We start from the raw sequence: 461,373 nt of genomic DNA on the forward strand, positions 1-461,373 counted from the left end.
GCTGTAAGATTAAAACTAGACTATTACTGATACTGCATGATGGTATAGTCATTACTCTAGAGATACAGCGGATCTTTTTTGTCAATATTATCGAAATTGGCATTATATAAAAAGGTCTGGTAATAATGATTTTATTTTACTTTAAGCCACTGCCTTTGCACCTACTTATTTTAGGGGTGATCATTAGTTATATTGTTAGCGGGACGATCTCAGCCCAGGCGACTGAGTTTCAATTTAATACTGATGTATTAGACATAAACGACCGCAAAAATATCGATTTAGATCTTTTTTCCCGCAGCAATTACATTATGCCGGGTAATTACCTCATGTCGGTACAGATGAATAAACAAGACCTGTCAGAACAGTCAGTAGTTTTTTATACCCCCGAGGGGGATGCCAATGGCAGTGAAGCCTGTATTAGCGGAGAGTTGATGGAGCAATTTGGCTTAAAACCGACGTTAAAAGAGCAGTTGATTTGGTGGCATCAAGGGCAGTGCCTGGTGATCTCAAGCCTGAAGGGGATGACCGCCAAGGGAGACTTAGGTGCCGCCACGCTCTATCTGAATATTCCACAGGCTTACCTAGAATACGCCTCGGATGATTGGGATCCGCCTTCACGCTGGGATAACGGCATTCCTGGAATACTCCTCGACTACAACTTCAACGGCCAAACGCAGCAGCAACTTGAACAGGGTACCCAAGATTACAGCTTGAGTGGTAACGGTACGATGGGAGCCAATCTGGGTTCTTGGCGTTTACGTTCAGATTGGCAGACCCAAATCAAGCACCAAACTGGGTCCGGGCAGCCTACACAGACGTCTTGGGATTGGAGCCGTTATTATATGTATCGGGCAATATCACCTCTAAGTGCCAAACTGACCCTCGGTGAGGATTTTCTCAACTCCGATATTTTTGACAGTTTCCGTTTTACCGGTGCCAGCCTGGTTACCGATGACAACATGTTGCCGCCAAACCTGCGTGGCTACGCGCCTGAAGTGACAGGTGTCGCTCGCACCAATGCCAAAGTGGTCATCAGCCAGCAGGGGCGGATTTTGCAGGAAACCCAAGTGGCCTCCGGTCCATTCCGCATTCAGGACATCGATAACTCCGTGTCCGGGCAATTGGATATCCGGGTAGAGGAACAAGATGGCACTGTGCAAATATTTAAGATGGATACGGCCAGTATTCCTTACCTCACGCGGCCAGGCACGGTGCGTTACAAGCTGGCGGCGGGTCGCCCCTCAGATTGGAAACACAAAACCAATGGCCCAACATTTGCCACTGGCGAGTTCTCCTGGGGGATCAGCAACGGCTGGTCGCTGTACGGCGGCAGCGTGCTTGGGGGGAATTATAACGCCCTGGCGGGGGGCGTAGGTCGTGATCTGATGGTGTTTGGGGCAATGTCATTTGATATCACGCAATCTCGCGCAATATTGCCCCAATACGACACGGCGTTGACCGGGGGGACTTATCGTCTGAGTTATTCGAAACGTTTCGATGATTACGATAGTCAGCTCACCTTTGCCGGTTACCGCTTCTCGCAACAGAACTATTTGAGTATGAGCGAATATCTGGATGTACGAACTCAAAGTATACGCTCCCAGAATAGTAAAGAGATGTATACCACTACCTTTAGCAAGCAATTTAGAGACTTAGATCTGAGTACATATCTGGATTATAGCCTCCAGACTTATTGGAACAGGCCGTCTAGCGAACGCTATAACCTGACGTTGTCACACTATTTTGATCTTGGCCGCGTCAAGAATTTAAGTGTGTCGATGACGGCATACCGCAACAGTTTTGATGGCATCAATGACGATGGCATGTATCTGTCTTTATCTATGCCGTTTAGTAGCAGCGGTTCCCTGAGCTATAGCAGCAGCCTGGATCGCAACGATAACACTCATCAGGTCAGTTACTACGACCGGGTAAATGAGCACGATAACTATCAAATAAGTTCCGGTGTTTCTCGCCGTGGGGCAACCGCCAGCGGTTTTTACAGCCACCAGGGGGATATTGCGCAAATCAATGGCAACGCCAGTTATCAGGCCGGACGTTACTCATCGGTGGGAATGTCATTACAAGGGGGAGCAACAGCTACCCTTGAAGGCGCGGCGTTGCATCGCTCAGGCACTATCGGCGGCACGCGGATATTGCTAGACACCGGTGGCGTGGCCGGGATCCCGATCCGTGGTTATAACGCAACCACGGAATCTAACCGTTTCGGCAAAACCGTTGTTACAGATGTGAGTAGTTACTACCGAAACCGGATCAGCATTGATCTGAATAAATTGCCAGATAACGCCGAAACGACGCGTTCAGTGGTGCAGGCCACCCTGACGGAAGGCGCGATAGGCTATCGCCAATTTGAAGTGATTTCTGGCGAAAAAGCCATGGTTGTTATCCGTCTGGCTGATGGCTCAGCGCCACCATTCGGTGCCACCATTATGAATAACAAACAGCAAAGTGTCGGCATTGTGAGTGATGACGGTAACGTTTATCTGAGCGGTATCCGCCCCGGTGAATCAATGCGTGTTCACTGGAACGGCGGGGCGCAGTGTGAAGTGGCGTTACCTGATTTGATCTCGAACATTAACCAGACTGATCTACTACTAATCAGTAAGAACTGAGATATTCCGTTTTGAACAATGTCGATTTTATCTTGTCGATGATCGGACTAGAGGTATGCCACTATTCAGTACGATAAAAACGATCAAGAAAATTGTTGCCAATAATGATTTGAAATGTAACAACGAAACTAATGTCTATTATTTTTCTCAACAAAAGCAGAATTCATATGGTCAGGTTACAATGAATGGTTTGTTAGCTTACTGCCCATCCAATAGAAAAATTAGTTGCGCCAATTACTATATAAATAAATATGAAAATGAAAATGAAAATTAACATGATAAAATACAAGAAACAAGTCGCTTTACTTTTTTTGGCCGTATCATTACTGATTACATTTTTCACATGGGATTATATAGCGACAAACCAAGGATTTGAGTGCCACGGGCAGATGAAGAGAAAACTGTTCGTCAATAGTACATGTAATAAAAACAGTATATTTGATGTGTTTTTTTCTATGCAAAACAATGGGGAAGGTTATCTATTGGTGTCAGGGACTTATTCATGCCACGATTCTGAACAAACCTCAGTAGATGGAATGATTAGATTTAAGCATAAAAAGGAAGGGAGTTATCATTCGATTGACTTTGATAATAAAAATAAAGAATTAAGTGAAATTTTTGATGTACTTAATTATGACAACATAAAAATAAAGATAACTGAATTATCTAATAATGATTATATTATTAGCACACCAATTGAAACTATCATGGTATGTTCCAAAGAGTAAGCTGGTAGCTTCTACTGGAGCGGTGCTGCAAGTAGCCTGCGAGCTAAGGTTATCCGTCATATGTTCAAGAATGACCTAGACAGAGGCTGCTCGCCATCAAAAAATACCAGATATACTCTTCATACCTCAAATTGCCAATGCGTCGACTTTCATTATCCCCACAGTCATTGACCTACCGAAGCCTATTTTCGGTTCTGTCATAATAATCCCTTTAGTGACATTGAATGCTAAACACTGGCTTTGCAGATGAGGGTAGCCCTCATCTGCATAGTGCATTTACTTTTGGTCTAAAAACCTAAGCTATCCAGTAAATCATCAACCTGATCCTGGTTTGCAATCACCCCAGCACCGTTTTTATCCAACTGAGGTCCATTAAGTAGGCTATTGGCTGGCTGAGGTTTTGCCGTTTGTTCCGGAATATTCTCCATCAACACCATCAATAACTGTTTCTCAATTTCCTGTACCACGTCCATCATGCGCTTGATAACTTGACCAGTAAGATCTTGGAAATCCTGCGCCATCATAATCTCCAACAATTGAGCGTTGGTGAAAGAGGTATGTTCCGGTACCAAATCCAGATAATCGCGGGTATCAGTAACCAATGAGCGGGCATCAGATAATTCAATGGGATTGGCAAACCATTCATCCCAACGACCTTTTAGCGCCTTAGCCGATGATTCCAACTCATTCTGACGTGGTTGAGCCGCTTCAACGCAGTTTAGCGCACGTTCTGCCGCTTGTGCCGTCATATGAACCACATAATCGAGACGATCGCGCGCATCCGGAATGGCTTCTGCCGCTTGAGCGATTGCTTGATCCAGCCCCAGTTCTCGCAAACTGTCGCGCAACATACGCGTCAGATTGCCAATCCGGCTAATTATATCACTGGCTGATGCCGCATCAGTTGCGGGCATTGGATGGTTATTCATCTCGCCTCCTTACATGCCCAATTTTTCGAAGATCTTATTGAGTTTTTCTTCCAAAGTCGCCGCAGTGAAAGGTTTCACCACATAACCACTGGCACCTGCTTGCGCAGCCGCGATAATATTTTCTTTTTTGGCTTCAGCCGTCACCATCAATACCGGTAAAGACGCCAACGCGCCGTCAGCACGAATAGCCTGCAACAATTGCAACCCGTCCATGTTTGGCATGTTCCAGTCAGAAACGACAAAATCAAAACCGCCTGCACGTAATTTGTTTAATGCGTCAACGCCGTCTTCAGCTTCATCCACATTATTAAAACCCAGTTCTTTTAGCAGGTTTCTGACAATACGACGCATGGTCGAAAAATCGTCTACCACCAAGAATCTGAGATTTTTGTCCGCCATACCAACTCCTAAGGTTTGTTGCTCACCGCTGAGCGATTAAATGCAAAACCGATTATCACCGGAATGTTTAAATCTGAAGCCGATACCTAGATACGTAAGGCTTGACCACTGCTTATCTGCGCCAGCATTCGCTGGCTTATCTGGTTCAACTCCAGCACTTCATTGGTACCACCCATAGCGATGGCTTCACGTGGCATACCAAACACCACGCAACTGGCTTCGTTTTGCGCAATGGTGTATGCGCCGGCCCGATGCATTTCCAGCAAACCAGCAGCACCGTCATTGCCCATACCAGTCAAAATCACGCCAACAGCGTTACGGCCCGCATATTGTGCGACGGAACGGAATAAGACATCGACCGATGGACGATGGCGATTAACCGCTGGGCCGTCGTGGATGCGTACCTGATAATTGGCACCGCTACGGGCTAATTCCAGATGACGATCGCCCGGTGCGATGTAAGCATGCCCCGGCAATACACGTTCACCGTCTTCAGCCTCTTTAACGGTGATCTGACATAATTTGTTCAAGCGCTCGGCAAATGAGCGAGTAAAGCCCGGTGGCATATGTTGGGTAATCAGCAACGCCGGACTGGTCGGCGGCAATGGCTGCAACACGGTACGGATAGCTTCGGTTCCGCCAGTTGAGGCTCCAATAGCAATCAGCTTCTCACTGCTCAGCAATGGCGTATGGCTCAAGATGACCGGCGCATTATTATTGGTCATACGCTGCGGTAAACGTGCCTTGGCGGCAGTGCGAATTTTTTCAGCGATCAGTTCACTGTAAGCCAGCATACCTTCACGAATACCCAATTGCGGTTTAGTGACGAAATCTATCGCCCCCAATTCCAGCGCCCGCATGGTTATTTCCGAATTTTTACCGGTCAGTGACGACACCATCACCACCGGCATTGGACGTAATCGCATTAGTTTTTCAAGAAAATCCAAGCCATCCATCCGCGGCATTTCGACATCAAGCGTTAGTACCTGCGGATTGAATTTTTTGATCAAATCACGGGCAACCAGTGGATCTGGTGCCGTAGCGACCATTTCCATATCCGGGTGACTATTAATAATCTCGGTCATTAATTGGCGCATTAATGCAGAATCATCAACGCACAACACTCTGATTTTACTCATCACCTCTCCTTGGTCAGTCCGTAAACGGTCTGTCCGCGCAAATAGAATTCCCGACTGATTTGACTGAAATTCTCCGAGTGCCCAGCAAACATCAGGCCACCGGGTTTTAGCAAAGGGACAAAGCGGCGCAAAATACGCTCCTGCGTCTCTTTATCAAAATAAATCATCACATTACGACAGAATATGGCGTCAAATTGCCCCGGTAATGTCCACTCCGGTGCCAGCAGATTAAGCTGTTGAAACGTCAACATATTCGATAATTCAGGACGCACCCGAACCAATCCCTGGTGGGGGCCAGTGCCGCGCAGGAAATAGCGCTGCATCTGCTGAGCAGAAAGCGAACGCAGTTCATCCTGCCGATACACGCCGCTGGTGGCCTTTTCCAATACCTGCGTATCAATATCGCTGGCCAGAACCTGGCAGCCACCCGAACGTTGTCCCAGCGTATCGCTCAGAGTCATGGCGATAGAGTAAGGTTCTTCCCCGGTCGAAGCTGCCGTACTCCAAACGGTATAATTTCCCTGACGCTGGCGGGCATGTTCCGCCAGAATAGGAAAGTGGTGAGCCTCGCGGAAAAACGCCGTCAAGTTGGTGGTCAAAGCATTGATAAAAGCTTGCCACTCAGCGCTGTTCGGATCGTTTTCCAGCAACACCAGATATTGACCAAAATCATTAATACCCAATAACCGTAAACGCCTGACTAAACGGTTGTAAACCATCTCCCGTTTATGGTCAGCCAATACAATACCTGCGCGCTGATAAATCAGCTGGCAGATTCGTCGAAAATGAACATCCGACAGTGGCAACCGCTGTATCATCTGGCTCAGTATCGAACCAGAATCCTGGGGTGCTGACATAGGAGATTGCTTCATCCGGTCTCACCCTTTAAAAATGACGTATTACGCCGTTTAACAATCTGAAATTTCCTTTAACGCTGATTGCTTCCCGGTGCCTTGCCAATCTTCATCATAGCCATCCTGTGCCAAATGGAAGGCAGACACTGCGTGGGAGAGATAACCCGCTTGCTCTTCCAATGCGTTGGCCGCAGATGCAGCCTCTTCTACCAATGCGGCGTTCTGTTGGGTGACCTGATCCATTTGTGTCACTGCCAGCGAAACCTGTTCAATACCTCGGCTTTGTTCATCCGAAGCGGACGCGATTTCGCCCATGATGTCGGTAACACGGGTAACCGAACGCACGATTTCTTCCATCGTGGTACCCGAGCTTTCTACCAAGGTAGAGCCCTGACGTACCCGACCGACGGATTCATCGATCAACCCTTTGATTTCTTTGGCCGCCTGCGCACTGCGTTGTGCCAGATTGCGAACTTCTCCGGCAACCACGGCGAATCCACGCCCTTGTTCACCGGCACGCGCGGCTTCAACTGCGGCGTTCAAAGCCAGAATATTGGTCTGAAAAGCAATGCCATCGATCACGCTGGTAATAGCGCCGATCTTATGCGAACTTGCCGCTATTTCGTGCATAGTATTGACAACGTCACCCGCCAGCATGCCGCCTTTGGCAGCCGTTGCCGACGCTTCCTGCGCCAACAGCGTAGCCTGACGGGCGTTATCCGCATTCTGTTTCACGGTAGCAGTCAACTGCTCCATACTGGCTGCAGTTTCTTCCAGAGAAGCCGCCTGCTGTTCGGTTCGTGCGGAAAGATCGTTATTACCTGCGGATATTTCCTGAATCCCGGTGAGCATCGATTCAGTACCGTCCCGAACTTTACTGACGGTACTAATCAGTGACTGTTGCATAATGCGCAAACTGGCAAACAACTGGCTGATTTCATTGCGACCAGATACCGAAATTTTGCCGGCCAAATCCCCTTGTGCAATGCGGTCAAAATGATCACGCATGATCGCTAACGGTGAGACAAACATCGTTTTCAACCAAATAACGCAAGAGATGGCCATAGATATCACCAATACCACCGCACCGGCGAAAATCCATTTGGACAACAAATAGGCTTGTGCATTTTCCTGACTGGAATCTGTAATAATTTCTGTTGTATGTTGCAGATACTGTACGAAATCAGCCTCGAACAGATCTTGGGTTTTCTGGGTCGGTTGATCCATAAACGCCTGCAAGTTTCCTGCCTCCAGGAACCCGATCAATTCACGTAAAGAAGTCCGTAGATTCTGATAACTAGCTTGAGTGGCCGCGATCAGCTCATCTGCGTTATCGTTAACTCGGGGTATAGCCAAAAACTGATTGAAGTAGAGGTCGGCTTTCTGTAACGAACTGCGGGCATTGCCCATCAGTTCATTGACCTTTTCCTGTGGAACGTTGAGAGCCGAACGGGTTCCCGCCCGGTTTAAGGTATTACGAGCCTGAAGCAAGGACACCCAACTCAGGCTTAATGCATCCCGTTGCTGGCTGCTAAGCTCCACACGATTGAGATTTTGATAGTCCGCACGAAATGCCGTAAATGACAGACCACTTGAGATCAACTGTATAGAACAAATCATTATCAGTAACAGGAAAAAGCTGGTAGAAATCCGGATTCGGCCAAACATCGTAACCTCTTCTCAGCCGGCTCTAAGGCCGGCTTTTAATATTATATTTTGTAGGGTTCTAGAAAGTTTCCCAGTTATCTTGCAGGTCACTCCCCAGTGCTTTTTTAGCAACCGCTTCCACTGTCGGCTGCTTGACTCTTCTGACATCTTTACTGTTGCTACCGTTGTCCATCCGCAGGATGAAAACAGACATCGACTGGGTCAGCAGGCTCGCCTGCTCTTCCAGAGCCGCAGCGGCAGAAGCAGACTCTTCTACCAATGAGGCATTTTGTTGTGTTACGCGATCCATCTCGGTTACTGCTTGGCCAACCTGATCGATACCACGGCTTTGCTCATCAGAGGCGGAAGCGATTTCGCCCATAATGTCAGTAACACGAGTGACCGCATTCACGATGTCACCCATGGTTTCGCCGGCGCTCTCTACCAAGACCGACCCCATGTCCACTCGGTTAACCGAGTCTTCGATCAAACCTTTGATTTCTTTTGCTGCCTGAGCGCTACGCTGTGCCAGGTTGCGAACTTCACCCGCCACGACCGCAAAGCCACGACCTTGCTCACCGGCACGCGCAGCTTCTACTGCTGCATTCAATGCCAGGATATTGGTTTGGAAGGCAATACCGTCGATCACGCTGGTAATATCGGCGATTTTCTGCGAACTACCGGCGATGTCATGCATGGTTTGCACCACATTAGCCACCACTTTTCCGCCTTTTTGTGCGGTTTCAGAGGCGCTCAGTGCCAACTGGCTCGCCTGACGAGCATTCTCAGCATTCTGTTTCACCGTTGCGGTCAACTGTTCCATGCTGGCAGCGGTTTCTTCCAGAGAAGCCGCCTGCTGTTCAGTACGTGCCGATAGATCGTTATTACCTGCAGCAATTTCAGAGGCACCACTATAGATGGCATCTGCACCCATACGCACACCGGTAACGGTGCCGATCAGTTCAGATTGCATGTGACTCAGGCTGGCCGCTAATGTCCCCATTTCATTACGACTCAGGACTTCGATCGGCTGAGTCAGGTCGCCACTGGCAATATGTTTGATGTGTTCGATCAAACGATTCAACGGGTTAATCAGAATGTGTTGAATACCGAACCAAACGATCAACATCACCGCCACTACGGCAACCAGAATGGCGATTAAAACGGCTATTGCGAAGGTGAAGGATTGATTACTGTCTTCAACGACTGATGTGTAAAGATGGTCATTCAGCGTACGATAATCTGTGTAATCTTTTTCAAATGCATCTTGGAAGCTGGTCGTCGGCTGATCGAAGAATTCTTTGATTTTACCGGCTTCCATTAACTGGATCAGTTCGTTCAACGCGCCTACGTATGCATCGTAAGTTTGTTTCATGCGTTGGGTACTTTCTGGGCTCTGTCCGCTATCCAACGAGATCTTTTCAAAATTAGCGTAACTTTTTTGCGCTTTAACCAGTGTTTCTTTTGCTAAAGTCACCAACTCAGGCAGTGTGGTACCACTACCGGTACCATTCGCATCCGCCATATAGCGAATACCCGCACGGTTCAGGGTGTTGCGAGTCTGAACCAGATTAACCCAGCTATCGCCCAGTGAAGCTTCTTGCTGACGAATAACCTGCAAAACGGCAAAATTTTCTTTATCGTTTTTGAGTGAGTTAAAGAAAAGCCCGCCAGAAACCAATTGCAGAGCACCAAATAACACCAATACCAGTAACAGGCTAGTGACAACTTTCATACGCTTAAACATGTGATCCCTTCATAAATGCGTCAAAACAGAAATACGTCAATTACAGGTGTTATCGGCAATACCGAGGGGAACTTTACCTGAGGACACAACTATTTTAACCGCGATGCACGCAGACAACGGATTGGTAGGCAACAATATGCTGTTGTAAAAAAGGCGGGGTATCCCCACCACAAACTGCTGACAAACCGCGATCCTGCGATCTCTGGTGGGGAAGACCGGTAGAAGAGTCAAGCGTCCGCGCCAGGGATGGCGCGGAACGAGCCGACAAGGACGTATTCATGGCGTCTTGACGATCTGCCGGTTTTCACCGCAGCGAGCACTTTGTCATTAACCTCAGGCGGGATATCCCCGCCGATTATCTGATTAGATTTTTGTAACGCTATCAATCAGTGACATCTCTTCACTGCTTAACAGTTTTTCGATATCAACCAGAATCAGCATTCTTTCTCCGAGAGAGCCGAGGCCGGTTAGGTATTCGGTTGCCAACGTCACGGTAAATTCAGGTGCCGGGCGAATCTGTTCATTGGTTAACGACAACACGTCAGAGACACCGTCAACCACAATACCCACGACGCGTTGGCCGAAATTCAACACGATCACCACGGTATTTTCGTTATAAGACACGTTGCTCTGTGCAAACTTGACTCGCAGATCGATGATAGGAACAATCACACCGCGTAGATTGGTCACACCTTTGATAAACGTAGGGGTGTTGGCAATACGTGTTACCTGATCATAACCGCGGATTTCCTGCACCTTGAGAATATCAATGCCATATTCTTCGTTGCCCAGTGTAAAAATCAGAAACTCTTGTCCTACCGTTTCGCCAGCCAGTTTCGTGACGGTTGCTAGTCCTGCCATGTTTCTACCCTTCAATCAATAGGTTGAATTTATAATCTATCCCACTCGGCCTTTGTGTCCGGTTAGCGGCCGCGAACGGCATGTCTATCCTGTACATTACCGTTACTGCCGGTCGCTCGGCGAAAACTGTCATTGACAGTACGCCGGTGAAATAGGTGCTTATGCATATTTTTCAGGATCGGAAACCCGTTTCACGATCCTGTTTTGGTGTCCAACAGGCTACGCCGCGACCTCGTCGGAGCCTTCACGTTTTTCCCGATTCAGCGCCTGCAATGCAGACACATCCACAATCAGTGCGACACTGCCATCGCCCAAAATTGTCGCGGCAGAAATACCCGGCACTTTGCGATAGTTACTTTCTAGATTTTTCACCACCACCTGATGCTGGCCGATCAATTGATCAACCAACAGTGCATAGCGACGCCCCGCACTTTGTAAAATCACCACAATGCCCTGCGTAGCTTCGGTTTTGGCATTTGCCACATCAAATACACGATACAGTTCAACTAACGGCAGATATTCACCGCGCACTTGCAGGACTCGTTCACCACCGGCCAACGGATGTAAATCTTCCGCCTGCGGTTGCAGAGATTCCATCACCGCATTCAGTGGCAGAATGAATACTTCGTTGTCGACCTTAACGGACATCCCATCCAGAATCGCCAGTGTCAACGGTAGCAGGATACGAATAGACGTCCCTTTACCGGCCTGGAAACTCACCTGAACGTGACCTCCCATTTCTTGAATATTACGTTTAACCACATCCATGCCCACACCGCGCCCGGAGACATCGGTCACTTGCTCGGCCGTGGAGAAGCCCGGCGCAAAAATCAGCATGCCGACATCTTCATCACTGATGTGTTCACTGACGGCCATGCCCTGAGATAGCGCTTTAGCCAGGATTTTTTGACGATTCAGACCGGCACCGTCATCAATGACTTCGATGCAAATGTTGCCACCCTGATGTTCTGCCGATAACGTCAGGTTACCGACCGGCGATTTACCTGCCGCAATACGCGCTTCAGGAGATTCAACACCGTGATCCAGGCTGTTTCGCACCAAGTGAGTGAGCGGATCGATAATGCGTTCAATCAGACTCTTATCCAATTCAGTAGAACTGCCCAATAGCGTCAGCTCTACCTGCTTATTCAGTTTACTCGCCAGATCGCGCACCAAACGTGGGAAACGGCTGAAGACGTATTCCATTGGCATCATGCGAATCGACATCACCGACTCTTGCAGATCCCGCGCATTACGTTCCAATTGGCCCATGCTATTTAACAAATCACCATGAACAACCGTATCCAGCGAGCTGGAACGTTGTGCCAACATGGATTGAGTTATCACCAATTCGCCTACCAGATTGATCAGTTGGTCAACCTTCTCTACCGCTACACGGATGCTGGTAGATTCGCTGGCTTTTGGCCGTGGTTTGGCGGGTTCAGCACTGGTCGCTGGCACGGGCTTTGTTTCGGCCACGGTTGCAGGGGTGGATACCGCAACAGTCTCAATGGCCACGGGCACCGAAGCATCAGCGACGACGGCGGGCACGTCGATAAAGCTGATTTGTTCTGCTTCCAGAACAAAACACAGTACCGCGCAAATATCGTCTTCACTCACCGAGGTAATTAGCGTCGCTTCCAGGCTGTTTTCACCCTGATGAGGATCTTTCACCTCACCGAGATTACCCAGCTCTTCCAACATCAACGGAATTTCCTGCGGTTTCAGGTCAGATAAGCAAATGCGCATCCCACCCGACACCTGCGCCGGTGCGGCTTTGGCCTCAGCCGCTGCCACAGAAGCGTTGTCTGGTGCCGCCTGTTCTAATGCTTCAAGTGCCAGTTGGCGTAATGCCTGACAGATATATTCAAAGCTTTCCCGGTTAGGTTCCTGGGAGGTTTTGTAGGCTTCCAACTGTTCTTGCATAATGTCTTTTGTTTCCAAAAACAGGTTGATGATGTCAGTACTCAGACGCATCTCGTTGCGTCTGGCACCATCCAACAAGTTTTCCAGTAGATGGGTGGTTTCTTGTAACACCGCAAAGCCGAAAGTTGCGGCTCCGCCTTTGATCGAATGCGCTGCACGAAAAATCGCATTGAGCTGTTCATTATCAGGTGCCAGCGGGTCCAGCAATAACAGATGCTGTTCCATGTCTGCCAACAATTCATCTGCTTCATCAAAGAACGTTTGATAAAACGCGGTAATATCCATGCTCACGTTGTCACCTCTACTGTGCGTCGCGGCTTGTCGGAGAGACGGGCACTTGAGCTTCAGGTGCTGCTGGCAACGAAGTTGTTGGCCCAGCGGCGACTGAGCCAGCCGTCTCCGTGTTAGATTGTGGTGATACTACTGGCGGCGTAACCCTATTTTCCGACGCCGACGGTGCAACCGCTGGCACCGCAGCGCCTCCTACAGGTTGAACCACTGCAGATACAGGTTGATCCACAGCCGGTGCGGGTGGCACAGTTACGGGTACCGCCTGCCCTACTGCGGCAGTCGGCTGAGCACCGAGTTCAAGCTGCTTCAGCCCTTCCGCCTTCTCAATATCCAATGATTTGTTATCGAGATTTTCATGCTCAATATCGTGTTGTGACTGCTTATTCAACACCAGAATGCTGATGCGGCGGTTCACCGGATCGTCGGCACCCTGCTCTTTCAATCGCATGGTCGATGCCATACCTACGACCCGTAGCACTTTTCCTTCTGCCAATCCGCCAGACAGCAATTCACGCCGCGAAGCATTGGCACGATCGGCAGATAACTCCCAGTTACTGTAACCTCGCTCACCATTGGCATACGGCAAATCATCGGTATGACCGGACAAACTGATTTTATTCGGAATATCATTCAAAATGGGCGCAATGGCACGCAGGATATCCCGCATATAAGGCTCCACTTGCGCACTGCCCATCTGAAACATTGGCCGATTTTGACTATCAATAATCTGGATGCGTAATCCTTCATCCATCATGTTAATCAGCAAATGCGGACGTAAGGCTTTTAAACGAGGATCGGATTCAATCAGCTCTTCCAGCTTCTCTCGTAGCTTATTCAGCCTGGCCTGCTCTTTTTTCGTCTCCGCAGACTGACTTTGTTTCCTCACTTCGCCCTGTTGCTGGGTGGGATCATCACCACCACCAGGAATCGGGCTGCTGCTTGAACTGCTCTTATCGCCGCTGGTAAGGGCTACCTTCAGTGGCGTACGGAAATATTCTGCGATTTGCGTCAGCTCTTGTGGGCTGGAGATCGACAGCAACCACATCACCAAAAAGAAAGCCATCATCGCTGTCATAAAGTCAGCGTAAGCGATCTTCCATGAGCCGCCGTGATGGCCACCACCGTGCTTGGCCTTACGCTTTTTGACCAGAATAACGGGGTGATTCTGATGCTTCATGCGTCCTCTTCTGTCGCTTGCGGTGCGGGAGATTTCACTCTACGCACATGTTCTTCCAGCTCGATAAATGACGGGCGTTCTGTGGTGTAAAGCGTCTTCCTTCCGAACTCCACTGCAATTTGTGGTGCATAGCCATTCAGGCTGGAAAGTAACGTCACCTTGATGCATTGCATCATTTTAGTTGTTTCCGCATTTTGCTGACGTAGCAAGGTCGCCAATGGCGAAATAAATCCGTAAGCCAACAAAATACCCAAGAAAGTTCCTACCATCGCATGGGCAATAAGTGCGCCAAGTTCGGCAGCAGGCCGATCCGCCGACGCCAGGGCATGAACCACCCCCATCACCGCAGCAACGATACCGAAAGCAGGCAATGAATCACCGACCATGGCGAGGCTGCCAGCAGGGACTTCACTTTCTTGTTCGTACGTTTCTATCTCTTCATCCATTAACGCTTCAATCTCGAAAGCGTTCATATTTCCACTAACAATTAACCGTAAATAATCGGTAATAAATTCGACTAAAATGTTATCGGCAAGAATGCGGGGATAATTAGAGAAAATTTCACTTTCCTGAGGATTTTCTATATCACGCTCCAGAGAAAGCATCCCTTGTTGGCGTGATTTTGCTAATAGCCGATAAAGCAATGCCATTAAATCCATATATAGCACTTTATTATATTTTGATCTGCGCAATAGTTTTGGCATTGCACGTAATGTGGCTTTTATCGCTTTACCGTTATTACCAACAATAAATGCGCCAATACCGGCACCGGCAATAATTAAAAACTCTGATGGTTGATAAAGTGCACCGAGGTGCCCCCCGACCATCATGTAGCCACCGAATACCGCACCGAGTACCACGATATAACCCAAAATAACTAACACGCGACATCCTTAGCAAAGTGTGTGGGTGGAAGGTGAGGTGTTTACGCGTTTGAGATCAATCGAAGGTCGCTACTGCCAGACAGATAAGACATCCATATCGGGTCTGCCTGACAAAAATCCAACCTTCAAGCCGTACTCAAACTGCGCGTTTAACCTGCTCATCCAGCAGTTGAGTAGTTATATCGGCAGGTTGCGGGGAAAGTTTACGTTTTTTTACTGCGCGGGAAGGTGGCTGACAAAGACTACAAATAAAACTGTTGCGCGGTTGATGGGCGTGGGTGATAAAAGTCCCGCCACAACAACTACAACCAGACAGCTGTAACATTCCACTGTCGACGAATCTAACCAAGGTCCAGGCACGGGTTAAAGCCAGTAATGGCGGTTCTTCCGCACGATCTGGACACTGTTCAAGATAGAGACGGTAAGCTTTAATCACCGCTTCAACACCGGTGCATTGCCCACTTTTCAGCAAGAAACTGTAGGCATTATAAAACATCGATGAGTGAATATTTTGTTCCCAAGTCATAAACCAATCGGTGGAAAATGGCAGCATTCCTTTCGGTGGCGGACTCCCCCGAAGCTCTTTATAAAGTTTAATCAGCCGCCCACGGCTAAGCTGAGTTTCGCTTTCGAGCATTTGCAAACGAGCGCCCAAAGTGATCAACTCCATCGCAAGATGGATGTCTTTGGCTTCCTGAACAATACTTTTTTCAACCATCGTCATGCTCTTTTTTTAGACGCACTACCGTCTTTCAACGATAACTCATGCAGTAAGTGGCTTGACAATAAAATACCGGTATGGATTTGCTGTAGATCATCCACGCGAGATTCTTTCGTCAGATGATGAATAGTGTTGTGGTCATTAAAACGAAAATGGCAGACTAATTGATTAGTCTCAGCCAATTTTACCATTTGAGGTAACGTTAATTGAGACAATGCATCAGCCATCGTATCAGTGATACCTAAACGGAACATTGCAGATGCTTTTTCATCATTAATTAAACGTTGTGCTAAAAGCAAGTATGACAAATTAATATCATAAATATGTTTGAGTAATTCAGACGTACTCATTTTATACATCCCGACAGATTATGTTTTAAAACATAAGTTGGGTGAAAATGTTCATCACCCATGACCTGGGATCCTTCCCGTTATACAGTTAATTAAAACTTATAGAACTAAAAGTAATTAAAAGACTACCGAGGGTTTGAAAAAAAACCATCTTGTTACGTCATTTCATGCTGACGGCTTGGCTAGCGATTTTTCAACTACTCTATTAGTGTGCCCCACAGCAATGAAACTTTTCTTACAAAGGATTAGGAATATTCCTAAAGAGGGGCAACTCTACTCCCGAATCGTTAGCACATACAATGTGACTAGTGATTTAATTTAAATGTAATGTGATGCGCGTCACAAAAATAAAATTTAATTCTCTTAAACACACCAAATCACGGTCATTTATTGACCACGCAAGCGTACAAAAAACAATCACATGTCAGAAAGCGTCTTAAAAACTAAGCATATAGGCCTAATTCTTAGCTTTTTTAGATCAATTCGAACAAAAACACAGGCAAACCAAAATCGCAGAGCAAAAATCTGCCATATGGCATCAATTGCAGAATTAACATCTATTAAGTTAATTAAATACTCTATAAAATAAGAAATAACCTCGATAAATTGTCTTTTTAACTGAGTCATCACCCCTGACTAAAAACTGCTATTCCGCATTGAGATATTAACCCGCGGTCGGCAAGACGCTAAACGGGCGTCGGAACGTAGTTAACAAAGCAATAAACGCAGCCAAATATTTCAATCAATACCTAACTCGCAAAGACAGGCAAGGAAGACATAACTGAATGTGGTGCATATCCACTTTTTTGCAAAGTCATAGACTGTTTTTGTTCTAAATTCATACAAAAATCAACTTGAAGCACTAATTTCAATCCGCTCGTAAGAACATCACGTTATTTTCTAGCGCGAATTTGACAAAAGGGCCAACTGTGATCCGCTTCTCACTTCTCTCAGAATCTATCTCCTACCATTTATCTATCGTACTGTTTAGTGGGGATAATCATGGAATATAAGAATGTGTTGGTTGCCGTTTCGATCTCAGCTGATAGCCAGAGACTGGTAGATAAAGCGGTTTCAATCGTTCGTCCCTACAATGGTAAAATCTCGCTACTCACCCTGACCACCGATCCAGAAATGTACAATAACTTTGCCGCTCCTATGTTGGGAGACTTACGAATCCTGTTACAAGAAGAAGCACGCCGGTTTATGGCAGAACTGCAGGAAAAAGCAGACTACCCCACGATGAACATGGTAATTCTCCACGGAGAATTAGCTGATAGCCTGACCTATGCCTGCAAAAATCAGCATATTGATCTGGTTATTTGTGGTCACCACAGCAACAACATGATGAATAAAATTTTTTGTTCAGCAAACCGTTTAATCAATGCCAGTTCGATTGATGTGCTAATCGTTCCATTATAATGCCGAGACATACCGTATTTTGTCCTAAGGCAATCCGGCAATATCCATTATTCATTCCTAACGCCGATGATATGTGCGCAAATCGTTCTCATTCAGACCAACGAGGTGAACAAGGGACTCGGTATGCCTAAAAATTGCGCAACAACAGGATGAAGCATGCGCAAATGGAATGTCGGTGGTGGCAAGCCAACCACCGTATCCAGTGGATAAAATGGAATAAATACCGTTATCTCCTCCGTTAAAAATCGGGTGATTGCCCCGATCTTTAATAATATTGCTGAAAATTTTCTGTAACAATGCGCTTACCACGGTGGCACCTGCCTACATAGCCTCTTGGATTAAGTCATTCAGACTGGCATTCAATGGAGATAAGGTTATATCTGAGCTATTTTTAGCCTCTTGAGCAGCGATCAAGAGAACACCCATATTGTTCAAAGATAGTTTGCCATCAGCCTTGCCTTAACTCATGGGTCATAATGCATGACTAATCATTTATTACTTTTTGTGAAAATATGACTCTCTCTATTATTACTCTGGTCTAATTTTATCTATTTCATTACCAATTGGGTAATACGAAAAAACCAAACAACGAGTAGTTAATTCAAGCCCTGGATGTTCATCCATAATAACCACTTACTCTCCGACGGGGTGAGAGTAAGTAGTTATTGACGACCTGATAGCAAATAACCCATAGTCATTCCGATAATATTTATATCTATAATAACTATACAGGTAATTCTGATGCGACCCGCCAATACACCGCACTCACACTACGTTCCAAACTCACGCGACAAACAATACTTTCTATTTCTTTCTGTGCTGCCGAGTTGGCCATAACTTCTGCACACACTTCTAATTGCCCAGGTCTGGCGATATCTGCACTACATAAAGATTGCAAACGCAAAGCCATTCCATTTAATGCCTGTAATATTAATGTTCTTACCAAGATTTCATCTTCCGCACCGCAAGTAACCAGGATACGATAACGGACTTCGAGATCAACCGCTTGCTGTTGAGGTTGCAAATTAATTCGGTGCGCCGCTTCCCGTAGCAATATATTGGCACTAAGAATGACGGCGGTTGCGCATACTGCATTCCAGTGCAATCCCAAACCGCACAACACGCCGACCGCCGCCGAACACCATAAAGTAGCTGCCGTATTTAACCCTCGGATATTCATACCTTCACGCATAATGACACCGGCTCCAAGGAATCCGATACCGGAAACAATTTGCGCCGCAATCCGACCGGGGCTGTCGGGAGATGTGGTTACAGAGCTGAGAATAAAAACCGCGGCGCCAGTGGCAACCAATGCATTGGTACGCAACCCAGCCATACGCTGACGCCACTGACGTTCAGCACCAATTAATGCACCTAGCGAAGTTGCCAATAATAAATTTAAGACGAAAGGAGTCAACGCCATGATTCTTTCCCTATTATAAACAGAAGAATAATCATGTGCCTTTGGGCACACAAGTCATTGTGCAGAGATAAATCTCAGCAATTAACTGATATGCGCACCGGGAGGAAATAAAGAGTGACTGTTGAATACCATAAAAAATCCAAATAAATATCTTCGACAGAAAAATACCGTCGGATATTAATAACGCATCAGGGTAGTCACAATTCAGAATAGAGTGATGAAGGTGCTGCCCGCCATTTTCGGCAAGCAACAAATCAGAGGGCGATGAGTCAACTTGCCTTACTTATTTGACTACAACTTTGCGTGTCCATTTATTTTCCCCACTGAAATTTTTCATCAGTATAGATTCACATTGTAAATATGTAAAGGTGGGTTTGTTAAACAAAGCCTCAACAATATCCATAGATAAAAAATATAATTTAACACTTCATTTATGACAATAATTAAGTGTATTTCAGGATCATAGGCAAAGCTTGCTTATCATTAGTTTATTATTAAACAGAAAGAATCTACATTGATTTTCTCCTCCGTTAACTCACCGCTATTTCCCTTACCAAAATCAAGGATAAATTCTGTAAAGCCATTCGCCAACAGCATCCTTGTCTCAAGATAGGGAAGGTGGAGTTCCCAGCGAGGAAGCCCAAGGAATCCGCCATTAGCCAAATGAATACTGACTTGACGATTTTTACACCGATGTTGAGTAACCGAGTTGGCAATCAACCGCCAAACGGTCTACAGGTGATAAAGATTTCATCATATTTGAGATCTGTGTCGCAACTATAACCCTAAGTCATTCAGGGAATTGGCCGATAGGTTTTAGATGTACTCTGCTCAGTTAATTACCTATGTAAATAAAGTCTTATCCGGTTACGACCGTCCTCGAGCGCCTTTAAAACGGAAATAATAATGAAAAGTGGAATTACGCAGCAATTAATAGATACAGCTATGCCGACTAAGGCAAGAGTCATGTTTATTAATAATATCCGCCTAGTCACCCTGTTTGTGGCGATCCTGACTGGCATATTGATATTGTTTGCCGTAGCCATTGGCACTTCCAGCTACTTCTTAAAACAAAGCAATCAATCGCTTGAAAGTGCTACTCAAGAGTTAGATATTCGCTTAGGTTTATCCAATAGCTCAGATTATCTGCGCGCGGCTCGTCTGACGCTTATCCAAGCCGCTTCTGCCGCACGTATTGGCGATACCGAAAGTTATCAAACCAGTTTAAAAGAAGCTGAAAATCGGTTGTCCGAATCACAAAAAATGTTCGATGTTTACTCTAGTAGAACAGCAAAGGACGCGACAGATATTGCCTTAGATGTACCGCTGAAAAAAGCCTACGAACAATATCGTAATGAAGGGATGAGGGCGATGTTGGACGCCACCCAACAAGGGCATTTTGAAGAAGTGATTTCGTTAGAAGCAGAAAAACTGAAACGGTTGGATACGGCTTATAACGAACCGTTGCTGACGGCACTCAAGTACCGCACTGAACGGGCAAATCAGATCAATCAAGCCGCCCAAAAAGAAACCCGATTAGGCTATATCTTGATGGGCGGCGCTTTTATTTTCACCGTACTGCTGACACTGATTGCTTTTATAGTGATCAGTCGGGTAATAATTAAACCAATGAATGTATTGGTGACACGCATCCAACGTATTGCAGAAGGCGATTTAACACAACCGGCCATTCCATTCGGCAGCAATGAAATTGGCGTGTTAGGTTCAAACATTCAGCAGATGCAGAAATCCCTGTCCGTTACCGTTGCATCAGTGAGAAGCAGTGCCGAATCCATTTATCAGGGTTCATCCGAAATTGCATCAGGAAATATCGATCTTTCTGCCCGAACCGAACAACAAGCCGCCTCTTTGGAACAGACCGCCGCCAGCATGGAACAACTTACGGCTACGGTAAAACAAAACTCGGAAAACGCCCATCATGCTAGTCAACTCGCTGCTAATGCATCAGGTAAAGCCAGTCAGGGAGGTGATATTGTCAGCGACGTCGTAAGCACTATGGATAAAATATCCATGAGTTCGATGAAAATTGCCGACATTACCAATGTAATAAACAGTATTGCCTTCCAGACCAATATATTGGCACTTAACGCTGCGGTGGAAGCCGCACGGGCGGGTGAACAAGGTCGAGGATTTGCAGTTGTCGCTAGTGAGGTCAGGCATCTGGCGCAACGCAGCGCAGATGCGGCTAAAGAGATCGAATCGCTGATTGAAGCCTCAGTTGATCTGGTCGGTGACGGATCCATTTTAGTTTCTGATGCAGGTAAGGCTATGAGCGAAATCGTAACTGCTGTTACCCAGGTTACAGATATCATGGCAGAAATTGCTTCAGCCTCTGATGAACAAAGCCGAGGTATCAGCCAAGTAGCTCAAGCCGTTTCCGAAATGGATAACGTCACACAACAAAATGCGTCACTGGTACAAGAGGCCTCTGCCGCTGCGGCTTCGCTAGAGCAACAAGCTGCCATGCTGACACAAGCCGTCGCTGTTTTTCAGTTAAACGGGCACAGCAAAACAATGACTAGATCAATAACCGCCGGAGACAAAAAAATAGCGAATAATTTAGATGCTAAAAAGGCCGAATTGAATAACGAGAATTGGGAGACTTTCTAAACTTTTTATTGCTAGCTGCTGTTACCACCAAGTCGTGTTGAGCAACAGGTCGCATAAGGAAGTGTCGTTACAGCTCACGACTATCAGTGATGATTTAGACATAAAAGCGACTTCGCAACATATTGCACGGAGTGCTTTAGTTAATTATCGCTACTGTAATTTTTCTGTGATTCGATGAAATAATTGTAAAAGTAACGTGATAAAAGCAAAAAACCGGAGCAAGGTAACCATCCCCTGCTCCGGTTTTTTTATATGCAGCACTTAATTGGCTGAGCGCGGCTCTACAAAAGTGCCATCTTTACTATCGACCTCGTTAAAAAACCAGACACCAGTAGGATAATCCTCCAGTGAGACTAAATACATTGTTCCTTCACTGAACCGTTCCACCTCAAGAATGACACCTTCACGTCTTGGGCCACCATCTGTTTTAACCGTCACCAGATCGTTAATTTTCATAGTGTTACTCAATATGCCGTCAATTTAGTTAGTGTAGTACATAATACAATGAGAATGATAAAGCTTACGTACAATCTCTATGTAACTCAGGGGGAAATTACAGGCCAGGACTGGCGGGAAAAGGAATCAGGGAGGATATCATGGTAATGACCAGCGACTAAACCGGGTGTAGAAATGCGGAAAATGCTAACACCGTTTTCCTGTCAGGCAATAAAAAACCCGCCTAAGCGGGTTTTCTCAATAATTAGCGCAAGGCTAATTAGATTGCAGTTACGTTTGCTGCAGACGGACCTTTAGCACCGTTCTCGATAGAGAACTGTACGTTCTGGCCTTCAGCCAGGGTCTTGAAGCCTTGATCTTGGATTGCAGAGAAGTGTACGAACACGTCTTTGCTGCCGTCAGCTGGAGTGATGAAACCGAAGCCTTTAGACTCGTTGAACCACTTTACTTGACCTTTCATCATGTTAGACATGTTTATTTCCTTAATTAAAAAATTTTGCCACCATGGGCGTGTTATAGCCGGTTATCAGTCGTTACTTATGGAGGCACTATGAAGGAAATTCGTCAGTGAAGAGCTATCAACGATAACGCTTTAAATATGAACTACTTTACTCAAGATGTCGTGCATAAATAGGTCTGTACCACAGGCCGAGACGCATTAACTCATGACCGGCATTTAATAGCAACTATTTTTATCACAGGAGCTGAATATTGTGATTCACATGACTAAAATTGAACCAGAAAAGTCGTTTTTTATTCACTTGTCGCTATTATTGGCCTTCAAATATAATATTTCATCACCTCTGAAAGAGTACATCTCAGCATCAGATTTTTGAACGTTATAATCCTCAACAAAAACTGGCTTCTGGCTTCTGGCTTCTGGCTTCTGGCTTCTGGCTTCTGGCTTCTGGCTTCTGGCTTCTGGCTTCTGGCTTCTGGCAGAAAATTTTAGCCTTTTCCAATTATCACACCAAAATACTTCCACTATTTTGCTACTATGTCCGATAAGTTATGTTTCCGAGGGAGCCTTCATGCGAGCCAAATCCGTGACTATTGATGATGTTGCTCGTTATGCTGGCGTGTCTTATCAGACCGTATCTCGTGTATTAAACTGTTCCCCCAAAGTTTCCGAAAAAACCAGAACCAAAATAGAAAAAGCCATAGCAGCGCTGCACTATGTACCCAACCGCGTTGCCCAACAACTCGCGGGCAAGAGCAGCGATACGCTGGGATTGGTTACCACTGACTTATCCTTACATGCCCCCTCGCAAATTGCCTCAGCAATCAAGCTAAAAGCTCGCCAATCGGGATTTAGCGTCGTTATTGCCATGATCGACAACCATGATTCACTTGCCTGTCAGCGAGCAGTTAACGAACTGCTTTCCCAGCGAGTTGAGGGCATACTGATCAATACGCCATTAACTCAAATTGAAAGTGCTGAAATTACCCAACAATGTGCAAAAACCCCCGTTATTTTTCTAGATGTCGACCCGCAATCTTCAGCATACAGTGTCGTTTTCGATCCTTTTCTTGGCACCCAGCAAAGTGTCCAACACCTACTTGAACTGGGCCACAGAAATATAGCCCTGATCGCTGGGCCAAAAATGTCCATTTCATCCCAACTACGCTGCCAGGGATGGCTAACGACACTAGCATCCAGCGGCTTACACCCTAGTGCTTTAGTCTACGGTAACTGGAGCGCTGATAGCGGTTATCTCTGCGTTAGATCACTCTTGCGTGATAACGTAGACTTTACCGCCATTCTGGTTGCCAGTGACCAAATGGCTCTAGGCGTGTTACGAGCGCTCCACGAGCACGATATTGCCATTCCGTCTGAAGTATCAGTGATTGGCTATGATGACACCGCCGACAGCGCCTATTTCCATCCCCCTCTAACAACCGTCCGCCAGGATTTTCGTCTGCTCGGTGAAAAAAGCCTGTCACAGTTAATCTCTCTTTTAGGTGACGAAAACCCCCTCCGACCAACTTCGCAGGTATTGGCGACAGAATTGGTATTACGCCACACTACCTCACCACCGAGCGGCCTATTAAAAAAACAACGGACAACGCCACAAGAGTTAGCTGAACACTTAGTGCAAATTGCTGCTCATCCCGGCTCGCTTTAGTGGTTGCCATCACGGTAATTGTTATTCGCTCACACCACATTACGGAAAAACAGATTAAGCGCGCCCACTCGTAAAAAATCGGTGTGATTTTCATACCAAAAAAAATAAATGCGATCACTCTCGCTTATTTATTTTTTGTCGATTTACAACGCGATTCCCGTCATTCATGGTAATCGCAGAAAAAATGTGAGCGCATAACATTTAAATCAGCCAGATTCGCTGATTCAATATCTGGCCACTTGATACCGCGGATGTGCTAAGGGCAAAAAATGAATGCACCGAGAGAACAAGCAAATAGATGTGAGTCATTAGCTACAGTGTTAGCTCGACGCGACTGGGAGAATTCGGGGATAACACAATATAACCGTTTAGATACGCATCCCCCTTTCCAGAGTTGGCGAGATATCAATCAAGCTCGTAACGATATGGCCTCATCCCGCTTGAGAACGTTGAATGGAAATTGGAATTTCAGCTACTTTAGCCAGCCCGAAGCTGTTCCCTCCAGTTGGGTTGCGAACGATCTACCTGATGCAGCGCTCTTGCCCGTACCTGCAAACTGGCAACTATTCGGTTACGACTGCCCAATTTACACCAATGTTCAATATCCTATTCCGGTTAATCCACCTTATGTTCCTACTGAAAACCCGACTGGCTGCTACTCTACGGAATTCACTCTCAGTCCGGATTGGCATGCCTCAGGGCAAACCCGCATTATTTTTGATGGCGTAAGTTCAGCGTTTTATCTGTGGTGTAACGGTCAATGGGTGGGATATTCTCAAGACAGTCGCTTGCCCGCCGAGTTTGACCTTACTCCTTACTTGAATTCTGGCAAGAACCGTCTTGCGGTAATGGTATTACGCTGGAGTGACGGCAGTTATCTTGAGGATCAAGATATGTGGCGTATGAGCGGAATTTTCCGCGATGTCACTTTATTACATAAACCTGATATTCATCTGCGTGATATTCATATCCAGACTCTCCTCTCCCCCGGTTTTCATTCTGCTGAATTAACAGTAATGGCCGCAATTAATCTTCCAACCTTTGCTCCTCCAAATTCGGTAGACTATTCAGTTGAAGTTCAGCTATGGCTGAATAACCAACTTGTTACATGGAAACGGCAGCCTCTGGGAAGTGACATTATTGATGAACGAGGAACCTACTCCGACCGCACAACATTAACACTCAGAGTTGATTCTCCTGAGCTGTGGAACGCAGAGGTTCCCACGCTGTACAGAGTGGTGGTCGCGTTAAGCTCTTCACTGCGCTCGCTGATTGAAGCGGAAGCCTACGATGTAGGATTCCGACAGATTGAAATTGAACGGGGACTGCTCAAAATCAATGGAAAACCTATTCTAATTCGCGGAGTTAATCGCCACGAACACCACCCAGAAACAGGCCAGGCCATTGATGAATCGACAATGCGTCAGGATATCCTATTAATGAAGCAGCACAACTTCAACGCCGTGCGCTGCTCTCACTATCCCAATCATCCTATGTGGTATCGCTTATGCGATCGCTTGGGATTGTACGTGGTTGATGAAGCCAATATTGAAACTCACGGGATGAAACCAATGGAGCAACTGGCCAATGACCCTCGATGGTTCGGAGCCTTCAGTGAGCGAGTCACGCGCATGGTTCAACGCGATCGTAATCATGCCTGTATCATTATCTGGTCATTAGGCAACGAATCAGGCCATGGTTCTAGCCATGACGCTTTATATGCCTGGGTAAAATCCAATGACCCGACCCGGCCAGTGCAATATGAAGGAGGTGGGGCCAATACCAAAGCTACCGATATTCTTTGCCCTATGTATGCCAGAGTTGACAAAGACCAACCATTCCCTGCCGTACCTAAGTGGTCAATAAAAAAATGGATCAGTCTTCCTGAAGAGTCCCGTCCATTAATACTGTGCGAATATGCCCATGCGATGGGAAATAGCTTTGGTGGGTTTGATCGCTATTGGAGAGCGTTTCGTCAATACCCGCGTCTGCAAGGTGGATTTGTTTGGGATTGGGTTGATCAAAGCCTGACCCAATACGATATGCATAACCAACCATTTTGGGCCTACGGTGGGGATTTTGGCGATATACCTAATGATCGACAATTTTGCATGAATGGTCTGGTATTCCCTGATCGTAGTCCTCACCCTAGCCTGTATGAAGCCCAGCGAGCACAGCAATTCTTTCAATTTTCTCTTAGCAGCACAGAGCCGCTAATGGTAGAAATCACCAGCGAATTTTTATTCCGTCACACTGATAACGAACGCCTGCATTGGCAACTCGCTGTCGATGGGCAACACCTTTGTTCAGGTGAAATTGCACTCAATATTCCACCAGAAGGTAGTCAGAAGATTCAACTAATCGAACAGCTACCAGCCATCACAATACAAGGTGAGCTGTGGCTGACGGTTGAGATTCGTCAGCCTAAGGAAACACCTTGGTCGGAGGCAAACCATCGAACAGCCTGGCAGCAGTGGCGACTGCCGACCATGCTACCGAAGACAATCCGGACAAAGCAAACTCCTATACAAGCGTTAACGCACCCAACCCTGAGACATACTGAACAACATATGATTGTTGAACATCAAGGCCAGAGTTGGCTATTTCACCGCCAGAGCGGCTTGTTGGAACAATGGTTTTATCAGGAAATCCCTTTATTACTCAGCCCACTGCGAGAGCAGTTTATTCGTGCGCCTCTTGATAACGATATTGGTATTAGTGAGGCTACGCACATTGATCCCAATGCCTGGGTTGAACGCTGGAAAAAAGCAGGTATGTATAACCTGAATCAGCGTTGTCTATCGATACAGGCCGATGAAATCAGCAGCGGAGTACAAATTGTAGCTGAGTACAGCCACGAATCAGTACAACACTGTTTACTGAAAAGTAGATGGGTATATCATATTGATTCAAATGGAAAAATGTTGATTGATGTAAATGTAACTGTTGCATCAGGTTCACCTGCACCTGCTCGTATTGGTATGTGTTGCCAGCTAAATCAGGTGGCACCTCAGGTCAGTTGGTTAGGCCTCGGTCCGCATGAGAATTACCCAGACCGCCAGTTATCTGCGCTGTTTGATTATTGGTCTCTGCCTTTGGACGCCTTACATACTCCCTACACTTTTCCGGGGGAAAATGGACTGCGATGTAATACTCGTAAGCTTCATTACGGTAACTGGCAGCTTTCAGGCTTATTCAATTTTTCAATAAGTCGCTACAGTTTACAGCAGTTGATGGATACCACTCATCAACACTTATTGAAACCTGAAACGGGTACCTGGCTAAATATCGATGGTTTTCATATGGGTGTCGGCGGGGACGATTCGTGGAGTCCAAGTGTTGATGCAGACTATTTGCTTACAGCGGGACAGTACCATTATCAGGTATGTTGGCAATTCAGTGAGTTCGATTAGTTAGCCCACAATTTTCTGCTAATTGCTTAGGACTTATATCTATATAAAGCATATTGACTTGTTCATACAATGAAAATGATCCCAAGTGTTTACTTGCCATTAAATTATTGATTTTTATTGTATTTTTATACACCCATTCTCGTGGGTGTTTTTTTGTTTTATGTACACGAAATCATTACACCTCCTTCTACTTGCTACGACACTCTCAACCTATATCTTTACTTCTCATCAAGTTAAAATGACCTATAGGCTTACGCCGAAATATTTGAGCGGTTAGATAGTTTCAGATTAACTTATGAGACTTAACACCGTGGTACCAACATAAATTGAGAGGAATAACGTTATGTCTCCAACTATTTCCCATCCCGATAAAATGACTGCAATAGAAATTACTCAGTTTGGGCCACCATCGGTTCTGAAAGCCTGTCGTAGAACCGTGCCAGAGCCTATTGATGGGCAGATTTTGGTTAAAGTGATGGCAGCGGGTGTTAACCGCCCTGATGTTATGCAACGCCTCGGACAATATGCCCCGCCTAAAGGTGCATCCGATATTCCCGGTTTGGAAATATCTGGCGAAGTCATCGCCCTTGGCAACAACGCCAAACGTTATAAGATTGGAGATAAAGTCTGTGGCCTGATAGCAGGTGGCGGCTATGCCGAATATTGCGTAATACATGAAACTAATGCGTTACCCATCCCCCATGGGCTTTCCATGATTGAGGCCGCAGCACTTCCAGAAACATTCTTCACAGTGTGGGCCAACCTATTTCAGAGAGCCCATTTAGTCGCTGGAGAAACCGTGCTGATCCACGGTGGCTCTTCAGGCATCGGCACAACGTCCATTTTATTGAGTAAAGCCTTTGGTGCCGCAAAAGTCATTGTTACCGTAGGTTCAGAAGAGAAACGTCAGGCTTGTCTAGCTCTCGGTGCCGATGTAGCTATTAACTATCGCACGCAAGATTTTGTGACTGAAACGATGCAAGCAACCGATGGCCACGGTGCTGATGTCATTGTCGATTTGATTGCCGGTGATTATGTTGCGCGTAATTATGAGGCCGCTGCAATAAATGGTCGCATTACACAAATTGGGATCCAAAATGGCCCAGCGAAAAATCTAAACTTGATGCCTATGTTGTTAAAACGGCTGACACATACAGGCTCAACATTACGCTCGCGAACCGTGGTTGAAAAAGCGTTAATTACCAATGAATTAAAACAGAAAGTTTGGCCATTATTCGAATGCGGAAGATTAAAACCGCAGATATTTGCTACCTTCCCTCTTCAACAGGCTGCGGATGCCCATGAATTAATGGAAGGCAGCACGCATATTGGTAAAATTGTACTGACGGTTTAGTCGAAACGCATAATATAATTTTTTCTATGCTCCGGTAGGGATGCCAATCTAGAACAGTGGCCCCTACTGGACACATTGATTGCAGGATTGTACTTTTGAGCAGGGTGAATAACAGTTATCCACCCAAATCAAAAACCTGTCATTCAACTATAACAGTTAACCTAACTAATTCATCAAACTGATATACTTGAAGCTACATTTCTCGTGCTAATCTATAGCAATCAATAATAATTGACATAAGTCACCTGCAATCACAAGGTCATCGCAATGGATATAGTAAAAGAGATTCTCATTGAAGATATTGAAAAAATAAATAAAAAAGAAAAAAGGAATGGCCGTCTTGATTTCAATATTGAATTTATTCATAAGCATCCATACTTATGCTTGGCAATGCTGATTTCCTATTTCTTTGTTCTTGTTCTTATGGTTCTAACCCCTTATTTCGGAACCTATTATGTTATTGGTTTTACTGTTTTTTTTGTTTTCATGTCTGCGATTTTACTGATGGAAATCAAGCCAGTATTCAAATTCGAAGATATCGGTGTTCTTGATTTACGCGTTTGTTACAATGGAGAATGGTTCTTCAGTCGAGCCGTCTCTATGGAGGCTGTAGATAAATTACTCAACAATTCAAATATTAATGATGATTTTAAAAACAGAATTAAACGTATTATAGAAAATAAAGGAGAGATAGATTTCTACGACGTTTACGATCTGGCCTATTCAAAAAAACCGATATCTCCATTAAATGGATCAAATATTGTCGCTGTATAAATCTGTAGATGCTGAAAATGATTATAAATCCCATATATTCAGAGCGCTAGAAAGACTTAAGGCGCTTTGTGAGTAGATATAAAGATGCTTAATAGCCGCTGATGGCTAAAACTGACATTTTATTGATGAGTAATCTCTTTCCAGGGCTTTTTTGTAACAATACGGGTAGTCAGCGATGTTCATTCTTCCCATTCAGAAGTAAAAATATTTTATCAATAGCACGTATTGGAAATACCAAGAAAAAACGTCAATTTTCCATAAAAAACCATTATTAATTTTGAAAAAGTTATATCATTTATCACTGACTAAATTAATCTAAGCCGGATACTTGATGACATCTAACTATCTTGAGCCAGATCCGATGATCCTCACTCTTCCTTATCAACGCTGGGGAGACAACGAGCATGTCACTATTGATGCGATTGAAGCGTTGGAACAAGGAAAAGTTCTATTCTTACCTCAATTAGCCTTCGTACTCAATGAACAGGAAAAACAACTACTCAATCCTGCATTGGTGGATATAAAACGCAAAAATATCAGTTTCAAGCCTCTTGAAGGTGTTCTTACCGGAGTAACCGATGAGAGTAAAATGGAGTTAACCCGCCAATTGCTCGAACGTTATTATCAAAGTTGCGTGAGCCTATTAAAACAACTCCTACCAGATTATACCTGCTCATTACATAGCCCAACCAATAGTTTAAGATTACATCCTGTTGCCGCCTGGCGAGATAAAACATCCTGGCGAAAAGATGATAGCCGCCTGCATGTTGATGCATTCCCTTCTCGGCCAAATTATGGCGAACGTATTATTCGCATATTTACCAATATCAATCCCCACGGTGAAAACCGGTCATGGCGGGTAGGCGAAGATTTTCAGCAAGTTGCGAGCCGCTATTTACCTAAACTTGACCACTACTCGCCTGTCAGCAGTTGGCTACAGCACAAAGTGGGGATCACTAAACGCCGACGTAGTCACTACGATCATTTGATGCTGCAACTGCATGATAAAATGAAGTCTGATATGGATTATCAGAAAAATGGTCAACAAGAAGCTATTGAATTCCCGCCAGGCAGTAGCTGGATTTGTTTTTCCGATCAAACTCCACACGCCGCGATGGGTGGCCAATATATGTTAGAACAGACCTTCCTATTGCCAGTTGATGGAATGAAACACCCGGAACAATCACCGCTTAAAATTCTTGAAGCCTTAACTCGGCGATTACTAATCTAGTCGCCATCTCTGGCTTAGGCTATAAGAAATCGCTCAAGGCGCAATACCGATCCTGTCACTGCAGCACCATCACAGCTCCCATTACTGGGAGCTTTTTATATCACTGCTTGTCGCGAATATTAAGATCAGAGGTTAATAAGGCTCAATATACGAGGAGTTAACTTGACATCCTCCCCGCCCTAAATGAACTGACCCCACATTGCCTTTATGGTTAGCCTATTTGGCCGGAAAAAATCAATCCGCTCTCTTCCTTTATTTTCATATGAAAGTAGATAAACCCCTGCTCAAAAATCAACTTTTGATCCAGAGCAAAGAATTTTATCTCGCCATAAGTAGCCTAAACACGTTATTTGACAGAATTAACTGGAGGTTAATATGGTTAAAGTCTATGACCGCAATAGAAACCAAATTCGCCCTGGACAACGTGTTATGGTCGCACAATCGGGCAGGATTGATGTAGCCACAGCAATTCATGCTGACGGTCTTTCTGATATTCAGGCCGAACGTGCCAAATGTGTCGAATTGCAGCAAGCGGGTGAACGCTATGTTCCCTTTGAACTAGTGCGTCTTGGTCAATAACTATTTTAGTATTTCAACCTCTCATCTGACTTTACTCTAGGTAAATACCTTAAGGCCACCTAGCGTGGCCTTAATAGCGTGGTTTAGGTCACAGACTTTTTAACCCGTAAGTGCTTGAATACTGGCGGAGAGAGAGGGATTTGAACCCTCGGAGGAGTCACCTCCTCAACGGTTTTCGAGACCGTCCCGTTCAGCCACTCCGGCATCTCTCCGTGATAATAGTTGCCATCATGCTCTTTTTTGCGGCATGTTTACAGCACTCTGCCTTGATATCCAAGAGATCACATTGCGAGCGACCTGATGATTAAGTGGCTGTGGAAAGCAAATCAACCACAAGCAGAAGTGCTTGTACAATGGCATGAGGCGTTAGCCATTCCTTTGTTAGCCCCTTTAGATGAGGCGGAACAGCAACGTTTGGTTACCGTCGCCAGTCAAATTCTACAACAAAAGCGGATGGTTCCTTTGCAAGGGCTGGCAATGACACCACTAATGCAGGCTCGGCTGGCACTGCTTTTTGCATTGCCGGTGATGGAGCTGGGTGCTAAATGGCTAGACGGTTTTCATGAAGTCCTGATTTATCCCTCACCTTTTATTGTTGAAGAAGACTGGCAAGACGACCTCGGATTAGTACATACCGGGCAGACCGTGCAGTCCGGACAAAGTTGGGAACAGGGGCCGATTATCCTGAATTGGCAGGATATTCAGGACTCTTTCGATTTATCCGGCTTTAACTTGGTCATCCATGAAGCTGCCCACAAGTTGGATATGCGTAACGGTGGTAATTCCAACGGTGTTCCGCCTATCGCCATGCGCGATGTCGCTGCCTGGGAGTTCGATTTACATCGGGCAATGGATGATATTCAGGACGAAATTGATATGGTCGGAGTGGAAGGCACCAGTATGGATGCTTACGCAGCCAGCGATCCAGCTGAGTGTTTTGCCGTGCTTTCCGAATACTTTTTTAGTGCGCCCGAGTTATTAGCTTCACGTTTTCCCGCAGTCTATCGTCATTTCAGCAACTTTTATTTGCAAGATCCACTGGCTAGACTGAAAAAATGGGAGACACAACCGGTTCAGGATTGATGATTATTTTTTAATTAATATCAATGAATTGAATGATATTTCACCATCATAAGTATTTTTATTACCTAAATCGAATTATTTTGCTCAGATGCTGAGCAAACGCGCTTTTGTGCTGATTTTAGCGTTGACAGTTCGGCGTCCTCTGGATATCATGCGCCCCGTTCACACGATTCCTCTGTAGTTCAGTCGGTAGAACGGCGGACTGTTAATCCGTATGTCACTGGTTCGAGTCCAGTCAGAGGAGCCAAATTAGAGAAACCCGATTAAGGAAACTTAGTCGGGTTTTTTGCTATCTGTCGTAGGCTCAGACGGCTAACAGACCTCGATCCTACGATCGCGGCCTAGGGAAGAGAGGTAAAGAGTCAAGCGTCCACACCAAGGGCGCGGAACGCGTCTACCAAGACGTATTCACGGCGTCTTGACGATCTGCCTGTCTTCACCGCGGCGAACATTTGCTCATTAACCTCAGCCTGATTCAGGTTGCGATTTCCCTCTGGCCTGAAACCAAGGGAAGTCAACCGCCAAAAGTTAACCCCCCACCCCCTGATTCTGCTGAAAAACAAGCCAATACGTTCATTCTCTCGGCAAACGCACTTTTTTAGTAGTTTTCTACTTTGACAAACCCGCAGCCCCCCGCTATTATTCGCCTCGTTCACACGATTCCTCTGTAGTTCAGTCGGTAGAACGGCGGACTGTTAATCCGTATGTCACTGGTTCGAGTCCAGTCAGAGGAGCCAAATTAGAAAAACCCGATTAAGGAAACTTAGTCGGGTTTTTTGCTATCTGTCGTAGACTAAAATTGCTGACAAACCCGCAGGCCACCCCCACGACTATTCTACTCGTTCAAACGATTCTTCTTTAATTCAGCCAGTAGAACGGCAAGGGCGCGCCGGTCTCTCTTTTATATGGCTCACACGAGAACGTTTCCTCACGTAGTCCCGCCAGACAAGCGAGTTCCGCCTGTTTTAATCCCGCATTGACTCAAACCAATTATGGTCGTTCTAGATACACCAATCTTAAATAAATTATTTCCTTGATAAATTTAAAATTTATTTTTAGTCATTTTCAACTTAAAAATAAAGGATTAGTTTATTAAAGAAAGTAATAATTAAATTGAAATGAGTAAATCAGTAAATGCATGAAAATCAAACGGTAATAAACAACTGATATATCAGCCTCACCGAGGGAGAACATTAGAGTGGCGTTAAAATTGGCTTTTATGAAACGGTGATACTGTAAGCTCTAGGTAGCAATTTACAGCATAGAAATAAGCTTTCATACCTGTAACTGACCTACCGATAATTAACGAGCACCTTGCTTGACGCGTCTCGGTAAGAACAGTAACTCTCTGGTGACTTAGACGATGACAGGTAAATAAGAAATCACGATTGAATAGCATAACTTAACGGAACCAATGCACTAAGGCCAGGCAATCGCCTGGCCTTCTTGTTTTGCCCGAATTACTGCGGGTTACTTAACTTCGCCCATTGCTTTCAGTTTTTTCGATAATTCACGGCGTTCTTTAGACAGATCGGCATTTTTGATGATGTAATCATCAACACGGTCTTCATAATCGCCACGCATGTTAGCAATAATCCCCTGCACGTCTTCAATGCTCATGCCAGGTTTAATGTACTCGCTCAGGTTGTCGAGCAACAGAACACGTTTTTGGTTATCACGAATTTTCTTTTCGTTGTCGACGATTTCACGCTGCAATTTATTTTTGCGACGAAACATACGCACAAACTCCAAAACGTCCTGGAAAGTTGACTTGCTTACATTTTCCATTTTCACACCTTAGCTAAGTTTTACACAAATTCAATTGCTGGCGGCTGATGACCGGTAAACCATCATGTTGTCACAACGCATGACCTTAACAATACAGGTTAGCAGCAGCCAGAGACAAGATTCATTGACTTATCTTACCTTTTTTACCGCCCAGACAACAATTCCATCCCCTTTTGGCAGTAAATAACCGACTATCGCCGCATAGTCATATGAATAAGATCACCCAATTCTTTCAATTGGCGCGTCATTTCCATACTTAACCACACATAACCATAAATAGGCGCTTCCATTTGCTGGTTTTTAGCCGCGTTATCGATAAGATTTTGCAGCTCCACGCTAATTTCACTCAGTTCACTGGCAACACTTCGTTCAAATTCCGGCTGACCGCTGCGTAGACAATGACTCAGACTATCTAGCGTTCGGATTGTCAGTAACTGAGTATGCCGCAGTGTTTGAACATTTAGCAGCAGAAAATGGCTTTCTCTAGTAGCCCAATAAGTATCGGCCAACATTTCCAGGGTACAGACCAGATTACGGTATAGCGTTTGAATCGCGTTAAACACTTCCTTATCGATACCCGACTCTTTGGTAGCCGAGCCAATATAGGTCCGCATTTTAACTAGTCGCGCCAACTCAACTTTCATTTTATCGTCTAATCGTGGTCGATCCATGATATTCGGCGATAAATAAGCGGCATAAAGCATACTGGCGGCATGCAGGCTATCACTCAGTTGCATACGCCAGTGGGTAAAAGCGCGCTGTGGGTAAATACTGGTGAAAAATAAAGCCAACACCGAGCCAATAATCACATCGGTGCTCCGCCAAAGTGCGGTGTTCATATCCACCGAGGCCGAACCGCAGACTAATGCCAGTGTCACACCAATCAACAATGCCATATAAGGTCGATTACCCAGCGTGAGATAACCGCAAATAAACATCACAATAAAACACCATACCAACATGGCGCTGAAGGAGTGTTGCTGTATATACAGCGCCACCAGACCAGAGGCAGCACCAAACAAGGTTCCACCAATGCGCTGGATGGCGCGGGAGAAAACGTTCCCCCAATAAGAAAGCGGCCCCATCACTACCACCAGAGTAATTAATGCCCAAGTGGCTTCAGGAAAAGTCAGTAAACGGAGAATCAGAAAGGTTAGGACAAAAGCCACGCTAATGCGCAATGCATGAGCGATGCGATAGTGGCTATAAATCAGGTTATCCAGCGGCGTTATTGCTTTATCAAGGCGCACAACTTACTACCCACAGTTACCGGGAAAGGGGTAAGTTTAGCGGAGTTATCTTCATCTGACACTCCGCTAACCGTGATAAAATATGACAGTCATTATCATTGTTGGCATTAAGTAAAATTATCGTCGTATTTTACTTAAAATCGATCGCCATTTGTTCTTGAATGGTTAATCCCCGGCTAGACTCAACGCAGCACGCGACATAGTCGGTAAATCGCGGCGGTTTCGCCATTCCCAGATTTAAGAGACGCGTGTTATTAAAGCGCACATTTAGCATGGCAAAAGAACCGTATAAACGCATGGCTTTAAGCATTAATCGTTCATTACAGGGACCAAATATATTTTTGAGCTGATTACGCATTTGCACCAGCGCACTATAATCCACCTGCATATAATTGATACCTACAGGCTTTTGTTGTGCCGCCAGAGACATGGCATTGTCTATTTCAGCAAAACTGACACTATTTTCCTGCCCGGCGGAAATATGGTAAATATTATCTGGCAATGAAGGATGTAATAGTAAACAAATTAACGCATCGGCACAGTAATCTACGGGAATAACATCAATATGATCATCTAGTGCACACATAAATTTACGCATCATCAACGCCATGCGGAAAACCCAAAATATACTGCTCGAAGGCTGGCAACCTAAACGCGTATGACCGACCACAATAGAAGGTCGGGCAAATACCAACGGTAAATCGGGGCATTCTTGTGATAACAAACCTTCAATCGTTGATTTGGATTTAGTGTATTCGACCAAATGCCCTGAACTATCGGGCAATAATACCTGCTCATCGACCAGACTTCCTGCATCAGGAGTACAGGACATCGCAGTACCAACATGAACAAAACGCTGTAATCCACTGACCTGAGCCATTCTTTTTGCAAAAGCCAATGTCCCCTCAACATTGACCTTCCAGATTAACGGATTATTACCAAATGAAGCGACAGCAGCACAGTTAATAACATGGGTGACAAAATCAAGGCGTGGATCAGAAATAAAACTTTCCGGCTCGGATAAATCACCAAGTAATATATGATTTTCTGTTATTTTATCTAAAAGTTGTGGGGAAAGATAAAATTTCTCAAGGTTATATCTAACTCTGGCAACACCTTGCTCTTGAGTCTTTGCCCTAACAAGTAGCAGGTAATTAAACTCTGAATTCTCTAGCAGAAGTTTTTCTAATACTGCACCACCAAGAAAGCCTGTTGCTCCAGTTAATAAAAGCGTTTTCACCGTTTTAAAACTCCATTGAGTATTTTATAATTCTTATTGTATAAACCACAGAGTAAACGGATATTAAATAACTTGTTTATAAAACCATTATAATAAAACACTTTCCATTTCAAAATAAATCCGTCGATTTTTAATGATAAATATCATTATGTTCCAGTCTTTACCAACATCTATCAGTGACTAAAAACAGGTTTCCATGGGGATTCACTCCGTTTTATCGATGATAAAACTGACGTTAAATTAGCAGCAAGATGATATTCTTGTCACAAAGTTATCGGCAGCAACGGATGTGCCCAAACACATTAGCCAGAGTCAATAAAGGTTAAAATATCACCATGTCAAAATCCGCTTCCTCACCGACGTTTTACGTCCATGATTATGAAACCTTCGGCCAACATCCGGCATTGGATCGGCCCGCGCAATTTGCTGGAGTACGTACCGATCTGGATTTCAATATCATCGAAGAACCTTTGGTGGTGTATTGTTCGCCAGCAGACGATTACTTACCGCAGCCGGAAGCGGTAATGATTACCGGTATTACTCCGCAAACCGCATTGGCAAAAGGCATAAATGAAGCCGAATTTTCACAGCAAATTCATCAAGCTTTTAGCGTCGCGGGAACCTGTATTCTGGGCTATAACAATATCCGTTTCGATGATGAAGTCAGTCGTAATATTTTTTACCGTAACTTCTACGACCCTTACGCCTACAGTTGGCAAAACGGCAATTCTCGCTGGGATCTGCTGGATGTGATGCGTGCCTGCTACGCCCTGCGACCGGAAGGCATAATCTGGCCGGAAAACGACGATGGTCTGCCCAGTTTTAAACTGGAGCATCTCACCAAAGCCAATGGTGTTGAACATCTTCAGGCTCATGATGCGATGTCTGACGTTCATGCCACTATTGCTCTGGCCAAACTGGTTAAGCAAGCGCAGCCGCGGCTGTTTGATTACCTCTATCAGCATCGCAGCAAACACAAAATCAGCGCATTGATCGATATTGCCGAGATGACACCTTTGGTACACGTTTCCGGTATGTTTGGCGCAGCACGTGGCAATACCAGTTGGGTTGCACCACTGGCCTGGCATCCTGAGAATAAAAATGCCGTCATTATGTGCGATTTAGCCGGTGATATCTCGCCATTGCTGGAGCTGGATGCTGAAACGCTGCGTGAACGCTTATATACCCGACGGGATAAATTGAGCGCCGATCAGGCGGCAGTACCCATCAAGTTGGTGCATATTAATAAGTGTCCGGTATTGGCTCCAGCTAAAACGCTACTGGCAGAAAATGCCGAACGTTTAGCTATCGATCGCCAACGTTGTCTGCAAAATTTGCAAGTATTGCGTCAAAATCCGCAGATAAGGGAAAAGGTTGTCACGCTATTTGCCGAATCGCCGCCTTTTGCAGCCTCCAGCGATGTTGATGCTCAGCTATATGATGGCTTCTTTGGTGATGCCGATCGGGCGACCATGAAAATTATTCAGCAAACGGCTCCGCAAAATCTACCAGCGCTGGATCTGAGTTTTCAGGATCCTCGTTTGACAGAGCTACTGTTCCGCTTCCGCGCCAGAAACTACCCCAATACACTGGATGATAGCGAGCAACGGCGTTGGCAAAATCATCGTCGCGAAATGCTGAGTCCAGAACGGGTGCAGGAATATGTTCAGCAACTGGAACAATTCTATAATCTTTATGAAAGCGACAAAGAGAAGTTGGCACTGCTGAAAGATCTGTATGATTATGCTCGCGAATTGGTCAGTTAACGTCACTTCTCGCATAAAAAAACGGAGCTAATCAGCTCCGTTTTTCATCACAAATCAATCGCGTGTTTATTATTGTGCCGGCTCTTCATTGAACTGCGGTAACGCCTGACGGAAAACACGGGTTTTCCACAGCATATACGCCAAACCAATAGAACCCCAAACCAGACCTAAGGTCATTGAGCTGCTTTCCAGATTCATCCACAGCACGCCAACCGTACCGGCACCAATCACTGGCAGAACCAAATAATTGATATGATCCTTCAAGCTACGGTTCAGACGCTCCCGAATATAGAACTGGGAAATAACCGATAAATTAACGAAGGTAAAGGCGACCAACGCACCAAAGTTAATCAACGCCGTTGCTGTTACCAAATCGAAGGAAACTGCAGACAACGCCACGCCACCAACCAACAGTACGTTAATTGCCGGTGTACGCCATTTAGGATGTACGTAACCGAACACTTTCTCCGGGAATACGCCATCACGGCCCATCACGTACAGCAGACGAGAAACCCCAGCGTGTGCTGCCATTCCTGAAGCCAGTACCGTGACGCATGAGAAGCACAGAATCACTGACTGGAAGAACTTGCCCGCCACAAACAGCATGATTTCCGGCTGCGATGCATCAGGATCGGTGAAGCGCGAAATGTCTGGGAAATACAACTGCAAAAAGTAAGACACAGCGATAAAGATGATGCCGCCGATTAATGCCGTCAGGAAGATGGCTTTCGGGATCACTTTACCCGCATCCGGTGTTTCTTCAGACAATGAGCTGATACCGTCAAACCCAAGGAATGAGAAACAGAGTATCGTCGCACCGGTTATCATTGGCACCAAATAGGCGTTCTCTGAATAGAATGGCTTGGTGCTGACTAAAGTACCCGCTCCTTCCCCCTGATAAACGCCGTGAACCAATAGTCCGACGAAGACCACCATAATTGCTACCTGCACAACAACAATAACTGAATTCAGGTTAGCAACCACGTTAATACCACGCAGGTTGAACAAGGTCATTAGGGTGACGAGCGCACCGACAAAGATCCACGACGGTACACCAGGAAAAATGGCTTCCAGGTAAATTTTTGCCAATAGAATATTAATCATTGGCATGAACAGGTAATCCAGCAAGGATGACCAGCCCACCATAAAGCCGACGTGTGGGCTAATGGATTTTTGTGCATAAGTGTAAGCCGAACCCGCAGACGGGAAGCGCTTCACCAACTTGCCATAACTAATAGCAGTGAACAGCACCGCAATCAGGGCGATGGCGTAGGAGGTGGCAACGTGACCGTCGGTCAAGCCGGAAACAATACCAAAAGTATCAAAAATGGTCATCGGCTGGAGGTAGGCAAGACCCATCATAACCACTTGAACCAACGTCAGAGTTTTTCTGAGTTGGACGCGGTTATTGGTGCCAGTTTGATTGGTGCCGACCTGAACAGTTGAATTATGCGACATGATTCAGCCTCCCCATACCTTCGACCAGATTTGTGTTGGTACCACAAAGTCGAGAGGTGACGGGGAAACTTCGTATCTGCCTGGGATACGCAAGTGGGGTATTAAAAGCGGAATAACGGGTTGAATGAAAACCTGCTGCCCCATAATCGCTGCGTGCGCAGCGCATGCCGGTGGGCACCGACGCCAAAATGAACAATTGCCCCATCTTTCTTTCCTCATAACGGCGACTTCATAGTGTGAATAATCGCTCGCGAACCTATTTATCTATCCGGATCGTTGCCCGGCCTCTTGATTTGTGAAAACACGAATGCAAAAAAATAACCGACGAGTGATTAAAACGTCGGCTATTTCTTGGCGCGTATTCTGCACTAATCCGAGAGCAAAAAACAAGATGTTAAAACCGTCTGAAACAAGTTTATTTCACTCTGCGAAGAAAAATGCCACTTTCCGCTGGTTATCTGGCCTGTACAGCACTTTTTATTCGCTACAGCAGTGCTGCTCTGTCCCCAAATGCCATAGGTTCAGTATGCAGCCAACATGGTTAAAGCGATATCTACCGCATGGGGGATGACCATGCGGCTAAAGCGTTTGGACAACGGCCAACCACCGTTACCATCATGCTGGCAATTAGAAGTCGTAGTTGACGCCAACCATATAACGACGACCATCCAATACTTTATTGTTCACTTCGATATCAACACGCTTATCCAGCAGGTTATAAACGCCCCCCATTAAGCGCAGATCTTTAGTAAGCCGATAGTTAGCACCAAGATCAACAAAGGTATAAGACGGGGTGGTCGCGCCAATGCTGGTACGATCCAGATACTCGGAGGTTTTACCGCGATAGTTGGCACGAATCCAAGTAGCCAGATCTTCGGTCGTTTTCCAGTCGAGGGTCGCATTCAACATATGCTTAGGCATTTGGTTCAATGGCTTGCCAGCAAAATCGCCACTTTTTTGCTTAGATTGAGTGAAAGTATAATTGGTACCCAATGTCCAAGCTTCAGTGATATCCCAGTTAAAGGTTGCTTCAACGCCACGCAAAGTCGCCTCATCAACGTTAATGCGCTCACTGATATATTTGTAGCTGGAACCTTCATGCACACATTGCCCGGAAGCATTACCGGTGCTGTCTGTACATTTGCGAACTTCAGTAATTTTGTCACGGAAATCGGTGTTAAACAGCGTGACACCCGCGTTCAGATCAGCCTGATTATCCCAAAGCACGGCAATCTCTTCGCTGACACTGGTTTCTGGTTTCAGGTTCGCATTACCCAAAATGATCGCCGGATCACCACGTCCCCCGGTGATTTGCCCCCAGTTTTCTGTTGCCTGCCGCAAATCTGGTGAGCGATAACCAGCAGAAACACCGCCCTTCAACGTCCACTCCTCTGCCAGATGCCAGACACCATACAAACGCGGTGTCCAGTGAGTACCGTAGTTCTGATCCTGATCCATACGAATGCCGCCGGTCAGGGCGAAATCGTTGGTCATCTGCCATTCATCTTCGGCAAACAGCGCCCAATTCCAACGGGTTAACTTATTCAGGTCCTTGGCACTACTCAGTTGATTATTGTCATCATACAATTCTTCAAAACGATATTGTCCGCCCAGAATTAACGTATGACTATCCAATAAAAAAGAAGTCTGAGTATTAAAGACATTATCAACGCTTTTCATTTTGCGAGATGGATTACGGGTTTCATCACGCTGCACATAGCTGGTTGAATTACCAAAATCATAATAACCATTGTGGGTAATGGAGTAGTTATTACGATCGTATTGAACATCGCTATTTTTATCCATTTCCTTAATGGAATAACCCGGTGTAGCATTGCGATCCTGCACGTAATGGCCAAGTTCAAAATCAAATTCGTTGTTATCGTCGGGTGTTAACGTCAATGTCGCTGCACCGTTACGCATTCTCTGTTCGTTATAACCATTAACGATTTTATCTTCACTACGATGCGAAAGCAGGCCGCTGACTTTTAATCCCAATAAACCGTCGATTAACGGACCGGAAGCATAGGCGTTAGTCTGGAGCATATCACCGGATTTAGAGTCTTCCTGCAAAGTTGTATCGGCACGCAGCGAACCAGCCCACGCTTTGCCGACTTTGCGGGTGATGATGTTAATCACCCCGCCCATCGCATCGGAACCGTACAGTGAAGACATCGGCCCACGCACCACTTCGATGCGTTCAATGGCAGCCAAAGGTGGCAACCAACCCTGTTCAATACCTGAGCCATCGCTGTTCGGCCGCGTACTGCGGGTATCCACACGCTTACCGTTAACCAGAATCAGGGTATATTTGGCTGCCATTCCACGAATACTAATGTCGCTTTTACTACCACCACCAGTGACCACAACACCGGGGACATCTTTCAGCGCATCAGTAACATCACGATAAGCCTTATTTTCGATTTGCTGGCGAGTTACTACTGAAATAGATGCCGCAGAATCCTGAATACGTTGTTGAAAACCAGTTGCAGTGACGACCATGGTATCTGCGGGAACGATATTCTTTGTTTCTGCTAGCGATTGGGCAGAAAATATCGCCGCAGTAATTAATACCGCTGTTTTTGTTTTACTAAAGACTGCCATTACCATTCTCCATCAGGCATTTAAATTATTAAATATTTTTATGTATTTAGAGTGATTACTCACTAAAACAGAAAGATTACTTTCCGGAATTTATGCTTAAAATTATTATTGGAATAACATCGAGGATATAACTTAATAAACCACCATATTTATCTGGAATATATAAATACGGCGGCCTGAATTTTAAATTAGATTGTCGGCTCAGTGACCAACCCATCAATTAATACTTGTGGCGTTCCCTGAGAACAACGCTCAATTCGCCCTTTAACACCGTAGACTTTAGCCAGACTAGCCGGCGTGATGACGTCTTCCGGCAGACCATCAGCAATCAAATTACCATTTTGCAGCATCAAAACGTGATCACCGTGGCGCAATGCGATATTAATATCGTGAACGACCACTACGGTAATAATGTTGCGTTGCTGGGTTTCCTGCCGCACCAGATCCATCACGTGGAATTGGTAGTTAAGATCCAACGCACTCAATGGCTCATCCAACAATAGCAGAGAGGGTTGACGAATCAGCGATTGCGCCAATCCTACCAATTGTTTTTGTCCACCAGAGAGTTGATCCAGATAACTTAATGCCAAATGGGAAATACCCAATTGCTCCAGCAACATCATCACTTCAGCTTCACTGCTGGCATTGCTACGACCACCGGATGCCCGTTGAGCGACAATAATCGATTCCAGCACATGTAAATGCACACCAGCCGGTAGCGATTGCGGTAAATAAACCACCTGCTCAGCACGTTGGGAAAACGGCATTTGCATCAGATTATTGCCGTCCAACCACAGTTGCCCTTCCGCACGGTTTAACCCAGCTAAAGCGCGTAGCAAGGTGGATTTACCGCTACCATTTGGCCCTAGCAACACGGTAATCTTGCCACGAGGCAGCAGCGAAACATTTAAATTCTGGATAACCGGACGCTTTGGGTAACCCGCATTAAAAGATTCAATACGCAGACCTGAATTCATACATTCCCCCGATGGCGCAGAATAATACTCAGGAAGAAGGGAACGCCCACCAGCGAGGTCACGATACCTACCGGAATAATGACGCCAGGAATCAGGTTTTTCGAAGCAACTGACGCCATTGACAATACCAACGCACCAATAAGAGCACTCGCTGGCAGATAGAAACGATGATCTTCACCAAAAATCATGCGGGCAATGTGCGGAGCAACCAAGCCGATAAAACCAATCGGACCGACAAAAGCCACCGCCAGCGCAGACAGCATACTGATGCGTAACAAGGTGCCCAAACGCAGACGGCGTACATCAATACCGAAACTGACGGCCCGATCCTCACCTAAACGCAGTGCGGTCAACTTCCACGAGTTCATCATGGAAAGCGGCAGCATCAAAACAAAGACGCCGAGCATAATACCCAGTTTGGTCCAGGAAGCCCGTGCCAAACTGCCCATTGTCCAGAACACCAGGCCTTGCAACGTGTCTTCACTGGCGATGAACTGCATCATGGAAACCAGCGCATTAAAGGTAAACACCAGCGCGATACCAAACAACACCACGCCCGAGGTCGCCACCCGCGTCCAGCGGGTAATACCGTCCAGCATCAGTGCGGCAAACAGAGCAAAGATAAAGGCATTTACCGAAATAAACCATTGGTCAGGGACGCCGGGAATACCGATGCCGGACACAATCGCCAATGCAGCACCAAAGGCCGCGGCCGAAGACACGCCCAGTGTAAAGGGGCTAGCCAGCGGATTATTGAGAATTGTCTGCATCTCAGCCCCTGCCAGGCCGAGGGACAAGCCGATAACTACGGCCATTAAGGCATAGGGCAGCCGAATATCCCACACGATAACCCGCGTGCCAGCATCAGCGCTGGCAGGGTCGATCAACGTCTGCCACAACGACGAGAGTGATAATCCGGAAGGTCCCATGGTGAAATCCAGCAGCAAACAGCCAAGGATAGCCAACGCCAATACCGCCAGAATCAATAATCGATGGCGCACTATATTTTGATAGCGCCCCATGACGCTGGTATCAGTCTGACTCTTCACTTTTGGTACGGATTCCGCAATTACACTCATTGTTTCAGTTACCTGTTACAGACTATTTCGTTGAATCAACCCAATAGGTTCCGGTTGGCTCAATGGCCAGGAACTGAGAATATAAGCTATTCATGGTTTTATTAGGATCGAGGTCGGCAAACTGCTCTGGATAGAACCATTTAGCAAAAATCTGAATCGCTAAAACGTTATAAGGAGAGTTGTAGAAGTTATGCCAAATACCGTAGCTGCGCCCATTTTTTACCGCGCTTAAGGTATTAATTCCTTTACGGTCAAGAATGGTTTGCAGGCTGGACTGCGCCTGTGCTTTGGTCACTTGTGCACCTAAAGAAACGCCAGGTGCATTATTGTCAGGAGCCTTACCGCCGCTAGCAATATAGATATCCGGATTAGCCGATAATACTTTTTCCAGATTTACCGTGCCTAAAGCGCCCGGCAGCAGGTTTTTGGCCATATTATTGCCGCCAGCCTGATCGATAAAGTCACCCATATTACCTTTACCGGCAGTACCGCAGCATTCTTCCATTGCCCCAGCGCGCAGTTCGATAAATACGCTCGGTTTTTTATCTGCTGGAATCTTGCTGGTTATCTCGGTCACTTTACGCACATTATCTTCATAGAATTTAATGTAGTCATTGGCTTGCTGTTCGCGATGCAACACTTTGCCCAACACACGCATACTTGGCAGGGTGTTTTTCAGCGGAGAAGTGCGGAAGTCAACAAACACCACTGGAACACCGGCTTTTTCCAATTGTTTAACCAACTCGCTGTTTTTACCGGGGCCGTGACCAGACAGACCAAAAATAGCGATATCCGGGTTTAGCGTCAGTACTTTTTCAGGGCTAATACTGTCGGCGGTGGTATTGCCGATCAATGGGATATTATCAACCTGCGGGAATTTGGCTTTATAGACGGCGTAAGTCTGGGTATCCAATTTGCGGAAGTCCCCTTGCCAACCGACGATACGGTCGAACGGTTTTTGGCCTTCCAGCAATGAGACTGCGTAGAATAAGCGGCCTTCACCCAACAGGATACGCTCAACTTTAGCCGGTATAGCTACCGAGCGACCGGCCATATCAGTGATATTTTCAGCCCAAGCGCTAAAACTCGCCATGAATGTGCAGCCCATCAAAAGACTGATACTTAAACCTTTAGCCATTTTCCGTGATACAGATTTCACGCAGATATCCTTGATCGTCTTTATAAGATGGCGCTAACAATAAAACAAACGATAATACTTATCAATAAGATTACTAAAGGTTGTTGAATGTAATCTTTTGTAAAACCACAATTGTTAATATAATTTAACTAATGCGTTTCATTTTCATTCGATTGAATAAACAGACCTGACCCATGTAGGCAAAGTTTTCACCTTAGATTTCACAAAAAAAATAAGGTATGAATTTTTCTCATTAAAAAAGGGCGATTAAATAATCGCCCTTTTTTACACTCACTGGATTTAAAACCGGCATATTCGCGCGGAATCAAAACAACTTAGTCTTCATCTTTCCATTTCGGGAATTGCATTTCGTCATACTTGACGACTTTGGTACCACGACTCAGCTTATAACCAAGCCAGATAATCAGGAATAGCGGCAGCCCGATATAAGTCGCCGTTACAGCGTACCAATCAATTCGGTCTTGCAGAAATGCCTGATAGTTCTGACCCAGCGTGATAATCAAACATAATACAAAGGCAAAAATCGGCCCCAGCGGGAAGAATCCGGACTGGTACGGCAAATCATTCAAATCACGCCCTTGCTTGATATAACCACGACGGAAGCGATAGTGACTGATGGCAATCCCTAACCAGGCGATAAAGCCGGTCATACCGGAAGTATTGAGTAGCCACAGGTAAACCGTCTGGTTGCCGTACATCGAGCTGAGGAAGCACAGACCCGCAACCACGGTGGTGGCATACAGCGCGTTACGCGGCACACCGCCTTTGGACAGTTTGGCAAAAATACGCGGAGCCTTACCTTCGGATGCCAGAGTAAACAACATTCGCGTCGAGGCGTACATACCGGAGTTACCCGCAGATAATACCGCGGTCAGAATAACCGCATTCATTATCGCCGCCGCTGACAGCAAACCTGCATTCTGGAATACCAACGTGAACGGGCTGACGCTGATGTCTTTCACATCGTTACGCAATAAGTTCGGATCGGTATAAGGAATGATCAGGCTGATAATCAGAATCGCCAAAATATAGAACAACAGAATACGCCAGAATACCTTGCGAATAGCGCGCGGGATATTCTTGCCCGGGTCTTTTGATTCCCCGGCAGCAATACCAATCAGTTCTGTCCCCTGGAAGGAGAAACCGACGATCATCGCCACACCGATCATCGCTGAGAAGCCACCGGCAAAGGGCGCGTCACCGATAGCCCAATTGTGCCAACCGGCGCTTTCACCACCTTTCATGATGCCCATAATCATCAGTACGCCGATGATGATAAACACGATAACGGTGGTGACTTTGATCAGCGAGAACCAGTATTCCGCTTCGCCAAAACCTTTAACCGAAATATAGTTCAGCAAGAACATTAAGCCGAGGAATAACGCACTCCAGATCCAGCCGGGCGTTTCCGGGAACCAATAATTCATCACCAACTGTGCTGCCACCAGGTCAACCGCGATAGTCACGGCCCAGTTGTACCAATAGTTCCAACCCAGCGCAAAGCCGAAGCCCTCTTCTACGTACTTGGAACCGTAGGTGGAAAATGAACCTGAAACCGGCATAAACGCGGCTAATTCACCCAAGCTGGTCATCAGGAAGTAAACCATCAAACCAATAAGCGCGTACGAGAGCAATGCGCCCCCTGGCCCTGCTTGCGAAACTGTTGCGCCCGAGGCGACAAACAGGCCGGTACCAATAGAGCCACCGATGGCGATCATGGCTAAGTGCCGCGACTTCAACTCCCGGCGCAATCTCTGTGCACCATGCTGCACCGGGATTTTATTTTCTGTATGAGCCATTGTTCTCTAATCTGCCCTAAATCTGCTCTAAAAAAATCGAGGCGGGATTGTAACAAATCCCGCCACCATGGGTAGTCTGAATGCACAGATATAAGATACCTTCATGATCTCTACCCTATTATTAGTAAAATCCTAATGAAAATGACCACTTTGACGAGCAAAACAGCAGCATAACAGTATAAAACCTGAGACTACGTCAATAGGAATGCCGATTAATCCACTTCGGTACAATAGCCGAGGAAGCGTTGCAGCACCTTTGACAGGTGTTTTTGACGGTGATGGATCACATACAAAGTGCGCACCAGCGGTGGTAACGGTTGTTGAATTTCCACCAGACTGCCGCTGGATAATTGCTCAGCAATCACCCGCCGGGACAGGCAACTGATGCCCATACCGTAACGCACCGCATGCTTAATTGCCTCCGAGTTACCCAATTCCATCAACAGCGTAAAATGGGGTAAATGGGTCAGCAGAAGATGATCCAACACTTCGCGCGTACCCGATCCTCGCTCACGCAAGATCCACGGCGCGTGAGCCAGCTCTTCCAGCGTCACCGGCCGGTGACATAACGGATTATCCGGGGCGGCAAAAACCACCAGCTCATCGCTAAGCCAAGGACGAGTGATCAGATCCGGCATATGGCAAGGCCCTTCAATCAGCCCAAGATCGACGCGAAAATCTGCCACTTCCGCGGTAACATCCTGCGTATTACCAATATTCAATTCCAACGGTGTCGTAGGGAAATCACTACGATAGCGCGCTATCATACCGGGCAACATATAATTGCCAATGGTACTGCTGGCGGCAATACGCAATGCACCCATGTCTTGCCGAAAAAGCTGTTCAATCTCCGAAGACTGTTCCAATAATGCCAACGCCTTAGGATAAAGCAGGCGGCCATGTTCATTGACTACCAAACGTTTTCCCACACGATCAAATAACTGCACCCCAAGTTGACCTTCCAAATCGGCCAATGCCGCGCTAACCGCAGACTGGGACAATGACAAAATAACCGAGGCTTGAGTCGTTGATCCGCTTTTCAATACTTCAGTGAAGACTTCAAGCTGACGCAAGGTGATATGCATAATGCTCTCTCTGAGACTTTTATTGTAATAAAAACCGGTAGCGTTGCTTTGCCAATGTTTGCGTGCCGAAAACGAAAATATCCGATGATGTGGGCTACGGATAAAAGGGTAATGACCTCCCACAGAAAATACCGTTTTAAGGTTAACATCTTTGCCGAAAAGCGCAGGAAAACCCAGGTAATCCTCCGTAAAAAGAGTGGTTATTTGTCATGAGACGCTATGAATAGCCAATAAAAAAAAGTGCAGAGCAAGGCAAGTATCCCATTGAGCAATAACCAAAGCACGAGAAGGTAGCTAAAGGTTTCCTTCAGCGGGATACCACGGTCGGAGTGAAAAGGATTGAAGTGCGGCATGTTGGCGATGGAAAAAGGATTCAGATTATACAATTGGAAGAAATAGGCGAGCAGTGTCGGTGGTGCCATAGAATACACAACAGCGGTAGACAGCATAATAATCAGCAAGGATTTTTCATGTTTTGTATTTTTCATGTTGCTCCTTTGGCACCTGATTTATCAAACCAGTATACCCGCGTTATTCCTTTGACGAACAAAGCGCTATTTTCACTGCCCTGTCGATACCACTTACCACTTATACAAATAAGTTATAACCATATAATCAATTTAACCAATTTACCTGCGCCCTGTAAGCTATCACCGTATTGACAGGAAGTTAGGAGATAACGATGGTAACTCACCCAATGAGAGAACGGCAACGGCAACCGATTTCACTGACGCGCTTTATCCCCGGATTAGTTTTGACCGGCATACTGACTGCGGTAGCGATTCATGTCGGGAATATGCCGTGGTTTGTCAATTTGGGTCTCGGGGCACTCACGTTAGCCATATTGTTCGGTATTTTGCTGGGTAATACCCTGTATCCCTGGTTACAAACTCCTTGCTCCGCTGGCGTACTGCTGGCAAAACAGCAACTATTACGCTTGGGTATTATTTTGTACGGCTTTCGCCTGACGTTCCAGCAGGTCGCTGACGTGGGTGCCACCGGGATGTTGATTGACCTGCTGACACTCAGTTCAACCTTTTTACTGGCTTGCTGGCTGGGCAGAAAAGTCTTTGGTCTGGATCGACAAACCGTGATGTTAATCGGTGCCGGTAGTAGCATTTGCGGAGCCGCCGCCGTGATGGCCACGGAGCCGGTCTTGAAAGCCGATGCCAGCAAAGTTGCCGTAGCCGTGGCGACTGTAGTGATTTTCGGTACTTTGTGTATCTTTGTTTACCCGTGGTTTTATCAGCTGAATCTGCACTACCAATGGCTTCCTTTCACTCAGGAAACCTTTGGTATCTTTGCCGGTTCAACTATCCATGAAGTTGCTCAAGTGGTCGCTGCGGGTCATGCGATCGGCTCAGAAGCGGAAAATGCAGCGGTCATTACCAAAATGATTCGGGTCATGATGTTAGCTCCTTTCCTGCTGGTGTTATCGGGTTATCTTAGCCATAACCGCCATCCTTCAGCTCAAAATCAGAAAAGTGCTATCACTATTCCTTGGTTCGCCGTGATCTTTATTGCGATGGCCGGGTTTAACTCTTTGCATTTATTACCTGAGCCAGTGGTGAACCATCTGATTACGCTGGATACCATCTTGCTGGCGATGGCGATGGCGGCATTAGGTCTGACAACCCATATAGGTTCTATCCGTCAAGCCGGGGTAAAACCGTTGTTGCTGGCTTTATTACTGTTTATCTGGCTGATTGTCGGCGGTGGCACTATTAATATGCTGGTTCAACACTGGATTGGCTAATGTCCGCCAACCGACGTAATCTGCCCTCTGCTGCCCATCGGTAGAGGGTTTTTCGTTCCCTCAGGTGTAATCCGCCGTCAGTCATTCAATCCGATCGTTATCAATGCCATAATGAGCGTGATATTAAAGGAGAATTGAATGAAATTTGTCGGTGCACATGTCAGCGCGGCAGGCGGCGTAGATCAAGCCGTTATTCGGGCGAACGAAATCGGCGCAACCGCCTTTGCATTATTTACCAAGAATCAGCGCCAATGGCGTGCTGCCCCGTTGGCAGAAGATGTTATTGAAAAATTCAAACGAGCCTGCGCTGAGCTTAACTACAACGCAGCACATATTTTGCCTCATGATAGTTATCTGATTAATTTGGGCCATCCGGTGAGGGAGGCGCTGGATAAATCTCGCGAAGCCTTTATTGACGAGCTGACGCGCTGTCAGCAACTGGGATTGACCTTACTCAACTTCCACCCAGGTAGCCATTTACTGCAAATCGATGAAGAACGCTGTCTGGCTCGGATTGCCGAATCGATCAATATCGCGCTGGATGCCACTCAGGGCGTGACCGCCGTTATTGAAAATACCGCCGGGCAAGGTAGCAACCTGGGCTTCAAGTTCGAACATTTGGCAGCCATTATCAATGGGGTGGAAGATAAAAGTCGGGTAGGCGTATGTATCGATACTTGCCACGCTTTTGCTGCCGGTTATGACCTGCGAACCGAAGACGACTGTGAGCGTACTTTTGCCGCCTTAGGCGAAATTGTCGGTTTTGAATATTTGCGTGGAATGCATCTGAATGACGCCAAGAGCGAATTCAATAGCCGGGTCGATCGCCATCATAGTCTTGGCGAGGGAAATATCGGTAAAACCGTGTTCAGCTACATTATGCGCGATCCACGTTTTGACAATATTCCGTTAATTCTGGAAACCGTCAATCCTGATATTTGGCCGGAAGAGATTGCTTGGCTGAAATCTCAAGCTAAAGGCTAAAAGTGGCGCGGAACACGCGTTATCATCCTTGACATCCTCCCAGCCCTGAAGGTCGGGGATACAAGGCGCACGGGATAAAAAAACCGGAGTCTGCACTCCGGTTTTTTTTGGCTCAAACAGAGTAGTTACACTGCTTTGGCAACGGGCGCATCCGCACGTTTTAGGAATGCGTACAGCACCCCGGCCAACAGAGTACCGGCAGCAATCGCCACCAGATACAGCAACACTGGATGAATAGCACCAGGAATCAGCAACACAAACAGGCCGCCGTGTGGTGCCATCAATTTGGCACCGAACGCCATAGATAGCGCCCCCGTTAATGCACCACCGGCGATACAGCAAGGCAATACGCGCATTGGGTCACGTGCGGCGAACGGAATCGCCCCTTCAGAGATAAAGCACAGACCCAGAACCAACGCCGCTTTACCGCCTTCTTGCTCACCTTTGTCGAATTTATGCCGTGCCAGCAGCGTCGCCAGCCCCATCGCTAGCGGTGGCACCATACCTGCCGCCATAATCGCCGCCATAGGTGCATAAACCGCAGAACTCAGCAATGCCACGCCAAAAGCATAGGCCGCTTTGTTCACCGGGCCGCCCATATCGGTACACATCATGGCACCCAGAATAGCACCCAGCAGTACCGCATTCGCCGTACCCATAGCTTGCAGCCAGTGAGTCAGACCTTCCATGATTTTCGCCACCGGCGTACCGACCACGTAAATCATCACCAAACCGACAATCAAGCTGGCCACCAGCGGAATGATCAATATCGGTTTAAGCGCTTCCATACTCTGCGGCAAACGCAGTTTGGTGCTGATCGCTTTAGCAACATAACCGGCAAGGAAACCCGCAATGATCCCACCGAGGAAACCGGCACCCGTGCTGACTGCCAGCATCCCGCCGATCAAACCAGGGGTTAAACCTGGGCGGTCGGCAATGGAGAAGGCAATAAAACCGGCTAATACAGGCACCATCAGTGCGAAGGCTGAACCACCACCGATTTGCATCAGCGCTGCGGCCAAAGTACCTTTCTCTTCAAAGGCTTTGATACCGAAGACAAATGACAACGCAATACACAGACCGCCAGCCACCACCATCGGCAACATGTAAGAAACGCCAGTCAGCAGATGGCGATAAGCGCCGCCGCCTTCGGTTTTTTTCACGCCGCCGCCACCGTGGGATTTCGGCTGGTACACTTCAGCTTCAACCAAGGCTTTATCCAGCTCCTGCACGGTTTTCTTCAATGCCAGACCGGTGGAAGTGCGATACATCGGTTTACCGGCAAACTTATCCAGATCCACTTCAATATCCGCTGCCACAATGACCAAATCGGCCGCGGCCACTTCTTCCGGCGTAATACTGTTGCCTGCGCCCACCGAACCACGAGTTTCAACTTTCACCCACCAACCACGTTTTTTTGCTTCACTTTCAATGGCTTCAGCCGCCATAAAGGTGTGAGCTACGCCTGTTGGGCAGGCAGTAATAGCAACAATACGTTTTGGCCCGTGAGTTACCGCAGGTGTAGCAACGGCAGCCTGATAAGGCTGCGCGCTGACAACCGCGTCGGCCAGGAACGCATCTGGGTCACGAACCGCTTTGTCCAAATCGCCAAGGTAAACTTTCTTACCGTTCAGCGCGCTGTCTGCTGGTACGGTGGAACCGGCGACTATCACCAGTTCAGCCTCGTCCGCTTTTTCAACCCATGTCAGCCCGGCCTTGGCCGCCGCTGCACCCAGCATTAAGGTTGCCAGATGTCCACTGGCCGTTCCCCGTGCGCTGTCTATTATCAGTAGCGTTTTCATTTCGCCTCCGAAGATCAATTAAAAGGTTTTAGATCCACCCTGGCCATCATGGCGGCCAGTTGCGGACGATCGGTAACACCAACGTTGCTCTGGCTGACAGCCAAAGCAGCCACTGCCGTTGCCAATCGCAGCGTATGTTCACTGGATTCGCGCATCAGCAGGCCATAAATCAAACCACCAACCATCGAGTCACCGGCACCAACGGTACTGACAACTTCACAAGCCGGTGGTTTAGCCAACCAGGCACCGGAAGCGTTAACCCATAGCGCCCCCTCAGCACCCAACGAAATCACTACGTGGGCAATGCCCTGATCCCGTAATGCATGAGCGGCTTCCACCACATCAGATAAGGCTGGCAATGGACGGCCAGCCCAAATTTCCAGCTCACGACGGTTGGGTTTAACCAACCACGGCGATGCTTTCAGACCAGCAACCAGCGCTTCACGACTACTGTCGAAAATAATGCACGGGCACTGGCTACGCAGGCGTTTCATCCAATCGGTAAAATCATCTGGATCGACGCCAGAAGGCAAACTACCGCTGACGGCAACCATATCGAACTGGCCTAGCCAGCTCAGGGAGTCGGTCACGAAACGATCCCAATCCTGCTTGCTGACATCAAAACCGGAGAAGTTGAAATCCGTCACTTCACCGTCTTTTTCTGTCAGTTTGACGTTAATTCGGGTACGACCCGGCACGACCTGAAAACGGTTGGCGATGCCCAGATTGCTGAATAAATGCTGGAAACCGTCCTGATTATCTTTACCCAGGAACCCGCCGACAGTGACATCGATACCCAGATCTTTTAGAACCTTAGCGACATTAATGCCTTTACCGGCAGCGTGCAGACCGGCGGTTTTCACCAGATTCACTTCACCGCGTTCAATTTCTGGGCAGAACCCAACCAGATCGTAAGCCGGGTTCAGGGTAATAGTAGCGACTCTTCTGCTCATGCTGCGCCCTCCCCTAAACCTGCGGTGATAGCTGCACCAATCGCATCCAATGCTGTCTGCGCATCTTCACCGTTAGCGGTAAAGCGTAGGCGGTTCCCTTTTTTAACACCAAGTGCCACTACTTTCATCAGACTGCGTCCATTTGCTGGTTTACCGGTGCCGTCCAAATTGGTCACAGTAATTTCACTGGTAAACTGTTTGATTGTATTAACTAATATCGTACCTGGGCGCGCGTGCAGCCCGTGCTCATTACGAATAACAAATTCTGCACTGAGTGCCTGACTCTGCTCTACATATTCGCTGGTCAGCAATGCCAGCACGGTGGCCGCATCAGCGTTCAGCAAAGCGTCAGCTTTTTTTGCCAACAGTAAATGGCTTAAATAGTTCAGCACCATCAGCGGTTGCTGATCCGCCATCGACACCGTCAGCAACAGGGCAACTTTATCGCCGTTATGCTCAAAAGGAGCGACCGGACGGCTGAGCGTCACCGCGCTGAGCAAATTGCCTGCGCGGCTGTCACTAAGCCAGATGCCCTGCCCCAGGTTTAATGGCGTGCGGGTAATCACTTCGCTGACGAAGCCCGCATCCACAGCACCAATTTGTTGCAGACGGCCTGCGTTTAGCGCTTGCAGGGTCATCAGGCTGTCAGCGGCTACGTCGAGGGTAATTAGTGAAGTATCGAAATGGAACTCCGCCGTTTTTTTCTCACCCATCAACAAGCTACGTAACTCTTCCGCCGATGTGGTTTTCGCTAGTTGTGCTGCAACTGCATCATCGCTCAAAACGTGCGTCAACTGGCGCAGCAGCGCCAAATGCTCATCCGAACGGGCGGCGATACCAATCACGATGTAAGCGGTTTGATCTTCGCCCCAGGCAATGCCTTGCGGGCACTGAAACACCTGCACACCGGTATTACGCACCAGATCGCGGGTATCAGTCGTACCATGAGGAATCGCAATGCCATTACCTAAATAAGTCGAGGTTTGCAGTTCTCGTTGCAGCATGCCATCAACATAGGCGGCATCCACACAACCGGCTTCGGTCAGTGCGGCGGCGACTTGCCTGATAGCGTCGTTTTTTTCGGTTGCCTGAGCAGCCAGATGGATATTCTTCAGTGACAACTGGAACATAAGTCTCCTCTCCTGCCGAAATTGAATCGTTCAGCTACTATGAGAAAAAGGAGCGTTACCCTTTATCACTTGGTGAGTCAGATAACGCTGAAACGTTTCAATCAGTGTGTTTGCACATTGGGGTTTATGCAAGTTTTCTTCATTCCGTCGTTATGGATTTTTGATGTTCCGCACATTTCTAGTTTAACGCTCCATTTGCTCAACGGGATAAATGTAGAAATGGCATACTTTGCTGACGAATTGCTGATGGAGAGAAAATATGTCTGTGGTAGTCGGTGTCGGTGTAATCATGGTTAACGCACAAGGGCTGATACTCTTGGGGAAACGCTGCGGTAAGCACGCGCCTTACTGGTCAATTCCTGGTGGACATCTGGAGGCCGGGGAATCCTTTGAACAATGTGCCGTACGTGAAGTGGCTGAAGAAACCGGGTTACTCATTCAGCAACCGCAGGTCATTGCCCTGACGAATAATATTGCGACTTGGCAGGCGGAGGGCAAGCATACGGTTTCAGTGTGTTTACTGGCTAAATATTCCGGCGGTGAGGTGGAAAACAAAGAGCCGGAGAAATGCGAACAATGGATTTGGTGCGATCCGGCCAAGCTACCGGAGCCCCACTTTGAGGCCAGTGCCAATGCCATTCATTTATGGTTAACAACGCAATTTTATCGCTCATCACACTAAAAAAATAGCGTTATGTAAATAAGTATATAACCAACCATTTCATCACGTTATTGACAATGGTTGGTAGAAAAATGAGCACTCATGGCATTTATATTCAGCAATTTTGAACTAATCTTGCCAAATACCTCTATCTAGTTAGTTTTCAGCGAATAATCCACTTACAATAAACATACTTTAATTATGGACAAAGTACCGTCTTGTCCAACCTACACCAATCTTCTTTCTATAAAAATTATTAGAGATATAACAAGGATGCAATATGAGCAAAAAACAGACTGAATTCGGTAAGCGACGTCGATGGGGATGGCTATGGCTACTGCTGATAGGCATCATCCTCGGTGCCGCTTTGTTGGCTGGAACTGCCACCGTTTTCCATAAAACCAGTGACACAGCTTTCTGCGTTTCCTGCCATACCATGCAACAACCATTAGCTGAATATCAGGGCAGCATCCACTTCCAAAATCCCAAAGGGATCCGTGCCGAATGTGCCGATTGTCACGTTCCGCATGAGCCACTGGATTACTTATGGACCAAAATCCGCGCAGTCAAAGACATTTATGGTGAAATGGCTGGCACCATCAGCACGCCAGAGAAGTATGAGGCCCATAAACTGGCGATGGCGCAATCAGTGTGGAAAGCCCTTAAAGAGAGTGACTCCGCGACTTGCCGCTCATGCCACAGTTTTGATGCGATGGATATCACTGCACAAAGTGCTGAAGCACGAATTCAGCACCCCGTTGCCATCAAAAACGGTGAAACCTGCATCGACTGCCATAAAGGTGTTGCTCACATTCTGCCCGATATGAGTGAACTGACCCAGGCCGGTGCCGCCGAACTGGCTACCGCCGCTGCTCAAACACCACCGAATGCGACCACCCTTTATACCATTGCCACCGAGCCATTCTTTATGAAAGCGGGTGACAGCCACAACGCCGGTAATTTGATGCCATCCACCGAGGTTCACGTGGTTAAGCAGCAAGGTGATCAGGTACTGGTCGATGTGAATGGTTGGCAACAAGATGGCGTGGCTGAAGTGTTCTATGCCGCCCAAGGCAAACGTATTCTGAGTGTGTTGCTGGGTGAAGATGCACAGAAAGCGTTGAAAACCCTGTCAACCCAAACCGATGCAGAAACCGATCTGATCTGGCACAAAGTGGCATTGCAGGTTTGGTTACCGAAAAAACAACTGGTGGACGATCAACAAAAAATTTGGCGCTACTCCGCTGATATGATGTCAGCCAACTGTACGGGTTGCCACGGACTGACCGCTCTGGACCGTTTTAATGCCAACCAGTGGATTGGTGTGATTAAAGGCATGGCACCGCGCACTTCCCTGACTCAGGAGCAGTTACGCGTACTGACACAATACGTACAAAAACATGCCAGTGATATGCCGGCCAAGTCGTAAGCGAGAGGCGAAAATGAGCAAATACCAACAAAAACCATTACAAATGAGCCGCCGACGTTTCCTGATGGGCACCAGTGCATTAGCGGCGCTTCCTTTAGTTGCCGGTCTGTGGCCGAAATCCGCCTTGGCGGAAGCGATCAGCCAGGCATTACCTCAGTTCCTGGCGCTGCGCCAGGCACAGAAAGGGATTCTGACCGGCGCACACTGGGGCGCATTTGAAGCCATCGTAGAAAATGGCCGCATGGTCGGCGTTCAGCCGATCAAAGACGACCCGTGGCCTAACGATCTGATCACTATGGCACCTTATCAAGTACATGCGGAAAACCGCATCAAATACCCAATGGTTCGCAAAAGCTGGTTGGAAGGCGGGCCGGGTAGTCACACTGAATTACGTGGTCGTGATGAATGGGTACGCGTTAGCTGGGATAAAGCCGTCGAACTGGTGTGTGGGGAAATTACCCGCGTACAAAAAGATCATGGCCCGCAGGCGCTGTATGCCGGTTCTTACGGCTGGAAAAGCGTCGGTATGCTGCACAACAGCCGTACCCTGCTGCAACGTTTGATGAACTTGACCGGCGGTTTCCTCGGTTATGCTGGTGACTACTCCACCGGTGCCGCTCAGGTGATTATGTCCCACGTTGTCGGTTCCATGGAGGTTTATGAGCAACAAACCGCTTGGCCAAACGTGGTGGAAAACAGCGAGCTGGTGATTTTATGGGGTTGTAACCCAATGATCACCTTGAAGAATAGCTGGAATATTCCGGATCACGTCGGCCAAACCGGTTTTGAAGCGCTGAAAAAGAAAGGCACCAAAGTGATCAGTATTGATCCGGTGTATAACGATAGCGCCAAATTTACTAATGCCCAATGGATCGCCCCACGCCCTTATACCGATAGCGCGATGCTGATCGGCATCGCTCATACCTTATTAACTGAAAAATTGTATGATCCCGATTTCGTTAAAACCTACACCGTCGGTTTTGACAAATTCCAAGCCTACTTACTGGGTGAAAACGATGGTCAGCCTAAAAATGCTGAATGGGCGGCAGATATCAGTGGCGTTGATGCTGAAGTCCTGCGGCAGCTAGCACGAGATATGGCCAAACAGCGCACCATGATTATGGGCGGCTGGGGGATTCAGCGCCAGCATCACGGCGAGCAGCAGCACTGGCTGTTAGTCACGGTGGCGTCAATGCTCGGCCAAGTTGGTTTACCGGGTGGCGGCTTCGGTTTCAGCTATCACTACTCTTCCGGTGGTAGCCCGACAGCCAAAGGCGGCATTTTGCCCGGTATTTCTGCCGGTAACGCACCGAAGAACTCTCCGGCACCGATTCCGGTAGCACGCATTGCAGAATGTCTGACCAATCCGGGAAAAACCATCGATTTCAACGGTACCAAAGTCACTTATCCCGATGTGAAAATGGTATACGTGGCCGGTGGTAACACCTTCCACCAGCATCAAGACACCAACAATCTGATCAAGGCTTGGCAGCACCCTGAAACCATCGTGGTTAACGAACCCTACTGGACAGCGACGGCCAAATACGCCGATATCGTGTTACCCGCAACCACCAGCTACGAACGCAACGATCTGGAAATGGGCGGCGATTACTCGCAACTCTATGTTTTCCCGATGCATCAGTGCGTGCCACCGCAGCATGAATCGCGCAATGATTTCGATATTTTCGCCGCCATGGCAACCAAACTGGGAGTGATCGATGCCTTTACCGACGGTAAAGACGAAACCCAGTGGTTGAAATCCATGTACGACGATATGAAATCCCAAGCCAGAACGGCACGGGTTGCCCTGCCGCCATTTGATATGTTCTGGCAGTCGAATAACTACATTCGCTTCCCTATTCCAGAAGCCAATAAGCAATGGGTCCGTTTTGCCGATTATCGAGAAAATCCGCTGCTGAACCCGCTGGGTACACCTTCAGGCAAGATTGAGATCTATTCAGATGCCATTGCCAAAATGGGTTATGCCGATTGTCAGGGCATTCCGACCTGGATGCCTCCGCACGAATGGTATCGCGGGCCGGAAGCGAAAAAGTATCCGTTGTCACTCAATACGGCGCACCCGATCAACCGATTGCATTCCCAGTTGGATAATACGCCATTGCGGAAAAAGTACGCGGTTGCCGATCGCGAAGCTATTTTAATCAACCCGCAGGATGCCAGTGCCCGTGGTATTACTAATGGCGATCTGGTTCGCGCCTTTAATGACCGTGGGCAGATTCTGGTGGGTGCAGTGATCACCGAAGATGTTCGTCCGGGCGTGGTACGCGTCAGTGAAGGGGCGTGGTTTGATCCGGCAGAACCCGCAGAACAGGGTTCTATCTGTAAAAACGGCAATATCAATTGCCTGACTTTCGATATCGGTTCATCCAGTCTGGCGCAGGGTAACTGTGGCCAAATGGCACAGTTGGAAATTGAGAGGTACAGTGGGCCAGTGCTGAAAAATACCGCCCACGCGGTGCCTGCTGGCGCTTAACCGCATCAATGTATCACTGATAAATCAAGGCGATATCTAATATCGCCTTTTTTATGCCTGAAATTCTCTGTTTTCATCAGAATGGCGCGGTAGCGGCTTCCAGTTGAATCAGATACACCAATGCCTCTTGACGATGGGTATGACACATTTCCCGCTGGGCTTGCAGGCTGGCACACACTTTCGGACGTTGCGGGGAGTAAAAAATACCGCAGCGCATATCAATGGACAAATGAATACAACGAACGTTGGCGGGTTTGCCCAAAGGCATTCCGGGAATGGGGCTGGAAATCGAGGGAGCAATGCAACAAGCACCGCAATCTGAGCGACAGTCCATCAGTCATTCTCCGGTGGGCTGGCAGGGTTGATGGTGGACAATAGCAAGCGCCCCCCATAACTGCCATGACTATTATTTGAAGCTGCCATCCGGCGTCAGTAAATGCTGTCATTACCCATAACTCTGTCTGTTTTTTAACCTAACACTTAGCTTTAACCCTCACTCCGCAGAAAATCTGCCGTTAATTATTCAGAGCCAGCTTATTCCGCTATTTACACTGGCTCACCGCCAATGTACCATTGAGCTAGTACAAAAGAACTTTACCCTCACTGGGTCTTTCAGGAGCAATAGATGTCAATGGACTCTACTCAGTCCCCATCCCGCCCGTCCATTCTTGGCGGCGCGATGATCGTAGCAGGTACCGCCGTCGGCGCGGGAATGTTCTCAATCCCCATTGTTACCGCAGGCGTTTGGTTTAGCGGATCTGTCGCGCTGCTGATCTATACCTGGGCATGTATGCTGATTTCCGGCCTGATGATTCTGGAAGCCAACCTGAACTACCCGACCGGTGCCAGCTTCCATACTATGGTGCAAGATCTGCTCGGCCGCATGTGGAGTTCGATTAACGGCCTCTCCATTACTTTCGTACTTTATATTCTGACTTATGCCTATATCTCGGCGGGTGGTTCAATTATTGCCCATACGCTAAATGGTATTGTTGGTGTTGGCCAAACCAGCGCCGGTCTAGTCTTCGCGGCAATTGTCGCCTTTATCGTCTGGTTATCCACCCGTGCCGTTGACCGCTTAAGCACTATATTAATTGGCGGAATGGTTATCACATTCATCATGTCAGTTGGTGATATGTATACCCACGTGCAGGCCGAGGTGTTATTTAACCAGAACCAGAGCAACGCCAGTTATCTGCCTTATGCGCTGGCTGCGCTGCCTTATCTGCTGACTTCATTTGGCTACCACGGCAACGTGCCGGGGCTAGTGAAGTATTATCGTAAAGATAGCCAATCCGTGGTACGCAGCCTGCTGTACGGCACGCTGATTGCGCTGGCAATTTATATCCTGTGGCAGTATGTGATTCAGGGCAATATTACCCGGGATGCCTTCAAAGTGGTGATCGCCGATGGCGGCAATATTGGTAGCCTGCTAAAACAGATGGATAGCGTTTCCGCTGGCCCAATTACCGGTCAGTTGCTCAATGCCTTCTCCTATATGGCACTGGCTAGCTCATTCCTCGGCGTCTCTCTTGGCTTGTTCGACTATATCGCCGACTTCTTTAAATTCGCCGATGACGGCATCGGTCGGGCAAAATCAGCGCTAGTGACCTTCGTACCGCCAACCATCGGTGCCCTGCTGTTCCCGAACGGTTTCCTGTACGCTATTGGTTTTGCTGGCCTGGCGGCCACCATTTGGGCGGTGATCGTGCCGGCACTGATGGCGCGCGCCACTCGCCGCCGCTTCCCACAGGCAACTTACCGGGCTCCGGGTGGCAAACCCATGATCGGCTTTATCATCGCCTTCGGTCTGATTAACGCCATTGCCCATATCAGTGCATTATTAGGCATACTGCCCGTGTATCAATAAGTTCCTACACTTCCTGCCATCGAGTCATTTCCGTCTCGGTGGTGGGTTCTTTTCTGGCAGAGACTACGCCGTCGATTGATTGCTTGTTCCAGGCCAACATTTCGCGCTTTTTCCTCACTCTTTTTACGCTATCTGCTTGCCTGTAGCCCGCAGCACGGGTAATTTGTCGCAACTTATCTTCAATCCTGATTGGCGGGTTATTTTTATGGCAAGAGCTAACGAAATTAAGCGCGGTATGGCAGTCAACTACAACGGCAAATTGCTGTTGGTAAAAGATATCGACGTACAAAGTCCCAGCGCCCGTGGTGCGAGTACCTTGTACAAAATGCGGTTTTCCGACGTGCGTACCGGTCTGAAAGTGGAAGAGCGTTTTAAAGGTGATGATATTCTCGACACCATCACCCTGAGCCGCCGTTCAGTGAACTTCTCTTATATTGACGGTGACGAATACGTCTTTATGGATGACGAAGATTACACGCCGTACAACTTCAAGAAAGAACAGATTGAAGACGAATTACTGTTTATTCCTGAAGGCGGCATGCCGGGTATGCAAGTCCTGACCATGGAAGGCCAATTGCTGGCGTTGGAATTGCCACAAACGGTAGATATGGAAATTGTGGAAACGGCTCCGAGCATTAAAGGCGCATCTGCCAGTGCCCGTAACAAACCTGCGGTGATGAGTACCGGCCTGTCGATTCAGGTTCCTGAATACATCAGTCCGGGAGAGAAAATCCGCATCCATATCGCGGAACGTCGTTATATGGGACGTGCAGATTAATTCTCGCTGATTCAAACGTTAAGAGCCGGTAAAACCGGCCCTTAACTGTCAACCTATTGAATTAACGTCATTCAGGGAAAAACGCCCGTTTCAACGCCAATTCCACCCCGCGCACTTCAGCCAGCCCTTTCAGACGGCCAATAGCCGAGTAACCCGGATTGGTTTTCTTGTGTAAATCATCCAACATTTGGTGACCATGATCGGGTCGCATCGGAATAGGACGCATATCTCCAGCCTTCTGCCGACGCTGTTCTTCCGTCAGGATGGCTTTCACCACTTCGTACATATCCACATCACCCTGCAAATGCCCACCTTCGTGGAAAGTTTTTGGGTTGCCTTCACGGCAAGTTGAACGCAAATGAGTGAAATGGATGCGGTCGCCAAAGGTTTTGATCATCTTGACCAGATCGTTATCCGCCCGCACACCGTAGGAACCGGTACACAGGGTAAAACCGTTATAAATACTGTCTACGGTTTCTTTCAGCCACTGCATATCTTCAATAGTAGAGACAATCCGTGGCAGACCCAGAATAGGACGCGGAGGATCGTCTGGATGCACCGCCATACGCAAACCTACCTGCTCCGCTACGGGTACGATAGCCCGCAGGAAATAGGCCATATTTTCACGCAGCTTGGCTTTATCGATACCATCATATTCTGCCAGGCGCGCGCGGAATTGATCCAGCGTGTAACCTTCTTCTGCACCCGGTAAACCGGCAATGATATTGGCGGTCAGTTTGGCAATATCCGCCGCCGTCATGGCATCAAAGTAATCTGCCGCTTGAGCCTGTTCTTCGAGGGTATAATCATTCAGCGCCCCCTGACGTTTCAGGATATGTAGATCAAAAGTAGCAAAAGCAATCTGGTCAAAACGCAGCGCTTTGGAACCGTCTGGTAAGGTGTATTCCAGATCGGTACGCGTCCAATCCAGCACCGGCATAAAGTTGTAGCATACGGTATCAATACCGCAATCTGCCAGATTGCGTAACGTCTGCTGATAGTTGGCAATGTGCTGATCAACGTTACCCGAATGGGTTTTGATCTCTTCATGTATCGGCACACTTTCAACCACTGACCATACCAGCCCTTTGGCGGCCAGCTCGGCCTGACGCTTTTTAATCTCTTCAACCGGCCACACTTCACCGTTTGGAATGTGGTGCAGTGCGGTTACAACACCCGTTGCACCAGCCTGACGGATATCATCCAGCGAAACCGGGTCATTCGGGCCATACCAACGCCATGTTTGTTCCATCTGCTTTTACCTTCTCACCTGCATCATCGAAATAGAATTAAGTGGCTATTCATTCAATAACCTGATCGAATGCCTAAATGTTGTTATACCGATTTTTGATAGGTATCACTCAGCTTTAACCTTACTCTTTGGTGGCTCAGTGTCAAAACTCAATACTGAATTGGTTGATCCACCTCACGAATCTGACTGTTTTTGGACTAACCAATTTTATTTTCTGTCATATCACCTTACACTGCAAGCCGCTAAGCATGACAAGATGTGGGGAATTTTCCGTCCAACTATCGGGTGGAACCTGATAAACCAGCAACAAAAACTGGTCTAACATCTTTTCCCCTTGCCGATTTTTATTACTGGTTCCCAACGCCTTACAGACATTGGGAAGGTAAATTATTCTGGAGCGATGTATGAAGACCCTTGCCAATAGCCCCCTTCCCAATACTGTTCATCTGCCGACCTATGATCGCAGTAAGCTGAAAAGCCGTATCGTTCATCTCGGTTTTGGTGCTTTTCACCGTGCCCACCAAGCACTGTTGACCGACCGAGTACTTAATCAGCTCGGTGGCGACTGGGGCATCTGCGAAATCAGCCTGTTTGGTGGAGAAAGTCTGATTCAAGACCTGCGTCGCCAAGATCACCTGTACTCCGTGCTAGAGAAAGGCGCTGAAGGTAATCAGGCCATCGTGGTCGGGGCAGTACACGAATCGCTGCATGCCCGTCTGGATGGCATCATGCAGGTACTGGAAAAACTGGCGGAACCGCAGGTGGCCATAGTTTCCCTGACCATTACCGAAAAAGGTTATTGCATTGAGCCAGGCAGCGGCCAGTTGGATCTGAATCACCCGATGGTGCAAGCCGACCTGGCACTACCGGAAGCTCCCACCTCTGCGCCTGGCGTATTGGTTGAGGCACTACGCCTGCGTCGCGTCCGTGGTTTGCTGCCATTTACCGTGCTGTCTTGCGACAACATTCCGGAAAATGGTGATGTCGTCCGTAACGCGGTGCTGGGTGTTGCCAGCGCTCGCGATCCTGAACTGGCTGAATGGATCAGTCAAAACGTCACCTTCCCCAATACCATGGTGGATCGCATTGTACCGGCAGCGACCGATGAAACCTTGCAGGAAATCGCTGGTGAACTGGGTGTCAACGAACCATGTGGTATTGCCTGCGAACCCTTTATCCAATGGGTTATTGAAGATAAATTCGTCGCCGGTCACCCGGACTGGCAGGCAGTAGGCGCACAGTTGGTTGCTGATGTATTACCTTTCGAAGAAATGAAACTGCGGATGCTGAACGGTAGCCACTCTTTCCTGGCTTATCTGGGATATCTGGCGGGTTATCAACATATTAATGACTGTATGACCGACAATGATTATTTACGTGCGGCTCGTCAGTTAATGATGGACGAACAGGCACCGACACTCAGTGTCAGCGGTATTGATCTGGCTGCTTATGCTGATCGTTTAATCGAACGTTACCGTAATCCGGCGCTGAAACATCGTACCTGGCAAATTGCTATGGATGGAAGCCAGAAATTACCGCAACGCATGCTGGATTCTGTGCGCTGGCACCTGAAGAACGGTGGCCGTTATGATTATCTGACGCTGGGCATTGCCGGCTGGATGCGTTATGTCGGCGGTATTGACGATGCCGGGCAAGAGATTGATATTCGCGATCCGATGCTGGCCAGTTTTAAAGCTTGCATTGCAGAAACAAAAGACGGGGCAGAGCGTGTACAGGCCCTACTGGCATTGAAAGGAATCTTTGGTGAAGAACTGCCGCAACAGACTGAATTTGTTGAAGCTGTGACTCAGGCTTACCTTAACTTGCAACAGCATGGCGCAAAAGAAACTGTCCGCCAATGGGTAGAAAAAAACTCATAGTATGCTTCACCACTGGTCTGAACCCTTGCAGGCCAGTGGTCACTTCCTCTTCGTTCTCCGATATAACCCACACTGATTCAAACAAAGAACCATCAAAGTCAGGATGGTCTGCATCAGATATTTCCGACAGAATATTCTTCACCTGTTGTCACATCATCTGCCAAGCGGCGCCAGGAGACAACCGGTGGCCCGACAGAAACCGTCCGTCTTGAGAAAGTGATGCTGATGACAAAACGGTCATTTCAACCAACATCTGTTAGCTTGCCGACGCCTAACCGACTGAATCAACGATAACTGATCGTAACAATAGCCAAGCTATGCTGTTTATTCAGCCATTCGGTTTTCGAGGTACCCATATTGGCCGGTAACTGCAATGTCATTGCCGAATCGGCAGTAATAACTTGCCGTTGATTAAAAATTTTTCCGTTACGGTAACAATGGGTTTCCAGCGTTTGTACCACAACCTCGAACTGGCAAGATGTATCAACAATGGCACCGGTAAAACTAACGGTGCCAGTATTGGCGGCGTTATCAGCTAAAGCCATTCCGGAAAAACAGATGAGTGCGAGACCTAATAATCGATAATTGCTCATGGTCACCTCAACTCCACTATGCCTGATTAAAGAATAGATGATTCAGGCTAAAGCAATGGCAACGATAAGGCCTTTTTTATCACTCTAATCACCGCATAAGCCATTAAATTAGTTAAGCTAACTGTCTGGTTCCAATTGAATTTCGCACTCAGGCCTCGCTGGTTATCTGAGACAAACTGTGCGATTTTATGAGACCAGTTCATTTTTTTGGTAGGGAGAATGTCAAATCATGTAATATCGCCCGAAAGAATCAGGCTTTCACTACCCTTCATTTTTTTATCTTCTAATTAAATCGTCAATTTTATGTTCAGGAGTGATCTGGTGACAAAAACCAATTTAATTACCGGTTTCCTTGGCAGTGGTAAAACCACGACAATTCGCCACCTCTTATCCCAAAAACCAGAGCACGAAAAGTGGGCGGTATTAGTGAATGAATTTGGTGAAATTGGCATTGATGGTGCCCTGCTTGCCGAGAGCGGTGCGATATTAAAAGAGATTCCAGGTGGCTGCCTGTGTTGTGTTAACGGCCTGCCAATGCAGGTGGGGTTAAATATGTTGCTGCAACAGGCAAAACCGGATCGGTTATTAATCGAACCCACCGGTCTGGGCCATCCCAAAAAGATTCTTTCTCTATTAACTTCTGATGTCTATCAGCCGTGGATCGACCTTAATGCCACTTTATGTCTATTAGATGCACGCCAATTACATGATTCTCGCTATATGGAAAACGAAAACTTTCGCGACCAGTTGGCCGCTGCCGACGTTATTATCGCTAATAAGCGGGATACTTATACTGAGTCTGACCGCCAAGCTCTAGCGACATGGCAGCAAACGCACGGATGTCTGCGCCCGATTTTTAGCGCCGAAGCTGGCAATATTGATGTTTCTCTGTTGGATATCGAGCACAGTAATACTTCAGAATTACCTGATGCTGCTCATCACCATCCTCACCAGCAACCTCAGTCCAAAGGCTTGGCAGCTTTGAGCCTGAAGAATAACGATCCTTGGCGGCGAGCGCTAAATCAAGGGCAAGGCTATCACAGTTGCGGTTGGATATTTCACAGCGACGCGGTTTTTGACACTATTCCACTGTTAGAATGGGTAAGATTAAGTCCTGTTGAACGCGTGAAGGGGGTGATGAGAATTACTGAAGGGGCATTGGTCGTCAACCGTCAGGGCAATGACTTGCAAATAGAAACCCGCCCTACGCCGCCGCCTGATAGTCGCATTGAAGTGATTACCTCGAATGAAAGCGATTGGAATTTGTTGCAAAGTAATTTATTGAAAATTCGTTTACATAAGTAGGTATAATACCCAACGTACGTTTATCTGCTATACCGCATTAAACATTTAAATATATAGGCTCCTGCATGACTCGCCGTAATTTACCGACCATTTTAATACTCAATTTATTGGGTATTGCTCTGCTTTTATCTTGGTATATCCCAACGAATCATGGATGGTGGTTTGCCATTGACTCGGCCATTTTCCACTATTTTAATCAGCACCTACTTTCCAGCCCGACATTTTTGCATGTGGTGGCAATAACCAATAACCGTGCCTTCGACGTCATTTCGCTGCTGTTTATGGGCATGCTTTACCTTTATTTCTACTTAAAAGAAAAGCCCGTTGGGCGCCGTCGCTTAATCGTCATAGGTATTGTGATGCTACTTAGCGCGGTATTTCTTAACCAGTTAGGTCATCTATTACCGGTTAAACGACCAAGCCCTACGCTGGTGTTTGAGAGTATCAACCGCGTTAGCGAATTGACGGGGATTCCTACCAAAGATGCTTCCAGCGATAGTTTTCCCGGCGACCACGGCATGATGCTGATCATATTTGCCTGCTTTATGCTGCGTTATTTCTCTCGTAGCGCATTTGCTCTTGCATTAATGATCGCCATTATCTTCTCGTTGCCACGAATAATGATCGGCGCACACTGGTTCACTGATATTGCTGTCGGCGCACTTTCCATAGTATTGGTTGGTACGAGTTGGATATTACTCACCCCGATCAGTGACCGGTTAATCGATTGGATAAACCAGCGTTTGCCTGGCGCATATCGCCCACCACTCTGATACTGAGATGCCCTTATTTTGGGGAGTATTGACTCCCCCGTGCCTCTCATTATTTGTCGGTATTATCACCTAAACTATCGCGCATTAATTTAAGTCAATGGCGATAAAGTCAACATTAAGATTTTTATCTAAAATTTTACATTATGTTACATCAGTATTTCTTATAGAAATCTATACGAAAGCGCTCGCATTTTATAAGTCATTACGGTAACCTCAAAAACGTTTGCGCTCGAATACCAGTATATTGAGCTTAATCCAATAAAAATTGTGCGTTCCTGCACATTTATTCGGATTAGTCATTGTCTGATTGACAGGGCAACAATAGTCTCACTTCGTTTGGTATTTTTTGGTAGCGACATCCGTCGTAAGGACAGCAAGGGAAAACAATTACAATGGTCAAGTCTCAACCGATTATGAGATATATTCTGCGGTTAATTCCCGCAGTCGCTGCAGCGGTCATGTTATCCGCATGTAGCTCGAGCAACACTTCGAACTTACAGAACGCACAAACTGAGATGCGTGCAGTTAATGATAAGAATGGGCTTTTACTGCAAGCCTCTCAGGATGAATTCGAAGCGATGGTTCGCAACGTTGACATCAAGTCAAAGATTTTAGAGCAGTACGCAGGTTGGAAAGGTGTTCGTTATCGTCTTGGCGGTAGCAGCAAACGCGGTATTGATTGTTCCGCTTTTGTACAACTGACGTTCCGCGAACAATTTGGTATGGATTTACCACGTTCAACTTCCGAACAACAGGATATCGGCAAAACAATCCAACGGACGAAATTGCGTCCCGGTGATCTTGTGCTGTTCCGTGCTGGCTCTACAGGCCGTCATGTGGGTATCTACCTGGGTAATGACAAATTTGTTCACGCTTCGACCAGTATCGGTGTAACGATTTCCAATCTTAGTGATAAATACTGGAATAAACGTTATCAAGATGGTCGCCGTGTACTGAGTGCCCGAACGCAGAGTTAACACACTATTCCTTGCTAGTCCGGAAATACCAAACGAAGAGATCAAAGACGCTGCCACATTGCAGCGTTTTTTGTTGTTTTTGCCATGATCAGCACTTTAAGAATCATCTCTCTTTTTTATCGAAAATATCTTTTGCTGCTACTGTAGCGATCTCAACACACCTAATTATTGTAAAATAATCCGCAGGAAGTTGTGGATGATGGTTTGGCTTAATCGCTGTTGATTATGTCGTCGGCAGGATTTTATTCCGACAACATGACTAAAAAAGTCATCTTAACAATTAAAATAAGATATTATAAAGTTTATTTAATGTGTCCTGCTACATTAAATTAGTCAAAAATATCACAAGGAATTTATTACTTTAATATCCAGATTAAAGTTTACGGCTTAATATCAAACCAGTAGCACTTCAAAGCTAACGTACTTATACTAATAATAGTTTTTATCAGGCTGAGGAGTTGCGCGATCATGGGTTCAAACACTGCGTTCTTTCGCAATATTGTGTCCGCCCACCGCCTGATGAAGAAAAGCGCTATTATTTCGCTGATATTCTTTGTTTTTTTCGTCACCATTACATTGTTACTACTTTATCGCAGCAGCGAACAACGATTGTCGGCTCAAAGTGAGCGCATCATCAGCTATGCATCCCAATTTCTCAATGAGCTGACAACCGATATGTCTCAGTTGATTCCATTAACGGATAAGCCCTGTGAGCAGGCTGAGCCTCTATTGCAATACAAAGCCGCCTTCACCAATGGCGTCAGAGCATTCTTGCTGGTAAAAAACGATATAGCCTATTGCTCATCGGCCACCGGGGAAATGTATTTAAACAGTAAAGCCATTTATCCGAAAATCAATTTATACCAGACGCTGGATTTTAAACTCCAACAAGGTACGCCAGTGGTGCCTAATCTGCCGGTAGCTGCCGTGTGGCTACGTCAGGCTGGTCGCGGCAATACTGGCGTATTAACTACGCTGGAATTGAATCTGCGTCCTTATTTACTGCTGAATTACAGCACCAATGGCGTTAACGGTATGGCCATTGTCATTGGCGATCAGGCGATGACAACCTTCAATACCAAAGTCATTCCTATCGATCAATTGCCGAAAAACGCGGCGCGGGAAATACAAATTCCCGGTTACCCCATTAAATTACTGCTGTATAGCGTCAATTTCACTAGCAATGACATTCGTATTACATTACTCGGTGGTTTGGTATTGTCCGCCTTTATCGGAATTTTGAGTTATTACATTATGTCCAATCGCCAGAATCCGGAAACCGAGATTTTGCGAGGAATGAAACGCGGCGAATTTTTTGTCGAGTATCAACCCGTATTCCATGCAGACAATCGTAAAATCTCCGGTATAGAGGCGTTGATTCGTTGGGAGCACCCCACTGAAGGTCGTATCCCACCTGATTTATTTATTCCCTATGCCGAGGCCCGGGGACTAATACGATTACTCACCTGCCATCTTTTTGATTTGATTATTGCCGATGCGGACAAAATACTGGGTATCCTGCCTGCGGAAACCAAACTCGCGTTTAATATTTCGCCACTTCATCTGAGTGACCCCAAGTTTCGTTATGATGTACTTAACCTGCTGAGACAACTTCCCACAGGTTTTTCTCCTATTTTCGAAATTACCGAACGGGGCATGGTGGAGCAGGAACAAGCCATCAGCCAGTTTGCCTGGTTGCGTGAGCAAGGGGTGAAAATTGCGGTGGATGATTTTGGTACCGGCCACAGTGCGCTAATCTATCTGGAACGCTTTACTCTGGACTATATTAAAATCGATCGGGCATTCGTAAATTCGCTGAGTGTTGAAAACATGACCGCACCGGTTTTGGATTCGGTATTGATGTTGGCCAACAAACTGAACATCGAAACCGTCGCTGAAGGTGTAGAAACGGAGCAACAGTTGCAATATCTGATTGATCACGGTGTTAATTTCTTGCAAGGCTATTTACTCAGTCGGCCATTAGGTCTGGATAACTTGCTGAAATTTTGTAACAAAAACAATTCCTGTTAAAATTTGCCTTATAGCCCCCACTCCTGATAGGTTTAATTAAAGTATTTGTAAGCCAAATTAGTAGGGATTCACCGTTATTATGTTCTTACGGATATTGACCGCATTGATCGCAGCCATCTTTAGTTTTGGCCTGCATGCAGAAACGCTAAATGAGAGTGTGGCATTTTCTTTATTAGGCAATCCAAAATACGCCTCGGACTTCACCCAGTTTGACTATGTTAACCCGGCGGCGCCTAAAGGCGGTGACGTCACGCTAGCAACGATTGGTACCTTTGATAATTTTAACGTCTACGCCCTGCGAGGCGTGGCGGCTGTTGGCTCTGAGCGACTCTATGACAGTCTATTTGCCACTTCAGATGATGAGGTTGGCGGCTATTATCCACTGGTGGCAGAATCCGCACGCTATCCCGCTGATATGCATTGGGTCGAGATCAACATCAACCCGCGCGCCCGCTTTCATGACAATCAACCGATTACCGCTAATGATGTGGCCTTTACCTTTAAAAAATTCATGACCGAAGGTGTACCACAATTTCGCACCACCTTTAAAGGTGTCGACGTTAAAGCCATTTCCCGCCTGACGGTTAGAATTGAATTTCCGCAACCGAGCAAAGACCAGTTATTAAGTTTGATTGGCCTACCGATTTTACCCGCTCATTACTGGCAAAATCACAAACTGAGCGACCCGCTAAGTAAGCCGCCGCTGGGCAGTGGTCCCTATCGCGTTGGTGATTATCGCATCGGCCAATACCTGACTTACCAGCGAGTGCGTGATTATTGGGCTGCCAACCTACCGGTTAACCGTGGCCTGTATAATTTCGATACTATCCGCTATGACTATTATCTGGATGACAAAGTCGCGCTGGAAGCCTTTAAAGCAGGTGCCTTTGATTTACGTGAAGAAACCTCTCCCAAAAGCTGGGCAACACAATATGTAGGAAGTAACTTCGCCAAAAATTACATTATCAAGCAGGACTTAGCTGATAAGTCAGCACAAAATACACGCTGGCTGGCGTTTAATATTCAACGTCCTTTATTCGCGGATCGTCGGGTACGTCAGGCGCTCACCTTGGCGTTTGATTTCGACTGGATGAATAAAGCCTTCTACTTCAATAGCTACCAACGTACTAACAGTTTCTTCCAGAATACTCAATATGCCGCCCAAGGCTATCCTGACAGCGCCGAACTCGCCTGGCTGGCGCCATTAAAAGGCAAAATCCCGCCTGAAGTATTTGAGAAGATTTATCAGCCGCCCTCCAGTAATGGGAGCGGTAATGACCGAGATAATCTGCTTAAAGCCCGCGAACTGCTGCAACAAGCGGGTTGGGAAGTCAAGAATCAGCGCTTGATCAACAATAAAACGGGTCAACCTTTTACTTTTGAATTGTTATTGCTCAGCGGGAGTAATTTTCAATATGTGCAACCGTTCAGGCATAACCTGCAACGATTGGGCATTACCATGAATATTCGCGAAGTCGACAGTTCCCAGTTCCTGAATCGCCTGCGTAACCGCGATTTCGATATGCTACCTGCCGTCTATCCGGCCTTTACCTATCCCAGCACTTACCTGCGGCTGTACTGGAGTAGCGACTACATCAACTCCACCTATAACCGCCCTGGCGTTAGCGATGTGGCCATTGATAGCCTGATTAAGCAAATTATCAACCATCAGGATCAGCCTGAAGCGTTGGTTTCCCTGGGGCGGGCGCTAGACCGCGTACTAACTTGGAATAACTTCATGATTCCGATGTGGTATTCCAATCACACTCGCTTTGCCTACTGGGACAAATTCTCAATGCCCGCCGTGCGCCCTACCTATTCGCTGGGATTTGACAGTTGGTGGTTCGATGTTAATAAAGCCGCGAATTTACCGGCTGAACGGCGCTAGGGGGTAAACAATGGGGGCTTATCTATTACGTCGTTTATTATTGGTCATTCCCACTTTGTGGGCGATTATCACCATCAATTTTTTCATTGTACAAATCGCGCCCGGCGGCCCAGTAGATCAGGCGATTGCCAATATCGAATTCGGTCAGCACAGTGGTTTAAACCGTGCTTCTGACGGCAATCTGGGCGGTGCAAAAGTTGGCATCAGTGCCGGTTTGCCCGGTGACAGTCAATATCGGGGTTCCCGTGGTCTGGATCCAGAAGTCATCGCCGAAATCAAACAACGATTCGGTTTCGATAAGCCGTTGCACCAACGCTATTTTGAGATGCTGTGGCGCTATGCTCGCTTCGATTTTGGCGACAGTCTGTTTCGCGGCGAAACCGTAATGGCGTTAGTCAAAAATAGCCTGCCCGTCTCTATTTCCCTCGGTCTGTGGAGTACCCTGATCATTTATCTGGTCTCCATTCCACTGGGTATCAAGAAAGCGGTTCGTAGCGGAACGCCCTTCGATACTTGGAGCAGTACGCTGATTATTCTTGGCTATGCCATTCCGTCCTTCTTGTTTGCCATTCTATTAATCGTACTGTTTTCCGGCGGCAGTTATTTCGACTGGTTCCCGCTGCGCGGACTGGTTTCCAGTAATTTTGATACCCTACCCTGGTATGGAAAAATCACCGATTATCTCTGGCATATCACACTACCGGTGCTGGCTACCGTGATCGGCGGCTTCGCCACCTTAACCATGCTGACCAAAAATTCATTTTTGGACGAGATCCGCAAACACTATGTGATTACCGCGCGTGCCAAAGGGCTGAGCGAAGAAAAAATTCTCTATCGCCATGTATTTCGCAATGCAATGCTACTGGTGATTGCCGGTTTTCCCGCCACCTTTATCAGCATGTTTTTCACCGGTTCTTTGCTTATCGAAGTGATGTTCTCACTCAATGGCCTCGGGCTACTGGGCTACGACGCGACGCTACAACGAGATTATCCGGTGATGTTTGGCACTCTGTATATCTTCACGCTGATTGGCCTGCTGTTGAATATTGTCAGTGATATGACTTACACGCTGGTGGATCCACGTATTGATTTCGAGGGTCGCCAATGAGTTCGCTCAGTGATATCAACCGCGCACGCTGGGCGCGATTCAAGCATAACCGACGTGGCTATTGGTCGCTGTGGCTGTTTATGACCCTGTTTATCATCAGTCTGTTTGCCGAATTTATTGCCAATGACCGACCGTTGCTGGTGAGTTATCAGGGTAAGCTATATCTGCCCTTTATGGTGAATTACAACGAAACGACCTTCGGCGGCGTGCTAACGACTGCGGCTGATTATCAGGATCCTTTTGTGATCCGTCAGATAGAAAATCACGGTTGGGCTATTTGGGCTCCGATCCGTTATGCCAATAACACCATTAATTTCAACACGCAGATTCCCTTTCCATCACCGCCGAGCCGCACCAACTGGCTAGGTACTGACAGTAACGGTAATGATGTACTGGCTCAGGTGATTTACGGTTTCCGTATATCCATGCTGTTCGGCTTAACTTTGACGTTGTTTTCCAGCCTGATAGGGATTGCCGTTGGGGCAATACAGGGTTATTACGGCGGAAAAATCGATCTGTGGGGGCAAAGATTTATCGAAGTCTGGTCGGGTATGCCAACCCTATTCTTGGTCATTCTACTCTCGAGTATTATTCAACCCAACTTCTGGTGGCTACTGGTGATTACCGTTTTATTCGGCTGGATGGCGCTGGTTGGCGTGGTACGAGCTGAATTTCTTCGCACCCGTAACTACGATTACATCCGTGCGGCACGAGCAATGGGCGTACAGGATCGCGTGATTATGTCACGCCATATATTACCCAATGCAATGGTAGCCACGCTAACATTTATGCCATTTATTCTTTGTGGATCGATTACCACCCTGACCTCACTGGATTTCCTTGGCTTTGGTTTGCCGATCGGCTCGCCATCATTGGGCGGATTGTTGCTGGAAGGGAAAAACAATTTACAGGCTCCCTGGTTGGGATTAACGGCATTTATCACGCTGGCAATGCTGCTTTCTCTGTTGATTTTCATCGGCGAAGCGGTACGTGACGCTTTCGACCCAAGCAAGGCATACTGATATGTCCACCTCAACCCCGCTGCTGGATATCCAGAATCTCAGTATTGCGTTTCGTCAAAATCTGCAAGAACGACAAGTTGTCAGCCAACTTTCGTTACAGATTGAGGCGGGGGAAACCTTAGCATTAGTGGGTGAATCTGGCTCAGGCAAAAGCGTGACCGCGCTGTCAGTGCTGCGGTTGTTACCCTCTCCACCGGTGATTTATCCCAGTGGGGATATTCTGTTTGCCGGTCAATCGCTACTCCATGCTCATGAAGACCACCTACGCAGTATTCGCGGTAACCAGATTGCCATGATTTTTCAGGAACCGATGGTATCGCTCAATCCACTGCACAGCATTGAAAAACAGCTGGCGGAAGTGTTGTCACTCCATCGGAATATGAGGCAAGAAGCGGCGCGCGCCGAAATCATCAGTTGTCTGGATCGCGTCGGTATCCGCAATGCCAAAATGCGTCTGGGCGATTTTCCCCATCAACTATCTGGCGGTGAACAGCAACGGGTCATGATTGCAATGGCGGTGCTAACCCAACCTAAGTTATTGATTGCCGATGAACCCACCACGGCGCTGGATGTCTCTGTACAGGCGCAGATCCTATCCTTGTTGAAGGAACTCAAACAAGAATTAGGCATGAGCTTGCTGTTTATCACCCATAACCTGAATATTGTCCGCCGGTTGGCCGATAACGTCGCGGTGATGCGTGAAGGCCGCAGAGTGGAGCTTAATAGCCGTCAGGCGCTGTTTTCTCACCCACAGCACCCCTACACCCGACAATTGCTTGATGCCGAACCTCAGGGCGAGCCACTGCCGTTGCCGCCGATGACCGAACCGTTGCTACAGGTAAAAAATTTACAGGTCGCTTTCCCGATTAAAAAAGGGCTGCTGCGACGAACGGTAGCTCACCACTATGCGGTCAACGGCGTCAGTTTTGATTTACGTCCGGGAGAGAGTTTAGGTTTGGTGGGCGAATCCGGTTCGGGTAAAAGCACCACCGGGCTGGCATTGCTGCGTTTACTGCCCTCCTCGGGGGAAATACTGTTTGCGGGTCAGCCACTGCACCGCTTCAATGCCAAACAGATGTTGCCCTTCCGCAGCCGGATACAAGTGGTATTTCAGGATCCTTATTCAGCACTCAATCCACGCCTGGCTGTTTGGCAAATTATTGCCGAAGGCTTGGAGGTTCATCAAAAACTCACCGTTGCCGAGCGGGAACAGCGCGTCATCACCGCAATGGAAGAAGTGGGGCTAAATCCAGAAACCCGTCACCGTTATCCAACTGAGTTTTCCGGTGGACAGCGTCAGCGAATTGCGATTGCCCGGGCGTTGATATTACAACCGCAGCTATTAATTCTCGATGAGCCGACGTCGTCATTGGATAAATCGGTGCAGGCTCAGATTCTGGCACTGCTAAAATCACTTCAGCAACGTCATCAACTAAGCTATCTGTTTATCAGCCATGATTTGCAGGTGGTGAAATCACTTTGCCACCAGTTAATCGTCCTGAAACAAGGCGAGGTCGTGGAACAAGGAGAATGCAGGCAAGTACTGACTTCTCCGACGCAGCTTTACACTCAGCAGCTACTGCAACTGGCCGATTGAAAAACCGTCGGTATCATCAAAAAGGATAGAGCGCGGTCATGGTTTCTGCGATGGCCACACCCACATCTTTCAAGCGGCACATCGCGGCACTTTCGTCATGGCAGTGTACAAACAGGCAAGGTTCCCCTTCCCATTCAACAATGGCCGAATCAACCTGAATCTCTTGCAGTGAAAGGTGCAGGCGCTGCATCACCAGCTTGGCGGAATGACCGTCATGGCTCAGTAATTTCAACCCCATCAGGTTATTTTTTTCGTCTATCGTCGCTAGCGGAAGCGGTTCAACCTTAACGCCGATGAAACCGGACAACCAACGATAACTTTGCGGCAGACGATGTACTACCGAAAGTTGAATATTATTCACGCGTCTTTCCTAGTAAAAATTAACAACAATGATGACAAAAGCACAACAAGGTCACATGCTAACTAAGTTATAGCCGTTAAAGCGCCATTATGCCTGATTAGAACCCCATTAATATGTAAATTAATAACAATCTATAAACGTATCTTCAACAAGATTGTTTTCAGTCATTTCTGGCTTTTTCTGGCTTTTTCCCGCTTTCCCACACTAACTGAAAAAGCGAGTTTGAGATTTAGATCCCATTTTTTCGTTATATGTATACCTTTCCGCCCACTATCTCAACCATTTTTCTTGCAAGTCGGTTACCTAGTCTTCGTTTATATTTTACAAGTAAGGAACACTTTAGCCGGATACAACATCAGAATAATAGACTTATCTACTTGATAATAATAAAACTAACTGAATTTTCCATTACCTGAATTGGCGTTTTTATCGGGTATATTTCCCGAATGATGACTTTCCTTATTTTAACTTAGTCACAAAACAAATTAACAAGTAATAAACATTATTATTATCACGCTAACCAATATAACACTGTCATCTGACAAAATATCGCATCAAGGACATAGAGGACGTAGAAAACGTACAAACGAGAAAAGTTCAGGCAGGAATTTCAGCAGGCAAAAAGCGTGCTGCCAGTCATCACTGGCAGCGTTATGTATTCACGAATCAAGCCGTTTTCTTACCCCGACTGGCGTACAAATAGAAAAATACAGCGGCAATAATACAGAAGGCCATTGAACTAACCATCGGCCATGCACTGCGGGAAGGTGCCATCGACAACAGCGTTCCCACCACAGCTCCGATACCAAACCGCAAGGTTCCAGCCAAAGATGATGCGGTGCCCGCCATATGAGGAAAATCATCCAAAATCACGGCCATCGCATTGGAAGTGATCATCGCGATACAGCCCACATAAGCGGCGACACAGAAGACTAACGCCCAGAAACCCAGCCCCAACGCACAAACTACCAGCAGCCCCATTCCCATGACCAATTGCACGGATAAACCGAAACGGAACATTTTGATCGCGCCAACCCGACGAACATTGCGGCTATTGATTAACGTCATCAGGAACAGGAACACAATATTCAGCGCAAAGTAATAACCGAAGTTTTGCGGTGAAACGCCGTTTAACTCGATATAAACAAAAGGCCCAGCACTGAGGAATGAGAACATACCCGCAAAAGAAAAGCCGCTGGCCAGCATATAGCTCAGTACACGTTTGTGGCGAAACAGTGAGGCAAAGTTACCTATAGTGGTACGCAGATGAAATGTCTGCCGCCGCTCTGGCGGGAGCGTTTCTTTGATAAAGAAGGCGACCAACACCGCACCGATCAACGCCGCGCCAGCTATTGTCCAGAAAATCGCATGCCAACTGAACCACAGCAGCAAGGCACCGCCGATAATCGGAGCCAGCAAAGGGGCAATGGTCATCACCAACACCACGAATGACATCATGCGCGAGAAATCGTCTTTGCTGAACATATCCCGCATTAATGCATTAATCACCACGCTGGCTGCTGCTGCCGATAAACCATGCAGGAAGCGCATATTGATCAACTGTTCAATGGACTGTGCCATAGCACAAGCCACACCAGCCAAAGCAAAAATCAGGGTTCCCCATAAGATCACCGGCTTACGCCCAACGCTGTCCGCCATCGGGCCATAAAACATCTGGCCAATAGCAAAACCGAGCACATAGGCACTCAGGGTCATTTGTACTCTGCCATCCCCAACGCCAAACTCTTTGGCGATAATTGGCATACTGGGCAGATACATATCAATGGCCAGGGGCATCAACATGGAAAGTAGCCCCAAGATAAAGATCAGACCAATATGGGATGTCCGGTTCTCTTGCACGCTCAATAACTCCTTCAATAGCCTAGGTTCTCAGAATTTTCACCCTGAGAACGCAGGAAAAAACCAGTAACCTAATCACCGAGGGACGCAACGTTGAAATAACGTTGGCTGCTAGAGATGCGGAGCGCCTACGCTGGCTATTTCTTCTTCGGTCAATGGACGGTATTCGCCAGGAGCCAAATCATCATCCATCACGATCGCGCCAATACGTTCACGATGCAGAGCCACTACGCGGTTACCCACAGCACCAAACATGCGTTTTACCTGATGGTAACGCCCTTCGCTGATGGTTAAACGCACCTGTTGCGGCTCAATGACTTCAAGCTGAGCCGGTTTAGTCAACGTCGGTTCATTATGCAGTTGTACGCCCACGGCAAATTGCTCTGCGGTGTCATCCGCGACCGGATGTTCCAAGGTGACCAGATAGGTCTTCTCGCAATGGTGTTTCGGTGAAGTAATGCGGTGCGACCATTGGCCATCATCCGTCATCAGTACCAAACCGGTGGTATCGATATCCAAACGCCCTGCGGCATGTAATTTGTAGGCAACCGGCTCATCGAGGAAATACAGCACGGTCGGATGATCGGGATCTTCGGTGGAACATACATAGCCTTGTGGCTTGTTCAGCATAAAGTAACGCGGCCCAACCTGTTGTTGTAACAGATTGCCGTCAAACATCACTTCCTGTTCTGGAGTCAGTTTCAGTGCGCCGGTTTTGACGATTTCACCATCAACGGTAACGCGTTTTGCCCGTAACTCACGTGCAACCAGTGCACGGCTAACCCCTAATTGCTGAGATAAAAACTTGTCCAATCGCATTGAATCTACTTTGCCTGTTTATATGATGGTGTTGCCAATCAACACAATGCCTTGCCCACCCAAATGAGTAGCAAAACCAGAAATTAAATGAAGCAGTAATAATCGTATAGGAGGAATATCATTTGCTGTCTATCAGACTAATCAGTATAGCGAGGGTTGCCTCATCATCCTAGGAACAGTTGCATCCAAGCGAGAGGTTCTCGCACCGATAGCACGGAATAGGCATAATAATAGAAAGTTTTTACCGCTATGGCTGGATAATTTTCGCTGAAAATATTAAGGATATGTTACCCATGACCTCCCTTCTATGCCGGGTAAGCTAAGTGATGGCTTTCACTCTACGCCCCTATCAGCAAGAAGCCGTTGACGCCACTATTGCCTACTTTCGCCGCCATCAATCACCGGCGTTGATTGTGCTACCGACTGGAGCAGGAAAAAGTTTGGTTATTGCCGAGTTGGCAAAGTTGGCCCGAGGCCGGGTGCTGGTATTGGCTCACGTTAAAGAATTGGTGGCGCAAAATCACGCTAAATACTGTGCCTATGGTCTGGAGGCTGATATTTTTGCTGCTGGCCTGCAACAACGGCAAAGTGCAGGTAAAGTGGTCTTCGGCAGTGTGCAGTCGGTTGCTCGTAACCTGTCATTATTTGACAGCGCCTTTTCCTTGTTGATTATCGATGAATGCCACCGTATCAGTGACGATGCCGATAGCCAATATCAACAAATCATTCAGCATTTGCAAAAAAACCACCCCAAGCTGTGTTTGCTGGGCTTAACCGCCACGCCTTATCGCTTGGGTAAAGGGTGGATTTATCAGTTTCACTATCATGGTATGGTTCGCGGTGATGAGAACAGCCTGTTTCGCGACTGTATTTATGAATTACCGCTGCGCTATATGATTAAGAACGGCTTTCTGGTTCCACCAGAACGGCTGGATATGCCGGTGGTACAATATGATTTCAGCCGCCTGACCAGCAACAGCAACGGCCTATTCCCTGAAGCTGATTTAGACCGAGAACTCAAACAGCAACAGCGTATTACACCGCATATTATTAGCCAAATCATTGAATATGCGGCCATACGCAAAGGGGTGATGATTTTTGCCGCCACGGTGGAACATGCCAAAGAAGTTTATGGCCTGCTACCCGCCGGTCAGGCGGCGCTAATCAGCGCAGCAACGCCCGCCGTTGAACGCGATGCGCTGATTCATGCATTTAAACAACAGAAATTACGTTATCTGGTTAATGTCGCCGTATTGACTACCGGCTTTGATGCTCCCCATGTAGATTTAATCGCTATTTTGCGCCCTACTGAGTCCGTCAGCCTCTACCAACAAATTGTCGGGCGCGGATTACGCTTATCACCGGGTAAAGAAGATTGTCTAATTCTGGATTACGCGGGCAACCCACACGACTTGTTTACACCAGAAGTCGGCTCCAGCAAGCCCCATGGCGATAGCCAGCCAGTACAGGTTTTTTGTCCTGACTGCGGTTTTGCTAACCTATTCTGGGGGAAATGCACTGAATCTGGCGAAATCATCGAGCATTTTGGCCGCCGCTGCCAGGGCTGGTTTGAGGATGATGAGGGGCATCGCGCCCAATGTGATTACCGTTTCCGCTTTAAAATCTGCCCTGATTGCGGTGCAGAAAATGATATTGCCGCCCGCCGCTGTCATCAGTGTCAGGCCGTGCTGGTCGACCCCGATGATATGCTCAAGGCGGCGCTAAAACTCAAAGACGCGCTGGTGTTACGTTGTGGCGGGATGGCGCTGGAATCCGGTCAGGATGCCAAAGGCGAATGGCTGAAAATCACCTATTACGATGAAGATGGCACCAGCACCAGTGAACGTTTTCGTTTAACCACTCAGGCGCAGCGCATGGCTTTTGAACAACTATTTCTACGCCCACACCAACGAGCGCCAGGCATCGCGCTTAAATGGCAAACGGCGGCAGACGTTATTGCCCAACAGTCATTGCTGCGCTCCCCCGATTTTGTTGTTGCCCGTAAGCGTGGACAATGGTGGCAAATACGCGAAAAGGTTTTTGATTATCAGGGACGTTTTCGCCGAGCAAACTCACTGGGTTAGCGTCCTGCGCCCCCCAGCTTATTTGCGGTTTTGTTTGCTGTCTGGGTGATATTTCGCTAGAATGCCGCCCGCTTTGCTCTGGGTTCGCCCAAAGTAAACTGACTAACGAACCTGTTACTGGGTCGCCTGTAGCAGGGTAAATTTTCTTTCGAGAGAAAACAAAATGATCACTATCAATGCAGAAGTACGTAACGACCAGGGTAAGGGTGCGAGCCGCCGCCTGCGTGCAGCAAATAAATTCCCAGCTATCGTTTACGGTGGCACGGAAGCAGCGATTTCTATCGCTCTGGACCACGACACCACTAAAAACATGGAATTGAAACCTGGTTTTTACAACGAGCCAGTTGCTCTGGTTATCGATGGTAAAGAAGTTAAAGTCCAGGTTCAGGCTGTTCAGCGTCACGCTTTCAAACCAAAACTGACTCATATCGACTTCGTTCGCGTTTAATCTGCGAGATCGATATTTCGGGACGCCGAAAATGAGAAAGCATCGCTGATGCGATGAAAAATGCCAGCCAGTTCATACTGTCTGGCATTTTTTGTGTTTATTCTCTTTACCACTCAATAACCGTACCGCCGTTCCTGCCAATCAATCGCCGACATAAAAAAGCGCCCTTCGGCGAAAAACCATCACTGCGGCTTTCCACTTCATGACGCCATTGACCCACAACTCACATCCGCTGATAAATCAGCCCCAAAATTACGAGTTCCCTCCGCCCAGTCGACGTTGTAATTGATCGCGCAGATTAGGTGGTGTGCCTTTGATCGTTAAGGTGTCGGTAGTCGGATCCCAGAAAATACGTTCGCCTAACAGCAAGGCATCGAAGTTAATGCTCAACCCGCCGCCACTGCCGGAAAACTTGGTGAGCTGACGCAACGTACTACGATCGGCAGGAAACGTCTCTTCCAGTGCATAACCCTGCTCGGTGGAGAACGCTTTGAAATCTTTATCACCCAACGTCGGTAATTCCTGAGCCAGTTCTTGCAAGGCAATGTCTTCACCAGCTTGCAATTGTTCATTGCAATAGCTGTAAGCCTGCTGGCGGTAAGCTTGGCGCTCATTCTTATCCAGTTGCGCATCCGCACAGTAATCGTCCAGCGCCTGCAATAAGCCACGGTTCTGCGCCTTGGTATCCAGCCCCTCAGCTGCAGACAGAAAATCCATAAAGAAATCAGAAACTTTACGACCAACACGCCCTTTCAGGAACGTCAGGTAACGGCTGGATTCTGGGTTGGTTTCCCATTCGGTCAAATCAATGCGAGCCACAATATCAGCACGATTAATATCCAGATAACGGGTCGTGCTCAAATCGAGCTGTTCGTCTACACGCTGACTATTACAACTGCTGAGTACCGAAATCAGTAAGTACTCGACGGCCAGATAACGATATTGGCAAAACAGTACCACACCACCTTCAGCGAAGGGATATTTCGCCAGTTCATCACGTAAACGTACCGTGGCAGCGCGACTGAACGCGAGGAAATCCTCATCCCCCTTACGGCAACGTTTTAAAGCATCCGCCAGCTCGCTTTGCTCATTAAACAAACCATAAGCCTTGCTTTTGGCGCTATAGACACGGTGCAGTTCCGTCATCATTTCTTCTACTACCGCATTGGCCGGTAACAGTGAATCCCGTAACGTGACATCCAGAGTCTGTTCGTCACGTTTAATCAGTTGATGTAAAGCAATTTGGTCGATATCAAGGCTCATGATCAATACTCCTTTTAGCTAGGGGCGTATTCAAACACCGATGCCCTGAAGCCGCAACTCAAAAGCAGCGCGAAACCCGAAACACCTGCAATTGATTCTTAATGCTATAAAATAGCGGAAAACCGTCGCTCTATACGGTAAGATGTGGGACTTTGTCAGGCGCTGAGTACAATTTTTATGCCACAATCATCCCGTTACAGTGACGAACACGTCGAACAGTTGCTTTCAGAACTGGTTCAGGTGCTAGAGAAACACCGCACCCCAACCGATCTTTCCTTGATGGTTTTGGGGAATATGGTGACAAATTTGATCAATACCAGCATTGCCCCAGCGCAGCGCAAGGTATTAGCGAAATCTTTCGTTGAAGCACTTCAGGCTTCAATACGTGAAGATAAAGCCCATTAATTATTCGGCTAAGACTGCTATCTCTATATGGTGACAAATCGTCAGCGCTATCGTGAAAAAGTCTCCCAAATGATCAGTTGGGGGCACTGGTTCGCCTTATTTAACATTCTGTTCAGCCTGGTGCTGGGTAGCCGCTATCTGTTTGTCTCTGATTGGCCAACCTCTTTGGTTGGCCGTATCTATGCTCTGGTCAGTTGGCTTGGGCATTTCAGTTTTATCGTCTTCGCTGTTTATCTGTTGGTGATCTTCCCGCTGACCTTTGTGGTGATGTCCCAGCGCTTGCTACGATTCCTTTCTGCTGCAGTTGCCACTACCGGGTTAACCTTGTTACTGGTAGACACCGAAGTGTTTACCCGTTTTCATTTACACCTGAATCCAGTGGTCTGGGAACTGGTGATCAACCCTGATCAAAGTGAATTAGCCCGCGATTGGCAACTGATCTTCGTCTCCGTACCCATTATCTTTCTGGTCGAGATGCTATTTGGTACTTGGAGTTGGCAAAAACTTCGCAGCTTAAACCGTCAACGGTTTGTTAAGCCAGTCGTCGCAGTATTTATTTCGGCATTTTTCGCCTCACATCTGATTTATATCTGGGCGGATGCCAATTTCTATCGGCCGATTACCATGCAGCGCGCCAACCTGCCACTTTCTTATCCTATGACAGCTCGTAAGTTTCTGGAGAAACACGGTCTGCTGGATCAACAGGAATATCAGCGCCGCATTATTGAGCAAGGCAATCCTGAAGCCGTTACCGTCGAATATCCGCTCAATAGCATCACTTTTAGCGATAAAGGTAGCGGTTATAACCTGTTGCTGATTGTCGTAGACGGCATTCGGCTAGAAAGCCTACAGCAGGACATGCCAGCACTGAGCGATTTTGCCCAATATAATATCCAGTTCAACCACCATTACAGCTCGGGAAACCGTAAAGAAACCGGTTTATTTGGCCTGTTTTATGGTATTTCTCCAACGTATCTGGACAGTATTCTGGCGGCTCGTGAGCCTTCAACCTTTATTAACGCACTGGGTACACAAGGTTATCAATTCGGTTTATTCTCTTCCGATGGGTTTAAATCGGCTCTTTATCGTCAGGCATTATTGTCCGATTTTTCATTACCTGCGCCAGCCCGACAGAGTGATAGTGCGACGACAGCCCAATGGCAACAATGGTTGAACAGCTTGCCTAACCCGAATCCGTGGTTTTCCTACGTCAATCTCATTGGTTCACAAGAATCCCAAGATCCGGCTGAAGTATCCACGCCTGCGGTACCCAATGATTTTATCCGCCACTATCAGGCTGGAGCCAAGAATGTTGACCAGCAGATTGCGACCATTATCGACACACTGAAGCAGAAAGATCTGCTGGATAAAACCGTGGTGGTTATCACCGCATCTCACGGCGTCGAATTCGATGATAGTCACCAAGGTCTCTGGGGGGCAGGCAGCAGCTTTAACCGCTACCAATTGCAGGTGCCGCTGATTATTCACTGGCCAGGCACACCGGCGCAGAAAGTCAATAAACTGACCAATCATGAAGACGTGATGACCACGCTGATGCAGCGTTTATTACACGTACGCACAGCGCCAGAGGACTATTCGCAGGGTGAAGATTTGTTTGCCGCACAGCGCAATCATAATTGGCTTGCCACCGGCGAAAATGGCGTACTGGTGATCACCACGCCAACACAAACCATCGTGCTCGATAATAGCGGTAACTACCGAACCTTTGATCAGCAAGGGATCGAGGTAAAAGACGAAAAGCCGCAGTTGGCGTTGCTATTACAAGTATTGACCGATGTGAAACGCTTTATTGCCAACTAAAGTTGCTGCATTTAACTGCCTAAAAAACAAGCAAACATTCGCTATACTCTTGCAATCGTAAAGAGAAAAGGTAGTATTAATCCATTGCATCGGCATGTAGCGCAGCCTGGTAGCGCACCGTCATGGGGTGTCGGGGGTCGGAGGTTCAAATCCTCTCATGCCGACCAAATAATCTCTTAAAAACCAACCCATTGCGGTTGGTTTTTTTATGGGTGGGATTTAGCGATGGTAAAATGATGGTGAAATAATGGTAAAACCCCGACGAGATCTTGCCCTATTACTCACTTAAAACACATTGGCGGTCAGATAATTTATACTGCATATTTACACAGTAATTTATCTATCTGAGGTTCTACTCGTGTCAGCAACAAAAGGCTTCGAACAGAATTTTTCTGTGATCTATAAATTTGACTCTCTGACCATCAGCCATTCAACACGCAGCAAATCCATGATTTTCAATGCCAGGATAAAAAGCCCGCCAATCTTATCCAATGCGGAAGTCATTCAGACAATGGAGATAACAGTCGAGCAGGCGCGGCATATCGTCAGCGAATTACAAAAATATTGATGCCGGGATCAGTGATGCAGGTGTGAACTATTTAAATTAAGGCCCGGTGCAGTGGTGAGTTACAGATCTATCATACGATTGAAATAGACCGGACAATTAGACCCGGTCACGGTTGATTAGGCTGATGCCAAGGCAAGGCGATCTTCGGCAGGGATATATTTGTAAATCGTCTTAGGTGATACCTCGAGCACCAAAGCCACTTGATGCAAGCTAGCGCCATTGGCAAACATGCGTCTTGCTCTTTCAATAACCTCATCGGTCATAATACGACGCCGCCCTCCTATCCGCCCTTCCGCTCTCGCAGCAGCCAGCCCGGCACAGGTACGCTCGACAATTAACTCTCTTTCCATTTCCGCCAGCGCACTCATAACATGAAAAAAGAAGCGCCCCATCGCCGTTCCTGTATCGATGCTATCAGTGAGGCTACGGAAATGAACACCCCGACTCTTTAAATCTTCAACTAGCGTAATAAGGTGTCTGACGCTGCGGCCAAGGCGATCCAGCTTCCAGACAACCAGACTGTCACCGGTAGATAGCTGGCGCATGGCTTTTTTCAATCCCGGACGGTCGGTGGATTTTCCGCTGATTTTATCCTCAAAAATCAGGTCACATTTTGCACTGATTAACGCATTACGTTGCAGTTCGGTGTTTTGGTCATTTGTTGATACCCGGATATAGCCGATCAGCATGTTGATTTCCCCGAAAAAATAATCGGAGTGTGTCACAGCAAGGCAAATGACCAAAGAATGCTGCTTATAAAAACCTCTCGCAAACCTTGGTTTGGGCGATGCAGCAAAACGAACAGTGGGGACTGGTACTAATCAAATCCCGGACATGTCATTTTTCATTGGTTCACTACACCCCGATAGTGGTTGGGTTCAATTTCCAAATGGTATAATTTTGCAATGTATACAGGTGCAAGGTGAAACAGGAAACGTAGCGTCTGCTAAAACGTTTCCTACTCCTTTTCCTACTTTTGCAATAGGGGTGTTTGGAACATGTAAAAATACTTCCAGTGCCGTAATGGTTCAGGCGTCAATAGTTGATGAGGCACATTTCAGGGTTACTTTTAGAGCAGCTACCAGTCAGTCAACAACGACAAACGATTCAGGTTATATTTTTGCTATAGGATATTAATATGGGGAACTATGTTTGGTCCGCACAAAACCGTGTATTTCTAGCGGAAGCTCTTCTTCCTTCGTATGATGATGCAGGTTGGAATTTATCGGATATTATTAAAATCGATGATTCTATTTATATCGAATTTAATGGCAATCCTCCCGTAGGTAAACAACGCGGCGTTATTAATGGAATGCCTGCATGGGTTGATTTACCGCCCCCGACCAGTGGGGAATTAATCTCCAGTGCTAATGCTGAAAAGAGCCGGCTAAAATCCATTGCTGATTCCGGGATTGAATGGCGACAGGACGCTGTTAATGATGGGAGTGCAAGCGATAGAGAAATAGCTGACCTTGCAGCATGGCGTAAATATCGCGTGGCCTTGATGCGGATTGATACATCAAAAGCACCTGATATCGAGTGGCCACTAAAGCCTGAGTGATTTTTTATAGGCCACGAACCATGCGGCCTATCAAGATTTAACGGAACTCCGGTGGCCACTCCGGTACCACATAGCCATTATTCACCGCCTCGATCAGTAGCCAGCGGGATTTATCCGACTCGCCAATTACCGGCAGTTCTATCAACGGCCAGCCTGCCAGTGTCGGCCACGAGCGGTACGCGGCGCGAGTGACCGTTAGCTCGGTACGCTGGGTGCTGGTTAGCGGGATATCATCAATCGAATAATCGCTGACCATCATGTTATCTGTCGCAACAATAAAGGCATCACGGTATTGTCTCGCCAGACTAGCTAACTCATCGTCAGATAGCGGCAGCGCTGGCGGCTTATCTGTCCAGCAAGGATGCCCATCGACGCCTGCCGCGCGTACCTTTCCTATCGGTGCGCCCCCCATGAACTCCATAGCCACGCCATCACTTACCTCAACAGCATCAGATAAATCCCAATGACTGTAATCATCCAAATAGTCTACTGGGAAAAAGGCGTTATTTTTTGCGCTATAAATATATGTCGTCATTTTAGTATCCTAGTGCCAGATATTGGCCGCCTTCACCGGCAGTATCGGTTCTTCCAGTAAATCCCGTCACCGTCCTGTTTGTTGCTCCCCACCTTGCTCCATTAGTTTGTGTCACCCAGGAAGCATCAAAGTGGTTAACAAGAACCACCGCAGTCGGAAACGGTATAGGGAAAGTGACTTCTCGTGTCGTTGACCCCGCATCGGTGAGACCCCATTGAAAAATGAATCCTGATGGGAGCTTCATCCATCCGTTACTGCCTTTAGAAGACCCAAAGCTACTCATATCAGGGATCTGGGTAGTTCCCGTTCCCACGGTTCGTTTTGCTGCATCGCCCAAACCAAGGTTTGCGAGAGTTTGTGCGACGGCGGCTTGTCCCGCTGCTTTTATCTCAGACAGGTTATTGGTTGTTTTTAAAAAACCACCATCAGTGATTAATTTTGAAATGGCTGTGATGAGCTGATTAAATTTTGTCGTGTCGGGTGTCACCCCACCAGCGACCAATACGTTGATCAATTCCCGCTGAATCGTGTTAAACCACTCCGCCGGCAAGATGGTGGGCGGTGTACCGCCAGCAACGTTACCATCGGTAAACTCGCCGTTACTGTCCGCTCGAGTATTGGGAATATCGCCAATTTTTTGCATAGAAAATTCCTCGCCAATCAAGGCGCTTTAAAATTAAAGAAAGTCATGAGTTAACTAATGTAGCCGAACCGGAGAATGGCATGTGAGGGATTTAGCGCTGCAAGGCGACACTCGAGTTGTTTATTACCCCATGTTCGCAGCGGATCGCCGCTGTAAGTCAGGCCGCATTGGGCTGTATTAACCGTGGTTTCCGGGGCGGTAATCAGCCAGGTAAACGGCCAGTCCTGCCCATTGAGGGCATCGCCACAAACGGACATACCGGTGCAGGCCTGCCGATATTGCGTGATGGTAATGCTATACCCCAGCGCCTGAGCTACCCGGATAAAATAAGCCGCCGATTGGCCACCTGAGCCGAACAATTTAGACACCACGGCGCGCTGGCGTTGGATAAGGCTGTCAATCTCACCAATAGCACATAAATCGGGCAGACCCAGCGTGGATTCCCATTCTGGCAGTAACGCTGTAGCAGTGGCAGGGAATGCTGCAATTAACAGATCCTGCGCCTCTTCATCACTGCGCTGATAGGCGGCAGCCAACACTCTGAGCACCGCCGTTTGTGCTCCATCCGGTCGCCGTGGCCACGCCAGCCCCGTGGGCATGAGAGCCTGCAAAGCCTGCGTATATTCATTAACGGAGAATCGGCTCATGTGTAGGTTACCCTCCCCCTCACCGGCAGTTCGCCGATCGCCAGTTGGGTATTGGTCGAGGGAGACGTAAGGACAAACCCACTGGTACCCGGCACATCGCCAATGGCCAGCAGCAAGGATGACCAGTAAATTTTCCCGCCAGGCTCCCCTTCCTCGAAAAAGACCTCATCGATGGCCGCGTTGATAGCCTCAACCGTGGCACTGCCCGCCCCCGCTATCCCCGCAATAACAAAATCAATCGGCTTTTTTGTCGGTGCGCAGGCGTAAACCAGTGCAATAATCGGTTGCAGGGGATAGATAGCATCAGCCACGCGCAGCTGGTCGCCGGTCGCTTTTATGGCTCCCCATTGCTCCCGTTGCGATATGCCATCGGAGCCTTGCGGGAAACCCCCGTTATCATTCCCGTCGCACATAAAATAAATGCCCACGGTCCCCGCGCCCATTAAGCGCCGCGCCACCCAGCATCGGGTGACGCCTGGCACCGCCAGCGCCCATAATCGGTAGTCGTTATCATTACCGCCCTGAGGGGTACTCTGGTAGGCCAGCAACATGCGGGAACGAAAAGCATCTTCACTCTCAATGTCTGCCCCTCCCGCTATTTTCACCGTCGCTATCGCCGCAGAAGGGATGCCCTCTACGGCAACGTCGAGTGTCAGCAGCGTCCCTGCATCCGCATTGCCTGCCACCCCGCCACCGGTAACATCATCCAATGGGCTGGACAAAATAGCCGTTACACTGCCGGTACCCGTTCCTGCCGGGGCTATCGTTACATCACTATCGAGGATGTATTGATAACCATCAGCCCGATTCAGCACCGCACCGGCAGCAATAGTCCGGCCTGCCGTTCCGGTGAATAAGACGGAAGGGCAAGTTGCAGGATTGGCTGGTTTTTGAAACACATCTTTCAGCGCGGCCCAGCCAGCCAGGTATTCGTCAGTGGCATGAAATGGCGTGGCCTGCAGGGCGATATAATCAAGGTAACCGTAATGCAAATGAGCTAGACCGGCATCAGCATCACTGATCACGCCCAGGTTAGAGAAGCGCAGTAAACTGCCGGTGGTTTTTAACTCAGACTGGATATAGGACTTATTGCGCTGGCGTAATTCCGTTAATGTCGGTCGATTAAATGGCATAAATTATTGCTCCCATACCCATGAGAATTTAACCGCAGTCTGGGTTTTACCCGGCTGCTGGTAACGGATGATCAGATTTAAGCGGTTGGGATAGATGATTTGGGCGGCGACGTTGATGCTGCTGACAACCTGATCCGAAATCAGCCACGCCAGCGCTTCACGGGCGTAATCCTCTGCCTTGATGGCAACCTGGGTGGTCAATTTCTGGCGGCGTAACAACCACAGGCGGGAGCCGATGGCCTGCTCGGTATCGGTATCTCCCCACCAACCGCGCCGATCGGCATCGTCCAGCACATCATCAGCGCGGGCCTGCCGGTCAGTAAACAGGCTGATAAGAATGGCGGTTTTCAGGTCATCGCCGTCAGCCAGCCCAAGCCCCGCGGATTGCGACCAGTCGCCGATGGATTCGTTAACATTCCAGAGGGTGGTAATATCTGTCATTTCACCCCCGATCCGGGCAGCTCACTGGTGATGGTGGCACTGCCCCCTTGCACATTTTTAACCGGATGCTTATGGCTGTTATAGGCCTCACGCAGCGTTTTCAGGGTGGCCGAATTGCTTTCGCAGTGATCAATAATATCGCCGGTGACTTTCAATATTGGCGTTTTCATCAGCACGCTGTCGGTCGCATTAATGGTGACTTCGTTAGCGTTATTGACCGTTACCGGCTGGTTGTTAGCCTCAATAATAATCCCCGCCTCTGTCAGCTTGATAAACTGCCCCCACTGAGAATAAATCACCGTTTCCCCCGCAACTAAGCCGGTATGGCGATAGGCTTGATGGTTAGAGGCAATGATCACAGCGCTCGAACGGTCACCGCCAAGAAAACCAATGACCACATCAGAACCAACGGGAAGTGCAGAAGAAAAACCGAACTCCGCCATGCGAGGCGTGTTGCCACGGACTTCCAGCGGGGTCTGGTATTGCACCGTTTGGGCGCTGCCGGCATCGCTGGAAGCCGTCACCCGCCCCACCCCAAGCATCATTTTGACTTGCCGGTATAATCGGGAAAGTTGCCCTGAATCATTCATCAGTGAGCTATCTCCATCAGGTTGCTATAGAACTGGTAAGGCTGAACGGTGAACGCGGCTGGCGGCATCAAGACCATCTGCGCCGTGGTACCGTAATCGTCTTTTAGATAGGTCACTTCGGCCAATAACCACAGTTCATCCTTTAAACCAAAAACTGGTACATCAATCGGGATCAGGGTGTTGGGTTCCCACAGTTTGCCGTCCTTGTCCCGCCAGCTATCCACGGTGACCAACAGTTCTTTTGAACGTCCGTAACGGCGGTTCATTTCCCAATCAATGCACCGCTGTGCCAGTTGAGCCGCCTTCATGGTACTTTCGACAATAATAATGCGATTGCGATAACGCATCCGGGCTGCCTCTGGATCGCGACTCCTTGCCAGAGTCACCGAACCATATCCCGCATCCTGAACCTGTTCCTGTAACTGGCTGACTGACATGGAAACACCAATATAGTCAGAGAAGCGCTCATCTATACCGGAGTTAAAGGCGGCTTTTTCGATATTGGTCCCCTGCGCCACGCCGCTGGCGGCTTTACGGGTACCGACGCGGGTCAGGTATAAACTGCCGTCTGGCAGGTCGTAGTACAGCAACGCCGCCCAGCGGGTAATGCGGTCGATGACTTCCTGAGACGATTCACCCCAGTTCAGGGTAAATTGCGGCACAATATCCAAATCGGTGACATCGGTCGCTACCGATACCCCATAGGGCGCGGCCAGTTTCTGGGCTATCTGCAATGCCGTGGATTGACTGATCACGTTATTGGGCCATTCAGCGGAGCAATCGACCAAATCCTGGCATTTGCTGCGACCGGTGGCTCGGACTTCATGGCGCGTTTTGCTGATCATCGGTGCCCAGCGGTCGATATAGCCGGTCACCACCACATCCTGACCCAGCATCACCACACAGGGATCGCCCGGATTAACCCATTGCTGGTTATCACTTCCGGGATAAAGATCCATCAACGACAAATCGAAATCACTGGGCAGCCGCTCGATGCTGCGGGTCACCCGCACCTGATCCCAGCCTGAAATTAACTTGCCGCCGATTTTCAATGTCAGTTCGTCATTCATGAGCTTAACGCCTTAAATCGGGTGGGCATAAAGGCCGGATGGACGGGATTAGCCATACTGACTAGACCGTCGCTACGGGACGCATCCTGATACAGTCGGTTGGCAATATTCAATGCAGGCAGGGAGCGATTAAAACGCTGTATTTCCAGACGGGATAAGTTGGCCCCGGCCTGTTGTAGCAAGGTCACGATGGACTGGCGCATATCGTTCAGTGAGCGGTATTCATCATCATGACCCCTATCGGCAGCGGCCAGCGCGGCATGATCAACCACATCACACACGCGAGCCAGTAGCGCACTGGCCTCATCATAACTTTCAGGCTGAAACTGCGACGCGGCATAAACCATTGACCCGGCACAGAGTACGACCATCATGTGATTGGCTGCCTGGGCTATACGGGTATCACTGCTGTTGGCATAAAAAACATCGTCATTATTCTCTGATGACAGAGTTTCCATTATCCGGATCAAATCCAGGGCACTCACGGCATCCGTCATAATGGCGCTGACCAATCGCTCAGCGGCAATGGCATAGTCCTCAACCGAGGCCGCGTTGATGAATGCAGCGCTGGCTTGTGTGATAGTGGCTCGGCCCGTTACCGCCAGCGCCAGATGCTGGGAGACCAGCCCGGAGAAATCGGCAGCATCCGGTTGCTGAACACGATTACCGGTTGCACCATTGGCACTACCCCCAACGCTACCGAAATTAAAGCGGCCATAACGGGTACTGCCAAAGGTTGAACGCAGCGTGTTCCCCAGATTGGTCGCTTCATTGACCGTGCTATTGACCATCTTCACCCAAAATTGGGCCGTGTTTTTCAGGGTTTTTATCGTTTGATTAACCGCACGAATTTCCCCTTTTACCGTGGCAATAAATCCAGTAGCGGTTTTGCTGGCCAGCCCGAACCATGATGTGCTGACAGAGGAAACCGCATCAGCCGAACTGGTGATGGCAAAAACGCGCAACCCCGTTTCAATGATGGTTAACGTGAATTCGAAAACCCGCCCACATTCAGCCCCTTCGTTAATCCTGAGACCGCTTTCCGTTATGCTGACGGTCATTTCGCCCAAAGTAGGATGCACCAGCGTGGCGGGTCCCGCTTCTTCACAGGCGGCAATCAGGGAGTCACGCTGGGTCATCACATCCGGCGCGTTATAAAGCTGGCTGCTTTGCACCAGAAACCCCCGGATGGTCATACGGCGGGTAGCCCGCCCCATATCTTCCGACCAGGCGGTGTCCCGATAGGGATATTCGTGCATCGCCTGCCGACGCCCAAAAACCCCCTCGCCGGTAACAACGGCAAAGGGAACACCACGGAAAGAGGCGGGATGCAAATGTTCCTGCCATTTCCAGCTATCGCCACTGGTACCTAATAAGTCAGAAAGGGCGCTGCCGATCAGTGACATTTATGCCTCCAGAAAACAAAAAACCCGCACAAAGGCGGGCTTACAATAAAGTGGCTACATTTTTTGGATTGCTGATCCGGGATTCAATTCTTTAGTCGCCAATTCACCATTAGGTTGGGTTGACTATCTTGATAAGGCGATTTTTGATTTATTGGTATTTGTAATAATCCCAATTAGCAAGTTCGCTTTTAGCTTCAACATCACCCAACAATGATCTAAGAATTTTTATCTCCACTACCCTCGATGATGCTTCACAATTAATTGGGGCGTCGTGAACTTTAGATTTAAATCCATCGATAGAGTACTTGCTAGATAGTCCCAAAATAAATGCCTTTTCATCTTTATCTATAGAGCTTCCTTTTTCATAAAATGAGATGGTGCTTTTTATTTTCTCATCCAGATGATGTAGTTCTAAAGCCATTGCTTCAGCCCTATCCTCTCCATTGAGAAGTCTTTTTAAATAAGAATTTCCATAGTTACAACCAAGCCCCCAGATACCTGCGGCGCTTCTAGCCGCCCCTATATCAACAGGCCCTGCTAACAAGGGAAAAGATATGAAGATAATCAACAATAAAATATGCTTCAAACGAATCTCCAGCCAGTTATTAACCAAACCATTGAAGTATATTTAGAACACGTCAGACATACAATTAAGTTGAATTAACCCGGGTAATTCATTGAGGTTGCTACACGCCCTCCCGACTTGCTGGTAATAATCTTACGCTCTCCACTACTGGCATCAATGAACGTCAGTTCTATCTCCGTTTTATTGCCTGCCATCGCCTGCATAATAGCGTTGGCTATATCCTGGCTACTTCCAGCGTTATCGTTACCTGAGGTTAGAATAGAAGCTCGCTGGTCACCATTAATATTGGGTGTAGTGCTTGAATTGAAAGTCTCTTCACTTGATTGAGGATGAATCGGCGGTAAACCCGGCATGATTTTTTGTAGATAATGACGAGTTTCGGCAGGTGCTTTTTCTAAGCCATGCTTTTTGACGTTATTCTGTCCCCAGTTATAAGACGCAATAGCCTTATTGACATCACCATCGAACATTTTAAGCAAATCAGAAAGATACTTGGCTGCAGCTTCACTTGATTTATTGAAGTCCATACGATCTTCTGTGGTATTTAATCCATAATCTCTGCCCGTTGGAGGCATAAACTGGAACGGTCCTTGTGCCCCTTTTGGCGACAGCAAATTTTTTCCCCGCCCCGACTCAGCTTGATAGACCCGATCCAGAATGGTGGGTGGCAAATTATACTTCGATTCAAGTTGTGTCAGTCTGGCCTGCTGTTGACCATCCCCGGGGAGCATGTAAGGCGTATTTATTGACGTAGCGGACTCTTGTTTTTCTTTCTCATCTTTAGGTCCATAATATTCCTGATATTTACTCCTGAACCCATCGGTCATCATGCCGTAGTCTAACCCAACTTTATCCCATTCATTCAATGATTTATAAAATTCAGGGTCGTTATAGCCACGGCGTAACTGGTTAGCCTCATCGCCCCGATTAAACCCCAGTAAATGGGAAAGAGATATACTGTCTACACCATTGGATACCACATCGGTCGCCCCCTCAATCCCGTCTTTCACTGAACCATCGGATAATATCGCAGCATAGAATTTATTAGAGGCTCGCTGCTTTAACCCATCCCAAGCTGCGCTCACCTCAGATAACTGGCGATCCAGCTCGGTGAGTTGTGCATTGGTCTGAGGGTCAACCGTTAAACCGAATTTATCCGCCTTTGCCAATAGCTCTTTGTATTGAGAGCCTTCGCGCATTAACGAAAGAAGGTTTTCGTCTAGACCTAATGCATCAGCCAATGTTTTCTGCGTCTGCGGGGCAAGTTTAGGGAATATCTTTGCCACATTTTCTAGTGTTTTGTAGACATCCGCCGTACCGTTTTTAAGGCGTTCGATCTGTATTCCGTTCTGAACCAGCAGCGCCTGCGTCGTATCATTACGCGCCCATAGTGGATCATTAAACGTCTTATATAATCCTTCAACAGATTGCCGGGCTGAATCACTATCGATCCCTAATATCTGCATCGCGCCGCTGATCCGGCTAAAATTATCAACCGACATACCCGCATTTTTTGCCGCCGTATCCAGTTGATATGCATTACCGGCCGCCTCGCCCAAGCCTTTGGCTAAACCGTGGATAACATACCCACCGGCCGCGGCTATACCACCAAACTTTAACGCCTTACCACCTAATTCCCCGACCATTTTTAATGGCGGTACCAGATCACCGATAAACTGGACGCCTTCACGCGCGAACTGTCCCATTCCTTGCAATTTATCGTTGATACTATCCAGCCCTTCGACAGACTCATTCCCGCCAAGCTGTAAACCATCACGGGTTTTATCCAACTGGGGAACCAGTTTCTTTACCGCCTCGTCAATACGGTGAATAGTCGCCGTTACCTGATCGTTGGCCACCAGTTCAAAATCAAAAGCATTAGCCATAACTACTCACCTTAATTTGATTGATCCGATTGGCCTGCTGATACCACCACTGCAATCGGCTATAGGTCAGGAGCCAGGCATCCATTGGCCCCCACCCATAGTAATAGGTCACATCTGCTAGCTCGTTACCCCACTCTCCGGCTGAGGGGAGTAAGCTAAAAAACTCATCATGTAGACCTCGCAGGCCTTGTAGTCGGTGAAAGCCATCTTTTTAATGGCTTCACGCGGTACATTAGACACCAGAGAAATTAATAATCCCATTGCACTGAGTGCACCTGATTTGGCCTGTTCATCATAAAACTGCTGAACCTGAAGCAGTACCGGTTCGCTCAGTTCAATCGCTTCATAGGTGGTTTTCATGGCTTCGTGGCCGATCGGTTTAACGAGGGTAATTGTTTTCGTGCGTTCTAATTCAGACATATTAATTCTCCGTGACCGAGCCGCCTTCCCAGCGAATATCCGCCGTCGCTTCCGTACTGTCCACTTCCTGCGTATTCACCGACCACATGCCGCTGCCGATAATGGTTTTACCGTTCGCCAGTTCACAGATGATGCTGACGTTGGTCTGTTCGTTAAAATCACTGATTGAGGTTCCGCCACTATCGCGGATCTGGCAGGAAATAAATGGGGCGCTGAAGGTTTCTTTATAACCGTGTACCCCATCCATGCCGGTTAACGTCTCACGCTTGACCCGTGACGGGCTGTATTTAAACTGCCCCGCCACCATGATGGTCAGTCCGTCTACCGTGACAAAGGCGGTACCGGCCAGACGGTTTCTTGTATCACCCATAAAATCGATCCCTTATGCTGACGCCTGCAGGCGGAATTGGTTAAGAACAGCAAAAATACGTAACTGATTAATCAGAACGCCCGTCCACAGCACATCGACCCGATTGGGGTTGCTGGCGCTCTTTTCGACAATCAACCCTTTGGCAAAACCTTTCGCATCCTGCACATAACCGCTAAATTCCAGCGCCTGATACTGGGCAATCAACTCTGCGCGGATCACGTTGGGCGTGATAATGGCTGATCCGGGGGCGAAACGGGTACCGTCAGCAGCGAGTTTCATACGGGCAAATTTCGAGGTCACTTGAGTTCGCATATAGCGAGTAATAAACATCAGCAAAAACAGCGTTTCAATCTGCAAATAGCTGTCATCCTCTGCGCCAAATCCGTTTTTCTGGTAGGTGGTAATGATATTCTCCACTTGCACCGTACCGTCATCGGCCACCGTGACCGTGGATATGCCGCTGTGCAGCAGGTTATTACGCTCGGTCAGAGTAAAGCGGCTGGCCAGCGGCGGAGCCAGCACACCGGCGATACTCAGCGTTTGCAACGGACGCCCCGGATCGTTACGCAAACTTTGTGCAATCGCGCCGACATAAGCCGCTGACCAGATGTAACTTGGTGTTGGCGAGCCATTCACCCCCAATAGGGAAGCATGCTGATCGTTACGTAATTCCCCAGCCGCCGTCAGTTGGCCGTAAGTGCCCGATTGGGCGGCAAAGCTGTGACCATACAACTGTTCGGCGTAACTCCAACGACCGGTACTGTCCGATAAAAAGTCTTTGAGTTTATTCAGAGACGCTGTATCAGTGTACGGATTGATGATGAAATCAAAGGTGCGATCCTGCAAATTAGCCAGGGCATCATCCAGTTCCGGCGCACCGGCGCCGCCCGACATCGGGGTGATCGTCAGTGCCAGACTGTCCGGCGTGTTTTCCCCACCGGCACTGCCCAGATAGTTCAGGCGCACATCAATCGCGTTGCCGTGAGCACCTTTATTTTTGGCGGTTAAGGTAATCACCCCCGCCGCCGCCGTCGCTATCACGGGTAAAGCCGTGGCCGCATTAATTGCTGTGGTCAACGCCGTGGCAATGGTGGCAACGTCATCAGTGGCCACCACCGCAATCTGCACCCGAATACCGGCGATATACAGTGAAATCGCGCCCGTAGCCGATGCCGGAGTGGTCACCGTGATTTTACCGGTTGCCGCCACCATCGCTTCTGCATCGCTCAAGGGTAAGATATAAATCTCACCGGCAATATCATTCGCCAGATACGCGGCCATTTGCCCCTGCAACATCGAACCCGCACCGCATAACCCGGCCACGGTGGCCACAGAAGAAACCAGTACCGGTACATTAGGTGGAAGTGTGGCCGCTGCCAGCATTTGCCCGATAATTAAGGTGCGCTGCGTAGTGGTTGCCGAGTTTGCCTGCGAATTATCGAACTCGGCGAAGAAAAGCGGCGTCCGCAGGTTGTTCGGAATATGGCTAAAAGGAAGGGTCATTATGGTTTTTTCTCCACTTGAGTGGCTTCAGGTGCGGGTTTCACTTTCGGCTCTGGAACGCACACCACGTCACCGTCATTTAATCGGCGACGCCAAAAAGAATTGTCGGGAACCTCTGCGCCAGTTTCAGGCAAAAAGGTGCCCTTCACCGGATCGCGTACTGAGCGACCGGTTACGGGTTGTACAATCATGGAATTGACTCCTAAAGGTTGATAGCTACCAGCGGTTCTGGTGCGCCATCGGGCATGGCAATAGTGACGTCAATACCCGCCAGCGGCTCGGCATCGATAGGATAGAAATCTTCCGGGCCTTGGTAATATTCAATATCCAATTCCATCAGCAGTTGAGCCATATGCCCTTCGCCCGAGGAATCAATATCAATCGTGGAGCGTACTCGCGCGAATTGCTGAATTTTCCGCGTCAGTTCATAGCTATTAATCACCGCCCGCTCGACCTGATCGCGCAACCGCTCTAAGGCCAGCTCCGCTTTTACCGCGCCATCATCGGCGAGTTCACTGTCAAACTCTTGCAGGCGACCAGTGATACGAACGGTAGTGATGGTATTGAACTGCGGGGCGTTACGACCCAGTGACTGTTTTTCCTCAATCAAGGTTTGGATCAGCAGTACCGGATACATCTCTTCGGTGGTTGGCCAGTCACGCGGAGAATAAACACGGTGATCTGCGTCGGTATTCCCCTGTAGAGCCGCCACCACCCGTTCTCTTACCTGAGCTGTATTCATGTTTTTTTGACCTGATTAAGAATCAGTTTACTGCCACCGTGACTATCGGGCTGAACGTCCGACACGGTGAACAGCGTATTGATGGTCACGCCACCGGCCACAGCAATAAATACCCGGTCACCCTGTTTAGGCAGCGAACGAAATTCACTGTCTCTTACGCCTAAAACCGGCTTAGTGGTATTGATGGTGCTGCCATCGTCGAGCGGTTCAATATCCTGCGTATACGCCCGGTCAAAGATACCGCTGACGGTGTAAGCGGCGCCACCCGCAGGCCGGTATTCAACCGGATCGCCAAATACCGAATGCAATGGCGCAAGAAGATGCTGATCCCAGTGGATGCCCATACGCTAGCCTTCCTGAGTGACGATAACGCCATTGTTAACCTGAATCATCGGCGCACCGGCTGCTTCGCGGGCAGCGGCTTGCTTTCTCAAAGCATCCAACGTAATGACAAAACCTGCATCAATCAGAGTGACCACATCGTCAAGATCATCGAGAACCAAGGTATTGCTTTCGAGATAGAGCGTGTCGTTATGCTTCACTGAACGCCCCTTAAGCACCACAACCGTGGTGCTGAGAGAGTCCGTGTCACCGGGGAATGCCTGATCTTCTCCATCAGGTGTTTCTAACTGAGTGTCAGTCCCTTCAAACTGTTCCGCAGGGATAGTTTTCTCTATCTCTACCCCTGACTCATCCGGGATCTCTTTTTGCTTCGCCATCTCACACCACCTTTGCGCACAGAGTGGCATTGACCCGGCTTGGAATCACCAGCGGGGAAGATTGCATCAGCAGGAAACGTTGAGCCGGATCTTCCTGAAGCCAGCTTTTCGGCGCATAGGCCATGGGACCATAGTTGAAGGCCGGATCGAGAATAGCGGCAAAGCTGCGCGTTCCCATCAAATCGGCACCGGACATAATGACCAAGCCATCAGCCAGCATCGGTTTTTCAACCCCATCAACCGGGTCAATGTACCAATCGTTATAGAGCCACAAATCAAACTGACCCCAACGGCCTTTATACACCGCGCCTTTGCCCACGCGCGCACCGGCATCAATCTGATTGCCAAACGGGCTTAATGCCGGGAAGACGATGGCGTTGTCTTTGATGGTGGTATCCAGTCGGAACGCGCGCCATGACGAGGTGGTAAACACCAGGTCGGTCACGACTGCACCAGAGTCTTTCAGTACCTGAGTCTGCCACAACTCAATATCTTGCGAAGGCTTGTCGTTGGTTGCCCCTGCCGCAACCACCATCGGCCATTTGTCACTACCACTGAGGGCGACGGTTAACGCGGCAGAACGACCAAAATCAATCACGGTGGTGTCAAAACCTTCACCGGTGACGGTGATGGTACCGGACGCCAGCGCATTGGCGGCCATCCACTCCAGTCGGCGGTTGACCATATCGATCTGATCGGCCATTTCGAATTGCAGATTTAGCATTTCACGCTCGGCGGCGGTGTACTCGCCACCAATCCGCTCACCAATCTGGCGACGGATTGGCTTACGCAGATCAGGTGCGCGCTTATCTTTGATGTACGGCGGTTTAAAGGTATTGGTTTGCAGACGGCGACTTTCTACCAGCTTGCCCTGCACCAGCGGCGAAACGAACGGAGCCATACGACGCTGCCCTACATCCACATCGATGGACACAAACTCGGTATCAGAGGTCACCACGTTGGGAAAGAATCGGTCGAGTAAGAAATTTTGTGAGGTTTTCAGGTTGGGGACGGTCTGCACCAACACATTGGTATCAAAAATATTCATGAAATCTCTCTATAAAATAGCCCGACAACCTGCGCTGCCGGACGGAATGAAGACGTGCAACGCCCTACCAAAGAAATGGCATCAGTCAATACAGACAAACAGAGTTAGGTATTAGACGCGGTCAGGCTGCTACGGAGGAAAATAGAATACGGACGAAGAGCCACAGCAAGATCGGCCAGCGTCCAGCTGTCATCAAAAATAACCCGATGTTGATTAAACTCGCCCATCAGATAAACCCCAGCCTGAACTGCACCAGTCGTGGCATCGGCGTCATCAACCAAAATAGCGCAAGGTACTTGACTGCCATCCGTCGCCGTTTTAACCGATTGGATATAGGCTTTAGTCGTCGTGATTTGCCCCAAAACCGTACCCCGTCGCAGAACACCCGCAGAAAGGCTGACGGTATCGGTGACCAGTTGCAGCGGCCCACTGACCAGTTGATCCGGAACAAAAACCGCCTGAGTGACGCCGGGAGTAAAACTATTCTGTCCTATCTCATTCATGATTTTTTACCTACCGTTTGGTTATACAAACCCGTCATTTTACTGACCAGCGCCTGAGCCGAGCCGCTTGGGGCATCGGCCGCATCCTGACCCACTTGCACATTACCCAACGCCTGCATCCGCTCATCCAGAGAACGCTTGCGAGGGGTTGATGCTGCGGGGGTCGCCGCTGAAGTTGAGGCCAGCACGCGAATAACTGCGGCAGAACTCATGCCGGAGTTCAACGCCAGTGAAGCGGCTAAATCCACGCGACCCGCTGCATGTTTGCTGCCAAAAATCCTTGCACAGCGCTTACGCTCAGCCCGACGACCCTTTTTAACATTGCGGTCTTCGTCTTCATCATCGCCGTCATCGTCTTCCCCCTCATCCGCATCGGCGTCATCGCTGTCGTCTTCTGCATCAGGGTCTTTTTCATCCTGATCGTCATCATCGCTTTCAGCGCGACGCCCCTTGGCTTTTTTGCCGTTTTTTTCCTCGTCTTCGTTATCGTCCTGATCCTCATCCTCTTCAGCATGACGGCCTTTAGCCTTCTTCGACTTTTCCTTATCCTTATCCTTATCCTTATCCTCTTCATTTTCTTCAGATGCCTTGGCACCACGGCCAAACAGGTGAGAAAAACCTTTAATTTTCGCCATTACTCTTCTCCAACTTGGTTTAATAAAGCCCGGAATGCGGTATCCGGTGCGGCCACTTCATCAGCCAGCCCCAGTTGCACGCCGTCAGCGGCCAACAAGCAGGCCGCCTGAGTATCCCGAATGATTTTTTCTGCTATCCCGCGATTGCGGGCAACGGTACTGACAAATAAGCGCCCCATTTCATCAACATCAGACTGGATGGACTGCTGTGCCTCTTCACTTAACGGGGTGTAAGGGTTAGATTCAGCCTTGCGATCGCCGTAGGTAATGATGGTCACCTGTAGGCCATCGGCTTTGATACGCTGCGACCAATCCACATGCATCACAATCACCCCCACCGACCCCACGCCACCGGTTCGCGGTACCACAATCCGGTCGGCGGCACTCGCCAGCGCGTAAGCCGCCGAATAGGCATTCTCTGACAAGATGGCCCAGATCGGCTTTTGCCCACGAGAAGCATAAATTTCATCAACCAGATCAAAACATCCGGCCACCTCACCGCCGGGCGAATCAATATCCAGGCAAATACCCTTGACGGTTTTGTCATACAGCGCCCGGAGAAAACAGGCGCGGATGCCGTCATAGCCCGTCATGCCACTGTAGGGGCGCAAACTCCCCAGTTTCTGCACCAAGGTGCCCTGAATAGGAATGATGGCAATCCCCTCAACGACGTCATAGCCAGTATCCCGGCCTTTGCGGGTAAAAACTTCATCATCGTCGTCACCCCAGTCAGTACTGGACTGAATGCGGGTCAGGCCGAATCTGTCGGTCAGCGCGGCCATCACCACTTCCGCTTTGCGCGGATGTAGCGCCAACGGGGTATTGAACAGCCGCTGAGCCAAGTGCGGTAAATTCACGGTGCCTCCGGTTTTTGTTGTTGGTCAGGTGCAAAGGTTTCGGCTTGCAGCCAGGTGGGGATAGGTAAATCTCGTTCGATATAGGCCTGACGTTCCCGCTGGCGCTGATCCAGCAATTCTTCCCAGTCTTCGCCCACGTTTTCGGCCGCCTCCATTTCGAGGGTGGATAGCCCGGCTTCCATGCCTAGAATGGCGCCTTTCTTCTCGGCAACTGGATCGACCCAGCCGCGACCTGGCCCCATCCATTGAGCACGGCAATATGCCGCTTTAGCAGCAAGGAAATCCGGCGCACCCGCAGGTAAAGGAACCTCACCTAAATCATGCAGTTCTTCGATAAAGCACGACAAAATGGGCTGAGCCATTCCTGCGGCAAAATCATCCCGCCGACGAGTCAGGGTTTTCCACGCCTCCAGCATGGCTGAACGGGCTGAACTGTAATTCACATCAGACCAGTCCTGCGTTAACTGTTGGGTGGAAATGCCCAGCGCCGCCGCCACGTTGCGCAAAGCGGCACTTTCAAACGCCGTAAAGTTGCTGGTCGGTCTGGCCGCGTTAAGCGTGGTCATCGACTCCCCTGGTGCCAGAATGGGAATACGCGCGCCAGATTGCAGAGAAATTCGCTTCTCATCGTGAAACTCTCGACGCAGATCCTGATACTTGCTGACATCATCATTATCCAGCGCATCGCCGACTAACTGAGGGTCATAAGGTGAGGTGATATAGGCGGCAAACACGGAATTCAGAATGGAAGCTTCCAGCTCCACCTGATCGTACTTAATCAACATTTTCAGGCGCTGTACTATCGGGGTAAAAATACTGATGCCCCGATGTTGGGAAGCCCGCTCTGCGTCAAAATCATGAATAACAATCGGACGTCCCCACGGCGTTTCACGGGGAATACGCTCCCAGGTCATGGTTGCCGCACCACTCCACCAGTCACCCATATGAGCCTTACGGATGTGGTAGGCCACCGGCACGCCATCTGCATCGATTTCCACGCCACCGCGAATAGTCGGCATATCAAAATTCTGCTGCGGATTACACAACCGGTCTGGGTCAACCACCTGCATCGCGGTGGCATACTGCGCCCGTCCGTAACCGAGACGATCGGGCCGATATTGCATCACGCACAGCGCATCGCCATCCGTCAGTTTGTGGCGAAAAGCCAGCCGTAACAATTGGGACACGGTTTTCTTGCGCTCGACATCGCTGTAACGCCCCGGATCGTTTGCCCAAGTACGCCACCCCGACTCTACCGCGCGACCATATTCATCTGCCCATTTGGCATCAAAGGCTTTATTGCCGGTCATCAACGCCAGAGTGCGATAGTCCACTTTAGCCAGTGGCCGGAAATCCGCGCCAACAGCGTTATCCAGAATGCGGGTAACGCTGCCAGATGCCCAGCCATCGTTACGCACCATGTCGCGGACGCGGGAAACCACCCGGTCACGGTAAATATTGATTTCATTATCCGGCGACCATAGCGCCGGTTGCCAGTTAGCCATTGAATCGCTGAATGAATCAGCAGCGTCGTAAGGCACACCACCCGATCCGTTTAGCATGGATGCACGGGAGCGTGAGGGTGCCAGTGGGCGGCCATCCGGCCCCAATATCCTCACTTCATTTTTCATCAGTAACGAAACCTCAGCGCCCTGCGTGAACGCTTAACAATGCCTAACTGAGCCTGCAAAAGCTGAATAAGCCCCACAAGGCCACTGATATCGGTCTGTTGATAGGTCACTGACCGAGTACCATCACCCTGTGCATAAGAAAACGACACCCCTTTCGCGCCAGAAGACAGCTCGATATAAGCCTGCTGCGCGCGGGTTAATGCTTCCTGTAATTGGGCGCGAGTCATCGCACCGGCCAACAGGCTGGTGTTTGCATCGAACATAGAAATCCTTATGCCAGCCGTCTGGCAATGCGTTTAGGTGAAGGAGGATCTGATTCTTTGATAATGGCTCCGGGCAGGCGCAGACTGTTTTTTTCTTCGACCTCAACTGGCGGCGGTAACAACCGCTCGGGGTGAGTCAGAATTTTGTCTGCGGTTTGATTGAGTTTGAAACCCAAATGCAGCAAACCACATAAAGCCGCGTAGCTGTAGACCCGGCAATCCAGCGCCTCATTAGCCCGACCCGGTAGTTGCTCCCAGACCCGATAACGTTGCCCACCTGAAATTTTGACTACCGAACGCTCCGCCAGTAATTGGCTGAAATAATGCAGATCCCGATCGGCTGGAAAGTGCATGCAGCCCGCCGATTCGCTACCCGGTGCCGGGAGATCAATATGTAGACGAGAGCGAATGGCATCTTTAGCCGCATTAACGCCTAAAATAATCGGCCTGAACTGGGATTTTGAACGGGACGAAGGCTTTTTAGTCGGCCAGACCGGAGAGCGTTTCCCCCCACGCGCGGATTCCCCTTTTATCGCCCAAATACGCCGACCAAGCCGCTCTTTGGCAAACTCGTACACCTTCTGGGTATGGTGACCACCGGAATCCATGCAAGCGGCCATAATGGTAAAACCTCTGCCATCAGCTCGCCGCCAGATTTGTTTCAGATAGGCATCCAGCCGCAACCAAGGCTCGTCAGTTTGCAAATCCCCCTCAATGACATCAAAAGCAACTGACCAGCTTTCTTCATTTTTGCCCCACCCCGTCACCTCAATTTCAAAGCGGTCATCTTGCGTATCAATACCGGCGGTTAATACCGCCACACCATCCGGCACTTCTGCGGCGAAGAGTTCACAGCGTTCAATCAGTTTCTTTTCGCTCAGGGCTTTCTCGCCGCGATCTTCATAAGGTTCACCCAAGACCAGGTTGATAAAGGTCTGGCGCATTAAAGCGTCATCTTTTACCCGCAACCATTCAGCCACCAGATATTTCCAAGCAGCATTAGGGAACAGGCTGTATCCCGCCCAGATATGAAAACCGGCATGACCTTTAAATGTTTTTGTTGCCTGCCACTTCCCGCGTTTTACCATCCCAGCCTTTTCGTTGTGATGAATGACACAACCATTGTGACGGCAGACATAGTAAGCCGTGTCTGGCAAGCCCACCCCGTCCGCATCTTTATCCCACTTGATGCCGTAAGGCGTATCTGGCCCACCCCATTCCAGCGTTTGATATTCGCCGCACTGCGGACAAGGAACGTAATACTTTCGCTGGTCGCTCTCATCGTAGGCTTTTTCAATTCGGCTGATCCCTTTAACCGTGGGCGTCGAACCCAGCACTATTTTGCGGTTCCAGAAGGTTTCAGAACGTTTGGTACCCAGCGCTATTTGGTCGCCATCCACCCCAGCACCGGAAACAGGGTAGCCATCCACCTCATCGAACAAAATGATGCGACAGGTAATACGCCGGAAACCGCCAGGGCTATTAGCGCCTACCAGGGTCAGATTCGAACCGTTGAGAAATTGTTTTTTCAGGATAGTTTGATTGCTGCTTTTGGCTTTCAGATCGCCCGAGATCGCTTTTAAGGCCGGAGTATCGCGCAGCATCGGGGTAATTTCGGTTTTACTGTAATCCTCGGCATCTTCGACCCGAGGCTGAACCACCAGAATTGGCGAGGGGTCATGTGCCAGATAATAGCCAATCACATGGTCGAGAATTTTGGTGTAGCCGACGCGGGCTGATTTCATCACCGAAACCTGTGTAACACGGGGATCGGTAATCGCATCCATCATGCCATCCTGATAGGCAAATGAACGGAAGCGACCGGTTTGCGCACTGGTTTCCTTCGACAAAACCGCATACTTATTGGCCCACTCGCTCAATGACAACGGCTCGGGCGGTTTGATATTGCTTCTTCGTTGATACAGCTCTTTGGTGAAATTATCCCAGGCCGATAAATTAGCTGTCCCCTCGGGTGTTATCGGTATCAAGGCTTAATTCCTCCATTGCCTCATAAACCACTTCTTGCAGTGCTGTCACAAACTCCGCGTCGTCGGTGGTTGAGGCCAGAACCCGCAAGCGGGGACCCTGTTCTGGAGCGATAGCAATCAACCGGGTTCGCATACGGGAATACTCTTGCCCTACCGCCTCGGTCATTTCTTTATAGGGGAGTACCTGCCCGGATTTGATCTCGTACTCAAGCCTGGTAAGCAGCGCCAGAAAGTTTTCTTTCATTTCGCGGGCTTCATCGATGGTCATATCGACGCCGTTCTCGGCAATCATCTTCTCGACAATTTTTGCCGGTGAATCTGCCGCATCTTTCGCTGACTTGTTACCCGATCTGTTACCTTTGGTGTTGTTACCCTGTCTGTTACCCAGTTTGTTACCTTGCGTGTTACCTGCGACTTTTTTCTCCGATCGGGTAACAGTTTTGCGAAAGCGTTCAATATTGGCGTTTGAGGCCTCAACATCGATGTCATCACCGGCCAAAACCAGCCAGCCGCGCGCCTTCCACGTCGTTACCGTTTTGCGGCTGACATCGTGAAGTTTGGCAAAATCTGACTGATTCATCTGTTACCTCGTTGTTACCTGTTACCCAAATTTCAAAAGTTCATAGCTAGACGCAGAACGCGGCGCGCAATGCCCGTGCAGTAAATAAGTCGTGGGAAGGACCCAAAAAATTCTGAGGAGGAACACTATCGCTTGGCGGTGGCCAGCGCATTCTGAATGGCCTTGGTCAACTCTCCCGGCATCAGTGCCGCTGCCATGATGCTAGCGCGATCCCTATATCCCAGCGTTGGTTTGACCGTCAGCGCATTCCCAAAGCGGATCAGCAGCTTAGGCGCACGTTGTTTCACTCTCGGCCTGTGGGTGCCATTGGCCGATCGCTTCTGGCGCTTCTTATTCTTTTTACCCTTGCTGACTTTCTTCCGCTGCCATACGCCATTAACGCCATCCACATCACCTACAAAGACATTATCTTTAGCCTTGAGCTGGCTCATCTTGTTGCGAGTGAGGTTGCCGTATTTATTCAGCTTAAGGTTCTTAGGGTTCAGCAACGCTTTGCCATTCAGTTTATGTACCCCGCCGAACTCGAATGGCTCCAGATAGCCAGCAGCAATATCACGCACAAACACTCTGGCCTGCAATCGGTCTTTGCGGGCACCAAACGAGCCAACAGAATTAACAGTGAAAGGGGTCGGATTATCCAGATTGCGCTGCATACCCACTTTTTGAGCGGCGGCAATCTGGCGTGCAACACTTGTTAGCGCCTGAGCAGCAGCAAAGGGAATCTGCTTTTTTATCGACTGTAACTGATTAGATAAATCCTTAAGAGTTGCCATGATCTATCCCTAAATAGAAAAGCCACCAGCATTAACCCCCACAGCGAGCCGGAGTTAACGAGGTGACTTTGGTTTGCGCATTATCGATGGCACTCAATGAATACCATCTGTAATGACTAGCTATCATCATCCGGGCGAGCTACTGCACGACAGGCAGCCATACAGGCTGTTTGCATATCTGTGCGAGCGATTGCTAGCCAGCGCATAACCTGCGGGTCGCCTTCATGTGTGAATTTAAGAAAATCCAGCTTTTTGAGAAAGTCACGACTGACGCCCTTAATCTCGTTCATCATTTCGATATCTTCTGGGGCTAGTGTTCGATAGCCTTTTACCGTACTGCCGTCTTGTGGTTTTGCTTCATTCATGATTTATCCTGTTAGGTTATTTCAGGCATACGTTAGTGATGTAGTCCTGCAAGCCTTCTATTTGCCTTGTGTGGTTTATGTCAGTAATGATTGAGAACCGTTGTGAAAGTGGCTCTCAATCTGTAACCAATTGATTTGCATGCAAAACGTAAAATTGCACACTGAATTAATCAAAGAGAAGCTTTGGCTGAGTTAGCGAAAGTATCTGCTCATACTCCAATGCCAGAAGCTTTTTCTCTTTTTTGCGGTGGTTCATTAAGTTACTGCCGATCCTCGCCTTCACTTCTGACTTGGCAACCTTTAGCGCATGTCGGTGTTGGGCTTCCTCGCCTACTTCCTGCCATCTGCTTAGTTGTTCTGCCATCCAGTTAAACGCCTGGATATATCGAATCTTTATCAGCATTGCCGCGCTACCAGTGAAACCCATCACTACAAGCATGTATCCGTCTTTTGATAGTTTAAACATTGGCTGTGCTTCACCATTTTTATCAATGAAATCAGCAGGCTCAAAATTGAGCGGGGCAAAGTCATTAGGGCACTCACTGATTGTTTGTCTTATTTTTCTCAATACGTTCTTATGATTTTTACCCAGTGTGCCGTAAAGCCCCGTCCTTCAGGGCGGGGATATAAGGCACGGTTTTCCACCTAACTGAGTGTTTGTTGTTGCTCAATGTATTGCCTGATGATGGATATTGGCGCGCCGCCGCAGCTACTGGCAAAGTAACTCGGAGTCCACAGAACGCCTTTGTAATAATACCGAGCCGCAATATCAGGGCGGTCACGACGCAGTAACCGACTTGATACCCCTTTGAGGCTGTTAACTAAACTGGAAACTGCCAGTTTTGGTGGGTAGTTAATCAACAGGTGAACATGCTCACTTTCACCATCCATCTCAACTAGCTCGACATCAAAATCAGCGCATACGCTGGCAAAATAGCCTCTCAGCTTCTCGATAGCATCCTGATCAAATACTTTGCGTCGATATTTGGCGACAAACACCAAGTGTACATGCATCAGGAAGGTGCAGTGTCTACCTCGACGAATATCAATTTTTTTTATCATAGGCCAAGAGTATAATTCTCAATATGAAACGACTACAAGCCTTCAAGTTCCAGTTAAAACCCAATGGTCAGCAGGAGCGCGATATGCGGCGCTTCGCTGGGGCATGTCGTTTTGTATTTAATAAATCATTGGCCTTGCAGAACGAAAACCATGAAGCGGGAAACAAATACCCTCCCTATGCAAAAATGACAGCATGGCTTGTTGAGTGGAAAAAAGAACCTGAAACTCAATGGTTGAAAGAATCACCTTCTCAGTCTTTGCAGCAAGCGTTAAAAGACCTCGAACGCGCCTATAAAAACTTTTTCCAAAAACGGGCATTATTCCCACGGTTTAAAAAACGCGGGCAAAGTGATTCATTCCGCTATCCGCAAGGTGTGAAGCTGGATCAGGACAATAGTCGCATATCGTTGCCAAAATTGGGCTGGATCAGCTACCGCAATAGTCGTCAGGTTGTAGGCGAGGTGAAAAACGTCACCGTCAGCCAGTCATGCGGTAAGTGGTTCGTCAGCATCCAGACGGAATACGAAGTATCGGAACCTCAACATGAATCAACATCAATGGTTGGTCTGGATGCAGGAGTAGCAAGACTCGCCACGCTCTCTGATGGCACTGTTTTTGAGCCTGTAAACAGCTTTAAATCCAACCAGAATAAACTCGCCAGACTCCAGCGTGTAATGAGCCGTAAGGTTAAGTTCAGCAACAACTGGAAGAAAGCAAAAAGCAAAGTACAAAAGCTGCACTCTCGTATCGCAAACATCCGCCGCGACTACCTTCACAAAGTCAGCACGACAATCAGCAAAAACCACGCAATGATCGTCATTGAAGACTTGAAGGTTGCCAACATGTCAAAGTCGGCAGCGGGTACGGTAAGCCAGCATGGGGGCAACGTCCGTGCAAAATCCGGCTTAAACCGTTCGATATTAGATCAGGGGTGGTACGAACTCCGCCGCCAGCTTGAGTACAAACAGCTCTGGCGCGGTGGTCAGGTGCTGGCAATTAATCCAGCCTACACCAGTCAGAAATGTGCCTGCTGTGGTCATACAGCGAAAGAAAACCGCCAGTCACAAAGTCAGTTCGCGTGTCTGGAATGTGGATATACAGAGAACGCCGATATAAACGGCGCTCGTAATATTTTAGCGACGGGACACGCCGCGTTAGCCTGTGGAGAGATGGCAGCTTTAGGCCGCTCGATGAAGCAGGAACCCACCGAGGTGAGTCAGGCTTCGGTCTGAACGCTGTAGGAATCCTCGCCCTTTAGGGCGGGGAGGATGTCAACACTCAATCGTAGCAATCCCATCAGCAAAGAAGTTCGCCACCCAACCCAAGTGGCACCTGATTATTTGAGTCGGGCGTTTTCTACGTTACGAGATCAAGTCGGTGTAGGTTCTAAATTGCCCTTTGAGCAACGCCCAACATTTCATGAGATCCGCGCCCTCGCCGCCCACATGTTTAAAATACAAGGCATGGATCCGCAAGCTCGCATGGCTCATAGCGATGCTAAATCAACGCAGATTTATACAGAGAACCATGTTGCATGGGTGGAAGTTCCGCACGGGGAAATTGCAGTTTGAGGAATGGTAAAACCATACCCTAAGTCGTTGATGTGTATAGAGTGAAAATCGTAAAAAATGCACTGTTTGTTTATACAGTTAATCCAAGTGAAAGCCAGTGTCTATGCGGGTTTCAAAGGTTAGAGACGGGTGACATGGGGTGTCGGGGGTCGGAGGTTCAAATCCTCTCATGCCGACCAAATAATCTCTTAAAAACCAACCCATTGCGGTTGGTTTTTTTATGGGTGGGATTTAGCGATGGTAAATAGAGCCTTAAAATTAACATTTCATTTTAATTATATTGATAATAATTAGCTTGCTAATTAAACTCATCAATAAAATCAATTAATTGGTTATAAATTTGACTTAAATCATACGTTATCGCTCTATTTATATATTATCCTGCAACTATATTAATGTTTCCCTGGTGTTGGCCGTTTGGCATCCCTTATCAAACCGACGGAGATAAGGGCTTTTTTTTACTAAAAAAGAACCCATTATGAAATATACTCACATTCGATTATCTGCCTCTTCAAATGACTATATAAAAGTCAATGGAGAGCACCGCGCAATTATTATGCTACTAAGTGATTGTGACTACGAAAAATACAAATCTGGATTAGGAAGTATTTTTCATGGTGGTTTCTTTGCTAATTTTCCAGCACAAATCAAAGTACCGAGTGAAGGGGGTTGTTGCAAATAATGAGAGTCAGTGATTTTACTCATTAATGGGTGGAATAATTAAGCTAAAACCGTCTCAATATTAAAGAGCTGATTCATAAAAGCGGATCTTTCCCGCACTCGACGTTCAGGTTCGTCACGACGTAGCCAAATATCAAAGAGCGATGAACGGAAATCCCACGCTCTGCCAGCATATCGCTGACATTGGCATAACTCATCGCGGTTGAAGCTTACCAAGGTAAGCACCACAGGATGATCTCGGGAGCAAAATGTTTCCATTTGAAATCGCTAGGGGCGATGTGGACTCACTGAAGAAGAGATGAATAGCCTCAGTTTTCATGACAATTCCATTTTTTGCAACAAGCCCGCTAACACCAGATCATTACCGTTTTTAACTCACCGGAAACTGCCCGCCGATTTTCCTCCCACTTTTACCCGACGCCATCTTTAAAACCATTTGGCAAACCATCAGACAATACTGTATATTCAACCAGTATATTAATTTAAGGGGTGAAATCATGCGTATTGAACTGATTTATGATAAGCGGAACGTGAAAGAAATACCGGGAGCCAATAGTCTGATCCTGGCTGAATTGACCAAGCGGGTACACCGCGTATTTCCTGACTCCGTGGTCAAGGTTAAACCGATGCAGGCGAACAGTATTAACACCGATGCCAGTAAAAGTGATAAGGCTATTCTTAACCGTCTGCTTGAAGAGATGTTTGAAGAGGCCGACGAATGGTTAAGGGTAGACGTCTAAGAACCTGTTTTTGGTGGCCTGAATATGTCATCAACGCGCGGACATGATTTTCCAGCGCACAGTTTCATCGTGGCTAAACCTGAACCCAAGATGCTAAATATGATGATCTTCAAACAATCAGCAAAATGCGACCACCAATTTTAATCGGCTTAAAATTACCTTTATCTTCACCGGCTTGTTCCAGTGCCAGCGCTAACTGTTCCGGCGGTTCATCTAATGATTCGTCGGCTAATTCAAATACTCCCCAGTGCATAGGAATCGTCGTCGGCATCTGTAATTGCTGGTAAAGCAGCACAGACTGTTGCGGATCCATATGTTGAGCTTGCATAAACCATCGCGGAGCATAAGCCCCAATCGGCAAAGCCGCATAATTAAACGGCCCGAGACGCTCACCAATTTCAACCAACTGTCGGAAATAACCGCTGTCACCCGAAAAATAAAAATTGACGCCATTTTGCTTCACGACCCAACCCGACCATAGCGATTGATTGCGATCCCAGGGTGTACGCATACTCCAGTGTTGCGCCGGAACGCAGTGAAACTCGGTATCCGCTATTTTGTCGCTATCCCACCAATCCAACTCGTGAATAGCTTTAGCACCGTGGCGCTGCAACCAAGGCTTCAAACCCAGAGGAACTAGAAAAATCACGTCAGGAAATCGTTGTAATAGCAGCGTAATGGTTCGAGCATCCAGATGATCATAATGATTGTGGGAAATCACTATGACGTTGATCTCAGGGAGTCGATCAACGGTTGCAGGTACGGGTGTTTTGCGATGCGGCCCGTAAAAATGTAACGGTGATGCTCGCGTGGATAAAACCGGATCAAATAATACAGTTCTTCCGGCAATACGTAACAGCACGCAAGCATGCCCTAACCACCATATGGCATCTTCGCTACCACTGAAATCAGCCTCTTGCCACCATTGAGCAATAAACGCGGGATAACCCTGCGGAGGGGGCTTCGGCAAAGATTCCCGCTTGCGCTCTTCACGCCAACGTTTCAGATCCCGGGAATGATGCACTATCGGTTCCAGGTTCTGAAACCCAAACGCTGTATGATGCGGTTTGCTGGCATCGTAATACGGATTTTTCTTGGCCATTGCTCATCCTCAAATACAATTGAATAGTTTCGAAAAAATCATGCATTTGATTTAAAAGGCGATTTCAATCGAATCCTGCATGAAAATGAGTGTCGCCCACCCTTCCGTATTGCATTACAACGAGTGATTGATTCCAAGCGGATAATCATCGCTAATGGTAGCGGCTATCCAACATTAAGACTAAAATAGCCACCGATTTGCATACCAGACTAAATGTCATTTTACCTATTTAATAACAATAGGTTAATAACAGCATCCGTCCAATTTTCACTCAAAAAAGCCCCCCGTCTAATGTTATTCCTATTCAGTGCCAATAAATTTATTGGCCTCCCACATCTTTCTTCATTTTCTTCTGACAATAACCGATTAATATAGCGCAGTAAATTTCCCTTCTGCTTTTTAAAATGGAAACAAAACCGTTGAAACAATTCTCTTCTTCCTTGTTGGTTGCGGCACTGTTCGCCTTACCTGCACAAAGTTATGCGCAAGCCGAACATTTGGCAGCGCAAATTGTGGATCAGCATGCCGAGCATATTTTTTATAACAGTGGCGCAATGGGAATGGCGCTGGTGGTGATAGATAACAATCAGGTGGTTAACCGCAGTTTTGGTGAAACCCGCGCAGGAAATAATGTTCGTCCGCGTCAGGATTCGTTGATTCGCATTGCCTCTATCACGAAACTGATGACCAGCGAAATCATGGTAAAGCTGGCTGATGAAGGGAAACTAAAGCTTACTGATCCGCTGAAAAAATACGCGCCAAAGGGGGCTAAGGTTCCGGCTTATAACGCAAAACAACCGATTACATTACTGAGTTTGGCCAGTCATACCAGTGGGTTACCGCGCGAACAGCCCGGTGGTCCACAAAAAAGACCGGTATTCACCTGGCCAACCAAAAGCGACCGTTGGCAATGGTTGAAAATCGGCAAGGTCACGGTGCCACCAGGTGTTCGTGCCGCATATTCCAATCTGGCCTACGACTTATTGGCCGATGCCCTTTCAAAAGCGGCAGCCAAACCCTATACCACGCTGCTGCGGGAAAAAATCACCGAACCATTAGGAATGAGAAATACCACGCTAACGCCAACAGCTGAACAGTGTTCTCGCCTGATGGTCGGTGTCGGCAGCAGCGCCTGCCTCAGCACGATAGCGGCGGCAGGCAGCGGCGGTATTTACTCGACGCCGGAAGATATGCAACGTTGGATGCAACAATTCCTTACTTCACAAAAAAGTTCACCTAAAGCTTCGGCCAAACGGGAACAGAAAATGTATTATCAGCGGCATGAGTTAGTTTCCCTTAAAGGCATGGATGTTCCGGGACAGGCCGATGCCTTAGGTTTGGGTTGGGTCTATATGGCACCGAAAAATGGTTTGCCCGGCATCATCCAGAAAACCGGTGGCGGTGGCGGCTTTATTACCTATATGGCGATGATTCCAGAAAAGAATATCGGGGTATTTGTGGTCGTAACTCGGACACAATTGACAAAATTTACCAATATGAGCGATGGAGTTAACCAATTAGTCGCCAATTTGGCCAGTAATAGCCGCTAATCCTGGCGACCGAAAGGACGTCTTGGCGATGTCCTTTTTGTCAGCACCAAGATATAACTGCCGCTCTTGCGAGCCAAGACACTAACGCACTGGCAGACAAGAGCAGCTTATATCCCACCTGACGCTAAATAATCCGGCACCATCCCATAAAAGACTCCGTTCAGCACCGGCTGATTCTTTCTCTAATAACCATCTGTAGCCAATCGGCTGTATATTTTCAGGCTGATAAAATGGCCATTTTTAATTTCACATTCCCGCCGAGTGCCTTCATGCCTAAAGCCGCATTTTTCCAAAAGCCGCCAACTGGCGCAGTTTTCTGGCTCCACAACGGCTTCAATACGATGGATCTGTCTTTCCTGATAGGCGTAATTGATAATGGCATGAACACATTCAGTCATTAATCCGTTGCCCCAATACTCCGGTAGCAGCCAATAGCCGAGTTCAAGCGAGCGGAAATCATGCTTCCATTCATTAAAACCGCAGGCACCAACCATCTTTTGATCGTTTCCCTCAGTGCAAATTCCCCACCAAATACCGCTCTTCTGAGCATAAATATTATTAAACCAATCCATTTGGATTTGCGTGGATTCGAGAGAGGCATAAGCTACACCATAATGTGCAATCACTGCCGGATGAGAAAGTGCAGCAAAAACTTGATGAATATCAGTAGGTCGGATTTTTCGCAAAAAACAACGCTGGGTTTTTAACTGTGGAAACATCGATCACACCGCGCAATGGCCCCTAGAGGTTATGACCCAGTATAATGGCTTGTGGCGATTAACTCGATAGATGAAAATATTAGCGAAAAAGAATGAGTGTGGCGTGACTCATCATAAAAGAGGATTCGAATGACAGACAAAAAAAAAGACATCCGAAGATGTCTTTTTCTACTTCTGGTGCCGGCACCAAGAGTCGAACTCGGGACCTACTGATTACAAGTCAGTTGCTCTACCAACTGAGCTATGCCGGCGAATTTGGCGGAAGGATAGAGATTCGAACTCTAGGACCTGTTACAGTCGACGGTTTTCAAGACCGTTGCCTTAAACCACTCGGCCATCCTTCCAATGGGCGGCATTATCATCTTAGCGCGATGATATGTCTAGTGTTTCGTTTAAAAAAAATCGGAAATTAATTCGTTTGGTTAAACTTCGTGCCAAAGCTGGTTAAAAAAAGTCTGATTGAACAAAATCAAGCCAATTGGGAGCCTGTATTTATCAGAAAAACTGTGGGGCTGATTATGAGTAGAAGTTTAAAGCCGAGCATAAGAAACGCGACCCAAAGGCCGCGTTTCTTCATCAGAACGTTCCCTACGTAAACGGGATTAGAACTGGTAAACCAAACCAACGGCTACGATATCATCAGTATTGATGCCCGCATTTTTGGTGAATTGGTTTTCGTCCAGCAGGTTGATTTTGTAGTCAACATAGGTAGACATATTCTTGTTGAAGAAGTAGGTCGCGCCAACATCAACATATTTGACCAGATCCTGATCGCCATAGTTACCCAGGTCTTTACCTTTTGATTGCAGGTAAGCCACTGACGGGCGCAGACCAAAGTCGAATTGATACTGAGCAACTAACTCAATGTTTTGTGCTTTATTGGCAAAACCATAAACCGCATTAGTGTTGGCGTTTTTGAAATCACCAAAACGAGTCAGGTTATAAGTCTGAGTATAATTGGCAGCCATATAAACATTGTTGGCATCATATTTCAGGCCAGCGGTATACGCCTCAGCATGGTCGCCGTTGCCGTAAATAGACTGGCCGCCAGGAAGTAAATCATGGTTTTGTTCATCAGTACGTTTAGAGCTGGCAAATGCCGCAGAGGCACTCACGCCCCAGCCAATATCGTAGGATACGGACATACCGTAGCCGTCACCATTTTGACCCGCAACATCACGGCCATTATTGGTTTCAGTACCGTTGCCATTTTTGCCCTGATACTGCATAGCGAAGTTCAGGCCATCAACCAGACCGAAGAAATTGTTGTTACGATAGGTCAGTATGCCGTTACCACGTTGAGACAGGAAGTTATCCGCGCCATAAGTGTCGCCACCAAATTCTGGCAAAACGTCAGTCCAAGAAGTGACGTCATAAAGTACACCATAGTTACGGCCATAATCCAGAGAACCAAAGTCAGCAAATTTTAGACCCGCAAAACCGACACGAGTGAAGTTGTTGTTATCCTGGCTTTCGGTTTTGTTCAGGTTAGCCTGATATTCCCACTGGCCATAACCGACCAGTTGATCACTGATTTGGGTTTCCCCTTTTAAGCCAAAACGCATATAAGACTGATCACCATCTACACTCTGGTTGTCAGAGAAATAGTGTAGACCATCAATTTTTCCGTACAGATCCAGTTTATTTCCATCTTTATTGTAAATTTCAGCAGCGCCTGCGCTACCTGCTACTAATAATGCTGGGACCAACAGGGAAAGAACTCGAAGTTTCATCGTTATTATCCTCATTAATTGGGTATAACTCTCGCCACTGCTCTAACGAGCAATTACCAAAGATTGGGTAAATATATTGTGGTAATAATTTTAGGATTAATCTATACAGAAAATGATAACAAATATTAAAACATGCTCTCAAACTGAAATAATATATTTCAAATTATTAATAAACAACAATTAACCAAAACACACAAAGAATATCAAGATATAGCACAAATAGAGCAGAATATATAAATAACCACTAAAAACAACACCTTAAATAAATAACAAATTCAGCACTAATTGATAAAAAACATCATCAAATATCAGTATAAGATTAGAACGCTATCATCATTATTTTTGCTTTCAACCCCTATTGGTTTAAGCATCATTAAATATCGTTTACTTAACGGCCGGTCTTTTTGACCGGTATTTTTAATTCGTGATTTTGCGTTACCCCCCACCTCATGACTTAACACTCTAACTCTGTAATTATCTCGCTAAAAAATAGTTCCCCACATTTACGGTTTCACTAGGGATTAAAAAAACCGAGCAACCATCATACAGAATATAATAATGGCAGGTTCAATACTCACCACGGAAATAATACTCTTAATCCCCCGACCATGAGTGCTTCTGGCTAGCCAGTCGAGTAAGATAAATTTCCCCGCGCTGACTGTATCGAGAATTCAGTTTTTGAATCATGCAAAAAACTAAAGGAGAAAGTCACAGCAAATCATCCATTCCCCTCAACTGGCACTAAAGCTTGTCTGAGTTCTCCTCAGCTCGATCTGTTTACGGTGAAATAGGAGGATCAAATAACCATAATATCCGCAGGAGAAAGCCTTATTCCGCCTAGAACCATGATTCTCTTCGACCCGGATTTCGCTTTGTGATAGAAACAAGGCTCAATTTTGATTATTGACCTCTACGGCAAGCAATTAACCAACATGACCACCCACATAAAGCAGCAACAAGAACAACCCGGCGCGCCTCAACAAGCCGCCACCCGTCTGGCCTTTTTCATTGCCGGGCTGGCAATGGCCGCCTGGGCACCGTTAGTCCCATTTGCCAAAGCACGTATCGCATTGAATGACGCTTCACTGGGCGTTCTGCTGCTGTGTATTGGCGTGGGTTCATTGCTGGCCATGCCGCTAACCGGTGTGATGACAGCCAGATGGGGGTGCCGAGCTGTGATTTTAATCGCTGGCGCGCTGCTGTGTTTGGATTTGCCCTTGTTGGTGTTGATGGATTCACCGCTGAGTATGGCCTTGGCTTTATTGCTCTTTGGCGCTGCGATCGGGGTTATTGACGTCGCAATGAATATTCAGGCCGTGATTGTCGAAAAAGCCAGTGGCCGCGCCATGATGTCCGGTTTTCACGGGTTGTTCAGCGTCGGTGGCATTGCCGGTGCCGGTGGTGTCAGCGCACTATTGTGGTTGGGGTTATCCCCGCTTTCCGCTGTATTGATTACCGTGATGGTTATTCTAGGGCTATTAACCATCGCCAATAAGAATCTACTCATCGGCAGCGGGGAACCCCATGATGGACCTCTGTTTGTGCGACCAAAAGGTTGGGTGATATTTCTGGGCTTCCTGTGCTTTGTGATGTTTTTGGCCGAAGGCTCAATGCTCGACTGGAGCGCACTGTTTCTTACCAGTTTACGTGGTGTAGAGCCCACACAGGGCGGCATGGGCTACGCCATCTTTGCTATTGCCATGACGCTAGGTCGCCTAAACGGCGATCGAATTGTCAACCATCTGGGCCGCTTTAGCGTATTGCTTGGCGGTAGCCTGCTCGCCGCCATCGGTTTTATCATCGCTATTAGCATTGATAGTGCGGTCGCGACTCTCGCCGGTTTTATGTTGGTTGGTTTAGGGGCGTCAAATGTGGTGCCCATCCTGTTCACCGCAGCAGGCAACCAACAGGTTATGCCAACCAATCTCGCCATTGCGTCAATGACAACCATCGGTTATGCCGGTATTCTGGCAGGTCCTGCGGTGATTGGTTTTATCGCGCAGCTCAGCAGCCTGTCATTTGCCTTTGGCTGTGTGGCCTTGCTGTTACTTAGCGTCACTGCCAGCGCCCGAACAGTAACGCGTTAATTAAGGAACCAGCGTTTCTCTATGCAAAATAATTCGTTGCCGATTAAACTCTCGAACATGACCCGCTGTTTTTGGCTGTTTATCGTGCTATTGCTCATCACGATGGGTTTGTACGGCTATAACTATACCAATGCCTATCTGGCCGAGAAAAAGTTCGCCCTAAATAATATTACCGACCGTCTGCAACAGCGCATTGATGATTACCGCTACAATACCTATCAGGTTTACGAATTGGCAACCAACGCTTCTGCTAGCCAGGGCGAGCAAGTGCTACCGGTTGGCGTGGAGGAAACCCGTTTACGCCCCGATGTCTATTTTGTAGAAAAACCGAGGATCAAAACTGACGCAGTCATTTTTGGCAATCATGATAGCGCCACGCTGAAAATGACCCTGCGAATGTCAGACTATCTGGATAATCGTTGGGGTTCCAAAAATGATACCTTCTCGATGTACTATCTTAACGGGCAAGATAACAGCCTGATTTTGATTACCACTCAGTCACTGAAAGAACTAACCTCCCGCTTCAAGGAGCGTTATCTGACCGCTTCGGCAGAATCACGTCGCGCAGAAATGCTGCAACAGGCCAATACGCTGGATGAACGGGAAAGCTTTTCTCCGCTGCGCAAGTTGCGTTTTCAAAATGCCTATTACTTCACCTTGCGTACCACCTTCAACCATCCCGGCCATCTGGCAACGGTTATCGCTTTTGATTTACCGATCAATGACCTGATTCCAGCCAATATGGCACGCTCCAATTTTTTGCTACAGCTGGATAAAACGCCAATTAGTGATAGCGGCATGACACCTGAAGATTTAAATACGGTTTTCGTCACGATTAATGGCTCATGGCTGGAATTCTCCGCACCATTGACCAACGCCTCATTGAAAATGGTGTATCGCGTCTCGTTAACCGGGTTAACCTTGGATTTGCTCAGAAATAATTCTTGGTTGATCCTGACAAACTTGATGCTGTTTGGGCTGGCATTGATGTCGTTCTACTTTATCCGCCATCAATATGCTCGCCCAGGCGTAGACATCGCTGCACAATTGGACGCAGAAAAATCTCTCTGTCGGGAAATTATTGCCACCCTACCGTTAGGATTGCTGGTGTATGACTTTAGCAACAATTGTGTGGTGGCCAGTAACAAGATTGCCGAGCACCTGCTCCCGCATCTTAATTTACAAAAAATCGCTCATATGGCCGAGCAACACCACGGCGTCATTCAGGGGACAGTAAACAACGAAGTCTATGAAATTCGCATGTTCCGCAGCAGCTTATCTCCTGAAACCTATCTTTTCCTGCTTCACGATCAGAATAAAGAAGTGCTGGTGAACAAAAAACTGCAAATGGCACGACGGGAATACGATAAGAATCTACAGGCGCGCAAACTGATGCTACATAACCTGGGTATTGAGCTGAATCAACCGGTTAGTTCGTTAAACCAGCTCGCCCACCGTTTATGGCAAATGGATGATGCTCAGCCAGAACAGCGTCAGCCATTGATTGGTCAGTTGGTGCAACAATCGGATAGTATACTGGCGCTGATCGACAACATCACGTTGCTCACTCGATTAGAAACTCAGGATTGGCAGCCAGAACAGAAACCGTTTTCATTATCAGCGCTGATTGACTCGTTATTATTAGAGGCTCTGCCCGCGATAAACCAGAAAGGATTAAGTTTATTTAATCATTATCTGGCAGAGATAGATAAAACCTATATCGGTGACGAACAGACATTGCGTAAGGTACTGTCGTTGCTACTGAACTACGCCATTATCACTACCACTTACGGTAAAATCACCTTAACGGTACAACATGATTCCGATCATCCTGAATTGTTGGTGATTCAGATTGTTGACACTGGCGCAGGTATCTCAGATGAAGAAATAAGTAATCTCACCTACCCCTTCCTTAGCCAGACTCTGGTTGATCGTTACCATCAGGGTTCAGGTTTGACCTTCTTTTTATGCAATCAGTTATGCAAAAAAATGAATGGTCAGCTTGAGATCCGCAGTAAAATAGACATTGGTACCCGTTATACCATCCGCGTAGCTATCGGATTCCAGCCGAATCAGGAAGATGAAGAGGAAAAATTGCTGGATGGCGTCACCGCGATGCTGGATATTACGTCTGATGAAGTGAAATCGATCGTGACAACGTTGCTGAACGCATTAGGCGCAAATTGTATCATTGTGGATGAGCGTTTGCCGGGCAGGGAATACGACGTTATGTTAACGGATAATCCGCAGAACTGCGCGCCTTATACCCTATTGCTGGCATCAGATGAACCCGGGCTACAGCAGCTACAGGATAATTATATCCGGGTTAACTACAACCTTGGCAGTGCGGTCATCGATTCGATTCTCTTATTGATGGAACAACAGTTTTCCTCTGGCGAGTCTGCCAATGAGACCGAGGTGGAAATCGATGTACCGGCAGGAGATCAAATCACCGGATATGAGCAGCAATTAAAATCCAGTGACTATTATGCGCTGTTTGTTGAGACAGTACCGGTCGATTTGAAGAAACTGTATACTGAGGCTCAGCAACGCGATTTGCTTTCGCTCTCGCAGACTGCGCACCGGTTAAAAGGGGTGTTTGCTATGTTGAACCTGGTTCTCGGCAAGCAACTGTGTGAAAAACTAGAACAGCATATCGCAAATGGCGATCAGTTGAAGATCGAAAATAGCATCAGCCAGATCGATTCGTTCGTCGCTCGGCTGCTGCAGCAAGGTAACCCATAACATGAACAACCTTAATGTAATTATTGCAGATGACCATCCAATCGTTTTATTTGGCATTCGAAAATCATTAGAACAAATTGACTGGGTAAATGTAGTGGGTGAGTTTGAGGACTCAACTGCTCTGATCAATAGCTTGTCAAAAATTGATGCCAACGTGCTGATCACCGATCTCTCCATGCCTGGAGATAAATACGGTGACGGTATTACGCTTATCAAATATATCAAGCGCCATTACCCACATCTGGCCATTATTGTTTTAACCATGAATAACAACCCAGCGATTCTCAGTACCGTTCTGGATCTGGATATTGATGGGATCGTGCTAAAACAAGGTGCGCCGACAGATTTACCCAAGGCATTGGCTGCGTTGCAGAAAGGCAAAAAATTCACTCCAGAAAGCGTTGCCAAACTGCTAGAAAAAATCAGTGCTAACGGCTATGGCGACAAGCGTCTTTCTCCAAAAGAAAGTGAAGTTTTACGCCTGTTTGCCGAAGGCTTCCTGGTGACTGAAATCGCTCGGAAACTGAACCGCAGTATCAAAACCATCAGTAGCCAGAAAAAATCAGCCATGCTGAAACTGGGTGTAGATAATGATATTGCTCTGCTGAACTATCTTTCTTCTGTCAGCATCAACCAGGTTGATAAAGAGTAACGACAGCCTAGCTGTACCATTCAATAAACCCGGCGAATCACTGCCGGGTTTATTATTTTCAGTGCCATCACTCACCGTCTTCCATCAAAACAGTTCAGCGAGACTGCCGTACTTTACTCGTGTAATAACTCAACATTTGACGCAACGTATCCAGCGTCACGGGTTTGGACAAACAGTTATCCATCCCGGCATCCAGACACCGTTGTTTCTCTTCCGCCAGTGCATTGGCGGTTACGCCAATAACTGGGAAGGTATGATTTTGTTCGCGCAAACATTGCGTTAAACGGTAACCATCCATATTCGGCATATTGACATCGGTCAGGACAATATCAATATGACTACCCGCCAATACCGTTAATGCGTCCAATCCATCATTGGCTGTCAATACCTGATAGCCCAGCGATGTTAACTGATCGGCCAGCAAGCGACGGTTTATCGGGTGGTCATCAACCACCAGAATTGACATATCACTATTATCGATTTGACTATTTTTACTCGGTGCCGGTAATGCCGCAGACTCCAATCTCGAGATATCCAGTAAAATTCGGTCTAACAGCCCAATCGCCTCGAGTAAAGTAGAGGTGCTAATCATCCAGTATCCTGGCCGAGTTTGCTGCGGTAAGCCAATATGCTCGATGGAGAAATGTAGGCGTGCCAATAGCGGCGTATTGATTTGCGGAATATAGTCGGTAATCAACACATCATTGACGCCGGTTTCCTGCCCGTTATAGCGTTGAATATCCGCACCGTGGCTGGCGAACAGGCTGGTCAGATAAGACTCCAACCGCGCGTTACGTACATCCATCCACAGAATTTTACCCTGCCAACGATGGCCACTCGGCGGCGTAGGTAGTGTGGCGTTATACAATGGAATACGGAAGGAGAAGATGCTGCCGATGCCCGGTTCAGAATTCACTTCCACATCACCATCCATCATATTGATCAGTTTTTCACAGATCGCCAACCCCAATCCCGTGCCCTGAAAATGGCGCTGAACGCCAGTTCCCACCTGAAAAAACGGGTCAAACAACTGGGTGATTTCCTTGTGGTTAATGCCCACGCCAGTATCCTGTACCCGAAACTCCAGATAAGGCCCGTGCAGCCTGACCTGCACAACAATACAGCCGGTATCAGTAAATTTAATAGAATTATTCAATAAGTTAGAAATAACTTGCTGTAAGCGAACCGGATCGCCATTCATCTCTATCGGTACATTAGGCTCAATAAAACAGTACAGTCCCAAACGTTTTTTCACTACCAATGGTAGATAGTTGGCGGCAATGTGCGTAATCACTTCGACACAGGAAAATGCCTGCGGCTCAATCTTCAGCTGCTCTGACTCAATTTTGGAGAAATCCAGAATATCGCTGATTATTTTCAATAATAGATCAGATGAGTTATTCATCGCCGTAACCAATCTATCAACGCCCTTCGGCAATTCTTTGGTTTGTAACAAATCCAGATTACCAATAATACCGTACAGTGGCGTACGCAGTTCGTGGCTCACTGTTGCCAGAAACATGGATTTAGATTGGCTGGCTTGTTCGGCTGCCGCGGCCATTTCCTGTAAAGACTCTTCCATTTTTACCCGCGAGCTGACATCCACCAGCACGCATATCGCCACATCTTCATTGCGATAACGAGAATGAACAAAGCTGATTTGCAAGTTATTGTTATTACTGGTCATCACATCGACAAAATTGGCCTGCTGATCGCAGATAATCCGCGTAATACGCTCCCGATCTTCATTGGTCAGCAAATTGATATAATTATGAGCCAATTCATTACTCAGGATATTGGTACCGTCGCTGAGACGTAAAATACTGATACCGACCGGCGCAGAAGCAACAATTTTACGGTTAAACTGTTCATGCTCTTCCAACTGCGAGGCGTTATTCTCCGCCGGGCGGAACATCTTGCGCTCGAACACCCAAGCCAAAGTGAAGATGACTATCCCAGACAAAGCATTCAGCAACAGTGCATTAAGAATAAGTGTCCTAAATCGTTCCACTACGGCTTTTACCGGTAGGGAATAAGCGATACTCAATGATGATGGTAATAAGCTCTTTTTTAAAATCAGATCATTATAGTCATCAACATAACCGAAATAGGAGGGTGACTCCGGATAGTCATCTAAGGTAGAGGTATAGCGTTCGCCAGTTGCGAGCCGCAATATCGGCTCATTGTGCTGATCCAGTAACGTGACGCCAATAGGCAGTGTCCCTGTCGAGATAAAATCCCCCAGACGAATAGTCTGTTCAGTACCAATCAACGCTTCCAGCTTGTGACCAATAAAGATCGGCGTCAGTACATACAAAGAGCCGGTATCCTGCCGAACACCGGGTACCACCCAATAGAGGGTATTATCTTTATCCTGATTTTTGGCATCCTGATATTTCTGCATATGCTCATTCAGCGCCGTAAGCAGACCGTCCTGATCCAGCGGCGTGTTGCGGATATTAAAATCCACCATGCAGCGACTTTCACTGCCGACAAAGAATATGCGATTAAGATCGTAAGCCGCCGCAAAATTATCTTTCCAGTACAGAATCAAATTACTCAGAGATTCCAACGGAGTGCGATAAACCGAAAGCAGCTCACTGCAATCGGCATTGGCATTCAACGCATAATATTGGGGAGCACTGCCCTTCCGCGGAATCCCACTGTCGGAGGGTACAACGGAATGATTGATATCACTCAGACGGTTTTCGGCCATATATCTGATATCACGAATAATATCTGCCGAATGGCGAATGTAGTTCTGCGCCTGTTCAAAGTTGGTGTTGTATTCTTGCCGGATATCCGATTTCTTCTCATTGAGAATATTCAGGATGTAGAAAGTGGTCAGCAGTGCGCCGAGGGACCACAGCATAACGGCGAGTACCCGGAATAAATACCGTGATATTTTTAACGTTGTTTGAAAAGAAGAAAGATATTTCAACTGGATACCATGATGAAGAACGTCACCGGATAGGTTGAGCTACCAACAGAATACACTACCAATAACCCATAAAAAAGCCAGCACGCTGGCTGGCTTGAGTTTTCATCATTCAGATAACTTACCGGTGCGGTTACCGACACCGGTTTTACCTTTATGCGTTGTCGTCTTCCGGGGCTTCATCGTCGCCATTTTCTTCTGTCGCGATGTCGTTGGTATTTTCTGAAGCTGACTGCGCGGTATTTTCTGCACTGCCTTCTTCAGCATCCAATTCTTCACCTTCAAACTCATCGTCTTCCGGCTCAGCAACGCGTTGCAGACCAACAACGTGCTCATCTTCTGCGGTACGAATCAGCGTCACGCCCTGAGTATTACGACCCACAACGCTCACTTCTGATACGCGAGTACGCACCAGTGTACCGGCATCAGTGATCATCATGATTTGGTCAGTCGGTGCCACTTGAACAGCGCCGACCACCTTACCATTACGCTCACTGACTTTGATCGAGATAACACCCTGCGTAGCACGGGACTTGGTAGGATACTCTTCTACCGCGGTACGTTTACCGTAACCGTTTTCTGTCACCGTCAGGATTTCACCGTCGCCTCGAGGGATAATCAGTGAAATAACCCGATCATCGCCGTTCAGATTGATACCACGCACACCGGTAGCGGTACGACCCATAGAACGGACCTGTCCTTCAGGGAAACGAACCACTTTACCGTCAGTGGAGAACAGCATCACTTCGTTGCTACCATCCGTCAGATCCACACCAATCAGCTCATCGCCTTCGTTCAGATTAACGGCAATAATACCGGCACTGCGTGGGCGGCTAAATTCGGTCAACGCGGTTTTCTTCACGGTACCACTGGCGGTAGCCATAAAGACGTGACGCCCTTCTTCATATTCCCGCACTGGCAGAATGGCGGTGATACGCTCATTTGGCTCCAACGGCAACAGGTTAACAATTGGACGCCCCCGTGCGCCACGACTGGCTTCAGGTAATTGGTACACCTTCATCCAGTACAGACGACCACGGCTGGAGAAGCACAAAATAGTGTCGTGGGTGTTGGCAACCAGTAGCCGATCAATAAAGTCTTCTTCTTTGATACGGGCTGCGGATTTACCTTTACCACCACGGCGTTGCGCTTCGTAATCAGAAAGCGGCTGATATTTGACGTACCCCTGATGGGACAGCGTCACAACCACATCTTCCTGATTGATCAAATCTTCGATGTTGATATCAGAAGTATTGGCGGTAATTTCAGTACGACGTGCATCATTGTACTGTTCTTTAATCGCGACCAGTTCTTCGCGAATCACTTCCATCAAACGCTCTGGGTTTTCCAGAATAAAGATCAACTCACCGATCAGGGTCAGCAGCTCTTTATACTCATCCAGCAACTTCTCGTGCTCCAGACCCGTCAGTTTCTGCAAACGCAGATCCAGAATCGCCTGAGCCTGTTGCTCGGTGAGGTAATATTTTCCGTCGCGAATACCGAATTCTGGCTCCAGCCATTCCGGACGGGCCGCATCATCACCGGCACGTTCCAGCATGGAGGCAACGTTGCCCAGTTCCCACGGATTGGCAATCAAACCCGCTTTAGCTTCGGCTGGCGTCGCAGCACGGCGAATCAGTTCGATAATAGGATCAATGTTGGCCAGAGCAATCGCTAACGCTTCCAGAATATGGGCACGGTCACGAGCTTTACGCAGTTCAAAGATCGTCCGGCGTGTCACTACTTCGCGGCGATGACGTACGAAAGCAACCAGAATGTCTTTCAGGTTCAGTAACTTTGGCTGGCCCTGAGACAAGGCAACCATGTTAATACCAAAAGTGACCTGTAGTTGGGTCAGAGAATACAGGTTGTTTAAAACCACTTCCCCAACCGCATCACGTTTCACTTCGATAACGATGCGCATACCGTCTTTATCAGACTCGTCGCGCAGTGCGCTGATACCTTCTACACGTTTTTCTTTTACCAGCTCGGCGATTTTTTCGATCAACCGTGCTTTGTTCACCTGATAAGGAATCTCGTGAACAATAATGGTTTCGCGACCAGTTTTGGCATCAGCTTCAACTTCAGCACGGGCGCGGACATACACTTTGCCACGGCCAGTACGATAAGCCTCATCGATACCACGGCGACCATTGATAATTGCGCCTGTAGGGAAGTCCGGCCCCGGGATGTGTTCCATCAACCCTTCAATGGTGATGTCTTCATCTTCGATATATGCCAGACAGCCGTCGATAACCTCAGAAAGATTATGTGGCGGAATGTTGGTTGCCATACCCACGGCAATACCTGACGAGCCGTTAACCAGCAGGTTCGGGATGCGGGTTGGCATAACGGCCGGGATTTGCTCGGTGCCGTCGTAGTTCGGCACGAAATCGACGGTATCCTTTTCCAGATCCGCCAGCAGTTCGTGAGCAATTTTTGACATGCGCACTTCGGTATAACGCATCGCTGCGGCAGAATCGCCATCAACGGAACCGAAGTTGCCCTGCCCATCCACCAGCATATAGCGCAGTGAGAACGGCTGAGCCATACGCACGATTGTGTCGTAGACCGCGCTGTCACCATGCGGGTGATATTTACCGATAACGTCCCCAACTACACGGGCCGATTTTTTGTATGGTTTATTCCAGTCATTACCCAGTACGTTCATCGCAAACAACACGCGACGGTGTACCGGCTTCAATCCATCTCGAACATCTGGCAGCGCACGTCCCACAATGACGGACATCGCATAATCCAAATAGGAGTTTTTCAACTCTTCTTCGATGTTGACCGGTGTTATTTCTCTGGCAAGGTCGCTCATTGAGCCGCTATCCCTCTACTAATTACCGGATTCAAAGGTATGGAACTATATCACAAACGGCAGATTTTGGCGAAACTACACAGATGAATATGCCAAGTTTATCCTCGATTTCCCGTTCCACAAGCTTATGGTGAAATTTCAGCAGATAAGACAAAACTGCGCCAATCAGTGGGGAGCATGTATAATTGGCGTTAAAGAGTATAGAGGAGTCATAATCAGCCATGCGTGCAGAAAACCAAGCAAACCGCCCTAACGTTGATGAAAGCGAAATCGCCAAGTTTGAGGCAGTAGCCTCACGCTGGTGGGACCTTGAGGGCGAATTCAAACCCCTTCACCGGATTAACCCGTTACGATTGAACTATATTTTGCAACGCGCTGACGGCATTTTCGGTAAGAAAGTTCTGGATGTTGGCTGTGGCGGCGGCATTCTGGCAGAAAGTATGGCGCGTGAAGGTGCGCAGGTGACCGGGCTGGATATGGGTACCGAACCCCTACAGGTTGCGCGTTTGCACGCTCTCGAAACCGGCGTAAAACTGGATTATGTACAGGAAACCGTTGAATCCCACGCAGAAGCTCATCCACAACACTATGACGTCGTGACCTGTATGGAAATGCTGGAGCACGTCCCCGATCCGGCCTCGGTGATCCGCGCCTGTGCTCGATTGGTCAAACCGGGCGGACACGTATTCTTTTCCACCATTAACCGCAATACCAAATCCTGGTTGATGGCTGTCGTTGGCGCTGAATATATTTTGCGCATGGTACCGAAAGGCACCCATGATTCGAAAAAATTCATTCGCCCATCGGAATTGATCGGCTGGATTGATCAAACCCCGCTGCGTGAAAAGCATATTATCGGCTTGCATTACAACCCGTTAACAGATCACTTTAAACTGGGCCGCAACGTTGATGTGAATTACATGTTGCACAGCCAAATGGACGAAGACCGTCTTCACGGATAATGGCGTTTCACGGGCGATATCGACTTTTCCCACGTCGCCCGGATTTTTGCCAAATTGATGATATTCTATCCACAATACGTTGATTTATACGGCGTCAATAGAAAAATGCGATCCAAGCCGCTTTTTTTGACATTAAAACAGATAACTTATCACGGTTTTTTCTAACGTTTAATAAAGCGTCAAACGATCAAATTTTTAAGATTTTTAGTAAAATTTTATCCCCCAGACTCAAAGGACGCGATCTCCAGCGCTGACGCAGGTTGTAAGCCGTTGGTAACATTTCACCCCCAAGTTATCCACACAATTGGTCGGTTTTGTTCACTTGCTAAAATCGTCGTTTCTCACTATCTTGTTATCTCACCAACATACTACCCCCACATATAGTGTTTACATACTGAACAATACACTACGGCCCTCAATGATTACTGCAATCAAGGAGAGCATAGGCTTGTGTTTTATGTAGACTGAATCGGGGAAAAAAGGCCACGAACACATGAACCAAAGTCTACTTGTTACTAAACGCGATGGCAGCAAAGAGCGCATCAACCTTGATAAAATCCACCGAGTCATCGACTGGGCCGCAGAAGGTTTACATAACGTCTCAGTATCTCAAGTAGAATTACGTTCTCATATCCAGTTTTATGATGGCATCAAAACCGCCGATATTCATGAAACGATTATCAAAGCTGCAGCAGATTTGATCTCCCGTGACGCACCAGATTACCAATATCTGGCTGCTCGTCTGGCGATCTTCCACCTGCGCAAAAAAGCCTATGGCCAGTTTGAACCGCCAAAACTGTTCGATCATGTGAGCAAAATGGTCGATATGGGCAAATATGATAAGCATCTGCTGGAAGATTACACAGCTGAAGACTTCCAGCAGATGGATGGATTTATTGACCATTGGCGCGATATGAACTTCTCCTATGCTGCGGTGAAGCAATTGGAAGGTAAATATCTGGTTCAAAACCGTGTTACCGGTGAAATCTACGAAAGCGCCCAGTTCCTGTATATTCTGGTTGCTGCCTGTCTGTTCTCCGGCTATCCACGTCACACGCGGATGGATTACATCAAACGTTTCTACGATGCGGTGTCCACCTTCAAGATTTCACTACCAACGCCAATTATGGCGGGTGTGCGTACCCCAACCCGCCAGTTCAGTTCTTGCGTACTGATAGAGTGCGGTGACAGCCTGGATTCAATCAATGCCACTTCCAGTGCCATTGTGAAATATGTTTCCCAACGCGCCGGTATTGGTATCAACGCTGGCCGCATCCGTGCGCTGGGTAGCCCGATTCGCGGTGGTGAAGCCTTCCATACTGGCTGTATTCCGTTCTATAAACATTTCCAAACCGCAGTGAAATCCTGTTCTCAGGGCGGCGTTCGCGGTGGTGCAGCCACGTTGTTCTACCCAATGTGGCATTTGGAAGTGGAAAGCCTACTGGTATTGAAAAATAACCGTGGGGTGGAAGGCAACCGCGTTCGTCATATGGATTACGGCGTGCAACTTAACAAGCTGATGTACCAGCGTCTGTTGCAAGGCGGCGACATCACTTTGTTCAGCCCGTCTGATGTTCCGGGATTGTATGATGCTTTCTTCGCCGATCAGGAGCAATTTGAACGCCTGTACACGCAATATGAGCAGGACAGCAGCATTCGTCAGCAGCGTGTTAAAGCGGTAGAACTGTTCTCTCTGATGATGCAGGAACGCGCGTCTACTGGCCGTATCTACATTCAGAATGTGGATCATTGCAACACCCACAGCCCGTTTGATCCGAAAATTGCACCGGTTCGTCAATCCAACCTGTGTCTGGAGATCGCGCTGCCGACCAAACCGCTGAACGATATTAACGATCCTAACGGCGAAATTGCCCTGTGTACTCTGTCAGCATTTAACCTGGGCGCTATCGATAGCCTGGACGAACTGGAAGATCTGGCGAACCTGGCTGTTCGTGCGTTGGATGCACTGCTGGATTATCAGGATTATCCGATCGAAGCGGCACGCCGTGGCGCGATGGGTCGCCGTACTCTGGGTGTCGGCGTGATCAACTACGCTTATTATCTGGCGAAAAACGGGGTGCGTTATTCCGATGGCAGTGCAAACAACCTGACTCACCGTACTTTCGAAGCCATTCAGTATTACCTGCTGAAAGCCTCTAACCATCTGGCTCGTGAGCAAGGTGCCTGCGAATGGTTCAACGAAACGACCTATTCTCAAGGTATTCTGCCGATCGATACCTACAAGAAAGACTTGGACGCGATCAGCGACGAGCCGCTGCATTACGATTGGGAAACTCTGCGTAAAGATATTCAGGAATTCGGCCTGCGTAACTCCACGCTGTCTGCCCTGATGCCGTCAGAAACGTCCTCGCAGATCTCCAATGCCACTAACGGTATTGAGCCACCGCGCGGTTATGTCAGTATCAAAGCCTCGAAAGACGGTATCTTGCGTCAGGTCGTGCCAGAATATGAGCGTCTGAAAGAGGCCTACGAACTGCTGTGGGAAATGCCAAATAACGACGGTTATCTACAACTGGTCGGCTTGATGCAGAAATTTATCGATCAGGCGATTTCAGCAAACACCAATTACGATCCATCGCGTTTCCCATCAGGGAAAGTGCCGATGAAGCAATTGCTGAAAGACCTGTTGACCACCTACAAATTTGGCGTGAAAACTTTGTACTATCAAAACACCCGCGATGGTGCTGATGATGTGCAGGAAGATATTCAAAGCCAGCCAGGTGACGACGACTGCGAAGGCGGTGCGTGTAAGATTTAATGTTTAGTTAAGGCCCTCTCCCGCCGGGCAATCCATGCATGCGATTGACTGGCGGTTGATCATTTTGCACCCAGGCCACTTGGGCCAGTGCAAAAACCGAGTCATCGTGAGGACCGTTTCTTTTTTGCCTTTTGCGATATCCTCGAGGACATCATGGCCTATACCACTTTTTCTCAGAACAAAAACAATCAGTTGCTCGAACCGATGTTTCTTGGCCAGCCCGTTAACGTCGCGCGTTTTGACCAACAGAAATTCGCTATCTTCGAGAAACTGATTGAAAAACAACTGTCTTTCTTCTGGCGTCCAGAAGAGATTGACGTTTCCCGCGATCGCATCGATTACAATGCGTTGCCAGAACACGAAAAACATATTTTTATCAGCAACCTGAAATATCAGACGCTACTGGACTCTATTCAAGGCCGCAGTCCAAACGTCGCTCTGCTACCGCTGATTTCTATTCCTGAACTGGAAACCTGGGTAGAAACCTGGTCGTTTTCGGAAACCATTCACTCCCGCTCGTACACTCATATCATTCGCAATATCGTGAACGATCCGGCGGTAGTGTTTGATGACATCGTCACTAACGAAGAAATACTCAAACGCGCCAAAGACATTTCCTCCTACTACGATGATTTGATCGAAATGACCAGCTACTACCATTTACTGGGTGAAGGCAACCATCAGGTTAATGGCAAGACTGTGGTGGTTAATCTGCATGCGCTGAAAAAGCAGTTGTACCTGTGTCTGATGAGCGTTAATGCGCTGGAAGCCATTCGCTTTTACGTCAGTTTCGCCTGCTCTTTCGCTTTTGCCGAGCGTGAATTGATGGAAGGCAATGCCAAGATTATTAAAATGATCGCCCGCGATGAAGCGCTACATTTGACAGGCACTCAGCACATTCTGAATCTGATGCGTTCAGGTGAAGACGATCCTGAAATGGCTGAAATTGCCGTAGAATGTCAGCAACAATGCTATGACCTGTTTGTGTTAGCAGCGGAACAAGAAAAAGAATGGGCGGAATATCTGTTCCGTGACGGTTCCATGATTGGTCTAAATAAAGAGATTCTTTGCCAATACGTTGAATATATTACTAATATCCGTATGCAGGCCGTCGGCTTGGGCACGCCGTTTAAAACCCGAACCAACCCGATTCCGTGGATCAACGCCTGGCTGGTTTCAGATAATGTGCAGGTTGCACCGCAAGAAGTTGAAGTCAGTTCCTATCTGGTCGGTCAGATCGATTCTGAAATCAGTGCCGATGACCTAAGCGATTTCCAGCTCTGATTGTATGGCAACTAAAGCGATCATCAACCTGCGTACTTCAGGTACGCAGGTACCCTATTCTGACAACGGCAGCAGTCTGCTAGAGGCACTGGAACATCATCAAATTGCGGTGGAATACCAGTGCCGTTCAGGTTATTGCGGCTCTTGCCGTACTCGCTTGCTGCGGGGCGAAGTCTGTTATCAGCAACAGCCGTTAGCTTTTATTCAGGATGGAGACATCCTACCCTGCTGCTGTACTCCAGTTGGCGATATTGAGTTGGAAATGTAGCCAACAATGCAGCACAGAAAAAACCGAACGATGAGACCCTTTATTGACTTAAACCGACGCATTCTTTACCTGCTTGCTCTGAACGCTCTAAGGCAAAAAATGCGCAGGTACCGGCATTCGCTTCCAGTCTTTAAATAGCTTAACGTAAATTTTTCCCATCTCTTTTAGCTCGAATGCGGCCATTTCCGTTTCCTTCCCATTCTGCTTTTCCTTCCCAGTCTGGTAGCATTCATCAGAAAATAAATTGGGTGCAATACTGATACTGACGGATTGAACATTTAATTTAGCGTTTGTATCATTATTTTTGGCACAATGGCCTATGGTATTGAAGATTTTCGCTAGCGCACTATTTTTTTCCTCGGAGAGCGTGCTTAGTTTTTTAGTGATTATCTGTTGGATTACTTCTGGGTTTTTATTTATTTGATGACATTCAGCTAGAGTAAACTTAGGAAAACTGGCGATAACCTCATCCTTTAATAGTTTTCCCAATAGTGCGGAATCTACCAAACTGGGATGAGTAATCCACTGATCAAATGGCAAGGTGTTTTTTTGCAGCATGTCCTCAACATGGCTTTTATTAATCGATACTCTGAATATTCCATCAAGCTGATCTGCAGCATACCTATTATCTACCTCACTACACAGCAAGGTCACTTTCTGAACATAGCTAAAACGCTCATCTGCTGAGAGAACTTGTGCTAATCCATTGATATGATTACGACTGCCATCATTCCATCCTGCCTGCGGGTTTATCATGGCCGAAAAATGTGGTGCGACAACTGGCGGTTGATAACACCGGGTTAACTGAGACGCCAATGAAGTAATGCATTGGTATTTTTGATCTTTAGCATTTTTGGTTTTCACCCATTTACTCTCTTGGCCTATATAATAACTATTACTTTTAGTCAAAAAATTAATACCCATCACAGACTCCTTTTATCTAAAAATAAAATATTCCAAGCAGCGTGTGAAATTTAAAGTTCACACTGTAAATCTATTAGAAAGAGTAAGAATGTGATTTTAAAAAACGATTACCATTAAATAAAACTAATGGTAATAAATATTATTAATGAAAATGTTAAAGTAAAAAAAGTAATTAAACGTCGCTGTTAATATAATTAAATGCACTCAGTCTAGTATTTACAATAGCAATTGGTGATAAAATCACGGTATTCTATTGAATCTAAATAACACGAGGTAATTTGATATGAATAAAATATCCGCGATAATCGCCAGCCTATTGATCGCAACGTTCACCGGTGCCGCTACCGCCGATGAAACGATGCAACAGCAAGAACCATTGGAAAAAATTGCACCTTTCCCGGCAGCGGAAAGCACCATGAGTCGCCAGGTCATCTATCTGCCAGAAAAGCCAGATGAGGATAATTTCAAAGTCGAATTGTTGATTGGCAAGACCATGATGGTCGACTGTAACCAGCATACCCTTGGCGGCAGATTGGAAACCCGCACCCTATCTGGCTGGGGCTATACTTATTTTGTAATGGAGAAGATCTCTGGATCAGCTTCTACACTGATGGGCTGTGAGGAAAACAGCACCAAAGAAAAATTTGTTATGGCTAATTTAGGCACCGATGCAATGCAGCGCTATAACAGCCGCCTGCCTATCGTGGTTTACGTGCCTCAAGGTGTAGAAGTGAAATATCGCCTGTGGGAAGCCAGTAAAGAAGTCCGCAGTGCGGTAGAAAAATAATCTATCCCATTTTTAGATTAAATAGACCAACCTCGACGACATCATCTCTGCTGGGGAAGACTGGCAGATGTGTCAAGCGTCCACGCCAAGGATGGCGTGGAGCGAGCCAACAAGAATGTATTGCCTGCATTTTGCCGAGCTGCCGGTTTTCACCACAGCAACCACCTTGCCATTAACCTCAGCAGATCATGCTAAAGCGCTGTCTGCTATTTTTCCTTTTCCCTGGCTTACAACATTTCAATCACATCCAGCCAACCGTGTTGACCACAGACTTTGCGGCCAAATAGCCAACGTCGCAGCATCTCCAACGCCAACATTGCACTGGTTTCCTGACGAATTTTCAACCCGTGGCGGCTGGCCTGATAGCGGACAGTCTGGCCGAAAGTCCCCGTTGGGGTATGCAGTGCGATGCTGAGGTTTTCCCCTTTCATCGCGCTCACCGCCAACACAAATGGCGCACCGCACAAAGCCGCCAGCGATTGGGCACGAGCGCCCAATTCGGGCAGAGTTTCCACGCAATTCATCGGTAACAGTTCGCCACCGACCAGCGGTGCCTGCGTGCTCTGCAATTGCAGGTTAATCAGCCCACCAGTGAATTGTTCACTTAATGCCAACGTCAGCCCACGTTGCTTTAATTGTTCCGTCAATAATGCCGCTAACCCCTGAGTCCCTTCATAAATCAGGCTTTCGCCAGCAACCTGACGCACCTGCTGCCAAATTGCTTCCATCGCCGGGCGTTGATTTGCCGGGCCGGTCAGTTTCAGCTCGATAATCGGTGCCGACGAACGATAGCCTAGCACTACGCCGTCAGGCAGTGGCAGAGAATCCAGTTCCATCGCCAGATCGCTTTCTGAGCGACCAAAGGTCGTCATCCGCAGACATAACGGCGCAGCGAGTGGGCCAAAATGTTGCTGTAAACGCGGAACGATCTGCTGCGAGACCATCACCTTAAATTCTGAGGGCACGCCCGGCGTAAAGAACATCAAGCATTTATTCAGCGTTAACATAAAGCCGCAGGCGGTGCCGACCGGATTATCCAGCATTTCGGCATGCGCCGGGATATGAGCCTGTTTGCGGTTGGTCGCTGACATTACGCGCCCACGTTCAGCAAAGAAGGCCTCCATGCGACTAATCCATTCGGGATGTTCGATCAATTCCACACCGGATGCGCGAGCAGCAGCCAATGCAGTTAAATCATCGCTGGTTGGCCCAAGTCCACCATTTACAATCAGCACGTCAGCCACCTGGCTGCGCTCTTGCAGCACGGCAATCAATGCCGTCAAATCGTCACCTACCGTTTCCCGGCTGCTCATCGGCAGACCTTGTGTAAACAGGTAGTCCGCTAGCCAAGCAGAATTGGTATCCACGATTTGCCCGTGTAAAACTTCATCGCCAGTGCTTAACATTTCAATTCTAAGCATTTCTTTCTCCGCTGGTTCCCTCTTCTCACGCTGAGAACAGTAGCACGCCTAGGTTTTCTCAGCACCCAGGCAACAACAAGGATGATGATATGACGGGTATAACAGTCATATCAACGAAGCCAAAGTGAAATGGATCGGAACGCAGAAAAGTGTAATACATTTTAAATTTGATCTTTCGACGAGAAAGCAGACCATTTGATTGAGTTTTTATCGATAACACCATTATCTCATCACGTTTAGGCACTTTTGATGATCGGCGTTCTGGGTAGAAGAACCATGATTGAACAAAGCAAAATAATGGGGTAACCCATAAGAGAAAATTAAGCTATCAAGCAAAGAAGGATGACCTTATTTTTCATCTGGTTTATTTTAAATAAAATATTAATTATCAAATGGATAGAAGATAAATGAAAATTTTTTCTACATTTATCTCCGTTTTCTTTGTGATATTCATCACGATAAATTGCTTGGAACATGATAAAAAAAAACAGATTCTATATTCGTCATTATACTTTGTATAAAGTCAATTTATAGGCGGTGGCGAATATGTTTGGCCTTTTCGCTAAATATAGCTCTGTTGGTGTAGTTAATACTGCACTGCATTGGTTTGTTTTTTTCTTTCTTTATTATGGAGGATTGGAGCCACAAGCGACCAGTAACTTAATTGCCTTTAGCGTTACTGTGACTTTCTCATTCTTGGTTAATGCACGTTTTACGTTCCGGCAACCGGCATCGTTAAAGCGTTACCTACTTTATGTGCCATTCATGGGAGCATTAAGCTGGCTGATTGGCGCTTATGCTGATAGTCAGAGTATCAGTCCTATTATTACGATTATTTTGTTTTCTTTACTCAGCTTGGTTGTGGGTTTTATCTACTCTAAGTACATCGTATTCAGGACAAAATCCATATGATTATATCCTTGGTTATCCCGGTTTTTAATGAAGAAAATACTATCCCGTTATTTCATCAAGCCGTACGTTCTTGTCCTGAGTTGGCACCATTTACAATTGAAATTGTTTTTGTCAATGATGGCAGTTCTGACGGTACAGAGAAAGCCGTGGAGGTATTGATTGATAACGATCCACGGGTGTTATTAGTCAATTTTTCCCGCAACTTTGGTAAGGAACCCGCATTATTTGCTGGATTGAAATATTCAAGTGGCGATGCAGTTATTCCTCTTGATGTTGATTTGCAAGACCCGATTTCAGTGATACCAAGACTAATTGAAAAATGGCAGGCTGGGGCCGATGTTGTGTTGGCAAAAAGAATAGATCGTAAGTCAGACACGGTATTAAAGAGATTGACATCTTCACTTTTTTACAAAGTTCACAATCAAGTTTCCAACCCTAAAATTGAAGATAATGTGGGGGATTTTCGTTTGATGAGTCGGCAAGTTGTCGATGCCGTTATGATGCTGCATGAACGAAATCTTTTTATGAAAGGATTATTAAGTTGGGTGGGCTTTAAAACGGAAATCGTAACCTATACACGAGATAAACGCATCACAGGAAAAAGCAAATTCGGCTTTTGGAAACTATGGAACCTGGCTCTTGAGGGTATTACTTCATTTAGCACTATCCCTCTACGTTTTTGGACTTATATTGGTCTAGGCATCGCTTCATTATCGTTTTTTTATGCCTTATTTATTATCATTCACAAGATTATTTATAACAATCCTGTTCCTGGCTATCCTTCATTGATTTCTATTGTCCTCTTTTTAGGTGGTGTACAACTTATCGGTATTGGTGTCTTGGGTGAGTATATTGGCCGGATATATCTAGAGACCAAACAAAGGCCTCGATTTATTGTTAAAGATTTCAAGGGGAAAAAATGAACTATCTATTCAATAAACAACTTTCTACACGAGACTCTTTTCTCTTTGTTTTTTTCTGCTGTTTACTCTACGCCTTACCTATTATTTTAGCCGATGTCTATTATCGCGATGATACCGAACGCGTACTAAATCCGGCGGCCGGCTGGTCTATGTTGGGTCGCCCCGGAGCTGACCTGTTAATGCGCTTTCTCACCTTTAACTTTGTCGGGATAACAGACACCTCTCCCTTTACGCTACTATTAGGTATTCTCTTTATTTCTATCGTATTATTATATGCAGTAAGAACAACAGAAAAAACGCTGACTATAGGTTCTATTTCACCTTACATATTACTATTTATTAGCCCGTTTTTTTTGCAAAACATCTCTTATAAGTATGATAGTTTTCCTATGATCGTCGGTCTTGGCCTGTCCATTGCTGCTTTCTTTTACCCTCGTCATCTAGGAATAAAAAGCTATCTGGTTCCAACCTTACTTCTATTTGTGACACTGACACTTTACCAGCCTTGCGCTAACATATTCATTGGGTTGTATGGCGTTAATATGATGCTAGGTTTTAAAAAAACCGAACAATCCCCATTAAAAGAAAGCTTATTAACCGCTGCTATTTTAGCTACGGCATACATTTCTTATTATATAATAATCAATAGAGTATTCGGTCTTACTGGTGGACGAGGGGATATTATTCCTTTCAATGAAGCATGGGCATTCTTAACCAGGGATTTCAATCAACTATACCGCTTCATTTGGTTCCTCATCACCCCAGCATTAAAAGTGTTGATTTTATTATCATTAATCTGCGTGATATATGCATTCATTCTTCGGATATCTGAATTTTTGCGTGGCAAGAAATTTGGCGGAGAGACATTCCTGTCTCTATTAATTATTCTAATATCTCCGGTTATTCTCTACATTGCTTTATTGGGCCCTTTGTTTTTGCTTAAAGAGGGAGTCACTGACGTTCGGGTTTTATCTGGTTTTTCCGCAATTATCTTTGCGCTTTCTTACTCTCTTCACATGTTATTAATGAAAGTAAAACCCAATTTATCCATTCTTATGGTTATTCCTGTTCTGTATTTCTTATCTGTCAGTTTCCAATATGGTAATGCGATAAAAAGTCAAAGGGATTATGAGAATCGTATTGTTTCATGGCTGAGCTATGACTTAATGAGTATCCAAGCCACTAATCATGGAACTATCTTTATTAATAACTACCCGAATGCATCACCCATTACTCAAAATATCATTAACCATCAGTCATTGATTGACTTAATGTATGCACCCGCTTATAGCTGGATATCAAGAAGGCTGGTGGCGTCTACCGGATTAAAAAATGTTGACCTGAGTTGGGGCGATAATTACACCGGTATGTTAAACAATGTTTGTAGTAATCATACACCGCCAATTAAAGAAAATATTTTTTACGCTATTTACCCTGATGGGGATAATACGGTGGTTTGGTTAAAAAATAAATTTAAGACTATGTGCCATTCGACATGATGATAGCTTATTTTTTAGCCGATTAGCTCAATTAGCCTTCCGCTGACATCCTCCCCGCCGAGGTTTTACGGCACACCGGATAAGTCGCCCCTTTGATAACGTCCTCAATCGCGCCACCCCTGAGTGGCGCGATGAGCATTCCTTCTACCTGCTCTGTAGCAATCCTCATCGTCATCACGGTCAGAAAACCGTTAAAGTGTGATAAATCAAACAATAAACTGTAAATTTAAATTTACATTCATTGTAACGACGATTTGACAGACTAATAACAATCGACTACTCTGCTGCACTCAATAATTTTAATAAAATGTGGGTTAGTAGAGGAAAGCGTGAAGAATCGCACTCTTGGCAGTATTTTTATCGTAGCGGGAACCACTATCGGCGCAGGGATGCTGGCTATGCCACTCGCTGCGGCTGGCGTGGGTTTCAGTGTTACCCTGATTCTATTGGTCTCCCTATGGATGTTGATGTGCTATACCGCGTTGTTATTGGTTGAAGTCTATCAATATGAAGCGGCAGACACCGGGCTGGGAACGCTGGCCAAACGCTATCTTGGCCACCGTGGTCAATGGCTGACCGGCTTTAGCATGATGTTTCTGATGTATGCCCTGACATCTGCCTATATCAGCGGAGCCGGCGAATTGCTGGCAACCAGTATCAGCCAGTGGACGCAACAAAGCTTCCCGACCTATCTCGGCGTGTTGCTGTTCACGCTGGTCGCCGGTGGCGTGGTGTGTATTGGTACCCATTCGGTGGATCTGTTTAACCGGATACTGTTTACGGCAAAAGTGATTTTTCTGGTCATTATGCTGGCATTAATGATGCCTCATGTGGAAAAAGCCAACCTGCTGACCCTGCCGTTGGAGCAAGGGCTGGCACTTTCGGCCATTCCAGTGATTTTCACCTCTTTCGGCTTCCACGGTAGCGTACCCAGCATCGTTAACTATATGGGTGGCAACATCCGCAAATTGCGTTGGGTGTTTATTATCGGCAGCGCCATCCCACTCATCGCCTATATCTTTTGGCAGTTAACCACGTTGGGTGCCATTTCCTCCAGTACCTTTGTCGGTATTCTGGCGCAGCAGGCTGGGCTGAATGGTTTGCTACAGGCGGTACGTGAAGTGGTCGCTTCACCACACGTAGAGTTAGCGGTGCATCTGTTTGCCGATCTGGCACTGGCCACCTCTTTCCTTGGCGTTGCGCTGGGGCTGTTCGATTATCTGGCAGATTTATTCAAACGCCGCAATACGGTACGTGGCCGTCTGCAAACCGGGCTGATTACCTTCCTGCCACCATTGATGTTCGCCTTGTTCTATCCTCGTGGCTTCGTCATGGCTTTGGGGTTTGCCGCTGTGGCATTATCGGTGCTAGCACTGATCCTGCCGTCATTATTGGCGTGGAAAGCCCGTAACCTGCATCAGGAACAACGTTATCGTGTCTGGGGTGGGAAACCGGCTCTGGCGCTGGTATTTACCTGTGGCGTGACGGTTATTGCTATTCAGGTGGGTATTGTGACCGGCGTTTTACCCGCCGTAGGCTGATCATTTCAGTGAAGTGACCCGCAATGATGGGGTAGGAAAAGACGGGGGCCAGTTTATGCTGCTCACCCATTTTATCAGGTGCGCCTTATATCCCCGTCCTTCAGGGCGGGGAGGATGTCAATATCAGAAGTTCAGGCCAGCACCAAGATAAATACCATCGGCCAGACGGTTATCGCGATGACCGTCCTTACCTTCCATATTGATATAGCGATAACCTGCATCAATAGTTAATGGACGGAGGACATTCCAGCGAACGCCAGCATTGGCTTCGGTATAAGATTTCATCCCGCTGGTCATGGATTCCGGTGCGACATAACCTTCCCCGTAGAGGGTGAAGGATTTGGTGATTGGATAACTCAAACCACCGCCAACAGCGATAGCGCCACCGTTTTTTCCGTCTTCCGGAGCCATATAAATACCTTTACCGCCGATGGTTGCCATCAACGAGCCGATCGGTAGATTAAAGCCCAGGCCAAAGCCAGCCATCTCGCCATCGTGGTCGCTACGCGCCCAGTTACCGCTCATTGTCAGTCCGCCAGTATTGGTGCCCATACCGAAGCCCAGATTGGTATAATGACGACCTGCTTCACCGGTGATGCTGATTGCACTGGCGGAACCAGCAACAAACAGCAAACTCGCTGCACAAGCGATAAATGTCTTTTTCATATTTTCTCTCGTTATTCTTCATTTTCCTGGCGAACAACTTGCCCGACAGGATTTTACACCACAAGTTTAACCGAAAAATAAACCATAACAACCCAGAAAAAACCGATTATATAACTCATTATTTCCGTTGATTGAAATTAAGTACGCCAAACCGCCAATTTAGATTTTCTAATCCTAACGATAACTCATACCTATTTGATGAAGTAGACCAATAAGACTACAACTAGTGGGGAGATCAAAAAGCAGTAAGCTGTAATTGGTTAAAGTCATTCTTGCCATTTGGCAATAAGTCCAATTTTTAACAAACCCATTACAAAATCCGCCCCTACATTTTTAATTAATTCAACGGCAATACTGGAGAAAGTGATGAGCAAAAAAAAAGGGTTAACAACCGCCGCTGGTGCGCCGGTTGTCGATAATAATAACGTGATTACCGCTGGCCCACGTGGCCCAATGCTGTTACAGGATATCTGGTTTCTTGAGAAGCTGGCTCACTTTGATCGGGAAGTGATTCCTGAGCGCCGTATGCACGCTAAAGGTTCTGGTGCTTATGGTACCTTCACTGTCACCCACGACATCACTCAATATACCCGAGCAAAGATTTTCGCTGAAGTGGGTAAGAAAACCGATATGTTTGTGCGTTTCTCCACGGTAGCCGGTGAGCGCGGTGCCGCTGATGCAGAACGCGATATCCGTGGTTTTGCCATGAAGTTTTACACCGAGGAAGGCAACTGGGATCTGGTCGGTAACGATACGCCCGTGTTCTATTTACGCGACCCGTTGAAATTCCCCGATTTAAACCATGTGGTTAAACGTGACCCCCGCACCAACCTGCGTAATCCCATCTACAAGTGGGACTTTTTCTCTCAACTCCCTGAAGCATTGCATCAGTTAACCATTGATTTCAGCGACCGTGGCTTACCGAAATCCTATCGCCATATGCACGGGTTTGGCAGCCATACCTTTAGCTTTATCAACGGTCAGAACCAACGTTATTGGGTGAAATTCCATTTCCGTTGCCAACAGGGTATTGAAAACCTGATGGATGACGAAGCTGAAAAACTGATTGGTTCCGATCGGGAAAGTTCGCAGCGAGATCTGTACGAAGCCATCGAACGCGGTGATTTCCCACGTTGGAACCTGCAAGTGCAGATTATGCCAGAACAGGAAGCTTCCGAGGTGCCATACAACCCGTTTGATTTGACCAAAGTTTGGCCACACGCGGATTATCCGTTAATTGATGTCGGTTACTTCGAACTGAACCGTAACCCGGAAAACTACTTCTCAGAAGTGGAACAAGCCGCTTTCAACCCCGCTAACGTGGTGCCTGGTATCAGTTTCTCACCGGATAGAATGCTGCAAGGTCGTCTGTTCTCATACGGTGATGCTCATCGCTATCGCTTGGGCGTCAATCATCATCAAATCCCCGTTAATGGAGCCAAATGCCCATTCCATAATTACCATCGCGACGGTGCCATGCGCGTGGACGGCAACAGCGGCAATACCGCCACTTATGAGCCGAACAGCTTTGGTTTATTCCAAGAGCAACCTGATTTCAGCGAACCGCCGTTAACGTTGACCGGTGCTGCGGATCACTGGAATCATCGTGAAGATGATGATTATTTCTCTCAACCACGCGCGTTGTTCAATTTGCTCAGTGCAGAAGAGCACCAGCGGATGTTTACCCGTATCGCCGGTGAATTGTCACAGATTCCTGAAGCGATCCAACACCGTCAGATTGAGCTGTTTGAGAAAGTTCACCCCGATTATGCGGCTGGGGTTAAGAAGGCTCTCGGATTAAATTAGGGTTATTTTAGTCATCAGCTCGGTTGCTAAGCATCCGAGTTGGTTTCGGTTGAGACTGATGTAGCGGTAGCGTTGTCTCAGTCGCTTCAACCAAGCAGGAGGGTCGCCTCTTCTGCTCGGTTGAAGCTAAATGAACCCTGAAGTGATGATAACCGAACACTCACTCACTGATGGTCTATACATTAGACAGGAAATCAAAAACATCCCGCCGCGACACCTTGATGCCACCTTTTTTCAGTTCATCAGGTAATCGATAAAAAGCCACTGGCCGTTGGAATGGTGCCAGTTGGGGTGCTAGCCAGTCAGAAAGTACCGGCCATGTTAGCTCTGGGGAGCATTCGATAACCGCCACTGGCCGTTGGCCAAATTCCGCATCCTCCACCGGCAGGATAAAAGCGTGTTGTACCTGTGGGTGCAATAACAGAATGCGCTCAATATCTTCCGGTTGAATGCCTTCTCCACCACTGAAAAACACGTTATCCAACCGCCCAAGGATATGCAGTTCATCGTCCAACCACTGCCCACGATCACGGGTATGTAGCCAGCCATTCTCATCAGTCAATGGACGTAACCCGCCCTGCTGCCAGTAACCGGCAGCCAGGCAGTCGCCTTTAACCCAGACTTCCTGATCCACCAGTTTGACTTGCCGCCCCGCCAAGGCTACGCCGACACCCGCATTGCCATTGGCGCGTTTGGCACACACCGTCGAGGCCGCTTCCGTCAGCCCATAACCACACCAACAGCGAATGCCTCGTGCTTCAGCCTGTTCGGTTAAATCCGTCGGGATCATCGCGCCACCCAGCAGCACGGCTTTCAGACTTGAGGTTCCTGCCGGTTGAGCCAGTAAACGCCAGAGTTGGGTGGGCACCAGCGAGGCGTGAGTGCAACCTTCCAGCGCCTGCGGTAATGGTTGCATATCACGAATAACCAGCGTAGCACCGACGCTGAGCCAGCGCCAAACTATGCCCTGACCGGAAACATGAAACAGCGGTAATGACAGTAGCCAACTGTCGCCGACGACAAACGGCATCAAAGCCAATACGCCAGCGGCACTGGATAAATGCGCGTCCAGTCGGTGTACTGCCGCTTTTGGCAAGCCGGAGGAGCCGGAGGTCAACGTCATGGTAGCCAGTCGTTGACCGTCCCACGGTGGCGGAACAATAGATTCAGCGGCGCTATCAACCAGTGTAGTCAAACCCAATCCGCTCAAATCATCGTTTTGATCAGTGAAAATAAAGTCAATAGCCAAATTCGGCAACAAGGGTTTGAGCAGTGATATCGGTAACTGTGGATTGAGGGGTAAAACGCGTGCCGCACACTGTAGCCCCGCCAGATAGGCCAACAGTAAGCGGTAGCTGTTTTTACCTCTGACCACCACACCCGCGCCTGCGGTGACGCCCTGCTGGTGAAAAGCCGCCGCGACGCCATCAATATCAGCAACCAACTGTTGCCAGTTGATTGTCTGTTCACCAAGCCGCAAGGCTGCTGCCAATGGCCGCACCGTCGCCCAATGCCGCCACGGCCATTGGTTTAGCTGCACCATGCCAGTTCCAGCTGCTCAATAGACACCAACGGTAATTTGCTTTCCGGCCAAGGTCGCACTAACTGCACCTGCATCAGATCCAGCGTATCGAGGCCCGGTACCGTATCCGGCGTTAACCAACTGGCCAGACGCGCTAGTTGGGATAAACCTAAACTGGACTCTATACTGGAACTGATCACCGCCACCAAACCCACCTGATGTGCCTGCTGCACCAATTGCTGACAACGCGCAATACTGCCCACCAACGTCGGTTTAATCACAATGGCCGCGACGCCCGGTTCGGCCTGTACCTGAAAATCAGCTTCACGCACACTTTCATCCCAGGCGATGGCAATACCGGTATCACGGGCAAAAGCGCGCGATTCATCGCGGGTTTTGCAGGGTTCTTCCAGAAAGGCAATTCGGGAGCGCAATGCGGGGTTGACGTATTTGGCAAAACCTTCGGCCTTGGCCGCCGTCCAACTGCGGTTCGCATCCAACCGTAAGGTCAAATCTGGCAGCGCTTCCAGCAGCACATTGACAATCATTCCATCGCGCACCGCCTCATATAGCCCGACTTTCACTTTGGCAACTTTGTCACCCGGTAGAGCCATCAGCACCTCAAACAGCTCATCGGGATCGCCATTACACAGTGGCGCTTTGCGGTAATCTGCCGGTATCGGTAAGCGCTGTTCCAGTTCCGCCACGGCACAGCTCAGGCCAAAAGCGACGGATGGCAATGGACTCTCCAGTACCGGCTCACCAGCAACCCAGCCTTTCAACCATAGCAGCGCGGCAGATTCAGCTTCGGCCAGCGTTTCCTGACTGAATTCCGGTAGCGGCGAGATTTCTCCCCAACCTTGGTGTTCACCATCACGCAGCTCGACCAGCAGCCCATCACGGCTTTTCAACCGTTGATTGCGCAGCACCACGCCTGCCTCCATCGGCAGGCTAAAGCGATAAAGTTTCACCCGGCGCATTACGGATTACGCTTAAATTTGCTGAAGTCCGGCTGACGCTTTTCATTAAACGCGTTACGCCCTTCCTGACCTTCATCCGTCATATAAAATAGCATGGTCGCGTTACCGGCCAGCTCTTGCAGACCAGCCTGACCATCACAATCAGCATTCAGAGCCGCTTTCAAGCAGCGTAATGCCATCGGGCTGTTTTCCAGCATTTCGCGACACCAGCGTACTGTTTCTTTTTCTAAATCAGCTAATGGCACCACAGTGTTGACCAGCCCCATATCCAATGCCTGTTTGGCATCGTATTGACGGCACAGGAACCAGATTTCCCGCGCTTTTTTCTGGCCGACAATCCGCGCCATATAAGAGGCACCCCAGCCGCCGTCAAAAGAACCGACTTTCGGGCCTGTTTGCCCGAAAATGGCGTTATCTGCTGCGATAGTCAGATCACAGATCAGATGTAAAACATGGCCGCCGCCAATAGAATAACCGGCCACCATCGCCACGACCGGTTTCGGGCAGGTACGAATCTGGCGCTGGAAATCCAGGACGTTAAGGTGATGAACGCCACTGTTATCCTGATAGCCGCCGTAGTCGCCACGTACTTTTTGATCGCCACCCGCACAGAAGGCCTTATCCCCTTCACCGGTCAGAATAATGACTCCGACATGATCGTCATAGCGGGCATCGGCCAGCGCCTGAATCATCTCTTTTACTGTCTGTGGGCGAAAAGCATTACGTACCTGAGGGCGATTAATGGTGATCTTGGCGATCCCGTCGTGGGATTTGTGATAGCGGATATCTTCAAACCCGGCTGAGCAATCTTGCCATTCAATGGCGGCGTACAGTTGTTCTTCGCTCGGATAAAGCATAGTAAGCATTCCTTTAACGGGAGAGTGATAAGAATGAACGCACCTGCGCGGCAAAAGCACCGGGATTAGCCCGGTGAGCATTATGGCCAGCCTCGGCAATAGTGCATAAAGGCAACCGATACTGATAAGCCAGTTGCTGAAATTTATGATCCTGCTCGCCGCATAAATAGGCGAAAGGCAGTGAAAGCTGACGCAACGCGGGCAACAAATAAGGTTGATGACCCAACGAGGTGGCTTCAAGCATAGCAGCGATAGCCGAGCCACGATTGACTGAACGCAAATCCACTAGCTGTTGACGCTGACTGGCGGTCAAATCGGCAAAAATCGGCTGCAAATACCAATCGGCCAGCACCTGTTGGATCGGTTCCTGACGGAAACGACTGGCCCAGCTAACATCATGCTGCAAGCGTTCGCGGCGCAGTACATCCTCTTCCAACCCCGGATTGGCCGCTTCCACCAGCAGGCCACGTAGCCGACCATCATCGGCATGGCAAGCATAATACATGGCGATGCGGCCTCCCAACGAATACCCCACCAGCCAGTAATCCTGAATATTGTGTGCTGTTAATAGCGCATCCAGTTGGGTGCTGACGGCGGAAAAATCGCGGGTGGTCTGTGCCACCGAGCCACCGTGGCCCGGCAAATCGACCAATAACGATGGATATTCACTACAGGCTTCCACCACCGGTAGCCAATCCGCACCATTGCCCAGCAGGCCATGTAGCCATACCAACCAGGGACCGTTTTGTTGCGGATTGACGACACGACTGGCCAGTATCACAGTTCAGCGACCCGTTGCACCAAATGTTGCAGGGTTTCAGCGCCCTCACTGGAGGGAACCTGAATTTCGATCAGCGTCATGCCAACCTGCCGCCAGCTTTGCTGAACCTGATCCCGCAATTGTGGCCAACTGGATGGGCAGGCATAGCGTAGGCCGAACATCGCTGCGGCATGCTGGAAATCAACATTTTGTGGCATACAGTAAAAACGTTGGCGATCCTCTTCCGGTGTTGGCAACAAAGAGAAAATCTGCCCACCGTTATTATTGACGACCAGCAGCACCGTCGGCGCAGAACATTGTCGCAGCAACGCCAGCGCGTTCATGTCGTACAGCGCAGACAAATCCCCCACAATAGCCAGTGTCGGTTTGGCTGTCGCCCGCTGTACTCCAGCGGCGGTTGAGAGCAAACCATCAATACCACTGGCTCCGCGATTGCTGTACACCGGATAACCCGCCGGTAGCTGCCCAAGGGCATCGACCAAACGTACAATTAAACTGTTACCGACAAACAGTTGGCCATTTTCCGGTAATAATGACGCCAATCGGTGAGCAACGGTGGCTTCGCCAAACTGGTCGTTAAGGTACTCTGCCACGCAAGCCTCAGCATGCCTGGCCCACTCCGCCAGTTCCGCCGCCCAGGGTGCGCGGCACGGCGCTGGGTGCTGCAATAACCACTCGCTGATATTGGCCTGTAGGCGACGACCGCGATGGTTGGCAGGATCCAGACGGCCAGGCAGAGGATCCACCAGCCAGAATTCTTCCGGCTGACATTCTGCCTGCCACTGCAATAAGCGTTTGCCGGTCAGACTGCTACCAAACTGCACGACTAACTGAGCTTGTTTCAACAGATTGCATGCCCGTGGATGGCCTAGCCATAAATCGGCGCAGGGCAGCGGTTGACCGGTTTGGGACAAAACATCACCCAGCAACGGCCAGCCCAATGCTTTGGCCCATTCAGCTACCTGAACCCCCTCTTCCGCACTCATACGTCCGGCAATCACTACGCCACGCTTTTGCTGCCAACTAAACCAATCTGGCTGGATGGTGTGGCTAACCACATGGGAAGAACGCAACCAGGGTTCACGCCCTTGCCACCATGCCCCCAACTCCATTGACCAGGCCGCGTAGCTGACGTCATCACCACCGTATAACGGTTCGGCAAACGGACAGTTAATATGCAGCGCGCCATGTTGTAACTGCGACATCGCATTATCGAGCGTAGAAACTAACCAACTGGCTGTGATATCTGGCGTCGGCCGTGGCAGATTCAGGCTAATGGCGGGATGGCTGGCAAACATCGCTTGCTGGCGGATAGCCTGATTGGCTCCGCAATCAATCAATTCTGCTGGACGATCTGCGGTAAGAAAGATCAGGCGTTCGCCAGTCAGACCGGCTTCTATCAACGCAGGATAAAGATTGGCGGCCGCCGTGCCGGAGGTGACAATCACCGCCACTGGCTGCCCAGAGGCTTTCGCCAAGCCAAGAGCCAAATGCCCCAACCCACGCTCATCGAAATGGGTATGACAAACCAGCGACGGATTCGCCGCCGCAGCCAGCGTTAAGGGTGTAGAGCGAGACCCCGGAGCAATGCAGATATGACATACACCGTGGCGGGTCAATGCCTCCAGCAGCAAGACCGCCCAACGGCGATTAAAAACACTTGTCGACATGGTTCGCTCAACAGTCAGTTAACAGGCTGATAGCCTAAATAAATATTTTCACTGGGTGGCGAAGAAAAAGCCCTGCGCCAGGCCAAAGTTTTGTCGTTCAGTCGAACAATAGCTTTAATGAATAATAGCTTTGTCGATCAATAGTTTTATAGAACAATAGCTTTATCAATCAGTGGGTTTATCAATCAATCGTTTTATCGAGCGGTCGTGGCGAGATACCATCAAAATGATGGGTATGGCATCTCGCGGTACGCCACCCGCAGAAAACCACTCAACTCGTTGATTAAGATGAATTTTAATTTCTCACAACCCTACCGCACCACACAACTGAGATCTAGTTTACACCTGCCGAATCAACGCCACAATCCGCCCTTATGACTCGTGGGGATACCCATCATCATGCATCACGCTACTCCCCTTCCAGCAGAGTCAGTAATCCAGCAGATTTGTTTTCGATTTCCAGCCATTCCATCAACGGATCGGAACCCGCCACAATCCCTGCGCCAGCATAAATTCGAACCTGATTGTCTTCGACCTGCGCCGAACGCAGCGCTACGGCAAATTCGGCCTGTTCCCGGCAGAAATAACCGGCAGAACCGGCGTACCATGCACGAGAAAAAGGCTCGTGCTGACGAATAAACTGACGCGCAGCCTCCCGAGGCAATCCGGCTACTGCCGCAGTTGGCTGCAAGCGTAGCAGGCAGTCTGCGTCACTGCTGCGCTGTAGCTGTGCCTGAATACGCCGACGTAAATGCTGCACTTTACGTAAACGGATAACTTCGGCTGGCATCACGTCGACCGCCGAAACGCCGCCTTGCAAACGCTGGCAGATATCGTCCACGACCAGCAGGTTTTCTCGCTGATTCTTATCGTCACTGACCAGCCAGTTCGCCATACGCGCCGCCTGAGCATCATCTCGATCATTGGCGACCGTCCCCGCCAGTGCTTCGGTTTCCAATTGCAGTTGATGGCGACGATAAAGGCGCTCAGGGCTGGAACCGATAAATGCCCGCCGCGCATCAAAGCGCAGCATAAAATGAAAACACTGATGATTAACCTGACGGCTAGCCGCCATCAATGCTGGGCTGAACAGCGGTTCCCGCAGCGTCAACTGCGTGATCCGTGCCAGTACCACTTTTTCCATCTGCTGACTGGCAATAGTTGCCAACGCCTGTTCCAGTAAGCTATTCCAGCCAGGTTGTTCCGGCAGATGCTGGCTATTTTCCATTTCAACCGATAACGCGGGAATAGGACGCGGAGCGACCATCTGTCCGATAAAATCGTTGGCCTGACGGGCATCCTGTAGCAAGGAGCTATCACTGGCCAGATTGAGCGTCAGATAGGTTTCACCGCCACGGCGCAGCAGTTGTAATCGCGGCAAAAACAGAAAAGCAGAAGATTGATTGGCAAAAGGGGCATGAGCAGTAGCTTCAGCTTGTTCTGGCGGTTCAAAAGCATTCAAGCCCCAAATGCGTAGCCCGGTTCTGGCGGCTTGCCGTTGGATAAAGTCATCAGCGGCATTGATATCGCCAAACTGCTGTACCTGACCACACATGGCCGCTTCTTCATGACCATCTCGATGCCGCCAGTAAAACTGCGGGTACAAGGGTTGGGCTGCTAACCATTCCAACAATTGGCTACTGAGTGCCGTGGCTACTGGCAGGATAATTTGCTGAACACCGGGACAGTCGGGAAACCCAGCATCCAGTTTATGCTGTAATTTTTCCAGCAAATCAGAAAGTTGTGTCACGACCACCTCGGAAAATCAACATAAAGAGTGGGATTATACGGGGTGATGGCAATAAGAAAAGTCACAACCGAACGTTATTAGTGTTTATCACACTAATAGTTAATATTGAGGGTAAAATTTACCCATTTAGTGTTACTGGCATCCACCAGCATAGCCAAACGCGCTGAACCGGATAAATAGCCTGACCTGATTTTTTAGATAAATAACCAAGAGAGGCTAACTTCTGCGCGACGACATTCAGTCAAACCAGCAAGCGATTAACGGCGAGTCAGCAGTAAACCGACAATCAGGCCGACGGTGGCACCAATACCGACACCATGCCAAGGTTTTTCACGCACATATTCATTCGTGCGGCATACTGCATCTTTGGCTCGTTCAATAGAGCAATCCATCTTGCCATTTAAACGATCTCTAACTGCTTTGAGGGTATTTTCTGCCCGGGCTTTGACTAGCTGATAACCGTCATCCCCCATATTACCAGATGACCGCAGCACCTCTTCCAACGTATCAGTCAGCATGTTTAAATCATCATCTAACGAGGTCTGTTGGGGCGCATTTACTCTGCTCATGTGACATCTCCGTGATTAAATAAATCAATTACCGCCAATAACCCTACTCTATAACCATAGCTTAAAGAGGAAATATACGATGAGATAATCCGTAGCTCTCGCATCATTTATCAATATCCATCGCTCTGAGCCACGGTACTACGGCTTAATCCAAATCCTTTAAATGGCAGCAGCTATCAATTTCCTTCACTATCCAACACCGCCGAAACCGTTGGCTGTGGTCGCTGGTTTTTCAGTTTGTCTCTTTTAGCCGCCAGCCATAATCCACTGTTTTTCATCGCATAACCAAATACCAATCCTACCAGCAGGGAGACAGAAACCCACTGCCAATCGCCGTTACCAGCAAAGGTTGCGCAGGCACCGATAAACGTGCCGGGAACGAATGAAAACCATTGCTGGCAAGCCTGAATACACATCAAAAAGGCCACGATACCCGTCAGAAAATAGCCGAAGATGGCCCATTCCGGCTGCAACGCGCTGCCATGTATAATCAGCATGGCCCAGAATATGCCACTAGCAACGGTGAGCAGACTGATAATCAATCCTTTTATGCCGCCCTGTGGGCAGGCAAAGTAGGCGGTACAACCGAGAAACCCTGCCCAGCTTATCAGGCCGTATGTCACGGCAACCCAGCCCCAAATACCGGAAAGAACTCCGGTGGTCATGGCAATCATCAAAATAATGTTCATCAGCATCACTCACGATAAATGGTATCAATAGGACTCGCGCTATAAATGCATTTTATCCGAACCCATGTGGTTTATAGCGACCAAAATCACAATTATCATGACAAAAGCGCAAGTGATTACACTTTTTTGTGATTAAGATCGCAACTAATTGAGCGTCTGAGTAAAAAACGCAATCTCTCTACGACGGCGGCCTGACGCTAACGTGACGGTAATGAAAAACCCCCTGCCAGCTCATGCTAACAGGGGGTTTTTCATCAACACATAAGGTACAGAAAACCGGATTAGATTACCGATCAGAACATCGGTTGAGCCATCTGAACCAACGAAATCAGTGGCTGCGGATAAATCCCAAGGAACAGTACTAGAATCGCAGAGATCAGAACGACTACGCCGCCAGCGGTCAACGCCCAGTTGCTTGGGGTATCACGCACCAGTTTTTCCGGCGGACTGAGGAACAGGCTGACGGTCACACGCAGGTAGTAATACAGACCAATGGCACTACCCAGCACGACCGCACCGGTCAACCACCACAGACTGGCGCTGACGCCCATCGCAACGACAAAGAACTTACCAATGAAGCCCAATGTCATCGGGATACCCGCCAGAGACAGCATCATCACCGTCATCACTGCCGACAGAATAGGTTTATGCCAAAACAGGCCGCGGTAAGAGAACAGTGATTCTGCATCCGGACCTTTGTACGGGCTAGACATCAGGCTCACCACGCCGAAGGCACCCAGGCTGCTGAACAGGTAACCGGCCATATATACGCCCACGGTTTCCAGTGCCAGCTGATGGGTTTGCACCGCCACCAACGCAATCAGCAAATAGCCAAGATGTGCAATGGAAGAGTAACCCAACAAACGTTTGATATTACTTTGGCTGATCGCCATCAGGTTACCAAACAGAATTGAGGCAATGGCAATCAGCGACAACACCAGACGAATCGCTTCGCTGTCGGCAGCTGGCGCGTACATAAACAAACGCATTACCACGGCAAAAATAGCAATCTTGCTGGCGGTGGCCAGGAAGGTTGAAACCGGTGCTGGCGCGCCCTGATAAACATCCGGGGTCCACAACTGGAAAGGCACCAGCGACAGTTTGAAGCCCAGGCCGACAATCATCATCCCCAGACCGGCCAGAATTAGCGGCTGGTGAATAACCGAGTCACTCAGACTTTTACCCAGTTCGGTGAAGGACAGACTACCAGATTCTGCATACAGCAGCGCCATACCAAACAGCAGGAATGACGACGCAGCAGCCGACAGCAGCATGTACTTGATACTGGCTTCCAGCGAACGCTTCTGGCGATAGGCATAACCAATCAGGCCAAACAGCGGCAAGGAAATCAGTTCAATACCGAGGAACAGCGAAGCCAGATGATTGGCACTGGCCAGCAGAATGCCCCCCATGGCAGCGATCAGCACCAACAGGTAGAACTCTTCGCGGTTGTCCGGATAACCTGCCAACCACGGATAGGCAAAGGTTGCTGTCGCCAGGCTGGCGATAATCACCAGCCCGGTATAGAACATCGCGTAACCGTCAATCCGCATCAGCGGCGTGACATCCATTGGCCCGACTTGCCCGACGAAATACAGGGAAAGCAGCGCCAGGTTAAGTCCGATAACCGTCAGGGTGGCGTTGATAAAGTGATCGCGTCGCCACGCAATGGACAGCATCACAACCACCACCGTCAATCCGACGATCAACAGCGGTAGCATTGCGATCAGTTGTTGAGGAGTTATTGTCATGGCGAATTACGGCCTTGTAGTTGTAATAGATGAAGCTGAGAACCACTGCTGTACATTACTCATCGCAGCATGGGATGTGTCGAGAATGGGCTGCGGGTACACCCCCAGCAACACTAACAGCACCACTAACAGCAGGATGATGGACAGTTCCCTTGCACTCATGCCCGGTAATGCCTCTTCTGATTTTGCTGCGCCGTAATAAGCACGCTGCATCATAATCAGTGAGTAAACCGAAGCAAAAACCAACCCGAAGGTAGCAATCACGGTAATGACTGGCACCACCTGGAAGCTGCCGAACAGGATCATGAATTCGCCGACGAAGTTACCGGTACCCGGCATCCCCAATGTTGCTACCGCGAAGAACAGCGATAGCGCAGGCAAATATTTGATCCGCCCCCACAGGCCGCCCATCTGGCGCATATCGCGGGTATGTAGGCGCTCGTACAACTGGCCACAGATGATGAACATACCGGCGGCAGACAGGCCGTGGGCAATCATCTGAATCACCGCGCCCTGATAAGCCAACTGGCTGCCGGTGTAGATGGCAATCAGCACAAAGCCCATGTGAGAGACGCTGGTGTAAGCGATTAAGCGTTTGATATCGGTCTGGCAGAACGCCATCCAGGCACCGTAGAAAATACCGATAACGCCCAGCCACATGGCGATCGGCGCAAACTCATGGGAAGCATTCGGGAACAGCGGCAGACTAAAGCGCAGCAAACCATAAGCTGCGGTTTTCAGCAAAATCCCGGCCAAATCCACCGAACCGGCTGTCGGTGCTTGACTGTGCGCATCCGGCAACCAGCCGTGTAACGGCACTACCGGCATTTTCACCGCGAAAGCGATAAAGAAACCGAGCATCAACAGATATTCCACATTGTGGGACATCGGGGTTTTCAGCAGATTTTCGTAGTTGAACGTCCAAACGCCTGTGGCTTTGTAATGCACAAACACCAAGCCAAGAATGGCGATCAACATGATTAGACCGCTGGCCTGGGTATAAATGAAGAACTTGGTGGCCGCCGCGATACGCGTTTTACCGTCTGATGCTTTGTGACCCCACAAGGCAATCAAGAAGTACATCGGCACCAGCATCATTTCCCAGAAGAAGAAGAACAGGAACATGTCGATGGCGAGGAACACGCCGATTACCCCACCCAGAATCCACAACAGATTCAGGTAGAAGAAGCCCTGATTGCGCTGAATTTCACGCCACGAACAGAGGATAGCCAACACACCCAGTAGGCCGGTCAACACCACCATCAGCAGAGATAAACCATCTAACGCCAGATGGAATGAAATGCCGAATCGTGGGATCCACGGCAAGGTAAATTCTGACTGCCACTGCGGGATACCCGCCGGATTCATCAGTGAATAGTTGCCCTGTCCCCACAACAGCAGAGAAAGCGCCAACGTCAGCCCCATCGCGATTAACGCAACCCAGCGCGGTACTTTGGTACCGAAGCGCTCAAGCTGCCAGCACAGCAGACCGCCGATAAAGGGGATAAGAATTAGCCAAGGTAATAGCATGGCGTTTTGTGTCCCTAATTAAAGAGCCTATTCAGGCTTCTAAACGAAAAGCAACAGAGCCAGTATGACAACTGCACCCAGACCCATCGAGGCAACGTACCAACGTACCTGACCATTTTCACTGAACGTCAAACCGCGATTACCCAAGCGTGCCATCCATGCCGGTGTATTCATCAGGCTGTTCAGCGGGTCACGTTGCAGCAGTCTCGCAATCCACAAATAAGGTTTGACGAACAGGTGGTGGTACAGCCAGTCGAAGCCCCATGCGTTGAACCACCAGACGGTGAAGAAACGGCCAATCGCAGTTTGCGCGATGCTGTTTACCCACTGACGTTTGCCCAGATACAGTGCCGCTGCCAGCAGAATACCGATCACCACGATCACCCCGGAGAAAATCTCCAGCGGCATTTTACCTTCTTCACCCAGGTGAAGTTCTGGCAACACGCCCGCCAACGGCGGTGTAATCAACGCACCCACGAAAGTCGACAATACCATCAGCACGATCAGTGGCAGGCTATGAGTTATCCCTTTCACTGAATGTGCTTTGGTTTTCGCTTCGCCGTGGAACACGATAAAGATCATACGGAAGGTATACAGCGCGGTCAGGAATACCCCTACCAGACCGGCAACCATCAGATTGATATGACCGGTAGCCAAGGCGCCCCACAGGATTTCGTCTTTACTGTAGAAGCCGGCGGTAACAATCGGCAATGCAGCCAATGCCGCGCCGCCCACCAAGAAGCAGATATACACCAGAGGAATGGTTTTGCGCAGACCACCCATCTTGAAGATATTTTGCTCGTGGTGACAAGCCAGAATCACTGAACCAGAAGAGAGGAATAGCAAAGCTTTAAAGAATGCATGCGTCATCAGGTGGAAAATCGCCGCATCCCACGCCTGAACGCCCAGCGCCAGGAACATGTAGCCAATTTGGCTCATGGTGGAATAGGCCAATACCCGCTTGATATCGGTTTGCACCAACGCCGCAAAGCCCGCCAGCACCAAGGTGACCGCCCCGATAATCCCCACCAGATGTAGGACTTCGGGTGCCATCAGGAACAGACCGTGAGTACGAGCAATCAGATAGACACCCGCCGTCACCATGGTTGCCGCATGGATCAGCGCGGAAACCGGTGTCGGCCCTGCCATCGCATCGGCCAGCCAGGTTTGTAACGGCAACTGTGCCGATTTACCCACGGCACCACCGAGTAGCATCAGCGTCGCCCAGGTTATGGCAGTCGAGCCCATTTCCAGTTTCTGCGGTGCCAGTACCATCAGTTCGCGGATATTCAGCGTACCCAGTTCGTTGTAAAGAATGAACAGAGCAAAAGCCAGGAACACATCACCTACGCGGGTCACGATAAAGGCTTTCATCGCCGCCGCACCATTTGCTGGATTGGTGTAGTAGAAACCGATCAACAGGTAACTGCACAGCCCCACGCCTTCCCAACCTAGATACATCAGCAGCAGGTTATCCGCCAATACCAAGACCACCATACTGGCGATAAACAGGTTGGTGTAAGCGAAGAAGCGTGAGTAACCCTCTTCCCCACGCATATACCAAGAGGCATAAAGATGGATGAAGAAGCCGACACCAGTCACCACCGACAGCATGGTCAGCGACAGACCGTCCAGCGTCAGCGTCAGCGGAATACTAAAGTCACCCACCGACATCCAATGCCACAGGGTTTGGTTAAACACCTGAACCCCGGTTGCTTTCTGACTGAGGAAATCAACCGCAACGTAGGCGGTCACCAGCGCCGCCAAGCCAATCGAGCCGACCCCAACGGTGGCTGAGGTATTTTCCGACCAGCGACCACGGGAGAATGCCAGCAGTAAGAAGCCCAGCAGTGGCAGCAGAATTGTTAAATATAATAGGTTCATCCGCGCATCTCACTGACTGTATCAATATCCAGAGTATGACGGCGACGATACAGCTGAAGCAGTAAGGCCAGGCCAATACTGGCCTCCGCCGCCGCCAGCGTGATCGCCAGGATATACATCACCTGACCGTCAGCCTGACCCCAATAGCTACCCGCGACCACAAAGGCCAGCGCCGCCGCGTTGATCATCACTTCCAGACTGATCAACATAAACAGTAGGTTACGGCGTATCAGCAACCCAGATAGCCCCAAAACAAACAGAATGGCCGCCAAAATCAGGCCGTGTTGTAGAGGGATCATGCTTGTTCCTCCGTTTTTCTTTTCGCTGATTCGCTAGCGCCCAGCACGTCACCCGGCTTGTGTTCGCGCCCAATGTGGAAGGCCACCACCAGACCGGCCAGTAATAGCATCGAAGCCAGCTCCACCGCCAATACGTATGGGCCAAACAGGCTGATACCGACCGCTTTGGCGTCAACCATTTCACCGCTAATACCTTGATCGGTTAGGCTGCTAATGGCATAAATCAGTACCGATAACAGCACTAATGCCAACAGCGCGGGGCCAATCCAGACACTCGGCTTCAGCCAGGCACGTTCCTGCTCATCCACCTTGCCGAGATTCAGCATCATCACCACAAACACGAACAACACCATAATGGCACCGGCATACACGATAATTTCCAGCGCACCGGCAAAATACGCACCCAGTGAGAAAAATACCGCCGAAATCGCCAACAACGAAATAATCAGGTACAGCAAGGCATGTACCGGGTTGGTATGAGTAATGACGCGAATTGTCGCCACTACCGCGACCAATGCTGCTATATAAAATGCAAATTCCATGATCAACGGCTCCTTTAAGGCATCAGACCTTTAACGTCGATCGGTTTGGCTTCATTTTCGGCGTCGCCTTTCTGCTTGCCGTCAATCGCCATACCGGACATCCGGTAGAAGTTATATTCCGGATATTTACCCGGACCCGAGATCAACAAATCTTCTTTTTCGTAGACCAAATCCTGCCGTTTGAACTCACCCATTTCGAAATCCGGCGTTAGCTGGATAGCGGTCGTTGGGCAAGCCTCTTCACACAGACCACAGAAAATACAGCGGGAGAAGTTGACACGGAAGAATTCCGGATACCAACGGCCATCTTGGTGCTCGGCTTTTTGCAGAGAAATACAGCCCACCGGGCAAGCCACGGCGCACAGGTTACAAGCGACGCAGCGCTCTTCGCCGTCCGGATCGCGCGTTAGCACGATGCGACCACGGTAGCGCGGCGGCAGGTAAACCGGCTCTTCCGGATACATTTGGGTTTCGCGCTTGTGGAAGGCATGAAGGCCAATCATCCACAGGCTACGCACTTGGGTGCCGAAACCAACCACTAACTCTTTCAACGTCATGGTTTATTCACCCCTTATTGAGCGTTGTACAAAATGACCGCGGCAGTCGCCAGCAGATTCAGCAAGGTCAACGGCAGGCAAACTTTCCAGCCGAATGACATCACCTGGTCATAACGTGGGCGCGGCAACGATGCACGGATCAGAATGAACATCACCATGAAGAAAGCCGTTTTCAGCGCAAACCAGATAAATGGCGGCAGGAACGGGCCTTGCCAACCACCGAAGAACAAGGTGACGATCAACGCCGAGACCGTCACGATACCGATATATTCACCGACGAAGAACAAACCGAATTTCATACCGGAATATTCAATGTGATAACCATCGGCCAGCTCTTGTTCAGCTTCTGGCTGGTCAAAGGGATGACGGTGACAAACTGCAACGCCCGCAATGGCAAAGGTCAGAAAACCAAAGAACTGCGGGATCACATTCCAGACGTGTTCCTGAGAGTTAACAATATCCTGCATATTGAACGAACCAGCCTGCGCCACCACGCCCATCAGCGATAAGCCGAGGAACACTTCGTAGCTCAGGGTTTGTGCTGACGCACGCATCGCCCCTAACAAAGAATATTTATTATTACTGGACCAACCGGCGAACAACACGGCGTATACCGCCAGACCGGCCATCATCAGGAAGAACAGGATGCCGATATTCAGATCTGCAACCGCCCAGGTCGGGCTGACCGGAACGATGGCGAAAGACAGCAACAACGAGGTAAAGGCAATCACCGGTGCCAAAGTGAAGATCATTCGGTCGGAGAAGCGCGGTACCCAGTCTTCTTTGAAGAACATTTTGATCATGTCAGCGACCAGTTGCAGTGACCCGCCCCAGCCGACACGGTTTGGTCCGTAACGGTTCTGGAACAAGCCCAGCAAGCGGCGCTCGCCAAAGCTCATAAAGGCACCGCAGGTGACAACCACCAACAAAATCACTACCGCTTTCAGGACGGAGATCAGGATCTCGATCAATTCAGGGGTAAACCAGCTCATAATACTGCCTCCCGCAGGTTCTCAACGCGGGTTCCCACCAATACCGGTGGAATGCCCGGTAAGCCAAGCGGCAAGCCGACCTGACCTTGAGCCAAAGTTTCACTCAAGCGCACCGGCAGACGCAGAATCTGGCCAGAACAGTTGAATTCGACCAACGTACCGGCGTTAACCCCCAGTTTCGTGGCATCGATCGGATTGACCATCACATAAGGCGCTGGCATACGCTGCTGAATCACTTCTGAACGCTGGGACATTTCTTCACTACCGAACAAATGGTAGTAAGGAGCGACACACCAATCATCAGCGTTAGCCGTAAAGGCCGCAGGAACCTGGGTAAAGTAGGCGAGGCTGCCCTCCCCGGCTTCGATCAACCGAACACCCGGATCGCCAAAGCGTAATTTGCCACCCACCTCAGCCTGGAACTTGTTCCACGCTTGCGGTGAGTTCCAGCCCGGTGCCCAGGCAAATGGAATCTGCTGACGATCAGCCAGTGGGCTGTTATTCCCTTCCATTGAGAAAGCAAACGGCGTATCGATGTCTTGTGGTTGGCGCGGTTCATGCACGCTGATGTTGGCACGCATCGCGGTACGGCCACTGTAACGGTGCGGTGAGCGCGCCAGTTTCTGACCTCGAATACGGAAAGTCGCATCCGGCGCAGCTTCCACGATACCTTGTAGCTGTGGCAATGCGCTGACGCAGGCCTGAATCACATGGTCCAGTTGCGTCCAATCCACCTGACGGTGGGTATAAGTTGAATGCAGGGAATGCAGCCAACGCCAGCTTTCCAGCATCACCACGTGCTCATCGTAGTAAGTCGGATCGTAAACCTGGAAGAAACGTTGCGCGCGGCCTTCCTGATTCACCAAGGTACCGTCGCTTTCAGCAAAGCTGGCCGCAGACAGAATCAGGCTGGCTTTATCCATAATGGTCGTACGCTGATGATCCAACACGATTAGGTTTTCTACTTTGGCTAACGCGGCATCAACCCGATCCGCTGCCGCATGCCGGTAAAGATCGTTTTCCATCACGATAGCCGTATCGGCTTCGCCGCTGGTCAACTGAGCCAGTGCCTGATCCAGCGAACCACCGCCGACCATCGCCAAACCCATACTGTTTGCCGCTGCGGCCACAAAGGTAATGCCCACATCTGAACCACGGCCTTTTAGCGCTTTGGCGATGTTGGCTGCGGCTTCGATCATGGCATCGCTGCCCGCGTTGCTGCCACTAATGATCAGCGGTTTTCTCGCACCGGACAATGCCTGCACGATAATATCCACTTTACCTTTCAGATCCTTCGACAGATCGTCAACTGCAGGAGCGGATTCATCCAACGCATGGGCGATGGCGAAACCTAAACGCGCCTGATCGTCAACTGGTGCACGATAGTTCCAGGCGGCGATATCATCCATCCGGGTATGATCAACGTTAGTGATAAACAGTGGATGTTTAGCATGTTGGCCAATGTTCATAATGGCAGCGATTTGCCAGTCAGCCACTTTCTGCGCCGCTGCCATTTCACGGGCTTTACCTTTCACCGCCTGACGCACGGACAGCGCAATACGCGCGCCGGTCTGAGTCAAATCTTCGCCCAGAACCAACACCGCATCGTAGCTTTCGATTTCACGTAGCGCTGGCGTATAAATGCCACCTTCGCGCAGCACTTTCAGCATCAATTGCAGACGTTGTTGTTCGCTGGCTGCAATGCCGGTGTAGAAGTTTTCAGCGCCCACCAATTCGCGCAACGCGAAGTTGCTTTCCAGACTGGCGCGCGGTGAACCGATACCAATGGTTTTCTTCGCCTGACGCAGAATATCTGCTGCACCTTGCATCGCCTGTTCAGCATTCAGGGCGATCCAGTCGTTGCCACGGCGTTGCTGTGGTTGACGTGGTCGGTCTTTCAGGTTGACGTAACCATAACCAAAACGGCCACGGTCACACATAAAGTAGTGGTTCACGCTGCCGTTATAACGGTTTTCGATACGACGCAGTTCGCCATAGCGCTCGCCTGGGCTGGTATTGCAACCCACGCTGCACTGTTGGCAGATGCTAGGCGCAAACTGCATATCCCATTTCCGGTTATAGCGCTCGGAGTGAGTTTTGTCGGTGAAGACGCCGGTCGGGCACACTTCGACCAGGTTACCGGAGAACTCGCTTTCCAGCGTGCCGCTTTCGGTACGACCAAAGTAGACGTTGTCGTGCGCACCGTAGACACCAAAGTCAGTGCCATCAGCGTAATCTTTGTAGTAGCGCACACAGCGATAACAGGCGATACAGCGGTTCATTTCGTGAGAAATAAACGGACCGAGATCCTGATTCTGGTGAGTCCGTTTACTGAAACGGTACTTACGGAAACTGTGGCCGGTCATCACGGTCATATCTTGCAGATGACAGTTACCCCCCTCTTCACAGACCGGGCAATCGTGCGGATGGTTTGTCATCAACCATTCAACCACACTCTCACGGAACTGTTTCGCCTCGCTGTCATCGATAGAAATAAAGGTGCCATCGGTGGCCGGGGTCATACAGGACATCACCAAACGCCCACGGGTATCATCGGCGTTTTGGTATTGCTTTACCGCACATTGGCGGCAAGCGCCGACGCTTCCCAGCGCCGGATGCCAGCAAAAATAAGGAATATCGAGTCCCAGGGAGAGACAGGCTTGTAACAGGTTGTCGGCCCCGTTTACGTCGTATTCTTTGCCGTCTACATGAATCGTAGCCATAATCAGCATGCTTCCAAGTGGCTTGTGGCTGAACAGAGTCAATGTCTGTCACCGCGACATTGAATCGGTTGGTTTACAAGCGTTAATCAAAAATCCTGGCCCTTGCGGTAAACCACAAGGGTCTCTGTGCTACCAGCGCGCTTTTAGCAGGTTAGGTTGAATACCAGCGATGGCTCGGGTGTTGCCATAGTCTTTTGATGCGATCCCGGCTTCAAATTCGTCCCGGAAATATTTAATCGCACTTTGCAGTGGTTCAACCGCGCCTGGCGCGTGAGCACAGAAGGTTTTGCCCGGCCCCAAGAAGCGACAAAGCTGCTCCAACGTTTCAATGTCGCCCGGTTGGCCTTCGCCACGTTCCAGCGCCCGCAGAATTTTCACACTCCATGGCAAGCCGTCACGACAAGGGGTACACCAACCGCATGACTCACGGGCAAAGAACTCTTCCAGATTACGTACCAGCGAAACCATGCCAATTTCGTGATCCACCGCCATTGCCAATGCCGTTCCTAACCGGCTACCAGCTTTAGCGATATTCTCGAAATCCATTGGCAAATCAAGGTGATCGGCGGTCAGGAAGTCAGTACCGGCTCCGCCCGGCTGCCAGGCTTTGAATTTCAAGCCGTCACGCATGCCGCCAGCGTAATCTTCCAGAATTTCACGAGCACTGATACCAAATGGCAGTTCCCACAGACCCGGATTTTTCACCCGGCCAGAGAAGCCCATCAGCTTGGTACCGGCGTCGTTGCTTTTACCCGCTGTAATCCCCTGATACCAATCCACACCGTGTTCCAGAATAGCCGGTACGTTGCACAGAGTTTCTACGTTGTTGACGCAGGTCGGTTTGCCCCAGACGCCTGAAGACGCCGGGAATGGCGGCTTGGAGCGTGGATTGGCACGGCGACCTTCCAGCGAGTTAATCAATGCGGTTTCTTCACCACAGATATAACGCCCGGCACCGGTATGAACAATCAGCTCAAAATCAAAGCCGCTGCCCATGATGTTCTTGCCCAGCAAACCGGCTTCGGTGGCCTCGGCAATCGCACGGCGCAAGTGCACAGCGGCTTCAATATATTCTCCACGCAGGAAGATATAGCCACGGTAAGCCTTCAGCGCAAAGGCACTGATCAGCATTCCTTCCACTAACAAATGAGGCAATTGCTCCATCAGCAAGCGGTCTTTATAGGTGCCTGGCTCCATTTCATCGGCATTACACAGTAAATACCGAATATTCATACTTTCGTCTTTCGGCATCAGACTCCACTTCAAACCAGTGGAGAAGCCTGCGCCGCCGCGCCCTTTCAGACCCGCATCTTTAACCAGATTGACCACATCCGGTGGTGCCATGCCTGTTAACGCTTTTTCTGCCCCGGCATAACCGTTTTTGCTGCGATACTCATCCAACCATACTGGCTGTTTGTCATCGCGCAGACGCCAAGTCAGCGGGTGCATTTCCGCCGTGCGGATAATTTCTTTGGTGAAACCTGAATGAGCTGTCATGGATATTGCTCCAGTAACTGTTCAATTTCCTCAGGCTTCAGGTCGCTGTGAGTGTCGTCGTCGATCATCATCGTCGGGCCACGGTCACAGTTACCCAAGCAGCAGGTCGGCAGCAGGGTAAAACGACCATCAAAAGTGGTCTGCCCCGGTTGAATACTGAGTTTTTTCGAAATCGCCGCCTGAATTCCCTGATAACCGTTGATATGGCACACCACACTGTCACAGTACCGAATGACATGGCGACCTACCGGTTGACGGAAGATCTGGCTATAGAAGGTGGCCACGCCTTCCACGTCAGACGCTGGAATACCCAACACGTCAGCAATGGCGTAAATCGCACCGTCCGGTACCCAACCGCGTTTTTTCTGCACGATTTTCAGTGCTTCAATTGATGCGGCGCGAGCATCCTCGTAATGATGCTTTTCATGCTCAATGGCATCGCGTTCTTCAGCACTCAATTCGAAAGCTGCCATTGTGGTCGCCGATTCAGCCGCATTGACTGCCAGATTCGCCACATTTGGGTTTTCGTTATGATCCTGAGTCTCTTTTTGATCACTCATAATTAGCGGTCCACATCAGACATTACAAAATCGATACTGCCCAGATAGACGATCAGGTCAGATACCAGGCTGCCACGGATTACCGATGGGATCTGCTGCAAATGGGCATAGCTCGGTGTCCGTATCCGAGTGCGGTAGCTCATGGTGCTGCCGTCACTGGTCAGATAATAGCTATTGATCCCTTTGGTCGCTTCAATCATCTGGAATGATTCGTTTGCTGGCATCACCGGTCCCCATGAGACTTGCAGGAAGTGAGTGATCAGCGTTTCGATATGTTGCAGCGTGCGTTCTTTCGGCGGCGGCGTCGTCAGTGGATGGTCAGCTTTAAACGGCCCTTCTGGCATGTTTTTATAACATTGCTCCAGAATGCGCAGGCTCTGACGCAGTTCTTCCACTTTCAACATCACGCGGTCATAACAGTCGCCGTTATTGCCGATTGGCACTTCGAATTCGAAGTTCTCATAACCGGAATACGGACGCCATTTACGCACATCAAAATCGATACCGGTGGCACGCAGGCCAGCACCAGTGACGCCCCAATCCAACGCTTCTTTGGAATTGTAGGCAGCAACGCCAATTGAACGTCCTTTCAGGATACTGTTCTGCAAAGCAGCTTTGACGTAGGAATCCAGACGTTTTGGCATCCAGTCAAGGAAATCGCGCAGCAAACGCTCCCAGCCGCGTGGCAGATCGTGAGCCACGCCACCAATACGGAACCAGGCTGGATGCATACGGAAGCCCGTAATCGCCTCAATCACATCGTAGACTTTCTGACGGTCGGTAAAGGCGAAGAACACCGGGGTCATCGCACCCACGTCTTGAATAAAGGTACTGATGTACAGCAGATGGCTGTTGATGCGGAACAGTTCAGACAGCATCACGCGGATGGTATCAACCTTCTCCGGCACTTTAATCCCGGCCAGTTTTTCAACGGCCAGCACATACGGCATTTCGTTTACACAGCCACCGAGATACTCGATACGGTCAGTGTAAGGAATGTAGCTATGCCAGGATTGGCGCTCACCCATTTTTTCCGCACCGCGATGGTGATAGCCCACATCTGGCACGCAATCGACAATCTCTTCGCCATCAAGCTGCAACACGATACGGAAAGCGCCGTGAGAAGACGGATGGTTCGGGCCGAGGTTCAGGAACATGAAGTCTTCATTTTCAGTCCCGCGCTTCATCCCCCAATCTTCCGGTTTGAAGGTCAGCGACTCCATTTCCATATCTTCTTTCTGCTTGGTCAGAACGAAGGGATCGAATTCCGTGGCGCGCGCTGGGTAATCTTTACGCAGCGGATGACCTTCCCAGCTCTGTGGCATCATGATGCGCGTCAGATGCGGATGACCATCAAAGGTAATACCGAACATTTCCCAAGTTTCACGTTCATACCAGTTGGCATTCGGGAAAATTTGGGTTGCTGTGGACACATGCATGTCTTTTTCAGACAGTGCCACTTTCAGCATAATGTCGCGGTTACGCTCAATGGAAAGCAAATGATAGAACACGGAGAAATCCGCATCAGGCAAACCTTGGCGGTGAGTACGCAACCGCTCATCCACACCATGCAGATCGAACAACATGACGTAAGGCTTCGGCTGTTTTCTTAAGAACGACATTACTTCCAGCAATTGTTCACGCTTCACCCAGACTACCGGCATGCCGGTACGGGTGGCTTGAACAACAAAGGCCTCTGGCCCAAAACGGTTCGATAACTCCCCTATGACCGGATCATCAAGATGATCACGGGTTTGCCATGCTGGCAGGGCGCTGTCGGTCGTCGTATGATCTGTCATAATTTTTTTTCACCACAACTTTATTGATCACTACCGGGGTCATTTCGTGGTCAGTGCGCCGCGAATATCGCTGTCGTACCAAGATTGGCTGTCAATCGACAGAATCAAATCTCGTCAGGGGTACGCAGGTTAGTGACCGCAATTCGCTCAGCGTGTTTACGCTCGCGCTCTGGTTGCATATTGGCGCGATAAACGCCCTGATCGCCGACCACCCATGAAAGTGGGCGACGTTCTTTACCGATAGATTCCTGCAACAATAATAACGCTTGCATGTATGCTTCAGGACGCGGTGGGCAACCCGGGATATACACATCGACCGGCAAGAATTTATCCACTCCCTGAACCACGGAATAAATATCATACATGCCGCCGGAGTTGGCGCAGGCCCCCATCGAGATCACCCATTTGGGTTCCAGCATCTGTTCGTACAGGCGCTGAATAACTGGAGCCATCTTGGTAAAACAGGTACCGGCAACCACCATAAAATCGGCCTGGCGCGGCGATGCACGCAATACTTCGGCACCAAAACGCGCAACGTCATGTACAGCGGTGAATGAGGTCACCATTTCTACGTAGCAGCAGGAAAGACCGAAGTTATACGGCCAAAGAGAGTTTTTACGCCCCCAGTTCACCATGTCGTGCATCGCGTGCTCAAGTTTACCCATGTACACACTACGATGGATATCTTGCTCAAGAGGATCGCCGCTGATGGTTTCCTGTGATTGCAGGGGATAACGGTCGTTTTCACCGTTAGGGTCTATGCGGGTGAGCGTATAGTCCATGTTAATGCCTCGCTGTATTTATTGGCGCAAATCGGGCGGAATACCTTTGGAATTTGTGACCGTGCTCGGTTTGCTCACACGGCGATTAGAACGCCCCGGAGTCCAATCCAGAGCACCAATACGCACCAGATAAACCAAACCAGCCAGCAGCACCAAAATGAAAATGGTGGCTTCGATGAAGCCCGTCCAGCCGCTCTCACGAATAGAGATCGACCAGGCATACAGGTATAAGGCTTCAACGTCGAAGATCACAAAGAACATGGCGACCAGATAGAACTTGGCCGACAGGCGCATACGCGCGGAGCCAACCGAGTCGATACCGGACTCATAGGGAACGTTTTTGGCACGAGCCCGAGCTCTCCCACCCAGGAAGAACGCACCGAGCAGCATGAAACCGCACAGCCCTATAGCGCCAATGAGGAATACAGCGAACGCCCAGTGATGAGCGATAACTTCAGTGGTTGTTGACATACTCATTGCTTACTCATCAAAAGTGGTGTCGGACGTTCTGCTCTTGTGCCGGCAGTTAGTGCACCACATCGATTCAAGGGAAGGATAATAGCCACACAAATACACTGTCTTTATAACTATTTAGCCAGTTTAGCCAGTGTTTTACTGTGGGCTTTTTACTCCTTTCAGTAACCTTTTGTCAACTTTGACAAAAGTAACTACACATTAATTTACAAACGCATAATCTTGCTTAACATTTGGTGCGACTCAAAAAGCTAAATCGAGTCAGTCATTTGTTGAGCGCTATCATGCACATATAAAGCAACGTGATTCTTTCGCTTTTACTATACCATTGTCGCAGGAATAACCTGTTCTTCCACTCACTAGCTAGGGGTATTTTTTTGATCCAGAACACGTTTTGAGTGTTATTAGGCAAATTATTAGCAAAAATTAATTTTCTTTTGAAAACTAAAAAAATGAAACGTGGTTTTGAATAAAAAACATCAGTGTTATTAAGAAATTGATCGATGTCACATTTGACTGATGGATATCATGAATTGATAGCGTTTGTCCCGCTAGAGATAAGCAGTTAAAAAATAGGATGGCGGGAGAAAATGCGATGAAATGGGTAAAAAAAATATCTTCTTGCTAAGAAAATAATAATCCCCTGCTATAACAGGGGATTACGGACGAAGCATGATGCTAAATATTTTGATTAATTACCCATGAACAATTCGGAACCCTGGGATGGTTCTGTTCCAGATAGCAATGAAGGTTGATCACCATTTTGCATGGCACTAAAGATAGCCAATGCCAATTCATTCTCACAGGTACTGTCTTTACACAACGCATAATTGGTTTCAGGCAACCGAGGTAATCCTTCTGTTTCACCCAATACCCGCAGATCTGGACTCATCATTTCGATCGGCCTGGCGGTCACGCCCAACCCAGCCCTCACCGCAGCCCTGACAGCAGACAGCGAAGAAGCAACGTAGGCGATACGCCACGGAATACCCGCCTGGGTGAGATGTTCTATTGCCATGTCGCGAAATGGACTTGGCTCATTCATCACCACCAACGGAATAGGTTCTCCAGGCATAAACTGATAATCCGCCGAGCAATACCATAGCGTAGGTGAAGTACGCAAAATGATATGAGCCGGGTTATCCACTTTTGACGTTGTAATAGCCAGATCAGCCTCACCGCTACTCAACATATCCGCAATAAGTGGACTACGCTTAATCCGAACATCAATGGCTAACCGTGGATACAAGGTTGCAACCCGATGTAATAAAAACGGGAGCAAAGTATCTGCGGTATCATCAGATGCACCAATGGTCAGCACGCCTTCTACATTGCTATACATCAGAGAAGTGCAGGCTTCATCATTGAAACGCAATATTTTTCTGGCATAGCCAAGTAACTGGAGGCCATGTTCAGTCAGTAACTTGTTACGCCCGTGGCGAGCAAACAACTCTTTACCGACCAACTGTTCTAACCTTTGCATCTGCTGACTTACGGCTGATTGAGTTCGACACACTGCAGCAGCAGCGGCGGCGAAAGTATTCAGGTCAGCAACAGCGACAAAGGTTCTAAGCAGATCGAGGTCGAGATTAATTATCGGACGATTTGCATTTGTCATAGTGTATTCTTCACTTTTTTGAATTCTAATTACAAACTACCCTGGTGTTTAAGACAACATTATCAATATGGGACAATGCTAAGTATGACAGTACCCCACTCATTAGAGTAGGGCAAAAAAATAACTTATATTTCGTTATCTTTATCTCTTTTTCAAAAACATCGTTTCCTACATGCTTGTTCGTTTATATGAATTGCGTCACAAAAAAAGCTAAATCTTCGATAAATGAAGATTTTTTATACTGTTTCACTCGTTTTTCCTTACTAAAGTTAATGTGGCTAATTCACTGTTTTTAATTAATTTCACCTAAGTAACAGCCTATTTTATATATAAAAAAGCCATTTATAACTCCACAAGCATTTTATCTTTTTAACATCGTTGAACTAATAATTCTCTTTCACAACTCAGTATTGAAACGTTTACATTAATTATTCTTAATAGTTTTCCTATTTATAGTTTTTACGTTTTATGTGAGTTTTAAGGCAGCATTAAGAATATGTATGATAAAAACCTGAGTATTTAGCTATAGGCTTCTTATATATAAGAAATAATGAGTATTAAGCTTAAAAAACTGCGGTAAAATCGGCGCTTCCGGATCGACAGGCTTCAACATCAGCATCAGAGCGTGGATTATTTTATCCTCTAAGCCCCGCGAGTCGATCATAAAATAAACAATAAATACTTCAAATTCCCTCATCATTTAGGTTTTTCTGATGAAATCTGCCAGAAAATCCACACCTGGATTTAGATTGATAAACATTTGCAGTAAAGCAACGTATAGACCTTCAAAAAAGTGCAGCGTCGGAGTACATTGAGCACCTTGCCGTGCTCCAGTAACAGGACACGCGTTTACCAGTAAAAGGCTCTGTTTTATGTCCCCCATTGAAAAATCCAGCAAGTTGGACAACGTCTGTTACGACATTCGTGGCCCGGTGCTAAAAGAAGCTAAGCGTCTTGAAGAAGAAGGTAACAAGGTTCTGAAACTTAACATCGGCAACCCTGCCCCGTTTGGTTTCGATGCACCGGATGAAATTCTGGTAGATGTGATCCGTAATTTGCCGACAGCTCAAGGTTATTGCGATTCGAAAGGCCTTTACTCAGCACGCAAGGCCATCATGCAACACTACCAGGCACGCGATATGCTCGATGTGACGGTAGAGGATATCTACATCGGTAACGGCGTTTCCGAGCTGATTGTCCAATCGATGCAGGCATTGCTTAATCTGGGTGACGAGATGCTGGTTCCGGCTCCGGACTACCCGCTGTGGACTGCGGCAGTCTCTCTGTCTAGCGGTAAAGCAGTGCATTACATGTGTGATGAGGAATCTGGCTGGTTCCCCGATTTGGACGATATTCGCAGCAAAATCACGCCACGTACCCGCGGGATTGTGATCATTAACCCGAATAACCCAACGGGCGCGGTATACAGCAAAGAACTGCTGCTGGAGATCGTCGAAATCGCTCGTCAGAATGATTTAATCATTTTTGCCGATGAAATCTACGACAAGATTTTGTATGACGCAGCGCAACATGTTTCTATCGCCGCTCTGGCACCGGATTTACTGACCGTCACCTTTAACGGTTTGTCGAAGACCTACCGCGTTGCGGGTTTCCGTCAGGGCTGGATGGTGTTAAATGGGCCGAAAAAGCATGCCAAAGGTTATATCGAAGGGTTGGAAATGCTGGCATCGATGCGTCTGTGCGCCAACGTGCCGATGCAGCATGCTATTCAAACTGCCCTCGGGGGATATCAGAGTATCAATGAATTTATCCAACCTGGTGGACGTTTGTATGAGCAACGGGATCGGGCATGGGAACTGATTAACCAGATTCCCGGCGTATCCTGCGTAAAACCCCAGGGGGCGCTTTATATGTTCCCGCGTATTGATGCCAAGCGCTTTAACCTGAAAGATGACCAGAAGCTGGTTCTGGATTTGCTACTACAGGAAAAAGTCTTGCTGGTACAAGGCAGCGCCTTCAACTGGCCCTACCCGGATCATGTACGGATTGTCACGCTGCCACGGGTGGATGAATTGGAAATGGCAATAGGCAAGCTTGGGCGTTTCCTGGAAACCTATCATCAGTAATCGGTTATCATCAATACTTGATTGTTGGGGGGCGCAAGCCTCCCTAATTCGCCGAGAGCTAGCCGATACCGACCTCCAACTCAAATTTTGACTGCCGATTTGTCGTTGTAGAAAAACAAAGAGAGAAAATTATGAGTCAGAGCCATTTCTTCGCCCATTTATCCCGCCTTAAACTGATTAATCGCTGGCCGCTCATGCGCAATGTCCGCACTGAGAATGTTTCTGAGCACAGTTTACAGGTCGCATTTGTCGCTCATGCATTGGCCATTATCAAAAATCGGAAGTTTAATGGCAATCTTAATGCTGAACGTATTGCATTGCTGGCGATGTACCATGATGCCAGTGAAGTGATCACCGGTGATTTACCTACTCCTATCAAGTATTACAATCCACAGATTGCTCATGAATACAAAAAGATAGAAAAAGTTGCTCAACAAAAATTGGTCGAAATGTTACCCGCAGAGTTACAACAGGATTTTCGTTGCCTGCTGGATGAGCATTATTACAGCGAAGAGGAAAAAGCGCTGGTTAAACAGGCCGATGCCCTGTGTGCGTATTTAAAATGTCTGGAAGAGTTATCCGCAGGTAATAACGAATTCATCCAAGCCAAGGCACGGTTGGAGAAAACCCTCGCGATGCGCCAAAGCCCGGAAATGGATTACTTTATGGTCGTTTTCGTGCCCAGTTTTAGTCTATCTTTGGATGAAATCAGTCTCGACTCACTGGATTGATGTTGATTTTTAAAAGCACATTTGAGTTGCCGAGTGAAATGAGTCAATCACATTGGCGTAACAACCAGGCAGCCCGAGTGCAAACTCCGCGCCCCAGTATGGTCAAGGGCGCAGGATAATCAGAACGGGAATAACAGCGGCACCACCATCACGCTAACCACCATCACCAATAGCGTGAAAGGCACACCCATCCGCACAAAATCGCCAAACTTGTAACCGCCGGGGCCAAGTACCAACGTGTTTACCGGCGATGAAACCGGCGTCATAAAGGCCGCCGACGCGGCAATACCAATGATCATGGCAAACGGCAGCGGCGAAACCGACATTTCTCTGGCCGCCGCGATAGCAATGGGCGCCATCAATACCGCCGTTGCCGTATTGGAAATAAACAACCCGATGGCGGCGCACAATACAAATAAACAGAGCAACATGACCCGCGGCCCCGCGCCGCCAGCCACGTCCATCAAACCATGAACGATCAGACTCACCCCGCCGGTTTTTTGTAGCGCCAGAGCAAAAGGCATCATACCGATAATCAAAATTAGGCTTGGCCAATGAATCGCCCGATAAGCACTTTCCATATCAATACATCGAAACTGTCCCATCAATAAACATGCCACCAGCGCCGCAATCACATTCGGGACTTCATCAGTCAGCATCATCGCCACCATCAGCGCCAGACAGAACAAAGCATGCGGCGCTTGAGAGATGGCCGGTGCCACTTCGTCAACTTCAGCCGGGAGATTCAGCACAATAAAATCACGCATTTTTTGTTGCAACTGGCGAATCAGTTTCCAGTCGCCGATCACCAATAAGATGTCGCCAAACTGCAATTTGTCATCAACCAGCTTACCTTCCAATACTTTACCATGGCGGCGAATACCCACGACATTCAAGCCATAACGAGTACGAAAAGTCACCTCGCGCAAACTTTTTCCCAATAAGGCAGAATCTGGAATCAGAGAAACTTCGGCCATCCCGACGTTACGGGCTTGTTCAGAGAAATATTCCCCACGCAGCACCATGGGTTCCAACATCTGCTCGCTGCAAAACTCGCGTAAATCAATGTCACAATCAGACATATCGATCAGCAAAACATCATTTTCGTGCAGTTCCGACGACCCCGTTGCACTGACCATCACACGCCGAAAACGTTTCCAGCGCTCAATCCCCACCACATTGGCACCATAGCGGGCACGCAGATGCAACTCATCAAGAGAATGACCAATCAACGGAGAGTCATGGCGAATAGCTAGCCGGCGAGCGCGGCCAGTCAGACGATAGTCGCGGATCAGATCGCGGAAAGTGCGGCGTTTCCAGTGCTCTTTTTCGGAGTGAGGTTCGTTACTGCCGAGCCAATGACGGGCAATCAGCATATATCCCACCCCCAATAACAAAATAATGATACCAATGGGTGTGACGCCAAAGAAACCGAACCCTTGAATGCCTTCACGTAATAATTCGCTGTTCACCACCATATTGGGCGGTGTCGCCACCAACGTCATCATACCGCTGATCAAGCCAGCAAAACTCAGGGGCATCATCAGCCGGCTGGGGGAGGTTTTCATTCGGTTGGCGACGCTGAGTACCACTGGAATGAAAATGGCCACCACCCCGGTAGAACTCATAAAAGCCCCCAGTCCAGCGACTGTCACCATCAGCAAAGCCAACATTTTAGTTTCGCTATGCCCTGCCACTTTAACCAGCCAGTCTCCCACCTGATAAGCCACGCCAGTTCTGACCAATCCTTCCCCGATAACAAACAAAGCCGCAATCAGGATAACGTTGGGATCGCTAAAACCGCTGGTGGCTTCCGCTAACGTTAGGGTTCCGCTCATGACAAAAGCAATAATCACCAACAATGCAACTACATCCATACGTAATTTATTGGTGGTAAATAATCCTATTGCTATAAAAAGTAATGTTAACACCCACAATAGTTCGCTATTCAAAGTGGCCTCGCTGGCAATGAGTGGAATCAAATATCAGGCGTTATCAGTAAAGCATTAAATCCAGCGGGTTCCACTGGCTGCGATCAATTTTGGTCAAAAGTTTGTCAATTATCAGTCTTATAGCGTATTTATCGCCTATTGTTCACCCGAAAATTGCACATCGTACCGTTATTTTGACAACCCTCAGTCGCCATAAGACCAAGAAAAAATAAATTTTATCGGTCTAACGACTACCGCTAACTGCCTGACTATACTGGAGACATCAAAGTATCTTTAAGTCATCGCATGTGCATACATCGGTAGCACAGCTACCGTTGATCATTCCCCTCACAGTTAAGGCAAGCGAATGATTAATACAACCGACTATCCATTCATCCTGTTTTTTGTATCATTCTTTATTCTGTGGGGCTGCTCGCATATTGGTCAGGTATTTTTCCGACGTGGCCAAGTGATGGATGGCAATACGCAGGAAAACTTTTCCGTGATACAAGGTGCCACATTGACACTACTGGGACTGATTATCGGTTTTAGCTTTTCGATGGCCATCAGCCGCTACGATTTACGCAAAAATCATGAAGAAGCGGAAGCCAATGCCATTGGCACGGAATATCTGCGAGCTGACCTATTACCGGCGGCCGAACGGGAGAAAACCAAAGATTTGCTGGTGCGTTATACCGAACAACGGATTCTTTTTTATCGCACCCGAGGCACAGTAGAACTAAGTGAAATTAATAACCAAACCAATCAGTTGCAAAATGAACTATGGACCGTACTGTTAGCCCCCGCGAAGGCACAATCCAGCCCATCAATGGCATTGGTGTTATCAGGCATGAACGATGTACTCAATTCGGCTGGCTACACGCAGGCCGCTTGGTGGAATCGCATACCACCAGCAGCATGGATGCTGATGAGCCTTATTGCGATTTGTTGCTGTACCTTGGTAGGTTATGGCTTCAATAACGGTAAGGGGCGCAAAATGATGTTATTAATCTTACCATTGGTTATCGCTTTCTCATTTATGCTAATCGCTGATATTGATAGTCCGCGCGGAGGGGTGATTAAGGTCGTGCCGCAAAATCTGGAGAGTCTGGCGCAAAGTTTATCTCTGCCAACCGCCAGTTGACGGCGACGGTACCATAATGCAAAAAAGCCCACCAGCGCGCCAAGCTGTTGACAAACCTCAATAACACGAACTCTATTTTCGCTTGATATTCCCTCGCACTGGGCGAGGGTTTACCGCGCTGTTGGCTAACTCTGTCGGCAGGCTACGCGATGTCTCATCAATCAGGCATTAATAATTTGTGCAATTTCAACCGCGCTCAAATGATACTGACGCGGACAAGACTGCCAGATAGACAACATACGCTGATATTTTTCCCACATCGGTGTCTGGGCGTTAAAACCGTGGCTACCGGAATCGAAATGGGTATAGCGTCCTTCGGTATTCACCATAAAGCGCACATAACTCAGGTAACGAGATTCAGTGGCAGCATCAAAACCGAGGAAGGCAATACGGCGTTCATCCAAGTCTTGGCGGTCTTTAAGATTACCCCAGGAAACCTGCAATGCATGGTGCATCTCCATAATATTGATGATCGTACGGCAGGTTTCTTCACTCATTTCACCAAAATCACGATCCAGTTCGCGCATTTGTAAGCCAAAACCGCGTTCAATAATGGTCTGCTGGCGACGATAACGCTCGGCGTTATCGGGATCTAACATGGTCATCATTTTATATTGGTTTGAAAGGATCAGCCGTTGGGCGTTAGTCATATCCATCATGATCTCCTGAAAGGCAAGTTAATGACGAAATCATCGCATAGAGCATCTTTCAGTGGTACTGCTAGCAAGTCATTCTTTGATTTGAACAGGGGTTTAGTGAAAGGATTCACCGAGAGTCGCTGCCGCCCCTCGGCTTAGGGCTGATTTATCGTTGCGAAAACTTATAAATCATCAAGAAAAGTTTTATCCAGTTGTTTAAACGCACGTTTCAATAATTCGGCCAATGACTGATAGGTCGGCGTTCTCTCCACTGGCGCCAGCGTTTGCCCGGTTTCGGCCAGCTTGGCGCGCACATCGAGAAACCATTGCAACAGCGTGGGAGGCAACGGTGTAATAGAACGCTTACCCAACCACCACAGCCCCTGTAGTGGCAAACCGCAGGCAAATAGCGCGGTGGCGATAGCTGGGCCGAGTTGACCACCGAGTGCAATTTGCCAGGTTAGCGTAAAAATCGCCAACGGCGGCATCAAGCGAATACCGAAACGGGTGGCATTTGACACACGATTCTCAGGAAATACCGGAGCCAGACGTTTATCTGATGGCCAGGTTTTCATATAACGCTGCCCGCGCTGGAGTATCTGAAACCAACTTACGGAATCAGAGGGTTTGATTGTCATGGCTCACCTCAACTTCAAAGACAAAATTTAAAATTTTCTCGTAATCCATCAACGATAAATTTGCTGGATTAAATATATTTTGTTTTTAGCGCTGGCTATCGGTATCCTAGCCCGGCCTTTTGGCCGCTAGAAGAAGACCATTAATATGTCAACTTTTAGCAGCAAATAAATCATTTTTGTTAAATCGTTGTCGAATTTTCACCACCAGGTTTTAAAAACTTGATCAACGATTTTTCCACCATCATGCTTTTTCGTTTAACGCATGATGTTAATCATTAATGTCATCGCCATTATGCGCTACGCTTGTGGTCAGATTGACGTTTTATTAACCACGTGTTTATTTTAAACACTATTATAAATAGGTACTTCCATGTCGAGTAAGCTAGTACTGGTTCTTAACTGCGGTAGTTCTTCCCTGAAATTCGCCGTGATTGACGCGACCAACGGTGAAGAGCACCTGTCTGGTTTGTCCGAATGCTTCCATCTTCCTGAGGCCCGCATCAAATGGAAAATGGATGGCGGCAAACAAGAAGCAGCATTGGGTGCTGGTGCAGCGCACAGCGAAGCACTGAATTTCATTGTTAATACTATTCTGGCACAAAAACCAGAGCTTTCCGCTCAGTTGACCGCTATCGGTCACCGTATTGTTCACGGCGGCGAAAAATTCACTTCATCAGCAATCATTAATGATGAGGTTATTCAGGGTATCAAAGATTCTATCCCGTTTGCACCACTGCATAACCCAGCACACCTGATCGGTATCGCTGAAGCATTGAAATCTTTCCCTAATCTGGCTGATAAAAATGTAGCGGTATTCGATACAGCTTTCCATCAGACCATGCCAGAAGAGTCTTACCTCTACGCTCTGCCGTACAGCCTGTACAAAGATCACGGCATCCGTCGCTATGGCGCACACGGCACCAGCCACTTCTACGTAAGCCAAGAAGCAGCCAAAGTGCTGAATAAGCCGTTGGAAGAACTGAACGTGATCACTTGTCACCTGGGCAACGGCGGTTCTGTTACTGCAGTTCGTAACGGTAAATCTGTTGATACTTCTATGGGTCTGACCCCGCTGGAAGGTCTGGTGATGGGTACCCGCAGCGGTGACATCGACCCAGCCATTATCTTCCACCTGCACGATGCCATGGGCATGAGCGTTGATCAAATCAACAAAATGCTGACCAAAGAGTCTGGCCTGATGGGTCTGACCGAAGTCACCAGCGATTGCCGTTATGTTGAAGACAACTACGCAACTAAAGCGGATGCTAAACGCGCAATGGACGTATTCTGCCACCGTCTGGCGAAATACATCGGGGCATACACTGCGCTGATGGATGGCCGTCTGGATGCCATCATTTTCACTGGCGGCATCGGTGAAAACGCAGCAATGGTACGTGAACTAACGTTGGACAAACTAGGCCTGCTGGGCTTCGAGATTGACCACGAACGCAACCTGGCTGCTCGCTTCGGTAAATCCGGCACCATCACTAAAGAAGGTAGCCGTCTGGCGATGGTTATCCCAACCAACGAAGAGTTGGTTATCGCTCAAGACGCAGCCCGTCTGACTGCATAAGTCTCCTCAATACCGTCAGCTAAAGCTGGCGGTGTTGTTTTCACCCGACAGCAGGCGAAAAACGTCGCCTGAGTGCAACCGTAAAGAGGTTTAGCCGTGTCCCGTACAATTATGTTGATCCCAACTGGCACCAGCGTAGGTCTGACCAGCGTCAGCCTGGGTGTCATTCGCTCTATGGAGCAAAAAGGCGTCCGCTTAAGCGTGTTCAAGCCTATCGCCCAGCCGCGTGCCGGTGGCGATGCGCCAGATCAGACCACCACCATTATTCGCGCCAACTCCAGCATTACTGCTGCCGAACCGCTGAATATGAACTACGTGGAAACCCTGCTGAGTTCTAACCAGCAGGACGTGTTGATGGAAGAAATCGTGGCGCGTTACCACGAGAACACCAAAGACGCTGAAGTGGTTCTGGTTGAAGGTTTGGTTCCGACGCGCAAACACCAGTTTGCCAACGCACTGAACTACGAAATTGCTAAAACTCTGAACGCTGAAATCGTGTTCGTTCTGGCGTTGGGTAACGACTCTCCCGACCAGTTGAAAGAACGCATCGAACTGGCTCGTTCCAGCTTCGGTGGCAGCAAAAACAAAAACATCACCGGCGTTATCATTAATAAACTGAATGCTCCGGTTGATGATCAAGGCCGTACTCGCCCTGATCTTTCGGAAATATTTGATGACTCCACCAAGGCAAGTGTGGCCAAAGTCGATCCGAAACAGCTGTTTGCCAACAGCCCGTTGCCGGTTCTGGGCTGTGTGCCGTGGAGCTTTGAACTGATTGCTACCCGTGCCATCGATATGTGTAAGCACTTGAATGCACGCATTATCAACGAAGGTGACATCAATACCCGCCGCGTTAAATCCGTGACTTTCTGTGCTCGCAGCATCCCGCACATGTTGGAACACTTCCGTCCGGGTTCTTTGCTGGTCACTTCCGCAGACCGTCCAGACGTATTGGTTTCTGCCTGCCTGGCCGCGATGAACGGCGTTGAAATCGGTGCCATCCTACTGACTGGCGGCTACGCAATCGACGCACCGATCAAGCAACTGTGTGACCGTGCCTTCCAGACTGGCCTGCCAGTCTTTATGGTTGACACCAACACTTGGCAAACTTCTCTGAGCCTGCAAAGCTTCAATCTGGAAGTGCCTGCAGACGACCACGAACGCGTTGAGAAGCTGCAAAACTATGTTGCCAGCCACATCAACAGCGAGTGGATCGATTCTCTGAGCGCCACTTCCGAGCGTTCACGTCGTCTGTCTCCGCCAGCGTTCCGTTACGAGCTGACCGAACTGGCACGTAAAGCGGGCAAACGTATTGTTCTGCCAGAGGGCGACGAGCCACGTACGGTGAAAGCCGCCGCTATCTGTGCTGAACGCGGTATCGCCGAGTGCGTACTGTTGGGTAACCCGGATGAAATCCGTCGCGTGGCGGCAGCTCAGGGCGTTGAGTTGGGTAAAGGCATTGATATTGTCGATCCCGTTGCCGTGCGTGAGCGTTATGTTCCACGCTTGGTAGAACTACGTAAGAGCAAAGGCATGACCGAAGTCGTGGCCCGTGAACAGTTGGAAGACAACGTGGTTCTGGGTACGCTGATGCTGGAGCAAGGCGAAGTTGACGGTTTGGTTTCTGGTGCAGTTCACACCACGGCCAACACCATCCGTCCGCCATTGCAGTTGATCAAAACTGCACCGGGCAGCTCTCTGGTGTCTTCGGTATTCTTTATGCTGCTGCCTGATCAGGTTCTGGTTTACGGTGACTGCGCAATCAACCCAGACCCAACCGCAGAGCAACTGTCTGAAATCGCAATCCAATCTGCGGACTCAGCGGCAGCCTTCGGTATCGAACCCCGTGTGGCCATGATTTCCTACTCAACCGGTAATTCTGGTGCGGGTAGCGATGTTGAGAAAGTCCGTGAAGCAACCCGTCTGGCGCAGGAAAAACGTCCTGATCTGATCATTGATGGTCCATTGCAGTACGATGCAGCGATCATGGCAGACGTTGCGAAATCCAAAGCGCCTAATTCACCGGTTGCAGGTAAAGCTACCGTGTTCATCTTCCCTGATCTGAACACCGGTAACACCACCTACAAAGCGGTACAGCGTTCTGCGGACCTGGTTTCTATCGGGCCAATGCTGCAAGGCATGCGCAAGCCGGTTAACGACCTGTCCCGTGGTGCACTGGTAGACGATATCGTTTATACCGTTGCCCTGACGGCCATCCAGTCGGCACAGGCTGACGCGAAATAATTCTCGCGCCGGTTTGTTGTAAAAACGCCAGCTTTCGCGCTGGCGTTTTTTATCTGGTCGCCGGTATCGCCCGACAATATCAGCTGCTTTGCCGCAGTTCCAAGCGGTAGCTGAAATTCTGTACCTGTGGACCATCCTCTTCATTAACGTGATCATTTAGCATATCGATCAACATCTTCCCGGCGTCTTTCCCCATTCTTCTATAATCAATACGAATAGACGTCAGCGTTGGATGCGTCTGATCGCAGCTATCCGAACCATCCAGACAGACCACGGCGATATCACCGGGAATTTTCAGTAAGCGTCGCTGACTCTCAAAGATCACTCCCAAAGCAATCTCTTCGTGACTGCAAATAACGGCATCCAGCTCTGGCTGGCGCAGCAGTATTTCCGTCAACGCATAGCGTCCAAATTGCAGGCTGGCGGCCTCTGGCGTAGTGACGATTTGGTCAGAATTTTGATAACGGCTCAACATGGCTTTATGCCAACCATTAAGCAACTGACGCTGTAAACGATTATCCATATGTGCGCCGATATAACCGATATGCTGATAACCCTGATCCAGTAAATGGTCGGTCAGTTTATGCGAGGCTTCAAAAAAAGCCGCTTCGAGCGTAATTTTTGCCTGAGGATAATCAGATCCAACCACATTAACTGTAGGGATATGCGCACGTTCGAGGATTTGGTAGGTTTTTTCCGCCAATTGCGAACCAAATATCACCAGAGCTGCCGGACTACTCTGAAGCAAAGTCATCAGGATTTCGGCTTCTTTATGCTGATTATATTCATGGCAGCCCAAAAGTACCTGGAATCCGTTTTTATTCAGTACCTGTTGCAATGCCTGCATAAAGCGCGAACTGGCTTTGTCCGTCAACGAGGGAATCATCACTGCAATGGTGTCACTGTGGCCAGAAGCCAATGCACCGGCCGCCCTATTAGGAATATAGCCCAGTTCTTCAACTGCCTGTTCTATCTTTTCCCGCAGCTTGTCAGAAACCTGCTCCGGGGTTCTCAATGCACGAGAAACGGTCATGGTTCCAACACCGGCATAGTTAGCCACCTCCTGGAGTGTGACTCGCCCGGTATTACGGCGCTTGCGCGTTTTTTCCATTCTGGGTTCCCTGTCGGCTGAAAAATACGATTTTCAGCTGGCTTGCTGTGTCATGTCTAGGTTCGCCCACTCAGCGCGGGGCAGATAGCGTATCGCATTGTATATGCCTTAGATCGAGATAGCCAAAGACCATAGAGGGATAAATGATAGCGCTATCACAATTTTTTGATAGCGCTATCAGGTAGCGCTATCAAATGCGATAAACATCACATTAATCAGCACCCGAAGTCTCTACTCTCTTGTTAATCGCCATCGGGAGTCATCAATCTTATGTTAAAAAAATTGCTCACAGCAGACGTCGTTCAGGTTGTCGAACAGGCTAAAGACTGGCGCGACGCCATCGCAATATCCTGTAAGCCCTTGATTGACAATGGTGCAATTGAACCTCGCTACGTCGAAGCCATTTACCGTTCTCATGAAGCCATCGGCCCTTACTATGTTGTCGGCCCCGGTATCGCTATGCCTCATGCCCGACCAGAGGAAGGCGTTAACCGACTGTCACTGGCATTGACGGTGATTTCCTCCGGCGTGAGTTTCAATGCCGAAGAAAACGATCCGGTAAAATTATTAATTGTGTTAGCCGCGACGGACAGCAATAGCCACATTGAGGCTATTTCCCAACTCGCTCAGTTGTTTGATAACGAAAATGACGTTAATAGCATTTTAAACGCCAAAACGACGCAAGACATTTTGTCTGTCATTGCGCGCTATTAATCTGCGATCGACTGGGTTTAGAGCACCAGTAGGTCAGCAGAAACACCAATTTAAGGGAAAAAAATGAAAATTACAGTGGTTTGCGGTAACGGTTTAGGTACCAGCCTGATGATGGAAATCAGTATCAAAAATATTCTGAAAGAGCTGGCCATCAGCGCAGAAGTCGATCATGTGGATTTGGGTTCAGCCAAAGGCACGCCGAGCGATATTTATGTTGGCACCAAAGATATTGCCGAGCAACTGGTTGCTCAGTCCGTCGCGGGCAGGATCGTGGCGTTGGATAACATGATCGATAAGAAAGCCATGAAAGAACGTTTGTCTGTGGCATTAACTGAATTAGGCGCGCTGTAATAAGCGGAGGTTTATATGGATTTCTTTCGTTTTCTGATGAGCGATGTGTTGTCTGAACCGGCGGTATTAGTCGGTTTAATCGCCTTAATTGGCCTGATTGCACAGAAAAAACCCGTTACCGAATGCATTAAAGGTACCGTCAAAACCATTATGGGTTTTGTGATTCTGGGTGCAGGTGCCGGTTTGGTGGTTTCATCGCTGGGTGATTTCGCTAATATCTTCCAACATGCTTTTGGTATTCAGGGTGTTGTACCCAACAACGAAGCCATTGTTTCCGTCGCGCAGAAAAGCTTCGGCAAAGAAATGGCGATGATTATGTTCTTCGCCATGGTCATCAATATTTTGATCGCCCGCTTCACGCCATGGAAGTTTATTTTCCTGACCGGTCACCACACCCTGTTTATGTCGATGATGGTGGCAGTGATTCTGGCAACCGCAGGAATGAGCGGCATGACACTGATTGCCACCGGTTCGCTGGTTGTCGGTGTCGCGATGGTGTTCTTCCCCGCAATTGCTCATCCATACATGAAGAAAGTAACCGGTTCTGACGATGTGGCTATCGGCCATTTCTCGACGTTATCTTATGTGTTAGCCGGTTTTATCGGCAGCAAATTTGGTAATAAAGAGCATTCAACCGAAGACATGAACGTGCCGAAAAGCCTGCTATTCTTGCGGGATACACCGGTTGCCATCTCCTTCACCATGAGCATTATTTTCCTGGTAACTTGCCTGTTTGCCGGTGCCGATGTGGTGAAAGAACTGAGCGGCGGCAAAAACTGGTTCATGTTCTCCATCATGCAATCCATAACCTTCGCAGCGGGTGTTTACATCATTCTGCAAGGTGTACGCATGGTCATTGCCGAAATCGTTCCAGCCTTTAAAGGTATTTCAGACAAACTGGTACCCAACGCCAAACCGGCGCTGGATTGCCCGGTGGTCTTCCCATATGCACCCAATGCGGTACTGGTCGGGTTCCTGAGCAGCTTTGCTGCCGGTTTGATTGGCATGTTCGCGCTGTATCTGCTGGGTATGACGGTGATCATCCCTGGTGTGGTTCCACACTTCTTTGTCGGCGCAGCCGCAGGTGTGTTTGGTAATGCGACTGGCGGGCGTCGCGGCGCAATTTTGGGTGCCTTTGCCCAAGGCTTGCTGATAACCTTCCTGCCGGTGTTCTTGTTGCCGGTATTGGGTGATATCGGTTTTGCCAACACCACCTTCAGTGATGCCGATTTTGGCGCGTTAGGTATTTTACTGGGCATTATCGTTCGCTAACAATGCACTGATTCAGCACCATCAATAAAAAAGGCGCCGAGAATTATCGGGGCCTTTTTATCATTTACTTTTCGGATTGATGGGTGTGAGAGTTCAGTCTTCTCGCAGAGTAATTTTACCGTAATCTTGTTCGTTATTACGCGTCAGCCACAGAGACAGCGCTTTAAGCGAGTCTGGCGTGAACTCATCGCAACGGGCAGTAATTTCTTCTGGCAGCATCCAGCGGACTTCATCAATTTCCGCAGCTTGCAGCGCAAAAGGACCGTGAGAAACGCAACTAAACAAGGCTCCCCAGACACGACAGCAATCTTCTTCAAAATAAAATAGGCCATGCTCAGCAAAAGGCACACCAGCAATACCGAGTTCTTCTTCCGCCTCACGACGAGCCGATTCAAGGTAGTTTTCACCACTTTGCACCACTCCACCCGCTGTCGCATCCAGCTTCCCAGGGTAGAAGTCTTTATGTTCAGTACGACGCTGTACCAAAATTTTTCCCATACCATCATGCACCACAATATAGGTAGCACGATGGCGCAGCCGCTGAGCACGCATTTGTTGACGACTGGACTGAGCAATCACTTCATTTTGCTCATCAACAATATCAACCCATTCCGTGACCTCTATTGGACTTTGTTCCACCATCCTCTGAAACCTTCTATCTGGGCGCGACGATAAGCGCGCATTTGTTGATCAATAGTGTTTTTCAAAAACAACGTTATAAGTATGTGTGAATCTACTGTTTTTCAAACCGAAACTACACCTCAGTTTGCAAGTGTCACTCGGGCCAGCGATTTATCCTGCTGTAGGGCTAACACCTGTAAATCGCCGTTGCTTAACATACCGTAGCTTGCCACATTCCCGCCCTTGGGGAGGGTGACAGAGCCTGGATTAAAGCAAATAATATCTCCCTGCCATTGTGCTTGTGGCAAATGAGTATGACCATAAACCAGGACATCCCCAGAACGCAATGGGGGGCGTTCTGCGGGATGATAAAGATGCCCGTGAGTTAAAAATAAACGACGTTCCGGCAAAATGACTTGCTGCCAAGGAGCCATCATTGGGAAGCTCAGCAGCATCTGATCCACTTCGCTATCACAATTGCCTCTGACGGCAATAATCCGATCGGCATAAGCGTTTAGGCGCTCAGCAACCTGTGCTGGCTGATAGCCTTCTGGCAATGCGTTTCGCGGGCCGTGGTTTAATAAATCACCCAACAGAATCAGCCATTGCGCACCGCTGCGCGCAAAAATTTCCAATACTTTATCGGTTGCAGTCAGCGAACCATGCAGATCGGAAGCAAACATTAGCTTCATGGCATCACCTTATGTTTCGTATTACGCTATTATTTTCCCGGCGAATATTATACCGGCGATTATTTCTTGATAAATTCGGCGCTAGTCTACCATTCAACACCTAAGATTATTCCGAGAATAAGCGGCTTATTATGGCATCATCACTGTTGTACCACGCCAAAAGGCTAAAACTTCGCGCTTTAGCGAGAAATTCATCGACTATTACTGCATAAACCGAGGCGACGCCCCTGTCAGGTCACAAACTGTTGCAAGGTTGTTTGAGTTAATTCATCCAGGGTTAACGGAGCAAAAAGATAGCCTTGCATGGCATCAATATGGCTACCCCGCAACTGCTCGAGCTCCACCTGATTCTCAACACCAACAACAATAACGCCCAGACAATATTTCTTAACGTTATTAATCAGAATCGGGAAGGTGTGCTTATTATGTTGCCAGAAAAAGTGTTTATCAATTTTGACATATTCAAAAATATTAGCCGTAACCGCATTCAGGCTCGAACTGCCGCTGCCGAGATCATCCAGCCACAGTGGATACAACGCGGCCAAATCGCGTAACAACGGATTATTGATACCATCAGATAAATTGGAGAAAGCCTCCATTATTTCCAGTCGCAAAAATGGCATGGCATTCATTAATGCCTGTAACTCAATATCACTAACAATAATACCTGCTGTGTCAAAATCAATATTGATGGTAAGCAGTACCTGATTATCGATAAACCACTGACTATATTTCTGCGCGGCCAAAATTTGGTCACAGAACAGCTTGCCTTTGTTTTCAACGTCTAACTCATTGATAACGTCTCCTGGATTAATGGATAAATCCAGTGAGTTAGCGGTAAATCGACTTAATAATTCCACTGCAAACAAGCTGCCGTCCTGCCGGTATATGGGTTCACATACATAACAGCAGTTAATCTCGATATTGAGTTTCATGTGTACTCAGCTCCCCCGACACAGTGTTTCTACTCTAGCAGAAATCACATAATCAAGTATAAATAAGGATTCCGGAAGACTTATGGCTGAAAGGGGCTACCCGCTCAAACGGAAACCGGAATAGATGATTTATATAAAATCACTCAGAATTCCTCTACTCGATATATCTTTAGAGGGTATATAAATAAAATTACGCCACCTTAATTCACCTCACTTTATTAGCTTGTTTCTATATGCCTGAGCCTGTTTTAGTGGTAAAAAAATAGAAGGTTCAGGTATTTTCCCCAGTCTGATGCTGCTTTGGAGAATGTTATGATTGACCTCTATTACGCCCCAACCCCCAACGGCCACAAAATCACCCTGTTTTTAGAAGAAGCGGGTTTGCCTTATCAAATTCACCGGATAAATATCAGTGCGGGCGATCAGTTCAAACCCGATTTTCTGGCTATTTCACCCAACAATAAGATCCCAGCGATTGTCGATCATCGGCCAGACGACGGCGGTGATCCTATCAGTATTTTCGAATCCGGCGCGATCCTGCTGTATCTGGCTGGGAAAACCGGCAAATTACTGAGCAACGAACTGCGCGAACACTCCGCAACCTTGCAGTGGTTATTCTGGCAAGTTGGCGGTTTCGGTCCAATGCTGGGTCAAAATCATCATTTCAGCCTCTATGCACCTGAAAAAGTGCCCTATGCTATTGAACGCTATCAGAAAGAAACCCAACGTTTGTATAGTGTTCTGGATGCTCAATTACAAAAAAATGCCTATCTGGCCGGCGATAATTACAGTATCGCCGATATCGCCACCTACCCGTGGGTGGTTTCCCATCAAAACCAAAAAATCGATTTAGCCGATTACCCTGCGGTATCCCGTTGGTTCCAAGCAATTACCAGCCGCCCAGCAACTCAGCGCGCTTATCAACAAGCCAATGCCAGCTAACGGATCTATACCCCATTCTCGGGGTATTTTTCCCCTCTCAATATAAAATCTTATCGGCATTTAAAGTAAATACGTTAATAATTATTATGATAAATATGTTGATATTGTGAACTACCTCCATTTGTCCACTGAAACAATTCAATCCATTTAACAGATAAATAGCGCAAATAAATTTGCAGTATGAATATCATTCATTTTACAAAGATAAGTGTGCCAAATTATAAGAAAAATAAAGTGGAGATGTGCTCCATATCGTAGGAGAACTTTCCCGGATCACCTATGCTGAAAGAAGGTCGGATAAAGAATGCTCCCTGACACAGGCCGCCCCAGCGGAGTGACTGAGGCAAAAATAAACGGAGGTTAACCATGCGTATCTTGATAACCGGTGCAACAGGACTGATTGGGCGCAGCCTGACTCAACGGCTATTGACACTTTCCCACTCGGTTACCGCTCTGAGTCGCGATCCTGTGCGGGCGCAGCGCGTGCTCGGCTCGCAGGTCAATTGCTGGTCCACGCTGGATGACCAACAAAATCTTGATGATTTTGACGCTGTCATTAATCTGGCCGGGGAACCGATTGCCGATAAACGCTGGACCGCGCAGCAGAAAGAACGCTTGTGCCAGAGCCGCTGGAAAATCACCAAACGCTTGGCCGAGCTGATTAAAGCCAGTCAACGGCCGCCAAGCGTGCTGATTTCCGGCTCTGCTGTAGGTTTTTATGGCGATCAGGGGGATTCTTTTGTTACCGAAGAAGAAGCTCCTCACGACGAATTTACCCATCAACTTTGCCAACGCTGGGAAAATCTGGCGCTGGCGGCAGAAAGTCCACAAACCCGCGTCTGCTTGCTGCGTACCGGCGTAGTTTTGGCGGCTAACGGTGGCGCATTGGCAAAGATGCTGCCGATATTTCGTTTAGGTTTAGGTGGCCCGATGGGGAATGGTCGTCAATATCTGCCGTGGATTCATCTGGATGATATGGTAAACGCTATTCATTACCTACTGACCAGCTCCACACTGCGCGGCCCGTTTAATATGGTCGCCCCTTACCCGGTTCACAACGAACAATTTAGTGCCACTTTGGGTGAGGTTCTGGATCGCCCCGCCTTTATCCGTGCTCCAGCCTCGATGATCCGGTTATTATTGGGCGAAGCGGCAGTTTTGGTGTTGGGTAGTCAACGCGCACTGCCAAAACGTCTGGAAGAAGCGGGTTTTGGCTTCCGCTATTTTGATTTGGAAGAGGCACTGCGGGATACGCTGAACAAGCCAGCCCACTAGCGCCTTTTACCGATTTACTTTAATGCGCCTGAAAGGAACTGTTTCAGGCGCGTGCTTTGCGGATTACCAAATAGTTCAGCCGGTGGGCCTTCCTCTTCAATTACCCCTTTATGCAAAAATATCACATGGCTGGAGACATGGCGGGCGAACTCCATTTCGTGGGTGACCACCACCATGGTTTTTCCCTCTTCCGCCAGTTTCTGCATAATGCGCAAAACCTCTCCCACCAGCTCTGGATCTAGCGCTGAGGTCGGCTCGTCAAATAATAAAACATCCGGTTCCATCGCCAGCGCTCTGGCAATCGAAACCCGTTGCTGCTGACCACCGGACAGATGAATCGGGTATTTTTGCCGCACCCGCTCGTCAATCCCTACCTTATCCAGATAACGAATCGCACGCTCACGCGCCACCGCCTTACTCAATCCCAGCACCTGAATCGGTGCCTCCATCACGTTATCCAGCACTGTCATATGGCTCCATAAATTGAAATGCTGGAATACCATAGTCAAACGAGTACGTAACAGTTGTAGCTGTTTTTTATCAAAAACTTTAAGTTGTCCGTCTTTATCCCGCACCAAACGGATATCCTGATTATTAACACTGATAGAACCTTCGCTGGGTTTCTCCAGAAAATTGATGCAGCGTAAAAAGGTACTTTTCCCCGATCCCGATGAACCAATAATTGAAATCACATCGCCCGCTCTGGCCGACAGCGAGACGCCTTTCAAGACTTCATGTTCACCATAATGTTTATGCAGCTCGGTAACGGCTAATTTGGTTTCGGCTGTTGTGATCATCATTTTTCTCCGCTCTTAATGCGTTACCTGAGGTTTAATATGAGCCAGCCAACGTCTTTCCGCCTGGCGAAACAGGCTGATCAACACAAACGAAATAATCAGGTACAGTACGGCGGCGATGCCGAAAGCATAAAAAGGCTGATAAGTTGCGGCGTTGATATCTCGCGCAATTTTCAAGATATCCGGGACGGTTGCAGTAAAAGCCAGTGCCGTTGAATGCAGCATCAAAATCACTTCATTGCTGTATGCCGGCAGTGCAATGCGCAACGCGGAAGGCAAAATAATGCAACGATAGAGTTTGAAGCGCGAAAAACCGTAAGCATTGGCCGCCTCAACTTCACCACTGGGAACCGCGCGGATAGCACCGGCAAAAATTTCGGTGGTGTAGGCGCAGGTATTCAGCGTTAAAGCCAAAATGGTGCAATTCAAGCCACTGCGGAAGAACGCGTTCAAAAACTCACTACCACGGACTATTTCTAGGCTATACATACCGGAATAAAACACCAGCAACTGTACATACAACGGCGTGCCACGAAAAATATAGGTAAAGAACCACACCGGTAACCGGATAGCTTGATGAGCTGAAACCCGCGCCACCGCCAATGGAATCGCCAGTAATCCCCCCATAACCACTGATGAAATCAACAGCCATAGCGTAATCGCCACACCGGTAAAACGATAGCCATCGCTCCAGAGTAATGGCTGCCAGTATTGATGCAGAATATCCATCATAGCTCAGCCCTCTTCACCCCGTGGGAATAGCGACGCTCCAGCCACAGCAGGACGCCGTTCGATAGCGTGGTAAAAATCAGATAAACAGCACCAGCAACCAAAGCAAAGAAAAACGGCTGATAAGTCCCCTTACCCGCTAACTGCGTCGCTTTAACCACATCGTTTAGCCCCAAAATTGAGACCAGAGCCGTCGCTTTTAGTATCACTTGCCAGTTATTGCCGATACCGGGTAAGGCATAGCGCATCATGGCTGGGAACATAATTCGGCGGAAAATCTTGCTCGAGGAAAAACCGAAAGCGGTAGCCGCCTCAATTTGCCCGCGCGGGACTGCCATATAGGCACCACGAAACGTTTCGGTAAAATATGCGCCATAAATAAAGCCAAGCGTAATAATACCGGCGGATAAAGGATCGATATCAATTTGACTGAATCCCAATGATTCGGTAATCGAGTTTAGGGCGATCTGCAATCCGTAAAAGATCAGCAACATCAAAACCAGGTCGGGCACGCCGCGAATCAGCGTGGTGTAACACTCAAATACGCCGGATAACCAGCGGTTAGTCGATAATTTTCCCCCAGCACCCAACATGCCAATCACCACGGCAAGCAGTACCGAACATAAGGCCAATTCCAGCGTGACCAGCGCACCGTCAAATATCAGTTTGGCATATCCATCCAGCATCGGGTTTTCCTGCTATCACTGAGTGAGGAGTCTGGCGGGTTGTCAGAAACGGCCTCTGCCAATGCTGGCAGAGGCTGAGCAACCTGTCGGTTTTTGCACAAACTAATCGTAAATATTAAAGTCGAAATATTTCTTCGCTAACTTATCGTAAGTGCCATCTTTGCGCATTTCGGCAAAGGCTTTATCCAGCGCGGCTTTCAGCTCGGTATCATCTTTACGCAAGCCCATGCCGGTACCGACACCAAAATATTTATCATCTTTCACCGAAGGCCCGGCGAAAGCGTAATCCTTACCACCCTGCTGTTTCAGGAAGCCTTCACTGGCTGCCACTTCATCTTGGAAAGCCGCGTCGATACGGCCAGAAGCCAAATCGGCATAAATCAGATCCTGGTTCTGGTAAGCCACAACATCGACACCTTTTGGCTGCCACAGCGCATTGGCAAAGGCTTCCTGAGTGGAGCCTTGCAATACGCCGATACGTTTACCTGCCAGAGATGCCAGCGTTGGCTGAATAGTTGAGCTTTTCTGGGCGATCAGCCGGGAGTTGGCTGCGTAGAGCTTGTCAGTGAAGGCAATTTCTTTCTGCCGTTTTTCGGTAATGGACAGGGATGCGATAATGGCGTCGATTTTTTTGGCTTTCAGCGACGGGATCAATGCATCGAAATCGCTATCGACAAAAGTACATTTGGTATCAATGCGGTTACAGAGTTCTTTCGCTAAATCAATATCAAAACCCACCAACTCACCGCTGGCATTTTTAGACGAGAATGGCGCATAAGTAGGATCGGTACCTACTTTCAACGTCTTAGGTACTGCGGCAAACGCACTGCTGGCGGTTGCCAAGGCCAGTACCATAGAAATGGCTAAAATCTGCTTTTTCATACATTACCCTCAAATTGATTTTCGATGCCACGGAGTACGTTGCTCTTCTATCATCCCTGAGCTTTCATCAATCAATTTGCAGTAATCGTGCCAGTAATCAGTCATGGTGAAATGATTCTCATCAAGCTGTATCTTAGCAAGATAACCACTAAAATCGATAAACCGAAAGGCAGCACAGCCTGTGCCGGGGCAGAATACGAAATTCGTCCAACCGCACAGAACATTAAGCAGGATCATTGTGGTGCATAATTTGCTTTATTTCAGTGCGATGTTGCACAAATGTATTAATTTAAGGAGGGTAATTGTTAATTAGAACCTTGCCAACGTACAAATAGATCCTGCGGCAATTCAATATCGAACTGATCGATGACCCGATTGACGGTTTGATCGATAATATCCTGCACGCTGGTCGGCCGATGATAGAACGCTGGAACCGGCGGCATGATCACCGCACCCAACTCGGCGGCTTGCGTCATCAGACGTAAATGCCCCAAATGCAGCGGTGTTTCCCGGACACACAATACCAACGGGCGACGCTCTTTCAGCACCACATCGGCAGCACGAGTCAATAATCCATCGGTATAGCTGTGAACAATGCCAGATAACGTTTTGATAGAGCAAGGTAAAATAACCATGCCTGCAGTTTTAAATGAACCGGATGAAATCGTTGCGGCAATGTCTCTTGCGTCGTGAACAACATCAGCCAACGCCTGTACCTCGCGCAAACTGAGATCCGTCTCTAACGCCAATGTCTGGCGAGCGGCATGGCTGATAATCAGGTGGGTTTCCACATTCTCGACGCTTTGCAGCACCTGTAATAACCGTACACCGTAAATCGCACCGCTGGCACCGGAAATACCGATAATCAGTCGTTTCATAAAACTGCCTCGAACAGGCTCGGCGCAGCAATGGCATGCGCGGAATCAATAAGTATCGGCAAACTGTGCCGCATCATCAAAGAATTAGCAAGATATGACAAAAAAGGTGCACCGCGAAAGAACGCCGGTTGCACCTTTTTGATTCATTTTATCTCTACCGCGAGTGATGCCCAAAAAATGTCTGAATGCAGCCATCTCCCCTGGCACTTGCTACCTGGAGGAGAATGACGGTGGGAAGTTAACCCTCGTTATGCATTTCAAGATTTTCGGCTTCGTTCTGGCTGCGCAATGCCTGAGCATCATCGCTACGCAGAGACTCCAGATATTCCAAGTAGCTCTGATCAACATCTTTGGTCACGTAAATACCATTAAATACTGAACATTCAAACTGGGTGATATCGGGATTATCTTCGCCGACGGCGTTAATCAAATCGCTTAGATCCTGGAAAATCAAGGCATCAGCGCCGATCAACTTTTTGATTTCATCAACTTCACGTCCATGGGCGATTAGCTCATTGGCACTCGGCATATCAATACCGTAGACATTCGGGAAGCGAATTTCAGGCGCTGCGGAAGCGAAATAAACCTTCTTCGCACCAGCTTCACGTGCCATTTCAACGATTTGCTCTGAAGTGGTACCGCGAACAATGGAATCATCCACCAGCAATACGTTCTTGCCGCGGAATTCAGCGCGGTTAGCATTCAGTTTACGGCGTACGGATTTACGCCGTTCCTGCTGACCCGGCATGATAAAGGTACGACCGACGTAGCGGTTCTTCACAAATCCCTGACGGTATGGCTTATCCAGAATACGGGCAATTTCCAGCGCGATATCACAGGAGGTTTCTGGAATGGGGATCACCACGTCAATATCCAGATCTTCCCATTCCTTGGCAATTTTAGCCCCCAGTTTCTGCCCCATGCGCACACGAGCACTGTAGACCGAGATTTTATCCATAAAGGAATCAGGACGGGCAAAATACACGTATTCGAACAGGCACGGGTTATACTTCGGATTTTCAGCGCACTGACGGGTGAATAACTGGCCTTTTTCGGTGATATACACCGCTTCACCCGGTGCGACATCACGCAGAAACTCAAAGCCTAGCGTATCCAGCGCAACGCTTTCTGACGCCACCATATACTCGTTACGGCCATCGGCAAGGGTACGTTTGCCAATCACCAGCGGGCGGATACCATTCGGATCGCGGAAAGCAACCATACCGTGGCCTATGATCATCGCTACGCAGGCATAAGCTCCACGAATCAATTGATGCATGGCGGCAACGGCAGCAAAAATATTGTCAGACTCCAACGGATAGTGCTGGAAGCGATCCAATTCGCTGGCAAATATATTCAGCAAAATTTCTGAATCAGAAGTGGTATTCACGTGACGGCGGGAGACTTCGAACAACTGCTTTTTCAACTGGTGAGCATTCGTCAGGTTACCGTTGTGCGCCAGCGTAATACCAAAGGGTGAGTTAACGTAAAAAGGCTGGGCTTCTGAGGCACTGGAGCTACCGGCTGTGGGGTAACGAACATGGCCAATACCCATATTTCCCTGCAACCGCAGCATATGCCGGGTTTCAAAAACATCTTTCACCAAACCGTTCGCTTTACGCAGACGGAATCCATTATGGGCATCAATGGTGACGATGCCAGCGGCATCCTGGCCTCGGTGCTGCAGCACCGTTAACGCATCATAAATCGACTGGTTTACCGGTGTAAAACCGGCGATACCGACAATACCGCACATGTGTCTTTCCTCATAAGCCGCTCCGAATCGGTAATTGATTCGGCAAGAAACTCGACGTGCTCTGTAGGTAGTCAAAGAACCACCTGATGATATAACTGAACTGCGGAATCAATTGTGACTGCTTCCAATCATCACTTTGTGAAAAACCGGTGAAGGTATCCAGAAAGAACAGTATGGCAGCAACGATCAGCACGCCTCGCAATGCGCCAAAACAAATACCCAGCACTCTGTCCGTTCCCGATAACCCGGTGCGTTCAACCAGTGAGCTAATCACATAGTTAACAATTGCTCCGACGATCAATGTCGCAATGAACAAGATGCCAATCGCGATACCATTGCGTACAAGTTCATCTTCAAAACGGGTGAAGTAAACGGCAAGATAAGCATAAAAATGGCTGGCAACAAAAAATGCACATCCCCATGTCACAAGTGACAATGCTTCGCGCACAAACCCCCGGATTAAGCTGACCAACGCTGAAAATCCGATAATGCCTAATATGACGTAATCAATCCAAACCATGACTATTCCAATGATGAAATCGCCTCTACATCCTGTTCGCGGCGAATTCTAACAGAAAAAGAAAACGTTTGCGTAGGGGAATTCCCGCCCCCGGATAAATAAAGTGCGGCGATTTTAAAAACAACAATCGCCGCACAAACTTAGCTTAATCCCTTGCCAGCAGCAGGGTCTACTACCACCGGACAACGGTAACGCACCCTAGCGGCCAGTACTGTAGGCCTTAACTTGCCCAGTAAGACCGCTCAAGGCGTTCAGCTCAGGCAGTGCCGATTGTAGATTCTGCTTCGATGCATCCGGGCCTACATATATTCGGGTAATCTGACCCTGTACTGGCGTGGATGGCACGGTATAAGCGCGGTGCCCCGAAAGACGCAGCTTCGCTACCACTTCATCCACTTTGGCCGCATTTTTCAACGCGCCCAATTGAACAACATAGGCTTGGCCTGCCGGCGTTTTCTCTTCCGACGATGGTTTCACTTCTACCGGTTTCACTTCCGGCTTAGGTTTGACTTCCACCGGTTTGACTTCCACTTTCGGCTTAACTTCCACCGGCTTAGGCACGACTGGTTTTTTCTCTACCGGACGGCTTTCCACGGGTTTTATCTCTACTGGCGGCGGTGCGACCAACGTCGGCTGCGCCGAGAGATTCCCGGCCTCATTGGCTGCTGGAGAAACCGGCTCTGCACCTTTAGTGGCACTGAGGGCTTCAGCTGCACCTTCTGGAGGCTGCATCGGCAATGGCTGATTGACCGGCGGTACGACGTCAATTTCCTCAGCATCACCCGGTTTTGGCACTAATGGGATTGCCGCAAACTCATCCTCATAATGTTTTTTCTTACCATCCAGCAAGCCGGGCAATAAAATCACCCCCAGCGCCACCAGAATGACGGTTCCCACTAAACGGTTCTGGAATTTACTGGCCATTCGCACTCCCCGTTTTCAATACTGCCATCACATGAGCAACCGTGTGGAATGAACCACAGACAATCACCCGGTCTTGCGGTGCGGCATCCTGCATTGCCTGACGCCAGGCCGTTTCAACATCGTTAAACTGCCGCGATGCCGTTAGATGCTGCGCCAATGCCTCGGCACTGGCACCGCGTGGCCCTTCTAGTGGCGCACAATACCATTCATCAATCTGCCCAACCAAACACGCCAGAGTGCCAGCGATGTCTTTATCGGCCAGCATACCAACCACTGCCCGCACCTTACCGCGAACCGCGGGTAATTGGGACAGCCGTTCAGCCAGATAGGCTGCGGCATGAGGATTATGTGCCACATCCAGAATCAACATCGGTTGTTCACTGACCATCTGGAAACGCCCCGGTAATTGGGCATTCTCCAGCCCCAGACGGATCGCAGAATCACTCACCTGCAACGGCGAATAATGCAATACCGCCAATGCAGTAGCCGCGTTCGGTAACGGGACATGCGGCAACGGTAGGTCGTCCATTTGCTGCGCCCCACACTGCCAACGCCAACTGGAATCCTGACGGCTAAATTGCCAAGCATCGCCGCGACGATAAAGCTTGGCACCGATTTCATCGGCAACAGCAGCAATGGATGCGGGCATATCTGGCTCGCCAACCACTGCGGGCTTACCGGCACGGAATACGCCCGCTTTTTCCCGGCCAATACTTTCCCGATCAGCCCCTAGCCAGTCGGTATGATCCAACGCGATACTGGTAATGCCTGCAACGTCAGAATCCACGATATTAGTCGCATCCAGACGTCCTCCCAGCCCGACTTCCAGAATCACGACATCCAGCCGAGCCTGTTTAAACAGGTGTAATGCCGACAAGGTGCTGAATTCAAAGTAAGTTAGGGAAGTATCACCACGGCCAGCCTCGATATGGGCAAAGGCCTGACAGTGTTCCACTTCCGGCAGCTCACGCCCCTGAATGCGAACACGTTCGGTATATTCCAATAAATGCGGAGAACTGTAGACACCAACCCGTAAGCCGGCAGCAAGCAAAATAGCTTCCAGCGTACAGCAAGTAGTGCCTTTGCCATTAGTGCCGGCAATAGTGAAAACGGTTGGTGCCGGTTTAAGCAAATCGATACGCTCGGCAACCTGTTTGACACGTTCCAGCCCCAGATCGATCGCCTGAGAATGCAAACGCTCAAGATAGTAAAGCCACGCGGCCAAAGGCGACGTGGCTTGGGGAATTTGATGATTATTCATGAGTCCCGTCACTGGCCTTGGATTCATTCCATAGTGTTTACTCAATACGCCCTAATACGGAATATTTAGTAGACACCAGTTACATTCTTTGGGGTGATTCTGCGTTCACGTTACGCTTTGTTTAGCATACTTTACTTGCCAATACGCGGGGTAATAATCGGGTATCACTCGATGAAAAGTGATACCCGTTGACCCACTTAGTCTTGCGCGTCGTTTTCGACAACGACCGCTTTGACTTCAACCGTTTCCGGCTGCGGCTGGTGGGTGAGTTTGGACAGAATACTGGCCAAAGTTTCACGCATCACCGGGCGGCGAACGATCATATCAATCGCGCCTTTCTCGATCAGGAACTCACTGCGTTGGAAGCCTGGTGGCAGCTTCTCACGCACCGTTTGTTCAATCACCCGAGGACCTGCAAAACCAATCAGAGCTTTGGGTTCAGCAATATTGATATCACCCAGCATCGCCAGACTGGCGGACACACCGCCCATGGTCGGATCGGTCAACACTGAAATGTAAGGCAAACCGCGCTCTTGCATTTTAGCCAGTGCAGCACTGGTTTTTGCCATCTGCATCAATGACATCAGCGCTTCTTGCATACGCGCACCGCCGCTAGAGGAGAAACACACCAGCGGGCAGTTATCTTCCAGCGCCTGCTCAACAGCGCGAACAAAGCGGGCACCGACCACCGAAGCCATCGAGCCGCCCATAAAGGCAAATTCAAAAGAAGCGGCGACGATAGGCATACCGTACAGCGTACCTTTCATTGCCACTAATGCATCTTTTTCGCCCGTGTCTTTCTGCGCAGCAGAAATGCGATCTTTATACTTTTTGGAATCCCTGAACTTCAGGATATCCTTTGGCTCCAGTTCGCTGCCCAATTCAACTTCACTGCCAGCATCCAACAGAGTATGCAAACGCTGACGCGCAGTCATACGCATATGGTGATCACACTTAGGACAAACTTCCAGATTACGCTCTAGCTCGGCGCGGTACAAAACCTGCCCACAGCTATCACATTTTGTCCACACCCCTTCAGGAATACTCGCTTTACGGGTTTGCGTGATGTTGCTCTTATTAAGAATTCGTTCAATCCAGCTCATCGATGACCTTTCTGTTTGAACCTGGCTGTTGCCAGTCCGCTGTTCATGCTGTAACCATCTCCCTGAAAACACACCCAATAAAAAGTGCCTGAGCACCACACCAACAGGGCGTGATCAAGGCACGAGAAATCAGATTGTCCGCAGGAACAGACCATTAATGTTACTCATTAAACCATATTGGTTCGCCACTGTGGATAAAAAACTGGTCGAACCCTGGGTTACGGCAACGTTTTTACTCACTTTTCTGACGAGCTGCTGCGCGCCGATGCCGCCAAACCTCAATAATACCTGGCAGAATTGAAACCACGATAATAACCATAATCAGCAATTTCAAATTGTTCTGCACAAAAGGTACGTTTCCGAAAATATAGCCAGCATAGGTGAATAACAACACCCATACCAATGCCCCAATCACGTTATAGGCGGCAAAGTGACGATAGGACATTTTACCCATCCCGGCGACAAATGGCGCAAAGGTGCGAATAATCGGTACGAATCGCGCCAAAACAATCGCTTTTCCGCCGTGTTTTTCATAAAACGCATGGGTTTTATCCAGATAGACACGACGAAATATTTTCGAATCCGGATTGCTGAATAATTTTTCGCCGAACAAACGACCGATAGTATAGTTGACCGCATCACCCAAGATGGCCGCAATAACCATTAATGTGACCATGGTGTGAACATTGAGATCGTTAGTTGGCAAGGCAGCCAGAGTACCGGCAACAAACAACAGAGAATCCCCCGGCAGGAACGGCGTGACCACCAGCCCGGTTTCACAGAATAAAATCAGAAACAGAATTCCGTAAACCCAAATACCGTATTGCGCGACCAGCGCCGCCAAATGGACATCAATATGCAGAATAAAATCAATAACGAAACGTATAAATTCCATAAATACTCTCGATTAGTGAACACACCGCCGCTCACCTAAATAAAGGAAACTGGCCTATTGGGTGAACCCGCTACCAACTTAAAGCCAGCGATCCACCTGGCATCAATCATCGGCTAAAAATAAGGGTCCCATCGGCACACAAGGCAAGCCAAAGTGTTCCGGATAATCAACCGCGACCAAATACAATCCTTCAGCTTTCGCCGTTGCCGCCGCTTTGCTTCGATCTTTTAGCGTCAATAACTCGGCTATCCAGTTTTCATCCTGATTACCACAGCCAATTTCTATCAAACTGCCAACAATATTACGCACCATATGATGAACAAATGCATTGGCCTTGATATCTACCACGATATAGGCACCCTGTCGGGTAACTTTTACATGTTTTACATTACGCCACGGCGTACGAGATTGGCATTGCATCGCCCGGAACGAGGTAAAGTCGTTTTCGCCCAGTAATGCTTGCGCAGCTCGTTCCATTTTTTCCGCATCCAACGGCATATAACAGTGGGTTACGCCTTGCGCCAAAATGGCCGGACGATACCGGTGGTTATAAATAACGTAGCGATAGCGACGCGCCGTTGCGCTAAAGCGGGCGTGGAAATCCTCACTGACGGTTTTTACCCAGCGCACTGCAATATCCGGCGGTAAATGAGTATTAACGCCCATTGTCCAGGCGGCGTCCTTGCGTTGTGCCGAAGTCACGAAATGTACCACCTGGCCGGTAGCATGCACACCGGTATCGGTACGGCCAGCACACTGCACAACGATCGGCGCATTGGCCACGCGGGTTAACGCCGCTTCCAGGCACGCCTGCACACTGCGCACTTCCAGTTGACGCTGCCAACCATAATAACGGCTGCCATTATATTCAATGCCTAGTGCAATTTTCAGACCCGTAGCCTCAACAGGCGACGGGGATAATTCAAGTTCGGACATCAGTAAAGCTGCTCCTGCAACAGACGCTCAGCCGTTTCAATCGCCATTAGCGCCCCACCAAAACGAATATTGTCGGCAACTGACCAGAATTGTAGAATTTCAGGAATACCGTAATCGTTACGCACACAACCTATGCTCAGATAGTTGCTGCCAGAGGCGTCGCTAACCTGGGTGGGGAAATCATCTTCTTCTGTCAGTTGAATATCTTCACAACTTTCCAGTTCACTGCGGGCTTCATCAGAGGAGATAGGACGCAGTGCCTCCAGATGAACCACCTGTGCCTGGCCGTAAAATACCGGCGACTGAATGCAACTGACTGAGATTGGCAAACCTTCGTCTTGCAGCACTTTGCGCACCTGATCCACCAGACGGCGCTCTTCACGTACGCTACCCTCTTCGTCCGCCAGCAGCGGCAAGACGTTAAACGCCAACTGTTTCGGGAAAATAGCAGCTTCTGCCGGAATACCATTCAGTAATTTGGCACTTTGCCCGGCCAAATCGTCTACTGCGGCTTTGCCGTGAGCAGAGGCTGAAATCAGGCTGGTGACATGCAAACGCGACAGCCCGGCCTGCTCGGTCAGCGGTTTGATTGCCGTCAACAGTTGACTGGTCAAACTATCCGCTACCGCCACGATATTACGGTTACGGTAATCTGCCAGCACCTGCGGGTTAACACTCGGTACCACCAAGGGAACATCGGGTTCCATAGCAAACAGGCCGCTGCTGTCGATCACCAAACAACCCGAGTTACCCGCTTCTTCCGCATAGCGCGCCGAGGCTTCGCTACCGGCCACAAAGAAGGCCAGTTGAGCCTGTGACCAATCAAAACTTTCGGCATTTTCTACCAATACGCTTTTACCATTAAAACGTACTGTCGCACCGGCACTACGTTCGCTGGCCAAAGGATACAATTCACCAACCGGGAACTGGCGCTCTTCTAACAGCTCCAGTAAAGCTTCACCTACTGCGCCCGTAGCGCCTAACACAGCAATGTTCCAGCCGTCAGACATGTTGGTTTTCTCCACAATAATTCATTCAAATACAAAGAGGCGGTAAATTACCGCCTTGATAATCATCGGTTTTAGTGAGGTACTCACCATTAAACCAGCGAGATTAATTGGGTCGTGAAGCCCAATTTTTGCAATAATTCGGCGCTGGCCGGATCGTCACATTGAACGCAGAGTGATGACCACTCTCGGCGCTCTTGATAATGTTTACGCAGCCGATCAAATTCACCAGGAATACCGGCAACCTGCCGTAATGGTGCATCATCGCGGCGCACATCATACACTAAGTGCATTAATCGCTTTAATTTGCCTTCATCCAACTCGCCGTTAAGACGAATATGACTGAATTCTGGCTGCGGCAATAGTGACGCCAGTTCGATACTCTGCGGCTGCCCGATATGCTGGCTGAAAGCTTCAAATACCTGCGTAGTTCCACGGGCTTTACCTTCCAGCGTATAACCGGCGATGTGTGGCGTGCCGATATCAACCCGCGCTAACAGCGATAATGACAGGTCGGGTTCCGGCTCCCATACATCCAGCACTACGTTGAGTTTCTTGCCTTTTTCCAGTGCCGCTAATAATGCCGCGTTATCCACTACGGCACCGCGACAGGCATTGATCAGAATGCGGTTATCTGGCAATGCCGCCAGCCATTCGCTATCGACCATATGCAGGCTTTGGTGAGGGCCAGTTTTATTCAACGGGGTGTGGAAAGTGAGGACATCGGCTTCACGTACCAGTTTTTCCAGCGGCCAGAATTCGCCTTGATCGCCACGCTCGGCGCGCGGTGGATCGCAGAGTAAGGTGCGGATACCCAAAGCGTTCAGGCGAGCATTCAGCCGCGAACCAACATTGCCGACGCCAATGATACCGACGGTTTTGTCGCGTAATTGAAAACCGTCTCGTTCCGCCATCATCATCAGGGCAGAAAATACATATTCCACGACTGCAATGGCATTACAACCTGGTGCTGCTGAAAATCCGATACCTTGCTGGCGTAGCCAAGCCTCATCGACATGATCAGTCCCGGCGGTGGCAGTACCAATAAAGCCGATGCGGGTACCTTGTAACAGTTCCGCGTTGACCTTGGTCACCGAACGTACCATTAACGCATCGGCGTGAGTCAATGCTTCAAGGGGAATAGGACGCCCCGGTATTGCCTGCACCTCGCCTAAACGCTGGAATAACTCCCCAGCGTAAGGCATGTTTTCATCAACCAGAATTTTCACTTTGCTCTCCGACAGCCTGCTGCCATACCAATGAAAAAGATAATGGCTATTTTGCCACTGAATGACTCTGAACCCAACGTTAGAAAGCCAGCTTGGTTCGGAAACTTATTGACCTCGCCGATAACGTTCCGGTGTGGTGCCAGATATCTGCTGGAACATCACGATAAACGCCGATGCCGAGCTATAACCGACATCCAGCGCTACGCTAGCAATCGTTCTCCCCTGCTCCAGTAATGAAATCGCATGTAGAAAACGCAGCCGTTGCCGCCACTCACTAAACGGCATCCCCAGTTCCTTCTGGCAGCGACGGGACAAAGTGCGCTCAGTGCTATATACCCGTTTGGCCCACTGGGACAGCGCGGTATTATCCGCTGGGCAGCGCTCCAGCGCCGCCAGAATCGGCGACAGCAGTTTGTCCTGTGAAGTCGGCAGATAGGTACATTGCATCGGTGATATTTTGAGCTGATCAATCAGTACCTGGACCAAACGATGATCCTGTGGCGTCTGTGGCGTTAGCATTCCGCGTTTGAAGCAGTCTTCCAGAATCACGTTAAAGATTGGGCTGAAGTTAATCAGGCATGGCGCGGCGGGCAGTTCGGTACATAAATCCAGCGCAATATCAATGGCGCGATATTTCGTCGGACGGCGATTATAGCTTGAATGCTCCATTCCGCTGGGTATCCACAAGCTAAACTCAGGTGGCGCAAGAAAGCGCTGCCCCCCAACGCTCATGGCGACTACGCCGGATTTAACACAAATAAGCTGACCATATTGATGAGAATGCGGCAAAAATTCCGTATTGGCACTCAACGCCTCACAGCGTAACAACAGTGTCTTGGGTGGCTCCGCCAACGTATTGGGGAACAGTAAAGAGGGCATCATCGAAGGAAATTCCTGTACATTCGTCGCTTCTCACGTTGTCACTGTCTTAATTACATTAAATGTTGTCCGATTATCAGTATATATAATAAATCAGACAAGTGTAGACTAGCGCCCGAATGAGTTTTAATGAGAATAGTTATCATGAATGTGTTTTTTCCTTTGTTCGCGGTGATCATCTGGTCAATCAATGCTGTGGTCAGCAAAATGTCAGCAACAGCTATCGATCCAGCAGCCATTTCATTTTACCGCTGGCTACTGGCATTACTTACGTTGTCCCCTTTCCTGTTGATTGGCGTGATTCGTAATTGGCCAGCCATCAAGGTCTATTGGTGGAAGTTACTGATTTTGGGTTTGTTGGGCATGGTGCTGTATCAAAGCCTGGCCTACTATGCGGCTCACACCGTTAGTGCGCTGTTTATGGGCATTCTCAGTTCGATGATTCCGCTGCTGACGGTATTGATCAGTATTGTGGTGCTGCGGGTTGCACCTACGGTGGGGATTGCTCTGGGCAGCATATTATCTCTGGGCGGACTGATCTGGCTAATCAGTGCGGGTGAACCTGGACAATTACTGCAACAGGGGATTGGTAAAGGTGAATTGATGATGCTGGCTGCATCAATCTCTTACGCCTTGTATGGCGTATTAACCAAACGCTGGAATATTCAGTTACCGAGCTGGCAATCTCTCTATATGCAGATTGTTTTTGGTGTGCTGCTATTGCTACCCAACTTCCTGTTGGCAACCGATGTGCAACTGACGGCGCAAAATATCCCACTGGTGCTGTTTGCTGGTATTCCGGCATCGATTATCGCCCCGTACCTGTGGATTCACGGCGTTATGCGTTTGGGTGCTAATACCGCCTCGATCTTTATGAACCTGACGCCGGTATTTACCGCGATTATTGCCGTAAGTTTTCTGCACGAACAGTTGCACAGCTACCACTTGATAGGCGGTGGCATTACGCTGGCCGGGGTGATTCTTGCCCAACGCCTACGCATTCCGTTGCGTAAAACTCGCACGCCTATCGTTGAAATCAAGATTGATGCTCCGGTCGGTAAACCGGCGGATAAAGCCTGATTTACTCGATGGAATCAAACTCCCCGCCCAGCAGTGGTCACACTCTCGGGCTGGGGAAGCCGCGGCTCTTTTTGCCGGAGTAATAACACCCCGCCCATCACCAGGCCACTGCCAATCATCTGTAATAACGACATTCTCTCATTCAGCAGGAAGTAGGCCAAAACCGCAGTAAACACCAATTCCATTGATAGAATCAGGCTGGCAACGGCTAACGGCAATGTTTTCAAACTGAGGTTATACAACCCGAATCCCAATAAGGTTGGCCCGGCGGCCAATACCAGTAACAGCCCCCAACCGCGCCAATCCACGCCTTCACTGCCGTGGGAGAAAAACCAGATATCCCCAACCATGCTCTGCAATACCGGTAACGGGAACCACAGTAGCATCTGATTAAAAATCAGTTGGTAGACGGCAGAAAACCCAAAGACATACAAAATGGTATTCCAGACCGGATAATTGCGTTCAGTCGCAATTCGCCCAGCCAGCGTATAAAAACTGTAACCAATACCGGAAAGCAATCCGACGCCAAGCCCAATCAGGTTAAACTCTGCGGCCGTCAGGTTGCTACCGTTGCTCACCAGAAAACATCCCAGCAAACTGACGGCAATCACGCCCAGTTCCCCCCAGCTCAGGTATTCCTGATAAAATATCCAGCCGAGAAATACGGTAAAACCTACTGAGCAATACAGCAATATCGTGGAAATGGACGCGCCATTGAGCACTACAGACTCGGTCCACAAACCATTAAATATGGCCAATAACAGCCCATAACCGGCATAAAACGGCACTTGTTGCCAATGCAGTTTTGCCCACGCTGGCCGAATGAGTAATAACACCGGCAATAACACCACCGCCACCAGCGCCGCCCGCCAAAAAGCCAGCACCGACGTTGGTAAATGATAATCATCGGTCAAAACCCGAATAATGATGCCAGTAAAAGCCAGCAATATGGCACTGGTGATCGCCAACAGATAACCCTGCCGCCTGCCAGACAGCAGCCCACGATGTATTGAAACAGCGGAGATATCAGAGGTAATAGCCATAGCACCCTCAAGAATAACGATGAATAGAGTTTGATACGGATTCTACGCCGACGTTATTTCGAGAACAGAGCCACTTGCCATAAAATCATGCAGGCCACTTTTTGGCATTTGAAGCGGCATTAACATTGGGTATAGTGAAATATTCATTCTCGATATAAGCCACTTTGACCTCAACGAGTCACTGGGCAAAAGCCTCTCTTGATGAGCCGTTATGCATATTCCTTTAGACCGCAGGCAAGATATTCCGCTGTATTTACAAATTGAAGAAGCTTTACGACGAGCCATTTTGAGCGGTGTTTTCGCCGATGGCGATCGCTTGCCTTCTACCCGTAAACTGGCCACCGAACTATCGGTCAGCCGCTTAACCGTGGATAGCGCCTATGCAGAACTGGCAGCCAAAGGATTTTTACAGCAGCGGCCGGGCAGTGGGACTTATGTGCGCCATTTGCAAACTTTGCCGAGCCAACCACACCCAGGGCTACAGGCCGATCTCCCTCTGGATCGCTACACCACCATGACGTCACGGTTAGATGGTTTTGCCGATATTGCCTTACCGCACGGAACCATCAATTTTGCGGCGGGAATTGGCAGCCCCAAAATTTTTCCACTGGAAGAGTTTCGTCAAATTCTGCAATCCATTTTACGTCGCCACGCCGAGGAGGCATTCAGCTATGGCGACTACTGCGGTTATTATCCGCTGCGGGATACCCTTGGCCGGATTTTATCCACGCAGGGTATTCCCACCCGTGCAGAGCAGATTCTGATCACCAACGGCTCCCAGCACGCCATCAGTCTGATCAGTCAGTCACTGCTTTTTCCTGGCGATACGGTCTTTGTGGAAGATCCTACCTATGCCGAAGCGCTGGCGCTGTTTCGCCTGCATCAGGTCAATATTGTGGCAATCCCCAGCGATCAGCAGGGAATGCAAGTTGATTTACTGCCTGAGCTGTTGGCACAGCATCGGCCCAAACTGATTTATTGCATTCCTAACTTTCAGAATCCCACTGGTCGCTGCATGAGCGAAGCTCGTCGTTATCAGTTGCTGAACTACGCCAGAGAGACAAACACGGTGATTCTGGAAGACGATTTTGTTGGCGATTTACGTTATAGCGGTAAACATTTACCGTCATTGCGGGCACTGGCGGGTAGCGGCGAGGTGATTTACGTCAGTACCTTTTCCAAGATGCTGTTACCGAGTATGCGCATCGGTTATTTAGTGGCAGATAGCGCACACTATGGCACGTTGGCTCGGCTAAAACACGTTGACAGTTTCACCAGTTCCAATCTGATACAGCGGGCACTGGATGCCTTTGTCACCGTCGGTCGTTACGATAAACAACTGCGCCGCGCCTGCACGCTGTTTTGTCAGCATCGGGATGCAATGGTGGCGGCACTCCAGCGCCATCTGCCTGACGGCTGCCGATTTGATATTCCCGATGGTGGCCTGTTTATCTGGCTTCAGTTGCCGACCGATGTTGCGGTAAGCGCATTAATACCCCAGGCCTGGCAACAAGGCGTGACCTTCGCCCGCGGTAGCTGTTTTTATGCTGAAGCACAACGGGGAGATTTTGCCCTACGATTAAACTTCGCCGCGAATAGTCCTGAATTGATTGAAGAAGGTATTGCACGTCTGGCTCGGGCGATAAGGACATACCGCGCACAGAAAGCCGTGGAAATCATCGCCTAAAAACCATAAAAAACTGCACCTTACTGAGTTGAGCGTCCAACTTTTGGGGTGCAGTCCATCACCGATCAGGCGGTTTATTATTGACTCCCGTTTAGAGTCCAGCCCACCACAGCCGCAATTTCATCCCCCAATAACTGGTCCAGCCACTGGTACTGCTGACCAGTTCACCGCGATACAGGATGGCGAGGGTTGGTGTGACGCCGATCTGCCACTTGGCGGATAACTGTCCCATCGGATCGTTAATCACTGGCAATCTCTGTCCTTTTTTCGTCAGCCATTGTTCCACCTGCCGATCGTTACCCGAACGTAGCGCCACGGTGATGACATTTTCCCCGTCCGCGACCAGCGTGTTGACGCTGGGCGTAGTGAATTTGCACACCCCGCACCAACTGGCCCAAAAATACACCAGCAGCGGTTTGTCCTCACTCAGTGCTTGCAGAGAAACCGTTTCGCCGTTCAACATCACCAACGGCTCGCTTCCCCAATTCGGTGGGACTTGCGGGCTGCGCAGCCAATCCATACCCAAGGAGAGCACCAGAACCATCGCCAACAATATCGCCAATTGATATCCCCAGCGTTTTAGCCGATTCATTTCGCGCCCCGTGCCAATTGCGCTTTGACCTGCTCTTCCAACTGCTCATAGGAAATAGCGCCAGACATCATCTGATCGCCGATTAATGTCGCTGGCGTCCCTTGAATACCCAGTTGATCGGCCAGGCGTAAATTGGTGCGTAATACATCCAAACTTTGCTCTGTCGGCTCCACCGCAATCACCCCGGTTTTTTTCTGGGCAGCGGCAATGCTGGCGGCATCATGAGTGCCCTTTTTAGCCATCAGACGTTGATGGAAAGGCAAGAACTGATCCGGATGTTGCTGCCACAACGTCAGTGCTACCTGCGCACTGCGTAATGAACTTTCCCCTTTAAATGGCAAGGGTTTAATAACCAGTGCAACTTGCGGGTAGTTCTTCACGATCTTTTCCAGTAACCGATCAAAGGTTTTGCAATACGGACAATTGTAATCCGTAAAGGAAACCAGCGTGAGTTGTGGCTTTGCTGCGCCCAATCGTGGGCTACCGGGGTCTTGATATAGATCTTTTTCATTGGCTTTAATAAAGGTGGCAAGTTGCTTTCCCTGCTCTTCATTGGCCTTTTGCTGCCAAGCGTTCACCGACTGCTCAAGAATGTTCGGATTGGATATCAGGGTTTCACCGATCAATTCTTTAATGCGCTGTTCCTGTTCTGGCGTAAAAGGCGCCGCCAATACGGGTGCGGTCATCAGGGAAAGTACCAGTAGCGTGATCATTTTCATTATTGGATTCCTTTAGCTGAGGCTAAAACGTCTAACAGGGATTCACGGTTCAATAGCGGAGACAACACCACCCCTTGTGGGCGGCTTGGGCCATAGACTTGGTTGAAGGGCACGGCAACGCTGCCACGCTTACGTAGGAATGCGCTCATTTCAGGCGACGAGTGGGTCCAGTCACCGCGTAAGGCCACCACGTCGTCCGCCATCAAGGCTTTCTGCACATCGCTACGCATAAGTACATTGATTTTGTTGACTTTACAGGTCACGCACCACTCGGCAGTAACATCGACAAATACCCGCTTATTCTGCGCCAGCGCCTGCTGGATAGCCGTTTCACTCAGTGGTTGCCACTGCACATCATCATGCAAAGGCTGTCGCCATCTTTCTGCCGTCAATGCCCCGAGCAGTAAGAGCGCACCTATCACCAACAGGCTGATTAAACCGGTGATCAGCGCCAGACGTCGTCCGTAATGACGACCCATAGCCAGCAGCAACGCCAGCAGTAAAATCGCGGCGCTAATTAATGTCCACAACGTCCCGATATGGCTGCTCATCAGACTGATAAGCCACAGGCAGGAGGCTAGCATCAATAGCCCCAGCACGATTCTCAGATGCAGCATCCAACGGCCAGGCTTTGGCAAACACAGCGCCAACTTCGGCCAAGTAGCGATTGCCAACCACGGCAGACTCATCCCAATACCGAGAGCAGTAAAGATTCCCCACAGCGCTGGTAGCGGCGCCGCCAGTGCAAACGCCACGGCGGTACCGAGGAAAGGTGCTGAACAAGGTGTTGCCAATAATGTAGCCAGTGCGCCTTGCCAAAAATGGCCACCCAGCCCATTACCGCCGTGAGTGGCAATCCGGGTGTTGAGGGAAGAAGAGAGACGCACTTCAAACAAACCGAACAGGTTAGCGCTGAATAATGCGGTGACCAGCACCATAAAACCGATAAACCACGGATTCTGGAACTGAATTCCCCAACCGAGCGCATGGTTGCCCAAGCGTAAAACCGTCATCAGTAGCGCCAATAACCAGAAGGAAGTCAGAATCCCCAGCGATGACGACAGGAACTGCAACCGTACTCCACGGCGACTTTGGTGCTCAACCTGCAATACCGAACCCAGCTTCATCGCCAGCACAGGCAGTACGCAAGGCATCAGGTTCAAAATCAGGCCACCGATCAGCGCGATAACGAGCCACTGCCAATAGGCGGTAGTTGAACCGGGCAGGATTAAGGCTTCCCCCAAAGTTACCGTGGCTTCCTGCGCCATACCGCCATTGCTGATCACCAGCGTAAGCGGCTTACCACGCAGATCTGGCGCGCTATCACCCCAACCGTCACTGGTCGGCACCCGCACAGCCAATTGTTCACCGGTGACCACCACCTCGGGTTTACCCAATTCAGCATCAGTTATCCCGTCGAAAAAGACCATCGGTTGTTGCCAGCCAGCACTGCGCTGGGCAAGGATTTGTATCTCTCCGTTGCCATAGCCCGCACTGATTTCATCGGCTAAACCAGTTGCGACTGGCACCTGCCCCATCGCCTGAGCGAAGTCGTGATCAAAACGGGGATCGTAGCCCGGTTTGCTCAAATCGAGACTGAAGGGATAATCCGTCAGGATGCACACATTGCTACAGGTAGACAACGTCAAGGTTCCCGCCAGCACGCCGGAAGGAGCCGCTGAAATCACTATCGGCAGCGCGACCTGCTGCTGGTAGCCTTGTGTGGAAATGCCCGATACGTCAAAACGCTGAGGCGTCGGCCAATGCCACTTGACCTCAGCTAATGGTTGCGCCCAAGTGATCGAAGGCGCAATCCCGCCTTCTCCCGGCGAACGCCAGTAGGTTTTCCAGCCTTTCTCCAGCGCGACTGACAGCAACAGTCGAGTCTCACCCTCAGCAATGGGTTCGGTGCGCAAGCGCACCTTGGCATGGTCATTTAACGGGCTGATCAGCCAACCGCTGTCTGCCGCCCACAGGTTTGGCAGCCATAGTAGCAACAGACAGTACAGGGCTGTCTTACATAGATTACGCATTATTTTCTCCAAAAATAGATTAATCACACTCAATAACGTGGCGGAGTGACTATTCCCGGAAAATGCAAAATCGGAGATGCACCCTTAATTGACTGGGTGAAATAGCTCGCGGAGGCGGCAACCTCAGCATGTATGGAGCCATCACCAGCAAGGTCAGCAACAACAGACCCAGAGCGAAATACACCTGTTCGAATAACACCAGCGGAGTGGTTAACAGGGATTTGGCACTGAGTTCGCAGGATGTTTGCGAGGCTTCGGCTTCAGGTGAAGTTTGACTGATGGTGGTGAGGCCAATTGATTGTTCCAACGCCGGTATGCCCACCATGCGCTGCGACATACAGATAAGTATGACCAGACAAGCCAGACAAAAAAACCATGTTGCAATGCGTTGTTGACGAACCATTTCAATCCCATCTATCGTGGAGTGTTCATCTTAGCGTAATAATTGATATTATCAATTCCAACAACAAAAAGATTCACCATATAAAAACATTGCAGGTTGTATTGATTGGACTAATTTACAGGTATTATATGCTCGGCCTGCGCCAATCGCCGGGTAACGATGATTTCATTCCTTGCGAAGGACGGGTGATATGCAACCCTTGAACGGCCCAAGTGCCCCAATGACCAGCGATCGCACCACCGCACCAACCAAAGCGCCCATGTTAAATAGCGCTGACGACCAGGCGTTAACACCGGCTCAACGTACAACGCTGGAAAAATTGATTGTGCGTATTATGGCACTGACACCGGTTAAATCTGCCGAGATCTGGGCGACACTGCGTCATGACCTGTCCCTCAACCACACAGCAGAACTGCTGACGCGTCATTTTCAACCGGCGGAACAACTGCTGCAAACCCGCCTAGGACTAGCGCAGGAAAATCACGCTAATCATCAGTTGCGCCAACAGTTAACCGATCTGCTGCCGCAGGGGAATAATCGTCAAGCGGTCAGTGATTTTATTCGTCAGAATTTCGGCCATACCGTTCTCAGTCAACTGAGTCATCAGCAATTACAGCAAGTTTTAGCGTTACTGCAATCCGGCACGCTAACGATTCCACCGCCGCAACAGACTCCGATAACTGACCGCCCGTTATTGCCAGCCGAACATCAAAGCCTGCAATCGCTGGTGGCCAAACTCAGCGCCGCCACTGGTGAGCAACCGGCCAAAATCTGGCAAGGGTTATTTGAGATGATCGGTAGCAAACCTGGCGATCCCCTTCCTGCTCGTCACTTCCCACTGATGAGCCAGTTTTTGCAAACCAAGATGACACTCAGTCAGCAAGCTGCGCCGACGTTGGTTAATCTACAAACTGCATTAAAACAGCCCGTTGATAGTCAGGAACAACAACAGTTAACCGATTATTGCCAACAGCGTTTTCAGGCTAGCCCGACCACGCCGCTGACTCAAACTCAACTAAACGACATAATTAATCTGCTGTTTACCAACCGTCTGGATAAAGCCATTAGCGCGCAGCGTAGCACCGAAGATCAAGGCCCGACTCAGCCGTTATACAATCCGTTTATCGCCGCACTGCCCGTTCCATTACAACCGCTACTGAAAAAACCGTCTTTGGCCTTTATTGCTTTGCTCATTGTCATAGGGCTGCTATTTATGCTGTTCCTATAGCACTTCACCAGCTCAGGTGCCTTGCCTAGGTCGGTTTATCACCCGAATGAATTGCCCCTAAACTGGCTCATTGGTTAGCCATGCGGGGCAACAACGCCTCAAACGATTTACATTGAGAAAAATAGCAAGCCAGCAATGCCACCAAACAAAAGCCATTTAATCAGATAATAAACCGTCCGGTTCCAGGCTTTCAGCCGTTTACCCACTTTGCGGACAGCATAAATATATTTGAATAGCCGATTCACGCCACCGGTTCGATCTTCATCATTGTTCGGTGCCGTCGCCGCACTCATAAGATTACGGCCAAACCAATGATTGACCCGCTGTGCCCAACCATAGCGCATAGGTCGTTCGATATCACAAAATAAAATCAACCGATTTTGTCCGCTGGTATTTTCTGCATAGTGGAGATAGGTTTCATCAAATAGTACCCCTTCTCCATCGCGCCAACTGTAACGCGTACCGTCTACTTCAATAAAGCAGCGATCATCATTTGGTGTAATCAATCCAAGATGATAACGCAGAGAACCGGCATAAGGATCGCGATGGCGCGGCAAGCGGCTACCATCAGGCAATTCGGCAAACATGGCCGCCTTTACCGAAGGTAATCCACGCAGCAGCTCGGTTGTAAAAGGGCAAAGACTCATAGCCGAAGGATGATTATCCTCATACCACTTTAAATAAAAACGCTTCCAGCCAGTTTTAAAAAATGAGTTAAAACCGGCATCATTATATTTATCGGAGGCTTTAATTTGCTGAATGGCTCTCAGCGACTCTCCCTCTTCACGAATCTTTTGCCAGTTATCCTGTAATAACTGTAATTCCGGAAAGGTTTCTGCTTGTAGATAAGGCGTATTCGGCACTTTGGAAAAAAGGTACATAAACACATTGAGCGGTGCCACAAAAGTAGAATGGTCAGAAAGTTGCCGCCAAAACGGATAACGCACGCGGCCACGACGATGGATATAAACGACGCAGACTATAAATAACAGTAGAAACAAATACTTCATTATTGATCACCTGTGAGCCTAATCAGATAAAACTATGCTCTCGCCGAGTGGCGAAAAACCATCAATAAAAAAATCATCAATGACAATTGTTGTGTATAAATAAGTTTGAAGAACACCTGAGATTTTATCGATAGACTGATTTCCGCCACCCTTAATACAGCTTAATTTTATTATTAATTATTTAGTGGTGTTGGCGAGCGCCTTCTGCTTTTGATTGGCTAGAGCAGCGCATCGTCCGGCAATAAAGTCTGATCACTATAGATAGAGATTCAGGAAATGGTCAAACTGGTGATCGAAGATAAAAAAATCCCGAACTGAAAATCAGTCCGGGATTTGAGTCACTATTGATAAGCCGCGGGAATCAGTATCCCTCGGTGCGGCTTATTTCTGGTATTTACGCATCACCAGAGTCGCATTGGTACCACCGAAACCAAAGCTGTTAGACATCACTGTCGTCAGTTCGCGCTTGGTCGGTTCGGTGATGATATTCATCCCTTCGGCTTTCTCGTCCAGCGTCTCAATATTGATGCTTGGCGCAATAAAACCGTGCTCAACCATCAGCAAGCTAAAGATGGCTTCATGAACACCAGCAGCACCCAACGAGTGACCAGTCATCGCTTTGGTAGAAGAAATCGCTGGCGTGTTATCACCGAAAATTTCACGGATAGCGCCCAGTTCTTTTACATCGCCAACTGGCGTAGAAGTACCGTGTACGTTCATATAATCGATTGGCGTATCAACACCCTGCATCGCCATCTGCATACAACGCACAGCACCTTCACCGGATGGAGCAACCATGTCAGCACCGTCTGAAGTCGCGCCGTAGCCTACGATCTCAGCGTAAATATGTGCGCCGCGCGCCAATGCATGTTCCAGTTCTTCCACAACCACCATGCCGCCACCGCCGGCGATAACAAAACCGTCACGGTCTTTATCGTAAGTACGGGAAGCTTTTTCTGGCGTATCGTTGTATTTGGTAGACAGTGCGCCCATCGCGTCGAATTCGCAGGCCATTTCCCAGCACAATTCTTCGCCGCCACCAGCAAACACCACGTCCTGCTTACCTAACTGAATCAGTTCAACCGCATGGCCGATACAATGTGCCGATGTTGCACAGGCGGAGCTGATAGAATAGTTCACGCCTTTGATTTTGAACGGCGTAGCCAGGCATGCGGAAACACCGGATGCCATCGCTTTGGTCACCATGTAAGGGCCAACGCCTCTCAAACCTTTCGCACGCATCCCATCAGAGCCAGCAACCTGATTGCGCGGTGAACCACCGCCAGAACCGACAACCAAACCACTGCGGAAATTGGATACCTGATCGTCAGCCAATTTGGAATCTTCAATCGCTTCTTGCATAGCCAGATAAGCATAAACAGAGGCATCGCTCATAAAACGCAGCACTTTGCGGTCGATTCGAGACGTAACGTCCAAGTCTTTCACATCGCCCCAGATATGGCTACGCATACCCGCGTCTTTAAATTCCTGAGCGAAAGTAATACCAGAACGACCTTCCTGCAGAGCTGCCAGGACCTCCTGCTGATTGTTACCAATGCTAGAGACGATGCCTAGGCCAGTAATCACTGCACGCTTCATTTAATACCTCTTCCACTTTTAGCATTCGGGATTTTGCAAAGCACTTTAGCGTACAGTTGTACGCCGAACAAGTCCGATCAGAATAATATAACCAGATTATCTTACGATTTGCACCCAGAGAGTCACATCGTTAAAATCTCGCTACCCCTTGAGATACGAGTCTTCTTACGTGAATAATCAACCGATCCAAACTGCAACTCTCAGCTGGAACGAACAAGGTACACCTGTTTCGGAACAGTTTGGTGATGTCTACTTCTCAAATCAAGATGGATTGGAAGAAACCCGTTTCGTTTTTCTCAATGGCAACCATTTTCCTGCTCGTTTTGCCGAACATACGCACCCTCGCTGCGTGGTAGCAGAAACCGGCTTTGGCACTGGACTCAACTTTCTGACGCTTTGGCAAGCTTTCACCCAATTTCGTCAACAGCATCCCCAGGCTCCTCTTCAGCATCTGCATTATATTAGTTTTGAAAAATATCCACTGGCGGTGAGCGATTTGGCCGCCGCTCATGCTCGCTGGCCAGAGCTGGCAGACTTCGCCGCACAGCTGCGCGCCCAATGGCCGCTGCCGTTGGCCGGCTGCCACCGCATTCTGCTGGCTCAGGAGGCGATCACGCTGGATTTATGGTTTGGCGATGTCAATACGCTGCTACCGCAGTTAGACGGCAGTATGAATAATCAGGTCGATGCTTGGTTCCTGGATGGTTTTGCGCCATCCAAAAACCCGGATATGTGGAATGACGACCTGTTTAGCGCGATGGCTCGTCTCGCCCGCCCAGCTGGCACTTTTGCCACCTTTACCGCAGCCGGTTTTGTCCGGCGCGGCCTGCAACAGGCCGGTTTTGAGGTAGCTAAAGTAAAAGGCTTTGGTCAGAAACGGGAAATGTTGACCGGCGTTCTGCCGGAGAACCTTGTCAACCCACTACCGGCTCCCTGGTATGCTCGCCCCGCAGCCAGCAGTGGTGATGATATTGCCATTATCGGCGGTGGCATTGTCAGTGCCCTGACGGCGTTAGCGTTACTGCGACGCGGCGCGAATGTCACACTTTATTGTGCTGATGAACAGCCTGCGCAAGGCGCATCCGGTAATCAACAAGGTGCTATTTATCCACTATTGAACGGAAAAAGTGATGCATTGGAAGATTTTTATACCAGCGCATTCACCTTTGCCCGACGTCAATATGATGCCCTACTTGAGCAAGGTATTGCCTTCGATCATCAATGGTGTGGCGTCAGCCAACTGGCTTACGATGATAAAAGCCGAGGAAAAATTGAAAACATTCTGCGCACCCAATGGCCGCAAACTTTTGCTGAATCAATGAGTCAGTCACAACTCAAGTCGTTGGCTGGGGTGGATTGTGGTCACGGCGGTATTCATTATTCGAGCGGAGGCTGGCTTTGTCCGTCACAATTGACTAGCGCACTGATGGCGCTAGCGCAGCAGCAAGGCATGAGCTGCCATTATCGCCATGAGCTAAACCAACTGACGGCTGGCGAAACCGGCTGGAAACTGTCCATGACCGATCGTCCCGATGCTTACCATCAAACGGTTATCCTGGCGGCCGGGCATCGTTTACCACAATGGACGCAGACCCGTTTTCTGCCGCTGACGGCAGTACGTGGTCAGGTATCCCATATTCCGACCACACCGACATTGAGCCAATTGCACAATGTGCTGTGCTACGACGGCTATCTGACCCCAGTTAATCCGAACAATCAGCAACATTGCATCGGTGCCAGCTATCAACGAGGCGAAGCCTCGACTGAATTCAGTTCGACCGAACAACAGGAGAACCGCGAGCGCCTGTTACGTTGCCTACCGCAGGTTGAATGGGTTCAACAAGTGGATGTTTCGGAAAATCAGGCTCGTTGCGGTGTACGTTGTGCGATTCGCGATCATCTCCCAATGGTTGGTGCCGTGCCGGATTATGCTGCTACGCTGGCGCAGTATCAGGATTTGCAACGGCAGATTAAGCGTGGGGAGGCGGTTGATTCAGCGCCGGTATATCCGAATCTCTTTATGGTCGGGGCGTTAGGATCGCGCGGGTTGTGCAGTGCGCCACTGGTAGCGGAAATTCTGGCGGCGCAAATGTATGGCGAGCCGCTGCCACTGAATGGGCAAACACTGGCGGCACTGAACCCAAATCGATTCTGGATTAGAAAACTGCTAAAAGGCCGACCGGTAGAAACCCCATCACACCCTGAGTGACAAATCGCTGCCGTGGTGCATTAACGCCACGGCAGCAGAAGAACTTAGTGAGCCACCTGCGCCTGTTCCAGTAAACGATCCCACAGACCCAATACCAACACCTGATCCGGCGGCGACAGTTCGCCAGCCTTAATTGCTTTGTCCAGGCTGTGCTGAACACGAACATGCAACTGCTCAGCGGTAGTCTCACCGTGCTCTTCAGATTCTGCCACTGCCAGCGTTAAGTGACCGCGCAGGTAGCCGCCCGCAAACAGGTCATCATCGCTGGCGTGCTCTACCATGTCATCAATCTGCGCCAAAATGCGCGATTCAAATTCTGCGATCATTACTCTTCCTCAATAAACTTTCTGGTCAGCCTGGCAACAATTAGACGAAATCTTCCGGATAAGGGAAGTGCTCCGCCGCCAGCGGTGGCGTATTGTAAAACGATTGTAACGCCTTAATAAAGCCCGCAGGCCGTGGGGATATTCCCTGTTGCAGATTTAACAAGACCTGTTCACGGACTTTACGTTGAAATGTCACCCGATCTGGCTCGCAATCGCCTTCCAGATTGTCGCAGCTAACGTTAAAAGGAAAACCGGCGGCCACGCAAAACATCCATTCCAGCGCCTGAGGTTTTATCTCTACCACCTCAAATTGGCTTTGTGTTAGCGCATCGCGCCCATCTGGGCAATACCAGTAGCCAAAATCCACCCGCTTGCGCCGCGCTTCCCCAGCGATACACCAGTGAGAAATTTCATGCATACCACTGGCATAGTAACCGTGAGCAAACACAATTCGGTGGTAATCAACCTGTTCATCAGCTGGCAGATAAATAGGCTCATCGTCGCCTTTGATCAGCCGAGTGTTGAATTCCTCGCTGAAACAACGATTAAAAACGTCAATTAACTCTTGGTAATGATGTGTGGTTGAACTTTCTGACATGATTTAGCAGTCTGTACCCGGTAAGCCGCAAATTACGCCCCCCGCCAATTTGGCTCTGGAGCAATATCATGGGCAAAAAAACAATGCCCTTACATATGAAATGGAATTATCCCATTAAGTCCGGCAACTAGCCAATACCGTGTATTGCCAGCCAAGACTGAATTTCCGCGCCGTGGTTGTCATAAAGCAGTTTGCAGCTCATCACTAGAGAAACCACCACAATCATTGGTCGAATCAATTTCTGCCCGCGCGTAAGCACCATATGTGCGCCCAATCGGGCACCCAAAACCTGCCCAACCAGCATCACCAACCCGATGCCCCACAACACTTTACCCCCCAGAATAAAGAAGGTTAGCCCTCCTAGGTTCGAGGTGAAATTCAGTACCTTGGCATGCGCGGTGGATTTTGCCAGATTAAAGCCGCACAGGGTAACAAACGCCAGCGCATAGAACGAACCGGCTCCTGGGCCAAAAAAACCATCATAGAAACCAATACCACCACCCGCAATTAATGCGAAGGGTAATGCAGATAGGCGACGCTGTTGATCCCGTTCACCCAGTTTTGGCGTCAGTAAAAAATACACCCCGATACCAATCACCAGTATCGGCAGAATCTGGCGCAGAATATCGGCCTGCAAATGTTGAACCAGAATTGCCCCCAGCATGGAACCGACCAGTGTCAGGGCAATGGTCAACTTTTGTTCTTTGAGGTTAACGGCCCCTCGTCGAACAAAATACAGGCTGGCGGAGAAGGAGCCGCCCACTGATTGAAGTTTGTTGGTAGCCAGTGCTTGAGTCGGTGGAACACCTACCGCCAGCAACGCCGGGATGGTTAGCAGCCCGCCACCACCAGCGATGGAATCAATAAAACCGGCTAATAGCGCCACCAAAAACAAGACCCCGATAACCTCGGGGCCAAGGGTAAACCAATCCATGAGTTATCTCGCAGCGAAGTGGTTATCTAGCAATGCCTGACAGGACGGCGGTAATGGTGGTGGTATGGATTTGCCTGGTTTGGCGCTCGGTTGATGAGGCTGGAACCAACTTTGCAGTTCTGCTCCACAACCATCACCCACTGGCGGCGTATCCTGATCTTCACATTCCAGACTGTCCGCCGGGCAGCGTAATCGTACATGCATATGCGCCCGATGACCGAACCAAGGTCGGACTTTATGCAACCAATCGCGATCACTACCAGCATTGATACAAAGTTGCTGTTTAATTGCCGGATTCACGAAGATACGCGTTACATCGCTGTCTTTCGCTGCCAGTTTGATCATGCTGGCAACCTGCGGCTGCCATAAACCCGCGACGACCTGCTTACCGTTGGAAGATACCAAATCAATGGGCTGCGGTTTCAGCAATTGTTGCTGACTCCAACGTTGCCTTGGCAGCTGGAGCCAGATATCCACGTCCAGACCAGACTGATGACTAGCGTGTCCACTACTGAAACGTCCGCCCGCTGGCATCGCCATATCACCGATCAACACCGTGCCCAACTGCTGCTGCTTGGCCTGCGCACTGAAACGCTGAATAAAGTTCAGCAAATCAGGATGACCAAAATAACGACGCTGATCAGGACGCATTACCTGATAATCCGCCGATTCTAATGGCAACGGTTGCGCACCAATCACGCAACCATTGGCAAAACCACCAATCGCCTGCGAAGTTCCAGCTACCGGATGATCGATTTGTTGCCACGGCGTCAAGGCCACGGCGGAAGAGGAAGCGACGAATGCCGCAGCCCCTAACATCCACATTTTCATTAAGCTTACCAGCGAGGAACGTCAGAAATGACATCGCCACACTGCGCACGCTGACGCAGCAAGTGGTCCATTAATACTATCGCCATCATCGCCTCGGCAATAGGCACAGCGCGGATACCGACACAAGGATCGTGACGCCCACGAGTCACCATTTCTACGGCTTCGCCCTGACGGTTGATGGTTTTCCCCGGCACCATAATGCTGGAAGTGGGTTTCAACGCTAGGTGGGCAACCACTGGCTGACCGCTACTGATTCCGCCTAAAATGCCGCCAGCATGATTGCTCTGGAAACCTTGTGGGGTAATTTCATCACGGTTTTCGCTACCGCGTTTGGTGACAACAGCAAAGCCATCGCCGATTTCTACCCCTTTAACTGCGTTGATGCTCATCAGTGCGTGAGCCAAATCGGCATCCAGACGGTCAAATACCGGCTCGCCTAAACCGACCGGAACATGTTCTGCCACCACAGTCACTTTCGCGCCAATGGAATCACCGGCTTTCTTCAGATCACGCATCAGCGCATCCAAAGGCTCCAATTTACTGGCATCTGGGCAGAAAAACGGGTTTTGCTCAACCAGATCCCAATCCAGTAGATCACAACTGATATCACCGATTTGCGCCAGATAACCGCGCACTTGGACGCCAAATTTCTGAGCCAGATACTTTTTGGCTATGGCTCCGGCGGCGACACGCATAGCGGTTTCACGCGCCGAAGAACGACCACCACCGCGATAATCGCGCACACCGTATTTCTGTTCATAGGTATAGTCAGCATGACCAGGACGGAACACGTCTTTTATCACACTGTAATCCTGCGAACGTTGATCGGTATTCTCGATCATCAGGCCAATACTGGTGCCAGTGGTGACGCCTTCAAACACCCCGGAAAGAATACGCACCTGATCCGGTTCCCGGCGCTGCGTGGTATAACGGGATGTTCCCGGCCGACGCCGATCGAGATCATGCTGAATATCTGCCTCGGTGATGGGAATTCCTGGCGGAACGCCATCAATAATACATCCCAGCGCAATGCCGTGAGATTCACCGAAAGTGGTGACGCGGAAAAACTGCCCAATACTATTCCCAGCCATCACGGCTCCTTACCTTTGAGTCATAACTTGTCTGCCAGTGGGTGATTGCCCAAACCGGCAGGAATTACGGAAAGGCACCGCGGTGCCTGCCGCTTAGTCGCGATAGGTGCTGAAATGATGATGGCAATCCAGCAATTGCTGTTTGGTCAGCATAAACACGCCATCGCCGCCGTTGTTGAATTCCAGCCAGGTAAAGGGCACATCAGGATATTGATCCATCAAATGCACCATGCTGTTGCCCACTTCACAGATCAGTACGCCATCATCTTGTAGGAAATCAGGCGCACAGGCCAGAATACGGCGCGCCAACGTCAGGCCATCAAAGCCTGCCGCCAGACCCAACTCTGGCTCGAAACGGAATTCCTGCGGCAGATCGGACATATCCTCTTCATCCACATAAGGTGGATTAGTCACGATCAGGTCGTACTTAATCGGTGGCAAATCGCGGAACAGATCTGAACGGATCGGCGTAACCTGATGCTCAACACCGTGCTGTTGAATATTGTGTTCAGTCACTGCCAAAACGTCGGCTGAGATATCCACCGCGTCCACTTCCGCTTCCGGGAAAGCATAGGCACAGGCAATAGCAATACAGCCACTGCCGGTACACATATCCAGAATGTGGTTTGGCTGATGAGGAATCAGGGCTTCAAAGCGGTTTTCGATCAGTTCGCCAATCGGTGAACGAGGAACCAGAACACGCTCATCAACGTAGTATTCCTGACCACAGAACCAAGCTTTGTTGGTCAGATAGGCTACCGGAATACGCTCATTAACCCGGCGGATAACTCGCTCGACAATACGATGACGCTCGCTGGATGTCAGGCGTGCGTTGCGCATATCTTCAGGAATATCAATGGGCATATAGATAGTTGGAAACACTAACTGAACCGCTTCGTCCCACGGATTGTCCGTACCGTGACCATAATAAATATTGGCCGCATTAAAACGGCTGACCGCCCAGCGCAACATATCCTGAATAGTGTGCAGTTCGCTCACGGCTTCATCGACGAAAATTTTGTCCAATTTGTTCTCCAACGGGTACGCATAAAATCAGGTTGATATCGGTCTAGTTTGCCATGAAGCCAGTGACAAATCAGCAGCTATACACAGGTGAATGATACGCAGGCAATGAAAATGTCGCAAAACAGCACCAATCTATACCGACATTTATTTCGACAGATAGCGTCCAGCAGGTAAACTGAAGCCATTTATTAGGTACGATGAATGAATAATGAAAAATAAATACCACTTGAGTCACGAGGAATTGCAGCTTTTCCGAGAGGCGAGCGCGGGAGCAAAAAAGCTCAAACAGGACACGATCCTGCACCATCAGACACCGCCAAAACCTCATAAAATTGCGCCAGTGCGCTTATTGCAGGAGCAGGTTGACGCTAGTTATTATTTCTCAGATGAATTTCAGCCAAATATCGATAACGAAGGTCCAACACGCTATGTCCGTCCCGGAGTCGATCATTTTGAAGTCAAAAAGCTCAGACGGGGTGATTACTCGCCGGAAATGTTTCTCGACCTGCACGGTTTGACGCAAAAACAGGCCAAGCAGGAGCTGGGAGCATTATTGGCGGCCTGCAAACGCGAACATGTACATTGCGCTTGTGTCATGCATGGTCATGGCAAGCATGTGTTGAAACAGCAAACACCGCTATGGTTGGCTCAGCATCCGGACGTATTGGCGTTTCATCAGGCTCCCAAAGAATGGGGCGGCACAGCGGCACTGTTGGTATTGATCGAATTAACCGAATAAATTAAGGGCGTGACAGAAAACTGTTCACGCCCTTATTGGTGATGCCTTGCCAGCCCTTTCGGCTCAACTTATCGGTTAATGGCTATCATTTTGCAGCCCATATTCACTTTCACGCATCACCCAGGATTTATCAGGCTTTTGCCATCAACTGAGAAGGACTAACCTGCCAATCCAGTTTGCCCTGGCCACTGGCCATATCCAAATCAACACAGGCTATTGCCGAGGTAGCGAACATTGGCGCACATTGGCCTGGACAAAGTTCTGCCACTAAATAACCCACTAACGGTAGGTGAGAAATCAGCAACACCGAAGCGCAGCCCTCTTTGGCCAACGCCTGTAAATAACAAGCTACCAACGCAGCATCCCCGCCAGGCGTCAGTTCAGGCATCACTTCCTGCCCTTCCGGTAAGGTTAGTACTTCTCTTATCACGCCAAGCGTTTGTACCGCTCGCAGATAAGGACTCACCAGTACCTGTTCGACATCCAAAGACTGGCTGTTTACCCAAGCGGCTATCTGCCGGGATTCTTCATTGCCACATTGGGTCAGAGGCCTTTGCGCATCACTGGCAGCGTCAAGAGCCGCGTCGCCATGACGCATGATTAGAACTTGCATATTGCACCGTTTTTGTTAACAAAATAACGCTATACAGAAACGCATCGCGTGCTGTACCGCCGAAACCTTTGTCCACAGACAAAGCAACTTCATAACGATAACGCGCCGTCTCTCTATGGCGGTCGGGCATTTTGCCTGAAAATTCACGTAAATAATATGGTTGTTTTTACATCAACAACACTTACCGTTAGCCGTCACTGTTTACTAAATAGCCTAATCAATAGTTTAATTCATTATTTATGATCTACATAATGTAGAGCTATTAACTTAAAAACATATTAATAACTGCCTAGTAATTGAATGCTAAGGTAGCGCGCCTTTACCTCGCTGTACAGGAAGCAAAAATGCTAAAATAACAGGCGGTGATCGCGCTCACATTCTCCTCAAAACAGCAGGCATGTTACAGGATTTTCGCCTGTTCTTACTTATAGTTCCACTATATCCAACGTATCATCAGGGTAGAATTTAGCCCCTTGAGCGGCCATATCAATCAGGCGTTCACAAGGTGTAAAACGATCACCGTACTGTTGCTCCAACAGCCTCAAGGCCTTGACTGCGGTATCCGCACCCAGTCGATCCAAATAGCGGAACGGTCCACCAAGAAATGGCGGGAAGCCAATACCGAATACTGCGCCAATATCACCGTCCCGTGGGCAACGAATGATCGATTCATCCAGACAGCGAACGGCTTCATTAAGCATCATCATCACGCAACGCTGAGCAATGACTTTATGCTGTAAATGAGCTTTAGCCGTGATACCCAATAATCCGTAAATATGGCTATCAGCCTGTCTGGCAGGGGTTTTCTTCAGAGTGAATCTCGACGATTTCGCCGGATAGAGGTAGAAACCTCGACCATTTTTTCGCCCTTTACGCCCATCTTTCAAAATGGCGTCCAGAGACGAAGGTGCCGCAAAGCGTGAACCAAGCTGCTCCACCAAAATCGGCATAATTTTGGTGCCCACATCAATCCCTACTTCATCCAGCAACGTTAGCGGCCCGACCGGGAAGCCAAAATCGACTAACGCCTTATCTATCGACTCGATCGGCTCAGCATCCAGCAGGCAAAGGGCACCTTCGTTGATATAAGGAGCAAGAATGCGGTTGACATAGAAACCGGCGCGATCGCCAACAACTATCGCTGTTTTCCCCTGTTTTCGCGCCAAAGCCACGGTTGTAGCGATAGTTTCTTCACTGGTTCCGGCATGAGGAATCACTTCCACCAGCGGCATTTTATCTACCGGGCTAAAATAATGCAGACCAATAATCTGCTCTGGCCGATGGGCACCCGCAGCAATCTGACTGATTGGCAAAGATGAAGTATTTGAGGCAAAGATGCAGTGTGCCGCCGTATTGGCTTCGATCTCGGCCACCATCGTTTGTTTTAGCGCCAAGTCTTCGAATACTGCTTCAATCACGATATCAACATGGTCAAAACCACTGTAATCGGTAGTACCTGAAATCAGCATCATCTGACGTTGGCGCTCTGCTGGCCGCAGACGTTTACTGCGCACCCGCTTGCCTAACGCATCCCAGGTATATTTCAGCGCCTGATTGATTCCTTGCGAATTAATATCCTTAATTCTTACCGGTAAACCGGCGCGAGTGGCCGTGACATTAGCAATGCCGCCCCCCATCAATCCCCCACCCAACACCCCCACCCGACTGACCGTATGTGGTCTGGCCGTTGAGCCGCTTTCTTTTTTCAATGACGTAGTAGCAAAGAACAGACTGCGTAGCGCCGCCGACTCCGGCGACATCGCCAGTTCGCCAAAAGCACGGGCTTCAGCCTCGTAACCCCGTGCCCCACCGTGATCCAATCCCTGACGAACGACGTTGATAATACGTTCTGCCGCCGGATAGTGACCTTGAGTTTTTGCTAAGGCTTTTTTGCGTACTATATTGAATAACAGTGTTTTTCCTAGCGGACCATTCAGTAGACGCTCCTGCCACGGCAGAGTAGGTTTATCCCCCCAACCGGCTTTGGCACGACTGACGGCAACGTCCAGCAAGATATCCCGCGCAACAGCCTCATCCACCAGCCCCATTTTTACGGCTTGGCGCGCGCGCACCTGTCGACCGGTCAACATCATATCCAGCGCTTTACTGGCACCAATCAAACGTGGCAGGCGCTGCGTACCGCCAGAACCGGGCAACAGCCCCAGTTGCACTTCAGGTAGCCCCAGCACGGTTTTATCGTCCAGTGAGCACACACGACCATGACAAGCCAGTGCCAGCTCCAGGCCACCGCCCAGACAAGCGCCATGGATAGCCGCCACTATCGGGATAGGGAAACTGGCGATCTTGGCCAGCGTCGCCTGCCCTTTTTGCGCCAAAATTCGTGCCTCCTGCGCCGTGCGGCAGGCGGCTATCATGGTAATATCGGCACCGGCAATAAATGAATCCGGTTTACCCGAAATCATCACCAAGCCTTGTAACTGCGGCAAAGCCTGCGCTTGTTGCAAAACTTCAGCGATTTGCTCAGCAAATTCAGCCTTTAAGGTATTCACTTTTTCATGGTGAACGTTAATGGTGATCACACCAATATTGTCTGGCCGAATACTCAACTGAAATACCGATTCAACCGGAGAAACGCTCGCGGTAATCTGCTGTTCTGCGCTCTTTTCCATTTTATTCCACCTCAACAATCATGGCTGCACCCAGTCCACCGGCGGCACAAGCGGTAGTTAATCCCAATCCTCCGCCGCGACGGCGCAGTTCATTCAGCGTTTGCGTGATCATACGCGCACCGGTCGCCGCAAAAGGGTGACCATAGGCAATAGAACCGCCCAATACGTTGAATTTATCCATATCCACTTCGCCAATCGCCTGGCTACGTCCCAGATATTGTTGGGCAAAACTATCACTGGCGAACATTTTCAGGTTGGCCAGGGTTTGAGCAGCAAAGGCTTCATGCATATCGATCAACGTCAGGTCGGCTAACGTAATGCCCGCGCGGTCTAACGCCAACGGCGTGGCATAAGACGGCCCCAGTAGCATGTTTTGCCATACATCAATGGCGGAGAAAGCGAAGCTACGTAAATAACCCAGCGGTTGTAAACCTAATTCCCGCGCACGAGATTCACTCATCATGATCACGGCCGCCGCGCCGTCAGTCAGTGGCGTACTGTTGGCCGCCGTGACACTGCCGTGTTGGCGATCAAACGCCGGACGTAGTTTGGCATACTGCGCCAATGTGGAATCTTGGCGAATATTATTATCTTCGGTCATCGCTGCACGATAAGGCGGTATATAGGCGGTCATCACTTCATCTTGCAGATAACCTTGTTGCCAGGCTGCTGCCGCCAATTGGTGAGAGCGCATAGCCAGTGCATCCTGATCTTCCCGACTGATGCCATAGGTTTTTGCCATTTGCTCTGCGGTATCACCCATGCGTAAACCGGTGGAATATTCCGCTACTGCTGGAGCCACCGGCAGTAAATCGCGGAATCTCAAACGGCTAAACAATTTGAGGCGCTGTGACAGGCTGCGAGCTTTGTTCACATCCACCAATGTGCGCGCTAGCGCTTTGCTCACACCGATCGGCAATACCGATGAAGAATCAGCACCACCGGCGATAGCGATACCGACGGAGCCAGCAATAATACTTTCAGCCACATTCGCCACCGCTTGAAAACTGGTGGCGCAAGCGCGTGAGACACTGTAGGCATCGGTATGAACACTCATTCCAGTACCCAATACAATTTCGCGGGCAATATTGGGTGCTTCCGGCATTTGTACCACTTGTCCAAACACCACTTGATCAATCAACTCAGGCGCAATTCCGCTTCTGGCCAACAGTTCGCTGACGACTATCTTCCCCAAATCCATCGCGGGGACGCCATGATAAGCGGTAGCCTGCTTGGCAAAAGGGGTACGCAGGCCGTTAACAATCGCAATACGATCGCCCTGACGCGTCACTAACGGGAGTCGCTTACTCATAAAAGCTCCTGAGAGATAAAATGGCATTCACCCGAATGCCAGGTTAACAGGTCTGACCTGATCCGATTATTGTTAACCAAACGTTTACATTTGGCAAACCGGCAGTACCTAAAAATGGGAGCCTGAGCAACTTTCAGAATAAAAAAACAAGATTAGGTAACAAGAAAACAAGGAAGGAGTCATTGAAGAAAGTGGGGGAATAATACAGTCACGAGCAATAGATTGATTAAATAACGCGGAGCCAATACCCCGCGCTGAATAAGAAAGGGTTAACGCAGGCCCAGTTGGAAAATAAAGGTTTCCGCCTGACAAGCAAAAGTAAAGTCAATGGTAAGCCGCACGCCATCTTCTACCGTTTCAATTTTTGGCTCGATCAGACAAGGGTCGGATTCGACAGAACGTGCCTTTTCAATCAGGGTATTCAGCATCGCCTCTGCTTCGTTCTGGCTGGCGAAAACCTGGCTGTAAGACGCTGTACAATCAGTGTTATCCATTACTGTTCCGACATCTACACAGCAGCAAGCTGCGGTTTCTTCTGCGTTACAGCGTTTAATTGCATCTGACATCTTCAATTCTCCTCAACGGACATTTCAAATAGGTGCAAACTGCCATTTGTGATCTGGCTCAAAAATCGTTATCTAACGTTATTTTACTCCTGCAAACAGCACATCACTAGAACTTACTGTTTATGTGCCTATTTAGTGACGAAAATCGTCATTTAAAGAAGGTAAATATTATAATTCGTAGGTTAATTGCTGTGTTTGTGTAACTTTTTTGTTAAGTAGGTCTATTTTTTGCAATCAAATTGTCTGGATTTAAAAAACATTCTTGCAACATTCCCACAGGTCAGACCTATACTTCAGCCACTGGTCTGATTTGTCAGATTGGTAACGGACCCTACAATCCCGCGCTCTCTTGTTACGTTATGTAACATAGTTTAAATAATAAACACATTAAAATGAGGTTTTGGTCATGAACCAGAAAAACCTGTTTACCCGATCAGCTCTGGCAGCTGCAGTGGCAATTATTTCTTCGAACGTTTCTGCGGCCGGTTTTCAGCTGAATGAATATTCAGCGGCTGCATTGGGCCGTTCTTTCTCTGGTGAAGGCGCCGTTGCTGACAACGCATCCGTTGGTAGCCGCAACCCTGCCGCAATGACACTATTTGACCGCCCTTCATTCTCCGGCGGCTTTGTCTATGTTGATCCCAAAGTAGATATTAGCGGTACCTCACCGTTAACCGGCCGCAGCACCGATGCTAAAGATATCGCGCCATCAGAGTGGATTCCTAACATTCACTTTATCATGCCGCTGAATGAACAATGGGCTATCGGTGCATCCGGTACTTCCAACTACGGTTTGGCAACCGAATTTAACGACGACTATATCGCGGGCTCTCTGGGCGGTAAAACCGATCTGAAAACCGCTAACCTTAACTTGGCGGCAGCATATCGTCTGAACCAAAACTTCAGCTTTGGTCTTGGTTTTAACGCCGTTTATGCTGATGCAAAAATTGTGCGTCATATTGGTGAGCTGGGTGGAACACGACTACCGGCACAGACTGAAGTTACTAATATGGAAGGGAAAGAATGGGGTTATGGCTGGAACGCGGGTGTGCTTTATGAAGTGGATAAAGAAAACCGCTACAGCTTAACTTATCGCTCTAAAGTGAAAATTGATTTTGATGGCGATTACAGCAACCAATTGCCTGTAGCTATAGGCGGAACCGGTGGTGCAACGATTCCAGGAGCATTGACGCTGAATCTGCCTGAAGTTTGGGAAGTCTCCGGTTATAACAAAGTGGCTCCACAATGGGCCGTTCACTATAGCTTGGCCTATACCAGCTGGAGTCAGTTCCAGGAGCTAAAAGCCACTGGCACTACCGGTAAGGTATTATTCGAGAAACATGAAGGCTTCCGTGACGCCTACCGTATTGCACTGGGTACCACCTATTATTACGACGATAACTGGACTTTCCGTACCGGTATCGCCTTTGATGATAGCCCGGTTCCGGCAGAAAACCGTTCCATCTCGATTCCGGATCAGGATCGTTTCTGGCTCAGTGCCGGTACCACCTACGCCTTCAACAAAGATGCCTCTGTTGACGTGGGGATCTCCTATATGCATGGCCAGAACGTGACTATCAACGAGAAAACCCCTACGGCGCTGCCAACCGGAGGAACGACCTACGAGTTCAATTCCAAAGGGAGCGCAATGCTGTACGGCGTGAACTTTAACTACGCGTTCTAATTTCGCTGAAAATATCAGATAATGCCGATTAAATCGGCCATCTGACTATAAATTGGCGTTCAGAGAGTGACGAACGCCAACCAATAAAAAAGCGCCTTCCGGCGCTTTTTTATTTTCAACATTCCCGCCTGAAAATTAATTGGCTGAATCGATACTTTCCAGATCGCCCTGAATCGCCTGCGCGTTCGGATTTACTTCTGGTTTTAATACACCGCCGCGAGCCAGAAAATCATTACGCTGGAAGTAGGCTTCACGCACCATCAGGTATGGATCGGAAGAGTTACGCAGTAAACCATCGGAATCCAGCAGTTGCGCCCGCGTTTCAATTCCCTCGATCATCCATTTACCCGCCGACATCCAAAACGTGAAGTAACTTAACACCGGATAGACGTAATCAGCTGCATCGCCACCTTCTTGACGCACCGTAAAGCTGCCATAACCCGGCAGTACCACATAAGGGCCGTAAGGCACATCATAATAGCCGAGGGTGCTGCCAAAGCGGTGTGGCACTTCTTTCGCCAATTTGGGGTTAGCCATGCCAGCAACGTCAATCAAGCCACCCATCCCCAACAGGGTATTCAGGAAAAAGCGGTTAAAGTGTTTCATGGCTTTGTACGGGTCACCAACCAGGAAGCTGTTCACCATACTGGCTGGCTCTTCCAGGTTACCCATAAAGTTGCTAACGCCGTTACGCGCTGGCTGCGGCACATAATCACGCCACACCACGGCCACCGGACGCACCAAGTAAGGATCGAGAACATCATAGTTAAAGTTGAACATCGCCCGGTTAAAACCTTCCAACGGATCGGAGCGACCTTGCTCCATTTGATCCGGTGAGCTGCTGGCACACCCCACCAATAATACGCTCGCGAAAGCCAGCCCTGTCAGGCGAAAGTTCATATGTTTCTCCATGAAATTATGTTCAACCCTAATGCTTAGGGAATCTGTCTATTTATCTGGACGCTAATTTGCCCATTCCCACTGAACGCCTGTACTACACTTTCGCCAAACCAGTCACCGGGCTGGGGGTTTGCCGTACCGTCCAGCGATAAACGCACCCGAACTTTTATCTGGTGCAGGGTAGAAAGTAATGATTCCGGCATCATGGCATTGCTATCGTCCAGAGATAACGAGAGCGGGAATCGACTCAACGGCAGTTGTTTTACCGCTACCGGAACAGGATGAGTCCCATCGGTGACCGAAATAATTAATGTGCCCTGTTGCGGTAATTGTTTAGCCGCATCAGGAGACAATGAAACCGTGACTTCCAGTTTAGCTGTTTCCTGGCCTGCCTGTGATTTTGCCTGCTGAATACTGCGTTTTATCACTTCAGCACGGGAATCACCCGCAGGTAGTAATTTTAGCATAACTTCCCATGCACCAATGGCTTGTTTGAAATCTCCCTGCTCAAAGGCATTAAATGCCAACAGACTGAGTACCCGCGGGTTGCTGTGATCCTGCGCCACCATGCTACGCAGCATTTGGGTTGCCTGCTGATTATCCAGCGGATCGTTAGAACGCGTTAACACTTCGGCATAACCCAGTTTTACATCGAGATTATCGGGTGCCAATGAGTAAGCTTTAGCAAAAGCCTGCGTGGCCGTGGTGGCATTGTTGAGCGCTATACCCACTCGACCCAGCATCATCCAGTCATTAATGTTACGGTCATCCTGTTGCAAAGAGGTTCGCAGGCCTAATCCCAGACGCGCCACTTCTTCCATCGTCAGTGGATCTGCCCGCTCATTGGCCACTCTGGCACGCAATTCTGGCATTTGTACCTGCACTTCCCGCCACGCATGTAATTGAGTTAAACCGCCGGTTTTGACATAAAATCCTACTGCGACCAACACCAAAATCACCACGCCGGGTAACAAGCTCCAGCGGCTGATTGGAATAGCCTGCTCAGACGGTTGATCGGGAATATCCGTCAGCAAATTCTGTTGCAACTCTTTGATTAATTCAGGCCGCTCGGCGACAACGCCCTGAGCTTCATCTTCTGCCAGCTCGCTTAACCGATCCTGATAAAACGCCTTATTCAGATCGTCTCGGGTCGTTTTATGCTTATCATGAGATTGACGCATTGCAGGAACCACTAACAAAGCACCCGTTCCGGCCAGTGCAATGATGACTATCAGCCAAAATGCCATTATGGTTGTTTCCTGTTGATGTTTGCCAAATCGCCCTGCTCAGACTCACTTTCCGCCAGTAACGCCGCTAAACGCCGCCGTTCCTGTTCTGGCAATTCCTCATCATCGAGAATCTGATGACGCCGACGAGCACGTAAAATCACGACCGCCCCTCCAACCAGCACAAATAGCAGTGGGCCAACCCACAAAATGAGCGTTGCGGCTGTAACTGGCGGTTCATAGGTAACAAAGTTGCCGTAACGGGCGACCATATAGTCGATAATTTCTGGCTTGGTTTGCCCCTGTTGCATCAATTCATACACTTTACTGCGCATATCGGCGGCAATAATGGCGTTAGAATCGGCAATACTGTTGTTCTGGCATTTGGGGCAGCGCAGTTGCTCGGTCAATTCGCGGTATTGCTGCTCTTGTTCTACCGAACGGAATTGATAGGTATCAATGGTGGCAAAAGCGCCCCAGCTCAGCATCAGGCCGAGCATCAGACTGATGATTTTCATGCGCCCCCTTGATACTTTTTATACAGCGGCAGAATTTCCTGCTGCCAAACGCGATCGTTAAGATCGCCAGCGTGACGATAACGAATGATCCCTTGACCATCGATCAGGAAAGTTTCCGGTGCCCCGTACACGCCGAGATCCAGCCCCAACATGCCGTTACCGTCATACAAACTTAGCGCATAAGGGTTACCCAGCGAATTCAGCCAAGTCACCGCTTTGGCACGATCGTCTTTGTAGTTAAGTCCAACCACGCGGATACCTTGTGCCGCCAGCTTGTTCAGATATTCATGTTCAGCGCGGCAAGTTGGGCACCAGGTTGCCCACACGTTGAGCAGCATCGGTTTGCCATCGTGCAACACGGCCTGATCGTAGATTTTCCCGCTCTGATCCAACGATTCCAATTTAAACGTCGGCACCGGCTTACCGATTAACGCCGACTCCAGCATCGTGGGATCTTCGCCGCCAGCGTTGCGGCTCAACTGCACCAAAAATGCCACTGCCAGCAATAAGAACAGCACCAACGGAATAAACAATAATTTAGACTTCATTACTGTGCCTCTGGCGCGACGCCACGTTTTAGTTTTTTACTCATCCGATAGCGTGGATCCAGCATACACAGGATACCGCCAACGGCCATCAACACGCCGCCATACCAAATCCAACGAACAAAGGGTTTGTAGTACAGACGTACAGCCCATGAACCGTCTTCCAACTCTTCACCCAACGCCGCATACAGATCGCGAGTCAAACCACCATCAATCGCCGCTTCGGTCATCATGGAACGCGCGGTGGCGTAATAGCGTTTTTCCGCATGCAACGTGGCTTCAGGCTTACCGTTGCGCGTCACGTCGATAATCCCAACGCCACCGGTGTAATTTGGTCCTGTAATCTCATGAACATCGCGGAAAACAAAATGATAATCATGAATATCTATGCTATCTCCCGATTTCATGCGCACATCGCGTTCAACGCTATAATTCTGGCTAAATGCGATACCAATTACCGTCACCGCAACCCCCAGATGACCCAAAACCATTCCCCAATGACTGCGGGAAAGCTGAGTCAGGCCGCGCCAGAAACCGTGGCGATGAGTCGCTCGTTCGTGCAATTCCATCAATGTCAGAATAATGACCCAGAAAGCCATCATCAGGCCAACCACGGTCATTCCGGCTACGCTATCCTGCATCAGCCACGGAACCAGAATCGACAGCAATGTGGTCACCACTAAAGCAACGCCTAAACGACGCCACAACTTGCCTGGCTCATCCCGACGCCAGCGCACTAATGGACCCACCCCAAGTAATAACGCCAATGGAGCCATTAGCCAGGTAAACATGGTGTTGAAGAAAGGTTCGCCAATAGAAATACTGCCCAGCCCAAGCTGTTTATGCACCAATGGCAGCAAAGTCCCTAATAGCACCACCAGCATGGCTGCGATCAGTAATACGTTGTTTCCCAATAGGAATGTTTCGCGGGAAAAAACTTCATGCTGCGTCCGACTACGCACCTGCGCGCCTTTCACCGCATACAACAGTAAAGAACCGCCAATCACAATAACCAGATAGGCCAGAATAAACATGCCACGCGCCGGATCTGAAGCAAAGGAGTGTACGGAAACCAGTACCCCAGAACGCACCAGGAATGTTCCCATCAAACACAGGGAGAAAGCGGTGATAGCCAACAGCACCGTCCACGCCTTGAAAGTACCGCGTTTTTCCGTTACAGCCAGCGAGTGAATCAGCGCAGTCCCCGCCAACCACGGCATAAAGGAGGCATTTTCTACCGGATCCCAGAACCACCAGCCCCCCCAGCCCAATTCGTAATAAGCCCACGCCGATCCCAGAACAATCCCCATGGTCAGGAAGACCCAGGCCGCTTGTGTCCATGGTCGTGACCAACGCGCCCATGCGGTATCTAATCGCCCAGCCATCAGTGAGGCAATCGCAAAAGCAAAGGCGACGGAAAATCCGACATAGCCCATATACAATAACGGTGGATGGAATATCAGCCCAACATCTTGCAGTAACGGATTAAGATCATGACCTTCAATCGGAAAATCAGGCAACGTGCGAGTGAATGGATTGGACGTCATGATAATAAATAGCAGGAAACCGCCGGTGATCATTCCCAGTACGGAAAGCACTCGAGCCACGGCATCCTGCGGCATTTGGCGGCTGAATATTGCCACCGCCAATGACCAGCAGCTTAATAACAGCACCCACAGCAGTAATGAACCTTCGTGTGCGCCCCAGGTTGCTGCAATCCGGTAGTAAACCGGCAATTGGGTATTGGAGTTGGCAACCACATAAGAAACAGTGAAATCATTCACCACAAAGGCATAAACCAGACACAAAAACGACAGCGCTACCGCAAAAAACATGCCGTAAGTCAGTGGGCGGGCAACCGCCATCATGCGTTCATCTTCCCGCGCGGCACCCCACTGTGGATAAATACTCAGCAGCAGTGACACCGCCAATGCCAGGCATAACAGGAAATTACCAATTTCGGGCATCATGAGGCATTGCCCTCGATCTGGCCGTTGGCGTAAGCCGCCGCAGGACGAGTGTGATTCTCTTTCATCGCTTCAGCAACTTCCGGTGGCGTATATTTTTCATCGTGTTTGGCCAGAACTTCCTTTGCATCAACGCGATTGCCCTCAGCAAATACGCCTTGAGCCACCACGCCTTGCCCCTCGCGGAACAGATCCGGCAGAATGCCAGTATAGGTCACCTCAATCGCACCACGGGCATCATAAACTTTAAAGGTCATTTGCAGGCTTTGTGGATCGCGTTTTACCGAACCGGGCATCACCATCCCACCAATTCTTAGGCGTTGACCAATTTCGGGTTTTTCATGTTTATCCCCTTTACCCTGCAAAATTTCACTCGGGGTATAAAACAGATCGATATTGGCACGCAACGCGTAAAGTAGCAGCGTTGTCGTTAATCCAATCCCTATTAGCACCACCAAAGCCAGATAAAGACGGCTTTTTCGACGTGGATTCATCGTGATTTCTCCCGCAACTGTGTCTGACGAATACGTTGCTCACGCCCGCGTTGAAGGCGAATATCCGCCAATAATTGGCGTTTCATCCATAGGGTATGTACCCACAGACCCGCCAATGCCAATAAGGTGACCGCCACCGCCAGCCAGACATAGAAGGCGTAGCCGCCCATGGCGAAAAACTCCGCCCAGGAGTGAAATGCCGGTGTCATAAACGTGGCTCCTTACCGAGTAATGTGGTCACCCAGGGCCGATGACGTTCCTGATGTAAAATAAGATTACGCAGACGCATAAGTGTAAGCGTGGCGAAAAAGAACAGATAGCCGAAAATAGCCCAGCGTAGCGGCGTACGCATGGCGGGATAAATGGTTTGCTGCATATTGGTCGAACCTTGATGTAACGTATTCCACCACACTACCGAGAAATGGATGATGGGAATATTCACCACCCCCACCAGCACCAAAATGCCCGCAGCCCGCCCTGCCATTTTGCGATCTTCAAATGCGTGGTACAGCGCAATCACACCAATATAAAGGAATAACAGCACCAGTTCTGATGTCAGACGTGCATCCCATAGCCACCAGGTTCCCCACATCGGTTTACCCCAGGCAGAACCGGTTGCCAATGCAATAAAGGTAAATACAGCGCCGACGGGTGCCATGGCTGCTACCGCCAGATCTGACATTTTCATCTGCCAGACCAATCCAATAAAGGCGGCGATTGCCATCGACATATAAATACCCATCGACCAAATTGCCGCAGGCACATGCAGATACATAATTCTAAAACTGTTACCTTGCTGGTAATCCGCTGGCGCAAAACCAAAACCGCCTATCCAGCCAACGGTCAGACAAACAACCGCCGCGATGGCAAACCACGGAATAAAACGACCGCTGACCCGATACAATCTTTCAGGTTGAGCGAATTGATGAAACCATTTCCACATGTTGTCATTGCTCACTATAAAAATGACGGTAATCACCCTGGTCACTTTCTCGATAACCAAGCCAATAAGGGGTGCGACGCACAATCTGCTCTGAATGGCGTTGGCTGCCGCTCTCGAATAATCAATCCTGTTTTTTTAGCCGTATGCGTCACTGCAATGGCGGATTATCCACACTCTGGATGACCGGGTGGTTTAACTTAATGAATGCTGACTCTCAGTGCCGCCGCGGTGGCAAAAGGAGCCAGTGTTGCACTGCCCGCCAACATTGCGCCCAGAATCGCCAAATAACCGTCAATGGGCATTCCCATTGATGCGGCATCAATCGCCGCCGTAGCAAAAATCAATACCGGAATATATAAAGGCAAAACCAACAGGCTTAACAACACGCCACCTTTGCGCAATCCGACCGTTAATGCCACACCAATTGCGCCAATAAAACTCAGCGTTGGCGTTCCCAACAACAACGTCAAGGCCACGGCAAGGCCGGTATTGACGTCCAGTGACAACAACACGCCCACCAACGGCGATAAAATTAACAATGGCAAGCCGGTCAGCACCCAGTGAGCACACACTTTGCCTAACACCGTGAGCGGCAGTGGCGACGGCAACAACAGCAGTTGCTCCAACGAGCCATCGAGAAAATCATCCCGAAACAACCGCTCCAGCGATAATAACGAAGCCAACAACGCCGCCACCCAGACAATGCCCGGCGCAATGCGCGCTAATAACTGTGGCTCCGAACCAATCCCTAACGGAAACAGGGTAATTACGATCAGAAAAAACCACAGCGGATTGACAATTTCCGCGCCTTTTCTGAACGCAATTTTTAACTCCCGGCGTAATACGCTAAGAAACATCAGTCTTCCCTCATATTTGTCAGGCTGATTTTTCGTATTCCCTGACGCGCGCCGCCAAGCTCCTGATGAGTCGTCAACAGCACCATGCCTCCCGCGTTGGCGTGGCGTTCAAACAGCGCAATTAACTCACTGACGCCCTGCTTATCGATCGCCGTTAGCGGTTCGTCCAAAATCCACAGCGGAGATGAACTCAGCCACAAACGCGCCAATGCCACCCGCCGTTGCTGCCCAGCCGACAATTGGGCAACGGGCAGATCCTCATAACCTACCAGCCCGACATTTTCCAGCGCCTGCCAAATAGCAGCCTGATCAGCATTATTCTGAACGGATTGATAAAAAACCAGATTTTCAAATGGTGTCAGCACCGATTTGATCCCCGGCTGATGACCCAAAAAGAGCAAATCCTGATGATAACGAGCACGATCCCGGCGAGTATTGACGCCACGCCAGTGAATTTCGCCACTGTCAGCCTGCGCCAATCCGGCGAGAATCCGTAGTAAACTGGTTTTCCCTGCGCCGTTAGGCCCTTCAACCTGCACAATATCGCCCGGTTCGATAGAAAAACTAAGCTTCTGAAACAAGCTTCGCTCGTCGCGCACACAACTCAGGTTTTTGGCTTCCAACATGAAATTCGTCTTTTAACCACAAAATTTTCAACCAGCAGGAACCAGAATAATAACATAAGGCCTAACCCTTACGTAGCATGGGCCTATCCCTAAACCTACCCTTATAGAGTTAATATTCAGCATAAGATCAATATTCTGTAGAAAAAAACGCCAAAATGAACATCATCCATTTAATTTCGCAAAAATTCATTTTTCTTTCTCGTTGTTCACCATACAGAGTACAAAGTCAGTGATTCAGACGAACTTGCTCCGCCGTGAGGCTAAAAAGGTTGCTTGGGTATTTCAGGGAGATAATCAATATCAGATGAGGAGAGTGGATGCGGCCGGATTGACATGGTAATCAATTTGATAAACCTAAGTATTTTCAACCGCCATCCGGCACCAATCGAGTATAACGAAATTTATTTATTCTTTAACCGTACCTGCGCTACCCCGTTATCTCAACGGTGGGCGGTTTATTTTACTTTGCATATCGATGAATGAATAAGCGGAGATATAACAGTAATAGACGAAAAAATGCGGTAAAAATCAGATAACTTCGAGAAAAGTGATAAAAATAAAATCAGCCACCTCGCCAGAAACGTTATCGTTCACCTTGATCAAATTAAGTATTTTTAAGTGCGGACTGGATAAAAAACCAACAAACGCGCAGCTAACTGGTTATTTTCAGAGTAAAAATAGGTATAATCCTCGCAGTTTTACTCTCAACAGCTAAATGCGTTTATAAGTCCCCGTAGTTAAACGGATATAACAAGCCCCTCCTAAGGGCTAGTTACTGGTTCGATTCCAGTCGGGGACACCATTAACCATTCTCTACTACGCATTGCCCGATGCGATGAGCAACAGATTGTGTCTCCACATTCTTTTTATCTATTGTCATATCGTCGCTCATTGTTTGTATTTTAATGATGCCGTTATGTTTGACAATCAGCGCCATCGCATTACCCACCCTGACGTTATCATCCGTCGTGGCTCTATCTTGATTGTAATCGAAGACATTTTCTCCACCTTCGACGGCTTCACCGTGTCCACAATAGGTGAGTGAATAGAAATCAAAATGACTCTCCAGATAATTTACCAAACCTTGATTATCCGCTCTGGAATCTAATGGATCGTTCTTCAGTGAAGTCAGCGCCGAATGCGCATCAATAATAGACCGGACACCGTCACTACCCGTTTTCCAGTCAGAAGCATCGTTACCACTCTTCCCAGCATGATAGATAAATAAACTATTGCCTTTAACAGCATAAACCATAGTACACCCTGAAAGTTTCCCGCCATTAATCAGTAATGGATAACCTTCCTCTATTTTAGCAAGATTAATTTGACAGCCTATGGTGCCTCTTTCGCCATTATTAACGGTCAGTACATGCAAATTATTATCAAATTTCTGCTGATTATAATAATTGCCAAAAGGTAACCCTGGAATCAGCTCTGCTGATTGGGCATCGTCGCCCCTAAAGAAGTTCATCCCAAAGTCCGTGCTCTTCGTATCAAGCATGACTTTCTGCGTATTTTTATCCAGACAAACATAATTAATGCTAATAGGCATGTCGCTATTCCGCACATTCGACGAAATAATCCCTTGTCCAACCAACGGGGCAAGGTTTCCATTGGAAATAGCGCGCTTATCATTAATGAGTGTTAAGTTTTTTTCTGGTGCAGCCTGGTATACAATTTTATTGAATTTGGGGTCATTCCGAAAAGCCGAGGTAGCAGAAGCATTAGAGCCAATAACGACACTGCTTGACTTCACCAAATCTTGTAGTTTTTGAGATGGTTTAGTATTTGGCGACTTGTGGGTAAAACTGGCGGCCGAGTTAACAACGCGCCTCAGCACTTCCCCTAAGTGCTTTTTTTTACTAATGGTATGCTTTGCCAAGTTATCCTTTTGGGATATCACATATTTTTTGCATGAAAGAAGATTAAAACGCATCATTTTCCTAAAGTTTTGGTAAACAGAATTAACACCCTTAGCTAAAAAAAATTAACTAGGATTCTCTGTATCATCCATGCAATGTATGAAAACCATAGAAAAATGCTTTTAAAAAACGCTTATTAAGCCTTATCAATAAGGTATTATTCTAATATTTTGTCGTTATACCTTATTATTTTCACTGTGAGATTTAGCCATTCTTGCGGTAATTAATCATGTGGATGTAACAATGAGCCGGAGAAATTAGTGGCTACGGTTTGGCAAATCAATAACTGATTATGCCCTTCCTTGCGATGGAGAACTGTGCAAACAACGCGACAACATTTCGACATTTTCAGAACGTCAATGGCCGAAAATTAATGTTTTTATCTAATGGTTAAAGAAAATGGCCGATAAATCATAAAAACCGTCTGTTATCAGCCGTATCACGCTAAACCGCTGTTAATCAGCTTTTTTTACGAACTCTGATTTCAGCTTCATCGGGCCAAAGCCATCGATTTTACAATCGATATTGTGATCGCCTTCGACTAAACGAATACTTTTCACCTTGGTACCCATTTTCAGGGTTGAAGAACTGCCTTTCACCTTAAGATCTTTAACTACCGTAACCGCGTCGCCATCGGCCAGCAAATTACCGTTGGCATCACGCACCACCAAACCTTCTTCCTCTTCTGCCACATTGCCATTTTCAGACCATTCATGGCCGCACTCAGGGCAGTTAAACTGCTCACCATTCTGCCAGGTGAATTCGGAACTGCATTTTGGACAATTAGGTAATGTTGTCACTATAACCCCTTAATACGAAATAGAATAAATTTAAAAACACGTCAAATTAAAGGCTATAACCTTTATAAGTCGTTATTTTACACTTTTTATCCTATTGGAGACCAGCGAACTCACGAATAAACATCAATAAGAATGAGGACATCTGATTATCAAAGGAAAAAAAGATCAAAAAGGGCCACATAAGTGACCCGAAAATAGGATAAAAAATCACCGAAAAGCGAGATTGTAGGCTCAATATCCCTGTCTGGCGCGCCCCACCGCCTCGCCTAACTGCCATACCGCCATCGCATAATGGGTACTGTGGTTATAACGTGTGATGGTATAAAAATTAGGTAAACCGTACCAATACTGGTAACCCGTGCCAACATCAAGGCGCAGTAAGCTAGCCTCTTGGTAGCCTCCCAGAGACTCTTGAGGCTGTAGGCCAGCAGCCGCTAAGGTAGCCACCGAGTAACGGGTTTTAAACCCATTCTCTAACGAAGGAGCCTGCCCGCTAGCCTGAACCGCCACCTTGCCGCCTTTCTGCCAACCGTGGGCTTTAAAGTAGTTGGCTACACTGCCGATGGCATCAACCGGATCCCAAAGATTAGTGTGGCCGTTGCCATCAAAATCAACTGCATAGCTTTTGAATGAAGATGGCATAAACTGACCGTATCCCATGGCACCAGCGTAAGAACCTTTAAGAGACAATGGATCGTTGCCTTCTTTACGCGCCATCAGTAGGAAGGTTTCCAGTTCACCGCTGAAGAATTCGGCGCGGCGCGGGTAGCTAAATGACAGGGTAGCCAAGGCATCAATAATTCGGGTTTTACCCATTACGCGACCCCAACGGGTTTCAACGCCGATAATGCCAACAATAATCTCCGGTGGTACACCATAAACCTCATAGGCACGCTGTAATGCATCCTGATATTGATTCCAGAAAGCTACGCCATTCTGTAGGTTATCCGGTGTAATAAACTGGTTGCGGTAGCGATTCCAAGCTCCGTTGGGGCCGGAGGGAGGTCGGCTGCTCGGCGCTTGCTTATCCATTAAACGAATAACCCAATCCAATTGCTGGGCTTGAGCCAAAACATCATGCAATTGCTGGCGGTCAAAATCGTGCTGTTGCACCATCTTATCTACAAAACGGTTTGCTGCCGGGTTAGTGGCAAAATCACCACTTAACATATGGCCTGTATGTGCCGGTTCCAGAAGAAAGCCACCTTTCTGCGGCACTGCGGCTGAAGGGGTCGGTTGATTGCTACAGGCAGTCAGCAAAGTAAGCACAGGTAAAATAGCAGCCCAATAACGCATCAGTTATCCATACAGTCATATAAGAAAAAGTAACCACTATGGTAAGACATTGTCAGGCACGAACAAACAGGAATAATAGGGATATCAGCTAATCATGAATGAAATTATCTCTGGGGCAGAAAATCACTAAAAATAGCGTTACCGGTTAGGAGTTGTAGCATCTGGTCAGTCACTGCCTGATAATGTCATCCTTGGTACCCAGATTTTCTGGCCAAAGTTTTTCGTCCTTTGCGCCTATCACAGGAGTGCACGCCGTGTTCAGTTATCCAGCCAGCTATGTTTTTGATGAAGCCAGTGGTGAATATCAAATCCATTTTCGTGATTTTCCCGAAGTACAGTCAGTCACCTATTCCGTGGAGGATGTGGAGCTTGAAGCACAAGATAGCGTGAAAAGTGCCATTGCAATGGAAATGGAAGAACGTCGTCCGATCCCGGAACCCTCGGTATTACAAGCTGACGAGTTTGCCGTACACCTGCCGATGTTAGTCACACTGAAAGCAGAATTGCATAATGCCATGATCGCAACCGGTACGCGCAAAGCCGATTTGGCGCGTAAACTGGGCCTGAACGCCGCACAAATGGATCGATTGTTGGATGTGGATTATGCGTCGAAAGTAGAAGCGTTGGAACAAACGCTATTCCTGCTGGGATATGAAGCGCATGCCGTCGTGCGTAAGATTGACGTAGAAAATTAAATTGTCGGAGAATTAGCAGTAAATATCCCAACAAATTGTTATTAAGCGATAATTTATAACACCGTGATTCCTGTCACATTTCAATCTATCGACTGAGATTGTAGGTATGATAAACGTACAAATGTGATCTGGTGCATAAAAACACAGTATTGAACTACACCCCGAGATAGGATTACATTAGCGCGATCCTGCCGTAGTCGAGATAACAGACCGGTATTTTAGATAGCTATCAGGCGGGTAAACAGATCTCATAACGCTGTATTACTGATGTCAAATAGCGCCTTATCTCCATTTAATACTCGGCGCAACAAGTTGGATCATTGCTGGCGAGGTCGCGCCAAGGGGAGTTGTTCAGTGAAATATTTCTTTATGGGTATCTCTATCATGTTGGTAGTTTGGGTTGGCACCTTCATGTTAATGGTAGAATAACCTCCGCGATATTATTCCAGCATTAGAGGGCGCAAATGCGCCCTTTGTCATTTTATTTCCCTGGCATCATTCTACGCAGCGTATCATCACGGCGAATATAATGGTGGAACAGCGCTGCAAATGCATGTGCACCGATAACAAAATAGCCCAATGTAGCGATCAGTTCGTGTGTCTGCTTAATCAGCGAACGCGCCTGCACATTCGGCGTAACCCATTGTGGCACCTGCCAACCAAGGAAATACCAAGTTTTTCCGCCGTAAGCCTGTGCTAATACGCCTAAAACAGGTAGCGAAAGAAACATCAGATAAATAACCCAATGCAAGGTATGCGCCCCCATTGCCTGCCATTGCGGTAACGGCGGAGTTATGGCTGGCGTGGGATTTCTTTGCCGCAGCCAAAGTCGCACTAACATTAATCCCCAAACACTAAGACCAAAATTGAAATGCAAATTTTTTACCAACGTCCGATATTCATCTGGCACCGCATCACTGAGTAGAATCGCGGAATAAGTCAATATCACCATCAATAGCGTAAGCCAGTGCAGCGTAATTTGAGACAGGGTATAACGATTCCTCATTGCAGTTCTCCAGACTTCATTTAGCAAAAGTGGTTTAATGCAAAGTATGGCTCAACTTTGATGAAGATATCCTTAAAATCAGCATTAAGATTATTGAGAGTATTTTATATTCGGGATGAGCAAGCGGGTTGACCAGGCACCAAAAGCAACCTGGTCAGGATAAGATAAAGACTACTCGTTGGTGGTCGTCTTGGCTGGTTTTAATAATCCATCAGCACGAAACAGACTTTTAATTCCACGTATCGCCTGACGAATACGATCCTGATTTTCAATCAAAGCGAAACGCACATGAGTGTCGCCGTAGTCACCAAAACCAATACCCGGTGACACACAGACTTTTGCCTCTGCCAGCAGCCGTTTTGCAAACTCTAGCGAACCAAGATGGGCATAAGGTTCCGGAATTTTCGCCCAGACATACATCGACGCTTTCGGGTTTTCGACCATCCAACCCGCTTCATGCAAGCCTTTTACCAAGGTATTGCGGCGTTGACGATATTGTTCGGCAATATCTTTGACGCACTGCTGATCCCCTTCCAAAGCCGCAATTGCCGCAACCTGCAACGGTGTGAAAGTACCGTAATCGTGATAGCTTTTAATCCGCGCCAGCGCGTTCACCAATTCGGAATTACCGACCATAAAGCCGATACGCCAACCGGCCATATTATAGCTTTTCGACAAGGTGAAAAACTCCACCGCAATGTCCTTGGCACCCGGCACCTGCATGATCGACGGCGCTTTCCAGCCATCATAAACAATATCAGCATAGGCCAGATCGTGTACGACCAGCACATCGTATTGTTTGGCTAACTTCACAACCCGCTCAAAAAAGTCTAATTCAACGCACTGCGCCGTCGGGTTAGACGGGAAACCCAAGATCATCATTTTAGGTTTGGGAATCGTTTCGCGAATGGCTCTTTCCAATTCACCAAAGAAATCGATGCCAGCAATCAACGGCACCGAGCGTACCTGCGCACCAGCAATCACTGCACCATAAATATGAATAGGATAACTAGGGTTAGGCACTAGAACGGTATCACCATGATCCAACGTTGCCAGCATCAGATGCGCTAACCCTTCTTTAGAACCGATAGTGACGATGGCTTCACTTTCTGGGTCAATATCAACCTGATAGCGATCGGCGTACCAATGGGAAATAGCACGACGCAAACGCGGGATACCGCGAGAAGTTGAATAGCCGTGAGTGTCTTCACGTTGGGCAACACTGCACATTTTCTCTACGATATGCGGCGGCGTTGGCCCATCAGGGTTACCCATACTGAAATCAATAATATCCTCACCGCGACGACGGGCAGCCATCTTCAATTCGGAAGTAATATTAAAAACATAGGGAGGAAGACGATCAATTCGAGTAAAACGACGTTTAGAAGGTAATTCAGCCATAATTTCCTCAAGACTACGTAAGCGCCCGGACCGTCCGAGCGACGCTGACCACCACGGGTCTATTTAAGAACATATCCCAGCGTTGAAAACCTGTCGAGAGGCTAACGATATTATTTTACCTCAAGATAACAACCCGCCATTTAACACCGCGAATTTATCAGCCTTTAAGTTGCCCGTGCCGTCACGTTATTTCCTGCTGCATGGCGTCATCTTTTCACCATTAAAGAGGAAATTTATCTCTTACTTCATCTCTTTATTATTCTCTATTTTGACGAAACAATACGTACATAATTTTAACAAAATCGACATATTTTAGTTCTTTATCAACGATCACGTGGCTTCAAGAAATACCTGGGGTCGGCGCGATCCTTTCTGTTCCCTACAATCTAATAGGCCGGAGAAATAGAATATGGTGTCATTACAAATAGATGATATTCCCGCCGCAATCAAGCAAGTCAAACGACAACTGCGCCAAGCATTGCCGAATTATCTGGAAGTTTTTCAGGATGTTGAAGAGAATATTCGCCAACAGGTTATCGTTATTCGCCAAAGTTTGGCGGCAGGAAAGAATCCAATTCCACAGTTATGTGCCGATGACATTATTAATGGCCGAGTGACTGAACAACAGAAAGCGCTGATTAGACAACGGGGTACTTGCACCATTCATGGCGTCTTTCCTCAGGCAAAAGCCGAGGGATGGAATCAGGAGATAGGTGATTATTTAGCAAGAAATAACTTTGTTGAAAGGCTGAAGAATGCCGCGGAAGACAATTATTTTGGGACTTTGGTCGCCAGCAAGCCACAGATTTACGGGATTTACTGGTCAAAACCGCAACTGGAAGCCCGGCAAGATCAGCGGATGCAAGCGGTACAAGTGTTTCTGAATAATCTGTGGCTGAGCGAAAACGCTGGCCAGCAGTACTTTGACGCCAATCGCGTGGTGACCTATGCCGATCGAACCCGCCGCCGCCCACCGCAATCCTCTTCATTAGGCTTATCACCTCACGTGGATGGCGGTTCTATTGAACGCTGGCTGGACGAGAATTTCCGCCATGTTTATCGTCATGTGTTCTCCGGCGACTGGCAAAAATACGATGCGTTCGCTGCCGAAGGCCGTCCGGAAGTGCGGGAATTCCCCTCACCCGCAGTCTGTTCCGTATTCCGTACCTTTCAGGGTTGGACTGCGCTAACACCGCAGCGATCCCATGCCGGAACGCTGAATGTTATCCCTATCGCCAATGCTATGGCCTATATTCTGCTGCGAGCGTTGCAGGATGACGTAGCTGATGACGACTTATGCGGCGCGGTGCCGGGGCGTGCTTTATCGGTTTCAGAACAATGGCATCCTCTTTTAATTGAAGCCATTTCCCCTATTCCCGATCTGGAAGCCGGTGACACGGTATTCTGGCACTGCGATGTGATTCATTCCGTAGAAAATGAACATCATGGCGAATTCGACAGTAACGTGATGTATATCGCCGCAGCGCCTTGGTGCGAAAAGAACGCCGCGTATTTGCCACAACAACGGGCCCGTTTCATCGACGGAAAATCACCACCGGACTTTGCCGCAGATGATTTTGAAGTTGATTTCATCGGCAGATCTACAGTGGCAGATTTGACGCCTTTAGGTAAACAACAGCTTGGTTTTGAACAATAGTTATTTCGTTCATCTTTCCCTGCCGGAATAGCTGTTTTTCCGGTAGCCTAATACCCAAGAACCGACAGCAACAGCACGGTTAAAGTAGCGATAAAAACCACTTTTCCTTATAGTGAGTCGATATTCATCGGAAAAATGGGTCTGTTGTGCACCAAATATTTGAAATGTTGCTGGCGGTATTCGATCGCGCCGCCCTAATGTTGATCTGCCTGTTTTTCCTGACCCGTACCCGTTTGTTCCGTCAGCTACTGCAAAAAGAGAAACATACGCCGCTGGAGTTAGCTGCGGTGACGGCTATTTTCTCACTGTTTGCTATTTTCGGTACCTACTCCGGAATTAATGTGGAAGGCTCGTTAGTTAACGTTCGGGTTATTGCCGTCATGTCAGGCGGTATTCTATTTGGCCCCTGGGTGGGAATCATCACCGGTATTATCGCCGGTAGCCATCGCTATTTAATTGATATTGATGGCATCACATCGGTGCCCTGCCTGATTACCAGTATTATTGCCGGATTAATGTCAGGCTATATTAATCTGAAGATAAAAAAAGAGCGCCAATGGAGTATGGGTATTCTTGGTGGCATGATTTGCGAATCCCTGACCATGTTATTAGTGGTGCTCTGGGCTAAACCAACTGCTCTCGGCATTGATATTGTCTCGAAGATCGCCATTCCAATGATTCTGGGTGCCGTTTGTATCGGCTTGATTGTGTTACTGGTGCAAAGCGTCGAAGATGAAAAAGAAGTGATCGCCGCTCGTCAGGCTAAACTGGCATTAGATATTGCCAATAAAACTCTGCCCTATTTTCGTAATATCAACGCTGAATCCCTGCGCACCGTATGTGAGATTATCCGCACCGATATTAAAGCTGATGCGGTCGCCATAACCAATACTCATAATATTTTGGCGTATGTGGGTGTCGGTGCCGGAACCTATGATATTGACCACGAAATTATCAGCGACATTACTAAAGAAAGTATTCAATGCGGTAAAATAACCATTCGTAATAATGATGAAGTCCATCGCACGCCGCAAATTCACTCGCTGATTATTATCCCCTTATGGGAGAAAGGCGAAGTTACCGGCTCACTGAAAATTTATTACTGCCATGCCCATAAAATCACCTATTCCCTGAAAGTCATGGCGATTGGGTTATCGCAGATAATCTCTACGCAAATGGAAGTTTCCCGAATTGAACAATTAAAGGAAATGGCCAATAAAGCCGAAATGCGCGCACTGCAAAGTAAAATCAATCCTCACTTTCTGTTTAATGCGCTGAATGCCATCTCATCATCGATCCGAATTAATCCGGACACCGCACGCCAGTTGATTATTAATCTGTCTCGCTATCTTCGTTATAACCTCGAATTGAATGACGAGCAGATCGATATTCGAAAAGAATTGCATCAAATTCAGGATTACATTGCTATTGAACAGGCTCGCTTCGGCAGTAAGCTGACGGTAATTTATGATATTGACGATGATATCTCGTTGAAAATCCCCAGTTTGCTTATTCAACCCTTGGTAGAGAATGCGATTGTTCACGGGATTCAGCCTTGTAAAGGCAAAGGCGTGGTAGTTATTGCGGTAAAAGATCATGGCGATCAAATCAAGATATCGGTGAAAGATACCGGAAACGGTATCAATCAGGAAACGATCGAACGCGTCGCCCGCAATGAAATGCCAGGCAACAAAATTGGCTTACTCAATGTGCATCATCGTGTCCAATTGCTATACGGCGCTGGCCTGCAAATTCGTCGTTTGGAGCCAGGTACCGAGATTTCATTCTTTATCAGCAAAAATGGTAGCAAAGTTCATGCATAATTTAACTTCCCCCGTTCAACCGGAGCGTTATCCATGAAAGCCATTATTGTTGAAGATGAATTTCTGGCGCAGGAGGAATTGAGTTATCTCATTCGTCAGCACAGTGGCATAACTATCGAGGCAACCTTTGACGATGGGCTGGATGTATTGAAATATCTGCAAAATCATCAGGTCGATGCCATTTTCCTCGATATCAACATCCCCTCACTGGATGGGGTACTGCTGGCGCAAAATATCAGTAAATTCACCCATAAACCGCATATTATCTTTATTACTGCCTATAAAGAGCATGCTGTTGAAGCCTTTGAAATCGAAGCTTTTGATTACATTTTGAAGCCTTATCACGAGTCACGTATTGTCACTATGCTGCAAAAACTGGAAGCACTGCACAAACGTAACCGTCAGGAAAGTGAGCAGCCTACCAGCCAGGTAGCACGCAGCGCCTACAGCATCAATCTGATGAAGGATGAGCGAATTATTGTTACTGATATCAATGATATCTATTATGCTGCGGCTCAGGAGAAAGTCACGCTGGTCTATACTCGTCGGGAAGAATTCATTATGCCGATGAATATTAGCGAGTTTTTTAGTCGACTGCCGGAAGAGCATTTTTTCCGCTGCCACCGTTCTTACTGCGTCAATCTGTCAAAAATTCGTGAAATTGTCCCTTGGTTCAATAACACCTATATCTTGCGTCTTAGCGATTTGGACTTTGAAGTCCCCGTTAGCCGCAGCAAGGTAAAAGAATTTCGGCAGTTGATGCGCCTGTAGATGCATTTCATTCCACACTGGGTGCAGCTCATTCCCTATTTGATCTTTCATGATAACCCCGCCCGTATACTGATTTCATTGGGCGGGCTGATAGCGACCTAACCTCTCAATCCTTCGTCAATCATCAGCTCGTAATTTTATGGCAGACCGAATTTTTCGGGCCAGATGCATTGATGTTAAGGAGTCCGGCATGAACAACAAACCGGTAAATCGTTGGTTAATCGTTGTAGGTACGATCATTGTTCAGATGGGCTTGGGGACGATTTATACCTGGAGTCTTTTCAATCAGCCGCTAGGTGAAAAATTCAGTTGGTCGCTGGGAGCCGTTGCCACCACTTTTTCTATTACCAGTTTTTCTCTCGCCATTGCCACTTTGTTCGCTGGCCGCTTACAGGAACGTTTTGGCATCCGCAATCTGACGCTGATTTCTGGCCTGATTCTCGGTTTAGGCCTGATTGCCAGCTCCTTCGCGACCTCCCTCGGCATGATTTATTTACTGGCCGGCGTCGTGGTTGGTTTTGCCGACGGTACCGCCTACATCAGCACGCTGTCTAACCTGATTAAATGGTTCCCTGAGCGTAAGGGTCTGATTGCCGGTATTTCTGTTGGCGCTTTCGGTACTGGCAGCCTGCTGTTCAAATACGTTAATGCCAGCCTGATTGTCAACGAGGGGGTTTCTCTGGCCTTTTTCTACTGGGGAATCATCGTAATGGTTCTGGTCAGTAGCGGTTCATTGTTGTTGAAAGAGAAAATCAGCACGCCACAGGCCGCCAATATGCCGCAAGACAGCCTGAATGGCCGTGATTTCAGCGTCAAAGAAATGCTTGCGGTCAAAGAGTCTTACTTCCTGTTTATTATCTTCTTCACTGCCTGTATGAGTGGGCTGTATCTGATTGGTATCGTGAAGGATTTAGGGGTTGAATTGGCAGGAATGGATCTGGAAACCGCCGCTAATACTGTTTCCGCCATCGCCATATTTAATACCGCAGGTCGTATTATTCTAGGTGCGCTGTCCGATAAAGTCGGTCGTTTACGGGTGATTACCTTTACTTTGCTCGTCACCACGCTGGCAGTCTGTGTGCTGAGTTTTGTTCCACTGACTCATTCCCTGTTCTTCCTGTGCGTCGGTGCCATTGCTTTCTGCTTTGGTGGCAACATTACGGTATTCCCGGCCATTGTCGGTGACTTCTTCGGCCTGAAAAATCACAGCAAAAACTACGGCGTTATCTATCAGGGCTTTGGTTTGGGTGCCTTAGCGGGTTCATTTATTGCCGCAAGCTTGGGTGGATTCCACGCCACCTTTATCGTCATTGCGGTGATGTCCGTGGTTTCATTGTTGTTAACCCTGATTATCAAACCACCGAAAGATACGGCTAAACGGGTAGAAACCACAGAAGAAAATACACCCAGCGGGATTGCTGCGGGTAGCCACGCTTAACCCCAAGGGTAAGACTGTGACATAAAAAACCACGTCGTTAATCTGACGTGGTTTTTTATTGCTCATGCTTAAATGAGAAAATTACAGTTCCATGCCTAAGGTCTGACGTAGGTAAGCTCCCGCTCCCAGTAATCCCGGCTGCTGATGGGTAATCATATACACTGGAATTTCGGTGAGAAAATCCTTGAAACGTCCTTTATCTTCAAAAGCCGTGCGGAAACCAGATGCTCTGAAAAACGCCATAAAGCGCGGAACAATGCCACCCGCAATATAAACACCGCCAAACGTGCTGAGATTAAGCGCCAGATTACCGCCAAAACGACCCATAATGACGCAAAACAGCGATAATGCGCGCCGGCAATCGGTGCAACTATCAGCCAATGCACGTTCAGTCACGTCTTTAGGTGCCAGATTTTCTGGTACCCGATGATCCGCAATCACAATCCCACGGTATAAATTCACCAACCCCGAACCAGATAGCACTCGCTCGACAGAGACATGCCCTAGTTCTTGACGCAGCACTGCCAAAATACGATCTTCCTCTTCGTTGTTAGGCGCAAAATCCACATGACCACCCTCTCCCGGTAAACTCAGCCAACGGCGATCGAAATGGACCAGATGGGCAACGCCCAGCCCCGTGCCCGCACCATATACCGCCACGGGTTTACCTGGCTGCGCCTTTCCGCCACCAAACTGGATAACATCCTGTTCAGAAAGCATCGGAACCGCCATAGAGACAGCGGTAAAATCGTTTATCACTTGCAACGTTTGTAAGCCGAGGTTCTTTTGCATTTCCACAATCGAAAATGCCCAGCTATGGTTAGTCATTGCCACCCAATCACCGGTAATCGGGCAGGCAATAGCAATACAGGCATCTTTAATCGCTACATCATGTTCAGCCAGATAATGGCGGATAACCGCTTCCAGACTGTCAAACTCAAGACCTGAATAAGTTTTCGCCTGAGATATTTCGCCCGTCGCAACAGCGCATAGCGCCAAACGGGCATTAGTCCCGCCAACATCACCCACCAGGGCATAGATCGTCATCAGATACTTCTCCGTTAAATGCAGATTTAACTCGCTGCATCCACTGTAAAATCCCGCTTGGAAAACAACAATCTTCAGAAGATAAACACCTTGTCTTTAGCGATATCGATCACAAAAAACGTTTCAGCCGTGGGAAAAAACGTTTGAGTTGCGTTTTCTCCTATTATTTTCTGGCCTTTAGTCCTGACTATTATTCTGATAAGCCGCCAGTTTTTCTTTTCTTTGATGGCGAGAAGCAATCACTCGCGCTCTCAGCGTGTCGTAAAGCCAGTTATACGCCATGGTATAGGGCAGGAAGAACAGGAAGAAACCGATCTCCAGCATAAAAGCCTGTCGCCATGAAATACCCAGCATCCAGGCTGCGATAGGCACACCGATCAGTACGAAGCCAGCTTCAAAACCAAATGCATGCCAGATACGTACCCTCAACGTCTTCGCCACACAACTTACCGGCCAGATGCGGTCAAATAGACTGTTATAAATAATGTTCCACAGCATAGCGACCGTAGACAACATCACCGCCAATGTCCCGATTTGTAGCACTGAGCGATTCAATAACCAGGCACCCAGCGGCGCACAAATGCCCACAGCGATAACTTCAAACCCCACAGCGTGGATAATACGTTCTATAAATGATTTGTGATGAACCGGCATAACATTGACCTGCTTTTTGATGAATTGATAATGGCCGGGTGATTATCATCGCTTTTTGGGATAGATTAAAAATAGAATCCATCGATTAAATAGATACATCATGAAATATTCTCCCGAGGCATTAATTGCGTTTGTCGAATCTGCCGCGCAGGGTTCTTTCTCTGCCGCCGCCCGCAAGCTGCGTAAAAGTCAGTCCACCATCAGTACCGCCATTGCCCATCTTGAGGCTGATCTCGGTTTGATACTGTTTGATCGTCAGGCTCGCCAACCAGTCTTAACCACTCACGGACGGAGAGTATTGGTGCATGTGCAAGAAATTCTGGCTGCCAGTGAGCGTTTGGATAAACTGTCGATTCGTCTTGCTGATCGTGTTGAACCACGCCTTAGTTTTGTATTGTCGGATATTTATCAACCTACCCATCACCAAGCCCTGCTGCAGCGCTTCGAGCAACGCTATCCAGATATTGAGTTTGAATGTATGATCGCGGAAGCCGATGATGTGATCGATTTACTGCACGCAGGTCGTGCCCACCTCGGCATGGTAGAAACGCAAAATAATTATCCACCAGATATTGGCGTGAGCCGGTTACCGGAGCAATCAGAAATGGCGTTATTTGCCCAACGCGGCCATCCATTGACACAATGCGAAAATATCCATCCAGAACAACTGGCCACCAGCCGACAACTTCGTTTGAACACTTACACACAAACTGAGGAAAATACCTCGCAAGGACCAGTATGGTCGGCACCCAGTTATTTGATGTTACTGGAAATGGCCGAACAGGGATTTGGCTGGGCCATTCTGCCCCGTTGGCTGGTACAACAGTTTAGCCACAACAAATTGGTAGAGTTATCCGCTGTTGGTTGGCCAAAAATGATTTCTCTGGATGCAGTATGGTCGAAAGAAAACCCACCGGGACCAGCCGGTTTCTGGTTATTGGAACAGCTTACCGCAGCACAATGACAGGCAGATAATTCCTAAAATATCATTTCCAAGTTTTATCCTAACGCCACCTACTATCGTGACTATTAATATGTTGAATATTGCGTGACTGAATGTCGGCTTAGGTTTAACTACTGCCGTCAGGTAAATAAAGGAATTCATTGTGTTCAAACCCTTATTGCTGATTACCGTGCTGGCGATACTACCGATGGCACCATCGGCGAAAGCTGTCAGTATTAATCTACTGCCTGGGATCTCTTTACAGATTGGCGAGCAGGATAAAAGTGGCAACTACTGGGATGGCTATGACTGGCGCGATCGTCAATGGTGGCAAGGGCATCAAGGTCAAGATTTAGGTGAGCGTAGCCAACGCGGTCATTACTGGGACGGTCATCGCTGGCAAGATAAAGTCTGGTGGAAGAAAAACTATTATTATCACGATGGGCGCTACTGGAAATACGATAAAAAAGCCTATAAAAAACACAAAAAATCACATCATAAACATCATCATGATCACGACGATTAAAACTGGCTCCGGCGGTGAGCTTCGCCGCCGGGCATCAGATTCTCGCTATATCAAATAATTCACCCTCGATGATGATTAATCATATCAACTAAATCAGACTAACCAATAAATATAGATTCAACCCGATCACTATCAGCACAATGAGTTTCCCTGCGTTCTGAATCAGCCGGGAGTTAACCATTTCACCCATCAATTCTTTGTTACCGGTAAAGGACAATAGCGGCACCAGTGCCAACGCAATACCAAAACTCAGCAATACCTGACTCATGACCAGTATCCGCGTGGCGTCCAGCCCCATCATAATCACCACAAATGACGGTAACATCGTGATACTCCGGCGTATCCAGATGGGAATATAAAAACGTACAAATCCCTGCATGACCACCTGCCCAGCCAATGTTCCCACCACGGTAGAAGACAGACCCGCTGCCAGCAGGCTCAAGCCAAAGATGGTGGCGGCGCTCTGTCCCAGTAGCGGTTGCAAGGTGAGATAAGCCTGTTCAATTTCGGCAATGCTGCCGTATCCATTGAAATGAAAGGCTGCCGCCGCCGTTGCCATCATCGCCAGATTGACAAACCCGGCAATGGTCATGGCGATGGCCACATCCAGTTTGGTCGATGCATAGCGATCAGCTTTTGACTCTTTACCTGCGTTTTGCGTCAGAGAAGAGTGCAGATAAATAACGTGAGGCATGATGGTGGCACCCAACACTCCAGCAGCCAAAAATACCGCGTCGCTGTTCGGCAGGTCGGGAATCAACATCCCTTTAGCCAATGCGGCAACCTGCGGCTGAGAAAAGACCAACTCCACGATATAAGCGGCTGCCACAAACACCAGTAGGCCGCCAATCACCCACTCCAGTGACTTCTGCCCACGATTTTGCAGCATCAATATCAAGAAGGTGGCAATACCAGTCAACACCGCCCCTTCCAGCAAAGTCACCCCAAGTAGCAATTTAAAGCCAATAGCCGCTCCGATGAACTCGGCCAGATCGGTTGCCATAGCAATGATTTCTGCCTGCACCCAATAGGCCCAAACGGCTGGACGGGGAAAACGATCGCGAATATGTTCAGCCAGATTTTTTCCGGTTGCAATACCGAGTTTAGCCGAAAGAAGTTGGATCAGCATCGCCATCACATTGGCCCAGACGACGACCCAAAGCAGCGTATAACCGAATGAGGCACCGGCCTGAATGTTGGTGGCAAAGTTACCGGGATCGATGTAGCCAATAGCCGCAATAAAAGCTGGCCCCATCAGAGAAAGTTTAACCTTTCTTGATGTTCGGCTGGGTAAGACAGAGGCGCGGCTGTTCAGCATATCAATTTTGCCCTTAGATATATTATGTCTATATAATACTATCTAAATGATAATAATTATCAAGCGCATTTATAGCGGTAAAACTTATCTCTTTGATAGCCAATATCAACGATTCCCGTTTTGATAACCGGGTTTTACTTTCTGTAAATTTGTGCTTGTATTCACTAACCAGCTTGCTGTTTATGCAAGATTTCTCAACAAATTAGCACAATTACGCTACTAATCGAGAAAATTATTAACACCGCTAGTTTTGTGACCAAACCCACTAATTTAACTGCAAACATTCAGGTGAGTTTTTATATTTGCAATATACATCTCGTTTTTAATGTAGCCGTTACATAAAATAGCCATCGAAATCTAGCCTGCCTCAAGTTTGGAGCACACATGTCCCATATTCTACAGTTTGCGTTGGCCTTGGTCGTCGTGGCCATTATGGCTCTGCTAATTTGTAAAGATCGCAAAAGCATTCGCATTCGATTCGTGATTCAGTTGTTGGTTATTGAAGTGCTTTTAGCCTACTTCTTCCTTCATTCAGAAATAGGCTTGGGTTTTGTGACAGGATTCGCCGCCTTCTTTGACAAGTTACTCGGGTTCGCTGCAACCGGCACCGATTTTGTCTTCGGGAATATGGGTGATAAAGGTCTGGCCTTCTTCTTCCTTAGAGTACTTTGCCCTATCGTCTTTATTTCTGCATTGATCGGTATTCTGCAACATATCAAAGTGTTGCCGGTGGTAATTCGCCTGATTGGTACCCTACTTTCCAAAGTGAACGGTATGGGTAAATTGGAGTCTTTCAACGCCGTCAGCTCACTAATTCTTGGTCAATCCGAAAACTTCATTGCCTATAAAGACATTTTAGGCAAGATGTCGGAAAAACGGATGTACACCATGGCAGCCACCGCGATGTCGACCGTTTCCATGTCGATCGTCGGTGCCTATATGTCGATGCTGGATGCCAAATTTGTTGTCGCCGCACTGGTTCTCAACATGTTCAGTACCTTTATCGTTCTGTCTCTGATCAACCCATACAAAGTGGGCGAAGAGGAAGAACTGCAATTGGGTACGCTGCATGAAGGACAAAGCTTCTTTGAAATGCTCGGTGAATATATTCTGGCTGGTTTCAAAGTAGCTATTATCGTTGCCGCGATGCTGATTGGTTTTATCGCGCTGATTGCCGCAGTTAACGCCCTGTTCACTTTTGCGTTTGGTATCAGCTTCCAGGGCATTCTCGGCTATGTGTTCTTCCCATTTGCCTGGGTTATGGGTGTGCCAACTCATGAAGCGCTGCAAGTCGGCAGCATCATGGCGACTAAATTGGTTTCCAACGAATTCGTTGCCATGATGGACTTACAGAAAGTGGCTTCCGAATTGTCTCCACGCAGCGTGGGTATCCTGTCTGTGTTCCTGGTGTCTTTCGCCAACTTCTCTTCTATCGGCATCGTAGCAGGTGCAATTAAGGGACTGAATGAGCATCAGGGCAACGTGGTTTCACGCTTCGGTCTGAAACTGCTATACGGTTCAACACTGGTTAGCATTCTGTCGGCTTCTATTGCAGGCCTAGTTCTCTAAATTACCGGTTTTGACTGTTGAAAAAAGGCGCTGCGGCGCCTTTTTTATCTCAACGACTTGTTGATACCGCACTTTTCCTCAGCGGCTTTTGACCAAAACGTATCAACATCAGTTGACGATTTTTAACCACGGCACTCCGAAGATAAGAAAGTCACGCTTTCACAAACAGCAATATCCCTTCTGATTATCATCTATATATCCGCACTTCCTATCACTGTTATGATTATTTGTGCCATAGCGCCTCAAGGTGGCATTTATTACTCTGATATTAATGCGTATCCAAGTTTACTTGCCCATGCCGTATGGGGCGTTACAGGCGTCATAATAAGACGGAAATCGAGTGCTCTAGGAACGGCGAATCAGCAGAAGGAATGGTTAACGAGGATAATCAACGATTGCCTTTCATGGTCGTGCGGGATGACTCGGCCGTTGGCCTCGCCCTTCGGGTCAACGCGTTCGCGTTGCTGTCTCGCTTCGCTCGGCTCGAACCTGAACGCAGGATCTCACCCACACGAATCGTGCAGTATGTGATTTATTTTTTCGCGGGAGGTATTTCGATACTGGATATAATGGTGGGTCGTGCGGGATTCGAACCTGCGACCAATTGATTAAAAGTCAACTGCTCTACCAACTGAGCTAACGACCCATTATATTTGATGACCTAAGAAGTGGTGGGCGATACCAGATTCGAACTGATGACCCCCTCCGTGTAAAGGAGATGCTCTACCAACTGAGCTAATCGCCCCCATCTATCTCATTTTACTTCTGACTACCAACACGTCGAGTKTGGTGGGCGATACCAGATTCGAACTGATGACCCCCTCCGTGTAAAGGAGATGCTCTACCAACTGAGCTAATCGCCCTCATCTATCTCATTTTACTTCTGACTACCAACACGTCGAGTTTGGTGGGCGATACCAGATTCGAACTGATGACCCCCTCCGTGTAAAGGAGATGCTCTACCAACTGAGCTAATCGCCCCGCCGTCTTGTTGGAGTCGCATTATAGGGATAGTTCGAAGTGAGTCAACGGTTTTTAAAACGAAAACAATCGTTCGCCGCAATTTTAAACAGGATGCGATATTTATCACCAGCGCTGACGGTTCTTTAGCCATAACAACTATGAATAACATCAGTCAAATCCGGAACGGCGTTGAGGAATTGGAGCAGAGTGATAGAATGTGGCTTACTTTTTTCAAATTTCGAGCAATCGTCGGCATCTGCCGACAGGCGTAGCGTAATAAGGCAATTGATCTCAATGAAAATCAAAACCCGTTTTGCACCTAGCCCAACCGGCTATCTTCATGTTGGTGGTGCCCGTACCGCCCTTTATTCATGGTTGTTCACCCGCCACCTCGGTGGTGAGTTCGTATTACGTATAGAAGATACCGATCTGGAACGTTCTACGCAGGAAGCCATCGATGCCATCATGGACGGGATGAATTGGTTGAATCTGGATTGGGATGAAGGCCCATACTTCCAAACCAAACGTTTTGACCGCTATAACGCGGTCATTGATCAAATGCTGGAAAATGGTACTGCCTATCGTTGCTACTGCTCCCGTGAACGCCTGGACGAACTGCGCGAAACTCAAATGGCCAACGGTGAGAAGCCGCGTTATGACGGTCACTGCCGTGATAGCCAATGCACCCACAGCGCTGATGAGCCATCCGTAGTGCGTTTCCGTAACCCGCAGGAAGGTTCTGTTATCTTTGATGACAAAATTCGTGGACCAATCGAATTCAGCAACCAAGAGCTGGATGATTTGATCATCCGCCGTACCGATGGCTCGCCAACCTATAACTTCTGCGTCGTCATTGATGACTGGGATATGGAAATCACTCACGTTATTCGGGGCGAAGACCATATCAATAACACACCACGTCAAATCAATATATTGAAAGCACTGGGCGCACCGGTACCGGTTTACGCTCATGTGTCCATGATTCTGGGCGACGACGGCAAGAAACTCTCTAAACGTCATGGCGCAGTAGGCGTAATGCAATACCGTGATGATGGCTATCTGCCAGAAGCGTTACTGAATTATTTGGTGCGATTAGGCTGGTCTCACGGCGATCAGGAAATCTTCTCTATTGAAGAGATGAAAGAACTGTTCACACTGGATGATATCAGTAAATCTGCCAGCGCCTTCAACACTGAGAAATTGCAGTGGCTGAACCATCACTACATCAATACCTTACCAGCAGAACAGGTTGCGGTTCATCTGGCATGGCATATTGAGCAGCAAGGTTTTGACACTCGCAATGGCCCTGAACTGGTCGAGATCGTTAAACTGCTCGGCGAGCGTTGCAAGACGCTGAAAGAAATGGCCGAGTCTTGCCGTTACTTCTATGAAGAATTTGACGAATTTGACGTTGATGCTGCTAAAAAACATCTGCGTCCGGTTGCACGCCAACCGTTGGAAGCCGTTCGTAGCAAACTGGCTGCGATTACCGACTGGACGGCAGAAAACGTTCACAATGCGATTCAGGGTACCGCAGACGAACTGGGCGTTGGCATGGGTAAAGTGGGTATGCCACTGCGCGTTGCTGTCACTGGTGCCGGCCAATCTCCAGGCATGGATGTGACTGTTTACGCTATTGGTCAGTCACGTTGTTTGTCGCGCATTGATAAAGCACTGGCATTTATTACCGAACGTGAAGCCCAACAGTAAATATTCTGTTTAGCTTAATATCCGAGCGGCTCCTGTAGCCGCTTTTTTCATACTACTTTTGGCAAAAACTGTGAACACGCCTCCAATATTTCGCAGTTTCATCGCTGATTTGGCGGCTTTTTCAGCGCTTAGCGTCAGAAATGGAATTAGCCGTTGACACTGTTTCTGCGGTTTCATATTATGCGCCCCGTTCACACGATTTATTATGTGTACATCGGGGCTATAGCTCAGCTGGGAGAGCGCTTGCATGGCATGCAAGAGGTCGACGGTTCGATCCCGTCTAGCTCCACCAAACTTCGCTTGATTGAATGCAGTCAAGGTTGATTGGCGGTACAGATAATTTTCAGTGCGAATTTCCAGTACTACACCACCTTTGTGGGGCTATAGCTCAGCTGGGAGAGCGCTTGCATGGCATGCAAGAGGTCGACGGTTCGATCCCGTCTAGCTCCACCAACTTTTAAAAAACCAGCCGATGGCTGGTTTTTTGCTTTCCTGCCCACGCATAAATAAAGTATGATCCCCCGCTGCTATGCTCTCCACGATTTATTCAACAAATTGGCCAGATTGGAATGAATATCGCTCAGCAACAGCAAGTTATTGAATGGATACAGGCAGATAATCAGCGCATGACGGCTCTGCGTTACGCCCGAAATCTCGGGCTTAATCAGTGGTGTCTGGCCGCTGGTTTTGTACGTAATCGGGTGTGGGATAGTCTTCACAACTATCATCAGGCCACGCCGCTGAACGATATCGATCTGGTCTATTTTGATCGCGAAAATTGCAGCGCTGAACGGGATAAATGGTTAGAGTCTCGCCTGTTAACGCAATCCCCTTTGCCGTGGTCAGTAAAAAATCAGGCGCGAATGCATTTACGCAGTGGTCGCCCGCCCTATGCCAGTACCCAAGACGCTATCAGCTATTGGGTTGAGATCGAAACGGCCATCGGTGTCAGGCTGGAACCGGATGATACGCTGACGCTAATTGCCCCCTTCGGTTTACACGCCCTGTTTGACTCAACCATTACCTTTAATCCAAAGAATGGTGATCTAGCGACGTTTCATCAGCGCGTTGCCGAAAAAGGCTGGTTAATACAGTGGCCTAATTTGTATTTAAGCCATGACGCTAAAGCCTGAGCGTTGAAATATGCAGCGATACAGCTAAAGATCCGCACTATTTTGCCGATAGGTTTGCTACAACCCAAATGTTAGGAGAAAAGGATGTCTAATACCATTACGGCTGCGCCAGTTTCACAGCAAGTCAGAAGCGAAAATAAAGCCAGCACCACCCCGACTGGCAGCGACGCTCAGGCGCAAATCAAGGCCCTTAGCCAGCAAATTAAAAACCTGACCGAAAAACTGAATTCCCTTAAAGATTCTGATCTTCCTATCAATGAAAAACAGAAACAGCAGCAACTAATCCAAAATCAAATCAAGACATTACAAGCAGAAATTGCCCGAATTCAAGCGAAGGAAGCGGAAAAATCGCAACAAAATGCGAGTACCACCAGCCAAATGGCAAAAAATGGTGACGGTATCAACCGCCCTTCGGAACAGAATAAAATTAACGTTTTTATCTAACCCATACAGATTAAATCAGGGTTAGGCCATGCTGATGCCCGCGTCAGAGAAACAACGCCATCATCATGTGTCAACCGCGTTTAAGCGGTTTGACCAGTCCTTCAAGCCCTTCCATCTTGATCGTCATGGTGAGAGCCATCAGCATGCCTAATTTACCGGGTGGGAACTCGCCTTTGCGAGCAAACCACAGTAAATACTCTTCCGGTAGATCAATTAACCTCCGGCCTTGGTATTTACCAAAAGGCATCCGGGTATTAGCGATTTCGATCAGACTTTCTTTTTCCATACCGTTTCCGCTATCAGATCAGATGCACGCCACCGCCGAAGCGGTGGATTTAGATTGATTCTGATTCGCCCAATAAGCGAATCATTTCAGCTTCGTCGATAACCTGAATGCCTAACTCTTGTGCCTTGGCCAGTTTCGAACCTGCGGCTTCACCGGCAATCACCAGATCGGTCTTTTTCGATACGCTACCGCTGACTTTCGCGCCCAACGCGGTTAAACGATCTTTGGCTTCATCCCGCGACAGAATGGTTAACGAACCGGTGAGTACCACGGTTTTTCCAGCAAACGGGCTGTCGATCTCTGTGGCGATAATCAACTGTGGTTCCGGCCAGCTAATCACTTGTTCAAGCTGTTGAATCACCTGCTGATTATGTTCTTCTGACAGGAAATTAAGCACATGTTTTGCCACCACTTCGCCCACATCCGGCACCGCTTTCAGTGCTTCCACATCGGCTGCACGCAGATTCTCCAGAGTGCGGAAATGTGCGGCCAGATGGGCTGCGGTAGCCTCGCCCACTTCACGGATACCCAGGGCATACAGGAAACGGGCAAAGGTCGTTTGTTTGGCTTTTTCCAACGCAGCCACCAGATTTTGTGCCGATTTCGGCCCCATGCGATCCAATCCGGTCAGTATTCCAGCGCTGAGATTAAAGAGATCGGCTGGATTGTGGACATACTCTTTTTCCACTAACTGTTCGATGATTTTATCGCCCATGCCATCAACATCCAGCGCACGACGAGAAACAAAATGCTTCAACGCTTCTTTCCGCTGTGCTGCGCAGAACAAGCCGCCGCTGCAACGAGCCACCGCCTCCCCTTCAATCCGCTCAATATCAGAACCACAAACCGGACAATGTTCGGGGAATATGATTTCCCGCGCATCCGCAGGACGTTCATCGATCACTACGCCAACAATCTGCGGGATAACATCACCGGCACGCCGCACCATCACCGTATCGCCAATCCGCAAACCAAGACGCTCTATTTCATCGGCATTATGCAAGGTCGCATTACTGACCATCACGCCGGCTACCAGCACTGGCTCCAAGCGTGCTACCGGTGTAATCGCACCAGTACGACCAACCTGAAACTCAACTTCTCGCACCTGAGTCATCTGTTCTTGCGCCGGGAACTTGAACGCCGTCGCCCAACGTGGCGCTCTGGCAACAAACCCTAATTGTTCCTGCAAATCCAGCGCATCAACCTTGATGACCACGCCATCGATATCAAAACCGAGATGAGCGCGATCTTGTTCAACCTGATGATAAAAAGCGATAACCTGATCTACGCCAGTACAGCGTTGAACACGTTCGCTAACCGGTAAGCCCCAGGCTTTAAACTGCTGTAAACGTTCAAAATGACTGCTGGGCAGTTCACCGCCATCCACTAAACCAACGCCATAGCAGAAGAATGTCAAAGGCCGTTTGGCCGTAATCCGCGGATCAAGCTGACGTAACGAACCCGCCGCTGCATTACGCGGGTTCGCAAAGATTTTTCCGCCTTTACGTCGTGCATCGTCATTGAGTTGCTCAAAACCGGCCTGCGGCATGAAAACTTCACCACGCACCTCCACCCGACGCGGAATATTGTCACCCTGCAAACGCAGGGGAATCGCGTGAATAGTACGAACGTTAGCCGTGATATTCTCGCCAGTGGTACCATCACCACGAGTCGCTGCACGTATCAACTCACCGTTTTCATACAGTAAACTAACGGCCAAACCATCTAATTTAAGCTCACAGCAAAAAGTCAGCGGTTCGGCAGTTTTCAACCTGTCATGAACCCGCTTATCGAAAGCCAGATAACTTTCTTCATCAAATACGTTATCCAGCGATAGCATCGGAACTTCATGACGCACCGGTTCGAAAGCATCCAAAGGTGCGGCACCCACCCGTTGGGTCGGCGAATCTGCGGTAATCAACTCAGGGTGTTGCGCTTCCAACTCGCGTAATTCGCCCATCAAACGATCATATTCTGCATCGGGAATTTCTGGTGCATCCAATACGTGGTATTGGTGCTCGTGATGGCGCAGTGAGGCTCGTAGTTGATTTATTTGTTGGATTATCGATTCCATGGCTCACCATCAAAGATAAAAAACCCCCGGCATGCGGGGGTTCGGGTTAATTCGTTTCGCTACCTGAGCGCACTATTCGGCGGTAGCATCCAACACTTCACGGATGCGTGCCTTATAGGTCTCCAGCTTCTGCGGAGTCATCATGCGGCGCTCATCATCCAGCACCACACCACCGACGTCATCAGCAATACGTTGAGCCGATTGCAGCATCAACTTAAAGTTTTGATTCGCATCGCCATAAGACGGCACCATCATAAACATTGAGATGCCAGGCGTTGAGAAATCAGACATGCTGTCAGGATCAAATGACCCTGGCTTGACCATATTCGCCAGACTGAACAGAACCGGGCCACTACCTGCCGGGCTGAGATGACGATGGAAAATACCCATTTCGCCAAACTGGAAACCAGACTGTAGTACGCTCTGCAACAGCACTTCGCCACCAATGGAACCACCATGATGTGCGGAAACATGCAGAACCAAAACCGTTTCTTTCAGCTTTTCTTTCTTCGCTTCCGGAGCCGGAGCAGCAACAGGTTCGTGCTGCGGTTCCATTCGTGGTGGTTCTGGAGCCGGTTCTGGCACTGAATAGTGTTCAGTTGCCGATCCCAACAACGGATCCCCCAACGAGACATGCGGTGGTTGTTCAGGCGAGAGTCCGCCCAGCAACGGATCGTCATATTCAGGCTGCACTGGTGTTGCCGCCATCTGACGAGACGCTACGTTTACCGAAGCCGGTTTCGGTTCAGTATGTTGGATGATCGGCACTTCATCGTTGTCATCAGCGTGACTGAACGAAGGCTTATCCTGTGGATGAGAAGTCCGTACCCGCACTTCTCCAACCCCTTCATCGAAAGTCTCGATCGGGGTTTCATCACGTTCTTGTTTCGGACGTTTAACTGGGCGATCGCGAAAAAGTGAAGAGCGCTCTTTACGGCTGGTCCATAAACCATGCAATAACAACGCTATTATGGCGATCGCGCCAACAACGATTAATATCAGACGCAAATCCTGCATCATTACTATCTCTGTTGTTCCAATACATTGCCACCGCGGCAAACATTCACCCTTTAACTCTATTTCTCAACGAACACAAGTGCAAGTCCGTGCTCGATTTTCTGTTAAGAAAGATGATTATGCTAGTTATTTCGCTTACTAATTGAACAATATGGTACTGGAAGACAACAATTGATAGCAATATGATAGTCTGGACAATTCAGTTATTGAGAAATGGAAGGCATGTTGCACTCGCAAAAAACTCCAAAAACCGTCAGCGGGTTTCACTATTTTGTGGAAGGCTGGCGATTAATGACCCGTCCGGGTATCCGACGCTTCGTTATTTTACCCTTGTTGGTAAATGTGCTGTTAATGGGTGCCGCGTTCTGGTGGCTGTTTAATCGTATTAGTGATTGGGTTCCCCAACTCATGAGTTATGTACCGAACTGGCTACAGTGGTTGAGTTATCTGCTGTGGCCGCTGATGCTGATTTCCGTATTATTGGTATTCAGCTATCTGTTCAGTACGCTGGCAAACTTTATTGCGGCACCGTTTAATGGATTATTAGCCGAACAGCTAGAAGCTGAACTGACAGGCAAGCCTTTGCCGGATACTGGCGTGCTCGGTCTGGTAAAAGATGTGCCACGCATCATGGCGCGGGAATGGCGTAAGCTGATGTACTACTTACCAAGAGCCTTGATGTTATTACTGCTCTACTTAGTACCCGGCATTGGTCAGACCGTTGCGCCGCTCTTATGGTTCCTGTTCAGCGCCTGGATGCTGTCAATTCAGTACTGTGATTATCCTTTTGATAATCACAAAGTGAGCTTCCACGCCATGCGTAGCACGCTACGGCAAAATAAGGTCGATAATATGCAGTTCGGTGCACTGGTCAGCGTATTTACCATGATTCCGTTTCTCAATCTGGTGATTATGCCCGTTGCCGTCTGCGGAGCTACCGCTATGTGGGTAGAGCGTTATCGTCATCAGTTTGTCCAATCATCACGCTAGTCCAGCCAGGGCGCGGCTTACGCGCCCTTCTTGTCAAGATGAAAACTTATTTCCTAATAACATATCGATATACCAATTCTTTACTTCCATAGCCAACCTGTTAGCGTATGCTTTGAACGTTTCCTACATTTTCATAGAGTTAAAGGACGGGCTATGAGCAAGATATATGAAGACAATTCTTTAACAATCGGCCATACGCCGTTGGTTAGACTGAACCGGATCGGCAACGGAAAAATTCTGGCCAAAGTAGAGTCACGCAATCCCAGCTTCAGCGTAAAATGCCGCATTGGTGCCAATATGATTTGGGACGCAGAAAAACGCGGCGTTCTAAAACCGGGCATTGAACTGATTGAACCCACCAGCGGCAACACCGGGGTTGCATTGGCGTTTGTCGCCGCCGCTCGCGGTTACAAACTGACATTGACGATGCCTGAAACCATGAGTATTGAACGGCGGAAGCTGCTGAAAGCCCTCGGTGCCAATCTGGTATTGACCGAAGGTGCCAAAGGCATGAAAGGCGCTATCGCCAAAGCTGAAGAGATTCAGGCTACCGATCCGGCTCGCTATCTGCTCCTGCAACAATTCAATAACCCTGCGAATCCGGAAATCCATGAAAAAACCACCGGCCCGGAAATCTGGGAAGATACCGATGGCGGTGTGGATGTGTTTATTGCCGGTGTCGGCACTGGCGGCACGCTAACTGGCGTTAGCCGCTATATCAAAAAAACCAAGGGTAAAGCTATCACCACGGTCGCGGTGGAACCGCTGGATTCTCCCGTTATTACCCAAGCGCTGGCTGGTGAAGCCATCAAGCCAGGTCCCCATAAGATTCAAGGGATCGGTGCAGGTTTTATTCCCGGTAATCTGGATTTAACATTGGTTGACCGCGTAGCGCTGGTTTCTAATGATGATGCCATTGCCATGGCACGCCGACTGATGGAAGAAGAAGGCATTCTGGCGGGTATTTCTTCCGGCGCAGCCGTCGCCGCAGCGCTGAAGCTTTCCGAAGAAGTCGGCTTTACTGATAAGGAAATTGTGGTTATTCTTCCTTCCTCGGGTGAACGTTATTTAAGCACCGCGTTGTTCGCAGATCTGTTCACAGAGCAAGAGCTGCAACAGTAACCACGCCGTCGCACTAAATGCTAAAAAAGCACCCTCTGTGGTGCTTTTTTTGTGGTGTGCATCAAATTTTTCACTACATAATGATTGATTTTACCCTCTGGGTTTAGTATTTAACCGGTCAATTATTTTGATGCACAAAATTAATCCCGCAGCGCTTATTACTTTTAGCTGAATCGATTTAATCCTTTCGCTGATTATAGAGTAGTATACGGCAGATAAAGTGCTGATTGGAGACACCACGCCAGTAGCAGGTTATCCTGCCAGGCGATGACTCTGGTTTCTTGTTGCATCAGAGCTTGTCTTTGCTCCATAGTCAGGCGCTAACCAATACAGGCTAAAGTTGGATAATTAAACTAGACTTTAGCTCCACAACATAAATCCAAAATAAGTTGGGGAAACACCATGTTCCAGCAAGAAGTTACTATTACCGCACCGAATGGCCTACACACTCGTCCTGCCGCACAGTTTGTAAAAGAAGCGAAAGCTTTCACTTCAGACATTACCGTGACTTCCAATGGCAAAAGCGCCAGCGCCAAGAGCCTGTTCAAACTGCAAACTCTGGGTCTGACCCAAGGCACCGTTGTCGTCATCTCTGCTGAAGGTGAAGACGAAAAGAAAGCCGTTGAACACCTGGTAAAACTGATGGCAGAGCTTGAGTAAAAGAAGCCCAGTCTTTTAAGTTAAACCAGTCAAGAGTAAGGTAGGGTTATGATTTCAGGCATTTTAGTTTCACCGGGTATCGCTTTTGGTAAAGCACTTTTACTGAAAGAAGATGAGATTGTTATCAACCGGAAAAAAATCTCTGCTGACCAAGTAGAGCAGGAAGTCGAACGTTTCAAATCTGGCAGGGCGAAAGCATCTGAACAGTTAGAAGCGATCAAGACCAAAGCTGGCGAGAGCCTTGGCGAAGAAAAAGCTGCCATCTTCGAAGGCCACATCATGCTGTTGGAAGACGAAGAGCTTGAGCAGGAAATCATAGCCCTAATCAAAGATGAGCATGCTTCGGCTGACGCAGCCGCTTACACCATTATTGAAGGCCAGGCGAAAGCACTGGAAGAACTGGATGACGAGTACCTGAAAGAACGCGCGGCTGACGTGCGTGATATCGGTAAGCGTCTGCTGAAAAATATTCTCGGCCTGACTATCGTCGATTTGGGTGCCATTTCAGAAGAAGTTATTCTGGTTGCAACGGATCTGACGCCATCTGAAACCGCGCAGTTAAACCTGGATAAAGTTCTGGGCTTCATTACTGACCTCGGTGGTCGTACTTCTCACACCTCGATTATGGCGCGCTCGCTGGAATTGCCAGCCATTGTTGGTACCAGCAATGTCACCAAACAGGTGAAGAACGGTGATTATCTGATCCTCGATGCGGTTAACAACAAGATTTACCTTAACCCAACCAGCGATGTGATCGACCAATTGAAAGCGGTGAATAACCAATATATCACCGAGAAAAATGATCTAGCCAAACTGAAAGATCTGCCAGCTATCACTTTAGATGGTCATCAGGTTGAAGTGGTTGCCAATATTGGTACCGTGCGCGATATCGCGGGTGCAGAACGTAATGGCGCTGAAGGCGTGGGTCTGTATCGTACCGAATTCCTGTTTATGGATCGCGACTCGCTGCCAACGGAAGAAGAACAATTCCAGGCCTACAAAGCGGTTGCGGAAGCCATGGGCTCTCAGGCAGTGATCGTTCGTACCATGGACATCGGCGGTGATAAAGACCTGCCGTACATGAATCTGCCAAAAGAAGAAAACCCGTTCCTGGGCTGGCGCGCCATCCGTATTGCTATGGATCGTAAAGAGATTCTACATGCGCAATTACGTGCCATTCTGCGTGCCTCTGCCTTCGGCAAACTGCGTATCATGTACCCGATGATCATTTCTGTTGAAGAAGTGCGGGCGCTGAAAGTCGAACTTGATATGCTGAAAGCCCAGTTACGTGAAGAAAATAAAGCCTTCGATGAGTCTATCGAAGTCGGTGTTATGGTGGAAACACCTGCGGCGGCAACCATCGCGCACCATCTGGCAAAAGAAGTTGACTTCTTTAGTATTGGGACAAACGATTTAACTCAGTATACTCTGGCAGTAGATCGTGGCAATGAGCTGATTTCTCATCTCTATAATCCAATGTCGCCTGCGGTATTGGGCCTAATCAAACAGGTTATTGATGCATCTCACGCTGAAGGTAAGTGGACCGGTATGTGCGGTGAACTTGCTGGTGATGAACGTGCTACACTGTTGTTATTGGGCATGGGGCTGGATGAATTCAGCATGAGTGCAATCTCGATCCCGCGCATCAAGAAAATTATCCGTAACACGAATTTCGAAGATGTGAAGGCGTTGGCAGCAGAAGCACTGTCTAAACCAACGGCGCAAGAATTGATGGATTTGGTTAACACATTCATCGAAGAGAAAACACTCTGCTAATTCCATGAGACTGGAACGCTGTCCAATATAAATACTTAGGAGAAGATCATGGGTTTGTTCGATAAACTGAAATCGCTGGTTTCAGATGATAAGAAAGACAGCGGCACTATCGAAATCGTTGCGCCGTTGTCTGGCGAAATCGTTAACATCGAAGATGTGCCAGATGTTGTTTTTGCCGAAAAAATCGTTGGTGATGGTATTGCCATCAAACCATCAGGCAGCAAAATGGTTGCTCCGGTTGACGGTACCATCGGTAAAATTTTCGAAACCAACCATGCATTCTCTATCGAATCAGATAGCGGCATCGAGTTGTTTGTCCACTTCGGTATTGATACCGTTGAACTGAAAGGCGAAGGCTTCAAACGTATCGCCGAAGAAGGTCAACGTGTCAAAAAAGGTGATGTGGTTATTGAGTTCGATCTGGCCCTGCTGGAAGAGAAAGCCAAGTCTACCCTGACTCCGGTGGTTATCTCCAACATGGATGAGATCAAAGAAATGATCAAACTCTCCGGCAGCGTTACCGTCGGTGAAACACCGATTATCCGTATCAAGAAGTAATGATATTGCGGATAAGAAAAACGACGCTTCGGCGTCGTTTTTTATTTATTAGATAACTCTTTCTCATCTGCTTGACCAAGCTGCCCTACTCAGCATTTTGGCATCTCCCGTGCGTGAGTAAATGATGAGTTAACCAAAAACACCCGTGGAAAGATAACGATCACCGCGATCGCAAATAATCGCCACGATCACCGCACCCGGATTGTCCGCCGCTATGCGCAAAGCGCCTGCTACCGCACCGCCGGAACTCACACCGCAGAAAATACCTTCCTGTTTGGCCAGTTGGCTCATGACTTTTTCTGCATCACGCTGCTGGATATCCAGCACTTGATCCACCAGCTCAGGGCGGAAAATTCCCGGTAAATACGCCGGAGACCAACGACGAATACCAGGAATGCTACTACCTTCCGCCGGTTGCAGACCAATAATTTCTACCGCAGGATTTTGACTTTTCAGATAGCGACTAACACCGGTAATGGTACCAGTGGTACCCATACTGGAAACAAAATGGCTGATTTTACCCGCCGTTTGCTGCCAGATTTCCGGACCGGTACCAGTAAAGTGCGCTAGTGGATTATCCTGATTATTAAACTGATCCAGTACCTTTCCCTGCCCTTGCTGAGCCATGGACCATGCCAGATCCCGCGCACCCTCCATTCCCTGCTCGCGACTAACCAGAATCAGTTCGGCACCGTAAGCCTTCATCGCTGCTTGGCGTTCCTGGCTCATGTTTTCCGGCATCAACAACTTCATCCGGTAACCTCTCATCGCGGCAATCATCGCCAACGCAATGCCGGTGTTCCCACTGGTGGCTTCAATCAATACATCGCCAGGATGAATCTCACCGCGTAATTCCGCCTGCTGAATCATAGCCAATGCTGCCCGATCCTTGACCGAACCGGCGGGATTGTTACCTTCCAACTTGACCCACACTTGCGCATTCAGACCTTGAGTCAAACGCTGTAATTTTACCAGCGGTGTATTACCGATGCATTGTTCCAAGGTTGTCACATTATTTACCTATTAAAAGTGTCCTGTTGCCTAATTTTTTGGACTGCGGTTGAAGCGAGTAAAAAAGTAAAAAGGCGGCCTGTAGGCCACCTCAGACTGCTGACAAACCTCGATTTTACCCTCTTTGGTGAGGACAGCTGGGTGAGAGTCAAGTCCCCGTGCCTACCAGGATATCTTGACGATCTGCCAGCTTTCACCACTGCGACTACATTGCCATTAACCGTACTTTTATGTCTGTGGTCAGCAAAAACTATCAGGCGCTTTGAGCCATAGCAATAGGCTGTAATAATTGATCGCCCGAATATAAACGCGCATTCAACCCACCGACATAGTAGCGGCTACCACGGATTGGCGCAGCAGCAATACCGCTTTCCGATAACACCACGCTGATCGGTTCCTGATGCCAGCCAATCGGCTGCACAGTCAGTTGCCAGAAGTGGCCTCGAGGACTGACCTCCAGCACTTGTACCGGCAAAGGGCAACGAGCACTGGCCTGACTACTGATTTCCATTTCCCACGGACGCAGGAACAAATCAACGCTGCCCTGATGCATCGGCGTCAGTACCAGCGGCCAATGGTGCACACCAACAAATAACTGCGAGCCGCGAATTTCACCGCTCAGACGGTTAACTTCGCCGAGGAATTCCAACACAAAACGGGTTGCCGGTTCACGCCACACTTCATCCGGAGTCCCCACCTGCTCAATATTCCCCTGACTCATCACCACCACTCGATCCGCCACTTCCATCGCTTCTTCCTGATCGTGAGTGACGAAAACGCTGGTGAACTTCAGTTCTTCATGCAATTGACGCAACCAGCGGCGTAGTTCTTTACGGACCTGAGCATCCAGCGCACCAAAAGGTTCATCCAGCAACAGAATTTGTGGCTCTACCGCCAGCGCACGCGCCAAGGCGACTCGTTGTTTCTGCCCACCAGAAAGCTGGGAAGGAAAACGGGTCGCCAGATGCCCAAGTTGCACCATTTCCAGCAACTGTTCGACTTTTTGCCGGATCGCGGCGGCATTGGGTCGCTCCCGACGTGGTAATACCGTCAAGCCGAAAGCGATATTATCGAACACCGTCATATGGCGGAATAGCGCGTAATGCTGAAACACAAAACCCACCCGCCGATCTCGCGCGTGCAGTCGGCTGACATCGGTACCGTGGAAACTTAAATGCCCAGCATTCTGATTTTCCAGACCGGCAATAATCCGCAGCAGCGTGGTTTTTCCTGAACCGGAAGGTCCCAGTAGCGCGACCATTTGTCCCGAAGGTATGTCCAGCGTGATGTTGTTCAATACTTTGGTACGACCAAAATATTTGCTGATATTGTTAATTTCAATGCTCATGCTTTTCCTCCTGTTCGAGGCGAACAACCTGACGAGCCAAACGCCATTGCAGGCCGCTCTTCAGAAATAGGGTGACTATCGCCATCAGGGTAAGTAACGCCGCAGCAGTAAAGGCACCGGCGGTGTTGTAATCCTGATGCAGTAATTCGACTTGCAGTGGCAAGGTATATGTTTCGCCGCGAATGGAGCCGGATACCACCGAAACTGCGCCGAACTCACCAATGGCTCGGGCGTTGGTCAACACCACGCCGTATAACAGCGCCCAGCGGATATTCGGCAGAGTGACCCGACGAAACATCTGCCAACCGGATGCCCCGAGTAATACGGCGGCTTCGTCTTCTTGGCTGCCCTGACTCATCATCACTGGCACCAATTCCCGCACCACAAACGGGCAGGTAACAAACACCGTGACCAATACCATGCCCGGCCACGAGAACATCAGTTGGATATCGTGGGCATCCAGCCAGCCACCAACCACGCCGTTAGAGCCGTAAAACAGCAAATACATCAAACCGGCAACCACCGGTGAGACAGCAAAAGGAATATCAATCAACGTCATCAATAATTGGCGACCTGGGAACTGGAAGCGCGTCACCAGCCAAGCCATCACCACGCCGAACACCAGATTTACCGGCACGGTAATCAAAGCCACCAACACCGTTAGCCAAATAGCGTGCAACATATCTGGATCGGCCAGATTCTGCCCGACTATCTCAATGCCTTTGGAGAATGCAGTAATAAAAATCCAAATAATAGGTATCACCAGCAGTAACACTGAAAACAACGAACCAAGGGTAATCAGCGTCCATTTTCCCCAGTTGAATGGTGGGCGAGCTACGCCGTTAAACGTTGAAATATCCGCCATTAATGCCCTCCAATCCGCTGACCAAAGCGACTTTGTAACACATTGATACTGAAGAGTAATAAGAGTGATACGGCCAGAATGACCGAGGCAATGGCGCTGGCCGCTGGGTAGTCAAACTCCTGTAGACGGATAAAGATCATCAGCGAGGTGACTTCGGTTTTCCACGCGATATTACCGGCGATAAAAATCACTGCACCGAACTCGCCCAAACTGCGGGTGAAAGACAGCGCCGTTCCTGCCAACAGCGCCGGAGCCAATTCTGGCATCACCACCCGGCGGAAACTTTGCCAACGGCTGGCACCCAGCGTTTCAGCCGCCTCTTCGTATTCCGGCCCTAATTCTTCCAGCACCGGCTGCACGGTTCGCACCACAAACGGCAGGCTGGTAAAAGCCATCGCCACAGCAATGCCCAACCAGGTAAAGGAAACTTTAATATCAAACTGTGCCAGCCAACCGCCATACCAACCGGTGGTAGAAAATAACGTCGCCAGCGTTAAGCCAGCCACTGCCGTCGGCAAAGCAAAAGGCAAATCCATCAAACCATCGAGAATACTACGGCCTGGGAACTGATAACGGGTAAGAATCCACGCCATTAACATGCCGAATACCGCGTTAAACACGCTGGCTACGCCAGCAGCCAACACAGTCACCTTGTAGGCAGCAACCACTTGCGGGTTAGAAATCACTTCCCAGTATTGCGCCAAGCTCATCTGTGCCAACTGCATCACCAATGCGCTCAAGGGCAAAAGCAGGATCAGGCAGGTGTAAAGCAGGCTGCTGCCGAGACTGAGGGTAAATCCGGGCAAAACCCGCTTACTGGATGCCGATAACATTACTGATGCCCTTCCGCTAACAATTTATCCAGCACCCCACCGGTGACAAAATGCGTGCTCATCACTGTTGGCCAACTGCCAAACTGATCTTCTACGCGGAAAAGCTTGGTTTCCGGAAATTGGGATTGGGTTGCCGCCATTGCAGCTTTGTCATACACACGGTAGTTAAAGCCGGTAATAATCTGCTGGGCTGCTGGGCTGTAGAGATAGTTCAGGTAAGCTTTGGCTGCTTTTTCGCTGCCGTTTTTCTCAACATTTTTATCGACCCAGGTAACAGGAAATTCCGCCAAAATATCCACTGGAGGGACGATAACTTCATACTGATCGCTGCCGTATTCTTTACGGATATTATTCACTTCAGATTCGAAACTGATCAGCACATCACCCAAGCCACGTTCGACAAAAGTGGTGGTTGCGCCACGGCCACCGGTGTCAAACACCACCACATTTTTCAGGAAGCGTTTCATCCAGTCGCGCGTCTTGGCATCATCCCCACCGTCAGCCTGACTGGCCGCGCCCCAGGCGGCTAAATAAGTGTAACGACCATTACCGGAGGTTTTCGGATTCGGAAACACCAGTTTAACGTCTTCGCGAACCAGATCGTTCCAGTTGTGGATCCCTTTTGGATTATCCTTACGCACCAGAAATGCCATCGTGGAATAGAATGGCGAACTATTGTTTGGCAAGCGTGCCTGCCAATCGGCCGGAATCAGATTACCGCGATCGTGTAGGATTTGTACGTCAGTCACTTGGTTATAGGTGACAACATCCGCTTTTAATCCTTGTAAAATCGCCAATGCCTGTTTGGATGAGCCAGCATGAGACTGTTTAATCGTCAGCTTATCGCCGGGGTTCTGCGCTTCCCACTGTTTCTGAAAAGCCGGATTCAACGCCGAAAACAACTCGCGAGACACATCATAAGAACTGTTGAGTAATTCAGTGGCAGAAACGGCCACACTGCTCAAGACTAATGCGCTCAGAAGCGCCACTTTCGATAATCCGTTCAGTCTTCCTTTGTTCATCGAAATCTGTTTCATTCTGCACCTTAGTCACTGGATTCACCGGCTGCTAACGCCTTAATGATGATCAGTGTATTTATAACTGAGCGAATAGCTGTAACGCTTTTATATACCGTTTAGTGATGTGCAAGTATGAAATGCTCTAAGGCAGTAAAATGGCTGGTTTCCAGCGCTCGCCCCATAAGCAAAGCCCGGCTGAGATAAGCCGGGCGGGAAGAAACCGTATTTATTAGGTTAACTATTTTATGACTACCGCCGCTGGAGTATCCGCGCTTTTGGCTCCGCTAAACGCTTTGCCATCGATGGCATCGACCATTCTCAATCCTTTTGGTCGAATCCAGCGCTGAACGCGAGATGGCATATCAAAACCAATCAGTAAAATCACCACAAATGTCAGGCTGAAGGACAATGAACCTAATGCGGTACCCAGACTGAGGTGTTGAGCAATCGAAGCGCCGAGAATCGGTGCTAGTGCTCCGCCTAATGCACCAACGTTATAGGTGAACCCGAGTCCGGCGGCGCGCTGTTCGGTATCGAAATAACCGCCCAATAACTTAGGCAGTAACCCGGCGATCCCCTGCCCCAACATTTGCTGTAAGAATAGCACCGCTCCCAGCAACATGATGTTTCCACCACCGATAGCAAACAGTGGGATAATCAATAATTGCGAAACCAGCAGGCTGGCAACATAGGCTTTACGGGTGCCCAACCAATCACCGAGAAAACCACCAACACAGCAACCCACCGCCGCACCAAAGCCGCTAAAGAACAGCACATTTCCTACGGTGTGCGGATCGTAGCCTAACTCCAGCTTGAGATAGGTCGGCAATAACGCCTGAATCGGCCAGGAATACAGGAAGGCGCAGAATACCACCACCATTAGCATCACACCCGTAGGCCAACGATCACCGCTGGTTTGCACCATAAAGTAGACAAATATGGCAGCGCATAATATTCCCAACACCGCGATCATTGGCGCAGCGACCATACCGGTAAAGCAAAAATACAAGGCTGCGGCGGCAAATATCGTCAAAGCAATATTCAAGTAACTGAGGTGACTGCGATACAGAATATCCACCATATTGAGTGATTTGGCAGATTGTTTTTGAGTTGATTGAGTTTGTGCTTTTTCCCAATCTTCCGCTTCAGGTAGGTTTTTACGGAGCCACAGTGCAAAGATAATCGGCAGCAAACCAATATAAAACAGCATCCGCCAACCGAAAACCGGTACGACATAGCTATAGGCCTGTGCCGCTAATACAGCACCGATGGAGAAACCTGAAATTAAAAAACCACTGGCTTTATTGCGCATATTTTTAGGCCAGCTTTCCATCACATAAGTGGAGCTGGAACCATATTCTCCAGCCATACCTATACCGATAATTAATCGGGCAATAAATAAGGTGGTGTAACCCGGAGCCAAACCACAGGCCAGAGTACCAAAAGAGAACAGCACAATGCTGGTAATCATGGCTAATTTACGGCCATAACGATCGCCCATTGCACCTAATACCAAACCGCCAAACCAGCGGGAGATAAATGCGGCAGAAATTAAGCTGGTTGCCTGAATAAGGGATAAACCAAACTCCTGCTTTATATCTGTCAAAACCAGAGTGATCAGCACAAAGTCAAAACCATCCAGGGCATAACCGATCCATGCGGCAATAAATGCCTTCCATTGAGCTGGCGTGAGCTGTTTATACCAACGCTGCTGTACTGAAGTATTCATATAAAGGCGTTCTCCCCCGTCAGTGATATTCACTCTGACGGCAATCTATTATCCCGGCCACACGTAGAGGAATCAGCATCTCATTGTTTTTAAATATATTTAAACGACCAACGACACTGATAGCTACGCTTATGTTTTTTTGCAGTTAAACACCTAAAATCAACACAAAGAGGAGTAAAACTCCACTTGAGTGTATAAGATCACCTTGGCTTTTCAATCACAATATGTAAAAAACGTGACAAAGGTGGCGAAATGTTTGTATTACTGTGGGAAGTAGATAAGCCACCGAAGATATTACTCAGGGGTGGCAGATAACCGGGGAAAAGGTCATTACAAAAAGCAGCTATTTATTTTTGCAGCTTATCCGTTATGGCTAACGGCCTGGGTTGTTTTACGCTTGGTGCTTTCAGCCTGAGCAGGATCGGCTTTAACCAGTAAGGCATAAATCAGATCCAGTACAAATAACTGGGCAATTTTAGTGCCGATGGAGTCACCTTGTAATTTTCCCTGCCGATTCCCATTAATTAATACGTAATCGGCTAACTCGGTGATACGCGATCCCATATTATGGGTCAGAGCAACGGTAGTGGCACCGGCCAGCTTCGCCAGTCTCAACGCTTCTACGGTCTCCGCTGAGGTGCCTGAATGACTAATACCAATGGCCACATCGCCAGCTTTCATTAATGACGCCTGCATATACATAAAATGATTATTGGTCGCGGCATCCACCCGCAGACCGATACGCATTAATTTTGCTTTAGCATCTTCTGCCGTAATACCCGAAGAGCCTACACCAAAAATACAAATCCTCTCCGCAGGACGCAGTAACTTGACGACCTGTTCGACACATTCCAGCGAAAGTAAATTCAGGGTTTCTGACAGGACGTTATTGATCGCCGACTGTAACTTACTGCCAATAGTCAGAGTATCGTCGCTATCCTGAACGTCTGCATCCAGCAAACTATTTTCATCGGTCGTAATATTACTAGTGGCGATTTCAATTGCCAGATCCATTTTAAAATCATGGAATCCTTTATACCCCAGAGTCCGGCAGAAACGGATAATAGTAGCTTCACCGGCCTGAGTTAACGAAGACAGATCAGCAATAGAAAGCTGAGTCACCTTAGCAGGCTCAGTCAATATATAAGCGGCAATCCGCTGGGCGGAACGGGTCAGACTATTTTGCATCGCCCCTAAGGCATCAAGAATCTTTCCTGGCTGGAAACGTGGACGACCCGTTTTCATCGTGAACACCTCAGGGTGAGATTAATTTGGGGTGCATGATTACATAGTTGGCGGGTTTCGTGAAGATAAATGAGGCGACTGGGTAGCGGGAGCAACAATAAAAAACCCCGGGGGGCCGGGGAAAATGTCAAAGATAATCGAGCTTATTATTATAGATAAATCAGGCTACTGGCATATCGCTCAGTAAACGGCGGTGGACTTTCACCACCGCCTTTTTAATCGAACCGGAGCCTGCTAGTAAGCAGCCGGGTTTATGAGGCTCACCGGGGAAAAATACCGCGAACATACCCGGCAGCATGCACAATTGGCTTTTATCCGGTATAGCGGCCATAAGCTGGTAGTCATCTTCAGCATGATAAGGTTCCAAATGTTCTACCGGCGTCTGCGTCGAATATTCAATACCTTCGATACCTTCGATCAGTAATTGCACATCGGCATAAGTATGGTGCATCTCTGCTTTTTTGCTTTCCCCTGGCTGGGCTTCAAATGCCATTACATTCATAAAAATATCATCACCATCAATCTCATGACGGCCGCAGGATAGCGTTTCGAGCGGTATTTCAGACAGGTAAGCCAATACCCGTTGAATACTTTTTGGATAACTCCTAAAAAATTCCGTCTGTTTTAAATCACCGTTAATCATATCGTTGCCTTATATCCTTCCAGATAATACTAATCATTAGCCTATGACAGCACCGCTCGGCCCCACATCGCTGCACCGGATAAACCACTATCCTGCTGATAATAAGCCCGTAGCAGTGGAGCACGATAAATGGCTGGCAGTACCTGTTGAGCCTGCTGTACCTGCGCGAGATAACCGGTAGCCAGCCCTACGCTGCCACCGATAACCACCACTTCCAAATCCAATGCCATCGTCATATCGGCTATCATTTGTGCGATGGCATTCGCCGAGCTAGCAATGATTTTTTCTGCCTCAATATGTCCGTTTCTCGCCAGCTGGAAAACATCCACAGCCGCTACCGGTTGCTGCCAAGATGCTGTCGCCGCGCCTATTGCCGTGCCAGATGCCATACTTTCTACGCAGCCTTGGCGACCACAGCCACACCGTGGCCCACGAGGATCTGCCAAAGTATGACCAATATGTCCGGCCAGCCCCTGATTGCCGATATGCAGCTGTTTATTCAGCACGACACCACCACCAACGCCGGTTGAAACCGTAACATACATCATATTGTCGCGATCAACGGGCAAAGCCTGATACTCGGCCCAGGCCGCAGCCTGTCCATCATTGAGTAACACGCAAGGTAAATCGGCAATACTTTTAATACAGTCTTGCAACGGGAAATTTGCCAAGCCGCCAAGATTGGCAGGATTCAGCGCCGTCAGATTGCCGTTATTAATGATGCCGGTGGAAGCCACGGCAATAAAATCAGCCTGTTGACGATAAGATGAAATTAACGTTTCCAACGCCTGGCTCAGTTGCCCCGCATCGCCTCCGGGCGTTGAAATTTGCTGTCGTTGACTCAACTCACCCCGCTGATTCACCAGCGCGGCGGCGATTTTTGTTCCGCCAATATCCAGTGCCAAACCCTGTTCCATTCGACCCAGCCTCTTTACATCTTGTTATCTCTGCCCGGTATGAGCTTAAACAGACTCCAAACAATATCTACAAAATGGAGTTTTACTTCAATAGGAAATTAACTCAACTTTATTTATTAGGCAATCAGAAAAGCAATAACTTCCATAGGGGTATCCTCCATCATTATTCGCGTCACATTTTGTTCTTTCTCTCGTTGCGCCCATCGAATAAAAGATCTAACATGACCGGAGTTAAACTTCATTTAAAATTAAAATACGGAGTTAAAGACCGTGAGCAACTCAACCCTTCTCCGCCACCGGCTCCAAAATGGATTGATCGTTTCATGCCAGCCAGTTCCCAACGGTGCTATGGATAGACCTGAAATTATTGCGGCGATGGCTCAAGCCGCAATCGACGGCGGCGCTATCGGTTTACGCGTTGAAGGTGCCGCCAATGTCGCCGCGGTACGCCACGTCACCGATGCCCCGATTATTGGCATAGTCAAGCGGGATCTGCCGGATTCAGCCGTCAGAATCACCCCGTGGCTGGAAGATGTCGACGCGTTGGTCGCTGCGGGTGCCGATATTATTGCCTTTGATGTCACCCAACGAGAACGTCCGGTTCCGGTAAAAATGCTGTTTGAACGCATCAAAGCCGCAGGCCGCTTATCGATGGCAGATGCCTCCAATTATGATGATGCTATTAGCGCCTATCATCTGGGTATCGATTTTATCGGCACCACGCTATCCGGCTACACCACCGAACCAACGCCGACCGAACCGGATCTAGCGCTGGTTAGCCAACTGGCTCAGGCGGGTTGCCGGGTCATTGCTGAAGGTCGCTATAATTCACCATCGCTGGCAGCGGCAGCCATTGAGGCTGGTGCCTATGCCGTCACCGTCGGCTCCGCAATCACCCGAATCGAACATATTTGTGGTTGGTTTATTGATGCCATCAAACTGCGTTAATCAACCTGACAGACTTGATTTTAACGGCGGAGTTATCCTCCATATGGATACCCTACCCTGCTATCTCTTCGTTTTTAAGGATATGTATGAAAAAGTTAACCGGCCTTATCGCAGCACCACACACGCCTTTTGATGAGCAAGGCGCAGTCAATTATCCGGTCATTGATCAGATTGCCGAGCACCTCATTAATGATGGTGTACAGGGCGTTTACGTTTGTGGCACTACCGGGGAAGGTATTCACTGCTCCGTTGAAGAGCGTAAGAAAATTGCCGAACGCTGGGTGGCGGCGGCACAAGGCCAGCTCAGTATTACGCTGCATACTGGGGCACTCAGTATTAAAGACGCAGTAGATTTATCCCGCCATGCCGAAGAGTTGGATATTTTTGCCACCTCGGCCATCGGCCCCTGCTTCTTCAAACCGGGTAATCTGGATGATTTGATCGCCTATTGCCAGGCTATTGCCGCCGCCGCACCATCAAAAGGTTTCTATTATTACCACTCAGGTATGTCAGGCGTGAATCTGGATATGGAACAATTCCTGATTAAAGCCGAATCTAAAATTCCTAATCTGTCTGGAATTAAATTCAATAATGCCGATTTATATGAATTCCAACGCTGCCTGCGGGTAAGTGGCGGCAAATTCGATATTCCATTTGGTGTAGATGAACATTTACCGGGCGGTTTGGCGGTGGGCGCAATTGGTGCGGTAGGCAGCACTTATAACTATGCCGCTCCACTGTTCCATAAAATCATTGCAGACTTCAACGCAGGTAATCAGGCGGCAGTACAAAGAAGTATGGATCAGGTTATTGCATTAATTCGCGTACTGGTGGAGTTTGGTGGCGTCGCAGCAGGTAAAGCCGCAATGCAATTGCACGGTATTGATGCAGGTAATCCACGTCTACCATTGCGCGCTCTGACCAAAGAACAGAAACAGACGGTAGTTAACAGAATGCGTGATGCTATCAGACTGTAATTAACGCTCATTAGATTTAACGCTGAAAATAATAAAGGCCGGGTATGCTGAATAGCGACCCGGCCTGTTTTTTGCATAATAACGGGCAAAAAGTTAAGCGTTACAGTGACAGTAATTTCGTCAGCGATGGTGCAAAATAATAGCTGCCGGAAACGGCTTTAGTGAAGCGTAACAATTGATCGTGTTTTCCGTCCATCTCACCAAACATGCTCAGCAATTGCTGTTCGATATTATGCAAACGAGCGCAATAGGCGATGAAATACAGGCCATGCTTACCACTGGCAGTGCCATAGGGCAGACTTTGGCGCAGAATTTTCAATCCCTTACCATTTTCTTTCAAATCAACCCGGCTGACATGGGAAGTATCTGGACGCTGATCCGGCGATAACTCTTCACTATCAGGCTTGGTACGACCAATAACCTGCTCTTGTTTTTCCTGTGATTGGCGCTGCCAGGTATTCAGATTATGTTCATAACGCTGAACCAGAACATAGCTACCACCAGCATCTTCTTCACCGTCGGCAATCACAGCGACTTCTGGTCGGCTATCCCCTTGCGGGTTTTCAGTACCGTCAATAAAACCGGTAAGATCACGTTCATCAACCCAACGAAAACCATGAGTTTCTTCTTCAATAACAATAGCTTTTCCGAAAGCAGTTAGCGCAGCTTGTGCTAAAGAGAAATTCACGTCATGGCGTAAAGACTGAATGTGAATCAGCATATCCCGTTGAGTCGCCGGAGCCAAACCACCCCCAAGTGGCACAAAAGGCTTGAGTTCCGCCGCGCCTTGGCCGCCAGACAGGTCATGCCAGACGTCAGAACCGAAGGCAATGACCGCGCCTAAATGTGCATCCGGGTATTGCTGTTGCAGCTCGACCAGTGACTGGCAAAATGTTTTACAGCCAGTACGAATAGCATCGAATTCGCCCTGAATTTGCGCTTCCATAAAAATGGCAAAACGGCAATGCTCCAACAGAATACCGCTCTGAACTTGAGACATGGTTTCTTCCTCAATTAAAACTGGAAGTTGAGGTTATTCCCCAACTTTATTCTGTTTGACATCATACTCGACAAAGCAATTATTACATTGCGTCAGCGCAAAATAAAACCGGAATCAGTCATGTCCCTATATCCTCACCTTAATCACAACCATCAATAATAAAGGCTCCCAATAGGAGCCTAGGCAATGTGAGTCATCTTCAGAAAGTAATCAATTAATTGGCTTTTGCATGCCAGATGATTTTGCTGACCTTCCAGTTTTTGAGTGCATCATCTGATGGCATTAGTCCCTCTGGTCCATGCCATATGCCGCTAAATACATAGCTAACATGCTGACTTTCCGATGCCATACATTCTACGCCCTCGGCGTCATCGCCCGTTCCTTTCTGGCAGGCACCGTAAGCTTGCTTAAAGATATCGCTGAAAGGCGCGCCCAATTTAACGCCCCACTGACTGGCAATACTCGGATCCATAACTTCAATTTTTTCAACACTACCTTTAGGCTGACCCGAAATAATCAGTTTGACCTGATCGTCTTTCAGTGCCTGATAGAAGGAGACCAGTTGGCCACCGTTGCCTGCCATACCGCTACGCAGGCGATAATCACCGTTCAAACCCGCGTTGATATCCGTTTCATTCATGGCGGTGGTAGCCGTAATTCCCCCCACGCCTTGTTCGGTCACCTCAAGGCTACTGCCAAACCAATGAGTCGGAGAAAGACTCGACCAGGAAAAGTTTGAAAGAGCAGAACACCCCGTCAGTAATAGCGGTAACCCAAGTAATAACGGGCGTAACTTCATGGTAAAGCTCCTTAAAATTAACTGATAAACACTGTCGTACCGATAATCATCCGCTGCTCTATAGGCAAGAACGGTGTCAATCGCCACCCTCAATTATTCAGGGTTTGGAGTTCTCTTTATGAGAAAAGTGCCCTACCAAGCTGACGTAATGCAGATAATCGCATTTAACCGGCTCCAGTTTAACTGAAACCCAGTCGAGCGGTAGTCACTGGACATTTATCTGAACACCTGTTTTTTTTCGCTAGCTGCTCGATTATTGCTTACCCAGGCTCATTAACTATAATGTCCACTTGAGTCGCGATGTCTAAATATTTTCTTACGGTTTGATTGATTATCGATAATCAAATGGGTTCATTATACCCACTATCAAGCATAAATTTTCATTGATGGAAGGAACAATAACATGAAGAAATTAGTGACAGCAGCGGCACTATTGGCATTATGTAGTGCACCGGCATTAGCGCAGAAAACCGCAGCACCTGCTCAGGGTGGTTTTGACGGCCCGACGACGACTCAAACTCAAGCAGTCAATCAGGGCGGTTTCCAAGGGCCAAATGCCACCAGTACTACGGTTGATAAAGTCAAATCCATGCGTGACAATACCCGAGTAACATTACAGGGCAACATTGAAGAACGCTTAACGCATGATACTTATACTTTCCGTGATAGCACCGGTACCATCACCGTAGATATTGATGCCAAACGCTGGAATGGCCAGACTCTCACGCCAAAAGATAAAGTACAAATTGAAGGGAAAGTGGATAAAGACTGGAACTCTGTTGAAGTCGATGTGAAAAGCATTACCAAACTACCATAATTCCTAACGCCCTATCTCTGCGTTCATCACGGGGATAGGGCTATGTCTGCCAGCCTAAAAATAACCCGCAATCAATACTCCTGATCAACAATCAGCCGTTTGCCCAGCATGATGCTGTCCTGAATTTCGTAATCCAGCTTTTCATACATCCCCAGCACTGCGTCATTATCGTCGCGCACCATAATGTTTATTTTCGGGCAGCCCCGGGCGATGAGTTTCTTTTCCAGCCGGCTGATCAGCGCATTGGCAATGCCAATTTAAACTCTGGTGAGAACTGGGGTTAAGACTATATTCTCAATAAAAATCAAAATATTATATAAACAAAGAATTGCAGTATTGTGCGTTGTAGGTGTGGCATAAATAAAGAGAATCTTAATACTAATAAATCGAATATGCGGAAAAATTCTCACAATCACTTTGTATATCCAGAGTTTTCTCCTCTGAAAAATTAATCATTAATACACTAGCATCGTCTTCAAGTTCTTCCCAGATGACACACTCATCTATATGCTCAGCCCAGTAACCATCAGTAGATAAGACAAGTTTTTCTATATCTATTATAGGGAATTCATTCAGTTCTGGTGTATAGAAACGTTTGGCATTTAGATGGCGAGTAAGCGTAAAACGTGAATATGCATGAGAGTTGCACTGGCAATCAGCTGCCAGTAATTGCAGATGTTGTTGATATGTATTATGTGGTTTAATTAACCAGCGTATCGAAAGTGCATTTTTTTGTTTTCCAAATAAACAATCCCCACAATGTAGAGTCGTCACAACTTGGAGTTCTTTATCCCAAAAAACGACAGCATAGCTTGCAGTTTCATGTAAATAGCTATGGCGTAAGTTTTTTTGTTTCTCTCTCAATATAGCAACAATTTCATTTATATCGATCTTTAACATTGAAGTACTATCTATACGAAGTTTGCATTCGGCTATTACTGTATTTGCCCAATATTTTGCCAGGCCAGACTCATGCGATATATTATTTTTCTCCGCAGCATCTACTGCTATCGCAATAAATATTTCATCATTTTCATACAAAGCCACTGCGTCATTATTTTTCAACTTTTTCAAACCTTTGCGGCTAACCCATGTTATCAGCATAATTATTTACCAATCTCGATTATCTTCTCTAGCCTTTCATAGATCTCATCTTCTCGCGCTTTATCACCATATGTATGACTTTGAATTGCATAATCGAAATCATTCAATTTAAGAAGGGCTTCAATTTGTTGACTAATATATATTTTTAAATCATTTTCCGCTGTAGATATTTCATTTACAAGCTCTGATCGGCCATCAACTAAATTGAGAATATCTTCAATATCGCGACTTTCTAGAGGATCCCCCCTTCCACGGCCATTGTATGCTTCCAATTTAGTAGCAATAAAATAAACAGGACTTATCAAATTAATACTTAGCTCAGGTGCTAAGTTAAAATAGGTGCTTGTTTCCATTGCTTTCCTATACCATCGGTTAGTAAAACCTAATACACTTTCATCATCTGGCATAAAATCAACTCGCAAATCACCAAGCTTCATTGCACAAATAGGCGCACCATCGTCATCAGGCACCTCAATTTTAAATCCATGCGCTTGAAGCTCTTGCTGAAGTGCTGAATAATTTGTATAGCTCATGACATGCATAATGAGATCAACATCATCGGTGTGGCGTATTTGTTCCCGAGTAAACTCATCGGTGACTAAAAGACTTGTCGTACATCCCCCAACAAACGTCATTTTCTCACGTAAATCAGAGCCTAATGCTTCAGCAACACGCTGGAGCATATCTAATTGAATCTCACTATTAATCATTGAGTTACTTCCATCTGTTTCATCAACATACCTGATGCTAAATTACGTTCACGCGGTTGTCCAATACGTACAGCATCTATGAGCGCTAACAAAGCATACATTTCAGGATCTCGCCGAACCGCATAAGTTGCCGTTTTAAATAAAGGCTCAACCGATTGGCCCTTGGTATTACCTTTCGCATCAGGCCAAACAGGGATGACATCTCCCGCCCCCATCAGCTTTCCTTGCAGTACCGGAGCACCAATTGATGTTGCAATGCCTCGAGTCAATTCTCCTGATCTGGTTGGGAATATGTATCTCAATCCATATATAATGAGTTCGAAAAGTGCTTTGACATTGGTACGTGGTACACCTAATTTTCTGTCCCGCTTTACAAGACCTACTGAGATCATATCTTGCAGAGATAAACTTACCTGACTTTTACTTATTCCTGTTTCGGCAGCCAAAGCCCTAACGCTGTAACGCTCCACAAGCCAGTCATCAACAGACGTATCAGGCGTCAGTAGATTGGTTGTAGGCGTATACAAATCCTCCGCAGCTTCCCAATCCCACCAAATATTGGAAGCTAACGCGAACGAATTCCGCTGATTTTTTAGTCGACTTTCTTGCTTTTGCAAGCAAATGAGTTTTAGCATCAAACCAACATCTTGACTTTTCATTTTCACCACCCAATAATTGTCCCAAGTCCTAGGACTCAGGACAATGTACTTATTAATTTTCCATCTAGTCAAGCAATAAATTCACGCTCCACGAGTGAGAGATAGTGATGTGAATTAGTAGCCAAATTTAGTTTGGATCAAATAGTCGAATACGTGCCGTCTAAGCCTTCACAATTGCAAATACGAGTCACTAAATAAGCCCTATATTTTCAAGTCATTCAATAGGCCAAAAAACGCATAGCGTTCTAGAAATAATTAAGTTATTAGGTGTGAAAATTCTCTATTGCTCTACCGCGAGGTTTTTTCATCACCCTGCAAGTATTGCACTTAGCGCATGGCTGGTGCTGGTGCAGCGGCATTAGTTGCTATGTCGGCGGCAACCTACCGCTGGAGGTAAAATTGCTTCTTCTATTCGTGAAAATACGCAATCAAGAATGAATGCTGGAACATCTCAAGATACTTTCGAGAATGACAGCCTTGGTGCGGGGAAAAGCACTGCGACTGAACGCCCCAATGTAGAAAACCTTAGTGAACAAGAAATGATCGATAACTTCGTTAATAAAACGCCAAGGGATGATAGCTAATGGACAATTCACAACCCATCAAGCAGGTTGAAAATTTCATCCCCTTTTTAAATGAGTTAATAACAATTATCGCCACACCAGCTGAAAACACTCAGCCAAAAAGCCAAGCCATAGCTTTTGCAGACCTACTGATTGATATCAGTGTTATGTTGCACTGCCACCTTAGCGGTGGCCCTGTGATATCAGCACGACAAATTGACGAGCTAAAAGCTGATGCCAGGAAAATTATAAGATAGTCGAGTAAAAAGATTATTCAGCAAATCCAGCGTAGCAATCAGACGCTGGTTTTTTATTTCGTAATACCCACCGCTTATGGTTATCCTGGACGTTAAACCAAAACTCGGGATTAGTATCGAAGAATGCTGCTAGCAGTGATATTTCCTTAGCATTTATCTGTATTAGTTCAAACTCGACCTGACAGTTTTCTCGGAAAGAACACAATCAAGTCTGACTGTCGGTTGTGAGCGAGAAAGAGACATCTAACCTTCTTAACGAATGATTCGTGGTAGCACTACGAAAGTGCCTAGATTAGCCGCAGTAATCCAAGAAGAATAAGTCACGCGTCCATATTTTTATCAAAAAAATCCATGATGCAAAACAGCGCTTGTATCTTTCTTAATAAATAGTAGCATTACTTTTTCCCTGAAAATCATCAATCTAAAATGAATATTAGAAAAATAAAGCAGTCCAGATTTGATTCTCTAGCGGCGTATGCGAGGGACCCTCGGGCAAAAACCTTTGGCAGGGAGATCGCTTGGTATGAAACTGAAGACAAAAGTATTGTTTCATGCATCATACAAGATTACACAGATAAAGATTTTTTCGGGATATTAATGGCGCGTGATGAATCTGAACGATACCGTTTTATTGATAATTCCGAATGGAATGAAAATTTTGCTCTTTCTGAATCCGCCTTGTTGACCAAAATACTAGAAATACATGAAAATATTGATAAGGAAAGATTGCAAGGGGGGATTCATAAGGCCCCGGTTGATTTTTTTATTCCACTAATAAAAACAAAAAACAAACTATCTCCTCTTTTCAATGAGTTGGTATCTAATTCATTATTTGCTTCTGCAAAGAATATTATTGAACCCATGATGCGTTGGTATGAAGATACCGATGGTAATTTTGTAGAGCAATTTCAGACAACAGGTTTTAATCAACGAATATGGGAGCTGTATCTATTCGCTCTTTTGACTGAAAATGATATAACATTCAATCAGAAAGAAGCTATTCCTGACTTTATTTGTGATAGCTTCCATGGTGAATTTTGCATAGAAGCTACAACTGTCAACCCTTCAATAATAGAGGGTAAAGATGAAGAATTGCCACAATATCACAACTTAAAAGATTTGGAGGATATAAAGAATAACTATTATCCTATAAAATATGGAAGTGCTCTTTTTTCAAAACTTAAAAAAAAGTATTGGGAAAAGCCAGCTTGCAAAGATAAGCCTTTAGTTTTTGCTATCACAGACTGTCTCTGTCCTGCTTCCGGTAAAGATTCCAGGGCATCATTACCATATTATCTTTATGGGTACAGACATGAGGCCAAAGTAGACGATAGTGGGAGTGTGACAATAGTTCCTGTTAAGATCGAAGAGCATACTTGGGGAAAAAAAGTAATACCTTCAGGTTTTTTTAATCTTCCAGAAGCGGAAAATATTAGCGCTGTGATTTTCTCTAATGATGCATCATTTGGAAAGTTCAATCGTATGGGACTTCTAAATGAATTTGCACCTGAAGGTTCGGAGATGATTAGGACGGGACTTAGAATTAATCATGATGTCAATGCAATAAGGCCTCAATCATTTAGCCTGGAAGTCGACTCTCCTTCCTACCATGAGCAGTGGAGTGAAGGTCTTGAGGTTTACCATAACCCTAACGCTTTACATCCTCTATCTAGGAATGTATTTCAAGAGGCCGCGAATCATTATTTATTAGCTGATGGGCAAATTAAAACATATTTACCAGACTTTCATCCGCTTGGTTCAATTACTAAAGTAAAACATTTAGAGTAAGCGTTAGTATTTATTTTAAAAAGGCTATTATATACTATTTGATTATCGAAGGTGGGGCAACCCACCTTCGATATATGTCAGTAACGTCCGCTCCGTGCCAGAAACGGACTTAAGAATTACAGCGGACATGGTGGCTGAATAGTGAAAAATCAGTTGTTAGCTGTACTCAACTGATTTTTCTGTAATTATAATGCTATGTATTGACATACGTGAAGTGAATGAAATGTGAATCGAAAGAGCAGCACGTCATACTATTCTTTAACAGTATCATAATGGTTTATAACTTTTTCTAAACGTTCTAGAAGACTTGTAAATCCACTAAAATCAATATCATGCTTTTTGGCATGAACAATATGCGTCGCGAATGATTCCTTGCTTAAGTCATTATCAGGATCACGTTTTGAAGCGGTATTGAAAACTTTTCCTTTATGCGGCCTGAGTCTATCTGTATCTGTAAAAAAATGTTCTATATCAGTTTCCGCATATCCCTTAATCTGAGGTGTAAGCACTAAGTAGAGATTATGAAAAATATGTACAAATTCAGAAGACCGGATATCCATTAATCCTGTTGGGGAAATTTTGATATCATTAATCTTACTGACATAATTGATCAAGTCTTTTGGGCCGCTATCATTATCAACAAATATAATTACTGGATTAGATGGTTTTGGAGCTTTGTAGTAATTAAAGTTATTTTTATAATGAATAATAAAATCCTTTAAATAATCAGCGCCGCCATAGAGTTCCAGTAAATATTTTGTTCGCTCATTATAATCAATAAAATTTGTAAGTATTTTATACGGGGAACTTGCGCTTTTCACTACAGCCAGTTTGGGGAATAATGAGGCTAGTTTATGTATTGCTGCCTTTAAATAGACATTATCGGTTTTACCTTCCGTAAGGATTGTTGGTAAGTTGTTACCATAAAACAAACGATAGAATAGAAATTTACTAAATGTTTTTTCTCTTGAGTTATGTAAGCAACGCCTGCTTTTGGCTTGGCCTTTTTTAATGGCGTCTTTTTTTAAATGGTATTTTGGATTTAATTTTTCACCTTGGCGTAGTCGATTGTAGTGATCGATTTGATCTATGAAATTAAGCTTTCCTTCAAGGCGATTGATATTCCCTTTTGTTTCTTTACTATCAATTATTTCTACAAATTCACCGTTCTTAAATAAATGATTGCACTGAGCGCGTACAAGCCTCCAATATTCTTTTTTTGTATTAGGTTTTTTATTTACAACCAAACCTGTTACTTCTTGCCTTGAGTCTTTGTACTGATTTCTTGTTTTGCTTTCATTAATTATAAAGCCTGAAAGAATTATTTCATTTCTAACTCTCTTACTAATAACATACTTGTTATTTTGTTTTTTTGCTATAGAAGAAGAAAAGTCGCTCTTTCTTGTTGAAAATGTAATGTCATCAGCATATCTCGTATATGTAAATGAATTTTTTTTTGCTATTGCAGCTAGTTTAATATCTAAAGAATGAGTGATTAGATTGGTAATTACTGGGGAGCAAGGGCTACCTTGGGGGAGTTCATTATTGCAGCAAGCAATTTTAGCAATTACAGTGGCAATTTCTGGATCAAGTAAAAAATTTCTATTTTTTATGAAAAAGCCTCGAACTCTACCGAAGTTAAAACTCCCAAAAAAATCCTCTAAGTCTATGTTAAAAACATACTTCTTACCTAAATGCATCATTGCATTTGTTATAATCGAACGCTTTCTTTCAAATCCATGAGATAGCGAAGGTTGTTTTATTTCGGCACTAGAGCATTTTATCTTTAATATTTTTGAATTTTTTGCTTTCTGCCTTGCTAGTTCTGACTCTGGAAACTTATTATGAATAATTTCGTCTAAGCAATCGAGTAACAGTCCTGATAAAGATGACTGAATCATCTTCAATATTCCGTTAGGAGCGTTTATTATCCTTTCACCGCCATTTTTCTTTGATATTTTAAACTGAGTATATTGATTTTCAGGTTTTAATACATATAGGCTGTATGTGAACGCTGACGGCTTGATTCCTAATAGTTTAGCCAAATCAGGCTTTGTTTTTGCTTCTTTCAATGATTGTAGTCTTTTCACTATATCACCTTGAAAAATGGTTTATGGGCACTCTTACGCAAACTTGACAAGAACCTCGAGTAGCGCGGAGAACGTGAGACCCTGAAAGGCAATCCTATCGGACATTTTTTTCACTGATCGCGAAACGCGATCCAAAATCTGCCCATAAACCATCATTACCATAGCAAAACTTAAAGAATATACAATTAACAAATTCACCTTAATGTGTATGGTCTTTACTAGTGTGATTAATATCACGCTTAGCTGTGAACCTTAGATCTCAAACTTTGAGTAAATCCTGAAGGCGTTGAATTGCTTATACAGAAGTAGGATATTTTTGAGCAACATCCGCTTCTGGCACAGAGCAGCCTGTCAGATTAGGTATAGCTCTGTGATGTAATAGGGTCAGGTCGAGTTTGAGCTAATACAATTTTTTATCCGACCAGTTCCTTCACAGATCGCCCTAACCCGCTCAATAGAAAGTCCAAGCTCTTCAGCAAGCATAGGCTGACTAATATTGGTTGGGTTCATAAACTCCTCAACCAGCATGACAGCTACAGTTGTAGGCTCTCGTGAAATAGTATCCATGTCGCTCCTATCGGGTTGTATTTATACTAAACAGTGCTAGGTTAGTATCTATTAACCTTCAGGGGAGAACAATATGGCAAAGTCTATTATCGACCTAATTGGCAGAGAAGAAGCCAACAGGCTGATGGCCGCAGCAGTGGCCAAGGCAGCTCAAGAGAATAGAGATCTTGGATTGCCGGAACCAGTTAAGGTTAATGGGGTATGGGTTAAAAAATATCCAGATGGGGAGATTAAAAAAATGTAAACACTAAACTGATATACATTATATTTTGAAGTGATATATTAAGTATTTAATAATAGTTAAAACCTACTTAACAAACTGAAGTAGAATAATATTATATATTCAACAAAACCAACATATCAGTTGACTTAACATAACTTTAATATTAAAATTCGGCGTATAGAATAGAAGGTAATTTTAATGTTAAACGACTCTTTAATAAGAAAAAATTTAATAGATTTTCTTTCCAAAAAAAAACCATCTCCAACTAGCATTGTGGAAGAGTTGCATGTACATAACGGAAATGCGATTGCTGACGTTGTTGCCATTTATAGCCACTTACATTGCTTTGAAATAAAAGGAGAAACTGACTCAGTAAGTAGAGTATTGGTTCAATCTAATTTTTACAATACTTCTTTTGATAAAATAACCTTAGTAACTACAGCCAATCATATGCCTTGGGCATTAAAGAATACTCCTTCATTTTGGGGTATTATTGTTGCTGAAGAAATTTCAGATGTAGTAAAGCTAAGATATAAAAGAGGGGCAAGAAGCAATCCATTCTTCTGCAAAGAAAAAGCTCTTATGATGCTATGGAAAGATGAACTTAAAAATATAGCATATACATCTAAATTAAAAATAAAGTCTTCTGATACAAGAAATGACTTAGCTAACAAAATAGGCGATATTCTGCGAAAAGATGACGCTTTAAATGCTATTCAAAGCGCCATAATGAATAGAGAATCATCAAGGAAGACTTCGTACGATATAAGTAATATGTGATGTTAACATAGCTTTAATCCATGAGCCTGGACTACCAGCCTTAGCAGGTTTTTTAATTGAAAAGTCACTACGCTGATGAGTATATTTCTCACCATATGAATCAGTTATATTTCTAAAAAAACGCTGTTCAGCAATAGTAGTAGCTATTTTAAAATATTGTCCATTCCCGTCAGGATCATTTTGGAAAGAACCACCTCTTACACCTAGATAATTACCTTCAAAAGTATAGAATACCTTAGGCGTAGACACTTTTCTCATTAACTTAGGATCAATATCCAAGTCTGAATAATCAGGGCTAACAATACCATAATCGCCGTATACCATGAGAGGAGTTTCTTTATCCTTAATTAAGTTGCTCCATATTTTCCATTCACTTCTTGTAATAACTTTGCTTTCATATGTCGTTAATATTTCAGCTATATTTGCAGGAATAGTTGATCCCGTAACTGAAATCATTTCAAACGGATAATCTTTAGTAATACTTTTCAAGAAAGATGCCACTTTATGCGTCAACTTACTTACATCAGTAGGCAATATATATCTAAGGTCTATCAATAAATGGATTTCATTTACACTAAGATTTTTTAGTTTTCGCCAAATAGGACTAATTGACAACTTAGTTATAGTATAACTATCTATATCTTCATATGATAATCTGAACGCGACCTTACCACCGTGATTATGGATATATTCAAAAACAGCTTCATTGTGCTCTTCATTCCGGTCTAATCCAACAACCGGTATAATATTATATTCACCAAAAAAACCTAAAATATAACGGTACTGTTCATTTCCATTAATTAAAATATCTTCATCTAAATCATAATTATCAAGATAAAACTCAATAGGTTCTTTACAGTCATAAAATTTACTTAGACTCTTATTAAATGTATTTATTTTTCTTAAAATCACATCTTCACTTTGGTTTTTACTTTCTCTAGGTAAATCAAAAAAAGGCTTGACCTTATTTAATATATCACCAGATAATTCTGATAATGCTAATACCTCATTGCTTTTAGCTTTTAAAAACGGAATATATTTAGTCATCAATCCCTAATTCCTTTCGTATATTAATAGAGTTAACTAACTCAGAGAATATATAATAGTTTTTAAACTTATTCCTGATCGCACCAGCAACAATTATAGGATGTAGGTTTAAACTATTACTGACTGATAATAGATCACTAGGGGAGTCTTTTAGTCTATATACAGTTCGTGCATATTTTCTAGGTATTAAGCTATCAGCAGCAACTCTATTAGCTTCAACCTCTATTTCAGAGTCACATGTTATATCTAAATCATCAAGAATAGGTGTAGTCAATTGCTCATAGTGCAAACAAACATGAGATAATTCATGCATTAAAGTAAACCAAAAATTATCATACCTAGAGTATCTTAAGCTCAAGGCTACAACAGGTGTTCCATCAAGTAGACAAAAGCTGCATCCATCTAGTTTCATACCGGTAAATGCACGCTCTATTATTAATATAACTCCATAATTATTTAATAAGAAATCATCAATCCAATGAATTGAACTTTCGTCTAAACTTAATTTAGCAATATTACTTAAATCATCAAAACTGATATTTCCATTTTTTTTAAAATCACTATTAAATCGATAGTTAATAGCTTTATTTTCTATGATAGAAAACCAAGTATTTATAATATCAAAATTGGCATCATCTCTCTTCCGATACAGTTTTTTTGAATTATTACTTATATTGAGAGCTAATTTATAAAGAAAACCGGAATCCCCCTCATTAGAAGGCTTGTCGCTTAATATCCTTTTTAAATTTTTACTTTTCAACAATTTATCAAAATTTAGTATTACATCTTCTATTTTCGAACCACTTTGAGGTAATACCTTGAAATCGTCATCATTATTATGCATGAGCTATCCCCCCCAATTTGCAGGCAATTACCTCTGGAGCTTCAAAAATACGTAAGTTTTCTTTACTCGGATCGATTCCAAAGTCTTGCATTCCTAAATGAGAATAAAAACCTTCTGCGTCAGGAAGAGAATGAAGACAAAAACCTGGCCGATATCCCCAATTCTTATTTGCATACTTAATCGCATGCTCTATGAGTAAAGTACCCGTTCTCTTAAATTGTGCTGAGTAACCTGGACGTGACCTGTTCCAGTTAGCAGATGCTATATAATCTATATAGAAAATTGGCTTGTTATCAAAATGACTTTGTTTTGGATGATAAATTATACAAGCAGACTGAACTTTATTATCAGCAATCAAATAAAACCAAAGATAATCAATAGTATTGCAGAAAAAAATCTTACGATTCCAATCCCAGCCAAAATCACCGATGTTATAATCAGAAACAACTTGGTTCCGAATTGTTGGATCTTGGTTAAATGTTGGGAAGTTAGTAAGAATTTCTTGAGCTATAATCCCCTTATAACCAGACCATTCACTATTCATTTGTTGAGTTAAATTTAAATCAAAACCAGAAGTGATACTGTAGGGTACTGATTTTTGTGTATGGTTACATAGTAGCATTCATTCTGCCTCTACAACTTATATAGGTTTCTATACAACACCATGTTTAACCAAGTATACACATATTAACATTATTTAATACATGGAAATATTTAAACCAACTTCTTCGCCAAATCCTCTGCCCTAGGATGATAGTATCTCATCAGCATTCTAGGGTCTTTGTGGCCAGTTATTTTTGTGAGTTCGTGCATGGGAAAGATTTCAGCCAGGCGTGACGTGGCTTCATGGCGTAAATCGTGGAATCGCAAATCCAGTAAATAATCTGAGTTGGCTTTCTTTCCTGAAGCAGCACACTCTTGCTCATACAGTTTACGGGCACGCTTTCTGGCTCTATCGAATGCACAGCTTATTGCGTCTACTCGGGCTTTAAATACCCGGTCATCAGTTGAATTCTCGCCCTCTTCCCTGGCCTCCGCGATAATCTTTAACTTTTCTAATACTGCTACCGCTTTTGAAGAAAGCGGCACATCACGCGAATCGCCATTTTTTGTCTTAGGCAAGTGAGCGACACGCAGCTTTAAATCGACATATTTCCAGCGTAACCCAACAATCTCACCACGTCGCATGGCCGTTTCCAACGCCCGGCAAACCGCTGATGGCAATATCGGAGATTGAGTATTGGTAATAATCCGCTCGATTTCGTCCTGAGCGCTGTTTCTTGGCGTTTTAACCTCATTATCTGATTCGTCTACAGATAGCACAGCCTCGACCGCTATACACCGTGTAGGTGCATTATCGGGTTGGGGTTTGCGGATCAGGTGGATTAATCAGGCTTTCCATTCCCCACTCTTTGCGGGAAATATTAAATAAGTGAGAAAGCAGAGATAGGCGGCGTAGCACCGTGGCCGGCGCATAGTCTTTTAACCATTCGTCTCTTAATTTGGCAACATCGGCACTACGAGTACTGGCCATATAGCATCTGGCTAATGGTTGCCGTTTAAAGATACGGATAATAGACCTATCTTGCACCGCTCCCTTTTTATTGGCGACAATTTCATTTTCATAACCCACAAGCGAGTCATATAGCGTTGTCAATTCCGATTCGCTACGACTAAGCCACACGCCGCGAGCCATTTCCGACTCAACCATTTTTGCCCAGGCATCAGCCTCGCCTTTGGTATTAAACGTTTTAGTTTGTGACGGGAAGCCACGCTTGCGGATCGTCGCTATTCTGCACTCTATTTATTTCTAACTGTGGCAAGAGTGTGGAGAAAAATTTTATTGCTGCGTGTGGATAAGTTACGACCAATAAGATCTTTTTTAGGAGAGAAAAACAGCAGAAAACAGAAAAGTTGGCGGCTGAAATTTTTGAGATAAAGGCCAAAATCACCTTATCTATTGCTCGGTCATTTCGGCCAGTGGTGCTATTGAATTAAAAGTGAAATTAAAACCAATACTCTTTAAATCCAACAATATAAACCCTCAATACTCCTGATCAACAATCAGCCGTTTGCCCAGCATGATGCTGTCCTGAATTTCGTAATCCAGCTTTTCATACATCCCCAGCACTGCGTCATTATCGTCGCGCACCATAATGTTTATTTTCGGGCAGCCCCGGGCGATGAGTTTCTTTTCCAGCCGGCTGATCAGCGCATTGGCAATGCCTCGACCACGATAGTCGGGATGAACACCAAGATAATAAGCCGCACCGCGATGGCCATCATAGCCGCCCATCACTGAACCGACTACCTCACCATTAACCTCTGCCACCAAAAATAAATCGGGATCATGAGTGAGTTTCCGCTCAATATCCATCTCAGGATCATTCCATGGCCGCAATAAATCACAACGCTCCCACAGAGTGATCACTTCTTCAAAATCGTCTTGTCGAAATACGCGAATTTCCATCACTGTTCGCCGCTATGAATGTAAAGTTTATACTCTGATTATCGCGGGATTATCCGTACACGCAATATTAAATTGATGCCTTAGGACGTTATTGAAAAAATAGTGTCCAATTAGCGCGATGATTATCAATGTGCTAGAACCATAAGCCCCGCAGAGCCTAATACTGATTTGTATTTTTCCACCGACGAACGTTGATAACGGGAACCCACACTGACGGTACAACAATAGCGCCGAATCGAGGTATACTAGCGCCTGAAAAACTCCCAAACCAGTGAATATAATTTCGATGAATACACCTGATATCAACATTATAAAAACGTTTCTTTTATCCCTACAGGATGATATTTGCGCCAAGCTGGCACAGGCCGATGGGCAAGCCAGTTTTACCGAGCAGCAATGGGAACGGGAAGAAGGCGGTGGCGGCCGCAGTCGGGTGATGGTGAATGGTGCAGTATTTGAACAGGCGGGTGTCAATTTTTCCCATGTTTCCGGTGCCACCTTACCTGCGTCGGCCACCGCTCACCGCCCTGAACTCGCAGGGCGCAGTTTTCAGGCTCTGGGCGTTTCACTGGTTATCCATCCGCTTAACCCTTATATTCCCACCAGCCACGCCAATGTGCGTTTCTTTATCGCCGAAAAACCTGGGGAGCAACCGGTTTGGTGGTTTGGCGGCGGCTTTGATTTAACGCCTTACTATGGTTTTGAGGACGATGCCGTGCATTGGCATCAGACCGCTAAAAATCTTTGCCAGCCTTTTGGTGATGACCTGTACGACCAATATAAAAAATGGTGCGATGAGTATTTTTATATCAAACATCGACAAGAAGCTCGCGGCATCGGCGGCTTGTTTTTTGACGATTTGAACACACCCGATTTTGCGACCTGTTTTGCTTTCATCCAGGCGGTCGGCAAGGGGTTCTCAACCGCCTATCTGCCGATTGTCGAACGTCGTAAACAGCTCGCTTGGGGCGAACGGGAACGCCAATTCCAGCTTTATCGTCGCGGTCGCTATGTCGAGTTCAATCTGGTGTGGGATCGCGGGACGCTTTTCGGCCTGCAAACCGGTGGTCGAACCGAATCCATTTTAATGTCGCTGCCACCGCTAGTACGCTGGGAATATGATTATCAGCCTGAAGCTGGTAGCCCGGAAGCCGCGCTATACAGCGATTTTCTGCCGGTAAGAGAATGGGTCACAAATGACAATGGAGAGAACCGCTAATGCAAATCTGGGTCGATGCAGATGCCTGCCCCAACGTCATCAAAGAAGTGCTGTTTCGCGCCGCTGACCGCGTAGGCATGATGGTCACTTTAGTCGCCAATCAGCCGTTAAAAACGCCGCCATCGAAGTTTATCCGCACATTACAGGTTGCAGCGGGTTTTGATGTGGCAGATAACGAAATCGTGCTACGGGTTGAGATCGGTGATTTGGTGATTACCGCCGATATTCCATTAGCTGCTGAAGTGATTGAAAAAGGTGGTATTGCCTTGAATCCTCGCGGTGAACGCTATACGCCAGATACTATCCGTGAGCGCCTGAATATGCGTGACTTTATGGATACCATGCGTGCCAGCGGCATTCAAACCGGTGGCCCTAATACACTGCATCAGCGCGATCGTCAGCAATTTGCCAATGAACTGGATAAATGGTTACAACAGGCAAAGAAAAACACCGTCTAACTCGCCCCCTCGTTGCCCGATGCTGCCGAGCAGCGCAGGGCAATATTGATCAAAAAAGCCTCTGTCCCACGGAACAAAGGCTCAGACGGCTGACAAACCGCGATCCTGCGATCTCTGGTGGGGAAGACCGGTAGAAGAGTCAAGCGTCCGCGCCAGGGATGGCGTGGAACGAGCCGACAAGGACGTATTGACGGTGTCTTGACGATCTACCGGTTTTCACCGCAACGAGCACTTTGTCATTAACCCCAAGCCTCTACCCCAACGGGACAAAGGCTTGCACTTGATTCTGGTGATGTAGGAAAGATTACAGCGGCTGAGTTTGTGCCTCAACCACCGCTAACGCCACCATGTTGACAATACGGCGCACGGAAGCAATCGGCGTCAGAATATGCACCGGTTTCGCCACGCCCATCAATACCGGCCCGACGGTTACGCCTTCCGATGAAGTCACACGCAGCAGGTTGTAACTGATACGAGCGGCCTCCATATTCGGCATAATCAGCACATTGGCCGCACCTTTCAGCGGGCTGTCTGGCATTAAATCGTGACGAATACTTTCCACCAAGGCGGCATCGCCGTGCATCTCACCGTCGATTTCCAACTGTGGAGCCATTTGGTTGACTAACTCCAGCGTACGACGCATTTTGCGAGCAGACGGGCAATCCGATGTGCCGAAACTGGAATGAGAAACCAGCGCCACTTTTGGCTCAATACCGAAACGACGCACGGTTTCTGCCGCCATCAGGGTGATTTCCGCCAGTTCTTCCGGCGTAGGATCATCATTGACATAAGTATCGGCAATAAAAGTGTTACCCGTCGGCAATAGCAATGCGTTCATCGCACCCGCCACATGTACCTGATCACGGAAGCCAAATACTTTCTCAACCACCGCATAATGATCATGATAATTGCCGATAGTGCCACAAATCATGGCATCGGCCTCGCCACGGTGTACCATGATCGAACCAATTACCGTTGTATTGCTGATCACCGCCCGACGCGCCTGTTCCTGAGAAACACCACGACGTTTCATGATCTGATAATATTCCTGCCAGTATTCATTAAAGCGCGGATCGGATTCGTTATTGACCACTTCGAAATCGATACCAGCCACAATTTGTAGCCCCAATTTTTTCAACCGCATATCAATAACACTCGGGCGGCCAATCAGTATCGGGAAGGCCAATCCTTGAGAGATCAACTCCTGAGTAGCGTGTAATACCCGTTCTTCTTCCCCTTCCGCTAACACTACGCGTTTGATCTCTTTTTTGGCCTGAGAGAAGATCGGTTTCATAAACAGATTGGTTTTATAAACAAACTCTGACAGTTTCTCGACATAAGCATCGAAATCTTCGATAGGCCGAGTCGCGACACCGGACTCCATTGCCGCCCGGGCAACCGCTGGTGCGATCTTGACGATCAAACGTGGGTCGAAGGGTTTTGGAATGATGTATTCTGGTCCAAACGAAAGATCCTGCTCACCATAGGCAGAAGCCACAACGTCACTTTGTTCGGCCAATGCCAGATCGGCAATAGCGTGTACGCAGGCCAGTTTCATTTCTTCGTTAATGGTTGTTGCGCCAACATCCAGCGCGCCACGGAAGATGAACGGGAAACATAATACGTTGTTAACCTGATTCGGATAATCCGAACGCCCAGTACAGATAATTGCATCAGGACGCACGGCTTTGGCCAGCGGTGGCAGAATTTCCGGTTCCGGATTTGCCAGCGCCAGAATCAGCGGATTAGGTGCCATGGTTTTCACCATATCTGGCGTCAAGACACCCGGGCCGGAACAGCCGAGGAAAATATCTGCATCTGGAATCGCATCGCCTAAGGTGCGCTGGCCGTTATCGGCGATAGCATAGGCGGCTTTGGTTTCAGCCATATTGGCTTCACGGCCTTGATAAATCACGCCTTTGGAGTCACAAACCGTAATATTGTGATGTTTCAGCCCCAATGCAACCAATAAGTTCAGACAGGCAATGGAAGCGGCACCGGCACCGGAGACCACCAGACGAACATCGGAGATATTTTTCTCAACCACCCGCAGACCATTCAGTACCGCAGCGGTACAGATAATGGCCGTACCGTGCTGATCATCGTGGAATACCGGAATTTTCATCCGTTCACGGAGTTTTTTCTCAATATAAAAACACTCAGGCGCTTTGATGTCTTCCAGGTTGATACCGCCAAAAGTCGGTTCCAGTGAGGCAATGATGTCGATCAGTTTATCGGGATCATGTTCGTCTACTTCAATATCGAAAACATCAATACCCGAGAATTTTTTGAACAGGACGCCCTTGCCTTCCATGACCGGTTTACCGGCCAGCGCACCAATATTACCCAGCCCCAGCACCGCAGTGCCGTTGGAAATAACGGCGACCAGATTGCCGCGTGCCGTGTACTTATAGGCAGCCAAAGGATCGGCGGCAATTTCCAGACAAGGCGCCGCAACCCCCGGTGAATAGGCCAAGGCTAAATCCCGTTGCGTGGCCAGCGGTTTGGTTGGCGAAACCTGAATTTTCCCCGGCGTAGGAAATTGGTGAAAATCCAGAGCACTTTGTTTCAACTGTTCGTCCATTGTAGGATCCCTTTTGCTTTTATATGTTGAGAAGGTAAAACCAGGAACAGAACCAGTATAGTGAGTGATTTAGCTCAAACTATGAAGCAGGCCAAACTCTTCGCAACATTTTGCACTTAACTCACTTACATAACTTGGTTTACCCGTCAAACGCAGCAAAGATAACCTATTTGTTCAACCAGCCCTGAATTTGTGCATATTGCAACAGCATGATGGTCTTGCCATCTTTAATTCGCCCGTCGGCAATCATTGTGATGGCTTCACTGAACGGCAGCTCGATAACATCGATATCTTCGTCGTCAATACCGCCTCCGGCATTGATACGCTGTTCAGGCTGATATTCTGCGGCAAAGAAATGAACCAGCTCGGTAACCCCCCCTGGAGACATATAGGCCGCAAACAGTTTTTCCACGTCACCCACCTGATAACCGGTTTCTTCAACCGCTTCACGACGAATACATTCTTCAGGAGAATCAGCATCCAACAGGCCTGCGCATGTTTCTAATAACATGCCGCTTTCATTGCCATTAACATACGTTGGCATCCGGAATTGGTTAATTAAGATCACCGTGCCCTTGCGGCGGTTATATAACAAAATGGTGGCTCCGTCCCCCCGGTCGTACACTTCACGCTCTTGGTGTACCCACTCGCCATTGTTCCTTTCCAGGTCATAAGCGTACTTATTGAGTACATACCAATTATCCGATAACAGCTGTTTCTGAATATTCACGACCTTCACTGACATAAAATATTTCCATTTTATCTAAATAACGAGTTTCAATCCTGCTAGCTAACGTCAGTGACTAAAAATTTGCAAATAAAAAACACCCTGCCAGCCTACGCTCACAGGGTGTTTGCAAATAAATTACGACGCTTTCAGTCAATTAAAAACCGTTAGGAATTTCCCGCATATCCGGTAACTTATGCGCAATGCCTTTATGGCAATCGACGCAGGTTTTACCTTCGGTAATGGCCGTATTATGCATTTTCGCCGCCACGGTTTTTTGTGCGCTGAAATCCATATTGTCAAAATTATGGCAGTTACGACATTCTTGCGAGTTATTGGCTTTCATCCGCGCCCATTCACTTTTCGCCATCGTTAAGCGGTGTGCCTCGAATTTCTGCGGCGTATCGATCAAACCAAAAGTTTTCGCGTACAGCTCTTTACTGGCTTTGATTTTACGCAGCATTTTCGGGCCCCACTCATGTGGGACATGGCAATCCGGGCAAGTCGCTCGCACACCGCTACGGTTGCTGTAGTGGATGGTGCCCAGATACTCTTGATACACGTTGTCTTTCATTTCATGGCAACTCAGACAGAATTTTTCTGTATTGGCCATTTCCATACCAGTATTGAAACCACCCCAGAAAATAATTCCGCTGACAAAGCCGATCAGTAGCAAGGTTCCCAGTGCCAAGCGGCTCGGTCTACGCCACCACTGCCATAACCGCCGGATAACACCCGGTTTTTTCACGTCAGTCATAACTACCTCGGTTATTTGCCAAAGCCAGGAGCAGGCTGGAAGGTATTTTCCACAATCGGCGCAGCGTCCGTTTGTGGGACATGGCATTGCAGGCAGAAATAGCGACGCGGTGAAACATCACTGGAAACTTTGCCATCGCGGTCGGTAAAGTGCGTTGGGCTAACGCGCAGCGCACCGGTGGTACGGTAATGTTCCACACCGTGACATTGTAAGCAGCGGTTAGTATTTTTACTTACCTGATAGCCATCAACACTGTGCGGAATCATCGGTGGCTGGTTGACGTAATTTAATGCCATACGCTGTTGCTGCTTTGGCATTTTCACTTTCCCTTCCTGCGTGCCGGACACTTCCGGTGACTGGCTGAGATCCATTTCAACATTGCTGGCAGCATATGCCGCTCCGCACAAAATCAGTACTAACAGTACCAATCCACAATTAAACGACGTTACAATTTTATTTTTCATTATTTGGCTCCCGAAAGACACTTCATCGTACCCTTGGTTCGGCCTGCGCCCGCAGTATCAGAGCCTGCGGGCCACAAACCAGCAATCAGGGTTAAACCTTTTCCAGTTTCACCGCACATTTTTTGAAGTCGGTTTCTTTGGATAACGGATCGGTGGCATCCAGAGTCAGGTTATTGACCAACTGTGCCGCATCAAAGAACGGCATAAATACCAGCCCCTGCGGTGGGCGATTACGTCCACGAGTTTCTACCAGCGAAATCAGCTCACCACGGCGAGAAATCACTTTGACCTTATCGCCACGACGTAAATCTCGCGCTTTGGCATCCAGCGGGTGAATAAACAACACCGCCTCAGGGAAAGCACGATGCAATTCCGGAACTCGGCGCGTCATGGAACCCGTATGCCAATGCTCCAGCACCCGGCCAGTTGACAGCCACAGGTCATATTCCTGATCCGGACTTTCTGCCGCTGGCTCATAAGGCAGAGCAAAAATCACCGCTTTGCCGTCTGGCTTGCCATAAAAACGCACGCTCTCACCGGCTTTGACAAAAGGATCGAAACCTTCACGATAACGCCACAGGGTTTCTTTGCCGTCGACCACTGGCCAGCGCAGGCCACGTTCCTGATGGTAACGATCAAAAGGTGCCAAATCGTGACCGTGACCACGGCCAAAAGCGGCATACTCTTCGAATAACCCTTTCTGGATATAGAAGCCAAAATCGCGCGCTTCGTCATTAAGCTGGTCTGTCGGGATCTCGCTTAATGGATATTTATTCACTTCATTATTGGCATACAACACGTCGAACAGCGTTTTGCCACGGTATTCCGGTTTCTTGGCCAACAGTTCCGCTGGCCACACTTCTTCCACTTTGAAGCGCTTGGAAAATTCGACCATCTGCCACAAATCAGATTTAGCTTCACCCGGTGACGGTACTTGCTGACGCCAGAATTGGGTGCGGCGCTCGGCGTTACCGTAAGCCCCCTCTTTTTCCACCCACATGGAAGTCGGTAAAATCAGATCGGCGGCCAACGCACTGATAGTGGGATAAGGATCAGAAACCACAATAAAGTTGCGTGGATCACGCCAGCCTGGCATCCGCTCTTCATTGATATTCGGCCCAGCCTGCATATTGTTATTGCACATCACCCAATAAGCGTTAAGGGTGCCATCTTTCAGCGCACGATCTTGCGCTACAGCATGCAAACCGACTTTTTCTGGAATGGTTCCGGCGGGTAGCTGCCATTTGGTTTCAGCAATTTGGCGATGTTTTTCATTGGTCACCACCATGTCTGCTGGCAAGCGGTGGGAGAATGTCCCGACTTCACGGGCGGTGCCACAGGCAGAAGGCTGCCCAGTCAGGGAGAATGGGCCACTGCCCGGTTTGGAGATTTTGCCGGTTAACAGGTGCAGGTTGTAGCACATATTATTGGCCCAGACGCCGCGTGTGTGCTGGTTGAAGCCCATTGTCCAGTAGGACACCAGTTTCACTTTCGGATCGGCATACAGTTGCGCTAATGCTTCCAACTGATCTTCCGGCACGCCGCTCATTTTGGCAGTTTTTTCCAGCGTATATTCGGCGACAAAGGCTTTAAAATCGTCAAAGCTCATCGGTTCGGACGCATCACTGCCAGGGTTTTTCGCCGCTTTTTCCAACGGATGAGTCGGACGTAAACCATAGCCGATATCGGTCGCACCAAGGCGGAAATTAACGTGGCGATCCAAGAAATCCTGATCAACCGCGTTATTTTGAATAATATAATTGGCGATATAGTTCATCATCGCCAAATCGGTCTGCGGGGTGAAAACGATCGGGTTATCAGCTAATTCAAAACTGCGATGCTCAAAGGTCGATAAAACGGCGATCTTGACGTTGGGATCGGTCAAGCGGCGGCTGGTCATACGTGACCATAGAATAGGGTGCATTTCTGCCATATTGGAGCCCCACAGCACGAAAGCATCGGCCTGCTCAATATCATCGTAGCAACCCATTGGTTCATCCATACCAAAGGTACGCATAAAGCCAACAACCGATGATGCCATACAGTGACGAGCATTGGGATCGAGGTTATTCGATCGGAAACCCGCTTTCAGCAACTTAGACGCCGCATAGCCTTCCCAGATGGTCCACTGACCAGAGCCAAACATCCCGACAGCGGTTGGGCCTTTTTCTTTCAGCGCTTTTTTGAATTTCAGCTCCATGATATCGAAGGCTTTTTCCCAGCTTACCGGGGTAAATTCGCCTTCTTTATCGTACTGACCGTCTTTCATGCGTAACAGCGGTTGAGTCAGGCGATCTTTCCCGTACATGATTTTCGGCAGGAAATAGCCTTTGATGCAATTCAACCCTCGGTTGACCGGCGACTCAGGATCGCCCTGCGATGCGACGATGCGACCATTTTGTGTCCCCACCAACACACCACAGCCGGTACCACAGAATCGGCAAGGTGCTTTATCCCATTTAATCGTTTCTGTTCCACCCACTACGGCCTGAGCCACAGTTGGAATGGTCAAACCCGCAGCGGCCGCAGCAGCGACTGCGGCATTGGCTTTCATGAAGTCTCGGCGACTGAGTTTCATGCTTGTTCCTCACCTTGCTCATCCTGCTGGTGATATACCAGCGATACCGCCAACACACCCTGTAGATTGCGTGCTGACTCAATTTGCTTCAGGAGCACGTCTGAGCGCGCTGCCTGCATTACCACCACCAATTTTCCCAATGGAATATCACTGGTTGGTATCTCGGTTCCCGGGATCGCAAGTAGATCGTCGATTAACTGCGGGATGCGTTCCGGTTTGGCTTGCACCACCAGACCACAAACATGCCACTCTTTATCTTCCATTTTCGCTCCGGGTAAGTGTCACCGCCTGCACCGGACAACCCGGTACACAGGCACCGCATCCGTTGCAGGCGATAACGTCTAATTCTGGTTGGGCAATGCCACTCAAACGCGGGGAGAATGCAATCGCCCGGCTTTCACAGTTGTCTTGGCAACTTCGGCATTCGATACCGTTAAACGGCAGGCAACTCGGCGAAAAAGTGGCTTTCCATTGCCAAGGTGCGTCATCCAATGAGGTAAAAACCGATGCCTCACAGGCGGTTACGCAACGGCGACAGAAAGTACACTCTGCACGTTGGAAATCTATCTCGGGGAAACCGCCACTTCCGACAATGAGTACGCCAGTTTCACAAGCGGTAACACAGGCATGGCAACGGGTGCAGCCAGCGGTAAAGTCAGCCTCATCAACCGACCAGGGCGGTCGGATAATAGAAGACGTATTGCCAGAATTGCGACGCCATTGCCCTGAAAGCAGTCGACGCCGTGACAAATTAGCCATGCTGATACCTTTGACATTGCGGACACCATTGCGTGCCGTATTGCAAAATACTTCCCCCACTCCCGCTTATTTATGCGGTTTAGCAGATAAAGTCCGGCTGCTCTTGCCGGGAAAATGAAATAGTGATAGTTATTATTCGTATTATCACTAAATGTTTTCCCTAATTTAGTGACATTAAATACTCAATAATGAGTAAAAACATAATTACCCATTAGAGTTAATCAGGGGGAAAGATTGCGCTAGATCAATTATTTCCACCGTTATTTTGGTTTTTGGCTCGGCTTAAAGCCACTTTCGTTATTTATTTTTTTATATAACGATTAAACTTACAGCTAATTTTGTCATAAATTTGATAAGTACTTTCGTGATGACTTTATTCATTAAATAGAATAATAAATCCGTATTTTATTTATTAACTAATTGAGGAAATATTAGTGATAAAACTAATCACTTTAAACCGAGATACATCGATTGATTTATAAAGAAATCATGATTGAGCCGAACAGATTTATAATAATCATGTCGATTGGGTTACACTAATTAGCGCTTCAATCCGTTATAATGCGACAAAGCAGCGTTTCGCGATAAAAGAATCCACTTTGGGTCGCCTAAATTTTCGCGCCGTTACTGCGTCATTTCATCAGAGTCTTGCTACCAGAACTGGTGCCACACTGGCCATCTGGGCGCGTTTTACTGCCTACAGGGAGCATTACCCATCATGACGAAAATTCACACCATTATGATTGTCGACGATCATCCTTTAATGCGTCGAGGAATCAGGCAGTTATTGGAACTGGAAGCCACATTCTCAGTGGTCGCTGAAGCCAATAACGGCAAAGAAGCCGTAACGCTGGCCAACCATACTTTACCTGATGTCATCCTGCTTGATTTGAATATGAAGGGAATGACCGGTCTGGATACTCTGAAAGCACTGCGTCACGAAGGCATTGCTGCCAAAATTATCGTTCTGACCGTTTCTGACGCCCGAAGCGACGTTTATGCCATGATTGACGCTGGAGCCGATGGTTACCTGTTAAAAGACAGCGAACCCGAGGTGTTGCTGGAACATCTCTGTCTGGCGGCCCAAGGCGAAAGCGTATTCAGCCGTGAAGTGACCGATTATCTCGCCTCTCGCCATGAACAAATTAACCCTTTTGCTGAATTAACCGAACGCGAACTGGATGTCTTGCAGGAGGTTGCGCGCGGCATGTCCAACAAACAAGTGGCTTTTGAACTGCATATATCCGAAGAAACAGTCAAAGTGCATATTCGCAATCTACTGCGTAAGCTGAACGTACGCTCGCGGGTCGCCGCCACTATTCTGTATCTGGAAAATAAACGTCACTGAGATTAACCCCGGAAAACCGGGGCTACTCAATGGCCGCTAAAATAGCCTGATGCTGTTCCAGCACCCATTTTTTATTCAACGGCCCCCAGCTTTCCAGGCAATAAAAACCATCATTATTTCTCACGCCGTCCTGAATAAAGCTCAGGGTTACCCCCAATCCCGGCAAAGCTTTAAGCACGTCTTGCAATGTACGACGCGGCCAGCCGGTTAACGCCATCAGGCGGGGGACATTAGGTTTGTCGCTGACGCTGATTAGCCAGCATAAATAGAGTCGTCGGGCGAATACCGGATTGAGTTCCATAACTGTACTCCATAAATAATCACTGAAAATCAGTCTATCTGATGGTGAAAAAGAGCGACCTTGTGTTTTTTTACACTATCTCCTTTTTTTCTCCACGTTTCATTAGTGATTCCCACGTAAAGTATCGATAGATTCACATAAATAATAATTTCCCCCATCCTGTGATACTGGTCACGGATCAACGAGGTTCTCGCTACATGGCAAATTTCTTCATCGACCGCCCGATTTTTGCATGGGTGTTAGCGATAATACTGTGCCTGACCGGAACACTGGCAATTTTCTCCTTACCCATAGAGCAGTACCCCAACCTGGCGCCGCCTAACGTACGGATTTCCGCCAACTACCCAGGTGCATCAGCGCAAACACTGGAAAACACCGTCACTCAGGTGATAGAGCAAAGCATGACCGGTTTGGATAACCTGCTGTATATGTCTTCGCAAAGCAGCAATACCGGTAGTGCCAGCGTAACCTTGACCTTCCAGGCCGGCACCAATCCCAACGAAGCGATGCAGCAAGTGCAGAACCAATTGCAGTCTGCCATTAAAAAGTTACCGCAGGATGTCCAACAACAAGGGGTTTCCGTCTCAAAATCCGGCGATAGTACGTTAATGATGTTGGCATTTGTCTCTACCGACGGCAGCATGGACAAGCAGGATATTGCCGATTATGTCGCCAGTAACCTGCAAGATCCTCTTAGTCGTATTGAAGGCGTGGGCAGCGTTGACGCCTTTGGTTCCCAATATGCGATGCGTATCTGGCTCGATCCATCCAAGCTGAACAATTACCGCTTAACCACGCAGGATGTGGTGACGGCCATTCGGTCACAGAACAGCCAGATTGCAGTGGGTCAGCTTGGTGGCACGCCGTCCGTGGATAATCAAGCATTAAATGCCACCATGAATGCCCAATCCCAACTACAAACGCCAGAACAGTTCCGCGATATTACCCTGCGGGTGAATCAGGATGGTTCACTGGTGACACTAGGTGACGTAGCAAAAATTGAATTGGGTGCAGAAAAATACGATTATCTGAGCCGCTTTAACGGGCAGCCCGCCTCAGGAATGGGTATCAAATTAGCCTCCGGGGCCAATGAATTACAAACCGATCAGCGGGTCAAAGCCCGTATTGCCGAATTGACGCCGTTTTTCCCTCATGGGCTGGAAGCCAAAATCGCCTATGAAACCACACCTTTTGTGCAGGCTTCGATTAAAGATGTCGTGAAAACCCTACTGGAAGCCGTGCTGCTGGTGTTTTTAGTGATGTATTTATTTTTGCAAAATTTCCGTGCCACACTGATTCCCACTATCGCGGTTCCGGTAGTGCTGCTGGGAACCTTTGCCATTCTGTCGGCTTTTGGTTTCAGTATTAACACCCTCACCTTGTTTGCCATAGTACTGGCTATCGGTCTGTTAGTGGATGACGCCATTGTCGTGGTGGAAAACGTTGAACGGGTGATGAGTGAAGAAGGCTTATCGCCGAGGGAAGCCACACGGAAATCGATGGGACAGATACAGGGAGCCTTGGTCGGAATTGCCTTGGTGTTGTCGGCAGTATTTATCCCGATGGCTTTCTTTGGCGGAACCACCGGTGCGATTTATCGCCAGTTCTCCATTACCATCGTCTCCGCGATGGTGTTATCGGTACTGGTGGCTCTCATTCTGACTCCCGCACTGTGCGCCACCTTACTCAAGCCGGTCACTGCCGGACATCATCACGGTAAACGCGGTTTCTTTGGCTGGTTTAACCGTATGTTCGACCGTAGTGCCAAACGCTATGAGAACGGCGTAGCACGCGTTCTGCATCACAGCGTACGTTATCTGGTGGTTTACTTGCTGCTACTCGCCGGCATGGCACTGTTATTTCTCAAATTGCCGACGTCATTTTTACCGCAGGAAGATCGCGGCGTATTTATGGCTCAAGTGCAGCTCCCGGTGGGTTCCACTCAGCAACAAACCCTGAAAGTAGTTGAAAAAGTTGAAAATTACTTCCTGACGGAAGAGAAAAATACCGTGGTTTCCGTCTTTTCCACTGTCGGAGCTGGCCCTGGGGGCAATGGGCAAAACGTCGCCCGCCTGTTTATTCGCCTGACAAATTGGGAGCAGCGAACCGATAGCCGAGACTCTTCTTTTGCCATTATTGAACGCGCTACAAAAGCATTTAATAAAATTACTGAGGCCAGGGTATCCGCCAGCAGCCCACCCGCTATTTCAGGTTTGGGCAACTCGTCCGGTTTCGATCTGGAATTGCAGGATCACGGCGGTCAAGGCCACGATAAACTGATGGCAGCGCGGGATAAATTACTACAGTTGGCAGCCAAACAGCCGGAGTTGGTTCGGGTACGTCACAACGGTCTGGATGACAGCCCACAACTGCAAATTGATATCGACCAGCGTAAGGCACAGGCGCTGGGCGTCTCAATAGATGATATCAATAACACGCTGAAAACCGCCTGGGGTTCGACCTACGTCAATGATTTTGTCGATCGCGGACGGGTCAAGAAAGTCTATGTGCAATCCGAGGCGACGGCGCGCATGTTGCCGGAAGACATTAACAAATGGTATGTCCGTAATAACAACGGTGGCATGGTACCATTCTCAGCCTTCTCAACCACCCGCTGGGAATACGGTTCGCCGCGTTTAGAGCGTTACAACGGTTATTCTGCACTGGAAATTGTCGGTGAGGCTGCCGAAGGGGTCAGTACCGGTACCGCCATGGATGTCATGGAAACACTGGTTAGCCAATTGCCTAACGGTTTTGGGTTGGAGTGGACGGGTATGTCATATCAGGAGCGGCTATCCGGCTCGCAGGCACCAGCACTTTACGCTATCTCGCTGTTGGTGGTATTCCTTTGCCTGGCGGCACTCTACGAGAGCTGGTCAATTCCCTTCTCCGTGATGTTGGTGGTGCCACTTGGGGTGATCGGTGCCGTTGCCGCAACCTGGATGCGTGGGCTGGAGAATGATGTTTATTTCCAGGTCGGGTTGCTAACCATCATCGGGCTTTCGGCGAAAAATGCCATTTTGATCGTCGAATTTGCCAATGAATTAAATCATAAAGGTAAGGATCTGGTTGAAGCCACGTTGGAAGCTTCACGTTTGCGTCTCAGACCCATCTTAATGACTTCGCTGGCCTTTATATTCGGCGTGTTACCGATGGCCATCAGTCAAGGGGCGGGATCAGGTAGCCAGCACGCAGTCGGTACTGGCGTGATGGGCGGCATGATATCTGCAACCGTGTTGGCGATCTTCTTTGTGCCATTATTCTTCGTTCTGGTACGTCGCCGTTTCCCCGGTAGAACGGTGATATCACAGCAAGATACCCGGACAAACAAGCCTTAGTCGGCTATTTGAATACAAAACACGCCGTTAAACCGCTCTGGCAGGTTTATCGGCGGCGTTTTATATCGTGAAAATATCGGCAAAAAAGAGAATTAACAGCTTAAATCATAAATAAAATTTAATAGTCATTGCATATTGATTGATGTGAATAATGCTATTGCAGATACTGTTATTAACATAAGCAGGGTGTGAGTTAACAATCAACCCGTTACATTTTTATTGACTGACTAAAAAAATAGGATTAACTCATACAAAAAGTAAATATTTCTTTTAATTCAATACATCAATAACCGGTAATAAAAAAGGCGGACTCACATTAGAATCCGCCTTTCTGCGAGCGAGTACCTCGCTCCCTGGGTAATTAAAAGTAAAATAACGAGCAATTGAACTACTGTGATTGATTTATCAAATTACGACTTACGTAACATCAATTCGATAAACTCTTTCCATGTATCTAATTCTACATCAACCATAACATCCTCTCTAATAACAGCGGATAATTGTACGCTTATTTTTTGAACAAATAAAAGAAAATAATACTCTCGCTTGTCGCTATATAGCGACAATATAGAGGCGAAATCCTACACACTGAATTAATTCAGATTATTCTGTCTGACTGAAAAATCTTAATGAGCTTGCCTGTTTAAACACGACGGAGTAGCGTGCTGGTTATTCTTAAGTCGCGGCGTCATATCATCATGAAACACACCATTGACTCACTCCAGGAACTTGGCCGTTATGATGATGCTATCAATATGGCATTCAAGCTGCTGGTCGTCGATCCGCTGAATGGCAGCCTGTTGCATAAAATTGCAGCGCTATATGATGTACAGGGATTAGAGCTACAGGCGATTCCCTTTTATCTGTCGGCACTCGAACAGCATTTACCGGCAGCAGAATTACAGCAGGTTTATCTGGGGTTAGGCAGTACCTATCGATCATTGGGACTGTTTAAAGAATCGCTGGATACCTTTCAATTGGCGCTCACGCAATTTCCTGATGCGAAGGAAATCACACTGTTTCGGGCGATGACGTTATATAACCTGGGTGAAACCAAGGATGCAGTGGCATCCTTGCTATTATTACTGGCAGAAACCTCCAATCATAAAGAGATCAGTCAGTACCAAAAAGCTATACGCCAGTATGCTGCGGATTTAGATCGTATTGGCTAATGGTTGGCTGGTTTATTATCAATCAAACGAATGGACTGTAGTGCAGCGAAAATATGTCTTTTATCGCCATCACTCAAGTTCAACTGATGGACAATATCCATAAAACGCACCTGCTCACTATTGTCAATTTTCGCCCCAGAAGCCAACAGTGCATAAATTTCCGCAATAAGCTGCTGACTCAAGCTGGCAATTTCGGGGCGGATCTTGTCCAAGCTGCGAGGTTCCCAGCCGGTTACCGGATTCGACAACCAATCAGCCAGATAGCGATACTGAATGGCTTTGGCGGCATTGATTGAGGCAATAAAGAAGGGTTTAATCGACTGTGGATCAATGCCTTTTTTTTCCGCCTCAGCCATGACCTGTTTTAACACCTGCTCTTCCTGAGCCAAATCCTCAATCGGTAGACGGTGAGCTGCTTTATAGCCCGCCACATCTTTCATGTAAGATAATCGCTGATCAATCAGTGAAAATACACCATTCGGTTCGGCCGCACTGGCAGTTAACATCGTCATACAACACCCTAAGAAAACACAGACACGTAATATCCCTTGCATGTTTATATTCCTGTCAGAACAAGTACCTTAATAAACGCTACGGTATCAGGACACAAACTGAAATGGCAACTTTATCCAGCGATGGAGGCGATTGGAAATAGCCGTCTGGATTCACCGGGCATTTTGCCGCATTATGTGGTGCATTCCGAACCTAAGGTTCTGCACAATTTTCTGTTTGTCAGCGTTAATTTGCCCATCTTGTAGAGGCCATTGTTATTTATGTCAGATAGCCCGGAAAAAAACACCTTCAGTCTCTATGGCATCAAAAATTGCGACACCATTAAAAAAGCCCGCCGCTGGCTGGAAGAGAATGGTGTTGCCTATCAGTTTCACGATTATCGCGTTGATGGCTTAACCGATGCTTGTTTGCAAGATTTTATCGAACGTCTGGGTTGGGAAGTGTTGCTGAATACCCGCGGCACCACCTGGCGTAAACTGGATGAAAACCAACGCGCCGCCGTTGTGGATGCCCAAAGCGCTAAAATGCTGATGCTGGAATATCCGGCCATCATTAAACGCCCGCTACTGGAAGCGGCTAACGGCGCAATTTTGCTGGGTTTCAAACCTGAGAGCTACCAACAATTTTTTGCTGAGGTACGTTAAGATGATCTGCCCTGTTATTGATCTGGCCCAACAGTTAATCAGACGCCCGTCCCTTAGCCCTGAAGATGCCGGTTGCCAGGACATTATGATCCAACGGCTACAGGCGATTGGCTTTACCATCGAACCGATGAATTTTGGCGATACGCTCAATTTCTGGGCATGGCGCGGCCAGGGTGAAACCCTGGCATTTGCTGGCCATACCGATGTGGTGCCAACCGGAGATGAAAACCTGTGGACCCATCCGCCGTTTGATCCGGTGATTCGTGACGGCCTGTTGTATGGACGTGGCGCGGCGGATATGAAAGGCTCGCTGGCCGCGATGGTCGTCGCCGCCGAGCGTTTTGTTACAGCTCACCCTGACCATAAAGGTCGCCTGGCCTTTATGATCACCTCAGATGAAGAAGCGAAAGCCATCAACGGTACGGTGAAAGTGGTCAACGCCCTCATGGCACGCAATGAAAGGCTGGATTATTGCCTGGTCGGTGAGCCATCCAGTACCCAACACGTCGGTGATGTGGTCAAAAATGGCCGACGTGGATCGATCACCGCCAATCTTCGTATCCACGGGATACAAGGCCACGTCGCTTATCCACATCTGGCGGATAATCCGGTGCATCGCAGCATGGCAGCGCTACAAGAACTGGTTACGACTCAATGGGATGAAGGCAACGAATTTTTCCCTGCCACCAGCATGCAAATCGCCAATGTACAAGCGGGTACCGGCAGCAACAACGTTATTCCTGGTGAATTTTATGTTCAGTTCAATTTTCGTTTTAGCACTGAATTGACTGATATAGTTATTAAACAACGGGTTAAGGAACTGCTGGATCGGCATCAATTAAATTACAGCATCGACTGGGTACTGTCTGGCCAACCGTTCCTGACGGCGCGTGGTGCTTTAGTGGATGCGGTAGTGAACGCCGTTGAGTTCTATAATGAAATAACGCCGCAGTTGCTCACTACCGGTGGCACCTCTGATGGACGTTTTATCGCACAAATGGGCGCACAGGTGGTTGAGCTTGGCCCGGTGAACGCCACCATTCATAAAGTGAATGAATGTGTTAACGCCGCCGACCTGCAACTGCTCAGCCTGATGTATCAACGTATTATGGAGCAACTGATTGCATGATCTCTCCCAAGATGCTGACTGGAAAAACCGGTGATCATTTGGTGACATTAAGCGGTAATCACCGTTTACAAGCTCCTGTTGTGGCAGCATTTCTGGCGATGCAGCAGGCAGCGAAGCAGGATGGATTGGATCTTCAGCCAGCCAGTACCTTTCGAGATTTTGAACGGCAATTGGCAATCTGGAACGGTAAATTTCGCGGTGAACGGCCGGTTTTGGATCGGAACAGCCAACCGCTGGATATGACGGCACTTAACGTAGCAGAACGTTGCGAAGCGATTCTGCGCTGGTCTGCGCTTCCGGGTGCCAGCCGCCATCACTGGGGCAGTGATTTGGATGTTTACGACCCGACATTGCTGCCCGCAGGTAAAAAATTACAGTTGGAGCCGTGGGAATATGAGGCAGGCGGTTATTTTTATCCGCTAACCCAATGGCTAACAAAGCATATGGCCGATTTTGGCTTTTATCGTCCTTTCACCGAAGATAACGGCGGTATTGCCGTAGAACCCTGGCATTTAAGCTATCGACCACTGGCGGAACAGGCAGAGCATCTACTGACACCCGAACTGCTACTGGCAGCCTGGCAACAACAAGACGTTGCCGGAATTGAGTGGTTAGCAAGCCACTTACCTCTGGTATTCATGCGTTTTATATCCACAACCAAAGGAGTGTAGCTATGCAATGGTTAGCAGATTACTGGTGGATTATACTGATCCTGTTGTTAGGGATTATTCTTAATGGTATCAAAGAGCTACGCCGTCTCGATCACAAAAAGTTTTTGAGCAATAAACCGGAGATACCGCCTCATCGCGACAATAATGCCCAATGGGATGACGATGATAGTTGGCCGGACAACAAGAAAAAGTAACAAAAATACGAACTAAATAGCCAATCCAGGCATCGTATTCTTCGCATATCAAAAGGGCAAAGACCGAGTTATCGCACCTTTGCCCTGCTTTGTTATCGGTATTTAACGAAACGCAACCCGCTCACCGCGTTGGCCTGACAGCGCCTCATCCCAATAATGTTGCGGAATATAGTAACGCAGGCGTTCTAATGCATATTCCCTCATACTCTGATTAATCGCATGGCCATTATCCGCTGCCAGATCCAATGTTACATCTGAGCCTAACGCAGCCAAACGGCTCGCTGCCGCTTTACTGTGTTCGACGCTGATAACGCCATCGTCTTCGCCGTGAATTAAATGAATCACCGTCTCTTTTAGCGGCTGCTCAGGCAAGGTGGCAAAGCGCCCACTAAACGCAATCACCCGCCCGGCAAGCTGAGGCTCAGCCTTGACCGCTTCGAGGGACATAATCGCCCCCTGAGAGAAACCGACCAAGGCGGTTGCCTGTGCACCCAAACCGCTTTGTTGTTGCCAATGGCGTACCACGGCGACAAAAGTCGGCATCACTTCATCAATACGGGACTGGCGATTCTCTTCCTTCACGCCTTGCACGGAAAACCACTGTCGTCCGCCAGCCGAGCCGCAGGCAAAAGGACCACCGATGCTGACGACCAACGCCTGCGAGAATTCTTTGGCAAAATAGCGAGCGATCTGCCCCATATTGACCGGATTATCTCCTACACCATGAAAGAGCAAAATCAACTGTTCAGCCGGTGTCACGGGGCTTTGTACAACGAAATGCTCATGTTTCATAAGATATTCCTTCAATTCAATACGTTTATCTATTGATACAAACCTGGCTCATGCACCCACATTCAGGTGACTATAACAATAACTATACGCCGCTGATTACTGATGAATATCGGGTTTTCTTGAATGAGTTATTCCATTTTTTTGGCATGAAGATAATTTATTACCCTCACTACACTGATGTCCCTTCGACCCTCTCCCGCCACCGGCAGGTCATTTCTGCATCTAATGCCTTCATCGCCTGTGCCGTTTCCTCCCGCCAGCAGGCAACCAGGGCTTTTCGACCGCTAAGTTGCAGGCGCTGACAAACCTCAGCAAGTGATAAATCATCTTGTAGATGGTACCGAAGTGCGGGAAGTGGTAGAGAACTTTGCAGTAATAAACGGTTCAGCGCCGCGGTACTGGCCTCTATCGAGCGGAAAGCAAAGGCAAAACCAGCCAGTTCCTGCCAATCATCGTCATTGAGCGCCGTATCACTGTGGTCGGGGATAGGTAGCCTTAAATCTATTTTTGGCCGTAACCAGCGCCAGTCACGAGCCAACTGCCGTGAAGCGGCCTGACACAAAGCCATCGCGGCGGATGTCAATGGCAAGATGCCCATCGCGGCATAGCAGCCGCTGCTGGCTTCTTTGTGGCTCCCCATCCGCACCAGTTCAAAGTCGCAAGCCTGCCAGAAGCGCCATAATTCCTCGGTAAAACCAAAGCTCACAGACAGAAAATCCACGCCTTGCTCCGCTGCTCGGCGAGTTTCTGCCTCGATCATTTGCTGCGCGATTCCCTGACGTCGCCATTCAGCAGCAATAGCGACCCGACTGATACGGCGAGAACGTAATGTCGGTGCCTGCCATTGTCCACCGTGCGCCGCCAATGATTGTGCCACCAGACTGCCTCGAGGTCGGCGTCGACCAGCCCATACCGCCCAGGCCAATGCGGGTTCTAACCCACCTTCGTCGACCAACCACAACGCACCTATGACCCGATTGACACAACTTACCGGGTTTACACAACTTACTGGGTTTACACAACAGGCGGCGGAAAAGCCCATGCCCGGCGCATCCATTAAACGGCGTAAATCCAGCGGAGAAGTGCGGTAATGCGCGCTGCACAGCAAGCCATAATACTCGCTGAGCAAATCAGGATCAGCCAACCAATCACGCTGCTGGCAATGGCGGATGGTTAACGGCCCGCTGATATTCGTCAGGATAGGATCGTTAAACAATAACGCCGCATCCAGCCAGTACTCCAACGGATCGCCACTGGCCCAGCGCATCGGCTCGGTTAATGCCAATCCCCGCCAACGGGGAAGAGAAGCACAGAATTTTAATAGGAACCCACGGCCAGTGCCTTCGTAACCCTGCACGGTGCTGACCAGTAATGTCCGTGGAAAATAAGCCAGTAACGCCAATAACTGTGGGGTGGGTATGGCGGCAGCTTCATCGACAATTAACCAATCAACATCGTTTATCGCTTGGGTTTCAAGATGTTGAAGCAGTGCATCCGGTGCCCAGAAAATGGCCTTTTGATCCGATGATTGGCTTAGTATTTCGGTAGCCGATTTACCTGGCCCGGTTATCCAGCAACTGCCGGGCCAGCGTTTAACCAGCATTCCCGCCAGCGTGGATTTGCCTCGCCCACGCGGCGCGGTCACCACCCAAACACCGGCGTCAGAACCCAGTAATTCGTTCAGAATGGCCTGCTGCTCAGCCGTAGGTTCACCCGTAGGCGGCAGCCAGAGACTGCGCGGTGGAAATGATGGCCAGTGGAGTGGTTGATTTTCCCGCCACACCACCACCTCATTATCCGCCAATAGATGCCGTTGGAGATGTTGAATAAAATTCGGTGTTGCAATCGGTTGTGGCTGTTCGCTCCAACGCAAACTGTCCCGATCAGGCTGTAGCGGCCAACACTCCCATTTGGGTACCCGGATAACCAACCAACTCCCCGCCTGCAAGCAACCCGCCAGAATCGCCAACGCTTCGATATTCAGTTCCTGAGTCGCATCAAAAAAACCGTGTAAGCGCTCTTGCCCCAGCAAGGTTTTCGCCGCAGAGAATGGAATAACTTCGGCCGCTGCCGGACTACTATCGCCTAGCCACAGGCCGCAGCCAAGAAGCGAGTAGATTGCCGACGCCTGCTGTTGGCTCCACTCGCTGCTACCGCTCAACACCAGTAAACGACGAATACCTTGCTGGGCCATCAGCGGTTGGAGTGCGGCCAAAGGTTGAAGTGCAGCAAGTGGTTGAATCACGTTATTGCTTACCGATAATTAAAGACAGTAAACCGGCCGCAATCAGTGGGCCAACCGGCACCCCTTTAAACAACGCAACCCCCAGTACCGTCCCAACCAGTAAACCAGCAACAACCGAAGGCTGGTGCGTCATCAGGGATACACCACGGCCACCCAGCCACGAAACCCCGATGCCGACGGCGATCGCCAGCAGCGATTTCCATTGAACAAAGGAATGTAACACTTCGCTGGCACTGATCTTCCCGCTGGCTATCGGCGCCATCACACCAATAGTCAAAATCAATATACCGATGGTTAAACCGTATTTTTCCACTAGCGGAAAATACTGACTCAATGGCGTAATGCGGATGGCAAGCAACGTCAGTATCGCCAACGTTACCGTCATATTGTGACTGATGATGCCCAACGCAGCCAATCCCAGCAGGATCAGCAATGTAGGATCGAGAGTAGCCATGGTAATCCCTGCCTTAGTGGTCAAAAAAATAAAATGATAAAAAAACAAATGCCGGTCGCAAAAGCCCCGGCAAGAATCGAAAGATTATACTGCAACCGCGATCGCGATGGGCTTTATCGGCTGGCAAAGGTGTTACTGCGGTTCGGTTCGGCTCACCGCCGCCCGATGCGTTTCCACAACGATGCTTAACATTGTCACTTTCTCGACGACCTTGCCAGCACATAGATTTATGCCAGAACAGGCTTTTCACTTATCGTAGAAAATCACATTGATGAATACCATTAAAAATAGTGTCAGAAGAGATAATTGGCAGGATTCAAATCAAATATTAAATAATAGGGGGGAGATACGGGTGATCTCCCCCTGCTGTTTAGCATCTCAATACAACGTAATCGATTGCGCGGTTAGTCTAATTTAACACCGATACGGTGTGCAACAGCCTCGTAAGCTTCAATCAAACCACCCAAACCTTGACGATAACGATCTTTGTCCATCTTGTTCAGCGTTTCCTTATCCCACAGACGGCTACCATCAGGAGAAAATTCATCGCCCAACACCACTTCACCATTGAACAAACCGAACTCAAGTTTGAAGTCCACCAGAATCAGGCCAGCGTCATCAAAAATTTTACTCAGTACGTCGTTGGCTTTGTAGCTCAGTTCTTTCATGCGCGCCAAATGGGTTTCGCTGGCCCAGCCAAAGGTTTTGCAATAGGACTCGTTGATCATTGGGTCATGCATGGCATCATTTTTCAAAAACAAATCGAACAATGGCGGATTCAGCACCAGACCTTCTTCGATACCCAGACGCTTGACCAGAGAACCGGCTGCACGGTTACGAATCACGCATTCCACGGGAATCATATCCAGTTTTTTCACCAACACTTCGGTATCAGAAAGCAGGCGTTCCATTTGAGTTGGGATACCAGCTTCTTCCAGTTTGGTCATAATAAAATGGTTAAACTTGTTGTTCACCATACCCTTACGATCAAACTGCTCAATGCGCTGACCATCCAGTGCTGACGTATCGTTACGGAACTCCAACACCAACAGGTCAGGATTTTCGGTGGTGTAGACGGTTTTAGCCTTTCCACGATACAACTCAGCTAGCTTTTGCATCTTATTACTCCAATGTATGTGACAATTTTTGATAGAAAGTGACGATGTTGACAAAAATGGATGTGAACAAAAGGGTCGCAAACCATCACCTCAATGCCACCCTTTTCCATATAAAAAGCACCATGACAAAAGGGGCCGAAGCCCCTTTATTTAGTTTGCGCTCGTCTGGCTGAACGCGGCCTGTAACACTGCCACCAGTGCGTCATTTTGCGACTGGGTCAATGTGTGTCCTTTCGGATCAATGAACTGCATGCTGCTGCGGTTATCAAGATCGCCGACCTGAAGTTTGTAATCGCCTTCCTTCAGCTCAGGATCTTTCGCACCCAACGCATCCCAGCTATTGCTGCTCATCGATTTGTAGGTCACGGCCACGGTACCCTGCGGACGGCTACGGTCGGTCACTTTCATGCCCATTTTTTCCAGCGCAGCGGGCAGACGTTCCCACAGTGTGGCATAAGGTGCGCGCACGATAAGGTTCGGCAAGCCGGTATCATCGCTGCCACTTTGAACATCCAGAGAACCCACTTTACGTGCGGCCTGATTGTTTTCGCTGTCAGTACGGATTTTATCCAGACCGTAGATGATGGTGTTCAGCATCGCACCGTTATAACGCTGAATAGCGCTGTATTCAGTGACGGGTTTACCTGCCTGTTGCAGCTCCAGTGATTTCACCACTAATGCCAGTTGGTAACCCTGTTCGATAACGCTAACCTGATAACGACCTTCGAACTGAACGTCTTCATCAGCACGGCTCCACTTGATCCAATCGGTCGTCAGCGTTTGATTGGCATCTTGGCGGCTGGCAATCGGCAGGTTTTTCTCTTGGATCACGCGGGTAACCTGAGTCCACAAGTTACGGTTCTGCGGGCTGCTTTCTAACAATAGCTTGCTGGTATCGCTAGTATATTCCGTACGTGAACCGCTCAACAGAGCCAGAGGTTGTACCGGAGGACGGATGTCCAAGGCTTTACCAACGCTGCCGTTGGTCTTCACATCACGAATATCAAAATCACCGTTTTGCAACGGCAGGATCATACCAGCTGGCGCGTTAAGCGGCTTCAGCGCCGGCGCGTCGAGATAGGATTCATCTCCGCTCACCTGACGTTTATAGCGTTGATCCGTTGAACAGGCTGCCAGCAGCATGACCAGCGAAATACCCACAACCTTTGCCACCATCGACTTTTGCAATGATATTGCCATCAAATTTCCCTAAGAGTTACAGCAAACCGGCGCTTTTCAACGCTTTTTCCACTACCAGTTTGGCAGGGTCAGTCAGCGGCGTCATTGGCAGACGCATAGCGTCATTTGCCATCAACCCCAGCGCCTTACAGGCCCATTTCACCGGAATTGGATTTGCTTCTACAAATAAATGCTGATGCAACGGCATCAAGCGTTGGTTTAACCGGCGCGCTTCGGCAAATTTGCCTTCAGCCGCTAAAGCACAAAGCTGTGCCATTTCACGGGCCGCAACGTTAGCGGTTACCGAAATAACACCTTTGCCACCCAGTTGCATAAAGTCCAGACCACTGGCATCGTCACCACCAAGCAGGATGAAATCTTCATCATCAACCAGCACTTGGATCTGACTTACCCGTGATAAGTTCCCTGTGGCTTCTTTTATCGCAACAATATTCTTGATCTTGGCTAAACGAGCCACCGTTTCCGGCAGCATATCGCAGCCGGTACGCGCTGGCACATTATAGAGAATTTGTGGCAATTCGGTACTTTCGGCGATCGCTTTAAAATGCTGGAACAGACCTTCCTGCATTGGACGGTTATAATACGGCGTGACGGTTAAACACCCCACCACTCCCGTATTGTCAAAACGTTTAGTGAGAGAAATCGCCTCCGCAGTCGCATTCGCACCGGTTCCTGCAATCACTGGAATGCGGCCATCAGCCAGTTCCAGCGTCATCATAACCACATCCGCATGTTCGTCATGATTCAGCGTGGCAGACTCACCCGTCGTACCAACGGAGACAATCGCGGCAGTGCCGCTGGCAACATGATAATCAATCAGTTTTTTAAGGCTCACACGATCGACAGCACCTTTGTCGTCCATCGGCGTTACCAGTGCAACAATACTTCCCGTAAACATTGGCCATCCCCTCCACAAACAAGTCCCTCATGGTACTTTTGACCTCTATCCAAAAGCAAGTAAACAACTGTGTTGTAAGCGCTTGGCAGCAGCTTTTTTTTATGTTTACCATGGTAACCCGACAGAACGAGACAGGAAGAGTGACTTTGCCGCAGCTTGATGAACATTATCTGGTCATTACCGCACTGGGTGCAGACCGCCCAGGTATCGTAAACACTATCACCCGCCACGTGAGCAGTTGCGGTTGTAATATTGAAGATAGCCGGTTGGCAATGTTCGGTGAAGAGTTCACATTCATCATGCTGCTTTCCGGAAGTTGGAATGCCATCACCCTGATTGAATCCACCTTGCCGCAAAAAGGGGCAGAGCTGGATTTATTGATCGTGATGAAACGAACCAATGCCCAGTATCAGCAAGCCATGCCTGCTACCGTTTGGGTGAAAGTCGAAGTAAAAGACTCCCCACACATCATTGAGCGCTTCACCAATCTGTTCCATTGCCACAATATGAATATTGCGGAACTGGTCTCAAAAACCCAACCAGCAAAGGACGACACACCGCCGATACTGCATATTCAGATCAGTGCACACAGTCCGGCCAGTCAAAACAGTTCTATTATCGAGCAAGCCTTTGCAAAGCTATGTACAGAACTGAACGCACAGGGCAGTATTAGCGTTGTGAATTACCCACAGCATGACGACCGAATGGAGAGTTAGTAATGAGCCCATTGAAAGCCGGTGATATTGCGCCAAAATTCAGTTTGCCCGATCAGGACGGTGAGCAAATTGCTTTGGCCGACTTCCTTGGACAACGCGTATTGGTCTATTTCTACCCGAAAGCGATGACACCAGGTTGTACCGTACAGGCCTGTGGTCTGCGCGATAACATGGATACATTGAAAAATGCCGGTGTAGAGGTTCTGGGAATCAGTACCGACAAACCCGAGAAGCTCTCTCGATTTGCCGAAAAAGAATTGCTGAACTTTACCCTGTTATCCGATGAAAACCATCAGGTGGCGGAGCAGTTTGGGGTTTGGGGCGAAAAGAGTTTTATGGGGAAAACCTATGATGGTATCCATCGCATCAGTTTCCTGATCGATGGTGAAGGTAAGATTGAACATGTGTTCGATAACTTCAAAACCACCAATCATCATGACATTGTGCTGGCGTACTTACAGCAAAATGCTTGATTCGCTTTTCTCTTGTAGCCGTCTTTAATCAGCAAAAAGAGCGCCAAAGCGCTCTTTTTTTATGGGTGGCGATCGAGTATCAGACGTAATGATTAATCTCCGTCACAGAATAGGCGTTTAATCGACGTCAGGAATAAACTCTTCCGGCCATGCATGAATCACCGCCTTGACCAGCGTGGCCAAGGGGATAGCAAAAAACACCCCCCAGAAGCCCCACATACCACCAAAAATAATCACCGATAGAATAATAACTAACGGATGCAGGTTTACCGCCTCCGAGAACAAAATAGGCACCAGCAGATTGCCATCCAGCGCTTGAACCACCAGATAAGCAACGATCAGCGTCCAGAAGTCTGCACCGATTCCCCACTGAAATAACGCCACCAATACCACGGGAATAGTCACTATCACCGCACCGATATAGGGAATCAGCACCGAGAATCCCACCAGCACTGATAACAACAACGCGTAGCGCATATCCAGAATAAAGAACACCAGATAAGTGACAATCCCGACAATCACCATTTCCATCACTTTACCGCGGATATAATTGGTAATTTGCTGGTTCATTTCCTTCCATACCTGCCCAGCCAAGCCACGGTTACGTGGCAGCACCCGCCGGACGGCGTTCAACATTTGATCTTTGTCTTTCAGCAGGAAGAACAGCATCAGTGGGACTAAAATCAGATAGATGGCCAATGTCAGCAAGCCCACTATCGAAGCCAGCGAGAATTTCACTACCGAATCGCCCATGCTGGAAAGCTTTCCACGCATATTTTCCGCCATCATATCAACAATGCCCGCATCGACCAGCGCGGGGTAACGACTGGGCAAAGTCTGAGCATACGCATTGAATTGGTTCAACATTTTTGGCATATCAGCAACCAGGTTAATCCCCTGTTGCCACGCTGTCGGAGCCACCACCAAAATCAGCAGCAGGGCAATTCCGCCAAACAAAATCAGTACAATACTGGCAGCCCATAGCCGCGAACACCCCATACGCTGTAATCGTGTCGTTGGCCATTCCAGTAAATAAGCCAGCACGATAGCCACCAATAAAGGTGCCAAAATGCCGCTAAAAAAATAGAGAATGCAAAATCCTGCGAGCAGAATAACCAGCAGTGCAATCACTTGCGGGTCGGTAAAACGTCGGCGATACCATTGTAATAACATCTCTAACATCAGAGATCGCTCCTTGAAAATCATGATGAACCTGACATACGCAGGCGTCTTTAGCGGCTCTGTAATGAAGCTCGATAACTAAACTTTATCTGTACAAGAGAGAGCATAAACCCATAAATCAAGAATATTGCTCGGCAAAAGTTCCATTGTGCTAATCGCCTAGCTAAGATAACAAGCCACCTCTAAACCAAATCAGGGATAGCGTTTTTGGGGTTTCTGATCGCTTATTTGTGATCCAACACGCTTTGATGATGATTGTACTGGAGAGCACGACAGGGAAGAAGAACTCTTACGCATCACCGGCGTCAAAACTGTTATTACTTCAGTAGGGGCAGTCTCGTTTATGATACGTCTGTTAAATAAAACAGTGATCGCCACATTACTCACTACCCTGCTTTACTCCGGGATGACACCCGTTTCTGCGGAAACGCCGCAGGATCTGTTGCCTGATATCGGCACTACCGCCGGTGGAACCTTGAGCATCAATCAAGAACTGGCAATGGGAGATTTTTATGTCCGCCAGATGCGTGCCAGTACCCCATTGATTAATGACCCATTATTGACACAATATATCAATCAGTTAGGTAATCGACTGGTCGCCAATGCCAACTCAGTCCGCACGCCTTTTCATTTTTATCTGGTTAATAATGATCAGTTGAACGCCTTTGCTTTCTTCGGTGGCAATGTGGTGCTGCACTCGGCGCTGTTCCGCTATACGGAAAACGAAAGCGAGCTGGCATCGGTCATGGCTCATGAAATCTCTCATGTCACTCAGCGGCATCTGGCTCGCTCAATGGAAGAACAGCAGCGTATGGCTCCGCTGACCTGGGTCGGCGTGTTAGGCTCAATCCTGCTGACCATGGCTAGCCCACAGGCTGGTATGGCCGGGTTGAGTGGAACTTTGGCCGGAGCTCAGCAAGGTATCATCAGTTTTACGCAAGGTAATGAGCAGGAAGCCGATCGTATCGGTATTGTCGTTTTACAACGTTCGGGTTTCGATCCGCAGGCGATGCCTAATTTTATGCAAAAACTGGCCGATCAATCACGCTACGCCTCAAAACCACCGGAAATGCTGCTGACTCACCCCTTGCCGGACAGTCGTTTGTCTGATGCGCGTAATCGTGCCAACCAGATGAAACCACATCCGGTCGCTTCTTCGCAGGATTACCTGTTTGCCAAGGTACGAATTCTGGGCATGTACGGCTCGACAGATCATAGCCTCAACCCTGATTTGCTGGATACTTTAAGCAAAGGGACGACCCGCGAGCAGTTGGCCGCCAAATACGGCCAAGCCATTCTGCTTTATCAGGCCAAAAAATATGACAGCGCGCGCAATCAGCTACAACCGCTGCTTGCCCAGCAACCTAATAATGTCTGGTTCCTCGATTTAATGACCGACATCGATTTGGGGCAAAATAAAAATGCGCAAGCCGTTACCCGGCTGGAAAAAGCCATCGTCAGCCAGAAAAATGATCCCGTACTGCAACTTAATCTGGCTAACGCCTATCTACAGGCAGGGCAAGCAGCAGACGCCGCCAAGCTGCTGTATCGCTATACTTTTGCCCATCCGAACGATCCCAATGGCTGGGATTTACTGGCGCAGGCGGTAGCGACACAAGGTCTACGGGATGAGGAATTATCAGCCCGGGCTGAAAGTCTGGCTCTGAGTGGCAAACTGCCACAGGCTATCGGCCTGTTGAGTGATGCCAGCTCGCTGGTTAAATTGGGCAGTCTGAAGCAGGCACGCTACGATGCCCGCATCGATCAGCTACGCCAATTGAACGAACGTTTCCGTAAATATCAGAAGTCTTGATGTGTTTAGGATAATTATTCAAGGAATGTAACGATGAAAAAGGCCGTGATTTACCATAATCCGCGTTGTTCCAAAAGCCGAGAAACCTTGGCTCTTCTGGAGCAGAAAGGCATTACGCCGCAGGTTGTGCTGTATTTGGAGACACCGCCCAGTGTGAGCTGTCTGAGCGAATTACTGCAACAATTGGCTTTCAACGATGCCCGTCAGTTAATGCGTACCAAGGACGAACTGTATACCCAATTGAATCTGGCCGATAACCACCTGACTCAAGCACAGTTGCTTCAGGCGATGGCCGATAACCCGAAACTGATCGAACGCCCGATCGTGGTTATTCAGGGGAAAGCGCGGCTTGGCCGCCCACCAGAGCAGGTTCTCGAGATTTTATAAAGCCTTCAGCGCCACGAATGGACTCTCATCGGGTCCATTCTGCATTTGGCGAGTTACAGGCCGAGAATATCTTTGACGAACGGGATCGTGAGTTTGCGCTGGGCGGTTATTGACGCGCGATCAAGTTGATCTAATGTCATGAACAAAGTGCGCATTTCCCGATCTAACCGCTTGAGTAGGAAGCGGCCAACGTCTTCCGGCAACTCAAAACCGCGTAGCTTGGCACGCAATTGCAAAGCTTGCAATTTTTCGTCGTCAGACAGTGGCTGAAGCTTGTAAATCTGCCCCCAGTCGAGACGGGAAGCCAAATCTGGCAAACGTAAATTAAGCTGACGAGGAGGTCGATCGCCGGTGATCAGCAAACGTGTGCGGCCGGTTTCAACAATACGATTATAGAGATTGAATATCGCCATTTCCCATTCTTCATCTCCGGCAATACATTCGATATTATCGATACAAACCAGTGCCAGTTGCTCCATGCCATCCAGAACTTCTGGCACAAAGTAAGCGCGTTTATCTAACGGCACATAGCCGACGGCTTCGCCCTGCTGGGATAACTCGGCGCAGGCGGCATGTAATAAGTGGCTACGCCCGCCCCCTTCCCGCGACCAGAAGTAAATATAACTACCATGAGACTGATGAACCGCAGCCTGGATCGCAGCTAATAGGGATGGATTCTCCCCCGGATAAAAACTGGCAAAAGTTTCATCATCGGGTAGATAAAGTGGCAGTGAAAGCTGTGCCGGCGTATTCAGAAGCACCTCAACCAAAACGGGCAGGAAAACCGGTAAAGCTTACCACAAAAATCAAAAGCTTCATAAAAACCATTTAGATCCTGAAAAATGGGTCAAAGGGATCAATTTACCCTTCCCGCTATACGCCAGCACCTGCCGTCAAGGATGATCCCTGACGGCACAATGCAGTAACGGGTTATTTGGTTGCTTGTTCTTCGGCAGATTCAATAATTTCTTCGTCTTTTTGTATCAAACTGAAGATTTTGAATAGCAGACTCAAACCAATCCCCACGACCGTGGCCAGTGCCATACCTTTCAATTCGGTTGCACCGATATGTACTTTCGCACCGCTGACGCCGATGATCAGAATAACCGAAGTCAGAATCAGGTTTTGCGCCTTGTTGTAATCCACTTTGGACTCAATCAATACACGAATCCCCGATGCGGCAATCACGCCGTACAATAACAGAGAAACCCCACCCATGACCGGGACAGGGACGGCCTGGATAGCTGCCGCCAATTTGCCCACGCAAGACAGCATAATCGCCAGAATTGCTGCACCGCCGATCACCCAAGTACTATAAACTTTGGTAATCGCCATCACGCCGATATTCTCACCGTAAGTGGTATTGGGCGTAGAACCGAAGAAGCCGGAAATCACGGTAGAAATGCCGTTAGCAAACATCGAACGATGCAAGCCCGGATCGCGAATCAAATCTTTCTTGACGATATTCGCCGTGACCACCAGATGACCGATATGTTCAGCAATTACCACCAATGCCGCAGGTAAGATGGTCAGGATGGCAAACCACTCAAAACGTGGTGTGTAGAATGTTGGTAGCGCAAACCAATGGGCGGCTAGAATCGGGGTGATATCCACCACACCCATAACAAACGACAGCGCATAACCCGCCAGCACACCAATCAGAATCGGGATAATGGCGAAGAAACCACGGAATAATACCGAACCGAGGATCGTCACACCGAGCGTTACCATCGAAATGATAATGGTGGTGGAATCTGGCATGCTACCTTCGGCAGGCAACAAACCGGCCATACCCGCAGCCACACCCGCCAGTTCCAACCCAATAACCGCAACGATCGCCCCCATCGCCGCTGGCGGGAATAATACGTTCAACCAGCCCGTACCCGCTTTCTTCACAATCAGCGCCACTAGGCAGAACAATACGCCACACACAATAAAACCGCCCAGCGCCACTTCATAACCCAATGGCAGCAACAGCAATACCGGTGAGATAAAAGCGAAGCTGGAGCCGAGATAAGCCGGAATTTTGCCTTTACAGATAAACAAATACAGCAGCGTCCCGATGCCATTAAACAACAAGACCGTCGCAGGGTTAATCTTGAACAGAATAGGGACTAAAACGGTAGCACCAAACATGGCGAACAAATGTTGAAAACTCAAGGGAATCGTTTGCAATAACGGCGGACGTTCACTGACCCCAATGGTGCGACGGCTCATCTTTTTCTATCCTCTAACTGGGTTATTTATCTTATTGAATTGCAGAGCAAAAAAAAGCCGACTTCTTAGTCGGCTATCAACATCATTTATTTGGTACCAAAAATCTTATCACCGGCATCACCCAATCCCGGAATGATATAACCGTGCTCGTTCAATCCCTGATCGATGGAAGCCGTGTACAGCTCAACGTCTGGATGGGCAGCTTCCAGTGCCGCAATACCTTCAGGTGCCGCAACCAGAACCAATACTTTGATACTTTGGCAGCCCGCTTTTTTCAGCAGATCGATGGTCGCAATCATTGAGCCACCGGTTGCCAGCATCGGATCAACCACCAGCGCCATACGTTCGTCGATATTGGAAACCAACTTTTGGAAATAAGGTACTGGCTTCAACGTTTCTTCGTCGCGGTAAACGCCAACGACGCTGATACGCGCGCTAGGTACATTTTCCAGCACGCCTTCCATCATGCCCAAACCGGCACGCAAAATGGGCACAACGGTAATTTTTTTCCCTTTAATCTGTTCAATTTCAACCGGGCCATTCCAGCCATCAATAGTGACCTTTTCGGTTTCCAGATCGGCGGTTGCCACATAGGTCAGCAAACTACCCACTTCAGAAGCCAGCTCACGAAAGCGTTTGGTGCTGATATCATTTTCACGCATCAGGCCAAGCTTATGTTTCACCAGCGGGTGTTTCACCTCAACGATCTTCATTATTTTTCTCCTATTAAGGCGGTTGACGGCCAAAAAAATCGCGAGATTATACCGCCTTTTTTTTTGAACGCCACGATCAATAGCCTGATTCAGATCAATAGAAATGGGATCTTAAGTTTAGAACACGAAAAACGATGACTCCATCACAAGCCACTCGCAAACGTTTGCCTGCGCTGTTAGAATTGCCGCGTTTTCTTCAAAATCTCAAACAGCCAACCGCCGTGGGGACCTCGCAGTGACCGACAAAACCGCTCTCAGCTATAAAGACGCAGGTGTAGATATTGATGCTGGCAACGATCTCGTTGATCGCATTAAAGGCGTAGTAAAACAGACTCGTCGTCCGGAAGTGATGGGTGGATTGGGCGGGTTTGGTGCCCTATGCGCATTACCGCAAAAATACCGCGAACCTATTTTAGTCTCAGGCACCGATGGCGTCGGCACCAAGCTGCGCCTGGCAATGGACCTGAAACGTCACGATACCATCGGTATCGATTTGGTGGCGATGTGTGTTAACGATCTGGTGGTTCAGGGTGCAGAACCGCTGTTTTTCCTCGATTATTTCGCCACCGGTAAACTGGATGTGGATACCGCGGCCAGTGTGATTACCGGCATTGCTGAAGGCTGTAAACAATCCGGCTGTGCGCTGGTTGGCGGGGAAACCGCGGAAATGCCAGGCATGTACCACGGCGAAGATTATGATGTTGCAGGTTTCTGTGTCGGCGTAGTCGAGAAGTCCGAAATTATTGATGGCACTAAAGTCGCCCCTGGTGATGCCTTGATTGCACTGGGTGCCAGCGGCCCGCACTCCAATGGTTATTCGTTGGTACGCAAAATCCTCGAAGTCAGCAAAACCGATCCAGAGCAGACTCAGTTGGCAGGGAAATCTCTGGCGGATCACTTGCTGGAACCGACCCGAATCTATGTGAAATCGATTCTGAGTCTGATTGAGCAACTGGAGATCCATGCCATTGCCCATCTGACCGGCGGTGGTTTCTGGGAAAACATTCCACGCGTATTGCCGGAAGGCACGCAGGCCGTGATCGATGAATCCAGTTGGCAGTGGCCGGCGGTGTTTAGTTGGTTACAGCAGGCGGGGAATGTTAGCCGTCACGAAATGTATCGTACTTTTAACTGCGGCGTGGGCATGGTTATCGCCTTACCGGCAGAATTGGCGGATAAAGCCGTTGAGCTGCTGACTGCTTCCGGCGAAAAAGCCTGGAAAATCGGTGCCATCGCGGCATTGCCTGAAGCCGCTGAACAGGTTGTGATTAATCCGTAATATTAGTGATGACTCATTCAGCCAGTTAAAATTTTTATATAGCGAACGAATCCCGATGAGCTTACTCAGGTAAGTGATTCGGGTGAGTCAGCGTCGCTAACAACCCTGCCGCTTCAAATCCCCTTGGTTACCCAAAGTAATTGGAGCGACAGGTAGGCAGCAAGCGAACGAATCCCAATGAGCTTACTCAGGTAAGTGATTCGGGTGAGTCAGCGTCGCTAACAACCCTGCCGCTTCAAGTACGAAGGGTATATGAAAAAAATAGTGATCTTAATCTCCGGCCAGGGAAGCAACCTACAAGCGCTGATAGATGCCCAACAACAAGGGCGCCTTTCCGGTACAATTTGTGCGGCATTCAGTAATCACTCGCAGGCTTACGGTCTGGAACGCGCGGCGCAAGCGGCGATTCCGGCTCATGCGCTGGATGCCAAATCCTTCCCTGACCGCGCCAGTTTTGATTTGGCGTTGGCGCAAGCTATTGATGCCTATCAACCGGATTTACTGGTGTTGGCTGGTTATATGCGGATCCTTAGCCCGGCATTTGTGCAACACTACGCTGGCCGAATGCTGAATATTCATCCATCGCTGCTGCCTAAATATCCGGGTTTGCATACTCATCGGCAGGCTATTGATAATGGTGATAGCGAACACGGAACCTCAGTGCATTTTGTCACTGAAGAACTGGATGGCGGCCCGGTTATTTTACAGGCGAAAGTCCCTATTTTTGCCGAAGATAGCGAAGATGAGGTGATCCAGCGGGTACAGGTGCAGGAACACAGTATCTATCCGCTAGTGGTCAGTTGGTTCAGTGAAGGACGGCTGGAAATGCGGGATAACGCCGCTTGGCTGGATGGTAACAAATTGCCATTACAGGGATATGCCACCGACGAATAAACGTGTTCCTAAACAGGCCAGCACAGGTACGTCTGGCCTGTTATCGATTTCTGCGCGGTGCAACCGGATCTATTGCCGTAAATTCCAAACCTAATACAAACAATTAAAGGAATTATTCCTCTCTATCCGCCTCTATGGCTATAATTTCTCTGCAGCGTCCGCTGCACTATTTGCACTATTCATTATTTTGAGGAATCAGCATGTCTAGCACTTCCAGCGTCAGATTACGCCCAATGGAAAGGGATGACCTGCCGTTTGTTCACCAGTTAGATAATAATGCCAGCGTAATGCGTTATTGGTTTGAAGAGCCTTATGAGGCTTTTGTTGAACTGTCCGACCTGTACGATAAACACATTCATGACCAAAGCGAACGGCGCTTTATTATCGAAAGTCAGGGGACTAAAGTCGGCTTGGTGGAACTGGTAGAGATAAACCATATCCACCGTCGGGCAGAATTTCAGATAATTATTGATCCTACTCATCAAGGTCAAGGCTTTGCTGGCATCGCCGCCAAACTGGCCATGGAATACGGTTTCTCCGTCTTGAACCTGTATAAGCTTTATCTGATTGTTGATAAAGAAAACGAAAAAGCCATTCACATCTACAGCAAGCTGGGATTCAAGAGTGAAGGTGAATTGATTGATGAGTTCTTTATCCATGGTGAATACCGTACCGTTATTCGTATGTGTATTTTCCAACCGCAATATTTGGCAAAATATAAAACGCCGTCGATAAAAAACGCTTAATTATTGCGCCGGAGACATCGGCTCCGGTTTCATCTGACCGCGCCCCGTCGATTAAACTGTCTGGCGGAATAGGCACTAGCCATAGCGCCCGGTAATATAATCCTCCGTACGCCGCATCTTCGGTGAGGTAAATAAGGCATCAGTATCATTATATTCCACCAAACTACCTTGATGGATAAAGGCTGTGTAATCGGAAACTCGCGCCGCCTGCTGCATGTTATGGGTCACTAATACCACGGTGTAATGTTGCTTTAACGAGGTAATCAACTCCTCGATAGTCAAAGTGGAAATAGGATCCAGCGCCGAGGTCGGCTCATCCAATAACAGAATTTCCGGTTCAATGGCGATAGCGCGCGCAATCACCAGACGTTGCTGCTGACCGCTGGAGAGGCGGAAGGCATTTTCCCGCAAGCGATCCTTCACTTCGTGCCAGAGTGCCGCTGCACGCAATGCGCGTTCCAGAGCATCATCCAACACCCGTCGATCACGAATCCCCTGTAGACGTAAGCCATAAACCACGTTGTCATAAATGGATTTAGGAAAAGGGTTCGGTCGCTGGAAAACCATCCCCACACGACGACGTAATGCCGCTACATCAATATTTTTCTCAACGATATTTTCAGTACCCAGCCTGATTTCACCATCGACGCGGCAGTGTTCCAGCAAGTCATTCATCCGGTTGAAACAGCGTAATAGCGTTGATTTCCCGCAGCCAGAAGGGCCAATCAGCGCGGTTACCCGATGCTTTGGAATGCGTAGGGAAATGTCGTGTAATATCTGTTTTTCACTGTAAAACAGGTCGAGATGCTCTACCGCCAGCGCAGTGTGTTCATCGCTCAGTTGCCGTATATCCAGCATCGGCAACGTATCCGGAGTCATCAATCCCATAAAATTTTCCACAGGTTAAAAAAGGTTATCACAGCATCAACCCGCGATATTTCTCACGCAGATGGTGACGCATTGCCATTGCCGCCAGGTTCAACCCAACCACAATCACCACCAGCAATAACGCCGTAGCGAACACCAACGGACGTACCGCTTCCACATTGGGGCTTTGGAAGGCCATATCGTAGATCTGAAAACTCAAGTGCATAAATTTTCGCTCAAGATGGAGGTAAGGAAAAACGCCATCGACCGGTAATACCGGGACTGATTTCACCACGCCAACCAACATCAGCGGTGCGGTTTCCCCCGCAGCGCGAGCCACCGCCAAAATCAGGCCGGTCATCATTGCCGGAGCCGCCATTGGCAACACAATATGCCATAAAGTTTCTGCTTTGCTGGCTCCCAGCGCCAATGATCCCTGACGCAAGCTGGCAGGAATTCGGGATAACCCTTCCTCGGTGGAGACAATCACGACTGGCAATGTCAGCAGCGCCAGCGTCAAGGCCGCCCACAGCACGCCCGGCGTACCAAAGGTCGGATTGGGCAGCGCCGCTGGATAAAACAGTTTATCCAGCGAGCCGCCAACAAAATAAACAAAAAAGCCCAGACCGAACACGCCATAAACAATGGATGGCACACCAGCAAGATTTACCACGGCAATGCGGATCACCCGCGTCAGCCAGTTACGTTTGGCGTACTCATGCAGATAAACCGCCGCGATAACCCCCAAAGGCATCACGATGATAGACATCAGTATCACCATCAGCACCGTACCAAAAATGGCCGGGAATACGCCGCCCTCACTGCTGGCGTTACGTGGGCTGTCGGTCAGAAATTTATGCCCTTGCGCCAACATATGCCTGACTTTCTGCGTCAAGGTCATATTATTGGGATACCAAGCCTGACTGATTTGGCTAAGTGATATCGGATGAACCTGCCCCAAACTATCGCGCAACAGTAAGGTATAGCGGTTTTGTTCCGCACGTAGATCTTGCAATGTTGCAGCCAGCGTATCGTAATGGCGCTGTAATTCGCCCCGCTCTGCATTTAAGTGATCCAGTGCACGGCCATCCAGTTTCCCTTTGGCTTTCAGGCTTTTTTCCTGCCATCTCAGAGATTCAACTTGTTGATTCAACACATTCATTTGGCGAAACTGAATATCATCACCCTGTTTGACCAACGCTTGGATCTGTGGGATCCGTTTTTGCAGCGCCAGCGGAATATTATCGCCGACCAGCGGCTGGCCGTTATCCTGCATCCCCGCCAGAAAACCGTAGGCAGTTCCGTGATTCAGGCGGCTCAACACCAGTAAATCCTTGGGCTGGCTACGTTGCACTATATCGCTGTCTAATAATGTCTGAAAATCATGCCCCTGAATTTCTCGATTGCCGGTTTTAATCAGGTAACGCGTCACGTCGTGATGCCCATCCGGCAAGCGAATGCCCGCCGCAGCCAGTTGTTCCGGCGGAATCTGTTGTTGCTGATAAATTTCGCCAATCAGACTCACCGATCCGGCACCACTTTGTTTCAGTTCAAATTGATACACCGGCTCAGGCCAGAAGTAGCGCATACCCTGCCCAGCCAGTAACAAAATAATCCCCAACAATGCCAGCAGGCTGATACTGACCGAACCGGCCGTCAGCCATATCCAGGGTGAGCCTGATTTAAACCAGCTTTTCATTACGCATCCCGTTCCATTTGATAACGCTCCCGCAGGCGTAGCCGAATGGCTTCTGCCACGGTATTCACCAGAAAAGTGAAACCAAACAGCACCAATGCCGTGAGGAACAACACGCGATAATGCCCACTGCCAACCACCGCTTCCGGCATCTCAATGGCAATGTTCGCCGCCAGCGCGCGCAACCCCTGAAAAAGACTGCCGTCAATAATCGGTGTATTGCCGGTGGCCATCAGAACAATCATGGTTTCGCCCACCGCACGCCCAAATCCAATCATCAACGCCGAAAAAATACCGGCAAATGCCGAAGGCAGAACCACGCTAACCACGGTTTGCCACGGCGTTGCGCCAAGAGCCAACGCACCTTGGGTCAATGACGGCGGCACGCTGAATAGTGCATCCTCTGCCAGTGAAAAAATAATCGGGATCAGAGCGAAGCCCATCGCTACGCCCACCACCAGCGCATTACGCTGATCATAATCATCGCCTAGCCATTCGTGCAACGGCAGGCCCAGTGTCCACAGAGCCAACGGCGGCCCCAAACGCAGTGCCAACCAAACGGTAACTACAATCACTGGCAACAAAATAATCACGTCCCAACCGGCGGACAAACGCCCGTTCATCCGTCCGGCCAGTTTGGCACCGCCCCAACCACACAATAAAATGATCAACGCCAACAGAACCGGTAGCAGTAAAATACCCGCCAGATAACGTTCAATCACCGGTGCCAGCCAAATACCGGCCACCAGCCCGATCACCACCGTCGGCAATGCACCCATCACTTCAATGGCCGGTTTTATCACCCGCCGCAGTGCAGCGGACATAAAGTACGCCGTGTAGATGGCACCGGCCAAGGCCAGCGGCACAGCAAATAACATGGCATAGCCCGCCGCTTTCAGCGTGCCGAAAATAATCGGTACCAAGCTGAATTTGGGCTGGTAATGATCGTCTGCGCCAGTGGATTGCCACACATAAGCCGGTTCAGGGTAATTTTCATACCACACCCGCTGCCATAAACTGTGCCAGTTGATATCGGGATAAGCATTATTCACTCGGTAATAAGCCCATCCGACCGCATTCTCTAGCAGCAAAGCGTTGCCCGCAGGCGCAAAAGCCGCATGTTTAACCGCGCTGGTCACCGTTTTACTCAGCAAAGGGGAAGATTGAATACTGGAGAACAGCGTCAGTTCCCCTTGCTGCGTCAAAGACGCAAATACCCGCCGGTGATTCTCGGTTAGCGGTAAACCTGCGGCTGACGGAAATTGACGAATTAGGGTGAGATGCGGCTGATTATCTTTGCTGTTTACACCGCCCTGAACATCAAACCACTGAGAAAAACTGCCCTGTGGCGACTGCACCAACAGTGACTTACCGCCCGCCAGCAGCGTCAAATGTAGCGGACCCTGCGGTGCCAACGGCACGATCTCCCTTAATACTGGCGCGCCCAAGCTGGAGGAAGTATTGAGCTGATAAATATAAAGTTGCGTGCTCGACAACAGATAAAGTAAGCGACCATCAGGCGTTAATAATAGTTGGTCGATGGTTGTCGGAGGATTCGCTAATGCCATGACCTGAGACTCACCGTCAGCAAAATGTCCGATTAGCAGGCGACCATCATCAGTAGCGGCAGCCAAGGTAAAACGTTGAGACTGTGGTTCGGCCACGGCGATGTGCCGCAGCGGACGCTGTTTATCATCCAAAATCCGTGGCTGATCGCCCAACGGAAAGCGCCAGTGAGCACCACCAGCAAAAACCGGTTCAACCAGTATCAGACGGCCATTGCTGAGTCCCAGTGCCTGCAATTCAGGTTCGCCGACGGCCTGACTCAACGACACCGGCGCGGCCGACAGTGCCTGCGAGAATACCGGGCTACCTGCGGGCTGATCCCCTTCGGCATGTAGGCGGATAAATTCGCCATTGCCCTGTGCATCAATACGCCAGGCCAGTTGTCCATGTGTATCGGTGCCCATCGTCAGCGTCGGTGCATGATGGTTGAGCGGAAATTGGCCTTGCAGACTGATGCTGGCCGGTTTGAACAACGGCAGCACCGCATAGAGCAGGTAAACAAAAATCAGCATCAAAGTGAGTAGCACCAACAGGCCACTGCTGGTCACCACCATGCTCGTCACGCGATCGATAATGGCCCGGCGGCGATCTCTGCCAGAAAGTGGTACTCCGCTGCTTTGCGCCATGCCCTACACTGTATCCTGTGAGTTATTGATATTAATAAGCGATGCCATTGAGGCGATATTAATCGGCTGTTTTAAACCCGCTGCGCCCTCAAAAATCTCAGCGATTTTGTGCGGATTCCGGTTCTTCCACCTCGCCCAGATCCAAATCGTGCGCAACAATTTACGCCGAATCAAAGCGCTTCGCCACGCGATGACCGAGCATCTTATGTCAGTTTTATTGCGTTTGCATGACAATGTTAACGAATGATATCTGTTGGACTTTCCTGCCAATCTCTCGCAATAATGACAACGGACACTAAATACTCCCACAAAAATCTGAATGGAGTTGCAATGGGTCAGGAAAAGCTCTACACCGAAAAAGAACTCAGTTGGTTATCCTTTAACGAACGGGTATTGCAGGAAGCTGCGGATAAGAGCAATCCGCTAATTGAGCGGATGCGCTTTCTTGGCATTTACTCCAATAATCTGGATGAGTTTTACAAAGTTCGTTTTGCCGATTTAAAACGGCGAATTTTGATTAGCGAAGAGCAAGGCTCTGCCGTGACGTCTCGGCATTTGCTAAAAAAAATTCAGGCTAAAGTGGTCAAGGCCGATCAGGAATTCGATAGCCTGTATAATGACCTGTTGTTGGAAATGGCGCGTAATCAAATTTTCCTGATTAATGAGCGACAAATTTCCGAAAACCAGCAAACCTGGCTAAAACTGTATTTCAAACAGCATTTGCGTCAACACATCACGCCGATTCTGATTAACCATGACACCAATCTGGTTCAGTTCCTGAAAGACGATTATACCTATCTGGCCGTGGAAATTATTCGCGGTCAGGAAATTGCCTACGCGCTACTGGAAATTCCATCCGACAAAGTACCCCGTTTCGTTAATTTACCGCCAGAAGCGCCACGCAGACGCAAGCCAATGATATTACTAGATAATATTTTGCGTTATTGTCTGGACGAAATTTTTAAGGGCTTTTTCGATTACGATGCGCTCAACGCTTATTCGATGAAAATGACTCGGGATGCGGAATACGATCTGGTGACAGAAATGGAATCCAGCCTGTTGGAGCTGATGTCTTCTAGCCTGAAACAGCGCCTGACGGCTGAGCCGGTGCGCTTTGTCTACCAGCGAGATATGCCGGATGAAATGGTGGAATTACTGCGGAATAAACTCGGAATATCCAACGATGACTCGGTCATTGCTGGTGGTCGCTATCATAATTTCAAAGACTTTATCAGCTTCCCCAATGTTGGCAAAAGTAATCTGGTGAATAAGCCGATGCCGCGCTTGCGTCATATTTGGTTCGATAAATTCCGCAACGGTTTTGACGCCATCCGCGAGCAAGATGTGCTGCTGTATTATCCGTACCATACTTTTGAGCATGTGCTGGAATTACTGCGTCAGGCGTCATTCGACCCCAGCGTGCTGGCGATTAAAATCAATATTTATCGCGTAGCCAAAGATTCACGCATTATTGAATCGATGATTCACGCTGCGCATAACGGCAAAAAAGTCACCGTGGTGGTGGAATTACAAGCGCGGTTCGATGAAGAGGCCAATATTCACTGGGCAAAAAGTCTGACCGCCGCCGGTGTACACGTAATCTTCTCGGCTCCAGGGCTGAAAATTCATGCCAAGCTGTTCCTGATCTCCCGTTTGGAAAGTGATCAAATCGTGCGTTATGCGCATATCGGCACTGGCAACTTTAACGAAAAAACCGCCCGAACTTATACTGACTATTCACTACTCACTGCCGACGCGCGTATTACCAATGAAGTCCGCCGGGTATTTAACTTTATCGAGAATCCGTATCGGCCGGTTAAATTCGACAACTTAATGGTTTCGCCACAAAACTCGCGTCTGATGCTGTATCAGTTGATCGATCAGGAAATTATTCATGCTCAGGCCGGAGAAAAGGCCGCAATTACCCTAAAAATAAATAATTTAGTGGATAAAGGCTTAGTTGATCGGTTATATAGCGCCTCCAGTGCCGGCGTCAAGATCCGCTTACTGGTGCGCGGAATGTGTTCCTTGATTCCAAATTTACCCGGTATCAGCGAAAATATTCAGGTAACCAGTATTGTTGACCGCTTCTTGGAGCACGATCGAGTTTATGTCTTCGAGAATAAAGGCGACAAGCTGGTTTATCTTTCCTCTGCCGATTGGATGACCCGCAATATCGATTACCGAATTGAAGTGGCCGTTTCCCTATTGGACCCGCGACTCAAACAGCGGGTACTGGATATTCTGGAACTGTTGTTCAACGACACGGTAAAAGCCCGTTATATTGATAAAGAACTGAGTAATCGTTATGTACCGCGTGGGAATAGGCGCAAAGTACGCGCACAGATTGCCATTTATGACTATTTAAAAGCGCTGGAACAACCAGAGCAATAGGCCTAAAACTATGCCGCTAACCACTAATTTAACTACTAAGCCGCAGGAAATTGCCGCCATTGACCTTGGCTCTAACAGTTTTCATATGGTGATTGCTCGCGTCGTTAACGGCGCGCTTCAGGTTTTAGGTCGCTTAAAACAGCGGGTTCATCTGGCTGATGGATTAGATAATAACAATATTCTTAACGAAGAAGCGATGGAGCGCGGTCTGGCCTGTCTGGCGCTGTTCGCCGAGCGATTACAGGGCTTCTCGCCAGATAACGTGTGTATTGTTGGTACTCACTCTCTGCGTCAGGCCACCAACGCGGAAGTCTTTCTAAAACGCGCCGCCGAGGTGATCCCTTATCCCATCGAGATCATTTCTGGGCAGGAAGAGGCGCGCCTGATTTTTATGGGCGTGGAGCACACTCAGCCGGAAAAAGGCCGCAAGCTGGTGATTGATATTGGTGGCGGTTCGACTGAACTGGTGATTGGTGAAGACTTTGAGCCGCTACTGGTAGAAAGTCGCCGTATGGGTTGCGTCAGTTTTGCCCAGCAGTTCTTCCCGAATGGGGAAATCAGCAAGGCCAATTTTAAACGCGCTCGATTAGCCGCCGCACAAAAGCTGGAAAATCTGGCTTGGCAGTACCGTATTCAAGGCTGGCAATATGCGCTGGGCGCATCCGGCACCATCAAAGCGGTGCATGAAGTTTTGGTGGAAATGGGTGAAAAAGACGGTTTGATCACCCCAGAACGGCTGGAAATGCTGGTGGATCAGGCGCTGCAATTCAAACAATTTAGTGCGCTCAGTCTGCCGGGGCTGTCGGAGGATCGTCAGTCGGTGTTTGTGCCGGGGCTAGCCATTATGTGTGGCGTGTTCGATGCATTGGCGATCAAAGACTTGCGCTTATCCGACGGCGCATTGCGTGAAGGCGTGCTATACGAGATGGAAGGCCGTTTTCGTCATCAAGATATTCGGCAAAGAACAGCCAAAAGTCTGGCTGACCACTATAATATCGACCGCGAACAGGCGCGTCGGGTATTGGAAACCACTGAACAACTGTATACCCAGTGGATGGAACAAAACCCCAAATGGGTACATCCACAGCTCGAAGCGCTGTTAAAGTGGGCCGCGATGTTGCATGAGGTCGGGCTAAGCATCAATCACAGTGGTATGCACCGCCATTCGGCCTATATTCTGCAAAACACCAATCTGCCGGGCTTTAATCAGGAACAGCAACTGTTGCTGGCGGCACTGGTGCGTTTCCATCGTAAAGCCATTAAGCTCGATGAGCTACCGCGCCTAAACCTGTTCAAGAAAAAATATTACCTTCCGCTCATTCAGTTATTGCGCTTGAGTGCCTTGCTCAATAATCAACGTCAATCCACCACCACGCCAGAAAGTCTGCGTTTAAGCACTGATGACAACCATTGGACGCTACATTTCCCTTGCGGTTATTTATCGCAAAATAGCTTGGTGCAACTTGATTTGGAACGTGAACAAGAATACTGGAATGATGTGATCGGCTGGAAACTGATCATTGAGGAAGAAGATGCGCCAAAGCCCGAAACCGAGAATCTCTCGAGCTAATACCGTCGCCATCGGCGTTCAGGGTCACATCCCCATCAGCCTGAACGCCGGTTAGTTATATTTAATCAACCCGGCACTGTGAAAATACCATGCGAAACAAGAAATCAACGCAATTGACCAAATTGATTTTACTGGTGAGTTTCATCATCTTGTTTGGCCGTTTGCTGTATGCCGGCATTGCTGCTATTCCTTATCATCAGGAGCGTAATCAATCGGATCAGATTGAACAACCGGTGGGTCAGGAATATATACCGCCACAGCCTGATCTGACGCCCTAATGACTCACACCCCAGAATCCGGTGTTCGATAGGTAAAAGGCTTGCCAATAGGCTGCCTACCGATCCGGTGAATGTCAGTGCGCATGACTAATGTGCATTATGAATCACTATGACAAAAAACGCGGTACGCACCCTTTTTATCAGGCGTATGCTGCCGCTACGGTAATGAAAACCGCAGTCACCCTGACATGACGCGATCAAATAAAAAACGGGGCTATGCCCTCATAATGCATTGAATTAAGGACGAGTATGTCAGCGCCGATTATTTCTGAGCCACAGCCAGCGACAGCCAAATTTAGCGTCAAAAAACTGGCGACCATCCGTCAGAGAATTCTCTCTTTATTGTTGAATAATAAAGCCCTGGTTGACGGTATTCTGGGCCGTTTGGGTGATCGGGAAAAGCTTAGCGACCAGCAGTTGCTGGATCAGACCGCCGAAATAAAAAGCCTACTGCAAGATCTTCACGCGGCGGATTTGGCCGACGTACTGGAAGCCTTACCTCAGGATGAGCGTTTGGCACTGTGGCGGCTGGTGGATAACAACACGCGCGGCCACACGTTGATTGAAGCCTCCGAAACGGTATGGGATAGCCTGATCGAAGAAATGAGCGATAAAGATCTGTTAAAAGCCATGCGCACTTTACATGTCGACGAACAGGCTTATCTGGCTGAATACCTGCCGCGCAATCTGATGGGACGTCTGCTCACTTCACTGGATCCCGATCAACGCGCCAGAGTGCGGGAAGTAATTCAGTATGGCCGTGATAGCGTCGGCCAAATGATGGACTTTGAGCTGGTAACAGTGCGTGCCGATGTGACGCTGGGCACCGTGCAACGTTACCTGCGCTATCGAAAAAGTATTCCTGATGCGACCGACAAAATTTTCGTGATCGATCGTAAAAACACCCTGCTGGGCGAACTCCCGTTAACCACTATTCTGTTGTACTCGCCGGATATACTGGTCGCCAATGTCATGAATAGCGAACCCACCACCTTCCAGCCCGAGGAAAAGGCTGAAGATGCTGCTGGGGCTTTCGAACGTTATGACCTGATCAGCGCCGCGGTGGTTGATGCCAAAGGTAAGCTGATGGGCCGTCTGACCATTGAAGAAATCGTTGATGTGGTCAATGAGGAAAGCGATACCAATTTGCGTCGGATCGGCGGGTTAAGCCCCGAAGAGGACGTATTCTCCCCGGTAGGTCGGGCGGTGCGTACGCGCTGGTCATGGCTGGCCATTAACCTGTGTACCGCATTTATCGCTTCACGGGTGATCGGCTTGTTTGAACACACCATCTCGCAACTGGTGGCGCTGGCAGCCCTGATGCCTATTGTCGCCGGCATCGGTGGCAATACCGGCAACCAGACCATCACCATGATTGTCCGCGCATTGGCGCTACATCATATTCAATTGGGCAACGGCAATCTGTCGTTCCTGATGATGCGAGAATTGGGCGTCGCCTTGATTAACGGCTTGGTCTGGGGCGGAATGATGGGCATTGTCACCTATCTGTTGTACGGCGATTTAGCGATGGGCGGCGTGATGACCTTGGCTATGATGCTGAATCTGGTGGTAGCCGCACTGATGGGCGTGGTGATCCCAATGACCATGGCGCGTCTGGGGCGCGATCCGGCCATCGGTTCCAGTGTAATGATTACCGCAATTACGGATACTGGCGGTTTCTTTATTTTCCTCGGTCTGGCCACCTTATTCCTGGTGTAAATGCCAAGCCGCCTGCGCGCACTCAACAGGGTAAATATTGAGGTTAATGACCCCGTGCTCGCCGCGGTGAAAACCGGCCGATCGGCAAGATGCCGTGAAGACGCCCAAGATTAAAAAAGACGGCCATGCTTAATCTAAACGGCTTTAAGAGCACCACGCTACTATTTGGGTAACATTGGGTAGCAGTGACTGATTTGCTGATTGCTCCTCCGCACACTCTAAGGTAAAGTCGCCCCCCTTTAAATCCTGTGTCCATCGACATCATGGTGATGTTCAACCTGAGTCTGCACCGCGCGAAAAACCGCAGACTCTCTGTATATCTGTCGGTAATCAGCACCGCGGCTATTTGTCATGGCACACCAGGATATTGATCGGATGGATGCTTATTTAGCTTAGGGAGCTCATATGTTTATTGGTTTTGACTACGGTACCGCGAACTGTTCTGTGGCCATAATGCGGGATGATGCTCCCGAACTGCTGGTTTTGGAAAATAACGACGTTTATTTGCCTTCCATGTTATGCGCCCCCACGCGAGAGGCGGTAAGTGAATGCTTGCATCGTCATTGGCAGGTGCCAACCGGCAGTGATGAAAATCAACAGCTGCTGCGCCGAGCCATCGCCTTCAACCGCGAAGAAGATATTTCAGTTAATCGCGACAGTTTACAGTTTGGCTTGTCCGCATTAGCTCAATACATTGAAGATCCAGAAGAAGTTTACTTCGTTAAATCACCAAAATCTTTCCTCGGCGCGACTGGGCTGAAACCACAGCAAATCGCCCTGTTTGAAGATTTGGTCTGCGCCATGATGTTCCATATTAAACGTCAGGCCGAATCTGCCGTACAAAGCGAAATCAGCCAAACGGTAATTGGTCGTCCGGTCAACTTCCAGGGTTCCGGTGGTGAAGAGGCTAACCGGCAGGCAGAAGGTATTTTGCTGCGTGCCGCCCAGCGGGCTGGTTTCCGTGATATCGCCTTCCAATTTGAACCGGTCGCGGCCGGGCTGGATTTTGAGGCTACGCTGACCGAAGAGAAAACCGTGCTGGTGGTGGATATCGGCGGCGGTACCACCGATTGTTCGGTATTACTCATGGGGCCAAACTGGCAAGGCAGAGCTGATCGTCAGCAAAGTCTGCTGGGTCACAGCGGTTGTCGGGTGGGCGGTAACGATCTGGATATTATGCTGGCTTTCAAGCAACTGATGCCATTATTCGGGATGGGCAGCGAAACAGAAAAAGGTATCGCGATGCCTGCCCTGCCATACTGGAATGCAGTGGCAACCAACGATGTTCCGGCGCAAAGTGACTTCTACAGCACGTTAAATGGGCGTTTCCTGCGCGATTTAATCCGCGATGCGGCTCATCCGCAACAGGTGGAAATGCTGCTGAAAGTGTATCAACAACGTTTGAGTTATCGTCTAGTACGGGCGGCGGAAGAGAGCAAAATTGCGCTATCCCATCAACTGCAGGTGACCACCGCGCTGGATTTCATCAAACCGCAACTTGGCCAGACCATCAGCCAGCAACAGTTGGCCGATGCCATTGGCCAACCGCTACAGCGCATTCAGGAACAGGTCAATTTGGCGCTGGCCACCAGCAATGTTACGCCAGAAGTGATCTTCCTGACCGGCGGCAGCGCCCGTTCACCACTGCTACGCAGCGCGTTACAACAGCAATTACCGGGTATTCCACTGGTCGGTGGCAATGATTTTGGCTCGGTGACCGCAGGGTTAGCACGCTGGGCGCAGACGCTGTACCGCTAAAATGCCATAACGGGCAGCAAAATACGGCTACTGACCTTAAAAGCGCTTATTTTGCCTGCCCTAATTAAAACAATGCCTGCCCTGACTCAAACAAACTGAGTGCCGTTAAGATCTGCCGAATTATCCTGCCGATTGATTTATCTTCTGGTTTCAATCTGTCTTTCCCCCTAACATCCAGCCCGCCAGCACTTTTTCATACATTTCCCTTTAAAAATAAAATCTCTTTTATTATTAGTTAGATATATTATTGATTCTGTTATTTTCCGATCTTTTCTCGGCCGATTATTCCGCTAGGCAGTCATTGCCGCGATATCAGTGCTGAAGTTTTAAGCCCCCATCGCGCGCACTAAGACACAGTAGAGCACCTTATTGGCAATGACTGCTTATTACTGCACATTAATTCCAAAACCTAATTGTTTTCATATTCATATCATTTATCTATATTAGTCGCCGAAGTGATTAGCACTATTTGATTTAATCCAATCTAAATAAAAGCCATCTACTAGTTGTCTGTAATATGGCAAGAGATTAATAGATCGATTAAATAGAAGTTAATTATCTGGATATATCAGCAAACTATTATTAAACAGATTCTCTGCGCAATAACAGAACAGCTAAATATCAATATCGGCCATTTGGCTATTTATTACTCATTCCCCGTTATATTATCGGGTCAGGAAAATTTCATGAAAAAGACACTGCTTGTTACTTCTCTGTTGGCTGCCTCTGTATTCGCTTCTGCGGCGAATGCCGGTGATATTAATATTACTGGTGCTATTGCACAAGCAGCTTGTGTTACAACGGCTACTGCACCAGATATTAAAATGCCATTAATAACCCACGCTAAATTAGGCACCGGTGTGGGTGATTTCGCCACTGATGCAGTAACAGACTTGACCATCAAACTGACTGGCTGCCCTGCAATAAAGCAAACAGCAACTGTAACCTTTAACGGCGCTGCAGATAAAAATACCCCAACAGCATTGGCACTGACTGGCGTGACAGGCGTCGCACTAGCCTTGTTTGAAGAAAACGGCACCGATCTAATCTCAATCAATGGTGATGCCAAGCCACAAAACATGACTGGCACTCCGACTAAGGAGCTAAAATACAAACTAAAGTATGTCACCACCAAAGATGTCTTCAAAGAAGGTAATGCTACTGCAGTACTAAATTTTGATGTTAAGTATAACTAATCCTCCCTTGCAGTCATTAGGTTAGCCGCCTTATGGCGGTGATACCTTTATCCCCTGTGTATTTATGGTGTATTCATCACCCCGATTTTATTTATCGGGGTGTAAATATTATTTTTTCATTGCCGATAGGCTAATGAATTATCAGAGAGAAAGACCATGCCGTGGTTAAAATCATTATTATTTATCGCCTGTTTAACCGGCGTGATTCATTCAGTTCAGGCCGGCGTGTTAGTCGGTGGCACCCGTGTTGTTTATGATGGAGCCAAAAAAGAAGCGTCCCTTTCCGTGACCAATCAGGATAAAGACATCCCCTATTTAATTCAAAGCTGGGTGGATAATATCGAGGCCGATAATAATAAAAAAGTGCCCTTTATAATCACCCCGCCTTTATTCCGTCTGGATGCCGGGCAGGAAAATAGCCTGCGGATTCTATTTACCGGCGGCACATTACCGCAGGATCGCGAATCGGTGTATTGGCTAAACGTGAAATCGATTCCGTCTAGTAAAAAAACCGACGGTAACCAGCTATTTATTTCGATTAAAAACCGCATCAAATTATTTTACCGCCCAGCCGGGTTACCGAACACTGTCGCCGATGCCTATAAAGCCCTGAGCTTCTCGCGTCAGGGCAAACAATTGCAAGTGAGCAACCCAACGCCTTATCACGTCTCTTTCAGTAGCCTGAAAGTCGGTAGCCACGACATCAAAGACGCGCTGATGGTTGCGCCAAAAAGCACCCTGCTGCTCGACCTTCCTGCGGGCGCATCAGGTACCGTGAGCTGGCAGGCGATTAATGACTACGGCGGCATTTCAGACCCCGCCACCGCTAACTTGTAAACCCTGAGTGACCACTATGACGCACATTGACTATTTGCCCTCGCCTGCGCGCCCAACGCGGCTGGCGCTGGGGCTAGCCATTCAGTTGGCCTTGGGGTTAACCGCCTGTTCTACGCCCGCCTGGGCAGAAGATTATTTCAACCCCAGTTCATTAGAAATGAAAGACGACAGCTACGCCGCCATCGATTTAAGCATTTTTGCTGAATCAGGCGCGCAGTTGCCCGGCATATATCGGGTGGATATTTACCTCAACGACCAACAGATAGAGACGCGCGACGTCAATTTCATTGAGGATAACGGTAACCTACTGGCGGAAATTACCCCACAGCAATTAATGGACTTAGGGGTGAAGGTGGCAGCCTTTCCAACCCTGCAACAGCAGCCGGTGGATCAGCCGCTAACCCGCTTAGGGGATTTTATCCCCGCCGCCGACAGTCGGTTCAATTTTAGTAAACAACGGCTGGATATCAGTATTCCGCAAGCAGCGCTGAACAATCAGGCGCGTGGCTATATTGATCCCAAACAGTGGGATCAGGGCATTCCGGCGCTGATGGTCAATTACAACCTGAGTGGTGCCAATAGCTGGCAAGATAATCAGCCCACCAGCAGCAGCCACTTCCTCAGCCTGCGCAGCGGCTTAAACTGGGGCGCATGGCGCTTGCGCAATTCTTCCACCTATAGCCAAAATAGCCACGGTGAGCGCCAGTGGAATAATCTTACCAATACCCTGCAACGAGATATTCATGCCATCAAAGGCCAGTTGACGCTGGGAGACAGCTACACCCCCGGCGATATCCTCAGTGGCGTGCCGTTCCGTGGAGTGCAGTTGGCCTCCGATGACAGTATGCTGCCCGACAGCCTGCGCGGTTTTGCACCTGTGGTGCGCGGAATTGCTGAAAGCAATGCTCAGATCACCATTCGCCAGAATAATAATGTGATTTACCAAAGTTATGTCCCGCCGGGTGCCTTTGTCATCAACGATCTCTACCCGACATCTTCCAGTGGGGATTTGGAAATCACGGTCAAAGAAGCCGATGGCCGGGAACACAGCTTTAAGCAGGCGTTTTCTGCGGCACCGGTTATGCAGCGCGAGGGCAGCCTGAAATATGCGGTGAGCGCCGGACGCTATCGCAGTGGCAACAACAGCCCGATGCCACATTTTGCACAAACCTCGCTCGCTTATGGTCTGCCTTATGGTTTTACCCTGTATAACGGCCTGTTATTGGCGTCAGATTATCAGGCCGGGGCACTGGGGGTCGGCATGGGTCTCGGCAGTCTGGGTTCCCTCTCGGCAGATGTTTCCCAAGCCAAAACCCGCGTTGCCGATCAGCGCACTCAGCAAGGGCAATCTTACCGGCTGCAATACGCCAAAAGCCTTGCCGAAACCGGTACCTATTTCTCCTTGGGTAGCCACCGTTATTCTACTGCGGGCTTCTATGATTTTAGCGAAGCCAATCAGCTAAGTGGCATTGGCTCAAGCAACCGATTAGGGCGAAATAATAATAAACGCAGCCGTACGCAAGTACATATCAGCCAATCCCTACGAGATTTTGGCAGCCTGTATTTTTCCGCCTATCAGCAGGATTACTGGCAGCATAAGGGCTATGAGCGTAATGCCTCGTTAGGCTACAACGTTAATCTTTACGGTATTAACTATGGCCTGAACTACAGCTATAGCCAGTCCCCGTATCAGTCGAATAGCGATCGGCGTGCCAGCCTGAGCGTCAGTATTCCTCTCAGTAAATGGTTGCCTAATAGCTGGGCCAATTACAGCGTCAATACCAGCAAAGGCAACACCACCCAACAGCAGCTTGGCTTGAGTGGCAGCGCCTTGAGCGATAACAGCCTCAGCTATAGCCTGCAACAAAGCCGTACCAACCACGGCGGTGGCACCCACGGTAGCCTGTACAGCAGCTATACCGGTGCTTATGGCCAACTGAATGGCGGCTACAGCTATGGCGATCGCAACCGTCAGTTGAACTATGCTCTGAGCGGCGGCGTGATGGCTCATCCTTATGGCGTGACCCTGTCCCAATCTCAGGGCGATACGCTGGTGTTGGTGCGCGCCCCCGGAGCCAACGATGTTGCCGTCGGCTACAACCGTGGGGTGAAAACCGACTGGCGCGGTTATGCGGTGATGCCTTATGCCACCCCTTATCGCCAAAATAGTGTGGCGCTGGATACCCAAAGCATGGGGGACAATATCGATATGGATATCACCAGCCAAAATGTGGTGCCAACACGCGGCGCGGTGGTGCTGGCAAACTTTAAACCTCGCTTGGGTAACCGAGTGTTGATCAACCTCACCCATCAGGGCAAGCCGGTGCCGTTCGGGGCGATGGTCAGTTTGGAAGATAACGAAACCGATAACGCCAATAGCAGCATCGTCGGTGATGGCGGCCAAGTCTATCTCAGCGGTGTGCCAGATAACGGTCAGTTGCAGGTGCAATGGGGCAATCAGGAAAAGCAGCAGTGCTCGGTGAAATTCACCTTACCTGCGGCAGAGGCGGAAAACACCTCGGCAGTGCGGATGCTGGATGCGGTTTGTCGGTAAATACCATTCAGGGAGATAACAGATTATTTATCTCCCACCTATTTTCAATAAAAAAATACACAGGTTTTTATGTTTAATCTAAAAAATAAACCTTTAGCCACCGGCTATTTCACTAAAAAATCTTTTTCGCTGCTCACCGTGGCGATAATCGGTTATCTGTTGACGCCAGCGGCCTCAGCGGCCATAGAAAATCAAGCCTGCCAGTTTTATAAAATAATGTCCTATACTTCTAATGAAACTTTTTTCTTTGATCGAAATAATCTATCCGAGGAGAAAAAATTAATTTCCAACGGAGCGATTTCTTTCAAGTGTACCGTTTATCGTAATGTGAAAAATGTACATTTTGAAGTAGAAGTTGAAAATTCAACCTTAGTTCCAGGTCATAATCATGTGTATACAACTAACGTACCAGGTTTGGGAATACGTTATACTCTTAGAATTAGTGAAAACTGCGTCAAGGATACTGCACAGCCACTAAAGTTTAGCTGTCCCTATAAGATATTATTTAATATGTTAATGATGACCCCACAAATCACTCTTGTTAGTTATGATAATAATCAAGGCAAACCAGTGGGTAGCGCCTCGATAACCCCACAGTTTAAATTAAAATATCGAATCGATAACGGTCCAGAAAAGATGGGTCTGCCAATAGCTTCTGATACTATAAACTTTGTCTATAAACGCCGCGGCTGCACCATGAATACCCCAAGTGTGAAGTTAAGTTTTGGAACGGTTCAAGCTAGTGAGTTTAGTGGCGTTAAGAGCACTAGCCAACCGAGTACAGTAAAGCAAATACACTTAAATTGTGATCCAGACACTAGCTATTTCCTGACTATTCAAGGGAAAAGTGTAGCTAGCCACCCTGACATATTAGAATTAGATCAAACATCAGGTCATGCCAGCGGTATTGGTGTTCAACTCGAGGCCGGAGACAGTAGCAAAGATTACCAAAATATGAAATTGAATGAAGAAACATATATGCATAAAACTGACGATAATGGTTCAGTTACAAATAAACATATTGATATTCGTGCCCGCTATTTCCAAACCGAAAATAAAATCACCCCCGGTACCGCCAATGCCAGTGCGACATTTACCATAACTTATAAGTAATATTATAGCGAGATAGGCGTTTGGTTAGGTTATTGGGGGTAATTTCAAGCTGGCAAAGGCTGATCCCCCCGGCAGTGCGGATGCTGGATGCGGTTTGTCGGTAAATACCATTCAGGGAGATAACAGATTATTTATCTCAGACTGCTGACAAACCTCGAACCAGCGATCTCCAGTGGGGAAAACAGGGTGAAGAGCCAAGCGTCCGCGCCAAGGATGGCGCGGAATGAGCCGACAAGGACGAATTCACGACGTCTTGACGATCTGCCGGTTTTCACCGCGGCGAACACTTTGTCATTAACCTCAGATAACAGATTATTTATCTCCCCTTATTTTCAATAAGAAAATCCTGACACCCTGACAATATCTTCATATTTCCTCCATTTTTTATCAGCAATCCCCCGCTAAACTAATAAGATGGCGGTAAGCTATTAATCATACAGTCAGTTTGTCGCCGCTAGCTGGCTTTCCGTATTCCCAGAGAGAAAATTCGTCACTATGAACACAGCTTCCAAACGCCCTTCCCGCTGGTTAATTCTGTTGGCGATAGCACTAGTCCTTCCGGCCGCCTTATTCTTCTGGCGACAGAGTCTTCCGACCCATGCATCTCCGGGAGTGAATGCTAGCCCGAAGACTGCAGCGGCCTCATCTCGCACTGGTGGTCGCCGTAATATGCCGATGTCACCGGTACAGGCAGCCTACGCCAGCGAACGCGCGGTGCCGCGTTATCTCTCTGGGCTGGGAACGGTTCAGGCCGCCAATACCGTGATGGTGACCAGCCGGGTGGATGGGCAGTTAATGGCGATCCATTTTACTGAAGGCCAGCAAGTACAAGCTGGGCAATTACTGGCAGAGATCGATCCGCGGCCTTATCAGGTGCAACTGACACAAGCGCAGGGTCAATTAGCCAAAGATCAGGCCACGCTGGCTAATGCCCGGCGGGATTTGGCTCGTTATCAGAAACTGGCGAAAACCGGTCTGATTTCTCAACAGGATTTAGATACTCAACTTTCGTTGGTGCAGCAGACTGAAGGCAGTGTCAAAGCCGATCAGGGCGCAATCGACAGCGCAGAATTGCAGCTAACCTACAGTCGTATTACCGCACCGATCGCCGGACGTATTGGTTTAAAACAGGTCGATGTAGGCAACTACATCACCAGCGGCACCACCACGCCGATGGTGGTGATTACCCAAACGCACCCAGTGGATGTGGTCTTTACCCTGCCGGAAGGGGATATTCCCGTAGTGATGCAGGCGCAGAAAAATGCGCTGCAAAACCAGACCCACGTACCGGTAGAAGCATGGGATCGTACCAATCAACAGAAACTGGCTCAGGGCGCACTGCTCAGTCTGGATAACCAGATCGATACCAGCACCGGCACCATCAAGCTGAAAGCTCGCTTTGAAAATCATGACGATGTGCTGTTCCCCAATCAGTTTGTCAATGCGCGGATTAAAGTCGACCTGCTGAAGAATGCCGTCGTGGTACCTACCGCAGCAGTGCAAATGGGTAACGAAGGCAGTTTTGTCTGGACGCTCAGCGACGACAATAAAGTAAGTAAGCACTTGGTCACCACCGGTATTCAAGATAGCCAACAGGTAGTGATTGAAGCGGGATTAAGTGCCGGTCAACGCGTGGTCACCGACGGCATTGACCGCCTGACCGAAGGTTTGCAGGTCGAGGTGGTGACGCCACGCAGCGCAATATCGGGAGATTCTGCCGCTAAAGAGGCGGTGCAGAAAACCCGTCGAACCGGTGCTGCGGCAGCGGAGAAATCCTGATGCAAGCGATGCCTCCAACGCCCGGCGGTGGCCCGTCGCGGCTGTTTATTTTGCGCCCCGTCGCCACCACGCTATTGATGGTGGCGATCCTGTTGGCCGGTATTATGGGTTATCGCGCGCTGCCGGTTTCTGCCTTGCCGGAAGTTGATTATCCGACAATTCAAGTGGTTACCTTATATCCAGGTGCCAGCCCGGACGTGGTGACATCGGCCATTACTGCGCCGCTTGAACGCCAGTTCGGGCAAATGTCCGGCCTGAAACAAATGGCGTCCCAAAGCTCTGGCGGCGCGTCGGTGATAACCTTGCAATTCCAACTGGCTTTGCCGCTGGATGTTGCCGAACAGGAAGTGCAGGCGGCAATCAATGCCGCAACCAACTTATTGCCCAACGACCTGCCGTACCCGCCGATTTACAGCAAAGTGAATCCAGCCGATCCACCAATTTTGACGCTGGCGGTCACCGCTACCGCCCTGCCGATGACGCAGGTTGAAGATATGGTGGAAACCCGTATTGCACAAAAAATCTCGCAGGTCAGCGGCGTTGGGCTAGTGACTATTTCTGGCGGGCAACGCCCAGCGGTACGCGTCAAACTGAATGCACCGGCCGTCGCCGCCGTCGGGCTGGATAGCGAAACCATTCGCACCGCAATCAGCAATGCCAACGTGAATTCGGCCAAAGGCAGTCTCGACGGGCCAACCCGCTCAGTCACTCTTTCTGCCAACGATCAGATGAAATCAGCCGAAGACTATCGCAACCTGATTGTGGCTTATCAACAGGGTGCGCCAGTTCGTTTACAAGACGTTGCCACCATTGAACAAGGGGCGGAAAACAACAAACTGGCGGCCTGGGCCAATAAACAGCCAGCGATTGTGCTGAATATTCAGCGTCAGCCGGGAGTCAATGTGATTGCCACGGCGGACAGCATCCGCGAAATGCTGCCGCAACTGGTGAAAAGTCTGCCGAAATCGGTGGACGTCCAAGTGCTGACCGACCGTACCACCACCATTCGCGCCTCGGTGAGTGACGTACAATTTGAGTTGTTGCTGGCAATTGTGCTGGTGGTGATGGTGATTTACCTGTTCCTGCGTAACGCCGCCGCCACGCTGATTCCCAGCATTGCCGTGCCGCTATCATTAATCGGCACCTTTGCCGCCATGTACTTTCTCGGTTTCTCCATCAATAACCTGACCCTGATGGCGCTGACCATCGCCACCGGTTTTGTGGTGGATGACGCCATTGTGGTGATCGAAAATATCTCGCGCTATATCGAAAAGGGCGAAAAACCGCTGACGGCAGCGTTGAAAGGCGCAGGAGAGATCGGTTTTACCATTATCTCCCTGACCTTCTCATTGATTGCAGTATTGATCCCGCTGGTATTTATGGGTGATATCGTTGGCCGTCTGTTCCGCGAATTCGCCATTACGCTGGCGATAGCCATTCTGATCTCGGCGGTGGTGTCCCTCACTCTGACGCCGATGATGTGCGCGCGTATGTTGAATTATGAATCCTTGCGCAAACAAAACCGGCTTTCTCGCGCCAGTGAGACATTCTTTAACTGGATCATTGCCCATTACGCGGCTGGCCTGAAAAAAGTCCTCCGTCACCAATGGCTTACCTTAGGTGTAGCGCTGGGGACGTTGGTACTAACGGTATTGTTGTATCTGATTATTCCGAAGGGATTTTTCCCGATACAAGATAACGGGCTGATTCAGGGCACGCTGGAAGCGCCACAGTCAGTGTCATTCAGCAATATGGCTGAACGACAGCAACAGGTGGCCGCCATCATTTTGCAGGATCCGGCGGTAGAAAGCCTGACGTCCTTTGTCGGCGTCGACGGCACTAACGCGACGCTGAATAATGGCCGCTTGCAGATCAACCTCAAACCGCTGAATCAGCGCGCCGAACGCGTACCCGAAATCATTGTGCGCTTACAGCAAAGCGTTGACGGCGTACCGGGCATCAAACTGTTCCTGCAACCAGTGCAAGATCTGACCATTGATACTCAAGTCAGTCGCACCCAGTACCAGTTCACGCTGCAAACGACCTCGCTGGAAGCATTGAGTACCTGGGTGCCGAAACTGGTGAATAGATTAGCGCAAAGTCCGGTGCTAGAGAGTGTCAGCAGCGACTGGCAAGATCAGGGATTAGTGGCCTTCGTTAATGTCGATCGAGACAGTGCCAGCCGTCTGGGCATGACCATGTCGGCGATCGACAGTGCCTTGTACAATGCTTTTGGCCAGCGTTTAATCTCAACGATTTATACCCAGGCCAACCAATATCGAGTGGTGCTGGAACATGATGTCAACGCCACGCCGGGGCTGGCGGCATTTAACGATATTCGCCTGACCGGCAGCGACGGCAAAACTATTCCGTTGAACAGCATTGCCCATATCGAAGAACGCCTTGGGCCACTGTCCATCAATCATCTGGATCAGTTCCCATCCGCCACCGTGTCATTCAATGTGGCTAACGGCTATTCATTGGGTGAAGCGGTAAAAACCATTACCCAAACCGAGCAGGAACTGAATATGCCTGCCGATATTACCACCCGCTTCCAGGGCGCAACGCTGGCGTTTCAGGCGGCACTGGGCAGTACGCTGTGGCTGATTGTTGCCGCTATCGTCGCGATGTATATCGTGCTCGGCGTGCTATATAAAAGTTTTATTCATCCGGTGACGATTTTGTCTACCCTGCCGAGTGCGGGCGTTGGCGCGCTGCTGGCGTTAATGCTGGCGGGCCATGAACTGGATGTGATTGCTATCATCGGTATTATTCTGCTAATCGGTATCGTAAAAAAGAACGCCATTATGATGATCGACTTTGCTCTGGCCGCTGAGCGGAAACAGGGAATGACGCCTTATGACGCGATTTATCAGGCCTGTCTATTGCGTTTTCGGCCCATACTGATGACCACATTGGCGGCATTATTCGGTGCTTTGCCGTTGATGCTCAGTAGCGGCGTTGGTGCAGAATTGCGGCAACCGCTGGGGATTTGCATGGTCGGCGGGTTGTTGGTCAGCCAGGTGTTGACCCTGTTTACCACCCCGGTTATCTATCTGCTGTTCGACCCACTGGCGCGAAATACCCGACGCAAGCCGCTACAAGATGCGCAGGATCCGTTGCCAACTGAACCGGAGCCAAAGTGAAATTCTTTGCGCTGTTTATCACCCGCCCTGTAGCGACCACTTTACTGACGCTGGCGATCACCTTAAGTGGCATCATCGGCTTCAGTTTGTTGCCAGTATCGCCGTTGCCGCAGGTGGATTTTCCGGTTATTTCCGTCAGTGCATCCCTGCCCGGTGCCGATCCGGAAACCATGGCCTCGTCGGTGGCAACGCCGTTGGAACGGGCGCTAGGACGTATTGCTGGCGTCAATGAAATGACCTCCAGCAGTTCACTCGGCAGCACCCGTATTATTTTGCAGTTTGACCTTAATCGGGATATCAACGGCGCGGCCAGAGATGTACAGGCGGCGCTGAATGCGGCTCAAAGTCTGCTGCCGTCGGGAATGCCCAACCGGCCAACCTACCGCAAGGTGAATCCTTCCGATGCGCCGATCATGATTCTGACCCTGACTTCAGACACCTACAATCAGGCACAATTGTATGACCTCGCCTCCACCAAACTGGCACAGAAAATTGCCCAAACCGCTGGTGTCAGCGATGTTTCCGTCGGTGGTAGTTCACTGCCCGCAGTGCGGATCGAATTAAATCCCAGCGCATTATTCAATCAGGGGGTGTCGCTGGATGCGGTGCGTCAATCCATTGCCGCCGCCAATGTCCGCCGTCCGCAGGGTTCGGTCGAGGCCGATCGGCAACGTTGGCAAGTGCAGGCCAATGATGAAATCAAAACTGCCGCAGGCTACCGCCCACTGATTATTCACTACAACAATGGATCGCCGGTGCGTCTTAGCGATGTCGCCAATGTGGTGGATTCGGTACAGGATGTGCGCAATGCCGGGATGTCCGATGGCAAACCGGCGATTTTGTTGGTGGTCAGCCGCGAACCGGGAGCCAATATTATCGCCACCGTTAACCGTATCCGCGCTGAACTACCAGCGCTGAGAGCCAGTATTCCGGCTGCGGTTCAGCTCAATATTGCTCAGGATCGCTCCCCGACCATTCGCGCCTCGCTGGATGAAGTGGAACAATCGCTGATCATCGCTATCACGCTGGTGATTCTGGTGGTGTTCCTGTTCCTGCGTTCTGGCCGCGCCACGTTGATTCCTGCCGTGGCGGTACCGGTTTCGCTGATTGGTACCTTTACCGCCATGTACTTGTGCGGTTTTAGCCTGAATAACCTGTCGCTGATGGCGCTGACCATCGCCACTGGCTTTGTGGTGGATGATGCCATTGTGGTGCTGGAAAACATTTCCCGCCACATTGACGCCGGTATGAAACCGCTGCCGGCCTCACTGCTGGGCGTTCGGGAAGTCGGTTTTACCGTGCTATCCATGAGCGTATCCCTGGTGGCAGTATTTATTCCGCTGCTGCTGATGGACGGCTTGCCTGGGCGGCTATTCCGCGAATTTGCCGTAACCCTTTCCGTCGCCATTGGGATTTCTCTACTGATCTCACTGACCCTGACACCGATGATGTGCGCCCATTTACTCAAGGCGCGCCCCGAGCGGGAACGCCCACGAATTCGCGGTTTCGGTAAGTTACTGCTGCGCATTCAGCAAGGCTATGGCCGTTCATTGAATTGGGTGTTGGATCATGCGCGCTGGGTGCTGGTAGTGCTGTTATCCACCATGGCGCTGAATGTGTGGCTGTATATCAGCATTCCCAAAACCTTCTTCCCAGAGCAGGATACAGGCCGGATGATGGGCTTTATTCAGGCCGATCAGCGCATTTCTTTTCAGGCGATGAAGCTGAAACTGCAAGATTTTATGAAGATTGTCAGTGCCGATCCGGCGGTAGATAACGTTACCGGTTTTACCGGCGGCTCGCGCACGAACAGCGGCTCAATGTTTATTTCGCTGAAACCGCTGGCGGAACGTACGGAAACCGCGCAGCAGGTGATCGCCCGTCTACGCGGCAAACTGGCTAAAGAGCCAGGAGCCAGTCTGTTTCTGGCGGCGGTGCAGGATATTCGCATCGGCGGTCGGCAATCCAATGCAGCCTATCAATATACATTGCAAGCCGACGACCTCAATGCGCTACGCAGTTGGGAACCTAAAATTCGCACGGCATTAGCCAAATTGCCACAATTGGCCGACGTGAACTCCGATCAACAGGACAAAGGCGCGGAATTAGGCCTGACTTATGATCGGGAAACTATGTCCCGTCTGGGAATCAGCGTTACCGATGCTAACGCCTTACTGAACAATGCCTTCGGTCAGCGGCAGATCTCCACCATTTACCAACCGCTTAACCAATATAAGGTAGTGATGGAAGTTGCACCGCAATACACCCAAGATGTCAGTTCGCTGGATAAAATGTTCGTGATTAACCCTGCTGGGCAAGCCATCCCGCTGTCTTATTTTGCCCGCTGGCAACCGGCCAATGCGCCGCTGGCGGTAAATCATCAAGGATTATCAGCGGCCTCAACCATCTCGTTTAACCTCTCGGATGGTTATAGTTTATCCGATGCTACTGCCGCAATTGAACGAACCATGACCGAACTGGGGGTGCCTTCTGAAGTACGCGGCTCCTTTGCCGGTACAGCGCAAGTGTTCCAAGATACGTTGAAATCTCAGCTATTGCTGATTTTGGCCGCCATTGCCACGGTATATATCGTACTGGGTATTCTGTATGAAAGTTATGTGCATCCGCTGACCATTCTCTCTACCCTGCCGTCTGCCGGTGTCGGTGCCTTGCTGGCGCTGGAACTGTTTGACGCACCGTTCAGCCTGATTGCACTAATCGGTATTATGTTACTGATTGGTATTGTAAAAAAGAATGCCATCATGATGGTGGACTTTGCTTTGGATGCCCAGCGGAACGGTCATCTCAGTGCCAGAGAGGCCATTTTCCAAGCCAGTCTGCTGCGTTTTCGCCCAATTATGATGACCACGCTGGCAGCACTGTTTGGTGCCCTGCCCTTGGTGCTGGGCAGCGGCGACGGTGCCGAACTGCGCCAACCACTGGGAATCACCATTGTCGGCGGCTTGATGGTCAGCCAGCTGCTGACCTTGTATACCACGCCCGTGGTCTACCTCTATTTCGACCGATTACGCCGCCGTTTTAGCCACCAACCACTAGCGAGGCTCGAATAATATGGCTCCCGCGCTACCGACACAATCCACTTCAGTTCGCTGGCAACTGTGGATCGTCGCTTTCGGTTTTTTTATGCAGGCGCTGGATACCACCATCGTGAATACCGCGTTGCCTTCTATGGCCGCCAGCCTGGGAGAAAATCCGCTGCGAATGCAGTCGGTGGTGGTTTCCTACATACTGACGGTGGCGGTAATGCTGCCCGCCAGCGGCTGGCTGGCGGATCGCATCGGCGTAAAATGGATCTTTTTCTCAGCCATTATTCTATTCACCTGCGGTTCCCTGATGTGTGCCCAAGCAGCATCCTTGAACGAACTGGTATTTTTCCGTGTCATTCAGGGAATTGGCGGTGCCATGATGGTACCGGTGGGGCGTTTGACGGTGATGAAAATTGTGCCGCGCGAGCAATATATGGCGGCCATGGCCTTTGTCACTCTGCCCGGCCAGATTGGGCCATTAATGGGACCAGCGCTGGGCGGATTGTTGGTTGAGTATGCCAGTTGGCATTGGATTTTCCTGATCAATCTGCCTGTCGGTCTGATAGGAGCGATAGCCACTCTGATGCTAATGCCGAACTACCGTATGCAAACCCGCCGTTTTGACATGAGCGGTTTTCTGATGCTGGCGGTCGGCATGGCCACGCTAACGCTGGCGCTTGATGGTCACAAAGGGCTAGGGTTGCCAGCCATTGCCATCGTCGGACTGATCGTCTGCGGATTGGCGGCACTAGCCGGTTACTGGTGGCATGCAAAGGGCAATAGTGCGGCGCTGTTTTCTCTGCATCTGTTAAAGCATAAAACCTATATGCTGGGCTTGGTTGGCAGCATGCTAGCGCGTATCGGCAGCGGAATGTTGCCGTTTATGACGCCGATTTTCCTGCAAATTGGCATGGGGTTTACGCCATTCCATGCCGGATTGATGATGATCCCGATGATTATCGGTAGCATGGGCATGAAACAGATTATCGTGCGGATACTCAACCGCTTGGGTTACCGTCAGGTGCTGGTTTCTGCCACTCTGCTCTTGGCCGTCGTCAGTCTGAGTTTCCCGCTGGTTGCCCTGATGGGCTGGCTATGGCTGATGCCGGTGGTGCTGTTTTTCCAGGGGATGCTCAACGCCTTGCGTTTCTCCACCATGAATACCTTCACACTGAAAGATTTACCCGATCGACTGGCCAGCAGCGGCAATAGTTTACTGTCGATGGTGATGCAATTGGCGATGAGTATCGGCGTCAGCACCGCAGGGATTTTGCTGGGTCTGTTTGCCCATAATCAGGTCACCACCAACAGCACCGCGACCCATAGCGCCTTCTTATACAGTTATCTCTGCATGGCAATACTGATTGCGTTACCGGCGCTGATTTTTGTCAAAGTGCCGCAGGATACCTTTAAAAACCGGAATCTGGGCCGTTAGCGCCGTAGTGAGGAAAGCATGAGAATTGGCATCACCGGAAAGTTATTTATGGCCATTTTAGCGACCTGCATGCTGGTGCTTATCACCATGCATTGGGGGGTGCGAGCCAGCTTTGAGCGCGGTTTTATTGATTATATCAAACAGACGAATGAGCAACGTATCACCATGTTGGGTGAAGCGCTGGAAGAACAATACAAACATTATGGAGACTGGGATTTCCTGCGTAACAACGATCGGATGGTGTATCAAATTATGCGCTCGTTCGAACAAAACAGTGATAACAGCCACAATCTGCCACCACGCGGCTGGCGCACTCAGTTTTGGGTCGTCGATAGCCATTTGAATCTGCTGGTGGGTCATACCGGCCTGGTGCCCACAGAAGGTACCCGATTACCCATCAAAGTCGATAACCAGATTGTCGGTTGGGTGATCGCTACCCCGCCTGAGAAACTGACCCGTAATGCGGATATCAATTTCGATCTGCAACAGCGGCGCACCAGTTGGATGATCGTCGCTCTTTCCACCTTATTGGCCGCGGTGGTGACCTGGATTCTATCCCGCAGCATGCTGGCACCGGTGAAACGATTGGTGGAAGGAACTCATCGGTTAGCCGCTGGAGATTTCAGCGCACGGGTTGCGGTCAGTAGTCGGGATGAACTGGGACGTTTGGCGCAAGATTTTAACCTCTTGGCCAGCGCATTGGAAAAGAACGAGCAAATGCGCCGCGACTTTATGGCCGATGTTTCCCACGAATTGCGTACGCCGCTGGCGGTACTGCGAGGTGAACTGGAGGCGTTGCAAGACGGCGTACGTCAGCCAACACCGGAGTCTCTCAGTTCATTGCAGGCCGAAGTCGCCATGCTGACAAAACTGGTGAACGACCTACACCAACTTTCTTTATCCGATCGCGGGGCATTGGCCTACCGCAAAACACGTATCGATCTGGTGCATTTATTGCAAGTGGCATTAGCCAGTTTCCGCGGCCGCACGGCGCAGAAACAACTGACAATCACCACTCATTTACCCGAACAGGCGACAATGTTTGGCGATCCTGATCGCCTGACCCAACTGATCCATAATCTGATGGAAAATAGCCTGCGCTACACCAATGACCGTGGGCAGTTGACTATCAGTATCCATGCTGACGAAAACCACCTTTCCCTGTACTGGCAAGACAGTGAACCGGGTATCAGCGACGAACAACTACAGCGGATTTTTGAGCGCTTTTATCGGACAGAAAGCTCGCGTAATCGCGCCAGTGGCGGTTCGGGGTTGGGATTGGCTATTTGCCACAATATCGTCGAAGCACACAATGGGAAGATCCAGGCCGCACATTCGCCTTTGGGCGGCATACTGATTAAGATAGACTTCCAGTTATCTCATTCAGTAGAGACATAAATAACCATGAATGATGCCATAATCGCCTCAGTTCAGCATGGGCCAGTACTGATCGTTGAGGATGAACCCAAACTGGGTCAATTGCTGGTGGATTACTTGCAGGCCGCGGGTTATCAAACGCAATGGCTGGTCAATGGTGCGGAAGTGGTCGCTTTGGTGCGTCAGTCGCCCCCAGCAATTATTCTGCTAGATTTGATGCTACCCGGCAGCAACGGCATCAGTATTTGTCGAGAAATTCGCCAATTTTCTGATGTCCCTATTGTGATGGTCACGGCCAAAACGGAAGAGATTGATCGGCTACTCGGGCTGGAAATCGGTGCTGACGACTACATCTGTAAGCCTTATAGCCCACGGGAGGTGGTCGCACGGGTGAAAACCATCCTGCGCCGCTGCTATCGACCGCGAGATGTTCCTACCGACAGAGCGCCATTGCAAATTGACGAATCCCGTTTTCACGCCAGTTATCATGGCAATACGCTGGATCTCACGCCCGCAGAGTTTCGCTTGTTAAAAACACTGGCAATGCAGCCGGGCCAGGTATTTACGCGCGAGCAGTTACTGAATAATTTATATGACGACTATCGCGTCGTCACCGATCGCACCATCGATAGCCACATTAAAAACCTGCGCCGCAAACTGGAATCCCTTGATGAAGAGAAAGCATTCATCCGTGCAGTGTATGGCATAGGCTACCGCTGGGAGGCCGAAATGGGGCGTTTACTCTAATATATTTTAGGCCAAAGGTGCGCTATGTTGACTGAGTCAAATACGCGACACACCATTATGGATAGCGTTGACTACACTCATTAGGAGACAGTGCAACCAACAGGAGAAACATTATGGCCATCGGTCACTACGAGCTTAAAAAAGCGAAGAACGGGCAATATTATTTCAATCTGAAAGCCAGCAACGGTGAAATTATTCTCTCCAGCGAAATGTATGCCAGCAAAGCATCGGCAGAAAATGGTATTGCATCGGTGCAAAGCAACTCGCCTCTCGAAACCCAATACGAATCCAAACAAAATGTTAAAAATGAACCTTACTTTGTGCTAAAAGCCAAGAATCACCAGATTATCGGGGTCAGTGAAGCCTACAGTTCAGAATCCGCCGCCAGAAATGGCATCGCCTCGGTCATGAAAAACGGCCCGACGACCTCAATCAAAGATCTCACGCTATAGCCTTTACCTGCCCGATAAAACCTTGCGCGGGGCCATTGACCGCGCACCCCGATCTGTTTTTTGATCCAGATCATTTAAACTCAACAAAAATTGTGCAAGGGCTGATTTTAGACGTTTCCGACGTTACAATCATCGGCTTTTGCCACCCCTTTGGGCGTGGTTCTGACTTGAACTCAGACTGAGAGCCTCCCATGTTTACACCTGAATTACTGTCTCCGGCCGGTACGCTGAAAAATATGCGTTACGCCTTCGCTTACGGTGCTGATGCCGTATATGCAGGTCAGCCGCGCTATAGCCTGCGTGTGCGCAATAACGAATTTAATCATGAAAATCTGGCTCTGGGGATTCAGGAAGCTCATGCCCTGGGCAAGCGCTTCTATGTGGTGGTGAATATCGCGCCACACAACTCCAAACTGAAAACCTTTCTGCGTGACTTGAAACCCGTGATTGATATGGAGCCAGATGCGCTGATTATGTCCGATCCTGGCTTGATTATGATGGTGCGCGAAGCATTCCCACAGATAGATATTCATCTGTCAGTTCAGGCCAATGCCGTTAACTGGGCAACGGTTAAATTTTGGCAACAAATGGGCCTGACGCGCGTGATACTATCCCGCGAACTTTCATTAGAAGAGATCGCCGAAATCCGTGAGCAAGTACCGGAAATGGAGTTGGAAGTCTTTGTTCACGGCGCATTGTGTATGGCCTATTCTGGCCGCTGCCTGCTTTCCGGCTATATCAATAAACGAGACCCGAATCAGGGCACCTGTACCAACGCCTGCCGCTGGGAATATAAAGTTGAAGAAGGCAAACAGGACGATATCGGCAATATCGTGCATATTCACCAGCCTATTCCGGTAAAAAACGTCGAACCGACGCTGGGCATTGGCGCACCAACAGATAAAGTATTTATGCTCGAAGAAGCCATGCGCCCAGGGGAATATATGACCGCCTCTGAAGATGAGCACGGTACTTATATCATGAACTCCAAAGACCTACGGGCGATTCAACACGTAGAACGCCTGACCCAACTCGGCGTCCATTCGTTAAAAATAGAAGGCCGTACCAAATCCTTCTACTATTGCGCCCGTACTGCTCAGGTTTACCGCCGAGCAATTAACGATGCCGTCGCTGGAAAACCGTTTGATCCGTCACTGCTTACCACACTGGAAGGTCTGGCACACCGCGGTTATACCGAAGGTTTCTTGCGCCGCCATGTCCATGAAGAGCAACAAACCTACGATTACGGTTACTCGGTTTCCGAGCGCCAGCAATTTGTCGGCGAATTTACCGGTGTACGTAAAGATGGGCTGGCCGAAGTGGTGGTCAAAAATAAATTCTCCGTCGGCGATAGTGTAGAATTAATGACGCCAACCGGTAATATTCAGTTTACGCTGGAAACCATGCTGGATAAAAAAGGGCAGCCAGCAGAAATTGCACCGGGAAATGGGCATATCATGTATTTACCTATTCCTGCGGAAATTGATGTGGAATATGCACTATTAATCCGTAATTTGAATGGAACTAATACGCGTAATCCACACGAAAAGCCGTAACCTAGACACTTAATATCAAATGCCACTGACTCTGTGGCATTTTGCCAAATATTAGAAACAGATCACATCTATTATTGTACCAACGGGGTATCATAGCTCGAGTACAATAAAGAACTAAAATAGCTAGACAACAAAACTAGGAACCACTTCCTTCGCTGGCCCAATCTCCCTTGGGCTGGCATTTTCTTTTTTAACCTAAATAACCAATTGATATTAATGGATTTTAAGCCATTAGAGTCATTAATTAACGACGTTAGTCGCACCTCTCATTATTACGTCAATTTGACGAAATTAATAATTAAAACAAAAATAGCAATAATCCCACTTTAAATTAAATTCTTTTTCATTTATTTATCTCTCAGTAACCCTACTATTTATATGATTCAGCAAGAGATTTTCACACTATATTCCAACTATTTTTATCAAATATTCTGATGGTCAGAGCAAAGTATTATGGTTTACTGTTAATCATATAACTTATCGTCCCCGGAGCATGTTATGACCCAAACGCCACTGAGCTTGCTGATCCTTAACGGTAAAGCTGGCGAAAACCCTGAAGTGCGCAGCGCCGTAAAAAACTTACGGGATGAAGGTTTCACCTTACATGTGCGCACTACCTGGGAACAGGGCGATGCTGCGCGGTATGTCAACGAAGCGTTAGCCCTTGGCGTTGATACCATCATTGCTGGCGGTGGTGACGGAACCATTAATGAGGTTGCTGGCGCACTGGCTGCATTATTATCCACATCGGCGCTTCCCTGCCTGGGCATTATTCCCCTCGGTACCGCCAATGATTTTGCCACCGCCTGTAATATTCCCTCACAGGTCGAGAATGCCTTACAGTTAGCGGTCAAAGGCCGTGCAGTGCCTATTGATATCGCCAAGGTCAATGATGATCGCTACTTTATCAATATGGCAACCGGCGGTTTTGGCACTCGCATCACCACTGAAACACCCGCCATGCTTAAATCAGCGCTGGGCGGAGCCTCATATTTTATTCACGGCTTAATGCGGATGGATGCTCTAAAAGCCGATCAATGCAACATTCGTGGCCCCAATTTTCATTGGTCTGGCGAAGCGCTGGTGATTGGCATTGGTAATGGCAAACAGGCGGGTGGTGGGCAGGAACTCTGTCCACATGCATTGATCAACGATGGTTTATTGCAGTTACGGATACTCACAGCCGATGAATTACTACCCGCTCTGCTAACCAGCATATTTAGCGATGAGGAAAATAAAAATATTATCGACACCACTCTACCGTGGCTAGAAATTGATGCGCCTCACGACGTCACCTTTAATCTGGATGGCGAACCCCTTTCAGGCCGCCATTTTCGTATTGAAGTCCTACCTGCGGCACTGTCATGCCGTTTACCCGCCAATTGTGGATTATTAAGTTAATTTATCGGGCGTAACCCGCGCCCAACACACCCTTTCTCCGTTGAGTGGCGATGGGTTTCTACGGTTCAATTTATCCTTCGCCAGCCAGCGTAAGAAACCGCTGAACCGGCTTATTTCAATCTGATGATCTTTAACGTGAAATGGCGCTTTATGCGCCATCAGGTTAAAGATCACAGAGTCCAAGATGCAAATTAGCGCGCCAGTCAAAGCTTCTGCTATTTCCAGTCTGGATCTTTTTCTAGTTGTGCTATCAATAAGGCTTTCATAGCTTCATCAGGTTGGCCTAACCACTGATATTGAGCAAACTGACTCGGTGTTTCCAGTGCTTCTGGCTTATCCTCAACACTGACCCGCACACCCCAAGCCTGCTTTTTATCGTCGCTAAAAGCCACTAGCAAGAAATGGTTTGCGCAATCATGAGGCTTACAAATACTCCCTATTTGGTACTTTTTGCCTGCCTGCTCCACCCATTCCGCCGGTGCGGAAGTCCCGGCACCTTTACGCGCCCATGCTGGCAGATTTTTCTGCCCTTTAATCATTTTTTGCCAACTGGTTTTATAAACCGGTTGCTGGATCAGTTCAGCGGTAGTGGGTACCTGCTGGGCAAAACTCCAAGTACTAACGCTTAATAACGCCCCTAGCAAAAGACAATGGAGGTTTTTTTTGCCTTTCATCATCGCCGTCCTTTTAGTGTAATTAAACCCTCAGCGGATAAGATTTCCGCTGGTGAACTCAGTTAATATGACCTTGTCAGACAGAAAAAGTTGATCCCTGACACGAATTCTCATGACAACTTCAGTTATTCAACAATCGGTATGACAGCTTGAGTTAAGATATAAACCAGATTATTAACCCAAGAAGATCTGTCTATGCCTAATCTCAAATTATCCCAACCAGCTGAAAAACTGTATTACTCCGCGGCGGATGCCCCTGCATTAGGTAAAGTGAATACCGATAAAATCCTACAGATGGTGGCTGATCTGGATGTCGCCAATTCAGATCTCGAACATTACGTTACCGGCTGGATGGGGCTGAATAGCGTGATTGTGGTACGTAATTATCAGGATAAACGCGGGACTGCAAATGGTTTTGTCCTTAACAAAGGCAATCGCCACCGATTAAGCGTGCAGTCTATCGAGTTCCGCATTCCTAAGGTGGTGCTGTGGATGAGTTTCCGCCGCCGTCCGCGTGTCATGGAGTTAATCACCTACGAAGCACTCGAAGGTGAACTTAACGGTATGCAGCAGTATCGTAATATTCTGGATAAAGACTTACTGCAACAACTGGAACAGGATTGGCTTGATCTGAATGATTATCTGGGAGAAGCCTGCTGGCAGTTGGAGAATGGCAGGCCACTATGGCAGCAACTTCATCAGAAAATCACACCAGAGGCGATTGAAAAACTGGCTAATGCCGCGGTCTTTCACCACAAGAATTTACAGTCTGACGGCGAGTTTTCTGGTTTTTGGGCCGGAAACTATTTCTTTGCTATTCGTTCGCCCAGCGCCAAAAACCCAAATCCTGCCATCATGATTTCATGGCGAGAAAATGAAACAGATATCGGCAGCTATGTATTTGATGTGGTTGAAGATATGCAAGGTGAGCGCCGTCTGTCACCTTGCATCAGGCCGCGTAAGGGAGCCGAACACTTTATTCTCAACCCATTTGATGCCGTCCATTTACAGCGGGCCATCGCACTTTTCGATATCACCCACATTTATCTGGCGGCTGACTAACCTCAAACGCACCACAAGGGCCGAGCTACCACCAACGGTAAAAATGGTGTACCGGCCCAATGCCCTCTCCCACTTCCAGCGTATCTGCCTGTTGCAATGCGCCCTGTAGATAAGATTTGGCTGCCGATACGGTCTCAGCCCAGTGACTCTGCCGTGGACGTAATGCCGCCAGGGCAGCCGAAAGAGTACAACCGGTGCCATGAGTATGGCGGGTGGCGATGCGAGGCAGGCAAAAACGGTATTCTCCGCTGGGGGTAAATAACCAGTCGGGACTGTCATTACCGGTCAGATGTCCTCCTTTCATCAATACCGCCTGACATCCCATCGCCAATAAAGCACGCCCTTGATCGCACATTTGCTGCTCATTCGTTGCCGGTTGGCAGCCAAGTAATGCTGCTGCTTCCGGTAGGTTAGGCGTGATCAGCGATACCTGCGGCAGTAATTGCTCACGTAACGCCACTATCGCTTCTGGTGCCAATAAAGGATCGCCACTTTTGGCCAGCATCACGGTATCTAAAACAACAAACTCAATGGGATATTGCCGGATTTTCTCAGCCACCAGCTGTACGATATGCTGATTAGCCAACATGCCAATTTTGGCAGTATCAATACGGACATCATCAAGAACCGAATCTAATTGCGCCGCGACGAAGGTCGGATCTATCGGATAAACTGATTGCACGCCACGTGTATTTTGTGCCACCAACGCCGTCACGACGCTGGTTCCGTAAGCACCCAACGCTGAAAAGGTTTTCAAATCGGCCTGAATACCGGCCCCGCCGCTCGGATCGGTTCCGGCAATGGTCAATGCATTAAGACGTTTCATCAGTGTCTCTCCACGGAAAAAATGGCAGTTGGAGACAATAAAAAAACAGAGGTAACAACCGTGGGTAGAGCGGTAGGTCGAAGGTACATATTCCTCCCAACCGGCGGTCAAGAAGACGGTACCTGAAAGGCCCGAGACTTCCCTACGCTGGCATAATCCAGATCAGGTAATACGGGTAAAATCTCAGCCACCAAGTTAATCAACCGGTGGCACCCCGAGTCAGAGCGGACATTATCAAGGGTCAGTAGGATAAGATCAACTAAGGCTGACACCGGTCACCGAGAAAGGGATAACGACCCGTTTTTTCTCTACAAAAGAACGCGGGTACCACACAATAATTATCCATAATCATTCACAGATACGGGTTACTGTGGGTAAAATCCCCGCAGGTTCTCATTCAGTAGTAAATAATTTTTACAGAATCTCATCGATTAACTCGCCTTTGTGACGATGTGAATAATACGCTGCACGATGATAAACATTGAATCGACGTATCCCTATCCGTCACTATGTATTGATTTGCGAGTCATGGATAATAATTAATCTGCAGTGGTTTTGGATAGATCGATAAAATAGATAAAACCACCAACTACATAGGTTCCGCAGTAATAGCTCTGGGATCATTAGCAAAAACACGAATCAATGCGACAAGATCCCACTCATATTCATTAACCGGCATAAATACCTGTAGAAAATCATTCATTGCTTCTATTGCTCTTGCAATAGCCAAGTGATTAGCCAAACGATCTCGGTCAATAATGCTGGCGTCGCCAAAAATAGATTGTAATGTCACTATTTCATTTTGAAGCTGGGCAATATTGATATGAGCAGGCGCTGTAACTAAATCCCCATGACTTAAAACCTCCAACATGACTCTTAACGCAGCAGGAATATAATTCAATACCAATATATTAAATCTTACCTGTTGATCAATTGAATCCTGATTAAGCTCGCTTACTGGGCTGATATAACAAAAAACATTCTTATTGGTTTGCCCTCCTAAGTGGTATGAATTATTACCAGAATCGCCCCTTTCAACGCGGGAATAAACATCTTTATCCGTACAGTCCCCCTTATTCTCCCTAGACCAAACCAACAATGGGTTTAAAACCGAATTGTCTATTGTTAGGACATCACGACTATTTGTCATCGGTATATCGGCGACATCCCTTGGTACATAAGGCCCTAACTCAATAGGATTATCTTCATTGTAAAGCGTCACCCCGTCGCTATAACTAAAATGTAATGCCTTTTTCTCATGTAAATTAATCAAGTGATAATAGGTATTCCCATTTTCGTCAATTTTATCATAAGGCATAAAAACCCATTTCATGGTGGAATCATAATATATTACACCGTTATAACAGACGGGATTATAGACTTTATCCGTTACAAAGTAATTGGCAAAAAATCTCGCCATGATTTTATCGTCTTCATTAGAAACCCCTAAGCAATACCCATTCTTTAGTGATGAATCAGAAGTTTGTAAATTATATGACAACAGAGTTAGCGTCTCAAGATTATAAAACATTTCAGCATTTCGACTATAATCACTCAAAAATAGATAATTATAATTAGTTACATTCTCATTCATTTTATTAGAGATAAATACTATTCCTGTATCCATATCGCCAGCGATCATTCTTATTTTGTATTGTGGAAATGGCTTGACGACTTTTTTCCTTAAATCATCCACCATACTGCGACTTAGCTCGACCAAGTGATAATTATCTGTTCTGGAATCTTTGCTATAGATAAGAAAGCCCCCATTTTTAAATGATAAAGGAGTCTCAGTACCTCGATTAATAAATGTCATTTTTTTATTTTTTTCATCAAGAGTCCAACGCTGATATTTATCGCTCATATCACAATGGGTGAAATAAACGTCTCTCCGTGAAAATTCCTCACGAATAATTACATCCTTATTTTTACTTGCCGTAAGGCAATACAAAACGTTCTTTATATCATCACTAATAAATGCGGTCACCACCTGACCTGATGAAGTGTAATAAATAAAAGAGCTTACCATTGGATTTTCACTAAAAACATGATCTACCGAGAGTAAATTAAATCCATTCTCATATTTATTTATATTGTTATAATCATATTTCAAATACCTTTCATTACCATTCTCGTTTAAATAATTAAAGATTATTCGATTACTTTCCGGGTAAATGGCTTCGGGTAAAATACGAACCGAGCTAATATCATCATGTAAGTTACCCCCCATTAGCTCAATGGCATTTACGTTTCTTTTTAGTTTTTTTTTATGGCCAGAGAAGTCTTCCTCACTGTAAACAAAAACATTAACACCATAAGGTACTTTTATTGATGATATTTTATTATCCCAATAATTATTTAGACTATAAAATTGAGAGTACGTCCCTTGGCAATAAACCCCGCCATCATTACTATTAAAATCATTATTCTCGTAAAAACAGATATGTTCTTCATCCGCATATGAAAAAGAAGAGAAACATAATAGCAATGAAATTATTGGCAACAAATTTAATTTGCAAAAAAAACCTTCATTAATATACATAAGAACTCCATTTCTCTCATAAAATAAGGTCTATTAAGTATGAGGCATATAACTCCAGATTATTACAAATTACCGATCATGCATCTGTTGACTAATTCCATTTCACGCCCTCGAAAATAAGACCTTCAAATAAATCTGGTTACCGCCTCTTTATGTTTAGATATCAACCACATAAACCCATCGATAATGATTAAGTCTACAACTCGCCTGATTGATTTCAGCAAGATATTGCCAAAAATAACTGCTTTTTAGCCAGCCAGTAGTATTTATCATAACTTTTCTACGTATGTGTAAATTTTACCTAATCATCTTTTACGATAAATAAAATCATTTTAATCGCCTAACACCAAATAATCATGACACACAAGAAAACAACAAAGCACCGAAACATGCTTATTGAGCCTCCACTTTTATCAAGAAAACCATACATTCATTACCAAACAAAGCTAATCATTAATTTAAAAAAATAAAAAAGTAATTATATAATAGATATGAAATAGTCATTTACCAATTAATTGGTTTAGAAAAACATATTCATTTCAGCTTAATATTTAACGCCAAGCGTATAAGGTGAAATATTAAATAACAATCATTAGGCTAACAAATTTAAGAGCATTAAATAAAAAAAAGCCTTCAAATAATTTGAAGGCCTGATGCAGTAACTATTTATTTAATCACTAATAAATCGGTTATTCCCACTCAATGGTTGCCGGTGGTTTACCGCTAATGTCATACACTACGCGGGAAATACCATTAACTTCATTGATGATGCGGTTAGATACCCGACCCAAGAAATCATAAGGTAGATGCGCCCAATGAGCAGTCATGAAATCAATCGTTTCTACCGCGCGTAGGGAAACAACCCAATCATACTTACGGCCATCGCCCATTACGCCAACGGAACGAACGGGCAGGAAGACGGTAAATGCCTGGCTGACTTGGTTGTATAAATCAGCTTTATGCAATTCTTCAATAAAGATCGCATCGGCACGGCGCAACAGGTCACAATATTCTTTTTTCACTTCACCCAGCACACGTACACCTAAACCAGGTCCTGGGAACGGGTGGCGATACAGCATGTCATACGGCAGCCCCAATTCCAGCCCAATCTTGCGCACTTCATCTTTAAACAGCTCTTTCAACGGTTCAACCAGGCCCAGCTTCATCTCTTTCGGCAAACCACCAACATTGTGGTGAGATTTGATGACATGCGCTTTGCCTGTAGCTGACGCCGCAGATTCAATGACATCTGGATAAATGGTGCCTTGTGCCAACCATTTAACCTGTTCTTGTTTGCAGGCCTCTTCATCAAAGACTTCAACAAATACCCGGCCAATGGTTTTACGTTTAGCTTCTGGCTCATCAATACCCGCCAGTGCATTCAGGAAACGATCTTCCGCCGCAACGTGGACAATATTCAAACCGAATTTATCGCCAAACATTTCCAGCACCTGATCAGCTTCGTTCAAACGCAGCAAGCCGTTATCCACGAACACACAGGTCAGACGTTTGCCGATCGCCCGGTGCAATAACATCGCAGTCACCGAAGAGTCAACGCCGCCAGACAGACCGAGAATCACGTGGTCTTCACCAATTTGCTCACGCAGACGCGCTACCGCATCTTCAATGATGGTAGCCGGAGTCCATAAAGCTTCACATTGGCAAATATCCAAAACAAAGCGCTCTAATAAATGCTGACCTTGTTTGGTATGGGTCACTTCTGGGTGGAACTGTACGCCGTAAAAACGTTTTTCTTCATTGGCCATAATGGCAAACGGGCAAGTATCAGTGCTGGCAACCGTCACGAAGTCAGAAGGAATCGCGGTGACTTTATCGCCGTGACTCATCCACACGTCCAAAATAGGTTCATTGCTAGCATTCAGAGCGTCATTGATATCGCGAGTTAACGCGCAATCGATTTTGATTTCTACCTGCGCATAACCAAATTCACGCTCGGTAGAACCTTCAACATGACCACCCAGTTGCATTGCCATCGTTTGCATGCCGTAGCAGACGCCCAATACCGGTACACCAGCGGTAAAGACGTAGTCTGGCGCACGTGGGCTGCCATTTTCCGTGGTACTTTCTGGGCCACCAGAAAGGATAATACCGCTTGGATTAAACTCGCGAATCTGGGCTTCGGTAACGTCCCACGCCCACAGTTCACAGTAAACGCCAATCTCGCGAACGCGACGCGCCACCAGTTGGGTATATTGCGAGCCAAAATCGAGAATAAGGATGCGATGCTTATGGATATTTTTTGTCATGTGAGGCGTATTCCAGAAACAGGTCAAAATAAAAAAGAAAACTCAGTCATCCGGTAGTCGATACCCGATGACCTGCTAGTCAATTCGTTAACTCAAAAGATGGCGTAATGAGCTTGCAAGGCCAGATACCTGGCCGACGCCCGTAACACAACATGCGTGGTCGACATAATGTCAATGCGCCATGGTGAGCAACGGACAACGGCCGTGAATAAGCCAAGTTAGCCCATGCGGTAGTTTGGTGACTCTTTAGTAATTGTCACATCATGCACATGGCTTTCTTGGATACCCGCTCCGCTAATACGCACAAATTCAGCTTTGGTACGTAAGTCATCAATGGTCGGGCAACCGGTCAGCCCCATACATGAACGTAAACCACCCATTTGCTGATGAACGATTTCTTTCAGCAAACCTTTGTACGCTACACGCCCTTCGATACCTTCAGGCACCAATTTATCTGCGGCATTATCCGTTTGGAAATAACGGTCAGAGGAACCTTTAGACATCGCGCCCAATGAACCCATACCGCGGTAAGATTTGAATGAACGGCCTTGATACAGTTCGATTTCACCCGGAGATTCTTCTGTACCAGCCAGCATAGAACCGACCATCACGCAGGACGCGCCAGCAGCAATTGCTTTGGCAATATCACCGGAGAAACGGATACCGCCATCGGCAATCACCGGAATACCGGTACCTTCCAGCGCTTCGACTGCATCAGAAACCGCCGTGATTTGCGGAACACCGACGCCGGTAACAATACGGGTAGTACAAATAGACCCTGGACCAATGCCCACTTTAACCGCGCTAACACCGGCTTCAGCCAATGCTTTCGCACCAGAGCCTGTCGCGACGTTACCGCCAACAATTTGCAGGTCAGGATATTTGGCGCGCGTTTCACGAATGCGTTGTAAAACGCCTTCAGAATGGCCATGAGAGGAATCGATCAGCAAAACGTCAACGCCAGCAGCAACCAGCGCGTCGATACGCTCTTCGTTACCTGCACCGGCCCCAACGGCAGCACCAACACGTAAACGACCGTGCTCGTCTTTACAGGCGTTAGGTTTACGTTCTGCTTTCTGGAAATCTTTTACGGTAATCATACCGCGCAAATGGAAGTTATTATCCACGACCAGAACTTTCTCTACGCGGTTTTCATGCATTTTTTGCAGAACAACATCGCGAGCTTCGCCTTCTTTTACGGTAACCAAACGCGCTTTCGGCGTCATCACCGCAGTGACTGGCTGATCCAGATCAGTCACAAAGCGTACGTCACGCCCCGTAATGATACCGAGCAGTTCGTAATCCTCGGTCACCACCGGATAACCGGCAAAACCGTTGCGAGCGGTTAATTCTTTAACCTGACGCAAAGTGGTGATTGGCGTGACGGTTTGTGGTTCGGTTACCACACCGCTTTCATGCTTTTTCACGCGGCTAACTTCGTCAGCCTGACGCTCAATAGACATATTTTTATGGATGAAGCCCAAACCGCCTTCTTGTGCCAGCGCGATTGCCAGACTAGATTCGGTTACGGTATCCATGGCTGCGGACAGCATAGGAATATTCAGGCGGATAGTTGCGGTCAGTTGAGTACCAAGATCCGCAGTATTAGGCAGAACTGTGGAATGGGCTGGAACCAGGAGAACGTCGTCAAAGGTTAGTGCTTCTTTCGTGATACGTAGCATGGGCAATATCTCACCAGAGTGATTTGAGAAAAGATAAAATATTGCCGTGGCATTATACAGAGCGTAATCGGTTGCCTCCAGTACTTTCTGATAAATTTTCTTGCTTACCTCTCTAAGGCAGGTAATATCGATCAATTAAGTGCTTGTTTTAAACTTTGATCTGGGTCACATGCCATTCACTTCCGCCACCTCAATATTTACCGTTAGCCGCCTAAATCAGACGGTTCGGCAACTATTGGAAATGGAAATGGGCCAAATCTGGCTCACCGCCGAGATTTCCAACTTCTCACAGCCCGCCTCCGGCCACTGGTATTTTACGCTGAAAGACGATCGGGCGCAGGTGCGTTGTGCCATGTTCCGCAACAGTAACCGTCGTACCACCTTCAAACCACAAAATGGCCAGATGGTGTTGGTCAGAGCCAGTATCACGCTATACGAACCGCGCGGTGATTATCAGTTGATTGCCGAAAGTATGCAGCCTGCCGGTGACGGTCTGTTGCAACAACAATTCGAACAACTGAAGGCACGGTTGGCCGCTGAAGGGCTGTTTGACGCGCTCCACAAGCAACCGCTCCCTGCTCCAGCCAAACGGGTCGGCGTGATTACCTCCGCCAGTGGTGCGGCCTTACACGACGTTTTACAGGTTCTCCAACGTCGAGATCCTTCGCTACCCGTGGTGATTTATCCCACATCAGTCCAGGGTGCTGAAGCGCCGATGCAAATTGTTCGAGCCATTGAAATGGCCAACCAGCGTGCCGAATGTGATGTATTGATTGTCGGGCGTGGTGGCGGTTCGCTGGAAGACTTATGGAGTTTTAACGACGAACGGGTTGCTCGGGCGATTTTTGCCAGCCAAATTCCGATTGTTAGCGCCGTCGGCCATGAAACCGATGTCACCATTGCCGATTTTGTCGCCGACCTGCGCGCGCCAACCCCTTCTGCCGCCGCTGAAATGATCAGCCGTAATCAGGTGGAATTGGTACGTCAGATTCAGGCACAACAACAACGCATGGAAATGGCGATGGATTACTATTTGGCGCAACGTCATCAGCAATTCACCCGTCTTCATCATCGCTTGCAACAGCAACATCCGCATCTGCGTCTGGCCCGCCAGCAAACGTTGTTATTGAAGCTACAGCGCAGGCTGGAGGACGCAGCACAAAACCAGATTCGTCTGCTGGCGCGGCGCGGCGAACGGTTGCAGCAACGCCTAAATAACAGACAACCACTGGGTAAGATTCATCATTACCACCAGCGAGTACAGCAACAGGAATACCGCCTCAAGCAAGCGCTGGAGCGTCAGTTAAATGGCTATCGTCAGCGCTTTGGTATTGCCTGCTCGCAGCTAGAAACCGTCAGTCCACTAGCGACTCTCGCTCGCGGTTACAGCGTGACACAAACGCCAAGCGGTAGTTTGCTGAAAACCACTCAGCAGGTGCATATTGGCGACACATTGAAAACCCGCTTGCAGGACGGTTGGGTAGAAAGCGAAATCACGCGACTGACACCGGTAAAAAAAACGCTTAAACCCCGCTCGCGGGCGAAATAAGCGTAACCTGAACTAAAACTGTATCAATGCATTTAACACGGTGGAAAGGCTAACGGCGCTATAGCACTAAAGATGAAAGGTAAATTTCACGCGCTTTCTCGAAATTAATCCATCCCCATGCTGGCAAAAATAATCGACTGCGCCACAGGCGGTTAGCACCTGTAATGGCTTACCACAATCAGGGCAAATCGCCTGCGGCTGATAATCGCTATGGCAAACTGAACAATGAAAGTGACCGCTTACCTTATTCATTGGCACATGACACACCGGGCACATTGCTTCCATTATTTCCTCCTTAAATCACACTCAATCTCAATATTATCCGCAAGGGTATAAAATCAGTCTGGCTGAGAAGTGCCATATGACGCTAGGCAGCACCACTAAATTTGCTGTTACGCTAAACGCCGGGTTTCCCATCACATGGCCTTTTCCCCGACGTATGTTGCAAACCCGTATTGTTCAACCATCCGCCAGAAATGCGAAGGGCGCGGAATATCCGCGCCCCTCTAACTGACTTTCTTTATTTCTTTTTCAAATGTGACATCAAACGCTTACGCTTCCGCATCTGGTTTGGCGTCAAAGTATTACGCTTACCAGCAAACGGGTTCTCACCCTCTTTGAACTGAATACGGATTGGCGTTCCCATGACTTTTAATGAACGGCGGAAATAGTTCATCAAATAGCGTTTGTAGGAATCGGCCAAATCAGTCACCTGATTACCGTGGATCACTACGATTGGCGGGTTATAACCACCCGCATGAGCGTATTTCAGTTTCACTCGGCGGCCGCGTACTAATGGAGGTTGATGGTCTTCTTCCGCCATCTGCATAATACGGGTTAGCATGGAAGTACCGACGCGCTTGGTCGAACAATCATAAGCTTCCAAGATCGATTCAAACAGGTTGCCAACCCCACTACCATGCAAAGCAGAGATAAAGTGGATACGCGCGAAATCAACGAAGCCCAAGCGTAACTCAAGCATATCTTTCACTTGAGTCCGTGCTTCTTCGGTCATGCCATCCCATTTATTGACTGCAATAACAAGTGAGCGCCCACTATTGAGGATAAAGCCCAACAGTGACAAGTCCTGATCGGAGATACCATCACGGGCATCAATGACCAACAGCACCACGTTTGAATCTTCAATCGCCTGTAGCGTTTTGATAACCGAGAATTTCTCAACGGTTTCAGTAACTTTTCCGCGCTTACGCACACCGGCAGTATCGATCAAAATATATTCGCGCTCATCGCGTATCATCGGAATATAGATACTGTCGCGGGTGGTCCCCGGCATGTCATACACCACCACTCGCTCTTCACCCAGAATACGGTTGGTTAGTGTGGACTTACCTACGTTAGGACGCCCAACGATAGCCAACTTGATCGGCAAGCTCCGTGGATCGAAATCGTCTTCTTCTGGATCTTCGTATTCAGCAGGATCTTGACCTTCAGCTTCTTGCGCAGCCCAATAGGCGGCGTTCGCTTCTTCTTCAGTCAATTCAACTTCCGGCGCTTCTGGCTCCATGTACGGAGCCATAACTTCTTCAATTAATTGAGCTACACCGCGACCATGGGAAGCGGCAATCGGGTGAACTTCCCCCATACCCAGCGAATAAAAATCTGCCGCTGCGGCTTCCGGCTCCATACCGTCGGTTTTGTTCGCGACCAAAAAAGTGGCTTTCTGGCGGCTACGCAAATGCTGGGCGATACCCTGATCGGCAGGCATCAAGCCAGCGCGCGCATCTACCATGAATAACACAATATCGGCTTCTTCAATCGCCAGCAGCGACTGACCCGCCATCCGTGTTTCAACGCCATCTTCGGTGCCATCAATACCGCCGGTATCGATAACGATAAACTCATGTCCCTCAACTTCAGCACGACCATACTTACGGTCACGCGTCAGCCCAGGGAAATCCGCCACTAACGCATCTCGCGTGTGAGTCAAACGGTTAAATAAAGTGGATTTACCCACATTCGGCCGCCCAACCAGGGCGATGACAGGAATCATTTTTGAAGCCTCATTACTTATTTTTCAATTCGTTACAACGCTATCAGGTACGACCGACAGCGAAGTTTTTAGAATACGAAACGGCCCCTGAACTATTCAGGAGCCGTTTGGGGACTCATATCAAGAGCCAATGTGTTGAGCAATGACGCCACTTGACGCTCGCACTTCGCCCGGCGTATTACCCGATAATTAACGGGTGAAGGCGTAAACTGTGCCGCCTTTGGCCTGAATCATCAGTTTATCGCTGGCAACAGTCGGAGCACTCAGGAAACCGGAGCTGTCCACTTTTTGTTGCACCACGAAACGACCATCGTCAGTATTCACCCAATGCAGATAACCTTCGGCATCACCGACAACCAGATAACCATTATACATCACTGGCGCAGTCAAGTTACGATGCAATAAGTCGCTTTGACTCCAAAGCGTTATGCCGCCATCGGTTTTCAGTGCAGTAATACGGTCATTTTGATCAACCAGGAAGATGCGGCCTGCATCGACAATAAAATCATTGACGGAGCCTAATTCACGTTTCCACAAAATCTGGCCGGAACGCAGATCCAATGCGGTGAGGTTACCGTTATAAGCCAACGCATAAACCACCCCGTCGACCACAACTGGCGTCATATCTACGTCGTTCAAACGATCGATTTCGGTTGTACCGGTTACCTGCGAAATACGTTGCTGCCAGATTAACTGGCCCTGTTGCATCATCACCGCACTGACGCGACCGTTATCACCGCCAACGATAGCCGCACCAAAAGCCACTGTTGGCGAAGACTCACCACGCAGAGACAGAGATGGGACGTCCAGATTCAATGTCCACTTAATCGCACCGTCACTCTCGTTAAGCGCTTGTAACATGCCATTGGTAGTATGAACCAGCACCATGCCGTCACTCACTACCGGGCGAGACATCGCCTCACCTGCTACCGTGGTCTGCCAAGCAACTTTACCATCGTCAGCGTTTAGCGCATAAACTATCGCTTTCTCACTGCCGACAAAGACGTGAGAACCGGAAACCGTCAAACCACCGGACAGCATGGCTGATCGGTTGCTGGAATAGAAATTGGTTTTTTCAGACAGATTGGTCTGCCAAATTTCCTTCCCTGTCTCGATATCCATCGCCTTTACCAGACCTTTACGATCTGCGGCAAAGACCGAAGAACCTTGCCACGCTGGGCGCAGATGGGAATAGTAATCGCCTACACCACCGCCAACAGAGGTGCTCCACACTTTGGTGGGTGTGAACTGATTTTCAACCGTTGGTAGTGGCGACATGGTAACCACATCTTCCTCACTGTTAAACAGTGAACAGCCACTCAATAGGGCAACCGAGACCAGTCCTACCAAGAGTGTTTTACGCAGTTGCATGGGAATTCCCCTTAGCTGGACAAATTATTCAATTTCATGCGCAGCAATGACTGCAACGCCTGAGAAGCATTTGATTCGATACCTTTGGTGTAAGCTGCGCGTGCACCAGCAACATCGCCCTTACTTAATAATGCATCGCCACGTATATCTTGCGCCATTGCCGTCCAGCCATCCCCGTTCACTGCATCAAGGGTTTTCAGCGCATCTTCCGGCTTTTTCAATTGCAATTGAACTCGAGCCAAACGCAGATGGATCAATGACAGCAGATTTTCGTCTTTGGTATTGCCCTGAGCCAGGCTCAACTGCTGCGCAGCCTTGTCAAACTGGCCTTGTGCTACAAAGTGATGAGCCAGTTCCAACCCGGCAAGCACGCCGTAGTTATTGCTATTGTTCTGCGCAAATTTTTCTGCTGCGGCAACGCCTTCAGCGTTATTGGCAGCCAGTGCTTCACTGGCTTTCTGGAAGGAAGAAGATGCTTCCGTTAACGCAGTCACCTGATGGCTCTGCCAGTAACGCCAGCCCACCAAAGCACCAATTCCTAGCACCACACCCACGGCCAGCGCCTTCCCGTTCTCACTAAAGAAACGGCGCACTGCATCAACCTGGTCATTTTCAGTGGTATAGACTTCCACGGTGTCTCTCTCCTTAACCTAACATCGAAGCCAGACGCGCAGCTACATCAGCTTGCGCCAGCGTTTCTTGTTCACCCTTGCGTAGATCTTTTACTACAACCTGCTGCGCGGAGACTTCGTCTTCGCCCAATACCAAGGCGATGCGGGCTCCCCATTTATCAGCACGGGCAAACTGTTTCTTAAAATTACCACCGCCGTAGTTGGTCATTAACTTCAATGACGGCAAAGCATCACGTAAGGTTTCAGCGAGCTGCATTGCTGCGCTCTGTGTGCCCTGCCCGGAAGAAACCAGATAGATATCGACAGCTGGCTGCGGAGCGAATTCAGGATTAACTGCCTGAACCAGCAACACCAGACGCTCTAGCCCCATGGCAAAACCCACTGCTGGCGTCGCACGCCCCCCCAGTTGTTCAACCAGACCATCATAACGACCACCAGCACAGACTGTACCTTGAGAACCCAGACTTGTGGTAACCCATTCAAAAACAGTGCGGTTGTAGTAGTCCAGACCACGAACCAATCGCTCATTAACGCTATATGGGATACCGGCGTGATCCAAAAGTTCACACAAGCCGGAGAAATGCTGCTTGGAGTCTTCATCCAGATATTCGGAAAGACGTGGAGCCTCGTTCAACAACTGCTGAATTTCTGGGTTTTTGGAATCCAATACCCGCAGCGGATTGCTGTACATCCGGCGTTTGCAGTCTTCATCCAAAATATCCTGATGCTGCTCGAGGAAGGCGATCAAGGCTTCTCGATAGTCGGCACGAGCCGCCAGAGAACCAATAGAATTCAGTTCAAGATGAACGTGCTCGGAAATACCCAGCGCTTTCCACCAACGAGCCGTCAGCAAAATCAGTTCAGCATCAATATCGGGCCCTTGCAGACCAAAGACTTCAGCACCCAACTGATGAAATTGGCGATAGCGCCCTTTCTGAGGGCGCTCATAGCGGAACATCGGGCCGATGTACCACAGACGTTGTTCCTGATTGTACAGCAGACCATGCTCAATCCCGGCGCGTACACAACCCGCAGTGCCTTCAGGGCGCAGCGTCAGACTTTCGCCATTGCGATCGTCAAAGGTGTACATCTCTTTTTCCACGACATCAGTCACTTCACCGATAGCGCGTTTAAATAACGGGGTCTGCTCTACAATCGGCAAGCGGATTTCACTGTAACCGTAGCTGCCCAGCACCTGTTTCAATGTGCCTTCAATACGCTGCCACAAGGCTGTATCAGCCGGCAGGTAGTCGTTCATACCACGGATGGCTTGAATGTTCTTTGCCACGTCTTTTCTCTATAGTTTTAATGCAAAAATAAAGCCGATTATAGGGGCTAGCCGTCCCGGGATTCAATGGGGATGCGCATTGCCCCTATGGGCACAATATAAAGCGGGCCTCGCCCGCTTGCTCAATACCAGTCGCTTGTTGAATAATCAGACAGGAGCCTGATCTTCCAAGTGATTGATGTCAATTCTATTTTTTTCGTCAAGCATCGCTGCTTTGGCGCGAATTTTAGCTTCCAACTGATCGATCATCAGCTTATTGTCAAAACGTTCCCGCTGACGCACGCCGTCTTCATAGAAGCCGCTTTTATTATGCGCCCCCGTCACGCCAATAGTCGAAACCAATGCTTCGCCGGGGCCATTTACCACACAACCGATGATAGATACATCCATTGGCGTAATCAGATCTTCCAGACGTTCTTCCAGAGCATTTACCGTGCCGATTACGTCAAACTCCTGCCGAGAACAGGTAGGACAGGCGATAAAGTTAATGCCACGAGCGCGGATACGCAGAGATTTCAGAATATCGAAACCCACTTTGATTTCTTCAACAGGATCAGCCGCCAGCGAGATACGCAGCGTGTCACCGATACCTTCAGACAACAACAAACCCAAGCCGATAGCTGATTTAACCGAACCACTGCGCGCTCCGCCGGCCTCAGTAATACCCAAATGTAAAGGATTGGGAATTTCTTTAGCCAGCAAACGGTAAGCATTGACCGCCAGAAAAACATCTGAGGCTTTAACACTGACCTTGAACTGGTCAAAATTGAGACGATTAAGAATATCGACATGGCGCATAGCGGATTCAAGCAAAGCGGCTGGCGTAGGTTCGCCATACTTTTCCTGAATATCTTTTTCTAACGAGCCGCCATTTATCCCGATACGGATGGGGATATTTTTGTCCCGAGCGCAGGCAACCACTTCACGGATACGTGATTCGTTGCCGATGTTACCAGGGTTGATACGCAGACAATCCACACCGTACTCCGCGACTTTCAACGCGATACGATAATCAAAATGGATATCAGCGACCAAGGGGACATTGACACGCTGTTTAATCAGTTTAAACGCTTCGGCTGCATCCATTGTCGGGACAGAAACTCTGACAATATCAGCACCAACGCGTTCCAGAGACAGAATTTGATTCACCGTTGCATCTACATCAGTAGTGCGGGTATTGGTCATCGATTGCACTGCAATCGGAGCACCATCACCAATCGGCACCTTACCGACGTAAATACGCGTAGATTTACGTCGAATGATAGGGGATTCATTATGCATTACACGCTCTCCTTTACAGCCGTGTAGTCATTGATAACCACAACATCACTCCGCGCCGACGGTCAAACGAGCAACACGACTGGACTTAACAAACTTGCTTAAATCAACCGGGTTACCTTGATACTGAATTGTGACCGCACCTGGTGCACCTATCGTCAGTTTATAAGGTGCCTTGCCAGCCAGGCTCAGGGTCGCGCCCTTCTTCTGAATACCGCTAAACAAGGATTCTCCAGTTGCATCAATAACCTGTAACCAGCAATCTTCAGAGAAATTCATTGCCAGCCCGCCTGCTGGGGTAGCGGTACCACTCACCACAGCATCCGCCGTCGGTAGAGGGGCTGCAGGGGTTGACACTTCAGGTAATGAAGCCTGACTTGGAGAAACCACCTCTGACGGAGTTGGAGTTGGAGCTGAAGTCGAGGTCGGAGTCGCTTCCGTTACCACAGGTGCTGCTGCTACATGGCTGTCAGTCAGCGGCACCTCGGTATTGGTCATGTTATCGGTCAAAGCAGCTCCCTGGCTGCTATTTTCCGATTGCGATAATTGGGCAGAAGATTGATCGGCCATATTGGCGATCTCTGCCTGTTGTGCCTGATGATTTTGCCACCACCATGCCCCTGTCAAACCAAGAACAACAAATACGATCAACCAGGTGAAACTCATCAACCAGCCATCACGTTTTTTGCGTTTCTTGCCCAATGAAAAACTCTGCATCGGGGCGACTTTCGCCGCTCTAATCGGGGCCTGTTTTGCCAGCATCGGCAACAGTTCGTCTTCAGGCAGACGAACCAATTTGGCGTATGAGCGAATATAACCACGCAAAAACGTCGAAGCCAGATTGGCCTGCGCATTGTCTTCTTCAATATCCCGAATAGTCGACACTTTCAGGCACAGACGTTCTGCAATATTCTGTTGGGTTAGCCCTAGTGCTTCACGGGCTTGACGCAGGCGCACACCTGTCGTCACTGGAACATTTTGATCTTGGGGGGCTTCAGTATTCATTGGCTAGAAAGTGCTGGTATTGTTTGGATTGTGGAAAACTTCGCGCAAGCTGCTTGCCATAACGTTGAACGCTATCTTGGCGACCTGCCAGCGCGGCGAAACGAATTTGTAACCATAGGCTTTCGGCACTGGCCGGAAGAATATGTTGATAAACATCCAGTAATAGTTGCGCCTGAGCGCGTTTCCCTTCTCCAAATTGCCTTTCGGCCTCTGTGAGTAGCGGCTGACCTTTATCAGGATCATACTTTAATGCCCTGCTCAGCAAGACCTTCGCTTGGTCATTCTGATTGGCTCGGAGAAAACAATAACCGGCATTTTCCAGACTATCTGCAACCTGACCATAATCAGGTAACAAAACCGCAGCGCTAAACTGCTGTTGAGCCTCTACATACTGCCCTAAACTACACAGAAACGCACCGTAATTATTTAGTACGGTGCCATTTCCCGGAGCCAGTTGCATCGCCTGCCGATAGCGCTGTTCTGCAGCGCTGTTTTCGCCAACACGTTGTTCATACAACGCCATCGCCAATTGAGCCTGATAATCCTGTGGCGCGGCATTGACGGCTTTATCAAGATTCTGGCGCGCGGCAGGAAGATCACCCTGCGCCAAGTAAGCAAGACCAAGCTGTAAACGCGTTTGGCCCACTGCCGGCACAACGGTGTTATCCGGCGACGATCCCGAACATCCTGCCAATATGCCCACAGCCAGGCAGGCTCCCCACAGTGTTTTCAGCTTCATGCTTTCCCAATTGTCCAGTTGCGTTAAGGCAAGAACCTGAATAATTGACGACGCCTCAGGCTCTCGTATTGGTTTACCACCTATGCGCTACTACCTGACACCTTACGAATTAAAACTTAAATAACAGTCAGTTAAGACGATTTTTATCGTCCTGTAAGGTTCAGACTGTCTTAACAGCAATAGGTTCCCCGGCCATTTTCTTTTTCAGTGTACGCTTAGTGCGGTCAATAACCTCACCCGCCAACTGACCACAGGCAGCATCGATATCATCGCCACGGGTTTTACGAACAATAGTCGTAAATCCGTATTCCATCAATACCTTGGAGAAACGGTCTACCCGGCTGTTCGAACTGCGGCCATAAGGCGCACCCGGGAAGGGGTTCCACGGTATCAGGTTAATTTTACATGGCGTGTCTTTTAAACATTCCGCCAACTGATGAGCCTGTTCGGTGCTGTCATTAATGTGATCCAGCATAACGTACTCAACGGTAACCCGCCCACCATTGGCATTGGATTTTGCCAAATAACGGCGTACTGCAGCCAGGAAGGTTTCAATATTATATTTACGGTTGATCGGAACAATTTCGTCACGGATGTCATCCGTAGGAGCATGCAGGGAGATGGCCAAGGCCACATCAATCATATCGCCCAGTTTATCCAACGCCGGAACCACACCCGATGTTGACAAGGTGACGCGGCGTTTGGACAGACCAAAACCGAAATCATCCATCATGATATCCATCGCTGGCACCACGTTATTCAGGTTGAGCAAAGGTTCGCCCATCCCCATCATGACAACGTTGGTAATCGGCCGTGTACCGGTCGATTTCAGTGAGCCGATAATCTTGGCGGCACGCCATACCTGACCGATGATTTCTGAAACCCGCAGATTACGGTTGAAACCTTGCTGCGCGGTAGAACAGAATTTACATTCCAGCGCACAACCTACCTGCGAGGAAACACATAAAGTGGCACGGTCGCCTTCAGGGATATATACGGTTTCGACCTGTTGATCGCCAACTTTAATCGCCCATTTAATCGTGCCATCGGTTGAGCGCTGTTCTTCCGCTACTTCTGGCGCCCGAATTTCGGCCACACGCTGTAATTTAGCTCTCAGCACTTTATTGATGTCGGTCATTTGCTCGAAATCGTCGTAGCAATAGTGATACATCCACTTCATGACCTGATCTGCCCGGAAGGGTTTTTCGCCCATTTCCGCGAAAAATTCGCGCATTTGCTGGCGATTCAAATCGAGCAGGTTAATTTTGTTATTGGTCGGTGCAGCCATTTGAACGGTATTTTCAGCCGTTGAGGAAGCATCGGATTGAATAGGTGCAGATAACTGTTGTTCGGACATGAGTTGTCGTGGCCTCGTTGTTACACTTTGCGGCGCTGTGCTTTAAACCGATTGGCACTTAAAGAAACGGCGATGAATAAATAATGGAACGCCCCGGGGAGCAGGCTCATCCGGGGCGCGGCATTGTACAAATTTTAAAGCATGGATTCCACGGTTGAAAGGACGCAGTGGCACTTTTATTGTATCAGTGAATGAAAAACGCCCTTCCTCCTTTGAAATCAATTTATTACTAACGTGGGAAAATTTCGTTTTCGCCAAAGAAATAAGCGATTTCACGCTGGGCCGATTCAACGGCATCAGAACCGTGAACCGCGTTGGCGGTGAAACTGTCGGCAAAATCGGCACGCAGAGTACCGGCCAGTGCGTTGTCCGGGTTGGTCGCGCCCATAATGTCACGGTTACGCTGCACGGCATTTTCCGCTTCCAGAACCTGAACCATAATCGGGCCAGAGGTCATAAATTCAACCAAACCATCAAAGAAAGGACGGCCTTTGTGCTCGGCATAAAAGCCTTCAGCCTGTTCTTTTGTCAGGTGCAACATTTTTGCGGCAATAATTTTGAAACCCGCATTTTCGAAACGGGCATAGATAGCACCGATGTCGTTATTAGCGACTGCGTTTGGTTTGATAATGGAAAAAGTACGTTCTACCGTCATGACAACCTCTATTTGATTTCTAATATTGACCGGACTTGAATATCGCCCCGAATTAGCGTTACCGCTTGGTTTGCAGGCAGATTCTCTAAAGTAAAATTGCGCCGACCACGGTTAAGTGGTCGCAGATTATATGTGTGCTGTTAACGCTTGCCTATGGAAATCACAACAATTTATTAAAAATTTGTTATCTTAATTCCTCATTTTTATGCACAACTCACATTTTACATAAATAATGGGTTCGCTAAATGAAGCCACTGCGCAGTGAGATCCCGCCACACCAGCTTCATCTAATCAAAGGCTATCATTCATATCTTGCCGAATATTGTCAAAGTTCCTCAATAAATCTGAACCCGACTTTCTTTTTAACAATAGCGGATGGCTGACTGATCACACTGGATACCAAGGAACGCCTTCCTTTTTTACTATAATGTGCGGCTAACGCCCTGATGGCGGCAGTTCCCGCGCCTCTGACCGCCCCCTCAGATTGAGGATAAAGAACGTAAGCGGGATTAGTCAGTGAACCCGCAATACCGACGTCAGAATCATTAATATCCACCGCCATGGTAATACTGATTATTTGCCCCGACAAACGAACAATGACATAAGTATAATTGCCATGACTGCTTCTCAACCAGCTTTGCACGACTTCACTTACTAACCGTGAAGCTGAGAGTATTTGCCCACTATTCGTATGATCTGGCGCAGGTTCATCAATCTCCAGCGGCAGATCGGTAACCGCTGAAGAGCGCGGTTTAGCCTGCAAATATATTTGCCGCCATGTGTCAATTACCGGCGTAATACGCTGGCGTTCAACCAAGGTATCTTCAGTACTGCCACTGATAACTTGAATATCGAAATACCATTCAGGGTGTTCTACCCATTGACCGCCTTCTCTTATTCTGGGAGTGGTTTCCACAAACTGAAAGTTTGCCAGTGGCAGTTCATAGCGACCAAGAGGGAGTGACTGTACGGCCTGTGGCGATTGTGTAGCCAATCCCGGCGTATTATGGGATAAATAAGCCGCATAACTCAGTTGGGAAAACTCAAAAGCCGTTTTCAGACTAAATAGATTAATGGTTTCGGGCGTTGCCGAGTTTTCCCGAATATGAGCCGAAACACTTTCGATCAAGCGTTCTTCTGTCACCTTATCCATGACGGCATGTCCAGTATCACCATAACGAATGATGCGCTCGATTATCCGACCAAAATTTTCTGCATTCCAACTTTCCGTACTATCACCAAACAACAGGGTAAAATCAGTTAGAATATCCAATGTCCATTCAATACAACCAGGGTTCAAATCCCGACGATAGCGTAAATGAGGAAGTAATTGATCTTTCATTGAAACATGACAGGAAAGAGCCGTAGCCGGTATTGTTAAAGCTTTATCGTTCATATCGGTATGAATATGAGTCAATATACCTTTAGGTTCTGCCGCTTGCTCTGTCGCAGCAATTTTCTTATGTCGCACTTTATCAGAGGTGACTTTAGGTAAGGATTTGGAAGTGCCTACTATTTGCAATATATTATCGTTTTTACCATTAAAAAATGCCTTAGCATCATTGATAAACCTATCCGCTTGGTTACATTTCCCCTGAACGACATAGTTATAAATACTGAGAATCGGTAATGCCCAACAGGAAGCCACGCCTACAGGACTACGACGGTAACGGCCATCGCCCTGCTCTCCCGTTAAGACTATTTTATCAATTATAAGTGGTATTTCCAGATTGATATTCGTGATAACAAATTTAGCCTTCTCACCACCATAATTAAATAACGAGCCAAACAAAGGGGAACTGCGGACTATTTCTTGCTCTTTAGACTCAACAAACTGCATTTCAAAATACCCACCATTAAATCTGCTCAAAAATGAAACGCGATCGCTATCATCATTAAGCATATAATAGACACTCAGTCGGCCATCATGAGTGAAATACAGTTCCCTATTCGTCACCCTAACCGCATTCCCATCAAAAAAATTAATTGAGTAATCATTTTTATCATTTAATACAAAACTAACCAAAGCCTCTTTTGATTCTATTCTTTTGTCTGACCAATAAACGCCATACGCACTCTCTATAGGAAGTTCTGTAATATCTTTAACCACACAATATCGATCACAAATAAAGTCTTCCTGCTCAGTGACACGAAGACTGGTGATTTTATCATCCATTTTCAGGTATTTTAAATCACTTAAAAAAATATCATCGGTTAAAGTGAAACTTGTACCATTGAAATGGTCATCCTCATAAACGCTCACCTGAAACCCGAAAGGTATATTTATAGATTTTATCTCATCATTCATATAATTAATGATTGGATAGTTTTGATTAATGCCGTTGTGATCAACGTATAAATCAATTTCCTCTCCAGCAGAAATACAAAACGCTTCACCTGAAAAATAGTCATCATCATAGAAACAGGCTGCTTTTTTTATCTTAAATGAGCTAATTGCATCATTGAGTATCGATTTTTTATTATCTTTATTTTTCACCAAATCAATATTCTCTTTAACGCTCAAGCTGACGCCTGAATAGTTAATATCTTGATAAACAACAACCTCCATTCCGTGAGGGACGGAAATAGATGAAATCCTATCATTCCATCTATAATTAATATCACTATTATACTTTCCTTGTGTTGCACAAATAGATTCACCGTGATAATTATCATCCATAAAGAAACAAACCGCAGGTTCATCTGCTAATAGTTCAAAACAAAATGCATTAATAATAAAAAAAAGATAAATATTTTTTTTGAATCTCATCATAACAACCACCTTAACATAATAAGAATATACATATATTTGTTAGTAACAACGAACAAATGCAGGCCAGCCGAAATGAATAGTTAAATTACAACAGTCATAGGAAAAATAAATTAAAAGAAGGATTTATTCCCGACAATTATATATTGAAAATGGAATTTAAATTAATGTCTTTTTTATTACAACAACACTTTTTTCATTACAACAACTCTAGTTGTACATTATTTTAATAGTTGAAATTCGATCTTACTCACCTGCCCACTTTCATCCAAAACATTCAGTTGATAGCGGCCAGGGACTGTCAGGGTTTGCAGCCATGATTGATTGTTCTGGGTGGTGGCAATCTGCTCACCGTTAAGAAACCACCAACGCGCACCTTGCCCTCCCTGAGCCTCCAACCGTAAATCCAGGCTATTTTTCCCTGGTAGTCGCCGTACCGTCGTACCATTTCGAATACCCAGAATCAATAAAGGAGGGCTATCAGTTTCCGTCAGAGGCGGACAATCCTGACTGACCGGCGGCAAGCGCTGCGCCCGACGCTCGGCCAACGGTAACCAAGGTTCAAGCGGCAGCGGCCATAAAGAGAGTTTAACTGGCGTTGCATCCGGACAATCCGCCGCGACTCGCTGACCCTGTTTGTTCAACCATAAACTTAGCTGGTTGCCTTGAATATTCTCCTGCCCTGCAGCCGCTAATGTAGGCGGCAGAGTGCCATCCAACACCCAGCTTTGACGACGCTGACGACAATCCGTATCACCACTTGGCAGTGGCTGCCCACCCGGCCAACAAATTTCCTCCCGACTGACCGATGTAGGCCGAGGATCCGTCGGTAAAGCGTGATGCCCTTGATTCAAACGCGACATCAACAGGTTATTGACCTGATGAAGAATCGGTACCGCCGTAGCATAGCCAAACTGACCCGCAACCGGTGTGCCGTCAGGGCGTCCAACCCAGATGCCCAACGTATAGCGGGCATTCAGGCCAAGTGCCCAAGCATCGCGGTAACCGTAGCTGGTTCCGGTTTTCCACGCCAATGGAACGACGGCAGGGAGGACATCATCAGGAACCGGTCGCCCTTCCCCAGCCATGATTCGGCGGACGATCCACGCCGCTCCGGGGGAAAACAAGCGTCGCTGAGATAAAGGCTGTTCTGGCAAAAAACGCAATTGCCCGGCCATTCCGCCGCGCGCAAAGGCACTGAATGCCGCCACTAACTGATCCAGACGCGAACCGGTTCCTCCTAAAATCAACGCCAGATTAGGTTCACTGTGCGCAGGAAAACGCAGCCTGAGACCCACATTACGTAAATTGGCAGTCAATCGTTTGGCACCATACGCTTCCAGTAATTGCACCGCAGGCAAATTTAGGGAGCGAACCAAAGCCTCGCTGGCGCTGACAGGGCCATGAAATCCAGTGTCAAAATTGCCGGGCCGATAATCACCAAAACGCCGTGGCACATCCTGTAATAATGACTCGCCATGAATCAAGCCATCATCAAGCGCCAAAGCATACAAAAAGGGTTTGAGTGTCGAGCCGGGCGATCGCCAAGCACTAATCATATCGACATGGCCAAAACGGCTGTCATCACCAAAATCCACCGAACCGAGGTAAGCCTTCACTTCCATCGTGGTGTGGTCCACCACCAAAATCCCAAGTGAGGTCTTCTCCGGTAGTTGATGCCGCCATCCTTGCGCCATATCTTCCAGTTGGCGCTGTAAACCGGCATCCAGTGTCGTTCGGATTACGTCGCGTTTATTGCCAGTGATCAGGCGGCGGGCCAATAACGGTGCCAATTGCGGCACTTTTCGTGGCGCGAGCCAAATATCTTCCTGTTGAATTTCAGTAACCTGATCTACCGGCCAGACCTTATATTGAGCCAGGCGGGTTAATACTTTGTCACGGGCAGCTTTAGCACGTTGAGGATAGCGATCCGGCCGTAAATGGCTGGGTGACTGCGGTAGCACCGCCAATAGCGCGGCTTCGGCCTGAGTCAGATTGGTGGGTGATTTGCCCAGATAAGTCCAACTGGCGGCTCCAATTCCTTGCAATGTTCCGCCAAAAGGTGCGCGGTTTAAATAGATTTCTAAAATCTGGTCTTTGGATAAATGCCATTCCAGTTGAAAAGTACGCCATATTTGGCGCAATTTTCCGGTCAAAGTGCGCGAATGTGGTTCGATCAAGCGGGCAACCTGCATTGATAGTGTACTGCCGCCTGAGAGAATTTTCCCCGCCCGTAAATCTTGCCAGGCTGCTCGTGCCAAAGAGAATGGATTTACGCCAGGATGCTGATAAAACCAGCGATCTTCGTAGGTTAGCAACGCTTGTAAATAGTAGGGAGAAACGTGTTTAATACTGACGGAATAACGCCATACACCCTCATCATCGGCAAAGCGCCACAGAGGCGAACCGTCTTCTGCCACGACAATTCGCGCCATTTGCACCTCCGTCAGTGGCAACGGCCAGATGCGATCGGCCAGCCAAACAGCCGCCGGCAATAGCAGCGTAATAAACCCCAGAGCAAGCCATACACGGCGACGGCGCAGAAAAGGATTATTCATAAATAAAGGATAGAGGTGGCCTCTTGATCACTGAAAACAGCGAGAAAGAGGCCATACAGCATCTACTTAGTGACTTTCAACTGTTCCGCAGTGGCACCCACAGCACGCCACTCGGGTACGTACATGGATTCAACCTGCGGTGGTGGAATTCGGTAGCTGCCCGGCGTCACTGCCCGTGCCAGATACAATAAGGTTGTCGTGTCGTAGCTATCCACATCGACAGCGGCAACATAGCGGTCATCGCGGAATTCCTGATGCTTAATAGTGGCCTGCTGCATATTAAGCTGCAATTCCGGTAGTCCGCTGGCACTGTCACCCAAGCTAGCACTGCTATCGCCCAAGTTCTGGTTTTCCAGTTCCAGACCCGCCGGCAGCAAATCTACCACCAGCGCATCCGGTACCCGCTGGCTGGCACGAACTTTCAGGTAAACCACAATAAGCTGCCCACTCTTAACTTGATCCAGCTGCAGCGGATGGCCATTCAGATCCAGATACATCCGCTCAATACTGAGGTTATTACTGAAAGGTGCTGGCACCTGTTGTGGATATCCCACCACATCCAATCGACTGTAAAGGGTGGTAGCGCCAGGATTTTGCAGCGCCATACCGGCCGCCAATTGGGTCGCAGACCAATTCTGGTTCAGCGGCTTATGGTGCGTTTCCGCCGCAGCTTCCGAACCGATCACCACTTGCCACGGCATTTCCTCGGCGTTCATTAGGGTCCGCCCAGCCAGATATACTGCATTACTTTCCTGAGTGGAGAGATAACGTTTACCGATCAATTCATCAGATAATGCGAGTAGGCGGCTATCTCGTTGCTCCGGCAACAGATTATTTTCCGTCAACAGCGACAGGATCAGCGCATCATCACGAATATCACTACCATAATCGCCCAACCAACCATCATTTTTTGCCCGTTGGATCGTCATCCCCTGAGTGAGAAGCATCTCGGCACGTGGCATATCGCCCATCATTTTCAAGGCAATGCCTAATTGCACTAGCGGTAAACCGGTTCGAGAATCTTTGCTGCGATTAGCTAACTGACGCAATGCACCCAACGGCGCTTTTTGCTGGGAAGCCAATACCAGCCCAGCATAGGCCTGAACCGCGAAACGGGAGTGGGTATCATGGGTGCTATAACGCATTTCAATCTGGCTGGGATCCTGTAAATAACGCAGTAAGCGATTGTTTGCTAAAGTTAATGCAGCGGCAGGTACGCTATAACCTTGCTGAGTGGAACGGAACAGGAAATCGGCGGCATAGGCGGTTAACCAATACTCTTCCGCCCCCTGTTTATCCCACAGTGCAAAGCCACCGTTATCTTTCTGCATACCCAGCAGGTGTTCAATACCATCATCAATAGATTTCCGACGTTTTTCATCACTTTCCGCTTTAATTCCGATGGCGGTAAGTTGGGCATGATTGCTGTACAGCGATGGATATAAACCGCTAACCGTTTGCTCCAGACAACCGTAAGGATAGGCATACAGCTCACTGATATAACGTGCCACATTGAGCTGTGGGCGGCTGGTCAGTAACAGTTTGCCTTCGACCGTTTCAGGTGACAGGCCATCGGTCGCATCCGCAGGTAGCAGCCAACTGTTGCCACTGTGTAAAATATTGGCGAAATGGCGCGTTTGTGCCGGATAGGCCGGTCGAACGCCAATTTTCCAATGGTGTTGATAATCTGGCAAATTCTCGTTTGGCAAAGTGACGCCGCTGATAACCAACCCGATATCACCCTGACCAAAGCCATTGAGCGCTTGCACCGGAATCAGTAAGGTTTTACGTTCCCCCGTTGCCAATGAGACCTGCTGGTTTCCTTCACCTTGCAGCACAACCAGCCCAGTAGCCGTTAACTTCAGCTTCAGTGTTTGCGGATGGCCAGATAAATTGCTCAGATCCAGTGCCAGTTGGCTATCATCGCCCCCGGCAAGAAAACGTGGCATCGCCATTTGCGCGATTAATGGCGCAGCCACCACCACTTTGCTTTCAGCTTTACCAAAGTCCTCATCACTCCAGGCCTGCGCCATCAAACGCAACTCGCCATTAAAATCAGGAATGGCTAACTGCACTGTGCCTTCCCCTTTTTCGTTCAGCGTTACCGGCTGTGCCTGCTGGGCGACAATGGTGACGTCGGTAATCGGTTTTTTACCGCCACGCGAAAGCGCATCTTCCTCATCGCCATCACCACCGAAACGCAGGCTGCCCAAGCGTCCTTTCCCTTCGATCAATTGGCCATAAACATCATATTGATCAACACTATAACGCTTACGACCAAAAAATGTTTCGTAAGGATCGGGGGTGACATAATCGGTGATACTGAGAATACCGCTGTCCACTGCGGATAACAGCACCTGCACTTGTTTCGGCAGTTTGCCATCAACCGGGTTGGCGGTTACTTTTACCGTCAGGGTTTCATTCGGCCGCATACGCGCCGGAGCCTCCAACGTCAGCCCAATCTTGCGCCCTTCATCAACCAATGGCAGGTGCAAAATACCCACCGCACGCTTAGGCGTTGATTGCGCGGTTTTATCACCCGGACGAATGACAGTCGCGCTCAGATACAAATCGTGGCGATTCCACTCTTTATTGATCGGTACATCAACCTCGGTACCGCCAATGGGTACGGATATTTCCTGCCACCACAGTGGGCCATCACTGGATTCCACCAATAGATACCCGGTACCCGCCGCAGGAGCTTCAAGGTGCAACTTCACTTTTTCACCGGGACGATATGCCGGTTTATCCAATTTGAGTTTGACCTGATCGGGACGAACCGCACCACTACCGCCGGTATTATCCTGCCAGTCATAACCGGCCCAAAAACGGCTACTGCTGATTAAATCGTTTTTATCGTTAGCCACTTCAACCCGATAAGCGCCCCATTCCACCGGGAAGCTGACTTTGCCGGTACTGCCGGCAACAATATTCAGCTCTTTTTCATCCAGCATCAGGTCTTTTTTGTCGTATTGAGACATCCAGCCGTCGCTTTCTGACCACTGCCAATAATAATCACGACGCTCACGAATCAGACGAACTTTCAGGCCTTGTGCTGCCAGTTTTTCACCACTGGCATTGGTATAAACCACTTCAAATTCCGCCAGACTGTCGACGTCAACCATCGCCTGTGAACGATATTTATCAGTGACATAATCGTATACATTACGTTTATTGAATAACGGACGGATACCCGTCAGCACTTTTGCTGGCCAGATAGCCTGCTCTGCCCGACGGGTGACGGGACGGCCACCCGATTCCATCAAACTGGCCTGTAAAATCACTTTCAGCGGCGATTTTACCTCTTTCCAACTGTTATCAATCTGTACCGCCAGCTTGCCGTTCTTGTCTAACGTAGCGTCGAATTCATCCAGCGTGCGGGACAGGTTTTCTTCTATCACAGAGCCAAATTCAAAGCCGGGCAATGCGGGCACCGCCTCACGCAGCGGGCGCAGGAATGTCTGACCTTGCAGGCGGTTATCCGCCGCCGGTGCGCCATAAAGGTAACGGCCAGTCACATCAAAGGTTAATTCGTCATGGGTACTGAGTGGCGCTTGACTGCTGGTGATATCCAGCGCCATACGCTCCGGCAGAAAATCTTCAACATTGAATTTATAGAGACGTGACTGATTATCACCCAAATCAAAACGCAGCGCCCAGCCACCGGTCAAAGCATTTTCAGGGATCGGATACTGGTATTGATACAGGCCATTCTGCGGCTGCCAGACAAAGCTGCGCGCCACCTGATTATCAGGTTTGACGATATCCACTTTTACCGGTTGAGTGGTCAAAGGTTTGCCATCAGCATCGCGCAGCAAAGCATTCACGATCAGCGTTTCACCTGGCCGATAGAGATCCCGCGGCCCAAAAGCAAAGAATTGTTTTTGATAACCCTCTGGGCCAGCAATTTCGAATTCGGCCAAATCCAACGCCGGAGCGACCAAATCAATCAAGCTGGTTTGCCCGTCTTTGCTGGCCAGTAGCAGTTTGCCAGCGGCCTTTTTCTCTAATTGAGCATGACCCTGCCCGTCGGTTTTCCCTTCAGCCAGAACCTGACCTTTCTCGTCCAGCAGTTGCAATGCAACATCTTTTAACGCCGTACCGCCTGCCAAGCCTTGGGCGAACACATCCAGACGATCGCGATAGCGGTGAACCGAAACACCAATATCACTGAGCGTAAACAGGGTGGCCGCATTACTGTAGCTATACTGTCCCGCCTGTTGCATCACTGCCAGATAAACACCGGTTTCTTGCAGTGGTTTGATTTCACCCAGTGGCAGCAGAATTCTTTCCCGAGTATTAGGCTGCGGATTCAGATCGAAACGGCCGGTGTAAACCAAATCCGCCATTTTAAGCAGATCTTCCGATTCCCAAGTGCTAAGGGAATTACGGTATTGCCAAGTGGCAATAAAGTTGGCCAAATTCGCCGGTTTGATACGGAAGAAGTTAACATCGGCGTGATCGACGTTAAGCGCCATCACGGGTAATCCCTGGGCTAGTTTGGTCGGTAATAGCGAACCTTTACTGGCAAAACCTACGCTAGGTTTAATACTGCGGGTGGTGATTTTTTGCGGCTCGGGTACGGTCAGCATTTGGCCGTTAATCCCTTTTAAACTGTCGTCCAGCGTCAATAATAGCTTACGTTCCGGCGCTAAATGGCGTAAACGCAGCTCAGTCAGATTATCGGACAATTCCCAGGCTCCATCGATTTTGCCACTTTGGGTATCGACTAAATGCACCTGTGAGGAAAAATCCTGGTTGGGATCGAGGGGAATCGAGAATGTCAGTACCATGCCGCTGGCACCATCAAGCTGAAGCTCGGAGGCATCCAACAATGTGAGCGACTTGCCAGCATAGCGCCCGGCCATTTCCGCCAATGAAGCCGCATCGATTTTTTTCGCCGGCGCTGCCTGTAGTGCGCTGTTCACTTGCTCGGTATCAGGCGCACTGGTTTTTTTCTCACCTTCATCACAAGCCGCGAGCAATAATACTGCGCTGGCCAATATCATTCCCTGACAAATGTTCTTGCCTGACTGAAATACCTTCTTCCGGTATGAATTCATCCTGTTTTTCCTTGGCTGAGAGATCGGATTGGCCGTCGCATATCAGCGCTATTATCTTATTAACGCAAAAAAATGAAAGGAATGATTACTGGATTGGCTCACGCAAAAGACGGGGAAGAGATAAAAATCGTATGAATTATTAATTAGATATCATTAAAAATAAGAATAGGACGGAAACAGTAGCCGTTTCCGTCTATAACGCAGCTTATGCCTGACCCGAAGAAGGGATACTATTACGCAACCAACTGCCCCATTTTCGCTGGTAAAATGGCTGGGTATGTGTGGTTAAATAGTGGCTAACGCCACGTTCTTTTTCCGAGACAATGCAGAAATCCACCGGGCCATCGTCTGGTGCATTCTCGCTAGCGATATGGCCCGCCTCTTGAATCAGGATATCAATTTCATCTTCGCTGCCATCCACTTCCAATCCGATCAGTAAATTGGGTTTTTCATCGACGCTTTTATCATGCATCAGCGCCAGAAAAGCACGGCGTACCGGTTTTCGTTGACTGAACAGCTTCGTCAGCGCATCAACAATCGCTGACGGATATTCTTCCGGTTGCCCCAGTAGAATTTGCGTTTCTTTATCCACGACCATTTCGGTTGGCCTGGCAACACCACCGTTCGCCAGCAACATCGCCACCTCTTCTGGATAAAACTCTTTGCCGTATTCGGTTTTCGGGTTAAGGAATAAGCAGGCTCCCTGTGTTATTTCAAATAACACCCGTACCGGCATGGCAACAAAAGGCTGTTCTTTGTCACCCGCTTGCGGGTTAAGCGCCTGTTGCAGCACATCCAATGACGAGAAGAAGGGAATAGTGGTTTCACCATCCTGCTTTTCCCAATGTTGGATACTCACCCCATTACTGGCGGAAAAAGTCATTTCACCGTCCTGACTTCCCTGTCCTGAATCGCCTAATACTAATACCGTGGCGTCCAGTAAGGTACGGAAAAAGGCCGGTCGGTGAATAGACTCGCTCGCCGCTAGCCTTAGCAGCTTTTCCAGCTCATTCTCAGCGGTGTTTTCTTCATGGTCATGGTCATGGTCATGGTCATGGTCATGATCGTGGTCATGCCCAGATGAAGGAAGATGCGGAAAACTCATTTCATGCTCCAAAACAACAATCAGTTCGCAATAATAGCGAACGATAAAGGGGCACCTACAGGTGCCCCAGAATAGGCGAGAATACTGGGTAAAAACGCTTATTATGCAGTAGACTATCAGTGGACACCAATAGTCATTTAGCCTTTGATAACAATAGGTTGGCTACAGTACGCACGCCTAGACCCGTTGCACCGGCAGACCATTGGTCTACAGCACCTTTACGGTAGGTTGCAGAGCAATCAATGTGCAGCCAGCCTTTCTGATAGTTCTTCACAAAATGAGACAGGAAGCCCGCAGCCGTACTCGCACCGGCTGGATAAGACGGCGCGGCCACGTTATTCAATTCAGCGAAGTTGGATGGCAACTGGCTACGGTGGAATTCTGCCAACGGCAGACGCCAGAACGGTTCATTCTCGCTTTTAGCGCTAGCCAGCAGTTCTTGCGCCAGTTCATCATCAAAGCTAAACACCGCGTGATAATCGTTGCCCAAAGCGGTTTTCGCCGCACCGGTCAATGTCGCGGCATCAATGATCAGCGGAGCATGCTGTTCGGATGCATCGATCAGACCATCGGCCAAGACCAAACGCCCTTCGGCATCGGTATTCATTATTTCAACGGTTTTACCATTACGATAGCGAATGATATCACCCAGTTTGAACGCATTACCGCTAACCATGTTATCCGCACAACACAGATACAGTTTCACGCGCTGATTCAAACCGCGAGTCGCTGCCAGTGCCAGTGCGCCAGTCAAGGTTGCAGCGCCGCCCATATCGGATTTCATTGAATCCATAAATGCGCTTTGTTTTAAGCTGTAGCCGCCAGAATCGAAGGTAATGCCTTTGCCGACCAGACAAGCCATCACTGGTGCATCTGGGTTGCCGGTTGGGTTAAAATCCAACGCCAACAACACCGGGGCGCGATCAGAGCCACGACCTACGGTATAGATACCAGCATAATTTTGCTCACGCAGATCTTCACCTTCGGTAATGCGGTAGCTGATCGCGTCACAAGCCACGCTGCACATCAGGTCAATGGCATTTTTAGCCAGTTGTTTCGGCCCTAACTCTTCTGCTGGCGTATTGATCGTATGGCGTACCCAATCAACAATTTTTAGGCGCTGTGTCAGTTCCTGATGCTCATTTTCTGACAACTCTGCCCATTCAACGCTGCGTTCACCTTTTGGTCCACGGAAGCCTTGCCAGAATGCCCAACTTTGTTCCAGACCCCAGCCGTCACCCGCCAGTTTGATTTTCTTGATCCCCTGACCGTCAATTTTGCGACCTGCACGCTGAATTGCATCCAGAGCATCTTTGCTCGTCAAATGGATAATCATGCCTTGGTCGTGGGTACTTAGCAGGGCTTTCTCGCCCCAGCGGGCATCTGCCGGATCAGATGATAGGGATACTTGCATAATGTCTGTAGTCATAGCTTTCCTCGTCGTTATTCTTTTGTTGCTGTATTTCAGCTACTTAGTCACTGGTCAGCAAAACCAGTCTCGAATACAAAGCGATTGATACGAAACAATTTATAAAAAATTTGTATGTAAAACAGTTTAGATAGAAAAGAAACGGGGCCGCTATCAGCGACCCCAGAGATATTTACTCGAACTCATCTAACCAGACTAGTAAGATCGCTTCCAGCACTTTTTCATTTGATCGCGCTGGATCGTCGTCAAAATCTTCCAGATCACAGATCCATTGATGCATATCGGTGAATCTGACTGTTTTTGGATCGGTATCTGGGAATTGATCATACAGCGCTTCACCAATTTCCCGCGTATCCTGCCATGTTAAGCTCATTTAATTATCCTCGACCCCGCCACCTTAGCAGTAGCTGGACATCATTATCTTAATGCTCACGGGCATGGTTGACGGTATAGCGTGGAATTTCAACCACCAAGTCTTCATCAGCCACTCGAGCCTGACAACTCAAACGACTTTCCGGCTCCAGCCCCCAGGCCTTGTCCAACATATCATCTTCCAGTTCCGTACTTTCATTCAGTGAATCAAAGCCTTCGCGCACCACACAGTGGCAGGTAGTACAAGCGCAGGACATTTCACAGGCGTGTTCGATATCAATACCGTTACGCAGAGCGACATCCAGGATAGTTTCACCTTGACGCGCTTCAAATACCGCACCCTCCGGGCAATGGTCTTTATTCGGAAGAAATACTATTTTAGGCATGATTAAACCTCATCCACAGAATGGCCAGCCAAAGCACGACGGATAGAGGCATCCATCCGGCGCGCGGCAAAGTCTTGCGTTTGTGCATCTAACGATTTAACAGCGGTTTCGATCGCTACCGGGTCACTACCCAGCATACTTTGTTGTAATACCGCTACCGCCGCCGCAATGGCCACACTTTCCTGCTCGCTCAGTAACGCGGCATCTTGCGCCAGCGCCCCCTGCAAACTTTCCAGTACCCGTGATGCATCGACTTGTTGTTCCGCCAGCTTGCGCGCAGTAATGTCTTCTTTTGCGTTCGCCATCGAGTCCTTGATCATCGTTGCAATTTCATCATCAGACAGGCCGTAAGATGGTTTCACCTGAATCGATGCTTCAACACCGGTGGATTTCTCCATCGCGCTAACGCTCAGTAAACCATCGGCATCCACTTGGAAGGTCACACGGATATGCGCGCCACCAGCAGGCAACGGCGGTAAGCCACGCAGTGTAAAACGAGCCAGTGAACGGCAATCCTGCACCAATTCACGCTCACCTTGCAGCACGTGAATCATCATCGCGCTTTGACCATCTTTAAAGGTGGTAAACTCCTGGGCGCGAGCGACGGGAATGGTGGTGTTGCGTGGAATCAGTTTTTCCACCAGCCCACCCATGGTTTCCAGCCCCAATGATAGCGGAATGACATCCAGCAGCAACATATCGCTATCCGGTTTGTTTCCAACCAGAATATCAGCCTGAATGGCTGCGCCGATCGCCACGACTTTATCGGGATCGATCGATGTTAACGGCGTACGGCCAAAGAAATTCCCCACTTGCTCGCGAACCAAAGGCACACGGGTAGAACCGCCAACCATCACCACTTCCAGCACTTCATCGGTACTGACGCCAGCATCTTTTAAAGTACGACGACAAGCCATCAGGGTACGTTTAATCAACGGAGCAATCAGATCTTCGAACTGTTGTCGGGTAATCGCCCCTTTCCAGCCAGCCACGTTCACTTCCGCTACCTCGGCATCGCTCAAGGCAATTTTTGCGGCAATCGCTGCATCCAGCAACTGACGCTGAACGCCATGATCATCACGGTTCGCAATAGCGGCCTGTTCGCGCAACCAGTCAGCCAACAAATGGTCGAAATCATCACCGCCCAGCGCAGAATCACCGCCCGTGGCCAACACTTCAAACACCCCACGACTTAAACGCAGAATGGATATGTCAAAGGTACCCCCACCCAAATCATAAACTGCAATCACCCCTTCCTGGCCAGAATCCAGACCATAGGCAATCGCCGCAGCAGTGGGTTCGTTAAGTAAACGCAAAACGTGTAAACCGGCAAGACGAGCCGCATCTTTGGTACCTTGCCGTTGCGCATCGTCAAAATAAGCAGGAACGGTAATCACCACGCCGTCGAGTTCACCTGCCAGTGCGATCTGTGCGCGTTGTAACAATGCTTTGAGGATATCGGCAGAAACCTGAACCGGATTGACCAATCCTGCCGCGGTTAGCATCATTGGCAAACCATTTTCACTCGGCTGGAATTGATAAGGCAGATTGGGATAACGCTGCTGAATATCAGCCAGCGAACGCCCCATCATACGTTTGACCGAGCTGATAGTATTGACCGGATCTTGCGCTGCTTGTTGCCGTGCATCCCAACCGACATTGATAGCGCCGCTTTGATAATGCACGACCGATGGCAATAAATCGCGGTTCTGGTTATCGACCAGCGTCTGCGCCTTACCGCTGCGCACCGTAGCAACCAGAGAATGGGTGGTTCCCAAATCAATACCTGCAGCCAGTCGACGTTGGTGTGGTGCCGCAGTTAAACCAGGCTCACTAATTTGTAATAAGGCCATGTTGAGCTTCCATCAATCATTATACTTTTCGTCTTTCATGCTGCCACCATTCTGGCGGTAACATAAAATCCACTGGGTATAAATGGCAAAAATTTATTTAACGATACGCCAACGCCCTGCTGTATTGTCAGGCATGCTCAGCCCATTCAGGAATTTTTAAAAGATGCGTTTGGCCAATCGCTATCATTAGCATTCTAGGAACAGAGTCTGGGTGCAACCATTGTGCCAACCTTTACCCTCAGGCAAAATCGTCAAATAGTCGCTCTTCCAATTGTTCAACCTGCTGTTGCAGCTTATCGAGAAAACGCAGCTTACGCACAGTATCTGCCGCGTCTATCCAGTGTTGGTTATCCAACTCTTGAACCATTTTTTCGCTGCGTTTTCGGGTCATCAACGCCAGACGATCAGCAAAGGCCGCCAGAGCACTTTTGGCATCCACTGTGCACTCAATAGCTTCAAGCTCTTCACGCAATTCCAATTGTTCCATCAGAAACGCGGTGTCACGCAAAGTGTGTTGTTCATTACCCAAATCAAAACCCTGCAAAGATAACATATACTCTGCGCGTTTTAACGGATGCTTGAGGGTTTGATAAGCGTCATTGATGGTTGCGGCTTGCTGTAATGCCATCAGACGCTCGCGTTCTGGTTGGCTGGCAAAGCGATCCGGATGGAATTGGCGTTGCAATTCCTGATAGCGGGAAGTGAGTTGGCTGGCGTCTACGCGATAACGAGCCGGCAGCCCGAATAAAGTAAAATAATCCATAGCATGCTCTGGAAGTTGTCGTGTGGCTGAGTGAGGAGTTTATGCGGCTCTCCCCAACCAGTAGGCGAAAGAGAGCCAGATAAATCAGCAAATGTCAGCAAGGTGCAAAGCGGTTAATACTAAATCAAGAGGAAAAAACGCCCGTTAGACGTTAAAACTCTCGCCACAACCGCATTCACCGGAGACATTTGGATTGTTGAATTTAAAGCCTTCGTTCAGCCCTTCTTTGACGAAATCCAGTTCGGTACCATCAAGATAGACTATGCTTTTACCGTCGATGATCACCTTCACGCCTTTGTCTTCAAAAACGATGTCGTCATCGTTCATTTCGTCAACAAATTCCAGCACATACGCCATACCGGAGCAACCTGATGTTCTCACGCCCAGGCGCAAACCCAGACCTTTACCACGGTGTTCCAAAAAGGCGCTGACGCGCTGCGCAGCACTGTCGCTGATAGATATCGACATACAACAACCTCAACTCTGAGAACCCACCTGAAGCTCAGGCAGGTTATTTATACTGATTTACAACTACTTAGCGCTACGTTTGCTTTTGTAGTCGGCGATCGCTGCTTTAATGGCATCTTCAGCCAAAATAGAGCAGTGGATTTTTACTGGCGGTAACTCTAGTTCCTCGGCGATTTGGGTGTTTTTAATCGCTTCAGCCTGATCGAGAGACTTGCCTTTCATCCATTCGGTTACCAGAGAACTGGAAGCAATGGCGGAACCGCAGCCGTAAGTTTTAAAGCGAGCATCTTCAATGATGCCAGCCTCATTCACTTTGATCTGCAATTTCATCACATCGCCACAGGCTGGCGCACCGACCATGCCGCTACCAATGGTTGGGTCTTCGCTGTCGAAAGAGCCTACGTTACGTGGATTTTCGTAGTGATCGATTACTTTTTCGCTATAAGCCATTTGAGTGCTCCTGAATCTGACAGTCTGGAATTAATGATGTGACCATTCGATGCTGTTGATATCCACGCCCTGCTTGAACATATCCCACAGTGGAGACAGTTCACGCAAACGACCAATGGATTTACGCACCAGCGCAATGGTGTAGTCGATTTCGGCTTCAGTCGTGAAACGGCCCAGAGAGAAACGGATAGAACTGTGTGCCAGTTCGTCGCTCATGCCGAGTGCACGCAACACGTATGAAGGTTCCAGACTTGCCGAAGTGCAGGCCGAACCGGAAGAAACAGCCAAGTCTTTCAACGCCATAATCAGCGACTCACCTTCAACATAGTTGAAGCTGACGTTAAGAATGTTAGGCGCACCATGCTCAAGATCGCCATTCAAATAAACTTCTTCGATATCTTTCAGACCATCCCACAGGCGTTTACGCAGTGAGGACAGACGCTGAGACTCGCTTTCCATCTCTTCTTTGGCAATGCGGTAAGCTTCCCCCATGCCAACGATCTGATGCACCGGCAAGGTACCGGAACGCATACCGCGTTCATGACCGCCACCGTGTTGCTGCGCTTCCAGACGGATACGAGGTTTGCGGCGAACAAACAGCGCACCAATGCCCATCGGACCATAGATTTTATGGGCAGAGAAAGACATCAGATCCACTTTTAATGTACCCAGGTCGATAGGCAGTTTGCCTACGCTTTGGGTTGCATCGACGTGGAAAATGATACCGCGGCGACGACACATTTCGCCGATAGTGGCGATATCCTGTACCACACCGATTTCATTATTCACATGCATGATGGAAACCAGAATGGTGTCTTCACGCATAGTAGCTTCAAGCTGTTTGAGATCGATAATACCGTTGCTTTGCGGTGCCAGATAGGTGACTTCGAAGCCTTCGCGCTCCAATTGACGACAGGTATCCAGTACGGCTTTATGTTCGGTTTTGCAGGTAATGATGTGCTTGCCTTTCTTCTGATAGAAGTTGGCTGCACCTTTAATGGCAAGGTTGTTTGATTCGGTTGCACCCGAGGTGAAAACAATTTCACGCGGGTCGGCACCAACCAGTGCGGCGATGTCGTTGCGAGCGATATCTACGGCTTCCTCAGCCTGCCACCCAAAACGGTGGGAACGCGAGGCCGGGTTGCCGAAAATACCGTCCAAAGTCAAATACTGCATCATTTTTTCAGCAACACGCGGATCCACTGGAGTCGTCGCTGAATAATCCAGATAGATTGGCGTTTTTACTTTTGATTCGGTCATTGCTTTTATGCTCCGTACATCACTTCCAAAACTGAAGATCCCGCAGACTCTGCTTATGCGCGCAGATTGACGTTAATCGTCTCCTGCGGTCGGCCATTGGCCGTACGACGCGTATCGTTGTTCTGACGATCCGCTACTTCTAAAATATCTTGGTTGTTAACCAGCTCTGCCAGCGTAATGTTGTTCAGGAAGCTGCTGATGCGTTCACTGAGATCACGCCATAAAGTGTGGGTCAGGCAACGATCGCCGCCCTGACAGCCTTCTTTACCCTGACAACGGGTGGCGTCGACAGATTCGTCTACCGCAGTAATGACTGCGCCTACCGCGATCTGAGCTGCATCTTTACCCAGCAGGTAACCGCCACCTGGACCACGAACGCTAGCTACCAGGCCATTTTTGCGTAAACGAGAAAACAGTTGTTCCAGATAAGATAACGAGATTCCCTGACGTTCAGAAATATCTGCCAGAGGCACTGGCCCGTTCTGGGAATGTAATGCCACATCAAGCATGGCGGTTACCGCATAACGACCTTTGGATGTCAGTCTCATAGCTTAAAATTACCTGTTGGTGAAACGAGCTAGAATTCTGCCATTCTTGAGTGTTTCAGTCAACTATTTAACCTAGTAATTTACTCAGGTATTTTATATCCTGACATCTCTTTATATTTAGGCCATAGACAGATATATCAATATGATATATCTGTCTATTCTTTATCTTTCTTCATGTGCGCATTATTGGCACTTTTCTGATATTTATCCTGCTTTTCGATCGAAGTCAGCATTCCACGTAGGATATTCAGCTCTTGGGCTTCCGGCCGGGCACGGGTAAACAGACGGCGCAACTTGCTCATAATCTGCCCTGGATGAGCCTGACGAATAAAGCCGGTTTGGGACAGAACCTGCTCCAGATGTTGGTAAAATCTTTCCAAATCATCGATCAACGGATAAGGCGCTTCTTCCTCCTCCGACAGCGGCGTGATTGCCGCCTGACGATCGAGGAACGCCACCCGCACTTCATATGCCAGAATCTGCACGGCCATGGCCAGATTCAATGAACTGTATTCTGGGTTGGCTGGAATCGCGACATGATAATGGCACTTTTGCAGCTCATCGTTGGTCAGACCCACGCGCTCACGGCCAAATACCAGCGCAACCGGCGCGTGTTCGGCTTCGCGCGCGCTGCGAACACCACACTCACGCGGCTCCAGCATCGGCCACGGCAAAGTGCGTGAGCGGGCGCTGGTTCCGATAACCAGGTTGCAACCAGCCAGCGCCTCATCCAGGGTATCGACGATAGTGGCATTACCGATAACATCGCTGGCACCGGCAGAAAGCGCAATGGCCTGAGAATCAGGTTTTACCAGTGGGTTGACCAGATATAGGTTAGTTAGACCCATAGTTTTCATGGCTCTGGCGGTGGAGCCCATGTTTCCGGTGTGAGAGGTTTCAACCAAAACAATGCGAATATTGTGCAACATACAAACTCTGAGGATAACGGGGAATCGCAGCATCTTAACACAAGCGTAGGCATTTTTCAGATCCCCTGCTATACTATGCGCCGTTTCTCGTTCTTTAACATCCTAGTTGGAAGATACCCATGCATCCGATGCTGACTATCGCCATACGCGCTGCGCGTAAGGCCGGTAACCTGATTGCCAAAAATTATGAAACCCCGGACGCTGTCGAAGCGAGCCAGAAAGGCAGTAATGACTTTGTTACTAACGTTGATCGTGACGCAGAACATCTAATCATTGACGTTATCCGTAAATCCTATCCAAAACACACCATTATTAGTGAAGAATGTGGTGAGTTACTGGGTGAAGAATACGAAACTCAATGGGTTATCGATCCACTGGATGGCACCTCAAACTTCATCAAACGTTTCCCACACTTCGCTGTATCCATCGCTGTGCGCATTAAAGGCCGCACTGAAGTGGCTGTGGTTTACGATCCCATGCGCAACGAATTGTTCACCGCCACTCGTGGTCAAGGCGCTCAGCTGAATGGCTACCGTCTGCGTGGAACCAACGCAAAAGATTTGGATGGCACCATCCTGGCGACCGGTTTCCCGTTCAAAGTAAAACAACATGCTCCAGCTTACATCAATGTGTTAGGTAAACTGTTTACCCAGTGCGCTGACGTGCGTCGTACCGGTTCTGCGGCACTGGATCTGGCTTACGTTGCCGCTGGTCGCGTTGACGGGTTCTTTGAAATCGGCTTGAAACCGTGGGATTTCGCCGGTGGCGAACTGCTGGTGCGTGAAGCTGGTGGGATTGTGACCGACTTTGTTGGCGGCCATAATCACTTTAGTTCAGGCAACATCGTGGCCGGTAACCCGCGCGTAGTAAAATCGATGTTACAAGCGATGAACGAAGAATTGAGCGAAGCTCTGAAGCGTTAATATTCCCGCTCTTAGCCTCAAAAATTGCGATGCCAGTCCGTTAATTCTGACTGGCATTTTTTATGGCTGAGATCAGCGTCCAAATGGACGGATGCCGCCCATCATGGCTGGCTGGCTCGAAAGATAAAGCAGCACACCCGCAAAGAGTAAAATAACGCCGCCGGCCAATGCCAAGGTGGCCCAGGCAATGCTTCCCCACGCCGTCGGTGCCCGATGCTGGCTCAAACGTATCGCTAACTGACGGGCGTAGTGAACAAACAGCGCTAATAACGAAATAGTTAACGAAGTTCCTAACGCCATCGCCAGCGCCGAGGCGATTCCCCACGCATAAACACCAATGACTTTGGCAAACAACAGCACCATAATCGCCCCCGAACACGGGCGCATTCCCATCGCTAATATCACCGCCAAACGAGTTCGCCAATCATCACTGGCCTGCAATTCTTCATCATTAGGTAAATGCCGATGACTACAGCCGCAGCTTTCACTATGAACATGATCGGCAGCCAGGGGTTGTAGCCGTTGCACCGTGATTTTTTGCGGCCTCAAGGCTTTTATCTGCCAGTACAAGCGTTTCAAGGCGCGAAAACACAAGAGTAATCCCAGCAGAATGACCAGAATAAAGCTGCCTTTTTCCAACCAAAAACTGCTTTGATGCAAATAGCGAGAAGAAAGCTGAAATACACTCAGCACTAGCGTAACCAGCACGATAGCCACGCCGCCTTGCAGCAGCGAAGCCAAAAATGTCAGCTTCAGGCTGCTTTTCAAACGTGCAGGATGCGTGGCCAGATAGGTAACAATAACGACCTTGCCATGGCCGGGGCCGACCGCATGCAATACCCCGTAGATCACACTGAAAAACATCAGCCCCAGCCCCATCTGATGTGGATTGGCTTTTACCTGCTGGAGAAGCTGCGCCATTTGCTGATGCATGGTTTTCTGCCACGCCACGCTTTTAAACAGCAATTCCGGCCAGTAAGACCAAGCAATCAGGGCACTGACCGTCAAACACAGCAGAAAAAACCCAAGCGGCCACAGGTTCAGCAATCCCTGTTTTTGGCGACGGGTTGTCGGGGAGAAACTTACTGACATTGTAGCGTTATCCGTTGAGCAAATTGTTGTCCTAAAGCCATATCTTCTCCAGGGGAGTCATTTTTATCCAATGACAAGGCATAAGCCTGCAAGGAGGCATCCGGGTTGGGAGTGAATAGCGTTGACGTACAACGTTTCTTCATATCGGCAGGCAATTGAACCGCCGCATCGTTTGGGTAACTCATGTCGACAAAATAGGTCGGATCATAGGTCGAAATGATGAAGGGTTTACCGACCAACGGCTGCGATTGGGCTAACGGTAAAACAAACGCCAATACCGCCTGATGTCCTTGGCGCGATAAATGGTATTCCGTGGGCAAATTTTTGTATTTCACTGGCTTACCGTCACGATAAATATCCGTGAAATAATGTTGCCCTAATACGTTAGCCATCACTTCAGCCGCCAGTTTTTTCCAGATTTCTGTATCTGATTTAGCATTTTCCGCATCATAAAGTAGATCGGCAGACGTGATTTCATCCATCGTCCACACCATTTTTAGTCCGGTTAACTCCTGTTTTTCCATGATAAAAGTGGTATTCATTTCGATAAAACTGTGTGGATGTGCCTGCCCCAGCGAGCTATACAGCGTGATAATTAGGCCCAACAGCCGTATTGTTCCCTTGCTAAAACTGTTATAATGTAACATAAAAAGCATCAATTAACCTTTGGATATACAGCAATATTTGTGATGTAAGTTATAAGCCCAAGTAAAAGCCGTGGGTGCTAGCACGCTGATTTTTGCTCTTTTGCTATGCTTAAAACTAATCGATTAAACAAAACATATCTAGGGCGGTTATATGAGCCTGGACACGTCCCCAGAGCCTGAGCTCTCAGGTCAACAGCGCCGCTGCCATGCTTTATTGCTGCTGTTTACTCCAACATTGCCGGTAAAACTGGAGATAATCAGCCAATTAAATGGCGTTGGGCTTCCAACTACCCGGCAAGATATAGCTGAGGTAGCCAGCGAAATCCAGCGTTTCTACCATCTGGATATCCATGCCAATGCTGTTGATGAGTGTCAATTGCACGGAAGTTCACTTAATAAGCGACTCTGTCTGATTCATTGGCTAAGGCGCGGATTACGTTATTGTCCAGAATTTATTGATAACGGCTTTATACCTGCGCTATATCAAGCGCTACCGTGGTCGGAACAGGCGTTATTGCCGCCGTTACAACAGGTTATTGGTGAATGTGAACGCCACCTACCTCGCCCACTGGATATCCGCGACAGATATTTTTTACAAATCTACCTGACTTACGCAATTTGGCAGACTCAGCAGCAAAACCTGCCACAACTAGAAAGCCGGCAAATTACCTGGCTAAATCAGAAAGCAGAATCAACTGCGGCCGATCACCTCTTTCACGGCATTAATAGCTTGTTGCCCCAAGCACTTGCGGCCATTGAGCGAGATGTTTTTATTCTGATGCTGACGATGATTAAGGCTCACAGCTATAGCAGTAACCATTCCCGCGAGGATATCCGCTTGATGAGTTCGATCAATCGTTTGATCGCCCGCTTCCAACAGCTTTCAGGCATGACGTTCAGCTGTGACAATGCCTTAATTAGCCAACTTTTTGCCCATTTAGCTCCAGCTATTGAGCGCTGTCACTTCGATATTGGTGTGGATAATATGTTGTTGGATGAAATCAGTAACAAATATCCACGGTTGTTAGATACTACCCATACGGCATTGGCAGAACTCGAACGGGAATATCAGATTGAATTTTCCGAGGAGGAAGTTGGGCTGATTGCCATCAGTTTTGGTGCCTGGTTGATGCAGGGCAATGCCTTGCAGGAAAAGCAGATTTTACTACTGACCCAGCAGAATCGGCGTCTGGAAAGTGACGTCGAGCGACAACTGCGGGAAATGACACTATTGCCGCTACATATCAAATATTTACCTTATGCTGACTATCTAAAATCTGGCGCACCTGCGGGGGTTGGTTTGGTTATTTCCGCCTATCCGATCGTCATACCTGAATCAACGCCGCCATTGATTCAGGTATTTTTACCGCTGACTGAAGCCGATAAAACCGCGATTCGGACGCAATTGGAAGCGCCTTAAAGAACACAATCCTTCGGGGTTGCGACGACCTGAGGACGAATAAACAACGCCGGTGTGGCAACCAGCGCCATCACCCAGAACACCCCACCTTGAAGATGTTCAAACAGGAAGCCGGAAATCACCGTCATGACCGCAATCCCACCGCCCATGGCTAAAGCGGAGTAAACCGATTGCAAACGGATAATATCCGCGCCTCTACGAGAGGCAATAAAGCGCATCGCCGCCAGATGGCAGACAGTAAATGACCCGCAATGCAACACCTGAATCAAGATCAACCAATGTAATTCGGTCGTCGAGGCCATTAAACTCCAGCGGACAATTCCGCTGATGGCGGAAAGTAACAGTAGGCTACGGGCAGTCCAGCGACGGAATAAAATATGACTGAAAGCGAAGACCAGAATTTCTGCCACCACCCCCAGCGCCCACAGATATCCAATCGTCGCGGCAGAGTAACCGGCCTCGTTCCAGTAAATGGAACTGAAACTGTAATAGCCAGCATGCGCTCCCTGTAGCAACGTCACGCAAAGTAAAAATCGCCAAACTGGTCGTTCACTCAGCAAACTTTTCCAGTTGGTCGCCGGTAAGGCATGATGGCGCACCTCCCCTTTGGGCATCACGCTCGGACGTAATAAGACCCCCAATAACATGGCGGCTACTGCGGCAGTGAGACTATAGAGAATAACATTGTGCCCCCAGACCGATACCAGTTTGCCGGTCAATGCCGAACCAATCACGAACGCCAGCGATCCCCACAAACGTACCTTACCGTAATCCAGGGTGATTTGTTTTTGCCAGGTGCCTGCCAGTGCGTCGGTCAGCGGCACCAAAGGGCCAAAGAACAGGTTAAATCCGGCGATCACCAACATGAGCCAAGCCCAACCGCTGCCAAACCAAAAACCGATGGCGAATGCCAGCGTCAGTAACGCCAGAATGCGTAATGCGGTGACCAGATGGGTGGGATTTTTAACGCTGGGAGCGATAATCAAACTGCCGAGGAAACGAGAAATCAGGCCAGCGCCTAATAAAATACCGATGGTTTCCGGTGCAATTCCCTCGCCTTGTAACCAAACACTCCAAAAAGGCAAGAAAATGCCATAAGCAAAGAAATACGTGAAATAGCTGAGCGCCAGCCAGCGTGTTGATTGCAAAACCATAATTCCTCCGGAGTCAGCCAGATACTGTGACAGAGCACACCTCGGCTAGCAACTGAGTAATCATTCAAACAAAGAGTTTGCAAGCTGTCTCACATCATTTCAGTCATTTTTCCCGCGTTCAGGAATCCCCTACGTTATGCATTACCGAACGTTCAGTCGACATAAAAAAACCCACGTTAAACGTGGGTTCTTGTGACATCAAAACAACTTTACTGAATTTATGCGTAAACCGGGAAACGGGCGCAAATTTCCAGAACTTTCTGTTTGATACGTTCGATAGTCGCTTCGTCGTTGATGTTATCCAACACATCACACATCCAGCCAGCCAGTTCGATGGATTCTGCTTCTTTGAAACCACGACGGGTAATAGCCGGAGAACCGATACGCACACCGGAAGTCACAAACGGGCTCTTAGGATCGTTAGGTACGCTGTTTTTATTCACGGTGATATTGGCACGACCCAAGGCTGCATCCGCATCTTTACCGGTGATGTCTTTATCGACCAGATCCAGCAAGAACAAGTGGTTTTCCGTACCGCCGGACACCACTTTGTAACCACGCGCCAAGAAGACCGACACCATTGCTTTGGCGTTTTTGGCTACTTGCTGCTGGTAAATCTTGAACTCAGGCTCCATCGCTTCTTTCAACGCCACCGCTTTACCCGCGATAACGTGCATCAGTGGGCCACCCTGGTTAGCCGGGAATACAGAAGAGTTCAGTTTCTTATACAGCTCTTCGTCGCCACCTTTCGCCAAAATCAGACCACCACGTGGGCCAGCCAGCGTTTTGTGAGTCGTGGTGGTCACAATATGTGCGTGAGGAACGGGGTTCGGATAAACATCCGCAGCCACCAAACCGGCCACGTGAGCCATATCGACAAACAACCATGCACCGATACTGTCGGCGATTTCACGCATTTTTGCCCAGTCAACGATGCCGGAATAGGCCGAGAAGCCACCGATGATCATTTTTGGTTTATGCAGTTCTGCCTGACGCGCCATATCGTCATAATCGATCTTGCCAGACTCATCGATACCGTAAGGTACGATGTTATACAGTTTACCGGAGAAGTTTACCGGAGAGCCGTGTGTCAAATGGCCGCCATGTGCCAGATTCATGCCCAATACGGTATCGCCCGGCTTCAACAATGCGGAATAAACAGCCACGTTAGCCTGCGAACCGGAGTGCGGCTGCACGTTGGCATAATCGGCACCGAACAGTTCTTTCGCACGGTCGATGGCCAATTGCTCAACCACATCAACATACTCACAGCCACCGTAGTAACGCTTGCCCGGATAACCTTCAGCATATTTGTTCGTCAACTGAGAACCTTGCGCCTGCATAACACGCGGGCTGGTATAGTTCTCAGACGCAATCAGTTCGATGTGCTCTTCCTGGCGCACCACTTCTTGCTCCATTGCACGCCATAAATCTGCATCATAATCGGCAATGTTCATTTCACGCTTTAACATCCGGCTCTCCTGACTCAGCTAACTTAATACACCCAGTGGACCACCCGTTCGGGCTCTAGCCCACAGTGTAAACTGTTTTTGCCTCGTTAAGATAGGTCTTAACCGAGGTTTTTACGCAAACGATTGGCATTAGGCCACATAAGGCTTTTCACCGCTCAGCGTTCATACCATTCACTGGATTTCTGTTCATATTGAGTATGCGGTTTTTTCATAACTGTGAACTGGCGCGTGAGGATAATCGCCCTAATTGGCGGATGTGTATTTACAAGCCAGATTGCATTTTATAAGATGCATTTAAAATACATGTATTAATTAGCACATTATTCAAAAAATTATAGGAGCCTCACTATGCTGGATAGCCAAACCATCGCCACCGTCAAATCAACCATTCCGTTGCTTGTTGAAACCGGACCAAAACTCACTGCGCATTTTTATGATCGTATGTTCACTCATAACCCTGAGTTGAAAGATACCTTTAATATGAGCAATCAGTTCAGCGGCGATCAGCGTGAAGCGCTGTTTAACGCGATTTGCGCCTATGCCGCCAACATCGAGAACCTTGCAGCGCTGTTACCGGCGGTAGAACGCATTGCCCAGAAACACACTAGCCTTAATATTCAACCAGAGGATTATCAAACCGTAGGTAAGCATCTGATTGCCACGCTGGACGAATTATTCAGCCCCGGTCAGGAAATTCTCGATGCTTGGGCCAAAGCCTATGGTGTGCTGGCGCAGGTGTTTATTCAGCGCGAAGAGCAGATCTACCGCGAAGCAGAAGAAAACATTGGCGGATGGCGTACCCTGCGTCGCTTCCGCATCGCGAAAAAAGAAAAACAAAGTGATGTGATTTGCAGCTTCCTGTTGGAACCGGAAGACGGTGGCTCAGTGGTTAATTTCAAACCAGGCCAATATCTGGGAGTTTATATTGAAGATAACCGTCTGGAAAACCGTCAGATTCGCCAATACTCGCTCACCGCAGCACCTAACGGTAAATCCTACCGCATTGCGGTGAAACGCGAAGAACAAGGCACGGTGTCCAATTTCCTGCATAACCAGGCACAGGAAGGCGATATCGTGCGCATTGCGCCGCCACGCGGCGATTTCTTCCTGGATATTACGCCAGACACGCCGGTTGCGCTGATCTCCGCCGGTGTGGGTCAGACGCCAATGTTGAGTATGTTACACACGCTGCACGCCCAACAGCATGCTGCGCCTATTCATTGGTGCCACGCCGCCGATAATGGTCGAGTGCATGCCTTTGCCAATGAAGTGGCCATCATCGCAGAAAACATGCCCAATCTTAGTCAGCATGTTTGGTATCGCCAGCCAGAAGAGCAAGATATTCACGGCCAACATTATGATAGTGAAGGCTTGATGAATCTAAGCCAATTGCCGACCACGATTACCGCACCGGACACTCACTATTATTTCTGTGGACCATTGGTGTTTATGCAATTTGCTGGCAAGCAATTATTGGAGATGGGCATTCCTTCAGAACAGATACACTATGAATGTTTCGGCCCGCATAAAGTGATTTAATTGTCCTGATAACATCACCTACACCACTGGTCAGCCTCCTCGCTGGCCAGATTTCATTACCTTTTCTTCTACTTTTTCGCTTACATCATTCCTTTTATTATTACAGTTAGTACCTCAGCTGCTCGCTTTTATGTTTGCAACCATCTATTATTTAAATAAATATTTATATATTCACATAAATAAGAATTAATATCGTTGCATTCGATAGCATTAAAATTTTTATCCATTCCCGAATTACATAAGGCTAAACATACCCAGCATGAGTAGAAAATTTATAAAAAAAGAAGGGTTGGCTCTGGTCTCCATGGCACGCTATTTGATTGGCGAACGTCCGGGAAATCGGCTGAAAACCATTGATGAATTATCTGATGACTTCGGTATTTCCGTCGGTGTAGTACAACATGCCTTAAAAGTATTAGAGCAGGAGGGGGCGATCGCCGTTGAACGGCGCGGGAGAAATGGTACGCAATTGATCGATCTTAATCTTCCCAGCCTGCTGCAACAGGCCGATTTAGGCAATATGGTGTGCGCTATGCCGCTCCCTTACACTAAATTATACGAAGGACTGGCCAGCGGATTGAAAGAGCAATTCACTATCTTACCGCTATATTTTGCTCATATGCGTGGAGCAGAAGTGCGAATTGAATGCCTTATCAATGGTATTTACGATATGGCGGTAGTCTCACATTTGGCTGCACAACATTATGTTGAGCAAGGAAAAGTGGCTATCGCGCTGAATCTGGGTAAGGGTTCCTACGTTGATGGTCACCAGCTTATTTGCCGTCAGGGCGAAGAACATCATATCCATCGGGTCGGATTGGATCCGCGCTCACCGGATCAATGTCTGCTGACAGAAACCAAGTTCGCCGGCCAAGATATCGAACGAGTTGATGTGCCTTACAGCGACTGCGTGGCGCAAATTATTCGTGGTGAAATCGATGCGGCAATCTGGAACCTGACAGACGCAGTTTCTCATGAGAATTTACTGGCGGTTAAACTACGTGGAAACGAGCAGTATATTCAGGCATCACAAGCGGTAATTTTAATCCGCCCAGATAATCACCTAATTAAACTATTATTGGAAAATGGGATTAATTCACAGCAATTACTCCAACATCAACAAAATGTTCAACAAGGAATAATTGACCCACGTTATTAATTTCAACTTTGGGAGATGCTATGGATCCGCGTCTTAATCTTCTTTGTCAGGCAGGCCTGATAGATGAAGACATTGGTATTGGGATGAATCTGGTTATCGATAGATTAGCCCATTTTTGGCGGTTACCTGTTGACAGTCTTCAAGGGGAAATGGCGATCACGCATATGGCTAACGCTTTAATGCGAACTCGCCGTGGTGAACAGATAAATGGCATGGATGCGGCACTGCTCACTGAAATCATGCAGAGTGCAGATATTCTATATATCCAAAAGATTAATCAGGATGTCTTGGCTTATTTTGATCAGAAGCCAGATCAAAACGAGATGGGTTATTTACTGTCAAATATTTATAGCCTTTACCTTGCCAGTCGCCAATGAGATAAAGACAGCTAGCAAATAATCTTTGGCGTGAATTAGAAATACCATAAATATTCAAAAAAATAATAATTTAAATTAATATAATGACGCTGAATGCGTCTGGAACAGACCATGTTTTTACATGCTTTAAGAAAACAGAATCCTGTACTGATCGAAGCCGTTATCCTGCTGTGGCAACAGGGAAAAATTGGCCCGGACACCTATATCATCGATGTGGATCAAACCCTGTCCAACGCCAGAAAATTATTGGCTGAAGCCACACGTTTTAACATCAAGTTGTACTTGATGAGCAAGCAATTTGGCCGCAATCCCGAGCTGTGTAAACAGATATTAGCCTGCGGTTATCAGGGTGTAGTGGCGGTGGATTTTAAAGAAGTGCAGCAGTTGTATCGATATGGAATTCCAGTGGCGCATATCGGGCATTTGGTGCAGCCACCTTCAGGTATGCTGGACGAAATAATCAGCCAGCAGCCTGAAGTTATTACCGTTTTCTCACTGGAGAAAGCGCAGCAAATTGCCGTAGCAGCCCATAAACAAAATAAAATCCAGCCAATTTTGCTCAAAGTCGGCCAGACTAACGACCTACTCTACGCCGGGCAGGAAGGTGGATTCGAGCTGCAACAACTGCCTGATATCATTCAAGCTATTGCTGCCATGCCATCCATCAAATTGGTCGGAGTGACTCACTTCCCTTGTATGCTGTTCGATCCCCAGTTACAACGCACCCGGCCAACGACCAATATGCATACCTTGCTGGCTGCGCGGGATATCATGATAAAACAAGGTATTAACGTCGAGCAGATCAATGCCCCCTCCGCCGCCTGCGTACAAATAATGCCGGAGTTGGCACGATTGGGAATCACCCACACCGAGCCAGGTCATGCACTGACCGGTACCCTACCGGCGAATCAAAACGGCGATCAGGTTGAAAAAATATCGCTGCTTTATCTATCTGAAATATCACATCATTTTATGGGAACTAGTTATTGTTTCGGTGGCGGTTATTATCGCCGCGGTCATCTACGCCATGCGCTGGTGTGGCATAAGCAGCAGTACAGCACCACTCAGGTATTGCCGGTTGATGACAGCAGCATCGATTATTATCTGCGCCTGGATGGACAGTTTCCTATTGGCAGCCCGGTTATCATGAGTTTTCGTACTCAAATATTTGTCACCCGCAGCAGCGTTGCACTGGTTGAAGGTGTTCAGTGTGGCAAGCCTCGGCTACTTGGCCACTATGATAGCCAAGGAAATATATTGAATTAAGCAGATAGCTATATTCCCACTGTACTGATCGGCTCGATTACCGATATAGTAAGCCACGCTTATGGAATCTGCACGCGGGGATGATTCTCAGATCATTCTCAATATTAGGCCGGATGAATTGCCAAGACCCCCGGAGACACATTTTCTTCGCTCCCATTGCATTCTGCCGTTGCCTGGAGTTATTCCCATGATTAATCCCAATGGCTATACCTATGCTCATGAACATCTGCATATTGATTTATCCCGCTTTAAAAACAATATCGATTGTCGCCTGGATCAATATAAACCAATCTGCGAGGAAATGCGGGAACTGGTAAGCCAGGGCGTCATGAATATTGTTGAAGTCACCAATAAATATATGGGCCGAAATCCGCAATTTTTATTGGATTTGATGCGAGACAGCGGCATCAATATTATTGCTTCCACCGGTTATTACACCGATCATTTCTATCCCCAACAGGTTCGAGATTGCTCAGCCAGGCAACTGGCGCAAATCATGATCGATGAAATCGAAATCGGTATTGATGGCACCGACCTTAAAGCTGGCGTAATTGCCGAAATTGGCACTAGTGAAAATCATATTACTGCTGATGAAGCCAAAGTATTCCACGCTGCTGCATTGGCTCACCACGCAACCGGTCTGAGCATTTCAACCCATACCAGTTTCAGCACTATGGGTTTACAGCAAATCGCACTATTGGAACAACACGGTGTGCCACCAGAGCGTGTCGTTATCGGTCACTGCGATTTGAAAGAGCAACCGGACTTGCTATTGCAGATGCTCGACAAAGGCGTTTACATCCAGTTCGATACCATCGGTAAAAACAGCTATTTCCCGGATGAACGCCGAGTCGCCATGCTGGTCAATCTGGCTAAACGTGATTTATTGGATCGCGTCATGCTATCGATGGATATTACCCGCCGTTCTCATTTAAAAACCAACGGCGGCATAGGTTTCAGTTATCTGATCGACTCATTTATTCCCATGCTGTTAAACGCTGGAATATCCCACACAGAGGTAGAGATGATGCTGCGCCATAACCCAAATAAATTTTTTTCTACGCAAGGACAGTGACTATGAAGAAGATCGGCATCGTCGGGCTACAACGTGAGTTAATCAGAGAGTTTATTGATAAAACCGCTCCCGACTGCTTTGAAACTTTTATTCTCAGCGATATGGATGCAGCAATCAAAGTGAAAGATGGCCTGTTGGATTACTATATTGGTGCCTGTAATACTGGTGCAGGAGCGGCATTATCAATGGCTATTGCCATTATTGGTTACAACAAAAGTGCCACCATTGCCAAGCCTGGCATTAAAGCCAAGCCCGATCAAATTGAGAGGTTTATTTCTGAAGGCAAAGTGGCTTTTGGCCTATCAGTGGAACATATCGAGCACGCCATTCCATTACTGATAACGCAATTACGCTAAGGGGAAGCACGTGGAATATATTCATATTATTGTCGTTGCCCTGCTAACCGGCATGACTGCCCTGCTTTCCCACCGCTCGGTGGCGGTCTTCCATGATGGCCTTCGCCCTATTTTGCCGCAACTGGTCGAAGGCAATATGAGCCGCAGAGAAGCGGGTAGTATTGCCTTCGGCCTGAGCGTTGGTTTTATTGCATCAGTCGGGATTTCCTTTACTCTTTCCACTGGGTTACTTAACTCTTGGTTACTGTTCCTGCCGACCGATATCATCGGCGTGTTAGCGATTAACAGCTATCTGGCTTTTGCTCTGGGTGCCGCCTGGGGCATTCTGGCGCTAACCTCTTTACCGGCGGTGAATACCGCCCTGACCTCGCTGCCAGTTAACTTTATCGGTTCGCTCGGTGAATTAAGCAGCCCGGTCATTTCGGCTTTCGCCCTGTTCCCACTGGTCGCGATTTTCTATCAGTTTGGCTGGAAAACGGCGGTAATCTCAGCGGTTATCGTCTTGATGACCCGTTTACTGATCACTCGCTTCACCGGTCTATTTCCTGAATCCATTGAAATTTTTGTCGGTATGATATTGTTGATCGGCATTGCCATTGTTCAGGATCTGCGTGCCAAAACCCATCTTGGCGGTGGTGGCGGGCATTCTGTGTTTGAAGAACGAACCCAGAGAATCATCAGGAACTTGCCGCTATTGGCCATTGTTGGCGGGCTAATTTCCGCTGTCGCCAGCATGAAATTGTTTGCCGGTAGTGAAGTCTCTATTTATACGCTGGCAAAAGCCTATGCTCCGGGTATTACGCCAGAAGAATCACTTTCACTGATTCATCAGGCCTCGCTGGCCGAGTTTATGCGAGGGTTGGGTTTTGTGCCTTTGATTGCGACGACCGCATTGGCTACCGGCGTGTATGCCGTTGCCGGTTTTACTTTTGTGTTTGTGGTTGGCTATCTGATTCCCAATCCGCTGGTGGCCGCACTGGTCGGGGCAATGGTTATTTCTGTGGAAGTGTTGTTATTGCGTAGTATCGGTAAATGGCTAGGGCGTTTCCCATCAGTGCGTAATGCGTCGGACAACATCCGTAACGCGATGAACTTGTTGATGGAATATGCATTATTAATCGGTGCTATTTTCGCCTCGATCAAAATGGCGGGTTACACCGGTTTTACTATTACCACCGCGCTGTATTTCCTCAACGAAGCTATTGGTCGACCAGTAATGAAAATTGCCGCACCGGTGGTCGCTGTCATTCTAGCAGGCATTGTACTTAACCTATTCTATTGGCTTGGGTTATTTGTACCAGCCGGATAACCAAACCCTATTAGCGACACAATCAGGATAAGAAAAAGCCCGTTTCATCTTTTGACGAACGGGCTTTTTAGTCGGCAACCGCAATCGCGTCACCGCGAGGATCAGATCGCTTCTTCGTCCTGCTCACCGGTACGAATACGCACCACACGCGCAACATCAAAGACAAAAATCTTACCGTCACCGATCTTGCCGGTTTGAGCCGTTTGCATAATGGCTTCAACACAGGTATCTACGATATCGTCAGCAACCACGATTTCGATTTTAACCTTAGGTAAAAAATCCACCATATATTCAGCACCGCGATACAATTCGGTATGACCTTTCTGGCGACCAAAACCTTTCACTTCGGTCACTGTCATACCAGTGATACCCACTTCAGCCAAGGCTTCGCGGACGTCATCCAGTTTGAACGGCTTAATAATCGCGTCAATTTTCTTCATGGTGAATTCCTGTGTTACCAATTTTTACGGCCAAAGCCGGAGGTGATCGGATAGCGTCGATCCTTACCAAAACTGCGAGCAGTAATGCGTGGCCCAACAGCTGACTGACGCCGTTTATATTCGTTAATGTCTACCAGACGAATGACCTTGCGCACTATGGATTCGTCGAAGCCATTGGCGACTAAATCAGCCACCGACTCATCGTGTTCAACGTAGCCTTCCAGAATGGCATCCAGAATATCGTAAGGTGGCAAACTGTCTTGATCCAACTGATCGGGGGCTAGCTCAGCAGACGGCGGGCGATCGATAACCCGTTGAGGAATCACGTAAGAAACCGTGTTACGGTATTCACACAACTGGAATACCAGTGTTTTTGGCACATCTTTCAATACATCAAAACCGCCTGCCATATCACCGTACAACGTGGCATAGCCTACGGCCATTTCGCTTTTATTCCCGGTGGTCAGAACAATACTGCGGCGTTTATTCGACAACGCCATCAACACGACACCACGACAGCGAGCCTGTAGATTCTCTTCGGTCGTATCTTTCTCAGTACCGGCGAACATCGGTGCCAATTGCCCCATAAAGGCGTCAAACATCGGTTCGATAGACAAAAGGTCAAATTCGATACCGAGGATCTCCGCTTCTTCCTTCGCATCAGCAATACTGATGTCGGCGGTATAGCGAAATGGCATCATTAAAGCCTGAACTTTTTCTTTACCCAGTGCATCGACAGCAATCGCCAGAGTCAGCGCCGAATCAATCCCTCCGGAAAGGCCGAGCACCGCGCCTTTGAAACCATTTTTGGTCACGTAATCGCGAACCGCCAGCACCAGAGCTTCGTACACTTCCGCCAGAGGCGACAAATCAGCCGCAGGAGCCGCCATCGGCTCCACGACCAAATCCTGCAACTGGCAAAGGGTTGTCTGTTCAGCAAATGCCGCCAAACGGTGGGTCATATTACCTTTTGAATCAAATACTTTTGAACAACCGTCAAAAATCAGCTCATCTTGACCACCAACCTGATTCAGGTAAACCAGCGGCATCTGAGTACGCTGACAGTGGCTTGCCATCAGAGTCTTACGAATATAAGGTTTTTCACGGTTATACGGCGAAGCATTAATGGACAGTAAAAGCTCGGCACCTGCAGCTTTGGCGGCATCCACTGGCTCGCTAAACCACAGGTCTTCACAAATCAGTAATCCTAAACGATAACCTTTCAACTCGACGACGCAGCTTTTATCACCAGGCGTGAAATAGCGTTTTTCATCAAACACACCGTAATTTGGCAACTGCTGTTTGAAATAACGACCCAACAATTTTCCAGCGGAAAATAATGACAGGGCATTATAGAGCTTGTCACCCTCACGCCACGGGTGGCCAACCAGCACCGCTACTGTCTGTGAGGCTGCGCGTAGGCGCTCCAACTGAGCTTCACAGCGCAGGTAGAAATCACTGCGATACAGTAAGTCTTCCGGTGGATAGCCAGACAGCGATAACTCGGAAAACATAACAAGATCAGCCCCCGCCTTCTGCTGCTCATGTAAGGTTTGCAACATACGTTCGGTGTTGCCTTCAATATCGCCAACCAGCAAATTCAGCTGGGCTAACGCAATGGAAAGTGATCTGCTCATATTGGTTTCAATTCTGCCATGCCACAACAAAGACCGAAGTGTAAATCATTCCTGGTCATTTGTTTAGAACCCGACGAACAGCCTTTTTCTCTCGGGTTCAAAGGAAAGAAAGCACTACTCTTTAAAATCGTTAGCGTCCAATTCGTGGCGCGATAACAACTTGTAGAACTCAGTGCGATTACGACCGGCCATACGTGCCGCCTGCGTCACATTACCCTTGGTGATTTGTAACAGCTTACGCAAATAATTCAGTTCAAACTGATTACGCGCCTCAACAAATGTCGGTAATGCGGTGTTTTCACCTTCCAGAGCCTGCTCAACCAACGCCTCGCTAATGACCGGAGCCGAAGTCAGGGCGACACATTGCTCAATCACATTCACCAATTGTCGAACGTTACCCGGCCAACTGGCGGTCATCAAACGCTTCATTGCATCGGTCGAAAAACTGCGAACAAAAGGCTTATGTCGTTTAGCCGACTCGCGTAACAGGTGGTTGGCTAGCAATGGGATATCTTCCGCACGCTCATTCAACGCTGGAATTTTTAGATTTACTACATTTAAGCGGTAGTAAAGGTCTTCACGAAATTCATTTTTGGCCATCGCTTTCGGCAAATCTCTGTGGGTTGCCGAAATAATACGCACATTAATATCCAAATCCCGATTGCTACCCAGCGGCCGAACTTTACGTTCCTGCAATACCCGTAGCAGTTTTACCTGCAATGATAGCGGCATATCACCGATTTCATCGAGGAACAGAGTGCCACCTTCTGCCGCCTGAAATAGCCCTTCCCGACTGCTCACCGCACCGGTAAATGCCCCTTTGGCATGCCCAAAAAGCTCGGATTCCAGTAGCTGTTCCGGTAGTGCTCCGCAGTTAATGGCGATGAAGGCTTTCTTGCCGCGGGGACTGGCTCCGTGAATAGCCTGAGCCAAAACTTCTTTACCCGTACCACTTTGGCCGTTGATTAGCACGCTGACATCAGATTGGGCGACCATTTTGGCCTGCTCCAATAAACGTAGCATTAGTGGGCTACGCGTGACAATAGCGGCCCGCCAGCTATCATCTCCAGCGGGAATGGACAGCTCAAGAGCCGCATCAATGGCTTTGTACAACGCATCGCGATCCACCGGTTTAGTCAGGAAACTAAACACGCCCTGTTGGGTGGCGGCAACCGCATCGGGAATAGAACCGTGGGCGGTGAGAATAATCACCGGCATGCCCGGTTGATACTTCTGGATTTCGACAAACAGCGCCATGCCATCCATTTCATCCATGCGTAGGTCACTGATGACCAGATCGATTTTCTCACGCATCAGCAAGCGCAAAGCTTCCTGCCCGCTTTCTGCCGTAGTGACATGAAAACCTTCGCTCGTCAAACGCATTCCCAGCAGTTTAAGCAGGCTGGGATCATCATCAACCAGCAGTAGATTGGCCGGTTTGCGTGCTGTCATTGGGCTTAGACTCCTTATTGGAAACAGGTGGCGCAGTTTGCGGCGAGGCGGCTGGCACCGCTTGGGTTTCTACCGGCTTGGCCTCCGGCAGTTTTGCCGGTGCTGTCGGTGTCACACTTTGCTCGGGAACCGGTGCTGCTGGTTTCTCTTCGGCCTTTTTTTCCGGAGCTGGCTTGGTTTGCATGCTACTTTCCGCTGATTTGGCCGCCGCAGAGGCTGCTTTGTTATCGGCGTCAGGAATCTCATTTTGCATTTGCTTGCGCGAAGATAGTTGGCGCTCGATATCAGTCAGGTTTTCCAATTTACGCGTCGTATCCTGCAAGTGGTATTGCAGGCGTACCTGGTTTTCCCGCAGGCGGTCAATCTGGCTATCTGACTCGTCTTGTAACCGTTGATAACGAGAACGCTCTTCAGCCAGTGAAATACGTAATACCTGCTGCTCGCGCCACAATTGAATCAATGGTCGTAACGAACCGGGGAAAGTCTGGCTATAACTGTTAAGACGTTCAACAATCTGGCGACGCTCTGCCATTGACGGATCGGCACTGCCAATCAGAATACCTTGCTTAAATGCGGTCGACCAGGACAGTGTCTGCACTGATTTAGCTAACCCGCGCGCCTGCGCAGAGCTGAGACGTTCGGCGCAATCCATCGCTCTTAGCCAATACAGCGAGTTTTCCAGCACCTCTTTTTCTGCGATATCCCACAAGGTGTCACACTGGGCCGTGCGATAATCCACAATTTTACTTTCTGGTATAACAAGCTGTACTGCCTGAGAAAAACGCCCATTAGCGGTATGATCAATACATCCGGTCAGTAGCAGTGGGGCAAGAAATAGCGCCCCCCAAAAAGTACCTTGGAAACGAGATGGTGATGCCTTGGTTTGTACGTCAGTATCGACGCACAAAGATTCGGTCTTTTTGAAAAAACAACTAACAGACCACTTATACATTATTTATTCATTCTCGGCGGTTAATGGCAATTCAATGCGGAAGCAGACGGCGGCATCTGCAAGTTTGACCAAATGCAGTTCACCCTGCATACGTCTGATGCAATCCTGGGCAATACTCAGCCCCAGTCCACTTCCCTTAACAGCCCCTTTTCGCTGATGACTTCCTTGGAAAAAAGGCTCAAATATCATGGTTTCTTCTGCGATAGGGATCGGCGTCCCAGTATTTGCAACATCAATCTGTACCCGATTATCAACCTGACGACTGCGGATCCAAATGGTACCGGATTCCTCGCCATAGTGCACCGCATTGGAGTAGAGATTATCAAGTACTCGCATTAATAGTGTTGGTTCAGCCCAGCACATGTCGGCCTGTAGATCGACTTCGGTACGAATCTGCTTCGCCCTGGCGGGCAAACTGTGGGCGGAAATGACACCATCGATCATTTCAACCAACTCAACATTTTCATGTTCGCCGGAACCATCAGCCAGTTTACGGTTGTAATCCAGCAGTTGCTCGATCAGTTGTTGCAAGTGACGGCTGCTATTATCCAGTATTGCCACCACTTCTTTTTGATCCTGCGTCAAGGGTCCAGCCACTTCATCAGCCAACAGTTCCGTACCTTCTCTCATGCTGGCTAACGGGGTTTTCAGTTCGTGGGAAATATGACGTAAGAATTCGTGTCGCTGAGATTCCAGCCAAGCCAAGCGTTCACTCAACCAAATGATTCTTTGTGCCAGTGAGCGTAATTCCCGTGGCCCTTTGAATAAAGCGGTATTACCCAGCCCGCGCCCTTCTCCCAGCCGATTAATCATACGCTCGATCCCTTTTACCGGACCGATAATCATACGGGTAAAAAGCACGACCAAAAGCACACTGACCAAAAACAGCAACAGCGTCTGCCACCCAAAGAATTGGCCGCGCTCGGCAATATCTTGCTGCAATTGCTGCCCCCGGGAGAAAATCACATCGCGGGTCGCCTGCACCATTTCAGCATTCGAGCGGGAAAACCCTTCCAGAAGCGATGATGACTGCCCATTTGGGCCACTATTTTGGCATTGGATCTCGGCCAATTGGTTCAGAAAACCACGTAAAGTTTGGTAATAGCGGGCGTCGGGCAAAATGCCAGCGTGGCTATCCAGCATCTGGGCATATTGTTTGCGTTGATACTGATACAGCTTAGCCAGCGACGGGTCACCCAGCACGCAATATTGGCGGTAGCTCCGCTCCATTTCCAACGCGACGCTGGTCATGGCCTCACTACGACGCGCATCGACCAGCGTGGTTCGGTTAATGTCTGCGGCCTGTGAACTCAGGTGATCCAGACTCTGGTAGGCCTGATAAGCCAACACCAACAGAGGGAGTAACACCAACAGAAACGCCATCAGTACTAACTGACGTAACGAACGAGGAAATAAACGCCATCTTTTCAACGAAATCATCTCACTACCTATTATTCTGTTTGATGCTAACCGAGTCGCAAAAAATTACAAAGCCTAGCGCTAGAGAAGTCCCGCAATATCTCGTAAAAACCGGCAGTTGTAACCGATTTTTGAATAAAAAAAAGCACTTGCCAGTAGCGAAGTGCTTTATTTTGATAAGAGATTTATTTCTGAAATGATTAGATTCATCAGTGTGTTCAACTTGTGTGAAAAAAGTAAAACAGGATAAATATTAAAGTGATATTAGTCTTTGACGAGAGCGTACAAGAGCGAGTGCGTTTTACATAATAGGGGTAATCAAACGATTACCCCTATCAGCAATAATATGTGGATGCCCTGAAAATCGCCTCCAGTTTGATGAAGCCGAGGCTATCATCGGGGGATGAGACGAATAGCATCCAGATATGTCCAAGATTGATGAACCATTCATCACAGTAGGACATAGGCGGTGCCTCACTCAACGTGTCGTCCGATGCTTGATAAAGCGCTTGCGCAGCAATTATCGGTTTCGGTGGACGATAGGCACCATTCTTAGGCATCATTCGATGGTTTATGAAGTGCATATTCCGCTTAAACGCGGGACTATCATAAAAAGGTGAATGAGCAACTGAATAAGATAATGCAGTTGCCGTGCCAACTTTAAAAAATAAAACACAACACACTAATAAATAACAAAAATAAATATTTAAAACGGAAAATAAATCATCCTAAAGAAAAAGGTTAGGGTGATTTACCGCCACTCTGTCGCTAATTTACGACAGTCTGAATGATTAAAAATAAAATCCATATTAATCAATTAATTAAATGTCTCCAATTAGAGACACAAATTAGATACGTTGTCTCAACTTACCGACAAAAAATATCAAATCATTATAATTCAATCAGTTAAAAACAAGCCTCTAGTGCAAATTCATCAGTCATCCTTACCAATCTGATTTTTGATATTTCATAGCTACATCAAATGAGTAAATATCGTGATCTGACCTCTGAGTCACTTTCTGCTTGGTTGTCAGAACAACAGAGATACCGGATGCACCATGCCGGCAGAATCTGTTTCGGTGCCATAAGTTTGAGGGCAAGAATATGAAAATAAACTGTCTCATCATCTCCTGCGCCATATTGATAACGTCATCAGGTATGACAAAAAATCACCTGGCTCCGCCGCTTTCTCCCGCTTACTTGCTGAATCAATGTACCCTTCCTTTCTTCTGTCATGAACAAGACCGCCCCGCTGCACCACTGTTTATTCCGCCGCTCTTGGCATCTAACAACGGAAAACTGGAAATTCAACGTCAGAATCCCGCCTGGATCAATAAAAACCTGTCCGACCTTTACTCTGTTCAGGGCATAAAAAGCGAATATTTTCTAGTCAACGGACGCGGTCAGATTAAGGTGGAAATCACCACGCTCGCTCCTTTGCTGATAACGGCTTACTTGTTTGATATTAACGGCAAAGAACAGGCGCAGACCGAGGAGTGGGTGAATAATCAGTCAAAAGAATTGATGCTGGCGTTAGAGAATCTCAGTCATGGTCGTTATCGATTAGTCATTAAGGCATTGGATGCCGATGGTCGCAGTGCAATTAAAGTTCATCATATTTCCCTGATTAACCGATCGATGACTACGCCAAGCTAGAAAATATTATGATTTAAGATAATCCAAAATAAGGGGGCATCAGCCCCCTCTATCGGTTAACCCAATTGTTTACGCGCATTACGGAACAGTCGCATCCAAGGGCTGTCTTCGCCCCACTCTTCTGGATGCCAGGAATGACTAACGGTCCGGAAAACGCGCTCAGGGTGAGGCATCATCACCGTTGCGCGCCCACTGGTGCTGGTAACGGCAGTAATGCCGTGAACAGAACCGTTAGGGTTAGCCGGATATTGATCCGTCACTTCTCCACGATTGTTGACAAAACGCAGTGCCACCAGATTCTGCTGTTCCAGCGCCGCAAGGTGCTGCTGATCGCGAACTTCGACCCGCCCTTCACCGTGAGAAACCGCAATCGGCATCTGCGAGCCAACCATATCCTGCATAAACAACGATGGGCTATTGGCCACCTCAACCAAGCTGAAACGTGCTTCAAAGCGATCGGACAGGTTACGCACGAAGCGCGGCCAATGTTCGGCTCCCGGAATCAGTTCCCGCAGATTGGACATCATCTGACAGCCATTACACACGCCCAGCGCCAACGTGTCTGGCCGCAGGAAGAACTCGGCAAACTCATCACGCACACGATCATTGAACAGAATGGATTTCGCCCAACCTTCACCGGCACCCAACACATCACCGTAAGAAAAACCGCCGCAAGCCACCAGCGTTTGGAACTGTTGCAAATCGGTGCGTCCAGCCAGCAAATCGCTCATATGCACGTCGACCGCATCAAAACCAGCACGATGGAAAGCCGCCGCCATTTCAACGTGGGAGTTAACACCCTGCTCACGCAATACCGCCACTTTTGGTCGCGCCTGCTTGAGAATATAAGGCGCAGCAATATCCATCTGCGGATCAAAGGTCAGTTTTACCTTCAGGCCAGGATCCTGCTCATCTTGCTTAGCCTGATGTTCCTGATCGGCGCAATCTGGGTTATCACGCAGGCGCTGCATTTGCCAGGTCGTTTCTGCCCACCACAAGCGCAGCGTGCTGCGTTTTTCGCTGTAGACCTTTTCGCTACCACGACGGATAACAAAATCATCCCCAGCCGTCGCCTGCCCCAGATAATGCACACAACCGGCCAGCCCCTGCTCGGCAAATAATTGCTCTACGGCAGCGCGCTGTTCTGCACGAATCTGAATGACCGCACCCAGTTCTTCGTTAAACAAGGCAGCCAGTGCATCATCACCCAACGCGCGGATATCGATATCCGCACCACAGTGACCGGCAAAGGCCATTTCTGCCAACGTGACCAACAGGCCACCGTCGGAACGGTCATGGTAAGCCAGCAAGGTCTGAGTGGCGACCAGTGACTGCATGGCGTTAAAGAAGCCAGCCAATTGCTGTACATTACGCACATCGGCAGGTTTATCACCCAATTGACGGTAAACCTGCGCCAATGCCGTGGCACCTAGCGCATTGTGACCTGCGCCCAGATCGATCAGTAACAGCGCCGTGTCGCCTTTATCAGTACGCAATTGCGGTGTGACCGTATGGCGCACATCTTCAACACGAGCAAAGGCGGTAATCACCAACGACAGTGGCGAGGTGATTTCACGCTGCTCGCCGTCTTGCTGCCAGCGGGTTTTCATCGACATGGAATCTTTGCCCACCGGGATAGTGATCCCCAGTGCCGGACAAAGTTCTTCACCGACGGCTCGCACCGCGTCATACAGACCGGCATCTTCGCCGGGATGACCGGCAGCAGACATCCAGTTAGCTGACAGTTTGATTCGTTTCATTTCGCCGATTTGCGTCGCGGCAATATTGGTTAACGCTTCCCCCACCGCCAAACGGGCTGAGGCGGCAAAATCCAGTAAGGCGACCGGCGCACGCTCGCCAATCGACATCGCTTCACCGTAGTAGCTATCAAGGCTGGCACTGGTTACCGCACAGTCAGCAACCGGAATCTGCCACGGCCCAACCATCTGATCGCGGGTCACCATACCGCTGACACTGCGGTCACCAATGGTAATCAAGAAGGTTTTTTCTGCCACCGCAGGCAAGTGCATCACTCGCTTAACGGCATCAGCAATGCTGATTTCACTGCGATCCCAATCTTCACCCTGCGCCTGTTGGCGCGTCACATCGCGCAGCATTTTCGGGGTTTTACCCAGTAATACATCCAACGGCATATCAATAGGCTGGTTGTCAAAATGGCGGTCGTTCAGCGTCAAATGCAACTCTTCCGTTGCCTCACCGATCACCGCGTAAGGTGCGCGTTCACGGCGACAAATTTCGTCAAACTGTGCCATTTGCGCTGGCGCTACCGCCATCACATAGCGTTCTTGCGATTCGTTACACCAAACTTCCAGCGGGCTCATACCCGGTTCATCGTTCAGAATGTCTCGTAGTTCGAAACGCCCACCGCGCCCACCGTCACTCACCAACTCCGGCATGGCATTGGAAAGGCCACCGGCACCCACGTCATGAATAAACAAAATGGGGTTTTGTTCACCCAACTGCCAGCAACGGTCGATCACTTCCTGGCAACGGCGCTCCATTTCTGGATTATCGCGCTGCACAGAAGCAAAATCCAAATCTGCATCAGACTGGCCCGATGCCATCGAAGAGGCTGCGCCGCCGCCCAGACCGATATTCATCGATGGCCCGCCCAACACCACCAACTTGGCACCGACGGTAATCTCGCCTTTCTGCACATGGTCAGCACGGATATTTCCGATCCCTCCCGCCAGCATAATCGGCTTATGATAACCGCGCAGTTCACTACCGTTGTGGCTATTAACCCGCTCTTCATAGGTACGGAAGTACCCCAGCAGAGCCGGACGCCCAAATTCATTGTTAAATGCGGCCCCCCCCAACGGACCTTCGGTCATAATATCTAGCGCAGTCACAATGCGTTCTGGCTTACCGAAATCCTCTTCCCAGGGTTGTTCAAAGCCAGGAATACGCAGGTTGGAAACGGAAAAACCGACCAATCCGGCTTTCGGTTTCGCACCGCGTCCAGTCGCACCTTCATCGCGGATTTCACCGCCAGACCCCGTTGCGGCACCCGGCCACGGCGAAATAGCCGTTGGGTGGTTATGGGTTTCGACTTTCATCAGGATATGTGCCGCTTCCTGATGGTAGTCATAAACACCGCTCTCCGGTGCAGGGAAGAAGCGCCCTACCTGTGAACCTTCCATTACGGCTGCATTGTCTTTATAAGCTGACAGCACGTAATCCGGCGTTTGCTCAAAGGTATTTTTGATCATTTTGAACAGCGTCTTAGGCTGGACTACGCCATCAATCACCCAATCGGCGTTAAATATTTTATGGCGACAATGTTCGGAGTTAGCCTGCGCAAACATATAAAGCTCGATATCCGTTGGGTTGCGCCCCAAACCGGTAAAGGCCGTCAGCAGGTAATCGATCTCATCTTCAGCCAGCGCCAAACCCAAGCGGGTGTTGGCCTGCTCCAGCGCGACACGACCTTCTCCCAGAATATCCACCCGTTGAACCGGGGCTGGCTGGTGATGGGCAAACAGTTGCGCCGCCTGCTGCAAATCGGTAAATACCGTTTCCATCATGCGGTCATGCAGTAAAATGCCCAGTTGCTGCCACTGAGCCTCCGTCAGTTCAGCCGCATCAATATAGAAGGCTAAACCACGCTCCAGACGTAGTACCTGAGAAAGGCCACAATTGTGTGCAATATCAGTCGCCTTGGAAGACCAAGGGGAAATCGTACCTGGCCGTGGTGTTACCAGCAGTAAGCGCCCTTGAGGAGCATGTTCAGGGAGAGAAGGGCCATATTTGAGCAGTCGTTGGAGTTTGGCGTGTTCATCAGCGCCAAGAGGCGCGCTAACATCGGCAAAATGGGTATATTCGGCGTAGATATCACTCACCGGCAGATGAGCATCCTGACAACGGGACAGCAGTTTGTTAATACGAAAAGCCGACAAAGCGGGCGAACCACGCAGTATTTCCATAATCAAAGTTTCTCTCGTCTTCGAAGCAGCTGGTACAGCACTTCATTGGGCGCAACAGGGGAAAACGCGCGCCATTATAGTGAATCTAAGTCGCCGACGAAACCGTTTGCGTGACTATTATTGATAATAGCCTGCCAAGTCGTCGAATTATCATAAAGTGTCAATAAAGTTGCACACTGGCGTTTTGTTGCGCAAAATGCCTCCGCACTGGGGACTTAACCCTATTAAGTTCGCCGTTACATTCCACATAAAAATAGCGCTGCCGAGAGATAACTATTTGACGCGCCTTAAATTAAATTATTTTTTTATCGGTGTTGTTACCTTGCTTCTGGCTCTTGCGCTATGGCCGAATATTCCCTGGCGCAATGGTCAAGAGGGGCAACTCGAGCAAATCAAAGCCCGCGGAGAGCTGCGTATCAGTACGATGAACTCACCGTTGGTTTTCACTACCGGTGAAAATGGTCCTTCCGGCCTGGATTATGAACTGGCTAAACGCTTTGCCGACTACTTGGGTGTTAAGTTGGTGGTCAAAACACGTCATAATATTGACGACTTATTCGATGATTTGGATAACAACGATGCCGACCTGCTAGCTGCGGGCCTCATTTATAATACTGAACGCCTGAATCGGACGCGAACGGGTCCGGCCTACTATTCAGTCTCTCAGCAATTGGTCTATCGATTGGGTACCACTCGACCAAAAACCTTTAACGATCTACGCGGACAGCTCACCGTAGCCTCGGGGTCAGCACACATGACAACCCTGAAACAGTTAAAGCTGAGCAAATATCCCAATCTAAGTTGGGAATCGTCCACCGACCGTTCCGGCAAAGAACTACTGGAACAAGTGGCCGATGGCAAGCTGGATTACACCTTGGGTGATTCTATTACCATTGCGCTAATGCAACGGATTTATCCGCAGTTAGCGGTAGCTTTTGACGTGACCGATGAAGAACCGGTCACTTGGTATTTTAAACGTAGTGCTGACGATAGCTTGTATGCCGCCATGCTGGATTTCTATAGCCAGATGATTGAAGACGGCAGCCTAGCGCGTCTGGAAGAGAAATATCTCGGCCATGTCGGCAGTTTTGACTACGTGGATACCAAGACCTTCCTGAAAGCGATAGATACGGTATTACCGACCTTCCAGCCGTTGTTTGAAAAACATGCGGACGAAATTGACTGGAAGCTGCTGGCCGCTATTGCCTATCAGGAATCACACTGGAACCCAGAAGCCACCTCACCGACTGGCGTCCGAGGCCTTATGATGCTAACCCGTGCAACAGCCGATGGGCTAGGAGTCAAAGATCGCTTGGATCCAGAGGAAAGTATCCGTGGCGGTGCGGTCTATTTGCAGCGGCTGATGAAGAAAATCCCAGACACGGTGCCAGAAGACGAACGAATCTGGTTTGCATTGGCAGCGTATAATATGGGTTATGGTCACATGCTGGATGCCCGTAAGCTGACCAAAAACCAGAACGGTAATCCTGACAGTTGGGTTGACGTGAAAATGCGTCTGCCAATGCTTAGCCAAAAACGTTATTACCCCAGTACCACTTACGGTTACGCTCGCGGTCACGAAGCCTATAACTATGTGGAGAACATCCGCCGTTATCAGGTCAGTATTGTCGGATATTTACAGGATAAAGAGAAAAAAGCCGCACAACATGCGGCGATTGAATCTGAATTAGGTAAAGCCTATCCCGTGGTTGGTCCCGGCTGGTCGATTGAGAAATAATCCAGTAGGTGAGTTTATTCTGGCTCGTTTTGCGCTGCGATGCGGCGAGCCAATTTCAGCGTTTTTTGCTGCTCCCGCCGCTGGCGAAAAAAGGTGCTCAAGGTTTGTGAACATTCTTCAGCCAGCACACCTGCCGTAATTTCCACCTGATGATTCATTCCGGGATGACGCAGAATATCCAGCAGCGAGCCTGCGGCACCGGTTTTGATATCATTGGCACCGTATACCAAACGGCGAATACGGCTGTGTACCATTGCTCCGGCGCACATGACACAAGGTTCCAGCGTCACATACAGGGTAGCATTCAGCAGCCGATAGTTTTGCAGCGCCTGCCCACCCTGTCTCAACGCCATCATTTCAGCGTGAGCAGTAGGATCGTGATGCACAATGGGGCGATTCCAGCCAATGCCAATCGCCTGATTATCCAATACCAGCACTGCGCCAACCGGCACCTCGCCCTCTTCCTGCGCACGCTGTGCCAGTTCTAATGCCTGACGCATCCAGTATTCATCATTATATTCAGTAGACACCTTAACCTCTCAGGCACTTTTTGCGGCGGACATTATACACAGCATGCCGCCGAAACAAGGATTTTGTCACCCCGACCCGCTATATGAAAAATAAATGATTTCATACCAAATAGACTCAATCTGGCCACTCCGCGAGCGAATTAAGCCGGCAACCAACACTGCGGTGGCGTTCAGGGTGAAGCGGGTATTATTCTAACTGCTGTAACTCCCCATCCTTGCTCACTCTCCAGCGATGCTCACAAAAAAATAGCAACGGGTTATCTTGCCGACTGTCGCTATAGCCACTGTAGAGTTTTAGTGGAGAACCTAACCTTTGTTCCAACTGCACGACTTTTTCCGCCCCCAGGCAGCGCAATGGCAGTATCCAACCCCCGTTACGCCGCGCCATCTGGCTGCCGACCAGATGCAGACGGTGTCTATAAGGTGAATCATGGTAGACCTGTTCCACCAACCGCTGCGGCGAACCGGTAATCAGCCAAACTTGCGTATTTTCTTGTTCCAGATATTGCCGTAGCCGCATTTTTACTACCGGGAAACCCACCACTTTCTGGCGGAAAATCTTCACAAAACGCCGTTCGAGATCGTTTAAATCCGACTCCCTCCGCCCGAAAGTCATCCCCCAAAGTAAAAGGCTAATTGGCCAGCGGGCGCAGCGTCCGTTCACCAAGAGGCCAAAACCCACTATTGGTAATAATGGCAATACCAATAATAAGTTAAGCGGCAGATGACGAATAAGGAAACGTAAAAAACTGCCAAACATATCTTGCTGATGCAACGTGCCATCCAGATCAAAAAAAATGATGCGCTTACCGTCAGAAGGCGATTCATCAGCACCATTGATGACCGTATTATCCTGATCTGTCGACAGGTACGGTTGCCGACCCGTATTAGCTTGGTTTTGCTCTAGGTTCAACCTATCACTCCTCGGATATTCCTCACGCCCTACGTTTCATACTCAGGTAAAGCCGCTCAATCAGCGCACATGATGACTCTGTTGCCATGCAACCATCAGGTTACACCATTATTGCACCCAGCCGGGCCAGCAATCAGGAGAAGTGGACGTTATTCTTCTGGATCGTTGAAGCCCATAATCCAGGTAAAGATGAATCCCGCCAGAATAGTGACGACCATCCCCAACAGATACAACATCACTTTTCCCGAGATGATGGTCAGTGCCAGCGGTAAACCGGAAATGCCAAAGGTGATGACCGTCGCGACCTTCCAATAGCTGATCAATGCGCCACCTATCGCGCCGCCGAGACAAGCACCGATAAAAGGTTTGCCCAATGGCAGCGTAACCCCAAAGATCAGTGGTTCGCCAATGCCTAAGATCCCTACAGGAAGTGCGCCTTTGATGACTTTTTTCAAGCGCGCATTGCGGGTTTTCATGAGTACAGCCAGTGCCGCGCCGATTTGCCCAACGCCAGCCATTGCCAATATTGGCAGCAAGGGATTAGAACCGTGCGCCTGTACCAATTCAACGTGGATCGGTACTAATCCTTGATGTAAACCCGATAACACCAAAGGTAAAAATAGCCCGGAAAGTATCGCTCCTACCAGTAATCCACCACGGTCGATAGCCAGATTGACCCCGTGAGTAATCACTTCCGATATATATCCCCCCAATGGTTGCAATAATAAAATTGCCAATGACGCGGTAATCAAAGTGGTTAATAACGGATTAACGATCAATTCAATGGATTCCGGCAGGCGATTACGCAGTATTTTCTCAATCCAACACATCAATGCCACCACGAGCAAAACCGCAATGACACCACCCCGTCCCGGCTGTAACGCCTCACCAAATAGCGTAATTTGTGCCAATGCTGGGCTGGAAAGAATACCGGCCATCACGCCGCCCATCGCCTGCGAACCACCGAATACTCTGGCGGCATTCACACCGACCAGAATATTCATAATGGCAAATACCGCGCTGCCAAAGATCGCCAATAATCCCAGAACATTAGGATATTGCAGAGCTAAATCACCGGAAATATCGGGCCGCTTCAAAATATTCACTATCCCCATAATTAAGCCTGAAGCAATAAAGGCTGGAATTAAGGGGATAAATACATCGGCCAGTTTTTTCAGCGCACCACTCATCGGGGCGGCATATTTGACCTTAGCCTGAGCTTTATTCCGCTTGATCGTATCGGCTTCACCGGTGTGATCCTGTGGCTCCGTCAACAAGCTTCGCATCCGTTCAACCACTTTAGAGGCCGCACCGGGGCCGACAATAAACTGATGCTGATCTCCTTGCTTGATATAGCCTTTCACGCCGGGTAACTGTTTGAGTTGATGCAGGTCAAGCTGATCTTCATCCTTAACCTCAATCCGCACCCGAGTCATACAGTTCTCAAGTTTGATTATATTGGTTTCACCACCAATACCCGCCAGAATTTGTTGCGCTAAAACCGTTGATTTATCCATTGCCCGACATCCTTACAGTGAGCGCTATAAGGCGGCGCGTAGATAACCATTATGTAGCACCAAATCCTGACGAGCCTGCTCAGCGCTTACGCCTTTCAAAATCATCAAAATGGCCGGTTTAACCTCAAAATCCGTCTGTTTCAATGCATTTTCTGCTTCTGCTCTCGCAGCGCCGGTGGCTTCAACCACAATGCGGCAAGCGCGATCTACCAACTTCACATTGGTCGCTTTGACGTCCACCATCAGGTTTTGGTATACCTTTCCCAACTTCACCATTGCTCCGGTAGACAACATATTCAGCACCAGTTTTTGTGCTGTGCCAGACTTCATGCGGGTTGAACCCGTCAGCGCCTCTGGCCCCACCAGCGGAGAAATGGCCACCTGTGCCTCTCGGGCAATCGGGGAGTCTGGATTACATGAAATGGCAGCCGTTGGGCAACCTCGCTCACGGGCATAGCGTAATGCGCCAATCACATAAGGCGTTCTCCCGGAAGCCGCCAATCCCACCACCATATCCGTGGAGGTTAGTTGTAATGCCTGCAAATCCTCAGCGCCTAACGTCAGACTGTCTTCTGCGCCTTCGACTGCTTTTAGCAAGGCTCCCGGCCCACCGGCAATCAGGCCGATCACCATACCGTGAGGCACGCCAAAGGTCGGTGGACATTCGGACGCATCCAGTACGCCAAGCCGTCCGCTGGTGCCTGCGCCCAAATAAATTAAGCGGCCTCCTGCCTTTAATGCTTCCGCCGCCAGATCTACCGCTTGGGCAATCGCAGGTAAAACCTGACTAATAGCTTCGGGAACCTTACGATCTTCATGGTTAAAACAGGTCAGCATATCTAGCGTAGATAGCTTATCCAACTCCATAGTCGCCGGATTACGGCTTTCTGATATTAGGGCACCTAAATTCATCACATCACCTCATTTGAATTTTTAATTCAATAAACATAAACTATAGTTGAATATTATATTCATGCAGGGAACTGTTTTTGGCTGGCTTTAGGAGAGAGATCACAAAAAAACGGATGTTGGCCTTATCCATGCGCCCGATCTGATTTTTTCTCGCTAAACATGGCAGAATGGCCTCCCACTTTCAGGAATGGTTTTATGAGCAGTCTTCTTCGTATCCGACAGATTTACCCTACACTGGCGCAAAACGACCGCAAGCTGGCCGATTTTCTGCTGCTTAACCCCGAGCAGGCTCGACACCTCAGTTCGCAGAAATTGGCGCAACTGGCTGGCGTCAGTCAATCTGGCGTGGTGAAGTTTGCGCAGAAGCTGGGATACAAAGGCTTTCCTGCATTGAAACTGGCGCTGAGTGAAGTGATTGCTACGCCGCAAACCGCCCTGACGGTACACAACCAGATTCTCAGTACTGATTACCTGAAAATCGTCGGCGAGAAGCTATTGGCTGAGAAAAACGCCGCGCTGCGTGCGACACTGGATATCAATAGCGAACAACGGCTTGAACAAGCCTTGAATATGCTGAAAAATGCCCGCCGGGTGATATTGCTGGGCATCGGTGCTTCGGGATTGGTGGCAAAAGATCTGTCCTATAAGCTGCTAAAAATCGGCATTATGGCGGTATCTGAAGCCGATATGCATGTTCAGTTAGCTGCCGTTCAAGCGATGGGGCCGCAAGATTTACTGCTGGCAATTTCCTTTAGTGGCGAGCGGCGGGAGGTCAATCTGGCGGCAGAAGAAGCACGAACCGCCGGTGCGAAAGTACTGGCTCTAACCAGTTTCTCACCCAACGGATTGCAACAGCGTGCAGATCATTGCTTGTACACTATTGCCGAAGAACCGGCGATTCGCAGTGCCGCCATCTCCTCTAGCACCGCCCAATTCGCGCTCACCGATTTACTTTTCATGGCCATCATTCAGCAGGATTTTGATCACGCGCAAGACCATATCAGACACAGTGCAAATCTGGTGAAAAAACTGGTCTGAGGCGGTGATAGCGGTATAATCGCCGGCTATTTTATCGTCCGACATGAAAGGTAACCAAGCCATGGCTCTGTTAATCACGCGTAAATGCATTAATTGCGACATGTGCGAACCGGAGTGCCCAAATCAGGCGATAACGATGGGTGCGGAGATCTACCAGATCGACCCGATGCGCTGTACCGAATGTGTGGGCCATTACGAAACGCCAACCTGCCAGTTGGTCTGCCCTATCGATAACACCATCATCACCGATCCAGCCTGCGCCGAAACTAACGAGCAACTGTGGGATAAGTTTGTCCAGTTACACCACGCAGACCGTCTCTAGTACGGCGATAAAAACAATAAAGAGCGGATCAATACGCCCGCCCGATCGCCAGTAAAGCCCGGTGTAGATCAACTAGCGCTCAATAATCACCGTGGCACAGGCATAGCGCCGTTCATCGGCCAAAGAAACATGCAGCGAAGCGACCCCCAACTCCTGCGCCAATTCCGCCGCCCGACCATGCAAACATAACGTAGGTTTGCCCAAAGCATCGTTGACGACCTCGAACTGATTAAACGCCAGACCATGACGAATACCGGTACCAAAAGCTTTTGCCGCGGCTTCTTTAACCGCAAAGCGTTTAGCCAGAAAGCGTACCGGTTGCTGATGTTTCTGGTACTGCTGCCATTCTGATGGGCTGAGAATCCGTTTGGCCAGCAGCTCACCACTACGGTTTACTACCGCCTCGATACGGGAGATTTCGACAATATCGGTGCCCAACCCTAGAATAGCCATTAGCGACGCGCTTCCCGCATCAACATTTTCATTTCAGATACCGCTACCGCAAGGCCGGTCATCACCGCCTGGCCGATAATCGCATGACCGATATTTAGCTCGTGTATTTCAGGCAATGCGGCAATAGGTTGGACATTATGGTACGTCAGCCCGTGACCTGCGTTGACTTTTAGGCCTTTCTCCGCCGCATAACTTGCGGCATTGGCAATCCGCAACAACTCGGCCTGACGGCTCAAGTGAGTTTGCGCATCGGCGTAAGCACCAGTATGAATTTCGATATAAGGCGCACCGGCGGCAACAGCCGCATCAATCTGGCGTTTATCCGCATCGATAAATAAGGAAACCAGAATGCCGGCATCGGTTAATTGCTCTACTGCGAAGGTCATTTTATCGAGCTGACCGGCAACATCCAATCCACCTTCAGTGGTCACTTCCTCACGTTTTTCTGGCACCAGACAGCAAAAGTGGGGCTTTAGCTCACAGGCAATCGCCAGCATTTCATCCGTTACGGCCATTTCCAGATTCATTCGTGTCTGGATGGTTTCGCGCAAAATACGCACGTCACGATCGGTAATATGGCGGCGATCTTCGCGTAAATGAACGGTGATACCCTCTGCGCCGTTTTGCTCAGCAATAAAAGCGGCCTGCACCGGATCAGGATATTGGGTTCCACGTGCATTTCGTAACGTAGCAATATGATCGATATTAACGCCTAGCAACAAATCAGCCATGATAGCCCTCCAGATAAGCCCGAAAAAATAGGTCAACGGCTTGCAGTTTACACCGAGTCGGCGCGCAACGGATAGGCCGCTATCATGAAAAATAGCCCTAGAATAGATTAAAAATCAGTGAATTCAGGAAGTTTGCGTTGGATCTGTGGGAGATTTGATGACAAATTGACGGAATAGCTCGCGACTCTTCAGTGGTTTACCGCCCAGATAAGGCCTTAGTGCCATCCGAGTAAAACGTTTTGCCGCCCGTAACGTGTCGCTATCGGGAAACTCGCGGTTGGCCAATGCCTGCAATTGTCGTCCAGTAAAGCTGTAATGGTCTACCACCAAGCTGGCAATAAAGCCTTTCTCTTCACGATAACGATAAGTCATGCTATCGGCTACTGGCTGCCCGCTGCCTGCACAGTGCAGAAAATCTACGCCATAGCCCAAACTGGCCAACATCGCCAATTCGAATTGACGCAGCACGCACTCAGGTGAGCCATCAGTCGCGGCCAGGGCTTGTAAACAATGAAGGTAATCGAAAAATAGGGCAGAATAGTTGGTACCGTGCTCCAGTACGCGGGACAGTAGCTCATTAACATACAAACCACTATAAAGCATCGTTCCACTGAGCGGCAGTGCCAGAGAAACCGGCTCCGCACTACGCAATGTCTTGACCTCACCACGCCCGGCCCAGCGAACCAGTAATGGTGTAAAAGGCTGTAAACAGCCTTTTAAATTGGAACGTCGACTGCGCGCACCTTTAGCTAGAACCCGCATCCGCCCTTCCCCTTCAGTAAACAAATCCAGCATTAAACTGGTTTCACTGTAAGGGCGACTATGCAGGACAAATGCGCGCTGCCAACCTTCCATTGACGAGCCTTATTTCAGATCGTCGGTATAGCCTAAGCTACGCAGCGCACGTTCGTCATCTGCCCAGCCTGATTTCACTTTAACCCACAGTTCAAGATGCACTTTGGCATCAAACATCTGTTCCATATCATGGCGAGCTTCGATACCGATCGTCTTAATCTTGCTACCTTTATTACCGATCACCATTTTTTTCTGGCCTTCGCGCTCAACCAGAATCAGGCCGTGGATGTTGTAACCACCACGTTCATTCGGCACAAACTGCTCGATTTCCACGGTAACTGAGTAAGGAAGTTCCTCACCGAGGAAACGCATCAGTTTTTCACGAATAATTTCCGACGCCATAAAGCGCTGGGAGCGGTCAGTAATGTAATCCTCCGGGAAATGATGCCCAGCTTCCGGCATATGCTTGCGCACGATGCTGGCGATGGTATCCACATTCATCCCTTTCTCCGCAGAAATAGGCACTACGTCGAGAAACTTCATCTGCTGGCTCAAGAACTGGATGTGCGGCAACAGCTTGGTTTTATCCGTGACGTTATCAACTTTATTAATCGCCAATAACACTGGGCAGTTCAGACTACGCAGCTTATTCACGACCATTTCATCATCGGCGGTCCAGTTGGTTCCTTCGACAACGAAAATGACTAATTCCACATCACCAATCGAGCTGCTGGCCGCGCGGTTCATTAAACGGTTAATGGCGCGTTTTTCTTCAATATGCAGCCCTGGGGTATCCACGTAGATAGCCTGATAAGGCCCTTCGGTATGGATGCCCATAATACGGTGGCGTGTTGTTTGTGGTTTACGCGAGGTAATGGAAATTTTCTGCCCCAATAGCTCATTTAGCAAGGTTGATTTACCAACGTTCGGACGACCAACAATTGCAATAAAACCGCAATACGTTTTTTCTACTTCGCTCATTCAAGCTCCAACTGTTTCAGCGCTTGTTCCGCTGCTGCCTGCTCAGCTTTACGGCGACTTGATCCGGTACCGACGACCGGTTCGCCCAAGCCACTGACCTGGCAGTGGATAGTAAATTCCTGATCGTGTGCTTCTCCGCGAACCTGCACAACCAGGTAAGAAGGTAACGGCAGATGACGACCCTGCAAGTATTCTTGCAAACGTGTTTTTGGGTCTTTCTGCTTATCACCGGGGCTGATTTCGTCCAACCGGCTACGATACCAATCAAGAATCAGCCGTTCTACCGTTTGAATACCACTATCGAGGAATACGCCACCGATAAGGGCTTCTACCGTATCTGCCAAAATAGATTCACGGCGGAAACCGCCGCTCTTCAGCTCACCCGGGCCGAGGCGTAAACACTCGCCAAGGTCAAATTCACGGGCCATTTCGGCAAGTGTATTGCCTCTTACCAATGTGGCTCGCATCCGACTCATATCGCCCTCGTCAACGCGAGGGAAACGGTGGTACAGCTCATTGGCGATAACAAAACTCAGAATTGAGTCACCCAGGAACTCTAAACGCTCATTGTGTTTACTGCTGGCGCTACGATGAGTCAGTGCTTGCAGCAAGAGTTCCTGCTGTTGAAAAGTATAGCCCAGCTTCCGCTGTAGCCTGGTTATTACGATGGGGTTCATGAGTTACCAATAGATCAAGAATGCGTCAAAAACTACAGCATACGGAACAGGTCTGCTTCGCCCAAAGCCAATACAAAGCGGTTTCGTTTGCAGTGGCTCCCAACAGAGAGCCAACTTTTATCGCTCGAAAGTTTATTCTACAACGAGTGGAAATATAATGCTGCGTTTATATATCCTTGTCACCTGAAGTTATTACGCTATCAGCGGATTTTACTCACCCGAATAACCGACTTGGGTCAGTTATTCGGGATTGCTATTTTGAACCGCAATAATAACGTCAATAACGTTGGCTATCGTCGAATTAGTGAATGCCACCAATTCGACTTAAACGAACACCCGTTGGCCATTCACCTTCCTGCTTTTCAAAACTCATCCAGATAGCCGTGGCTTTCCCTACCAGATTACGCTCAGGAACAAAGCCCCAGAAACGGCTATCGGCACTATTATCCCGATTGTCACCCATCATAAAGTAGTGACCTTGCGGAACCACCCAGACCCCAAGAGGCTGATCGGGTTGCTGATAATAAGCACCAATCTGATCGTTACGCCCTGGAACCATCAGAATTTGATGGGAAACCGGCCCCAGACTTTCACTGCGCTGGCGTAAACGCACGCCGTCACCTGGCACCGGTTTATTGGTTGGAATCTGGAGGAATCCCGCCGATGACTCGCCCATGCCACTAAAACGGAAAGTCTGCACAAATTCGCTTGGCACCGACTCACTGTAAGTCACGGCTAACGCACTGTCACAAGATTGGCCGCTATGACACGCTGGTTGAATCATTACCTGTTTGCTGATCGGATCGTAACTGACACGATCGCCCGGTAATCCAACCACGCGCTTGATGTAGTCAACTCGAGGATCCAACGGGTATTTAAATACCACAATGTCACCACGTTTCGGATGCCCCGTTGGGATCAGCGTTGTCTGGGTAATAGGATCTTTAATACCGTAGGCAAATTTCTCCACCAGAATAAAATCGCCGATCAGCATCGTTGGCATCATCGAACCAGACGGTATCTGGAAAGGTTCATAAATAAATGAACGAACGATAAACACCAGAGCCAGTACCGGAAATACCGATGCACAAGTCTCGATCCAGCCGGGTTGACGAGCCACCTTCGTCAAGGTTTTCTCATCGACCGAACCGGCCATTTGCGCGTTAATCGCAGCAATTTTTGCCTCGCGCGCGGGCGCCCATTTAAACCGTTCGAAACACCAGATAATACCCGTCACCAGCGTAGCTACCGCTAGAATCAAGGCGAACATGTTAGCCATGCAAACTCCTTACAACTTATTTGCCGTCTTTGCCTACGTGCAGAATCGCCAGGAAAGCCTCTTGAGGTAACTCGACGTTACCCACTTGCTTCATTCGTTTCTTACCGTCTTTCTGCTTTTGCAACAGCTTTTTCTTACGGCTAACATCGCCACCGTAACATTTCGCCAATACGTTTTTACGTAATTGTTTGACGGTAGAACGTGCGATGATGTGGTTACCGATCGCAGCCTGAATCGCAATATCGAATTGCTGACGCGGGATCAGTTCCTTCATTTTCTCAACCAGATCACGACCACGGTATTGTGCGTTCTCGCGATGGGTGATCAGCGCCAACGCATCAACACGTTCGTTGTTGATCAATACATCAACACGAACCATGTCAGATGTCTGGAAACGCTTGAAGTTATAGTCGAGAGACGCATAACCACGTGAGGTTGATTTCAAACGATCAAAGAAGTCCAGCACCACTTCTGCCATTGGAATTTCGTAAGTCAGCGCAACCTGGTTACCGTGGTAAACCATATTGGTCTGCATACCGCGTTTCTCAATGCACAGCGTAATAACGTTACCCAGATATTCTTGGGGCAGCAGCATATGACATTCGGCGATAGGCTCACGCAGCTCTTCAATGTTGTTGAGCGCCGGCAATTTTGACGGGCTATCAACATAGACGGTTTCCTGGCTGGTAGTAATCACTTCATAAACAACCGTCGGAGCCGTGGTAATCAGTTCCAGATCATATTCACGCTCCAGACGTTCCTGAATGATTTCCATGTGTAGCAACCCGAGGAAACCACAGCGGAAGCCAAAGCCTAACGCGGTAGAACTTTCTGGCTCATAGAACAAAGAGGCATCGTTCAGGCTCAGTTTACCCAGTGCATCACGGAAGCTTTCATAGTCATCAGAACTGATTGGGAACAGACCCGCATAAACCTGCGGCTTGACTTTTTTAAAGCCCGGCAAGGAGTTCTCTGCTGGTTGACGCGCCAATGTCAGCGTATCGCCGACCGGAGCCCCAAGAATGTCTTTAATCGCGCAAACCAACCAGCCAACTTCACCACAGCTCAACACATCGCGGTCGATACGTTTTGGAGTAAAGATACCCAGGCGGTCAGCGTTATAAGTCTGTCCGGTGCTCATTACCTTGACCTTGTCGCCCTTGCGTAACGTACCGTTTTTAATACGAATTAAGGAAACAACGCCCAGATAGTTATCGAACCAGGAATCGATGATCAACGCCTGCAACGGTGCTTCCGGATCGCCGCCAGGCGGTGGAATATCACGTACCAAACGCTCAAGCACCTCAGGTACGCCTATGCCGGTTTTCGCCGAGCAACGCACTGCATCGGCGGCATCAATGCCCACGATGTCTTCAATTTCTTCCGCGACGCGGTCAGGATCGGCTGCCGGTAAGTCGATTTTGTTCAGTACCGGAACCACTTCCAGATCCATTTCCATCGCGGTATAACAGTTTGCCAGCGTCTGGGCTTCAACACCCTGCCCGGCATCAACGACCAGCAGAGCACCTTCGCAGGCGGCCAGAGAACGGGAGACTTCATAAGAGAAATCAACATGTCCCGGCGTATCAATAAAATTGAGCTGATAGGTTTGGCCATCCTGGGCATGGTAGTCCAAGGTCACGCTTTGTGCCTTGATCGTAATACCACGCTCACGCTCAAGATCCATCGAATCCAGAACCTGTGCGGCCATCTCGCGCTCACTTAAACCGCCACAAATCTGGATAATACGGTCAGACAGGGTCGACTTGCCGTGGTCAATATGGGCAATAATGGAGAAATTTCGTATATGCTTCATTATAAAAGTTTTTCTGCCTTGGTATTTCTGAATCATTCGCCTATGGACACACGTATGGACATAAAGCGACAGTCAGTATTGATTAGTTGTCAGGTTGGCTGTCTTTCGCCTAAGTCGCGGTATTCTACATGTCAAGACAATGAAAACCTAGTCATCCTCATGCCATTCCTCACTATTATCCTTGCTTTCAGATGAAATCAAGCACATCGGTCAAGTCAGTGATAACGGCCTATTGTCATAGATTATAATGTCTCAAATTAATAGTGCCGTAGTCATATTCTTCAGCGGAAGAATAAAGGCTCATCCACTTTGAGTAACGTGGATTTATCTTACTGATTATTATTAATTTTAACTTGAGTGCAATGAAAAACTGGCGTCAAATCTCTGAAATGAATAAAGAGAATTGATCGAGAAATTAAAGACGGTAACGATTCAGTACGTCGTTATTAACGATGAGGGAGGATTTTATATTCAATTAGCTATTCAGATCTGATCAGCGCTGATTTGTTTATTACATTGATTAATTAAATGATCTATGGCCTATCACAGCCCAAAAATCCCGTCAATCCAATCAATCCTGCTGAATACGAAGTGACGTCGGTGGCAAACCTATTTGCAAAACGACGGGCTGATAATCACTCCGCCCTTCCAGTTTTGTTGCCAGTTTACGTGCCAGTAAAAAACCGCCAACACCACCGATAACGGCACCCATGGCCGTCATCAATTCCGTCACAAAGAAGGCCTGAGACACGGCTCCGCCAAGAATCAAACCGCCCAGTGGCGTCAAATAAACCAGTACTGCTGAACGCAATAAGCTGCCTTCACTGATACCCACTTCGATGCGTTGTCCTGGCTCTAATGGCTGATCAATAGCAACCTGAAGTTGATGTTGGGAATCGGGACCAAGTTTATTTAGCAAGTCACTGCCGCAGCCACCACGAGCATGGCAGCTACCGCAACCAGCACGAGGCTCACAACGTAACAATGCGATACCTTGTTGCCACGAAATAACCGTGGCCCATTCCTTGATCATTATTTTTTAGCCTTTAATACAACACTGCTGACAATGCGTTTCGCGGTAGCTGGCGGTATTTCACCTACCACCGTAATTTCAACATTATTACGCACTTCACTTTGTACGGTACGACGCCCCTGACGTAAAGATTGCCCGGTTACAGCATTTTTATCCGCTGGATTTACGTTGAGGGTAAAACTGAATAAACCGTCAGTATACAACCGGGTTTCCGTCGGCGAATCGAGATTAGGCAAAATACGACGACTGCGAGAAACTTCAACCATGCCACTCGGGAGCCAAGCGGGAGCCCAACTGAAATCGACCTTTTGCTTGGCGGGTAAAGCCAGCAATGGCGGAAACTCCAGCGCTTTCATTCCTTGCAACACGGTTTGTACCGGTGTGCCGACGCCCATAGAGATCACCCTGAATTGCTCCAGCGTTTCACCATCACGATCCAGTAAATCAACCCGCATCGGCAACTTCGTCGTTTCATCCAGCCAAATGATATAGCTATAGCGCGTGCCATCTTTTGCCACCACACGAATAACCTGACAAGGACGATCGGCTATACGCGCCTGACCGACAGCAATATAGTCGTAATATTTAGCCAGACGTTTAAAATCAGAGAAGATAATAGAAGGCAAGGCATCAACAATATGCTCTCCAGCCAATGTAAATGGCTCAAAACCAGGCTCAAAATAGCTGACCTCCGTGCCACGCTGAAGAACTTCGGCGCGTGGGCCATCCATGCGTAATAGCTGGGCTAATGGCTTTCCATCAGATATTGCATGACGATAGCGAAGAGAATCAATTCCCTGCTTGCTGACGTTAATATAGGCGAGCTCATAATTGAGCGACTGACTGGCGCTACCCATTTCCTGCAATATTGCCTCTGGCTCGATTTGAGCAGAGGCAATTATTGGCACAAACAGGCCGCCCGTAAATAAACAGACGGATAACCAAATTTGCTTCATTACTGCTGTTGTATTCCTAAGGACTGAGTTCCAGGTACCTGAATAGCAGCTTGCGGCGATACAGATTGTTCTTGTTGCAGCAGATCGGTATGTGGTAAGCGGCGTTGTAATTCAAAATCCTGGCTCAACATATCTACACGTCTGCGTTGCTCTTGCACTTGCTTCTGTTGGCTGTTGCCAAAAGAACCGTCTGCCGGGACACCAAAACTGACTGGCGATGCCTTGCCCATCATTGGCAGTGTATTAAATGCCGGAGATTCGGATTGCAAGTTATTGGTTTCAGGCTGGTTATATTGCTGAACGCCGACAATAACGGCCAAAGAAACGCAGGCAGCCATACCTACCTGAGTGATCTGGCTAGCCCAAGGGCGCACTTTGTGCCAAAACGGCATTTTCTGCCAGGTATGCGGCTGAGGTTGGGATTCAGGCACAGCAATCGGAATCATACGGATAGGCTCATCTTTCAGAGCAGCGGCTACCCGGCTGGCGATATCCAGATGTACAACTTCGCCCACATCACCACGTAGGGTGTCTCGGATTAAATGGTAACTCTGCCAGCTTTGTTGCAGCGCTTTATCTTTTGATAAAAAGCCGAACAGCTCGCTATCAAGAGTTTCCCCATCCATCAGAGCGGAAAGCTTTTCTTTCTGCATGCCTAAATACCCTTTGTTTGTCCACTATCGCTGAATTAGCGGCTGAACTTTGTTATCGATAGCTTCACGAGCACGGAAGATTCGGGAACGAACAGTACCTACCGGGCAATCCATGATGGCAGCTATTTCTTCATAGCTTAGCCCATCCAACTCACGCAAAGTGATCGCCATACGGAGATCCTCTGGAAGCGATTCAATGGTACGGAAAACTATCTGCCTCAATTCTTCAGACAACATTAAGTTCTCAGGGTTCGAAATTTCTTTTAATGCACCTGCATTTTCGTAATTTTCAGCATCATTTGCATCAACATCACTGGATGGAGGGCGCCGCCCCTGAGCGACCAAGTAGTTTTTCGCCGTATTAACCGCGATACGATACAACCATGTATAAAAAGCACTGTCGCCACGGAATGACTCCAGCGCGCGATAAGCTTTGATGAAGGACTCCTGCACCACATCAGGGACATCACCCTGAGGTACATATCGGGATACGAGACTCGCAACTTTATGCTGGTAACGAATAACCAGTAAATTGAACGACTGTTGATCTCCCTTTTGGACCCGCTCAACCAGCATTTGATCCGTTAACTGCTCGCTCATCCGAGGTAAACTCTCCCGAAATCTATCCCCACGCTAAAAATCGTACTGCCAGTCATATCATTACCTTCCTGAGCAAGCACTTGCTTGGAGTTTATATAAAAAGCAAAGTTCCCTAATGCCGCTGTTTTTCTTTCGATATCCTTTCAATATCCAATACCCGTAGCTTTTGCTCGGGCAGATAGGCTACCATGAAAACCACCCTTCTTCTGCACACATCATACGTTATGCCATCATCATCTGAACATGTCAGCGATGTATTGATCATCGGAAGTGGCGCGGCCGGTTTGTCATTGGCTCTGCGCCTTGCATCACACTGTAAAGTCACCATTTTGAGTAAAGGGCCGCTGAATGAAGGCGCGACCTTTTACGCACAAGGCGGTATCGCCGCCGTTTTTGACGAAACCGACAGTATCAGCTCCCATGTTGACGACACGCTGATTGCCGGAGCCGGTCTTTGTGATAAAGAGGCCGTCGAGTTTATCGCCAGTAATGCGCGCAACTGTGTGCAGTGGCTTATCGATCAAGGCGTGCTATTTGACACTGAAACCAGCGCCAGCGGTGAGGAACGTTACCACCTGACTCGTGAGGGAGGCCACAGCCACCGCCGAATCCTGCATAGTGCAGATGCCACAGGTAAAGAAGTAGAAACTACCCTCGTAGGTAAAGCAAGCACCCATCCTAATATTTTGGTGAAAGAACGCTGTAATGCCGTGGATTTGATTACCTCGAATAAAATTGGTTTACCTGGTACTAAACGCGTGGTCGGAGCCTATGTCTGGAACCGTGGGCTGGAAAAGGTCGAAACCTTCCGTGCCAAAGCCGTGGTGCTGGCTACCGGTGGGGCAGCAAAAGTCTATCAATATACAACCAATCCGGATATTTCCTCTGGCGATGGTATTGCCATGGCCTGGCGTGCAGGTTGTCGTGTGGCAAACCTGGAATTTAACCAATTTCACCCCACCTGCCTGTTCCATCCACAAGCGCGCAATTTTTTACTGACGGAAGCACTGCGCGGTGAAGGGGCCTATTTAAAACGCCCTGATGGCAGCCGCTTTATGCCTGATTTCGATCCCCGTGGTGAATTAGCGCCCAGGGATATTGTGGCACGGGCTATTGATCACGAAATGAAACGCTTGGGTGCCGATTGCATGTATCTGGATATCAGTCATAAACCGACTGATTTTGTGATGCAGCATTTTCCGATGATCTACGAGAAACTGCTTTCTCTGGGGATTGACCTGACGAAAGAAGCGATCCCGATCGTTCCGGCTGCACACTATACCTGCGGCGGCGTCATGGTAGATCAACACGGACGTACCGATCTCGACGGTTTGTATGCCATTGGTGAAGTTAGCTACACCGGCCTGCATGGCGCAAACCGTATGGCATCAAACTCCTTGCTGGAATGTTTGGTTTACGGCTGGTCAGCTTCTGAAGATATCTTAATGCGGCTTCCTCATGCCAAGCTGGCCAAACAAGTGCCGGAGTGGGATGAAAGCCGAGTTGATAATTCAGATGAACGCGTAGTTATTCAGCATAATTGGCATGAACTAAGATTATTCATGTGGGATTATGTCGGCATCGTGCGCACCACAAAAAGGTTAGAACGGGCGCTACGCCGGATTAATACCTTGCAGCAGGAAATCGACGAGTACTACGCCAATTTTCGTATTTCCAACAACCTGCTGGAATTACGCAATTTAGTACAAGTTGCCGAACTTATCGTTCGCTGTGCCATGGACAGAAAGGAAAGCCGAGGCCTGCATTACACCCTTGATTATCCTGAACAGCTAGCCGAGCCTCATCCGACCATTCTGCAACCGTAATTTATCCCTATCACTGCAAGGGCACACACTTGGCCCTTGTAGTGATAAGGTCAGTAATGAAGATAAAAATCACTAATCAGTTGGCAGAATACATCGGAATAAACATCTTCCGCTTTGCGCAACGGCAAATGCTGATGCAGCATTTCTCCGTCCTGACGAGCTAAAACCAGCAACATCCGATGCAAAGGTTTACCCGGGCGATCTCGCACATCGACCTGCTGGCGTACAAACCAGCCTTGCTGACGGGCTAATGCCGCCAAATCCTCGCCGATAGCATGAGGAAGCACGACACAAAACCGCCCTTCCGGCGTCATCAACCGCTCAGCACAATCCAATAAGGCTCCGTGAGTCAAGGAACCGGTATAGCGAGCCGTATTTCTGGCCGCATCGCGACAGGCTACCGCTGGGGCAAAATAAGGGGGATTACTGACAATCAGGTCATACTGATGAACATGCGTTTTGGCAAATTCATGAACGTCAGTTGCATAGATTTGAATGCGATCGCGCCACGGCGAAGCTTGAGCATTCTCACTGGCCTGTGCCGCCGCATCATTTTCCAGCTCAACGCCATCGATTTGCACTTGTGGAGAAGAGCGCTGGGCAATCATTAGTGCAATCAATCCGCTACCACAGCCAATATCCAGCACACGTCGTGCCTGCTGTAAAGGAACCCAAGCTCCCAGTAACACGCCGTCGGTGCCCACCTTCATGGCACAACGATCATGAGCCACAAAAAATTGCTTAAAAGTAAAACCGCCCCGACGTAAAGTCGGTTTTTTTTCCAATTGTTCGCTCACATTAATCACCAGAATCTTTAACTGGCGTAGCATAGGGCAATATGATTGTAGGGAAAAGACATCATTACCGCTTAAACAGGTGAAGAATTCGGCTAACCCGTCTATAATCGGCGGCCCAAGTAGAGGAAGACCATGACTGTAACCAATTTTTCCGAACTCGATCTCGATGACCGCCTGATTGACGCACTCCGCGACAAGGGCTACGAACGTCCTACCGCTATTCAGGCTGCGGCTATTCCGCCAGCTATGGATGGCCGCGACGTATTGGGTTCGGCTCCCACAGGTACGGGCAAAACTGCCGCCTTTTTGCTGCCAGCCTTGCAGCATCTGCTGGATTTTCCACGCAAAAAATCTGGGCCACCGCGCATCCTGATTCTGACGCCAACCCGTGAACTGGCAATGCAGGTTGCCGATCAAGCACGTGAATTGGCCAAGCATACTCAGTTAGATATCGCCACCATTACCGGTGGTGTTGCCTATATGAACCATGCTGAAGTGTTCAGTGAAAATCAGGATATCGTGGTTGCGACCACTGGCCGCCTGCTGCAATACATCAAAGAAGAGAACTTTGACTGTCGTGCAGTAGAAACGCTGATTCTTGATGAAGCTGATCGCATGCTAGACATGGGTTTTGCTCAGGATATCGAAACTATCGCCGCAGAAACCCGCTGGCGTAAGCAGACCTTGCTGTTCTCAGCCACACTGGAAGGCGAAGCCATTCGTGAATTTGCGGAGCGAATTCTCGAAGAGCCAGTAGAGCTGGAAGCCGATCCATCTCGACGCGAACGCAAGAAAATCCAGCAATGGTATTATCGTGCGGACGATATCGAACACAAGACTGCCTTGCTGGTCCACCTGCTGAAACAACCCGACGTACAGAAATCCATTATTTTTGTGCGTACCCGGGAAAAGGTACACCAATTAGTGAGCTGGCTGCGCGAAGCTGGGATCAACGCCTGGTTCCTCGAAGGCGAAATGGTGCAAGCCAAACGTACCGAAGCAGTTATTCGTTTAAGCGATGGTCGGGTCAATGTATTGGTAGCAACCGATATTGCTTCTCGCGGTTTGGATATCGACGATATCAGCCACGTATTCAATTTTGATTTGCCGCTAACCGCAGACGTCTATCTGCACCGAATTGGCCGTACTGGGCGTGCTGGGCGTAAAGGCGTAGCAATTTCACTGGTTGAAGCACATGACCATTTACTGCTGGGCAGAATTGGCCGTTATCTGAAAGAGCCGTTGAAACCTCGCGTCATTGATGAACTGCGCCCAACCAGCAAAGAGCCAAGTGCAAAATCTACCGGCAAACCGTCGAAAAAGGTTTTGGCCAAGCGTAAAGAGCTAAAAGAAGCCAGCAAAGAAAAAACCAAGGTCAAGGTTCGTCACCGCGATGCCAAAAACGTCGGTAAGCGCCGTAAACCAAAAGATAAAGCAACAAACTAAAAGTGCAGACTAATTAAGCACTCATGCAAAAAGCCGCTGAATTCACACTCAAGCGGCTTTTTTTATGGTGAAAACAGGGAGTTTTATCACTTTCGTCCACATTATTTCAAACATTAGCTATTTTAATGGAAAAGGGGTGATGACATCTAAATACCAAGGAGAATAATCAATATAAATTTCATTTAAAAACAGTCAATTAAGAGAGTTATTATCCTAAAAATCTGTGATGGTGTTTTAATCTTCTAGCCTATTTTCCAGAGCGCTATCTAATCTTCTCATGGCTGTTTTTGATATAACTCAACCAACTGGTGGGATCGTAGCCATTCATTAAGCTGCTGATACTTACTCTGCATCTCACTGGTCTGCAAATGAACGGGCGTCATAGCAAAATACTGCTGGAATGTCGCTTTCTGCTTATTACGTAACGCGGGATTAGCGCCAGCGCGCAACAATAATAGCGCCAGCTCAGGCGCATTAATCTTACCGGCCAGATGCAACGGTGTATCACCCAAACGATCCGGTAGATTAGGATCAGCTCCGGCCGCCAACAGCATCATAACCTGATCCTGACGCCCGGCCATGACCGCCGCAGCCAAAGGTGTGGCCGATGTAATACTATTACGCACATCCGGTTTTAAATGCCGATCCAGCAATATCTGTAAATAACGCGGATCTTTAACGCTGGCCGCAGTATGCAACGCACTGTTCCCCTGTAAACCGGGCTGGAGAGGATCGGCATTTTTATCCAACAAAGCCAGCAGGCTTTTAGGTTGCTGATTCAGGATCGCCCACTGCAATAAAGTGATCGATTGATCGCCCCGCTGCTCCAACAATTTTTCCGTCGCCAATTGGTGAATCTGTGCCACATCACCACGAATTATCGCTTCTGCCATTGGCATAACTTGTGGATCAATGAATACGCTTTTGCTCTCGATCATTGCCAATCCCTCAAAACTTATTAACGGCATCAATACACCACAGATAGCGTAGCGAAGACAACGCAAGCATCTATCTATCCGTGTGTTATCAGGCATTTTTCAACTCCCAAGGTTTTTGTTCACTCATGGAGGACAAGACCTTATCGATTCCGTGAGCGGTCAAACGACGTTCAAGATGCTTACTTGGTCGCCAATCATTCAACCCAGTCAGTTTTTCATCATTTGCCAGAGTAATCTTATGACCAATGGCATCAGGAATCAGCGGAGTCGATTCCTGAGTGTCCGTCAGCATATCGTATTGTTCGCTATAACGGCGAATAGCACCACTTTCAGCTTCTTTTTTAGCTGCTACGGGATTGATCCCCAAGCGATTCATGGTGTGATCTGACACGCCAGCCGCATTAAAAGTAACAGCAAAAGTTGCCGTTGCTAACGCAGCCGTTGCCGCTAATCCACCGCCCAGAGAATGTCCGGTGATAACCAATGAATCACCAAAAGCCATTTTAGCGGTTTTCCCTAAAGCGACGGCCTGATTATATTGAATATCATCATAACCCGTTGCCTGACGAATATTGCTCAACCAATCCTGCATATCATTGGTGCCGGCGAAAGCTAAAACATATTGTTGCTGATTCGAGTAAATCCCTGCTTGGAAACCAGAAGCACGGTCAGACAGGCTGGCCGGGTCAATGCCTACCTTTAGCAGGGCTTCATCGCTTACGCGCTGAAAACCATCCAGATTAGCCCCGCTGGGCGCATATACATCTTTAGCCATTAGCGCTAATGAGTAATCACTTTGCTGGGATGCTTTTCCTTTCCCAATCATTTCAGCGGATTTTACCGCCGCCAGCTCGCCTCGAGATAGACTGAGATCGCCCATCATCGACTGATAAAGGTCGTTTGCTCCTTGAGTCGCCGCCGTAAGAATCATCTGTGGTGCAGGGCTGGAAGTAACAGGCAACGTTTCACTTAACGTGCTTGCCACCTTAATCGAAGGGGATGGAATCATCGGATTGGAGATAACATTCGCAGATGAAGCTATGGAAAAGCTTAATGGCATACTCATAACAACTCCTGATCGATGGCAAAATTAAGTGAACACCTAACGGGTGTAATCTGGCTATCGGCAGGTCGGATGAGTTCTTTATGATAAATGATAAGAATAGCTAATTGAATTTGTAAAATGTGAGCAGAATCAGACTTTATAACGCAGGAAAAAGACAGTAAAAAGGGGAACCGAAGCTCCCCTTGACGTGATTAACGTTGATAACCCGATTAATTACAGGCTTTCGGTGAAAGTACGAGTAATCACATCACGTTGCTGCTCTGGAGTCAGTGCGTTGAAACGAACCGCATAACCAGAAACACGAATGGTCAGTTGTGGATATTTTTCTGGATTCTTAACGGCATCTTCCAGCGTTTCACGGCGCAGAACGTTTACGTTCAGATGCTGACCACCTTCCACGCGAACGGTAGATTCAACCTCCAATGGAACTTCACGATATTCGATCTGGCCCAATTCACTGGCCGGTACAACTTGATCTTCGGCATAGCCAGCTTTAGCACAAACGCAACGCATCTCTGCTTTTTCATCGTCTAACAGCCAGAAAGAGTTCAGTAAGGCTTCATTGTTAGCTTTAGTAATTTGAATACCAGTAATCATTTGGTGCCTCCGTAATACGGCTAAAATTCCAGGAATGGAAAAAGTCACGCTGGTTATTTGGTAAAACCATTGTTGTCTTATTGTTCTGTATACCAGTCAAACCACTGTTATTCTTTGACTTAAATCAACTTTTTTGCCCAACCAATCACCGGCAGGATGGCAAATTTATGTTTTATATCAATTTTCTCAATGAGTGACCTGACAATTTTTTTTGTAAATTTTCAACAAAAATTGCATTTTATGGCGATTATTTAACCTAATGTCAATTAGGCCGCTTTTAACAGTTTCACTCCCGAAAACTAACCGGTAAGCTGACTTCATTAATTTCTAACAAAAACAAAGGAGAGTCTGATGACCACCTCCCTCACTTGGCACGATGTTATTGGCCAAGAAAAAGAACAACCCTATTTCCAACAAACGCTAGCACGGGTTGCTGCTGAACGTAACGCGGGGAAAACTGTTTATCCGCCGCAAAAAGACGTATTCAACGCATTTCGTTTAACCGAACTGGATCAGGTGAAAGTGGTCATTCTCGGCCAGGATCCTTATCACGGCCCGAATCAAGCTCACGGGCTGTCCTTCTCGGTTTTACCTGGAGTACCAGCACCGCCTTCACTGGTTAATATGTACAAGGAGCTGGTGTCTGATATTCCTGGCTTCGAACGACCAAACCATGGTTTTTTACAAAGTTGGGCGACGCAAGGCGTACTATTACTTAATACCGTTCTGACCGTTGAAGGTGGCAAGGCTCACTCCCACGCCAACTTTGGTTGGGAAGCCTTTACCGATCGGGTTATTTCGGCGCTGAACACACACCGAGAAGACATTGTATTTTTACTCTGGGGCGCACATGCTCAGAAGAAAGGCCAGATTATTGATCCTCAACGGCACCATATCCTGAAAGCGCCACATCCTTCCCCGCTTTCGGCTCACCGTGGTTTCTTGGGTTGCAAGCACTTCTCATTGACTAATCAGCTACTTGAGAAACAAGGTTTGACGCCAATCGACTGGCAACCTCGCTTGCCAGCAGCCTGATGACACAGAGAAAAAAGGCACCATAAAGGTGCCTTCAGACTCGCTGGATAGCCTTAAGCTTTCGCTTTAGACACCACCACCATCGCCGGGCGTAACAAACGGCCATTCAGCGTATAACCTTTTTGCATCACATTCATTACGTGATTAGGTTCATGATCGGCAGACTCAATCATGGTCATCGCCTGGTGAACTTCAGGGTTAAATGGCACATTTGATTCCGCAACCACTTCGATACCGAATTTTTCCACAGCATCCAATAAGGATTTCCGTGTTAACTCAACACCCTCGATCATGACAGCCAGTTCAGTATTAGAGTGATCTGCTGAATCCAGCGCTCGCTCCAAGTTATCAATCACTGGCAACAGAGACGATGAGAATTTCTCTAAAGCAAATTTATGTGCCTTCTCGATATCTAATTCGGTACGGCGGCGAATATTTTCAACTTCGGCTTTCGCGCGTAACAGGCTATCGCGCTCACGCTGTAAGGCGTCAGCCAATTGGGTTTCCAGCTCAGCAATCCGCGGATCGACACCGTCACTCATCTCTTGTGCGGCTCCCGCTTGTTGCTCTACTGCTTGTTCCATTTCTTCCGAGACTTGCTCGTTAGGCGCTTTCTGTTCTTTACTACTCATGGATATCTCCGCGTTTTAGCATTAATCTCGCTACTTGGCTTATTATGGGGATCAAAACCGGGGATTCAAGGGAACCGGTCACAATGTGGGGCACAAAGACGCTCCAGTGAGGAAAACCACGGCAATGAATAAAAGATTCAACTGTATTGGTATTGTCGGTCACCCACGTCACCCGGCCGCACTTGCTACCCATGAAATGCTCTACCACTGGTTAAAATCCAAAGGTTATGCCGTGATGGTTGAACGGCAAATTGCCCGTGATCTTAATTTGAGCGATGCCGTGACTGGCAGTTTGGCAGACATAGGCCAAAAAGCCGATCTGGCGGTGGTGGTCGGCGGTGATGGCAATATGCTGGGGGCCGCCAGAGTTCTGGCTCGATATAATATCAAAGTGATCGGCGTCAACCGAGGAAATCTGGGCTTTTTAACCGATTTGGATCCAGATAACGCGCAACAACAACTTTCAGACGTTCTGGAAGGCGAATATTTGAGCGAGCAGCGTTTTCTACTGGAAACTCAGGTGCGTAGAGCCAATCAACAATGCCGAATGAGCACCGCCATCAATGAGGTAGTACTCCATCCGGGTAAAGTGGCGCATATGATTGAGTTCGAAGTGTATATCGATGATCGCTTCGCATTTTCTCAGCGTTCCGATGGCTTGATTATTGCCACGCCGACCGGTTCGACGGCCTACTCTCTCTCTGCGGGTGGGCCAATTCTTACCCCAACGCTGGACGCCATTGTTTTAGTACCCATGTTCCCGCATACCCTTTCTGCTCGGCCATTGGTGATAAATAGCAGCAGCACTATTCGCCTGAAGTTTTCCCAAATAAGCAGCGATCTCGAAGTGAGCTGCGATAGCCAGATTGCCCTGCCGATCCAGGATGGCGAGGAAGTATTGATTCGCCGCAGTGATTTCCACCTCAATCTAATTCACCCAAAGGACTACAGTTATTTCAATACGTTAAGTACCAAGCTCGGCTGGTCAAAAAAATTATTCTAAAAAGTGCGCCAATCACTTTACTGTATATAAAACCAGTTTATACTGTATTCAAATACAGCCATGTGTTTATGTACAGGAGATTTACCATGCTGGCGCAACTTACCATCAGTAATTTTGCTATTGTGCGAGAGTTAGAAATTGATTTTCAACCCGGATTAACCACAATTACTGGCGAGACAGGCGCAGGTAAATCCATTGCCATTGACGCCCTCGGCCTGTGCCTGGGCAGTCGAGCAGATGGTAGCATGGTGCGCCTCGGCGCTACTCGGGCAGATATCTGCGCCCGTTTCTCTTTGGCTGATACGCCAACAGCGCGTGCATGGCTGGAGCAACATCAGCTTGATGACAGCAATGAATGCCTGCTGCGCCGCGCGATTGGTTCTGATGGCCGCTCGCGAGGCTTTATCAATGGCACCGCAGTTCCACTTTCCCAACTACGTGAACTCGGCCAGCATCTTATCCAGATTCATGGCCAGCATGCTCACCAGCTATTATTAAAACCAGACCACCAGAAACAACTACTGGATGCTTATGCCGATCAGCCTGCACTATTAGCCGAAATGAAAGCGGCTTATCAGGCTTGGCATAAAAGCTGTCGAGCACTGGCTTTGCATCAGCAACAGTCTTTGGAACGAGACGCTCGGCACCAACTGCTACAGTATCATCTAAAAGAATTAAATGCCTTTGCGCCCATACAGGGCGAATATGAACAAATCGATGCTGAATACAAACGATTAGCCAATAGTGGTCAGTTGATATCGATCAGCCAACAGGCTCTTCAACTACTTGCTGATGACGAGCAACAAAATATTCTGAGCCAGCTTTACTCGGTCAAGGAACTGATTACTGAATTGGCGGGTATGGATGAACAATTCCACAATCTGCTGAATATGCTGGAAGAAGCGTCGATCCAAATTAGTGAAACCAGTGATGAACTACGTCACTACGGTGAAAAGCTGGATATGGATCCGAATCGCCTCTATGAACTGGAGCAACGCCTGTCACGTCAGCTGAATCTGGCACGTAAACATCACATTGCACCAGAAGAATTACCGGCCCTCCATCAACAGTTGCTGGAAGAACAACAAGCGCTCTCGCAGCAGGAAAGTGACCATGAACAATTGAGTGAAACGGTCAATATTCACTATCAGCACGCACTGGTGCTCGCCAATCAATTACATCAGAAACGCCAATATTATGCTGAAGAACTTTCTACGCTGATCACTGAGAGCATGCATCAACTCTCTATGCCGCACGGGCAACTTGCCATTGATGTGCATTTCGCACCCGAGCATCTTAGTGCCGAAGGTGCTAGCCGCATCGAATTTGGTGTCACAACCAATCCAGGGCAACCTTTGCAGCCGTTGGCGAAAGTCGCTTCAGGCGGTGAATTATCACGTATCGCACTCGCGATTCAGGTGATTACGGCACGTAAAATGGATACACCCGCACTGATTTTTGATGAAGTCGATGTGGGAATCAGCGGGCCAACAGCCGCTATTGTTGGTCGTCTGCTACGCCAACTCGGTGAATCAACGCAGGTAATGTGTGTCACCCACCTTCCGCAAGTTGCTGGGTGCGGTCACCAACATTTATTTGTTAGTAAACAAACAGACGGTGGCGAAACCGAAACACAGATGCACAAACTGGATAAAAAAGCCCGGCTGCAAGAGTTGGCGCGACTTTTAGGCGGTAGTGAAGTCACAAAAAATACGCTGGCAAATGCAAAAGAATTGCTGGCAGCATAAAAAAGCTCA

Annotated in this window: 410 protein-coding genes, 14 tRNA genes, 1 other RNA gene, 4 pseudogenes and 1 riboswitch; of the genes and pseudogenes, 156 read left to right on the forward strand and 273 right to left on the reverse strand. The window is 48.3% G+C overall.

The window, feature by feature from the left end; genetic code table 11:
• Positions 1-125 precede the first annotated feature (125 nt).
• On the forward strand, positions 126-2,630 hold the full coding sequence (locus tag DJ39_RS13360) for an outer membrane usher protein (RefSeq protein WP_004720758.1): 2,505 nt from the start codon (positions 126-128) through the stop codon (positions 2,628-2,630).
• Positions 2,631-2,893: 263 nt separating this feature from the next.
• Entirely contained in the window at positions 2,894-3,358 is a 465-nt protein-coding gene (locus DJ39_RS13370) for a hypothetical protein (RefSeq protein ID WP_038242052.1), read from the forward strand.
• Positions 3,359-3,645: 287 nt separating this feature from the next.
• On the opposite strand, the gene cheZ is transcribed toward DJ39_RS13370, so the two are convergent.
• The 13 genes from cheZ to flhD form a co-directional block, all read right to left on the reverse strand.
• Entirely contained in the window at positions 3,646-4,287 is a 642-nt protein-coding gene (gene cheZ / locus DJ39_RS13375; RefSeq protein ID WP_004720764.1) for a protein phosphatase CheZ, read from the reverse strand.
• 9 nt (positions 4,288-4,296) lie between these two features.
• A complete protein-coding gene (gene cheY / locus DJ39_RS13380) occupies positions 4,297-4,686 on the reverse strand; it encodes a chemotaxis response regulator CheY (RefSeq protein ID WP_004720767.1) in 390 nt (129 codons plus the stop codon).
• Between the two features lie 86 nt (positions 4,687-4,772).
• On the reverse strand, positions 4,773-5,825 hold the full coding sequence (locus tag DJ39_RS13385) for a protein-glutamate methylesterase/protein-glutamine glutaminase (protein ID WP_004720768.1): 1,053 nt from the start codon (positions 5,823-5,825) through the stop codon (positions 4,773-4,775).
• On the reverse strand, positions 5,825-6,697 hold the full coding sequence (gene cheR, locus DJ39_RS13390; RefSeq protein WP_038242055.1) for a protein-glutamate O-methyltransferase CheR: 873 nt from the start codon (positions 6,695-6,697) through the stop codon (positions 5,825-5,827). The genes DJ39_RS13385 and cheR overlap by 1 nt, the downstream gene beginning before the upstream one ends.
• A 36-nt stretch (positions 6,698-6,733) precedes the next feature.
• A complete protein-coding gene (locus DJ39_RS13395; protein WP_004720771.1) occupies positions 6,734-8,347 on the reverse strand; it encodes a methyl-accepting chemotaxis protein in 1,614 nt (537 codons plus the stop codon).
• Positions 8,348-8,405: 58 nt separating this feature from the next.
• Entirely contained in the window at positions 8,406-10,073 is a 1,668-nt protein-coding gene (locus DJ39_RS13400; RefSeq protein ID WP_038242057.1) for a methyl-accepting chemotaxis protein, read from the reverse strand.
• A gap of 94 nt (positions 10,074-10,167) precedes the next feature.
• Positions 10,168-10,353, reverse strand: a complete 186-nt coding sequence (locus tag DJ39_RS18175; RefSeq protein WP_139238500.1) for a hypothetical protein — start codon at positions 10,351-10,353, stop codon at positions 10,168-10,170.
• 83 nt (positions 10,354-10,436) lie between these two features.
• Positions 10,437-10,934 (reverse strand): chemotaxis protein CheW, encoded by a 498-nt coding sequence (cheW, locus tag DJ39_RS13405; RefSeq protein ID WP_004722940.1) that lies wholly within the window; start codon positions 10,932-10,934, stop codon positions 10,437-10,439.
• A 219-nt stretch (positions 10,935-11,153) separates the two neighbouring features.
• Entirely contained in the window at positions 11,154-13,145 is a 1,992-nt protein-coding gene (gene cheA / locus DJ39_RS13410) for a chemotaxis protein CheA (RefSeq protein WP_004722941.1), read from the reverse strand.
• A gap of 16 nt (positions 13,146-13,161) precedes the next feature.
• The gene (gene motB / locus DJ39_RS13415) at positions 13,162-14,328 is read right to left on the reverse strand and encodes a flagellar motor protein MotB (protein ID WP_038242060.1); all 1,167 of its coding nucleotides are present in this window, start codon (positions 14,326-14,328) and stop codon (positions 13,162-13,164) included.
• Positions 14,325-15,212, reverse strand: a complete 888-nt coding sequence (motA, locus tag DJ39_RS13420; RefSeq protein WP_004722945.1) for a flagellar motor stator protein MotA — start codon at positions 15,210-15,212, stop codon at positions 14,325-14,327. The genes motB and motA overlap by 4 nt, the downstream gene beginning before the upstream one ends.
• Positions 15,213-15,348: 136 nt before the next feature.
• Positions 15,349-15,930, reverse strand: coding sequence for a flagellar transcriptional regulator FlhC (gene flhC, locus DJ39_RS13425; RefSeq protein WP_004722948.1), 582 nt, complete (start codon positions 15,928-15,930; stop codon positions 15,349-15,351).
• Positions 15,931-15,932: 2 nt separating this feature from the next.
• Positions 15,933-16,283: a flagellar transcriptional regulator FlhD gene (gene flhD / locus DJ39_RS13430; RefSeq protein WP_038242066.1), complete on the reverse strand. Its 351-nt coding sequence runs from the start codon at positions 16,281-16,283 to the stop codon at positions 15,933-15,935.
• A gap of 1,002 nt (positions 16,284-17,285) precedes the next feature.
• Here flhD and uspC point away from each other — a divergent pair.
• A complete protein-coding gene (gene uspC, locus DJ39_RS13440; RefSeq protein ID WP_004722952.1) occupies positions 17,286-17,705 on the forward strand; it encodes a universal stress protein UspC in 420 nt (139 codons plus the stop codon).
• Positions 17,706-18,429: 724 nt separating this feature from the next.
• Here uspC and DJ39_RS13450 read toward each other — a convergent pair.
• On the reverse strand, positions 18,430-19,128 hold the full coding sequence (locus DJ39_RS13450; protein ID WP_004722955.1) for an MgtC family protein: 699 nt from the start codon (positions 19,126-19,128) through the stop codon (positions 18,430-18,432).
• A gap of 906 nt (positions 19,129-20,034) precedes the next feature.
• Between DJ39_RS13450 and DJ39_RS13455 the strand changes: the two genes are divergently transcribed.
• Positions 20,035-21,759, forward strand: coding sequence for a methyl-accepting chemotaxis protein (locus DJ39_RS13455; RefSeq protein ID WP_038242075.1), 1,725 nt, complete (start codon positions 20,035-20,037; stop codon positions 21,757-21,759).
• A 261-nt stretch (positions 21,760-22,020) separates the two neighbouring features.
• Here the strand turns inward: DJ39_RS13455 and dsrB are convergent, their stop codons facing one another.
• Both dsrB and cspE read right to left on the reverse strand, forming a co-directional pair.
• The gene (gene dsrB / locus DJ39_RS13460) at positions 22,021-22,215 is read right to left on the reverse strand and encodes a protein DsrB (protein WP_004722962.1); all 195 of its coding nucleotides are present in this window, start codon (positions 22,213-22,215) and stop codon (positions 22,021-22,023) included.
• A 259-nt stretch (positions 22,216-22,474) separates the two neighbouring features.
• Positions 22,475-22,687: a transcription antiterminator/RNA stability regulator CspE gene (gene cspE, locus DJ39_RS13465; protein WP_002210893.1), complete on the reverse strand. Its 213-nt coding sequence runs from the start codon at positions 22,685-22,687 to the stop codon at positions 22,475-22,477.
• A gap of 559 nt (positions 22,688-23,246) precedes the next feature.
• Here cspE and DJ39_RS13475 point away from each other — a divergent pair.
• The 6 genes from DJ39_RS13475 (at position 23,247) to ydfZ (ending at position 31,692) form a co-directional block, all read left to right on the forward strand.
• Positions 23,247-24,341 carry a LacI family DNA-binding transcriptional regulator gene (locus DJ39_RS13475; protein WP_038242081.1) on the forward strand — a complete coding sequence of 365 codons (1,095 nt, stop codon included), beginning with the start codon at positions 23,247-23,249 and terminating at the stop codon, positions 24,339-24,341.
• Positions 24,342-24,610: 269 nt separating this feature from the next.
• Positions 24,611-27,754, forward strand: coding sequence for a beta-galactosidase (locus tag DJ39_RS13480; protein WP_038242083.1), 3,144 nt, complete (start codon positions 24,611-24,613; stop codon positions 27,752-27,754).
• Between the two features lie 343 nt (positions 27,755-28,097).
• Positions 28,098-29,108 carry an NAD(P)H-quinone oxidoreductase gene (locus DJ39_RS13485; RefSeq protein ID WP_004722972.1) on the forward strand — a complete coding sequence of 337 codons (1,011 nt, stop codon included), beginning with the start codon at positions 28,098-28,100 and terminating at the stop codon, positions 29,106-29,108.
• Between the two features lie 267 nt (positions 29,109-29,375).
• Positions 29,376-29,882: a YlaC family protein gene (locus DJ39_RS13490; RefSeq protein ID WP_004722975.1), complete on the forward strand. Its 507-nt coding sequence runs from the start codon at positions 29,376-29,378 to the stop codon at positions 29,880-29,882.
• A 331-nt stretch (positions 29,883-30,213) separates the two neighbouring features.
• Positions 30,214-31,113: a Kdo hydroxylase KdoO gene (kdoO, locus tag DJ39_RS13495; RefSeq protein WP_004722978.1), complete on the forward strand. Its 900-nt coding sequence runs from the start codon at positions 30,214-30,216 to the stop codon at positions 31,111-31,113.
• A 375-nt stretch (positions 31,114-31,488) separates the two neighbouring features.
• The gene (gene ydfZ, locus DJ39_RS13500) at positions 31,489-31,692 is read left to right on the forward strand and encodes a putative selenium delivery protein YdfZ (RefSeq protein WP_038242086.1); all 204 of its coding nucleotides are present in this window, start codon (positions 31,489-31,491) and stop codon (positions 31,690-31,692) included.
• A gap of 122 nt (positions 31,693-31,814) precedes the next feature.
• On the opposite strand, the gene DJ39_RS13505 is transcribed toward ydfZ, so the two are convergent.
• A tRNA-Ser gene (locus tag DJ39_RS13505) sits at positions 31,815-31,904 on the reverse strand.
• An 88-nt stretch (positions 31,905-31,992) separates the two neighbouring features.
• On the opposite strand from DJ39_RS13505, the gene mtfA reads away from it, so the two are divergent.
• The 3 genes from mtfA to DJ39_RS13525 all read left to right on the forward strand — a co-directional run bounded on the left by mtfA (position 31,993) and on the right by DJ39_RS13525 (position 33,512).
• Positions 31,993-32,775 carry a DgsA anti-repressor MtfA gene (mtfA, locus tag DJ39_RS13510; RefSeq protein ID WP_004722982.1) on the forward strand — a complete coding sequence of 261 codons (783 nt, stop codon included), beginning with the start codon at positions 31,993-31,995 and terminating at the stop codon, positions 32,773-32,775.
• A gap of 171 nt (positions 32,776-32,946) precedes the next feature.
• Positions 32,947-33,022, forward strand: a tRNA-Asn gene (locus tag DJ39_RS13515).
• 414 nt (positions 33,023-33,436) lie between these two features.
• Positions 33,437-33,512: transfer RNA gene (locus DJ39_RS13525), tRNA-Asn, on the forward strand.
• A gap of 733 nt (positions 33,513-34,245) precedes the next feature.
• Here DJ39_RS13525 and tmaR read toward each other — a convergent pair.
• The 3 genes from tmaR to DJ39_RS13540 all read right to left on the reverse strand — a co-directional run bounded on the left by tmaR (position 34,246) and on the right by DJ39_RS13540 (position 37,053).
• Positions 34,246-34,563 carry a PTS system regulator TmaR gene (gene tmaR, locus DJ39_RS13530; protein WP_038244102.1) on the reverse strand — a complete coding sequence of 106 codons (318 nt, stop codon included), beginning with the start codon at positions 34,561-34,563 and terminating at the stop codon, positions 34,246-34,248.
• A 191-nt stretch (positions 34,564-34,754) separates the two neighbouring features.
• Positions 34,755-35,813 carry an FUSC family protein gene (locus DJ39_RS13535; RefSeq protein WP_004720876.1) on the reverse strand — a complete coding sequence of 353 codons (1,059 nt, stop codon included), beginning with the start codon at positions 35,811-35,813 and terminating at the stop codon, positions 34,755-34,757.
• Positions 35,814-35,943: 130 nt separating this feature from the next.
• A complete protein-coding gene (locus DJ39_RS13540; protein ID WP_004720877.1) occupies positions 35,944-37,053 on the reverse strand; it encodes an SDR family oxidoreductase in 1,110 nt (369 codons plus the stop codon).
• A gap of 335 nt (positions 37,054-37,388) precedes the next feature.
• Here DJ39_RS13540 and sbcB point away from each other — a divergent pair, with 335 nt between their 5' ends.
• On the forward strand, positions 37,389-38,819 hold the full coding sequence (gene sbcB, locus DJ39_RS13545; RefSeq protein WP_004720878.1) for an exodeoxyribonuclease I: 1,431 nt from the start codon (positions 37,389-37,391) through the stop codon (positions 38,817-38,819).
• 69 nt (positions 38,820-38,888) lie between these two features.
• On the opposite strand, the gene DJ39_RS13550 is transcribed toward sbcB, so the two are convergent.
• From DJ39_RS13550 to DJ39_RS13590, 8 genes are all read right to left on the reverse strand, one after another.
• Positions 38,889-40,277 (reverse strand): APC family permease, encoded by a 1,389-nt coding sequence (locus DJ39_RS13550; protein WP_004720879.1) that lies wholly within the window; start codon positions 40,275-40,277, stop codon positions 38,889-38,891.
• A 627-nt stretch (positions 40,278-40,904) separates the two neighbouring features.
• The gene (locus tag DJ39_RS13555) at positions 40,905-42,881 is read right to left on the reverse strand and encodes a ligand-gated channel protein (protein ID WP_461716752.1); all 1,977 of its coding nucleotides are present in this window, start codon (positions 42,879-42,881) and stop codon (positions 40,905-40,907) included.
• Between the two features lie 188 nt (positions 42,882-43,069).
• Positions 43,070-43,858, reverse strand: coding sequence for an ABC transporter ATP-binding protein (locus DJ39_RS13560; protein ID WP_038244115.1), 789 nt, complete (start codon positions 43,856-43,858; stop codon positions 43,070-43,072).
• A complete protein-coding gene (locus tag DJ39_RS13565; protein ID WP_038244116.1) occupies positions 43,855-44,937 on the reverse strand; it encodes a FecCD family ABC transporter permease in 1,083 nt (360 codons plus the stop codon). The genes DJ39_RS13560 and DJ39_RS13565 overlap by 4 nt, the downstream gene beginning before the upstream one ends.
• Positions 44,938-44,959: 22 nt before the next feature.
• Entirely contained in the window at positions 44,960-46,075 is a 1,116-nt protein-coding gene (locus DJ39_RS13570; protein WP_276574056.1) for an ABC transporter substrate-binding protein, read from the reverse strand.
• Positions 46,076-46,410: 335 nt separating this feature from the next.
• Positions 46,411-47,895, reverse strand: a complete 1,485-nt coding sequence (locus DJ39_RS13575) for an amino acid permease (protein WP_004720889.1) — start codon at positions 47,893-47,895, stop codon at positions 46,411-46,413.
• Between the two features lie 212 nt (positions 47,896-48,107).
• Entirely contained in the window at positions 48,108-48,980 is an 873-nt protein-coding gene (gene yieE, locus DJ39_RS13580; protein ID WP_038244123.1) for a DNA-binding transcriptional regulator YeiE, read from the reverse strand.
• A gap of 200 nt (positions 48,981-49,180) precedes the next feature.
• Positions 49,181-49,468 carry a hypothetical protein gene (locus DJ39_RS13590; RefSeq protein WP_038244127.1) on the reverse strand — a complete coding sequence of 96 codons (288 nt, stop codon included), beginning with the start codon at positions 49,466-49,468 and terminating at the stop codon, positions 49,181-49,183.
• Between the two features lie 194 nt (positions 49,469-49,662).
• Between DJ39_RS13590 and DJ39_RS13595 the strand changes: the two genes are divergently transcribed.
• Both DJ39_RS13595 and nfo read left to right on the forward strand, forming a co-directional pair.
• Positions 49,663-50,736 carry a YeiH family protein gene (locus DJ39_RS13595; protein ID WP_038251472.1) on the forward strand — a complete coding sequence of 358 codons (1,074 nt, stop codon included), beginning with the start codon at positions 49,663-49,665 and terminating at the stop codon, positions 50,734-50,736.
• 138 nt (positions 50,737-50,874) lie between these two features.
• Entirely contained in the window at positions 50,875-51,720 is an 846-nt protein-coding gene (nfo, locus tag DJ39_RS13600; protein ID WP_004720895.1) for a deoxyribonuclease IV, read from the forward strand.
• Positions 51,721-51,845: 125 nt separating this feature from the next.
• Here nfo and fruA read toward each other — a convergent pair whose 3' ends face one another.
• Genes fruA through fruB form a run of 3 tightly spaced genes read right to left on the reverse strand, consistent with a single transcriptional unit; the run spans position 51,846 to position 55,605 of the window.
• The gene (gene fruA, locus DJ39_RS13605) at positions 51,846-53,522 is read right to left on the reverse strand and encodes a PTS fructose transporter subunit IIBC (RefSeq protein WP_004720896.1); all 1,677 of its coding nucleotides are present in this window, start codon (positions 53,520-53,522) and stop codon (positions 51,846-51,848) included.
• Positions 53,523-53,536: 14 nt separating this feature from the next.
• Complete coding sequence (fruK, locus tag DJ39_RS13610) at positions 53,537-54,475, reverse strand: 1-phosphofructokinase (protein ID WP_038244133.1); 939 nt, start codon at positions 54,473-54,475, stop codon at positions 53,537-53,539.
• Positions 54,472-55,605, reverse strand: coding sequence for a fused PTS fructose transporter subunit IIA/HPr protein (gene fruB, locus DJ39_RS13615; RefSeq protein WP_004720900.1), 1,134 nt, complete (start codon positions 55,603-55,605; stop codon positions 54,472-54,474). Before fruB ends, fruK begins: the two co-directional genes overlap by 4 nt.
• A gap of 259 nt (positions 55,606-55,864) precedes the next feature.
• Here fruB and DJ39_RS13620 point away from each other — a divergent pair, with 259 nt between their 5' ends.
• The 3 genes from DJ39_RS13620 (at position 55,865) to torA (ending at position 60,189) form a co-directional block, all read left to right on the forward strand.
• Complete coding sequence (locus DJ39_RS13620) at positions 55,865-56,287, forward strand: nucleotide triphosphate diphosphatase NUDT15 (protein ID WP_004720902.1); 423 nt, start codon at positions 55,865-55,867, stop codon at positions 56,285-56,287.
• A 259-nt stretch (positions 56,288-56,546) separates the two neighbouring features.
• Positions 56,547-57,695 (forward strand): NapC/NirT family cytochrome c, encoded by a 1,149-nt coding sequence (locus DJ39_RS13625; protein ID WP_004720904.1) that lies wholly within the window; start codon positions 56,547-56,549, stop codon positions 57,693-57,695.
• 13 nt (positions 57,696-57,708) lie between these two features.
• Positions 57,709-60,189 (forward strand): trimethylamine-N-oxide reductase TorA, encoded by a 2,481-nt coding sequence (torA, locus tag DJ39_RS13630; RefSeq protein ID WP_004720905.1) that lies wholly within the window; start codon positions 57,709-57,711, stop codon positions 60,187-60,189.
• Between the two features lie 76 nt (positions 60,190-60,265).
• Here the strand turns inward: torA and DJ39_RS13635 are convergent, their stop codons facing one another.
• Positions 60,266-60,523: a YkgJ family cysteine cluster protein gene (locus tag DJ39_RS13635; protein WP_038244141.1), complete on the reverse strand. Its 258-nt coding sequence runs from the start codon at positions 60,521-60,523 to the stop codon at positions 60,266-60,268.
• A gap of 291 nt (positions 60,524-60,814) precedes the next feature.
• On the opposite strand from DJ39_RS13635, the gene mtr reads away from it, so the two are divergent.
• Entirely contained in the window at positions 60,815-62,059 is a 1,245-nt protein-coding gene (gene mtr / locus DJ39_RS13640; RefSeq protein ID WP_038244143.1) for a tryptophan permease, read from the forward strand.
• Positions 62,060-62,063: 4 nt separating this feature from the next.
• Here mtr and DJ39_RS18010 read toward each other — a convergent pair whose 3' ends face one another.
• Positions 62,064-62,231, reverse strand: coding sequence for a hypothetical protein (locus DJ39_RS18010; RefSeq protein WP_155115567.1), 168 nt, complete (start codon positions 62,229-62,231; stop codon positions 62,064-62,066).
• Positions 62,232-62,264: 33 nt separating this feature from the next.
• On the opposite strand from DJ39_RS18010, the gene yeiP reads away from it, so the two are divergent.
• The gene (gene yeiP / locus DJ39_RS13645; protein ID WP_038244146.1) at positions 62,265-62,837 is read left to right on the forward strand and encodes an elongation factor P-like protein YeiP; all 573 of its coding nucleotides are present in this window, start codon (positions 62,265-62,267) and stop codon (positions 62,835-62,837) included.
• A gap of 67 nt (positions 62,838-62,904) precedes the next feature.
• Here the strand turns inward: yeiP and uxuA are convergent, their stop codons facing one another.
• Positions 62,905-64,089, reverse strand: a complete 1,185-nt coding sequence (gene uxuA, locus DJ39_RS13650; protein ID WP_004720917.1) for a mannonate dehydratase — start codon at positions 64,087-64,089, stop codon at positions 62,905-62,907.
• Between the two features lie 404 nt (positions 64,090-64,493).
• On the opposite strand from uxuA, the gene DJ39_RS13655 reads away from it, so the two are divergent.
• A complete protein-coding gene (locus tag DJ39_RS13655) occupies positions 64,494-65,969 on the forward strand; it encodes a mannitol dehydrogenase family protein (RefSeq protein WP_004720922.1) in 1,476 nt (491 codons plus the stop codon).
• A 284-nt stretch (positions 65,970-66,253) separates the two neighbouring features.
• Here DJ39_RS13655 and DJ39_RS13660 read toward each other — a convergent pair whose 3' ends face one another.
• On the reverse strand, positions 66,254-66,562 hold the full coding sequence (locus tag DJ39_RS13660; protein ID WP_038244155.1) for a hypothetical protein: 309 nt from the start codon (positions 66,560-66,562) through the stop codon (positions 66,254-66,256).
• 321 nt (positions 66,563-66,883) lie between these two features.
• Between DJ39_RS13660 and DJ39_RS13665 the strand changes: the two genes are divergently transcribed.
• From DJ39_RS13665 to yejF, 8 genes are all read left to right on the forward strand, one after another.
• Positions 66,884-67,867, forward strand: coding sequence for a CobW family GTP-binding protein (locus DJ39_RS13665; RefSeq protein ID WP_038244158.1), 984 nt, complete (start codon positions 66,884-66,886; stop codon positions 67,865-67,867).
• A gap of 65 nt (positions 67,868-67,932) precedes the next feature.
• Positions 67,933-68,640 carry a phosphatase PAP2 family protein gene (locus DJ39_RS13670; RefSeq protein ID WP_004720926.1) on the forward strand — a complete coding sequence of 236 codons (708 nt, stop codon included), beginning with the start codon at positions 67,933-67,935 and terminating at the stop codon, positions 68,638-68,640.
• A gap of 392 nt (positions 68,641-69,032) precedes the next feature.
• The gene (gene mepS / locus DJ39_RS13675; protein WP_038244163.1) at positions 69,033-69,617 is read left to right on the forward strand and encodes a bifunctional murein DD-endopeptidase/murein LD-carboxypeptidase; all 585 of its coding nucleotides are present in this window, start codon (positions 69,033-69,035) and stop codon (positions 69,615-69,617) included.
• A gap of 468 nt (positions 69,618-70,085) precedes the next feature.
• The gene (locus tag DJ39_RS13680; protein ID WP_038251473.1) at positions 70,086-71,648 is read left to right on the forward strand and encodes a cyclic di-GMP phosphodiesterase; all 1,563 of its coding nucleotides are present in this window, start codon (positions 70,086-70,088) and stop codon (positions 71,646-71,648) included.
• Between the two features lie 79 nt (positions 71,649-71,727).
• Positions 71,728-73,536, forward strand: a complete 1,809-nt coding sequence (locus tag DJ39_RS13685) for an extracellular solute-binding protein (protein ID WP_004720932.1) — start codon at positions 71,728-71,730, stop codon at positions 73,534-73,536.
• Between the two features lie 10 nt (positions 73,537-73,546).
• The gene (locus tag DJ39_RS13690; protein ID WP_004720934.1) at positions 73,547-74,644 is read left to right on the forward strand and encodes a microcin C ABC transporter permease YejB; all 1,098 of its coding nucleotides are present in this window, start codon (positions 73,547-73,549) and stop codon (positions 74,642-74,644) included.
• A complete protein-coding gene (locus DJ39_RS13695; RefSeq protein WP_038251474.1) occupies positions 74,641-75,666 on the forward strand; it encodes an ABC transporter permease in 1,026 nt (341 codons plus the stop codon). The genes DJ39_RS13690 and DJ39_RS13695 overlap by 4 nt, the downstream gene beginning before the upstream one ends.
• Before the next feature lies 1 nt (position 75,667).
• Positions 75,668-77,263, forward strand: coding sequence for a microcin C ABC transporter ATP-binding protein YejF (gene yejF / locus DJ39_RS13700; RefSeq protein WP_004720937.1), 1,596 nt, complete (start codon positions 75,668-75,670; stop codon positions 77,261-77,263).
• A 16-nt stretch (positions 77,264-77,279) separates the two neighbouring features.
• Here the strand turns inward: yejF and DJ39_RS13705 are convergent, their stop codons facing one another.
• From DJ39_RS13705 to rsuA, 3 genes are all read right to left on the reverse strand, one after another.
• Positions 77,280-77,624: a YejG family protein gene (locus DJ39_RS13705; RefSeq protein WP_004720939.1), complete on the reverse strand. Its 345-nt coding sequence runs from the start codon at positions 77,622-77,624 to the stop codon at positions 77,280-77,282.
• A 666-nt stretch (positions 77,625-78,290) separates the two neighbouring features.
• On the reverse strand, positions 78,291-79,484 hold the full coding sequence (locus DJ39_RS13710; protein ID WP_038244176.1) for a Bcr/CflA family multidrug efflux MFS transporter: 1,194 nt from the start codon (positions 79,482-79,484) through the stop codon (positions 78,291-78,293).
• A 111-nt stretch (positions 79,485-79,595) separates the two neighbouring features.
• Positions 79,596-80,303 (reverse strand): 16S rRNA pseudouridine(516) synthase RsuA, encoded by a 708-nt coding sequence (gene rsuA, locus DJ39_RS13715; protein WP_004720943.1) that lies wholly within the window; start codon positions 80,301-80,303, stop codon positions 79,596-79,598.
• A gap of 326 nt (positions 80,304-80,629) precedes the next feature.
• Here rsuA and radD point away from each other — a divergent pair, with 326 nt between their 5' ends.
• The gene (gene radD / locus DJ39_RS13720; RefSeq protein ID WP_004720946.1) at positions 80,630-82,387 is read left to right on the forward strand and encodes a DNA repair helicase RadD; all 1,758 of its coding nucleotides are present in this window, start codon (positions 80,630-80,632) and stop codon (positions 82,385-82,387) included.
• A gap of 163 nt (positions 82,388-82,550) precedes the next feature.
• Positions 82,551-82,835, forward strand: coding sequence for a 50S ribosomal protein L25 (gene rplY, locus DJ39_RS13725; protein WP_004720947.1), 285 nt, complete (start codon positions 82,551-82,553; stop codon positions 82,833-82,835).
• Between the two features lie 252 nt (positions 82,836-83,087).
• Here rplY and yejK read toward each other — a convergent pair whose 3' ends face one another.
• Positions 83,088-84,098, reverse strand: coding sequence for a nucleoid-associated protein YejK (gene yejK, locus DJ39_RS13730; protein ID WP_004720952.1), 1,011 nt, complete (start codon positions 84,096-84,098; stop codon positions 83,088-83,090).
• 177 nt (positions 84,099-84,275) lie between these two features.
• Here yejK and DJ39_RS13735 point away from each other — a divergent pair, with 177 nt between their 5' ends.
• From DJ39_RS13735 to DJ39_RS13750, 4 genes are all read left to right on the forward strand, one after another.
• Positions 84,276-84,503: a YejL family protein gene (locus DJ39_RS13735; protein ID WP_038244187.1), complete on the forward strand. Its 228-nt coding sequence runs from the start codon at positions 84,276-84,278 to the stop codon at positions 84,501-84,503.
• Between the two features lie 27 nt (positions 84,504-84,530).
• Positions 84,531-86,324 (forward strand): LPS biosynthesis-modulating metalloenzyme YejM, encoded by a 1,794-nt coding sequence (yejM, locus tag DJ39_RS13740; protein ID WP_004720955.1) that lies wholly within the window; start codon positions 84,531-84,533, stop codon positions 86,322-86,324.
• Between the two features lie 90 nt (positions 86,325-86,414).
• Positions 86,415-86,491: transfer RNA gene (locus DJ39_RS13745), tRNA-Pro, on the forward strand.
• A 191-nt stretch (positions 86,492-86,682) separates the two neighbouring features.
• Complete coding sequence (locus tag DJ39_RS13750; RefSeq protein WP_234049302.1) at positions 86,683-86,892, forward strand: hypothetical protein; 210 nt, start codon at positions 86,683-86,685, stop codon at positions 86,890-86,892.
• Between the two features lie 116 nt (positions 86,893-87,008).
• Here the strand turns inward: DJ39_RS13750 and DJ39_RS13755 are convergent, their stop codons facing one another.
• Positions 87,009-87,581: a recombinase family protein gene (locus DJ39_RS13755; protein WP_004722843.1), complete on the reverse strand. Its 573-nt coding sequence runs from the start codon at positions 87,579-87,581 to the stop codon at positions 87,009-87,011.
• Between the two features lie 145 nt (positions 87,582-87,726).
• Here DJ39_RS13755 and DJ39_RS18480 point away from each other — a divergent pair, with 145 nt between their 5' ends.
• Positions 87,727-88,029 (forward strand): gp53-like domain-containing protein, encoded by a 303-nt coding sequence (locus DJ39_RS18480; protein ID WP_420804283.1) that lies wholly within the window; start codon positions 87,727-87,729, stop codon positions 88,027-88,029.
• A 1-nt stretch (position 88,030) separates the two neighbouring features.
• Positions 88,031-88,453 (forward strand): tail fiber assembly protein, encoded by a 423-nt coding sequence (locus tag DJ39_RS13760; protein ID WP_004722846.1) that lies wholly within the window; start codon positions 88,031-88,033, stop codon positions 88,451-88,453.
• A gap of 37 nt (positions 88,454-88,490) precedes the next feature.
• On the opposite strand, the gene DJ39_RS13765 is transcribed toward DJ39_RS13760, so the two are convergent.
• From DJ39_RS13765 to tnpA, 29 genes are all read right to left on the reverse strand, one after another.
• The gene (locus tag DJ39_RS13765) at positions 88,491-88,988 is read right to left on the reverse strand and encodes a hypothetical protein (RefSeq protein ID WP_004722849.1); all 498 of its coding nucleotides are present in this window, start codon (positions 88,986-88,988) and stop codon (positions 88,491-88,493) included.
• A gap of 1 nt (position 88,989) precedes the next feature.
• Positions 88,990-89,631, reverse strand: a complete 642-nt coding sequence (locus DJ39_RS18380) for a gp53-like domain-containing protein (protein ID WP_004722851.1) — start codon at positions 89,629-89,631, stop codon at positions 88,990-88,992.
• 50 nt (positions 89,632-89,681) lie between these two features.
• Positions 89,682-90,278, reverse strand: coding sequence for a YmfQ family protein (locus DJ39_RS13775; protein ID WP_038251475.1), 597 nt, complete (start codon positions 90,276-90,278; stop codon positions 89,682-89,684).
• Entirely contained in the window at positions 90,275-91,411 is a 1,137-nt protein-coding gene (locus DJ39_RS13780) for a baseplate J/gp47 family protein (RefSeq protein ID WP_004722854.1), read from the reverse strand. The genes DJ39_RS13775 and DJ39_RS13780 overlap by 4 nt, the downstream gene beginning before the upstream one ends.
• 3 nt (positions 91,412-91,414) lie before the next feature.
• Positions 91,415-91,852, reverse strand: a complete 438-nt coding sequence (locus DJ39_RS13785) for a phage GP46 family protein (protein ID WP_038251476.1) — start codon at positions 91,850-91,852, stop codon at positions 91,415-91,417.
• Positions 91,849-92,442, reverse strand: a complete 594-nt coding sequence (locus DJ39_RS13790) for a phage baseplate assembly protein domain-containing protein (protein ID WP_038251478.1) — start codon at positions 92,440-92,442, stop codon at positions 91,849-91,851. Before DJ39_RS13790 ends, DJ39_RS13785 begins: the two co-directional genes overlap by 4 nt.
• Entirely contained in the window at positions 92,442-93,512 is a 1,071-nt protein-coding gene (locus DJ39_RS13795; RefSeq protein WP_038243442.1) for a phage baseplate assembly protein, read from the reverse strand. The genes DJ39_RS13790 and DJ39_RS13795 overlap by 1 nt, the downstream gene beginning before the upstream one ends.
• Positions 93,509-94,918, reverse strand: a complete 1,410-nt coding sequence (locus DJ39_RS13800) for a DNA circularization protein (protein ID WP_004722860.1) — start codon at positions 94,916-94,918, stop codon at positions 93,509-93,511. Before DJ39_RS13800 ends, DJ39_RS13795 begins: the two co-directional genes overlap by 4 nt.
• Before the next feature lie 148 nt (positions 94,919-95,066).
• On the reverse strand, positions 95,067-95,504 hold the full coding sequence (locus DJ39_RS13805) for a hypothetical protein (protein ID WP_038243437.1): 438 nt from the start codon (positions 95,502-95,504) through the stop codon (positions 95,067-95,069).
• A gap of 74 nt (positions 95,505-95,578) precedes the next feature.
• Positions 95,579-97,390, reverse strand: a complete 1,812-nt coding sequence (locus DJ39_RS13810) for a transglycosylase SLT domain-containing protein (RefSeq protein ID WP_004722864.1) — start codon at positions 97,388-97,390, stop codon at positions 95,579-95,581.
• Between the two features lie 117 nt (positions 97,391-97,507).
• Positions 97,508-97,810, reverse strand: coding sequence for a phage tail assembly protein (locus DJ39_RS13815; protein ID WP_004722866.1), 303 nt, complete (start codon positions 97,808-97,810; stop codon positions 97,508-97,510).
• A gap of 1 nt (position 97,811) precedes the next feature.
• Positions 97,812-98,180 carry a phage tail tube protein gene (locus tag DJ39_RS13820; RefSeq protein WP_004722867.1) on the reverse strand — a complete coding sequence of 123 codons (369 nt, stop codon included), beginning with the start codon at positions 98,178-98,180 and terminating at the stop codon, positions 97,812-97,814.
• 12 nt (positions 98,181-98,192) lie between these two features.
• Positions 98,193-99,683, reverse strand: a complete 1,491-nt coding sequence (locus DJ39_RS13825) for a phage tail sheath subtilisin-like domain-containing protein (RefSeq protein WP_004722869.1) — start codon at positions 99,681-99,683, stop codon at positions 98,193-98,195.
• Positions 99,683-99,874, reverse strand: a complete 192-nt coding sequence (locus tag DJ39_RS13830) for a DUF2635 domain-containing protein (protein WP_038243432.1) — start codon at positions 99,872-99,874, stop codon at positions 99,683-99,685. The genes DJ39_RS13825 and DJ39_RS13830 overlap by 1 nt, the downstream gene beginning before the upstream one ends.
• Positions 99,875-99,885: 11 nt before the next feature.
• The gene (locus tag DJ39_RS13835; protein WP_038251479.1) at positions 99,886-100,425 is read right to left on the reverse strand and encodes a hypothetical protein; all 540 of its coding nucleotides are present in this window, start codon (positions 100,423-100,425) and stop codon (positions 99,886-99,888) included.
• Positions 100,422-100,769, reverse strand: a complete 348-nt coding sequence (locus DJ39_RS13840) for a head-tail joining protein (RefSeq protein ID WP_004722873.1) — start codon at positions 100,767-100,769, stop codon at positions 100,422-100,424. The genes DJ39_RS13835 and DJ39_RS13840 overlap by 4 nt, the downstream gene beginning before the upstream one ends.
• 3 nt (positions 100,770-100,772) lie before the next feature.
• Positions 100,773-101,144 (reverse strand): hypothetical protein, encoded by a 372-nt coding sequence (locus DJ39_RS13845; protein WP_004722876.1) that lies wholly within the window; start codon positions 101,142-101,144, stop codon positions 100,773-100,775.
• Between the two features lies 1 nt (position 101,145).
• Positions 101,146-102,192 carry a major capsid protein gene (locus DJ39_RS13850; protein WP_004722877.1) on the reverse strand — a complete coding sequence of 349 codons (1,047 nt, stop codon included), beginning with the start codon at positions 102,190-102,192 and terminating at the stop codon, positions 101,146-101,148.
• A 104-nt stretch (positions 102,193-102,296) separates the two neighbouring features.
• Positions 102,297-102,695 (reverse strand): head decoration protein, encoded by a 399-nt coding sequence (locus DJ39_RS13855; RefSeq protein WP_038245663.1) that lies wholly within the window; start codon positions 102,693-102,695, stop codon positions 102,297-102,299.
• A complete protein-coding gene (locus tag DJ39_RS13860) occupies positions 102,692-103,330 on the reverse strand; it encodes a hypothetical protein (RefSeq protein WP_038251481.1) in 639 nt (212 codons plus the stop codon). The genes DJ39_RS13855 and DJ39_RS13860 overlap by 4 nt, the downstream gene beginning before the upstream one ends.
• Positions 103,330-104,187: a S49 family peptidase gene (locus DJ39_RS13865; protein ID WP_038245669.1), complete on the reverse strand. Its 858-nt coding sequence runs from the start codon at positions 104,185-104,187 to the stop codon at positions 103,330-103,332. Before DJ39_RS13865 ends, DJ39_RS13860 begins: the two co-directional genes overlap by 1 nt.
• Positions 104,184-105,818, reverse strand: a complete 1,635-nt coding sequence (locus tag DJ39_RS13870; RefSeq protein ID WP_004722885.1) for a phage portal protein — start codon at positions 105,816-105,818, stop codon at positions 104,184-104,186. Before DJ39_RS13870 ends, DJ39_RS13865 begins: the two co-directional genes overlap by 4 nt.
• Positions 105,818-106,081 (reverse strand): gpW family head-tail joining protein, encoded by a 264-nt coding sequence (gpW, locus tag DJ39_RS13875; RefSeq protein WP_049688012.1) that lies wholly within the window; start codon positions 106,079-106,081, stop codon positions 105,818-105,820. Before gpW ends, DJ39_RS13870 begins: the two co-directional genes overlap by 1 nt.
• Positions 106,082-106,089: 8 nt before the next feature.
• On the reverse strand, positions 106,090-108,066 hold the full coding sequence (locus DJ39_RS13880; protein ID WP_099511735.1) for a phage terminase large subunit family protein: 1,977 nt from the start codon (positions 108,064-108,066) through the stop codon (positions 106,090-106,092).
• Positions 108,038-108,649: a hypothetical protein gene (locus tag DJ39_RS13885; protein ID WP_004722889.1), complete on the reverse strand. Its 612-nt coding sequence runs from the start codon at positions 108,647-108,649 to the stop codon at positions 108,038-108,040. The genes DJ39_RS13880 and DJ39_RS13885 overlap by 29 nt, the downstream gene beginning before the upstream one ends.
• A gap of 125 nt (positions 108,650-108,774) precedes the next feature.
• A complete protein-coding gene (locus DJ39_RS13890; RefSeq protein ID WP_004722890.1) occupies positions 108,775-109,422 on the reverse strand; it encodes a hypothetical protein in 648 nt (215 codons plus the stop codon).
• A 116-nt stretch (positions 109,423-109,538) separates the two neighbouring features.
• Positions 109,539-109,787, reverse strand: a complete 249-nt coding sequence (locus DJ39_RS13895) for an Acb2/Tad1 domain-containing protein (protein ID WP_004722892.1) — start codon at positions 109,785-109,787, stop codon at positions 109,539-109,541.
• A gap of 166 nt (positions 109,788-109,953) precedes the next feature.
• Complete coding sequence (locus DJ39_RS13900; protein WP_004722893.1) at positions 109,954-110,355, reverse strand: Rha family transcriptional regulator; 402 nt, start codon at positions 110,353-110,355, stop codon at positions 109,954-109,956.
• A 77-nt stretch (positions 110,356-110,432) separates the two neighbouring features.
• Positions 110,433-110,849, reverse strand: a complete 417-nt coding sequence (gene tnpA / locus DJ39_RS13905; protein ID WP_038251221.1) for an IS200/IS605 family transposase — start codon at positions 110,847-110,849, stop codon at positions 110,433-110,435.
• A 23-nt stretch (positions 110,850-110,872) separates the two neighbouring features.
• Here tnpA and DJ39_RS13910 point away from each other — a divergent pair, with 23 nt between their 5' ends.
• From DJ39_RS13910 to DJ39_RS17570, 4 genes and pseudogenes are all read left to right on the forward strand, one after another.
• A complete protein-coding gene (locus DJ39_RS13910; protein ID WP_038251485.1) occupies positions 110,873-112,081 on the forward strand; it encodes an RNA-guided endonuclease InsQ/TnpB family protein in 1,209 nt (402 codons plus the stop codon).
• Between the two features lie 42 nt (positions 112,082-112,123).
• Positions 112,124-112,420 (forward strand): annotated as a pseudogene (locus DJ39_RS13915) (site-specific integrase); the annotation flags it as partial.
• Positions 112,421-112,526: 106 nt separating this feature from the next.
• Positions 112,527-112,599: transfer RNA gene (locus DJ39_RS18020), tRNA-Pro, on the forward strand.
• A 299-nt stretch (positions 112,600-112,898) separates the two neighbouring features.
• Complete coding sequence (locus tag DJ39_RS17570; RefSeq protein ID WP_071665716.1) at positions 112,899-113,102, forward strand: DUF1883 domain-containing protein; 204 nt, start codon at positions 112,899-112,901, stop codon at positions 113,100-113,102.
• A 115-nt stretch (positions 113,103-113,217) separates the two neighbouring features.
• Here the strand turns inward: DJ39_RS17570 and DJ39_RS17575 are convergent.
• A pseudogene (locus DJ39_RS17575) lies at positions 113,218-113,379 on the reverse strand (IS6 family transposase); the annotation flags it as partial.
• 219 nt (positions 113,380-113,598) lie between these two features.
• On the opposite strand from DJ39_RS17575, the gene DJ39_RS13920 reads away from it, so the two are divergent.
• Positions 113,599-113,841: a DinI family protein gene (locus tag DJ39_RS13920; RefSeq protein ID WP_004717805.1), complete on the forward strand. Its 243-nt coding sequence runs from the start codon at positions 113,599-113,601 to the stop codon at positions 113,839-113,841.
• A 109-nt stretch (positions 113,842-113,950) separates the two neighbouring features.
• On the opposite strand, the gene DJ39_RS13925 is transcribed toward DJ39_RS13920, so the two are convergent.
• Positions 113,951-114,943: an MBL fold metallo-hydrolase gene (locus tag DJ39_RS13925; protein ID WP_004717807.1), complete on the reverse strand. Its 993-nt coding sequence runs from the start codon at positions 114,941-114,943 to the stop codon at positions 113,951-113,953.
• Positions 114,944-115,347: 404 nt separating this feature from the next.
• Here DJ39_RS13925 and ampH point away from each other — a divergent pair, with 404 nt between their 5' ends.
• Positions 115,348-116,493, forward strand: a complete 1,146-nt coding sequence (gene ampH, locus DJ39_RS13930; protein ID WP_004717809.1) for a D-alanyl-D-alanine-carboxypeptidase/endopeptidase AmpH — start codon at positions 115,348-115,350, stop codon at positions 116,491-116,493.
• Between the two features lie 182 nt (positions 116,494-116,675).
• Here the strand turns inward: ampH and DJ39_RS13935 are convergent, their stop codons facing one another.
• From DJ39_RS13935 to ompC, 4 genes are all read right to left on the reverse strand, one after another.
• Entirely contained in the window at positions 116,676-117,212 is a 537-nt protein-coding gene (locus DJ39_RS13935) for a GNAT family N-acetyltransferase (RefSeq protein ID WP_004717811.1), read from the reverse strand.
• A 175-nt stretch (positions 117,213-117,387) separates the two neighbouring features.
• A tRNA-Thr gene (locus DJ39_RS13940) sits at positions 117,388-117,463 on the reverse strand.
• Between the two features lie 5 nt (positions 117,464-117,468).
• Positions 117,469-117,556: transfer RNA gene (locus tag DJ39_RS13945), tRNA-Ser, on the reverse strand.
• 258 nt (positions 117,557-117,814) lie between these two features.
• Positions 117,815-118,945, reverse strand: coding sequence for a porin OmpC (gene ompC, locus DJ39_RS13950; protein WP_038251489.1), 1,131 nt, complete (start codon positions 118,943-118,945; stop codon positions 117,815-117,817).
• A gap of 932 nt (positions 118,946-119,877) precedes the next feature.
• Here ompC and DJ39_RS13955 point away from each other — a divergent pair.
• The 3 genes from DJ39_RS13955 to rcsB are packed head-to-tail and all read left to right on the forward strand — an operon-like array spanning position 119,878 to position 124,429.
• On the forward strand, positions 119,878-121,032 hold the full coding sequence (locus tag DJ39_RS13955; protein WP_038244316.1) for an MFS transporter: 1,155 nt from the start codon (positions 119,878-119,880) through the stop codon (positions 121,030-121,032).
• 21 nt (positions 121,033-121,053) lie between these two features.
• Positions 121,054-123,777, forward strand: a complete 2,724-nt coding sequence (gene rcsD / locus DJ39_RS13960; protein ID WP_004717814.1) for a phosphotransferase RcsD — start codon at positions 121,054-121,056, stop codon at positions 123,775-123,777.
• A gap of 1 nt (position 123,778) precedes the next feature.
• The gene (gene rcsB, locus DJ39_RS13965; protein ID WP_004717815.1) at positions 123,779-124,429 is read left to right on the forward strand and encodes a response regulator transcription factor RcsB; all 651 of its coding nucleotides are present in this window, start codon (positions 123,779-123,781) and stop codon (positions 124,427-124,429) included.
• Between the two features lie 94 nt (positions 124,430-124,523).
• On the opposite strand, the gene rcsC is transcribed toward rcsB, so the two are convergent.
• Both rcsC and gyrA read right to left on the reverse strand, forming a co-directional pair.
• Entirely contained in the window at positions 124,524-127,370 is a 2,847-nt protein-coding gene (rcsC, locus tag DJ39_RS13970; protein ID WP_038251491.1) for a two-component system sensor histidine kinase RcsC, read from the reverse strand.
• Between the two features lie 151 nt (positions 127,371-127,521).
• Entirely contained in the window at positions 127,522-130,191 is a 2,670-nt protein-coding gene (gene gyrA / locus DJ39_RS13975; protein ID WP_004717818.1) for a DNA topoisomerase (ATP-hydrolyzing) subunit A, read from the reverse strand.
• A gap of 221 nt (positions 130,192-130,412) precedes the next feature.
• Here gyrA and ubiG point away from each other — a divergent pair, with 221 nt between their 5' ends.
• The 4 genes from ubiG to yfaE all read left to right on the forward strand — a co-directional run bounded on the left by ubiG (position 130,413) and on the right by yfaE (position 135,484).
• Positions 130,413-131,153, forward strand: a complete 741-nt coding sequence (gene ubiG, locus DJ39_RS13980; RefSeq protein ID WP_004717819.1) for a bifunctional 2-polyprenyl-6-hydroxyphenol methylase/3-demethylubiquinol 3-O-methyltransferase UbiG — start codon at positions 130,413-130,415, stop codon at positions 131,151-131,153.
• Between the two features lie 493 nt (positions 131,154-131,646).
• Positions 131,647-133,932 (forward strand): class 1a ribonucleoside-diphosphate reductase subunit alpha, encoded by a 2,286-nt coding sequence (nrdA, locus tag DJ39_RS13985; protein ID WP_004717820.1) that lies wholly within the window; start codon positions 131,647-131,649, stop codon positions 133,930-133,932.
• Between the two features lie 153 nt (positions 133,933-134,085).
• Positions 134,086-135,216, forward strand: a complete 1,131-nt coding sequence (gene nrdB, locus DJ39_RS13990; RefSeq protein ID WP_004717821.1) for a class Ia ribonucleoside-diphosphate reductase subunit beta — start codon at positions 134,086-134,088, stop codon at positions 135,214-135,216.
• A 4-nt stretch (positions 135,217-135,220) separates the two neighbouring features.
• On the forward strand, positions 135,221-135,484 hold the full coding sequence (gene yfaE / locus DJ39_RS13995; protein ID WP_004717822.1) for a class I ribonucleotide reductase maintenance protein YfaE: 264 nt from the start codon (positions 135,221-135,223) through the stop codon (positions 135,482-135,484).
• An 87-nt stretch (positions 135,485-135,571) separates the two neighbouring features.
• Here the strand turns inward: yfaE and DJ39_RS14000 are convergent, their stop codons facing one another.
• Entirely contained in the window at positions 135,572-136,408 is an 837-nt protein-coding gene (locus tag DJ39_RS14000; protein WP_004717823.1) for a Rho GTPase-activating protein, read from the reverse strand.
• Between the two features lie 283 nt (positions 136,409-136,691).
• Between DJ39_RS14000 and eco the strand changes: the two genes are divergently transcribed.
• Entirely contained in the window at positions 136,692-137,195 is a 504-nt protein-coding gene (gene eco / locus DJ39_RS14005; protein ID WP_004717824.1) for a serine protease inhibitor ecotin, read from the forward strand.
• Positions 137,196-137,422: 227 nt separating this feature from the next.
• Here the strand turns inward: eco and DJ39_RS14010 are convergent, their stop codons facing one another.
• Positions 137,423-138,616, reverse strand: a complete 1,194-nt coding sequence (locus DJ39_RS14010; RefSeq protein WP_038251493.1) for a nicotinamide mononucleotide deamidase-related protein YfaY — start codon at positions 138,614-138,616, stop codon at positions 137,423-137,425.
• A gap of 546 nt (positions 138,617-139,162) precedes the next feature.
• On the opposite strand from DJ39_RS14010, the gene DJ39_RS14015 reads away from it, so the two are divergent.
• From DJ39_RS14015 to DJ39_RS14025, 3 genes are read left to right on the forward strand one after another with little or no spacing between them, the layout of a single operon-like run.
• Positions 139,163-139,528, forward strand: coding sequence for a GtrA family protein (locus DJ39_RS14015; protein ID WP_038244201.1), 366 nt, complete (start codon positions 139,163-139,165; stop codon positions 139,526-139,528).
• A complete protein-coding gene (locus DJ39_RS14020; protein ID WP_038244204.1) occupies positions 139,525-140,451 on the forward strand; it encodes a glycosyltransferase family 2 protein in 927 nt (308 codons plus the stop codon). Before DJ39_RS14015 ends, DJ39_RS14020 begins: the two co-directional genes overlap by 4 nt.
• Complete coding sequence (locus tag DJ39_RS14025; RefSeq protein ID WP_038244206.1) at positions 140,448-141,950, forward strand: glucosyltransferase domain-containing protein; 1,503 nt, start codon at positions 140,448-140,450, stop codon at positions 141,948-141,950. Before DJ39_RS14020 ends, DJ39_RS14025 begins: the two co-directional genes overlap by 4 nt.
• 31 nt (positions 141,951-141,981) lie before the next feature.
• Here DJ39_RS14025 and DJ39_RS18025 read toward each other — a convergent pair whose 3' ends face one another.
• The gene (locus DJ39_RS18025; RefSeq protein ID WP_155274692.1) at positions 141,982-142,125 is read right to left on the reverse strand and encodes a hypothetical protein; all 144 of its coding nucleotides are present in this window, start codon (positions 142,123-142,125) and stop codon (positions 141,982-141,984) included.
• A gap of 154 nt (positions 142,126-142,279) precedes the next feature.
• On the opposite strand from DJ39_RS18025, the gene tyrP reads away from it, so the two are divergent.
• Positions 142,280-143,491, forward strand: coding sequence for a tyrosine transporter TyrP (tyrP, locus tag DJ39_RS14030; RefSeq protein ID WP_004717830.1), 1,212 nt, complete (start codon positions 142,280-142,282; stop codon positions 143,489-143,491).
• A 123-nt stretch (positions 143,492-143,614) separates the two neighbouring features.
• On the opposite strand, the gene DJ39_RS14035 is transcribed toward tyrP, so the two are convergent.
• Positions 143,615-144,157, reverse strand: coding sequence for a YfaZ family outer membrane protein (locus tag DJ39_RS14035; RefSeq protein ID WP_038244209.1), 543 nt, complete (start codon positions 144,155-144,157; stop codon positions 143,615-143,617).
• 366 nt (positions 144,158-144,523) lie between these two features.
• On the opposite strand from DJ39_RS14035, the gene DJ39_RS14040 reads away from it, so the two are divergent.
• Positions 144,524-145,963: a catalase gene (locus tag DJ39_RS14040; protein ID WP_038244211.1), complete on the forward strand. Its 1,440-nt coding sequence runs from the start codon at positions 144,524-144,526 to the stop codon at positions 145,961-145,963.
• A gap of 175 nt (positions 145,964-146,138) precedes the next feature.
• Here DJ39_RS14040 and menE read toward each other — a convergent pair whose 3' ends face one another.
• From menE to rovM, 22 genes and pseudogenes are all read right to left on the reverse strand, one after another.
• The gene (gene menE, locus DJ39_RS14045) at positions 146,139-147,506 is read right to left on the reverse strand and encodes an o-succinylbenzoate--CoA ligase (RefSeq protein ID WP_038251494.1); all 1,368 of its coding nucleotides are present in this window, start codon (positions 147,504-147,506) and stop codon (positions 146,139-146,141) included.
• Positions 147,494-148,465: an o-succinylbenzoate synthase gene (gene menC, locus DJ39_RS14050; protein ID WP_004717835.1), complete on the reverse strand. Its 972-nt coding sequence runs from the start codon at positions 148,463-148,465 to the stop codon at positions 147,494-147,496. Before menC ends, menE begins: the two co-directional genes overlap by 13 nt.
• The gene (menB, locus tag DJ39_RS14055) at positions 148,465-149,322 is read right to left on the reverse strand and encodes a 1,4-dihydroxy-2-naphthoyl-CoA synthase (RefSeq protein WP_038244216.1); all 858 of its coding nucleotides are present in this window, start codon (positions 149,320-149,322) and stop codon (positions 148,465-148,467) included. The genes menC and menB overlap by 1 nt, the downstream gene beginning before the upstream one ends.
• 13 nt (positions 149,323-149,335) lie before the next feature.
• Positions 149,336-150,103, reverse strand: coding sequence for a 2-succinyl-6-hydroxy-2,4-cyclohexadiene-1-carboxylate synthase (gene menH, locus DJ39_RS14060; RefSeq protein WP_080547523.1), 768 nt, complete (start codon positions 150,101-150,103; stop codon positions 149,336-149,338).
• Positions 150,100-151,773 (reverse strand): 2-succinyl-5-enolpyruvyl-6-hydroxy-3-cyclohexene-1-carboxylic-acid synthase, encoded by a 1,674-nt coding sequence (gene menD / locus DJ39_RS14065; RefSeq protein WP_038251495.1) that lies wholly within the window; start codon positions 151,771-151,773, stop codon positions 150,100-150,102. Before menD ends, menH begins: the two co-directional genes overlap by 4 nt.
• A 409-nt stretch (positions 151,774-152,182) precedes the next feature.
• Positions 152,183-153,523: an isochorismate synthase MenF gene (gene menF, locus DJ39_RS14070; protein ID WP_038251497.1), complete on the reverse strand. Its 1,341-nt coding sequence runs from the start codon at positions 153,521-153,523 to the stop codon at positions 152,183-152,185.
• A 257-nt stretch (positions 153,524-153,780) separates the two neighbouring features.
• The gene (locus DJ39_RS14075; protein ID WP_004717839.1) at positions 153,781-154,092 is read right to left on the reverse strand and encodes a DUF883 family protein; all 312 of its coding nucleotides are present in this window, start codon (positions 154,090-154,092) and stop codon (positions 153,781-153,783) included.
• Positions 154,093-154,268: 176 nt separating this feature from the next.
• Positions 154,269-154,781 carry a DUF1097 domain-containing protein gene (locus DJ39_RS14080; RefSeq protein WP_038244223.1) on the reverse strand — a complete coding sequence of 171 codons (513 nt, stop codon included), beginning with the start codon at positions 154,779-154,781 and terminating at the stop codon, positions 154,269-154,271.
• A 293-nt stretch (positions 154,782-155,074) separates the two neighbouring features.
• Entirely contained in the window at positions 155,075-156,532 is a 1,458-nt protein-coding gene (gene nuoN, locus DJ39_RS14085) for an NADH-quinone oxidoreductase subunit NuoN (protein WP_004717841.1), read from the reverse strand.
• Between the two features lie 6 nt (positions 156,533-156,538).
• Positions 156,539-158,062: an NADH-quinone oxidoreductase subunit M gene (nuoM, locus tag DJ39_RS14090; protein ID WP_004717842.1), complete on the reverse strand. Its 1,524-nt coding sequence runs from the start codon at positions 158,060-158,062 to the stop codon at positions 156,539-156,541.
• Between the two features lie 39 nt (positions 158,063-158,101).
• Positions 158,102-159,946 (reverse strand): NADH-quinone oxidoreductase subunit L, encoded by a 1,845-nt coding sequence (nuoL, locus tag DJ39_RS14095; protein WP_038251498.1) that lies wholly within the window; start codon positions 159,944-159,946, stop codon positions 158,102-158,104.
• Positions 159,943-160,245 (reverse strand): NADH-quinone oxidoreductase subunit NuoK, encoded by a 303-nt coding sequence (gene nuoK, locus DJ39_RS14100; protein WP_038244227.1) that lies wholly within the window; start codon positions 160,243-160,245, stop codon positions 159,943-159,945. The genes nuoL and nuoK overlap by 4 nt, the downstream gene beginning before the upstream one ends.
• Entirely contained in the window at positions 160,242-160,787 is a 546-nt protein-coding gene (gene nuoJ, locus DJ39_RS14105) for an NADH-quinone oxidoreductase subunit J (RefSeq protein ID WP_004717845.1), read from the reverse strand. Before nuoJ ends, nuoK begins: the two co-directional genes overlap by 4 nt.
• Before the next feature lie 14 nt (positions 160,788-160,801).
• Entirely contained in the window at positions 160,802-161,344 is a 543-nt protein-coding gene (nuoI, locus tag DJ39_RS14110; protein ID WP_004717846.1) for an NADH-quinone oxidoreductase subunit NuoI, read from the reverse strand.
• A gap of 14 nt (positions 161,345-161,358) precedes the next feature.
• Positions 161,359-162,336, reverse strand: coding sequence for an NADH-quinone oxidoreductase subunit NuoH (nuoH, locus tag DJ39_RS14115; protein ID WP_038244231.1), 978 nt, complete (start codon positions 162,334-162,336; stop codon positions 161,359-161,361).
• Entirely contained in the window at positions 162,333-165,059 is a 2,727-nt protein-coding gene (gene nuoG / locus DJ39_RS14120; protein ID WP_038251770.1) for an NADH-quinone oxidoreductase subunit NuoG, read from the reverse strand. The genes nuoH and nuoG overlap by 4 nt, the downstream gene beginning before the upstream one ends.
• 129 nt (positions 165,060-165,188) lie before the next feature.
• On the reverse strand, positions 165,189-166,556 hold the full coding sequence (nuoF, locus tag DJ39_RS14125; RefSeq protein WP_038244234.1) for an NADH-quinone oxidoreductase subunit NuoF: 1,368 nt from the start codon (positions 166,554-166,556) through the stop codon (positions 165,189-165,191).
• Positions 166,553-167,052 (reverse strand): annotated as a pseudogene (gene nuoE, locus DJ39_RS14130) (NADH-quinone oxidoreductase subunit NuoE). Before nuoE ends, nuoF begins: the two are co-directional and overlap by 4 nt.
• Positions 167,053-167,118: 66 nt before the next feature.
• Entirely contained in the window at positions 167,119-168,915 is a 1,797-nt protein-coding gene (gene nuoC / locus DJ39_RS14135; RefSeq protein ID WP_004717851.1) for an NADH-quinone oxidoreductase subunit C/D, read from the reverse strand.
• A gap of 104 nt (positions 168,916-169,019) precedes the next feature.
• On the reverse strand, positions 169,020-169,697 hold the full coding sequence (locus DJ39_RS14140; RefSeq protein ID WP_004717852.1) for a NuoB/complex I 20 kDa subunit family protein: 678 nt from the start codon (positions 169,695-169,697) through the stop codon (positions 169,020-169,022).
• A gap of 18 nt (positions 169,698-169,715) precedes the next feature.
• Complete coding sequence (gene nuoA, locus DJ39_RS14145) at positions 169,716-170,174, reverse strand: NADH-quinone oxidoreductase subunit NuoA (protein WP_042525361.1); 459 nt, start codon at positions 170,172-170,174, stop codon at positions 169,716-169,718.
• 688 nt (positions 170,175-170,862) lie between these two features.
• On the reverse strand, positions 170,863-171,789 hold the full coding sequence (gene rovM, locus DJ39_RS14150; RefSeq protein WP_004717854.1) for a virulence transcriptional regulator RovM: 927 nt from the start codon (positions 171,787-171,789) through the stop codon (positions 170,863-170,865).
• Between the two features lie 872 nt (positions 171,790-172,661).
• Here rovM and DJ39_RS14160 point away from each other — a divergent pair.
• Both DJ39_RS14160 and yfbR read left to right on the forward strand, forming a co-directional pair.
• Entirely contained in the window at positions 172,662-173,876 is a 1,215-nt protein-coding gene (locus DJ39_RS14160) for a pyridoxal phosphate-dependent aminotransferase (protein ID WP_004717856.1), read from the forward strand.
• Between the two features lie 131 nt (positions 173,877-174,007).
• Positions 174,008-174,607 (forward strand): 5'-deoxynucleotidase, encoded by a 600-nt coding sequence (gene yfbR, locus DJ39_RS14165; RefSeq protein ID WP_004717857.1) that lies wholly within the window; start codon positions 174,008-174,010, stop codon positions 174,605-174,607.
• 119 nt (positions 174,608-174,726) lie between these two features.
• Here yfbR and DJ39_RS14170 read toward each other — a convergent pair whose 3' ends face one another.
• Positions 174,727-176,559, reverse strand: coding sequence for an SLC13 family permease (locus DJ39_RS14170; protein WP_038244325.1), 1,833 nt, complete (start codon positions 176,557-176,559; stop codon positions 174,727-174,729).
• 346 nt (positions 176,560-176,905) lie between these two features.
• Here DJ39_RS14170 and DJ39_RS14175 point away from each other — a divergent pair, with 346 nt between their 5' ends.
• Positions 176,906-177,682 carry a bestrophin-like domain gene (locus tag DJ39_RS14175; protein ID WP_004717860.1) on the forward strand — a complete coding sequence of 259 codons (777 nt, stop codon included), beginning with the start codon at positions 176,906-176,908 and terminating at the stop codon, positions 177,680-177,682.
• A gap of 161 nt (positions 177,683-177,843) precedes the next feature.
• On the opposite strand, the gene DJ39_RS14180 is transcribed toward DJ39_RS14175, so the two are convergent.
• Entirely contained in the window at positions 177,844-178,338 is a 495-nt protein-coding gene (locus tag DJ39_RS14180; protein ID WP_038244242.1) for a YfbU family protein, read from the reverse strand.
• Between the two features lie 164 nt (positions 178,339-178,502).
• Positions 178,503-178,958, reverse strand: coding sequence for a terminus macrodomain insulation protein YfbV (gene yfbV / locus DJ39_RS14185; protein ID WP_038244244.1), 456 nt, complete (start codon positions 178,956-178,958; stop codon positions 178,503-178,505).
• Between the two features lie 370 nt (positions 178,959-179,328).
• Between yfbV and ackA the strand changes: the two genes are divergently transcribed.
• Both ackA and pta read left to right on the forward strand, forming a co-directional pair.
• A complete protein-coding gene (ackA, locus tag DJ39_RS14190) occupies positions 179,329-180,531 on the forward strand; it encodes an acetate kinase (protein WP_004717863.1) in 1,203 nt (400 codons plus the stop codon).
• 111 nt (positions 180,532-180,642) lie between these two features.
• Positions 180,643-182,775: a phosphate acetyltransferase gene (gene pta / locus DJ39_RS14195; protein WP_004717864.1), complete on the forward strand. Its 2,133-nt coding sequence runs from the start codon at positions 180,643-180,645 to the stop codon at positions 182,773-182,775.
• Between the two features lie 79 nt (positions 182,776-182,854).
• On the opposite strand, the gene DJ39_RS14200 is transcribed toward pta, so the two are convergent.
• Positions 182,855-183,886 (reverse strand): LacI family DNA-binding transcriptional regulator, encoded by a 1,032-nt coding sequence (locus tag DJ39_RS14200; RefSeq protein WP_004717865.1) that lies wholly within the window; start codon positions 183,884-183,886, stop codon positions 182,855-182,857.
• Positions 183,887-184,156: 270 nt separating this feature from the next.
• Between DJ39_RS14200 and DJ39_RS14205 the strand changes: the two genes are divergently transcribed.
• The 3 genes from DJ39_RS14205 to ulaA all read left to right on the forward strand — a co-directional run bounded on the left by DJ39_RS14205 (position 184,157) and on the right by ulaA (position 186,223).
• Complete coding sequence (locus DJ39_RS14205) at positions 184,157-184,600, forward strand: PTS sugar transporter subunit IIA (RefSeq protein ID WP_004717866.1); 444 nt, start codon at positions 184,157-184,159, stop codon at positions 184,598-184,600.
• A 63-nt stretch (positions 184,601-184,663) separates the two neighbouring features.
• Complete coding sequence (locus DJ39_RS14210) at positions 184,664-184,951, forward strand: PTS sugar transporter subunit IIB (protein WP_004717867.1); 288 nt, start codon at positions 184,664-184,666, stop codon at positions 184,949-184,951.
• A gap of 15 nt (positions 184,952-184,966) precedes the next feature.
• Entirely contained in the window at positions 184,967-186,223 is a 1,257-nt protein-coding gene (gene ulaA, locus DJ39_RS14215; protein ID WP_004717868.1) for a PTS ascorbate transporter subunit IIC, read from the forward strand.
• 93 nt (positions 186,224-186,316) lie between these two features.
• On the opposite strand, the gene yfcD is transcribed toward ulaA, so the two are convergent.
• The 3 genes from yfcD to DJ39_RS14230 all read right to left on the reverse strand — a co-directional run bounded on the left by yfcD (position 186,317) and on the right by DJ39_RS14230 (position 188,471).
• Positions 186,317-186,865 (reverse strand): NUDIX hydrolase YfcD, encoded by a 549-nt coding sequence (gene yfcD / locus DJ39_RS14220; RefSeq protein ID WP_004717869.1) that lies wholly within the window; start codon positions 186,863-186,865, stop codon positions 186,317-186,319.
• A gap of 119 nt (positions 186,866-186,984) precedes the next feature.
• Positions 186,985-187,536: a phosphodiesterase gene (gene yfcE / locus DJ39_RS14225; protein WP_038251499.1), complete on the reverse strand. Its 552-nt coding sequence runs from the start codon at positions 187,534-187,536 to the stop codon at positions 186,985-186,987.
• Between the two features lie 230 nt (positions 187,537-187,766).
• Complete coding sequence (locus tag DJ39_RS14230; RefSeq protein ID WP_038244249.1) at positions 187,767-188,471, reverse strand: EAL domain-containing protein; 705 nt, start codon at positions 188,469-188,471, stop codon at positions 187,767-187,769.
• Between the two features lie 312 nt (positions 188,472-188,783).
• Between DJ39_RS14230 and DJ39_RS14235 the strand changes: the two genes are divergently transcribed.
• Both DJ39_RS14235 and DJ39_RS14240 read left to right on the forward strand, forming a co-directional pair.
• The gene (locus DJ39_RS14235) at positions 188,784-189,413 is read left to right on the forward strand and encodes a glutathione binding-like protein (RefSeq protein WP_004717872.1); all 630 of its coding nucleotides are present in this window, start codon (positions 188,784-188,786) and stop codon (positions 189,411-189,413) included.
• A 366-nt stretch (positions 189,414-189,779) separates the two neighbouring features.
• A complete protein-coding gene (locus DJ39_RS14240) occupies positions 189,780-190,688 on the forward strand; it encodes a TIGR01777 family oxidoreductase (protein WP_004717873.1) in 909 nt (302 codons plus the stop codon).
• Between the two features lie 14 nt (positions 190,689-190,702).
• Here DJ39_RS14240 and hisP read toward each other — a convergent pair whose 3' ends face one another.
• From hisP to hisJ, 4 genes are all read right to left on the reverse strand, one after another.
• The gene (gene hisP / locus DJ39_RS14245; RefSeq protein ID WP_004717874.1) at positions 190,703-191,488 is read right to left on the reverse strand and encodes a histidine ABC transporter ATP-binding protein HisP; all 786 of its coding nucleotides are present in this window, start codon (positions 191,486-191,488) and stop codon (positions 190,703-190,705) included.
• 12 nt (positions 191,489-191,500) lie between these two features.
• On the reverse strand, positions 191,501-192,217 hold the full coding sequence (locus DJ39_RS14250; RefSeq protein ID WP_038244256.1) for an ABC transporter permease: 717 nt from the start codon (positions 192,215-192,217) through the stop codon (positions 191,501-191,503).
• A complete protein-coding gene (locus DJ39_RS14255) occupies positions 192,214-192,900 on the reverse strand; it encodes a histidine ABC transporter permease HisQ (protein WP_038244259.1) in 687 nt (228 codons plus the stop codon). The genes DJ39_RS14250 and DJ39_RS14255 overlap by 4 nt, the downstream gene beginning before the upstream one ends.
• 102 nt (positions 192,901-193,002) lie before the next feature.
• Positions 193,003-193,782: a histidine ABC transporter substrate-binding protein HisJ gene (gene hisJ / locus DJ39_RS14260; protein WP_004717876.1), complete on the reverse strand. Its 780-nt coding sequence runs from the start codon at positions 193,780-193,782 to the stop codon at positions 193,003-193,005.
• Positions 193,783-193,869: 87 nt separating this feature from the next.
• On the opposite strand from hisJ, the gene DJ39_RS18030 reads away from it, so the two are divergent.
• A complete protein-coding gene (locus DJ39_RS18030; protein WP_004717877.1) occupies positions 193,870-194,031 on the forward strand; it encodes a hypothetical protein in 162 nt (53 codons plus the stop codon).
• Positions 194,032-194,087: 56 nt separating this feature from the next.
• On the opposite strand, the gene DJ39_RS14265 is transcribed toward DJ39_RS18030, so the two are convergent.
• The 11 genes from DJ39_RS14265 to DJ39_RS14315 form a co-directional block, all read right to left on the reverse strand.
• The gene (locus DJ39_RS14265) at positions 194,088-194,660 is read right to left on the reverse strand and encodes a UbiX family flavin prenyltransferase (RefSeq protein WP_004717878.1); all 573 of its coding nucleotides are present in this window, start codon (positions 194,658-194,660) and stop codon (positions 194,088-194,090) included.
• Positions 194,661-194,898: 238 nt separating this feature from the next.
• On the reverse strand, positions 194,899-196,416 hold the full coding sequence (gene purF, locus DJ39_RS14270) for an amidophosphoribosyltransferase (protein WP_004717879.1): 1,518 nt from the start codon (positions 196,414-196,416) through the stop codon (positions 194,899-194,901).
• 10 nt (positions 196,417-196,426) lie between these two features.
• Positions 196,427-196,936: a colicin V production protein gene (cvpA, locus tag DJ39_RS14275; protein WP_004717880.1), complete on the reverse strand. Its 510-nt coding sequence runs from the start codon at positions 196,934-196,936 to the stop codon at positions 196,427-196,429.
• A 198-nt stretch (positions 196,937-197,134) separates the two neighbouring features.
• Positions 197,135-197,860: a cell division protein DedD gene (dedD, locus tag DJ39_RS14280; RefSeq protein WP_038244265.1), complete on the reverse strand. Its 726-nt coding sequence runs from the start codon at positions 197,858-197,860 to the stop codon at positions 197,135-197,137.
• On the reverse strand, positions 197,850-199,121 hold the full coding sequence (folC, locus tag DJ39_RS14285; protein WP_004717882.1) for a bifunctional tetrahydrofolate synthase/dihydrofolate synthase: 1,272 nt from the start codon (positions 199,119-199,121) through the stop codon (positions 197,850-197,852). Before folC ends, dedD begins: the two co-directional genes overlap by 11 nt.
• A 197-nt stretch (positions 199,122-199,318) precedes the next feature.
• Positions 199,319-200,224, reverse strand: a complete 906-nt coding sequence (gene accD / locus DJ39_RS14290; RefSeq protein ID WP_004717883.1) for an acetyl-CoA carboxylase, carboxyltransferase subunit beta — start codon at positions 200,222-200,224, stop codon at positions 199,319-199,321.
• Between the two features lie 232 nt (positions 200,225-200,456).
• Positions 200,457-201,119 carry a DedA family protein gene (locus tag DJ39_RS14295; RefSeq protein WP_004717884.1) on the reverse strand — a complete coding sequence of 221 codons (663 nt, stop codon included), beginning with the start codon at positions 201,117-201,119 and terminating at the stop codon, positions 200,457-200,459.
• A 102-nt stretch (positions 201,120-201,221) separates the two neighbouring features.
• Positions 201,222-202,055 carry a tRNA pseudouridine(38-40) synthase TruA gene (gene truA, locus DJ39_RS14300; RefSeq protein WP_038244269.1) on the reverse strand — a complete coding sequence of 278 codons (834 nt, stop codon included), beginning with the start codon at positions 202,053-202,055 and terminating at the stop codon, positions 201,222-201,224.
• Positions 202,055-203,065 carry an aspartate-semialdehyde dehydrogenase gene (locus DJ39_RS14305; RefSeq protein ID WP_038244270.1) on the reverse strand — a complete coding sequence of 337 codons (1,011 nt, stop codon included), beginning with the start codon at positions 203,063-203,065 and terminating at the stop codon, positions 202,055-202,057. The genes truA and DJ39_RS14305 overlap by 1 nt, the downstream gene beginning before the upstream one ends.
• Before the next feature lie 89 nt (positions 203,066-203,154).
• Entirely contained in the window at positions 203,155-204,291 is a 1,137-nt protein-coding gene (gene pdxB / locus DJ39_RS14310) for a 4-phosphoerythronate dehydrogenase PdxB (RefSeq protein ID WP_004717886.1), read from the reverse strand.
• Between the two features lie 105 nt (positions 204,292-204,396).
• Positions 204,397-205,170: an AraC family transcriptional regulator gene (locus DJ39_RS14315; protein WP_038244327.1), complete on the reverse strand. Its 774-nt coding sequence runs from the start codon at positions 205,168-205,170 to the stop codon at positions 204,397-204,399.
• Positions 205,171-205,314: 144 nt separating this feature from the next.
• On the opposite strand from DJ39_RS14315, the gene DJ39_RS14320 reads away from it, so the two are divergent.
• Positions 205,315-206,250: a DMT family transporter gene (locus tag DJ39_RS14320; RefSeq protein ID WP_004717888.1), complete on the forward strand. Its 936-nt coding sequence runs from the start codon at positions 205,315-205,317 to the stop codon at positions 206,248-206,250.
• A gap of 14 nt (positions 206,251-206,264) precedes the next feature.
• On the opposite strand, the gene DJ39_RS14325 is transcribed toward DJ39_RS14320, so the two are convergent.
• Complete coding sequence (locus DJ39_RS14325; RefSeq protein ID WP_004717889.1) at positions 206,265-207,293, reverse strand: DMT family transporter; 1,029 nt, start codon at positions 207,291-207,293, stop codon at positions 206,265-206,267.
• A 211-nt stretch (positions 207,294-207,504) separates the two neighbouring features.
• Between DJ39_RS14325 and pdxR the strand changes: the two genes are divergently transcribed.
• On the forward strand, positions 207,505-208,980 hold the full coding sequence (pdxR, locus tag DJ39_RS14330; protein ID WP_004717890.1) for a MocR-like pyridoxine biosynthesis transcription factor PdxR: 1,476 nt from the start codon (positions 207,505-207,507) through the stop codon (positions 208,978-208,980).
• Positions 208,981-209,071: 91 nt separating this feature from the next.
• Here the strand turns inward: pdxR and DJ39_RS14335 are convergent, their stop codons facing one another.
• Genes DJ39_RS14335 through DJ39_RS14350 form a run of 4 tightly spaced genes read right to left on the reverse strand, consistent with a single transcriptional unit; the run spans position 209,072 to position 212,727 of the window.
• Entirely contained in the window at positions 209,072-209,572 is a 501-nt protein-coding gene (locus DJ39_RS14335; protein ID WP_038244271.1) for a protein disulfide oxidoreductase, read from the reverse strand.
• Positions 209,569-210,291, reverse strand: coding sequence for a DsbA family protein (locus DJ39_RS14340; RefSeq protein WP_038251502.1), 723 nt, complete (start codon positions 210,289-210,291; stop codon positions 209,569-209,571). The genes DJ39_RS14335 and DJ39_RS14340 overlap by 4 nt, the downstream gene beginning before the upstream one ends.
• Complete coding sequence (locus tag DJ39_RS14345) at positions 210,291-212,324, reverse strand: protein-disulfide reductase DsbD family protein (RefSeq protein WP_038244275.1); 2,034 nt, start codon at positions 212,322-212,324, stop codon at positions 210,291-210,293. The genes DJ39_RS14340 and DJ39_RS14345 overlap by 1 nt, the downstream gene beginning before the upstream one ends.
• 49 nt (positions 212,325-212,373) lie before the next feature.
• Positions 212,374-212,727, reverse strand: a complete 354-nt coding sequence (locus DJ39_RS14350) for a hypothetical protein (protein WP_004717893.1) — start codon at positions 212,725-212,727, stop codon at positions 212,374-212,376.
• Positions 212,728-212,917: 190 nt separating this feature from the next.
• Between DJ39_RS14350 and flk the strand changes: the two genes are divergently transcribed.
• Positions 212,918-213,955, forward strand: coding sequence for a flagella biosynthesis regulator Flk (flk, locus tag DJ39_RS14355; RefSeq protein WP_038244278.1), 1,038 nt, complete (start codon positions 212,918-212,920; stop codon positions 213,953-213,955).
• A gap of 107 nt (positions 213,956-214,062) precedes the next feature.
• Here the strand turns inward: flk and lpxO are convergent, their stop codons facing one another.
• On the reverse strand, positions 214,063-214,965 hold the full coding sequence (gene lpxO / locus DJ39_RS14360) for a lipid A hydroxylase LpxO (RefSeq protein WP_004717895.1): 903 nt from the start codon (positions 214,963-214,965) through the stop codon (positions 214,063-214,065).
• 381 nt (positions 214,966-215,346) lie between these two features.
• Entirely contained in the window at positions 215,347-216,564 is a 1,218-nt protein-coding gene (gene fabB, locus DJ39_RS14365) for a beta-ketoacyl-ACP synthase I (RefSeq protein ID WP_004717897.1), read from the reverse strand.
• Between the two features lie 169 nt (positions 216,565-216,733).
• Between fabB and mnmC the strand changes: the two genes are divergently transcribed.
• Complete coding sequence (gene mnmC, locus DJ39_RS14370) at positions 216,734-218,773, forward strand: bifunctional tRNA (5-methylaminomethyl-2-thiouridine)(34)-methyltransferase MnmC2/FAD-dependent 5-carboxymethylaminomethyl-2-thiouridine(34) oxidoreductase MnmC1 (RefSeq protein WP_004717898.1); 2,040 nt, start codon at positions 216,734-216,736, stop codon at positions 218,771-218,773.
• A 44-nt stretch (positions 218,774-218,817) separates the two neighbouring features.
• On the opposite strand, the gene DJ39_RS14375 is transcribed toward mnmC, so the two are convergent.
• The 6 genes from DJ39_RS14375 to prmB all read right to left on the reverse strand — a co-directional run bounded on the left by DJ39_RS14375 (position 218,818) and on the right by prmB (position 223,579).
• On the reverse strand, positions 218,818-219,099 hold the full coding sequence (locus DJ39_RS14375; RefSeq protein ID WP_004717899.1) for a YfcL family protein: 282 nt from the start codon (positions 219,097-219,099) through the stop codon (positions 218,818-218,820).
• Positions 219,100-219,139: 40 nt separating this feature from the next.
• Positions 219,140-219,697: an elongation factor P hydroxylase gene (locus tag DJ39_RS14380; protein WP_004717900.1), complete on the reverse strand. Its 558-nt coding sequence runs from the start codon at positions 219,695-219,697 to the stop codon at positions 219,140-219,142.
• A 127-nt stretch (positions 219,698-219,824) separates the two neighbouring features.
• Positions 219,825-220,631: a sulfite exporter TauE/SafE family protein gene (locus tag DJ39_RS14385; RefSeq protein ID WP_038244283.1), complete on the reverse strand. Its 807-nt coding sequence runs from the start codon at positions 220,629-220,631 to the stop codon at positions 219,825-219,827.
• Between the two features lie 3 nt (positions 220,632-220,634).
• Positions 220,635-221,462, reverse strand: coding sequence for a penicillin-insensitive murein endopeptidase (gene mepA / locus DJ39_RS14390; RefSeq protein WP_004717902.1), 828 nt, complete (start codon positions 221,460-221,462; stop codon positions 220,635-220,637).
• A gap of 5 nt (positions 221,463-221,467) precedes the next feature.
• On the reverse strand, positions 221,468-222,553 hold the full coding sequence (gene aroC / locus DJ39_RS14395; RefSeq protein WP_038244285.1) for a chorismate synthase: 1,086 nt from the start codon (positions 222,551-222,553) through the stop codon (positions 221,468-221,470).
• A 93-nt stretch (positions 222,554-222,646) separates the two neighbouring features.
• Positions 222,647-223,579, reverse strand: a complete 933-nt coding sequence (gene prmB / locus DJ39_RS14400; protein ID WP_038244287.1) for a 50S ribosomal protein L3 N(5)-glutamine methyltransferase — start codon at positions 223,577-223,579, stop codon at positions 222,647-222,649.
• 208 nt (positions 223,580-223,787) lie between these two features.
• On the opposite strand from prmB, the gene smrB reads away from it, so the two are divergent.
• On the forward strand, positions 223,788-224,318 hold the full coding sequence (smrB, locus tag DJ39_RS14405) for an endonuclease SmrB (protein ID WP_004717905.1): 531 nt from the start codon (positions 223,788-223,790) through the stop codon (positions 224,316-224,318).
• A 130-nt stretch (positions 224,319-224,448) separates the two neighbouring features.
• Here the strand turns inward: smrB and sixA are convergent, their stop codons facing one another.
• The 4 genes from sixA to DJ39_RS14425 form a co-directional block, all read right to left on the reverse strand.
• On the reverse strand, positions 224,449-224,931 hold the full coding sequence (gene sixA / locus DJ39_RS14410; protein WP_038244289.1) for a phosphohistidine phosphatase SixA: 483 nt from the start codon (positions 224,929-224,931) through the stop codon (positions 224,449-224,451).
• A gap of 425 nt (positions 224,932-225,356) precedes the next feature.
• A complete protein-coding gene (fadJ, locus tag DJ39_RS14415) occupies positions 225,357-227,561 on the reverse strand; it encodes a fatty acid oxidation complex subunit alpha FadJ (RefSeq protein ID WP_004717907.1) in 2,205 nt (734 codons plus the stop codon).
• Between the two features lies 1 nt (position 227,562).
• Positions 227,563-228,873: an acetyl-CoA C-acyltransferase FadI gene (gene fadI, locus DJ39_RS14420; RefSeq protein WP_038245479.1), complete on the reverse strand. Its 1,311-nt coding sequence runs from the start codon at positions 228,871-228,873 to the stop codon at positions 227,563-227,565.
• Between the two features lie 269 nt (positions 228,874-229,142).
• Positions 229,143-229,439, reverse strand: coding sequence for a YfcZ/YiiS family protein (locus tag DJ39_RS14425; protein WP_072089265.1), 297 nt, complete (start codon positions 229,437-229,439; stop codon positions 229,143-229,145).
• A gap of 406 nt (positions 229,440-229,845) precedes the next feature.
• On the opposite strand from DJ39_RS14425, the gene fadL reads away from it, so the two are divergent.
• Complete coding sequence (gene fadL / locus DJ39_RS14430) at positions 229,846-231,123, forward strand: long-chain fatty acid transporter FadL (protein WP_004717910.1); 1,278 nt, start codon at positions 229,846-229,848, stop codon at positions 231,121-231,123.
• A 135-nt stretch (positions 231,124-231,258) separates the two neighbouring features.
• Here fadL and mlaA read toward each other — a convergent pair whose 3' ends face one another.
• The 10 genes from mlaA to ccmA form a co-directional block, all read right to left on the reverse strand.
• Complete coding sequence (mlaA, locus tag DJ39_RS14435; protein WP_080547524.1) at positions 231,259-232,023, reverse strand: phospholipid-binding lipoprotein MlaA; 765 nt, start codon at positions 232,021-232,023, stop codon at positions 231,259-231,261.
• Positions 232,024-232,058: 35 nt separating this feature from the next.
• Positions 232,059-233,270 (reverse strand): c-type cytochrome biogenesis protein CcmI, encoded by a 1,212-nt coding sequence (ccmI, locus tag DJ39_RS14440; protein WP_004717912.1) that lies wholly within the window; start codon positions 233,268-233,270, stop codon positions 232,059-232,061.
• A complete protein-coding gene (locus tag DJ39_RS14445) occupies positions 233,270-233,767 on the reverse strand; it encodes a cytochrome c-type biogenesis protein (protein ID WP_038251504.1) in 498 nt (165 codons plus the stop codon). The genes ccmI and DJ39_RS14445 overlap by 1 nt, the downstream gene beginning before the upstream one ends.
• Positions 233,764-234,315, reverse strand: a complete 552-nt coding sequence (locus DJ39_RS14450; protein ID WP_038245470.1) for a DsbE family thiol:disulfide interchange protein — start codon at positions 234,313-234,315, stop codon at positions 233,764-233,766. The genes DJ39_RS14445 and DJ39_RS14450 overlap by 4 nt, the downstream gene beginning before the upstream one ends.
• Positions 234,315-236,282, reverse strand: coding sequence for a heme lyase CcmF/NrfE family subunit (locus DJ39_RS14455; protein ID WP_038245466.1), 1,968 nt, complete (start codon positions 236,280-236,282; stop codon positions 234,315-234,317). The genes DJ39_RS14450 and DJ39_RS14455 overlap by 1 nt, the downstream gene beginning before the upstream one ends.
• Entirely contained in the window at positions 236,279-236,773 is a 495-nt protein-coding gene (gene ccmE / locus DJ39_RS14460; protein ID WP_038245464.1) for a cytochrome c maturation protein CcmE, read from the reverse strand. Before ccmE ends, DJ39_RS14455 begins: the two co-directional genes overlap by 4 nt.
• A complete protein-coding gene (gene ccmD, locus DJ39_RS14465; RefSeq protein WP_038251506.1) occupies positions 236,770-236,982 on the reverse strand; it encodes a heme exporter protein CcmD in 213 nt (70 codons plus the stop codon). The genes ccmE and ccmD overlap by 4 nt, the downstream gene beginning before the upstream one ends.
• The gene (locus tag DJ39_RS14470) at positions 236,979-237,716 is read right to left on the reverse strand and encodes a heme ABC transporter permease (RefSeq protein WP_038245459.1); all 738 of its coding nucleotides are present in this window, start codon (positions 237,714-237,716) and stop codon (positions 236,979-236,981) included. Before DJ39_RS14470 ends, ccmD begins: the two co-directional genes overlap by 4 nt.
• Positions 237,717-237,913: 197 nt before the next feature.
• A complete protein-coding gene (gene ccmB / locus DJ39_RS14475; RefSeq protein WP_004717916.1) occupies positions 237,914-238,573 on the reverse strand; it encodes a heme exporter protein CcmB in 660 nt (219 codons plus the stop codon).
• Positions 238,573-239,199: a cytochrome c biogenesis heme-transporting ATPase CcmA gene (gene ccmA, locus DJ39_RS14480; RefSeq protein ID WP_038245451.1), complete on the reverse strand. Its 627-nt coding sequence runs from the start codon at positions 239,197-239,199 to the stop codon at positions 238,573-238,575. The genes ccmB and ccmA overlap by 1 nt, the downstream gene beginning before the upstream one ends.
• A gap of 727 nt (positions 239,200-239,926) precedes the next feature.
• On the opposite strand from ccmA, the gene DJ39_RS14485 reads away from it, so the two are divergent.
• Positions 239,927-240,001: transfer RNA gene (locus DJ39_RS14485), tRNA-Arg, on the forward strand.
• Here DJ39_RS14485 and DJ39_RS14490 read toward each other — a convergent pair.
• From DJ39_RS14490 to mltB, 3 genes are all read right to left on the reverse strand, one after another.
• Positions 240,002-241,081 carry a cytotoxic necrotizing factor Rho-activating domain-containing protein gene (locus DJ39_RS14490; protein ID WP_157836124.1) on the reverse strand — a complete coding sequence of 360 codons (1,080 nt, stop codon included), beginning with the start codon at positions 241,079-241,081 and terminating at the stop codon, positions 240,002-240,004. It lies immediately after the preceding tRNA gene.
• 495 nt (positions 241,082-241,576) lie between these two features.
• Positions 241,577-241,921 carry a zinc ribbon domain-containing protein YjdM gene (locus DJ39_RS14495; RefSeq protein WP_004717920.1) on the reverse strand — a complete coding sequence of 115 codons (345 nt, stop codon included), beginning with the start codon at positions 241,919-241,921 and terminating at the stop codon, positions 241,577-241,579.
• Positions 241,922-242,152: 231 nt separating this feature from the next.
• A complete protein-coding gene (gene mltB / locus DJ39_RS14500) occupies positions 242,153-243,217 on the reverse strand; it encodes a lytic murein transglycosylase B (protein ID WP_004717921.1) in 1,065 nt (354 codons plus the stop codon).
• 254 nt (positions 243,218-243,471) lie between these two features.
• Between mltB and DJ39_RS14505 the strand changes: the two genes are divergently transcribed.
• Positions 243,472-243,912 (forward strand): type II toxin-antitoxin system HicB family antitoxin, encoded by a 441-nt coding sequence (locus DJ39_RS14505; RefSeq protein ID WP_004717922.1) that lies wholly within the window; start codon positions 243,472-243,474, stop codon positions 243,910-243,912.
• A 354-nt stretch (positions 243,913-244,266) separates the two neighbouring features.
• Positions 244,267-244,341: a membrane protein YpdK gene (gene ypdK, locus DJ39_RS18035; protein WP_099511620.1), complete on the forward strand. Its 75-nt coding sequence runs from the start codon at positions 244,267-244,269 to the stop codon at positions 244,339-244,341.
• Between the two features lie 52 nt (positions 244,342-244,393).
• Here the strand turns inward: ypdK and DJ39_RS14510 are convergent, their stop codons facing one another.
• Both DJ39_RS14510 and alaC read right to left on the reverse strand, forming a co-directional pair.
• Positions 244,394-244,918, reverse strand: a complete 525-nt coding sequence (locus DJ39_RS14510) for a cytochrome b (RefSeq protein WP_004717924.1) — start codon at positions 244,916-244,918, stop codon at positions 244,394-244,396.
• A 171-nt stretch (positions 244,919-245,089) separates the two neighbouring features.
• Positions 245,090-246,319 (reverse strand): alanine transaminase, encoded by a 1,230-nt coding sequence (alaC, locus tag DJ39_RS14515; protein WP_004717925.1) that lies wholly within the window; start codon positions 246,317-246,319, stop codon positions 245,090-245,092.
• A gap of 409 nt (positions 246,320-246,728) precedes the next feature.
• Here alaC and DJ39_RS14520 point away from each other — a divergent pair, with 409 nt between their 5' ends.
• The 4 genes from DJ39_RS14520 to DJ39_RS14535 all read left to right on the forward strand — a co-directional run bounded on the left by DJ39_RS14520 (position 246,729) and on the right by DJ39_RS14535 (position 252,008).
• The gene (locus DJ39_RS14520) at positions 246,729-247,976 is read left to right on the forward strand and encodes a DUF1479 domain-containing protein (protein ID WP_004717926.1); all 1,248 of its coding nucleotides are present in this window, start codon (positions 246,729-246,731) and stop codon (positions 247,974-247,976) included.
• Positions 247,977-248,122: 146 nt separating this feature from the next.
• Positions 248,123-249,799, forward strand: coding sequence for a sensor histidine kinase (locus tag DJ39_RS14525; RefSeq protein ID WP_004717927.1), 1,677 nt, complete (start codon positions 248,123-248,125; stop codon positions 249,797-249,799).
• Positions 249,800-249,832: 33 nt separating this feature from the next.
• Positions 249,833-250,570 (forward strand): LytR/AlgR family response regulator transcription factor, encoded by a 738-nt coding sequence (locus DJ39_RS14530; protein ID WP_004717928.1) that lies wholly within the window; start codon positions 249,833-249,835, stop codon positions 250,568-250,570.
• Between the two features lie 190 nt (positions 250,571-250,760).
• Positions 250,761-252,008 (forward strand): L-lactate MFS transporter, encoded by a 1,248-nt coding sequence (locus DJ39_RS14535; protein WP_004717929.1) that lies wholly within the window; start codon positions 250,761-250,763, stop codon positions 252,006-252,008.
• A gap of 81 nt (positions 252,009-252,089) precedes the next feature.
• Here DJ39_RS14535 and glk read toward each other — a convergent pair whose 3' ends face one another.
• Both glk and DJ39_RS14545 read right to left on the reverse strand, forming a co-directional pair.
• Complete coding sequence (gene glk, locus DJ39_RS14540) at positions 252,090-253,055, reverse strand: glucokinase (protein ID WP_004717930.1); 966 nt, start codon at positions 253,053-253,055, stop codon at positions 252,090-252,092.
• 177 nt (positions 253,056-253,232) lie between these two features.
• Complete coding sequence (locus DJ39_RS14545; protein WP_004717931.1) at positions 253,233-253,709, reverse strand: multidrug/biocide efflux PACE transporter; 477 nt, start codon at positions 253,707-253,709, stop codon at positions 253,233-253,235.
• Positions 253,710-253,809: 100 nt separating this feature from the next.
• Between DJ39_RS14545 and DJ39_RS14550 the strand changes: the two genes are divergently transcribed.
• Both DJ39_RS14550 and DJ39_RS14555 read left to right on the forward strand, forming a co-directional pair.
• Positions 253,810-254,673 carry a LysR family transcriptional regulator gene (locus DJ39_RS14550; protein WP_004717932.1) on the forward strand — a complete coding sequence of 288 codons (864 nt, stop codon included), beginning with the start codon at positions 253,810-253,812 and terminating at the stop codon, positions 254,671-254,673.
• Between the two features lie 187 nt (positions 254,674-254,860).
• Positions 254,861-255,178, forward strand: a complete 318-nt coding sequence (locus DJ39_RS14555) for a DUF2502 domain-containing protein (protein WP_038245490.1) — start codon at positions 254,861-254,863, stop codon at positions 255,176-255,178.
• 88 nt (positions 255,179-255,266) lie between these two features.
• Here DJ39_RS14555 and DJ39_RS14560 read toward each other — a convergent pair whose 3' ends face one another.
• The gene (locus tag DJ39_RS14560) at positions 255,267-256,502 is read right to left on the reverse strand and encodes an Nramp family divalent metal transporter (protein WP_256592769.1); all 1,236 of its coding nucleotides are present in this window, start codon (positions 256,500-256,502) and stop codon (positions 255,267-255,269) included.
• 378 nt (positions 256,503-256,880) lie between these two features.
• Between DJ39_RS14560 and DJ39_RS14565 the strand changes: the two genes are divergently transcribed.
• On the forward strand, positions 256,881-258,065 hold the full coding sequence (locus DJ39_RS14565) for a NupC/NupG family nucleoside CNT transporter (protein WP_004717936.1): 1,185 nt from the start codon (positions 256,881-256,883) through the stop codon (positions 258,063-258,065).
• 401 nt (positions 258,066-258,466) lie between these two features.
• Here DJ39_RS14565 and DJ39_RS17585 read toward each other — a convergent pair.
• From DJ39_RS17585 to DJ39_RS14585, 5 genes are all read right to left on the reverse strand, one after another.
• Positions 258,467-258,592: non-coding RNA, RtT sRNA (locus DJ39_RS17585), on the reverse strand.
• A gap of 43 nt (positions 258,593-258,635) precedes the next feature.
• Positions 258,636-258,711, reverse strand: a tRNA-Lys gene (locus tag DJ39_RS14570).
• 23 nt (positions 258,712-258,734) lie between these two features.
• Positions 258,735-258,810: transfer RNA gene (locus DJ39_RS14575), tRNA-Val, on the reverse strand.
• A 42-nt stretch (positions 258,811-258,852) separates the two neighbouring features.
• Positions 258,853-258,928 (reverse strand) — tRNA-Val (locus DJ39_RS14580).
• 42 nt (positions 258,929-258,970) lie between these two features.
• Positions 258,971-259,046: transfer RNA gene (locus DJ39_RS14585), tRNA-Val, on the reverse strand.
• A gap of 276 nt (positions 259,047-259,322) precedes the next feature.
• Here DJ39_RS14585 and gltX point away from each other — a divergent pair.
• The gene (gene gltX, locus DJ39_RS14590) at positions 259,323-260,738 is read left to right on the forward strand and encodes a glutamate--tRNA ligase (protein ID WP_004722799.1); all 1,416 of its coding nucleotides are present in this window, start codon (positions 259,323-259,325) and stop codon (positions 260,736-260,738) included.
• A gap of 9 nt (positions 260,739-260,747) precedes the next feature.
• Here gltX and DJ39_RS18285 read toward each other — a convergent pair whose 3' ends face one another.
• Complete coding sequence (locus DJ39_RS18285) at positions 260,748-260,915, reverse strand: hypothetical protein (protein WP_004722798.1); 168 nt, start codon at positions 260,913-260,915, stop codon at positions 260,748-260,750.
• Between the two features lie 39 nt (positions 260,916-260,954).
• Here DJ39_RS18285 and DJ39_RS14600 point away from each other — a divergent pair.
• The 4 genes from DJ39_RS14600 (at position 260,955) to DJ39_RS14615 (ending at position 262,315) form a co-directional block, all read left to right on the forward strand.
• A tRNA-Ala gene (locus tag DJ39_RS14600) sits at positions 260,955-261,030 on the forward strand.
• 85 nt (positions 261,031-261,115) lie between these two features.
• Positions 261,116-261,191 (forward strand) — tRNA-Ala (locus DJ39_RS14605).
• Between the two features lie 122 nt (positions 261,192-261,313).
• Positions 261,314-261,871, forward strand: coding sequence for a nucleotidyltransferase family protein (locus DJ39_RS14610; RefSeq protein WP_038245237.1), 558 nt, complete (start codon positions 261,314-261,316; stop codon positions 261,869-261,871).
• Positions 261,872-261,955: 84 nt separating this feature from the next.
• A complete protein-coding gene (locus tag DJ39_RS14615; protein ID WP_004722794.1) occupies positions 261,956-262,315 on the forward strand; it encodes a FlxA-like family protein in 360 nt (119 codons plus the stop codon).
• Between the two features lie 70 nt (positions 262,316-262,385).
• Here the strand turns inward: DJ39_RS14615 and DJ39_RS14620 are convergent, their stop codons facing one another.
• The 3 genes from DJ39_RS14620 to zipA form a co-directional block, all read right to left on the reverse strand.
• A complete protein-coding gene (locus tag DJ39_RS14620) occupies positions 262,386-262,601 on the reverse strand; it encodes a DUF3820 family protein (RefSeq protein ID WP_004722791.1) in 216 nt (71 codons plus the stop codon).
• A 49-nt stretch (positions 262,602-262,650) separates the two neighbouring features.
• The gene (gene ligA / locus DJ39_RS14625; RefSeq protein ID WP_004722789.1) at positions 262,651-264,675 is read right to left on the reverse strand and encodes an NAD-dependent DNA ligase LigA; all 2,025 of its coding nucleotides are present in this window, start codon (positions 264,673-264,675) and stop codon (positions 262,651-262,653) included.
• A 72-nt stretch (positions 264,676-264,747) separates the two neighbouring features.
• On the reverse strand, positions 264,748-265,695 hold the full coding sequence (zipA, locus tag DJ39_RS14630; protein ID WP_004722788.1) for a cell division protein ZipA: 948 nt from the start codon (positions 265,693-265,695) through the stop codon (positions 264,748-264,750).
• Positions 265,696-265,914: 219 nt separating this feature from the next.
• Between zipA and cysZ the strand changes: the two genes are divergently transcribed.
• The 5 genes from cysZ to crr all read left to right on the forward strand — a co-directional run bounded on the left by cysZ (position 265,915) and on the right by crr (position 270,798).
• Positions 265,915-266,682: a sulfate transporter CysZ gene (cysZ, locus tag DJ39_RS14635; RefSeq protein WP_038245215.1), complete on the forward strand. Its 768-nt coding sequence runs from the start codon at positions 265,915-265,917 to the stop codon at positions 266,680-266,682.
• Positions 266,683-266,835: 153 nt separating this feature from the next.
• Positions 266,836-267,804 (forward strand): cysteine synthase A, encoded by a 969-nt coding sequence (cysK, locus tag DJ39_RS14640; RefSeq protein ID WP_004722783.1) that lies wholly within the window; start codon positions 266,836-266,838, stop codon positions 267,802-267,804.
• Positions 267,805-268,206: 402 nt separating this feature from the next.
• A complete protein-coding gene (ptsH, locus tag DJ39_RS14645; protein ID WP_004722779.1) occupies positions 268,207-268,464 on the forward strand; it encodes a phosphocarrier protein Hpr in 258 nt (85 codons plus the stop codon).
• A 48-nt stretch (positions 268,465-268,512) separates the two neighbouring features.
• Complete coding sequence (gene ptsI / locus DJ39_RS14650; protein WP_004722777.1) at positions 268,513-270,240, forward strand: phosphoenolpyruvate-protein phosphotransferase PtsI; 1,728 nt, start codon at positions 268,513-268,515, stop codon at positions 270,238-270,240.
• Positions 270,241-270,288: 48 nt separating this feature from the next.
• Complete coding sequence (gene crr / locus DJ39_RS14655) at positions 270,289-270,798, forward strand: PTS glucose transporter subunit IIA (protein ID WP_004722776.1); 510 nt, start codon at positions 270,289-270,291, stop codon at positions 270,796-270,798.
• Between the two features lie 129 nt (positions 270,799-270,927).
• Here the strand turns inward: crr and cysM are convergent, their stop codons facing one another.
• The 9 genes from cysM to DJ39_RS14700 form a co-directional block, all read right to left on the reverse strand.
• Positions 270,928-271,809 (reverse strand): cysteine synthase CysM, encoded by an 882-nt coding sequence (gene cysM / locus DJ39_RS14660; RefSeq protein ID WP_004722774.1) that lies wholly within the window; start codon positions 271,807-271,809, stop codon positions 270,928-270,930.
• Positions 271,810-272,062: 253 nt separating this feature from the next.
• A complete protein-coding gene (cysA, locus tag DJ39_RS14665; protein ID WP_038251507.1) occupies positions 272,063-273,157 on the reverse strand; it encodes a sulfate/thiosulfate ABC transporter ATP-binding protein CysA in 1,095 nt (364 codons plus the stop codon).
• Positions 273,147-274,022, reverse strand: coding sequence for a sulfate/thiosulfate ABC transporter permease CysW (cysW, locus tag DJ39_RS14670; RefSeq protein ID WP_004722770.1), 876 nt, complete (start codon positions 274,020-274,022; stop codon positions 273,147-273,149). Before cysW ends, cysA begins: the two co-directional genes overlap by 11 nt.
• Positions 274,022-274,855, reverse strand: a complete 834-nt coding sequence (gene cysT, locus DJ39_RS14675; protein WP_038245221.1) for a sulfate/thiosulfate ABC transporter permease CysT — start codon at positions 274,853-274,855, stop codon at positions 274,022-274,024. The genes cysW and cysT overlap by 1 nt, the downstream gene beginning before the upstream one ends.
• On the reverse strand, positions 274,855-275,892 hold the full coding sequence (locus tag DJ39_RS14680; protein ID WP_004722768.1) for a sulfate ABC transporter substrate-binding protein: 1,038 nt from the start codon (positions 275,890-275,892) through the stop codon (positions 274,855-274,857). Before DJ39_RS14680 ends, cysT begins: the two co-directional genes overlap by 1 nt.
• A 220-nt stretch (positions 275,893-276,112) precedes the next feature.
• Positions 276,113-277,603: an MFS transporter gene (locus DJ39_RS14685; protein WP_038245224.1), complete on the reverse strand. Its 1,491-nt coding sequence runs from the start codon at positions 277,601-277,603 to the stop codon at positions 276,113-276,115.
• 360 nt (positions 277,604-277,963) lie between these two features.
• A complete protein-coding gene (locus DJ39_RS14690; protein WP_038245227.1) occupies positions 277,964-278,848 on the reverse strand; it encodes a MurR/RpiR family transcriptional regulator in 885 nt (294 codons plus the stop codon).
• Positions 278,849-279,008: 160 nt separating this feature from the next.
• Positions 279,009-279,491 carry an N-acetylneuraminate anomerase gene (nanQ, locus tag DJ39_RS14695; protein WP_004722762.1) on the reverse strand — a complete coding sequence of 161 codons (483 nt, stop codon included), beginning with the start codon at positions 279,489-279,491 and terminating at the stop codon, positions 279,009-279,011.
• A 41-nt stretch (positions 279,492-279,532) separates the two neighbouring features.
• Complete coding sequence (locus tag DJ39_RS14700; RefSeq protein WP_004722760.1) at positions 279,533-280,408, reverse strand: N-acetylmannosamine kinase; 876 nt, start codon at positions 280,406-280,408, stop codon at positions 279,533-279,535.
• Positions 280,409-280,678: 270 nt separating this feature from the next.
• Between DJ39_RS14700 and DJ39_RS14705 the strand changes: the two genes are divergently transcribed.
• Together DJ39_RS14705 and DJ39_RS14710 are read left to right on the forward strand one after the other, a co-directional pair.
• Entirely contained in the window at positions 280,679-281,356 is a 678-nt protein-coding gene (locus tag DJ39_RS14705) for an N-acetylmannosamine-6-phosphate 2-epimerase (RefSeq protein ID WP_071665713.1), read from the forward strand.
• Positions 281,357-281,442: 86 nt separating this feature from the next.
• On the forward strand, positions 281,443-282,333 hold the full coding sequence (locus DJ39_RS14710) for a dihydrodipicolinate synthase family protein (RefSeq protein ID WP_004722755.1): 891 nt from the start codon (positions 281,443-281,445) through the stop codon (positions 282,331-282,333).
• A gap of 100 nt (positions 282,334-282,433) precedes the next feature.
• Here DJ39_RS14710 and DJ39_RS14715 read toward each other — a convergent pair whose 3' ends face one another.
• On the reverse strand, positions 282,434-283,333 hold the full coding sequence (locus DJ39_RS14715; protein WP_004722753.1) for a Dyp-type peroxidase: 900 nt from the start codon (positions 283,331-283,333) through the stop codon (positions 282,434-282,436).
• A 214-nt stretch (positions 283,334-283,547) separates the two neighbouring features.
• Positions 283,548-284,132, reverse strand: coding sequence for an RpoE-regulated lipoprotein (locus tag DJ39_RS14720; protein ID WP_004722752.1), 585 nt, complete (start codon positions 284,130-284,132; stop codon positions 283,548-283,550).
• Between the two features lie 403 nt (positions 284,133-284,535).
• Between DJ39_RS14720 and DJ39_RS14725 the strand changes: the two genes are divergently transcribed.
• The gene (locus tag DJ39_RS14725) at positions 284,536-284,949 is read left to right on the forward strand and encodes a YgiW/YdeI family stress tolerance OB fold protein (RefSeq protein ID WP_004722750.1); all 414 of its coding nucleotides are present in this window, start codon (positions 284,536-284,538) and stop codon (positions 284,947-284,949) included.
• A gap of 71 nt (positions 284,950-285,020) precedes the next feature.
• On the opposite strand, the pseudogene DJ39_RS14730 reads toward DJ39_RS14725, so the two are convergent.
• From DJ39_RS14730 to DJ39_RS14745, 4 genes and pseudogenes are all read right to left on the reverse strand, one after another.
• A pseudogene (locus DJ39_RS14730) lies at positions 285,021-285,203 on the reverse strand (GNAT family N-acetyltransferase); the annotation flags it as partial.
• Positions 285,204-285,327: 124 nt separating this feature from the next.
• On the reverse strand, positions 285,328-286,053 hold the full coding sequence (locus DJ39_RS14735) for a hypothetical protein (RefSeq protein WP_004723285.1): 726 nt from the start codon (positions 286,051-286,053) through the stop codon (positions 285,328-285,330).
• A 2-nt stretch (positions 286,054-286,055) separates the two neighbouring features.
• Complete coding sequence (locus tag DJ39_RS14740) at positions 286,056-286,763, reverse strand: hypothetical protein (protein WP_038251510.1); 708 nt, start codon at positions 286,761-286,763, stop codon at positions 286,056-286,058.
• Complete coding sequence (locus DJ39_RS14745) at positions 286,760-287,422, reverse strand: helix-turn-helix domain-containing protein (protein ID WP_038245397.1); 663 nt, start codon at positions 287,420-287,422, stop codon at positions 286,760-286,762. Before DJ39_RS14745 ends, DJ39_RS14740 begins: the two co-directional genes overlap by 4 nt.
• Positions 287,423-287,856: 434 nt before the next feature.
• Between DJ39_RS14745 and DJ39_RS17595 the strand changes: the two genes are divergently transcribed.
• The 3 genes from DJ39_RS17595 (at position 287,857) to DJ39_RS14755 (ending at position 290,030) form a co-directional block, all read left to right on the forward strand.
• On the forward strand, positions 287,857-288,006 hold the full coding sequence (locus tag DJ39_RS17595) for a hypothetical protein (protein ID WP_004723282.1): 150 nt from the start codon (positions 287,857-287,859) through the stop codon (positions 288,004-288,006).
• Entirely contained in the window at positions 288,006-288,242 is a 237-nt protein-coding gene (locus DJ39_RS14750; RefSeq protein ID WP_038251512.1) for a hypothetical protein, read from the forward strand. The genes DJ39_RS17595 and DJ39_RS14750 overlap by 1 nt, the downstream gene beginning before the upstream one ends.
• Before the next feature lie 426 nt (positions 288,243-288,668).
• The gene (locus tag DJ39_RS14755) at positions 288,669-290,030 is read left to right on the forward strand and encodes a hypothetical protein (protein ID WP_004723281.1); all 1,362 of its coding nucleotides are present in this window, start codon (positions 288,669-288,671) and stop codon (positions 290,028-290,030) included.
• Between the two features lie 251 nt (positions 290,031-290,281).
• Here DJ39_RS14755 and DJ39_RS14760 read toward each other — a convergent pair whose 3' ends face one another.
• Complete coding sequence (locus tag DJ39_RS14760) at positions 290,282-292,120, reverse strand: retron Ec67 family RNA-directed DNA polymerase/endonuclease (RefSeq protein ID WP_004723280.1); 1,839 nt, start codon at positions 292,118-292,120, stop codon at positions 290,282-290,284.
• A 384-nt stretch (positions 292,121-292,504) separates the two neighbouring features.
• Positions 292,505-292,687: a hypothetical protein gene (locus DJ39_RS14765; protein WP_050777627.1), complete on the reverse strand. Its 183-nt coding sequence runs from the start codon at positions 292,685-292,687 to the stop codon at positions 292,505-292,507.
• 73 nt (positions 292,688-292,760) lie between these two features.
• Between DJ39_RS14765 and DJ39_RS18040 the strand changes: the two genes are divergently transcribed.
• Complete coding sequence (locus DJ39_RS18040) at positions 292,761-292,931, forward strand: hypothetical protein (protein ID WP_154294743.1); 171 nt, start codon at positions 292,761-292,763, stop codon at positions 292,929-292,931.
• 177 nt (positions 292,932-293,108) lie between these two features.
• The gene (locus DJ39_RS14770; RefSeq protein WP_038251514.1) at positions 293,109-293,690 is read left to right on the forward strand and encodes a sce7726 family protein; all 582 of its coding nucleotides are present in this window, start codon (positions 293,109-293,111) and stop codon (positions 293,688-293,690) included.
• On the opposite strand, the gene DJ39_RS14775 is transcribed toward DJ39_RS14770, so the two are convergent.
• From DJ39_RS14775 to DJ39_RS14795, 6 genes are all read right to left on the reverse strand, one after another.
• Positions 293,655-294,737, reverse strand: coding sequence for a beta family protein (locus DJ39_RS14775; protein WP_069971737.1), 1,083 nt, complete (start codon positions 294,735-294,737; stop codon positions 293,655-293,657). The genes DJ39_RS14770 and DJ39_RS14775 overlap by 36 nt on opposite strands.
• The gene (locus DJ39_RS14780; protein WP_004723277.1) at positions 294,730-295,581 is read right to left on the reverse strand and encodes an ImmA/IrrE family metallo-endopeptidase; all 852 of its coding nucleotides are present in this window, start codon (positions 295,579-295,581) and stop codon (positions 294,730-294,732) included. The genes DJ39_RS14775 and DJ39_RS14780 overlap by 8 nt, the downstream gene beginning before the upstream one ends.
• Positions 295,574-296,203 carry a hypothetical protein gene (locus DJ39_RS14785; RefSeq protein ID WP_038251516.1) on the reverse strand — a complete coding sequence of 210 codons (630 nt, stop codon included), beginning with the start codon at positions 296,201-296,203 and terminating at the stop codon, positions 295,574-295,576. The genes DJ39_RS14780 and DJ39_RS14785 overlap by 8 nt, the downstream gene beginning before the upstream one ends.
• A gap of 92 nt (positions 296,204-296,295) precedes the next feature.
• Positions 296,296-296,841, reverse strand: coding sequence for a site-specific integrase (locus DJ39_RS18485; protein WP_230596546.1), 546 nt, complete (start codon positions 296,839-296,841; stop codon positions 296,296-296,298).
• Positions 296,842-296,935: 94 nt separating this feature from the next.
• A complete protein-coding gene (locus DJ39_RS18490; RefSeq protein WP_230596542.1) occupies positions 296,936-297,292 on the reverse strand; it encodes a hypothetical protein in 357 nt (118 codons plus the stop codon).
• A 333-nt stretch (positions 297,293-297,625) separates the two neighbouring features.
• Positions 297,626-298,051: a GNAT family acetyltransferase gene (locus DJ39_RS14795; RefSeq protein WP_038251517.1), complete on the reverse strand. Its 426-nt coding sequence runs from the start codon at positions 298,049-298,051 to the stop codon at positions 297,626-297,628.
• A 286-nt stretch (positions 298,052-298,337) separates the two neighbouring features.
• Between DJ39_RS14795 and hemF the strand changes: the two genes are divergently transcribed.
• On the forward strand, positions 298,338-299,270 hold the full coding sequence (hemF, locus tag DJ39_RS14800) for an oxygen-dependent coproporphyrinogen oxidase (protein WP_004723402.1): 933 nt from the start codon (positions 298,338-298,340) through the stop codon (positions 299,268-299,270).
• Positions 299,270-299,728: a YaiI/YqxD family protein gene (locus DJ39_RS14805; protein WP_038241425.1), complete on the forward strand. Its 459-nt coding sequence runs from the start codon at positions 299,270-299,272 to the stop codon at positions 299,726-299,728. The genes hemF and DJ39_RS14805 overlap by 1 nt, the downstream gene beginning before the upstream one ends.
• A 304-nt stretch (positions 299,729-300,032) precedes the next feature.
• On the opposite strand, the gene maeB is transcribed toward DJ39_RS14805, so the two are convergent.
• From maeB to napF, 7 genes are all read right to left on the reverse strand, one after another.
• On the reverse strand, positions 300,033-302,312 hold the full coding sequence (maeB, locus tag DJ39_RS14810) for an NADP-dependent oxaloacetate-decarboxylating malate dehydrogenase (protein ID WP_004722278.1): 2,280 nt from the start codon (positions 302,310-302,312) through the stop codon (positions 300,033-300,035).
• 166 nt (positions 302,313-302,478) lie between these two features.
• Complete coding sequence (gene nudK / locus DJ39_RS14815) at positions 302,479-303,057, reverse strand: GDP-mannose pyrophosphatase NudK (RefSeq protein WP_004722282.1); 579 nt, start codon at positions 303,055-303,057, stop codon at positions 302,479-302,481.
• A gap of 139 nt (positions 303,058-303,196) precedes the next feature.
• Positions 303,197-303,796: a cytochrome c-type protein NapC gene (gene napC / locus DJ39_RS14820; RefSeq protein ID WP_004722284.1), complete on the reverse strand. Its 600-nt coding sequence runs from the start codon at positions 303,794-303,796 to the stop codon at positions 303,197-303,199.
• Between the two features lie 11 nt (positions 303,797-303,807).
• Entirely contained in the window at positions 303,808-304,260 is a 453-nt protein-coding gene (gene napB, locus DJ39_RS14825) for a nitrate reductase cytochrome c-type subunit (protein ID WP_004722287.1), read from the reverse strand.
• Between the two features lie 91 nt (positions 304,261-304,351).
• Positions 304,352-306,838: a nitrate reductase catalytic subunit NapA gene (gene napA / locus DJ39_RS14830; RefSeq protein ID WP_038241422.1), complete on the reverse strand. Its 2,487-nt coding sequence runs from the start codon at positions 306,836-306,838 to the stop codon at positions 304,352-304,354.
• The gene (napD, locus tag DJ39_RS14835; RefSeq protein WP_004722290.1) at positions 306,835-307,101 is read right to left on the reverse strand and encodes a chaperone NapD; all 267 of its coding nucleotides are present in this window, start codon (positions 307,099-307,101) and stop codon (positions 306,835-306,837) included. Before napD ends, napA begins: the two co-directional genes overlap by 4 nt.
• Positions 307,091-307,597 (reverse strand): ferredoxin-type protein NapF, encoded by a 507-nt coding sequence (gene napF / locus DJ39_RS14840; protein ID WP_038241420.1) that lies wholly within the window; start codon positions 307,595-307,597, stop codon positions 307,091-307,093. The genes napD and napF overlap by 11 nt, the downstream gene beginning before the upstream one ends.
• Before the next feature lie 718 nt (positions 307,598-308,315).
• Between napF and DJ39_RS14845 the strand changes: the two genes are divergently transcribed.
• Positions 308,316-308,945, forward strand: coding sequence for a response regulator (locus tag DJ39_RS14845; RefSeq protein ID WP_004722293.1), 630 nt, complete (start codon positions 308,316-308,318; stop codon positions 308,943-308,945).
• 22 nt (positions 308,946-308,967) lie between these two features.
• On the opposite strand, the gene DJ39_RS14850 is transcribed toward DJ39_RS14845, so the two are convergent.
• Positions 308,968-309,246 carry a winged helix-turn-helix domain-containing protein gene (locus tag DJ39_RS14850; RefSeq protein WP_004722295.1) on the reverse strand — a complete coding sequence of 93 codons (279 nt, stop codon included), beginning with the start codon at positions 309,244-309,246 and terminating at the stop codon, positions 308,968-308,970.
• A gap of 197 nt (positions 309,247-309,443) precedes the next feature.
• Between DJ39_RS14850 and acrD the strand changes: the two genes are divergently transcribed.
• Both acrD and DJ39_RS14860 read left to right on the forward strand, forming a co-directional pair.
• Positions 309,444-312,584, forward strand: coding sequence for a multidrug efflux RND transporter permease AcrD (gene acrD, locus DJ39_RS14855; protein WP_038241415.1), 3,141 nt, complete (start codon positions 309,444-309,446; stop codon positions 312,582-312,584).
• 698 nt (positions 312,585-313,282) lie between these two features.
• Positions 313,283-313,756: a tetratricopeptide repeat protein gene (locus DJ39_RS14860; RefSeq protein WP_038241456.1), complete on the forward strand. Its 474-nt coding sequence runs from the start codon at positions 313,283-313,285 to the stop codon at positions 313,754-313,756.
• On the opposite strand, the gene DJ39_RS14865 is transcribed toward DJ39_RS14860, so the two are convergent.
• Positions 313,753-314,310, reverse strand: coding sequence for a chorismate mutase (locus tag DJ39_RS14865; protein ID WP_080547547.1), 558 nt, complete (start codon positions 314,308-314,310; stop codon positions 313,753-313,755). The genes DJ39_RS14860 and DJ39_RS14865 overlap by 4 nt on opposite strands.
• Before the next feature lie 219 nt (positions 314,311-314,529).
• Here DJ39_RS14865 and DJ39_RS14870 point away from each other — a divergent pair, with 219 nt between their 5' ends.
• From DJ39_RS14870 to DJ39_RS14885, 4 genes are read left to right on the forward strand one after another with little or no spacing between them, the layout of a single operon-like run.
• Positions 314,530-314,913, forward strand: coding sequence for an ArsC family reductase (locus tag DJ39_RS14870; RefSeq protein WP_004722300.1), 384 nt, complete (start codon positions 314,530-314,532; stop codon positions 314,911-314,913).
• 1 nt (position 314,914) lies between these two features.
• Positions 314,915-316,042, forward strand: coding sequence for a succinyl-diaminopimelate desuccinylase (gene dapE / locus DJ39_RS14875; RefSeq protein WP_004722301.1), 1,128 nt, complete (start codon positions 314,915-314,917; stop codon positions 316,040-316,042).
• Between the two features lie 11 nt (positions 316,043-316,053).
• Entirely contained in the window at positions 316,054-316,713 is a 660-nt protein-coding gene (locus DJ39_RS14880; protein WP_004722302.1) for a M15 family metallopeptidase, read from the forward strand.
• Positions 316,714-316,715: 2 nt separating this feature from the next.
• Entirely contained in the window at positions 316,716-316,907 is a 192-nt protein-coding gene (locus DJ39_RS14885) for a YpfN family protein (protein ID WP_004722304.1), read from the forward strand.
• A 102-nt stretch (positions 316,908-317,009) separates the two neighbouring features.
• Here DJ39_RS14885 and ypfH read toward each other — a convergent pair whose 3' ends face one another.
• The 6 genes from ypfH to dapA form a co-directional block, all read right to left on the reverse strand.
• Positions 317,010-317,699 (reverse strand): esterase, encoded by a 690-nt coding sequence (gene ypfH / locus DJ39_RS14890; protein WP_004722306.1) that lies wholly within the window; start codon positions 317,697-317,699, stop codon positions 317,010-317,012.
• Between the two features lie 169 nt (positions 317,700-317,868).
• Positions 317,869-319,944: a tRNA(Met) cytidine acetyltransferase TmcA gene (locus tag DJ39_RS14895; RefSeq protein WP_004722308.1), complete on the reverse strand. Its 2,076-nt coding sequence runs from the start codon at positions 319,942-319,944 to the stop codon at positions 317,869-317,871.
• A 1-nt stretch (position 319,945) separates the two neighbouring features.
• On the reverse strand, positions 319,946-320,398 hold the full coding sequence (locus tag DJ39_RS14900; protein WP_004722310.1) for a DUF441 domain-containing protein: 453 nt from the start codon (positions 320,396-320,398) through the stop codon (positions 319,946-319,948).
• 404 nt (positions 320,399-320,802) lie between these two features.
• A complete protein-coding gene (purC, locus tag DJ39_RS14905; protein WP_004722314.1) occupies positions 320,803-321,516 on the reverse strand; it encodes a phosphoribosylaminoimidazolesuccinocarboxamide synthase in 714 nt (237 codons plus the stop codon).
• Positions 321,517-321,666: 150 nt separating this feature from the next.
• Complete coding sequence (gene bamC / locus DJ39_RS14910) at positions 321,667-322,716, reverse strand: outer membrane protein assembly factor BamC (protein WP_004722316.1); 1,050 nt, start codon at positions 322,714-322,716, stop codon at positions 321,667-321,669.
• Between the two features lie 16 nt (positions 322,717-322,732).
• Positions 322,733-323,614 (reverse strand): 4-hydroxy-tetrahydrodipicolinate synthase, encoded by an 882-nt coding sequence (gene dapA, locus DJ39_RS14915; RefSeq protein ID WP_004722320.1) that lies wholly within the window; start codon positions 323,612-323,614, stop codon positions 322,733-322,735.
• A gap of 146 nt (positions 323,615-323,760) precedes the next feature.
• On the opposite strand from dapA, the gene DJ39_RS14920 reads away from it, so the two are divergent.
• Positions 323,761-324,330 carry a glycine cleavage system transcriptional repressor gene (locus DJ39_RS14920; protein ID WP_038241410.1) on the forward strand — a complete coding sequence of 190 codons (570 nt, stop codon included), beginning with the start codon at positions 323,761-323,763 and terminating at the stop codon, positions 324,328-324,330.
• A gap of 2 nt (positions 324,331-324,332) precedes the next feature.
• On the forward strand, positions 324,333-324,803 hold the full coding sequence (gene bcp / locus DJ39_RS14925; protein ID WP_004722323.1) for a thioredoxin-dependent thiol peroxidase: 471 nt from the start codon (positions 324,333-324,335) through the stop codon (positions 324,801-324,803).
• A 117-nt stretch (positions 324,804-324,920) separates the two neighbouring features.
• On the opposite strand, the gene DJ39_RS14930 is transcribed toward bcp, so the two are convergent.
• The gene (locus DJ39_RS14930; protein ID WP_004722325.1) at positions 324,921-325,985 is read right to left on the reverse strand and encodes an AI-2E family transporter; all 1,065 of its coding nucleotides are present in this window, start codon (positions 325,983-325,985) and stop codon (positions 324,921-324,923) included.
• Between the two features lie 343 nt (positions 325,986-326,328).
• Between DJ39_RS14930 and bepA the strand changes: the two genes are divergently transcribed.
• Complete coding sequence (bepA, locus tag DJ39_RS14935) at positions 326,329-327,798, forward strand: beta-barrel assembly-enhancing protease (protein ID WP_004722326.1); 1,470 nt, start codon at positions 326,329-326,331, stop codon at positions 327,796-327,798.
• A gap of 33 nt (positions 327,799-327,831) precedes the next feature.
• Complete coding sequence (arsC, locus tag DJ39_RS14940) at positions 327,832-328,185, forward strand: arsenate reductase (glutaredoxin) (protein WP_004722328.1); 354 nt, start codon at positions 327,832-327,834, stop codon at positions 328,183-328,185.
• A gap of 53 nt (positions 328,186-328,238) precedes the next feature.
• On the opposite strand, the gene hda is transcribed toward arsC, so the two are convergent.
• The 3 genes from hda to upp all read right to left on the reverse strand — a co-directional run bounded on the left by hda (position 328,239) and on the right by upp (position 331,115).
• Complete coding sequence (hda, locus tag DJ39_RS14945; protein ID WP_004722329.1) at positions 328,239-328,946, reverse strand: DnaA inactivator Hda; 708 nt, start codon at positions 328,944-328,946, stop codon at positions 328,239-328,241.
• A gap of 169 nt (positions 328,947-329,115) precedes the next feature.
• Positions 329,116-330,402 carry a uracil permease gene (gene uraA / locus DJ39_RS14950; RefSeq protein ID WP_004722332.1) on the reverse strand — a complete coding sequence of 429 codons (1,287 nt, stop codon included), beginning with the start codon at positions 330,400-330,402 and terminating at the stop codon, positions 329,116-329,118.
• Positions 330,403-330,488: 86 nt separating this feature from the next.
• Positions 330,489-331,115 carry a uracil phosphoribosyltransferase gene (gene upp / locus DJ39_RS14955; protein ID WP_004722334.1) on the reverse strand — a complete coding sequence of 209 codons (627 nt, stop codon included), beginning with the start codon at positions 331,113-331,115 and terminating at the stop codon, positions 330,489-330,491.
• 235 nt (positions 331,116-331,350) lie between these two features.
• Here upp and purM point away from each other — a divergent pair, with 235 nt between their 5' ends.
• The 3 genes from purM to speG all read left to right on the forward strand — a co-directional run bounded on the left by purM (position 331,351) and on the right by speG (position 334,034).
• Positions 331,351-332,394 carry a phosphoribosylformylglycinamidine cyclo-ligase gene (purM, locus tag DJ39_RS14960; protein ID WP_004722336.1) on the forward strand — a complete coding sequence of 348 codons (1,044 nt, stop codon included), beginning with the start codon at positions 331,351-331,353 and terminating at the stop codon, positions 332,392-332,394.
• 252 nt (positions 332,395-332,646) lie between these two features.
• Positions 332,647-333,288: a phosphoribosylglycinamide formyltransferase gene (purN, locus tag DJ39_RS14965; RefSeq protein ID WP_004717937.1), complete on the forward strand. Its 642-nt coding sequence runs from the start codon at positions 332,647-332,649 to the stop codon at positions 333,286-333,288.
• A 200-nt stretch (positions 333,289-333,488) separates the two neighbouring features.
• The gene (gene speG, locus DJ39_RS14970) at positions 333,489-334,034 is read left to right on the forward strand and encodes a spermidine N1-acetyltransferase (RefSeq protein WP_038241405.1); all 546 of its coding nucleotides are present in this window, start codon (positions 333,489-333,491) and stop codon (positions 334,032-334,034) included.
• A 75-nt stretch (positions 334,035-334,109) separates the two neighbouring features.
• Here the strand turns inward: speG and pstB are convergent, their stop codons facing one another.
• From pstB to DJ39_RS14985, 3 genes are read right to left on the reverse strand one after another with little or no spacing between them, the layout of a single operon-like run.
• Positions 334,110-334,922 (reverse strand): phosphate ABC transporter ATP-binding protein PstB, encoded by an 813-nt coding sequence (pstB, locus tag DJ39_RS14975; RefSeq protein ID WP_038251519.1) that lies wholly within the window; start codon positions 334,920-334,922, stop codon positions 334,110-334,112.
• Positions 334,923-334,950: 28 nt separating this feature from the next.
• Complete coding sequence (gene pstA, locus DJ39_RS14980; protein ID WP_038241401.1) at positions 334,951-336,600, reverse strand: phosphate ABC transporter permease PstA; 1,650 nt, start codon at positions 336,598-336,600, stop codon at positions 334,951-334,953.
• Positions 336,600-338,789: an ABC transporter permease subunit gene (locus DJ39_RS14985; RefSeq protein ID WP_004717940.1), complete on the reverse strand. Its 2,190-nt coding sequence runs from the start codon at positions 338,787-338,789 to the stop codon at positions 336,600-336,602. The genes pstA and DJ39_RS14985 overlap by 1 nt, the downstream gene beginning before the upstream one ends.
• Before the next feature lie 330 nt (positions 338,790-339,119).
• Between DJ39_RS14985 and ppk1 the strand changes: the two genes are divergently transcribed.
• The 18 genes from ppk1 to yegS all read left to right on the forward strand — a co-directional run bounded on the left by ppk1 (position 339,120) and on the right by yegS (position 367,148).
• A complete protein-coding gene (gene ppk1, locus DJ39_RS14990; RefSeq protein WP_004717941.1) occupies positions 339,120-341,183 on the forward strand; it encodes a polyphosphate kinase 1 in 2,064 nt (687 codons plus the stop codon).
• 10 nt (positions 341,184-341,193) lie between these two features.
• Positions 341,194-342,753, forward strand: a complete 1,560-nt coding sequence (gene ppx, locus DJ39_RS14995) for an exopolyphosphatase (protein WP_004717942.1) — start codon at positions 341,194-341,196, stop codon at positions 342,751-342,753.
• Positions 342,754-342,842: 89 nt separating this feature from the next.
• Positions 342,843-343,031 carry a YfgG family protein gene (locus DJ39_RS15000; RefSeq protein WP_004717943.1) on the forward strand — a complete coding sequence of 63 codons (189 nt, stop codon included), beginning with the start codon at positions 342,843-342,845 and terminating at the stop codon, positions 343,029-343,031.
• A gap of 249 nt (positions 343,032-343,280) precedes the next feature.
• The gene (gene mgtE / locus DJ39_RS15005) at positions 343,281-344,750 is read left to right on the forward strand and encodes a magnesium transporter (protein ID WP_004717944.1); all 1,470 of its coding nucleotides are present in this window, start codon (positions 343,281-343,283) and stop codon (positions 344,748-344,750) included.
• 405 nt (positions 344,751-345,155) lie between these two features.
• Positions 345,156-346,508 (forward strand): molecular chaperone, encoded by a 1,353-nt coding sequence (gene yegD / locus DJ39_RS15010; RefSeq protein WP_004717948.1) that lies wholly within the window; start codon positions 345,156-345,158, stop codon positions 346,506-346,508.
• 686 nt (positions 346,509-347,194) lie between these two features.
• A complete protein-coding gene (locus tag DJ39_RS15015) occupies positions 347,195-347,704 on the forward strand; it encodes a fimbrial protein (protein WP_004717949.1) in 510 nt (169 codons plus the stop codon).
• Positions 347,705-347,860: 156 nt separating this feature from the next.
• Positions 347,861-348,541, forward strand: coding sequence for a fimbrial biogenesis chaperone (locus tag DJ39_RS15020; protein ID WP_004717952.1), 681 nt, complete (start codon positions 347,861-347,863; stop codon positions 348,539-348,541).
• 16 nt (positions 348,542-348,557) lie between these two features.
• Positions 348,558-351,095: a fimbria/pilus outer membrane usher protein gene (locus tag DJ39_RS15025; RefSeq protein ID WP_004717954.1), complete on the forward strand. Its 2,538-nt coding sequence runs from the start codon at positions 348,558-348,560 to the stop codon at positions 351,093-351,095.
• Between the two features lie 69 nt (positions 351,096-351,164).
• On the forward strand, positions 351,165-352,208 hold the full coding sequence (locus tag DJ39_RS15030) for a fimbrial protein (protein WP_004717955.1): 1,044 nt from the start codon (positions 351,165-351,167) through the stop codon (positions 352,206-352,208).
• A gap of 495 nt (positions 352,209-352,703) precedes the next feature.
• Entirely contained in the window at positions 352,704-353,987 is a 1,284-nt protein-coding gene (locus tag DJ39_RS15035) for an MdtA/MuxA family multidrug efflux RND transporter periplasmic adaptor subunit (protein ID WP_038241391.1), read from the forward strand.
• Entirely contained in the window at positions 353,987-357,133 is a 3,147-nt protein-coding gene (locus DJ39_RS15040) for an MdtB/MuxB family multidrug efflux RND transporter permease subunit (RefSeq protein ID WP_004717958.1), read from the forward strand. Before DJ39_RS15035 ends, DJ39_RS15040 begins: the two co-directional genes overlap by 1 nt.
• A complete protein-coding gene (mdtC, locus tag DJ39_RS15045) occupies positions 357,130-360,204 on the forward strand; it encodes a multidrug efflux RND transporter permease subunit MdtC (RefSeq protein WP_038251521.1) in 3,075 nt (1,024 codons plus the stop codon). Before DJ39_RS15040 ends, mdtC begins: the two co-directional genes overlap by 4 nt.
• Position 360,205: 1 nt before the next feature.
• Positions 360,206-361,615, forward strand: coding sequence for a multidrug transporter subunit MdtD (gene mdtD, locus DJ39_RS15050; protein WP_004717961.1), 1,410 nt, complete (start codon positions 360,206-360,208; stop codon positions 361,613-361,615).
• 18 nt (positions 361,616-361,633) lie between these two features.
• Positions 361,634-363,013, forward strand: a complete 1,380-nt coding sequence (baeS, locus tag DJ39_RS15055; RefSeq protein ID WP_038251523.1) for an envelope stress sensor histidine kinase BaeS — start codon at positions 361,634-361,636, stop codon at positions 363,011-363,013.
• 6 nt (positions 363,014-363,019) lie between these two features.
• Positions 363,020-363,739: an envelope stress response regulator BaeR gene (gene baeR / locus DJ39_RS15060; protein ID WP_004717966.1), complete on the forward strand. Its 720-nt coding sequence runs from the start codon at positions 363,020-363,022 to the stop codon at positions 363,737-363,739.
• A 113-nt stretch (positions 363,740-363,852) separates the two neighbouring features.
• Positions 363,853-364,191: a YegP family protein gene (locus DJ39_RS15065; RefSeq protein ID WP_004717968.1), complete on the forward strand. Its 339-nt coding sequence runs from the start codon at positions 363,853-363,855 to the stop codon at positions 364,189-364,191.
• A 191-nt stretch (positions 364,192-364,382) separates the two neighbouring features.
• A complete protein-coding gene (gene trhP, locus DJ39_RS15070) occupies positions 364,383-365,747 on the forward strand; it encodes a prephenate-dependent tRNA uridine(34) hydroxylase TrhP (protein WP_004717970.1) in 1,365 nt (454 codons plus the stop codon).
• A 498-nt stretch (positions 365,748-366,245) separates the two neighbouring features.
• Positions 366,246-367,148, forward strand: a complete 903-nt coding sequence (gene yegS, locus DJ39_RS15075) for a lipid kinase YegS (protein WP_004717973.1) — start codon at positions 366,246-366,248, stop codon at positions 367,146-367,148.
• 215 nt (positions 367,149-367,363) lie between these two features.
• On the opposite strand, the gene DJ39_RS15085 is transcribed toward yegS, so the two are convergent.
• A complete protein-coding gene (locus DJ39_RS15085) occupies positions 367,364-367,822 on the reverse strand; it encodes an inhibitor of vertebrate lysozyme family protein (RefSeq protein WP_038241379.1) in 459 nt (152 codons plus the stop codon).
• A gap of 195 nt (positions 367,823-368,017) precedes the next feature.
• On the opposite strand from DJ39_RS15085, the gene DJ39_RS15090 reads away from it, so the two are divergent.
• Positions 368,018-368,884, forward strand: a complete 867-nt coding sequence (locus DJ39_RS15090; protein ID WP_004717978.1) for a hypothetical protein — start codon at positions 368,018-368,020, stop codon at positions 368,882-368,884.
• Positions 368,885-368,909: 25 nt separating this feature from the next.
• Here the strand turns inward: DJ39_RS15090 and thiD are convergent, their stop codons facing one another.
• The 4 genes from thiD to guaB all read right to left on the reverse strand — a co-directional run bounded on the left by thiD (position 368,910) and on the right by guaB (position 376,201).
• Positions 368,910-369,710: a bifunctional hydroxymethylpyrimidine kinase/phosphomethylpyrimidine kinase gene (thiD, locus tag DJ39_RS15095; protein WP_038241377.1), complete on the reverse strand. Its 801-nt coding sequence runs from the start codon at positions 369,708-369,710 to the stop codon at positions 368,910-368,912.
• A 122-nt stretch (positions 369,711-369,832) separates the two neighbouring features.
• A riboswitch (TPP riboswitch) is annotated at positions 369,833-369,937 on the reverse strand.
• A 362-nt stretch (positions 369,938-370,299) separates the two neighbouring features.
• Complete coding sequence (locus tag DJ39_RS15100; protein ID WP_004717981.1) at positions 370,300-372,252, reverse strand: hypothetical protein; 1,953 nt, start codon at positions 372,250-372,252, stop codon at positions 370,300-370,302.
• 689 nt (positions 372,253-372,941) lie between these two features.
• Entirely contained in the window at positions 372,942-374,519 is a 1,578-nt protein-coding gene (gene guaA / locus DJ39_RS15105) for a glutamine-hydrolyzing GMP synthase (RefSeq protein WP_004717984.1), read from the reverse strand.
• Between the two features lie 218 nt (positions 374,520-374,737).
• Positions 374,738-376,201 carry an IMP dehydrogenase gene (guaB, locus tag DJ39_RS15110; protein WP_038241373.1) on the reverse strand — a complete coding sequence of 488 codons (1,464 nt, stop codon included), beginning with the start codon at positions 376,199-376,201 and terminating at the stop codon, positions 374,738-374,740.
• Between the two features lie 169 nt (positions 376,202-376,370).
• Between guaB and xseA the strand changes: the two genes are divergently transcribed.
• Positions 376,371-377,750, forward strand: a complete 1,380-nt coding sequence (gene xseA, locus DJ39_RS15115) for an exodeoxyribonuclease VII large subunit (RefSeq protein WP_004717993.1) — start codon at positions 376,371-376,373, stop codon at positions 377,748-377,750.
• Between the two features lie 66 nt (positions 377,751-377,816).
• Here the strand turns inward: xseA and DJ39_RS17600 are convergent, their stop codons facing one another.
• The 24 genes from DJ39_RS17600 to trmJ form a co-directional block, all read right to left on the reverse strand.
• Positions 377,817-378,035, reverse strand: a complete 219-nt coding sequence (locus tag DJ39_RS17600) for a zinc ribbon domain-containing protein (RefSeq protein ID WP_071665681.1) — start codon at positions 378,033-378,035, stop codon at positions 377,817-377,819.
• A 235-nt stretch (positions 378,036-378,270) separates the two neighbouring features.
• On the reverse strand, positions 378,271-379,761 hold the full coding sequence (gene der, locus DJ39_RS15120; RefSeq protein WP_004717996.1) for a ribosome biogenesis GTPase Der: 1,491 nt from the start codon (positions 379,759-379,761) through the stop codon (positions 378,271-378,273).
• Positions 379,762-379,950: 189 nt separating this feature from the next.
• The gene (bamB, locus tag DJ39_RS15125; protein WP_004717998.1) at positions 379,951-381,132 is read right to left on the reverse strand and encodes an outer membrane protein assembly factor BamB; all 1,182 of its coding nucleotides are present in this window, start codon (positions 381,130-381,132) and stop codon (positions 379,951-379,953) included.
• An 11-nt stretch (positions 381,133-381,143) separates the two neighbouring features.
• Positions 381,144-381,764 (reverse strand): YfgM family protein, encoded by a 621-nt coding sequence (locus DJ39_RS15130; protein WP_004718000.1) that lies wholly within the window; start codon positions 381,762-381,764, stop codon positions 381,144-381,146.
• A 13-nt stretch (positions 381,765-381,777) separates the two neighbouring features.
• Complete coding sequence (gene hisS / locus DJ39_RS15135; protein WP_038241369.1) at positions 381,778-383,052, reverse strand: histidine--tRNA ligase; 1,275 nt, start codon at positions 383,050-383,052, stop codon at positions 381,778-381,780.
• A 147-nt stretch (positions 383,053-383,199) separates the two neighbouring features.
• Positions 383,200-384,333: a flavodoxin-dependent (E)-4-hydroxy-3-methylbut-2-enyl-diphosphate synthase gene (ispG, locus tag DJ39_RS15140; RefSeq protein ID WP_038241368.1), complete on the reverse strand. Its 1,134-nt coding sequence runs from the start codon at positions 384,331-384,333 to the stop codon at positions 383,200-383,202.
• A 45-nt stretch (positions 384,334-384,378) separates the two neighbouring features.
• Positions 384,379-385,335: a cytoskeleton protein RodZ gene (gene rodZ, locus DJ39_RS15145; RefSeq protein ID WP_038251525.1), complete on the reverse strand. Its 957-nt coding sequence runs from the start codon at positions 385,333-385,335 to the stop codon at positions 384,379-384,381.
• Complete coding sequence (pilW, locus tag DJ39_RS15150; RefSeq protein WP_004718007.1) at positions 385,325-386,074, reverse strand: type IV pilus biogenesis/stability protein PilW; 750 nt, start codon at positions 386,072-386,074, stop codon at positions 385,325-385,327. The genes rodZ and pilW overlap by 11 nt, the downstream gene beginning before the upstream one ends.
• A 160-nt stretch (positions 386,075-386,234) precedes the next feature.
• Positions 386,235-387,431 carry a dual-specificity RNA methyltransferase RlmN gene (rlmN, locus tag DJ39_RS15155; RefSeq protein WP_004718009.1) on the reverse strand — a complete coding sequence of 399 codons (1,197 nt, stop codon included), beginning with the start codon at positions 387,429-387,431 and terminating at the stop codon, positions 386,235-386,237.
• A 229-nt stretch (positions 387,432-387,660) separates the two neighbouring features.
• Positions 387,661-388,086: a nucleoside-diphosphate kinase gene (gene ndk / locus DJ39_RS15160; protein ID WP_004718011.1), complete on the reverse strand. Its 426-nt coding sequence runs from the start codon at positions 388,084-388,086 to the stop codon at positions 387,661-387,663.
• Positions 388,087-388,411: 325 nt separating this feature from the next.
• Entirely contained in the window at positions 388,412-390,856 is a 2,445-nt protein-coding gene (locus DJ39_RS15165) for a peptidase inhibitor family I36 protein (protein ID WP_038251781.1), read from the reverse strand.
• A gap of 221 nt (positions 390,857-391,077) precedes the next feature.
• The gene (gene pbpC / locus DJ39_RS15170; RefSeq protein WP_004718015.1) at positions 391,078-393,414 is read right to left on the reverse strand and encodes a peptidoglycan glycosyltransferase PbpC; all 2,337 of its coding nucleotides are present in this window, start codon (positions 393,412-393,414) and stop codon (positions 391,078-391,080) included.
• Between the two features lie 62 nt (positions 393,415-393,476).
• Positions 393,477-398,477 (reverse strand): alpha-2-macroglobulin family protein, encoded by a 5,001-nt coding sequence (locus DJ39_RS15175; RefSeq protein WP_038251527.1) that lies wholly within the window; start codon positions 398,475-398,477, stop codon positions 393,477-393,479.
• 205 nt (positions 398,478-398,682) lie between these two features.
• A complete protein-coding gene (sseB, locus tag DJ39_RS15180; protein WP_004718017.1) occupies positions 398,683-399,582 on the reverse strand; it encodes an enhanced serine sensitivity protein SseB in 900 nt (299 codons plus the stop codon).
• Positions 399,583-399,715: 133 nt separating this feature from the next.
• Positions 399,716-401,011 (reverse strand): aminopeptidase PepB, encoded by a 1,296-nt coding sequence (gene pepB, locus DJ39_RS15185; protein ID WP_038241357.1) that lies wholly within the window; start codon positions 401,009-401,011, stop codon positions 399,716-399,718.
• Positions 401,012-401,183: 172 nt separating this feature from the next.
• The gene (gene iscX, locus DJ39_RS15190; protein WP_004718024.1) at positions 401,184-401,384 is read right to left on the reverse strand and encodes a Fe-S cluster assembly protein IscX; all 201 of its coding nucleotides are present in this window, start codon (positions 401,382-401,384) and stop codon (positions 401,184-401,186) included.
• Between the two features lie 49 nt (positions 401,385-401,433).
• Positions 401,434-401,769 carry an ISC system 2Fe-2S type ferredoxin gene (gene fdx, locus DJ39_RS15195; protein WP_004718026.1) on the reverse strand — a complete coding sequence of 112 codons (336 nt, stop codon included), beginning with the start codon at positions 401,767-401,769 and terminating at the stop codon, positions 401,434-401,436.
• 2 nt (positions 401,770-401,771) lie between these two features.
• On the reverse strand, positions 401,772-403,622 hold the full coding sequence (hscA, locus tag DJ39_RS15200) for a Fe-S protein assembly chaperone HscA (protein WP_004718028.1): 1,851 nt from the start codon (positions 403,620-403,622) through the stop codon (positions 401,772-401,774).
• Between the two features lie 238 nt (positions 403,623-403,860).
• A complete protein-coding gene (gene hscB, locus DJ39_RS15205) occupies positions 403,861-404,385 on the reverse strand; it encodes a co-chaperone HscB (protein ID WP_004718034.1) in 525 nt (174 codons plus the stop codon).
• A 144-nt stretch (positions 404,386-404,529) separates the two neighbouring features.
• Entirely contained in the window at positions 404,530-404,853 is a 324-nt protein-coding gene (gene iscA / locus DJ39_RS15210) for an iron-sulfur cluster assembly protein IscA (protein WP_004718036.1), read from the reverse strand.
• A gap of 63 nt (positions 404,854-404,916) precedes the next feature.
• Entirely contained in the window at positions 404,917-405,303 is a 387-nt protein-coding gene (gene iscU, locus DJ39_RS15215; RefSeq protein WP_004718037.1) for a Fe-S cluster assembly scaffold IscU, read from the reverse strand.
• A 30-nt stretch (positions 405,304-405,333) separates the two neighbouring features.
• Complete coding sequence (locus DJ39_RS15220) at positions 405,334-406,563, reverse strand: IscS subfamily cysteine desulfurase (protein WP_004718038.1); 1,230 nt, start codon at positions 406,561-406,563, stop codon at positions 405,334-405,336.
• 53 nt (positions 406,564-406,616) lie between these two features.
• Positions 406,617-407,111 (reverse strand): Fe-S cluster assembly transcriptional regulator IscR, encoded by a 495-nt coding sequence (gene iscR, locus DJ39_RS15225; RefSeq protein WP_004718039.1) that lies wholly within the window; start codon positions 407,109-407,111, stop codon positions 406,617-406,619.
• A 155-nt stretch (positions 407,112-407,266) separates the two neighbouring features.
• On the reverse strand, positions 407,267-408,040 hold the full coding sequence (trmJ, locus tag DJ39_RS15230; RefSeq protein WP_004718040.1) for a tRNA (cytosine(32)/uridine(32)-2'-O)-methyltransferase TrmJ: 774 nt from the start codon (positions 408,038-408,040) through the stop codon (positions 407,267-407,269).
• A 119-nt stretch (positions 408,041-408,159) separates the two neighbouring features.
• Here trmJ and suhB point away from each other — a divergent pair, with 119 nt between their 5' ends.
• On the forward strand, positions 408,160-408,963 hold the full coding sequence (gene suhB / locus DJ39_RS15235) for an inositol-1-monophosphatase (RefSeq protein WP_004718042.1): 804 nt from the start codon (positions 408,160-408,162) through the stop codon (positions 408,961-408,963).
• Between the two features lie 72 nt (positions 408,964-409,035).
• Here suhB and DJ39_RS15240 read toward each other — a convergent pair whose 3' ends face one another.
• Together DJ39_RS15240 and DJ39_RS15245 are read right to left on the reverse strand one after the other, a co-directional pair.
• On the reverse strand, positions 409,036-410,055 hold the full coding sequence (locus DJ39_RS15240; RefSeq protein ID WP_038251529.1) for a nickel/cobalt transporter: 1,020 nt from the start codon (positions 410,053-410,055) through the stop codon (positions 409,036-409,038).
• The gene (locus tag DJ39_RS15245) at positions 410,046-410,711 is read right to left on the reverse strand and encodes a DUF1007 family protein (protein WP_038251531.1); all 666 of its coding nucleotides are present in this window, start codon (positions 410,709-410,711) and stop codon (positions 410,046-410,048) included. The genes DJ39_RS15240 and DJ39_RS15245 overlap by 10 nt, the downstream gene beginning before the upstream one ends.
• Before the next feature lie 142 nt (positions 410,712-410,853).
• Here DJ39_RS15245 and csiE point away from each other — a divergent pair, with 142 nt between their 5' ends.
• Positions 410,854-412,122, forward strand: a complete 1,269-nt coding sequence (csiE, locus tag DJ39_RS15250) for a stationary phase inducible protein CsiE (protein WP_038241350.1) — start codon at positions 410,854-410,856, stop codon at positions 412,120-412,122.
• On the opposite strand, the gene DJ39_RS15255 is transcribed toward csiE, so the two are convergent.
• Positions 412,119-413,276 carry a 3-phenylpropionate MFS transporter gene (locus tag DJ39_RS15255; protein ID WP_004718050.1) on the reverse strand — a complete coding sequence of 386 codons (1,158 nt, stop codon included), beginning with the start codon at positions 413,274-413,276 and terminating at the stop codon, positions 412,119-412,121. The genes csiE and DJ39_RS15255 overlap by 4 nt on opposite strands.
• Before the next feature lie 218 nt (positions 413,277-413,494).
• Positions 413,495-414,748, reverse strand: coding sequence for a serine hydroxymethyltransferase (gene glyA / locus DJ39_RS15260; RefSeq protein ID WP_004718051.1), 1,254 nt, complete (start codon positions 414,746-414,748; stop codon positions 413,495-413,497).
• Positions 414,749-415,096: 348 nt separating this feature from the next.
• Here glyA and hmpA point away from each other — a divergent pair, with 348 nt between their 5' ends.
• The 7 genes from hmpA to DJ39_RS15295 all read left to right on the forward strand — a co-directional run bounded on the left by hmpA (position 415,097) and on the right by DJ39_RS15295 (position 421,829).
• The gene (gene hmpA, locus DJ39_RS15265) at positions 415,097-416,287 is read left to right on the forward strand and encodes an NO-inducible flavohemoprotein (protein WP_004718053.1); all 1,191 of its coding nucleotides are present in this window, start codon (positions 415,097-415,099) and stop codon (positions 416,285-416,287) included.
• A 259-nt stretch (positions 416,288-416,546) separates the two neighbouring features.
• Entirely contained in the window at positions 416,547-417,446 is a 900-nt protein-coding gene (gene yhfZ / locus DJ39_RS15270; protein ID WP_004718054.1) for a GntR family transcriptional regulator YhfZ, read from the forward strand.
• Between the two features lie 20 nt (positions 417,447-417,466).
• Positions 417,467-417,823: a hypothetical protein gene (locus DJ39_RS15275; RefSeq protein ID WP_004718056.1), complete on the forward strand. Its 357-nt coding sequence runs from the start codon at positions 417,467-417,469 to the stop codon at positions 417,821-417,823.
• A 111-nt stretch (positions 417,824-417,934) separates the two neighbouring features.
• On the forward strand, positions 417,935-419,089 hold the full coding sequence (locus tag DJ39_RS15280) for a YhfX family PLP-dependent enzyme (protein ID WP_038251782.1): 1,155 nt from the start codon (positions 417,935-417,937) through the stop codon (positions 419,087-419,089).
• Between the two features lie 187 nt (positions 419,090-419,276).
• A complete protein-coding gene (locus DJ39_RS15285) occupies positions 419,277-420,164 on the forward strand; it encodes a phosphotriesterase-related protein (protein WP_004718059.1) in 888 nt (295 codons plus the stop codon).
• 2 nt (positions 420,165-420,166) lie between these two features.
• Complete coding sequence (locus tag DJ39_RS15290; protein ID WP_004718061.1) at positions 420,167-420,520, forward strand: DUF2620 domain-containing protein; 354 nt, start codon at positions 420,167-420,169, stop codon at positions 420,518-420,520.
• Positions 420,521-420,530: 10 nt separating this feature from the next.
• On the forward strand, positions 420,531-421,829 hold the full coding sequence (locus tag DJ39_RS15295; protein ID WP_004718063.1) for a YhfT family protein: 1,299 nt from the start codon (positions 420,531-420,533) through the stop codon (positions 421,827-421,829).
• A gap of 101 nt (positions 421,830-421,930) precedes the next feature.
• On the opposite strand, the gene glnB is transcribed toward DJ39_RS15295, so the two are convergent.
• The 5 genes from glnB to DJ39_RS15320 all read right to left on the reverse strand — a co-directional run bounded on the left by glnB (position 421,931) and on the right by DJ39_RS15320 (position 427,750).
• The gene (glnB, locus tag DJ39_RS15300; protein WP_004718065.1) at positions 421,931-422,269 is read right to left on the reverse strand and encodes a nitrogen regulatory protein P-II; all 339 of its coding nucleotides are present in this window, start codon (positions 422,267-422,269) and stop codon (positions 421,931-421,933) included.
• Between the two features lie 14 nt (positions 422,270-422,283).
• Entirely contained in the window at positions 422,284-423,906 is a 1,623-nt protein-coding gene (locus tag DJ39_RS15305) for an NAD+ synthase (protein ID WP_038251533.1), read from the reverse strand.
• Positions 423,907-424,020: 114 nt separating this feature from the next.
• The gene (gene glrR, locus DJ39_RS15310; protein ID WP_038241344.1) at positions 424,021-425,358 is read right to left on the reverse strand and encodes a two-component system response regulator GlrR; all 1,338 of its coding nucleotides are present in this window, start codon (positions 425,356-425,358) and stop codon (positions 424,021-424,023) included.
• The gene (gene qseG, locus DJ39_RS15315) at positions 425,321-426,310 is read right to left on the reverse strand and encodes a two-component system QseEF-associated lipoprotein QseG (protein ID WP_038241342.1); all 990 of its coding nucleotides are present in this window, start codon (positions 426,308-426,310) and stop codon (positions 425,321-425,323) included. Before qseG ends, glrR begins: the two co-directional genes overlap by 38 nt.
• 3 nt (positions 426,311-426,313) lie before the next feature.
• Positions 426,314-427,750, reverse strand: a complete 1,437-nt coding sequence (locus DJ39_RS15320; protein ID WP_004718069.1) for a sensor histidine kinase — start codon at positions 427,748-427,750, stop codon at positions 426,314-426,316.
• A 1,137-nt stretch (positions 427,751-428,887) separates the two neighbouring features.
• Here DJ39_RS15320 and DJ39_RS15330 point away from each other — a divergent pair.
• Positions 428,888-429,385 carry a hypothetical protein gene (locus DJ39_RS15330; protein ID WP_004718071.1) on the forward strand — a complete coding sequence of 166 codons (498 nt, stop codon included), beginning with the start codon at positions 428,888-428,890 and terminating at the stop codon, positions 429,383-429,385.
• 56 nt (positions 429,386-429,441) lie between these two features.
• On the opposite strand, the gene purL is transcribed toward DJ39_RS15330, so the two are convergent.
• Positions 429,442-433,332, reverse strand: a complete 3,891-nt coding sequence (gene purL / locus DJ39_RS15335; RefSeq protein ID WP_004718073.1) for a phosphoribosylformylglycinamidine synthase — start codon at positions 433,330-433,332, stop codon at positions 429,442-429,444.
• A gap of 277 nt (positions 433,333-433,609) precedes the next feature.
• Between purL and mltF the strand changes: the two genes are divergently transcribed.
• Positions 433,610-435,070, forward strand: coding sequence for a membrane-bound lytic murein transglycosylase MltF (gene mltF, locus DJ39_RS15340; protein ID WP_038251537.1), 1,461 nt, complete (start codon positions 433,610-433,612; stop codon positions 435,068-435,070).
• Positions 435,071-435,084: 14 nt separating this feature from the next.
• Here the strand turns inward: mltF and tadA are convergent, their stop codons facing one another.
• The 4 genes from tadA to murQ form a co-directional block, all read right to left on the reverse strand.
• Positions 435,085-435,600 (reverse strand): tRNA adenosine(34) deaminase TadA, encoded by a 516-nt coding sequence (tadA, locus tag DJ39_RS15345; RefSeq protein ID WP_004718076.1) that lies wholly within the window; start codon positions 435,598-435,600, stop codon positions 435,085-435,087.
• Positions 435,601-435,787: 187 nt separating this feature from the next.
• Positions 435,788-436,468 carry a phosphatidylglycerophosphatase C gene (gene yfhb, locus DJ39_RS15350; RefSeq protein WP_049687911.1) on the reverse strand — a complete coding sequence of 227 codons (681 nt, stop codon included), beginning with the start codon at positions 436,466-436,468 and terminating at the stop codon, positions 435,788-435,790.
• A gap of 194 nt (positions 436,469-436,662) precedes the next feature.
• Complete coding sequence (locus DJ39_RS15355; protein WP_004718079.1) at positions 436,663-438,030, reverse strand: PTS transporter subunit EIIC; 1,368 nt, start codon at positions 438,028-438,030, stop codon at positions 436,663-436,665.
• Between the two features lie 24 nt (positions 438,031-438,054).
• The gene (gene murQ / locus DJ39_RS15360) at positions 438,055-438,942 is read right to left on the reverse strand and encodes an N-acetylmuramic acid 6-phosphate etherase (RefSeq protein WP_038241333.1); all 888 of its coding nucleotides are present in this window, start codon (positions 438,940-438,942) and stop codon (positions 438,055-438,057) included.
• Between the two features lie 195 nt (positions 438,943-439,137).
• Between murQ and DJ39_RS15365 the strand changes: the two genes are divergently transcribed.
• Positions 439,138-439,980, forward strand: coding sequence for a MurR/RpiR family transcriptional regulator (locus tag DJ39_RS15365; RefSeq protein WP_004718083.1), 843 nt, complete (start codon positions 439,138-439,140; stop codon positions 439,978-439,980).
• Positions 439,981-440,041: 61 nt separating this feature from the next.
• The gene (locus DJ39_RS15370; protein ID WP_038241326.1) at positions 440,042-440,302 is read left to right on the forward strand and encodes a YfhL family 4Fe-4S dicluster ferredoxin; all 261 of its coding nucleotides are present in this window, start codon (positions 440,042-440,044) and stop codon (positions 440,300-440,302) included.
• 72 nt (positions 440,303-440,374) lie between these two features.
• On the opposite strand, the gene acpS is transcribed toward DJ39_RS15370, so the two are convergent.
• The 11 genes from acpS to rpoE all read right to left on the reverse strand — a co-directional run bounded on the left by acpS (position 440,375) and on the right by rpoE (position 450,276).
• Entirely contained in the window at positions 440,375-440,755 is a 381-nt protein-coding gene (acpS, locus tag DJ39_RS15375) for a holo-ACP synthase (RefSeq protein ID WP_038241324.1), read from the reverse strand.
• Complete coding sequence (pdxJ, locus tag DJ39_RS15380) at positions 440,755-441,486, reverse strand: pyridoxine 5'-phosphate synthase (protein WP_004718086.1); 732 nt, start codon at positions 441,484-441,486, stop codon at positions 440,755-440,757. Before pdxJ ends, acpS begins: the two co-directional genes overlap by 1 nt.
• Before the next feature lie 123 nt (positions 441,487-441,609).
• On the reverse strand, positions 441,610-442,341 hold the full coding sequence (gene recO, locus DJ39_RS15385) for a DNA repair protein RecO (protein ID WP_004718088.1): 732 nt from the start codon (positions 442,339-442,341) through the stop codon (positions 441,610-441,612).
• Positions 442,342-442,350: 9 nt separating this feature from the next.
• Positions 442,351-443,262, reverse strand: coding sequence for a GTPase Era (gene era / locus DJ39_RS15390; RefSeq protein WP_038241320.1), 912 nt, complete (start codon positions 443,260-443,262; stop codon positions 442,351-442,353).
• On the reverse strand, positions 443,259-443,939 hold the full coding sequence (gene rnc, locus DJ39_RS15395; protein ID WP_004718092.1) for a ribonuclease III: 681 nt from the start codon (positions 443,937-443,939) through the stop codon (positions 443,259-443,261). Before rnc ends, era begins: the two co-directional genes overlap by 4 nt.
• 301 nt (positions 443,940-444,240) lie before the next feature.
• Positions 444,241-445,218, reverse strand: a complete 978-nt coding sequence (gene lepB / locus DJ39_RS15400; RefSeq protein WP_038241316.1) for a signal peptidase I — start codon at positions 445,216-445,218, stop codon at positions 444,241-444,243.
• A 16-nt stretch (positions 445,219-445,234) separates the two neighbouring features.
• On the reverse strand, positions 445,235-447,034 hold the full coding sequence (lepA, locus tag DJ39_RS15405; RefSeq protein ID WP_004718095.1) for a translation elongation factor 4: 1,800 nt from the start codon (positions 447,032-447,034) through the stop codon (positions 445,235-445,237).
• Between the two features lie 571 nt (positions 447,035-447,605).
• Positions 447,606-448,067, reverse strand: coding sequence for a SoxR-reducing system protein RseC (gene rseC, locus DJ39_RS15410; protein WP_038241314.1), 462 nt, complete (start codon positions 448,065-448,067; stop codon positions 447,606-447,608).
• Entirely contained in the window at positions 448,067-449,023 is a 957-nt protein-coding gene (gene rseB, locus DJ39_RS15415) for a sigma-E factor regulatory protein RseB (RefSeq protein ID WP_004718097.1), read from the reverse strand. Before rseB ends, rseC begins: the two co-directional genes overlap by 1 nt.
• Positions 449,023-449,676: an anti-sigma-E factor RseA gene (gene rseA / locus DJ39_RS15420; protein WP_038241312.1), complete on the reverse strand. Its 654-nt coding sequence runs from the start codon at positions 449,674-449,676 to the stop codon at positions 449,023-449,025. The genes rseB and rseA overlap by 1 nt, the downstream gene beginning before the upstream one ends.
• A gap of 24 nt (positions 449,677-449,700) precedes the next feature.
• Complete coding sequence (gene rpoE, locus DJ39_RS15425; RefSeq protein ID WP_004718098.1) at positions 449,701-450,276, reverse strand: RNA polymerase sigma factor RpoE; 576 nt, start codon at positions 450,274-450,276, stop codon at positions 449,701-449,703.
• A 224-nt stretch (positions 450,277-450,500) separates the two neighbouring features.
• Between rpoE and nadB the strand changes: the two genes are divergently transcribed.
• On the forward strand, positions 450,501-452,102 hold the full coding sequence (gene nadB / locus DJ39_RS15430; RefSeq protein WP_004718101.1) for an L-aspartate oxidase: 1,602 nt from the start codon (positions 450,501-450,503) through the stop codon (positions 452,100-452,102).
• Between the two features lie 50 nt (positions 452,103-452,152).
• Here the strand turns inward: nadB and trmN are convergent, their stop codons facing one another.
• Complete coding sequence (trmN, locus tag DJ39_RS15435; protein WP_038241437.1) at positions 452,153-452,899, reverse strand: tRNA(1)(Val) (adenine(37)-N(6))-methyltransferase TrmN; 747 nt, start codon at positions 452,897-452,899, stop codon at positions 452,153-452,155.
• 132 nt (positions 452,900-453,031) lie between these two features.
• Here trmN and srmB point away from each other — a divergent pair, with 132 nt between their 5' ends.
• Positions 453,032-454,345 (forward strand): ATP-dependent RNA helicase SrmB, encoded by a 1,314-nt coding sequence (gene srmB / locus DJ39_RS15440; RefSeq protein ID WP_004718106.1) that lies wholly within the window; start codon positions 453,032-453,034, stop codon positions 454,343-454,345.
• A gap of 275 nt (positions 454,346-454,620) precedes the next feature.
• Here the strand turns inward: srmB and DJ39_RS15445 are convergent, their stop codons facing one another.
• The 3 genes from DJ39_RS15445 to grcA form a co-directional block, all read right to left on the reverse strand.
• The gene (locus tag DJ39_RS15445; RefSeq protein WP_038241435.1) at positions 454,621-455,283 is read right to left on the reverse strand and encodes an ankyrin repeat domain-containing protein; all 663 of its coding nucleotides are present in this window, start codon (positions 455,281-455,283) and stop codon (positions 454,621-454,623) included.
• An 88-nt stretch (positions 455,284-455,371) separates the two neighbouring features.
• Entirely contained in the window at positions 455,372-456,349 is a 978-nt protein-coding gene (locus tag DJ39_RS15450) for a Tle-like phospholipase domain-containing protein (protein WP_038241306.1), read from the reverse strand.
• 213 nt (positions 456,350-456,562) lie between these two features.
• Positions 456,563-456,946, reverse strand: a complete 384-nt coding sequence (gene grcA, locus DJ39_RS15455) for an autonomous glycyl radical cofactor GrcA (RefSeq protein WP_004718111.1) — start codon at positions 456,944-456,946, stop codon at positions 456,563-456,565.
• Between the two features lie 351 nt (positions 456,947-457,297).
• Here grcA and ung point away from each other — a divergent pair, with 351 nt between their 5' ends.
• Positions 457,298-457,981: a uracil-DNA glycosylase gene (gene ung, locus DJ39_RS15460; RefSeq protein ID WP_004718113.1), complete on the forward strand. Its 684-nt coding sequence runs from the start codon at positions 457,298-457,300 to the stop codon at positions 457,979-457,981.
• Positions 457,982-458,034: 53 nt separating this feature from the next.
• On the opposite strand, the gene grpE is transcribed toward ung, so the two are convergent.
• The gene (gene grpE, locus DJ39_RS15465; protein WP_004718114.1) at positions 458,035-458,613 is read right to left on the reverse strand and encodes a nucleotide exchange factor GrpE; all 579 of its coding nucleotides are present in this window, start codon (positions 458,611-458,613) and stop codon (positions 458,035-458,037) included.
• 124 nt (positions 458,614-458,737) lie between these two features.
• Between grpE and nadK the strand changes: the two genes are divergently transcribed.
• Complete coding sequence (gene nadK / locus DJ39_RS15470; protein ID WP_038241303.1) at positions 458,738-459,616, forward strand: NAD(+) kinase; 879 nt, start codon at positions 458,738-458,740, stop codon at positions 459,614-459,616.
• Positions 459,617-459,702: 86 nt separating this feature from the next.
• Positions 459,703-461,364, forward strand: coding sequence for a DNA repair protein RecN (gene recN, locus DJ39_RS15475; RefSeq protein ID WP_004718118.1), 1,662 nt, complete (start codon positions 459,703-459,705; stop codon positions 461,362-461,364).
• Positions 461,365-461,373 lie beyond the last annotated feature (9 nt).

The organism is Yersinia ruckeri ATCC 29473 (assembly GCF_000754815.1).
In the GTDB taxonomy this organism is placed as follows: Bacteria; Pseudomonadota; Gammaproteobacteria; order Enterobacterales; family Enterobacteriaceae; genus Yersinia; species Yersinia ruckeri.

Bases quoted from the DNA above. Each gene is read 5' to 3' on its own strand.
- DJ39_RS15285 (WP_004718059.1), top strand. From the start codon at position 419,277: ATGATTAATCCCAATGGCTATACCTATGCTCATGAACATCTGCATATT.
- nuoL (WP_038251498.1), bottom strand. From the start codon at position 159,946: ATGAACCTATTATATTTAACAATTCTGCTGCCACTGCTGGGCTTCTTA.
- DJ39_RS13560 (WP_038244115.1), bottom strand. From the start codon at position 43,858: ATGAATTCAGGTCTGCGTATTGAATCTTTTAATGCGGGTTACCCAAAG.
- purN (WP_004717937.1), top strand. From the start codon at position 332,647: ATGAAAAAAATAGTGATCTTAATCTCCGGCCAGGGAAGCAACCTACAA.
- gyrA (WP_004717818.1), bottom strand. From the start codon at position 130,191: ATGAGCGACCTTGCCAGAGAAATAACACCGGTCAACATCGAAGAAGAG.
- DJ39_RS14550 (WP_004717932.1), top strand. From the start codon at position 253,810: ATGAAATATTCTCCCGAGGCATTAATTGCGTTTGTCGAATCTGCCGCG.
- flk (WP_038244278.1), top strand. From the start codon at position 212,918: ATGCAACCCTTGAACGGCCCAAGTGCCCCAATGACCAGCGATCGCACC.
- DJ39_RS13870 (WP_004722885.1), bottom strand. From the start codon at position 105,818: ATGAAAAATGAAGTGAGGATATTGGGGCCGGATGGCCGCCCACTGGCA.
- DJ39_RS13765 (WP_004722849.1), bottom strand. From the start codon at position 88,988: ATGACGACATATATTTATAGCGCAAAAAATAACGCCTTTTTCCCAGTA.
- rseA (WP_038241312.1), bottom strand. From the start codon at position 449,676: ATGCAGAAAGAAAAGCTTTCCGCTCTGATGGATGGGGAAACTCTTGAT.
- DJ39_RS13570 (WP_276574056.1), bottom strand. From the start codon at position 46,075: ATGGCTAAAGGTTTAAGTATCAGTCTTTTGATGGGCTGCACATTCATG.
- cysA (WP_038251507.1), bottom strand. From the start codon at position 273,157: ATGAGCATTGAAATTAACAATATCAGCAAATATTTTGGTCGTACCAAA.
- acpS (WP_038241324.1), bottom strand. From the start codon at position 440,755: ATGGCTATTCTAGGGTTGGGCACCGATATTGTCGAAATCTCCCGTATC.
- upp (WP_004722334.1), bottom strand. From the start codon at position 331,115: ATGAAGATCGTTGAGGTGAAACACCCGCTGGTGAAACATAAGCTTGGC.
- qseG (WP_038241342.1), bottom strand. From the start codon at position 426,310: ATGTATAAGTGGTCTGTTAGTTGTTTTTTCAAAAAGACCGAATCTTTG.
- ispG (WP_038241368.1), bottom strand. From the start codon at position 384,333: ATGCATAATGAATCCCCTATCATTCGACGTAAATCTACGCGTATTTAC.
- DJ39_RS15255 (WP_004718050.1), bottom strand. From the start codon at position 413,276: ATGGTTTTGCAATCAACACGCTGGCTGGCGCTCAGCTATTTCACGTAT.
- pepB (WP_038241357.1), bottom strand. From the start codon at position 401,011: ATGACTACAGACATTATGCAAGTATCCCTATCATCTGATCCGGCAGAT.
- DJ39_RS13885 (WP_004722889.1), bottom strand. From the start codon at position 108,649: ATGAATCAGTCAGATTTTGCCAAACTTCACGATGTCAGCCGCAAAACG.
- bamB (WP_004717998.1), bottom strand. From the start codon at position 381,132: ATGCAACTGCGTAAAACACTCTTGGTAGGACTGGTCTCGGTTGCCCTA.
- DJ39_RS13655 (WP_004720922.1), top strand. From the start codon at position 64,494: ATGAAGACCCTTGCCAATAGCCCCCTTCCCAATACTGTTCATCTGCCG.
- DJ39_RS15090 (WP_004717978.1), top strand. From the start codon at position 368,018: ATGCCTAATCTCAAATTATCCCAACCAGCTGAAAAACTGTATTACTCC.
- dapA (WP_004722320.1), bottom strand. From the start codon at position 323,614: ATGTTTACGGGAAGTATTGTTGCACTGGTAACGCCGATGGACGACAAA.
- rsuA (WP_004720943.1), bottom strand. From the start codon at position 80,303: ATGCGATTGGACAAGTTTTTATCTCAGCAATTAGGGGTTAGCCGTGCA.
- DJ39_RS14250 (WP_038244256.1), bottom strand. From the start codon at position 192,217: ATGATGGATATTCTGCATCAATACTGGCAGCCATTACTCTGGAGCGAT.
- DJ39_RS14770 (WP_038251514.1), top strand. From the start codon at position 293,109: ATGTTAAACGACTCTTTAATAAGAAAAAATTTAATAGATTTTCTTTCC.
- DJ39_RS15020 (WP_004717952.1), top strand. From the start codon at position 347,861: ATGCCGTGGTTAAAATCATTATTATTTATCGCCTGTTTAACCGGCGTG.
- DJ39_RS13890 (WP_004722890.1), bottom strand. From the start codon at position 109,422: ATGGCAACTCTTAAGGATTTATCTAATCAGTTACAGTCGATAAAAAAG.
- yfbR (WP_004717857.1), top strand. From the start codon at position 174,008: ATGAGTCAGAGCCATTTCTTCGCCCATTTATCCCGCCTTAAACTGATT.
- yegS (WP_004717973.1), top strand. From the start codon at position 366,246: ATGACCCAAACGCCACTGAGCTTGCTGATCCTTAACGGTAAAGCTGGC.
- DJ39_RS13895 (WP_004722892.1), bottom strand. From the start codon at position 109,787: ATGAATGAAGCAAAACCACAAGACGGCAGTACGGTAAAAGGCTATCGA.
- menC (WP_004717835.1), bottom strand. From the start codon at position 148,465: ATGCGCCGGGTGAAACTTTATCGCTTTAGCCTGCCGATGGAGGCAGGC.
- yejK (WP_004720952.1), bottom strand. From the start codon at position 84,098: ATGAGCCTTGATATCGACCAAATTGCTTTACATCAACTGATTAAACGT.
- lepA (WP_004718095.1), bottom strand. From the start codon at position 447,034: ATGAAGCATATACGAAATTTCTCCATTATTGCCCATATTGACCACGGC.
- DJ39_RS13780 (WP_004722854.1), bottom strand. From the start codon at position 91,411: ATGCCATTTAATCGACCGACATTAACGGAATTACGCCAGCGCAATAAG.
- DJ39_RS14235 (WP_004717872.1), top strand. From the start codon at position 188,784: ATGATTGACCTCTATTACGCCCCAACCCCCAACGGCCACAAAATCACC.
- DJ39_RS13670 (WP_004720926.1), top strand. From the start codon at position 67,933: ATGACTCGCCGTAATTTACCGACCATTTTAATACTCAATTTATTGGGT.
- DJ39_RS14555 (WP_038245490.1), top strand. From the start codon at position 254,861: ATGGCACCATCGGCGAAAGCTGTCAGTATTAATCTACTGCCTGGGATC.
- tnpA (WP_038251221.1), bottom strand. From the start codon at position 110,849: ATGATAAAAAAAATTGATATTCGTCGAGGTAGACACTGCACCTTCCTG.
- grpE (WP_004718114.1), bottom strand. From the start codon at position 458,613: ATGAGTAGTAAAGAACAGAAAGCGCCTAACGAGCAAGTCTCGGAAGAA.
- DJ39_RS13910 (WP_038251485.1), top strand. From the start codon at position 110,873: ATGAAACGACTACAAGCCTTCAAGTTCCAGTTAAAACCCAATGGTCAG.
- DJ39_RS13360 (WP_004720758.1), top strand. From the start codon at position 126: ATGATTTTATTTTACTTTAAGCCACTGCCTTTGCACCTACTTATTTTA.
- DJ39_RS15330 (WP_004718071.1), top strand. From the start codon at position 428,888: ATGACAAAAAATCACCTGGCTCCGCCGCTTTCTCCCGCTTACTTGCTG.
- DJ39_RS18490 (WP_230596542.1), bottom strand. From the start codon at position 297,292: ATGGTTGAGTCGGAAATGGCTCGCGGCGTGTGGCTTAGTCGTAGCGAA.
- accD (WP_004717883.1), bottom strand. From the start codon at position 200,224: ATGAGCTGGATTGAACGAATTCTTAATAAGAGCAACATCACGCAAACC.
- era (WP_038241320.1), bottom strand. From the start codon at position 443,262: ATGAGCGAAGTAGAAAAAACGTATTGCGGTTTTATTGCAATTGTTGGT.
- DJ39_RS17570 (WP_071665716.1), top strand. From the start codon at position 112,899: ATGAAATATACTCACATTCGATTATCTGCCTCTTCAAATGACTATATA.
- bepA (WP_004722326.1), top strand. From the start codon at position 326,329: ATGATACGTCTGTTAAATAAAACAGTGATCGCCACATTACTCACTACC.
- rcsB (WP_004717815.1), top strand. From the start codon at position 123,779: ATGAACAACCTTAATGTAATTATTGCAGATGACCATCCAATCGTTTTA.
- fadI (WP_038245479.1), bottom strand. From the start codon at position 228,873: ATGAGTAAGCGACTCCCGTTAGTGACGCGTCAGGGCGATCGTATTGCG.
- grcA (WP_004718111.1), bottom strand. From the start codon at position 456,946: ATGATTACTGGTATTCAAATTACTAAAGCTAACAATGAAGCCTTACTG.
- DJ39_RS14345 (WP_038244275.1), bottom strand. From the start codon at position 212,324: ATGCGTAATCTATGTAAGACAGCCCTGTACTGTCTGTTGCTACTATGG.
- fruA (WP_004720896.1), bottom strand. From the start codon at position 53,522: ATGAAAACGCTACTGATAATAGACAGCGCACGGGGAACGGCCAGTGGA.
- hscA (WP_004718028.1), bottom strand. From the start codon at position 403,622: ATGGCCTTATTACAAATTAGTGAGCCTGGTTTAACTGCGGCACCACAC.
- baeR (WP_004717966.1), top strand. From the start codon at position 363,020: ATGAATGATGCCATAATCGCCTCAGTTCAGCATGGGCCAGTACTGATC.
- DJ39_RS14010 (WP_038251493.1), bottom strand. From the start codon at position 138,616: ATGCTTAGAATTGAAATGTTAAGCACTGGCGATGAAGTTTTACACGGG.
- lpxO (WP_004717895.1), bottom strand. From the start codon at position 214,965: ATGAAGTATTTGTTTCTACTGTTATTTATAGTCTGCGTCGTTTATATC.
- nuoC (WP_004717851.1), bottom strand. From the start codon at position 168,915: ATGACAGATCATACGACGACCGACAGCGCCCTGCCAGCATGGCAAACC.
- ndk (WP_004718011.1), bottom strand. From the start codon at position 388,086: ATGACGGTAGAACGTACTTTTTCCATTATCAAACCAAACGCAGTCGCT.
- cheY (WP_004720767.1), bottom strand. From the start codon at position 4,686: ATGGCGGACAAAAATCTCAGATTCTTGGTGGTAGACGATTTTTCGACC.
- DJ39_RS14735 (WP_004723285.1), bottom strand. From the start codon at position 286,053: ATGCTGATAACATGGGTTAGCCGCAAAGGTTTGAAAAAGTTGAAAAAT.
- DJ39_RS14255 (WP_038244259.1), bottom strand. From the start codon at position 192,900: ATGCTGGATGGATATGCCAAACTGATATTTGACGGTGCGCTGGTCACG.
- DJ39_RS17595 (WP_004723282.1), top strand. From the start codon at position 287,857: ATGAATGCTGGAACATCTCAAGATACTTTCGAGAATGACAGCCTTGGT.
- flhC (WP_004722948.1), bottom strand. From the start codon at position 15,930: ATGGTTGAAAAAAGTATTGTTCAGGAAGCCAAAGACATCCATCTTGCG.
- aroC (WP_038244285.1), bottom strand. From the start codon at position 222,553: ATGGCTGGGAATAGTATTGGGCAGTTTTTCCGCGTCACCACTTTCGGT.
- DJ39_RS13555 (WP_461716752.1), bottom strand. From the start codon at position 42,881: ATGGCAGTCTTTAGTAAAACAAAAACAGCGGTATTAATTACTGCGGCG.
- crr (WP_004722776.1), top strand. From the start codon at position 270,289: ATGGGTTTGTTCGATAAACTGAAATCGCTGGTTTCAGATGATAAGAAA.
- DJ39_RS14210 (WP_004717867.1), top strand. From the start codon at position 184,664: ATGAAAATTACAGTGGTTTGCGGTAACGGTTTAGGTACCAGCCTGATG.
- DJ39_RS14745 (WP_038245397.1), bottom strand. From the start codon at position 287,422: ATGAAAAGTCAAGATGTTGGTTTGATGCTAAAACTCATTTGCTTGCAA.
- DJ39_RS14175 (WP_004717860.1), top strand. From the start codon at position 176,906: ATGATTAATACAACCGACTATCCATTCATCCTGTTTTTTGTATCATTC.
- pbpC (WP_004718015.1), bottom strand. From the start codon at position 393,414: ATGAATAATCCTTTTCTGCGCCGTCGCCGTGTATGGCTTGCTCTGGGG.
- DJ39_RS14160 (WP_004717856.1), top strand. From the start codon at position 172,662: ATGTCCCCCATTGAAAAATCCAGCAAGTTGGACAACGTCTGTTACGAC.
- DJ39_RS14785 (WP_038251516.1), bottom strand. From the start codon at position 296,203: ATGCTACTATGTAACCATACACAAAAATCAGTACCCTACAGTATCACT.
- DJ39_RS14230 (WP_038244249.1), bottom strand. From the start codon at position 188,471: ATGAAACTCAATATCGAGATTAACTGCTGTTATGTATGTGAACCCATA.
- eco (WP_004717824.1), top strand. From the start codon at position 136,692: ATGAATAAAATATCCGCGATAATCGCCAGCCTATTGATCGCAACGTTC.
- DJ39_RS14530 (WP_004717928.1), top strand. From the start codon at position 249,833: ATGAAAGCCATTATTGTTGAAGATGAATTTCTGGCGCAGGAGGAATTG.
- zipA (WP_004722788.1), bottom strand. From the start codon at position 265,695: ATGATGCAGGATTTGCGTCTGATATTAATCGTTGTTGGCGCGATCGCC.
- DJ39_RS13480 (WP_038242083.1), top strand. From the start codon at position 24,611: ATGAATGCACCGAGAGAACAAGCAAATAGATGTGAGTCATTAGCTACA.
- cheW (WP_004722940.1), bottom strand. From the start codon at position 10,934: ATGGCAGGACTAGCAACCGTCACGAAACTGGCTGGCGAAACGGTAGGA.
- DJ39_RS13820 (WP_004722867.1), bottom strand. From the start codon at position 98,180: ATGGGTGATACAAGAAACCGTCTGGCCGGTACCGCCTTTGTCACGGTA.
- DJ39_RS13475 (WP_038242081.1), top strand. From the start codon at position 23,247: ATGCGAGCCAAATCCGTGACTATTGATGATGTTGCTCGTTATGCTGGC.
- DJ39_RS13575 (WP_004720889.1), bottom strand. From the start codon at position 47,895: ATGGCTCATACAGAAAATAAAATCCCGGTGCAGCATGGTGCACAGAGA.
- DJ39_RS13565 (WP_038244116.1), bottom strand. From the start codon at position 44,937: ATGAGTGTAATTGCGGAATCCGTACCAAAAGTGAAGAGTCAGACTGAT.
- maeB (WP_004722278.1), bottom strand. From the start codon at position 302,312: ATGGACGAACAGTTGAAACAAAGTGCTCTGGATTTTCACCAATTTCCT.
- DJ39_RS14075 (WP_004717839.1), bottom strand. From the start codon at position 154,092: ATGAGCAGAGTAAATGCGCCCCAACAGACCTCGTTAGATGATGATTTA.
- mdtD (WP_004717961.1), top strand. From the start codon at position 360,206: ATGGCTCCCGCGCTACCGACACAATCCACTTCAGTTCGCTGGCAACTG.
- arsC (WP_004722328.1), top strand. From the start codon at position 327,832: ATGAAAAAGGCCGTGATTTACCATAATCCGCGTTGTTCCAAAAGCCGA.
- DJ39_RS13755 (WP_004722843.1), bottom strand. From the start codon at position 87,581: ATGCTGATCGGCTATATCCGGGTATCAACAAATGACCAAAACACCGAA.
- DJ39_RS14700 (WP_004722760.1), bottom strand. From the start codon at position 280,408: ATGGAACAGGGTTTGGCACTGGATATTGGCGGAACAAAAATCGCCGCC.
- DJ39_RS13850 (WP_004722877.1), bottom strand. From the start codon at position 102,192: ATGAATATTTTTGATACCAATGTGTTGGTGCAGACCGTCCCCAACCTG.
- DJ39_RS13840 (WP_004722873.1), bottom strand. From the start codon at position 100,769: ATGGGCATCCACTGGGATCAGCATCTTCTTGCGCCATTGCATTCGGTA.
- glrR (WP_038241344.1), bottom strand. From the start codon at position 425,358: ATGACAGCACGCAAACCGGCCAATCTACTGCTGGTTGATGATGATCCC.
- DJ39_RS14425 (WP_072089265.1), bottom strand. From the start codon at position 229,439: ATGTCAGATGCAATTAAACGCTGTAACGCAGAAGAAACCGCAGCTTGC.
- truA (WP_038244269.1), bottom strand. From the start codon at position 202,055: ATGTCCGAACTTGAATTATCCCCGTCGCCTGTTGAGGCTACGGGTCTG.
- mepA (WP_004717902.1), bottom strand. From the start codon at position 221,462: ATGAAAATGTGGATGTTAGGGGCTGCGGCATTCGTCGCTTCCTCTTCC.
- pstB (WP_038251519.1), bottom strand. From the start codon at position 334,922: ATGGGATTGATGACTCCGGATACGTTGCCGATGCTGGATATACGGCAA.
- DJ39_RS14885 (WP_004722304.1), top strand. From the start codon at position 316,716: ATGCAATGGTTAGCAGATTACTGGTGGATTATACTGATCCTGTTGTTA.
- napC (WP_004722284.1), bottom strand. From the start codon at position 303,796: ATGACTGACGTGAAAAAACCGGGTGTTATCCGGCGGTTATGGCAGTGG.
- yejM (WP_004720955.1), top strand. From the start codon at position 84,531: ATGGTGACAAATCGTCAGCGCTATCGTGAAAAAGTCTCCCAAATGATC.
- rovM (WP_004717854.1), bottom strand. From the start codon at position 171,789: ATGACAAATGCAAATCGTCCGATAATTAATCTCGACCTCGATCTGCTT.
- ydfZ (WP_038242086.1), top strand. From the start codon at position 31,489: ATGGTTAAAGTCTATGACCGCAATAGAAACCAAATTCGCCCTGGACAA.
- DJ39_RS15275 (WP_004718056.1), top strand. From the start codon at position 417,467: ATGGATCCGCGTCTTAATCTTCTTTGTCAGGCAGGCCTGATAGATGAA.
- DJ39_RS13385 (WP_004720768.1), bottom strand. From the start codon at position 5,825: ATGAGTAAAATCAGAGTGTTGTGCGTTGATGATTCTGCATTAATGCGC.
- DJ39_RS14985 (WP_004717940.1), bottom strand. From the start codon at position 338,789: ATGGCGCAAAGCAGCGGAGTACCACTTTCTGGCAGAGATCGCCGCCGG.
- dapE (WP_004722301.1), top strand. From the start codon at position 314,915: ATGATCTGCCCTGTTATTGATCTGGCCCAACAGTTAATCAGACGCCCG.
- napD (WP_004722290.1), bottom strand. From the start codon at position 307,101: ATGGAAGATAAAGAGTGGCATGTTTGTGGTCTGGTGGTGCAAGCCAAA.
- yfcE (WP_038251499.1), bottom strand. From the start codon at position 187,536: ATGAAGCTAATGTTTGCTTCCGATCTGCATGGTTCGCTGACTGCAACC.
- DJ39_RS15355 (WP_004718079.1), bottom strand. From the start codon at position 438,030: ATGGATAAATCAACGGTTTTAGCGCAACAAATTCTGGCGGGTATTGGT.
- cysZ (WP_038245215.1), top strand. From the start codon at position 265,915: ATGTTGCACTCGCAAAAAACTCCAAAAACCGTCAGCGGGTTTCACTAT.
- yfaE (WP_004717822.1), top strand. From the start codon at position 135,221: ATGGCAACTAAAGCGATCATCAACCTGCGTACTTCAGGTACGCAGGTA.
- ccmI (WP_004717912.1), bottom strand. From the start codon at position 233,270: ATGGCATTTTGGCTGATAGTCATCATTGCACTGGCCGGAACGGGTGCT.
- nadK (WP_038241303.1), top strand. From the start codon at position 458,738: ATGAATAAAAGATTCAACTGTATTGGTATTGTCGGTCACCCACGTCAC.
- DJ39_RS13760 (WP_004722846.1), top strand. From the start codon at position 88,031: ATGGGGAACTATGTTTGGTCCGCACAAAACCGTGTATTTCTAGCGGAA.
- nuoM (WP_004717842.1), bottom strand. From the start codon at position 158,062: ATGCTATTACCTTGGCTAATTCTTATCCCCTTTATCGGCGGTCTGCTG.
- nuoK (WP_038244227.1), bottom strand. From the start codon at position 160,245: ATGATCCCTCTACAACACGGCCTGATTTTGGCGGCCATTCTGTTTGTT.
- yhfZ (WP_004718054.1), top strand. From the start codon at position 416,547: ATGAGTAGAAAATTTATAAAAAAAGAAGGGTTGGCTCTGGTCTCCATG.
- speG (WP_038241405.1), top strand. From the start codon at position 333,489: ATGTCTAGCACTTCCAGCGTCAGATTACGCCCAATGGAAAGGGATGAC.
- ligA (WP_004722789.1), bottom strand. From the start codon at position 264,675: ATGGAATCGATAATCCAACAAATAAATCAACTACGAGCCTCACTGCGC.
- cspE (WP_002210893.1), bottom strand. From the start codon at position 22,687: ATGTCTAACATGATGAAAGGTCAAGTAAAGTGGTTCAACGAGTCTAAA.
- motB (WP_038242060.1), bottom strand. From the start codon at position 14,328: ATGAAGCATCAGAATCACCCCGTTATTCTGGTCAAAAAGCGTAAGGCC.
- DJ39_RS15030 (WP_004717955.1), top strand. From the start codon at position 351,165: ATGTTTAATCTAAAAAATAAACCTTTAGCCACCGGCTATTTCACTAAA.
- DJ39_RS13785 (WP_038251476.1), bottom strand. From the start codon at position 91,852: ATGACAGATATTACCACCCTCTGGAATGTTAACGAATCCATCGGCGAC.
- DJ39_RS18285 (WP_004722798.1), bottom strand. From the start codon at position 260,915: ATGAAACCGCAGAAACAGTGTCAACGGCTAATTCCATTTCTGACGCTA.
- DJ39_RS14080 (WP_038244223.1), bottom strand. From the start codon at position 154,781: ATGAACATTATTTTGATGATTGCCATGACCACCGGAGTTCTTTCCGGT.
- DJ39_RS13735 (WP_038244187.1), top strand. From the start codon at position 84,276: ATGCCACAATCATCCCGTTACAGTGACGAACACGTCGAACAGTTGCTT.
- nuoN (WP_004717841.1), bottom strand. From the start codon at position 156,532: ATGACAATAACTCCTCAACAACTGATCGCAATGCTACCGCTGTTGATC.
- DJ39_RS14930 (WP_004722325.1), bottom strand. From the start codon at position 325,985: ATGTTAGAGATGTTATTACAATGGTATCGCCGACGTTTTACCGACCCG.
- DJ39_RS14870 (WP_004722300.1), top strand. From the start codon at position 314,530: ATGTCAGATAGCCCGGAAAAAAACACCTTCAGTCTCTATGGCATCAAA.
- DJ39_RS14615 (WP_004722794.1), top strand. From the start codon at position 261,956: ATGTCTAATACCATTACGGCTGCGCCAGTTTCACAGCAAGTCAGAAGC.
- DJ39_RS14265 (WP_004717878.1), bottom strand. From the start codon at position 194,660: ATGAAACGACTGATTATCGGTATTTCCGGTGCCAGCGGTGCGATTTAC.
- rodZ (WP_038251525.1), bottom strand. From the start codon at position 385,335: ATGAATACTGAAGCCCCCCAAGATCAAAATGTTCCAGTGACGACAGGT.
- mltB (WP_004717921.1), bottom strand. From the start codon at position 243,217: ATGCGTTATTGGGCTGCTATTTTACCTGTGCTTACTTTGCTGACTGCC.
- xseA (WP_004717993.1), top strand. From the start codon at position 376,371: ATGCCATTCACTTCCGCCACCTCAATATTTACCGTTAGCCGCCTAAAT.
- cysW (WP_004722770.1), bottom strand. From the start codon at position 274,022: ATGGCGGATATTTCAACGTTTAACGGCGTAGCTCGCCCACCATTCAAC.
- der (WP_004717996.1), bottom strand. From the start codon at position 379,761: ATGATTCCTGTCATCGCCCTGGTTGGGCGGCCGAATGTGGGTAAATCC.
- nrdA (WP_004717820.1), top strand. From the start codon at position 131,647: ATGAACCAAAGTCTACTTGTTACTAAACGCGATGGCAGCAAAGAGCGC.
- DJ39_RS13680 (WP_038251473.1), top strand. From the start codon at position 70,086: ATGGGTTCAAACACTGCGTTCTTTCGCAATATTGTGTCCGCCCACCGC.
- bcp (WP_004722323.1), top strand. From the start codon at position 324,333: ATGAGCCCATTGAAAGCCGGTGATATTGCGCCAAAATTCAGTTTGCCC.
- DJ39_RS13485 (WP_004722972.1), top strand. From the start codon at position 28,098: ATGTCTCCAACTATTTCCCATCCCGATAAAATGACTGCAATAGAAATT.
- DJ39_RS13690 (WP_004720934.1), top strand. From the start codon at position 73,547: ATGGGGGCTTATCTATTACGTCGTTTATTATTGGTCATTCCCACTTTG.
- napB (WP_004722287.1), bottom strand. From the start codon at position 304,260: ATGAAAAATAAAATTGTAACGTCGTTTAATTGTGGATTGGTACTGTTA.
- ppx (WP_004717942.1), top strand. From the start codon at position 341,194: ATGCCGCTAACCACTAATTTAACTACTAAGCCGCAGGAAATTGCCGCC.
- DJ39_RS14850 (WP_004722295.1), bottom strand. From the start codon at position 309,246: ATGGAACTCAATCCGGTATTCGCCCGACGACTCTATTTATGCTGGCTA.
- DJ39_RS14335 (WP_038244271.1), bottom strand. From the start codon at position 209,572: ATGAATCGGCTAAAACGCTGGGGATATCAATTGGCGATATTGTTGGCG.
- murQ (WP_038241333.1), bottom strand. From the start codon at position 438,942: ATGAATTTAGGTGCCCTAATATCAGAAAGCCGTAATCCGGCGACTATG.
- rseB (WP_004718097.1), bottom strand. From the start codon at position 449,023: ATGAAGCAAATTTGGTTATCCGTCTGTTTATTTACGGGCGGCCTGTTT.
- DJ39_RS14385 (WP_038244283.1), bottom strand. From the start codon at position 220,631: ATGGATTGGTTTACCCTTGGCCCCGAGGTTATCGGGGTCTTGTTTTTG.
- guaB (WP_038241373.1), bottom strand. From the start codon at position 376,201: ATGCTACGTATCACGAAAGAAGCACTAACCTTTGACGACGTTCTCCTG.
- DJ39_RS14900 (WP_004722310.1), bottom strand. From the start codon at position 320,398: ATGGCTACTCTCGATCCTACATTGCTGATCCTGCTGGGATTGGCTGCG.
- thiD (WP_038241377.1), bottom strand. From the start codon at position 369,710: ATGAAACGTCTTAATGCATTGACCATTGCCGGAACCGATCCGAGCGGC.
- DJ39_RS13620 (WP_004720902.1), top strand. From the start codon at position 55,865: ATGTCTGTGGTAGTCGGTGTCGGTGTAATCATGGTTAACGCACAAGGG.
- rseC (WP_038241314.1), bottom strand. From the start codon at position 448,067: ATGATCAAGGAATGGGCCACGGTTATTTCGTGGCAACAAGGTATCGCA.
- DJ39_RS18380 (WP_004722851.1), bottom strand. From the start codon at position 89,631: ATGCAAAAAATTGGCGATATTCCCAATACTCGAGCGGACAGTAACGGC.
- DJ39_RS14860 (WP_038241456.1), top strand. From the start codon at position 313,283: ATGAAACACACCATTGACTCACTCCAGGAACTTGGCCGTTATGATGAT.
- DJ39_RS15370 (WP_038241326.1), top strand. From the start codon at position 440,042: ATGGCTCTGTTAATCACGCGTAAATGCATTAATTGCGACATGTGCGAA.
- hemF (WP_004723402.1), top strand. From the start codon at position 298,338: ATGAATACACCTGATATCAACATTATAAAAACGTTTCTTTTATCCCTA.
- DJ39_RS15445 (WP_038241435.1), bottom strand. From the start codon at position 455,283: ATGATCGAGAGCAAAAGCGTATTCATTGATCCACAAGTTATGCCAATG.
- DJ39_RS15365 (WP_004718083.1), top strand. From the start codon at position 439,138: ATGAGCAGTCTTCTTCGTATCCGACAGATTTACCCTACACTGGCGCAA.
- srmB (WP_004718106.1), top strand. From the start codon at position 453,032: ATGACTGTAACCAATTTTTCCGAACTCGATCTCGATGACCGCCTGATT.
- acrD (WP_038241415.1), top strand. From the start codon at position 309,444: ATGGCAAATTTCTTCATCGACCGCCCGATTTTTGCATGGGTGTTAGCG.
- cysT (WP_038245221.1), bottom strand. From the start codon at position 274,855: ATGTTATCGGCATCCAGTAAGCGGGTTTTGCCCGGATTTACCCTCAGT.
- rcsD (WP_004717814.1), top strand. From the start codon at position 121,054: ATGCAAAATAATTCGTTGCCGATTAAACTCTCGAACATGACCCGCTGT.
- DJ39_RS13660 (WP_038244155.1), bottom strand. From the start codon at position 66,562: ATGAGCAATTATCGATTATTAGGTCTCGCACTCATCTGTTTTTCCGGA.
- yfbV (WP_038244244.1), bottom strand. From the start codon at position 178,958: ATGACAATCAAACCCTCTGATTCCGTAAGTTGGTTTCAGATACTCCAG.
- DJ39_RS14755 (WP_004723281.1), top strand. From the start codon at position 288,669: ATGAATATTAGAAAAATAAAGCAGTCCAGATTTGATTCTCTAGCGGCG.
- DJ39_RS14565 (WP_004717936.1), top strand. From the start codon at position 256,881: ATGTCCCATATTCTACAGTTTGCGTTGGCCTTGGTCGTCGTGGCCATT.
- DJ39_RS14320 (WP_004717888.1), top strand. From the start codon at position 205,315: ATGAATGTGTTTTTTCCTTTGTTCGCGGTGATCATCTGGTCAATCAAT.
- DJ39_RS14040 (WP_038244211.1), top strand. From the start codon at position 144,524: ATGAGCAAAAAAAAAGGGTTAACAACCGCCGCTGGTGCGCCGGTTGTC.
- rlmN (WP_004718009.1), bottom strand. From the start codon at position 387,431: ATGTCCGAACAACAGTTATCTGCACCTATTCAATCCGATGCTTCCTCA.
- DJ39_RS13550 (WP_004720879.1), bottom strand. From the start codon at position 40,277: ATGTCGCATAATTCAACTGTTCAGGTCGGCACCAATCAAACTGGCACC.
- DJ39_RS15320 (WP_004718069.1), bottom strand. From the start codon at position 427,750: ATGATTTCGTTGAAAAGATGGCGTTTATTTCCTCGTTCGTTACGTCAG.
- DJ39_RS18480 (WP_420804283.1), top strand. From the start codon at position 87,727: ATGTCATTTTTCATTGGTTCACTACACCCCGATAGTGGTTGGGTTCAA.
- sixA (WP_038244289.1), bottom strand. From the start codon at position 224,931: ATGCAAGTTCTAATCATGCGTCATGGCGACGCGGCTCTTGACGCTGCC.
- DJ39_RS14690 (WP_038245227.1), bottom strand. From the start codon at position 278,848: ATGAAAACGGGTCGTCCACGTTTCCAGCCAGGAAAGATTCTTGATGCC.
- DJ39_RS14450 (WP_038245470.1), bottom strand. From the start codon at position 234,315: ATGAAGTCTAAATTATTGTTTATTCCGTTGGTGCTGTTCTTATTGCTG.
- DJ39_RS14015 (WP_038244201.1), top strand. From the start codon at position 139,163: ATGTTTGGCCTTTTCGCTAAATATAGCTCTGTTGGTGTAGTTAATACT.
- nfo (WP_004720895.1), top strand. From the start codon at position 50,875: ATGAAATTTGTCGGTGCACATGTCAGCGCGGCAGGCGGCGTAGATCAA.
- DJ39_RS14295 (WP_004717884.1), bottom strand. From the start codon at position 201,119: ATGGAATTTATACGTTTCGTTATTGATTTTATTCTGCATATTGATGTC.
- DJ39_RS14545 (WP_004717931.1), bottom strand. From the start codon at position 253,709: ATGCCGGTTCATCACAAATCATTTATAGAACGTATTATCCACGCTGTG.
- radD (WP_004720946.1), top strand. From the start codon at position 80,630: ATGGCTTTCACTCTACGCCCCTATCAGCAAGAAGCCGTTGACGCCACT.
- ccmD (WP_038251506.1), bottom strand. From the start codon at position 236,982: ATGACACCGGCATTTCACTCCTGGGCGGAGTTTTTCGCCATGGGCGGC.
- DJ39_RS15000 (WP_004717943.1), top strand. From the start codon at position 342,843: ATGCGAAACAAGAAATCAACGCAATTGACCAAATTGATTTTACTGGTG.
- nanQ (WP_004722762.1), bottom strand. From the start codon at position 279,491: ATGATTAACGGTGATTTAAAACAGACGGAATTTTTTAGGAGTTATCCA.
- DJ39_RS13775 (WP_038251475.1), bottom strand. From the start codon at position 90,278: ATGAGCCGATTCTCCGTTAATGAATATACGCAGGCTTTGCAGGCTCTC.
- DJ39_RS14380 (WP_004717900.1), bottom strand. From the start codon at position 219,697: ATGTCAGAAAGTTCAACCACACATCATTACCAAGAGTTAATTGACGTT.
- mlaA (WP_080547524.1), bottom strand. From the start codon at position 232,023: ATGAACTTTCGCCTGACAGGGCTGGCTTTCGCGAGCGTATTATTGGTG.
- DJ39_RS15165 (WP_038251781.1), bottom strand. From the start codon at position 390,856: ATGAGATTCAAAAAAAATATTTATCTTTTTTTTATTATTAATGCATTT.
- kdoO (WP_004722978.1), top strand. From the start codon at position 30,214: ATGACATCTAACTATCTTGAGCCAGATCCGATGATCCTCACTCTTCCT.
- DJ39_RS14740 (WP_038251510.1), bottom strand. From the start codon at position 286,763: ATGATTAATAGTGAGATTCAATTAGATATGCTCCAGCGTGTTGCTGAA.
- nuoA (WP_042525361.1), bottom strand. From the start codon at position 170,174: ATGAGTATGTCAACAACCACTGAAGTTATCGCTCATCACTGGGCGTTC.
- ptsH (WP_004722779.1), top strand. From the start codon at position 268,207: ATGTTCCAGCAAGAAGTTACTATTACCGCACCGAATGGCCTACACACT.
- tmaR (WP_038244102.1), bottom strand. From the start codon at position 34,563: ATGGAAAATGTAAGCAAGTCAACTTTCCAGGACGTTTTGGAGTTTGTG.
- DJ39_RS15025 (WP_004717954.1), top strand. From the start codon at position 348,558: ATGACGCACATTGACTATTTGCCCTCGCCTGCGCGCCCAACGCGGCTG.
- mepS (WP_038244163.1), top strand. From the start codon at position 69,033: ATGGTCAAGTCTCAACCGATTATGAGATATATTCTGCGGTTAATTCCC.
- trhP (WP_004717970.1), top strand. From the start codon at position 364,383: ATGTTTACACCTGAATTACTGTCTCCGGCCGGTACGCTGAAAAATATG.
- fdx (WP_004718026.1), bottom strand. From the start codon at position 401,769: ATGCCTAAAATAGTATTTCTTCCGAATAAAGACCATTGCCCGGAGGGT.
- rnc (WP_004718092.1), bottom strand. From the start codon at position 443,939: ATGAACCCCATCGTAATAACCAGGCTACAGCGGAAGCTGGGCTATACT.
- DJ39_RS14725 (WP_004722750.1), top strand. From the start codon at position 284,536: ATGAAGAAATTAGTGACAGCAGCGGCACTATTGGCATTATGTAGTGCA.
- sbcB (WP_004720878.1), top strand. From the start codon at position 37,389: ATGTCAAAATCCGCTTCCTCACCGACGTTTTACGTCCATGATTATGAA.
- menE (WP_038251494.1), bottom strand. From the start codon at position 147,506: ATGGTGCAGCTAAACCAATGGCCGTGGCGGCATTGGGCGACGGTGCGG.
- DJ39_RS14880 (WP_004722302.1), top strand. From the start codon at position 316,054: ATGCTGACTGGAAAAACCGGTGATCATTTGGTGACATTAAGCGGTAAT.
- baeS (WP_038251523.1), top strand. From the start codon at position 361,634: ATGAGAATTGGCATCACCGGAAAGTTATTTATGGCCATTTTAGCGACC.
- pta (WP_004717864.1), top strand. From the start codon at position 180,643: ATGTTGATCCCAACTGGCACCAGCGTAGGTCTGACCAGCGTCAGCCTG.
- DJ39_RS14805 (WP_038241425.1), top strand. From the start codon at position 299,270: ATGCAAATCTGGGTCGATGCAGATGCCTGCCCCAACGTCATCAAAGAA.
- csiE (WP_038241350.1), top strand. From the start codon at position 410,854: ATGAGCCTGGACACGTCCCCAGAGCCTGAGCTCTCAGGTCAACAGCGC.
- DJ39_RS14620 (WP_004722791.1), bottom strand. From the start codon at position 262,601: ATGGAAAAAGAAAGTCTGATCGAAATCGCTAATACCCGGATGCCTTTT.
- ompC (WP_038251489.1), bottom strand. From the start codon at position 118,945: ATGAAACTTCGAGTTCTTTCCCTGTTGGTCCCAGCATTATTAGTAGCA.
- uxuA (WP_004720917.1), bottom strand. From the start codon at position 64,089: ATGGAACAAACATGGCGTTGGTATGGCCCGAATGACCCGGTTTCGCTG.
- uspC (WP_004722952.1), top strand. From the start codon at position 17,286: ATGGAATATAAGAATGTGTTGGTTGCCGTTTCGATCTCAGCTGATAGC.
- DJ39_RS15035 (WP_038241391.1), top strand. From the start codon at position 352,704: ATGAACACAGCTTCCAAACGCCCTTCCCGCTGGTTAATTCTGTTGGCG.
- DJ39_RS14710 (WP_004722755.1), top strand. From the start codon at position 281,443: ATGAAAAAGTTAACCGGCCTTATCGCAGCACCACACACGCCTTTTGAT.
- DJ39_RS13925 (WP_004717807.1), bottom strand. From the start codon at position 114,943: ATGGCCAAGAAAAATCCGTATTACGATGCCAGCAAACCGCATCATACA.
- DJ39_RS15450 (WP_038241306.1), bottom strand. From the start codon at position 456,349: ATGAGTATGCCATTAAGCTTTTCCATAGCTTCATCTGCGAATGTTATC.
- nuoF (WP_038244234.1), bottom strand. From the start codon at position 166,556: ATGACAGCTCATTCAGGTTTCACCAAAGAAATTATCCGCACGGCGGAA.
- DJ39_RS13815 (WP_004722866.1), bottom strand. From the start codon at position 97,810: ATGTCTGAATTAGAACGCACGAAAACAATTACCCTCGTTAAACCGATC.
- DJ39_RS14455 (WP_038245466.1), bottom strand. From the start codon at position 236,282: ATGATGCCCGAAATTGGTAATTTCCTGTTATGCCTGGCATTGGCGGTG.
- DJ39_RS13695 (WP_038251474.1), top strand. From the start codon at position 74,641: ATGAGTTCGCTCAGTGATATCAACCGCGCACGCTGGGCGCGATTCAAG.
- DJ39_RS17600 (WP_071665681.1), bottom strand. From the start codon at position 378,035: ATGGAAGCAATGTGCCCGGTGTGTCATGTGCCAATGAATAAGGTAAGC.
- DJ39_RS13800 (WP_004722860.1), bottom strand. From the start codon at position 94,918: ATGTCACTGATCGGCAGCGCCCTTTCTGACTTATTAGGTACCAGTGGC.
- DJ39_RS13595 (WP_038251472.1), top strand. From the start codon at position 49,663: ATGGTAACTCACCCAATGAGAGAACGGCAACGGCAACCGATTTCACTG.
- DJ39_RS13855 (WP_038245663.1), bottom strand. From the start codon at position 102,695: ATGAATGAGATAGGACAGAATAGTTTTACTCCCGGCGTCACTCAGGCG.
- glnB (WP_004718065.1), bottom strand. From the start codon at position 422,269: ATGAAGAAAATTGACGCGATTATTAAGCCGTTCAAACTGGATGACGTC.
- DJ39_RS13845 (WP_004722876.1), bottom strand. From the start codon at position 101,144: ATGGCGAAGCAAAAAGAGATCCCGGATGAGTCAGGGGTAGAGATAGAG.
- recN (WP_004718118.1), top strand. From the start codon at position 459,703: ATGCTGGCGCAACTTACCATCAGTAATTTTGCTATTGTGCGAGAGTTA.
- DJ39_RS13395 (WP_004720771.1), bottom strand. From the start codon at position 8,347: ATGTTTGGCCGAATCCGGATTTCTACCAGCTTTTTCCTGTTACTGATA.
- DJ39_RS14775 (WP_069971737.1), bottom strand. From the start codon at position 294,737: ATGACTAAATATATTCCGTTTTTAAAAGCTAAAAGCAATGAGGTATTA.
- nuoJ (WP_004717845.1), bottom strand. From the start codon at position 160,787: ATGGAATTTGCATTTTATATAGCAGCATTGGTCGCGGTAGTGGCGACA.
- DJ39_RS14325 (WP_004717889.1), bottom strand. From the start codon at position 207,293: ATGGCTATTACCTCTGATATCTCCGCTGTTTCAATACATCGTGGGCTG.
- ypfH (WP_004722306.1), bottom strand. From the start codon at position 317,699: ATGAAACATGAGCATTTCGTTGTACAAAGCCCCGTGACACCGGCTGAA.
- ubiG (WP_004717819.1), top strand. From the start codon at position 130,413: ATGCGTGCAGAAAACCAAGCAAACCGCCCTAACGTTGATGAAAGCGAA.
- yfcD (WP_004717869.1), bottom strand. From the start codon at position 186,865: ATGGTGGAACAAAGTCCAATAGAGGTCACGGAATGGGTTGATATTGTT.
- fabB (WP_004717897.1), bottom strand. From the start codon at position 216,564: ATGAAGCGTGCAGTGATTACTGGCCTAGGCATCGTCTCTAGCATTGGT.
- glk (WP_004717930.1), bottom strand. From the start codon at position 253,055: ATGACGATCTATGCCCTGGTGGGTGATGTTGGCGGGACTAATGCCCGT.
- DJ39_RS18040 (WP_154294743.1), top strand. From the start codon at position 292,761: ATGGCAAAGTCTATTATCGACCTAATTGGCAGAGAAGAAGCCAACAGG.
- ampH (WP_004717809.1), top strand. From the start codon at position 115,348: ATGGAAACAAAACCGTTGAAACAATTCTCTTCTTCCTTGTTGGTTGCG.
- uraA (WP_004722332.1), bottom strand. From the start codon at position 330,402: ATGAGCCGTCGCACCATTGGGGTCAGTGAACGTCCGCCGTTATTGCAA.
- iscR (WP_004718039.1), bottom strand. From the start codon at position 407,111: ATGAGACTGACATCCAAAGGTCGTTATGCGGTAACCGCCATGCTTGAT.
- hscB (WP_004718034.1), bottom strand. From the start codon at position 404,385: ATGGATTATTTTACTTTATTCGGGCTGCCGGCTCGTTATCGCGTAGAC.
- alaC (WP_004717925.1), bottom strand. From the start codon at position 246,319: ATGGCTGAATTACCTTCTAAACGTCGTTTTACTCGAATTGATCGTCTT.
- bamC (WP_004722316.1), bottom strand. From the start codon at position 322,716: ATGGCAATATCATTGCAAAAGTCGATGGTGGCAAAGGTTGTGGGTATT.
- fadL (WP_004717910.1), top strand. From the start codon at position 229,846: ATGAACCAGAAAAACCTGTTTACCCGATCAGCTCTGGCAGCTGCAGTG.
- DJ39_RS13860 (WP_038251481.1), bottom strand. From the start codon at position 103,330: ATGGCGAAAATTAAAGGTTTTTCTCACCTGTTTGGCCGTGGTGCCAAG.
- yegD (WP_004717948.1), top strand. From the start codon at position 345,156: ATGTTTATTGGTTTTGACTACGGTACCGCGAACTGTTCTGTGGCCATA.
- nuoH (WP_038244231.1), bottom strand. From the start codon at position 162,336: ATGAGCTGGTTTACCCCTGAATTGATCGAGATCCTGATCTCCGTCCTG.
- hmpA (WP_004718053.1), top strand. From the start codon at position 415,097: ATGCTGGATAGCCAAACCATCGCCACCGTCAAATCAACCATTCCGTTG.
- gpW (WP_049688012.1), bottom strand. From the start codon at position 106,081: ATGTTCGATGCAAACACCAGCCTGTTGGCCGGTGCGATGACTCGCGCC.
- DJ39_RS13450 (WP_004722955.1), bottom strand. From the start codon at position 19,128: ATGGCGTTGACTCCTTTCGTCTTAAATTTATTATTGGCAACTTCGCTA.
- DJ39_RS13920 (WP_004717805.1), top strand. From the start codon at position 113,599: ATGCGTATTGAACTGATTTATGATAAGCGGAACGTGAAAGAAATACCG.
- napF (WP_038241420.1), bottom strand. From the start codon at position 307,597: ATGGCTAATTTGTCACGGCGTCGACTGCTTTCAGGGCAATGGCGTCGC.
- iscX (WP_004718024.1), bottom strand. From the start codon at position 401,384: ATGAGCTTAACATGGCAGGATACGCGGGAAATTGGTGAAGCGCTGTAT.
- DJ39_RS13790 (WP_038251478.1), bottom strand. From the start codon at position 92,442: ATGAATGATTCAGGGCAACTTTCCCGATTATACCGGCAAGTCAAAATG.
- yeiP (WP_038244146.1), top strand. From the start codon at position 62,265: ATGGCAAGAGCTAACGAAATTAAGCGCGGTATGGCAGTCAACTACAAC.
- ackA (WP_004717863.1), top strand. From the start codon at position 179,329: ATGTCGAGTAAGCTAGTACTGGTTCTTAACTGCGGTAGTTCTTCCCTG.
- purF (WP_004717879.1), bottom strand. From the start codon at position 196,416: ATGTGCGGTATTGTCGGTATCGCCGGTTTTACACCGGTAAACCAGTCG.
- mgtE (WP_004717944.1), top strand. From the start codon at position 343,281: ATGTCAGCGCCGATTATTTCTGAGCCACAGCCAGCGACAGCCAAATTT.
- DJ39_RS14685 (WP_038245224.1), bottom strand. From the start codon at position 277,603: ATGAATACTTCAGTACAGCAGCGTTGGTATAAACAGCTCACGCCAGCT.
- rpoE (WP_004718098.1), bottom strand. From the start codon at position 450,276: ATGAGCGAGCAGTTAACGGATCAAATGCTGGTTGAGCGGGTCCAAAAG.
- napA (WP_038241422.1), bottom strand. From the start codon at position 306,838: ATGAAACTCAGTCGCCGAGACTTCATGAAAGCCAATGCCGCAGTCGCT.
- DJ39_RS15085 (WP_038241379.1), bottom strand. From the start codon at position 367,822: ATGAAAGGCAAAAAAAACCTCCATTGTCTTTTGCTAGGGGCGTTATTA.
- DJ39_RS14865 (WP_080547547.1), bottom strand. From the start codon at position 314,310: ATGCAAGGGATATTACGTGTCTGTGTTTTCTTAGGGTGTTGTATGACG.
- gltX (WP_004722799.1), top strand. From the start codon at position 259,323: ATGAAAATCAAAACCCGTTTTGCACCTAGCCCAACCGGCTATCTTCAT.
- DJ39_RS14200 (WP_004717865.1), bottom strand. From the start codon at position 183,886: ATGGAAAAAACGCGCAAGCGCCGTAATACCGGGCGAGTCACACTCCAG.
- DJ39_RS15015 (WP_004717949.1), top strand. From the start codon at position 347,195: ATGAAAAAGACACTGCTTGTTACTTCTCTGTTGGCTGCCTCTGTATTC.
- DJ39_RS15040 (WP_004717958.1), top strand. From the start codon at position 353,987: ATGCAAGCGATGCCTCCAACGCCCGGCGGTGGCCCGTCGCGGCTGTTT.
- DJ39_RS18175 (WP_139238500.1), bottom strand. From the start codon at position 10,353: ATGAATACGTCCTTGTCGGCTCGTTCCGCGCCATCCCTGGCGCGGACG.
- DJ39_RS14535 (WP_004717929.1), top strand. From the start codon at position 250,761: ATGAACAACAAACCGGTAAATCGTTGGTTAATCGTTGTAGGTACGATC.
- DJ39_RS15280 (WP_038251782.1), top strand. From the start codon at position 417,935: ATGTTTTTACATGCTTTAAGAAAACAGAATCCTGTACTGATCGAAGCC.
- torA (WP_004720905.1), top strand. From the start codon at position 57,709: ATGAGCAAATACCAACAAAAACCATTACAAATGAGCCGCCGACGTTTC.
- DJ39_RS13935 (WP_004717811.1), bottom strand. From the start codon at position 117,212: ATGTTTCCACAGTTAAAAACCCAGCGTTGTTTTTTGCGAAAAATCCGA.
- DJ39_RS15220 (WP_004718038.1), bottom strand. From the start codon at position 406,563: ATGACCGAATCAAAAGTAAAAACGCCAATCTATCTGGATTATTCAGCG.
- DJ39_RS14350 (WP_004717893.1), bottom strand. From the start codon at position 212,727: ATGGTTCGTCAACAACGCATTGCAACATGGTTTTTTTGTCTGGCTTGT.
- DJ39_RS14765 (WP_050777627.1), bottom strand. From the start codon at position 292,687: ATGGATACTATTTCACGAGAGCCTACAACTGTAGCTGTCATGCTGGTT.
- DJ39_RS14445 (WP_038251504.1), bottom strand. From the start codon at position 233,767: ATGAAAATCATCAGTCTGATGCTCGGCCTGATGCTGAGCTGGGGCGCT.
- lepB (WP_038241316.1), bottom strand. From the start codon at position 445,218: ATGGCTAACATGTTCGCCTTGATTCTAGCGGTAGCTACGCTGGTGACG.
- purL (WP_004718073.1), bottom strand. From the start codon at position 433,332: ATGGAAATACTGCGTGGTTCGCCCGCTTTGTCGGCTTTTCGTATTAAC.
- DJ39_RS13625 (WP_004720904.1), top strand. From the start codon at position 56,547: ATGAGCAAAAAACAGACTGAATTCGGTAAGCGACGTCGATGGGGATGG.
- ccmE (WP_038245464.1), bottom strand. From the start codon at position 236,773: ATGAATCCACGTCGAAAAAGCCGTCTTTATCTGGCTTTGGTGGTGCTA.
- recO (WP_004718088.1), bottom strand. From the start codon at position 442,341: ATGGAAGGTTGGCAGCGCGCATTTGTCCTGCATAGTCGCCCTTACAGT.
- ptsI (WP_004722777.1), top strand. From the start codon at position 268,513: ATGATTTCAGGCATTTTAGTTTCACCGGGTATCGCTTTTGGTAAAGCA.
- smrB (WP_004717905.1), top strand. From the start codon at position 223,788: ATGAAAAATAAATACCACTTGAGTCACGAGGAATTGCAGCTTTTCCGA.
- DJ39_RS13400 (WP_038242057.1), bottom strand. From the start codon at position 10,073: ATGTTTAAGCGTATGAAAGTTGTCACTAGCCTGTTACTGGTATTGGTG.
- DJ39_RS14845 (WP_004722293.1), top strand. From the start codon at position 308,316: ATGACGAAAATTCACACCATTATGATTGTCGACGATCATCCTTTAATG.
- iscA (WP_004718036.1), bottom strand. From the start codon at position 404,853: ATGTCGATATCTATCAGCGACAGTGCTGCGCAGCGCGTCAGCGCCTTT.
- ccmB (WP_004717916.1), bottom strand. From the start codon at position 238,573: ATGTTTCTTAGCGTATTACGCCGGGAGTTAAAAATTGCGTTCAGAAAA.
- yieE (WP_038244123.1), bottom strand. From the start codon at position 48,980: ATGCATATCACCTTGCGTCAGCTTGAAGTCTTCACTGAAGTATTGAAA.
- fruB (WP_004720900.1), bottom strand. From the start codon at position 55,605: ATGTTCCAGTTGTCACTGAAGAATATCCATCTGGCTGCTCAGGCAACC.
- DJ39_RS15065 (WP_004717968.1), top strand. From the start codon at position 363,853: ATGGCCATCGGTCACTACGAGCTTAAAAAAGCGAAGAACGGGCAATAT.
- menB (WP_038244216.1), bottom strand. From the start codon at position 149,322: ATGCTTTATCCGAGCGAAGAACAACTGTACGCCGCCATTGAATGGCAA.
- purC (WP_004722314.1), bottom strand. From the start codon at position 321,516: ATGCAAAAGCTAGCTGAGTTGTATCGTGGAAAGGCTAAAACCGTCTAC.
- DJ39_RS14035 (WP_038244209.1), bottom strand. From the start codon at position 144,157: ATGAAAAAGACATTTATCGCTTGTGCAGCGAGTTTGCTGTTTGTTGCT.
- DJ39_RS14720 (WP_004722752.1), bottom strand. From the start codon at position 284,132: ATGAAGTTACGCCCGTTATTACTTGGGTTACCGCTATTACTGACGGGG.
- hisJ (WP_004717876.1), bottom strand. From the start codon at position 193,782: ATGAAAAAGCAGATTTTAGCCATTTCTATGGTACTGGCCTTGGCAACC.
- DJ39_RS13810 (WP_004722864.1), bottom strand. From the start codon at position 97,390: ATGGCTAATGCTTTTGATTTTGAACTGGTGGCCAACGATCAGGTAACG.
- DJ39_RS14680 (WP_004722768.1), bottom strand. From the start codon at position 275,892: ATGAAACAGATTTCGATGAACAAAGGAAGACTGAACGGATTATCGAAA.
- DJ39_RS15245 (WP_038251531.1), bottom strand. From the start codon at position 410,711: ATGCTTTTTATGTTACATTATAACAGTTTTAGCAAGGGAACAATACGG.
- sseB (WP_004718017.1), bottom strand. From the start codon at position 399,582: ATGAGTTTTCCGCATCTTCCTTCATCTGGGCATGACCACGATCATGAC.
- DJ39_RS14180 (WP_038244242.1), bottom strand. From the start codon at position 178,338: ATGGATATGACTAACGCCCAACGGCTGATCCTTTCAAACCAATATAAA.
- DJ39_RS13795 (WP_038243442.1), bottom strand. From the start codon at position 93,512: ATGAATGACGAACTGACATTGAAAATCGGCGGCAAGTTAATTTCAGGC.
- DJ39_RS13830 (WP_038243432.1), bottom strand. From the start codon at position 99,874: ATGATTGTACAACCCGTAACCGGTCGCTCAGTACGCGATCCGGTGAAG.
- DJ39_RS14000 (WP_004717823.1), bottom strand. From the start codon at position 136,408: ATGGGTATTAATTTTTTGACTAAAAGTAATAGTTATTATATAGGCCAA.
- ccmA (WP_038245451.1), bottom strand. From the start codon at position 239,199: ATGTTGGAAGCCAAAAACCTGAGTTGTGTGCGCGACGAGCGAAGCTTG.
- DJ39_RS13370 (WP_038242052.1), top strand. From the start codon at position 2,894: ATGAAAATTAACATGATAAAATACAAGAAACAAGTCGCTTTACTTTTT.
- DJ39_RS14470 (WP_038245459.1), bottom strand. From the start codon at position 237,716: ATGTGGAAATGGTTTCATCAATTCGCTCAACCTGAAAGATTGTATCGG.
- DJ39_RS15290 (WP_004718061.1), top strand. From the start codon at position 420,167: ATGAAGAAGATCGGCATCGTCGGGCTACAACGTGAGTTAATCAGAGAG.
- fruK (WP_038244133.1), bottom strand. From the start codon at position 54,475: ATGAGCAGAAGAGTCGCTACTATTACCCTGAACCCGGCTTACGATCTG.
- yejF (WP_004720937.1), top strand. From the start codon at position 75,668: ATGTCCACCTCAACCCCGCTGCTGGATATCCAGAATCTCAGTATTGCG.
- DJ39_RS14715 (WP_004722753.1), bottom strand. From the start codon at position 283,333: ATGTCTCAAGTTCAGAGCGGTATTCTGTTGGAGCATTGCCGTTTTGCC.
- DJ39_RS14375 (WP_004717899.1), bottom strand. From the start codon at position 219,099: ATGATCGCAGAATTTGAATCGCGCATTTTGGCGCAGATTGATGACATG.
- DJ39_RS15175 (WP_038251527.1), bottom strand. From the start codon at position 398,477: ATGAATTCATACCGGAAGAAGGTATTTCAGTCAGGCAAGAACATTTGT.
- DJ39_RS13490 (WP_004722975.1), top strand. From the start codon at position 29,376: ATGGATATAGTAAAAGAGATTCTCATTGAAGATATTGAAAAAATAAAT.
- pstA (WP_038241401.1), bottom strand. From the start codon at position 336,600: ATGAAAAGCTGGTTTAAATCAGGCTCACCCTGGATATGGCTGACGGCC.
- DJ39_RS13635 (WP_038244141.1), bottom strand. From the start codon at position 60,523: ATGGACTGTCGCTCAGATTGCGGTGCTTGTTGCATTGCTCCCTCGATT.
- DJ39_RS14780 (WP_004723277.1), bottom strand. From the start codon at position 295,581: ATGCATAATAATGATGACGATTTCAAGGTATTACCTCAAAGTGGTTCG.
- iscU (WP_004718037.1), bottom strand. From the start codon at position 405,303: ATGGCTTATAGCGAAAAAGTAATCGATCACTACGAAAATCCACGTAAC.
- menD (WP_038251495.1), bottom strand. From the start codon at position 151,773: ATGTCGACAAGTGTTTTTAATCGCCGTTGGGCGGTCTTGCTGCTGGAG.
- DJ39_RS15240 (WP_038251529.1), bottom strand. From the start codon at position 410,055: ATGTCAGTAAGTTTCTCCCCGACAACCCGTCGCCAAAAACAGGGATTG.
- ung (WP_004718113.1), top strand. From the start codon at position 457,298: ATGACCACCTCCCTCACTTGGCACGATGTTATTGGCCAAGAAAAAGAA.
- DJ39_RS14340 (WP_038251502.1), bottom strand. From the start codon at position 210,291: ATGAAAATGATCACGCTACTGGTACTTTCCCTGATGACCGCACCCGTA.
- DJ39_RS13955 (WP_038244316.1), top strand. From the start codon at position 119,878: ATGACCACCCACATAAAGCAGCAACAAGAACAACCCGGCGCGCCTCAA.
- glyA (WP_004718051.1), bottom strand. From the start codon at position 414,748: ATGTTAAAGCGTGAAATGAACATTGCCGATTATGATGCAGATTTATGG.
- DJ39_RS14305 (WP_038244270.1), bottom strand. From the start codon at position 203,065: ATGTCTGACGGCTGGAACATTGCTGTGTTAGGCGCTACGGGCGCAGTA.
- DJ39_RS15100 (WP_004717981.1), bottom strand. From the start codon at position 372,252: ATGTATATTAATGAAGGTTTTTTTTGCAAATTAAATTTGTTGCCAATA.
- DJ39_RS14795 (WP_038251517.1), bottom strand. From the start codon at position 298,051: ATGGAAATTCGCGTATTTCGACAAGACGATTTTGAAGAAGTGATCACT.
- DJ39_RS13825 (WP_004722869.1), bottom strand. From the start codon at position 99,683: ATGACCCTTCCTTTTAGCCATATTCCGAACAACCTGCGGACGCCGCTT.
- flhD (WP_038242066.1), bottom strand. From the start codon at position 16,283: ATGAGTACGTCTGAATTACTCAAACATATTTATGATATTAATTTGTCA.
- trmJ (WP_004718040.1), bottom strand. From the start codon at position 408,040: ATGTTGCACAATATTCGCATTGTTTTGGTTGAAACCTCTCACACCGGA.
- DJ39_RS14205 (WP_004717866.1), top strand. From the start codon at position 184,157: ATGTTAAAAAAATTGCTCACAGCAGACGTCGTTCAGGTTGTCGAACAG.
- cheZ (WP_004720764.1), bottom strand. From the start codon at position 4,287: ATGAATAACCATCCAATGCCCGCAACTGATGCGGCATCAGCCAGTGAT.
- DJ39_RS15305 (WP_038251533.1), bottom strand. From the start codon at position 423,906: ATGAGCAGATCACTTTCCATTGCGTTAGCCCAGCTGAATTTGCTGGTT.
- suhB (WP_004718042.1), top strand. From the start codon at position 408,160: ATGCATCCGATGCTGACTATCGCCATACGCGCTGCGCGTAAGGCCGGT.
- DJ39_RS14020 (WP_038244204.1), top strand. From the start codon at position 139,525: ATGATTATATCCTTGGTTATCCCGGTTTTTAATGAAGAAAATACTATC.
- pdxJ (WP_004718086.1), bottom strand. From the start codon at position 441,486: ATGGCTGATTTGTTGCTAGGCGTTAATATCGATCATATTGCTACGTTA.
- dsrB (WP_004722962.1), bottom strand. From the start codon at position 22,215: ATGAAAATTAACGATCTGGTGACGGTTAAAACAGATGGTGGCCCAAGA.
- DJ39_RS14750 (WP_038251512.1), top strand. From the start codon at position 288,006: ATGGACAATTCACAACCCATCAAGCAGGTTGAAAATTTCATCCCCTTT.
- cheR (WP_038242055.1), bottom strand. From the start codon at position 6,697: ATGAAGCAATCTCCTATGTCAGCACCCCAGGATTCTGGTTCGATACTG.
- nudK (WP_004722282.1), bottom strand. From the start codon at position 303,057: ATGTCAGTGAAGGTCGTGAATATTCAGAAACAGCTGTTATCGGATAAT.
- pilW (WP_004718007.1), bottom strand. From the start codon at position 386,074: ATGAAGCTGAAAACACTGTGGGGAGCCTGCCTGGCTGTGGGCATATTG.
- nadB (WP_004718101.1), top strand. From the start codon at position 450,501: ATGCCATCATCATCTGAACATGTCAGCGATGTATTGATCATCGGAAGT.
- dedD (WP_038244265.1), bottom strand. From the start codon at position 197,860: ATGGCCAGTAAATTCCAGAACCGTTTAGTGGGAACCGTCATTCTGGTG.
- rplY (WP_004720947.1), top strand. From the start codon at position 82,551: ATGATCACTATCAATGCAGAAGTACGTAACGACCAGGGTAAGGGTGCG.
- DJ39_RS14510 (WP_004717924.1), bottom strand. From the start codon at position 244,918: ATGAGGAATCGTTATACCCTGTCTCAAATTACGCTGCACTGGCTTACG.
- DJ39_RS18025 (WP_155274692.1), bottom strand. From the start codon at position 142,125: ATGACGATGAGGATTGCTACAGAGCAGGTAGAAGGAATGCTCATCGCG.
- pdxR (WP_004717890.1), top strand. From the start codon at position 207,505: ATGCATATTCCTTTAGACCGCAGGCAAGATATTCCGCTGTATTTACAA.
- cvpA (WP_004717880.1), bottom strand. From the start codon at position 196,936: ATGGTTTGGATTGATTACGTCATATTAGGCATTATCGGATTTTCAGCG.
- DJ39_RS14025 (WP_038244206.1), top strand. From the start codon at position 140,448: ATGAACTATCTATTCAATAAACAACTTTCTACACGAGACTCTTTTCTC.
- DJ39_RS14140 (WP_004717852.1), bottom strand. From the start codon at position 169,697: ATGGACTATACGCTCACCCGCATAGACCCTAACGGTGAAAACGACCGT.
- folC (WP_004717882.1), bottom strand. From the start codon at position 199,121: ATGAATAATCATCAAATTCCCCAAGCCACGTCGCCTTTGGCCGCGTGG.
- nuoI (WP_004717846.1), bottom strand. From the start codon at position 161,344: ATGACGTTGAAAGAGTTAGTGGTTGGTTTCGGCACCCAAGTGCGTAGC.
- nrdB (WP_004717821.1), top strand. From the start codon at position 134,086: ATGGCCTATACCACTTTTTCTCAGAACAAAAACAATCAGTTGCTCGAA.
- cysK (WP_004722783.1), top strand. From the start codon at position 266,836: ATGAGCAAGATATATGAAGACAATTCTTTAACAATCGGCCATACGCCG.
- hisP (WP_004717874.1), bottom strand. From the start codon at position 191,488: ATGATGATCACAACAGCCGAAACCAAATTAGCCGTTACCGAGCTGCAT.
- fadJ (WP_004717907.1), bottom strand. From the start codon at position 227,561: ATGGAAAAGAGCGCAGAACAGCAGATTACCGCGAGCGTTTCTCCGGTT.
- DJ39_RS14240 (WP_004717873.1), top strand. From the start codon at position 189,780: ATGCGTATCTTGATAACCGGTGCAACAGGACTGATTGGGCGCAGCCTG.
- ulaA (WP_004717868.1), top strand. From the start codon at position 184,967: ATGGATTTCTTTCGTTTTCTGATGAGCGATGTGTTGTCTGAACCGGCG.
- nuoG (WP_038251770.1), bottom strand. From the start codon at position 165,059: ATGGCTACGATTCATGTAGACGGCAAAGAATACGACGTAAACGGGGCC.
- mtfA (WP_004722982.1), top strand. From the start codon at position 31,993: ATGATTAAGTGGCTGTGGAAAGCAAATCAACCACAAGCAGAAGTGCTT.
- DJ39_RS13590 (WP_038244127.1), bottom strand. From the start codon at position 49,468: ATGAAAAATACAAAACATGAAAAATCCTTGCTGATTATTATGCTGTCT.
- guaA (WP_004717984.1), bottom strand. From the start codon at position 374,519: ATGACAAAAAATATCCATAAGCATCGCATCCTTATTCTCGATTTTGGC.
- DJ39_RS13835 (WP_038251479.1), bottom strand. From the start codon at position 100,425: ATGAATACAGCTCAGGTAAGAGAACGGGTGGTGGCGGCTCTACAGGGG.
- ppk1 (WP_004717941.1), top strand. From the start codon at position 339,120: ATGGGTCAGGAAAAGCTCTACACCGAAAAAGAACTCAGTTGGTTATCC.
- DJ39_RS14315 (WP_038244327.1), bottom strand. From the start codon at position 205,170: ATGCCCTCTTTACTGTTCCCCAATACGTTGGCGGAGCCACCCAAGACA.
- DJ39_RS13685 (WP_004720932.1), top strand. From the start codon at position 71,728: ATGTTCTTACGGATATTGACCGCATTGATCGCAGCCATCTTTAGTTTT.
- mtr (WP_038244143.1), top strand. From the start codon at position 60,815: ATGTCAATGGACTCTACTCAGTCCCCATCCCGCCCGTCCATTCTTGGC.
- DJ39_RS13455 (WP_038242075.1), top strand. From the start codon at position 20,035: ATGAAAAGTGGAATTACGCAGCAATTAATAGATACAGCTATGCCGACT.
- DJ39_RS14520 (WP_004717926.1), top strand. From the start codon at position 246,729: ATGGTGTCATTACAAATAGATGATATTCCCGCCGCAATCAAGCAAGTC.
- cheA (WP_004722941.1), bottom strand. From the start codon at position 13,145: ATGGATATTACCGCGTTTTATCAAACGTTCTTTGATGAAGCAGATGAA.